Origin of the sequence: Parabacteroides vesiculifaciens (assembly GCF_049860805.1) — a bacterium.
In the GTDB taxonomy this organism is placed as follows: Bacteria; Bacteroidota; Bacteroidia; order Bacteroidales; family Tannerellaceae; genus Parabacteroides.
Genome location: NZ_CP187555.1, coordinates 4,786,735 through 5,161,977 on the forward strand (window position 1 = coordinate 4,786,735; position 375,243 = coordinate 5,161,977).

The 375,243-nt window shown below is 45.5% G+C and carries 293 protein-coding genes, 14 tRNA genes, 6 rRNA genes, 5 pseudogenes and 1 riboswitch (1 of these 319 only partly in view); of the genes and pseudogenes, 228 read left to right on the forward strand and 90 right to left on the reverse strand.

The features are described 5' to 3' along the window. Window positions 1-358 (reverse strand): annotated as a pseudogene (locus tag ACPYIV_RS19150) (KilA-N domain-containing protein); its annotated part reaches 173 nt to the left of the window's first position; the annotation flags it as partial. Window positions 359-487: 129 nt separating this feature from the next. Between ACPYIV_RS19150 and pflB the strand changes: the two are divergent. The 4 genes from pflB to ahpF all read left to right on the forward strand — a co-directional run bounded on the left by pflB (window position 488) and on the right by ahpF (window position 5,924). Beyond that, window positions 488-2,728, forward strand: a complete 2,241-nt coding sequence (gene pflB / locus ACPYIV_RS19155) for a formate C-acetyltransferase (RefSeq protein WP_293734332.1) — start codon at window positions 488-490, stop codon at window positions 2,726-2,728. Window positions 2,729-2,740: 12 nt separating this feature from the next. After that, window positions 2,741-3,463 (forward strand): pyruvate formate-lyase-activating protein, encoded by a 723-nt coding sequence (pflA, locus tag ACPYIV_RS19160; protein ID WP_293734333.1) that lies wholly within the window; start codon window positions 2,741-2,743, stop codon window positions 3,461-3,463. A gap of 316 nt (window positions 3,464-3,779) precedes the next feature. Further along, window positions 3,780-4,346 carry an alkyl hydroperoxide reductase subunit C gene (ahpC, locus tag ACPYIV_RS19165; protein ID WP_293740804.1) on the forward strand — a complete coding sequence of 189 codons (567 nt, stop codon included), beginning with the start codon at window positions 3,780-3,782 and terminating at the stop codon, window positions 4,344-4,346. Between the two features lie 12 nt (window positions 4,347-4,358). Further along, the gene (ahpF, locus tag ACPYIV_RS19170; protein WP_293740803.1) at window positions 4,359-5,924 is read left to right on the forward strand and encodes an alkyl hydroperoxide reductase subunit F; all 1,566 of its coding nucleotides are present in this window, start codon (window positions 4,359-4,361) and stop codon (window positions 5,922-5,924) included. Window positions 5,925-6,573: 649 nt separating this feature from the next. Here ahpF and ACPYIV_RS19175 read toward each other — a convergent pair. Then, window positions 6,574-7,662, reverse strand: coding sequence for a hypothetical protein (locus tag ACPYIV_RS19175; protein ID WP_425884654.1), 1,089 nt, complete (start codon window positions 7,660-7,662; stop codon window positions 6,574-6,576). A gap of 158 nt (window positions 7,663-7,820) precedes the next feature. Then, entirely contained in the window at window positions 7,821-10,289 is a 2,469-nt protein-coding gene (locus ACPYIV_RS19180; protein WP_425884656.1) for a prolyl oligopeptidase family serine peptidase, read from the reverse strand. Between the two features lie 375 nt (window positions 10,290-10,664). Here ACPYIV_RS19180 and ACPYIV_RS19185 point away from each other — a divergent pair, with 375 nt between their 5' ends. Further along, window positions 10,665-11,084, forward strand: a complete 420-nt coding sequence (locus ACPYIV_RS19185) for a DUF5053 domain-containing protein (RefSeq protein WP_293734339.1) — start codon at window positions 10,665-10,667, stop codon at window positions 11,082-11,084. 58 nt (window positions 11,085-11,142) lie between these two features. On the opposite strand, the gene ACPYIV_RS19190 is transcribed toward ACPYIV_RS19185, so the two are convergent. From ACPYIV_RS19190 to ACPYIV_RS19200, 3 genes are all read right to left on the reverse strand, one after another. Next, window positions 11,143-13,467 carry a family 20 glycosylhydrolase gene (locus tag ACPYIV_RS19190; protein WP_425884659.1) on the reverse strand — a complete coding sequence of 775 codons (2,325 nt, stop codon included), beginning with the start codon at window positions 13,465-13,467 and terminating at the stop codon, window positions 11,143-11,145. Window positions 13,468-13,504: 37 nt separating this feature from the next. Beyond that, window positions 13,505-13,891, reverse strand: coding sequence for a Dabb family protein (locus tag ACPYIV_RS19195; protein ID WP_293734341.1), 387 nt, complete (start codon window positions 13,889-13,891; stop codon window positions 13,505-13,507). Between the two features lie 178 nt (window positions 13,892-14,069). Continuing rightward, window positions 14,070-14,921, reverse strand: a complete 852-nt coding sequence (locus ACPYIV_RS19200) for an MBL fold metallo-hydrolase (protein WP_425884661.1) — start codon at window positions 14,919-14,921, stop codon at window positions 14,070-14,072. 98 nt (window positions 14,922-15,019) lie between these two features. On the opposite strand from ACPYIV_RS19200, the gene ACPYIV_RS19205 reads away from it, so the two are divergent. From ACPYIV_RS19205 to ACPYIV_RS19220, 4 genes are read left to right on the forward strand one after another with little or no spacing between them, the layout of a single operon-like run. Next, a complete protein-coding gene (locus ACPYIV_RS19205; RefSeq protein ID WP_293732831.1) occupies window positions 15,020-15,946 on the forward strand; it encodes a Mur ligase family protein in 927 nt (308 codons plus the stop codon). Next, window positions 15,943-16,491 carry a DUF4924 family protein gene (locus ACPYIV_RS19210; RefSeq protein WP_293732832.1) on the forward strand — a complete coding sequence of 183 codons (549 nt, stop codon included), beginning with the start codon at window positions 15,943-15,945 and terminating at the stop codon, window positions 16,489-16,491. The genes ACPYIV_RS19205 and ACPYIV_RS19210 overlap by 4 nt, the downstream gene beginning before the upstream one ends. Before the next feature lie 6 nt (window positions 16,492-16,497). Continuing rightward, complete coding sequence (rfbD, locus tag ACPYIV_RS19215) at window positions 16,498-17,388, forward strand: dTDP-4-dehydrorhamnose reductase (RefSeq protein WP_293732833.1); 891 nt, start codon at window positions 16,498-16,500, stop codon at window positions 17,386-17,388. A 40-nt stretch (window positions 17,389-17,428) separates the two neighbouring features. After that, on the forward strand, window positions 17,429-19,009 hold the full coding sequence (locus tag ACPYIV_RS19220; protein ID WP_293732834.1) for a peptide chain release factor 3: 1,581 nt from the start codon (window positions 17,429-17,431) through the stop codon (window positions 19,007-19,009). Window positions 19,010-19,096: 87 nt separating this feature from the next. On the opposite strand, the gene ACPYIV_RS19225 is transcribed toward ACPYIV_RS19220, so the two are convergent. The 6 genes from ACPYIV_RS19225 to ACPYIV_RS19250 form a co-directional block, all read right to left on the reverse strand. Beyond that, window positions 19,097-19,225, reverse strand: a complete 129-nt coding sequence (locus tag ACPYIV_RS19225) for a hypothetical protein (RefSeq protein WP_293732835.1) — start codon at window positions 19,223-19,225, stop codon at window positions 19,097-19,099. Window positions 19,226-19,230: 5 nt separating this feature from the next. Further along, complete coding sequence (locus tag ACPYIV_RS19230; protein ID WP_293732836.1) at window positions 19,231-19,476, reverse strand: hypothetical protein; 246 nt, start codon at window positions 19,474-19,476, stop codon at window positions 19,231-19,233. Window positions 19,477-19,558: 82 nt separating this feature from the next. After that, window positions 19,559-20,251, reverse strand: coding sequence for a YjjG family noncanonical pyrimidine nucleotidase (locus ACPYIV_RS19235; protein ID WP_299364114.1), 693 nt, complete (start codon window positions 20,249-20,251; stop codon window positions 19,559-19,561). After that, window positions 20,251-21,123: a hypothetical protein gene (locus ACPYIV_RS19240; protein WP_293732838.1), complete on the reverse strand. Its 873-nt coding sequence runs from the start codon at window positions 21,121-21,123 to the stop codon at window positions 20,251-20,253. The genes ACPYIV_RS19235 and ACPYIV_RS19240 overlap by 1 nt, the downstream gene beginning before the upstream one ends. An 18-nt stretch (window positions 21,124-21,141) precedes the next feature. Next, window positions 21,142-21,852, reverse strand: a complete 711-nt coding sequence (gene rsmI, locus ACPYIV_RS19245) for a 16S rRNA (cytidine(1402)-2'-O)-methyltransferase (protein WP_217803036.1) — start codon at window positions 21,850-21,852, stop codon at window positions 21,142-21,144. Window positions 21,853-21,940: 88 nt separating this feature from the next. Next, complete coding sequence (locus ACPYIV_RS19250; protein ID WP_301705672.1) at window positions 21,941-22,633, reverse strand: hypothetical protein; 693 nt, start codon at window positions 22,631-22,633, stop codon at window positions 21,941-21,943. A 1,302-nt stretch (window positions 22,634-23,935) separates the two neighbouring features. Here ACPYIV_RS19250 and ACPYIV_RS19255 point away from each other — a divergent pair. Both ACPYIV_RS19255 and ACPYIV_RS19260 read left to right on the forward strand, forming a co-directional pair. Then, the gene (locus tag ACPYIV_RS19255) at window positions 23,936-24,934 is read left to right on the forward strand and encodes an IS110 family transposase (protein ID WP_290092606.1); all 999 of its coding nucleotides are present in this window, start codon (window positions 23,936-23,938) and stop codon (window positions 24,932-24,934) included. Window positions 24,935-25,759: 825 nt separating this feature from the next. Beyond that, window positions 25,760-28,816 (forward strand): DUF6383 domain-containing protein, encoded by a 3,057-nt coding sequence (locus ACPYIV_RS19260; RefSeq protein ID WP_425884666.1) that lies wholly within the window; start codon window positions 25,760-25,762, stop codon window positions 28,814-28,816. Between the two features lie 202 nt (window positions 28,817-29,018). On the opposite strand, the gene ACPYIV_RS19265 is transcribed toward ACPYIV_RS19260, so the two are convergent. After that, the gene (locus ACPYIV_RS19265) at window positions 29,019-30,434 is read right to left on the reverse strand and encodes an ATP-dependent DNA helicase (protein ID WP_293733924.1); all 1,416 of its coding nucleotides are present in this window, start codon (window positions 30,432-30,434) and stop codon (window positions 29,019-29,021) included. 93 nt (window positions 30,435-30,527) lie between these two features. Between ACPYIV_RS19265 and ACPYIV_RS19270 the strand changes: the two genes are divergently transcribed. Genes ACPYIV_RS19270 through ACPYIV_RS19280 form a run of 3 tightly spaced genes read left to right on the forward strand, consistent with a single transcriptional unit; the run spans window position 30,528 to window position 32,539 of the window. Next, entirely contained in the window at window positions 30,528-31,157 is a 630-nt protein-coding gene (locus ACPYIV_RS19270) for a hypothetical protein (RefSeq protein ID WP_293733925.1), read from the forward strand. Between the two features lie 9 nt (window positions 31,158-31,166). Beyond that, window positions 31,167-31,994 (forward strand): DUF3822 family protein, encoded by an 828-nt coding sequence (locus tag ACPYIV_RS19275; protein ID WP_293733926.1) that lies wholly within the window; start codon window positions 31,167-31,169, stop codon window positions 31,992-31,994. Further along, on the forward strand, window positions 31,982-32,539 hold the full coding sequence (locus ACPYIV_RS19280; RefSeq protein WP_293733927.1) for an RsmD family RNA methyltransferase: 558 nt from the start codon (window positions 31,982-31,984) through the stop codon (window positions 32,537-32,539). The genes ACPYIV_RS19275 and ACPYIV_RS19280 overlap by 13 nt, the downstream gene beginning before the upstream one ends. On the opposite strand, the gene cls is transcribed toward ACPYIV_RS19280, so the two are convergent. Beyond that, window positions 32,511-33,956: a cardiolipin synthase gene (gene cls, locus ACPYIV_RS19285; RefSeq protein ID WP_293733928.1), complete on the reverse strand. Its 1,446-nt coding sequence runs from the start codon at window positions 33,954-33,956 to the stop codon at window positions 32,511-32,513. The genes ACPYIV_RS19280 and cls overlap by 29 nt on opposite strands. A 156-nt stretch (window positions 33,957-34,112) precedes the next feature. On the opposite strand from cls, the gene ACPYIV_RS19290 reads away from it, so the two are divergent. Next, the gene (locus ACPYIV_RS19290; RefSeq protein WP_293733929.1) at window positions 34,113-34,706 is read left to right on the forward strand and encodes a rhomboid family intramembrane serine protease; all 594 of its coding nucleotides are present in this window, start codon (window positions 34,113-34,115) and stop codon (window positions 34,704-34,706) included. Between the two features lie 90 nt (window positions 34,707-34,796). On the opposite strand, the gene ACPYIV_RS19295 is transcribed toward ACPYIV_RS19290, so the two are convergent. Continuing rightward, a complete protein-coding gene (locus ACPYIV_RS19295; protein WP_425884670.1) occupies window positions 34,797-37,613 on the reverse strand; it encodes an outer membrane beta-barrel protein in 2,817 nt (938 codons plus the stop codon). A 206-nt stretch (window positions 37,614-37,819) separates the two neighbouring features. On the opposite strand from ACPYIV_RS19295, the gene ACPYIV_RS19300 reads away from it, so the two are divergent. Next, window positions 37,820-39,109 (forward strand): IS1380-like element IS612 family transposase, encoded by a 1,290-nt coding sequence (locus ACPYIV_RS19300; RefSeq protein ID WP_005815306.1) that lies wholly within the window; start codon window positions 37,820-37,822, stop codon window positions 39,107-39,109. Window positions 39,110-39,465: 356 nt separating this feature from the next. On the opposite strand, the gene ACPYIV_RS19305 is transcribed toward ACPYIV_RS19300, so the two are convergent. Continuing rightward, complete coding sequence (locus tag ACPYIV_RS19305) at window positions 39,466-40,020, reverse strand: RNA polymerase sigma-70 factor (RefSeq protein WP_293740514.1); 555 nt, start codon at window positions 40,018-40,020, stop codon at window positions 39,466-39,468. Window positions 40,021-40,203: 183 nt separating this feature from the next. On the opposite strand from ACPYIV_RS19305, the gene ACPYIV_RS19310 reads away from it, so the two are divergent. From ACPYIV_RS19310 to ACPYIV_RS19390, 17 genes are all read left to right on the forward strand, one after another. Continuing rightward, window positions 40,204-41,262, forward strand: coding sequence for a FecR family protein (locus ACPYIV_RS19310; protein ID WP_425884672.1), 1,059 nt, complete (start codon window positions 40,204-40,206; stop codon window positions 41,260-41,262). Between the two features lie 169 nt (window positions 41,263-41,431). Beyond that, window positions 41,432-44,869 carry a TonB-dependent receptor gene (locus ACPYIV_RS19315; protein ID WP_425884674.1) on the forward strand — a complete coding sequence of 1,146 codons (3,438 nt, stop codon included), beginning with the start codon at window positions 41,432-41,434 and terminating at the stop codon, window positions 44,867-44,869. A gap of 11 nt (window positions 44,870-44,880) precedes the next feature. Further along, complete coding sequence (locus tag ACPYIV_RS19320) at window positions 44,881-46,770, forward strand: RagB/SusD family nutrient uptake outer membrane protein (protein WP_425884676.1); 1,890 nt, start codon at window positions 44,881-44,883, stop codon at window positions 46,768-46,770. A 16-nt stretch (window positions 46,771-46,786) separates the two neighbouring features. Beyond that, window positions 46,787-47,290 (forward strand): hypothetical protein, encoded by a 504-nt coding sequence (locus tag ACPYIV_RS19325; RefSeq protein ID WP_293740518.1) that lies wholly within the window; start codon window positions 46,787-46,789, stop codon window positions 47,288-47,290. 15 nt (window positions 47,291-47,305) lie between these two features. Beyond that, entirely contained in the window at window positions 47,306-48,298 is a 993-nt protein-coding gene (locus tag ACPYIV_RS19330) for a DUF4466 family protein (RefSeq protein WP_293740519.1), read from the forward strand. A gap of 114 nt (window positions 48,299-48,412) precedes the next feature. Then, window positions 48,413-50,494, forward strand: coding sequence for a right-handed parallel beta-helix repeat-containing protein (locus ACPYIV_RS19335; RefSeq protein ID WP_425884679.1), 2,082 nt, complete (start codon window positions 48,413-48,415; stop codon window positions 50,492-50,494). A gap of 7 nt (window positions 50,495-50,501) precedes the next feature. Further along, a complete protein-coding gene (locus ACPYIV_RS19340) occupies window positions 50,502-53,159 on the forward strand; it encodes a hypothetical protein (RefSeq protein ID WP_425884681.1) in 2,658 nt (885 codons plus the stop codon). Between the two features lie 154 nt (window positions 53,160-53,313). Next, on the forward strand, window positions 53,314-56,397 hold the full coding sequence (locus ACPYIV_RS19345; protein WP_425884683.1) for a polysaccharide lyase family 8 super-sandwich domain-containing protein: 3,084 nt from the start codon (window positions 53,314-53,316) through the stop codon (window positions 56,395-56,397). A gap of 16 nt (window positions 56,398-56,413) precedes the next feature. After that, window positions 56,414-58,273: a heparinase II/III domain-containing protein gene (locus ACPYIV_RS19350; protein ID WP_293740523.1), complete on the forward strand. Its 1,860-nt coding sequence runs from the start codon at window positions 56,414-56,416 to the stop codon at window positions 58,271-58,273. Continuing rightward, the gene (locus tag ACPYIV_RS19355; protein WP_425884685.1) at window positions 58,270-59,475 is read left to right on the forward strand and encodes a glycoside hydrolase family 88 protein; all 1,206 of its coding nucleotides are present in this window, start codon (window positions 58,270-58,272) and stop codon (window positions 59,473-59,475) included. The genes ACPYIV_RS19350 and ACPYIV_RS19355 overlap by 4 nt, the downstream gene beginning before the upstream one ends. Window positions 59,476-59,685: 210 nt before the next feature. Then, window positions 59,686-60,231 (forward strand): RNA polymerase sigma-70 factor, encoded by a 546-nt coding sequence (locus ACPYIV_RS19360; RefSeq protein ID WP_293740525.1) that lies wholly within the window; start codon window positions 59,686-59,688, stop codon window positions 60,229-60,231. 229 nt (window positions 60,232-60,460) lie between these two features. Further along, window positions 60,461-61,399: a FecR family protein gene (locus tag ACPYIV_RS19365; RefSeq protein ID WP_293740526.1), complete on the forward strand. Its 939-nt coding sequence runs from the start codon at window positions 60,461-60,463 to the stop codon at window positions 61,397-61,399. Window positions 61,400-61,601: 202 nt separating this feature from the next. Continuing rightward, on the forward strand, window positions 61,602-65,117 hold the full coding sequence (locus ACPYIV_RS19370; RefSeq protein ID WP_425884688.1) for a TonB-dependent receptor: 3,516 nt from the start codon (window positions 61,602-61,604) through the stop codon (window positions 65,115-65,117). Between the two features lie 25 nt (window positions 65,118-65,142). Continuing rightward, window positions 65,143-66,852: a RagB/SusD family nutrient uptake outer membrane protein gene (locus ACPYIV_RS19375; RefSeq protein WP_301704877.1), complete on the forward strand. Its 1,710-nt coding sequence runs from the start codon at window positions 65,143-65,145 to the stop codon at window positions 66,850-66,852. Window positions 66,853-66,870: 18 nt separating this feature from the next. Beyond that, a complete protein-coding gene (locus ACPYIV_RS19380; RefSeq protein WP_425884690.1) occupies window positions 66,871-68,088 on the forward strand; it encodes a glycoside hydrolase family 99-like domain-containing protein in 1,218 nt (405 codons plus the stop codon). A 377-nt stretch (window positions 68,089-68,465) separates the two neighbouring features. Beyond that, window positions 68,466-70,064 carry a beta-N-acetylhexosaminidase gene (locus tag ACPYIV_RS19385; protein WP_425884692.1) on the forward strand — a complete coding sequence of 533 codons (1,599 nt, stop codon included), beginning with the start codon at window positions 68,466-68,468 and terminating at the stop codon, window positions 70,062-70,064. A gap of 125 nt (window positions 70,065-70,189) precedes the next feature. After that, complete coding sequence (locus ACPYIV_RS19390) at window positions 70,190-70,561, forward strand: hypothetical protein (RefSeq protein ID WP_293733939.1); 372 nt, start codon at window positions 70,190-70,192, stop codon at window positions 70,559-70,561. 59 nt (window positions 70,562-70,620) lie between these two features. Here the strand turns inward: ACPYIV_RS19390 and ACPYIV_RS19395 are convergent, their stop codons facing one another. After that, entirely contained in the window at window positions 70,621-71,910 is a 1,290-nt protein-coding gene (locus ACPYIV_RS19395; RefSeq protein ID WP_293733940.1) for a 3-keto-disaccharide hydrolase, read from the reverse strand. Window positions 71,911-72,481: 571 nt separating this feature from the next. On the opposite strand from ACPYIV_RS19395, the gene ACPYIV_RS19400 reads away from it, so the two are divergent. From ACPYIV_RS19400 to der, 11 genes are all read left to right on the forward strand, one after another. Next, window positions 72,482-74,008 (forward strand): 16S ribosomal RNA (locus ACPYIV_RS19400). Between the two features lie 157 nt (window positions 74,009-74,165). Continuing rightward, window positions 74,166-74,239, forward strand: a tRNA-Ile gene (locus tag ACPYIV_RS19405). A gap of 82 nt (window positions 74,240-74,321) precedes the next feature. Further along, window positions 74,322-74,395 (forward strand) — tRNA-Ala (locus tag ACPYIV_RS19410). A 183-nt stretch (window positions 74,396-74,578) separates the two neighbouring features. Then, window positions 74,579-77,454 (forward strand): 23S ribosomal RNA (locus tag ACPYIV_RS19415). A gap of 110 nt (window positions 77,455-77,564) precedes the next feature. Continuing rightward, window positions 77,565-77,675, forward strand: a 5S ribosomal RNA gene (gene rrf / locus ACPYIV_RS19420). Together the 16S, 23S and 5S rRNA genes with 2 tRNA genes alongside form the textbook arrangement of a ribosomal RNA operon. 148 nt (window positions 77,676-77,823) lie before the next feature. Continuing rightward, window positions 77,824-78,978 (forward strand): sensor histidine kinase, encoded by a 1,155-nt coding sequence (locus ACPYIV_RS19425; RefSeq protein WP_293734667.1) that lies wholly within the window; start codon window positions 77,824-77,826, stop codon window positions 78,976-78,978. Window positions 78,979-79,066: 88 nt separating this feature from the next. Continuing rightward, window positions 79,067-79,654, forward strand: a complete 588-nt coding sequence (locus ACPYIV_RS19430; RefSeq protein ID WP_293734666.1) for a YceD family protein — start codon at window positions 79,067-79,069, stop codon at window positions 79,652-79,654. Window positions 79,655-79,666: 12 nt separating this feature from the next. Further along, window positions 79,667-79,852, forward strand: a complete 186-nt coding sequence (gene rpmF, locus ACPYIV_RS19435) for a 50S ribosomal protein L32 (RefSeq protein ID WP_005634607.1) — start codon at window positions 79,667-79,669, stop codon at window positions 79,850-79,852. 104 nt (window positions 79,853-79,956) lie between these two features. After that, window positions 79,957-80,961, forward strand: a complete 1,005-nt coding sequence (locus ACPYIV_RS19440) for a beta-ketoacyl-ACP synthase III (protein ID WP_293734665.1) — start codon at window positions 79,957-79,959, stop codon at window positions 80,959-80,961. After that, window positions 80,945-81,835: a GTPase Era gene (era, locus tag ACPYIV_RS19445; RefSeq protein ID WP_293734664.1), complete on the forward strand. Its 891-nt coding sequence runs from the start codon at window positions 80,945-80,947 to the stop codon at window positions 81,833-81,835. Before ACPYIV_RS19440 ends, era begins: the two co-directional genes overlap by 17 nt. A 28-nt stretch (window positions 81,836-81,863) precedes the next feature. Beyond that, complete coding sequence (gene der / locus ACPYIV_RS19450; protein ID WP_299364822.1) at window positions 81,864-83,177, forward strand: ribosome biogenesis GTPase Der; 1,314 nt, start codon at window positions 81,864-81,866, stop codon at window positions 83,175-83,177. A 32-nt stretch (window positions 83,178-83,209) separates the two neighbouring features. Here der and ACPYIV_RS19455 read toward each other — a convergent pair. From ACPYIV_RS19455 to ACPYIV_RS19470, 4 genes are all read right to left on the reverse strand, one after another. Next, window positions 83,210-83,284, reverse strand: a tRNA-Val gene (locus ACPYIV_RS19455). Window positions 83,285-84,026: 742 nt separating this feature from the next. After that, complete coding sequence (locus tag ACPYIV_RS19460; protein WP_425884700.1) at window positions 84,027-85,802, reverse strand: glycoside hydrolase domain-containing protein; 1,776 nt, start codon at window positions 85,800-85,802, stop codon at window positions 84,027-84,029. Window positions 85,803-85,910: 108 nt separating this feature from the next. Further along, window positions 85,911-86,984 (reverse strand): TIGR04133 family radical SAM/SPASM protein, encoded by a 1,074-nt coding sequence (locus tag ACPYIV_RS19465; protein ID WP_293740940.1) that lies wholly within the window; start codon window positions 86,982-86,984, stop codon window positions 85,911-85,913. After that, entirely contained in the window at window positions 86,977-87,438 is a 462-nt protein-coding gene (locus ACPYIV_RS19470) for a radical SAM-associated putative lipoprotein (protein WP_299364815.1), read from the reverse strand. Before ACPYIV_RS19470 ends, ACPYIV_RS19465 begins: the two co-directional genes overlap by 8 nt. Window positions 87,439-87,731: 293 nt before the next feature. Between ACPYIV_RS19470 and ACPYIV_RS19475 the strand changes: the two genes are divergently transcribed. Then, window positions 87,732-89,579 (forward strand): ABC transporter ATP-binding protein, encoded by a 1,848-nt coding sequence (locus tag ACPYIV_RS19475; RefSeq protein ID WP_425884703.1) that lies wholly within the window; start codon window positions 87,732-87,734, stop codon window positions 89,577-89,579. A 557-nt stretch (window positions 89,580-90,136) separates the two neighbouring features. Next, complete coding sequence (locus ACPYIV_RS19480) at window positions 90,137-92,566, forward strand: glycoside hydrolase family 95 protein (RefSeq protein ID WP_425884705.1); 2,430 nt, start codon at window positions 90,137-90,139, stop codon at window positions 92,564-92,566. A 560-nt stretch (window positions 92,567-93,126) separates the two neighbouring features. On the opposite strand, the gene ACPYIV_RS19485 is transcribed toward ACPYIV_RS19480, so the two are convergent. The 5 genes from ACPYIV_RS19485 to pstC all read right to left on the reverse strand — a co-directional run bounded on the left by ACPYIV_RS19485 (window position 93,127) and on the right by pstC (window position 97,952). Then, window positions 93,127-94,329, reverse strand: coding sequence for a porin (locus ACPYIV_RS19485; RefSeq protein ID WP_299361949.1), 1,203 nt, complete (start codon window positions 94,327-94,329; stop codon window positions 93,127-93,129). A gap of 39 nt (window positions 94,330-94,368) precedes the next feature. Continuing rightward, window positions 94,369-95,046 (reverse strand): phosphate signaling complex protein PhoU, encoded by a 678-nt coding sequence (gene phoU, locus ACPYIV_RS19490; RefSeq protein ID WP_293734762.1) that lies wholly within the window; start codon window positions 95,044-95,046, stop codon window positions 94,369-94,371. A gap of 88 nt (window positions 95,047-95,134) precedes the next feature. Next, window positions 95,135-95,887, reverse strand: coding sequence for a phosphate ABC transporter ATP-binding protein PstB (pstB, locus tag ACPYIV_RS19495; protein ID WP_293740937.1), 753 nt, complete (start codon window positions 95,885-95,887; stop codon window positions 95,135-95,137). A gap of 11 nt (window positions 95,888-95,898) precedes the next feature. Beyond that, window positions 95,899-96,753 (reverse strand): phosphate ABC transporter permease PstA, encoded by an 855-nt coding sequence (gene pstA, locus ACPYIV_RS19500; RefSeq protein WP_293734760.1) that lies wholly within the window; start codon window positions 96,751-96,753, stop codon window positions 95,899-95,901. Between the two features lie 8 nt (window positions 96,754-96,761). Next, window positions 96,762-97,952: a phosphate ABC transporter permease subunit PstC gene (gene pstC / locus ACPYIV_RS19505; RefSeq protein WP_299361941.1), complete on the reverse strand. Its 1,191-nt coding sequence runs from the start codon at window positions 97,950-97,952 to the stop codon at window positions 96,762-96,764. Window positions 97,953-98,091: 139 nt separating this feature from the next. On the opposite strand from pstC, the pseudogene ACPYIV_RS19510 reads away from it, so the two are divergent. Further along, window positions 98,092-98,487 (forward strand): annotated as a pseudogene (locus ACPYIV_RS19510) (AAA family ATPase); the annotation flags it as partial. Next, a complete protein-coding gene (locus tag ACPYIV_RS19515) occupies window positions 98,471-98,725 on the forward strand; it encodes a PD-(D/E)XK nuclease domain-containing protein (RefSeq protein ID WP_370648570.1) in 255 nt (84 codons plus the stop codon). The pseudogene ACPYIV_RS19510 and the gene ACPYIV_RS19515, both read left to right, overlap by 17 nt. A gap of 386 nt (window positions 98,726-99,111) precedes the next feature. Here the strand turns inward: ACPYIV_RS19515 and ACPYIV_RS19520 are convergent, their stop codons facing one another. Continuing rightward, complete coding sequence (locus ACPYIV_RS19520) at window positions 99,112-99,987, reverse strand: Rpn family recombination-promoting nuclease/putative transposase (RefSeq protein WP_425884709.1); 876 nt, start codon at window positions 99,985-99,987, stop codon at window positions 99,112-99,114. Window positions 99,988-100,706: 719 nt separating this feature from the next. Between ACPYIV_RS19520 and ACPYIV_RS19525 the strand changes: the two genes are divergently transcribed. From ACPYIV_RS19525 to ACPYIV_RS19565, 9 genes are all read left to right on the forward strand, one after another. Beyond that, window positions 100,707-104,057 (forward strand): DUF6383 domain-containing protein, encoded by a 3,351-nt coding sequence (locus ACPYIV_RS19525; RefSeq protein WP_425884711.1) that lies wholly within the window; start codon window positions 100,707-100,709, stop codon window positions 104,055-104,057. Window positions 104,058-104,459: 402 nt separating this feature from the next. Beyond that, window positions 104,460-105,476: a DNA-binding protein gene (locus ACPYIV_RS19530; protein ID WP_425884713.1), complete on the forward strand. Its 1,017-nt coding sequence runs from the start codon at window positions 104,460-104,462 to the stop codon at window positions 105,474-105,476. Continuing rightward, window positions 105,469-105,942: a Fic family protein gene (locus tag ACPYIV_RS19535; RefSeq protein WP_300762937.1), complete on the forward strand. Its 474-nt coding sequence runs from the start codon at window positions 105,469-105,471 to the stop codon at window positions 105,940-105,942. Before ACPYIV_RS19530 ends, ACPYIV_RS19535 begins: the two co-directional genes overlap by 8 nt. Before the next feature lie 178 nt (window positions 105,943-106,120). Then, complete coding sequence (locus tag ACPYIV_RS19540; RefSeq protein WP_425884716.1) at window positions 106,121-107,317, forward strand: glycoside hydrolase family 88 protein; 1,197 nt, start codon at window positions 106,121-106,123, stop codon at window positions 107,315-107,317. Between the two features lie 9 nt (window positions 107,318-107,326). Beyond that, on the forward strand, window positions 107,327-108,544 hold the full coding sequence (locus tag ACPYIV_RS19545; protein WP_425884718.1) for a DUF2264 domain-containing protein: 1,218 nt from the start codon (window positions 107,327-107,329) through the stop codon (window positions 108,542-108,544). 43 nt (window positions 108,545-108,587) lie between these two features. Continuing rightward, window positions 108,588-109,430, forward strand: coding sequence for a 5-dehydro-4-deoxy-D-glucuronate isomerase (gene kduI / locus ACPYIV_RS19550; protein WP_301705432.1), 843 nt, complete (start codon window positions 108,588-108,590; stop codon window positions 109,428-109,430). 30 nt (window positions 109,431-109,460) lie between these two features. Then, the gene (locus tag ACPYIV_RS19555) at window positions 109,461-110,252 is read left to right on the forward strand and encodes a gluconate 5-dehydrogenase (protein WP_293734842.1); all 792 of its coding nucleotides are present in this window, start codon (window positions 109,461-109,463) and stop codon (window positions 110,250-110,252) included. Window positions 110,253-110,458: 206 nt separating this feature from the next. Next, window positions 110,459-111,364, forward strand: coding sequence for a 6-bladed beta-propeller (locus tag ACPYIV_RS19560; RefSeq protein ID WP_301202356.1), 906 nt, complete (start codon window positions 110,459-110,461; stop codon window positions 111,362-111,364). Window positions 111,365-111,481: 117 nt separating this feature from the next. Continuing rightward, window positions 111,482-112,612, forward strand: coding sequence for an AAA family ATPase (locus ACPYIV_RS19565; RefSeq protein WP_293740964.1), 1,131 nt, complete (start codon window positions 111,482-111,484; stop codon window positions 112,610-112,612). A 65-nt stretch (window positions 112,613-112,677) separates the two neighbouring features. Here ACPYIV_RS19565 and ACPYIV_RS19570 read toward each other — a convergent pair whose 3' ends face one another. Continuing rightward, window positions 112,678-114,174: an acetyl-CoA hydrolase/transferase family protein gene (locus tag ACPYIV_RS19570; protein ID WP_293734925.1), complete on the reverse strand. Its 1,497-nt coding sequence runs from the start codon at window positions 114,172-114,174 to the stop codon at window positions 112,678-112,680. Between the two features lie 77 nt (window positions 114,175-114,251). Then, window positions 114,252-114,644 (reverse strand): hypothetical protein, encoded by a 393-nt coding sequence (locus tag ACPYIV_RS19575; protein WP_425884722.1) that lies wholly within the window; start codon window positions 114,642-114,644, stop codon window positions 114,252-114,254. Between the two features lie 250 nt (window positions 114,645-114,894). Here ACPYIV_RS19575 and miaB point away from each other — a divergent pair, with 250 nt between their 5' ends. Further along, on the forward strand, window positions 114,895-116,268 hold the full coding sequence (miaB, locus tag ACPYIV_RS19580) for a tRNA (N6-isopentenyl adenosine(37)-C2)-methylthiotransferase MiaB (RefSeq protein ID WP_293740965.1): 1,374 nt from the start codon (window positions 114,895-114,897) through the stop codon (window positions 116,266-116,268). Window positions 116,269-116,456: 188 nt separating this feature from the next. Here miaB and ACPYIV_RS19585 read toward each other — a convergent pair whose 3' ends face one another. Further along, a complete protein-coding gene (locus ACPYIV_RS19585) occupies window positions 116,457-116,891 on the reverse strand; it encodes a DUF6078 family protein (protein ID WP_425884725.1) in 435 nt (144 codons plus the stop codon). Window positions 116,892-117,488: 597 nt separating this feature from the next. Here ACPYIV_RS19585 and ACPYIV_RS19590 point away from each other — a divergent pair. From ACPYIV_RS19590 to ACPYIV_RS19675, 18 genes are all read left to right on the forward strand, one after another. After that, window positions 117,489-121,379, forward strand: a complete 3,891-nt coding sequence (locus tag ACPYIV_RS19590; RefSeq protein ID WP_425884727.1) for a DUF6383 domain-containing protein — start codon at window positions 117,489-117,491, stop codon at window positions 121,377-121,379. Window positions 121,380-121,773: 394 nt separating this feature from the next. After that, window positions 121,774-123,717 carry an ATP-binding protein gene (locus tag ACPYIV_RS19595; protein ID WP_293734814.1) on the forward strand — a complete coding sequence of 648 codons (1,944 nt, stop codon included), beginning with the start codon at window positions 121,774-121,776 and terminating at the stop codon, window positions 123,715-123,717. A gap of 106 nt (window positions 123,718-123,823) precedes the next feature. Next, window positions 123,824-124,702, forward strand: coding sequence for a cell division protein FtsX (locus tag ACPYIV_RS19600; RefSeq protein ID WP_293734813.1), 879 nt, complete (start codon window positions 123,824-123,826; stop codon window positions 124,700-124,702). 4 nt (window positions 124,703-124,706) lie between these two features. Then, a complete protein-coding gene (locus tag ACPYIV_RS19605) occupies window positions 124,707-124,949 on the forward strand; it encodes a DUF3098 domain-containing protein (RefSeq protein WP_293734812.1) in 243 nt (80 codons plus the stop codon). Beyond that, window positions 124,946-125,746 (forward strand): undecaprenyl-diphosphate phosphatase, encoded by an 801-nt coding sequence (locus ACPYIV_RS19610; RefSeq protein ID WP_301704179.1) that lies wholly within the window; start codon window positions 124,946-124,948, stop codon window positions 125,744-125,746. Before ACPYIV_RS19605 ends, ACPYIV_RS19610 begins: the two co-directional genes overlap by 4 nt. Window positions 125,747-125,748: 2 nt before the next feature. Further along, a complete protein-coding gene (truB, locus tag ACPYIV_RS19615; RefSeq protein WP_301704180.1) occupies window positions 125,749-126,459 on the forward strand; it encodes a tRNA pseudouridine(55) synthase TruB in 711 nt (236 codons plus the stop codon). Window positions 126,460-126,495: 36 nt separating this feature from the next. Next, on the forward strand, window positions 126,496-127,545 hold the full coding sequence (queA, locus tag ACPYIV_RS19620) for a tRNA preQ1(34) S-adenosylmethionine ribosyltransferase-isomerase QueA (protein WP_293734809.1): 1,050 nt from the start codon (window positions 126,496-126,498) through the stop codon (window positions 127,543-127,545). A gap of 12 nt (window positions 127,546-127,557) precedes the next feature. Next, window positions 127,558-128,016: a 2-amino-4-hydroxy-6-hydroxymethyldihydropteridine diphosphokinase gene (gene folK, locus ACPYIV_RS19625; RefSeq protein WP_293734808.1), complete on the forward strand. Its 459-nt coding sequence runs from the start codon at window positions 127,558-127,560 to the stop codon at window positions 128,014-128,016. Next, complete coding sequence (locus tag ACPYIV_RS19630; protein WP_293739548.1) at window positions 128,013-128,204, forward strand: hypothetical protein; 192 nt, start codon at window positions 128,013-128,015, stop codon at window positions 128,202-128,204. Before folK ends, ACPYIV_RS19630 begins: the two co-directional genes overlap by 4 nt. A 259-nt stretch (window positions 128,205-128,463) precedes the next feature. Continuing rightward, the gene (gene metK / locus ACPYIV_RS19635) at window positions 128,464-129,750 is read left to right on the forward strand and encodes a methionine adenosyltransferase (RefSeq protein WP_425884732.1); all 1,287 of its coding nucleotides are present in this window, start codon (window positions 128,464-128,466) and stop codon (window positions 129,748-129,750) included. Window positions 129,751-129,885: 135 nt separating this feature from the next. Further along, a complete protein-coding gene (locus ACPYIV_RS19640) occupies window positions 129,886-132,798 on the forward strand; it encodes a M16 family metallopeptidase (protein ID WP_425884734.1) in 2,913 nt (970 codons plus the stop codon). Between the two features lie 117 nt (window positions 132,799-132,915). After that, window positions 132,916-133,251 (forward strand): RNA polymerase sigma factor, encoded by a 336-nt coding sequence (locus tag ACPYIV_RS19645; protein WP_425884736.1) that lies wholly within the window; start codon window positions 132,916-132,918, stop codon window positions 133,249-133,251. Further along, on the forward strand, window positions 133,199-133,537 hold the full coding sequence (locus tag ACPYIV_RS19650) for a sigma-70 family RNA polymerase sigma factor (protein ID WP_425884738.1): 339 nt from the start codon (window positions 133,199-133,201) through the stop codon (window positions 133,535-133,537). Before ACPYIV_RS19645 ends, ACPYIV_RS19650 begins: the two co-directional genes overlap by 53 nt. Window positions 133,538-133,591: 54 nt before the next feature. Continuing rightward, complete coding sequence (locus tag ACPYIV_RS19655) at window positions 133,592-134,608, forward strand: FecR family protein (protein WP_299361267.1); 1,017 nt, start codon at window positions 133,592-133,594, stop codon at window positions 134,606-134,608. A 293-nt stretch (window positions 134,609-134,901) separates the two neighbouring features. Continuing rightward, window positions 134,902-138,126, forward strand: a complete 3,225-nt coding sequence (locus tag ACPYIV_RS19660) for a SusC/RagA family TonB-linked outer membrane protein (protein ID WP_425884740.1) — start codon at window positions 134,902-134,904, stop codon at window positions 138,124-138,126. Between the two features lie 19 nt (window positions 138,127-138,145). After that, window positions 138,146-139,933 carry a RagB/SusD family nutrient uptake outer membrane protein gene (locus ACPYIV_RS19665; RefSeq protein WP_293733250.1) on the forward strand — a complete coding sequence of 596 codons (1,788 nt, stop codon included), beginning with the start codon at window positions 138,146-138,148 and terminating at the stop codon, window positions 139,931-139,933. A 107-nt stretch (window positions 139,934-140,040) separates the two neighbouring features. Further along, window positions 140,041-142,998, forward strand: coding sequence for a glycosyl hydrolase (locus tag ACPYIV_RS19670; protein WP_425884742.1), 2,958 nt, complete (start codon window positions 140,041-140,043; stop codon window positions 142,996-142,998). 46 nt (window positions 142,999-143,044) lie between these two features. Next, window positions 143,045-145,153 carry a hypothetical protein gene (locus tag ACPYIV_RS19675; RefSeq protein WP_425884744.1) on the forward strand — a complete coding sequence of 703 codons (2,109 nt, stop codon included), beginning with the start codon at window positions 143,045-143,047 and terminating at the stop codon, window positions 145,151-145,153. A 98-nt stretch (window positions 145,154-145,251) separates the two neighbouring features. Here the strand turns inward: ACPYIV_RS19675 and ACPYIV_RS19680 are convergent, their stop codons facing one another. The 6 genes from ACPYIV_RS19680 to tig form a co-directional block, all read right to left on the reverse strand. Next, complete coding sequence (locus tag ACPYIV_RS19680; RefSeq protein ID WP_293733247.1) at window positions 145,252-146,040, reverse strand: ABC transporter ATP-binding protein; 789 nt, start codon at window positions 146,038-146,040, stop codon at window positions 145,252-145,254. Between the two features lie 3 nt (window positions 146,041-146,043). After that, the gene (locus ACPYIV_RS19685; RefSeq protein ID WP_293733246.1) at window positions 146,044-146,790 is read right to left on the reverse strand and encodes an MlaE family ABC transporter permease; all 747 of its coding nucleotides are present in this window, start codon (window positions 146,788-146,790) and stop codon (window positions 146,044-146,046) included. A gap of 439 nt (window positions 146,791-147,229) precedes the next feature. After that, the gene (recQ, locus tag ACPYIV_RS19690; RefSeq protein ID WP_293733245.1) at window positions 147,230-149,410 is read right to left on the reverse strand and encodes a DNA helicase RecQ; all 2,181 of its coding nucleotides are present in this window, start codon (window positions 149,408-149,410) and stop codon (window positions 147,230-147,232) included. Window positions 149,411-149,439: 29 nt separating this feature from the next. After that, the gene (gene clpX / locus ACPYIV_RS19695; RefSeq protein ID WP_293733244.1) at window positions 149,440-150,669 is read right to left on the reverse strand and encodes an ATP-dependent Clp protease ATP-binding subunit ClpX; all 1,230 of its coding nucleotides are present in this window, start codon (window positions 150,667-150,669) and stop codon (window positions 149,440-149,442) included. A gap of 49 nt (window positions 150,670-150,718) precedes the next feature. Beyond that, entirely contained in the window at window positions 150,719-151,384 is a 666-nt protein-coding gene (gene clpP / locus ACPYIV_RS19700; protein WP_005634693.1) for an ATP-dependent Clp endopeptidase proteolytic subunit ClpP, read from the reverse strand. 187 nt (window positions 151,385-151,571) lie between these two features. Next, a complete protein-coding gene (gene tig, locus ACPYIV_RS19705; protein WP_293733243.1) occupies window positions 151,572-152,927 on the reverse strand; it encodes a trigger factor in 1,356 nt (451 codons plus the stop codon). Between the two features lie 326 nt (window positions 152,928-153,253). Here tig and ACPYIV_RS19710 point away from each other — a divergent pair, with 326 nt between their 5' ends. Together ACPYIV_RS19710 and ACPYIV_RS19715 are read left to right on the forward strand one after the other, a co-directional pair. Beyond that, window positions 153,254-153,496, forward strand: a complete 243-nt coding sequence (locus tag ACPYIV_RS19710) for an RNA recognition motif domain-containing protein (protein ID WP_293733242.1) — start codon at window positions 153,254-153,256, stop codon at window positions 153,494-153,496. A 69-nt stretch (window positions 153,497-153,565) separates the two neighbouring features. Further along, complete coding sequence (locus tag ACPYIV_RS19715; RefSeq protein ID WP_293733241.1) at window positions 153,566-154,462, forward strand: CPBP family intramembrane glutamic endopeptidase; 897 nt, start codon at window positions 153,566-153,568, stop codon at window positions 154,460-154,462. Between the two features lie 3 nt (window positions 154,463-154,465). Here the strand turns inward: ACPYIV_RS19715 and lptB are convergent, their stop codons facing one another. Then, a complete protein-coding gene (gene lptB, locus ACPYIV_RS19720; protein ID WP_036658357.1) occupies window positions 154,466-155,218 on the reverse strand; it encodes an LPS export ABC transporter ATP-binding protein in 753 nt (250 codons plus the stop codon). A gap of 318 nt (window positions 155,219-155,536) precedes the next feature. Between lptB and ACPYIV_RS19725 the strand changes: the two genes are divergently transcribed. From ACPYIV_RS19725 to rplQ, 39 genes are all read left to right on the forward strand, one after another. Next, window positions 155,537-157,135, forward strand: coding sequence for a peptidylprolyl isomerase (locus ACPYIV_RS19725; RefSeq protein WP_308526328.1), 1,599 nt, complete (start codon window positions 155,537-155,539; stop codon window positions 157,133-157,135). A 15-nt stretch (window positions 157,136-157,150) separates the two neighbouring features. After that, entirely contained in the window at window positions 157,151-158,008 is an 858-nt protein-coding gene (locus tag ACPYIV_RS19730; RefSeq protein ID WP_293733239.1) for a peptidyl-prolyl cis-trans isomerase, read from the forward strand. Window positions 158,009-158,030: 22 nt separating this feature from the next. After that, a complete protein-coding gene (locus tag ACPYIV_RS19735) occupies window positions 158,031-159,395 on the forward strand; it encodes a peptidylprolyl isomerase (RefSeq protein WP_293733238.1) in 1,365 nt (454 codons plus the stop codon). After that, window positions 159,392-161,071, forward strand: coding sequence for an OstA-like protein (locus tag ACPYIV_RS19740; protein ID WP_293733237.1), 1,680 nt, complete (start codon window positions 159,392-159,394; stop codon window positions 161,069-161,071). The genes ACPYIV_RS19735 and ACPYIV_RS19740 overlap by 4 nt, the downstream gene beginning before the upstream one ends. Before the next feature lie 28 nt (window positions 161,072-161,099). Continuing rightward, complete coding sequence (locus ACPYIV_RS19745) at window positions 161,100-161,408, forward strand: hypothetical protein (protein WP_293733236.1); 309 nt, start codon at window positions 161,100-161,102, stop codon at window positions 161,406-161,408. Continuing rightward, the gene (gene mutL, locus ACPYIV_RS19750) at window positions 161,408-163,273 is read left to right on the forward strand and encodes a DNA mismatch repair endonuclease MutL (RefSeq protein ID WP_293733235.1); all 1,866 of its coding nucleotides are present in this window, start codon (window positions 161,408-161,410) and stop codon (window positions 163,271-163,273) included. The genes ACPYIV_RS19745 and mutL overlap by 1 nt, the downstream gene beginning before the upstream one ends. A 367-nt stretch (window positions 163,274-163,640) precedes the next feature. After that, complete coding sequence (rpsL, locus tag ACPYIV_RS19755) at window positions 163,641-164,051, forward strand: 30S ribosomal protein S12 (protein WP_005634721.1); 411 nt, start codon at window positions 163,641-163,643, stop codon at window positions 164,049-164,051. A 156-nt stretch (window positions 164,052-164,207) separates the two neighbouring features. Further along, complete coding sequence (rpsG, locus tag ACPYIV_RS19760) at window positions 164,208-164,684, forward strand: 30S ribosomal protein S7 (RefSeq protein WP_008149961.1); 477 nt, start codon at window positions 164,208-164,210, stop codon at window positions 164,682-164,684. A gap of 21 nt (window positions 164,685-164,705) precedes the next feature. Then, window positions 164,706-166,829: an elongation factor G gene (fusA, locus tag ACPYIV_RS19765; protein WP_301704188.1), complete on the forward strand. Its 2,124-nt coding sequence runs from the start codon at window positions 164,706-164,708 to the stop codon at window positions 166,827-166,829. A gap of 21 nt (window positions 166,830-166,850) precedes the next feature. Beyond that, a complete protein-coding gene (gene rpsJ, locus ACPYIV_RS19770) occupies window positions 166,851-167,156 on the forward strand; it encodes a 30S ribosomal protein S10 (RefSeq protein ID WP_005634728.1) in 306 nt (101 codons plus the stop codon). Window positions 167,157-167,177: 21 nt separating this feature from the next. Beyond that, window positions 167,178-167,795: a 50S ribosomal protein L3 gene (gene rplC, locus ACPYIV_RS19775; RefSeq protein WP_005634730.1), complete on the forward strand. Its 618-nt coding sequence runs from the start codon at window positions 167,178-167,180 to the stop codon at window positions 167,793-167,795. After that, window positions 167,795-168,424 carry a 50S ribosomal protein L4 gene (rplD, locus tag ACPYIV_RS19780; RefSeq protein WP_293733233.1) on the forward strand — a complete coding sequence of 210 codons (630 nt, stop codon included), beginning with the start codon at window positions 167,795-167,797 and terminating at the stop codon, window positions 168,422-168,424. The genes rplC and rplD overlap by 1 nt, the downstream gene beginning before the upstream one ends. An 11-nt stretch (window positions 168,425-168,435) precedes the next feature. Continuing rightward, window positions 168,436-168,729: a 50S ribosomal protein L23 gene (gene rplW / locus ACPYIV_RS19785; protein WP_186930212.1), complete on the forward strand. Its 294-nt coding sequence runs from the start codon at window positions 168,436-168,438 to the stop codon at window positions 168,727-168,729. An 8-nt stretch (window positions 168,730-168,737) separates the two neighbouring features. Continuing rightward, complete coding sequence (gene rplB, locus ACPYIV_RS19790) at window positions 168,738-169,562, forward strand: 50S ribosomal protein L2 (RefSeq protein WP_005634735.1); 825 nt, start codon at window positions 168,738-168,740, stop codon at window positions 169,560-169,562. Between the two features lie 20 nt (window positions 169,563-169,582). Continuing rightward, window positions 169,583-169,852 (forward strand): 30S ribosomal protein S19, encoded by a 270-nt coding sequence (gene rpsS, locus ACPYIV_RS19795; protein WP_122357134.1) that lies wholly within the window; start codon window positions 169,583-169,585, stop codon window positions 169,850-169,852. Between the two features lie 49 nt (window positions 169,853-169,901). After that, window positions 169,902-170,312 (forward strand): 50S ribosomal protein L22, encoded by a 411-nt coding sequence (gene rplV, locus ACPYIV_RS19800; RefSeq protein WP_005634739.1) that lies wholly within the window; start codon window positions 169,902-169,904, stop codon window positions 170,310-170,312. A gap of 7 nt (window positions 170,313-170,319) precedes the next feature. Beyond that, a complete protein-coding gene (gene rpsC / locus ACPYIV_RS19805; RefSeq protein WP_005634741.1) occupies window positions 170,320-171,054 on the forward strand; it encodes a 30S ribosomal protein S3 in 735 nt (244 codons plus the stop codon). A gap of 20 nt (window positions 171,055-171,074) precedes the next feature. After that, the gene (gene rplP / locus ACPYIV_RS19810) at window positions 171,075-171,509 is read left to right on the forward strand and encodes a 50S ribosomal protein L16 (protein ID WP_005634742.1); all 435 of its coding nucleotides are present in this window, start codon (window positions 171,075-171,077) and stop codon (window positions 171,507-171,509) included. Between the two features lie 6 nt (window positions 171,510-171,515). Further along, complete coding sequence (gene rpmC / locus ACPYIV_RS19815; protein WP_008149945.1) at window positions 171,516-171,713, forward strand: 50S ribosomal protein L29; 198 nt, start codon at window positions 171,516-171,518, stop codon at window positions 171,711-171,713. Between the two features lie 9 nt (window positions 171,714-171,722). Continuing rightward, a complete protein-coding gene (gene rpsQ / locus ACPYIV_RS19820; protein WP_115497989.1) occupies window positions 171,723-171,980 on the forward strand; it encodes a 30S ribosomal protein S17 in 258 nt (85 codons plus the stop codon). A gap of 1 nt (window position 171,981) precedes the next feature. Next, window positions 171,982-172,347: a 50S ribosomal protein L14 gene (rplN, locus tag ACPYIV_RS19825; protein WP_293739536.1), complete on the forward strand. Its 366-nt coding sequence runs from the start codon at window positions 171,982-171,984 to the stop codon at window positions 172,345-172,347. A 19-nt stretch (window positions 172,348-172,366) separates the two neighbouring features. Next, window positions 172,367-172,687: a 50S ribosomal protein L24 gene (rplX, locus tag ACPYIV_RS19830; protein ID WP_005634752.1), complete on the forward strand. Its 321-nt coding sequence runs from the start codon at window positions 172,367-172,369 to the stop codon at window positions 172,685-172,687. Beyond that, window positions 172,687-173,244, forward strand: a complete 558-nt coding sequence (gene rplE / locus ACPYIV_RS19835; protein WP_008149932.1) for a 50S ribosomal protein L5 — start codon at window positions 172,687-172,689, stop codon at window positions 173,242-173,244. The genes rplX and rplE overlap by 1 nt, the downstream gene beginning before the upstream one ends. Window positions 173,245-173,250: 6 nt before the next feature. Next, the gene (rpsN, locus tag ACPYIV_RS19840; RefSeq protein WP_425884759.1) at window positions 173,251-173,520 is read left to right on the forward strand and encodes a 30S ribosomal protein S14; all 270 of its coding nucleotides are present in this window, start codon (window positions 173,251-173,253) and stop codon (window positions 173,518-173,520) included. Window positions 173,521-173,577: 57 nt separating this feature from the next. Further along, window positions 173,578-173,973, forward strand: a complete 396-nt coding sequence (rpsH, locus tag ACPYIV_RS19845; protein ID WP_293739535.1) for a 30S ribosomal protein S8 — start codon at window positions 173,578-173,580, stop codon at window positions 173,971-173,973. A gap of 16 nt (window positions 173,974-173,989) precedes the next feature. Next, the gene (rplF, locus tag ACPYIV_RS19850) at window positions 173,990-174,541 is read left to right on the forward strand and encodes a 50S ribosomal protein L6 (RefSeq protein WP_008149927.1); all 552 of its coding nucleotides are present in this window, start codon (window positions 173,990-173,992) and stop codon (window positions 174,539-174,541) included. A 21-nt stretch (window positions 174,542-174,562) separates the two neighbouring features. Then, window positions 174,563-174,907: a 50S ribosomal protein L18 gene (rplR, locus tag ACPYIV_RS19855; protein ID WP_293739534.1), complete on the forward strand. Its 345-nt coding sequence runs from the start codon at window positions 174,563-174,565 to the stop codon at window positions 174,905-174,907. Between the two features lie 5 nt (window positions 174,908-174,912). Beyond that, complete coding sequence (gene rpsE, locus ACPYIV_RS19860; protein WP_293739533.1) at window positions 174,913-175,431, forward strand: 30S ribosomal protein S5; 519 nt, start codon at window positions 174,913-174,915, stop codon at window positions 175,429-175,431. A gap of 19 nt (window positions 175,432-175,450) precedes the next feature. Beyond that, window positions 175,451-175,627 (forward strand): 50S ribosomal protein L30, encoded by a 177-nt coding sequence (rpmD, locus tag ACPYIV_RS19865; protein WP_122276645.1) that lies wholly within the window; start codon window positions 175,451-175,453, stop codon window positions 175,625-175,627. Window positions 175,628-175,654: 27 nt separating this feature from the next. Continuing rightward, on the forward strand, window positions 175,655-176,101 hold the full coding sequence (rplO, locus tag ACPYIV_RS19870; RefSeq protein WP_293739532.1) for a 50S ribosomal protein L15: 447 nt from the start codon (window positions 175,655-175,657) through the stop codon (window positions 176,099-176,101). 3 nt (window positions 176,102-176,104) lie between these two features. After that, window positions 176,105-177,445 carry a preprotein translocase subunit SecY gene (secY, locus tag ACPYIV_RS19875; protein ID WP_293739531.1) on the forward strand — a complete coding sequence of 447 codons (1,341 nt, stop codon included), beginning with the start codon at window positions 176,105-176,107 and terminating at the stop codon, window positions 177,443-177,445. 5 nt (window positions 177,446-177,450) lie between these two features. After that, entirely contained in the window at window positions 177,451-178,236 is a 786-nt protein-coding gene (gene map, locus ACPYIV_RS19880) for a type I methionyl aminopeptidase (RefSeq protein ID WP_425884764.1), read from the forward strand. 16 nt (window positions 178,237-178,252) lie between these two features. Further along, window positions 178,253-178,471: a translation initiation factor IF-1 gene (gene infA / locus ACPYIV_RS19885; protein ID WP_005634776.1), complete on the forward strand. Its 219-nt coding sequence runs from the start codon at window positions 178,253-178,255 to the stop codon at window positions 178,469-178,471. A gap of 15 nt (window positions 178,472-178,486) precedes the next feature. Then, a complete protein-coding gene (gene ykgO / locus ACPYIV_RS19890; RefSeq protein WP_005645768.1) occupies window positions 178,487-178,603 on the forward strand; it encodes a type B 50S ribosomal protein L36 in 117 nt (38 codons plus the stop codon). A 35-nt stretch (window positions 178,604-178,638) separates the two neighbouring features. After that, window positions 178,639-179,019: a 30S ribosomal protein S13 gene (rpsM, locus tag ACPYIV_RS19895; protein ID WP_005634778.1), complete on the forward strand. Its 381-nt coding sequence runs from the start codon at window positions 178,639-178,641 to the stop codon at window positions 179,017-179,019. Window positions 179,020-179,030: 11 nt separating this feature from the next. After that, window positions 179,031-179,420, forward strand: a complete 390-nt coding sequence (gene rpsK / locus ACPYIV_RS19900) for a 30S ribosomal protein S11 (RefSeq protein ID WP_005634781.1) — start codon at window positions 179,031-179,033, stop codon at window positions 179,418-179,420. Window positions 179,421-179,543: 123 nt separating this feature from the next. Further along, window positions 179,544-180,149, forward strand: a complete 606-nt coding sequence (gene rpsD, locus ACPYIV_RS19905) for a 30S ribosomal protein S4 (protein WP_293732706.1) — start codon at window positions 179,544-179,546, stop codon at window positions 180,147-180,149. 12 nt (window positions 180,150-180,161) lie between these two features. Then, on the forward strand, window positions 180,162-181,154 hold the full coding sequence (locus ACPYIV_RS19910; protein WP_005634785.1) for a DNA-directed RNA polymerase subunit alpha: 993 nt from the start codon (window positions 180,162-180,164) through the stop codon (window positions 181,152-181,154). Between the two features lie 8 nt (window positions 181,155-181,162). Further along, window positions 181,163-181,651 carry a 50S ribosomal protein L17 gene (gene rplQ / locus ACPYIV_RS19915; RefSeq protein WP_293732707.1) on the forward strand — a complete coding sequence of 163 codons (489 nt, stop codon included), beginning with the start codon at window positions 181,163-181,165 and terminating at the stop codon, window positions 181,649-181,651. Window positions 181,652-181,736: 85 nt separating this feature from the next. Here the strand turns inward: rplQ and ACPYIV_RS19920 are convergent, their stop codons facing one another. The 3 genes from ACPYIV_RS19920 to ACPYIV_RS19930 are packed head-to-tail and all read right to left on the reverse strand — an operon-like array spanning window position 181,737 to window position 182,829. Further along, window positions 181,737-181,907, reverse strand: a complete 171-nt coding sequence (locus tag ACPYIV_RS19920; RefSeq protein WP_293739530.1) for a hypothetical protein — start codon at window positions 181,905-181,907, stop codon at window positions 181,737-181,739. Window positions 181,908-181,927: 20 nt separating this feature from the next. After that, window positions 181,928-182,389, reverse strand: coding sequence for a glucosaminidase domain-containing protein (locus tag ACPYIV_RS19925; RefSeq protein WP_293732708.1), 462 nt, complete (start codon window positions 182,387-182,389; stop codon window positions 181,928-181,930). After that, window positions 182,386-182,829 (reverse strand): HU family DNA-binding protein, encoded by a 444-nt coding sequence (locus ACPYIV_RS19930; RefSeq protein ID WP_293732709.1) that lies wholly within the window; start codon window positions 182,827-182,829, stop codon window positions 182,386-182,388. Before ACPYIV_RS19930 ends, ACPYIV_RS19925 begins: the two co-directional genes overlap by 4 nt. A 201-nt stretch (window positions 182,830-183,030) precedes the next feature. Here ACPYIV_RS19930 and ACPYIV_RS19935 point away from each other — a divergent pair, with 201 nt between their 5' ends. The 3 genes from ACPYIV_RS19935 to ACPYIV_RS19945 all read left to right on the forward strand — a co-directional run bounded on the left by ACPYIV_RS19935 (window position 183,031) and on the right by ACPYIV_RS19945 (window position 189,607). Next, the gene (locus tag ACPYIV_RS19935; RefSeq protein WP_293732710.1) at window positions 183,031-183,267 is read left to right on the forward strand and encodes a DUF4248 domain-containing protein; all 237 of its coding nucleotides are present in this window, start codon (window positions 183,031-183,033) and stop codon (window positions 183,265-183,267) included. Between the two features lie 75 nt (window positions 183,268-183,342). After that, window positions 183,343-185,706 carry a DUF3987 domain-containing protein gene (locus tag ACPYIV_RS19940; protein WP_425884771.1) on the forward strand — a complete coding sequence of 788 codons (2,364 nt, stop codon included), beginning with the start codon at window positions 183,343-183,345 and terminating at the stop codon, window positions 185,704-185,706. 550 nt (window positions 185,707-186,256) lie between these two features. Further along, window positions 186,257-189,607: a DUF6383 domain-containing protein gene (locus ACPYIV_RS19945; protein ID WP_425884773.1), complete on the forward strand. Its 3,351-nt coding sequence runs from the start codon at window positions 186,257-186,259 to the stop codon at window positions 189,605-189,607. A 330-nt stretch (window positions 189,608-189,937) separates the two neighbouring features. Here the strand turns inward: ACPYIV_RS19945 and ACPYIV_RS19950 are convergent, their stop codons facing one another. Beyond that, window positions 189,938-190,873 carry an Rpn family recombination-promoting nuclease/putative transposase gene (locus tag ACPYIV_RS19950; protein WP_293739527.1) on the reverse strand — a complete coding sequence of 312 codons (936 nt, stop codon included), beginning with the start codon at window positions 190,871-190,873 and terminating at the stop codon, window positions 189,938-189,940. 198 nt (window positions 190,874-191,071) lie between these two features. On the opposite strand from ACPYIV_RS19950, the gene ACPYIV_RS19955 reads away from it, so the two are divergent. Next, on the forward strand, window positions 191,072-191,419 hold the full coding sequence (locus ACPYIV_RS19955) for a type II toxin-antitoxin system RelE/ParE family toxin (protein ID WP_293739526.1): 348 nt from the start codon (window positions 191,072-191,074) through the stop codon (window positions 191,417-191,419). Then, entirely contained in the window at window positions 191,391-191,693 is a 303-nt protein-coding gene (locus ACPYIV_RS19960; RefSeq protein ID WP_425884776.1) for a helix-turn-helix domain-containing protein, read from the forward strand. The genes ACPYIV_RS19955 and ACPYIV_RS19960 overlap by 29 nt, the downstream gene beginning before the upstream one ends. Window positions 191,694-191,789: 96 nt before the next feature. Here the strand turns inward: ACPYIV_RS19960 and ACPYIV_RS19965 are convergent, their stop codons facing one another. The 7 genes from ACPYIV_RS19965 to ACPYIV_RS19995 form a co-directional block, all read right to left on the reverse strand. Beyond that, window positions 191,790-193,376, reverse strand: a complete 1,587-nt coding sequence (locus tag ACPYIV_RS19965) for a tetratricopeptide repeat protein (RefSeq protein WP_425884778.1) — start codon at window positions 193,374-193,376, stop codon at window positions 191,790-191,792. Between the two features lie 13 nt (window positions 193,377-193,389). After that, a complete protein-coding gene (locus tag ACPYIV_RS19970; RefSeq protein ID WP_425886537.1) occupies window positions 193,390-194,322 on the reverse strand; it encodes a PstS family phosphate ABC transporter substrate-binding protein in 933 nt (310 codons plus the stop codon). Window positions 194,323-194,408: 86 nt separating this feature from the next. After that, window positions 194,409-195,233 (reverse strand): energy transducer TonB, encoded by an 825-nt coding sequence (locus tag ACPYIV_RS19975; RefSeq protein WP_293739552.1) that lies wholly within the window; start codon window positions 195,231-195,233, stop codon window positions 194,409-194,411. Further along, complete coding sequence (locus ACPYIV_RS19980; RefSeq protein ID WP_293732716.1) at window positions 195,233-195,898, reverse strand: ExbD/TolR family protein; 666 nt, start codon at window positions 195,896-195,898, stop codon at window positions 195,233-195,235. Before ACPYIV_RS19980 ends, ACPYIV_RS19975 begins: the two co-directional genes overlap by 1 nt. A 14-nt stretch (window positions 195,899-195,912) precedes the next feature. Then, window positions 195,913-196,521 carry an ExbD/TolR family protein gene (locus tag ACPYIV_RS19985; protein WP_293732717.1) on the reverse strand — a complete coding sequence of 203 codons (609 nt, stop codon included), beginning with the start codon at window positions 196,519-196,521 and terminating at the stop codon, window positions 195,913-195,915. A gap of 6 nt (window positions 196,522-196,527) precedes the next feature. Continuing rightward, window positions 196,528-197,337, reverse strand: coding sequence for a MotA/TolQ/ExbB proton channel family protein (locus ACPYIV_RS19990; protein ID WP_425884781.1), 810 nt, complete (start codon window positions 197,335-197,337; stop codon window positions 196,528-196,530). Window positions 197,338-197,543: 206 nt separating this feature from the next. Next, entirely contained in the window at window positions 197,544-197,939 is a 396-nt protein-coding gene (locus tag ACPYIV_RS19995) for a hypothetical protein (protein WP_293739523.1), read from the reverse strand. A 346-nt stretch (window positions 197,940-198,285) separates the two neighbouring features. On the opposite strand from ACPYIV_RS19995, the gene eno reads away from it, so the two are divergent. Further along, entirely contained in the window at window positions 198,286-199,569 is a 1,284-nt protein-coding gene (eno, locus tag ACPYIV_RS20000) for a phosphopyruvate hydratase (protein ID WP_293739522.1), read from the forward strand. A gap of 69 nt (window positions 199,570-199,638) precedes the next feature. Here eno and ACPYIV_RS20005 read toward each other — a convergent pair whose 3' ends face one another. The 3 genes from ACPYIV_RS20005 to ACPYIV_RS20015 form a co-directional block, all read right to left on the reverse strand. Further along, window positions 199,639-200,337: a hypothetical protein gene (locus ACPYIV_RS20005; protein WP_293732721.1), complete on the reverse strand. Its 699-nt coding sequence runs from the start codon at window positions 200,335-200,337 to the stop codon at window positions 199,639-199,641. A 110-nt stretch (window positions 200,338-200,447) separates the two neighbouring features. Next, a complete protein-coding gene (locus ACPYIV_RS20010; RefSeq protein WP_425884784.1) occupies window positions 200,448-200,783 on the reverse strand; it encodes a DUF4907 domain-containing protein in 336 nt (111 codons plus the stop codon). Between the two features lie 11 nt (window positions 200,784-200,794). Then, complete coding sequence (locus tag ACPYIV_RS20015) at window positions 200,795-201,805, reverse strand: Kelch repeat-containing protein (protein WP_293732723.1); 1,011 nt, start codon at window positions 201,803-201,805, stop codon at window positions 200,795-200,797. A gap of 253 nt (window positions 201,806-202,058) precedes the next feature. Between ACPYIV_RS20015 and ACPYIV_RS20020 the strand changes: the two genes are divergently transcribed. Both ACPYIV_RS20020 and ACPYIV_RS20025 read left to right on the forward strand, forming a co-directional pair. After that, a complete protein-coding gene (locus tag ACPYIV_RS20020; RefSeq protein ID WP_301704870.1) occupies window positions 202,059-203,375 on the forward strand; it encodes a DUF4270 family protein in 1,317 nt (438 codons plus the stop codon). Next, window positions 203,362-204,570 carry a hypothetical protein gene (locus tag ACPYIV_RS20025; protein ID WP_425884786.1) on the forward strand — a complete coding sequence of 403 codons (1,209 nt, stop codon included), beginning with the start codon at window positions 203,362-203,364 and terminating at the stop codon, window positions 204,568-204,570. Before ACPYIV_RS20020 ends, ACPYIV_RS20025 begins: the two co-directional genes overlap by 14 nt. A gap of 170 nt (window positions 204,571-204,740) precedes the next feature. On the opposite strand, the gene ACPYIV_RS20030 is transcribed toward ACPYIV_RS20025, so the two are convergent. The 4 genes from ACPYIV_RS20030 to ACPYIV_RS20045 form a co-directional block, all read right to left on the reverse strand. Then, window positions 204,741-205,790, reverse strand: a complete 1,050-nt coding sequence (locus ACPYIV_RS20030) for a DUF2776 domain-containing protein (RefSeq protein ID WP_293739517.1) — start codon at window positions 205,788-205,790, stop codon at window positions 204,741-204,743. Between the two features lie 236 nt (window positions 205,791-206,026). Next, a complete protein-coding gene (gene rplS / locus ACPYIV_RS20035; RefSeq protein ID WP_293732729.1) occupies window positions 206,027-206,374 on the reverse strand; it encodes a 50S ribosomal protein L19 in 348 nt (115 codons plus the stop codon). Window positions 206,375-206,510: 136 nt separating this feature from the next. Then, the gene (locus ACPYIV_RS20040; protein ID WP_425884789.1) at window positions 206,511-207,746 is read right to left on the reverse strand and encodes an acetylxylan esterase; all 1,236 of its coding nucleotides are present in this window, start codon (window positions 207,744-207,746) and stop codon (window positions 206,511-206,513) included. Window positions 207,747-207,783: 37 nt separating this feature from the next. Then, window positions 207,784-208,557 (reverse strand): NIPSNAP family protein, encoded by a 774-nt coding sequence (locus ACPYIV_RS20045; protein ID WP_425884791.1) that lies wholly within the window; start codon window positions 208,555-208,557, stop codon window positions 207,784-207,786. A gap of 131 nt (window positions 208,558-208,688) precedes the next feature. Here ACPYIV_RS20045 and ACPYIV_RS20050 point away from each other — a divergent pair, with 131 nt between their 5' ends. The 8 genes and pseudogenes from ACPYIV_RS20050 to ACPYIV_RS20085 all read left to right on the forward strand — a co-directional run bounded on the left by ACPYIV_RS20050 (window position 208,689) and on the right by ACPYIV_RS20085 (window position 219,307). Beyond that, window positions 208,689-211,670, forward strand: coding sequence for a glycoside hydrolase family 3 N-terminal domain-containing protein (locus ACPYIV_RS20050; RefSeq protein ID WP_425884793.1), 2,982 nt, complete (start codon window positions 208,689-208,691; stop codon window positions 211,668-211,670). A 32-nt stretch (window positions 211,671-211,702) separates the two neighbouring features. Next, window positions 211,703-212,734, forward strand: a complete 1,032-nt coding sequence (locus ACPYIV_RS20055; protein WP_425884795.1) for an aminotransferase class I/II-fold pyridoxal phosphate-dependent enzyme — start codon at window positions 211,703-211,705, stop codon at window positions 212,732-212,734. A gap of 212 nt (window positions 212,735-212,946) precedes the next feature. After that, window positions 212,947-213,804 (forward strand): AraC family transcriptional regulator, encoded by an 858-nt coding sequence (locus ACPYIV_RS20060; RefSeq protein ID WP_293732734.1) that lies wholly within the window; start codon window positions 212,947-212,949, stop codon window positions 213,802-213,804. A 95-nt stretch (window positions 213,805-213,899) separates the two neighbouring features. After that, window positions 213,900-214,025, forward strand: a pseudogene (locus tag ACPYIV_RS20065) (AraC family transcriptional regulator); the annotation flags it as partial. Between the two features lie 338 nt (window positions 214,026-214,363). Then, complete coding sequence (locus tag ACPYIV_RS20070; protein WP_425884797.1) at window positions 214,364-215,707, forward strand: MATE family efflux transporter; 1,344 nt, start codon at window positions 214,364-214,366, stop codon at window positions 215,705-215,707. A 12-nt stretch (window positions 215,708-215,719) separates the two neighbouring features. After that, window positions 215,720-217,135: a class II fumarate hydratase gene (fumC, locus tag ACPYIV_RS20075; protein WP_293732736.1), complete on the forward strand. Its 1,416-nt coding sequence runs from the start codon at window positions 215,720-215,722 to the stop codon at window positions 217,133-217,135. Window positions 217,136-217,277: 142 nt separating this feature from the next. Continuing rightward, window positions 217,278-218,546, forward strand: coding sequence for a putative DNA modification/repair radical SAM protein (locus ACPYIV_RS20080; RefSeq protein WP_293732737.1), 1,269 nt, complete (start codon window positions 217,278-217,280; stop codon window positions 218,544-218,546). After that, window positions 218,543-219,307 (forward strand): TIGR03915 family putative DNA repair protein, encoded by a 765-nt coding sequence (locus tag ACPYIV_RS20085; RefSeq protein ID WP_293732738.1) that lies wholly within the window; start codon window positions 218,543-218,545, stop codon window positions 219,305-219,307. Before ACPYIV_RS20080 ends, ACPYIV_RS20085 begins: the two co-directional genes overlap by 4 nt. Window positions 219,308-219,324: 17 nt before the next feature. On the opposite strand, the gene ACPYIV_RS20090 is transcribed toward ACPYIV_RS20085, so the two are convergent. Further along, window positions 219,325-220,590, reverse strand: coding sequence for a S41 family peptidase (locus ACPYIV_RS20090; protein WP_425884800.1), 1,266 nt, complete (start codon window positions 220,588-220,590; stop codon window positions 219,325-219,327). Window positions 220,591-220,891: 301 nt separating this feature from the next. Between ACPYIV_RS20090 and ACPYIV_RS20095 the strand changes: the two genes are divergently transcribed. Further along, window positions 220,892-221,515 carry an HU family DNA-binding protein gene (locus tag ACPYIV_RS20095; RefSeq protein ID WP_293732740.1) on the forward strand — a complete coding sequence of 208 codons (624 nt, stop codon included), beginning with the start codon at window positions 220,892-220,894 and terminating at the stop codon, window positions 221,513-221,515. 107 nt (window positions 221,516-221,622) lie between these two features. Here the strand turns inward: ACPYIV_RS20095 and ACPYIV_RS20100 are convergent, their stop codons facing one another. Both ACPYIV_RS20100 and ACPYIV_RS20105 read right to left on the reverse strand, forming a co-directional pair. Next, complete coding sequence (locus tag ACPYIV_RS20100; protein ID WP_425884802.1) at window positions 221,623-222,243, reverse strand: hypothetical protein; 621 nt, start codon at window positions 222,241-222,243, stop codon at window positions 221,623-221,625. Window positions 222,244-222,254: 11 nt separating this feature from the next. Then, a complete protein-coding gene (locus ACPYIV_RS20105; protein WP_301704914.1) occupies window positions 222,255-222,719 on the reverse strand; it encodes a MaoC family dehydratase in 465 nt (154 codons plus the stop codon). A 228-nt stretch (window positions 222,720-222,947) separates the two neighbouring features. On the opposite strand from ACPYIV_RS20105, the gene ACPYIV_RS20110 reads away from it, so the two are divergent. From ACPYIV_RS20110 to ACPYIV_RS20120, 3 genes are all read left to right on the forward strand, one after another. Beyond that, window positions 222,948-223,223 carry a zinc ribbon domain-containing protein gene (locus ACPYIV_RS20110; protein WP_293739507.1) on the forward strand — a complete coding sequence of 92 codons (276 nt, stop codon included), beginning with the start codon at window positions 222,948-222,950 and terminating at the stop codon, window positions 223,221-223,223. A gap of 109 nt (window positions 223,224-223,332) precedes the next feature. After that, complete coding sequence (locus tag ACPYIV_RS20115) at window positions 223,333-226,845, forward strand: hypothetical protein (protein ID WP_425884805.1); 3,513 nt, start codon at window positions 223,333-223,335, stop codon at window positions 226,843-226,845. A gap of 4 nt (window positions 226,846-226,849) precedes the next feature. After that, window positions 226,850-227,116 carry a GNAT family N-acetyltransferase gene (locus ACPYIV_RS20120; protein WP_293732745.1) on the forward strand — a complete coding sequence of 89 codons (267 nt, stop codon included), beginning with the start codon at window positions 226,850-226,852 and terminating at the stop codon, window positions 227,114-227,116. 5 nt (window positions 227,117-227,121) lie between these two features. Here the strand turns inward: ACPYIV_RS20120 and ACPYIV_RS20125 are convergent, their stop codons facing one another. Both ACPYIV_RS20125 and ACPYIV_RS20130 read right to left on the reverse strand, forming a co-directional pair. After that, window positions 227,122-227,769, reverse strand: a complete 648-nt coding sequence (locus ACPYIV_RS20125) for a pentapeptide repeat-containing protein (RefSeq protein WP_301704916.1) — start codon at window positions 227,767-227,769, stop codon at window positions 227,122-227,124. A 100-nt stretch (window positions 227,770-227,869) separates the two neighbouring features. Further along, window positions 227,870-227,943: transfer RNA gene (locus ACPYIV_RS20130), tRNA-Pro, on the reverse strand. Window positions 227,944-228,129: 186 nt separating this feature from the next. Between ACPYIV_RS20130 and ACPYIV_RS20135 the strand changes: the two genes are divergently transcribed. Next, window positions 228,130-228,202: transfer RNA gene (locus tag ACPYIV_RS20135), tRNA-Phe, on the forward strand. A 384-nt stretch (window positions 228,203-228,586) separates the two neighbouring features. Here ACPYIV_RS20135 and tnpC (ACPYIV_RS20140) read toward each other — a convergent pair. The 3 genes from tnpC (ACPYIV_RS20140) to ACPYIV_RS20150 all read right to left on the reverse strand — a co-directional run bounded on the left by tnpC (ACPYIV_RS20140) (window position 228,587) and on the right by ACPYIV_RS20150 (window position 231,041). Then, window positions 228,587-230,167, reverse strand: a complete 1,581-nt coding sequence (gene tnpC / locus ACPYIV_RS20140; protein WP_425884139.1) for an IS66 family transposase — start codon at window positions 230,165-230,167, stop codon at window positions 228,587-228,589. 101 nt (window positions 230,168-230,268) lie between these two features. Beyond that, window positions 230,269-230,622 carry an IS66 family insertion sequence element accessory protein TnpB gene (tnpB, locus tag ACPYIV_RS20145; protein ID WP_301425755.1) on the reverse strand — a complete coding sequence of 118 codons (354 nt, stop codon included), beginning with the start codon at window positions 230,620-230,622 and terminating at the stop codon, window positions 230,269-230,271. After that, entirely contained in the window at window positions 230,610-231,041 is a 432-nt protein-coding gene (locus ACPYIV_RS20150) for a hypothetical protein (protein WP_425884137.1), read from the reverse strand. The genes tnpB (ACPYIV_RS20145) and ACPYIV_RS20150 overlap by 13 nt, the downstream gene beginning before the upstream one ends. Window positions 231,042-231,128: 87 nt before the next feature. Here ACPYIV_RS20150 and ACPYIV_RS20155 point away from each other — a divergent pair, with 87 nt between their 5' ends. From ACPYIV_RS20155 to ACPYIV_RS20185, 7 genes are all read left to right on the forward strand, one after another. Beyond that, window positions 231,129-232,046 (forward strand): phage/plasmid replication domain-containing protein, encoded by a 918-nt coding sequence (locus tag ACPYIV_RS20155; protein WP_425884807.1) that lies wholly within the window; start codon window positions 231,129-231,131, stop codon window positions 232,044-232,046. Between the two features lie 1,592 nt (window positions 232,047-233,638). Beyond that, on the forward strand, window positions 233,639-233,968 hold the full coding sequence (locus ACPYIV_RS20160; RefSeq protein WP_425884809.1) for a hypothetical protein: 330 nt from the start codon (window positions 233,639-233,641) through the stop codon (window positions 233,966-233,968). Further along, on the forward strand, window positions 233,911-234,261 hold the full coding sequence (locus ACPYIV_RS20165) for a hypothetical protein (RefSeq protein WP_425884811.1): 351 nt from the start codon (window positions 233,911-233,913) through the stop codon (window positions 234,259-234,261). The genes ACPYIV_RS20160 and ACPYIV_RS20165 overlap by 58 nt, the downstream gene beginning before the upstream one ends. A gap of 11 nt (window positions 234,262-234,272) precedes the next feature. Then, window positions 234,273-234,563: a hypothetical protein gene (locus ACPYIV_RS20170; RefSeq protein WP_425884813.1), complete on the forward strand. Its 291-nt coding sequence runs from the start codon at window positions 234,273-234,275 to the stop codon at window positions 234,561-234,563. 45 nt (window positions 234,564-234,608) lie between these two features. Next, window positions 234,609-235,700 (forward strand): hypothetical protein, encoded by a 1,092-nt coding sequence (locus tag ACPYIV_RS20175; RefSeq protein ID WP_425884815.1) that lies wholly within the window; start codon window positions 234,609-234,611, stop codon window positions 235,698-235,700. A gap of 77 nt (window positions 235,701-235,777) precedes the next feature. Next, complete coding sequence (locus ACPYIV_RS20180; RefSeq protein ID WP_425884817.1) at window positions 235,778-236,644, forward strand: hypothetical protein; 867 nt, start codon at window positions 235,778-235,780, stop codon at window positions 236,642-236,644. A 264-nt stretch (window positions 236,645-236,908) separates the two neighbouring features. Further along, entirely contained in the window at window positions 236,909-238,132 is a 1,224-nt protein-coding gene (locus ACPYIV_RS20185) for a hypothetical protein (protein ID WP_425884819.1), read from the forward strand. 57 nt (window positions 238,133-238,189) lie between these two features. Here ACPYIV_RS20185 and ACPYIV_RS20190 read toward each other — a convergent pair whose 3' ends face one another. The 5 genes from ACPYIV_RS20190 to lpxK form a co-directional block, all read right to left on the reverse strand. After that, window positions 238,190-238,642, reverse strand: a complete 453-nt coding sequence (locus ACPYIV_RS20190; RefSeq protein ID WP_302324033.1) for an A1S_2505 family phage non-structural protein — start codon at window positions 238,640-238,642, stop codon at window positions 238,190-238,192. A 23-nt stretch (window positions 238,643-238,665) separates the two neighbouring features. After that, the gene (locus ACPYIV_RS20195) at window positions 238,666-238,872 is read right to left on the reverse strand and encodes a hypothetical protein (protein WP_425884821.1); all 207 of its coding nucleotides are present in this window, start codon (window positions 238,870-238,872) and stop codon (window positions 238,666-238,668) included. A 474-nt stretch (window positions 238,873-239,346) separates the two neighbouring features. After that, window positions 239,347-239,419, reverse strand: a tRNA-Phe gene (locus tag ACPYIV_RS20200). Between the two features lie 76 nt (window positions 239,420-239,495). Beyond that, window positions 239,496-240,527, reverse strand: coding sequence for a thiamine-phosphate kinase (thiL, locus tag ACPYIV_RS20205; protein WP_425884823.1), 1,032 nt, complete (start codon window positions 240,525-240,527; stop codon window positions 239,496-239,498). Beyond that, a complete protein-coding gene (gene lpxK / locus ACPYIV_RS20210) occupies window positions 240,520-241,632 on the reverse strand; it encodes a tetraacyldisaccharide 4'-kinase (protein ID WP_425884825.1) in 1,113 nt (370 codons plus the stop codon). Before lpxK ends, thiL begins: the two co-directional genes overlap by 8 nt. Window positions 241,633-242,237: 605 nt before the next feature. Between lpxK and ACPYIV_RS20215 the strand changes: the two genes are divergently transcribed. From ACPYIV_RS20215 to ACPYIV_RS20245, 7 genes are all read left to right on the forward strand, one after another. After that, entirely contained in the window at window positions 242,238-242,654 is a 417-nt protein-coding gene (locus ACPYIV_RS20215; RefSeq protein WP_293734260.1) for an ISAs1 family transposase, read from the forward strand. A 32-nt stretch (window positions 242,655-242,686) separates the two neighbouring features. After that, a complete protein-coding gene (locus ACPYIV_RS20220) occupies window positions 242,687-242,917 on the forward strand; it encodes a hypothetical protein (RefSeq protein ID WP_425886541.1) in 231 nt (76 codons plus the stop codon). A gap of 267 nt (window positions 242,918-243,184) precedes the next feature. Further along, complete coding sequence (gene dxs / locus ACPYIV_RS20225) at window positions 243,185-245,092, forward strand: 1-deoxy-D-xylulose-5-phosphate synthase (protein ID WP_293734258.1); 1,908 nt, start codon at window positions 243,185-243,187, stop codon at window positions 245,090-245,092. A 29-nt stretch (window positions 245,093-245,121) separates the two neighbouring features. Next, window positions 245,122-246,459, forward strand: coding sequence for a Trk system potassium transporter TrkA (trkA, locus tag ACPYIV_RS20230; RefSeq protein WP_293734257.1), 1,338 nt, complete (start codon window positions 245,122-245,124; stop codon window positions 246,457-246,459). An 85-nt stretch (window positions 246,460-246,544) separates the two neighbouring features. Further along, a complete protein-coding gene (gene tnpB / locus ACPYIV_RS20235) occupies window positions 246,545-247,078 on the forward strand; it encodes an IS66 family insertion sequence element accessory protein TnpB (RefSeq protein ID WP_336527059.1) in 534 nt (177 codons plus the stop codon). 61 nt (window positions 247,079-247,139) lie between these two features. Further along, the gene (tnpC, locus tag ACPYIV_RS20240; protein ID WP_425884005.1) at window positions 247,140-248,720 is read left to right on the forward strand and encodes an IS66 family transposase; all 1,581 of its coding nucleotides are present in this window, start codon (window positions 247,140-247,142) and stop codon (window positions 248,718-248,720) included. Between the two features lie 368 nt (window positions 248,721-249,088). Further along, a complete protein-coding gene (locus ACPYIV_RS20245) occupies window positions 249,089-250,543 on the forward strand; it encodes a TrkH family potassium uptake protein (RefSeq protein ID WP_293734256.1) in 1,455 nt (484 codons plus the stop codon). Between the two features lie 371 nt (window positions 250,544-250,914). Here ACPYIV_RS20245 and ACPYIV_RS20250 read toward each other — a convergent pair whose 3' ends face one another. Both ACPYIV_RS20250 and ACPYIV_RS20255 read right to left on the reverse strand, forming a co-directional pair. Then, entirely contained in the window at window positions 250,915-253,920 is a 3,006-nt protein-coding gene (locus tag ACPYIV_RS20250; RefSeq protein ID WP_425884828.1) for a hypothetical protein, read from the reverse strand. Between the two features lie 167 nt (window positions 253,921-254,087). Beyond that, window positions 254,088-254,894 (reverse strand): DNA-binding domain-containing protein, encoded by an 807-nt coding sequence (locus ACPYIV_RS20255; RefSeq protein WP_301705052.1) that lies wholly within the window; start codon window positions 254,892-254,894, stop codon window positions 254,088-254,090. Window positions 254,895-255,360: 466 nt separating this feature from the next. Here ACPYIV_RS20255 and ruvA point away from each other — a divergent pair, with 466 nt between their 5' ends. The 11 genes and pseudogenes from ruvA to rrf (ACPYIV_RS20310) all read left to right on the forward strand — a co-directional run bounded on the left by ruvA (window position 255,361) and on the right by rrf (ACPYIV_RS20310) (window position 271,529). Continuing rightward, the gene (gene ruvA, locus ACPYIV_RS20260; protein WP_301705053.1) at window positions 255,361-255,954 is read left to right on the forward strand and encodes a Holliday junction branch migration protein RuvA; all 594 of its coding nucleotides are present in this window, start codon (window positions 255,361-255,363) and stop codon (window positions 255,952-255,954) included. 6 nt (window positions 255,955-255,960) lie between these two features. Next, window positions 255,961-263,412: a cell surface protein SprA gene (gene sprA, locus ACPYIV_RS20265; RefSeq protein WP_425884831.1), complete on the forward strand. Its 7,452-nt coding sequence runs from the start codon at window positions 255,961-255,963 to the stop codon at window positions 263,410-263,412. Between the two features lie 64 nt (window positions 263,413-263,476). Continuing rightward, on the forward strand, window positions 263,477-264,061 hold the full coding sequence (locus ACPYIV_RS20270; protein WP_293740919.1) for a phosphoglycerate mutase family protein: 585 nt from the start codon (window positions 263,477-263,479) through the stop codon (window positions 264,059-264,061). A gap of 321 nt (window positions 264,062-264,382) precedes the next feature. Then, window positions 264,383-264,592: an ATP-binding protein gene (locus ACPYIV_RS20275; protein WP_293734259.1), complete on the forward strand. Its 210-nt coding sequence runs from the start codon at window positions 264,383-264,385 to the stop codon at window positions 264,590-264,592. 83 nt (window positions 264,593-264,675) lie between these two features. Continuing rightward, window positions 264,676-264,810, forward strand: a pseudogene (locus ACPYIV_RS20280) (ATP-binding protein); the annotation flags it as partial. 59 nt (window positions 264,811-264,869) lie between these two features. Then, window positions 264,870-265,210, forward strand: a pseudogene (locus ACPYIV_RS20285) (transposase); the annotation flags it as partial. A 1,125-nt stretch (window positions 265,211-266,335) separates the two neighbouring features. Continuing rightward, window positions 266,336-267,862 (forward strand): 16S ribosomal RNA (locus ACPYIV_RS20290). A 157-nt stretch (window positions 267,863-268,019) separates the two neighbouring features. Next, window positions 268,020-268,093: transfer RNA gene (locus ACPYIV_RS20295), tRNA-Ile, on the forward strand. Window positions 268,094-268,175: 82 nt separating this feature from the next. Next, window positions 268,176-268,249, forward strand: a tRNA-Ala gene (locus ACPYIV_RS20300). A 183-nt stretch (window positions 268,250-268,432) separates the two neighbouring features. Further along, window positions 268,433-271,309 (forward strand): 23S ribosomal RNA (locus tag ACPYIV_RS20305). Between the two features lie 109 nt (window positions 271,310-271,418). Then, window positions 271,419-271,529, forward strand: a 5S ribosomal RNA gene (rrf, locus tag ACPYIV_RS20310). An 879-nt stretch (window positions 271,530-272,408) separates the two neighbouring features. Here the strand turns inward: rrf (ACPYIV_RS20310) and cobC are convergent. The 6 genes from cobC to cbiB are packed head-to-tail and all read right to left on the reverse strand — an operon-like array spanning window position 272,409 to window position 276,895. Further along, on the reverse strand, window positions 272,409-272,942 hold the full coding sequence (cobC, locus tag ACPYIV_RS20315) for an alpha-ribazole phosphatase (RefSeq protein ID WP_293732444.1): 534 nt from the start codon (window positions 272,940-272,942) through the stop codon (window positions 272,409-272,411). 11 nt (window positions 272,943-272,953) lie between these two features. After that, window positions 272,954-273,706 carry an adenosylcobinamide-GDP ribazoletransferase gene (locus ACPYIV_RS20320; RefSeq protein ID WP_293732445.1) on the reverse strand — a complete coding sequence of 251 codons (753 nt, stop codon included), beginning with the start codon at window positions 273,704-273,706 and terminating at the stop codon, window positions 272,954-272,956. A 42-nt stretch (window positions 273,707-273,748) separates the two neighbouring features. Beyond that, window positions 273,749-274,786 carry a nicotinate-nucleotide--dimethylbenzimidazole phosphoribosyltransferase gene (gene cobT / locus ACPYIV_RS20325; RefSeq protein ID WP_293740917.1) on the reverse strand — a complete coding sequence of 346 codons (1,038 nt, stop codon included), beginning with the start codon at window positions 274,784-274,786 and terminating at the stop codon, window positions 273,749-273,751. Window positions 274,787-274,800: 14 nt separating this feature from the next. Further along, a complete protein-coding gene (locus ACPYIV_RS20330; RefSeq protein WP_301703979.1) occupies window positions 274,801-275,316 on the reverse strand; it encodes a bifunctional adenosylcobinamide kinase/adenosylcobinamide-phosphate guanylyltransferase in 516 nt (171 codons plus the stop codon). Window positions 275,317-275,320: 4 nt separating this feature from the next. After that, entirely contained in the window at window positions 275,321-275,926 is a 606-nt protein-coding gene (locus ACPYIV_RS20335) for a S4 domain-containing protein (RefSeq protein ID WP_425884835.1), read from the reverse strand. Window positions 275,927-275,941: 15 nt separating this feature from the next. Continuing rightward, the gene (cbiB, locus tag ACPYIV_RS20340; RefSeq protein ID WP_425884837.1) at window positions 275,942-276,895 is read right to left on the reverse strand and encodes an adenosylcobinamide-phosphate synthase CbiB; all 954 of its coding nucleotides are present in this window, start codon (window positions 276,893-276,895) and stop codon (window positions 275,942-275,944) included. Between the two features lie 304 nt (window positions 276,896-277,199). Here cbiB and ACPYIV_RS20345 point away from each other — a divergent pair, with 304 nt between their 5' ends. Then, window positions 277,200-278,225: an SPOR domain-containing protein gene (locus ACPYIV_RS20345; protein ID WP_425884839.1), complete on the forward strand. Its 1,026-nt coding sequence runs from the start codon at window positions 277,200-277,202 to the stop codon at window positions 278,223-278,225. Between the two features lie 106 nt (window positions 278,226-278,331). On the opposite strand, the gene ACPYIV_RS20350 is transcribed toward ACPYIV_RS20345, so the two are convergent. Next, a complete protein-coding gene (locus tag ACPYIV_RS20350) occupies window positions 278,332-278,538 on the reverse strand; it encodes an Arc family DNA-binding protein (RefSeq protein ID WP_186929040.1) in 207 nt (68 codons plus the stop codon). A 232-nt stretch (window positions 278,539-278,770) separates the two neighbouring features. On the opposite strand from ACPYIV_RS20350, the gene ACPYIV_RS20355 reads away from it, so the two are divergent. The 3 genes from ACPYIV_RS20355 (at window position 278,771) to ACPYIV_RS20365 (ending at window position 285,287) form a co-directional block, all read left to right on the forward strand. Beyond that, entirely contained in the window at window positions 278,771-280,774 is a 2,004-nt protein-coding gene (locus ACPYIV_RS20355) for a tetratricopeptide repeat protein (RefSeq protein WP_425884841.1), read from the forward strand. A 112-nt stretch (window positions 280,775-280,886) separates the two neighbouring features. Continuing rightward, on the forward strand, window positions 280,887-284,069 hold the full coding sequence (locus ACPYIV_RS20360; protein ID WP_301703975.1) for a TonB-dependent receptor: 3,183 nt from the start codon (window positions 280,887-280,889) through the stop codon (window positions 284,067-284,069). A gap of 6 nt (window positions 284,070-284,075) precedes the next feature. Continuing rightward, window positions 284,076-285,287 carry an ectonucleotide pyrophosphatase/phosphodiesterase gene (locus ACPYIV_RS20365; protein ID WP_425884844.1) on the forward strand — a complete coding sequence of 404 codons (1,212 nt, stop codon included), beginning with the start codon at window positions 284,076-284,078 and terminating at the stop codon, window positions 285,285-285,287. Between the two features lie 73 nt (window positions 285,288-285,360). Here the strand turns inward: ACPYIV_RS20365 and ACPYIV_RS20370 are convergent, their stop codons facing one another. Next, window positions 285,361-285,576: a winged helix-turn-helix domain-containing protein gene (locus ACPYIV_RS20370; protein WP_186929045.1), complete on the reverse strand. Its 216-nt coding sequence runs from the start codon at window positions 285,574-285,576 to the stop codon at window positions 285,361-285,363. 154 nt (window positions 285,577-285,730) lie between these two features. Continuing rightward, window positions 285,731-285,803, reverse strand: a tRNA-Glu gene (locus ACPYIV_RS20375). A 262-nt stretch (window positions 285,804-286,065) separates the two neighbouring features. On the opposite strand from ACPYIV_RS20375, the gene mutA reads away from it, so the two are divergent. From mutA to ACPYIV_RS20390, 3 genes are all read left to right on the forward strand, one after another. Continuing rightward, window positions 286,066-287,928, forward strand: coding sequence for a methylmalonyl-CoA mutase small subunit (mutA, locus tag ACPYIV_RS20380; protein ID WP_425884846.1), 1,863 nt, complete (start codon window positions 286,066-286,068; stop codon window positions 287,926-287,928). 12 nt (window positions 287,929-287,940) lie between these two features. After that, window positions 287,941-290,088, forward strand: coding sequence for a methylmalonyl-CoA mutase (scpA, locus tag ACPYIV_RS20385; RefSeq protein WP_425884848.1), 2,148 nt, complete (start codon window positions 287,941-287,943; stop codon window positions 290,086-290,088). An 87-nt stretch (window positions 290,089-290,175) separates the two neighbouring features. Next, window positions 290,176-291,594, forward strand: coding sequence for a S41 family peptidase (locus ACPYIV_RS20390; RefSeq protein ID WP_425884850.1), 1,419 nt, complete (start codon window positions 290,176-290,178; stop codon window positions 291,592-291,594). A 16-nt stretch (window positions 291,595-291,610) separates the two neighbouring features. Here the strand turns inward: ACPYIV_RS20390 and ACPYIV_RS20395 are convergent, their stop codons facing one another. Continuing rightward, window positions 291,611-292,729: a Card1-like endonuclease domain-containing protein gene (locus ACPYIV_RS20395; protein ID WP_425884852.1), complete on the reverse strand. Its 1,119-nt coding sequence runs from the start codon at window positions 292,727-292,729 to the stop codon at window positions 291,611-291,613. Between the two features lie 123 nt (window positions 292,730-292,852). On the opposite strand from ACPYIV_RS20395, the gene ACPYIV_RS20400 reads away from it, so the two are divergent. The 12 genes from ACPYIV_RS20400 to ACPYIV_RS20455 all read left to right on the forward strand — a co-directional run bounded on the left by ACPYIV_RS20400 (window position 292,853) and on the right by ACPYIV_RS20455 (window position 307,129). Then, window positions 292,853-293,191, forward strand: coding sequence for a hypothetical protein (locus ACPYIV_RS20400; protein WP_425884854.1), 339 nt, complete (start codon window positions 292,853-292,855; stop codon window positions 293,189-293,191). Further along, window positions 293,182-294,648 carry a glycosyltransferase family 2 protein gene (locus tag ACPYIV_RS20405; RefSeq protein ID WP_293740906.1) on the forward strand — a complete coding sequence of 489 codons (1,467 nt, stop codon included), beginning with the start codon at window positions 293,182-293,184 and terminating at the stop codon, window positions 294,646-294,648. The genes ACPYIV_RS20400 and ACPYIV_RS20405 overlap by 10 nt, the downstream gene beginning before the upstream one ends. 447 nt (window positions 294,649-295,095) lie before the next feature. Then, complete coding sequence (tnpB, locus tag ACPYIV_RS20410; protein ID WP_336527059.1) at window positions 295,096-295,629, forward strand: IS66 family insertion sequence element accessory protein TnpB; 534 nt, start codon at window positions 295,096-295,098, stop codon at window positions 295,627-295,629. 61 nt (window positions 295,630-295,690) lie between these two features. Beyond that, window positions 295,691-297,271 carry an IS66 family transposase gene (gene tnpC, locus ACPYIV_RS20415; protein ID WP_425883139.1) on the forward strand — a complete coding sequence of 527 codons (1,581 nt, stop codon included), beginning with the start codon at window positions 295,691-295,693 and terminating at the stop codon, window positions 297,269-297,271. Between the two features lie 507 nt (window positions 297,272-297,778). After that, window positions 297,779-298,714, forward strand: a complete 936-nt coding sequence (locus ACPYIV_RS20420) for a DUF4922 domain-containing protein (protein ID WP_293740653.1) — start codon at window positions 297,779-297,781, stop codon at window positions 298,712-298,714. Continuing rightward, entirely contained in the window at window positions 298,711-300,021 is a 1,311-nt protein-coding gene (locus tag ACPYIV_RS20425; RefSeq protein WP_293740652.1) for an MFS transporter, read from the forward strand. The genes ACPYIV_RS20420 and ACPYIV_RS20425 overlap by 4 nt, the downstream gene beginning before the upstream one ends. Before the next feature lie 27 nt (window positions 300,022-300,048). Next, the gene (locus tag ACPYIV_RS20430) at window positions 300,049-300,891 is read left to right on the forward strand and encodes an ATPase (RefSeq protein WP_425886538.1); all 843 of its coding nucleotides are present in this window, start codon (window positions 300,049-300,051) and stop codon (window positions 300,889-300,891) included. Window positions 300,892-300,909: 18 nt separating this feature from the next. Then, on the forward strand, window positions 300,910-302,028 hold the full coding sequence (locus ACPYIV_RS20435; RefSeq protein ID WP_425884857.1) for a lactonase family protein: 1,119 nt from the start codon (window positions 300,910-300,912) through the stop codon (window positions 302,026-302,028). Window positions 302,029-302,074: 46 nt separating this feature from the next. After that, entirely contained in the window at window positions 302,075-302,890 is an 816-nt protein-coding gene (gene murQ / locus ACPYIV_RS20440; RefSeq protein ID WP_300762066.1) for an N-acetylmuramic acid 6-phosphate etherase, read from the forward strand. 70 nt (window positions 302,891-302,960) lie between these two features. After that, a riboswitch (cobalamin riboswitch) is annotated at window positions 302,961-303,159 on the forward strand. A gap of 263 nt (window positions 303,160-303,422) precedes the next feature. Beyond that, window positions 303,423-304,010, forward strand: a complete 588-nt coding sequence (locus ACPYIV_RS20445; protein ID WP_293732463.1) for a porin family protein — start codon at window positions 303,423-303,425, stop codon at window positions 304,008-304,010. A gap of 118 nt (window positions 304,011-304,128) precedes the next feature. Then, window positions 304,129-306,606 carry a replication restart helicase PriA gene (gene priA, locus ACPYIV_RS20450; protein ID WP_293732464.1) on the forward strand — a complete coding sequence of 826 codons (2,478 nt, stop codon included), beginning with the start codon at window positions 304,129-304,131 and terminating at the stop codon, window positions 306,604-306,606. Window positions 306,607-306,631: 25 nt separating this feature from the next. Beyond that, complete coding sequence (locus ACPYIV_RS20455; protein WP_425886539.1) at window positions 306,632-307,129, forward strand: low molecular weight protein-tyrosine-phosphatase; 498 nt, start codon at window positions 306,632-306,634, stop codon at window positions 307,127-307,129. 32 nt (window positions 307,130-307,161) lie between these two features. Here the strand turns inward: ACPYIV_RS20455 and ACPYIV_RS20460 are convergent, their stop codons facing one another. Continuing rightward, window positions 307,162-309,192, reverse strand: a complete 2,031-nt coding sequence (locus tag ACPYIV_RS20460) for an HD family phosphohydrolase (RefSeq protein ID WP_293740647.1) — start codon at window positions 309,190-309,192, stop codon at window positions 307,162-307,164. A gap of 341 nt (window positions 309,193-309,533) precedes the next feature. On the opposite strand from ACPYIV_RS20460, the gene gltX reads away from it, so the two are divergent. The 4 genes from gltX to ACPYIV_RS20480 all read left to right on the forward strand — a co-directional run bounded on the left by gltX (window position 309,534) and on the right by ACPYIV_RS20480 (window position 317,995). After that, window positions 309,534-311,048, forward strand: coding sequence for a glutamate--tRNA ligase (gltX, locus tag ACPYIV_RS20465; RefSeq protein ID WP_293732466.1), 1,515 nt, complete (start codon window positions 309,534-309,536; stop codon window positions 311,046-311,048). A gap of 71 nt (window positions 311,049-311,119) precedes the next feature. Continuing rightward, complete coding sequence (locus tag ACPYIV_RS20470; RefSeq protein WP_299363336.1) at window positions 311,120-312,367, forward strand: 3-deoxy-D-manno-octulosonic acid transferase; 1,248 nt, start codon at window positions 311,120-311,122, stop codon at window positions 312,365-312,367. A 111-nt stretch (window positions 312,368-312,478) separates the two neighbouring features. Next, entirely contained in the window at window positions 312,479-314,809 is a 2,331-nt protein-coding gene (locus ACPYIV_RS20475) for a GH92 family glycosyl hydrolase (protein ID WP_425884862.1), read from the forward strand. Between the two features lie 45 nt (window positions 314,810-314,854). Further along, complete coding sequence (locus ACPYIV_RS20480; protein WP_425884863.1) at window positions 314,855-317,995, forward strand: glycoside hydrolase family 2 TIM barrel-domain containing protein; 3,141 nt, start codon at window positions 314,855-314,857, stop codon at window positions 317,993-317,995. Window positions 317,996-318,190: 195 nt separating this feature from the next. Here the strand turns inward: ACPYIV_RS20480 and ACPYIV_RS20485 are convergent, their stop codons facing one another. Beyond that, window positions 318,191-318,631, reverse strand: coding sequence for an HU family DNA-binding protein (locus tag ACPYIV_RS20485; RefSeq protein WP_425884864.1), 441 nt, complete (start codon window positions 318,629-318,631; stop codon window positions 318,191-318,193). A gap of 425 nt (window positions 318,632-319,056) precedes the next feature. On the opposite strand from ACPYIV_RS20485, the gene ACPYIV_RS20490 reads away from it, so the two are divergent. Continuing rightward, complete coding sequence (locus ACPYIV_RS20490) at window positions 319,057-322,125, forward strand: SusC/RagA family TonB-linked outer membrane protein (RefSeq protein WP_425884866.1); 3,069 nt, start codon at window positions 319,057-319,059, stop codon at window positions 322,123-322,125. 30 nt (window positions 322,126-322,155) lie between these two features. Next, window positions 322,156-324,021 (forward strand): RagB/SusD family nutrient uptake outer membrane protein, encoded by a 1,866-nt coding sequence (locus ACPYIV_RS20495; RefSeq protein ID WP_293732471.1) that lies wholly within the window; start codon window positions 322,156-322,158, stop codon window positions 324,019-324,021. 85 nt (window positions 324,022-324,106) lie between these two features. On the opposite strand, the gene ACPYIV_RS20500 is transcribed toward ACPYIV_RS20495, so the two are convergent. From ACPYIV_RS20500 to ACPYIV_RS20520, 5 genes are read right to left on the reverse strand one after another with little or no spacing between them, the layout of a single operon-like run. Further along, window positions 324,107-325,504: a C1 family peptidase gene (locus ACPYIV_RS20500; RefSeq protein WP_293732474.1), complete on the reverse strand. Its 1,398-nt coding sequence runs from the start codon at window positions 325,502-325,504 to the stop codon at window positions 324,107-324,109. Between the two features lie 53 nt (window positions 325,505-325,557). Next, window positions 325,558-326,214, reverse strand: coding sequence for an HAD family hydrolase (locus tag ACPYIV_RS20505; RefSeq protein WP_293732475.1), 657 nt, complete (start codon window positions 326,212-326,214; stop codon window positions 325,558-325,560). Window positions 326,215-326,220: 6 nt separating this feature from the next. Next, entirely contained in the window at window positions 326,221-327,381 is a 1,161-nt protein-coding gene (locus tag ACPYIV_RS20510) for a serine hydrolase domain-containing protein (protein ID WP_301703963.1), read from the reverse strand. Then, complete coding sequence (locus ACPYIV_RS20515; RefSeq protein WP_425884869.1) at window positions 327,382-327,909, reverse strand: gamma carbonic anhydrase family protein; 528 nt, start codon at window positions 327,907-327,909, stop codon at window positions 327,382-327,384. A 6-nt stretch (window positions 327,910-327,915) separates the two neighbouring features. Continuing rightward, window positions 327,916-329,706 carry an aminopeptidase P family protein gene (locus tag ACPYIV_RS20520; RefSeq protein ID WP_301703962.1) on the reverse strand — a complete coding sequence of 597 codons (1,791 nt, stop codon included), beginning with the start codon at window positions 329,704-329,706 and terminating at the stop codon, window positions 327,916-327,918. Window positions 329,707-330,050: 344 nt separating this feature from the next. Here ACPYIV_RS20520 and mtnA point away from each other — a divergent pair, with 344 nt between their 5' ends. The 22 genes from mtnA (at window position 330,051) to ACPYIV_RS20630 (ending at window position 350,286) form a co-directional block, all read left to right on the forward strand. Next, the gene (gene mtnA / locus ACPYIV_RS20525) at window positions 330,051-331,100 is read left to right on the forward strand and encodes an S-methyl-5-thioribose-1-phosphate isomerase (protein WP_293732479.1); all 1,050 of its coding nucleotides are present in this window, start codon (window positions 330,051-330,053) and stop codon (window positions 331,098-331,100) included. A gap of 98 nt (window positions 331,101-331,198) precedes the next feature. Beyond that, window positions 331,199-331,390 (forward strand): 30S ribosomal protein S21, encoded by a 192-nt coding sequence (rpsU, locus tag ACPYIV_RS20530; RefSeq protein WP_293732480.1) that lies wholly within the window; start codon window positions 331,199-331,201, stop codon window positions 331,388-331,390. 82 nt (window positions 331,391-331,472) lie between these two features. Beyond that, entirely contained in the window at window positions 331,473-332,375 is a 903-nt protein-coding gene (locus ACPYIV_RS20535) for a tyrosine recombinase XerC (protein ID WP_293732484.1), read from the forward strand. After that, window positions 332,372-332,671 (forward strand): ribosome hibernation-promoting factor, HPF/YfiA family, encoded by a 300-nt coding sequence (hpf, locus tag ACPYIV_RS20540; RefSeq protein ID WP_293732481.1) that lies wholly within the window; start codon window positions 332,372-332,374, stop codon window positions 332,669-332,671. Before ACPYIV_RS20535 ends, hpf begins: the two co-directional genes overlap by 4 nt. Window positions 332,672-332,767: 96 nt before the next feature. Beyond that, window positions 332,768-332,841 (forward strand) — tRNA-Thr (locus tag ACPYIV_RS20545). Window positions 332,842-332,934: 93 nt separating this feature from the next. Further along, window positions 332,935-333,017 (forward strand) — tRNA-Tyr (locus ACPYIV_RS20550). A 79-nt stretch (window positions 333,018-333,096) separates the two neighbouring features. Then, a tRNA-Gly gene (locus ACPYIV_RS20555) sits at window positions 333,097-333,169 on the forward strand. 10 nt (window positions 333,170-333,179) lie between these two features. After that, window positions 333,180-333,251: transfer RNA gene (locus ACPYIV_RS20560), tRNA-Thr, on the forward strand. A 51-nt stretch (window positions 333,252-333,302) separates the two neighbouring features. After that, the gene (tuf, locus tag ACPYIV_RS20565) at window positions 333,303-334,490 is read left to right on the forward strand and encodes an elongation factor Tu (protein ID WP_303025298.1); all 1,188 of its coding nucleotides are present in this window, start codon (window positions 333,303-333,305) and stop codon (window positions 334,488-334,490) included. Between the two features lie 46 nt (window positions 334,491-334,536). Continuing rightward, window positions 334,537-334,609: transfer RNA gene (locus ACPYIV_RS20570), tRNA-Trp, on the forward strand. A 19-nt stretch (window positions 334,610-334,628) separates the two neighbouring features. After that, complete coding sequence (secE, locus tag ACPYIV_RS20575) at window positions 334,629-334,823, forward strand: preprotein translocase subunit SecE (protein ID WP_005637138.1); 195 nt, start codon at window positions 334,629-334,631, stop codon at window positions 334,821-334,823. 12 nt (window positions 334,824-334,835) lie between these two features. Beyond that, entirely contained in the window at window positions 334,836-335,378 is a 543-nt protein-coding gene (nusG, locus tag ACPYIV_RS20580; protein ID WP_293739701.1) for a transcription termination/antitermination protein NusG, read from the forward strand. Window positions 335,379-335,452: 74 nt separating this feature from the next. Beyond that, on the forward strand, window positions 335,453-335,896 hold the full coding sequence (gene rplK, locus ACPYIV_RS20585) for a 50S ribosomal protein L11 (protein WP_293739700.1): 444 nt from the start codon (window positions 335,453-335,455) through the stop codon (window positions 335,894-335,896). A 15-nt stretch (window positions 335,897-335,911) separates the two neighbouring features. Further along, a complete protein-coding gene (rplA, locus tag ACPYIV_RS20590; RefSeq protein WP_115497852.1) occupies window positions 335,912-336,610 on the forward strand; it encodes a 50S ribosomal protein L1 in 699 nt (232 codons plus the stop codon). A gap of 16 nt (window positions 336,611-336,626) precedes the next feature. After that, entirely contained in the window at window positions 336,627-337,157 is a 531-nt protein-coding gene (gene rplJ / locus ACPYIV_RS20595) for a 50S ribosomal protein L10 (protein ID WP_293739699.1), read from the forward strand. A gap of 45 nt (window positions 337,158-337,202) precedes the next feature. Continuing rightward, a complete protein-coding gene (rplL, locus tag ACPYIV_RS20600) occupies window positions 337,203-337,580 on the forward strand; it encodes a 50S ribosomal protein L7/L12 (protein WP_005854220.1) in 378 nt (125 codons plus the stop codon). A gap of 107 nt (window positions 337,581-337,687) precedes the next feature. Then, window positions 337,688-341,500, forward strand: a complete 3,813-nt coding sequence (gene rpoB / locus ACPYIV_RS20605; protein WP_293739698.1) for a DNA-directed RNA polymerase subunit beta — start codon at window positions 337,688-337,690, stop codon at window positions 341,498-341,500. Between the two features lie 71 nt (window positions 341,501-341,571). Continuing rightward, entirely contained in the window at window positions 341,572-345,858 is a 4,287-nt protein-coding gene (gene rpoC, locus ACPYIV_RS20610) for a DNA-directed RNA polymerase subunit beta' (RefSeq protein ID WP_300762487.1), read from the forward strand. A gap of 127 nt (window positions 345,859-345,985) precedes the next feature. Continuing rightward, complete coding sequence (locus ACPYIV_RS20615) at window positions 345,986-346,849, forward strand: endonuclease/exonuclease/phosphatase family protein (protein ID WP_293732081.1); 864 nt, start codon at window positions 345,986-345,988, stop codon at window positions 346,847-346,849. Between the two features lie 5 nt (window positions 346,850-346,854). Next, a complete protein-coding gene (locus tag ACPYIV_RS20620; RefSeq protein WP_301704792.1) occupies window positions 346,855-347,736 on the forward strand; it encodes an AraC family transcriptional regulator in 882 nt (293 codons plus the stop codon). A gap of 693 nt (window positions 347,737-348,429) precedes the next feature. Next, on the forward strand, window positions 348,430-349,818 hold the full coding sequence (gene ltrA, locus ACPYIV_RS20625) for a group II intron reverse transcriptase/maturase (protein ID WP_425884878.1): 1,389 nt from the start codon (window positions 348,430-348,432) through the stop codon (window positions 349,816-349,818). A gap of 159 nt (window positions 349,819-349,977) precedes the next feature. After that, a complete protein-coding gene (locus tag ACPYIV_RS20630) occupies window positions 349,978-350,286 on the forward strand; it encodes a DUF3467 domain-containing protein (RefSeq protein WP_293732079.1) in 309 nt (102 codons plus the stop codon). A gap of 68 nt (window positions 350,287-350,354) precedes the next feature. On the opposite strand, the gene ACPYIV_RS20635 is transcribed toward ACPYIV_RS20630, so the two are convergent. Next, on the reverse strand, window positions 350,355-350,525 hold the full coding sequence (locus ACPYIV_RS20635; RefSeq protein ID WP_293732078.1) for a hypothetical protein: 171 nt from the start codon (window positions 350,523-350,525) through the stop codon (window positions 350,355-350,357). A gap of 138 nt (window positions 350,526-350,663) precedes the next feature. Between ACPYIV_RS20635 and ACPYIV_RS20640 the strand changes: the two genes are divergently transcribed. Beyond that, the gene (locus ACPYIV_RS20640) at window positions 350,664-351,401 is read left to right on the forward strand and encodes a lysophospholipid acyltransferase family protein (RefSeq protein WP_425884880.1); all 738 of its coding nucleotides are present in this window, start codon (window positions 350,664-350,666) and stop codon (window positions 351,399-351,401) included. Window position 351,402: 1 nt separating this feature from the next. On the opposite strand, the gene ACPYIV_RS20645 is transcribed toward ACPYIV_RS20640, so the two are convergent. After that, window positions 351,403-352,884 carry a capsule assembly Wzi family protein gene (locus ACPYIV_RS20645; RefSeq protein WP_425884882.1) on the reverse strand — a complete coding sequence of 494 codons (1,482 nt, stop codon included), beginning with the start codon at window positions 352,882-352,884 and terminating at the stop codon, window positions 351,403-351,405. Window positions 352,885-352,996: 112 nt separating this feature from the next. Continuing rightward, window positions 352,997-353,998 (reverse strand): alpha/beta hydrolase, encoded by a 1,002-nt coding sequence (locus ACPYIV_RS20650; protein WP_293739695.1) that lies wholly within the window; start codon window positions 353,996-353,998, stop codon window positions 352,997-352,999. A gap of 337 nt (window positions 353,999-354,335) precedes the next feature. On the opposite strand from ACPYIV_RS20650, the gene ACPYIV_RS20655 reads away from it, so the two are divergent. The 17 genes from ACPYIV_RS20655 to ACPYIV_RS20735 all read left to right on the forward strand — a co-directional run bounded on the left by ACPYIV_RS20655 (window position 354,336) and on the right by ACPYIV_RS20735 (window position 374,863). After that, on the forward strand, window positions 354,336-356,132 hold the full coding sequence (locus tag ACPYIV_RS20655) for a sensor histidine kinase (RefSeq protein ID WP_425884885.1): 1,797 nt from the start codon (window positions 354,336-354,338) through the stop codon (window positions 356,130-356,132). A 56-nt stretch (window positions 356,133-356,188) separates the two neighbouring features. Continuing rightward, window positions 356,189-356,833 carry an HD domain-containing protein gene (locus tag ACPYIV_RS20660; protein ID WP_293739693.1) on the forward strand — a complete coding sequence of 215 codons (645 nt, stop codon included), beginning with the start codon at window positions 356,189-356,191 and terminating at the stop codon, window positions 356,831-356,833. 12 nt (window positions 356,834-356,845) lie between these two features. Further along, a complete protein-coding gene (locus ACPYIV_RS20665) occupies window positions 356,846-358,066 on the forward strand; it encodes an alkaline phosphatase family protein (RefSeq protein WP_293739692.1) in 1,221 nt (406 codons plus the stop codon). 172 nt (window positions 358,067-358,238) lie between these two features. After that, on the forward strand, window positions 358,239-358,796 hold the full coding sequence (locus ACPYIV_RS20670; protein WP_301704794.1) for an RNA polymerase sigma-70 factor: 558 nt from the start codon (window positions 358,239-358,241) through the stop codon (window positions 358,794-358,796). Between the two features lie 360 nt (window positions 358,797-359,156). After that, entirely contained in the window at window positions 359,157-360,107 is a 951-nt protein-coding gene (locus tag ACPYIV_RS20675) for a FecR family protein (protein ID WP_293732070.1), read from the forward strand. A gap of 200 nt (window positions 360,108-360,307) precedes the next feature. Continuing rightward, window positions 360,308-363,583 (forward strand): TonB-dependent receptor, encoded by a 3,276-nt coding sequence (locus ACPYIV_RS20680; RefSeq protein ID WP_425884890.1) that lies wholly within the window; start codon window positions 360,308-360,310, stop codon window positions 363,581-363,583. A gap of 11 nt (window positions 363,584-363,594) precedes the next feature. Further along, window positions 363,595-365,280 carry a RagB/SusD family nutrient uptake outer membrane protein gene (locus tag ACPYIV_RS20685; protein WP_301704747.1) on the forward strand — a complete coding sequence of 562 codons (1,686 nt, stop codon included), beginning with the start codon at window positions 363,595-363,597 and terminating at the stop codon, window positions 365,278-365,280. Window positions 365,281-365,291: 11 nt separating this feature from the next. Then, window positions 365,292-367,388 carry a hypothetical protein gene (locus ACPYIV_RS20690; RefSeq protein ID WP_425884892.1) on the forward strand — a complete coding sequence of 699 codons (2,097 nt, stop codon included), beginning with the start codon at window positions 365,292-365,294 and terminating at the stop codon, window positions 367,386-367,388. A 448-nt stretch (window positions 367,389-367,836) separates the two neighbouring features. Next, window positions 367,837-368,166 carry a DUF986 family protein gene (locus ACPYIV_RS20695; RefSeq protein WP_301704745.1) on the forward strand — a complete coding sequence of 110 codons (330 nt, stop codon included), beginning with the start codon at window positions 367,837-367,839 and terminating at the stop codon, window positions 368,164-368,166. 48 nt (window positions 368,167-368,214) lie between these two features. Beyond that, window positions 368,215-368,799 carry a gluconate 2-dehydrogenase subunit 3 family protein gene (locus ACPYIV_RS20700; protein WP_425884894.1) on the forward strand — a complete coding sequence of 195 codons (585 nt, stop codon included), beginning with the start codon at window positions 368,215-368,217 and terminating at the stop codon, window positions 368,797-368,799. Next, a complete protein-coding gene (locus ACPYIV_RS20705; RefSeq protein ID WP_301704743.1) occupies window positions 368,792-370,444 on the forward strand; it encodes a GMC family oxidoreductase in 1,653 nt (550 codons plus the stop codon). Before ACPYIV_RS20700 ends, ACPYIV_RS20705 begins: the two co-directional genes overlap by 8 nt. Continuing rightward, window positions 370,441-371,376 (forward strand): multiheme c-type cytochrome, encoded by a 936-nt coding sequence (locus tag ACPYIV_RS20710; protein WP_425884897.1) that lies wholly within the window; start codon window positions 370,441-370,443, stop codon window positions 371,374-371,376. Before ACPYIV_RS20705 ends, ACPYIV_RS20710 begins: the two co-directional genes overlap by 4 nt. 135 nt (window positions 371,377-371,511) lie before the next feature. Beyond that, complete coding sequence (rpsF, locus tag ACPYIV_RS20715; protein WP_008152411.1) at window positions 371,512-371,865, forward strand: 30S ribosomal protein S6; 354 nt, start codon at window positions 371,512-371,514, stop codon at window positions 371,863-371,865. 2 nt (window positions 371,866-371,867) lie between these two features. Beyond that, on the forward strand, window positions 371,868-372,137 hold the full coding sequence (gene rpsR / locus ACPYIV_RS20720) for a 30S ribosomal protein S18 (RefSeq protein ID WP_007654155.1): 270 nt from the start codon (window positions 371,868-371,870) through the stop codon (window positions 372,135-372,137). A 21-nt stretch (window positions 372,138-372,158) separates the two neighbouring features. Continuing rightward, window positions 372,159-372,602, forward strand: coding sequence for a 50S ribosomal protein L9 (rplI, locus tag ACPYIV_RS20725; RefSeq protein ID WP_293732063.1), 444 nt, complete (start codon window positions 372,159-372,161; stop codon window positions 372,600-372,602). Window positions 372,603-372,729: 127 nt separating this feature from the next. Beyond that, complete coding sequence (locus ACPYIV_RS20730; RefSeq protein WP_293732062.1) at window positions 372,730-373,944, forward strand: N-acetylmuramoyl-L-alanine amidase family protein; 1,215 nt, start codon at window positions 372,730-372,732, stop codon at window positions 373,942-373,944. 34 nt (window positions 373,945-373,978) lie between these two features. After that, the gene (locus ACPYIV_RS20735) at window positions 373,979-374,863 is read left to right on the forward strand and encodes an MlaD family protein (protein WP_425884901.1); all 885 of its coding nucleotides are present in this window, start codon (window positions 373,979-373,981) and stop codon (window positions 374,861-374,863) included. Window positions 374,864-375,243: the final 380 nt, after the last annotated feature.

A 375,243-nucleotide genomic window follows, 5' to 3' on the forward strand; every position in this document is an offset into this window, starting at 1 on the left:
GTATATTTCCTTTGAGGTCGGGATGTTGTTCACGTCACATCTTGGCGGTTTTCCCAAACATGGCAACATTAAGTGTATCAGCTTCATCGGCATAAATAATGCTGGCTTGTTTTGTTGTTACCTCGGTAGGGATAAGGTTTTGCTTTATGGCATCAGTATGGATGCGGTAGTTTATTTTGGATAGCTCACGTTTGGCTGTCCAACCAAGTTGGGCTTGTTCTGTATGTTCAATCCATTTTGTCGGTGAAAGAGTAAATGCATTCAACCCCGCTTCTTTTTTTAACCCCTCGAATTCGATGGGATTAAAATGAGGGTTATACAAACTTTCCCAAATACCTAAATATTCTATAGTATTTTTCCAATATTCCTTATCCCTATTTGTAGGTATTTTTCCCAGTTTAACATCCCTCGTCCCTTACAATCGTTTTCAGATAGGGGGAAAAGACGTATCTTTGCGCGCCTAAACCGAAATAGACAAGATAAGCTTATGAAGTTTGAAAACGAGAACTGGGCGCAGTTCAAAGGAGAAACCTGGAAAAAGGAGATCAACGTAAGAGACTTTATCCAGAACAATTACAAACCTTACGACGGAGATGATTCCTTCCTCGTATCCTCTTCGGAGAAAACGAAGAAAGTGTGGAACAAATTGACCGAAATGTTTAAGGTTGAAAGGGAAAAAGGAGTATACGACGCCGAAACAAAACTTCCGCAGGGGATCGACACATACGGACCCGGTTACATCGATAAGGAGAACGAGGTAATCGTCGGTTTGCAAACAGACGCCCCATTGAAACGCGGTATCTTCCCGAAAGGTGGCATCCGCATGGTCGAAAACAGCTTGGAAGCCTACGGCTATCATCTGGACCCGATGACAAAAGAAATCTTCACCAAATACAGAAAAACGCATAACGAAGGTGTTTTCTCTGCTTATACGGACGAAATGGTGGCCGCACGCCGTTCTGCCATCATCACCGGGCTGCCTGATGCCTATGGACGCGGACGTATCATCGGTGACTACCGCCGTGTGCCTCTGTACGGGACCCAGATCCTGATTGAAGAAAAGAAACGTTTCCAGAAACGTCTCGACATCCAGGAACTGACGGAAGAAATCATTCAGAGCCGGGAGGAGATAACGGAACAGATCAAGGCGCTGAAGGCATTTGAAAAGATGTGTGCCGGTTATGGTTTCGACGTGACGCGTCCGGCAAAGGATGCCCGCGAAGCCGTACAGTTCCTGTATCTGGCTTACCTGGCTGCCGTAAAGGATCAGGACGGAGCGGCTATGTCTCTCGGACGTACTTCTACTTTTCTCGATATCTATATCGAAAAAGATATCCGTGAAGGCAAGCTGACGGAAGAGGAAGCACAGGAGTTGATCGACCAGTTTATCATCAAACTGCGTATCGTCCGTTTCCTGCGTACGCCGGAATATAACGACCTCTTTTCCGGTGATCCGGTTTGGGTGACCGAATCGCTGGGCGGACAGGGTGTGGATGGTCGCTCGTTGGTGACAAAGACGTCTTACCGCTACCTGCATACCCTGTATAACCTCGGCCCGGCACCCGAACCCAACCTGACGGTGCTTTGGTTCAACAATGCACCGGACAACTGGAAAAACTTCTGCGCGAAAGTATCTATCGATACCTCTGCCATTCAGTACGAGAACGATGACCTGATGCGTCCGGATTATGGCGACGATTACGGTATCGCCTGCTGTGTGTCTCCGATGAAGATCGGTAAGCAGATGCAGTATTTCGGGGCGCGCGCGAACCTGGCCAAGTGCCTGTTGTATGCGATCAATGGCGGACGTGACGAGAAATCGGGCGTGCAGGTGGCTCCCCGTTTCGAACCGGTCACCAGCGAATACCTGGATTACGACGAAGTAATGGAGAAATACGAGCAGATGATGCGCTGGCTGGCTAAAGTCTATGTCAATGCACTGAAGATTATCCATTATATGCACGATAAATATGCGTATGAAGCATTCGAAATGGGACTCCATGACGGAGATGTGCAGCGTATCCGCGCAACCGGTATCGCCGGCCTTTCTATCGTTGCCGACTCGCTGGCTGCCATACGCGACACAAAAGTGAAAGTGATCCGCGACGAACGCGGCTTAGCTGTCGATTTCGAACGCGAAGGCGAATATGTGCCTTTCGGGAACAACGACGACCGTACGGACAGCATTGCTGTCGATATTACCGAGAAGTTCATGGAATACCTGCGCCAGCACCAGACCTATCGCAAAGCTACGCCGACACAGTCTGTCCTGACGATCACTTCAAACGTAGTTTACGGAAAGAAAACGGGAACGACTCCCGACGGCCGTCCGGGTGGTACGCCGTTCGCCCCGGGAGCCAACCCGATGAACGGACGCGATACGAAAGGGGCTGTCGCTGCTCTGGCTTCTGTGGCCAAGCTGCCTTTTCAGCATGCGCATGACGGTATTTCCTATACTTTTGCCGTTTCACCGGCTACATTGGGTAAGGAACGCGATATTCAGGTGAACAACTTAGTGAGTCTGTTGGATGGTTATTTCACTCCCGATGGCGGACAACATCTGAATGTGAATGTGTTCGACAAAGACTTGCTGTTAGATGCGATGGAGCACCCGGAAAAATATCCGCAGCTTACGATCCGTGTTTCAGGCTATGCCGTCAACTTCGTGAAACTGACACGCGAACAGCAGCTTGATGTCATCTCGCGCACTATCAACAGCCAGCTATAATTTTCAATTAAAATGCTGGGACGTATACATTCATTAGAGAGTTTCGGGACCGTTGACGGTCCCGGAATTCGTTTTGTCGTTTTTATGCAGGGTTGTCCGCTTCGTTGCCTGTATTGTCACAATCCGGATACCTGGGAGGTGAAGCGTGAGACGCCTTATCAGTTGGAGCCTGAAGCCTTGCTTGCCGAAGTGCTGCGTTATAAGAATTTTATAGCTAAAGGCGGTGTTACCGTGACCGGTGGCGAACCTTTGTTGCAACCTGATTTCCTCAAAGCGTTTTTCCGCCTTTGCCGCGGGAACGGCATTCATACGGCGTTGGACACTTCCGGTTATATCTGTTCCGGGAAAGCTTTGGAAGTCCTTGAATATGTCGATCTGGTTCTATTGGACATCAAGACGATCGATGCCGCACTGCATCCCCGCCTGACGGCTGTAAAACTCGATAACACCTTGTGTTTTCTCGATGAACTGGAGAAACGCGGCATTCCCGTTTGGATTCGCCATGTGATCGTGCCCGGTCTGACGGATAATGATGAAGCCCTGAACAAGCTGGCGGAATATATCAGTTCATATAAGGTGGTTCAGAAAGCCGAACTACTGCCTTATCATACAATGGGCGCCTATAAATATGAAGCCCAGGGCCTGGATTATAAACTGAAAGACGTGGAACCCCTTTCTGCCGAACGGTTGGCTAATGCTAAAGCAATCTTTCGGAAACACGGAATAACCGTGTAAGGGGTATTCCTGCGACACATGAAGAAAGCCATGCGCTGCAAACGAGCAAAAAGCCCGCTGAATATATATACAAACTTGCCCTTCTCATATTCAACTGTTTTTAATGGTTTTCCCAAAGATAGCGATTAAAGAATAGCAGCGTATAATTATAAGGTACTTTAACTGGTTCCTGATATGATAGGATCGTTTTTGATAAGTTCCCATCTATCGGCAGATAAAAATTATCAATTTGAAAAATTCTTTCAATCAGTATCTTACGGCTTAACTTTGCATCGTAATCAAAAAAATAGTAGTAACAAATTAAATAGTAAAAATCATGGAACCTATTATCAATTCACAAGTACCCGAGTTCAAAGTTCAAGCTTTTCAGAATGGTAATTTCAAAACAGTAAGCAACGAAGATATCAAAGGCAAATGGGCCATCTTCTTTTTCTATCCTGCCGATTTTACATTCGTATGTCCGACCGAGTTGGTTGACATGGCTGACAAGTATGCCAAATTCCAGGAAATGGGTGTCGAAATATATTCAGTAAGCACAGACTCACACTTTGTACACAAAGCATGGCATGATGCTTCCGAAACCATCCGTAAGATCAAATATCCGATGTTGGCAGACCCGACAGGCGCTTTGAGTCGTGCATTCGGTGTGATGATCGAAGAAGAGGGTATGGCTTATCGCGGCACGTTCCTGGTAAATCCGGAAGGTAAGATCAAGATTGCTGAAATCCACGATAACGGTATCGGCCGTAACGCAGACGAATTGCTTCGTAAAGTTGAAGCTGCCCAGTTCGTAGCTTCCCACCCGAACGAAGTTTGTCCTGCAAAATGGAAGAAAGGCGAAGCTACCTTGAAGCCGAGCATTGACTTGGTAGGTAAGATCTAACTTTCGATTATCATGTTAGATTCAGCAATGAAAGACCAGCTTTCGGGGATTTTCTCCGGGCTGGCATCCAAATATGTATTTGATATACAAGTCGCTTCCGGTCATGAAAGCCGCCAGGAGTTGGTCGATCTGCTCAGCGATGTGGCCTCTTGCTCGGATCATCTGTCATGCCGCATTGCCGATGGTGAAGGACTTCAATTTACAATTGTAAAAGACGGTACGCCTACCGGCATCCGGTTTCGTGCAGTACCCAACGGACATGAATTTACATCCCTGTTGTTGGCTATCCTGAATAGCGACGGAAAAGGGAAAAATATACCCGATGAAAGTATCTGTGCCCGTGTCAGAGCCTTGAATGGCCCGATTAAGTTGACGACTTATGTCTCTCTCACTTGTACCAATTGCCCGGATGTGGTGCAGGCACTCAATGTCATGGCTACTCTCAACAGCCGGATCACCCACGAAACGGTAGACGGCGCCATCAATCAGAAAGAAGTTGAGGACATGAAAGTTCAGGGAGTCCCTTCCGTATTTGCCGATGGCAAACTGATCAACGTGGGCCGCAGCGATTTCGGAGAATTGCTCTCCAAACTCGAAGCCCAGTATGGGATTAATGAACAGGCTGTTGATAACTCTGTTGAAAAACCGGTTAAGAACTATGATGTGATAGTAGTGGGAGGTGGGCCTGCCGGGGCTGCTTCTGCTATCTACTCGGCACGTAAGGGGTTGAATGTCGCAGTTATAGCCGATCGTATCGGTGGACAGGTCAAAGAGACGGTCGGAATCGAGAACCTGATCTCTGTTCCTCAAACCACCGGTCAGCAGTTGGCGAACGACCTTCTGACACATATCAACGATTATCCGGTCGATATACTGGAACATCGCCGTGTAGATAAAGTAGAACTGGACGGATCAGCGAAACTTCTGACCGTTTCTACAGGCGAACGGTTTTCCGCTCCTGCCGTTATTGTGGCGACAGGTGCGAGCTGGCGCAAGTTGAATGTACCGGGTGAAGCGGAATATATCGGAAGAGGCGTCGCTTTCTGTCCTCATTGCGACGGCCCGTTTTATAAAGATAAGCATGTTGCAGTTGTCGGTGGCGGAAATTCGGGAATCGAAGCGGCTATAGACCTGGCGGGTATCTGTTCGAAAGTGACGGTTCTTGAATTTATGGACGAACTCAAAGCCGATCAGGTGTTGCAGGAAAAAGTAAAGAGCCTGCCGAATGTGGAAGTGTTCCTTCACTCCCAGTCTCTGGAAGTAATCGGCAATGGTGATAAGGTGACAGGCCTTCGCGTAAAAGACCGCAAGACGGAAATGGAGCGGGTGATCGACCTGGATGGCATCTTTGTCCAGATTGGCCTGGCTGCCAACAGTGGTGCGTTCCGTGACGTTGTCGAAACGAATAAACCGGGTGAGATTGTAATCGATACGCATTGCCGGACAAATGTTCCCGGTATCTATGCGGCAGGCGATGTCTCGACCGTACCTTATAAACAGATAATCATAGCAATGGGAGAAGGGGCAAAAGCGGCTCTGTCTGCTTTTGAAGACCGCATGAGAGGTCTAATCGGTTAGTGTGTGTCGGAGTAGTGACTTGTATTTTCCCCGTATCGAGGTTCTACTTTTTCTGTCAAGTAGCGAAATAATAGCCAAAATCAGCCTCTACGCGAGCGTGTCGGTGACCGGAACGAACGTAAATAATATTGAAAACTGTCGGCCTGAGACGATTTTGAATACCAAATACGGAAAGAAAGGCGCCTTTTTGCCGTAGTTGAGCTAACTTTTGAACAGGTGGAGGCGTACCAGATGGGGATATCGGGGATTACACCGGCGAAGGATGTAAAACGGGGAATGATGTTTATCTGTCAGATAGACAAAGAAATATGAGTGTTGATGCCCCGGCTTGTTTCATCAGCTTTGAGGGTTGGGGTGGACGTGGTGGACGTAAAAATGCACTTTTGTAAACTTTATATAGGATGGTCATGGTCATTGCTCTTGTTTTTACCATTACCATCATGTATAAAGTCATGAAAACGCAAAATAACGTCCACCACGTCCACCCCTTTTCTGTGGCTCCTGTTCGAAAATGAACAGCTCCCGTCCGATATTTTGGGGGACGGGAGCCGTTAGGGGATCATGCCCTTAATGATTGCCAAATGATGATTTATCAGAGTCAGTTCTTTTTTGAAGGTGTGTCGAATTTATATAAATAGTAAAAAATTAATCAGTAGGTGCAGGTGGGTGCTTCTGGAATCTTAAGTCCTAACATCTTAAATTTGTCGTCCATATCTTTACACAAAGTTATCCATCCTGGTATGATCAATATTGGGTATATGTCCGGATCACTTTCTACAACTTCATTTAGGGTTTCATTAAAATAGTATATGACTTCCATCAAAAATTCCCTCCACCAAATGTAATAAAAATGTAAAGCAGGTCCTGTATGTTCGTTTAAATCATAGTAAGAGAGCTTCTCGAAGTATCTCACAAATTGAGTAAATGCGACATAGTATTGATAATTTATGTTGTCTTCCCTAAATTGTTTATATGTACTATTTGTGTAATAATCATCCCGTATTTGTCGCTCAAAAGCAAATTTCAAACCTTTTATTGTCTCTGAAGCATTAGCCTCGTCTTGCAAAATCTCTTTCAACTCCGTACATTTCTTCTTAGTCTCAGGGGATAGTTGGTCGATCAGTGTGAGTATTTGATTGTCGTAAGACTGTTGTTCTATTCGCTGGCTGTTTTTCAATTGATTTCCTTGTATAAATAATGTGATAGCTACAGCTGCACATGAACAGCCAGATACAACTAAAGCGATATATTCTATATGGATTGCAGGATTTTGTTTAAGGGTTGTGTCCTTTCGGGTGGATAAAATAGGAACTATTAAAATAATTAAAGCTAAGACGGCAAGCACTCTCCAGAGTAGTTTAAATAGTGATAGTTGAAGTTTTGATATTTGTTTTATAAGAAAATGGATTGAGGATACTATATATATAAAAGTCATAATGTATAGTTCATATAACAAGCTGGTGGAACCTTTTATATTATAAAAGATATAGAGAATTAAAAACAGAGAATAGAATAGGATGAATATAACCATTTCTTTCCCCGAAAGCTTGGTGTTTTTATTGACGCAGAGAATTCCGGAGATACCAATGAACAGAATCAGGTATATCGTAGATAAAGGCCTGTCTGAAAATAGAGGGGCAACTATCCCTATGCATATATAGAGAGCATAAAGAGTTTTTCTTACCCAAAGAAATGTGGCGTCCCTATTTTTCTCTATTTTGAAATTGTCTTTTTGCATGTATTCTAAATATTATGTGGAAGTAGAAAGAACAGAGCCCGGAGATTCAACATGCTACTGTCTTGTGCTTACTTGGAGCCCACCTATCGAGTTTAATCAGGTTATTAAAGATATAATATGGATTGTAGAGGCGCATGACCATGCGCCTCTACCTATTTTTACAGCGACTTTTCCGGATACATCGCATTCCACCATTCCGGTTGGTTTTTGAGCCATTTGGCGAACCAGGCGTAGATGGTTTTATTCCATTCGGCACGTTTTTTATAGTCCAGTATCTGGTGGTTTTGTCCTACGACCTGGACGAAAGCTGTCGGTTTGCCTAACAGTTTCAAGGCTGTAAACATCTGGATGCTTTCGCCGATCGGCACGTTCGTGTCGACCGTGCCATGCAGGAAAAGGATCGGGGTGTTGATTTTGTCGGCATTGAACAGCGGGCTTTGAAGCGTGTACATATCCCGTGCGTTCCAGGGATAACTGTTCGCACTTGCTAAGGCACTGTAGGAATATCCCCAGTAGCCTTCACCCCAATAGCTGGTGATGTCGCTGATTCCGGCATGGGAGATGGCGGCGGCAAAGATATCCGTTTTCGTTTGCAGGTATTGTGTCATGAAGCCACCGTAGGACGCTCCTATACAACCGATCTTCCGGGCGTCGACAAAGTTGTGTTCGGCACAGAACTTCTTTGTCCCTTCGATGATCTCGTCTCCCGTACGCTGTCCCCAGGCATTCACGTGGCGGGCGGAAAACTCCTGTCCGAAGCCGGTTGCCCCGCTCGGTTGGATGATATAGACGATGTAGCCCAGTGCCGCATATACGTGCGACGGATACCGGTTCTCGAGCGAACGTTCCGTCGGGCTGGTTCCTCCATAGTAGTTCACGATCATCGGATATTTCTTATTGGGATCGAAATGAGGCGGCAGGTAATAACGGCCGTAGATCGTGTCGCCGGCAGCCGCCCGGAAATTCCAGTCGTGCACTTCGCCGAGGGTGATATCTTTCAGAATGCCGGCGGAAAGGTCTTTCAGGCAAACGGAGGTGTTCTTTTTCAGGTTGACGGAGTAAAGGCGTTGCGAGTTGGAGGCGCTTTCGCCGAAGTAGACCAGTTCGGGAACTGTTTCGGCAAGTGTGAAATCCGAGAGGATGTCTTCTTTCAATGGGACAGGAGTGATCTTCCCGCTTGCCGGATTCAGGATGTACAGGCGTACACGATCCTTATCTTCCCCCTGTAGATAGATTTGCTTATCGCCTTTGTTCCAAACGAAGTTTTGAACTGATGGATCGAAGTCTTTGGTGACAGGAGTCACCTGCTTGCTTGCCGGATCGTAAAGGAAGAGTTGCCCGTCGCTCATGTTTGAAGTCTGTCCCGGCGCGATCTTTAAGCCTGTTTTGTCAAAAGCTTCGCCGGAGGCTGCAATAGCCAACATCTTGCCATCGGGCGAGAACTGGGCGTAGCTGATAAACGGATCTTTCAGCAGGAGTTCCGTTTCCAATGTTTGCAGGTCCATCCGATAGAGCAAAGTAGTCGAGAACGGACGTTTCGTCAATTCCCGTTCACTGCAAGTGAAGAGCAGATAGCGGCCGTCGGCAGAAATGTCGTTGATGGAAGTCGAAGTATGTCCGTAAGTAAGGCGCTGCAACACTCCGGTCGCCAGATCGTACTTATGGATGAACGAACGGGTACGCCATCCCGGCTGACGGTCGTCGGGCACAAGGATTTCCTGAAGGTCTTCCCCTTTCTTCGGCCCCTCTTCGGAAACATTGAACAACAGGAAATCTTCTGTCGGAGCAAAACTGAACCAGCCGTCGGGGAGGTTGCCGGCAAGGACTGTCTCCGTCCGGGTTGCCGGGTCGATCGTGACAAGTTCTTTTCCCTGTATGCCTTTGCGGGTATAGTAAAGGCGGTTGCTACGGGGCATCCAGTTGTAATGATTGCTGCTGCTTTCCATTAAAATTTGCCCTGTGGCCCGGTCGGTCACTTGCTGGAACGATTCGGTGTCGCCACCGGGATAAGTTGTCTGGTAAGCGGTCAACAGGTATTTGCCGTTGGGGGAAAGGCTGACGGAGCGGAAGCGCGTACCGTCGAATACATCACTCAGGGTGTAGCGTTTCTCCGGATCGGTTGTCGCCGTGACAACGGCTTTGCTGTCTGTCTTAAAGGTGGCTTTCGGAATATTGTTCGTTTCGCCTGAGGCAGTGAGATATTTGATTACGACTTCGTAGCGGCGGGGTTCGAGCGTGAGTTTGAGCTCGCCGTTGGCGGGTGTCTGTTTCTCGTTGTCGATATAAACCTCGTAATGTTCCGGCCCGCTGATCAGAAGGCTACCGTCCGTATAGCGGTCGCTGTTCAGATAGAAAGAGGCGAGACTGACGGAGTAGTTTTTGCTTTGTCCGTTTGGGGTGTCGGCATCAAGTGTCCGGGTACTTTCCCGAACATTATTGAAGGGAATAGCCGTTTTTAATACCCCGGCATCTGTAAATTTCTTACTGTTCACGTCAAGACTGTCGACGATGAACGGCCCCTTTATCTCGTAAGGGCCTGCATACCTGAACTGCTTAACCGGCACTTCTTCTGCAAAAAGGCTGCAACAGGTGCAGAGGGCGGAAAGGATAAGTACGTTTCTTTTCATGGGGAAATATGTTAGATATTCTGTTGTCAAAGGTACAAAATATACCGGGAAAGGTTATGTAATAAGAATAAATAAAACCTCTGATCGTTGGGTAATAATCAAATGATGATTACATTTGCAATGTCAAAGTTCAATAATGATTATTGAGGAAGAAGGTCTAAATGGCCGGGAAGCTTATCTACAAGATTTAAGGTTCCTCCTCCGACATGAAAACGAACTTCTTTCAGAGGGGTGGTTGACACAGGAGGATCTGGACGAGTTAATCAACGAAGATTGTAAGGGTATTGTTGATGCTTTGACAGATGAATGATTTGGGTAGCCTCTTCGGAGGCTACTTCAAATCTTCATCACAAGATATAATTTAGGAGAATTGTTATGGAAATGAGAGAAGAAATCAAGGCGTTGTACGAAGACTTTTTTCTATTAAGTACAGAGGAAGAACGGAAGATTCATGATGCGAAACTTGCGGCTTACATGAAGACTGTACCCGTTAGCAAACGGAGGGAGGCCGGTCTCATACTCAGGGAGATTATGGCAGAAAGGAAAAAGCTCAAGTCTCCTAAAGTGGAGATGAAAGTAAAAGAAAAGCTGAAAGATATTCAGGATGTCATATCTTTATCGTATATTGCAAAAGAATTTTTCGGAAAAGACAGAACCTGGTTGTACCATCGTATAAATGGAACATTGATAAATGGAAAACCTGCTGCTTTTACGGAAGACGAATTGAAAGTATTGTCTGTCGCTTTGAAAACAATAGGGGACAGGTTTATAGATACTTCCGCTTCAATAATATGAAGTTGAACTTTGACAAGAAGAAAAGCCTCCAACTCGTGGAGGCTTTTCTATTTTCTACTTACTGGATATTAATCTCGTCCACAAACAAGAACGCCGGATTACCCGCACCTCCGTGCCACGCCGGCAGTTTGTCGCTCTTGATGATGACTTCGACATAGCGGGCTTTTACCGGTGCGAAGGAGAGTTCCTGCGGATAAAGGCCGTCTTTGTCGTCTTTGCCTAAAGACGGGATTGTCTTGGATGCTATTTCCTTGAAGTTCTGTCCGTCGTCCGAAACCTTTACCGTAACGCCTGCCGCGCCCATGATCCAGTCTCCTTTCACTACATTCGTGTTGAAGGCTACTTTGCTGAACTCGGTCGGCTCTTTCAGGTCGATAACGGCATCCAGATCCTTGCCCTGGAATCCCAGCCAGCGTCCGGTTTTGTAGTTATCGTTGCCACTCAGGCCGTCGGTCATTTCCGGGCCGCCATTGAAGTCATAGCCTTTGCTGGGAGCCACCTTCAGCGTGACCGGCTTGGCTGTTGCCTTGTTGAAGTCGATCTTTTCGGAGAAGATACGGCTGTTTCCGGTCGGGCGGATTGCTACTGCTTTTACTTCTACGTTTTCCTTGATGCGGAGAGGGGCTTCGTATTTCGGGCTGGTTGCCGTCGGTTCGCTGCCGTCGAGCGTATAATGGATGTCTGCGTTTCCTTCTGTTTCGAGTGTCACGACGATTTCGCCTTTGTCACCATCGGTGGCGAAGGTGGCGCGGATATCAAAGATATGTTTGGCATAGTTGTAACCCAGACGATCGTAGAGTTCGGTCATGCGAACCAAACGCGGCAGGAAAGCCTTGAAATCTTTCGGGGCATTTGTCCATTGCACTTCCGCCAGCGCATCCATACGCGGCATTATCATATATTCGACCTGGCTGAATGTCGGGATATATTCTGTCCAAAGGTTCGCCTGTACACCGGTTACATACTTCTGGTATTCTTCCGGGATTCCGGCAGTCGGCTCGAACGAATAAACGCGTTCCAACGGCAGGTAACCACCGATGGCAAGCGGGTCGTGTTCCGTGTCGGTAGACTGGTAGTAGTCGAAATACAGGTAAGAATTAGGCGTCATAATCACATTATGTTTCTGTTTGGCAGCCTCGATACCGCCGTCCACACCGCGCCAGCTCATCACCGTCGCGTTCGGAGCCAGTCCGCCTTCCAAGATTTCGTCCCAACCGATGATATGGCGTCCCTTGCTTTCGACGAATTTCTCCATGCGCGAGATCACATAGCTTTGCAGATATTCTTCGGCCGAATGTTTGCTGTCCCCTTTGATTCCTTCCGCCTTGATGCGGGCCTGGCATTTCGGGCAATTCTTCCAACGTACTTTCGGGCATTCGTCACCGCCTACATGGATGTATTCGGACGGGAAGAGGTCGATCACCTCGCCGAGCACATCTTCGAGGAAGATCATTGCCTTTTCATTACCGGCACAGATCACGTCGTCGGAAACGCCCCACTGTGTCCATACTTCATACGGTCCGCCCGTACAACCCAGTTCCGGGTAGGTCGTGATGGCTGCCAATTGGTGCCCCGGCAGGTCTATTTCGGGGATGATCGTAATGAAGCGTTCTTGAGCGTAAGCGATCACGTCGCGGATTTCATCTTGCGTGTAGAACATACCTTCGCCATAAGGCTTGCCGTCATATTTGCCGGAGTTGCGTCCGATTACTGTCTCCTTGCGTTGCGAACCGATCTTGGTCAGCTCCGGATATTTCTTGATCTCGATGCGCCATCCCTGGTCGTCCGTCAGATGCCAGTGGAAAGTGTTCATGTTGTGCAAGGCAAGAATGTCGATAAACTTCTTGATCGAGTCGGTCGGGAAGAAATGGCGGGAGACGTCGAGGTGCATACCGCGGTACGGGAAACGGGGGTAGTCATTGATGCTTACGGCCGGAAGTTCGATATCCATTCCTTCGGCCACGGCGGGGATAGACTTGCGCAAGGTCTGCACGCCATAGAAAATGCCGGCGTTGGATGCCCCGGCGATCTCGATGCCGTTCTCGCTGACCAGCAGGCGGTAGCCTTCCGGGTTACGGATGTCGGAAGCGATCGACAGATGAATGCTTTTGTCTGCGTTTCCGGCGATCACTTTCGGTTCATATCCCGTAGCCTCTTTGATATAGGAGGCAAGGAAACGGGCGGTCTGTCCCATTTCCGTATCCCCTTCCTGATAGGAGATCGGGGTAGACGGCTTTAACAGGAACGGGGCGCTGCCTTGTGTCACCACCTCTTGCGGAAGCGGGATAATGGCATAGTCTCCTTGTGCTTTTTTACCATCCGAACAAGCCATGGCTCCGGCCATGGCTGTCAGAATACATGCATACTTCGTTAGTTTGTTCATGCGTTTAAAATGTTATAAGTGAGAAAAATAATGATTCTTATTTAGTCCAGTAGTCCACGACGGTGACGGCAGATGCCTTGTCGCCTAATACTTTCCCGAAAGCCTTATGCGCCGGGTGGACCAGGTAGGCGTTGCGGTCGGCGTCTGAATGGAACGTCAGGAAGAAGCAATGTGTCAATCCCTGTTGCAATCCTTCGGGACTGCAATCCGTTCCCCATTCGTACCCTTTAATCAGGTCTATCTGGGAAGGAAGCGCGCAGAAAGCGTCTTCGACTTCCTTGATCTGTTGGGCGGATACTTCGGGTTTGAAACCGAACATGACTACGTGGCGAAGCACTTTCTCCTGCTTGGGAGCATTGCTGCAACAGAACATCAGGGCCGAGAATGCCAGGATGGTCAGTGATGCGAAGATTGTCTTTTTCATGATGATTTGGATTAATTAATGATTATAGTCAGACAAAGATAAAGATAAATAGCCGACTCCTCTATAATATAACAGGCTTTTTCTTCAGTCTGATGGTAATATCGTTTTAGTTTCATGCAAGGGAAACTTTTGTTTCCTGCCGGTGAAACTTTATTTTCTCCTGCGGGAAACTTTTGTTTCATGCAGGGGAAATAAGTGAAACTTTTTGATCGGATTTGAAAAAGTCGTTTACCTTTTTCACGGTGCTGCACTGGGTATAGGCATCGTGACAGTAGATGATCGCCTGTTTTTCAATGAACGCCTCTTCCAGCATCCGCATTTTCTCGTTGTAGGAAACGACAGGATAGGTGTCGTATGCCGAGATCCATCCGGGTGAAACGCTTGCCGCCAGCGGGATGACATCGCCCGCGAAGACATAGGTGCGCTCAGGAGTCGTGATGTAAGGAGCGATTTGTCCCGGCGTATGGCCGTCGAACAGGCGCAGGTCGATGCCGGGGCAAAGGTTCGTGTCGGCTTCGATGAGGCGGAGTTTACCGTTGTCGGCTACGGCCTGCATGTTCTCGATGAAATAGGAGTCTGTTTCGAGCGCGTTCGGATGCAGGAAGTTCTCCCATTGCGCACGGCTTACCCAGTGGGTGGCGTTCGGAAAGGCCATTTTAAAGAGAGGCTTTCCATCCGGTTGCTCTTCTTTTTGTGTCGTATATCCGCAATGGTCGAAGTGGAGGTGTGTGAGAACGACATCCGTAACCTCCTCACAGGCAACGCCCCGCCTTTGAAGCTCTTCCCTCAGATCGACTAAGTCGAAGAAGTTGTAATAGCCGAGTTGCTTTAGGTGTTTGTTGCCCGCCCCGTTGTCAACGAGTACGGTTTTCCCGTTCCCGTCGCGAACCAATACACTGCGCATCGCCAGAATGCATCCGTTATGCTCATCGCTTGGATAACGGCGGCTCCAGGCGGTTTTAGGAACCGCTCCGAACATGGCGCCTCCGTCTGCATGGAAAAAGCCTGTGTCTATAAGTTGAATATCCATAAATTATACTTTTTCCAACAAAGATAGGGAAGTTTTTTCTTTCGAACCCATGCTAAGGGTGAATGAAATTGTGTACATTTGCAGGCAAAATCTGAGTGATGCGAAAAGTTCATTTAATCTCCGTAACCGAGCCTCTGTTGTTTGACTTAGCCCTGGCTATTCACCAAAAAGGATATGAAGTAAGCGTATCCGGTGTTGGACTGACTGATACGACCCTTGCCAGACTGGAAAAAGAAGGTTGTACTTGCCATGGAGACGGATGGTTTCCGGAGAGATTAACTAAAGATATACATTTTGTGGTATTAGGGGCAGCAGTCCGGCAGGACAACCCCGAATTGATACGCGCAAAGGAACTGGGATTATTAGTGCTTTCGATACCTGAATTTATATTTCAGCGGACGAAAGAGAAGACGCGGGTAGTTGTTGCCGGCAGCCGGGGAAAGAAGACGATCATCTCGATGATTGTCTGCGCCTTGAGGCGGCAGAAACTTGCGTTCGACTATGCGTTGACCAGCGAAGTGCCCTTGTTGCCCGACCGTGTGCATCTGAGCTACGAAGCCCGGATCGCGATTATCGAGGGCGACGAGCATGTCACGTCCGCTTTAGAGAAACGTTTCCAACTCGAGTTTTATCGTCCGCATATCGCTATCCTAACCAATTTGATGTGGACTTCCGCGACCGACCATGCCACACCGGAGGCCTATCATACGACTTTCCGTACGTTTGCCTCTTCCATCGAACGCGGGGGAAAGCTGATCTATTTCGACGGTGATCCTGTTGTCAAGCAGCTTGCCCAGGGGGTACGCGAGGACATAACGGCCATGCCTTATGATCAGCATGTCGTGGTCGAGAAAGAGGGGAAGACTTACTTGCAGACTCGCTACGGGGATTTCCCCGTTTATATTCCGGACCGCTTTTTCCTGATCAATCTGAATGCTGCCCGCCTGGCCTGCCGCCAGTTAGGTGTAAAAGATGCGGATTTTTATCAGGCATTATCCGAATATAGTGTATCTTTGCTCCCATGATTATAGCGAGACAAAAAAGAAAAGAAAATATTGCCGAATATCTGTTGTACATGTGGCAGGTGGAAGACCTGATACGTGCCAACAATTTCGATATGGATTCGATCCGTCGCACGGTCGTGGACCGTTACGACCAGCCGGACGATGTGAAGGAAGAGATTGCCAAATGGTATGAGGAGCTGATCGAGATGATGCGTTCCGAAGGGGTGATGGAAAAGGGACATATCCAGTTGAACAAGAATGTGATCATTGCCCTGACCGACCTGCACCTCCGCCTTCTGAAATCGCCGAAGGAAATGGTGTATGGGGCGGCTTATTATAAAACACTCCCTTTTATCGTTCAGCTCCGTGCCAAATCGGGCGGTGAAGACTTGCCTGAGTTGGAGACATGCTTCAATGCCATTTATGGTTTTTTGATGCTGAAGATGCAGGGAAAAGAAATCAGCCCCGAAACGATGGAGGGGATCAAACAGATCAGTTCGTTCCTGGCGCTTCTGGCCGAGAAGTATCGTGAAGATATGAATGGAGAGCTGAAATTAGAAGAATAAGACAAGATGAAAACGATTTTAGTAACAGGGGCTAACGGGCAATTAGGCAATTCGATCCGTCAGTTGGCTGCCGGATATCCGCAATATGCGTTTGTGTTTACGGATGTAGATACGCTCGACATCTGTGATGCTCAGGCTGTGGATGCTTTTGTCAAGGAGATGCAAGCCGGTTATATCATCAATTGTGCCGCCTATACGGCTGTGGATAAGGCGGAGGATAACGAAGCGCTTTGCCTCAGTATCAACCGGGATGCCGTACGGAACTTAGGTGAAGCGGCACGTGCGGCAGGGGCAAGGGTGATCCATGTTTCTACCGACTATGTGTTTGACGGTACGAATCATTTGCCCTATGTGGAAACGGACCGGACTTGTCCGGCTTCTGTCTACGGGCGTACGAAACTTGCCGGCGAACAGGCATTGCAGGAAGTTTGTCCGGATGCGGTAATCATTCGTACGGCATGGCTGTACTCCGAGTTCGGTAATAATTTTGTCAAGACGATGTTGCGTCTGGGATATGAACGGGAGCAATTGCCTGTCGTGTTCGACCAGGTCGGTTCGCCGACGTATGCCGGTGACTTGGCGGCCGCTATTTTGGCGGTGTTGGTGCAGGCTGAGGAAGGTGCTTTTGCTCCAGGTATCTATCATTTTTCTAATGAAGGGGTTTGCAGCTGGTATGATTTTGCCGTGAAGATTATGGAGCTGGGTAATGCGCCCTGCCACGTTCTCCCGATCGAATCCAAAGATTATCCCGCGAAGGCAGCCCGTCCGCATTTCAGCGTCCTGAACAAGGCTAAGATCAAAGCAACATACAAAATAAGCATCCCCCATTGGGAAGCGAGCCTGCGGACTTGCATGAAGGGAATCGGCGGAAATCAGAATAATTCAATAGGTAAGTAAATGAAGTAAGAATAACAAAAACGAAATAAGATACATAACAATGAGTCAGTATTCAGAAGAGATTGAGAGAAGAAGAACGTTTGCTATTATCAGCCACCCGGATGCCGGTAAGACGACCCTTACCGAAAAGCTGTTGCTCTTTGGGGGTGCCATCCATGTGGCAGGTGCCGTAAAGTCCAACAAGATCAAGAAGACAGCTACCTCCGACTGGATGGAAATTGAAAAGCAGCGTGGAATCTCCGTCGCAACCTCCGTGATGGCTTTCGACTATTCCGGTCATAAAATCAATATCCTCGATACCCCCGGCCACCAAGACTTCGCCGAAGATACGTTCCGTACGCTGACGGCTGTGGATAGTGTCATTATCGTGATCGATACCGCAAAAGGTGTGGAAGCCCAGACCCGTAAGCTGATGGAAGTCTGCCGTATGCGTAAAACCCCCGTGATCGTGTTTGTCAATAAGATGGACCGCGACGGTAAGGACCCGTTCGACCTGTTGGACGAGATCGAAGAGGAACTGCATATCAATGTGCGCCCGCTGAGCTGGCCGATCGACATGGGACAACGGTTCCGTGGCGTCTATAATATATATGAACAAAAATTGAACCTCTATACTCCGAGCAAGCAGTATGTGACGGAGAACGTGGAATTTAAGGATATCAACAGCCCGGAACTTGAAAACTATATCGATGCCGGACAGGCCGAAAAGCTGCGTTCCGATATCGAACTGATAGAAGGTGTCTATCCTGAATTTGATGTCGATACCTACCTGAAAGGAGATATCGCTCCCGTGTTCTTCGGTTCTGCCTTGAATAACTTCGGAGTGAAAGAGTTGCTGGATTGCTTTATCAATATTGCTCCTTCTCCCCGTCCCGTATCGGCAGTGGAACGTGTGGTAGATCCGGAAGAGGACGCTTTCTCCGGCTTTATCTTCAAGATCCATGCCAATATGGACCCGAACCATCGCAGTTGTATCGCTTTCGTAAAGATTTGTTCCGGACGTTTCGAACGTAATGCCAACTACAAGCATGTCCGTTTCGGAAAGATGATGCGTTTCAGCAGTCCGACGGCTTTCATGGCGCAGAAGAAGGAAGTGGTGGACGAGGCTTTCGCCGGCGATATCGTCGGTTTGCCCGATACCGGTAACTTTAAGATCGGCGATACGCTGACTTCCGGTGAAGAACTTCACTTCAAAGGATTACCGAGCTTCTCTCCTGAAATGTTCAAATATATCGAGAATGCCGATCCGATGAAGGCCAAGCAGTTGAATAAGGGTATCGAGCAGTTGATGGACGAAGGTGTCGCCCAGCTCTTCACGAACCAGTTCAACGGGCGTAAGATTATCGGTACGGTCGGGCAATTGCAGTTCGAAGTAATCCAGTACCGCCTGCTCCACGAATATGGGGCGCAGTGTAAATGGGAGCCGATCAGCCTGTACAAAGCCTGTTGGATAGAAAGCGACAATGCCGTCGCCCTCGAAAACTTCAAACGCCGCAAAGCCCAGTATATGGCACTCGACAAAGAAGGCCGCGATGTCTATCTGGCCGATTCCGGCTATGTGTTGATGATGGCACAGCAGGATTTCCCGGATATAAAGTTCCACTTTACGTCGGAGTTCTGATAATCGGGAGAAAGAACAAACAAAAAGGAGAACCGGTAAAAGATCATCTCTTCATCAGTTCTCCTTTTTTATTATATATAACATCGCTTATCTCTTATCTTCGTCATCCCCTTTCAACCATCTCCTGCCGGAACGGGTACGTGAAGTCCACCAATACAGAATCGCAACGAATATGATTCCGGTTATATTAATCATTGTCATCATGTCTAATTTCATAATATTTATTGTTTTAGAATGTAATTTGCATATAAACCTAATAAGGTTGTCAAGCAAAAACCTGAAATTACTTTTGCCCAATTTGCAACATTGCTTATATCTGAATAGAGAGGTAATACTCCTCCCAGCACAATTGCCGCGAAAATAAGTTTAGCCAGATCATAAACGAACTTACCCAAGTTTTCGATTCTTACCTTTTCTTTACTTTTCTGTTCTTCTCTGGACTTCTGCTGTTTGCTGAATGTTCCCATAGTCAGGTTGTCTTATAGTTACTACTCAAAAGTAAGTAGTAGGAGCAAATATATAGTTTATCTTTGATAAGTGACGGATAATTTACAAAATATTTTTGATTTCCATTAAAGAGCCAACCGTGTAAGTCGGTGTAAACCCTTTTGCCGGCAGTCCTTCCGGGTTCAGCCATAGCTGGTCGATTTTGGAATTGTGAGCGCCGATGATGTCGGCTTCCCAGCTGTCGCCGATCATCAGGCTTTCGCTTCGGCGGGAGTTGGTGTTTTTGAGGGCGAAGTCGAAAATACCTTTATGAGGCTTTTGTATGCAGGCGTCTTCGGAAAGAATCATCCTCTCGAAATAAGGAGCCAGCCCGGAGTTGCTGAGCTTTTTGAACTGGACTTCCCGGAAGCCGTTAGACAGGATATACATACGGTAGGAGGGACGCAGGTATTCCAAAAGCTCGATTGCGCCCGGCACCAAGCGCGTTTTGCGGGTTGTCCGTTGCAGAAAGTCATTGTTGATCGCCAATACCGCTTTCGTATCTTCTATCCCCAGCGGGCGGAGCATATAGCGGAAGCGTTCGATGATCAGAGTCTGGCGGTCTATTTCATTGTTGCGGTATTGTTTCCATAGCAGGTTATTGTGTGGCCAGTAGATGTCGAAGAAAGCCTCGAAGGAGGCATAATACCGATCAAAGTGGTGAGCGGTATATACTTCTTCGAGGCATTCCTTATTATTATTGTACGTGTCCCAAAGGGTATCGTCCAAATCAATAAAAAGACTTTTATATTTCATCATCCTACTTCAATCACCAAATACTTGCCAAGGCTCCAGAACGCTTTTTCGTCTGTGATCTTAAGCGTCATATTGCCGTCTTCGTCCTTTATAAATTCATAAGAACCTTCCGGGTGATTGGATTTCAGTTTTGCTTTGCCTGCGAACAACGGGATTTCCTTTACTTCGCGGATGTCGATGGAAATGAAATAATCTTTGTTGAAGCCGCTTTGCAATACTTTGGATTTGGCAAACAAGCCGCCGCCTGAAAGGATCTTCTGGTCTTTCAGTTCCTTCGACGTACCGAAGCAATAATAAGCGGTATGAAGTTTCTTGTCCTGCTCCTGCAACTTTTCGGACTGGGCTGCAGTCGTAGTAGACAAGTCTTCCACATCTTCGTTCAGAGAAGCGACCATTTCGTCCAATTCCTGGATGCGCACGTTTTTCTTTGCCAGATCTTCCTGTAAAGCAACGATCATATTCGCTTTCTGGTCAAGTTCGGAAGAGAGGCGGCTGATTGTTTTTCGCAAAGCGGAAGATTGGATTCCGCTCTTTTTCAGTTTTTCTTCCAACTCGCTGATCTGCTGTTTGTTCTTTTTCAACGTTTCGCTGATCAGCTGCATGTTCTCTTTGATCTGTTCGCGGTTGCTCTTGTTCAGATCCCCTTTTTGCTGTTGTATGTTGAGATAATTTTCGGCATCACGGATAGACTGGATATCTGCCTCTACGTCATTGAGCGTACCGAGGATTTCATCCATCTCGGCATTACTTTTGGTGTTTTCGATTCTCAGAGAGTCGTTTTCTGCTTTCAGCTTCTTATATTCAGCTGAATTCTGTCCGCAGGAGGCCAGCATGGCTGTGCAAATCGTTGTTGCAATTAATACTTTCTTCATGTTCTTTTTGTTGTTACGTTAAACTTCTGTTCCTGTCTCTGTCTCTTTGTCCTTTTTATCTTTTAAGCCTGCTAATACTATAACAATTTCACCTTTCGGTTCGTTCACGGTGAAGTGAGCGATCACTTCTTCCAGCGTGCCGCGTACGGTTTCTTCGTGTATCTTCGATATTTCACGTGATACGGAAACAGGGCGGTCATTCCCGAAAAACTCAGCCAACTGCGTCAGCGTTTTGACTAACCGGAAAGGTGATTCGTAGAAGATGATGGTGCGATATTCCGTCGAGAGTTCTTTCAGGCGCGTCTGCCTTCCCTTCTTCTGGGGAAGAAAGCCCTCGAAGCAGAATTTCTCGTTGGGCAGCCCCGAAGCAACTAATGCCGGGACGAAAGCCGTGGCTCCCGGCAGGCATTCCACTTCTACGCCTTGACGTACACACTCACGCACCAGCATAAAACCGGGATCGGATATCGCAGGCGTACCGGCATCCGATACCAATGCGATGTTCTCGCCTGCCTTGATGCGGGCCGCTACCTGTTCCACCGTTTTATGTTCGTTGAACTTATGGTGCGACTGCATCCTGTTCTGTATTTCGAAATGTTTGAGCAGGATGCCTGTAGTACGCGTGTCTTCCGCCAGAATGAGGTCAGCCTCTTTCAGAACGCGGATAGCCCTGAAAGTCATATCTTCCAGATTTCCTACGGGAGTGGGTACTACTGTTAATTTTGCCATAACCGATTGTTTTAATTGAAAGTTGGAAATTGAAAGCTGGAAATTCGGGAAAAGAACAATTAATTTTCAATTCTCAATTTCCCATTTTCTAAAGGAAGCGTTTTTCAAGCAGCTTGATAAAGTCTGCTACTGCTTCGTCTTCTATATTCCATTTTAATTCGTTATTCAAATAGGTGACCGAGTCTTCATACGAATGAAGATCGTTCAGGTCGTTGATTGCTTTGTTCATCCGGGCCTCGTCGCCACCGAACAGTTCGCGGCGGAAACGGAAACGGTCGTTCAGGCTGAATGCTTTGCGGAAATCCGAAAGATTTTTCTTTTCCAACAGGTCGTTGAGGAATAATCCGGGACGTTCGGGAGGCATTACGGGTTCCGGTTGAACGGCTACCGGTTCTTCCACGGGTGTTTCTTCATGGGGAACCTCTTTTATGACTTCCTCCGTTACGATCTGTTTTACTTCCGGTTCTTCAACTACGGTTTCCGCTTCGGCTTGGATTGGGGCGGAGGCTATAACCGGAGGCTCCTGTGCCGTTTGTACCGGGGTGGCAACCGATGGAGGAATAGACTGGATCAAAGCCTGATGCTCTTCCATCTGCTTGCGTAGCATTTCGATCTGGGCAGCTTCCAAAGAATGGAGGTCCTTCAGAATCTTATGGGTGAGGTCGAAAGTCTGGCCGAAAAAAGACACCGGGTACACTTCTGCATCCCGCATTCCGGCAACCAACCTTTCAAGCTCCCGGATATCCAAGAGCAGATAATCTATTTTTTCTTTATTCGCCATTCCTTTTACCATTCATGAAAACCTGCAAGCAAGTTTTCGTTTATATTGCAACAAAAATAGGTATTTCTTATATATGTAACGTATTTATTGTATGAAATATTGTTATTCCTTTCGTTGTTAAGTTAGGGCAATCGCGCCAAAATATTCCATTGTACAATGATTCACTTCCGGCAAGAACCGGAATAATTTATTGGGGGGAGCCTGGATAATCACGGATTTAACCTGCTCTGTTGTTTTTTTATATTGGGTTCACACCACTATAAATCCTATTAAATCATTGTTTTACAGTGAATACTGTGAATGCCGTTCGTTTTTCCGGGAAAAATAGGACTGAGCAGTTCTGTTTTTTTGCCTTCACTACAAACTCTTGAAATTTATCGTTTTACGGGAGGGTGAACCCCGTTTGTTTTTTTCTGATAATGGGAGGTATCCGGTAATTATTGGCTCCCGTCCTGTAAAATATGGCTTAAAGGGTAAAAATTATAGCCTATATCCTATTGGTAAAAAGGTTATAGGCTGTCTCCCAAAAGGTGCTAACCTTTTTCGGAAGAAGTGCCGACCCTTTGGGATAGGGACAGGCATTCTTTTTAAACATATAAGACTCGCATTCAAAACGAGGAAAATGTGAATCATTATTTGCCGGCATATAACATGGATGAGGAATTTGTAAATAAAGGGAAACCGTAGGGGCGGGGTTCTACTCCGCTCACTTGAAATCAACGTCATTCATTTAAATAACAATGGGCAGAGCAGAGCCCTGCCCCTACGGAACGACAATCATTTTGTATTACCATGTCATCCATGTTTCACACCGGCAAATTGTTATTATATGATTCACTTCTGCCAAGAAGTGAAGCTGTCTTTTTGAGATGTTAAATCATACAAGAACATCCCCTAAAAGGCAAATATTTATATCTGTTTGTTATTCAGTGATTTGTATTATTTCGAGTTTCTTAAAAAATATTACCCGCAGGGGTAATTTGAAATACATGGGGTAGAAAACCGAATTTTATGCGCTACTGTTTCGATTTGGCCCAACGGATATTTCGGAAAACTGTACTCTAAGTTTGCGTAAAGCAAGAAGCTGAGGTTAATTTATATCTTTGTTGTATGAAGAAACTAAATTAACCGACTAACGGAAGTACACTAATGGAAAACGATAGTCTTTAAAGACTAGTTATTGTAACAGACTTCCGTTAGTCAAGCAGGCAAAGACTAAATAGATTATTGATATATAATAGGATATCATTTAGAGTAGTAGCCCATTCCTGCTTTCGGTTAATCCAAAAACAATATAAAGGTATGAATAAATTATTTATCGGGATTGATTTCTCCAAGAAAAAAGTAGATGTAAGTGTGATAGAGAAAGAAAACATATCTTCAGGTGTCCACCGTGAGTTCAGTAATGATGTTGCCGGACATGAGAGTCTGTTGGCATGGCTTTGTGATAGCTATCCGCAGACAGGCAAAGATCAGATGCTCTTTTGCGGTGAGAACACGGGACTTTACAGCGTTTGTTTGAGTAACACTCTCGCGCACGAGGGTTATACACTGTGGCTGGAACATCCTTACAGGATCAAACACAGCAGCGGCATGCAACGCGGGAAAAACGATAAATTGGATTCATTGCTGATCGCACAATACGCTTGCCGTTTCGAGGATATGGCCAAGGTCTATACCCCCAATACGGAAACCATCCGGGCGCTGCACTCATTTTTCACATTCCGTGATTTATTGGTGAAAATGAAAAATGAAGCATTGGTACATGCCAAAGAACTCCATTCGGTCCTAAAAGGGAATCACGCAACAGATTACATATATCAACATAGCCTGACACAAGTGGATAACTTGAACCGTGAAATAAAAGATGTGGAAAAGGAAATAATGGATCTGATCAACAGTGAAGAGGAGATCAAAAACAATTATGAGCGTATTACATCCATCAAAGGCGTGGCTTTTGTCAACGCCCTTGCTTTGATCGTTTATACCGAAAACTTCACCTGTTTTGACGATCCGCGCAAGCTGGCCTGCTATGCGGGAGTGGTACCGTTCCAACGAACCTCCGGCTCCAGTGTCAAAAGCAATGCCAAGACAAGTGGATTTGCCAATAAAAAACTAAACACGCTACTCACCCAAGCGGCACGAACCGCTGCCATACATGATCCAATATTAAGAGAATATTACAGGCGCAAAAGAGAAGAGGGGAAGCATCATAATTTAGTTATAAACAATATTAGAAACAAACTGATACATCGAATCTGTGCATTGGTCAGGAACCAAACTTTCGACCAAACGGCTTAGATTTTTGCAATATTCTTAATTTGTTTTAAAATCTTTCCGTTTATTTGGTTGGGAACATAGATTACAATAAGCCAGGGATGATAATAAGGTTCGTTTTGAGGAAGATATGAACCCATTAAATGATGATTTATGGGTGTGATGGAATGACATCGTTGTCGAAATGATTGTCGTTCTGTAGGGGCAGGTTCTAAACCTGCCCGATATCGACAAATATACATGTTGCAATCGGGCGGGTTTAGAACCCGCCCCTACAGCGACACCTTAAATATACCGATAAATCATCATTTATGTTCAAAATCTGCCAAATTTTGATACGGTTTCCCTCTCCTTTATCTCCCAAACCGGGGGATATGTAGCATAAACAGTGTCGTTTTGTTTTGTAATCCATATATTTGGGAAAATTGTGGGCGTTTTTTCTTGTTGATTCGGAAAACCTATTTACCTTTGCAACGATTCCGTTGTGGGCAGCGGCTCACGGAGTGCGGGATCAATTACATATTGTAAGCATTTTACGAAGATTATTCCAATCTTAAAATCTGGTAAATTTTAAACACACCGGAATAATGGACAGTAAATGCTTGCGCTGGTTACGTATAAGTTCATCTACCATTTTTATGGGAAGATTGTTTTATATCGTATAAGGCGCGGGCTATTGTTCTATTATTGGTGTGTGGGCTTACCAGAGCCTTAAGATTGATAATAGACAACAAGCCCGCGTTTTTTTATGCCCGTTCATAATCATTCGCGGGGAGTTGTTCTCCCCTTCGTGAAATTAGTTGTTGGATTTTTAAACACTATTTTATTAACAATTAATTTTTAATGATTATGAACAAGAGATTTTCTACTCTTTTGGCTGCCGCTCTGGTGGCCGGTAGTATGTCTGTTAGCGCCGAGTTGGTGGAAATTGGAAGTGCTGCAGGAGGAAATTCCTCTGCTGGGGCTGACGATGCGACGTTTGTTCCGGGCAAGTATTATTATTTGCAAGCTACCGAAGGCGGTGTAACTGCCGGTGCTGCTGAATTTTTGGCTTACCTGAAAGGTCAAGTAACGACAGATTCTTTGGCTGTTGTAGATGACGCCACATTGACAACTGCCGAAGCAACAGACCGTGCTTTGTGGAAAGTGGTTGAAGTGAAAAATCCGGCTACCGGAGCTTTAAGCCACTGGACTTTCGAAAATAAGTACACGGGTACACTGTTGGCGGAAGGTTCTGTGAATGCGTTTAAGTGGATTGATGGAGTTCCTGCTGATGGTTCTGATGTAGCTGCTACTGAACTGACCTCTTTGCAAGGTTTGGATTTGGCAAAAGGTGAATATTATGAGTTCCGTGAAGTTGTTACTTTGTTGGAAAAGTCAGAATATAAACCGACAAACAATGCAATTTTGTATGGTTATGAAATTTTGTCGGGAAAGAAAGTTTCAAGATCATTGCAGCTGGTGAAGTTTGACAAGAATGATGAAGTTGTAGGAGCTTGGGACAATACAACTACAGTTGCCGCAGATAAAGCATTTACTGGTTATGTTGCTGCGACTGATGCTAATCAAGCGGTTGTGACAATTGTGAATGCAGGTAAAAAATTAACCTTCAATGCTGGGACAAAATTTGTGTTCGATGATGCTTATTCAACAATGGCTTCTAATGACGCTTTGAAAATCCAACCGATGGTTCCGGACTTTGAGGTTACAGTGGACGAAGATAACTTTGCCGGTCTTATCAACCCGAAGAAGTTCACCAGCTTCAAATTTACAGGTTTGGAGTCAACGGGGACAAATGTTTTGGCTACTAACGAGTTTGAGTATGTCCAGTTGACTGTTAAGGCATATGAAACAAAAACTGGTAATACAGTTGCTGGTACAGGTACACCTTCTACAACTATTGATGTCCTTCGTGCCAAAGCAAAAGATGCCCAAGGACGTGCCCTATATCTGCGTGTAGATACTGCCAAGTTTGAAGGTGGTGATTATTTCAAACTGAAATTGGATACTCTGACGAAAGACGGCAATGACATTGTTGCTGCTCCTAAAGCCGTGATGCAGTCTTATGCTTTCGGCATTGCTTATGACTATGCAGCTGACTCGGTTTCTATCTATCCGAAGTTCACATTGGCTAAGGCTGCAGATCCTGCAAGTTGGTCTGATTCTGCAACTGTAGTGATCACTACAAATACTGCTGCTGGTAAGGTTGTTGCCATCCATCAGTTCTCTACAGCCAAAGAATTGACGATTGTTGATAATAATGAAGTTTCAGCTAAAGCCAAATACACTTTCGGTGACATCACACCGGGCGGTGGCGTTGCTTCTTTCGAAGATGGCGCAAGCTATTATATCCAGCGTGCAAATAAGGCTGCCAACGTGGCAAACGGCAAGTTCTATGCTAATAGCTTCTATGGCGATGCCCAGTATATGGACTCTGCTTACTATCTGCCGGCAACACAGTGGACAGTAAAAGAAGTGGCAACCGGTACTTATACGATCAAGAACCGTGAAACAGGTAATACTTTGACAAGTGTAGCTGCTGCAGGTGCTATCCTTTATACGGCAGAAGAAGGTACTGTCGCTTTGGCTGGCGGTGACACTGTTAAGTTTATCGCAGCACCTGCTTTGGCAGACAACAAGTATCTGGGTTACCTGAATCTGAAAGAAGAAGATTACCGTAACAATGCTTACTCTATCAGCTTCACAGACTATAATGACATTACGACTTATGTAAATACGGAAGACTCTGTATTGAAAGCATCTAATGAAGGCGTATATTTCAAGCTGTCACCTGTTCCTGCAATCGAAAAAGGATTTGGTGCCGACACGTTGGTAAGAAGCGCTTACTATATCTCTGACAGAGAAGGCAAAAAATTTATTACTTACAACGATGCCAAGACTGGCTATAAGTTGTCTGAAACTGCTGAGCCGGTTAAGTTCTTGTTCAGAAACGTAGGTGCTGAAACTTATTCTTTGATTGATTCGGTTGTTACTTTGGCTGATTCCAAAGAATTGATTATTGACATCAAGTCAGGTGCCGTAAGACCTGTTAAAGTGGGTTCTGCTGTTGCTAACAACGCATTCGACATCTTGGTTGAACCGGCTCCTGAATATGTTTTGGATGCTAAGGGCCATTATAACATCGAAAACCTGCGTGGCGATATGTTGGCTGCTGATGCTAACGGATTCGGTATGTTCCGCAAAGAAGGTGAATTGAAATCTGCTTACGAGCCTACAGACTTTGCTTTGTATATCGATACAGCTAAGATCGATCCGATCGAACCGTCTTACTTTATCCTGTCGGGTGCTAAGGCTGGCGAAGGTTCTGAATTAGAAGGTAACTTCTTGCGTGTAATGTCTGACTCTGCAAAGGTTGAAGGTTATAAGGCCGCTAATGGCATGATCCGTTTGGCCTTTGTTCCGGCAAAACGTTTTGCAACAAGCGACTCTTTGTTAGTCAACTATCAGAAAGAAACATTCACGAAGGAAGATAGCGTAGGTTACAAAGGTAAACAGGCTGGTATCGAACAGTTCCAGTTCAAGTTCCAGTACACGAATGTCGAAGGTGAATATTTGGCTGAAAACGCTAATGGTTATTTGGCTTCTTACAACGATGTTCTTTGCTTGGCTACTTCAAAAGATCAGGCTCAGGCTATCCACTTGACAGCAACTGAAGCTCCTACAGCCAGCGAAAGCGTAGAAGTATCTGAAGTAACAATCATTGCAGGCGAAGGAAACGTAACGATCGCTAACGCTGCAGGCAAGAAAGTTGTCATCAGCAACATCCTCGGCCAAGTTGTAGCCAACACAATTCTGACTTCCGACAACGCTGTAATCGCTGCTCCTCAGGGTGTGGTCGTAGTAGCTGTCGAAGGTGAAGAAGCTGTTAAAGCTATCGTTAAATAAGATAGATTTATAATCAAATAATTCTAAAATGTTTGGCCGCGTGCCGTGGAAACGGCAATTACCCTGCGACAGGCGAACAGGCGGCCGGATTTAATATTAATAATACTAAAGTATATTGAATGTTGCCTTTCCCCTGCGAAGGACGAAGGCAGACACAAAACAAGCCCCGGAGGTAGAAACGCCTCCGGGGCTTCGTCGGTTACTACTCTTCGAACTCTTCCGGCAAGTTGACCAGGTAAAGCCGGTGGGTCGCACGTGTAAAGGCGGTGTAGAGCCAGCGGTAAAAATCTTCCCCCAGCATTTCTTCGGTGATATAACCGATGTCCAGAAAGACGTTCATCCATTGTCCGCCCTGTGCCTTGTGGCAAGTGACGGCATAGGCGAATTTGACTTGCAGGACGTTGTAGTGCGGATCGGCTTTCATCTTTTTCATCTTGCCGGCCTTTGTCGGGACATCGTCGTAATCTTCGAGGATGGTATAGAAGAGCTTGTCGTTAAGTTCCTTTGGCAGCGCGGGAGCGTCGGTCTGCAAAGTGTCGAGCAGGATCTTGACTTCCGTTTCGAGATCGTAATCCTGGAAGCGGACCGATACATCGGCAAAGCGAAAACCGTACAGTTCGTAAGTCCTTCGTACGCGAAGCACCTGTATGATTTCGCCGTTCGCGATAAAGTCCATCTCCTTATTACCGGCAGTCCAGAAATAGTTGTTCCTGGCAATCATCAGCCGGTCGCCGGACGAAAGTTCCTCTTCCCGGTACAGGATGCGGTTGCGGATACCATTATTATAAATAGTAGCCCGCTTGTTGGAGCGCGAAATAATCATGGTGTCTTCGATTCCGTCCCGGCTGTAGGCGGAAGAGATCTCTTCGATCAGTTCGTCGCCGTTCACTTTCCTGAAATCCTGGAATCCTTTCAACCTTAATTTGGGGAAAATCTCGACCGTTTCGTTCCGCAAAGCGTCCCTAAGGCGGGTCGCATTGAACAAAATTCCCGAATCTCCGCTTTGGCGGACAACTTGGGTAAGAGTGATATCCTTTACTTTCAAGTTATATCCCCGCAATATCTCCGGATTAAGAGCCGGGCTTTCGGTTTGCATGACGGGAGGCAGCTGCGCCACGTCGCCCATTAGGATCAGGCGGCAGTTCTCGCCGGAATAGACATACTGGATCAGGTCGTCCAACAAGCGTCCGGTACCGAAAACAAACGAGTCCAGTCCTTCATTGGCTATCATGGAGGCTTCGTCGACGATGAACAGCGTGTCCTTATGCAGGTTGTCAGCCGGGTGGAAACCAGTCGGCTCGTTGGAAAAAGCTTTCTGTCGATATATTTTCTTGTGTATCGTAAAAGCTTTCTGCTCGGCATAGCCGGAAAACACCTTTGCCGCTCGTCCGGTGGGGGCGAGCAGGATGCTTTTTTGTTTCAGCTCCGCCATCGTCTTCACCAAGGCTCCGACCAGCGAAGTTTTGCCGGTTCCGGCATATCCTTTCAGCAGTAAAAGTGAATCCGTTTCTTCCGAAAGAAGGAAATCGGATAGGACATTTAACGCTAAAACCTGGTCTTCGGTCGGATTATATGGGAAATTTTGTGTAATTTGGCGGCTTAAATAACTATTTATCATTTTGATCGCAATAATTTTCGCGATAAAGGTAGTGTATTAAATATTCTTTTTTAAATTTGCCGAACGAAATAAATTCAAAAAACAATATAAACCATGAAAGTTACATTAAAGATTTTATTGGCTGTGGCAGTAGTACTGCTTGCGTACATGTGTTACAGAAGTATTATGGGTCCGATCGAGTTCAAAGAAGAGAAGGATCGTCGTGAAAATTTGATCAAAAATCGTTTGATCGATATCCGTAAGGCGCAGATCGAGTACAAGAACCTTCACAAGGTGCATGCAGCTAATTTTGATGAACTGAGTAAGTTTTTAAAAGATGAAAAATTGCCGTTCCTTATCAAGGAAGGTGTATTGACTGACGAACAGCTCGAAAAAGGTATGACTGAGAAAGAAGCCGTAAAGAAAGGTTTGATCAGACGTGATACTGTTTGGGTAACGGCTGTGGACACATTGTTCGGTAGCAATTATAATGTAGACGATATGCGCAATGTACCGGGTGCAAGCGTTCAGTTCTCTATGGATACGGCTACTATTACTTCCGGTTCGGGTTATACTGTAAAAGTATTCCAGTGCGGCGTGTTGTATGACGATTATTTGGGTGATCTGAATAAACAGGAAGTTTACAACTTGAAGGATAAGGCTGAAAAGATGAACAAATATCCGGGTCTGCGCGTAGGTTCTGTTGAAGAAATCAATAACAACGCAGGTAACTGGGAAGATTAATGATTGCCTATGGCTATTAACCTGTCTGATAAGTTAACAGCTGATCATTCGGAAAATTACATAATGTCCATCCGGCTTCGGTCGGGTGGACTTTCTTTTTCCGCATACAGTCCTTCGGTGAACGAAAGTTTCTTTTATAGAGACCTCGAATTCGACCGGACAAAACCTTATGTGTCTTCTCTGAAAGAATGTTTCTTTGAAAACGATTTCCTGACCTGGTTTTACAAACAGGTTAACGTGGTTTGTGTCACTCCCCAATATACGCTTGTGCCGGAAGATGTTTTTCAGGAGAAACAGAAGGCCGAACTGCTCGCCTTCACGTTTTCTTCTCCCGAAGGACGTTGCCTGAATAATGAACTGAAGGATGAACAGGCTGAACTTCTATTCGGAGTGGATGAGGAAGTCTATGAATTTTGTTCACGCTCGTTAGTCAAGCCCCGTTTTATCCATCATGTCAGTCCGCTGCTCTCGTTGTGGAAGAAACAGAGCCGTGCGCGACTGCCCCGCCAGCTGTATGTTGTGCTGCATCGCCGGAGGATGGATGTGGCGTGCTATGCGCAGGGGAATCTGCTTTTCGTGAACTCGTTCGAGTATGAACATACGGACGATATTTTGTACTATATATTATATGTATGGAAACAGACCGGAATGGATCAGCAAAAAGACCAGTTGCGGCTTTTCGGTGACGTGGCCTTGCGGAGTAATATAACGAATACGTTGCGGAATTATTTACAATACATCGATCCGCTGGAGATCCCTTCCGAAGCCTATCTGATGGGGCCGGAGGTGTTGCAGGCTCCGCTGGATCTTATAGCTTTATCATTATGCGAATTATAAGTGGAATATACGGACGGCGCCGTTTCGATGTCCCGTCTACTTTCAGTGCCCGTCCGACGACGGACTTTGCCAAAGAGAACCTTTTCAATGTGATCTCCAATCATATTGACTTCGAGGGATTGGATGCGCTCGACTTGTTTGCCGGGACGGGAAGCATCTCTTTCGAACTGCTTTCACGCGAATGCCGGAGTGTGACGGCAGTAGAGAAGAACAATGCCCATGCTTCTTTTATTGCCAAAGTCGCCAAAGAACTGAAAACGGATTCGCTGACGTTGATACGCGGCGATGTTTTCCGTTATCTCCATTCGGCTCCGGCCAGGAGCTTCGACTTTATCTTTGCCGATCCTCCTTATGCCCTGAAAGAATTGCCCGAAGTGCCGGAATTGGTCTTCGGACGTGACCTGCTGCGGGACGGGGGAATCTTCGTGATGGAGCATCCGAAGACAAACGATTTCTCCGGGCTGCCTTGTTTCTTCCAGCATCGTGTCTACGGTTCGGTGAACTTTTCCATCTTTATTAAAGGAGAGGAGAAAACAGACGCATAAACGATTCGGCTATGCGCTGCTTGACCGGCCGCTTCAGCCAGCGGGACGGGACCAGCCTTTCGCAACTGTGCATGTCGTGCAGGAACACCTTCTTCATCTGCAAGGCGAACGAAGGCTGGTAGACGAATGCGTTGATCTCGAAATTATGCTCGAAGCTGCGGAAATCCATATTGGCGGAACCGATACAGGTCAGTTCGTCGTCCGCCACCATCAACTTCGAGTGCAGGAATCCCGGTTTATAGAAATAGACCTTAACGCCCGCTTTTACCATCTCATCAATGAAAGAATGGGTTGCCATGTTTGCCGTGCGCGTGTCCGAACGCTTGGGAAGCATCAGCCGTACGTCGACCCCCCCTAAAGCCGCTATCTGCAAAGCCTGGTTCAATCCTTCGGTCGGCAGGAAATAAGGAGTCTGGATAAATACATATTTCTTCGCGTTGGCCACTGTGAAGATGGCCGCCTGCAAGAGCGTACGCCATTGCCCGACAGGACCGCTGGTGCAGATCTGCATGATATTGTCGTCTGAATAGACCGGAAGCGGCGGATAGTAAATCTTATCGTTCAGCAGCTTCTTGCTGACCACATACCAGTCGATCAGGAATGCCGCCTGCAAACCGTGCACTCCCTTCCCGATGATCTTGAAATGCGTATCCCGCCATGTTCCCCAACTGGTCCCTTTCGTGTAGCGGTCTGCAATGTTCATGCCGCCCATGAAGCCGACTTTGCCGTCTATGACAACGATCTTCCGGTGGTTCCGGTAGTTAACCTTACTGGTGAAGACCGGGAAGGCTACTTTCAGGAAAGCATAGACTTCGATCCCGGCGGCTTTCATATCCTTAAAGAACTTGTCTTTTACGTTCCAGCAACCCACGTCGTCATAAAGGACGCGGACTTCGACACCTTCTTTTGCTTTTTCGATAAGCAGTTCTTTTACCTTGTTCCCAACTTCGTCGTCGCAGAAGATATAATATTGGATATGGATATGATGGGTTGCCTTGGCAATCTCTTCCTGAAGATCGTGAAACTTGTCCGCCCCGTTCGTATAGATCGTGATGTCGCTTCCGTATAGGAGGGACGACTGGTTGCTGTTTGTCAACAGCGTAACCAAAGGCTGATAGGGAGCGGGAACGGAACAGGCATCCTGCGGAAGTTTACCTTCCTGCGGTCGCTTCATGATGCGTTTGTAGGTACGCCGGGAGATAATCCGTTGCTTCCGGTTATCCTGCCCGAAGAAGAAATAGAACAGGAGTCCGATACCGGGTGCGAGCAGCAGCACGATCACCCAGGGGATCGTTTTCAATGGATTCCGGTTTTCCGTGATGATGACCAGCACCAGTCCCAGAATGGTGACGCAGTATAATATAATGAATATTATACCCACTATCCATTGTATATGTATGTGTACGAGTGCCAGCATTCCGGATGTTTTTTATATCTGTCAGTATGTTGTAATTTGTAAAGATAGGAAGCTAAAACGGAAATAGCAAATGCAAAACTTTGTTTTTGTAAACCATATAAGGGAAACATTGTTCAATCTTTATTACATTTGACGCCATTAAATATAGAATAGACAATGATTACTTATGTTATTATCGGGATCACGGTTATCGTGTCCTATATCTGTTTCGGCAACCACGAGTTGTTCCGGAAGTTGGCTTTCATACCGTATCGTACTGTTCATAATCATGAATGGTACCGGTTGATTACGCATGGTTTCGTTCATGCCGACATGACGCATTTGCTTGTGAATATGTTTACTTTCTGGTCGTTCGGGACATATATGGAAAGTGCTTTCGGCTATTTAGGGCTCGGTGCGGGTGGCTATCTGGGGTTGTACTTTGGCGGGATGGTTGCTGCCTCCCTGTATGATTTGGTCCGCCGGCGTAATGATCCTTATTATGTATCGATAGGTGCTTCGGGGGCTGTATCGGCCGTCTTGTTTACCTCTATCTTTCTGGACCCGTGGGGGAAGATCCTGTTCTTTGCCGTGTTGCCGATTCCGGGAATAATTTTTGGCGTGATCTATCTGGCATACTGCCAGTATATGGCGAAGCAGGCGGGGGATAATGTCAATCATAACGCCCACTTCTACGGGGCGCTTTACGGTTTGATCTACCCGGCTATACTCGAACCTTCGTTGATTAAGGTCTTTCTTTCGCATTTCTGATAAGGGTTTATAAAAAACGTGCCGACCTTTTTCTGAAAAGTATGTATCCTTTTTGGAAAAAGGTCGGCACGTTTATTTGAGAATCATTTATCAGAATCTTCCACCCGGAGGCGGACCCATCGGACCACCATGCCTCGGTCCTCTTCCGCCCGGTCCCTGCACGTCGTTCATGCTGGCTCCTCCTTTGAAGATGCTGAAGCGGTAGATGAAATGTACCATGAAGTAGCTCCCCAGGGTATTGTATTCGGAATCTTGCGTATAGCTGGCGGTTACGCTACGGGAGATGTTACTGCGTTGTTTCAATATGTCGTATATCTTGAAACGGAGTGTCGCCTGTTTCCCTTTCAGGAAAGATTTGGAGGCGGAGGCGTTCCATAATACTTCGTTCTGTTTGAAGCCGTCGGAATAACCTGAGTTTGTCGACCAGTTGATATCACTTTCCACCTTGAAATCGAGTGGCAGGTAGATGGTCGTCGTTCCGCCCACGCCGTAGTTGAAAGCGTTCAGGTCACTCTGTCCCTGAAGTGAGTTCTGTGTTCCGTTGTAGCGGATGTTACCGTTCAGCCCGAGGTCCAGATAGTCGGAACGAAAGTCGATACCCGCACGTTCCATCAAAACAAGATTCTTGTTTGTGTTTTTCTCGTCATTGATAAAACCGTTGTTGTTGGCATAAGAGGCCATTGTCATGGAGTTGATTGAGAACTTGCGGTTCTTGAGAGGGGTGTTGAACAGGACGCGGATATTCCCGTTGTAGTTCCCGTTTACATTATCGTAAGTCGTCATCTTTTTACCTGTGTTCCCGACATAGACAGACTTGTTGACAATAGCGTTGATTATATAGTCGAAATTCAACATCACCATCAGTGCCGTTTGCTTGTCCGGGACGAACTTCTGGAAACGCAGGAAGAAGTCGTTGGTATAGGTCGGCTTCAGATCCGGATTACCCATTGTCGTATTCAGCGGGTCGGAGATATCGGCCACTGGCTGCAATTGTGTCATGCTGGGTTGGCTGGTACGTCCGCGGTAGTTGATGCGAAGGTTTGTCCGCTTGTCGAATTTATAGTTGAAACGGATCATTGGCGAGAGATTTACCACATTGCGGGACAACTTGGACAAGATCGTGTCGCCCACGAAGTTCTCGCTCGTGCTGTGCGACGGGTCTAACGTCAGGCCGACCGTGTAATCATATTTTTCCCGGATCGCTTTGAAGGCAAGGCTTACCTGCTGGTTGATGAAGTTGTTGCGGTAGCTCTTGCTGTAAGCCGTGTCCAGCAGATTGTAATCTTCGCTTCCCTCTTCACGTGTGTAAGAGTTTTTCAAGGACTCCTGCTTGTTTTGCCGGATGCTGTAGGTTGCCTGGATGAAATTATTGTGGCCGATCGGTTCTACCCAGGATAAATAAGCCCGGTAGTTGAACCCTTTGTTGTCGTAACGGAAACGCTGGTCCACCAGTTCGTTGTCCATTCCGTTCGCCATCATCAGATACTCGGTGTTAGAATAGTTCAAACCTTTATTATAGGAATCGCTTAGCCCGCCCGATAAAGATCCGCTGAAGACGCGCCCTTCGCTGTTGAGTTTCCGGCTAAACTCCAGGCGGGCGTTGAGGTTATAACCGCTCCCGTCGGAAAGGTAATCGGATTCACCGATGTTGACCGTGTCGCGGTTTCCGTTCAGCGTGTTGAAGGTGCTCCCTTCGCGGTTGTGGCTGTTGCTATAGCTGAAACTCGGACGGAAGATGATTTGGGTAAGCGAGTCGGGTTTCCATTCCATACGGAGGTCGGCGGCCACATTGTCGCTGCGCGTGTTGCTGTTATTGTTTTCGTTGTAATACGAGGTGCTGTCGCCCGGTAAGATATTTTGCCGGTTACTTTTGCTGATCGCATCATTGTCGGAATGAGAATAACGAAGGTTACCCCCGACTGTTAGCTTCGGATTAAATTCCTTACTGAAGTTCAAGCCGATATTGCCGGATGTCGTGATACCGTTGCCGGCCCCGCCGCCCCGGCGTCCACGCGGTCCGCCCATTCCAGAAAACATGGTGGAGGCAAGGTCAGAGAATCCCATATTGTTTGTATTGTTGATGCCTCCCATCAAAGTCAACTGGTCGTTGTTGATGAAACGGTTCACCATAAAGTTTCCTTCATACCGGTCTTCGCTACCGTAACCGGCAAAAGCATTTCCGAACCAGCCTTGCTTCATACCGGGCTTGACGGTCAGGTTGATGACGGTTTCCTCTTCGCCGTCGTCGAATCCGGTCATCTTGGCCATATCGCTCAGTTTATCCAAAACCTGTACTTTGTCGATCATTTTCGAGGGCAGGTTCTTGGAGGCTACTTTCGGGTCGTCGGAGAAGAATTCCTTCCCGTCGATCAGTACCTTTTTGATTTCTTTCCCGTTGACCGTGATCTTCCCTTCACTGTCCACTTCCACACCCGGCATCTTTTTCAGCAGGTCTTCCAGCGTGGAACCTTCCGTGACTTTATAGGAATCCGCATTATACTCCATCGTATCGTTGCGTACCGTCACTTCCGGTGCTTTCCCGATCACGACAGCTTCGCCCAACTGGATCGCTCCGTCGGCAAGTGCGAGTTTGCCTAACTTGACCGGATTGGTTTTTCCCGTAATACGCAGGGGTTGATAGAGCGGATCGAATCCGACAAACGACACGTGCAGCAGATAGCTGCCGTTCTTTATATTCTTGAGAATGAAACTTCCGTTGCGTGATGTGGCGACACCTCCGATCATGGAACTGTCTTTTACGCTTAACAAACGGACTGTAGCCTGTTCGATCGGTTCATTGGTCCCCTCCTCAATCACCGTTCCGGTGATGTCTATACCGTGCTGTGCATACGTCGGCATAGTCAACAGAATTAAAAACAGAATAAAAAAATACCTTCCCGATTTCATAACTTTTGTTTTATCTTATCTGATATTAAGTACGAGAAGATAGACACGGCAGTTTCCCGTTAGTTTAACCTTAATTCCGCAAAACTTTGATTTAAATTAATTTATAAGTTCCTGAGCAACAAAAAGTTGCCCAGGATTTTGCCGTGTCAGATTTTTCACTTATCTTAGTGTTGCAATTAGAAAACAAGCGAAAATCGTAACAAGGCATGGCAAAGGTACAAATAAAATCTGAGAAACTCACACCTTTTGGAGGAATTTTTTCAATCATGGAGAAATTTGACTCCATGCTTTCACCCGTTATCGACTCAACACTGGGTCAGAGATGCCGCAGTATCATCGGATATCAGTTCAGCGAGATAGTCCGTTCGCTGATGAGCGTTTATTTCTGTGGCGGCTCATGCGTGGAAGACGTAACGTCACAACTGATGCGCCATCTCTCGTATCATCCTACCCTTCGTACATGCAGCTCTGATACCATCCTCAGAGCCATCAAGGAACTGACACAGGAAAACATCTCCTATACTTCCGACCAAGGCAAGACCTATGATTTCAATACTGCAGACAAACTCAACACATTGCTTATAAACGCTTTGGTTTCTACAGGCGAGTTGAAGGAAATTGAGGAATACGATGTTGACTTTGACCATCAGTTTCTTGAAACGGAGAAGTATGATGCAAAACCGACCTACAAAAAGTTCCTCGGCTACAGGCCTGGCGTATATGTTATCGGTGACAAGATAGTCTATATCGAGAACAGCGATGGCAACACGAATGTGCGTTTTCATCAGGCAGACACCCATAAGAGATTCTTCGCTCTTCTGGAATCCCAGAACATCCGTGTAAATCGCTTCAGGGCAGACTGCGGTTCCTGCTCGAAGGAAATCGTCAGTGAGATAGAGAAGCATTGCAAACATTTCTACATCCGTGCCAACCGATGCAGTTCGCTCTACAATGACATCTTTGCTCTGAGAGGATGGAAGACGGAGGAGATTAACGGCATCCAGTTCGAACTCAATTCCATTCTCGTTGAGAAATGGGAAGGCAAGTGCTATCGTCTTGTCATCCAGAGACAAAGACGCAACAGTGGCGACCTTGACCTATGGGAAGGCGAATACACTTACCGTTGTATTCTGACCAACGATTACAAGTCATCGACAAGGGACATTGTTGAATTCTACAATCTGCGTGGCGGCAAGGAACGTATCTTTGACGACATGAACAACGGATTCGGTTGGAGCAGGCTCCCCAAGTCATTCATGGCGGAGAATACTGTCTTTCTTCTGCTTACTGCATTGATACACAATTTCTACAAGACCATCATGAGCAGGCTTGACACCAAGGCTTTTGGGCTCAAGAAAACGAGTCGCATAAAGGCTTTTGTCTTCAGATTCATCTCCGTACCTGCCAAGTGGATCATGACTGCAAGGCAATACGTGCTGAATATCTACACAGAGAACCGCGCTTATGCAAAACCCTTCAAAACAGAATTCGGATAAGAATCCTTTCTTTCCGGTTAGAATCTGCGTATTACCTCAAGTCGCATCGTGGGGTAAGGGGATGTTGGCTACATATTGATGTTGTGCTGTTGCTTTTTACTGAAAGCTACTACTAACGACTCATAAATCTACCCTTAATCGTGTATTGGATGATAGTTGCGGATTTTAGGTTTAATAAGGTTTGGCTCGATTTTGATTTATTAACTAAAAAATAACCTTTGACAGATTGATACTGTTTCAGCTTTCTTACTATCTATATGAAGCGTTAAAAAATATTACCCGCTATAGTAATTCCATTTACTATGGCTATTAATCGTAATTAGGTGCTATAGTAGTTACATTTTGATAATACGTTTTTAGCCCAGGATGTTTATTAAGAGGGGCAAATAATCTTTTAATTTAAGGCGAAGTATCTTAAGTGCCTGCGATATTCTGTACTCGACGGTTTTTACCGATATCCCGAGTTTCTCGGCGATCTGCACATTCGTCTTTTCCCCGAAACGGCTCATGGCAAATGTCTCCCGATAGGTTTCAGGCAGGTTCTCGATCGCTTTTTGTATATTTTCCGTCAGTTCATTCACGAAATAGTAGTCCGGGTCCTCAAACTGATCTTTTATCTTCTCATAGATCTGGGTATGTATACGTTCGTGATACTGGTTTTTCCTGATCGCATTGAGGCAGCGGTGCTTGGTGGAGATAAACAGATAAGATTTCAAAGACGTCTCAATTACAAGATTCTCCCGTGTCTCCCAAAGGAAAAGCATCAACTCCTGCACAAGCTCTTCAGAATCATCATCGGAAATATACTGGGACGCATATTCGCAAAGGGGGGAGTAATACTTGACAAACAGTTGCTTGTAAGCATCCTTATCTCCTTCTTGTAATAAGGTGATTAAGTTCTTATCGTCCATGCCCTTTCCATTTAGATTTTTTATCTCTTTGCGCAAAGGTAAAAAATAATAAAACCATTTTGAATTTATAAGTAGGTTCTTTCCTGAAAACTTTAATCAAAGTCTCACTAACATTTATTTTTTTGCAAAAAACTGTATTTTCTGTTTAGGGTATGGTTCATGTGGTTTTGTCGTATATATAGAATGGAAATCGAAAAAGAACATACAAGCGGAATAATTCCTGATACTACTTTGCTCTTCAAATACTTTAGAGGTATGACGACTGAAGAGGAAAGGAATCTTGTGGAGGATTGGATGCGGATTTCAGAAGAAAACGAGAAAACCGTATTACAGACCGCCCGTATTTTTTATACATCTCAAACAAGTGAACGTATCCTTTCCCGAAATTCTATTGAGGCTTACAAAAAAGTTCAAAAGCGTATAAATAAGCGCAAGAAAAATATAAGGTTATACAGGATTTCTATTATTGCGGCGTGCTTTGTCGGACTTTTGGGTATGTCGACAGCTATTTCGTTTTTGTTGCGGAAGTCTTCCGCGTTGACTCCGCAGCAAATAACGGTTTGTGCAAATAGAGGTGTGAGGACAAGTCTTGATTTGCCGGATGGTTCGATTGCTTATTTGAATTCAGGCAGTACGCTATCTTATCCTGCATCATATGATAAAAAAGAAAGGCAGGTGACGCTTGTTGGTGAAGCTTATTTTTCAGTGAAACATGATCCGGAACATCCGTTTATTGTGAGTGTGTCTCATGATCGGTTGAAAGTGAAAGTTCTTGGAACAGAATTCAATGTTAGGGCTTATGAGAAAGAGGATGTTGTACAAACGACTTTAGTTTCCGGAGCTGTTAATATTGTAATGGAAGAGGATGAGGGAAAAACAAGTGTAAGGAATTTGTATCCGTCGGAAAAAGCAATTTATGATTTAACTGATAAGACCTTAGAGGTTATGAATGTTGATGTTGAGGGGGAGATTGCCTGGAAGGATGGACGTTTAGTCTTTAAAGAAACACCTTTACCCGAAGTCTTGGGATGTTTGGCTAATTTTTATAATGCCGATTTTAAAGTAATGGATTCGGTAATTAATTCGTATCGTTTTACCGGTACTTTTAATAATCGGCAGTTACCGCAAGTTTTAGATTATCTTCGGATTTCCTCCCGGATTGATTATTCGATAAAACGAATGGAAATAGATGATAGCCTGTCCGAGCAGCGGGAACAGGTTGTGCTTCACAAGATAAAATGAGCGTATGATGTTTAACTTAAATTTAATGCTTATGGAATAAAAGGAATAATAGAGAAAGAGAAAACGACGGATAAATACATATGGATTTTTCTCGTCAAATTAATTAATAGTCTGGATATCCAGATTTAATTTAATCTTAAATCAATAATTACAAGTATGGTTAAAAATAATGATGGTCGATTGGATCACAGTGATCCAATACCTGATTTCCGGAAATCAGGTATTGGATCACAGTGATCCAATACCTGATTTCCGGAAATCAGGTATTTATCGAGTATTTAATTTTATTTTTTTATTTCTGTTTTTCTACGCGGGAACAGTATTTGCATCAGGTTCTTATGCTTCAAATACGATACTGTCTATTAATGCAGAGAAGAAGAGTATAGCAGAAGTATTAAACGTTATAGAAAATAAATCGGAGTATCATTTTTTCTATAACAGTAAGTTGGTCAATGTCGATCGCAAAGTAACGCTTGCCGTAGATAACAAAGATATCTTTACGATATTAGACATTTTGTTTAAAAACAGTAATATAGCTTATAAAGTCGTAGATAAAGACATTATTCTGACTGAATCAGCTATTCCTTCAAAAAATGAAAAATACCAGGCAAGTAAACGAATCACCGGTATTATAAAAGATCAGACAGGTGAACCTGTCATAGGTGCGAATGTCGTGCTTAAGGGTGATAATGGGACCGGTACGATCACTGACATAAATGGGCGGTACAGCCTGGATGTTCCTGAAAATGCGATTTTGATAATTTCTTATATTGGATATACTTCCATCGAGATTCCGGTAAAAGGGCAATCGGAAATTAATGTGACATTGGAAGAAGATTCTCAAGCAATTGAAGAAGTTGTCGTTGTCGGCTATGGTACTCAAAAAAAGGTAAACTTAGTTGGAGCGGTGGCTGCTGTCAATGTTGATGAAAAAATATCGAGCCGTTCTATATCCAATGTGTCTTCCGGTCTTTCCGGTTTGGTACCTGGTTTACAGGTTTCCCAAACAACCAGTATGGCTGGTAATGATAATGCCTCATTGATGATTCGTGGTATGGGTACGGTGAACAATACCAGTCCGTTAGTAGTCGTTGACGGTATGCCGGATGTAGATATCAACCGTATCAATATGGCAGATGTTGAAAGTATTTCGGTATTGAAAGATGCAGCGTCTGCTTCTATTTATGGATCCCGTGCCGCTAATGGGGTTATTCTGATAACAACTCGTACTGGTAAAAAAGGGAAGACAAGTATTAATTTTACGGGTTCTTATGCGATAGAAAAACCTTCACGTTCTTATGACTTTATGGATGATTACCCACGTGCATTGACATTGCAACAGTTTAGGGCTGCATCAGGTACAAAACGGGAAAGTTACAACTTCAAAGATGGAACGATCGATCAATGGATGGCGTTGGGAATGATTGATCCGCTACGCTATCCGAATACTGATTGGTTTGATACTTTTATGCGTACCGGTACCCTTCAAAACTATACGCTTTCAGCAACTGGTGGAAACGATAAGTCTAATTTTTACATTTCTATCGGTATGATGGACAAAGAGGGTATTCAGATGAAAAACGATTTCAAACGTTATAATACCCGTTTCAATTATGACTATAATATGTTCAATAATGTGAAAGTGGGTGCTCGTTTTGATGGCAACTGGTCTGAATTTACTTATAGTGGTTATGCCGATGGTATTACGAATAACGATACCAGCGATTCCGGAGGTGGTGATATGCAATATGCAGTTGCAGGTGTTACTCCTTATGATCCTGTGACTGGCCGTTACGGTGGCGTTATGGCTTATGGCGAAGATATTCAGGCTTATAACCCGTATGCTTTTTTTGATAGCCGCAATCCGAAGCAGACTCGTCAACAATTGAATGGAAGTATTTATTTGGATTGGAATGTCTTTAAGGGTTTTACAGCTCATATCGATTATGCACTGAGCTTTAGTAACTATTTTCAGAAAAGGGCTGATACTCCGACCGGAGCTGCTTATGATTTTCAGACAGGAAAAGATATCGGACGTTATTATGTTGCTGATAATGTGGGGGTCAGTGATAATAATACAACCAACTACAAGACACAGTTGAATGGTCGTTTGCAATATGAAACGACTATTGCGAAAAATCATAATATCGGTGCTATGTTTGTCTATAGCGAAGAATATTGGCATACCCGTTCAACGGGGGCTTCCCGCAACGATCGTATTCATCCGTCGACCAGTGAAATTAATGCAGCTTTGACGAATGTTCAAAGTAATTCGGGAAGTTCTGCTTCTGAAGGTTTGAGATCCTATATCGGGCGTATGAATTATAGCGCATATGACAAGTATTTGTTAGAATTCAGTTTCCGCGTGGATGGATCTTCAAAGTTTATAAAAGGTCATCAGTATGGTTTCTTCCCGACTGTGGCAGCAGGTTGGCGTTTCACTGAAGAAGAGTTTCTGAAGAAATATTTTTCTTCTTGGCTTTCAAGTGGTAAACTTCGTGCTTCTTGGGGAAAGTTAGGAGACAATTCGGGAGTTGGCCGTTTTGAACAGTTGGAAACCCTAAGCGCTATGAATTATATGTCGAGCGATGTTGTTAAAGGATTTGTCAACAAGAAAATGGTTAACAAAGATCTTTCTTGGGAAGTATCTACGGATATCAACGTGGGTTTGGATTTAGGTTTCTTGAATAATCGCTTGCGTACGGAAATCGATTTCTATAACCGTTTGCGTACAGGTATGAACCGCCCGTCCCAGATGTCAATACACCTGACTGGTGCGTATAGTGCTCCCCGTGCTAATATCGGTGATTTGCTGAATAGGGGTTTGGAATTGAACTTGACCTGGAAAGATAAAATCGGTAATGTGGATTATTCTGTTAACCTGAACGGAGCTTATAACCGAACAGTATTGAAAGAGTGGAACGAATTCCTCAGTCGGGGATGGGTTTATCTGGATATGCCTTACCATTTCTTATATATTTATGAAAACAACGGTATTGCTCAAACTTGGCAGGATATTTATAACAACACGCCTCAAGGTCTATCGCCAGGTGATGTGATCCGTAAAGATTTGAACGGCGATGGTATAATAGATGGCAAAGATAAAAAAGCTTATCCGAATATTCAGCGGGATCGTCCGACAACAACTTATGGTATTACCTTGCAGGCTGCTTGGAAAGGATTCGATATCTCTATGTTGTTTAATGGAGGTTTGGGACGTAAGGATTTCTGGCTTACAGACTTTAATAATACGGCATTTGCCGACAGGCGATATGCTTCCACATGGGATCACTGGACCGAACCCTGGTCTTTAGAGAACAGAGGTGGGGAGTGGCCGAGATTAGGTACAAGTACGGATAGAAGCGATAACAGCTATTGGCTTTATAACATGAATTATCTTAGAATGAAAAATATCATGTTAGGATATAATCTGCCGAAAAAACTTTTATCAAAGATATCGATGACGAATTTGAGGATTTATGCTTCAGCCGAAAATTTGTTTACCGTGACAAAATATCCTGGGCTGGATCCTGAAAAGAAAAACAGTGCCCGTGACTTGTATCCGATCAACCGGTCTTTCTCAATCGGTCTTAATGTTAGTTTTTAAACAGGAATGGTATGAAAAAAAATGGATTTATAATATTAACGATCGCATGTGTTGTTGGAGCTAATCTGACATTATCTTCATGCGTTGATAATTTATTGAACCAGACTCCGGCAGGAGAACTGGCTTCTTCCTTATATTGGAAAACAGAAAGTGATGCAGAATATGCAATCAATGGTGTTTATAGCCAGGCGAGAGCTATGTTCAATCGTGATTATGTATTCGATGGGAACACGGAATATCTGAGATTCAGAGGAAATGTCGGCACATCTCAAGCTACCGGAGACCGGAGCATCGCTTATCGTAGCGGTTCTTATAATAATCCTTCTTCCACATACGGGAGTAGTTTCGATAATTATTATCAATATGCTTATGCAACGGTCAATCGTGCCAACTATGCTATTCAGAATATAGAAAAAATGCTCCCCGATGTCAAGACGGAAGAGTCTAAAGCAAAGTTGGAAGCCTTTATTGGTGAAGCTAAGATGTTAAGAGGAATGGCTTATTTCCGCCTGATTTCCATGTGGGGAGATGTGCCGTATTTTGATAAGATCATAGAGAGTAATGATGAGGTAGCCAACATTTCACGTACTTCTATTACTGAAATTAAGCAGCATATTTATGATGATTTTACTTATGCCTGGGAAAAACTTCCGGCAAAACCGGTGGCTTTAGGACGTTTTACTAAATGGGGCGCTTTGGCATTCCGGGGTAAATTGCAACTTTTTTGGGCTTGCTGGAACCGTACCTCTTGGCCGTGGAATACTCCAGTCTCTCCTGACGGAGGTTGGCCGGAATTAGACACGTTCACTCCTAATGCGTCTGAGTCGGCACAAGCCTATAAAGATGCAGCTGCCGATTTTAAGAAAGTAATCGAGGAATCTGGTATTAGTTTGTTCCGTAATGGTGAACCTGGCGATTGGGGAGAAATGGGGGGATGTGAAGTATTGCCTAATTATTTCTATCTCTTTTTACCAACGGCAAATGCAGATCCTGAATTAATGGTCGGTTTTACGCATGGTGGAACCGGAACCGGACAGGGGGAAGAGTTGATGAGAGATTTCGGTACACGTGCAACGGAAGGTAGCCAAGGATGGGGACAACCACGTGCAGAATTGGCTAATCGTTACCAGTCAACTGTCACTGGTGATTTTTGCGAAAATCTGATCCCGAAGAATCCGGCTGATGCAGATGCTCGTACAGCTATTAATTCTGCTTTAAATCCTGAATCTTATAAAGATCGTGATTACCGTATGAAATCGACATTATTATGGGACGGAGAAACGATGGTGACCATGTTAAGTCTTTCTTTTGATCAAATTCGTAAGTATCAGTATAAGACATTAAAAGGTACGGTAGACGGGTACGGCGCTATCAATGCCGATGGTGATCAGACCGGTTATATCATGAGAAAGTTTGTCCGCAATTATGCTGGACAAGGTCGTTCGGATGGTGATTACCATATGCCGGTAATGCGTTTGGCCGATGTCTATTTGATGTATGCGGAAGCAGCCAATGAGGCTTATGGTCCTACAGGTGATGGAGGACTGGCACTTGATGTTGTCAATCGAGTTCGGCATCGCGGTAATTTGCCGGCTTTAAAACCAGAGAAATATGCTGATAAATTGACATTCTTTTATGCGATCGAGCAGGAGAGAATAGTAGAATTGTTTGCGGAAGGACAGCGTTTCTTCGATCTTCGCCGCTGGCGGTCCATAGAACGCGTCTTTTTGCCGCCACAGACATCTCCTGGGGTTAGGATGTATGATACACACGGTGCTTTGAGGCAGACTGTGTTTAATAATACTTCCTTGTTGAACTATCAACGAAACTATATCTTCCGGATTCCACCTTCTGAAAGAAATAAGAATCCGAATTTGACACAGAATACACCATGGTTGTAATTAAAAATTGGATGATATGAAAAATATGATTAATAAAATTTGCTTGTTTCTGTTCATTGCCCTGATTGCCGCATCATGTGAAGATTTTCCGGTAGATGAAGACGGTTTGCTGATCACGACAAGAGCGGAATGTTATGTGAGTAACTTTGATTTGTATGATACGGATCATCAGACGATTAAGTTGGGTAATGCCTATATTGATACGACAGCTCAAGTCGCTGTTATGTATGTCAAATTTGGTACTCCGATTAATAATGTTTGGCCGCGTATATCTCTTTGTGAAGATGCAAAACTGGCTCCTAAAATTACGGATTGGATGGATTTCTCCGGTTCCAAAATGAACCTGGAATTCATCGAAGGTGATTGGAAGTCCGGGAATCCGTCAGATCAGTTGGGTGAACGCATAGTTAATAATCCGTCGGCATTTCCCTCGACAGCCAAACGATTTACTGTAATCGCCGGTAATCGTGAAATTAAAAAGGAATACATATTCCTTATAGTAGAAAGACCATTGCAATAATAAAAGATGAAAAGTATGAAACTGAAATATTATTATTTTATATTGTTGTCATTTGCTTTAACTTTGGTTGCATGTGATGATGATCCCGTGTTATTTAAGGATCCGGTCTCTGCATTAAGCAATGATTGTATCAAACGCAGTCTACCTGTTGCTCCGAATATCGTAGGCAATGAAATAGAATTTGTCTATGCGATGGCTATTCCTGATGAACTGGGAAAACTTTCGTCCGCTCAGGTGGTGAGCAGTATTGCCGGTGCTGCCGGTACTTACTTTGATCCTAATTCGTATTATACAAATTCTTCTGGTCAGGATATCCCCGTAAAAGTTTGTTCGGACTCACAAACAAGTGGATCGACAACTTCTATAAATTTTTCTGTTGATACTTGTGCGGCGACTCTTCGTTACTATTATATTATACCGGAGGAGGCTCGTGGTAAAGAAGTACAGTTTGCATTCTCGGTTAAAGCCAGTAACGGCCAGACTGCGGAATACAAATTAGGCCCGTATAAAATTTCAAAAATGGATATGATCAAGGATTTGTCAGTGACTGATGACAAATGTTATCTTTCATTTTCGAATGAAGGAGAAGCTGTACATATCTATTCAAAGGAAGACTTACAGGCTGATCCTTCATTGGCAGCGAAGATTGATATCATGTATGCCTATAGTGGAAAGTCTGATCTGTCACATGCTTTCTATACTCCCTCTTCTCCAAAAGAATATATGGGTGAAGCGAAACTCCCTTCTGGTTTTGTCAATAATACCAAGATGATCAAAATTTATGGTTTACAGGATCGTCAATTGTCTGATTTGCAATATAGCAAATTTGTTGATGATTTGGATTTTGAAACAATCGATATGTCTAAGGGCATGAACTATATCTTGGGATTGAAAGAAGAAGCCGGTGCATGGATTGAGACAGCAGACGCTAAATATCGGGCATATGTTTATATTAACAAGGCATCTACAGGTGAGATGACTATCAGTGCCAAAAGGTATAAAATGTAAGTTTAATTGATGAGTTGAGAGGTTGGTAAGTTGAAGAAAGATTATAAACTCTTTAACTTACCAACTGATTAACCCTTTATTTTTAATCTATTCTATTATATAAACCAATATATCATGAGACACAACATACGATTTTTATTGATAGTAACTACGCTTTTTTTGATGACCGGTGTTGGAATTGCCCAACATTTTGTCCATCCCGGCATAGATATGAATCAAGCGGATTTGGAGTATATGCGTAAGCAAGTACAGGAAGGAAAACAACCTTGGAAGGATGCTTATGATTTGTTGAAAGAAAAAACATCTTTGGATTTTCAGGTAAGGCCTTTTGCCCATGTGATCAGTGGACCCTATTCCAAGCCTGATATAGGAGGTAAGGATTTGTCTCAGTCTGCACGTATGGCGTATAGTTGTGCAGTCTTATGGTATATTTCAAGAGAAGAGCGTTATGCTGAAATAGTGGTCGATATTATTGAGAAGTGGGCCAATACTTTACGCAGTTTCGATGAGAATAACGCCAAATTGCTTGTGGCATTGACTGGTTATGAGTTTTGTAATGCTGCCGAGATTTTGCGCTATAATTATTCCGGATGGAAAAAGAAAGATACGGAAAATATGACACGATTGATGATGTCTGCTTTCTATCCGACTATTCGTTATTATTTTCCTGTTGCAAACGGTAATTGGGACGGAGCGATTATGCATACCTTGCTGGCCATTGCTGTTTTTACTGATAATAGGGAATTATTCGATAATGCAGTCTATCATTATTTGCATGCTAATGCGAATGGTAGTCTGATTAAATATATTTATCCTACCGGCCAATGCCAGGAGACTCGTCGGGATCAGGGGCATGTCCAAATGGGACTTTATGAATTTGCAGGAGCGGCACGTATTGCCTACACACAAGGTGTGGATCTGTTCAGTGCTGCGGATAACAGGTTGGCTTTAGGTTTGGAGTATTCGGCACGTTTTATATGCGGTGATTCTGTTTATGCTTATGGCGTTCCTTCGCAACGGGAACGGTTTAAATATCGGGCAGGATTCGAATACTGCATCGATCATTTTACAGCAAAGGGCGTCGACATGCCTTATCTGAGAGAATTATGTAGTCGTACTAAAATGAACAATCCGGCAAATGCTTTGTGGAAGTTGACCGCATTTCGTGAAGAGTTCCGGCAGAAACCTTCTGAACTTGTCGGTATTCGGGAAAGTAAAATTGCTTATCATGCAGGTGCGACATTGGAACAGAATCATCCGATGAAACATTCTGTAATCGAAGTTAATAACCGAGAAGACCTTCAAGCGGTATTGAATGCGAATGCCGGTTCTGGCAAAACACTTTTTTTACGTGCCGGTGAATATAAATTGAAACAATCCTTGACCATTCCTTCTGATATACATATTTGTGGAGAAGGACGGAGTACAGTTTTGATTTGTGAACCGACGGTCCGGACAGCAGCTATCTTATTGGGAGATTTGGATGCAAAAAATATTACGATAGAGAATCTCGTAGTAGATGGTTCCAAAGAACATCAGGAAGCCTATGATCCGAACTCCGGACGTTTCTACAGAACCGGACGTTATAGTAATGCATTGGCAGGGATTTCCATGAGAGGAGAAACAGGACATGCTTTCGGCAATATTAAATTGAAAAATCTGACTGTGATCAATTTTTCCAGATCTGGAGTTTATATATCGGATGCGGAAGGAATCGAGATCGAACATTGTGATTTTACGGAAAATGGTGCACATGTCGTACCCGGTCCGAGACTACAACACAACCTGATGATTCAACACTCCACAGGTGTTACGATAAAGGGTTCACGATTCGATACATCCATACGTGGTTGCGGGTTGGTTCTTGATCATTGTAAGTCATTAAAGGTCGAAAACTGTGAAATTGCCAGGAATGGTTGGCATGGTCTGTTAATGGCTGAATGTCATAACGGCGAGATCGAAAATTGTCTGATTGAAGGTAATGACGGATGCGGTTTTATGGGTGAGTATCTGCATGATGGTTCCAGCTTGATTCAAATCAGGAATAATAAGATCCAGTATAATAATGATTATGGAATTCAGATGTTTGGCATGAAAAAAACAGATATAAAAGATAATCTTTATAGATGGAACGGTAAAAAAGATGGACAGGAATGGCTTTCTTCTGAAAAAAAACTGCAATTGGAACAATTATAATGAACAAATGATGAAAACAATATATATTATATTATTAGTCTTGTTTACCAGCTTACCGGTTTGTGCTGAGAAATATCCGCATATTCTTGTCAAAGATGAGGATAAAGTGGCCGTGTTGGATAAAATAGAGAAACAGGCTTGGGCGAAACATATTTTCAATCTGACGAAGGAGAGGCTGGCTGTCTATGTGGAAAGGCATCAGGCAGAATCAGGTTGGATTTTAGATCGCTATTTGATGAATAGGATTCCAGGAAAACGTTATACTCGTTTTATATCAGATAAAGAAGGTACACAATTGATCGGTTACGAAGGTGACGCTCCGATTCCGACTGTACGGGTATCACCACATAAACGTGCTCCGATCACACCGCAAGGCCGAGCTTATGTCGTTCCTGAAATTGAGGATATAGTCCCGAATGATACGTCTATGACAATGAATTTGTTGAATCCGGACACTCAGGAATATGAACGTGTGGATCCGCAAGCATATGTGGCCGCTATTAACGGTAGAATCAATGTTCTGGCTTATGAGGCTTCTGTTATTTATTGGCTGACAGGAGAAGAAAAATATGCTAAGTTTGCTGCCGATATTTTGAACCAATGGATAAGTGGGGCTGTCTATCAGGAACCGATCGACGGCCCGGGACGTACCGGCTTTTTAGATATTCAGACGTTGGGAGATGAGAAAGAGAAGCCGTTGGTTTTGGCTTATGATTTCTTGTATCCTTATCTGGTGAAATATAAGTATCCTTTGGAAAATTATGATAAGGTTTTTGAAAAGATCGCTTGGACGTTGTCGTTTAGGGGATATACAGGGAATAACTGGTTTGCTGCTGAAAGCTCTACTTTGGTTGCAGCAGCGTTATCATTAAAAGATGCACAGAAAAGGAACTTTTATTTGGATTTTTATTTGAACCGGGATACGGTTGTCGACGGTTGCGGACAACTTAGCTTACCTTCCGCATCCAAGTTGTGGTTTACACCGGATGGGCATTGGAAAGAGCCGGGAGGTTATCATAATTATCCGGTATCGAAGTTAATAGAGGCCGCACTTATGCTTGAAAATAATGGGTATCAGATTTTTAATCAATATCCGATTTTGTTGAAAGCTTCTTATGTTATGTTGAAATATTCGTTTCCTGACTTAACCGCTTCGGCTTTTGGCGATACGGGTAGACCGCGCCAGAGCATGGAGTGCTTGGAGAGTGCTATTTTGATGGCCGACAAATATCAATTGCCGATTCTTCCGGATTTGTTGGATGCAGCCATAATTTTGGAACGGGCAGGACAATATGACCGTTCAAAATCCGGACTGACCGGATTGTTATGTTATTTGCCTGAATTACCGAAGGCAAAGAGTGGGGATGACCATCTTTGGAATAGATCGGAAAAATTGGATTTTGCTTCTTGTTACCTTCAGAGAAATGGAATGGATCCGCAGGACGGGTTGATGTGTGTAGTGCAGGGAGCTACTTATAATCATAATCATTCCAATGGCATGAGCATGGAGCTATATGGAGCTGGAACTGTTCAAGGCATTGATCCGGGTAATGGCCCTACTTATGAACATCCGATGCATGTTAATTATTATACGCAATGGGCGGCTCATAACACGGTTGTAGCAGCAGGAGCCTCTACTTCGGTAACTCCGTTTAAAGGTGGAGGTGGAACGAAAAAGATAGGGCAGGTAGAATTAATTTCGATGGAGCCATTAGCAGGTGACAAGGCTATCTCTGATGAATTTTCTTATACGTTGACGAAATATTATGATGGTTCGACTAAAACAAATCAAGATCGTCTGTTATCTATTCTTCGTATAGATGAGGAACATGGTTTTTATGTGGATTTTTATCGCTCTGACAATGCGGTCAGTAATGATTATTTGTATCATAACATAGGGGATAGCGTGATTCTTTATACACGAGACGGAAATGTATTGAGACAAGATGAGGTTCTGTCTTATCCTTGTGTCGGGGAGGATCATCCGGGGTTACGATATTTCCGTTCGGTACGGACAACCGGCCTCAATGAAAGTACGGTTGTCGCTTTATTTTCTGCAAGACTATTAAACACAGGAATAAGTTACATGAAGATGTGGATGCCGGCATCTTCAGATGTTTCTTATTTTACGGCTTTGGCACCTGGTGCGAAAACCGCTTCATCTCCTTATCAAAGCAAACCTTCTCTTGTCGTTACAATGCGGAAAGAGAAACCTGCTGTAGAAGAACCGTTTGTTGCTGTTTACGAACCTATATCAGATAAGTTATCCGCTGGTTTAATTGAGTCTGTTGACCGGATAAAATTGGATCCTCGGGGAAAAGAAGGTTGTGCTATTAAAGTAAAGACAAAAGAAGGTGATTCTTTTACATTAGTTAATATTTTGAAAGATGGGCCTGTCATATTGAACAATCAGAAATGTTGTGCTGATTTTGCTATTTTTGCAAAGCGAAAAGGAAAAAGTATTTTGTATGTGGGAAATGGATCCTTTGTTGAAAATAAAGAATTCAGGATTGAATCGGAGAATCGAGGTAGCTTTTATATAGAATATGATCAAACCTCACTTCTTGTTCGCTCTAATTGTCCAATAAAAATACGTGCGAAAAATGGAATGTTGAAAGAGGATTTCTACTTGAGTGGAGGTGAGAAGGTTTTTAAAATAGAATGAGTGATAGAAAAATAATACCATGATAATAATTAGGATTGTTATGAAAAAAATAATTATTGGATTATTGATGTCTTTTTGTTTGCTTGGTGTGTACCGGCCGTTATGGGCAAACCATAGTATGCATCCATTGAAACAAATAGCCTTTGTAAAAAAGATGATAGAAAGGCAACAGGAACCGTATCGTACGGCTTATGTACAATTGATTCGTTATGCCGATTCGATTCAGCATGCCACTCACCATGCACGAAATGACTTTGCTGTCCCCGGCTACTATGTGAAGCCCCAAGAGCATCGGGCCAATTCGTTGGCGTTGCAACAGGATGCTTTTGCCGCTTATTGTTCTGCATTAGCTTATCGGTTGTCGGGCAAGAAATGTTATGGGGAAAAGGCGTGTTATTTTATGAATGCATGGGCTACTATTAATAAGAAATATTCAGAGCCGGATGGCCCGTTGGTGATGAGTTACTCCGGGACGGCTTTTTTAATGGCGGCCGAGTTAATGGATGATACGTCGGTATGGAACTCCCATGAGAAACAGATTTTTAAGGATTGGGTAATGTCCGTTTACCGGAAAGCGACAAATGAAATTCGTGAACGAAAAAATAATTGGGCTGATTGGGGACGTTTGGGCTCTTTGTTAGCTGCTTCTTTTTTGAATGATAAGGAGGAAATTGAACGTAATACCGAGTTGATTAAAAGTGATTTGAGTGATAAGATCGCAAGTGACGGACACATGCCTGCTGAGGTGGTTCGTGAGAAAAACGGTATTTGGTATACCTATTTCTCGTTGGCTCCTATGACAGCCTCTTTTTGGGTTGTCTATAATTTGACAAATGAGAATCTGTTTTTATGGGAACAGGATGGTAAGTCAGTCAAAAAGGCGTTAGATTATTTGCTTCGTTACCAAAAAGCTCCTTCTGAATGGAAGTGGTACAAAGAACCTAATGTAGGGACTCATTCCACTTGGCCGGACAATTTATTGGAGGCTATGTCGGGTATATATGGAGAGCCCGCTTATATGGAGTATGTTGCAAATAGCCGTCCTCATATTTATCCGGTACATCATTTTGCATGGGTTTTCCCGACATTAATGCCGCTCTCTTTAAATGGATATAGCTTGGATGGGCAATCTTTTATAATGAAAAAAAACGCTGATATTGAAAAACTCAGAAAGCGTTTTTCTGAGCAATTATTAAAAGCATCAGTTACTGACAACCATATCAATACGTTGATAAAAACTCTTCAACCGGATGGGAGTTGGCCGGGTATCGATTATGTCGATACAACTCGTACGGCTTTCCAACATGCCCGGCATCTTTCCAACATGTTGACGTTAAGTATCGCTTATAAAAAGAAAGGCTCTTTTTACAAAGGGAATAAACAAGTTAGGAAAGCCATTCATCAAGCATTGTCTTTTTGGTTGGCAAATGATTTTATTTGCGAGAATTGGTGGTGGAACCAAATAGGTACGCCTAACGCTATGGTAAGCATGTTATTGATACTCGACAAGGATTTGTCTTCGGACGAATCCGAGCGGATGTTGAAAATAGCAGAACGAGGAAATCTCAATGCTTCGGGAGCGCGTCCCAGTGGAGATCGCATAAAGATCGCAGGTCTACAGGCGAAAGCGGCTCTCTTTAAAAGAGATGTGGAAGAAGTTACCATGCTGATGAAAATCATAGAAGGAGAAATCAAATTCTCAACCGAAAGAGGTATGCAACATGATTTTAGTTTCCATCACCGTACGGATTGGGTTAATAACACTCTTTCTTATGGCTCCGGTTATGCCAGTGCTTTTATAGAATGGGCTTCGAATGTGGCAGATACAAAATTCAGCTTTTCGGAGCAAGTTATCCGCTTGTTGGTTGATTATTATATAGATGGTATTTGCAAGCAAATGGTTTATGGGAAAATCTCGGATCCGGGAATCTTGAACCGTGACATCACTCGACCGGGTGAGGAAAAGGTATGGGGCTCTTCTGACCCTGAAAAATTGAGAAACCTGACGAATTATAGGCAAGCAGAATTGGATAATATCATTTGTTTGAGAAAAGGAGATTCTTTATGCCGACCGGAATCTTTCGCTAAATTCTTTTGGAGAACGGATCATTTTGTCTTCCAACGTCCTGATTTTTATACTTCTGTAAGAATGTATTCTACCCGGAATGCCAATATGGAAGAGCCATATAACGGAGAAGGATTGATGAATCATTTTAGAGGGGATGGGACAAATTACCTCTCTGTCCGGGGAGATGAATATAAAAAATTGACACCAGTCTGTGATTGGATGAAAATCCCCGGAGCAACGATTGTGCAATTGGAGAAAATGCCGGGTGAGAATGAAATCCAGAAATGGGGATTGACGGATTATGTAGGAGCGGTTACAGATGGATTGTATGGAGCAGTTGGTTTCAGTTTTAAAAGTCCGCACACAGGTTTAGATGCCAAGAAAGCATGGTTCTTCTTTGACAAAACATACTTTTGCTTGGGAACGGATATTTCCAGTAGAATGAAGAATCAGGTTTTGACCACCGTTAACCAATGTCTTTTGAAAGGAGAGGTGATCGTGGGCGATACGGATGGAGCTCATTTGCAAGAGCAGGGATCCCATATGAAGAAAGATGTCCGATGGGTGATTCATGATAAAGTCGGATATTATTTCCCGGAAAAAGAAAATGTCATATTGGCAAATCGAAGTGTGGATGGAAGTTGGAAGATTGCCAACCGGCAAACAACAACGCCTTCAGACATGATTCGGCAAGATGTATTCACTCTTTCTGTCGATCATGGCAGGCGCCCGGATAATGGAAAATATGCCTATATGGTAGTTCCTTCAGCCGATCCGTTATCTATTGAGAAACGGGTAAAAGAGGAAGGAATTGTTACTTTGGCAAATTGCTCGGCTTTGCAGGCGGTCCGGCATGATGGATTAAATATGGCTTATGCAGTATTTTATAAAGGAGGAATGCTTAGAATCAATGATAAAATCGTTGTGGAGATGGATTCACCCGGAATGTTGATGGTGAAATATAATGATGTCGGTGAAATACTTACATTGGGCGTTTCCGATCCGACTCATTTTATGAAGAAACTCCATCTATCTGTTAATCAGAAAATAGTTTGGACTACCCAAGAAAGTATACAAACCGAATGGGATGAAGAAAAAACCGTTACTCGGATAGTTGTGGATTTACCTCAAAATGAATATGCAGGAAAGAGTGTGATATATAATAAGTAACTTAAATTTGAGAAGTATGAAGACACGTATTTTGGTATGGTTAGTGGCATTATTTTGTTGTCATGGTGCATCTTTTGCACAGAAAGAATTTGTGGATGCTTCTACGCGTTTATCCGGACATCCCCGGATTCTATTGCAGAAAGGCGAAGAGAAAGCGTTGAAAAAAGTGATAATGAAAGATGCGATATGGAAAGATATCCATCGGTCATTATTGGATGAAGCTGATGAAATTGTAAAATTGCCGTTGAATGAACGGATAAAGACAGGAAGACGTTTGTTAAGTGTATCGAGAGAAAACTTACGTCGCATTTTTATCCTGAGTTATGCGTATAGGATGAGCGGGAAGAGTGAGTTTTTGAAACGGGCAGAGAGTGAAATGTTGAAAGCTGCATCTTTCTCTGATTGGAACCCTTCTCATTTCCTTGATGTGGGTGAAATGACGATGGCATTGGCTATCGGATATGATTGGCTTTATCCTCAATTATCCGTGCAGACAAAAAACGTAATAGAAAATGCTATTGTCGAAAAAGGTTTGAAACCTTCTTTTGATGAACGATATAATTGGTTCGTCAATGCCGTCCATAATTGGAATCAGGTTTGTCACGCCGGCGTCACTTATGGGGCTTTGGCTATATGGGAGAAAGATCCGGAACTGTCCCGGAAGGTAATAAATCGGGCTATAAATAAAATATCGAATCCTATGGGACATTATGCCCCTGATGGTGCTTATCCGGAAGGTGTCGGTTATTGGGACTATGGTACATCTTTTAATGCAATGTTTCTTAGTGCTATAGAAAAGGTATTTGGAACGGACTACGGCTTAAGTCGGCTACCCGGTTTCTTGAAGACTGGCGAATATATATTACATGCTGTAACTCCAAATCTGAAAAACTTTGCATATTCGGATAATGGTGCAAATGCTTTTTTAGCACCGACTATGTTTTGGTTCTATGATAAGACAAAAGATGCTTCTATCCTTTATAACCAAGTACAATTATATAAGAAAGACGGGCAAAAACGCATCAAAAAGAACAGGCTTGCTCCGGCAATGTTGATTTGGGGCGCCTCTGCTTCATTGGCTAATCCCCAGAAACCTTCGCAATTACAATGGAAGGCTCAGGGAGATAATCCTGTTTGTTTTATGCGTTCTTCTTGGGATGATGCTTCTGCCATTTATGTCGGTATGAAAATGGGATCTCCATCTGTTAATCACGGCCATATGGATGTCGGTAGTTTTTTGTTTGAGGCTAATGGTATCCTTTGGGGGATGGATATGGGAGGAGAAGAATATAACAGGTTGGAAACGAGGGGAGTTGATCTGTGGAATACGCGTCAGAATTCCCAACGTTGGGATGTCTACCGTTATAATAATTTAGCGCATAATACATTGTCATTTAACCATAAATACCAAGATGTAAAAGGAAAAGCCCAAATTGATGGATATTCGGATCAGGAAAACAACATGTATGTTATTTCTGATTTGACATCAGTCTATAAAGATCAGGTGAAAAGTGCAAAACGAGCTGTTTCTCTTGTTAATAAAGAATATGTGGTAGTAGAAGATTTGATTGAGGCAACCAAACGTTTTACAATGATGACGTGGACTATGGTAACGCCTGCTTCGGCTAAAATCATATCTGATAATGTGATGCTATTGGAAAAAGATGGTAAGAAATTGTATATAAAAGTGGAAGGGCCTAAGAAAGTCCGCTGGCATATTTCACCTGCCCAATCTGAATTCAGCTACGATTCACCTAATCCGGGTATTTCGATTATTGGATTTGATACGGATTTGGAATTATCTGCAAAGCAAAGTATTAAAGTACTCCTTTTACCTGGAGAAAATAAAAAAGTCAGCTATAAATCAGTATTATGAAGATGAAAAAAGTATTTTCTTTTATATGTGTAGGTTTAATGGCACTTTCTTGTACCGGAGAAAGAGAGAGTGATTTGATCAGTCAGGATTTTGCTTTTGCAGACAAACAACTGCGTTATGCTTTGACAGAAACGGAAAGTGTCCGGAATTCTTTGGGCAAGACGCCGGAAGAGTTGCCATCTCCACGTAATATTGAGTCTGACGGCTCCTTGCGTTTAGTTCGTGCCCGAGATTGGTGTAGTGGCTTTTTCCCTGGTGAACTTTGGTATATGTATGAATATACAAAAGATGATTTCTGGAAAAAAAAGGCGGAGTTTCAGACTGAATTGTTGGAGCCTTTAAAATCATGTAAGAGCACTCATGATTTGGGCTTTATGTTATATTGTAGTTATGGTAACGGATACCGTATGGAACAATCGGACAAATATAAACAGGTTTTACTCGAAGGAGCAAATTCTTTAGCCTCTCGTTTTAACCCGGCGGTCGGTTGTATTCGTTCCTGGGACCATAATGGGGATAAATGGGAATATCCGGTTATTATAGATAATATGATGAACCTTGAATTCCTGTTTTGGGCAGCCAAAGCTTCTGACGATTCCACATTTTATAAAATAGCGGTGACTCATGCTGATAATACAATGAAGAATCATTTTAGAAAAGATTATAGTTCTTATCATGTGATTGATTATGATACGATAACCGGTGAAGTTCGGAATAAACATACACATCAAGGTTATGCCCATGAGTCTGCTTGGGCACGTGGCCAGGCATGGGGTTTGTATGGTTATACGATGTGTTATCGGGAGACTGGTGATAGGAGATATTTGAATCAGGCGGAACAAATTGCATCTTTTATCTTTAATCACCCCAATCTTCCATCGGATCTGATCCCTTATTGGGACTATAATGATCCGAAGATTCCAACCTCTCCCCGAGATGTGTCGGCTGCTACGATAACTGCATCTGCTTTATATGAATTGTCTGCTTATTCGAATAAGGGTGGGCAATATAAAAAATGGGCTGATACTATTATGATAAATCTGACGGAATTATATAGGGTTCCCTTGAATCAGTCACATGGTTTTTTATTGCGTTCAAGTACAGGGCATAAACCGGCGGGAACAGAGATTGATGTTCCAATTGTTTATGCTGATTATTATTTTCTGGAAGCACTGGTTCGGAAAAAGAATTTGGAAGAATAGCCTCCAAATCTGGTGATCAGGTTGTTTTGTAGCTCATTGCAGCATATTGTAGCAATGAGCTATTTTTATTTGAATGCTTTGAGTATGGATTCTCACATGCTTTTAGATACAGTCCCAATGTAGTCTGATATAAAATCTTCCATTTGAATTTACTTTCTTCCTAAAAAGAGTACATTTGCAGACAGAACATTTTGGAGATCTGTCAGGAAAATGAATACCATTAGTTTTAGTGATATATATACTAGTTATTACAAACGGTCTTTTTTGTTTGTGAAATCGTATGTCAGGGACGATATGATTGCTGAAGATATTGTTTCGGAAGCTTTGATTCATTTGTGGGAGACTACCAGGAAAGAAACAGTAGAACATCCGATGTCGTTATTGCTGGCTATTTTAAAGAATGGGGCACTAAACTATTTGAAACATCAGTCTGTTAAAGAATCCGCTACAGAAACTATCTCTTCCAAGATGATCCGTGATCTGAATTACCGGATAACAACATTACAAGCCTGTGACCCGGAAGAAATTTTCTCTTCGGAAATAACTCAAATTGTAGATAAGACACTTCAATCTTTACCGGAACAAACCCGGCGTATCTTTGAGATGAGCCGCTATGAATCTTTGTCTGTGAAAGAAATAGCCAGTGAACTTTCCTTAAGCACCAAAAGCGTAGAATACCATATTACGAAATCATTAAAACTATTGCGGATTGCCTTAAAAGAATATCTGCCAATTTTTTATTTTCTATTTATATAATTAGCTTGTGCAAGTCCTGTTATGCCCATGTATTTGTATTTAGCATTTCGTGTGAGTCATATTATGGAAATATGATATAAATAATAGGAATATTGATGAAATTTGCAATGATTCTTTTTTACTTCTTCACAAATTTAAAAGCGACACAAGTATTTATCTAAAGAAAAAGCTATTTTGTTTTAGGGATTTTTCTGTATGCGTTGTCTCTTTTAATAAGAGACAATAAAAAATGGATAAGAAACTATTACAAAAATATGTGGATGGCAGTATTGCGGCTGAAGACATAGAGACCGTTATTGACTGGTTGGATGCCGATGAAAGTCATGTAAATGAATTTATGGCTTTACATAAACTATATGATATCTCTATTCTCAATCAATCAATACTGGAACGGAGAAAAGAAAAAGACCGTCATATTGTTTTTCGCCGTATCATTATAGAATTTCTAAAAGTTGCAGCCATTGCACTGATTTTACTCGGAGGAAATATCTTGCTGCAAAAAGACGATCGAAAGGAATTACCCCTTTTATACCAGACTTTATATGTTCCAGCTGGGCAGCGGGCGGAACTGATTTTGCCGGATAGTACAAAAGTATGGCTGAATGCACATTCCAAATTGATCTACCCAGTCAGTTTCAAGGAAGGGACGCGGCAAGTCGAACTAGATGGTGAAGCCTATTTTGAAGTCAGTCATAATGTGGATAAACCTTTTATCGTCAGGACTAAATCAATGAATGTGAAAGTGCTTGGAACAGAATTCAATGTGTCGGCTTATTCAGGCGTCGAAGAGTTCAATATATCATTATTGAGGGGAAGTGTCGAACTGAGTGCGCCAGACCTTTCCCGGAAGTACAGGATGACTGCAGGCGAGCAGATTCTTTACAGGGAAGGAAAATATAGTTCGGCCAGGATCGGAAGCATGGATTATTTTAAGTGGAAAGAAGGACTACTTTGTTTCAATAATCAGCCAATACACATGATAATCGATAAATTGCGCTTGTATTATGATATCAGAATAGAAGTAGCAGATCTGCCTTTCCTGAAAGAACGCTATTCAGGCAAGTTTCGTGTAAAGGACGGTGTCGAGCAAGTACTGAAAGTATTGCAATTAGAGCATAAATTCACCTATGTAAAAGATAATGAATTGAATCTGATAACTATAAAATAAATTGCCTATGGGAGATGTAAAGTAGATAAAACGTAAAACCGGATTATGGTACCAGCATAATCCGGTGAAAATGTCAGCCTGTTGACATAACCAGCAATTAAATCGAGTACTAACATTTTGATACTACAAAGTTATGAAAAAAAAGTGTACGGGGATGGACTATGCCCTGTTATTAAGTGAATTTAAACATACATGTAGAGTGATGAAGTTAATCTTAAGCTTATTATTATTATGTGTATCGACTGTATTCTCTGTAAACGTGAGTTCCCAGACAACCCGTGTCAATATTGTGGCAAACGAGTTGTCTGTCAAGGAAATTATCAGGCAGATAGAAGATCAGACCGATTATCTTTTCGTGTACAGCAATGAAAAGGTTGATTTGAGCCACCGGATTTCTCTCAATGCTTCCGAAGCCTCTGTTTTTAGCGTCTTGAATCGGATTTTTGAGAATTCGGATATTGTCTATGTTATGGAAGGGAATAATATTCTGCTGATGAAAAAAGGAACTTTCCCGCAACAAAAAGACAAGCTACTGAAAGGGACCGTAAAAGACCAGAGTGGAGAACCCGTGATCGGTGCAAATGTTGTTGTCAAAGGAACGACAAACGGTACCGTTACAGACGTAAACGGAAATTTCGTATTGGAAGTTTCCAATGCGGATATATTACAGGTGTCATTCATCGGATATATAACGCGTGAGATTCTGGTAAAGGACCGGAAAACGCTGGATATAAATCTCATCGAAGATACAAAAAGCCTGGATGAAGTGGTTGTAGTTGGTTATGGAACCCAGAAAAAGGTGAACCTGACAGGGGCCGTAAATGTGATTTCCAATAAAGATTTTGAAAATCGCCAGGCCTCGACCGTCTCACAGCTATTGCAAGGAGCCTCTCCCGGTTTTAATTTTGATATCGGCACGCAGGACGGATTTGAACCCGGAGCAACCATGAATATCTCGATTCGCGGTATGGGATCGTTAAATGGGGGATCGCCTTATGTCGTGATAGATGGTTTCCCCGGCGACCTGAACAATTTGAATCCGGAAGATATAGAATCCGTTTCCGTTTTGAAAGATGCTGCTGCGTCTGCTATCTATGGCGCAAGGGCACCATACGGTGTGATCCTGATTACGACAAAGAAAGGAAAAAAGAATGAGAAAGTCAGTGTTTCTTATACTGGCAACTTGATAGTAAAGACTGCACAGAAGTTGCCGGAAAGCTTGGACTCTTATACCTATACCCGGATCTTGAACGAGGCGGGAGATAACATGGGAGGACATCCGTTTAGCAACGAGACTATCGACCGCGTGATAGCCTATCAGAAAGGAGATTTTGAATATATTAAAAATTCAATTCCCAATTGGCCGGAAGGTGCTACGATTTTTGGTGCAATGCCGGAAGGAAATGTTTGGAATAATGCGAACCTGAATTATGCGAATACGGACTGGTGGGATATTTATTTCGGGAACAGTGTGAACCAGAAGCACGATATCTCTCTGCATGGAGGAACGGATAAAGTCTCTTATTATTTCTCAGCCGGTTATATGGATGACAGCAGCGTGCTGAATTTTGGTACGGACTACTTCAAAAGAATGAACACATTAGGCAAAATCAGCGTAGCTATTACCGATTGGTGGGATTTCGGATATGAAACACGCTTCGCAAAGAAAATCAGGGAGAAACCGAACATGACCAATGAAGGAGATTATTCTTTTTTGTATCGGCATATTTCCCGGAATTATCCCATAACACCATTATATGATGGATTCGGTAATTATATGTTTGAATCTCATATCCCTTCCATGCAGGCAGGAACAGACAAACAGGATGATATTGATTTTTGGAATAACTTCCGGATGGAACTTCGTCCATTGAAGGGTTGGAAGATAAATGCAGATTTCGCGTACAATGTTTATAATCAGGAAATTTCTGAAGTCGAAAAGTATATTTATACTTACGATATTAATAATCAACCTTATGAAAACGGTATCAGTATACCTAATAATTTAACTCGAAAAAAGTATATAAAAAAATACTGGACAACGAACATATATTCTTCCTATGATTTTAATATTGATGAAGATCATAATTTTACAGTATTGGGAGGAATGCAGTTTGAACGCGGTGATGAATCTTGGTTACAAGGTTATAAAACAGATTTGATATCGGAGGGAGTCCCTTCATTTCCAACTGCAACAGGAGATGCTCTCTTATCTGAGGCTTTGGCTCATAATGCAACACAAAGCTATTTTGCAAGGTTGAATTATAGCTATAAGGAGAAATATTTATTTGAAGCGAATGTGCGATATGATGGTTCTTATGTTTTTCGTAATGGAAAAAGATGGGGAGCTTTCCCTTCATTCTCTGCAGGCTGGAATTTATATAATGAAGCATTCTGGAAAAGCATTGAACCATATGTAAACACGATGAAAGTACGTTTGTCCTGGGGGCAATTAGGAAATCAGAATATTTCACCATATAGCGATTTGGAATTAGTCCCTATTTCAGCTAATAAGTTAAATTGGATATTTAATTATGGTTCGACAAGACCTGTCGGCTATACATCCGGACCTAATTTGGTAAATAAAAATTTGACATGGGAAACAGCTACTACTACCAATGTTGGGGTTGATTTGTCTTTTTTGAATAATCGGTTATCGGCTACTGCGGATTGGTTTGAAAGACGGACTACTGATATGGTAGGACCGTCTCAGGCAATGCCCGGAGTATTGGGCACGAGTGTCCCTAAAGAAAACAATTCGACGTTACGAACTCGTGGTTGGGAAATCAGTTTGAACTGGAAACATGTGTTGGAAAACGGTCTTTCGTATAATATCGGTATAAGTTTATATGACTATAAATCTGTTGTTACGAAGTATTTTAATCCGACGGGTACATTGTCGACATGGTATGAAGGAGCAGAAGTCGGGGACATATGGGGATATACCGTGAATGATTTATTCCGTTCACAAGCAGAGCTCGATTCATATTTATCAAAGGTCGATTTGACTCATATTGCTGCGAGCTGGAATACTGGAGACTTAAAATATGAAGATACCAATGGCGACGATAAAGTTAACAATGGAACAAATACCATCGGCGATCATGGCGATCTGTCTGTCATCGGGAATGATCAACCTCATTATCAATATACGATCAACGGAGGAGTCTCTTATAAAGGTTTTGATTTCTCAATGCTTTGGAGAGGTGTTGCTAAAAAAGACATGTATTTCTACCGTGGATCCAATATTTATTGGGGATTTATGGGAGGTTGGTGGGAATCTTGCCTGACTCCAGGACATCTGGATTACTTTAGAGATCAAGCAGGTACAAAATACAGCGGATTATATGAAGGAGATGCCAATATAAATACGGATGCTTATTGGCCCAGACCTTATCTGAATAATACGGAAGAAGCGAAAAATAAGAATCATGCGAATACGCGCTATTTGCAAAATGCAGCTTACTTACGCTTGCAGAATATCCAGTTGGGCTATAGTTTTCCACGCAGCATTACTTCAAAGATGCATTTGGAAAAACTTCGGATTTATTTCTCTGGTGAGAATTTGCTGACATTCTCGAAATTGCCGAACGGAATAGATCCGGTTGCTCCGGTAGGCTTTCCTACAGGTGGTGAATTTTTCGGCACTGCTGGTTCTGGACGCTTGACCTATGGTGCAGATAGAATTTATTCTATAGGTTTGACAGTGACATATTAAGTTTAACTTATTAAGGAAAAAGATTATGAAACGATTCATATTGACAGCAGTCTCATGTATGACATTATTATGTTCGTGTGAGAATTTTATTGATTTGCAGCCAATGGATAAAATCACGATGGATGATTATTGGAGCACATCGACGGAGTTGGAATATTATACGCGGCAATTTTACCCTTCATTTTGTCCCTGGACGCAAATGGTTGCGGAGATGGCAACGGATAATGATGATATGATAACTGGTAGTCCGAGTGTAATCATGGATGGTGTCCGCTCAAAGACAACCGGCAACTGGACCGGAGAATGGACTAGTATCCGCAATGTGAATATCTTCTTTGAACATTATACGAAATGCAAAAGCGGATATGATGCATATAAGCAATATTTGGGAGAGGCTTATTTCTTTCGTGCTTGGTTCTATTTTAATCTGTTGAAGAAATACGGGGATGTACCCTGGTATTCGCATGTGATAGAAATGGACGATACCGAAGCGTTGATGCGTCCCCGGGATTCCCGTCTGCTGATAGCCGATTCGATATTGGCAGACCTCGATAATGCCATTACACATCTTGAATTGAGAAAAGATGTTGGAAATAACCGGATTAACAAAGAGGCAGCATTGGCCTTTAAGACCCGTGTCGCTCTATTTGAAGGATCCTGGCAAAAATACCATGCAAACACGGACTTTGGAACTGTCGGGGCTGATCCGGCCAAATACTTCAAGATTTGCGTCGAGACTGCAGAAGAGCTGATGAAGGGAGATTACAAAGTTGGTATTTATAGTACGGGAAATCCGGACGAGGATTATTATAAACTGTTCGGTTTCGATAATATGTCGGACATTAATGAAGTGCTTCTTTACCGTGCTTTCAATGCTGCGGAAGGAGCCGGCAATTCGACTCAGGGATTTATCACCTATAACAGTAACTCAAAGGGAATCACCTGGGAACTTGTGTCTTCCTATTTGGATAAAAACGGTAAACCGTATGACTATTTGAATACGGCGGCATCGAATAAGGGAAATGCTTTTCTGACGAAAATAGCAGAAGATTGTGATGTCCGCCTGAAATCGACCGTTTGGATTCCCGGCGATTTGATGTCTGTAGGCGAGAATGCCTATTTTAACGGACCTACCGTCGAAGGTGGCGCCCTGCAATTGTGCCCGACAGGTTTCCAGGTAAAAAAGACCGCTAACCCGAGTTCCCCCGCTGCCGGAAAATCTTGGGAAACACAGGCGGAAACAGGACTTATCCTGCTACGCTATGGTGAAGTCCTGCTCAATTATGCCGAAGCGAAATGCGAACTGGATAATTCGGTTGCATACGAAGCCTTGAATTTGTTGCGGCAACGTGCCGGAATGCCTGATTTTACCGTGAATGCACAAAGCCTGGATAAGAATAAGATGGACTACGGGTATTCCATTACGGATGAATTGTATGAAATCCGGAGGGAAAGAAGAGTTGAAATGGCTTTGGAAGGACAACGGGATGAAGATTATATGAGATGGGCGGCAAGTGCGCTCTTTAAGAATAGACGGCCGAAAGGATATCCCGCGGATCTGGCTCAAAATCCGAATCTCAGTTCAAAGGTCGATGAAAATGGATTGATTGACTATTATAAGGGAGTAATGCCTGATGGCTATCAATTTAGAGATAAACAGGATTATTTGTATTCTATTCCGCAGGATGAATTAACTTTGAATCCTAATCTGAAACAAAATCCGGGGTGGAATTAATCATTAAATTATGATATTATGAAAAATAAATCGAGTTGGTTATTGTCTTGCACTGTGTGCATGTGTTTATTGATGTGTGGATGTCTGAATGTACAGGCGGAGAAAAACGGGGAAAAGGAGGTTCATGCTAATGTTGCTCCCGAGTATTATGTGGCTGCTTATATCTGGCCTTCCTGCCACGACGATCCGATGGGGAACGAAGTGCTATGGCCGGAAGGAACCGGAGAGTGGGAAATTATCAAAAAAGGAAATCCCCGTTTTGAAGGACATTATCAGCCGAAAGTTCCGCTGTGGGGATACGAGTTGGACAATGATCCTAAGGTAATGGAGAAATGGATCGATGCAGCGACCGACCACGGTGTGAATACGTTTATATTCGACTGGTACTGGTTCAATAACGGCCCGTTTTTGGAAGGTTGTTTGAACGATGGCTTCCTGAAAGCTAAGAATAATCGTAAAATGAATTTTTATATTATGTGGGCAGACCATGATGTGGCACGAAACTACTGGAATGTACATCGCTATAAAGAAGATAACTCCCGTTTGTGGAATGGAGCGATCGATTGGGATAATTTCCGTATTGTCGTGAAACGCGTGATTGACCAATATTTCAAACAACCGAATTATCTGAAACTGGAGGGTAAGCCCGTATTTTCCGTTTTTAGTTTGGATAATCTGATAAAGACCTTCGGCAGTTTGGAAGAAACCTGTAAAGGTCTGGAATATTTCAGAAGCGAGGTGAAAAAAGCCGGATTCCCGGATTTGCATATTCAATTGATTGCGGGCGGTGTGCCGAATGAAGAACGTGTGAAACAAATAGAAAAATTGGGCGTAAACAGCTTGACGCAATATAATTGGGGTGGCCCGATCTACGAAGATTATATCCGTTGGGGTACGGAAGCACAGGATCGTCTTCAGAAATGGGATGAAGCGGTTTCTATTCCTTATTTTCCGAATGCATCCATCGGTTGGGACGATACGCCCCGTTTCCCTCATAAAACGCAGAAAGATGTCGTTCATCTCAACCAATCCCCCCAAAGTTTTGCCGCCTTTTTGCAGAAAGCGAAAGAGTATTGTGACAAACATCCTGACCAGCCGAAGCTGATCACGCTTTATGCCTGGAATGAATGGGTGGAAGGCGCCTACTTGTTGCCGGATATGAAATATGGTTTTGACTATCTGAATGCAGTAAAAGATGTGATGGTTGATGGTAAATATGAGAAATATACCAAATAGGCGTATTTGATAAAATAAATTACTAACAACCAATACAATGAACTGCATTTTTTTGTAACTTAAAGTCGGGCGCCTTATTGGCTGATAATTATCGGTTTAATGATTGACAGTAGTGAGCCGTATGGTTGATGGTTATCGGCCATACGGCTTACAATTATCAAGATCAATTTAGTCGTCGGGAAAAATAAGAATCCCCGGCGACTAAACTAAAAATTCCCGGTAATAAAGGCCGATTTTCTCCCGTGCCGAACGACAAATATAGAGGTCACTTTCTCCGGTTTTGTGCATACTTATTTCGACTATCGGATAAATAGATTAATTTTGTAGTTCATTGTGATGCGGTTATCGCAGTGAGCTAACTTTAAATTCAGATATCTATGAAGTCAAGTTTTCTGATCTCCTTTTGTTTGGCATTTCTTTGTTCCTGCCAGGAACCTCCGGTAGAAGAATATGCTGTGATTCCCCAGCCCGCGGATATCGTCTATACTCCGGGTTTTGTCAAATTGAAAATCCAGCCGCTTGTCGCCTATCCCGTGGAATTGGCGAATGAAGCGCAACTTCTCCAATCTTATCTGTCTTCCGGTTTCTCTGCCGATGCCGTATTGAAAGAAGGTAGCGGAAATGCGGATATAACCTTGCAATTGGATCCGGCGGTTTTGCCGGATAAAAAGGAAGGCTATGTCATGGACGCAACATCCGGAAAGATCGTGATAAAAGCCAATTCCCCTGCCGGCATCTTGAATGGTGTCCAAACTCTGCGGCAGGTAATCAAAGAAAAAGACGGCAAGTTGGTGGTGCAGAAAGCGACTGTTACCGACTATCCCGCTTTTTCATGGCGTGCTTTTATGTTGGACGAAGGGCGTTATTTCAAAGGAAAAGAAGTGGTAAAACAATTGCTGGATGATATGGCAGACCTGAAAATGAATGTCTTCCATTGGCATTTGACCAACGACCAGGGATGGCGCATCGAAATAAAAAAGTATCCGAAACTGACGGAAATAGGCGCTTTCAGGGATTCTTCCGAAATCAACCATTTTGGAAGCGATGTATATGATGGTAAACGGCATGGCGGTTTTTATACGCAGGAAGATTTAAAAGAAGTTGTGGATTATGCGGCTAAACGCCACATAACAATAGTGCCGGAAGTGAGTATGCCGGGACATGCCAGCGCTGCAATTGCTTCCTATCCCTGGCTGGGTACGAGCGGAAAGCAGATCAAAGTGCCGGGTAAATTCGGTGTGCATTATGAAGTTTTCAATGTGGCCGATCCTAAAGTGATGGAATTTTTCGATGAGGTGACGGATGAGGTGATTGCGATCTTTCCCGGCGCCGTGTTCCATATCGGAGGCGATGAAGTGAAATATGATCAATGGAAGAAATCTCCGGCGATCCGTGCTTATATGGCGAAGCATAATCTCAAAACTCCGGCCGAACTTCAGGTTTATTTTACAAATGAAATTTCCAATATGTTGGCCTCCAAAGGCAAGAGGATGATGGGTTGGAATGAAATTACAGGTGATAAGTTGCATGAATACCAGTCTGATACCGATACAAAAGAGGTAAAACAAGAGTTGGCATCCGGCACGATCGTCCATTTCTGGAAAGGCGATACGGCTCTTATCCGGAAAACGATCGAGAAAGGATATGATGTCGTGAATTCTTATCATGTATATACCTATGTGGATTATTCCTATGAGTCGATTCCCCTGGAGAAAGCTTATGGCTTTAATCCTGTTCCGGCAGGTCTGACCAAAGAGCAGGAAGCGAAAGTGCTGGGATTGGGGTGCCAGATGTGGGGAGAGTTTATCCCCACGGTCGAGAGCATGAACCTGAAAGTCTATCCTCGCCTGGCTGCTTATGCCGAGACAGGATGGACGGACATTTCCCAAAAGGACTATCAACGTTTCCTGAACAACCTGAATTTCTTTTTGCTGAAGTGGAATGCGGAGGGAATTACCTGTGGACCGGTTCAATAGTAAATCATTGTTAAATAGTAAAATAACACTGATTTAGGGTTAAACCTTTCGTCCGTCTCCAAGTCTATTATCCAGAAGCGCTTCAAAAACAAATAAGTTTAATATTAATAACAGGTAATTAGTTTATGAAGAAGGTAATAGGATTGTGTTTGGTTCTCTTGGTTAGTTCGGTTTCTGTTTTTGCCCAAAGTGGCAAGCGAAGTGCAAAAAAAGGAGGTGATCCGGCACAACGTTGTGAAAAGATGATTGCAGATCTGAAATTGAATGAGAAACAGGCAGCGGATTTCCGTAAAGTGGAAGCTGAGTTCAGAGATAAGATGAAAGCGGAAAAGAAGCAGGCTGATTCGGATCGCCAGAAGATGCGCGAAAAGATGACAACCATGCGGAACGACCGGGATGCGGAGATAAAAAAGATACTGACGGAAGATCAGTATAAACAATATCTCGAGAAGCAACGCTCCCAGTCTCCTCGTAAAGGACATGGTCGTAGAGGATGAAAAAATAACTCCCGTCCCGTATTCTCGGAGGCGGGAGTTATTTTTTATAGGATAGGAACTTATAATGTTTTTACGTTCAGGTTTCTCCATAGAACCTTGATACCGCCTCCATCATGGATTTGCAGGGCAATGCGTCCCTGTCCGGCTCCGATCTTTTCGTCGTTGATGTTGACCATCTCCTGACCGTTCAACCAGGTCTGGACATTGTCTCCCTGAACTTTGATACGCATGGTGTTCCAGTCACCTTCTTTCAGGATGTTTTCTTTTTCATCCGGGATCTGGATCAGCCAGCCGCGTCCGTATGATTCGTAGATGCCGCCTGTGTCGTGGCCTTTGGGAGCCACTTCAACCTGCCAGCCGTTTACTTTAACATCTTCTTCGATGAAGGAGCGGATGAACACGCCGGAGTTTCCGTCTGCTTCCTGCTTGAATTCCACTGTCAGGTCGAAATCGTCATAGTAATCGCGCGTAGCCAGATAGCCGTATTTTTTGTCCGGACCGCTTTCGCAGATCAGTAAGCCGTCTTTTACATACCACTTTTCCGTACCGTAGGGTTCCCAACCTTTCAAATCCGTACCGTTGAATAGTGATACTTCTTTTGTCTTGCGGGGGAGTTCTTTGATCTTGATATTGCGGAAAGAAGCGGGGTAGCCGTGGTCCTGCAGACAAAGGACACCTTTCTTTGCCAAGCCGTATTCCGGGGCATTCGCCCATTTGCCGCTGTTCTTCTTTGCATACCAGTCGTCTGTCCAGGCTTCGAATTCCAGGATTTTTACTCCGTTCAGCCAATGTTCTACATGCCCGTTGTCGAATACGATCTTTGAATTGTTCCATTCTCCTTGCGGGTTTACTTTCATCTTTGCCTTGTCGGGAAGGTGCATAGCGTAGTCCACGCCTAACTTTTGCCATTCTTCCAGCGGTTCCGGAAAGTTCGGTTCGTCTATTAGCTGGTATTCCGGTCCCGTAACGTATGGAACGGCAAACTGGGGACGTTCGACTACATGGTATAACATACCGCTGTTACCTCCTTTAGATAATTTCCAATCCCAGGATAATTCGAAGTTTTCATACTGTTTGTCGGTTACGATATAGCCACTGGCGTCGCTGCCGTCTCCTTTGGCCTGGATGCATCCGTCGACCACGTGCCAGGGTTGTGTCAGGGTGGTTCCGTTGTAATCTTTCCAGCCATTCAATGTTTGACCGTCAAAGAGGAGTTGCCAACCATCGGCGACTTCTTCGGGAGTAAGCGTATTAGGTTCTACGCTGGTGCACGAAGAAAATAGGGCCAACGATACGGCGCAAGTAGCCAAAAAGCCCGTGGCCATTGTTTTTTTCATTACTGATTCCATTTCAGAATTAAGTTTTTTAGGTGAATAATTGATATGGTGACAAAGATACGTCATAGTAATGAGTTCCCCAATTCATAATTATGATTTGAAAATTTCAAATGTATGCTTGTTTCTTATCTGTGTACCATTTTTACGTACATTAAATATACGCATATAAAAGCGTTCGTAGGGTCTGAAAATAGGGGTGTAGGGAAAATGAAAAAAGTTTTGCCCGTAACAGTCAGTTATTCAGTAGCTATCGTAAAAATGTTACAAAACGATGAAAAAATAGTTGCAGAAATATTTGGTGCATATGTTGTAAAGCACTACTTTTGCATCCGCATTCGAGAGAGAACGCTGGTGTTTAAATGATGAAACAAAAAACTTTTGAAAAAAGTTCTGATAAAATTTGGAAGTTAAAATAAAAAGTTATTATCTTTGCATCCACGTTCGCAAAACGACAGCGACAAGTTCTTTGAAAGATTTACATATCAACAAGTAGTACAAGAGACGTAGTAGAAATACTAAACATACCGTCAAGGAACTACAATAAAATAACGAGATTCTGAGCGAAGATATAAAAAACAATTTAACAACGAAGAGTTTGATCCTGGCTCAGGATGAACGCTAGCGACAGGCTTAACACATGCAAGTCGAGGGGCATCGGGGTGTAGCAATACACTGCCGGCGACCGGCGCACGGGTGAGTAACGCGTATGCAACTTACCTATCAGAGGGGAATAGCCCGGCGAAAGTCGGATTAATGCCCCATAAAACAGGGGTCCCGCATGGGACTATTTGTTAAAGATTCATCGCTGATAGATAGGCATGCGTTCCATTAGGCAGTTGGCGGGGTAACGGCCCACCAAACCGACGATGGATAGGGGTTCTGAGAGGAAGGTCCCCCACATTGGAACTGAGACACGGTCCAAACTCCTACGGGAGGCAGCAGTGAGGAATATTGGTCAATGGACGTGAGTCTGAACCAGCCAAGTCGCGTGAAGGAAGAAGGTTCTATGGATTGTAAACTTCTTTTATACGGGAATAAAGTGCATCACGTGTGGTGTTTTGTATGTACCGTATGAATAAGCATCGGCTAACTCCGTGCCAGCAGCCGCGGTAATACGGAGGATGCGAGCGTTATCCGGATTTATTGGGTTTAAAGGGTGCGTAGGTTGTTTTTTAAGTCAGCGGTGAAAGTTTGTGGCTCAACCATAAAATTGCCGTTGAAACTGGAAGACTTGAGTGTGTTTGAGGTAGGCGGAATGCGTGGTGTAGCGGTGAAATGCATAGATATCACGCAGAACTCCGATTGCGAAGGCAGCTTACTAAACCATAACTGACACTGAAGCACGAAAGCGTGGGGATCAAACAGGATTAGATACCCTGGTAGTCCACGCAGTAAACGATGATTACTAGGAGTTTGCGATATACAGTAAGCTCTACAGCGAAAGCGTTAAGTAATCCACCTGGGGAGTACGCCGGCAACGGTGAAACTCAAAGGAATTGACGGGGGCCCGCACAAGCGGAGGAACATGTGGTTTAATTCGATGATACGCGAGGAACCTTACCCGGGTTTGAACGTAGTCGGACCGGCCTTGAAAGAGGCCTTCTAGCAATAGCTGATTACGAGGTGCTGCATGGTTGTCGTCAGCTCGTGCCGTGAGGTGTCGGCTTAAGTGCCATAACGAGCGCAACCCTTATCACTAGTTACTAACAGGTGAAGCTGAGGACTCTGGTGAGACTGCCAGCGTAAGCTGTGAGGAAGGTGGGGATGACGTCAAATCAGCACGGCCCTTACATCCGGGGCGACACACGTGTTACAATGGCATGGACAAAGGGCAGCTACACAGCGATGTGATGCTAATCTCCAAACCATGTCTCAGTTCGGATCGGAGTCTGCAACTCGACTCCGTGAAGCTGGATTCGCTAGTAATCGCGCATCAGCCATGGCGCGGTGAATACGTTCCCGGGCCTTGTACACACCGCCCGTCAAGCCATGGGAGCCGGGGGTACCTGAAGTCCGTAACCGCAAGGATCGGCCTAGGGTAAAACTGGTGACTGGGGCTAAGTCGTAACAAGGTAGCCGTACCGGAAGGTGCGGCTGGAACACCTCCTTTCTGGAGCTTGAATCTGGTTAAAGTAGGAGAATGACAAGTATGTAGTTCTCGTGTACTACGGTTGAATATGTATTCATATATGATCTTAAAACTGGACAACCAGTAAAGAGAAAGATGAAGCTGAGATGAGAAACTCTCAGGCAACACAACAGTTGACAGTCCTATAGCTCAGTTGGTTAGAGCGCTACACTGATAATGTAGAGGTCGGCAGTTCAACTCTGCCTGGGACTACTTATGAAGTTGAAAGTTAAGAGTTGAAAGTTGAAAGTTAAGAAACTGTCCACTTTTCCTTGTCCACTTTCACCTGTTATACGGGGGATTAGCTCAGCTGGCTAGAGCATCTGCCTTGCACGCAGAGGGTCAACGGTTCGAATCCGTTATTCTCCACATGAGATGAGTGGTTTTTAATTATTAATTATTAATTATTCATTAAACAAAAGATCTTTGACGTATTGGACAACTTCAAAAAAGTTAAGTAACGAATAAATAAGAGCAAACTGAAGATATATCAATCCGACGCGCGATGGATAAGTAATTGCAAAATTGCGAATCCGTCAAGTGTCAGTGATAAAGAAAGTAAGTAAGGGCAGACGGTGGATGCCTTGGCTCTCGGAGGCGATGAAGGACGTGATAAGCTGCGATAAGCCTGGGGTAGGTGCAAATAACCATTGATCCCGGGATTTCCGAATGGGGCAACCCGGCTGGTTGAAGGCCAGCCATTCCGTAAGGAAAGCGAACGTGGGGAACTGAAACATCTAAGTACCCATAGGAGAAGAAAACAAAAGTGATTCCGCAAGTAGTGGCGAGCGAACGCGGAATAGCCCAAACCGTCAATGTTTAGGCATTGTCGGGGTTGTAGGACCACGGCGTAGCAAGAAATTAAGGAAGTAGAATATCTTGGAAAAGATGGCCATAGACGGTGATAGCCCGGTATACGACTCCTTGACGAAGCTTAGTGGTATCCTGAGTAGCGCGGAGCACGAGAAATTCTGTGTGAATCTACGGGGCCCATCCCGTAAGGCTAAATACTCCCGAGAGACCGATAGCGAACCAGTACTGTGAAGGAAAGGTGAAAAGCACCTCGAACAGAGGAGTGAAATAGTCCCTGAAACCGTCTGCCTACAAGCGGTCGGAGCATCGTAAGATGTGACGGCGTGCCTTTTGCATAATGAACCTACGAGTTACTTTCTCCGGCAAGGTTAAGGACTTCAGGTCCGGAGCCGAAGCGAAAGCGAGTCTGAATAGGGCGCCATAGTCGGAGGGAGTAGACGCGAAACCAAGTGATCTACCCTTGGTCAGGATGAAGGTTAGGTAACACTAACTGGAGGTCCGAATGGGTATACGTTGAAAAGTGTTCCAATGAACTGAGGGTAGGGGTGAAAGGCTAATCAAACTTGGAGATAGCTCGTACTCCCCGAAATGCATTTAGGTGCAGCCTTTATTAAGTATAGTATGAGGTAGAGCGACTGATTGGATGCGAGGGCTTCACCGCCTATCAAGTCCAGATAAACTCCGAATGCGTGCTATATATTGATAAGGAGTGAGGGCGCGGGTGCTAAGGTCCGCGTCCGAGAGGAGAAGAATCCAGACCATCAGCTAAGGTCCCCAAATAACAGTTAAGTTGAACTAACGAAGTCAGACTGCAGAGACAGCTAGGATGTTGGCTTGGAAGCAGCCATTCATTTAAAGAGTGCGTAACAGCTCACTAGTCGAGGAGTCTGGCGTGGATAATACTCGGGCATAAACTGTTTACCGAAGCTATGGATGTAGTAATACATGGTAGGGGAGCATTCCATGTGCGTCGAAGGTAAGGGATAACCGTTGCTGGAGCGCATGGAAAAGCAAATGTAGGTATAAGTAACGATAAAGGGAGTGAGAAACTCCCTCGCCGAAAGACTAAGGTTTCCTGATCAACGTTAATCGGATCAGGGTAAGTCGGGACCTAAGGATAAGCCGAACGGCGATTCCGATGGAAGAATGGTTTAATATTCCCATACTACTTTATGGAGCGATGTGGAGACGGAGAAGTGACAGTCCTGCCATCTGACGGAATAGATGGTTGAAGGGTGTAGGCGTCGATCGGGGTAGGCAAATCCGCCCCGAGAGTTGAACCTGACAGTATGCCGAGTACTTGTACAAGGCAATATGGATGTAATCAGGCTCCCTAGAAAATCCGCTAAGCATATTCATAAAGTACCCGTACCGTAAACGGACACACGTAGTTGGGTTGAAAATACTGAGGCGCTCGAGTGATTCACGGTTAAGGAACTAGGCAAATTGACCCTGTAACTTCGGGATAAAGGGTCCCAGCTGTAAGGCTGGGCGCAGAGAATAGGTCCAGGCAACTGTTTAACAAAAACACATGGCTGTGCGAAATAGAAATATGAAGTATACAGCCTGACACCTGCCCGGTGCTGGAAGGTTAAGAGGAGAGCTTATCGCAAGAGAAGGTTTGAATTGAAGCCCCAGTAAACGGCGGCCGTAACTATAACGGTCCTAAGGTAGCGAAATTCCTTGTCGGGTAAGTTCCGACCTGCACGAATGGTGTAATGATCTGGACACTGTCTCAACCGTGAGCTCGGTGAAATTGTAGTATCGGTGAAGATGCCGATTACCCGCGATGGGACGAAAAGACCCCGTGAACCTTTACTATAGCTTTACATTGAATTTGGGCAATTGATGTGTAGGATAGGCCGGAGACAATGAATCAGGCACGCCAGTGTTTGTGGAGTCGCCGTTGAAATACGGCCCTTTGATTGTTTGAGTTCTAACTCTTGGAAAAGAGGACACTGTATGGTGGGTAGTTTGACTGGGGTGGTCGCCTCCAAAAGAGTAACGGAGGCTTCTAAAGGTACCCTCAGACCGATTGGTAACCGGTCGTAGAGTGTAATGGCATAAGGGTGCTTGACTGGGAGACTCACAAGTCGATCAGGTAGGAAACTAGAGCATAGTGATCCGGTGGTTCCGCATGGAAGGGCCATCGCTCAAAGGATAAAAGGTACTCCGGGGATAACAGGCTGATCGCTCCCAAGAGCTCATATCGACGGAGCGGTTTGGCACCTCGATGTCGGCTCGTCACATCCTGGGGCTGGAGAAGGTCCCAAGGGTTGGGCTGTTCGCCCATTAAAGTGGCACGCGAGCTGGGTTCAGAACGTCGTGAGACAGTTCGGTCTCTATCTATCGTGGGCGTAGGATATTTGAGGGGCTCTGACACTAGTACGAGAGGACCGTGTTGGACAGACCACTGGTTTACCGGTTGTTCCGCCAGGAGCACCGCCGGGTATCTAAGTCTGGATTGGATAAGTGCTGAAAGCATCTAAGTACGAAGCCAGCCTCAAGATGAGATATCCCTCAAGGGTCGTTGTAGACTACGACGTAGATAGGCTACAGGTGTAAGGGCAGTAATGTCGAAGCCGAGTAGTACTAATAGCCCGGGACTTTCAAATCATGTAAGGGTTGCTATATAGGCAGTATGCTTGAAAAGAACATAAGAGTTACAAGACAAATCCTTGGGGTTGTCCAGTCAAAAATCTTAATATATAAGAAAAAAAGATATTAAGGTGGTTATAGCGTTGGGGATCCACCTCTTCCCATTCCGAACAGAGAAGTTAAGCCCAACCACGTCGATGGTACTGCGTAAAAGTGGGAGAGTAGATAGCCGCCGTTTTAGAGCAAGAAAGCCGATCCAGTTTTGGGTCGGCTTTCTTCGTTTAAGAAGGTCGGTGGACTGTCGGTATTTTTATGCCTCTAATCTTTTCTTAGTATAATATTCCTCAATCTTCCTCGTTCAATATATATTGACTGAATATTTCGATATGAAAAGTATATATGATTCCCGCCAACGGCTGAAATTTGTGTTTATTTTTACGGCTATCCTGATTGCGATTGCTTCACTTGTTGTTTCTGATATGCTGATTAAAAATCTGGCCCAGGAGGAGCGTCAGAAGATGGAAGTGTGGGCTGAAGCTACCCGGTTGACGGCAAGCAAGAATACGGCTGTGGATTTGTCCCTTGTTTTGAAAATTCTCGAAGGAAATACGACTATCCCGGTTGTGCTTTGTAATGACGCGGACAGCATCATGTTCGTAAAGAATATAAACTTCCCTGAAAATGATGTGGAGGACTTTAAGAGAGCAAAGGTAAAGGAGCTGAAAAGCAAGAATACGATTGTGATCGATATGGAGGATGGAACTTTCCAATATGTTTATTATGACGACTCCATTATCCTGAAACGATTGTTGATTTATCCATATGCACAACTCACGGTTGTATTCGTCTTTATCGTGATCGCTTTTCTGGCGCTTGCAAGTACGAAAAAGGCCGAACAGAATAAAGTCTGGGTTGGGCTATCAAAAGAGACGGCTCATCAATTGGGAACGCCTATTTCGTCTCTGATAGCCTGGGTGGAGTATCTGCGGACAAAAGATATGGATCCTTCCCTCTTGAACGAGATGGAGAAAGATGTGAAGCGTCTGGAAACAATCGCGGAGCGTTTTTCCAAGATCGGTTCCAATCCGGACCCGGTTCCCGTGGATATCAATAATTCCATCCGTTCGGCTTTAAGCTATATGAGTACGCGTATTTCTTCAAAGGTCAAGATCTATACGCATCTCGTCGATACACCGGTTCCGGTGTTGATGAATGACTCCCTTTTTGCCTGGGTAATTGAGAATCTGACTAAAAATGCAGTCGATGCGATGGAAGGACAAGGCGAGATCACTTTCCAGGTGGAGGAGCGCGATAAGGTCGTCCGCATCGACGTGACCGATACGGGAAAAGGTATTGCCAAATCTAAGTTCAAAACCGTATTCAATCCCGGTTATACGACCAAGAAGCGCGGTTGGGGATTGGGATTGTCATTGGTAAAGCGTATCATCGAATCCTATCATGGCGGAAAGATATTTGTAAAGAGCTCGGAAGCAGGCAAAGGCACGACTTTCCGAATAGAGCTTCGGAAATATAAAGGCTAAAATCTTAGATAATAAAAAATAACTGCGAAGGTATTGCATTTGTGTTTAGTTTTTTCGTACCTTTGCAAGGTTTTTACACTAAAAGGCTTTGGGAAAGTTTAAATTATATAATGTAGATTTGAAAAATCTCACTCCAGGAGTACACGAATTCGAGTATTTATTGGAGAATAAGTTTTTTGTGGACATCGATGGAGACCAGGTCCAGAAGGGCAAAGTGAAGGTTCACCTCACGGTTAAACGGTCGTCCATGATGTTTGAAATGAACTTTCAGATAGATGGTGTTGTTATGGTTCCGTGCGACAGATGTTTGGACGATATGGAAATTCCAATCGACACACACAATCGTCTGGTAGTAAAGTTCGGTAAAGAATATGCCGAAGAAAGCGACGAAGTAGTGGTCATACCGGAAGATGAAGGTGCTATTAACCTCGCGTGGTTCCTGTATGAATTTATTGCATTGGCTATTCCTATGAAGCATGTGCATGCTCCTGGAAAATGCAATAAGGCTATGTCGTCCAAGCTGAAAAAGCATACTGCCAGAAGCACTGACGACGGAGATGAAGAGTACGAAGACGATAGCGTGGAAGAAGACATCACGATTGACGACGACGTACCTGTGGCAACAGATCCGAGATGGGATGGTCTGAAAGGTTTACTTGAGAATGATAACAATTAAATAAATTAAAACATGGCACATCCTAAAAGAAGACAAGGTAAGACAAGAACAGCCAAGAGAAGAACTCATGACAAGGCTGTCGCTCCCACAATGGCTATTTGCCCGAACTGCGGCGCATGGCACATTTATCACACTGTATGCGGCGAATGCGGCTATTACAGAGGTAAGTTAGCTATCGAAAAAGAAGCAGCTGTGTAAGTTTATCCTGAACTGTCAAGTTTGGATAAACAAAGAAATAGCCCTAAAAGTATTTTTAGGGCTTTTTTTTAATTGGGATATATAGTCCTTTTATTTTTAAAGATATGGATAAGATAAATGCGGTAATAACAGGTGTAGGCGGATACGTTCCCGAAGATGTATTGACAAACGAAGATATTTCGAAGTTGGTAGATACGACGGATGAATGGATCATGACGCGTGTTGGTATCAAAGAACGCCGAATTTTGAAAGGTGAGGGCATGGGTACCTCATATATGGGTACACGGGCTGTGAAGCAGTTACTCGAAAAAACGAATGTGAACCCGGAAGAGATAGAAGTGATCCTCACGGCTACAACTACGCCTGACCATCATTTCCCGACCACTTCTTCTATCATAGCCTACCATACCGGTTGCAAGAATGCAATGACTTTCGATTTGCAGGGAGCTTGTGCCGGTTTTTTGTATGCACTGGAAACAGGTGCAAGCTATATTCGTTCGGGACGATATAAGAAAGTAGTCGTAGTGGCCGGCGATAAAATGACCGCTATTACGGACTATCAGGACCGTTCCACCTGCCCCTTGTTCGGCGATGCCTGCGGGGCTGTGTTGCTCGAGCCTACGACGGAAGAAATAGGCGTAATGGATACAATCCTGCGTACCGACGGTGTAGGCTATTCGCATCTGATTATGAAATCCGGTGGTTCTGCCTATCCTCCTTCACACGAGACGGTGGATAATCGCGAACATTTCGTATTCCAGGATGGTAAATATGTCTTTAAGTATGCCGTTTCGTATATGGCCGATGTCGCTGCCGAGATCGCTGAACGGAACGGGCTGACACACGACGATATCTCATGGATCGTACCTCACCAAGCGAACTTGCGTATCATCGATGCTACGGCTAAACGTCTGGGCGTGGATATGGAAAAGGTAATGATCAATATCCAGAAATACGGAAATACCAGTGCCGGAACAATTCCTATCTGCCTCTGGGAGTGGGAAGACAAGCTGAAGAAAGGCGATAACCTGATCCTTGCCGCTTTTGGCGCCGGTTTTACCTGGGGTGCAATTTATCTTAAATGGGGATATGATGGAAAACAAGCATAAGTCCGGCTTTGTTAATATTGTCGGTAATCCGAATGTCGGAAAGTCTACGTTGATGAACCGTTTGGTGGGAGAGCGTATCTCGATCATCACTTCGAAAGCGCAGACGACACGGCACCGTATTATGGGAATCGTGAATACCGCAGATATGCAGATTGTGTATTCTGACACGCCGGGAGTCCTGCATCCGAATTATAAGCTGCAGGAGTCTATGCTTAATTTCTCGCAGTCGGCACTTGGTGATGCCGATGTGCTGCTTTATGTAACCGATGTCGTCGAAAAGATCGACAAGAATGAAGAATTTCTCCAGAAGGTCCGGAAGATGGAATGCCCGGTCCTGTTGCTGATCAACAAGATCGATACGACTACCCAGCCGGAGTTGGAAAAGCTGGTAGCGGAATGGAAGGAACTTCTTCCGAAAGCCGAGATCATCCCGATCTCCGCCCTTTCGAATTTTAATATAGATTACGTGAAACACAGGGTGGAAGATCTGATGCCTGAATCTCCTCCCTATTTCGAGAAAGATGCGCTTACCGATAAGCCGGCCCGTTTCTTTGTGACGGAGATCATTCGCGAGAAGATCCTCCTGTATTATCAGAAAGAGATCCCGTATGCGGTAGAAGTCGTTGTTGAGCTGTTTAAAGAAGAAGCCGAGCTGATTCATATCAAAGCGCTCATTATTGTTGAACGCGATTCCCAAAAAGGAATCATCATCGGGCATCGTGGCCAGGCATTGAAAAAGGTAGGTGCTATGGCCCGTAAGGATATCGAACGCTTCTTTGATAAGAAGGTTTTCCTGGAAATGTTCGTCAAAGTAGAAAAAGACTGGCGTAACCGGGACAACATGCTGAAGAACTTCGGTTATCAGCTGGATTAATTAACAGCACAGACAGAAAAAGTTGTTTATGGGAAATATTGTTGCAATAGTTGGTAGACCCAACGTAGGAAAGTCCACCCTCTTCAACCGTTTGACACAGACGCGCCAGGCGATTGTCAACGAGGAAGCAGGCACTACCCGCGACCGTCAATACGGCAAGGTAGAGTGGACAGGTAAAGAATTTTCGCTGATTGACACCGGCGGATGGGTGATTAATTCGGATGATGTTTTTGAAGAAGAGATAAACAAGCAGGTAAAAGTCGCCCTTGAAGAGGCCGACGTGATCTTGTTTGTCGTAGACGTGGTGAACGGTGTGACGGATTTGGATAACGAAGTTGCCGCCATCTTGCGTCGTGCCAAGAAGCCCGTGATTGTTGTGGCCAACAAAGCGGATAACTTCGAGCTGCATCCCTCTTCTGCCGAATTCTATTCATTGGGATTAGGCGACCCGTTCTGTGTCTCTGCCATCAACGGTTCTTGTTCCGGCGATTTGTTGGATAAGATTGTTGCTACGCTTCCGGATGACAAGCCGGAGGTGCTCGAAGAAGAGCTGCCCCGTATCGCCGTCATCGGCCGTCCGAATGCAGGCAAATCTTCTTTGATCAACGCTTTTATCGGTGAAGATCGCCATATTGTAACGGATATTGCCGGTACGACCCGCGATTCCATTTACACGAAATACAACAAGTTCGGCCTGAATTTCTATCTGGTTGATACGGCCGGTATCCGTAAAAAGGGTAAGGTGAACGAGGATCTGGAATACTATTCCGTGATCCGTTCGATTCGTGCCATCGAGAACTCGGATGTCTGCGTGTTGATGCTGGATGCCACCCGAGGCATCGAAAGCCAGGACCTTAATATCTTCTCTCTGGTCCAGAAGAATAAGAAAGGTCTGGTTGTATGTGTAAACAAATGGGATTTGGTGGAAGATAAAAGTCAGAAGGTGATCGATACCTTTACGAATGCGATCCGTGAACGTTTGGCTCCATTTACCGATTTCCCCATCTTGTTTATTTCGGCTTTGACAAAACAGCGTATCCTGAAGGTGCTGGAGACAGCCAAAGAGGTGTACGAAAACCGCCAGCGCCGTGTTCCGACAGCCAAACTGAACGAAACGATGCTGCCGATCATCGAGAACTATCCGCCCCCTGCATGGAAAGGAAAATATATTAAGATCAAATATATCACGCAGCTTCCTGCCGGTCAGGTCCCTTCGTTTGTATTCTTCTGTAACCTGCCGCAATGGATCAAAGATCCATACAAGCGCTTCCTGGAAAACAAGATCCGGGAAAACTGGAACTTCACAGGAACACCGATTAATATATTTATTCGGGAAAAGTAAAAAAAGAAAAGCGCTGATTGGCGCTTTTTTTGTGAACCGTGCCGGATTCGAACCGGCGACCTCTGCCCTGTCAAGGCAGCGCTCTAAACCAGCTGAGCTAACGGTTCCGATACTGTAAAGATAAAAGGAATCTTCGGGAGTCATGCACTTTCCGTGGTTTTTTTTATGATTTTTTAGAGGATAGATGTTTGCCGATGGTTGTAGCAGTCCGTCCGTTTGTTGTCGCGGATGTAAAGCATTGCCGTTTCGGACAGGCGCTCCGGTTGAGAGTTTTGATTAAGGTAAAAAGCCCCTTTACGGGTGTTTTTGTTTTGGAACTCACCTTCACAACGTCTGTAAATAATTTATAGACAGTGGTTTGCAGTGAACACTGTGAAGGCTGCATTTTATTCGGCAAAAGTTAGCGCCTCCGCAATCCCCTCTTAATCCACCGGCTTTCACAGGGTTCACTGCAACTTGCCTATATTCAATAAGTTGTAAGTGATGTGAACTACATAAAACTACTTATAAGTGCACCTATATATGGGACAGAAGCTATAAAAAATGGCCTTAGGGCTATATTTTATAACCTATAGGTTATCGGTCAAAAGGTGCCGACCTATCTCTGGAAAGGTGCATACCTTTTCCGGAACAAGTAGGCATCTGTTTACGGACGGATAACTACCCCTTTTCTTGCTGATAAGCATTATCAAATAGTTATGTTGAATTATAATGGAAGTAAACTGCGAACGAAGTTTTCGCTGTATATCGAGTCTGGGGATCTAAAGAAATTTTGAAATAAAAATCCCTTTGGACAGGTTTAGCCTTGTCTCCAAAGGGATTTTTTATAGTCTGGATATGCGGAGTTGTTTACAAAGAATTCAGCAATTTATTCAGATCGTTCACCATTTCAGCAACCGACTGTTGCGTTTCGGACAGACCTTCCGGGGTGAATTTGGCAACTGCTTTGTTCAGTTTCTCCAGCTTGCCTTTAGCGCCTTTGGCTTTCAGTTCTTCGCGGAGGATGCGGACTTTCTCGCAATCCTGGATGCCTTCGACAAAGCGTTCGAAGCGGATGCTGCTGCGGGGACCCGGATAGATGCTGTAGGTATCGCCGGCAGCCCAGGTACGGAAACGGGAGTCGCGGAGAGGATCGGCCGTCCAGCTGTTCACGGCCCAGCGCAGGTAACCGTCATAGCCTCCGGCGATGGCATGCAGAGCCGTCCAGGGAGCTTCGGCAGGATCGGAGAAAGTGAAGGTGTTCGGGAAGGCTTCCGCACAGCAAGTATAGACGGTGCTGATCTGTCCTTTGCGATCGCGTTCAGCTTTCACATCGGCCGGGAATTTGTGACCGTAAGGGATAGCCAGGTAATACAGGTCGGACTGGATTTCCGGGTGATAGTTGCCGGCCAGTGTGATCTTAAATTCAGGATCAGCCTCTTTGATCACCTTGATCGCTTCGCGCATAGCTTCCATAGGACGTTCGTCCATCGAGATGGCGGTCTTTTCGAACCAGCCCTTTTCACGCAGGTGGCGGGAGAAGTCTTTCAGGAAAGTGCCCCAATATTCGGCATATTCGGGATCGCCCGGTTTTGCTTCGATAAACTGCACGCGGTTGGTCGCCTGGTCGAAGTAGTCGAAACTGAGCGCCCAAGGGATCATAGTGTAGCAACTGATCAGGTCCTTGATGCCCACTTCGTTCATCATGAATTCCACCCATTTGTCGAATACGGTATAGTCGTACACCCATGTTCCATCGATCTTCTTGATGCGGGTGACCATACTGTCGTAATGGTCTTCTGTCTGTCCGGCCCAAGGTTTGTGCATGATGCTGGTCGTGATGGCCCGTTGTCCGGCATTCGCCAACATCTTCATGATCGGGAGCATAGCATCGAAATGTTCCTTGCTCCAAAGTGGAACCTGATAGTAGCGCGCTACGGAGTAGGGATTTTGCCACAAGTCCAAGTGGAAAGCCCAGTCTTGCGGAGCCGGCAGCGTACGGTTAAGCACGTCGATCTCCACCTGGAGTTTCATATCCTGGAAATTCTTTCCCGAAACGGTCAGCGTCCCTTTGTATTTTCCTGCACGTGCATCGGACGGAACCCATACGTTCAACCAGATCGGTTGCGTCGTGCAGGCTTTGATATCCTGTATCTTTACGATATCCAACACATCGGCTACGACGGATGAATCCCATTCGGCTTTGTTCTGGCGATGTCCGCAACCGCCTTTGCGGTCTTTGTTCAGTTCGTCGGTCATGACGTAGCGGACGAAGTTTGTCGTGACGGCAGAAGCCGGGATTACGGCAGAGCCGTTTTTCAGATCGCTGACGGTGACCGTCGCATCGTCCAACGCTTCTTTTGTCCACAGCACGGCCTGTGCATGGATACGTTCCCCTTTCCAGGCTTTTCCTTGCCAGCGGGTTGTCTTCTTGATGTCGGGGACATTCAGCTTTTTGTAGCGGATATCCGTTGTTCCCCAGCTGAGGCAGGTTGGCGTTGTCATTTTGTTCCAGACTTCCACTCCGTCGTGCGGCTTGGTGTCTGTCAGTTCCTCATAATTGCCCAAAGGATACTTTTCTGTCTGTTGAGCTTGGCAGACCGGCCCCAATGTCAGCAAGGCCGATAGGATAAGAGCATTTTTCATGAAATGATTGATGTTTTTAGTTTACGAGGGTAAAGATAGGAAACAATGGACAAATGACAATGAACAATTGACAATTAAGAGGAAAAAGTAATTGTCGATAGTCCGTTTTTAATTGTCGATCCTCCTGTAATGGCAGGTGATCAGGTCGCCGTTGTCATCATGTAGATGCATCCCGTTTCCTTCGCAATAGCGGAACATATCACAGTCGGCACACTGGCCTTTGCGTGCCCATTCCCGGTTGCGATATTCCTTGAAGCCATTGTTCCATACGTCTACAAAGCTGTCTTTGTAGATATTTCCCTGGTGGAAGTTGGCACGGATGCTCGGACAGCCGGATATCGATCCGTCGATCAGTACCGATGCCGTGCTGACACCCGCATCGCAGTGGAAAATCTGGTCGCGCACTTCCCCTTCATAGTTGCCGAGGAAACCTTCGCAGGCAAAGTTGACATGTATCTTTCCTTCTGCACGGCAATGTCGTATGAAACGCAGCACCCAGGTGAACTGCTGGTCATCGATCTGCAACTCCGGCGTTTCTGCAGCCCGGCCAACCGGGAAAATGGTGAAGATGCGCCAGTTCTTGACACCCATTTCGATCAGGAACTCTTTGAAGAGCATCAGATCTTTGAAGTTTTTCTGGTTGACGCAGGTCACGACATCCCAGACGATCTCCTTTTCTTCCGCCAGCATCGCAATGGCATTGACTGCACCTTCGAAACTCCGGCGGTTTCCCCTGAGCCAGTTGTGCGCTTCTTCGAAACCGTCGAGGCTGATGGTGATGGAGTGCATACCGGCTGCCAACAGAGAGTCCAGCCGTTCGCGGGTAAGCAGCAATCCGTTGGAGACGATTCCCCAGGGATATTCACGTTTGTTCAGTTCCCGTCCGCATACTTCGATATCTTTACGGACCAATGCCTCTCCGCCGGTAAAGGTGATCATCACCTTATGCGGGTCCACATGAGGCGTGATTTCGTCTATCACTTTCAGGAAATCTTCGACCGGCATATCCGGATGTGCTGACGAAACATGACAGTCGCTTCCGCAATGGAGGCAGGAGGCATTACAACGAAGCGTACACTCCCAAAAGAGCGTACGCAATTCATGTATCTTGGCCCGGTTCTTCCGGATGCTTCTGAATAACTCCAATGCAAGTCGTTTGCGTAATCCAGGGCGTTTATTCATTATCTTTCTTTTCTTTAAGTACGATGGTTATCTCCTTTGTCGCTTCTCCCAAATACCAACCGCCGTCTCCTCCTGTTATATCCGCATCTTTGAAAGATACCGATACGCTGTCCGGGGCGTAGCTGCCTCCATTCTGCTCTCCATCGATGTCTGAGAGTAGTAGCGGGACATTTTCACTTCTGTAAAAGCCGTCGAATGAGTAGCTGAACTTTCCTTTGCTATCGGTATAGAATGTGTCTACATAAGAGACACATTCTCCGTAAGGGGAACGAATCTGGATCTGAGGAATGGGGACATTGCTTTCATTTATCACTTTTCCCTTGATCGTGAACTTTGAATAAGGAGAGCCGTACATATCGGTTTCCGGGCCGCATGCCGGGAAACCCAATAGCACAAGTAGCCCAGTTAATAACCAGTTGACACTTTTCAGGATGGAGGTAGAGATCTTTTCCATATTCTTATAGCATTTGTTTATACTATATGGATGCAAAGATAACGCATATAGTTGCATATCTTATCGTTCTCTTCCTTATATTTTGTCTTTTTCTATAGGATATATTCCCTTTTCTGATGCATTCCATTGGTTGTCCGCTTGGTGGATAACTTGTGAAAAAGTATCGAACGGGCTAAAAGGATGGGACCTGCCGGCTAAAGAATGAGGATGAATGAAATAAAGTATAATGAGGATGCCCGGAATCAGCCGGATATTGAGTAACTTGCGCCCCAAATTCAATCGATCAATCAAACATGAAGGATTTTCTGCGTATACTGAGGCGCTTTGTGCCTCCCTATAAGAAATTTATGGTGTGGAATGTGATATTTAACATCCTGTCCGCTATTTTGAACTTGTTTTCTTTTGCTTTAATTATTCCGATTCTGAATATCCTGTTTAAAATCAGTGATGAAACTTATGTATATACAGACTGGACATTCGCCCCTTTCTCGTTCGAAGCCTGGAAAGCGACTCCTGAGTTGCTGAAAAACAACTTCTTTTGGTTTGTATCTGATATGATCGAGACGAAAGGCGGTTCCTTCACGCTGATCATATTGGGTGTTTTCCTAATCGTCTCCACCTTCCTGAAGGTCGGGACGATGTATATGGCTTTTTACACAATGATCCCAATCCGTACGGGTGTCGTCCGTGACATCCGTAACCAGATCAACCGCAAGATAACGGAGCTTCCTTTGGGCTTTTTCTCGGAAGAACGTAAGGGGGATATTATCGCCCGCGTATCGGGGGATGTGAACGAGATCGAGACTTCTATCATGAGTTCGCTCGATATGCTCTTTAAGAATCCGATCCTGATCCTGATCTACCTGATCGGGATGATTGCCATCAGTTGGCAGTTGACGCTTTTTGTTTTCATCCTGTTGCCCATTGCCGGTTATGCGATGGGACAGGTCGGTAAGAAGTTGAAACGGAAATCGTTCGAGGGGCAGCAACAATGGGGCTATCTGATGAGCCAGATAGAGGAGACGTTGGGCGGCCTGCGCGTTATCAAGGCTTTCAATGCGGAAGAGAAGATACAGGAGCGTTTTGAGAAGAGCAACGAAACGTTCCGCCGGCTGACGAACCGCATCTATCGCCGCCAGCAAATGGCGCATCCGATGAGCGAGTTTCTGGGGACGGCTACGATCGCGATCGTCCTTTGGTACGGGGGAACGCTGATCCTGAGCAGCAACAGTCCGATCGACGCCTCTACTTTCATCTATTATTTAGTGATTTTTTATAGTATAATCAATCCGGCGAAGGATCTGAGCAAGGCGTCTTATGCCATCCAGAAGGGGCTTGCCTCTATGGATCGTGTGGACAAGATTCTGAAGGCGGAAAGCAATATTAATGATCCTGAGAATCCGAAACAGATAGCTTTGACGGAAAGTATTTGCTACCGGGATGTCTGGTTCAAGTACCAGCATGAATGGGTGCTGAAAGGGATTGACCTGACGATCCGGAAAGGACGCACGGTCGCGCTGGTCGGACAGTCGGGTTCGGGAAAGAGCACGCTGGTGGATTTGCTGCCCCGTTTCTATGATGTGGACAAGGGGAGCATAACGATCGACGGTGCGGATGTGCGCGATGCGACGTTGTACGATCTGCGTAGCCTGATGGGGAATGTCAACCAGGAGGCGATTCTTTTTAACGATACGTTCTTTAATAATATTTCTTTTGGTGTAGATGGGGCTACGCTCGAACAGGTGCAGGAAGCGGCCCGCATTGCCAATGCGCATGAGTTCATTATGGCGAGCGAAGAAGGGTATGATACCAATATCGGTGACCGCGGCGGCAAGCTGTCGGGCGGACAGCGTCAGCGTATCAGCATCGCACGTGCTATCCTGAAGAACCCGCCGATCCTGATTCTCGACGAGGCGACTTCTGCGCTCGACACCGAATCGGAACGCTTGGTGCAGGAGGCTTTGGAAAACCTGATGCGCAACCGTACGACGATCGTCATTGCCCACCGCCTTTCGACGATCCGTAATGCGGACGAGATTTGCGTGATGCATGAAGGGGAGATTGTGGAACGGGGAAGACATGAGGAGCTGATCGGGTTGGATGGCTACTATAAGAGGCTTTGCGATATGCAAAGTTTTTGACGTTACTTTTGGCTTGATCCAAAAGTAACCAAAAGATCAAGGCTTAACCGTCTGGACTACTCCGGGCAAAGGCTCCGCTGTCGCCTGCGAAACTCGCTTCGCTCAGACAGCGCAGGCTCCGGACGCTTCGCCTTTACCCTCCGCTTTACGCCCACCCGCTTAGGCCTTTGTTAGAAAGCTGCGCTTTCTCTTGGGATGGCCAATACCGGCAGTTCTTTTACAATGTCGGAGGTTCTTTTGCAGCCCCGTGTGGGGCACGGGGCCAAGCCTGTTCCCGCACTTGAAGCTGTCAACAGAACAACAAAGTCGGCAGTAGTACCATCCTCAACAGAGCCGTCAGGCTCTATCTCCGGCCTAAGCTGGTGAGCGTTAAGCGCAGAGACCGCAGTGAGCGTCCGGAGCGTCTGCTGTTTGAGCGAAGCGAGTTTCAGACGCGACAGCGAACGAAGGGAACGGAGTAGCGAAGCAGGTTCGGCCTTGATCTTTTGGTTACTTTTGGATCAAGCCAAAAGTAACAGATAAAAAAGAAAAATTTAATAATTAAATATTTTGATACTATGAAACTGAAATGTCTATCATTCCTATTGCTATTCCTGGCTGGATGCAATATGCCCGATATGAAAACGGGTAAACCTTTATCCTATCATTTCGACGCCCCGGCGGAGATATGGGAAGAAACCTTCCCTTTGGGGAACGGACGCCTCGGGTTGATGCCCGACGGTGGTGTCGATACGGAGAAGATTGTTTTGAATGAAATCTCTATGTGGTCGGGAAGTAAGCAGGAGACGGATAACCCGCAGGCTTATTACTCGTTAGGCACGATCCGCAAACTCCTGTTTGAAGGGCGTAACGATGAGGCACAGGAGTTGATGTATAATACTTTCGTTTGCAAAGGCGAAGGTAGCGGACAGGGGCAGGGGGCGAATGTCCCTTATGGCAGCTACCAACTGCTGGGTAACCTGGTTCTGGACTACGATTATCAGGGTAACTCCGATTCGGTCTCCGGATATAGGCGTGAATTGAATCTCGATAATGCGATTGCAACAGCTTCTTTCAGAAGAGGGAAGGTGACGTATAACCGTGAAGTCTTTACCTCCTTTGAAGATGATTTGGGAGTGATCCATCTGACTGCCGATGCGGATAAAGCGCTGAACTTCTCTTTGGGTATGAACCGCCCGGAACATTATAAGGTGACGGCCGAAGGTAATGACCTTTTGATGCAGGGCCAACTGTTCGACGGTGTCGATACGCTTGAGATGAAAGGCCTCCGTTATGCATCGCGTGTCCGTGTCATCTTGCCGAAAGGCGGAACGGTTACTCCCGGCGATTCGACCGTTTCCGTCCGGAATGCTTCCGAAGCGATCCTGCTGGTGAGCATGGCTACCGATTATTTCGATAAAGACCTGGATGGGAAGATCGCTTCCCTGTTGGCGGATGCCGAAAAGAAAGATTTCGCCTCTTTGAAGAAAGGTCATATTGCAGTTTATCGTTCCCTGTTTGGCCGCGTGGAGTTGGATTTGGGACATTCTTCCCGTGAGGATTTGCCGATAGACGAGCGCCTTGCCGCTTTCAATGCTGATCCGGACGATCCTTCCTTAGGTGCGCTCTATTTCCAGTTCGGCCGCTACCTGCTGATCTCTTCCACCCGTGTAGGGTTGTTGCCTCCTAATTTGCAGGGACTTTGGTGCAATACGATCAATACGCCCTGGAATGGTGATTATCATCTGAACATCAACCTTCAGATGAATCATTGGCCGGCAGAGGTGGCGAACCTCTCCGAACTGCATCTTCCGCTCGTCGAATGGACCAAACAACAGGTTGTCAGTGGTGAACGGACTGCCAAAGCTTATTATAACGCCCGGGGTTGGGTGACGCATATCTTAGGGAATGTCTGGGAGTTTACCGCACCGGGGGAACATCCGTCATGGGGGGCGACCAATACTTCTGCCGCCTGGCTTTGCGAACATCTGTATATGCATTATCTCTATACGTTGGATAAGGAGTATCTGAAAGAAGTTTATCCCGTGTTGAAAGGGGCTTCCCTGTTCTTTGTGGATATGTTGGTCGAAGATCCCCGGAACAAATATCTGGTAACGGCTCCGACAACTTCACCTGAAAACGGTTATAAACTGCCGAACGGCAAGACGGCGCATATCTGTGCCGGTTCGACTATGGACAATCAGATCGTCCGCGAACTGTTCAGCAATACGATCGAGGCGGCCGGTATTTTAGGACTCGATTCTGCTTTTGCCGGCGAACTGGCATCGAAATGTGACCGCCTGATGCCGACGACAATCGGCAAGGACGGCCGTATCATGGAATGGCTCGAACCGTTTGAAGAGACAGAACCTCACCATCGCCACGTCTCCCATCTTTACGGCTTGTATCCGGGTAATGAAATATCGATGGAGCGTACACCCGAACTTGCCGAGGCTGCCCGCAAATCGCTTGTGGCCCGTGGCGATAAGAGCACAGGCTGGTCGATGGCCTGGAAGATTAATTTCTGGGCGCGTTTGCATGATGGCGACCATGCTTATAAATTGTTTGTCGACCTGCTTCGTCCGTGTGTGGACCGCAAAACGAATATGACGAATGGCGGTGGGACATATCCGAACCTGTTCTGTGCACATCCCCCCTTCCAGATCGACGGGAACTTCGGCGGTTGTGCCGGTATTGCCGAAATGCTGGTACAGAGCCAGACCGGACGGGTCGAATTGCTCCCCGCCCTGCCTTCTGCCTGGAAAAGCGGCAGTTTTAAAGGCCTGAAAGTTCGTGGAGGCGGAGAAGTGTCAGCAAAATGGAAGGAAGGATTGTTAACGGAAGCCGGTTTGAAAGCGTTGGTCTCCGATACGTTCCGCATCAAACTCCCGGCCAATTCCGCCAATATGAGCATTAAGATCAACCAGAAAGCCGTTTCCCTCCCGGTTGTTGACGGTATGTTGGTCGTTGAGTTACAGGCTGGGGATCAGTTGGGGTTGATGTTTTAATTGCATAAATGCTGATTTATCTGTTACTTTTGGCTTGATCCAAAAGTAACCAAAAGATCAAGGCTTAACCGTCTGGGCTACTCCGGGCAAAGGCTCCGCTGTCGCCTGCGAAACTCGCTTCGCTCAGACAGCGCAGGCTCCGGACGCTTCGCCTTTACCCTCCGCTTTACGCTCACCCGCTTAGGCCTTTCTTAGAAAACAGCGCTTTCTCTGGGGATTGCCGATACCGACAGTTCTTTTACGATATCGGCAATTCTTTTATAATACCGGAGGTCCTTTAGCGTCCCCGTGTGGGGCACGGGGCCAAGCCTGTTCCTGCACTTGAAGCTGTCGACAGAACAACAAAGCCGGCAGTAGTACCATTCTCAACAGAGCCGTCAGGCTCTATTTCCGGCCTAAGCTGGTGAGCGTTAAGCGCAGTGACCGCAGTGAGCGTCCGGAGCGTCTGCTGTTTGAGCGAAGTGAGTTTCAGACGCGACAGCGAACGAAGGGAACGGAGTAGCGAAGCAGGTTCGGCCTTGATCTTTTGGTTACTTTTGGATCAAGCCAAAAGTAACAGATTAATATAAAGGCAACTTATATACGAACCCCACCGATAAGCGCTGTGTGTTTTCAATAGTAACACCCAGCGCTTTTGCTTTTTCCGTCAGGCTGTAGGAGCGGGCTGTTCCTGTCAGAAAGATATGCAGGTTTTCGTCCGCCATCGGATAGAATTCGATACCGGCCTGATAGCCCCAAGCCGTACGGTATTTCCCATTGGGGAGCTCTCCTTCTTTATCACCTTCTTTATAGACCGAGCCTGTTTCATACATTCCTTTGGCAAAGACATTCCATTTCGGATGGAAGCGGTAATTCATCTCGGCTACGAGTGAAAAATACTGGACATTACGCAAGCAGACAGGCCCTTCTTCACTCTCTTCGGATGGAGGAACCAACTCTGTAAGGATACCTAACGGATCGAGCGAACCGCGTGTGTACATCACATCCAGATATCCGTCGAGCGGCCCGGTGCAAACGTTGTGCCCGGCCCATGCCATATACATCCATTTCCCTTTCGCCTGTTCTCCGGCCGTGGCGGAATAGCGGAGGTTTATGACTTCGTCCAGATAGCTGCTGTTCCAGTTAAGCGTGTAGAAGAGCGGAGCGCGTGGCTTTTCAATTCCGGCAGGAAGCAGGCCGTAAGCGTCCTCCATGCTGCCGATACGGTTGTCCGTTACCTGTACGCGCAGCTCCTGTGAGGATATCGGCTGGTAAGCAAGCGTGACACCAGTAAAATAACAATCCATATATTCGTTCATATCGCTATATTCGTATATGGCATACGGGTCGAGATCATACTCGAATCCACCCCAGGCGGCATCCTGTTTTCCTAAAGTGACCGTGAACTTATCGTTGAGGCGGTAGCCGATCAGCGCATATTCGATCGATTCCGGCAAGTTCTCCAGGTCCATCCCTTCGTTCCCCTGGTTGAGATTCTGGCGGTACCAGTAGAAAAGGCGGTCATTCACTTCACCGGTCGCTTCGAGCTTGATATGATTGAAACGGAAAGCGGCTTCATCCAGTTTGCTCCCGATGAAAAAAGTGTTGAAAGAAGCGTGCATTTCCAAATCCAGGTTGAATACATTATTGCGCTTGGGAATCTTTGTCGCATATTCAAACAGGGAAATACCGGATGAATCCCGTTCGGGGATGAATGATTGAGCCTGTACGGAAACAGTCCATAAAAAGAGGGCTGACAGCCAGAATGCCGTTAGTCGTTTCATTGTCGATTACGATTATGTTTGATTCTGGCTGCAAAGATATTATTTCCCTTCCGTTTTTCCGATATGTTTCATCACCTTCGCATCCAGATAGAAGATCAGTTCTTCTGCGATATTGGTGCAATGGTCGCCGAAACGCTCCATCTTGCGGATGACCCCTGCCATGTAAAGGCCGGCAAGCGCGCTGCCCGGGTGCGTTTCGATATATTGGGCGATAAGAGGAGTCGAATCGTGATTGATCTCGTCGATGATGTTGTCCTTTAGGAAAATGCGGGATGCGATCTCTGAGCTTTCCTTCTCAAAGGCTTCCTGGGCCAACGATATCATGGTAAGAAGTTCCTGTAGCATTTCTTCTACGCGCGCGATCTTTACTAATTCCGGGTCGATCGGTTCTCCTGCCGGCAGATTGACAGAGAAGCGTGCGATGCTTTCGGCGAAGTCGCCGAGGCGTTCCAGATTCGTGTTGATCTTGTACATGGCAAGAACGAAACGCAGGTCGATGGCTACCGGTGCGTACAGGGCAATGATATCTTCGCAATCGCTGTCGATCTTCAGCTCGAATGCATTTACGCGGCGTTCACGGCTGAGCACTTTATAGGCCAGTTCCTTGTCTCCGGTCAGCATGGCTTCACCGGCATTGTATATCTGCTGGTGGACAAGCGCCCACATCTCGTTTATCGTATTCTTTAACGCTGCGATCTCTTGTTCTATAACCTTCATGTTTGTGATTTATGAATTATGATTTATGAATTATGATTTGTGATTTATGATTTAGATGTCGATGATAAATCATAAATCATAAATCTTCTCATCCGAATCGCCCGGTAATATAGTTCTGAGTCGATTCTTTCTCCGGATTGGTGAAGATCTTGCGGGTTTCACCATATTCGATCAGTTCGCCTAAATAGAAATATCCCGTCTTGTCGCTCACGCGGGCAGCCTGTTGCATATTGTGTGTGACGATTACGATCGTATATTCCTTTTTCAGTTCATGGATCAGGTCCTCGATCTTGCCTGTGGAGATCGGGTCGAGGGCCGAAGTCGGTTCGTCCATCAACAGGATGGAAGGGGAGATCGCCAATGCCCGTGCGATGCAGAGGCGTTGCTGCTGGCCGCCGGAGAGGGCAAAAGCCGAATCCTTCAGCTTGTTCTTGACCTCATCCCAAAGAACGACCTGCTTCAGGCTTTTAACTACGGTCTCTTCAATGTATTCGTTATCCTTAATGCCGTTTACGCGTAGGCCGTAAGCCACATTTTCGAAGATTGTCTTCGGGAACGGGTTCGGTTTCTGGAATACCATTCCCACATTTTTACGGAGCGTATCGACTTTTTCCCCTTTGCTGTATATGTTCCGTCCGTCGATGAATATCTTCCCTTCCAGACGTGTGTCGGGGATCAGGTCGTTCATGCGGTTAAACAAGCGGAGGAAAGTTGATTTGCCACAACCCGACGGGCCGATAAAGGCTACCGAGGTATTGGCTTCTATCTGCATTGAAATGTTTTTCAACGCATGGAAGTCGCCGTAATAGAAATCTACACTTTGAGCATCAATCTTTATCATTGTATCGTTTATTAATTCATTTTTACTTTCTTAGCGAAATAATTACGCAAGAGGTTTGCCAGTAAGTTGACAACCAAGACGATTGCAATCAACACCAAGGCCGTTCCGTAGGCCATGCCCCGGGAGGCTTCGATATCCGTTCCACTTGTGGATATGACATACAGATGGTAAGGCAACGCCATACACTGGTCGAAGATGCTTCCCGGCAATTGAGGCAGGAAATAAGCTGCTACGGTGAACAGGATCGGAGCCGTTTCGCCCGATACGCGTCCGACCGACAGGATAAGGCCGGTGATGATATTCGGGAAAGCCATCGGGAGCACGACGCGGCGAATCGTCTGTAATTTCGTCGCGCCTAATGCTAAGCTTCCGTGCCGGAACGAATCGTCAATACTTTTCAATGCCTCTTCCGTCGTGCGGATAATCAGGGGTAACGACATCAATGCCAACGTAAACGAACCGGCAATGATCGAGTCGCCCCAGCCCAGCGTATTTACAAACAGCGACATACCGAACAGGCCGAATACGACCGACGGCACTCCGCTCAGGTTGTTTGTCATAACACGGATGAAACGGACTAATTTGCCGTTTGTCGCATATTCGTTCATATAGATACCGCTCATGATCCCGATCGGAAAACTGATGAGGCTGCTTCCGAGGATCAGGTAGAAAGTCCCGACTATCGCCGGAAAGATTCCCCCTTTCGTCATCCCCTCTTCCGGCGCTTTCGTCAGGAAATCCCAACTGATCACGCTGCCTCCTTTAATAAGGATGAATCCTAAGATCACGAACAGGATTGCCACGACTAAATAACTCAACAGGGTGAAGAACCCGAATGCAAACTTTTGAGATGTTACAGGTGTCATAATGCTAATCAGATTTTTCTTTTAGATGAAATATACTCGACGGAGATACTCAATATCAGTGTGATCAGGAAGAGGACGGCTCCGAGCAGGAACAACGCTTCGTAGTGTGCGCCTCCGGCGGGGGCTTCTCCCAGTTCGGCAGCGATCGTCGCGGGAATGGTTCGCACCGGTTCGAAGAAGGAGGTCGGGATGACGGCTGCATTGCCGGTCACCATCAGGACTGCCATCGTCTCGCCTATTGCACGTCCGATCCCCAGCACGATTGCGGAGGTAATGCCGGAAATGGAGTACGGGATGATTACTTTGTAGATTGTCTGCCATTGGGTGGCACCTAAGGCGAGGCTTGCCTCTTTCATGGCGCGGGGTGTCGTTCGCATAGCATCTTCCGCAACGGTGATAATCGTCGGGAGTGCCATGATCGCCAGGACTACGCTACCGGCAAAAGCCGTTTCGCCGACAGGCAGGTCGAATGTTTTCTGGATGAGTGGTACGATCACCACCAAGCCGAAGAAACCATAGACAACGGACGGGATACCTGCGAGTAACTCGATGATCGGCTTCAACAGGTCGCGTGTCCGCTTATTCGCTATTTCCGCCATATAAATGGCAACCGCAAGCCCGAAAGGGAGCGAGAGGGCGATTGCGCCGATGCTGACCAGCAAAGTGCCTAACAGCAAGGGAATCAATCCGAATATCGGGGCCGGTGTGGAGGTTGGATACCATTTCGTCCCTCCGAAAAATTCCCCTAATGTGATCTTTTCTTCAGGTAGGACTTTTCCCTGAAAACCGTTTTTCAGTAAATACTGTTTGGGGAAGAAAGCGATGATGCCGGGCTCTTTCGCCACCAGCTCGCTGATCTTTTGCGGGACATACTGGAACTCGTCGCCCAATTCTTCCTCCGGATAATAATTGGTCAGATCGGAGAACCGGAATATTAGGATCTCCTGATCCATTCCGCCGATCTCTTTCCAGTTGGTAATATTACCGTCAAAAATATCCATGACCTTCTCCGGTGATAATTTCCCGACATCGTTGCTTTTATTTACGGCAAGAACGTACCCCTCTTCTGTGGCCGGAGCATTGAAAAGGCCGCCGGCCTCTTTAAACAGAAAGAACACGATCAGCAAAATCGTAAAGCTACTGATACTTCCGCTGATGAGCAATCCTCCTTCTACAATCTTTTCGAAAAACTTTCTCACTTTGTTTACCTTTTTATTCTGCCACAAAGGAACGAAACAGATATTAAGAACAGATTAAGGCGCTTTGAAGTGGATGTTGCATTTGTGTTTCAAATATATTACAACCAATAAGAGGTTGCTGCTTTGTTGATAAAAAGGAATGTTTGAATGGATAATCCATAGGATTGACTATTTTTATATAGACAAAACAGAACTGATCTACCAATTAGTGAAGACTGGTAATTACTATTTCTTAAGCCGTCCGCGCCGATTCGGAAAAAGCCTTTTGATTTCCACCTTGGAAGCCTATTTCGAAGGCAAGAAAGAACTTCTCGAAGGTTTGGCGATGGAGCAGTTGGAAAAAGATTGGGTGGAACATCCGATTCTGCATCTTGATTTGAATATTTCCCAATACGATAGTATGGATAGTTTATATAGTATATTGAATGAATCTTTGTCGCGTTGGGAAGAACTGTATGGAACCCGTCCGTCGGAAACGACATTGCCTTTACGCTTTGCCGGTGTGATCCGTCGTGCGTATGAAAAAACAGGCCGGCTTCTATGTCAAGGCAGAGTATCATACTTCGCGGGGCCGTATCGATTTGGTTTTACAGACTGACCGCTATATTTACGTCATGGAATTTAAGCTGAATGGCACAGCCGAAGAAGCCTTGCGGCAGATAGAGGATAAAGGCTATGCCGTCCCGTTCCGAAGTGACTCGCGCGAGTTGTTCGAGATTGGCGTGAACTTCAGTGACGAGACGCGGAATATTGCGGGTTGGGTAGTGAGGTGAGTGAAAGCAGCTACGAAAATTACATGGGCTTGGCACAACAGTTTCCCTCGGCATGAAACTTCTGTTCCTCATTTTTTGGCAAAGGTAAATCTGTCTTTTTTAATATATCAAATTACAATAAGCTCTCTAAAAAGGAGTATATTTGTATTTGTCTATTATCCAGCTGTTTGTATTATTCCGAGTTTCTTAAAAAATATTACCCGCAAGTGTAATTTGAAATATATGGGGTAGAAAACCAAATTAGATGCGCTACTGTTTCGATTTGGACCAACGGGTATTTTGGCAAATCGTACAATAAGTAAAATATGCCAATAGATAAACCAAAATCAGCCGGATTGTTATATCTTTAAACAACCCGGCTGACTTTATTGATAAGCATCGAAGATTTACAAACCGCTAATTTCTTCCACCGACAAACCGGTGCATTGCGCTATCGTTTCGATATTAACTCCCTGTTTCTTGAAATTGGCTGCAATAAGGCGTTGTTCTTCTATTTTGCCTTTCTCCATCCCGTCTTCAAAACTGGTGTCGAGGGCGGCGGAGAGATCGCGTTCGACGGAAAGGCTCAATTCGTATTCTAAGCGCTGGTCGGGAGTCATGCGCTCTACCTCCACGATGCTTTTCAGCTTCCGGAATATCTGATTGTTCAGTTCTTTGGGTAATCGTTCCATGATCTCGATGTTGTTTAAGACATATAACCACTTCTTATAAAGCGTATCACACTCATGCAAAGGTAATACAAATTTCGGCATTTCAAGATAGATTTCATTAAGCGTTTCACTAAACGGGACCTTCAACTCACGATCCATGCGGACGATGTCCCAGCGGTATTTGTCTGGCAACGACGGTTCCATGATGTAATTCAGGACACAAATGACGTACACTTTATTGATCTGGTAGTTCCAGCGTTTACGAACCGCCTCGTCGGGTTCCTTCTCCAACTTTTCCTTTACGATCATCGTCTGTTGCTGGATAGCAAACGAAGCGTAGTATAACACTCTGTCTGAGAAATACTTCTGACGGCTTTTCTGCATCTCGACAATAAACACTTCGCCTTTTTCGTTCTCACAAAAGATATCGAAGACAGCCCGTCGCTGGTCTTGTTTCAGGCCGAGCATCTCGACGTTCCGAAACGTGATGTCGACTATCACTTCTTGCTGGATAACTTCATTGAGAAAACTGATGATAAGATCTTTACTTAATTCGCTCCCGAAAATCAACTTCCACCCGTAGTCCGAAAAAGGATTGACAAATTTACTCATAGCTAAAAGTTTTAGTTATGCCCAATAGCAGGCATGCGGTAAATGTAGGCATTATTATTTACATCGAATACATATTGAGGGATTTATTTCAAGATTTGCAAGATAGGTACTATAAATGAGGAGTCAAATATGCCAAGAAACGAACTGTATTTTGTTACCCTGGCTTTCCACTGTTCCATAAGTAGGGAACAACAGCTTATCGGCAAGTTTACTGTTTTTATTCTCCAAACCTGGGGGAATGTTGCATAAAAGGCCTTGTTTTGTTCTGTAATCCATCTATTTTGGAAAATTATGGGCCTTTCCCCTTGTTGATTCGGAAAACCTATTTACCTTTGCAACGATTCCGTAGTGGGCAGCGGCCCACGGAGCGCGGGATCAATTACATATTGTAAGCATTTTACGAAGATTATTCCTTACATGAAAATCTGGAAAATTTTTAAGTTTGGTGGAATAATGGACAGTAAATGCTTGCGCTGGTTACGTATAAGTTCATCTACCATTTTCATGGGAAGATTGTTTTATATCGTATAAGGCGCGGGCTTTTGTTCTATTATTACCAAGCGGGCTATTCCAGATGCCTCATGTTTGATAATAGACAACGTGCCCGCGTTTTTTTTATGCCCGTTCATAAGCATTCGCGGGGGAGTTGTTCTCTCCTTCGTGAAATTAGTTGTTGGATTTTTAAACACTATTTTATTAACAATTAATTTTTAATGATTATGAACAAGAGATTTTCTACTCTTTTGGCTGCCGCTCTGGTGGCCGGTGGACTATCCTTTAATGCGGCAGCAGCTTCTGTTGATGCTAGTACGCTAAAGGATGGCTCTTTTATCCATTTGACGATCGGTAGTGGTTCTACTGACTATTTAGCAATGGATGAAGCAGGTAATTTTAAGAAAGTTGAGGCAGCCACTTGGAGAGGAAGTATTTCCAATTTGCTGGGGACTCTTTGGCAGGTAAAGTTAAATCCTCATTCTTCTGTAGCTGGTATAACTTACACCTATTCATTTACCAACAGATTGTCTGGCCAGAAACTATCTATCAAGTTACAGTCTGATAAGGTAGACGGTGGTCGGGCTACGGCTATCAAAGCAAATGAAAAGAATGGTAATACAGACTGGGCCTGGGATGCAACCAAAGGTCTTTATGTTGTTAAAAACTATGGTGCAGGAAAGGATACTACCTTTACCATCGGTTTTAATGGAACAACTGGAGAAATCGACTTTAATGCTACTAAAGGGACAGATGTTCAAAGCGTAACATCGGCCTTGTTGAAAGGTGATGTTTCTACAAATGCTGTTAAATTGTCCGCTGGAGATTTTAATGCATTGGTTGCCAGCAATAGTGGTCGTCTGTTCTTTACGGACGAAAATGTTTCTTCTACAGAGACTAATGTTTTGACAGATAATAAATGGAAAGCAGTCAATGTCACTTTTGATGAAACAGGTAATTATAGAGCAGCAAGCTCTGGAACACGTGCTCTTTTCCTAACAAACGGAAAAGAACATAAAGACCGTATGAATGATGATATGACTGCAGCAGATGTAACACAAAAAGAATATCTGTTGGTTGACTATAAGTTCTACGACCCCAGCAAAGAGTTTAATGTATTGAATGTGGATACTATCGCAGTTGAACCAAGTTCAAATAAGGTCAGTACTTTATCTGAGCGAACAAAGATTGCTAAACATCATCCTGCAACTGCAGCGTTTATCGCAACTTATTACATCCCGAATGATTCTTTAGTAATTGCTCCGTTGTTTGCTCCGAAGTCATTACCGGTAGCCTCTACTTTGGATGCTATGCATACTGCATTGCCAACAGAAGGTGAAGTTGCTGCTGTTAAAACTGTTGTGGACAATTTGAAGGCAGGTGTTACTCTGTTCTCTACTCAGAACAAGGCAACAGATTTTCCTGAAGGTGCAAAATTTGCAGAAGTACAGAAGTTTACAGAAGCAGGAGCTGCAGGTACTGCAAAAACAGGTCAGGATTTGATTGATGCTGTGAAGACTGCAATAAAGGGCATTGTTTATTCTACGACTGCTGCTGATAAGAAAAAGCAAGAAGCTTATGTTGCAGCTGTAAATAAATATTTGACAGCTCTTAATGGTTTGGAAATAACAAAGGTATCTGAATCAGATGCAGCAGCTCTTGTTTCCACTTCCGCTATCAAAGACGGTGCAAACTATGCTGATGGCTTGAATGCCCTTGATGTTACTCTTTTAGGAACAGGTAAAGGTGCTTCTATTACTACAAATAAGCAAGTGGTAATCCGTAAACTTTCTAACACGAAAGTTCTGACGATCGGTGCAGATCCTGCTACTCCTGCCAATGGCAACTTGGTTGCAACCATCAAAACATCCGACAAAGACGCTACTATCGGTGGTGACGCAACAATCGCTGAAGGTCTGTATTATGTAATTGATGCAGAAAAAGAAGCAAGTGCCGGTGTTGCTAACAAATATTATGGCTTGTACTTTGATAAAAGCCCGGTTAATGCTGCTAAGTATGTAGCAAAAGCTCAGGCATTCAACCCGTATGCTCAATTCGTAGTTTCTAAAGCAGCCGGTGTAGACAAAGGTAATTACACGATCGAAAACCGTGCAACAGCAGATGCTGAGTGGCAGGGTGTAACTAACGTTGTCGACAAAGACAAAAACATCTTCACTATCGGTAGCGATACAATCCAGTTGGTAGCAGCCGAAGACGTAGATGCAGACAACGCTTATATCGGCTTCAAATATATCACAGCTAACGATGCCAAGAACAACAAGTTCACGATCACTTCTGCTGCTGACGTATTGGAAGGACAGAGCATTGTAATGACAAAAGACTCTACGCTGAAAGTAGCTGCTCCGGAAGACGAAGTGCTGTACACTTTAGTTCCTTCTGCTGAAGGCAAATACGGTGTAGAAGATGCTTTGAAGAAAGTGACTTACACAATCATGGATGCCGACAGCGCATTTATCATCAAAGATGCAAGTGACCGCTATGTATTCTCTAACGGTAAATATGCAACAAAGAACGGTACTCCGGTTCAGTTCTCTATGATCGCTGTAGATACGGATTCTACTTTCGTATTGTTTGATGATGTTAACGACAAAAAGTTAGTTGTCAGCACTCAATACAAGACCATCTCCGGTGAAGGTTTGGACGCTCGTAACGATATGTTTATCGTTAAACCGCAGTCAGCTCCTGCCTCTTACAAATCTCTGCCGAAGCACGTACGCATCCAGGCTATCAATGGCGACTATGCTGCTGTTAACGCTAAGAACCAGGGTATCGCAGTTCGCGAAGGTGACTTGAAAGCTGATGCTTATAGCAACTTAGACTTTATCTTCTGGTTGGATACCGCTCATTATGACAATGCTGCTCCTTACACTTACTACATCACAAAGGGTGTTAAGGCTACTGAAGAAGTTGCTGCAAGCAGACTGTATATGTGGAACTCTGTAGACTCTGCTGATGCAAAGGATGCAAACAAAGAACTTCCGTACATCTATGGTACAGGTGCAAGCCGCGTTATGTTCCGCACAGCTTCTATCATGGCTCAGGATACCTTGTTAGTTCCGGCTTTGGATGCTGCTGCCAAGATCGACACAGTTTCTGTTGCTGATGGTAAATCAGTTGATGGCTTGAAGAACGCTGTTAAAGCAGGTGTTAAGAACTTCCAGTTCAGCTTCGAATTTGCAAGCAAAGACGCTGAAGGCGAATACAACATCGTATGCCAGAACAACAATGGTAAGAACTACGTTCACAACATCAACGGTGTATTGGCAATGGGTCCGAAAGAAGATGCAGTTGTCGTAAACGTTCTTGACGTTTCAGCTGAAGACGAAACCGCTACAGATAACGAAACTATCGCAGCTAAAGGCGTGAAAGTGATCGCATCTGAAGGCCAGGTAGAAATCACCGGCGCTGCAGGCAAGAAGGTTGTTATCAGCAACATCTTAGGCCAGCCGGTTGCCAACACGGTTCTGACTTCCGACAACGCTGTAATCGCTGCTCCTCAGGGTGTGGTCGTAGTAGCTGTTGAAGGCGAAGAAGCTGTAAAGGCTATCATAAAATAAGATTGAATTTATAATCAAATAATTCTAAAATGTTTGGCCGCGTGCCGTGGAAACGGCAATTACCCTGCGACAGGCGAACAAGCGGTCAGATTTAATATTAATAATACTAAAGTATATTGAATTTAAAAGTTCAATGTAGCCGGTATCCCTGTGAAGAGAGAAAGCATACATCAAAAACAAGCCCCGGAGATGGAAGACATTTTCGGGGCTTCGTTGTATATGCAGGTCGGCCGAACAGGATATTTTGGTAATTCAGAAATAAATTTTTTATTGTTTTTTTTGCGCAAAAAACATCTAAATCGAAGGTGAAAAGTATATTTAGGCCAAAAACATTCTGAATGCCAGCCCTCTTTGTTATCTTTGCAAGGAATGTATCAAAAACAGCGATATAACGAATAAATTATGAAAGATTTGACAGTCTCCGACATCGAGCGTCAGAATGTGCTGAACAATCGTTTTGCAGTTGACGAGATACAAAAGCATCTTGATATTACAGGAATGCTATTTGATGGAGAGTATCGATTTACAAAAAAAATGGTTGCCGATTTCTATGAAGTAGATACGTCTACCATAGACCGTTACCTTTCGTTGAATAGTGACGAATTAAAACATAATGGATATGTTTTATGTAAAGGTAAGTCCTTGAAAGAATTTAAGTTGCAATTTGCTCACCTTATAAATGAGGCGAGCAAAACTACTCAACTCGGTTTATTCAATTTCCGGGCATTTTTAAACATCGGCATGTTACTGACGGAAAGCGAAAAAGCGAAGGCTGTACGTAGTATGATTTTGGATTTGGTGATAGCTACCATCAATAAAAAGACAGGTGGAGGAACAAAATTTATCAATCGTAGGGACGTTTATTATATACCTGCTGCTATTACTGAAGAAAATTATCGCAGAAATCTAACTTCTGCAATTAATCAATGTGTAAATGGGCATCAAACCTATAAGTATGCACAAGTTACGGACTTTATCTACAAAGCGGTATTCAAGGAGAACGCTAAAGAGTACCGTGAAGTACTCAATTTAAACATCAAGGATAATATGCGGCATACGCTTTATGCGGAAGTGTTACTTGTTATATCTTCTTTTGAAAATGGTGTGGGAGCTGTCATTCAAGAACGATATAAAGTAAAACATAACGTTAAGTTAACCATGAAGGAAGTCGAAGATATTGTCAATGAGCTTGCAGAGCATCCTATGCAAAAGCCTTATTTAAATGATGCCCGGACAAAGATGGCTTCAAGGGATTACAGTTTCCGTGATGCCTATCATGGAAATATTGCCGATTATCTGAAAGCAGTAACCCCAGAAGAGTTTGAACGTTTTATTGGTGAACAATCAATTGATTTTGATCGCATTTTGGAAGAAAATAAAGATGTGCTTAAACGCTTAAAGCAGGCAGAGGATGAATAATCAAATAAAATATATCGATTATGACGAAACTTTGGATATTTATCGCCGCATGATAGATGCCAGTGATGGTGGTTTTGAGGGGGTACGTGATAAAGGTGGCATTCTGGCCACCCTTGATTTTGTGCAAGATGATTTATATTATCCATCCTTTGCGGGTAAGTTGTCATACATTGTTTTCAAGTTCTGTTCCGGTCATTATTTCAATGACGGAAACAAACGCATTGCTCTTACTCTTGGGGCTTATTTCTTGCATAAGAATGCCTACTATTGGCAAGCGTGTGTTTTTATGCGTCAATTAGAGTCTATTGTTTATCATGTTGCTGCTTCCAATATAGACCAAGAACTATTGCTGCGTATCATGAATTGCTTCATGAACGGGATTGATTATGACGAAGAACTGAAGATCGATATTGCTAATGCCATGTGCAAAGGAGAACTTGGTATAAAAGGAGAGGATTATGAATAGTGAATGGAAAATAGTTATTTTTGTTACTTAATTACTCTGTATTTTTGAGGCAGTAGCAGACAATGCTCCCGATGCTAAGCATCTCTAATAACTCATTACTTACTTTATTTCTCCAAATTATGCCAAATATTTATGACTTCTCATTATATTTGTCCAAAATCTTTCTAATTATCCAATTATGAACAAACTTTTAAGTTTATCTGTGTTAGCGACCACACTGTTATTGTCGTCTTGTAGTAATGCCCCGCAGGAAGAACCTCTTGCGAAAGTGATTGACCGTGGTTTGAAAGCCTCGACCGAACAGGCGCTGCTTATGGCCAAAGACCTGGAACAGCAGGAAGGCCGGCTGCCTAAGAGCATCAAAGATGGGAAGCTGGAAACCAGCGACTGCTATTGGTGGTGCAGCGGTTTCTTTCCCGGTGAACTCTGGTATTTGTATGAAAGCAATCCTACCCCCGAGTTGAAGAAGTACGCCGAACTTTTTACCGGACGCCTGGAAGATGTGCAGCATGTGACCGATAACCACGATGTGGGCTTTATGCTCTATTGTAGTTATGGCAATGGGTATCGGCTGACCCAAAATCCCGGCTATAAGGATGTTTTGGTGACAGGCGCCGGCTCGCTCAGCACCCGTTTCAACCCGATGATCAAGGCGATCCGTTCCTGGGACTTTACCAATAACGGCAAATGGCAGTATCCGGTTATCATCGATAATATGATGAACCTCGAACTGCTGACCTGGGCAAGCAAGACTACCGGCGATAACCGTTTCCATGATATCGCGGTTACGCATGCCAATACGACGATGGAAAATCATTTCCGTGACGACTACAGTTGCTATCATGTCGTTTCGTATGACACAATCACCGGAAAATCCCATATCAAAATGACGCATCAGGGGTATGCCGACGAATCGGCCTGGGCACGTGGACAGGCGTGGGCGATCTACGGCTATACGATGATGGCCCGTGAAACCGGAAGCCCCGAATATCTGGAACAGGCCAAACATATTGCCCATTTCCTGATGAACCATCCGAATATGCCTGCCGATAAAGTCCCGTATTGGGATTTCGACGCTCCCAATATCCCGGATGCACCGCGCGATGCCTCTGCAGCCGCTATCATGGCATCCGCCCTGATCGAATTGAGCCAGTTGGATAAGTCGGACGAGGCAAAAAGCTATCTGGACTTTGCCGAACAGCAGGTACGCTCTTTATCATCCCCTGAATATTTGGCGGAGAAGGGAACAAACTGTAACTTTGTACTCAAGCATTCGACCGGCCATCTGCCTGGAAACAGCGAGGTGGACGTGCCGCTTAGCTATGCCGATTACTATTATGTAGAAGCATTGATGAGACTGAAAAAATTAATTTGAATATAAACCATGAGAAATTCATTGAAAATCGCCGTACTAATTCTATGTACGATCTGTTTGCCTTTTACAGGCAACGCCCAGCAGACAACTGGTAAAGAAGATCGTGCGTTCTGGGTGGAAAACCTGACACGCATCGCTGATCCCGTGCTGGTCAATTTGAGCAATAATACGCTGAAGAAGAATATGCCTTACGAATCGTTGGGAGACCGCCAGCGTTTCTCTCATCTGGAAGCCGTAGGCCGTCTGATTTGCGGTATTGCTCCCTGGTTGGAGCTGGGGCCGGACAATACACCTGAAGGCAAGCTCCGTGAGAAATATATTAATCTGGCTGTAAAAGGATTGAAGAATGCAGTTAATCCTGAGGCTCCCGACTATTTGGTTTTCGGTGAACCGTCGCAACCCTTAGTGGATGCTGCTTTCCTTGCACAAGGGTTATTGCGCGCTCCGAAACAGCTTTGGGGCAACCTGGACCCGCAGGCAAAAGAGTGGATGATTACGGAGTTGAAGCGTAGCCGTAACATTAAGCCTTTTGAAAGCAATTGGTTGCTTTTTGCTTCGACCGTCGAAGCTGCTTTGTTGGAGTTTACAGGAGAATGTGACATGGAGCGGATGCTGTATGGAGTGAAAAAATTCCGTGACGAATGGTATAAAGGGGATGCAATGTATGGTGATGGAGTTGATTTTCACATGGATTATTATAATAGTTTCGTGATCCATCCGATGCTGACGGACGTGCTGGTCGTGATGAAGAAGCATGGTATCGAAGGAGCTGATTTCTTGGATACACAGTTGAAACGCCATGCCCGCTATGCCGAGATACTGGAACGTTTTATCTCTCCCGAAGGTTCTTTCCCGGTTGTCGGCCGCTCTATCTGCTACCGTTTCGGTGCTTTCCATGCGTTGGGACAGGCGGCTTTGATGCATATTTTGCCCGAAAGGGTGAAGCCGGCGCAGGTGCGTTGTGCTTTGACTTCCGTGATCCGTCGGCAGTTGAAGTCTCCGGCTAATTTCGACAAAAATGGTTGGTTGCGCGTAGGCTTTACTGGTGAACAAATCGAGATATCCGAGTCTTATATCAATACGGGGAGTGTCTATCTTTGTGCTTTTGGTTTAGTACCTCTGGGATTGCCGGAAACGGATGAGTTCTGGTCTGGCCCTTACACGGAATGGACAAATGTGAAAGCCTGGAACGGAGAGAAGGTGCAGGCTGACCATGCGATTAAATAATTGAAAATGAAGAATTGAAAATTAAATAAATACAAAAAAGAAGATGAAAACAAATTATGAATTGCGTTATGCTGCGCATCCGGAAGATGCAAAGCAATATGATACGAAACGTATCCGCCGTGACTTCCTGATTGAAAAGGTGTTTACTCCGAACGAAGTGAATATGGTCTATTCCATGTACGACCGTATGATCGTTGGCGGCGCTATGCCGGTAGGCGAGATATTGGATCTGGAAGCAATCGATCCCTTGAAAGCACCTTATTTCTTGACCCGCCGTGAGATGGGCATTTTTAATGTGGGTGGTCCCGGTGCGATAATGGTCGATGGCGAGATTATCGAACTGGGTTTTAAAGAAGCTCTCTATTTAGGAGCTGGTGACCGGGAGGTTAAGTTTATCAGTCCGATCGCAGAAAATCCGGCTAAATTCTACTTCAACTCCACTACGGCACACCGTAGCTATCCGGATAAAAAAGTAACGAAGGCTGACGCCGTTGTTGCCGCTATGGGCTCTTTGGAAATGTCTAACGACCGTAACATCAATAAGATGATCGTCAACCAGGTTCTTCCTACCTGCCAGTTGCAGATGGGTATGACCGAACTGAAACCGGGTAGTGTCTGGAACACCATGCCGGCACATGTGCACAGCCGCCGTATGGAAGCCTATTTCTATTTCGATATCCCTGAAGACCAGGCTATCTGCCACTTTATGGGTGAAGTAGACGAAACACGCCATATCTGGATGAAGGGCGATCAGGCCGTTTTGTCTCCCGAATGGTCTATCCATAGCGCTGCCGCTACTCACAACTATACTTTCATCTGGGGTATGGGTGGTGAAAATCTGGATTACGGTGACCAGGATTTCTCTTTGATCACAGACTTAAAATAATATTCGCACATTAAATACATTATTATCATTATGGTAAATTTTTCATTGGAAGGTAAGGTTGCACTTGTAACAGGTGCTTCTTACGGTATTGGTTTTGCGATTGCCACTGCGTTCGCCAAAGCCGGTGCAACGATCGTTTTTAACGATATCAAACAGGAGTTGGTTGATAAAGGTCTTGCTGCCTATGAAGCAGAAGGTATCAAAGCGCATGGTTATGTTTGTGACGTGACGAATGAAGAACAGGTGAATGCTTTCATTGCACAGGTGGAAAAGGAAGTAGGCATTATCGATATCTTAGTAAACAATGCTGGTATCATCAAACGTATCCCGATGACAGAAATGACGGCTGCCGAATTCCGTCAGGTGATTGATATCGACCTGAACGGTCCGTTTATCGTATCGAAGGCTGTTATCCCTTCCATGATCAAGAAAGGACACGGAAAGATTATCAATATCTGCTCTATGATGAGCGAATTGGGCCGTGAAACCGTGTCGGCTTATGCTGCAGCCAAAGGCGGTTTAAAGATGCTGACTCGCAACATCGCATCCGAATATGGCGAATATAACATCCAGTGCAACGGTATCGGCCCGGGTTATATCGCTACTCCGCAGACGGCTCCTTTGCGTGAAAGACAGGCCGACGGTTCCCGTCATCCGTTCGATGCCTTTATCGTAGCCAAGACTCCGGCTGCCCGTTGGGGAACTCCCGAAGACTTGATGGGACCTGCTGTGTTCTTAGCATCCGACGCATCCGACTTTGTAAACGGCCACGTGCTGTATGTCGATGGCGGTATCCTGGCTTATATCGGTAAACAGCCTTGATAAATAGAAATCAGATGGATGACCGCAGATACGATCTGTGGTCATCTGCTTATTTCTGCATAATTTGTTTGTTTTATTAATCTTATTTCTTTATTCATATGAAAACCATCCCTCTCCTTCTTTTATCCTTCTTGTCTCTTTGTGCTTGTTCTTCTCAAAAAGACAAAATAGAAATTTATCAAACGAAACGAAGCAATGAAATCAATGTGCGGGATCGAATCAAAGAGATCGATATGGGAGATGTCTTGATTAGCCGTTATTCGGGACCTTATATACTTGATCAATATCTGATTATCGGTGATTACTGGTCGAAAGACACTGTTGTCTTTATCTTTGACAAAAATAACTTCCGCCACATTTGCAGTACGGCTTTGGTTGGTCCGGGGCCGGATGAAATAACGGGCTTCGGCTCTGTCGGCATTAATGAAAAAGAACGGGAATTTTACCTGAGCGATCATGGCAAGCACAAAATCTACAAGTACAGTTTGGATAGTGTCCTGGCTGATCCTCAGAACTATAAACATAAAGTGAAAGTGGACCTGAAAGAGCGAATACCGACGCGTTACGTATATGTAAACGATACGCTTTCTTATGGTATATTCATGCTGCCTTATCACGACCATTCTTTCGATGTTTCCATCGCTAAATGGGACATGACGAACAACACTGTCATACCTTTGAACTACGTGAATCCGGAGATCAAACGTGTACGCGCGAGTTTTGCCGTATCGTTGGAGCAGGAAGTTATTGTAGAGTGCTTTTCCCATAATGACCTGATGACGATTCTTGATCTTGACGGTAATTTGAAATATAATGTATACGGTCCCGATTGGAATAACGAAATGACGAACCGCCGTGATTTTTTCAAAGATGTGGTTATTGCCGGGGATAAAATCATTGCCTCGACTGCTTTCGGAGGTGCCCACACATCTAAGGAGACTCTCACGACTGCTTTCCTCGTTTTTGATCTTCAAGGAAATTATCTTCATACGCTTGAAACCGGTTCTGATATCTTGGGGTTTTGCTATGACAAAGACAATAACCGCCTGATCATTTGTTTCGATGCTGAAATTCAGTATGGATATTTGGATTTATCCCAATTGGAAATATAAAAACGCAAAAGGACAAGTTCCTCCTAGAGGAAAGCCATCGGAACGGGAATAGAAATTTGATTACGTCATGGTAATTATTGTAAGATAATAATTATCTTTGCATAAAAAGGTAATCGTATGACTCTGTTGAACAATCCATTTGTAACAAGTGGTTACATTGCTCCCGAATACTTCTGTGATCGGGAGAGGGAAACCGAAGAGTTGCTTCGTTGGCTGGTCAATGAAAACAATGTAGCTATCATTTCTACCCGCCGTATGGGAAAGACCGGGTTAATCCAACATTGTTTCCATTTGGAAGAAATAAAGGATCATTATTATACCTTTCTTATTGATATTTATGCAACGAAGACGCTCCGGGAGTTTGTCTTCCAGTTGGGAAAAACGATTTTATCTACTTTAAAACCGAAGGGACGGAAAGCGTGGGAACTTTTTGTCGATAGTTTGGTCTCTTTAAAAGCGGGCTTTTCATTCGATATATCCGGAATGCCGCAATGGAATCTTGAATTAGGGGATGTCAAGTCTCCGGAAACGACTTTAGATGAAATCTTTCATTATCTATCTATAGCCGATAAACCTTGTATGGTTGCCGTCGATGAATTCCAGCAAGTTGCCCAATATCCGGAGAAAAATACGGAGGCACTGCTACGCACTTATGTCCAGCATTGCCACAATGCCCGTTTTGTATTTGCCGGTTCGCAACGCCATTTAATGGGGGAAATGTTTATCAGTCCGGCACGCCCTTTTTATCAAAGTGTTTCAATACTTCATTTGGCAGCAATTGATAAACGGAAGTACATTGAATTTGCCCGGCATCATTTCCGAATCGCCCGAAAAAGTATCGATGTGTCGGTTATCGATTCTTTATATGATCGTTTTGAGGGCATTACCTGGTATCTTCAAAAAGTATTGAATATTCTTTTCGCAATCACTCCGCAGGGAGAGGAGTGTGATAAAGAGATAGTCGAACAATCGATCGATTTTATATTGGATTCTTATTCTTTTACTTATTCCGAATTACTTTATCAGTTGCCGGAAAAACAAAAAGAATTGATGATTGCTATTTGTAAAGAGGGAAAAGCTACCGCATTGACTTCCGGGAAATTTATCCATAAATACAGCTTGCCGTCGAGTAGTTCGGTTCAATCGGCTTTAAAAGGTCTGTTGGAAAAAGACTTCATAACAAAAGAAGGAAATTCTTACATGGTTTACGATCGCTTTTTTTCGTTGTGGCTAAAGCGAAACTTTTAAAAGCCTGTTTATATAGCACGCAGGTAGATCGTTTGTCTCTTCTGCGTGCTATTAATTTATGATGTTTACTTGTTGTACTTGCTCCAGTCAACATTGTGCATATCACCGCTGGCTGCCAGTTCTTCGTGGAAAGCGAAGCAGCATTTCAGGTTCTGGGGCGTATGTCCCTTGATACCCATTGCCAAGTATTCTTCCAGTAACGGCTTGTAATCCGGGTGGACACAGTTGTCGATGATGCAACGTGCACGTTCGATCGGAGATTTACCGCGCAGGTCGGCAACACCATATTCCGTGATGATGACTTTAACAGAGTGCTCACTGTGATCCAGGTGGGAAACCATCGGAACGAATGCGCTGATCTTACCTTCCTTAGCCGTAGACGGGGTCGTGAAGATGGACAACATGGCCGAGCGGGTGAAGTCGCCGGAACCACCGATACCGTTCATCATTCTTGTACCGGATACGTGTGTGGAGTTGATGTTACCGAAGATATCGGCTTCCAGAGCCGTATTGATAGCCACCAGGCCGAGACGGCGGGCAACTTCCGGATTGTTGGAGATTTCCTGCGGACGAAGCAGGATTTTATCTTTAAAGAAATCTAAGTTTGCATAGATATCGCGGATCACTTCGTTGCTGACAGACAGCGAGCAACCGCTGGCAAACTTGACGCGTCCCTGTTTCATCAGCGCGATAACAGCATCCTGGATAACTTCCGTATAGACATTGAATGCCGGTATTTCCTTGTTTTCGCCCATGCAACCCAAAACGGCATTGGCAACATTACCCACACCACTCTGCAACGGAACGAATTCTTTCGGCAGACGGCCTGCTTTGATCTCGCCTACCAGGAAGTTGGCAACATTCTGGCCGATAGCCATTGTTACATCGTCCAGCGGAGAGAACTTACCGCCTTCGTTCGGTTCGTCAGTTTTGACAACGCCGACGATTTTAGCCGGATCGACCTTCACACATTCGCTACCGATGCGGTCGGACGGAGTGTAAACAGGGATTTCACGGCGGTAAGGAGGATCGGCCGGTTCGTAGATATCGTGCATACCGCGGATTTCTTTCGGGTGGCGGCAGTTCAGTTCGACGATGATGCGGTCAGCCATACGGCAGATTGTCGGCAGGATGCCCACGCCGCTTGTCGGGACGATTTCACCGTCTTCCGTCACATCGGCTGCTTCGACGATAGCCACGTCTACCTTGCCTAAGAAGCCGTAACGCAGGCTCTGTGCCAGTTCTGACAAGTGCATGTCGAAATACTGTGCGCCGTGAGAGTTCAGCAGGGCACGCAGGTCTTTGTTAGACTGGTACGGGGTACGGAATTTGATCGCATTCGCACGAGCCAGTTCGCCATCCAGCTTGTCACCTGTCGAGGCGCCGGTAAACATACCGATCTGGAACGGGTTTCCTTTTTCATGTTCGGCAATTGCTTTTTTTGCAATAGCGCCCGGTACAACTTTAGGACATCCGGCAGGAGTAAATCCGCTAAAGCCCACATTGTCGTTGTGATGTACGAATGAAGCTGCTTCTTCAGCTGTAATAAATTTTAAAGCCATGATATTATTTGTTGTTATATTAGTAATTCTTTATTCAGTTAACAGTTCGGCGCAAAGGTATTAAAAAAGAATATAGATTAATACTTGCGGTTAAGTATTTCAGTGTAAATAACTGCTTTTCTCAGTTCGGCGGCATTGTCGAACTCTATATCCGTTAGCGAATTTTCTTCTTCGGCCGGGGGAACGGCAAGACGGTTTCCGTCGAATGACTGCTTTCCCGCTGTTTTTTCGGCGGTAAGGAACGGTTTGGGAGCGGCAACGGGCTGTTTGGCGGGTTTCGGATTTTGCATCTCTTCCAAAACTTCCCAGAAGCCTTTGTCGGGAACGTTTTCTTCTTCAGCTACGATTTCCCTGTCCGGCTGGCCCAATATCTGTTTCGGGCGCTTTTTCTTGTTCTTAGAACTGAATAAGCTACTGATCCCTGCAATTATCAGGAACACAATATATAGCCAATCACCTGCGTTATCCATAAACTTTGATTATTTTTGCACTCCAAATGTAGGAAATATTATTCAGAAGTGAAAGAAAGGAAACATATAATAGGTATAAAAGTAAATAAGGGTAACTTCACAGCCACCCTTATTCGATTTAACCAAAACCTTAACTATGAAAAAATTTACGTTTTTCAATTGCAAATATAAGGGCGCTGTTTGAACTGTGCAAGTATTTGAGCATTTATTTTTGGCAAAAGAATATATTTTAAATTAATTAACAAAGAAGATGACAAATCAAGAGAATGGCGCGGACTTAAAATCCGCAGCCGTAATGGAGGAAAAGAAGTTGTTCATCGAAACCTACGGGTGTCAGATGAATGTGGCAGACAGCGAAGTAGTCGCTTCCATCATGAAAATGGATGGGTATGCGGTGACCGACAAGATCGAAGATGCTGATGCTATTTTCGTCAACACGTGTTCGGTTCGCGATAATGCCGAACAGAAAATCTATGGACGGCTTCAATATTTCCAGTCATTAAAAAGAAAGAAAAAATCGTTAGTGATCGGTGTGCTGGGATGCATGGCCGAACGGGTGAAAGAGGAACTGATCGATGTACATCATGCCGATTTGGTTGTCGGTCCGGATTCCTACATGGACCTGCCGAACCTGGTGGGTGCGGTCGAGCATGGCGAGAAGGCGATCAATGTCGAACTTTCCACGCAGGAAACCTACAAGGATGTGATCCCGTTGAAATTGGGAGGCGTGCATATTTCGGGCTTCGTCTCCATCATGCGCGGGTGTAATAATTTCTGCACCTATTGTATCGTGCCGTATACACGCGGGCGGGAGCGCAGCCGGGATATCGAAAGCATCCTGAACGAGATACGCGATATGCGCGATAAAGGTTTCAAGGAAGTGACCCTGCTCGGGCAGAATGTGAACTCTTATCTTTTTGAGAAAGACGGGGAAAAAATCTCATTTCCTGTATTGCTGAAGCGTGTCGCCGAGGAAGTGCCGGATATGCGTGTACGCTTTACCACTTCACACCCGAAGGATATGAGTGACGAAACCCTGCACGTGATCGCCGGACATGATAATATATGTAAGATGATCCACCTTCCAGCACAATCGGGGAGCTCCCGCATCCTGAAAGTGATGAACCGCAAATATACGCGTGAATGGTATCTGGACCGTATCGCCGCAATCCGCCGCATTCTGCCGGATTGTGCTATCTCGACCGACCTGTTTTGCGGATTCCATTCCGAAACGGAAGAGGATTACCAGGAAACACTTTCCCTGATGCGCGAAGTGGGCTACGACAGCGCTTTCCTTTTCAAATATTCCGAACGTCCGGGTACCTATGCGGCCCAGCATCTTCCCGATACGGTAAGTGAAGAAGAGAAGATCCGCCGCCTGCAAGGTATGATCGATCTGCAGAACCAGCTTTCGGAAGAAAGCAACAAGCGTGATATCGGCAAAGTGTTCGAAGTTTTGGTCGAAGGTTTCTCCAAGCGTTCACGCGAACAGTTGTTCGGGCGTACCAGCCAGAATAAAGTCGTGATTTTTGACAAGAAGAACTATCATGTAGGACAATTTATCAAAATACGTATCAACCGGGCTTCTTCTGCTACTCTGTTCGGGGAGCCGGTGGAGGGATAACCCCTATTGACACCGATCATTTGTTTCAATATCAGAAACAAAAGTGTCTGTGGTCGAAACTTTAGTTTCAAGGCACGAAACTAAAGTTTCGACCGATGAAACAAAAGTTTCCTGCCGATGAAACAAAAGTTTCAAAGGCGGGAACTGTTTGAAACTTTTGTTTCGCAGAAAATATTCACTGAAACCTATTACCAATCGAAGCTTTCCCTGTATGAATCGAAAAACGGTTCTTCGTTGATTCCGTTTTGTTTAAAGAGTTGTTTGATGAAAATTTGATGTTCGGGCAATAACTCGTTTTCCTTGCGCAAGAAACGGTAATAAAGTGTTTTTCCGAAGTGGTCAACCATCTGTCTTCTTAGATGCAAAGCTATTTTATGCGGCACATTATCGAGCAAGTTTGTAATCCCCAAAGCAATTCGTCTCTTGATTTGTGATTTGAAGAAAGGGCAATCGTCTCCTTCCTCCGGGAAACAGGCCGGATTTACGGTCGGAAAGAATTTGCGGATGGAGGTGCTGTTGGCTGCTGCCAAGTGGCGTAAACAATTGTCCATCTGCTTGCATTGATCGTTTAAGCAATGCGCGAAGTCGTATGGGACTTCTTGATAATCAAATTCGTTTTTCATAATACGCAAATATACGGATTATATTTGGATCCGTATCTTGTTTTTGCATCTGTATTAAGTGCAAACTATTGTTATCGCCTAAAGAAAAAGTAACATTTATTTTTGTAGTCTTCTGGAATTGGCCATTTTGCCGGTCTTTTTCGGGCAAAATTGATGTAGGCGTATTTGGCGGTATCTGTTTGATTATCTACTGTTTGGCTTTTTTATAATGTACACGCGTACATATATGATAAATACTTGGATTTATGTGTTTTTTATTGCCCTAAGTGGTTGGATGATAATTGGATAGGATATAGTTTCAAAATGACTAAAGAAAACGTACGTTTATTTTCGTCACAAAAATACGCATACTTTTTAAACTTGCAATCCTTTCCATCAATAATTTTTCCTTTTCTATGTCCTTTCTTATCAATTAGATAAGCTAAACCGTACGAAAATAGGCTTTTGGCCAACAAACCCCCAAAAAATGACTAAAAAAAACGTACGTTTTTTCTCGTCAAAATACAGAAGTTTAGTTAAAAGACGAAAACAGGAGAGACGCACGTAAGATCGATCGAACTTTTAGTATATGTATTATTAATATTAATTCAAATGATTATGAACAAAAAGTTTTCTACTCTGATGGCGCTTGCGCTGGTAGCAGGGTCTGTTTCCGCTCAAAACTGGAAAGATCAAACTAATGCTACAGTGCAGGGTGCTTATCGTACGTTTGAGACAAAGTCCGCACCATCAAATCACACGGACAATGATGCAATTGCAGCTACTACTGCAGCCGGAGAATATACTCTTGCTACTGCTGGCGCTTGGACTAAAAATGTCTATTCTATTGATCGTAACCTGTATTATCAGTTGGAAGTAAAAAATGATGATACAGCTTATCCGGACGTTCTGGTTCAAGAACGTGATTATGAGACTGGCGAGATTTATCTGCGTACAGTTAAGAAGGACAAAGCTCCTTTGAATGCTTCTTTATGGAGAATCGAATACTCGAAACCCGATGGTGTGAGTGGAGGTTACTTTACTTATCTTAATAAAGAAACCGGACTTGCTCTTACGTTTGATCATTCTGTAATTAAAAATGACAGTGTTTCGGAGTTAAGAGCCGGTATTGCTGAATGGTCTTGGTACACAGTGAATGCAAGCAATAACGCTGTATTAGGATTCCAAAAGGTTTATTCTTATCTGCATAATCAAAGCGACAATCAAGTAATGTATCTATCCTATGAGGTTGCTGGTGATAAATCCAAGTATGGAACTGCAACTGCTTTAAATGATAGATTGGAATATCCGGGAAATAAAGGATATGCTTATCCTGATGGCAATAGAAGTGAATGGAAATTGGTAAAAGCAAAAGTTGCCAATACTGCAGATGCTGGACATGATTTGAACAATCTGACAGACGTATTGGAGATGAAGCCGGTTATTGCCGCTCCTTTCTTTATGACAGCTGAGCAGTTCAATACTCGTATGGATGCTGATAACAAGCTGAATGCTGACACCTTCTTATTCAAGATGAATAAAGATTTACAGGGTGCAGGTGTTTTCTTGAATCAGTATTTTACGGCTGAAGAAAACGCATTACGTTTGACAGATAATCTCTTGAACGGTAGTGAGAATGTTTATACTTTGGATGCAAATGGTATTGCATTTACTAAGTCAACTGAAGGTTCTTTGAATCCGCTTGCAAATAAATTCAACCTGAACTTCAAGACTGCTGCAGGGACTTATTTGTTGGCCGATACAGCTCGTTATCAGGATGATACTCATAAACCATCTGTTTCTCCGGCTGTTATGTTTGGACTGAAAACACCGAAGACAAACGATAACACGTTCATGAAAGCACGTTATTATTTCCGTGCTACTTATTTCCCGACAAACGATAGTATTGTTATCGAACCGTTGAATGCTGCTGTTCAGGCAGACTTTGAATATGATGCTGACATGGCTTGGAGCGAATCAGCTGCAACTACTTCATTTGCAAGAACCGCAGATTATTCGAAGGCCAATACATTGGTAAATGATTATACATCTTATACTTCCAAAACGGTTTCTTTGACAGCCGCAACGATTCCCGGAGTAGAAAAAGAAGTAATCACAGTAGCAAAAGATGGTAAGGGCGAATTTAAAGTTAAAACAACCATCGACCGTCCGTTCGAATACCTGAATCGTGCAACCAAAGAATCGGGTTTGTATTTCATCAACTTGGCTAACCACAATGACCGTCAGCGTGCCAAAGGTATGTGGATCGTTAAGAACATGGCTGGTAATATGATGTATGACACAGAGGCTATGAACCAACGTTATGACCTGATGCCGTCTGCAATGTGGACTGTAGAACAATTAGGTTGTGAAAAGATGGGTGAAGCTGACTCTGCTAAATATGTGAAGATCCAGAACCGTGAATATCCGGGCGTTGTATTTGAAGGCCAGTTGTATTCTAAAGATGGTGTAAACTATCGCTTTATCAACCGTAAAGGTGGTTATTCCGGAGATTATATCGCTTCTTCCGGTATGTTTGGAGGTTCAGACTTGCTGCGTGTTGCCGATTCTTTGACATTCACAAAAGTAACTGATCCCGTTGCTTATACACGCGAACATGGCTATAAGATGTTTACGAAAGACGAACTGAACAACGGTATCGAAAACAACTATCAGATCAAGTGGAACAACTTCATGAATGATAATCTGTATCTGCAGAGCAATAAAGACACAATGTCTTATATTGATGAGGCATCTGCTCCTACATATTATGAAATCGCTGAAGCTACTCTGCCGACAAACCAAGGTGCAATCTATAATGAATTCGGTAGCGTAATCGAATTTATAAACCAGACCGGCGACTTAGATACTTCTTTGGTACAGTTGCACAGAAAAGCATATGTGATCAAGGTTAAAGATAATAACCTGATTGATAATAACCGTCTGTATATCGCTTCTGTTAAGGCTGCCGATGGCCGTTATTACTATCGTGCCGTTAAACAGTCTGAACTGAACAACGTAGACAAGAAATTGGCTGTATTCTATCTGAAAGTGAACCAGGTCCGTCTGGACGACAACAGCGCAATTATGGATACTTGCTATGTATTGGTTGATATCAACAAGCCAACTACGACTCCGGTTGCTTATGATGGTACATTGAGCACATCTACTTATGATTTGGATGTTGAAAACGGTTGGATGCAGGCAGCTGTTGAAGCCGGTTACAAGATGGGTAATGTACGTGACAACGATTTGAATGATGAACCGAACGATGTTGCAGATGCATTCTATACAACTCACGAGGTTCGTCCTCAGTATGTAAATATCTCGGCTGATTATGACGTACAGTTGAATAGCAATATCAAGATTTACCAGCAGTTGGCCGCTAAGAACTATCTGTTCGAAGATTGCAAAGACCATAACAATGTACAGAAGATACAGGATATTAACAAAGATTTCCACTATCTGGGTCTTGAAAGCCGTACAATGGATGTAGAAAAAGATGCAGCTCTTTATGTTGACGAAGTTGTTAAGGATTACGCTTTGATGCAACGTTATCTGTTCGGTGTTCGCGTAGATTCAATTCCTGACGGTTTTGTTTGCGATGATCCTACAATGGTTCACGGTTACTGGGATAGCCAGGAAAATGCAGAAGACGATGGTGAGACTCATTACAAACCGTACAATGGTTATACTTCTGGCTGGTTCCTTGTAAACCTGGAAGATTCTATCGGTTCAAGTACTAATATGATGGATAACGCTGACTTGTATAAGTTCAACAACTATACTCGTCTGGGCTTTGTAGAAGGCATCCATCAGGTAGACGGTGATGAAGAATATCTCTACATCGTAAACCCGGGATATACGTTGAACGATTTGATGACTGTAAAAGACAACGGTAGCCATGCTAAATATACAAAGGCTGGTTTTGTTTTGGATCCGAACAAGTTGGCTGTTGATGCAACAACTAATAAAGGTGTATATGTTAAACGTCACAGTATTAAGGGTGATGTGAATACAAATCATACATTCTCTTTGCGTAAGACTAATACATACGCTGACGGTACTTACGATCAGACTGCAAGCGAACCGTTCCTGTTAGAATCCGCTTGTAAAGATGTTGCTGACTTCGAAGGCATGTGGGTTAAATCTGAAAATGGTATTCCTGTTTTGGCAAAGGTTGAAACAGCAAACGGCCAGCATGAAAACGGTACAGGTGCTGCTATTGCTGAAAAGATCGGCCAGTCCGGTGTATTCTACTTCGAAACAACAACAGACGAAGCTACTGCTAACGATGAAGTATCCGTATCTTCTGTAACAGTAATCTCCGGTAACGGTTCAGTACAGGTTGCAGGTGCTGCCGGCAAGAAAGTGGTTATCACTAACATCTTGGGCCAGACAGTCGCTAACACAGTGATCGTTTCTGACAACGCCACTATCGCTGCTCCTGCTGGTGTAGTCGTAGTAGCTGTCGAAGGCGAAGAAGCTGTAAAAGCAATTGTAAAGTAATCTCAGAATAATAACATTACAATTATAATCAAATAATTCTAAATAAGATCGTGGGCCGTAGAGATGCACGGCTGTGCATCTCTACAAACAACGGCAATTACCCTGCGACAGGTGAACAAGCGATCGTATTATTAATACTAAAGTATTGAAATAAAGTTCTTCTGCCAGTATGCCTGTGAAGGTCGAAAGCAGTTAAAAACAATCCCCGGCGGTAATATTATCGTTGGGGATTCGTTTATTTAAGATGAGTATGCTATTTTTGTGGGATAATAAAGGGTATCTTATGCTTGATAAGAAATATATTTTAATCTGGCTTCTTTTTCTAATGCTGGCTCCCCCTTTAAAAGCAACAGAAATTGATAGTTTGCGGGCTATACTTGAAAAAGAAAACAGCTTGAGTGCTAAATGTGCCGTTTTGGACGAGATCAGTTTCCTTTTTGTAGATTCGACTACGGAAATTGCGGCATTGGATAGTGCGCTTCATGAGATTCTGCATTCGCGCGATACCGCTATGATTTATGAAGCTATATCGAGCATGGGGCGTTTCTATTATAACAATAACAGGCAGGAATCCCTTTACGATCTGATGTCCCGGACTGAGGCGATTGCTTCCGATAGTAAAGAATACCGGAAGCTTTACTATGATATAAAGACCTATATTTCGCAATCGAACCTTTGGGGAGGAAAATATGGAGTTGCCATAGATATAGCACTTGAAACCTATAATAAAGCGCGGGGTGAGCAGGACAAATATGGGATTGTTTGCAGCGCCGAGAGCTTAGGAGGCATTTACAAATATTTGCGGAAAGACAGTGATGCCGTGACGATATATAAGGAAGGTTTTGAAATTTTAGACAAGGAAAACGGCAATACCGGGTATAAAATGCAATATGTCGGTGATATTCTTGAGTCTTTACTCCGGTTGAAGCGGCTGTCTGAATGTGAAACATATATAGCCCGGTATGAAGATTTGTTGGAAAAATGGAAGAAAGAAGGGGAAAAATTAAACTACTCATATCCGGTTGATGCCAATATCTGTCAGTTGCTTGTGTATAAGGCTGATCATGCGATCAGTACGGGAAATGCCGGTGAAGCGTATCGCTATTTGGAAAAGGCTGATGCGAATGGAGGGGCTGAAGAAGATCCTTATGTCGGATATCAACTTAATTTTGTCAAAGCCCGGTATTATGAATTGATCAAAGATTATAAGAAAGCCTTGCATTATGTAAATATTGTCCTTGAGACAGATGAATATGAAGAAGTTCTCTTGTTAAAGGCGGAGTTATTGGTGCATGAGGGCGATATGGAAGGTGCCTTGGCTGTTTATAAACGTCTGTTGGAGGTTGTCGGCTATAAGCACGACATGACGTTTACGAACCAGATCAACCGCTTTTACTCGCTATATGATTTGAACAGGCAGAAACTGCAGTCGAAGGAAATCGAATTGCAAAAGACGAAACTCGTCGCAAAGAATAAGCAGTTGCTTTTTCTTTCTGTGTTGCTGATCCTGTTAGTCGGAATGGCGTATGGTTTCTATCGTTTATACCGTAGGCAGTTGCGGTTGAAGAAGGTAATAGAACAGGAAAAAGAGTCGCTGCTGGATTCGGAGAAGAAATTGCGTGCCGCAAAAGAAGATGCCGAGCGTGCCAATGCTTCGAAGAGTTTGTTTATCGCGAATATAAGCCATGAAATCAGGACCCCGATGAATGCTATCGTGGGTTTCTCCCAACTGTTGGCTGCCGAAGATTATTCGAAAGAGGAGAGGATGTTGTTTATTGAAACGATCCAGAATAATTCGGATCTGCTTTTGAACCTGATAAATGACGTGTTAGATCTTTCCCGTATAGAATCAGGGAACATGAAATTTATCCTTAAAGAAGTCGATTTGAAGCAGTGCGTCCAGGAGACGGTCAAAAGTGTGGCGCATCGTGTTTCGCCGGGTGTCAGCTTGCTATTGGATTGCCCTTACGATTCTTTTAAATTGAATACAGACCCGCTTCGCTTGCAGCAGTTATTGATAAACTTGCTTTCGAATGCTGCGAAGTTTACGGAAAAGGGAAAGATCGAGTTGTCGGTGCAAGTCGAGGAGGAACAACGGCAGGTTCGCTTTGTGGTGACAGATACGGGATGCGGTATTTCACCGAATATGCGGGAGAAGATTTTCGAGCGCTTCGAGAAGTTGGACGAATATAGCCAAGGAACCGGGTTAGGATTGTCTATCTGCCGGCTCATAGCGGATCGCCTGAAAGGTGAAATCTATCTGGATGTGGCTTATACCGGGGGAGCCCGGTTTGTTTTTATCCACCCGTGCTCGGGACTTGTAGTTAAAGAATTGTAAAGCAACCGCTATTTCATAAATTATTTGTTCTTTTGCAGAAAAATTGGGAGGTGTGTTCTCTGAACACATCTCCTCACTTTATTTAATAACAATAAGGTTCTGTCTAATGGCTGAAAGTAAAAAGGTTAGTTCTGTTTCTTTCTTTAATTCTCGTCTGACTTCCATTATAAGTATCGCATTGGTACTGTTTTTGCTTGGACTTGTCTTTCTGCTAGGGTTGTTGGGAAACAAACTTTCCGTATATGTGAAGGAGAATATATCGTTCTCGATCGTGCTGAAAGATAACCAGAAAGAGGCGGATATAAAGAAAATGCAAAAAACGTTGGATGCCTTGCCTTATATCAAATCGACCGAATATATCTCGAAAGAGCAGGCTGCAAAGGAATTGGAAGAGGAACTGGGCGAAAATCCCGAAACATTCCTGGGCTTTAATCCGCTGCAGGCTTCCATAGAAGTGAAATTGCATTCGGAATATGCCAACGCGGACAGCCTGCAACTGATTGAAAAGAAAATAAAAAACTATACTTCCGTTTCCGATTTGCTTTACCGGAAAGATATGATGCAGATGGTGAATGACAATGTGAAACGTGTCAGCCTGATCCTGCTGACCCTTGCCGTGATGCTGATGGCGATCTCGTTTGTACTGATCAGTAACACGATCCGTCTGCTGATTTATTCCAAACGCTTCCTGATCCATACGATGAAGCTGGTGGGCGCTACGCCGGGCTTTATCCGAAGGCCGTTTGTCCGGTATAATGTGGTCAGCGGTATTTTTGCATCTATCCTTGCAATATTAATGCTGACGGGAGCGTTGTATTATTTACAGAACGAATTATCCGGTTTTATTCAGCTGCTGGATATTAAAGCGTTGATAATTGTGTATGCCGGCGTGTTGGTAATGGGCATTTTGCTTTCGGTTACAGCTACTGTTTTGGCGGTGAACAAGTATTTACGAATGGGTGTTGATAAATTATATTATATATAAATGTATGGCTAAGAGAGATTTCGCTTTTGGAAAAGAAAATTTCATTTTGATCGCTGTTGCTGTTGCTATTATCGCGATTGGTTTTATGTTGATGAGTGGTGGCGGTTCGCAGGACCCGGCGGGTTTTAATCCTGAGATTTTCAGCTCCCGCCGTATTGTTGTGGCTCCGGCTGTGACAGTGATCGGTTTCGTGTTGATGATTTTCGGTATTTTGAAGAACAGCAAAAATAAGGAAGTAACAGAATGAGTTGGTTTGAGGCCTTGGTGCTGGGGATTGTTCAGGGACTTACGGAATACTTGCCGGTCAGCAGTAGTGGACATCTGGCTATCGGTTCTGCCTTGTTTGGGATTCAGGGAGAAGAAAATCTGGCTTTTACGATCGTTGTCCATGTTGCGACTGTGTTTAGTACGCTGGTGATTTTATGGAAAGAGATCGAATGGATATTCCGTGGCTTGTTTAAGTTCAAGATGAACGCAGAAACTCGCTATGTAGTCAATATCCTGATTTCAATGATTCCTATCGGTATTGTAGGCGTGTTTTTCAAGGATACGGTGGAAGATATTTTCGGATCGGGACTGCTGATCGTCGGTTGTATGTTGTTGCTGACGGCTGCTTTGCTTGCATTCTCCTATTATGCCAAACCCCGCCAGAAGGAAAATATCTCGATGAAGGATGCTTTTATCATCGGTTTGGCTCAGGCTTGCGCCGTGATGCCGGGACTTTCCCGCTCCGGAACAACGATTGCGACCGGTTTGTTATTAGGTGACAATAAAGTGAAACTGGCCCAGTTTTCATTCCTGATGGTGATTCCCCCGATTTTGGGTGAGGCCTTGCTGGATGTTATGAAAGCGCTGAAAGGTGAAGTGGTGGCAGGCGATATTCCGGCTCTGTCATTGGTTGTCGGTTTTATTGCCGCATTCGTTTCGGGATGTATCGCCTGTAAATGGATGATCAATATCGTAAAGAAGGGAAAGCTGATTTATTTCGCCATCTATTGTGCAATTGCAGGTTTGGTGACAATCGCCTGTACGTTACTTAAATAAGAATGGATTTTATAGCAGGAGAAGTATTATATTTCAATAAGCCTTTAAAGTGGACCTCTTTTGACCTGGTGAACAAGTTCCGCTATAAGTTATCGCGGAAACTGAAGGTGAAAAAGATTAAAGTAGGGCACGCCGGAACATTGGATCCACTGGCGACAGGGGTGATGATTGTTTGTACAGGCAAAGCCACCAAGAGGATCGATGAATTTCAGTATCAGACAAAAGAATATGTCGCTACCTTGAAGTTGGGCGAAACGACTCCTTCTTTTGATCTGGAAAAAGAGATAGACGGAGTATATCCGACAGAGCATATTACCCGTGAGGAAGTAGAGAGGGTACTGCAGTCGTTCGTTGGGACGATCCAGCAGATACCGCCGGTTTTTTCGGCTTGTAAGGTGGATGGTAAGCGGGCGTATGAGCTGGCGCGCAAGGGTGAAGAGGTGGAATTGAAGTCTAAGACGCTTGTGATCGATGAGATGGAGTTGTTGGAGTGTGACCTGCCGGTTATCAAGATACGGGTGGTTTGCAGCAAAGGTACTTATATCCGCGCTTTGGCACGTGACATAGGTGTCGCCCTTCAGTCGGGCGCCCATCTGATTGCTCTCGAACGGACTCGTATCGGAGATATCACATTGGACAAATGTATGTCTCCGGATGATATAGATGCCTTTTTAGATGAAAATGTCACAATCGGGAAAGATTGTGAGGATTAATAATGATAAGAATAAAACAAAAATAGAATTTACATTATGAAGCTGTCGAAATTCAAATTTAACTTACCGCAGGAGCTGATCGCTCTCCATCCGGCAAAGAACAGAGACGAGTCCAGGTTGATGGTTATCAATCGTAAGACCGGAGAGATCGAACATAAAGTATTCAAAGACTTACTGGGCTATTTCGGAGAAAAGGATGTGTTTATTTTCAACAACACAAAAGTTTTTCCCGCCCGTCTGTACGGAAATAAGGAAAAGACAGGTGCTCGCATCGAAGTTTTTCTGTTGCGCGAACTGAACGAAGATCTCCGTCTTTGGGATGTATTAGTGGATCCCGCCCGTAAAATCCGTATCGGTAATAAACTGTATTTTGGTGAAGATGATTCGATGGTGGCTGAAGTGATCGACAACACGACATCACGTGGCCGTACTTTGCGTTTTCTTTATGACGGAAACCATGATGAATTTAAAAAGGCTTTATATGCATTGGGCGAAACTCCGCTGCCTAAATATATTGACCGTCCTGTGGAAGCGGACGATGAAGAACGTTACCAGAATATTTTTGCAACGGAAGAAGGGGCTGTGGTCGCTCCTGCCGCAGGTCTCCATTTCAGCCGTGAACTGATGAAACGCCTTGAGATCAAGGATTGCCAGTTCGCTTATCTGACACTGCATTCCGGTCTGGGAAATTTCCGTGAAATCGATGTGGAAGACCTGACCAAGCATAAGATGGATTCTGAGCAGATGGTCGTAAACGGGGATGTCGTGAATATCGTGAATACGGCAAAGGATAACGGACGCCAGATTTGTGCAGTCGGTACTTCCGTGATGCGTGCCATCGAGACGGCTGTCAGCACCGACGGCCACCTGAAAGAGTTTGAAGGATGGACCAATAAGTTTATCTTCCCGCCGTATGACTTCAGTGTAGCGTCGAGCATGATCACAAACTTCCACATGCCGCTGTCCACCTTGTTGATGATGACGGCCTCTTTTGGCGGATACGACCTGATCATGGATGCTTATGAGGTCGCATTGAAAGAAAAATATAGTTTCGGCGCTTATGGCGATGCCATGTTGATCCTGTAAAAACGGGTGCTTATGGCGATTGCATACCTGGGCTTGGGAACCAATATCGGGAATAAGCGACGGAACATGATAACAGCCGCAGCGTTGTTAGCTGAAAGGGTGGGAGATATTCTCGCCCTTTCCGGTTTCTATGAAACGGAGCCGTGGGGGTTCGAGTCGGAGAACTTTTTCTTGAATGCAGCTGTTAAATTAAAGACTTCTTTTTCTCCGTTGGAGTTATTGCAAATCACTCAACAGATAGAAAAAGAACTGGGCCGTACGGAAAAAAGCAACGGAGCGTACCACGACCGCATTATCGATATCGATATCTTACTATATGACGATGAAGTCTTGCGAACTCCGCAGCTAACCTTGCCGCACTCTCTTATGCACGAACGGAAATTTGTAATGGACCCTTTGTCCGAGATTGCTCCGTTTGTTGTACATCCTGTATTGAAAGAACGTATAATAGATTTAAAAGAACGATTATGAATGATAAAGAAAAGATACTGACCGGTGGTGGCATGGTCTTTAAAAAGAAAGCCAAAGATGAAAATGCCGATGAGAAAAAGCTTAAATTTTCGGACTTCCTGCGCGGAACACATAAGTCCGGTTCTGCGAAAATGAAAGCCGGGTTTAAATATAAAAAAGCACTGCGCAACACCAAGAAGAAAAAATAATTAACCATTTATACTTCATAATTCAAAATTATGGAGTATTTTTGCGTCCGAATTGATGTGGATAGATTTGTATTGCTTGCAACCACAGGAAAAAATGCTAAAAACAAGCCTTTATATTACTGCCGTCCGGCAAAGCAAATTTCCCTCGTCAATCCATTAATTTGATTTATTAACCGTCAATTGTAAATTGTCTGTTGACTTTATTGGGTTTCTCTTTTAATTTTCAATTTTCAATTTTCAATTTTCAATTAAAAAAACGATGAGTTATTTATTCACCTCCGAATCGGTGTCCGAAGGGCACCCCGATAAAGTAGCCGATCAGATATCGGATGCTTTGCTGGATGAGTTCCTGGCTTATGACAAGAACTCTAAAGTTGCTTGCGAAACCCTTGTAACAACCGGACAGGTTGTCTTGGCTGGAGAAGTAAAATCAAGTGCTTACGTGGATGTACAGGATGTAGCCCGTAACGTGATCGAAAAAATTGGTTATACGAAAAGCGAATACCAGTTTGAAGCGAAATCATGTGGCGTGTTCTCTTCTATCCATGAACAGAGTGGCGACATTAACCGTGGTGTCGAGCGCGAAGATCCCTACAACCAGGGTGCAGGCGACCAGGGTATGATGTTCGGTTATGCTACAAACGAAACTGAAAACTACATGCCTCTGGCATTGGATCTTTCACACAGCCTGTTGTGGGAGCTTGCCGGGATACGCAAGAATGAAAACGACCTGATGCCTTACCTCCGTCCGGATGCGAAGAGCCAGGTAACGATTGAATATGATGACAACGGAAAGCCGTTACGCATCGATACGATTGTTGTTTCCACGCAACATGATGAATTTATCACTGCAAAAGGCATCACACAGGAAGAAGCGGATCTGGCTATGCAGAAAAAGATCGCTGAAGATGTTAAGAACATCCTGATCCCGCGTGTAAAGGCGCAGTACCCGGCTCATGTTCAGGCTTTGTTCAATGATGATATCATCTATCATGTGAACCCGACCGGAAAGTTCGTGATCGGTGGCCCTCACGGCGATACCGGTCTGACGGGCCGTAAGATCATTGTTGATACATACGGTGGTAAAGGTGCTCACGGTGGCGGCGCATTTTCCGGAAAAGATCCTTCGAAGGTAGACCGTTCTGCTGCTTATGCCGCTCGTCATATCGCGAAGAATCTGGTTGCCGCCGGTGTGGCTGATGAAATGCTGGTACAGGTCTCTTATGCAATCGGTGTTGCTAAACCTATGAATATCTTTGTCAATACATTTGGCCGTGCCAACGTGAAAATGACAGACGGAGAGATAGCTGAAAAGATCTGGAACCTGTTCGATATGCGTCCGAAAGCAATTGAAGAACGCCTGAAACTGCGTAATCCGATCTACCTGGAAACTGCTTCTTATGGCCACATGGGACGTAAACCGCAGATTGTGACAAAAACATTTACGTCTCGTTACAATCCGAAGCCGACCATCTGCGAAGTGGAATTGTTTACCTGGGAAAAACTGGATTATGTCGATAAGGTAAAAGAGGCATTCGGCCTTTAATATAACCTTTGTACGAACATATATTAGCTCCCGTCTGAAAAAAATCGGCTCTTGTCCCGTTTTTTTTCGGACGGGAGCTATTTTTGTTTTAAATTTCATATATTTGACGCATGTAATTATCTAAATCTAAATTTTATGCGTAAAACGATTCAGTTTCTTCAGTTAGCCTTTATTCTCTTCCTGGCTACTGCATGTGCAGAGACTTCCCCGTTTAAATACGAGTCGGTCCCGAACGATCCTCTGAAAGCCCGTATCTATACTTTGGATAACGGCTTGAAGGTCTATATGACTGTGAATAAAGAGACCCCGCGTATTCAAACGTATATCGCCGTTCGCGTGGGTGGTAAAAACGATCCGGCCGAAACGACAGGTCTGGCGCACTATTTTGAACATTTGATGTTCAAAGGAACTCAGCAGTTCGGTACGCAGAACTATGAACAGGAAAAACCGTTGCTCGATCAGATCGAACAGCTTTTCGAAGTGTATCGTAAGACGACCGATGAGGCAGAACGCCAGGCTATTTATCATCAGATCGACAGTGTTTCCTATGAGGCTTCGAAATTGGCAATTCCGAATGAATACGATAAACTAATGTCCGCTATCGGGGCAACCGGAACAAATGCATATACTGGTTTCGACCAAACGGTCTATGTGGAAGACATTCCTTCCAATCAGATCGACAACTGGGCGAAGATACAGGCAGACCGTTTTGAAAACAACGTAATCCGTGGTTTCCATACGGAGCTTGAGACGGTGTATGAAGAGAAGAATATGTCTCTTACCAGTGACGGCCGTAAAGTGTATGAAGCTGTTCTGGCCTCTCTTTTCCCTGATCATCCTTATGGGACGCAGACTGTCCTCGGGACACAGGAAAACCTGAAGAACCCGTCTATCACGAATATCAAGAACTACCATAAGACCTGGTATGTCCCTAATAATATGGCCATCTGTCTGTCCGGAGACTTTGATCCGGACCAGATGATCGAGACGATCAATAAATATTTCGGCTCTTTGAAACCGAATCCCGATCTGCCTAAACTGCCGGTAACACACGAATCTCCGATTAAAACGCCGGTGGTAAAAGAAGTGTTGGGTGTCGATGCCGAAAATGTGACATTGGGTTGGCGTTTTCCGGGAGCTGCTTCTCCTGACCAGGATTTGCTGGATCTGACTGGCGAAATTATCAATAATGGTAAAGCTGGTTTGTTGGATGTCGACTTGGTCCAACAACAGAAAGTGCTAAGCTGCTATGCCGGAACATACGGAACGTCTGATTATAACGCATTTGTTATTAGTGGCCGTCCGAAGCAGGGACAGACATTGGACGAAGTAAAAGATCTTTTCCTGGCCGAAATCGATAAGCTGAAGAAAGGTGAGTTTGACGAAGGTTTGCTGGAGGCTGCTATCAATAACTATAAACTGATGCAAATGTACCGGATGGACCGTAACGACGGCCGTGCCGATATGTTTGTCTCTTCTTTCATCGACGGTGTCGATTGGAAAGACGAAGTCGCTTCACTGGACCGTATGAGCAAAGTGACGAAGCAACAGATCGTTGATTTTGCCAACAAGTACTTCGGCGACAACTATGCGCTCATCTATAAGAAACAAGGTAAAGATCCGAACGAAAAGAAGATCGAGAAACCCAAAATCACACCGATCGTGATGAACCGCGACAGTTCAAGTATGTTCCTGAAAGAAATCCAGGCTTCAAAAGTCGCTCCGATCGAACCGGTATTCTTGGATTATGATAAGGATTTGCAGAAACTGACTGCTAAATCCAATATTCCGGTACTGTATAAAGAGAATACTACCAACGATATCTTCTCTCTGATGTATGTATTCGATATGGGTACGAATAATGACAAGGCAATGGGTACTGCTTTCGAATATATGAAATATTTGGGTACATCAAAAAAGAGCCTGAAGGAAATCAATGAAGAGTTTTATAAATTGGCTTGTTACTTTAACGTATTCCCCGGTTCGGACCGTACTTATGTGATGCTGGAAGGTTTAAAAGAAAATATGCCGAAAGCAATGGCACTGTTTGAAGAAATTCTGGCGGATGCACAGGTCAATAAAGAAGCCTATGAAAACCTTGCCGGCGATATCCTGAAAAAACGGGCTGATGCTAAGTTAAATCAGGGACAGAATTTCAATAAACTGATCCAGTATGCTATCTGGGGTCCGAAATCTCCTGCCACAAATGTACTGACGACTGCCGAATTGCAGCAGATGGATCCGCAGGAATTGGTTGACCGCATTCATAAGATCAATTCATTCGATCATAAGATCTTATATTATGGTCCGGAAAAACCGCAGGCCGTTCTGGATATCATCAAACAATATCATAATGTCCCTGACCAGTTACAGCCGGTCCCGGCAGCTATCGAGTTCAGCCAGCAGGAAACTCCTGAAAATAAAGTTTTGCTTGCCCAGTACGATGCGAAACAAATTTATTTCTCCGCAGTCTCTAACCGGGGTGAAAAGTTCGATCCGGCTATCCAGCCTACATTGGATATGTATAACGAATACTTCGGTGGTGGCATGAACGCGATTGTATTCCAGGAAATGCGTGAATCGCGTGGTTTGGCCTATTCCGCAGGAGCTTACCTGATTGCTCCGTCCAAACTGAAATATCCGTATGTGTACCGAACGTTTATCGCAACTCAGAATGATAAGATGATCGATGCGATGAATGCATTCGATGAAATTATCAATAATATGCCTGAATCAGAAAAGGCATTCAACTTGGCTAAAGAAGCTCTCATCACCCGTTTGCGTACGGAGCGTATTACCAAATCCGACGTTCTCTGGTCTTATCTGAATGCTCAGGATTTAGGTCTGAATACCGACAGCCGTAAGGATCTTTTCGAAAAAGCCCAAACGATGACATTGCCTGAGATCAAGTCGTTCCAGGAAAAATGGGTAAAAGGACGTACTTATATCTATTGTGTATTAGGCGATGAAAAGGATCTCAATCTGAAAGGCTTGTCACAATACGGTCCGATCCAGAAGCTGACACAGGAAGAGTTGTTCGGATATTGATTGTCGTAATCTCTTATGGAGGATAACCTCCTCTGAATAATCTTACCCAAGTATATAGTTTATTGTATATACTTGGGTAAATTTGTCTAATGCAAATTTATAAAAAAACGACATAAAATGAGAGTTAATGAAGATTTACTGAAACGCTTGAAAGTTGGTGACGAAAAAGCTTTTGAGGATTTGTATTGGACTTACAACCCTCAGGTGTATAACTTCATCAACTCTTTATTGTTTGATAAATCTCTCGCAGAAGATTTGACACAGAATGTCTTTCTGAAAATTTGGGAAAAGCACGAGCAGATAGAACCTGAGTTAGGGATCACGGCCTACCTGTTTACGATTGCCCGGCATTTAGTTTTTAAGGAGACGGAATTCCGTCTGTCTCAACATGCAACGTTGCATGTTGAGACAGACGGAATTCCGTCTGTCTCAACATGCAACGTTGCATGTTGAGAATATTGATCTAAGTGATAATTCAAGAGAAGAAGAACAACACGACACCAATTCCCTTCTTGAGTATATAGACCATTTAATAGAAAATCTACCTCCCGCCCGAAGAGAAATATTTCGTTTAAGCCGCCTTGAACAACTTTCTAATAAAGAAATTGCCCATAAATTATCCATTTCCGAAAAAACGGTGGAGACACAGCTTTATCGTTCTTTTCAATATTTACGTTCTAAACTGCCTTCAGATAAAAGATGGCTACTCCTTTTTTGTTATTTGGTTAATCAGTGTTAAACATAAACGCCTTTGTAAGTGATTTTTCTTTATAGGGGATATACAATATAGAGGATGGAAAGAAAAGATATATACATAGAGTTGCTGGACCGCTTTATGCGTGGTGAACTTCCTGCCGAGCAGGAACATGAGTTGTGGACCTGGTTCAGGCAACCTGGAATTCGTGAACTGTTGTTCCAACATTACCGCCAATTTTGGACAGAGGCGGAGGGAAAAGAACTTCCGGTTGAAATTCAGAATCGTATGTTCCGGAATATTCAAAGTCGGATACATACGGAAACAGAGGGAAAGAAGGAACCAAGATCAGTTCGAAAGCTACAGTTCCGCCAGTGGTTGCCCTATGCGGCGGCTGTTGTGTTTCTATTAGGCTTTGCAACTTTTGTCCATCTATATATGAATTTGGTGGATCAAACGGCAAATTATTCGTTGCAGAACTATAAAGTCTTAGTTGATAAAGGACAGAGGGCAAGTGTCATATTGCCGGACGGTACAAAGGTCTGGTTGAATTCTCATACGGAATTAACCTATAATGGTGATTACGGGAAAAAGAATCGTCAGGTTGTTTTGTCGGGAGAAGGCTATTTTGAAGTGGCAAAAGATTCCACTTCCCGATTTATAGTGAAAGCAGGAGAAATGGAGGTCGAAGCGTTAGGCACTACATTCAATGTAAAAGCTTATCAGGAAGATAAAGAGTTGACAACAACTCTTTTTGAAGGAAAAGTCCGTACATCGGTAGGAAAGGATGAAGTCATTTTGAAACCTGATGAGAGTTTGAGCTTTGATAAGTCTTCACGCAGAATGATCGTCTCCGACGAGCTCGCGGCTTATGCCCGGATGTGGAAAGATAATGAGTTGGTTTTTAAGGGAGAGACGATGGAAGAGGTCGCCGTGATGTTGGATCGTTTATATAATGTCAAAGTGCGGTTTGCCTCTGAAAAGGTAAAGCGTTATCGTTTCTCAGGAGTTATAAAAAATAATAGCTTGGAGAATGTGATTGAATTAATTAGTCTTACAGCACCGATTGTATATAAAAAGGTTGGTGGAGAGATTATTATAGAGGAGAGAAAATAATAAAATAAAGTGTTAACAATAAACAGAATGCCTATGGGAAAGAGAGTATGAAAAACACAGGTGCATCTATGGTATAGACACACCTGATAATTATGCAATGTAATTTTGCAAATTTGAAATCTTCGCTTCTCACCACTTGATTTCGTATGCAAAGTTACCTTTTAATTTATTACTAATTAATGGAGAACTTTAAAAAAATGAATACCTTAAAGAATTTATTAAGGAAAGGAATCACAATTGGAAGTTTTTGTCTTGTTTCGGGTACAATACTTTCTGCGCAGATATCCTTATCCATGCAAAACAAATCCACTCGCGAGGTGATTCGCGAAATAGAAAAAGTAAGTGATTACCGATTTTTCTACAATGACAATTTATCCGGTCTGAATACAAGAATTACGATTTCTGCTCAGGGAGGAAATATCCGGGATCTGCTGGAACAGATTAAGCAACAAGCCCAAATCACTTATATTATTAAAGAAAACAACCAAATAGTACTTTCTGCACCCGGTTATGTTTCTTCGTCTACCCAACAAAGCACCCGGAAAATTACCGGTGTTATTAAGGATCAGAGCGGTGAACCGGTAATTGGTGCTAATATAGTTGAAAAAGGGACAACAAATGGAACGATTACGGATATCAATGGACAATATTCGCTTGAAGTGAGTTCGAATAGCATTCTGGTTGTCTCTTATATCGGATATATTACCCAGGAAATTCCTGTCGGAAACAGCAATACGTTGGATGTATTATTAAAGGAAGATACGGAGACGTTGGATGAAGTAATCGTTATCGGTTATGGAACGACAAAAAGAAAAGACTTTACCGGTTCTGTCAGTTCCGTTAGATTGGAAAATTCTCCGATTGCCCTGTCGCCGAATTTGAATGCATTGGAATCTCTGAAAGGGAATGTCTCAGGTTTGGATATTGGCGCGACTAATTCCGCCGGTGGAGAGCCGAGCATGCAAATGCGTGGACAAAAGTCTATTTCGGGTTCGAATGATCCGTTGATCGTTGTGGATGGAGTGATTTTTATGGGTAGTATCAATGATATAAACCCGAATGATATCGCTTCGTATGATATATTGAAAGATGCGACATCTGCTGCTGCCTATGGTTCCCGTTCCGCAAATGGTGTGATTATTATTACGACTAAAAAAGGAAAAACAGGAAAGCCTGTTATCACTTTTAATGCTTCGGGTAGTATGCAGACCTGGCAGAATAAACCGGAGTTGATGAAAGGAGAACAATGGCTCGAATCTGTTATGGCCCGGAATAATAGTTCGGATTTAAGTTGGTTAAAGCCTCAGGAATTGGCAAATATGGAAGCCGGTAGGGAAATAAATTGGTTGGATGCGTCAACCCGCACAGGTTGGGTACAGGATTACCAGGTTTCTGTTTCCGGAGCCGGAGAAAAAATGAATTATTATTTGTCTGCAGCCTACTCGGATAATCAAGGTGTGGTTATCGGTGATGATTATAATCGAATTACAGCTTTAGCAAAAATCAACACGGATATAACGAGCTGGCTGCAAATCGGAGTAGATGCAGCCTTTACAAAGTCGGACTATTCCGGAGTAGGAGCCAATGTTGGAGAGGCAACGCAAACGTCTCCTTATGGCGTGATGTATAGAAATGAATCGGAAAAATTGTTGGAAAAGTTCCCATATACACAATCAAGTGTAAATGCTTTGTGGGACACCGACAGAAGTGTTCGGGACAATAAGGACATCCGGAATAATTTCCGTGCCAATGCTTATGCTGTTGTTAAGCTTCCTTGGGTTGAAGGATTAAGTTACCGTTTTAATTATGCCGGTAACTTAAGCAAAAATCAGTCCGGAGATTTCTATTATGAGGGGTATTTTGTCAAGGAAGGCGCTTATGATGACGAAAATCGTTATTCTCCGTCCACGCTCCAAAGTTTATTGACAAGTGCGAATGGAAAAATCAATAATAATACAACCGATAGTTGGGTGATCGATAATATCCTGAATTATAAAAACTCATTTGGAAAGCATACGATTGATCTGACTGCTGTCGCAACGCGCGATAGGAAAAAATATGAGAAAATAGAAACTACCGGATCAAACTTCGCTGCAAATGGAAATACGACTTTGGGGCTTAACGGGCTGCACAAAGCGACAGTCCAGAAAGTAAATATGGATAATAATCAGCGTTCCAACATCGGATATTTGGGACGTGCCTCTTATTCATACGATGACCGTTATTTCTTTACCGGCTCTTATCGTCGTGATGGAGCTTCTGTTTTTGGAGCTAATCAGAAATGGGGAGATTTCTTCGCTTTTGGTGGCGCTTGGAGATTGAGCAGCGAAAAGTTTATGGCTCGGACTTCTTTCTTGGATGATTTGAAATTGAAGGTGTCATGGGGTAAGAACGGTAACCAGGGATTGGATCCTTACGGAACATTGTCTACTATCAATAACGGGGCTTCCGGAGGTGTCCGTTATGAATTCGGAGGGAGCGATATTATTTATGGATTGAATCAGAAAGCTCTTGGTAATGCCAATTTAGGCTGGGAAACGACAGAATCTTGGAATACTGGTTTTGAATCTGCTTGGCTGGGTAATCGTTTGTTTGTGGATCTGGACCTTTATTTTTCAAAGACAACGGATCAGATATTCACGAGAGATATCCCCGTTATGACCGGCTTTAAGAATATGAAGTCTTCTATGGGGCAGGTAAATAACAGAGGTGTGGAATTGACGATTCGTTCTGTGAATATCGATACGAAAGATTGGCATTGGATGACGAACTTAACATTCTGGTTGAACCGTAATAAGTTAACCCATTTGTATGGCGATGATCTGGATGGTGACGGTAAAGAAGATGACGATATTTCAAACTCACGTTTTATCGGTAAACCTTTAGGTGCTATCTATGGCTATCAACAAGATGGTATAGTCCAGGAAGCAGACGCCGAATATATGAAAGCGAACGGAGCAACTCCGGGTATCCCTAAATATAAAGATATGGACGGTGATGGAGTGATCACTTCATCCGACCGTGTTATTTTGGGCTATTCAACTCCAAACTTCAAGTTGAATATGAGCAACACGGTTACGTATAAGAATTGGGATTTGTATTTTATGCTGACCGGGACATTCGGTGGTGGCGGATACTATCAAAAATCAAATAAAGGAGCTTATTTGACCAATGGTTCAGGGAGATTTAATACGAATGGCATTTATATCCCTTGGTGGACTCCGGAGAATAAGAGCAACGAATATCCCGCAGCAACCTTTAATGGGGATGGCGGACGTTTCCTGGGATTGCAGAATCGGGCATTCGTACGTTTACAAGATGTGACTTTGTCATATACGTTTCGCGAACCTTGGGTGCAGAAAGTGAACATCCAAAACCTGAAAGTATTTTTTACGGCGAAGAATTTATTTACGATAACTAATTGGCAAGGTGGAGATCCGGAAGTTGGGGTTACCGTTAGTGAAAACACCTATCCGGTATTGACTTCTTTCTCTTTAGGCGCTAATATCAGTTTCTAATGGCTAAAATAATATAGAAATGAAAAACTTATTAAAATATAGTGTTTATGGTCTGCTGAGTGTCGGTTTGCTCGGTAGTTGCAATGATTCCAAGTTTTTGGAAGAAGATCCTGAAACATTTTATACGATAGATAATGTCTTCTCTACTTCCGAACAGGTAGACCAGGTTCTGGTAGGTTGCTATTCTCACATACGTGTCATGATGTGTATGGTTGAAGAGAGCAATACAGCCTTTGTCTTTCGTGGTGGAAACGGGACGGACATGTTTGACGTGGCTACTATCCGTCGCAGTAACCGTTTCAATGACTATAGTATATTGAATTCGACATCAGAGGTATTTTATACGAACTATTCACATTGGTATCAGTTGATATCAAAAGCGAACCTTGCTCTGTATGCGGCAGAACTTCCGCAGATTTCCTGGAGTTCGGATGCTGAAAAATCGTATGCAATAGCCCAGGCCCGCTTTTTCAGGGCTTTTGCCTATCGGAATTTAGGTGAATTATATGGAGGCGTGCCACTTGTAACGGAAATTACGACAACTCCGCATTATGATTTTAAGCGTAGCAGTCGTATTGAAACCTATCAGTTTGCAATCGATGAGTTGGAAGCGGCCCTGAATGATTTGCCGGAGACTACCGGAACCACGGGACGTTTGGTCAGAGGTGCTGCCCTGCATAACCTTTGCCAATTGTATCTTGATAAAGGTATCGCTTTGGAAGAGGAAGGCAAGAGCGGTGAGGCTCCTGCTGCTTACCAGCAAGCGATTGCCTATGGTAATGATGTGATTGACAGTTCGGTCTATAGTTTGATGACGGAACGTTTCGGTTCCAGAGCAAATGAAGATCCGGTTTATTATTATGCAACGGCGGAAGATATGCAGACTCCCGAACATCTATATTCAGCAGCCGGTTATCCGGTAGAAGGGAATGTTTATTGGGATTTGTTTCAAGAAGGGAATCAGAATTACCAGGAAGGTAACAAAGAGGCTATTTGGGTAGCCCAGATTGACTATGATGCTTATAAAGCGGAGGATGGACAGTCTAAATTGCAGTATTCCCGTTCTTTCGGCCCTGTTTACAGAGATCCCATGTCGGCTCATTTGAATTCGACAATGGAGGATGTCGGAGGACGTGGCATTGTACAGATAACTCCGACAGAATATACGAGAGATCTTATTTATGAAGGCAAATGGGGAAAAGATTTGCGTAATTCGGAAGCCGTTCTCAGGCGTACTTTATTGGGAAATATGCCTTCTTCTCCTTATTATGGTGTACCGGTTCCTTGGAGCGTTATTTATAAGGAAGGGGAGAGCCAGGATGCGAGAGACGGTGCATGGACACAATGTTTCCCGATCTCCTGCAAAATATCAACGGATAAGTACAGAGGCCTGAATGCAGGGGAAAACAGAAGCAACCTGTTCCGTGACGAGTACCTGATCCGTTTGCCGGAAACCATTTTGTTGCGTGCAGAAGCCAAGATGCGATCCGGAGACAATGCCGGCGCGGCGGATGATATTAATTTGCTGCGTAAACGTGCGCAGTGTGACTATCTGGTGAAAGCATCGGATGTGAATGTAGACTTGATCCTGGACGAACGTGCCCGTGAGCTGGTGTATGAAGAGTGTCGTTGGAATACCTTGTTGCGCATGGGTGGAACAGTTGCCGTAGATCGGATTAAGAAATACGCTTACTGGGATGATCCGAGAACGACATTGACCAAGCATTTCAATTTATGGCCGATTCCCCAGGTTGTGATCGATACGAATAAGGATATCGTAATGGAACAAAATCCGGGTTGGGACTAACCGGTCAGTATAGTGATTTTTACTAAGACCCGCTAAAGTTTTATGAATCAGACAATGAATAAAATTTTAGCGGGTTTGATTATTAAGATAGATAATAGATGTGAGCGATGAGTTGGAAAACAATATGTTGGGAAGCGATATTACTCGGCTTCCTCTTTAGCTGTGCGGGTTCGGATAATCAACCTGTAGATAGGAATTTACAAATTGACTATGACTATTTGAAAAGCAATTTCCAGCAACCGGATAAAACCTATGGCGTCAATTGCTGGTGGTGGTGGCTGAATGGAAATGTGACAAAAGAAGCTATTACAAAAGATTTGGAAGCAATGAGATCCCGGAATTTCCAGGGAGCGATGATCTTTGATGCCGGCGGACATAATCAGCGGGGGAACAAGGATATCCCTGCCGGGCCGCTTTTCGGTAGTAAGGAATGGACGGATCTTTTTGTTTTTGCTTTGGATGAGGCTAAGCGTTTAGGGTTGGAAATCGGTTTCAACATCCAGAGTGGCTGGAACCTGGGCGGTCCGTGTGTTACTCCGCAGTATGCGGCCAAGCAACTGACTTATTCCGAGCAAAAGGCCGCAGGAGGAAAAACGCTCCGTTTGCAGTTGGCGGAACCTGAAATCCATAAAGGATTCTATAAGGATATCGTGGTCCTTGCTTTCCCGGCGAATAAAGAAAACAAAACGGACGAACCTGTCAGTAATCTGGATCTGAAATTAGGCTTCCACGAACTGGGAGGTTCTGCTCCGGACTGCCGTTTCTTGTTGGAGAACAGTTCGCATGGCAGAGAAAAGAAACAGGATAAAACGATCTGTCTTGTCGATAAGGCCCGGATAGTCGACCTTACAGGAAAGATGGATGAAAAAGGCTTGCTTAGCTGGGACGCTCCTGCCGGCGACTGGAATATTATGCGTATCGGTTATACCTGCACCCAGTCCGAAGTTTCGACCTCCAGCAGGGATTGGCAAGGCAATGTATTAGATTATATGGATCGGAATGCATTCGATTATTATTGGAATACGGTTGTTGAACCGATCCTTCAGGCGGCGGGTGAAAAGCATGTCGGCTCGACATTGAAGTTTATGGAGACGGATAGCTGGGAGTGCGGAGGAATGAACTGGACGGATGCTTTCGCCGATGAGTTCCGTTCGTATTGCGGATACGATTTGAAACTATATTTGCCTCTTATTGCCGGGCATGTAGTGGACAATATCGATGCCTCGAATGCTTTTCTGGCTGACTTCCGCAAGACGATAGGCCATCTGGTCGCCACGAATCATTATGCCCGCTTTGCCGAACATGCCCATCAGCATAATATGGGGATTCAACCGGAGTCGGCAGGACCCCATGCCGGGCCGTTGGACGGTATTAAGGATTATGGCTTCAGTGATATTGTGATGAGCGAGTTCTGGTCGCCTTCCCCGCACCGTCCGCGGCCGCAGGACCGTTTCTTTATCAAGCAGGCCTCTTCCGCCGCTCATATTTACGGAAAGAAGATTGTAGGAGCCGAGTCTTTCACGACGATCGGTCCGCATTGGAACGATGAACTGTGGCACGATCAGAAGTCGGCATTCGACCATGAAATATGCGCCGGCCTGAACCGCGTGTATTTCCATACCTTTACTTGTTCCCCCGCGGAGCAGGGAATACCGGGACAGGAATATTTTGCCGGTACGCATGTGAACCCGCGTGTTACCTGGTGGAGCAAGTCGGCCCCTTTCATCGATTACATGCATCGTGTACAGATGTTGGCGCAGGAAGGAACGTTCGTCGCCGATGTCCTTTATTATTATGGCGATCACGTCCCGAATGTCTATCCGTTTAAGCATTCGGATATGCCCGGTGCGATGTTCGGTTTTGATTACGATGTGACGGATGAAAATATTTTGATGAAATCGGATGTCGAAAATGGAGATATCGTTGTGCCGGGCGGCAGGAAATATAAAGTGCTGGTTCTGCCGGATCACCGGATCTTGTCGTTGCCTGTGTTGGAGAAGTTGGAAACGCTGGTAAAAGAAGGAGCCTCTGTTCTCGGTCCCAAACCACAGAAAGCAGTATCATTGGCCGGAGGTGAGAAGGGAGTTGCCGAATTCAAACAATTGGCAGATCTGCTTTGGGGAGCGGCAACCGGAACAACGGGACAGAATAAATACGGAAAGGGGCTTGTCTCTTGGGGAATAAGCGCCAGGGAATATCTTCTATCCCGGAACCAACCGGTTGATTTTGCTGTCGAAGGAAACGATAGTAAGACGGATTTTGATTACATCCATTATGTAGTAGGTAATACCCATGTTTACTTTGTCAGCAATCAGACGGCAGAACGGCAAACGGTCAACGCACGTTTCCGTGTTTCAGGACTACAGCCGGAGTTATGGGATGCCCTTACCGGAGAAATACGTGATGCCGGAGCTTTCACCCAGAAAGAGGAAAAGACGGTCGTTCCCTTAGCGTTGGAACCTTACGGTTCTATATTCGTAGTGTTCCACAAGGTGATCGACCGGAATGAGCAAGGAGTGAAAGCCTGCAATGATCCTGATTATGAAGCCCTGCAAACGTTGGATGGCGCCTGGACCGTCAATTTCGATCCGAAATGGGGAGGCCCGACATCCGTCGTTTTCCCCGAACTGATAGACTGGACGACACATCCGGATAAAGGAATCAAATATTATTCGGGAACGGCAGTCTATAATAAGAAATTTACCGCTAATTTTGAAAAGAATCCGGCAAACCGGTATTTCCTGCAACTGGAAAATGTAAAGGATGTCGGGATTGCCTCTGTCCGTATCAACGGGAAAGACAAGGGAGTTGTCTGGACAAAACCCTTCCGTGTGGATATAACAGACGGCTTGAAGGAAGGAGAAAACGATTTGGTAGTGGAAGTTACCAATTCCTGGTTTAACCGGGTCGCAGGTGACGAGATATCGGTGGGGCCGGCCAAATATACACAAACGAATGTCGTTTTGGGAAATGACTTCAGAGGAAATGCCGTGTCCGAGATTACGTTGGAACCTTCCGGCCTGTTGGGACCAGTGACGGTGCGGGTTGCAGTGGAACGAAAGTAGGAGACTGAATCCCAATGATGTAATATCTTCAAAAAGGAAGTAGGATATGAATATAAAAAGATTGATTATGGTCGCTTTCTTGTTTGCCTGCTGTGGTGAGGGAGTGGCGGGAAGTAACAAGATAGACCGGAAAGCACTTGTCACGCGTCATAATGTGACGCAGACGCAGATTGACAAATATTCTCCACTTTCCGTCGGGAACGGACGCTTCTGCTATACAGCCGATATAACGGGAATGCAAACCTTTCCGGAATTGTACAGGGCTGGGATTCCCTTATCGACAATGTCGGAGTGGGGTTGGCATAGTTTTCCGAATACGGAAAACTATCAGCTGTCTGAGGTCTTCAAATATGTGGATGCTTACGACAAGAAAGTCCCATATCCGATCGGCTCTTCTCCCGGCCATGAATATCTTCGCGCCAATCCCCATCAAACGGGATTGGCTCTGATCGGTTTGCTGAAGGCGGAAGGAAAGACGCTTTCGGAGAATGAACTGAGTGAAACTTTTCAACAGTTGAATGTTTGGAAAGGAACCTTGGAAAGCCGTTTTAAGCTGTCCGGCTCTCCTGTCGAAATCACGACACTTTGTCATCCGGATAAAGATGAGTTGGCCTATCGCTTGAAATCTCCTCTCTTTTCCGAAAAGAAGTTGGGCGTGCGGATCTGCTTCCCATTTCCCAGTGTCGCATTTGGAAAGGAACCGGCTGTCTGGGACAAAGAGGACGGCCATTGGTCCGGGATCATCCGAAGCGGTGAAAACGATTGGATCATTAAACATCAGACGGATGATTTTGTCTATTATTGCCGTATACGGACATCCGTGAAGGCGGCTCTGAGAGAGACATCCCGTCATGACTATTCCCTTGAATTGCTTTCCGGTAAAGACGAATTTACGCTGTTGGTCGATTTTTCTACAGATGAAAAGATATTGAATACATCCGGTGATTATGCCTCTGCTGTCCGAGCAAACGGACAGGCATGGGAAACTTTCTGGATGAGCGGCGGCGCTGTCGATCTGTCGGGCAGCAAAGATCACCGTTGGAAAGAGCTGGAGCGCCGGATTGTTCTGTCGCAGTATCTGACCGCCATCCAGTCCCGGCAACAGTATCCGCCGCAGGAAACGGGCTTGACCTGCAATAGTTGGTACGGCAAATTCCATCTGGAGATGCATTGGTGGCATTCTGTGCATTTTGCACTATGGGGCCGGTCTGCCTGCCTGTCGAATACCTTAGACTGGTATAAAGAGATTGTTGAAGTGGCGGAATCGTATGCTGCCACGCAGGGATATAAAGGTGTACGTTGGCCGAAGATGATCGGGCCGGACGGCGTGGAGGCGCCTTCCGGTGTCGGCCCCTTATTGGTCTGGCAACAGCCGCATCCGATCTTTTATGCGGAATTGCTTTACCGGGAAAATCCGACACGGGAGACATTGGACCGGTTCGGCGACCTGATAGATGCGACAGCCGAATTCATGTACGATTACGCTCATTGGGATGCCTCCCGGAAATGCTTTGTTTTGGGACCTCCGATAATCTCCGCCCGTGAAGGAAACAGTGGAACATTCCGGGACAATATCAATCCTACTTTCGAACTGGCATATTGGAGTTGGGGCTTGAAAAAGGCGAATGACTGGAGGGAACGGATGGGGCGGAAACGGAATGCCGATTGGGACCGGATGGCAGATCAGATGGCTCCCTGGCCCATTGTCAAGGGTGTCTATGTCGAGGCTGAATCTGTGTTGGAGAAAGACGGGGGACATCCGACTCAATTGGCCGCTTACGGTTTCCTTCCTGCATCGGCTAACTTGGATAAGGAGGTTATGCGTAAAACCTTGCGTCATGTCCTGGACAATTGGGACTGGGCTGAAACCTGGGGATGGGATTTCCCTTTAATGGCCATGACTGCGATCCGTTTGAATGAACCGGAATGGGCTTTGGAAGCCTTGTTGAAGAATGTTCAGAAAAATACTTACTTGCCTAATGGACACAATTTCCAGAATGAGGGACTTCCGCTTTACTTGCCGGGAAATGGCGGACTGCTTACCGTTGTCGCAATGATGTGTGCCGGTTGGGATGGTTGTGAGGAAGAGAATCCCGGATTTCCTAAAAACGGACAATGGGATGTGAAATGGGAAAGCTTGAAACCCGTATTTTGAAGGTATAGATAAAATAGGCATCGAAAAAGAATCCGATGCCTATCCCTTTCCAATCCGATGCCCGTGAATTTTTCATCTGGTGGGCATCGGATCTTTCTTTATTTTGCTTTCATTTCTTCTTCTTTCATTTCTTCTTCCTCGACCTCTTTCACCTTACGGAACAGGTCGGAAGCGAAGATAAAGTCGTTCAACGCTTTATTCTTGGAAGTAATAACCTCCTTGCTGTTGCCCTGCCACTCTTTCACGCCTTCTTTGATGAAGATAATGTTTTCACCGATGTTCATGACGGAGTTCATATCGTGCGTGTTGATGATAGTCGTCATTTTGTATTCGGCGGTGATATCGTGGATCAGATCGTCGATGATGAGCGAAGTCTTGGGGTCGAGGCCAGAGTTCGGTTCGTCACAGAACAGGTATTTCGGGTTCAGGGCGATCGCACGGGCAATAGCAGCGCGTTTCATCATACCGCCGCTGATCTCGGACGGATAGAGATGGCCGGCTTCCGACAGGTTGACACGATCCAGACAGAACAGCGCACGTTTCAAACGGTCTTTGTACGTATCGTTTGAAAACATATCCAGCGGGAACATGACATTTTCCAACACCGTCATGCTGTCGAACAAGGCAGATCCCTGAAACAGCATACCCATTTCACGGCGCAACATGTTCAGTTCATGCTTGCCCATCGAGGTCAGATCACGTCCGTCGTACAGGATTTCTCCTGAGTCCGGGCGCATCAATCCGATAATATTTTTAATAAGGACCGTCTTACCGGAACCGCTTCGCCCGATAATCAGGTTTGTTTTTCCTGTTTCGAAGACAGCGCTGATATCATTCAGGACAACCCGTCCTTCAAAGGACTTAGTAATATGTTTTACTTCTACCATTCCTTATGTCAACATTATATTGGTTAATAGTACGTCGGCGAGCAGAATCATGATGCTGCTCATAACGACCGCGTTCGTACTGGCTTTACCTACTTCCAGCGCACCGCCTTTTACATTATAACCGAAATAAGCGGCTATGGATGAAATTATAAACGCATACACTACGGATTTAATGATGGAGTACCAGATGTAGAACTCATTGAAATAGAACTGCAAGCCATATTCGAAAGAGGCGGGTGTCATACCCGTTCCCGTGGAATGGCTGGCTGCGATACCTCCCAAAATGCCGGTGAACATACTGAAGATAACCAGTACCGGAATAAAAGTCATCATGCCGACCATCTTCGGCAGGATCAGGAAGTTGGCGGAGTTTACCCCCATAATCTCCATCGCGTCGATCTGCTCCGTCACACGCATGGTCCCGATCTCGGAGGCTATGTTACTACCGACTTTACCTGCCAGGATCAATGACATAATGGAAGAAGAAAATTCCAGCAGGATAATTTCACGCGTCGTATATCCGATCGTGAATTTAGGGATAAGCGGCGAACTGATGTTCAGTGAAATCTGGATAGCGATAACCGTACCGATAAAAATGGAAATGATAATAACAATCCAGAGCGAATCGACTCCTAATTTGTATATTTCTTTTATCAGCTGCTTGAAGAACATGCTCCACCGGTTTGGGACGGAGATGCATTTCGCCATCAACATGACATATTCACCTACTTGATGTAATGCTTTATTCATTATTTTATATTTCTATTCAATTACAGTCTGCAAATATAACGCAATTCTGGGAACAACTGTTCATTTCAGGCTTGATACTTCTGGTTTGTATTTAATCTAAACTGGGGTGTAATTCAATAGGAACGCATATAAATAGCCTGTTTTATGTTTTCAGTAACAAGCCGATTTCGGGCTTCCAACAACTGCTGTAGGTTCATTTGGGTGGTGTCGCAGTTGCCATATATGGAATAATTCTATTTTGATACAGGTTATTGGTTTACATTTTTATGGAAATGAATCATGAATGCTGATTTGCCGTTAAACCAGAATTACCTTGTTCCCACACTTGACGCTATGGTGTCAAGTATGGGGACAAGGAACTTCAGAGATACCGATCATCCTGTGGAGGATACACCTATCAGATATGATTTTGGTGCGGTTATCCCGGATCAGCACATTATTAATTTGCCATTTCCGATAGGAATTTGATTCGTACAAGACGAATCTCTTCTTCCGTATAATCGCCACCTAATTCTTCGATGGCGTCTTCCAGGTCGTCTGTTTCCGAGTCTTTAAAGTATTCGTAAATATCATCGATATGATCTTCGTCCATCACGTCGTTCAGGAAGTAGTCGATGTTGATACGGGTTCCGGAATAAACGATCGCTTCGATTTCGTCTAACAGTTCGCTAAACTCCAATCCGTTCGTCATGGCAATCTCGTCCAACGCCACCTTGCGGTCGATACGCTGGATGATCGAAACTTTCAGTTTGGATTTATTGGCAACCGTGCGCACGCGAAGATCTTCGGGACGTTCGATTTCGTTTTCCTCCACATGCTTCTTGATCAGTTCGACGAACTCTTTACCATATCTTTTTGCCTTACCGGCCCCAACACCGGGGATGTTCTGCAATTCCTCCAATGTCACCGGATAGGTGGTAGCCATCGCCTCGAGAGACGGGTCCTGGAAAATAACGAATGGAGGAACTTCCAAACGCTTGGACAACTTCTTACGCAAATCCTTCATCATCGAGAAAAGAGCCGGATCGACGGCACAGGTCGCTCCGCCACGTACCGGAACTTCGTCTTCCTCTTCGTCAAATTCGTTATCTTCGGTTATCTTGAAAGAAACAGGTTTCTTAATAAACTCTTTTCCTTTTTCTGTAATCTTCAGTAAACCGTAGTTTTCGATATCTTTAGCCAGATATCCGGCAATCAAGGCCTGACGGATAACGGCGTTCCATGTCTTTTCTTCTTCATCCGAACCGGAGCCGAAAACTTCCAGTTCATTGTGCTTGTAAGATTGGATTTCGGAGGTTTCGTTGCCGACCAACATGTTGACAATATATTCTGCCTTGAATTTTTCCTTTAACGTGCCAATTACTTCGAGTACGGCGCTTAATAATTCTTTTGCTTCCACTTTCTTTTTCGGGTTCAAACAATTATCACAATTTCCACAATTTTCTTCCAGGTATTCTTCACCGAAATAGTGCAACAAGACTTTCCGCCGGCATACGGAGGTCTCGGCATACGCGGCAGTTTCCAGAAGCAACTGCTTCCCGATCTCCTGCTCTGCAACCGGTTTCCCCTGCATGAATTTTTCCAGCTTCTGCAAGTCTTTATACGCATAAAAAGCGATGCACTGGCCCTCGCCGCCATCACGGCCGGCTCGTCCGGTTTCCTGGTAATATCCTTCGAGGCTCTTGGGAATATCATAATGAATGACATACCGTACGTCGGGCTTGTCGATCCCCATACCGAATGCAATTGTCGCAACGATCACGTCCGCCTTCTCCATCAGGAACGCATCCTGGTTATTCGAACGTAGCTGCGAATCCATACCGGCATGATAGGCTAACGCTTTAATGCCGTTTGCTTTCAGGATATCGGCAAACTCTTCCACCTTCTTACGGCTCAGACAATAGATAATACCGGATTTTCCCTCGTTGGACTTAATATATTTTATGATCTCGCGGTCGATATTCGCCGTTTTCGGACGAATCTCATAATATAAATTAGAACGGTTGAAGGAAGATTTAAAAACAGAGGCGTCGATCATTCCCAGGTTCTTCTGGATATCGTGCTGTACTTTCGGTGTGGCTGTCGCCGTCAGGGCAATCAGCGGGCGTTTGCCGATTTCGTTTATGATCGGGCGGATACGACGGTATTCCGGGCGGAAATCATGTCCCCATTCGGAAATACAGTGGGCTTCGTCTACAGCATAAAACGAAATATTGATTTGGCGTAGAAACTCCACGTTTTCATCTTTGGTCAACGACTCGGGGGCTACGTAAAGCAACTTCGTCCGGCCTTTCCGGATATCGTCTTTTACCTGGTCGATAGCCGATTTGTTCAAAGAAGAGTTTATGAAATGGGCAACCCCGTCCTCTTCGCTGAAATTACGCATGGCATCCACCTGGTTTTTCATCAGGGCTATCAAGGGAGAAATCACAATGGCCGTCCCCTGCATCATAAGAGAAGGCAGTTGATAACACAAAGATTTTCCTCCTCCGGTCGGCATCAACACAAAGGTATCATTTCCTGCCAGCACATTTTCGATGATCGCTCTTTGATTTCCTTTAAAGGTATCAAAACCAAAATGTTTTTTGAGCTCTTCTGTTAAATTATCCTTCTTTGCCATTACTATATTTATATTTTAAAAACCGCCGATCAGGCCATCTGCAGACGGTTTACGTCCGATTTTTCAAACTTTTCCTTCGCATACTCCAGCGTGACATGGAGCTTCTTTTTATTTGCGGACGGCATACTGTACATCGCATCCATCATCACAGCCTCCACAATGGAACGTAGGCCACGTGCTCCCAGCTTAAATTCAAGTGCCTTATCGACAATAAACTCGAACACGTCTTCGTCAAATGTCAGTTTAATATCATCCATCGCAAACAATTTGATGTATTGCTTGATGATCGAATTCTTCGGCTCGGTCAGGATATTACGGAGCGTGCTTCTATCCAGCGGATTCAAATAGGTCAGGATAGGCAGACGTCCGATGATTTCCGGAATCAGGCCGAATGATTTCAAATCGGTTGGCGTGATATATTTCAGCAGATTGTTGCGGTCCACCTGCGCAGTGTTTTCGTTTGCGGCGTATCCTACTACACGGGTATTCAAACGCTGGGCGATTTTCTTCTCTATTCCGTCGAAAGCGCCACCGCATACAAACAAGATATTCTTCGTGTCCACAGCAATCATTTTCTGTTCCGGATGCTTGCGCCCTCCCTGTGGGGGAACGTTCACAATGGAACCTTCCAGCAGCTTAAGCAAGCCTTGCTGCACGCCTTCACCGCTCACATCACGGGTAATGGAAGGATTGTCGCTCTTACGGGCGATCTTATCTATTTCATCGATAAAAACGATACCGCGCTGTGCCGATTCGACATCATAATCGGCAGCTTGTAGCAGGCGGGTTAAAATGCTTTCTATATCCTCCCCCACATAACCGGCTTCTGTCAGGACCGTCGCATCAACGATGGCGAACGGGACGTGAAGCAATTTGGCGATCGTACGGGCGAGCAGCGTTTTTCCTGTCCCCGTAGCACCCACCATAATAATATTCGATTTCTCGATCTCGACATCGTCAGATGTCACTTTCTGGATCAAACGTTTGTAATGGTTATACACTGCAACCGACAGGTAGCGTTTCGCATCATCCTGTCCGATTACATATTGGTCCAGAAAAGCTTTAATATCCTCAGGCTTCGGCAGGTCTTTCTGGTTTAATCCGAAAGAACTCCTCTTGCCGGGCATTTGTTCTTTTACTATTTCGTACGCTTGCTGTGCACATTCATCACAAATAGCACCTGAGATGCCGTTAATCATCAGATTAACATCCCGGCTACTGCGTCCGCAAAACGTACAGGTATCGCCTGTTTTGGCCATTCCGTATTTGTTTTTTTAGGGCAAGGCAACGCTTGCCCTTATATTAATATTATTTGTTACGAACCAGAACTTTGTCAATCATACCGTAGGCCAAAGCCTCTTCGGCTGTCATCCAGTAGTCACGGTCACTGTCGTGTTCAACCTTTTCATACGGCTGACCGGAATGAGTCGATATGATTGTGTAGAGTTCTTTCTTTACTTTCAGGATTTCACGGGCTGTGATCTCGATATCCGAAGCCTGTCCCTGTGCGCCGCCTAACGGCTGGTGGATCATCACGCGGGAATGAGGCAGCGCCATACGCTTGCCTTTTGTTCCGGCTACCAGCAATACCGCAGCAAAAGAAGCTGCCATGCCTGTACAGATAGTCGACACGTCGCTACTGATAAACTGCATTGTGTCGTAAATGCCATATCCGGCATAAACCGAACCGCCCGGCGAATTGATATAAATTGAAATATCCTTGCCCGGATCGCTCGAGTCCAGATACAACAACTGCGCCTGGATTACATTTGCCGTATAATCGTCAACCTGTGTACCTAAAAAAATGATACGGTCCATCATCAACCGTGAAAAAACGTCCATCTGAGCAACGTTCAATTGGCGCTCTTCGATAATCGTCGGAGATATGTAACTGCTGGTTATATTCATATAACTGTCCAGCGCGTTACTGTTCATCCCTAAATGCTTCGTTGCATACTTTCTGAAATCTTCCATAATCTATAGTCTTATTGTGTTACCGAAAAGTCATAAAAAAAGGGATTTCCCTCTTACTTATCGGAATAACAAAGTTATAAATAAATTTCTGAAAGAAACAACTTATTTGCTGTCCGCTAAGATATTTTTTCGAGAGAAAGCCCTTTTTTATATGAAAAAAGCAGCCGTAGCTGCTTTTTGGGTAGTATTATTCTTCAAAAAGTTTATTGAAATCGTCGGCTGTAACTTCCTTGATGTCCAACTCGACCTGTTCTTTCAACCAGCCTGCCAGTTTCTCTTCAACCGCACGGTCGATGATATTCTGCAAGGTCTGCTTGTTTTTCAGAATGTCCTTGGCATAGTTGGCCAGTACGTCTTCCGGAACGGAAAGCATTCCATACTGAGCGAACTGAGCCTTCGCTACACGTTTGGCGAAGTCTTCGATGTCAGCGTCTTCAACTTTCAAACCGTTGTCTTTTACTAAGTTTTCTTTGATTAGCTGATATTTCAGGTCTTCTATAATCTTAGGATATTCTTCGTCGATCTTTTCTTTCGTATTCTTTTCATTTGCGACCAGCAACCAACGTTTCAGCAGGTCTTCAGCGAATGCAAGATCACCGGCTTTCTGAACCAACAGGTCGCGCGCGTCAGTCAGGAACTTGAAGTCGCTCTGCGGTGTGAACTGTTCAGCCAGTGCTTCGCGGATCTTGTTCTTGAATTCTTCTTCGCTGGTGACTACACCTTCGCCGAATACTTTGTCGAACAATTCCTGATTCAGTTCTGCATTTTTATGACGAGTCACTTCTGTGATTTCAAAGCTGAAATCGCCAGTGATACCGGCTACGGCTTCTTTATCGACTTTCAGGAAAGAAGCGATTTCGGCTTCTGCACCTTCGTAAGCTTTGTTCGGGTTGAATACAATGACAGAGTTTTTCTTTGCTCCGATGAATTTGGCTTTTTCAGCTTCATCCTTAATATACATTGGCATCAGAACTGCATCTTCAACAACGATGCCGCCTTCTTTCGGAGAACCGTTCTCCAATTCGGCTACGATACCTTTTACCAAGTCTTTTTCTTCTACATCTTCAACCTGATCGTATGTTCCGAAGTTAGCCTGATAAGCCTCGACTTGTTTACCGATCATTTCGTCATCGATCTTTACCTGATAGAAAGGTACTTTATCGTTTTTGGACAGTTCGATCTTGATTTCCGGAGCTATAGCAACGTCGAAACAAAATTCGAAGTCTTCCTGAGTATCGAAGTTGATTTCTTTCTGTTCAGTTTCGTTAGGCAGCGGTTCGCCCAAAATGTTCAGTTTGTTTTCACGGATATAGTTGTACAGATTTTCTGATATCAGTTTATTGACTTCTTCTATCAATACATGCTTACCATACATTTTCTTTACCATACCCATCGGGACCATACCTTTGCGGAAGCCCGGTACATCTGCTTTCTGACGGAAGCTGCGAAGGCTTTTTTCCACCTTGTCAGCATAGTCGGTTTTCACTATTTCTAATTTCACAATGCCTTTTGTGGCATCAATGTTTTTAAGCGAAACGTTCATTCTGAATGATTTATTTAATTAATAGTCTTGTTCGAATTTTAGGGTGCAAAATTAGACTTATTCTTTTAATCTCGCAAATTGTTTGCTTAATTTGTTATAACCGAGATGAATTTAGAAGCAATGTTATTTTTTTCAGGCTAAAATGTTGTTTATCTAAAATAAATGCATTTCTTTGCGATGTGAAAGGGCATTAACCTTGAACGGACCTAACATTGTTTTTTATTTCTTCATTTACTCGTTACTTGTTGAATATCTCTCACTGTTACGAAATTCCGGTTTACTACTTTCATTAAGTAACAATTTTATTTTTTTAATTTTCTATTTTTATGAACATTTATGTTGGTAACCTGAACTATCGTGTTCGGGAAGATGATTTAAAACAAGTAATGGAAGAATACGGTATTGTTGACTCAGTAAAGATCATCAAAGACCGTGAAACAGGCAAATCAAAAGGTTTTGCTTTCGTTGAAATGCCGGACGACGCTGCTGCAAAGAAAGCGATCGTGGAACTGAACGAAGCTGAGTTCGAAGGCCGTCAGATGGTAGTAAAAGAGGCTCGTCCTAAATAATTACTTTTCCGGGAAAAAATAAAAAACTTCTGCTTATCTTTGAGCAGAAGTTTTTTTATGCTCAAAAATATGTTCTTAAAAGGTATATATGCCGGAAAACCGGCCGTTTTCCAATTGATCGTCTTGCTCCTCCTGATTCTGGCAGGAGCCGTTTTCTCATCGCTGATTGCCATGGGGATATTCTATTTTATCTATGGTTTCCATGCCGAGATAACCCAAGACCCGGACATGATGCGTTTGCTGCAGCTTTTTTCGGCCATCGGGACATTCCTGTTTCCGGCATTGGCGCTTGCGTGGCTATGCAGTAACAATCCGAAAGAATATCTGTCGATCGGAGAAATGCCCAAAGGACATATATTGCTACTTACGTTTTTCAGCGTCTTTCTGCTCTCCCCCGCTATCAGCCTCACCGGCTTGCTGAATAGGCAGATGGAGCTGCCTTCTTTTATGGAGCCTATGGAAAACTGGATGCGTGTACAGGAAGAAACTGCTGAAAAGTTGACTTTGATGTTGCTGGCCGGCGAAGGGTTTGTAACTTTGATTCTTAATCTGATCGTTATCGCTGTGGCTGCCGGGGTCACAGAAGAATTCCTTTTCAGGGGCGCTTTGCAACGGGTAATCGGGAAATGGACACACAACCATCATATTATCATCTGGAGTGCGGCGATTATTTTCAGCGCTTTCCATATGCAGTTTTTCGGCTTCCTGCCCCGTATGCTGTTAGGGGCCTATTTCGGGTATTTGCTCTATTGGAGCCGGAATATCTGGGTTCCGGTCTTTGCCCACTTTGTCAATAATGCATTTGCCGTGATAGGCATGTCAAACGCCCGATTGAAGGATAATGAATTTATTACCGGGGATATCTCCGCACAAAATTTGTTGCCTTATACAATTGTAGCAATTATCACACTTTTCCTGTTCTATGCCTGCGCTAAACGCATAAAAAAACAACTCTCGGCAAAATAGAATTCAGAAATCTTTTTTGCGTAGGACAAAATCTTTTCCCAGATATTTTTCACGTACAATCTCATTCTCGGCCAATTGTTCGGCTGTTCCCTGGAAAAGCACTTTCCCTTCAAACAGCAGGTAGGCGCGGTCGCAAATGCTCAACGTTTCGTATACGTTGTGGTCCGTGATTAAAATACCGATGTTCTTATGTTTCAGCTTTGCGACAATACTCTGGATGTCTTGCACGGCTATCGGATCTACTCCGGCAAACGGTTCGTCAAGCATAATAAATTTCGGATCGATAGCTAAGCAACGGGCGATCTCGGCACGTCGGCGTTCACCTCCGGACAACTGGTCACCTAAATTCTTCCGTACCTTATTCAAACCGAATTCGGCGATCAGGCTCTCCAATTTCTCCTTCTGGTATTCAGGTGTCGTCTCTGTCATTTCCAATACGGAGCGAATGTTGTCCTCCACTGTCATTTTGCGGAAAATAGAAGCCTCTTGTGCCAGATAACCTATGCCGTTACGTGCACGTTTATACACCGGGAACTTCGTGATCTCCATATCGTTCAAAAATATCTTTCCTTCATTGGGAGTCACCAATCCGACCGTCATATAGAAAGTTGTCGTTTTCCCGGCTCCGTTAGGGCCAAGCAGTCCCACGATCTCTCCTTGTTTCACATTGATCGAAACATGATTTACAACGGTACGTGTCTTGTATTTCTTAACGAGGTCCTCCGTTCGAAGCACCATTTGTTGTTCGTCTGCCATATCCAAAATCTTTGCCACAAAGAAACGGAATTAATTCCTTCTATACAACACCGGCCGGAACATTAATTCACCTTGCTTTTATTATAATTCAGGCTCATAATTTATGGAGTGCTACAATCGTGTCAGATGAAATCCGTGTCTGTAGGACAAGGAAACAGGGTTTGCGATTGTTATTTTGTTTGTAGACGTACCGGCTGGGGCGTGAGATGTTTTAAATGAGAATTATATTTGATAAAAAACACTAATTTAACGGGGCAATGTACTTTTTAGGCTGTATCTCCGTTAGATTAGTGTTATTTTTGTAATCGATATCTTGATATGGTAAAAGTAGGATTAATGAAGAAGTTGCTTGTATTATCTTTGGTATTCGCTTGTATGACAGGAAATGCGCAAATCCCGGCCGATTCGGTAGTGATGACGGTTGCCGGAAAGCAGATCCCGTTGGATGAGTTTGTTTTTATAGCACAAAAGAATAGCGAAGTTAATCTGTCCGACCGTAAGTCCGTGGATGCCTATGTGGAGTTGTTTAAAAACTTCAAACTGAAAGTGGCGGAAGCGGAAGATCTGGGGCTGGACAAGACGAAAGCCTTCAAAGATGAATTGGATGGTTACCGGGCACAGTTGACTTCAAGTTATCTGTCGGATAAGGATGGTGAGGAAGCGGCCGTGCGTGCCGTATATGACCGGTATGGCGAAGTGTTGGAACTGAGTCATATCCTGTTCCGTTTACCCCAGCGTACGTTGTCGAAAGATACGGTTCCCGTTTATCAGAAAGCGATCGAGGCCTATAAGCGAATTCAGGCGGGAGAGGATTTTGCTGCTGTCGGCGAAGAATTGAAAGAAGCCGATAAAGAACATACCGGCTATGAATATGTACACTGCCTGCTGCCGATGCAAACGGTCAAGGCTTTTGAAAATGTCGCTTATTCGATGCCTGTCGGCTCCGTCTCTTTGCCGGTCCGTACGACTATGGGCTTCCATATCATAAAAATACACAGCCGTAAACCCAATCCCGGCCTGGTGCGTGTGGCGCATATCCTAATCCCGTTCGAGAAAGATTCGGTCAAGCTGGGTGAGGCCGAAGCATTCGCCCTCGCGGAAGAAGTTTGTCGGAAAGCGAAAGATGGTGCGGACTTTGCCGGGCTGGCAAAAGAATATTCATCCGATACCGGTTCTGCAGGAAGAGGCGGTGAGTTGCCTGCTTTTGGTGTCGGTGAAATGGTGGAGCCGTTTGAAGTGGCTGCTTTCGCCTTGAACGTTCCGGGAGAAATATCTCAACCGGTGAAAACCCGTTTCGGCTATCATATTATTAAGTTGATCGGGAAGAAAGGGCTGCCTTCTTTTGATGATAAGAAAAAAGGCTGGTCCCGCCAGATGGCACAGGGAGAACGGAACTTTGAATATTACGGCGCGTTCGATGAACGGATGAAGAAAGAGTACGGCTATCGTTTCTATCCCGAAGCCTATGCTGAGCTGGAAGCCTTGTGTAACGATTATTTCCCGTCCGATCCTGCTTTCTATGAGAAAGCGAAAGATATGAACAAGACTTTGTTCCATCTGAATGGCACGGATTTCCCACAGAGCGAGTTCGCCTATTATATCCAGCGTTGCCCGTTCTCGACAAAGTCTTATGCGGGAGATTTCATGCAGGAGGTCTATGATCTTTTTATCCGCGATATCGTTACGACGGCCGAACGTAAGAATCTGACGGCAAAACATCCGGAGTTCGAACTTCTGATGCAGGAATATCGGGATGGCATCTTGCTGTTCGACATCAGCAACAAGGAAGTTTGGAACAAGCCGATGGATCAGCAGGCTACGGCTGAAGCCGAGTGGATCGAGCGGTTGAATCAGAAGTATCCGGTGACGATAAACAGGAAGTTGGTGAAGAAAATGGGTCGAATGACAAAGAAATAATAAAGAGAAAGTTATATGAGGTATTGCTTCATTTTTATAGCATTCGTATCTTTGCTGTGCTCTTGTAGAGGGACACAGCCCGCAGATGACGCGGATGTATTGGTAAGAGTGAAGGACCGGGCTCTCGGACGTTCGGAGATAAAGCGGCAAATCCCGCGAGGACTGTCCTCCGCCGATAGCTTGTTATTCGCCGAAGGCTTGGAAAAGAAGTGGGTGAAAGATGCATTGGTCTATGATGTGGCTTTGCGTAACCTGGAAGGAGAGGACAAGAAAGAAGTGGATAAGCTGGTGGAGGAATACCGGCATTCGCTGATCCGCTATCGGTATCAGGAGCAGCTGATAAAAGAAAGGCTTTCTTCCGAATTTCAGGAAAGCGATAAGCTGAGTTATTACGAAGAAAACCAGAAGAAGTTCGTATTGGACAAGGCTTTGGTGAAAGGCTTGTTCCTCAAGATTCCGGTGGATGCCCCCGGACTTTCTGATGTAAAGGGATGGTATAGATCGACTTCTGAGGCTTCTTTAGAAAAAATAGAGAAGTACAGTGTGCAGAATGCCAGTATTTATGACTACTTTTACGACAAATGGGTGGACTTTGACCAGGTGATGGATAATATTCCGGTGCACGTGTCGAATGCGAACGACTTCCTGAAGGCGAATAAATTTGTCGAATATACGGATAGTACATATTGCTATCTGTTGAATATTAAGGAATATCTACCCGTTGGGGGTGTGGCGCCTTATGACTATGCCAGCACTCAGATTGTAGAGATGCTGACTAATTTGCGTAAGGTGGAATTTTTGAAAAAATTTGAAGAAGAATTATATAATGATGCGGTCAGGAGCGGCGACGTGAAATTTTATACAGAACCGTAACCGGCAGCTTATAGAGAAGTACATGATGAAAAAGATTTTAACAGTATTCATTCTTGCCTGTTTATCTTGTGTGGTTTCTGCACAGGATAATGTGATTGATGAGATTGTGTGGGTGGTAGGAGATGATGCGATTTTGCGTTCGGACATCGAGAGCCAGCGTTTGTATCTGCAAAACGAAGGACAGCGTCTTGAGGGTGATCCTTATTGCGTGCTCCCGGAACAGATGGCGATACAGAAGCTATATCTGAACCAGGCGAAGATCGATAGTGTGGAAGTTAGCGAAAGCCAGGTGATCCAGGAAACGGATCGTTGGATTAACTATGTTATAAACCAGGCTGGATCGAAAGAAAAGCTGGAGGAATATTTCGGTAAAAAGATTTCCCAGATTAAAGATGAGCGTAAGGAAATGATCATGGAGCAGCAGACGGTGCAGCAAATGCAGCGGCAGCTGGTCGGTGAGATCAAGCTGACGCCTTCCGAAGTGCGTAAATATTACAGCCAGTTGTCTAAAGACAGTCTGCCTAATATCCCGACAACCGTGGAAGTGCAGATCATCACGATGGAGCCGAAGATCCCGTTTGAAGAAACGGATGCTATCAAAGCGCGCCTTCGCCAGTACACGGATGATATCAACAACGGGAAGATGGAATTTTCAACCGTTGCCCGTCTGTATTCGGAAGATCCGGAATCTGCCAAAAGAGGCGGTGAACTGGGATTCTTGGGTAAGACAAGTTTGTTGCCTGAGTTTGCCAACGTCGCTTTCAACCTGAAAGATCCGAAGAAGATTTCACAGATCGTGCAGACCGAATATGGTTATCATATCATCCAGTTGATCGAAAAGCGTGGCGACCGTATCAACTGCCGCCATATCCTGTTGAAGCCGAAAGTTTCGGACAAGGAGTTGAACGAGTGTATGACACGTATGGATTCCTTGTATAATGACTTGACGGCAAAGAAGTTTACATTTGAAGAAGCGGCGACTTTTATCTCTGCCGACAAGGATACGAGAAATAACAAAGGTTTGATGGTGAACCAGAATTTCGAGAGTGACAACCATAGCACTCCGAAATTCGGAATGTCCGAACTGCCGCAGGAAATCGGTAAGATCGTTTATACGATGCAGGTGGGCGACATCTCCAAACCTTTCACGATGATCAACGACAAGCAGAAAGAAGTGGTTGCTATTGTAAAACTGAAAGCCAGAGTGGACCAGCATAAGGCAAATATATCGGATGACTATCAGGCTTTGAAGTCGATCGTCGAATCCCGGAAGCGCGAAGAATTGCTGCATGACTGGATCATTAAGAAGCAGAAAAGCACATACGTGCGTATTAGCGACGGCTGGCGTAATTGTGACTTCCAGTATCCCGGCTGGATTAAAGAATGAGGACTGTAAGTAAGTTTGTTTTCACAGGTCTGTTTTTTCTGTTGGCGGTCTGTGCTTTTGCACAGGCCCAGGATAGCATCACCCGCATGGATACGACTGTTATTTCCGCACAGGACGTAACGATAGCCCCAGCGGATAGCTTGGTGGCGGCCGATAGTATGCTGGTCGGGACAGATACTGTCCCGGTCAAAAAGACTCAGGTCTATTTGATACATACCAATACATTGTCGTTCGATAAGGCTGTGAGGCCGGATGCGCAAATCCTGAGCGGCGATGTCTGTTTCCGGCATGACAGTTCATATATGTACTGCGACAGTGCTTATTTCTTTGAGCAGACCAATTCGCTTGAAGCATTCAGTAATGTCCGGATGGAGCAGGGAGACACCTTGTTTGTGTACGGAGATTATCTTTTTTATGACGGAAATACGCAGGTGGCTTATTTGCGTGAGAATGTCCGGATGGAAAACGGCCAGGTGACGCTCTTTACGGATAGCCTCAATTATGAGCGTATTCCGAATATTGGGTACTATTTTGAAGGGGGCCTGATCGTAGATTCGCTGAATCAACTTTCCTCTTTCTACGGGCAATATTCCCCTGGGACGAAGCTGGCTGTGTTCAATGACAGCGTCCAGCTTGAAAACCCCGACTTTACTTTATATTCCGATACCCTGCATTATGATACGGAGTCCAAGATCGCCACGATCCTGGGGCCGTCTGTGATTGTCTCGGACAGTGGTACGGTCCATACATCCAGAGGATGGTATGATACGGCGAATAATACTTCACTTTTGCTTGACAGGTCGCAGGTTGAATCGGGTGATAAAATCCTGATTGGCGACTCCATCTTCTATAACCGGGATACGGGCATGGGAGAAGTCTATGGAAATATGAGTCTGATTGACACGGCACAGCACGTGACGCTGCAAGGCGAATACGGCTATTATAACGAACAGACCGGATATGCTTTTGCAACCGATAGCGCCCGCTTCCTCGAATATTCGCAGGGAGACACGCTGTTCCTGCATGCCGATACGTTGCAGATGGTGACGGTCGATTCCACTTTCCGGGAGATCAAGGCTTATTACGGCGTACGTTTTTACCGGACCGATATGCAAGGGGTGTGCGATTCGATGCAGTTCAACACGCGTGACTCCGTATTATATATGTACACGGAGCCGGTCATCTGGAACGAGCAATATCAGTTGTACGGCGATACGATCGCCATCTATATGAACGACAGCACGATCGAATACGCCCATGTGATCCAGTTCGCTTTTGCAGCCCAGCATGTCGATTCGAGTTATTATAACCAGTTGAAGGGGAACGATCTGAAAGCCTATTTCGAAGGGCAGGCTGTTCACCAGATCGACGTGGCGGGAAATGCCGAATCCATTTTTTACCCGTTGGAAAAAGATGGGGCAAAAGTCGGGATGAATGAGACTAAGAGCGGGTTCCTGACGATCTGGGTGAAAGACAACAAACTGGATAAACTGAAAATCTGGCCCAGTCCGGTCGGCAGCATGACACCGATTCCGGACCTGAAACCCGACCAAAAGATGTTGAAAGATTTCTATTGGTTCGACTATCTGCGTCCGAAGGACAAGGATGATATCTACCAGGTGGTGAAAAGAAAAGCGGCGGAATCGCCGAAGCGAAGCAATAAATTTGTACATTAGCACAGAATTTTCTAACAATACATAGACTATGGCATTATTCTCATTTTATAATGTGCGGAAACCTCGCCAGTTCGATCACAAGCCTATTTACTGGGACCCCCATAAAGAGGCGATGGAAGACCGTATACGCAAGGTAAAGCGGGAGATGGGGATGGAAGAAGAACTGACGGTCGATGATTACAAAGCCGAGATCAAAGGCAGTTTTGTCGAAGGAACTTCCCATCTGAAAAGGAGCCGCGACAACGGACATGATTCCCGTAGTCGTACCTATAAGAATATGAAGTTGTTATTGGCTGCGGCTATTTTAGCCGGAATATTCTGGTATTTGTTCATGTAATGAGTGATATAATTCATTTACTTCCTGACAGTATCGCCAATCAGATAGCGGCAGGCGAGGTGATCCAGCGTCCTGCCTCTGTCGTTAAGGAACTGGTGGAAAATGCGGTTGATGCCGGAGCCGGACATATTCAGGTGAATATCAAGGATGCCGGTCGTACATTGGTCCAGGTGGCCGATGACGGGAAAGGTATGTCCGAAACGGATGCACGCATGGCTTTCGAGCGGCATGCGACCTCTAAGATAGCAACAGCCGATGATCTTTTCTCCCTCCATACGATGGGATTTCGCGGCGAGGCGCTTGCTTCGATAGTGGCGGTCTCGCAGGTGGAGCTTCGGACTCGCCTGAAGGGGGCCGAGTTGGGGACGCATCTTGTTTTTTCGGGTTCTGATATAGAAACCGTCGAACCGGATGCTTGCACCGAGGGTAGTATTTTTTCTGTTAAGAATCTTTTCTTTAACGTCCCGGCCCGTCGGAAGTTCCTGAAGTCGAACGAGACGGAATTCAGGAATATCATCAATGAGTTCGAACGGATTGCCCTGGTTAACCCGCAGGTCGCTTTATCACTTTATCACAATGATACGGAGATATTCAACCTGCCCGAATCCGGCCTCCGGCAACGTATTATTAATGTATATGGCAAAACGCTGAACCAGAAACTTCTTTCTGTGGATGCACAGAGTTCGCTGGTGACGATCTCCGGTTTCGTGGGCCGTCCCGATTCGGCCAAGAAGCGGGGAGCCTTGCAGTATTTCTTTGTGAACGGACGTTTCATGAAGCATCCTTATTTTCATAAAGCGGTCATGCAAGCCTACGAACAATTGATCCCGGCAGGCGAACAACCGAACTATTTTATCTATTTCACACTCGATCCGGCAACGATCGATGTCAATATTCATCCGACCAAGACGGAGATCAAGTTTGAAAACGAGCAGCCGATCTGGCAAATATTGATGGCGGCTGCCCGCGAAGCGCTTGCTAAATCCAGCGCTATCCCAACTATCGATTTCGATGTGGAGGATGCTATCGATATTCCGGTGTATAATCCGGTGAAGGAAGCGCCTTCCTATAAAGCTCCCCGGGTACAGGTGGATTCCGGATATAATCCCTTTGAGACTTCTTCTTATAAGAAACCGGAATTCGATTGGTCCAAACTTTATAACGATTTTGAGGAAGATCGTTCCGCTATACAACAGGATCAAGATCTGGCCGGAACGCCGTTCGTAACGGATGTTGCTGAGGCGGTTGCCGATGCGGATGAGATTAGCGTCCAGGATGATTCGGTCGGCTTGTTTAATGACGTGTCTAATCCGTGTTATCAATATAAAGGAAGATATATTATTACATCTTTAAAATCAGGTTTGGCCCTGATCGATCAGCATCGTGCGCACGTTCGTATCCTTTTCGACCAGTATATTACGAATATACGACAGCAGAAAGGAGCTTCTCAGCAAGTCCTTTTTCCTGAAATCGTCGAGTTTACTGCCGGTGAAGCGGCTGTGCTGCCCGCTCTGCTCGAAGATATGCGGTTTATCGGTATCGATCTGACGAACCTGGGGAATAACAGTTATGCTATTAATGGCCTTCCTGCCGGAGTGGAGAATCTCGATCCGGTGACTTTGATCCGCAATATGGTGGACCGTGCGATCGAGACCGGTTGTGAAGTGCATGAAGAAATATGTGATTCGTTGGCACTCTCCCTGGCCAAAGCGGCTGCTATCCGTCCGGGGAAAATTCTTTCCGGTGAAGAAATGGATAACTTGCTCGCTTCTCTTTTTTCCTGTCAGGAATCGAATCTGACGCCCGATGGAAAAATTATTATCTCCAAACTGACAGACGAAGAGTTGGAAAAACGTTTCAGATAACAAGACCTGTATTTAGGAATGCATAAACGGATTGTAGTTTGTCTACGATCCGACAAGCATCGAACCTTCATCCGACAAGCATCGATTTTCTATCCGATGCCTGCCGGATTTTTTGTGACCGGGAGTCCAAGTCATCTCTTCATTCGGTCTAATGGAAAAATAATTGTTAATTATGTGTAAATGGGTAAAAGATTCGTCTTGTGGAACGAGAACAAATGCGTACCTTTGCAGCGTTTTAGCGTGAAGTGTGCGAAAAAAGGAAGCGCAACTTGTTGATAGTCCGAAAATAATGTGTACCTTTGCAGCTCAAAATAAAGAAATAGATAATTATAATAATAACACATTCAAAGTTTAAAAAAGAAAAGAAATGCCTACAATTCAGCAATTAGTTAGAAAAGGAAGGGAAACTTTGGTGGAAAAGGGTAAATCACCCGCATTGGATTCATGTCCGCAGAGACGTGGCGTTTGCGTACGTGTTTACACGACAACTCCGAAGAAGCCTAACTCTGCAATGCGTAAAGTAGCGAGAGTTCGTTTGACAAATGGAAAAGAAGTAAACTCTTACATTCCGGGAGAAGGACACAACTTGCAGGAACACTCGATCGTATTGGTTCGCGGTGGTCGTGTGAAGGACCTTCCTGGTGTACGTTATCACATTGTACGTGGAACCTTGGATACAGCTGGCGTAAACGGACGTACTCAGAGACGTTCCAAATACGGCGCTAAACGCCCGAAACCGGGACAGGCAGCTGCTGCAGCTAAAGGAAAGAAGAAGTAATTAGTTACATCCCTTCAAACTGAGAATTTAAATTTAAGTATTAAAGCTGGTTTGAGTTATTTGGATAGGCTATTAGGTTGAGTAAATGGTTCAGCGGAACCGTTGAAGACGCATTAAAGGCAACCAAGAAACAAAAACGAAATTTTTGAAAACAAAATGAGAAAAGCAAAACCAAAGAAAAGACAGATCCTCCCGGATCCTGTTTTCGGTGATGTTAAGGTTACGAGATTCGTTAACCATTTGATGTATGATGGCAAGAAAAATACTGCCTTCGAAATTTTCTATTCCGCTTTGGAAACAGTTAAGGCCAAATTGCCTAACGAAGAAAAGTCCGCTCTCGAAATTTGGAAAGCTGCACTCGACAATATTACTCCTCAAGTCGAAGTGAAATCCCGCCGTGTTGGTGGTGCTACTTTCCAGGTACCTACTGAAATCCGCCCCGATCGCAAAGAATCAATTTCTATGAAGAACCTGATCATCTTCTCACGTAAGAGAGGTGGTAAGACTATGGCTGACAAGCTGTCTGCAGAGATTGTAGATGCTTTCAACAACCAGGGTGGAGCATTCAAAAGAAAAGAAGATATGCACCGTATGGCTGAAGCTAACCGTGCATTCGCTCACTTCAGATTTTAATTATAAAGGCTAAGAAAGAATATGGCAAACGATAAACAATTAATGTTTACAAGAAACATCGGTATCATGGCTCACATCGATGCTGGTAAAACAACTACTTCCGAACGTATCTTGTTTTACACAGGTCTGACCCATAAGATCGGTGAAACGCATGATGGTACTGCTACTATGGACTGGATGGCCCAGGAGCAGGAACGCGGTATTACAATCACATCTGCTGCAACGACTACTTTCTGGAACTATTTGGGTAACAAATATAAGATCAATTTGATTGACACTCCGGGACACGTTGACTTTACAGTAGAAGTAGAGCGTTCTCTTCGCGTACTGGACGGTGCCGTTGCTACTTTCTGTGCTGTAGGTGGTGTAGAACCTCAGTCTGAAACTGTATGGCGTCAGGCTGACAAATATAATGTACCTCGTATCGGTTATGTAAATAAGATGGACCGTTCGGGTGCGAACTACTACGAAGTTATCCGCCAGATGAAGGATATCCTGGGTGCTCATCCGTGTCCTATCCAGATCCCTATCGGTGCTGAAGAAACTTTCAAGGGTGTAGTAGACTTGATTAAGATGAAGGCTATTTTCTGGCACGACGAATCAATGGGTGCTGAATATAGTGTAGAAGAAATTCCGGCAGATTTGCAGGCTGAAGCTGAAGAATGGCGCGATAAGATGCTTGAAGCTTTGGCTGAATGCGATGATGCGATCATGGAGAAATACTTCGATGATCCTTCGACTATCACAGAAGAAGAAATCAACACCGCTATCCGTAAGGGTACTTTGGCTATGCAGATCAACCCGATGACTTGTGGTTCTTCTTTCAAGAACAAAGGGGTTCAGACTTTGCTGGATGCAGTTTGTGCATTCTTGCCTTCACCTGAAGATACTCCGGCTATCGAAGGTACGGATCCCAGCGATCCTGAAAAGGTTGTTATCCGTAAACCGTTGTTCGAAGAACCGTTGACAGCTTTAGCGTTTAAGATCGCAACAGACCCGTATGTAGGCCGTCTGTGTTTCTTCCGTGTATATGCTGGTTCTTTAACGGCAGGTTCTTATGTTTACAACACACGCTCTGGTAAGAAAGAACGTATCTCTCGTCTGTTCCAGATGCACTCAAACAAGCAGAATCCGATGGAAGCTATCGGTTGTGGTGATATTGGTGCTGGTGTTGGTTTCAAAGATATCCGTACTGGTGATACGTTGTGTGACGAAAATAATCCGATCACATTGGAATCGATGGACTTCCCCGATCCGGTTATCGGTATCGCAGTAGAGCCTAAGACTCAGAAAGACTTGGATAAGTTGGGTATGGGATTGGCTAAGCTGGCTGAAGAAGACCCGACGTTCCGTGTACAGACTAACGAAGAAACAGGTCAGACTGTAATTAGCGGTATGGGTGAGCTTCACTTGGATATCATCGTTGACCGTCTGCGTCGTGAATTCAAGGTTGAATGTAATCAGGGTAAACCTCAGGTTACTTACAAGGAAGCTATCACTAAATCCGTTGAACTTCGTGAAGTTTACAAGAAACAGTCTGGTGGTCGTGGTAAGTTTGCTGATATCATCGTTCGTATCGAACCGGCTGATGAAAGCTTCGAAGGTACTCTGCAGTTCATCGATGAAGTGAAGGGTGGTAACATTCCGAAGGAATTCATCCCTTCTGTTCAGAAAGGTTTCGAAAAAGCAATGAAGAACGGTATCCTTGCCGGTTATCCGTTGGATAAATTGAAAGTAACATTGATCGATGGTTCATTCCACCCGGTTGACTCTGACCAGTTGTCTTTCGAAATTTGTGCGATCCAGGCATTCAAGAGCGCTTCCGAAAAGGCAGGTCCTGCTTTGATGGAACCGATTATGCAGATGGAAGTTGTTACTCCGGAAGAAAGCATGGGTGATGTAATCGGCGACTTGAACAAACGTCGTGGACAAGTTGAAGGCATGGAAACAAGCCGTACGGGTGCTCGTATCGTAAAAGCTAAAGTTCCTCTGGCTGAAACATTCGGTTATGTAACGGCTTTGCGTACTATCACTTCAGGTCGTGCAACTTCTTCAATGCAGTTCTCACATTATGCTCAGGTATCTTCTTCTATCGCTAAGCAGGTATTGACAGAAGTACAGGGTCGTGCTGATTTGATCAAATAATTTAGAAACATATATATAGATATGAGCCAAAAGATCAGAATTAAATTAAAGTCTTACGATTATTCTCTGGTAGACAAGTCTGCAGAGAAGATCGTAAAGACGGTCAAGGCTACCGGTGCTGTTGTTAGCGGCCCGATACCTCTGCCTACGCACAAGCGTATCTTTACTGTGAACCGCTCGACTTTCGTTAACAAAAAGTCTCGTGAGCAGTTCGAACTCTCTTCTTATAAGAGATTAATCGACATCTACAGCTCGACTGCAAAAACAGTTGACGCATTGATGAAGCTGGAATTGCCCAGTGGTGTTGAAGTAGAAATTAAAGTGTAAGTTTATTAACAAATTAGTGAAATGCCAGGATTATTAGGAAAAAAAATCGGAATGACATCCGTTTTCAGTGCCGAGGGAAAAAATCTTCCATGCACTGTTATCGAAGTGGGTCCTTGTGTAGTTACACAGATTAAGACCTTGGAAAAAGATGGCTATGAAGCTGTACAGTTGGGTTTCGAAGAGAAAAAAGAGAAACACACCACACAGCCGGAAATGGGCCACTTCAAAAAGGCTGGTGTAACTCCCAAGAGATACTTGGCCGAGTTCAAGAATTTTGAAACCGAATATAAGCTCGGTGATGTAATCACTGTAGATTATTTGGAAGATGCAGGTTTCGTTGATGTAGTAGGTACATCAAAAGGTAAAGGTTTTCAGGGTGTAGTAAAGCGTCATGGTTTCGGTGGTGTAGGTCAGACTACTCACGGTCAGCATAACCGTTTGCGTGCTCCCGGTGGTATCGGTGCTTGTTCTTACCCTGCAAAGGTATTCAAAGGTATGCGTATGGCCGGCCAAATGGGTAATGAACGTGTAACTGTTCAGAACCTGCAAGTGATCAAGGTGATGCCGGAACACAATCTTTTATTGGTTAAAGGATCTGTTCCAGGAGCAAAAGGTTCAATCTTATTAATTGAAAAATAATGGAACTGAGCGTATTAAATATTAAAGGTGAAGATACCGGAAGAAAGGTAACATTGAACGATGCTATCTTTGGCATTGAACCCAATGATCATGCTATTTACTTGGATGTAAAACAGTATTTGGCTAATCAGCGTCAGGGAACTCACAAATCAAAAGAAAGAAGTGAAGTTTCTGGTAGTACTCGTAAATTGATCCGCCAGAAGGGTGGTGGTGGAGCTCGTCGTGGTGACATCAACTCTCCGGTATTGGTAGGTGGTGGCCGTGTATTCGGTCCGAAACCGAGAGATTATGAGTTCAAATTGAACAAAAAGGTAAAAGGTCTGGCTCGTAAATCAGCTTTGACTTATAAAGCAAAGAATAACGCAATCGTAGTAGTAGAAGATTTCGCTCTGGAAGCTCCTAAGACTAAAGAATTCGTAACAATTGCTAAGAATCTGAAAGTGGCTGACGGAAAGTTACTTTTGGTTTTATCAGAGAAAAATAATTTCGTATATTTGTCGGCCAGAAATTTAGAGAAGGCAAATGTTATAACAGCTTCTGAATTAAACACATATGGAGTGTTAAATGCTGCAAATGTGGTATTGACTGAAAGTTCTGTAGCTGTTATTGAAAAACTGTTTAACGCATAAGGAGTAGAAAAATGGGAATTATTATTAAACCTATAGTAACTGAGAAGCAAACGGCGATTACAGAAAAAATGGATAATCGCTATGGTTTTCGTGTTTCTCCTGATGCCAACAAGTTAGAGATTAAAAAAGCCATTGAGGATATGTATAATGTTACAGTAGTTGATGTTAACACCATCAACTACTCTGGAAAACAGAAAAGTCGTTATACTAAATCTGGTATTATCAATGGTAAACAATCAGCTTTTAAGAAGGCTATCGTAACGTTGAAAGAAGGAGAAACAATTGATTTCTTTAGTAATATCTAAAAAAAGAAATGGGAATACGTAAATTAAAGCCCACAACACCGGGGCAGAGACACAAAGTTATTGGTGCATTTGATAAAATCACTGCAAGTACACCAGAAAAGTCTCTTGTAGTAGGTAAGAAGAGTACAGGTGGTCGTAACAACACTGGTAAGATGACAATGCGTTATCTTGGTGGTGGTCACAAACAGAAGTACAGATTTATCGATTTCAAGAGAAACAAAGATGGCATTCCTGCAACAGTCAAGTCTATCGAGTATGATCCTAACCGTACATCTCGTATCGCACTGTTGTATTACGCAGACGGAGCAAAGAGCTATATCATCGCTCCGAACGGATTGGAAGTTGGCCAGACAGTGGTTTCAGGTAGCGAAGCCGCTCCTGAGGTAGGTAATACTTTGCCTATGGCAAATATTCCCGTTGGTACTATTATTCACAACATTGAGCTTCGTCCGGGACAGGGTGCTAAGTTGGTACGTTCTGCCGGTGCTTTTGCTCAGTTGACTTCGAAAGAAGGCGATTATGCAATTATTAAGATGCCTTCTGGCGAAACCAGAAAGATTCTTGCTGCTTGTAAGGCTACAGTAGGTAGTGTAGGTAATTCAGACCATGGTCTTGAAAAATCAGGTAAAGCCGGTCGCTCTAGATGGTTAGGTCGTCGTCCTCACAACCGTGGTGTTGTAATGAACCCGGTTGATCACCCGATGGGTGGTGGTGAAGGTCGTGCTTCCGGAGGTCATCCTAGATCTCGCAATGGCTTATATGCTAAGGGCTTGAAGACAAGAGCTCCGAAGAAGCATTCTTCAAAATATATTATTGAAAGAAGAAAGAAATAATCTGATTAATTAAGTAAACTATGAGTCGTTCGCTAAAAAAAGGCCCGTATATTAATGTTAAGCTTGAAAAGAAAGTCCTGACAATGAATGAGTCTGGAAAGAAGGCTGTCGTTAAGACGTGGGCAAGAGCTTCAATGATTTCGCCTGACTTTGTAGGCCATACTATTGCAGTTCATAATGGAAATAAATTTATTCCTGTTTTTGTAACCGAGAACATGGTAGGTCATAAACTGGGAGAGTTTTCTCCTACTCGTACGTTCCGTGGTCACGCCGGTAACAAGAAAAAATAATCGGTAGTAACAGGAATTCAGGAATCTGAAAATAAAAAGAATCAATAAAATGGGTGCTAGAAAAAGAATATCAGCTGAAGCAAGAAAAGAAGCTCAGAAGACCATGTATTTCGCAAAATTGCGGAACGTGCCGACTTCTCCCCGCAAGATGCGTCTCGTTGTAGACATGATCCGCGGAATGGAAGTATTCCGTGCACTTGGTGTTTTGAAGTTTTCTAACAAGGAAGCTGCAGCAAGAGTAGAAAAATTGCTTCGTTCAGCTATTGCCAATTGGGAACAGAAAAATGAACGTAAAGCAGAAGCTGGAGAGTTGTGCGTATCTTCAATCAGCGTAGATTGCGCTACTACATTGAAGAGAATGCGTCCGGCTCCTCAGGGAAGAGGATACAGAATTCGTAAACGTTCGAACCATGTAACTCTGTTTGTTGATACACTTAGTAAAAACGATAGTCAAAATTAATTTGTAGATGGGACAAAAAGTTAATCCGGTTAGTAATCGTTTGGGAATCATCCGTGGTTGGGATTCCAATTGGTATGGCGGCAAGAAATACGGAGACACTTTGCTGGAAGATAGCAAAATCCGTAAATATCTGAATGCTCGTCTTGCTAAGGCTAGTGTATCTCGCGTCGTTATTGAACGTACGCTGAAGTTGATTACAATCACAGTTTGCACATCACGTCCGGGTATCATCATCGGTAAAGGTGGTCAGGAAGTTGATAAGTTGAAAGAAGAGTTGAAGAAAATTACCGACAAAGAAGTTCAGATCAACATCTTTGAGGTAAAAAGACCCGAATTGGACGCTGTAATCGTTGCAAACAATATTGCTCGTCAGCTTGAAGGAAAAATTGCTTACCGTCGTGCTATCAAGATGGCTATCGCCTCTACCATGAGAATGGGTGCCGAAGGTATTAAAGTGCAAGTCTCTGGTCGTTTGAACGGCGCTGAAATGGCTCGTTCAGAAATGTATAAAGAAGGAAGAACTCCGTTGCACACATTCAGAGCTGATATTGATTATGCTTTGGCTGAAGCGTTGACGAAGGTTGGTTTGATCGGCGTTAAGGTTTGGATCTGCCGTGGTGAAGTGTATGGTAAGAGAGATCTTGCTCCTTCATTCGCTGCTTCAAAAGATTCAGGTCGCAGAAATGAGAATGCCGGCGGCAGCAGAGATAAGAACTTCAAGAGAAAGAAAGCTAATCGTTAAACGTTAGAATTTAAGAAGAGATGTTACAACCAAAGAAAACCAAGTTCAGAAGACAGCAGAAAGGTCGCATGAAGGGCGAAGCTCAGCGTGGCAACCAGCTGGCATTCGGTTCGTTTGGTATAAAAGCGTTAGAAAATAAATGGATTACCGGTCGTCAGATCGAAGCTGCTCGTATCGCGGTAACTCGTTATATGCAACGTCAAGGTCAGGTTTGGGTTCGTATTTTCCCGGACAAACCAATTACAAAGAAGCCTGCTGAAGTACGTATGGGTAAAGGTAAAGGTAATCCCGAAGGGTTTGTTGCGCCTGTTACTCCAGGTCGTTTGATTTTCGAAATCGAAGGGGTTCCTTTTGATATTGCTAAAGAAGCTTTGCGCTTAGCTGCACAAAAGCTTCCGGTAACAACAAAGTTTGTTGTGAGACGTGATTATGATATGGCTAATCAAAATGCGTAATTTGTTATGAAGATTGCAGAAATTAGAGAATTAAGCACGAAGGAGTTAGTAGAAAGAATTGATGCTGAAGTGGCTGCTTACGATCAGAAAGTGATCAACCACAGCATTTCTCCGAGTGAAAACCCTGCTCAGATTAAACAACAACGCAGGATGATTGCGCGCATGAAAACAGAATTGCGCCAGAGAGAACTTAACAACAAATAATTGAGCCTGATGGAAACTAGAAATTTAAGAAAAGAAAGAACGGGCGTGGTTACTAGCAACAAGATGGATAAGAGCATCACAGTTGCTATTAAATGGAAGGAAAAACACCCCATTTATGGAAAGTTCGTTAGTAAGACGAAGAAATATCATGCTCATGACGAAAAGAATGAATGCGGTATCGGTGATACTGTAAAGATTATGGAAACTCGTCCTTTGAGCAAAACAAAAAGATGGAGATTAGTTCAAATAATCGAAAGGGCTAAGTAACATGATACAACAAGAATCAAGACTAGTAGTAGCAGATAACAGTGGTGCAAAAGAAGCGTTGTGTATTCGTGTTTTGGGCGGTACAAGAAAACGTTATGCCTCTGTAGGGGATGTAATTGTAGTGGCAATTAAAAGTGTAATCCCGTCAAGTGATGTGAAGAAGGGTGCTGTTTCTAAGGCTATCATTGTTCGCACTAAAAAGGAAATCCGCCGCCCGGATGGTTCATACATCCGTTTCGATGATAACGCTTGCGTATTGTTGAATGCCGGTGGTGATATTCGTGGAAGCCGTATCTTCGGTCCGGTTGCCAGAGAACTTCGTGCAACAAACATGAAAATTGTTTCACTTGCACCTGAAGTGCTTTAATTTTGTAAAACTTAAAGTAATGAGCAAATTACATATCAAAAAAGGCGATATAGTTTTTGTTAATGCCGGCGAAGACAAAGGTAAGACAGGTCGTGTTTTAGAAGTACTTGTAAAAGACAACCGTGCCATTGTAGAAGGTATTAATATGGTATCAAAGCATACCAAGCCTAATGCAAAGAATCCTCAAGGAGGTATTGAAAAGAAGGAAGCTCCTATTCATATTTCTAACCTGAACGTTGTTGACCCGAAATCCGGTAAGCCGACACGTATCGGTCGTAAATTAGACGAAAAAGGTGCTTTAGTGCGTTATTCTAAAAAATCAGGGGAGGAAATTAAGTAATGAGCAATACTGCCAGTCTTAAGAAAGAATATCAGGACAGAATTGTTCCTGCTTTGACGAAAGAGTTCGGTTATAAAACCGTTATGCAGGTTCCCGTACTGAAGAAGATTGTTATCAATCAGGGTTTGGGTATGGCTGCTGCAGATAAGAAGATTATCGATATCGCCATCAGCGAATTGTCTACAATCACAGGCCAGAAGGCTGTTGCGACAGTTTCAAAGAAGGATATCTCAAACTTCAAGTTGCGTAAGAAGATGCCGATCGGTGTAATGGTGACATTACGTCGTGAACAGATGTACGAATTTTTGGAAAGACTCGTTCGCGTAGCTCTTCCACGTATTCGTGACTTCAAGGGAATCGAAAGCAAATTGGACGGAAGAGGCAATTATACCCTCGGAATTCAGGAACAAATCATTTTCCCTGAAATAAATATCGATAATATTACCAAAATATTGGGAATGAATATTACCTTTGTGACCTCTGCGAAAACAGACGAAGAAGGGTATGCTCTCTTGAGAGAATTTGGGTTGCCTTTTAAAAATGCAAAAAAAGACTAAGTAGTTATGGCAAAGGAATCAATGAAAGCCCGTGAGGTGAAAAGAGTAAAGCTCGTAGCTAAATATGCTGCTAAAAGAGCAGAATTGAAAGCAGCAGGTGACTATGAAGCTTTACAGGCTTTACCTAAAAATGCTTCTCCTGTACGTTTGCACAATCGTTGCAAAATTACAGGTCGTCCGAAAGGCTATGTACGCCAGTTCGGTATTTCTCGTATTCAACTGCGTGAAATGGCATCTCATGGTTTAATCCCGGGTGTAAAGAAAGCAAGTTGGTAAGAGTTTTTTTAATTTAAATATTGTCCGGGTGGCCGGATCAATTTAATTCATTTATATATGACAGATCCTATTGCAGATTATTTGACAAGATTGCGTAACGCAATCAAAGCGAAGCACAGAGTTGTTGAAGTGCCGGCGTCAAATTTAAAGAAAGAGATCACTAAGATCCTTTTCGACAAGGGCTACATTCTTAATTTTAAGTTTGTAGAAGATGGTCCTCAGGGTACAATTAAGATTGCCCTGAAGTATGACCTGGTAAACAAAGTAAATGCAATCAAGAAACTCCAGAGAGTTTCTACCCCTGGTTTGCGTAAGTACACTGGTTACAAGGAAATGCCGAGAGTATTGAATGGTTTAGGTATTGCCGTTCTTTCTACTTCTAAAGGTGTGATGACAGACAAAGAAGCCCGTGATCTCAAGATCGGTGGTGAAGTATTATGTTATGTTTATTAATTAGGAGGAAAGAAGAATGTCAAGAATAGGAAAATTACCAATTCATGTACCGGCCGGTGTTACGGTTACCATTAAGGATAATGTAGTGACTGTAAAAGGTCCCAAAGGCGAAATGACTCAGGCTGTGAATCCTGATATTAATGTGACTTTGGAAGATGGAATCATTCATCTGACACGTCCGACAGACGAAAAGAACCATCGTGCCTTGCACGGTTTGTATCGTTCGCTGATCAACAACATGGTGATCGGTTGTTCAGAAGGATACAAAAAAGAACTGGAACTTGTCGGTGTTGGTTACCGTGTGACAAATACAGGTCAGCTGTTAGATCTTTCTTTAGGTTATACTCATAATATCTATATGCAGTTGCCTAAAGAAGTAAAAGTTGAAACAAAGGCAGAGAGAAATAAAAATCCTCTTATTATCCTTGAATCGGCTGATAAACAATTACTGGGACAGATTTGTGCTAAGATTCGTTCATTCAGAATGCCGGAACCGTACAAAGGTAAAGGTATTAAGTTCGTGGGTGAAGAAATTCGCAGAAAGTCTGGTAAATCAGCAGGTAAGTAATCTACGTAAACTGAAATTATCATGACAACGAAGGAAGAAAGAAGATTAAAGATAAAAGCAGGTGTACGCGGTAAGATCTCAGGAACTCCTGAACGTCCGCGCCTGACTGTGTTTAGAAGCAACAAGCAGATCTATGCACAGGTGATAGATGATACTACAGGTAAGACTCTGGCTGCAGCATCCTCTTTGAAAATGGATGTTAAGGCTCCGAAAAAGGAGATTGCTGCCAAGGTTGGAGAACAGGTCGCTAAAGTTGCTCAGGAAGCTGGTATACAGGCTGTTGTTTTCGACCGTAACGGTTACCTGTATCACGGGAGAATTAAAGAATTAGCTGATGCTGCACGTAACGGCGGCCTTAAATTTTAATGAAGATGGCAGGAGTTAATAATAGAGTTAAGTCGACCAACGACATAGAGTTGAAGGACCGTTTGGTTGCAATCAACCGCGTAACTAAAGTAACCAAAGGTGGACGTACATTCAGTTTTGCTGCTATTGTTGTAGTAGGAAACGAAGACGGCATCGTAGGTTGGGGCTTGGGTAAAGCCGGTGAAGTAACGACAGCTATCGCTAAAGGTGTTGAAGCTGCAAAGAAAAACCTGATTAAGGTTCCTGTTCACAAAGGTACTATTCCTCACGAACAGTTGGCTAAGTTTGGTGGTGCCCAGGTGCTGATCAAACCGGCATCTCACGGTACCGGTGTTAAGGCCGGTGGTGCTATGCGTGCCGTATTGGAAAGTGTAGGTATCACAGACGTTTTGGCTAAGTCAAAAGGTTCTTCCAATCCTCATAACTTGGTAAAGGCTACTATCGCCGCACTGAGTGAGTTAAGAAGCCCGTTGATGGTTGCTCAGAACAGAAATGTTGCAGTTGAAAAAGTATTCAGAGGTTAATTAGGGAGGATAATAAGTTATGGCAACTATCAAAGTTAAGCAGACAAAAAGTAGAATTAAATGCCCGAAAGACCAAAAGAGAACTCTTGATGCGCTGGGTCTGAAGAAAATGAACCAGGTAGTAGAACACGAAGCTACTCCGTCTATTCTGGGTATGGTTGAGAAAGTGAAACATTTGGTTTCAGTAGTAAAGTAATAACGGTTGAAAAATAAATTATACGATATGAATTTATCAAATTTAAAACCTGCTGAAGGATCTACCAAGACCAGAAAAAGAATCGGCCGTGGTCCGGGTTCAGGATTAGGAGGAACTTCAACAAGAGGTCACAAAGGTGCGAAATCAAGATCCGGTTACAAGCAGAAAATCGGTTTTGAAGGTGGTCAGATGCCTATACAGAGACGCTTACCTAAATTTGGTTTCAAGAATATTAACCGCGTTGAATATAAAGCTATCAATCTTTCTACATTACAGGGCATGGCAGAAGCTCTGCAGCTCTCAAAGATTGGTATCAACGAACTGATCGAAGCAGGTTTCATTTCTGCTTCCCAGTTGGTTAAGATCCTTGGTAATGGCAACTTGACAGCTAAACTTGAAGTGGAAGCTCACGCTTTCTCCAAGAGTGCTGAAGCTGCTATCCAAGCAGTAGGTGGAACTGTTGTTAAACTCTAAGTTATGAGAGCAGTTGAAACAATAAAAAATATCTGGAAGATAGAGGATCTGAGAAATCGGATCCTCACCACTCTTTTGTTGGTGGCTATATACCGTTTCGGTACGTACGTCGTTCTTCCGGGTATTGATCCTAAAGCGTTGACCGCTTTACAGGAACAGACAAGAGGCGGATTGCTGGCGTTGTTGGACATGTTCTCTGGTGGTGCTTTCTCTAATGCTTCTATTTTTGCATTAGGGATTATGCCGTATATCTCCGCTTCCATTGTAATGCAGTTGATGGCAATTGCAGTTCCTTCTTTCCAGAAATTACAGAGAGAAGGTGAAAGTGGTCGTCGTAAGATCAACCAGTGGACTCGTTATCTGACAGTCGCTATCCTTCTGTTCCAGGGTCCTACTTATCTTGTTAACTTAAGTGTACAGCTGAAAGCTGCCGGAGCAGCCCTGCCTGCAGGTATATGGTTTACGATTTCTTCTACAGTTATTTTAGCTGCTGGAAGTATGTTTATCTTATGGCTTGGTGAAAGAATTACAGATAAAGGTGTTGGAAATGGTATTTCATTTATCATTTTAGTTGGTATTATAGCCCGTCTGCCACACTCTTTGTTCGAAGAATTTATTTCGAGAACAAGTGAGAAAACCGGTGGTCTGGTTATGTTCTTGTTTGAAATGTTGTTCCTTTTGCTGGTTATCGCAGGTGCGATTCTGCTGGTACAAGGTACTCGAAAGGTGCCCGTACAGTATGCAAAACGGATCATTGGAAATAAACAATATGGTGGCGCGCGCCAGTACATCCCTTTGAAGGTGAATGCTGCGAACGTAATGCCGATCATTTTTGCCCAGGCAATCATGTTTATTCCTATTTCAATTGTTGGTTTCTCGAGCACGGGCGAACAGTCCGGTTTCGTAGCTGCGTTTATGGATAATACCGGATTTTGGTACAACTTCGTATTTGCTGTACTGATTATCTTGTTTACATATTTTTATACAGCTATCACGATCAATCCTACTCAGATGTCGGATGATCTGAAGAGAAACAACGGGTTCATTCCGGGCGTTAAGCCGGGAAAGAGTACCAAAGATTATTTGGATACCATCATGGACCGTATTACTTTGCCGGGAGCATTCTTCCTCGCATTAGTGGCTATCATGCCTGCTTTTGCCCGGATCGCCGGTGTAAGTATGGCGTTCTCCCAGTTCTTTGGCGGAACATCTTTGTTGATCCTGGTTGGTGTGGTGTTGGATACACTGCAGCAAGTAGAAAGTCATTTGCTGATGCGTCATTATGACGGTTTGTTGAAGTCAGGAAGAATTAAAGGTCGCGCAGGCGCAGTTGGCGCTTATTAATTAGAATGATCTATTTAAAAACAGATGAAGAGATTGAGTTGATGCGTGCGGCGAATCAACTGGTAGGTAAGACGCTTGGCGAATTGGCCAAACATATTGCTCCGGGTGTCAATACGCTTCAACTCGATAAGATTGCCGAAGAATTCATTAGAGATAATGGTGCGGTTCCGGCGTTTTTAGGATACGGAGGTTTTCCTAATTCCATATGTGCTTCCGTAAATGAACAGGTTGTACATGGTATCCCCTCTTCAAAGACAGTTCTGAAAGAGGGTGATATTATATCTGTCGATTGCGGTACGGTGTTGAATGGTTTTGTCGGTGACTCGGCTTATACGTTTTGTGTAGGCGAAGTCGATCCCAAAGTGAAAGCCTTGTTGAAGACAACAAAAGAATCACTTTACGAGGGAATCCAGCATGCCTTCGAAGGTAAACGTCTCGGAGACATCAGTCATGCCGTACAGTCCTATTGTGAATCGAAAGGTTACTCTGTTGTCAGGGAGCTTGTCGGTCACGGTATCGGACGCAAGATGCACGAAGAACCGGAAGTCCCCAATTACGGGCGCCCTGGTTGTGGTCCCTTATTACGCAGCGGTATGTGTATCTGCATAGAACCGATGATCAATATGGGAAGCAAGAATGTCGCTTTTGAGAAAGACGGTTGGACAGTCCGTACGAAAGACAGAAAGTGTTCGGCTCATTTCGAGCATTGTATCGCGATCCGTCCCGAAGGACCCCGGATCTTATCTTCATTCGAGTTTTTAGAAGAAGTTTTAGGTAATAACGCAATTTAATTTGATTTAATTTTATATGGCTAAACAGTCAGCAATTGAACAAGATGGAGTTATAGTAGAAGCATTGTCAAACGCAATGTTTCGTGTAGAATTAGAGAACGGACATGAAATCACTGCTCATATCTCAGGGAAGATGCGGATGCACTACATCAAGATCCTTCCCGGTGATAAAGTAAGAGTTGAGATGTCTCCGTATGATCTATCGAAAGGTAGAATTGCTTTTAGATATAAATAAAAAAAACAACAAGATATGAAAGTAAGAGCATCTTTAAAGAAGCGTACTCCCGAATGCAAAATCGTTAGAAGAAAGGGACGCTTATACGTAATTAACAAGAAAAATCCTAAGTATAAACAACGTCAAGGATAATTTATTATTTTTGCAAAATAATTTAAGTAAGTAATATGGCTATAAGAATAGTTGGTGTAGACTTGCCACAAAATAAAAGAGGAGAAATTGCCTTGACCTATATTTACGGTATTGGTCGTAGCGCTTCAAAATCCATTTTAGATAAAGCAGGGATCGATCGTGATATCAAAGTGAAAGATTGGACAGACGATCAGGCTGCAAAAGTACGTGAAGTCATTGGCGCTGAATACAAAGTAGAAGGTGATCTTCGTTCAGAAGTTCAGCTGAACATCAAGCGTCTGATGGATATCGGATGTTACAGAGGTGTTCGTCACCGTATTGGTTTGCCTTTGAGAGGCCAGAGCACAAAGAACAACGCTCGTACTCGTAAGGGTAAGAAGAAAACTGTTGCAAATAAGAAAAAAGCTACTAAATAATAAGAATTGATATGGCAAAGAAAACAGTCGCAGCAAAGAAGAGAAACGTAAAAGTTGACGCTTACGGTCAAGCTCATATTCATTCTTCTTTTAACAACATCATTGTATCTCTTGCTAATAGCGAAGGTCAGGTAATCAGTTGGTCTTCCGCTGGTAAGATGGGATTCAGAAGTTCTAAAAAGAACACTCCGTATGCAGCTCAGATGGCAGCTCAGGATTGTGCAAAAGTAGCTTACGATCTTGGTTTGAGAAAAGTAAAAGTATTCGTAAAGGGACCGGGTAACGGACGTGAGTCTGCTATCAGAACTATCCACGGTGCAGGTATTGAAGTAACAGAGATCGTCGACGTTACTCCGCTTCCTCACAATGGTTGTCGTCCTCCGAAAAAGAGAAGAGTATAATTAACTATAGTTTCTTGAACATTGAATCCGGAATTGTGAATAGATTACACAAAGACCTTATCCTCTCTGTAGTCGCGGCTGCACGGTTCCAGATTCAGAACAGAACATTAAAACAATAAAAAAATGGCAAGATATACTGGACCTAAAACAAGAATTGCCCGTAAATTTGGTGAGGCAATATTCGGACCGGACAAAGTTCTTTCAAAGAAGAACTATCCTCCCGGACAGCACGGAAATGCCCGCAAGAGAAAGACTTCTGAGTACGGAATCCAGCTTCGTGAGAAGCAGAAAGCTAAATACACATATGGTGTATTGGAAAAACAATTTAGAAACCTGTTTGAAAAGGCATCACGTTCAAAAGGTATTACCGGTGAAGTGCTGTTGCAGTTGCTGGAAGGCCGTTTGGACAATGTAGTATTCCGTTTGGGTATTGCCCCGACGCGTGCTGCTGCCCGTCAGTTGGTTTCTCATCGTCACATTACAGTAGACGGTAAGGTTGTGAACATTCCTTCTTACTCTGTAAAAGCCGGTCAGGTTATTGGTGTTAGAGAAAGATCCAAGTCTCTGGAAGTGATTGCCGACGCACTGTCAGGATTCAATCACAGCAAGTATCCTTGGATCGAATGGGATCAGTCTTCTTTAAGCGGAAAATTACTGCATCTGCCTGAAAGAACTGACATTCCTGAAAACATTAAAGAGCAGTTGATCGTAGAATTGTATTCTAAATAATAATTGATTTCCATGGCGATATTAGCATTTCAAAAACCCGATAAAGTATTAATGTTGGAAGCGGACAATTTCTTCGGAAAGTTTGAATTTCGTCCGTTGGAACCCGGCTATGGTATTACTATAGGTAATGCTCTGCGCCGTATTCTCCTGTCGTCACTTGAAGGTTTTGCTATTACATCCATTAAGATCGAAGGGGTTGACCATGAATTTGGTACAATCCCCGGTGTTATCGAGGATGTGACAAACATTATCTTGAATCTGAAACAAGTACGGTTTAAGCATATTGTAGACGACATAGAGAATGAAAAAGTAAGTATTACTGTTTCGGGTTCGGAAGTGTTCAAAGCCGGTGATATAGGTAAACAGCTGACCGGATTCGAAGTATTGAATCCTGAGTTGGTTATTTGTCGTTTGGATCCGAACGCAGGTTTCCAGATCGAGTTGACGATTAACAAAGGTCGCGGATATGTACCCGCTGATGAAAACAGAGACCCGAATGCAGACATGCACGTGATTGCAATCGACTCTATTTACACACCTATTCGCAACGTCAAGTATTCGATCGAGAACTTCCGTGTTGAGCAAAAGACGGACTACGAAAAGTTGGTTCTTGAAATAGCCACTGATGGTTCTATTCATCCGAAGGAAGCGTTAAAAGAAGCAGCTAAGATTCTGATTCACCATTTCATGTTGTTCTCAGATGAAAAGATTGCTATCGAGACAGTAGATACTGACGGTAATGAGGAATTCGATGAAGAAGTACTCCACATGCGCCAGCTGCTGAAGAGCAAGCTCTCGGATATGGATCTTTCCGTTCGCGCATTGAATTGCTTGAAGGCCGCAGATGTTGAAACGTTAGGTGAGTTGGTTAAATTCAACAAGAATGATCTGTTGAAATTCCGGAACTTCGGTAAGAAGTCACTTACCGAACTTGATGAACTGCTTGAGAGTCTGAACCTTTCATTCGGTATGGATATCACTAAATATAAATTAGATAAAGAGTAAGTATAGCGATGAGACACAATAAGAAAATAAATCATTTAGGTCGTACGAACACTCACCGTGACGCAATGCTTTCAAACATGGCATGTTCTCTTATCAAGCATAAGAGAATCTTCACTACTGTTGCTAAAGCTAAAGCGCTCCGCAAGTTTGTAGAACCGCTTATCACTAAGTCTAAAGAGGATACAACTCACTCAAGACGTGTGGTATTCAGCAATTTGCAAGACAAATATGCTGTAACTGAATTGTTCAAGGAAGTATCTCAGAAGATCGGTGACCGTCCGGGTGGTTACACTCGTATCCTGAAGACTGGTAACCGTCTGGGTGACAACGCAGCAATGTGCTTCATTGAACTGGTTGATTACAACGAAAACATGTTGAAAACAGCTACAGCTGCTAAAACGACTAAGACAAGACGTTCTCGCAAGAAAGCTACAGCTGCTGCTACCGAAGCTCCTGTTGCAGAAGCGCCGGTTGCTGAAGAAAAAGCTGCTGAATAATATCCGGCTTTATTTCGACAAACAAATAAAAAAAGCCTGTCTGCTTTTGCAGACGGGCTTTTTTGCGTTTTACCAGAGCCTGATCCTAACGGACAGTCTCAAATAGAGGTTCATCCCTTTCCTCAGAATCCTGAGGAGCAGGGCGAGGAAAAGTTTCAGAGCTGATGGGAGGTGTTTCATCCGGTGTTGGTTTAAAGTGGAACAAAAAGTTTAACAAAGCCAGGATAAATCCGAGAATCTTTCTGATTTTCTTCATGATTGATAGTTGTTTAGAGTTTATAACGCCATAATCGCCTGTATCGTCTGTGCGATTTGGATGATGCTGTGCCGGTATGTTTCCCGGTTATCACCGTTCAGTTCGCTGATGTAGGGACTGTAGGCGATTTCTTTGGCATAGGCCTGCAGGTCGTTGCTCACCTGCCAGGCGGAACGGTAGTTGTTTCGTATCAGGCGTGCAAAATCCAGGAACGAATTCTCCCTCGTGTCATAACGACGGAAATCGAGCGAATAGGAGGACGCTTTTACGGTTGTCTTCCCGCCATGCCAATAGGCGTTGCTGCACCCATAGGCAGTCAGTCCGAAATAGTTCCGGCATTCCTTTGCCAGGTTGCTTGTGCCCCAACCGCTTTCGAACGCCGCCTGTGCCAGAATGGCCAGCGGATTCAGGTTGAAAGCAGCTCCTGCCGACAAAGCTGCCGGCAGACACTCTTTTACGAAGCTGATTTGTGCTGGTTTCATAATTCTCCCGGTCTTTCTTCTTCACCACCAGAATTGGACTTATCTGTCTCTTGTCCAATGCGTTCAATGTTGACTTTAGCTATCATTTCGCGCAGTTTAACTCCCGGAGAATAGATTATTCGCGGCTTCCTGATCAATGATGCGTGAAAATCGGCTGCATTTACCACTCCAGAGCTTCCGAGCGAGATCCGGAAGTTGCCTAATGCGCCCAACTGGACCACTTCGCCACGCAACAACGCTTCCTGCATGCAACGGATCAGTCCCAACAAGACGAGAGCCACATCGCCGTCGCTGGCCGTCGAACGATCTGCCACCACATCGCAGATTGTGTTAAAATCCATCATACCGGTGACATTGGCCGAGGCATAATACCGTTTGGCATCGGCTGCCGCATCTTTGGTCAAGTCTTTTTTCAAAACAAGTTTGTACTTTACTGACATACGATTTATAGATTAAGGGTTAGTGAATTATTACATTACAAAGATACGACTCCCGGCAGCCTGGCGGGAAAGGTATATACGGTTAGCCGAGGTTTTGGCAGTATTTCTTGTTTTTTTTGAAAATAATTGTCGGATTCCTTGTTCAGTACCAAAAAATGTCGTACATTTATAATGTATTAGAACGGTTAAATCAAAATTATTATGGAAGATAAAAAAATAGAGCTTGTATCGGCAAAAGGAGCTATGGGGGTTACCGAATTCGCGCTTCTTTATTTCCCGGATTGTACCCCGGAGATTGCCTATAAAAGGATGTGGGTATGGATACGGACTTCACGCGGTTTGAAAGAGAAACTCTTGGCTGCGGGGTGGGTGAAATTCCAGAAACTCTATACGCCGAAGCAGGTAGCCTGCTTAGTCGAGCACTTGGGGGAACCTTAGAAATAACAAATAACCGAAAGAGCCGCACGAAACGTTCCGGCGGGAACTGTAGCCTTTCATTTAATACATAGTAGTATGGTAATACAAAAAGAAGTCGAAGGAACTTGTTTTGACTCTGCGTTCCAGACAGGGAGCGCCAGTTTGATGACCTTGGATCAGTACATCAGTAATGTGAAAAGTGGCGAATATGCAAGCCGGATCGCCTATCTGCGCGGGCTTATCAAAGCCGGAAAGAAGGAGGAAGCGGATGCTTACAAGAAGAAACTGCCCCTCTATGTCGCCGGCGGTGTGATGGAGGGTGGCCGCAAACTTGAACACATGGTGCGCTATAGCGCGTGCACAGTGGTCGATATAGACGATTCGCCTATACCCGTCCCCGAATTGCTCCTTCGGGCAGCCGCACTCCCGTATGTGAAAGCCGGCCACGTCAGCCCTTCCGGGACCGGCGTCAAGCTTTTCGTATTGGTCGACAGTGGGTTGAAGGACCATTATCCGGCCTTTGAAGTCGTCCGCCGCCGTGTCGAGACGGATCTTCCGGGTGTGAAGGTGGACATCAGCGGGAAAGACCCGAACCGTGGGTGTTTCGCCGGCCATGACCCGAACGCTTTTTATAAAGAAGAATCCGAAGTGATCGAAATCCCCGTTGCCGGCCCGGAGTTTCAGGCTGGTTCCGGGCATTCCTCCGCAGGCGTATACCCCGGTATGCGGCTTTCGAACTACATCGACAAGTACGAACAAAGTAATACTTTTGTTCCCGGCAACCGCCATTCTTATCTTGTGAAGCTGTCTTCGGCCTTGAACAATGCCGGTTTTTCTCCTTACGAAGCCACCCGGGAGTGTGTCCGCCGCTACGGCTCGGTCGACTTCCCGGCTGCCGAGGTCGAGACGACGGTAAACGACATTTACCGGCGCTACAGTGCTTCGCACGGAAGCTGTGTGTTCCATCCGGATGCGGTCGGTCCACACCGGAAAACTGTCAAAACTGTCAAAACTTCGCCCCCCGTATTTCAAAATGCACCATTAGCGGATGAAGCGGATGAAACGACTGATATTGAGCTTGATAATACTCTTTTGCCCCACTTTGACGAGGCTGTCTACGACCATTTGCCACCCCTTCTCACGGACATTCTCAAACGGGCAAACAGCCGTACGGAGCGGGACGTCATGCTGATCTCTTCGTTGACGTTGTTGAGCAGCGTGATGCCCGGTGTCAAGGGGTCGTTGGACGGACACGACTATTCGTCCGCTTTCTATACGATCGTCACCGGTAATTCGGGTAGCGGAAAAGGGTGTATGGCCGGACTCCAGAAGCTGCTGGACCCCTGGCAACAGTATGTCTACGATAATTCGCGGCATTATGTCGAAGAATATGAAGCGGCTAACGAGGAGTATGAGAACTACAAGATCCGAAAGCGTCAGAACCGTTCCGGAAAAGAACCGCTTGGCCCGGCTCCGGAAAAACCGAAGGTCGTGAAGCAGAAGAACCTCCTTCTGCCCGGCTATATCACGCAGGCGCGGTTGGTGGAGCTGCTCGATGTCAACTCGCCCTACACCTCCTGCATGATGGATACGGAGATGGAAACCATCCTCTCCCTGTTGTCGCAAGATTATGGCAAAATCAGCGACATTTTGAACAAGGCGGCCCACCACGAAACGGTCGGCAGCTCGTCGAAAAACAACGGAACCTACCTGGCTCGTCGGCCGAGCCTGGCATTGCTTTGGAGCGGGACGCCGGCCATCTTGCCCCGCCTTATCCCCTCGACCGAAAACGGACTTTTCAGCCGTATGCTGATGTACAAGATAGCAACGGGCGGGGAGTATCGTCCGCTGACCTCTGCCGATGACACGCCGGCGGCTTCCCAGTATATGGACGCTTTCGGGCAACGGGTGTTGGATATCGGTGTTTTTCTTGACGGGTCGCCGACTTGGGTACGCTTCAGCGACGCCCAGCGAAAACGCCTGGACCGATTCTTCAGAGGTGAGTATTATAATGTCCGCTTTTTCGGCAATGAAGACCTGGAGTCGACCGTCTTGCGCTACCGCCTGGCGATCTTCCGCATAGCCATGACCTTGACCGGGCTTCGTAAAGGAGAGAGTGGTTCGACGGAACGTACATGGACGATCAGCGATGAAGATTTCAACACGGCTTTCCATCTCGGGAAAATTTGTTTGCAGCACGCTTATGTCGTGGCGACATCGTTGAAGCGTGCTTCTTCCGAAGTCCATTTCAAGTTCCCGCACCATATGCGAAACCTGTTCGTATCGTTGCCCGACACATTCAAACGTGCGGATGTCTTGGAGGGGGCAAATGTCCGTGGAGTGTCGGTCTCTTCGGTCGACCGTTTCCTCCGAAAAGCTGAAAAATATGATATAATCGCCTCAAAAGGAGCAGGTTACTATGAGAAGACGGATGTCGGGAAGAAAATTGCCGCTGTGTAAAATGGGGGGCGAAGTTTTGATAGTTTTGACAGTTTTTCGGGGCAAAATCCGGAAAACGTCAAAAAACAGACCGGTAAGCATCGGACCAATGACGGACAGGCACCCCTTCAAAACGCAGTAGGCATCAGGGTTTTCCCTAAAAGGCACCGATTTTTGAACGAAAACGGCGTTAATGAATTTTTAGAATGCTGTTTTTTAGCGTAAATTGTTGTGGATGAGCTGTTTGGGGGAAGTAAAAATGACGAAAAAAAACGATCGTTTTTTTTCGTCATTTTTACAGCACAAAAATACATATACTTTTTAAAACCACAACTCTTTTCACAAAAAAAAATCCTACATCTATATCCTTTCTTATCAATCAGATAGCAATTCGAGGACAAAAAACCACTTTTTCAACACGAACTTCAAAGACAGCCAAAAAAATGACGAAAAAAAACGATCGTTTTTGCTATCAAAATACAAAAGTTAACACGTGTACATTATAAACGCGTGTACGTATATATAGAACGAACATTTCAATTATAGTATTATTAATATTAAAGTTTAGATTATGAACAAAAAGTTTTCTACTCTTTTGGTCGGCGCAATGCTGGCCACAGTGGGAGTCGGTTCTGTATCTGCTGCAGGCGTGAAGCTGGACAAGGCGGATGGTACGTACAACACGAAGTTGTACCAGATTGCCATTGGTCAAAACCGGGATTCAGTTGTCGTCATGACAAGCCGTGCCGATGGATCTGACTCTTTGTATGTAAAGGCTCGTACAACCTTGGGAGCCGATTCTTTGGCCAATTCTTTGTGGTGCGTGGCTGTAACAAAACCTGCACAGGCTGGACAGTCTTACATCTATGATTTCCGCAACAAGGCAACGGGCAAGAAGTTGGCAATCGACATCAATCCAAACTGGAAACACAACCAGTTGATGGGAGATACGCTGGCAGTAGGCGTAGATCTGGACGGATGGGCTTTCTCTGAAACAGCTCCTCAATTATCTGAAAAGCGCCCGATGTATGTTTACATCCCGGGAAAAGACTCTGTGGCTGCCTTGGGTTGGGATCAGACTGGCGCAAGAGGCGGTTTAGAAGCGATGAAAGTGTATGCACATGCCGACACGATCGCTAAGCAGGTGACTTCCGCCGGTTATGTGTTCACATTGATGGAACCGGATCACCTGACCTTGAACGCTACCGCCCTTCACACACTGCTCGGACGCAACAGCGACGGTACAAGCGTACAGTTCCATTTCTGGAAAGGCGACACGGAGTTGAAGAACACTTCGGCCAAGGAAATGGTGAAAGGCTTTGTCCTGGGTGAAGAGTTGATCGCAAAAGATACGACTACCGCACGCGGAACAGCAGGTATCATCTTCAGAAACAAAAAGACAGGCAACTACCTGCGTGTTGACTCGGGTTGGCACAACAAGGACGGTGTCCGATTCAACGTGTTGACCGATACGACGACTAAGGTTACATTCGACTTGGACAACGCCGCTAAACACATCGGCCAGTACATCTTCCAGGTGAATTATGCTCCGGCAGGCGACAGCCTCTATATGCGCGTCGATACAGCCATCTACAACAATACGTTTGTAGAAAAAGACAACTTCCATCGTTGGACGGGTGAAGCTGACTCTACTTATATTGTCTTGCAGAACCTGACAGCCAACCAGCAGTGGGCGTTGACAGTAGGCAAGGACTCTGTCGCTACCCGCATCGGTTTGGGCATCGGCACTTGCGGTGACGAAGTAGGCTTGGGACGCACTTCCGTAAAAGACGGTCTGTACACGATCAAGGACAAGGCTACCGGAAAGTATTACGCTTATCCGTTATATGGAAACGGTTCTGTGAAGGATTGGGTCGAATTTGACGAAGAATCCCAGTTGGCAGCCCATATGCCTGCTTACCAGTGGATCATCGATCGTACATACGATACGGGCGACTTGGCTGAAACTTCACCGATTACAGTTGAAAACCGTGAATATAAAGGAAAGTTCACCGTACAGCTTTATAAGGATGCCGAAGGCAAGATCTTCGCACGCAACGGCGAGTTGGTTGATGCTGAGCTGGTGATCGAAGAAATCAGCAAGGACGCTCATCCGGAAGCTTATGATAACAAGTATCTGGGATACTTCCACCGTCCGGAAGCTGACATCACCTATAACGTGAAGAACTATGTCTTCAAATATTTCCATCCGTATGCTTTGGACGAAGACGCACGTTATCTGACCATCAACAACGACAGCTTGCTCTATGCAAAACAGACAAGAAATGGCGTGAACTTCGAATTGCAGTCTTATGAAAGCAAGGAATATAACTATGGTGTTGGCCATGATGTTGCAGGTGGTGATATTACAAAGGATGCATACAAGAAAAGTATCTATGGTAAGATTGGTATTGTTCCGTTGAAGAGAACTGCTTATATCATCGCTCGTGAAGGTGCTGTAATGGATTCCATCGCAGACAAGAAGTATGCAATGGCACAGCGTAAGTACTTGACAGAAGTGGACAGCTTCTATATGAAGGCTAACAACTACTACGGAGAAGACGACTTCTTTACGATCATCAAGTCTTATAATACTGGTTCTGATCTGGTTCCTGCATTCTCTAAGGCAGGTGTATCTGACAACAATCTGAACTCTCCGATGGGTGTACAGGAATTGGTTACCGAACGTTCTTCTGCATTCAGCATCAAGATCGACGACACGCCTCTCTACCGTCGTTTCAACAACGAAAACATTGGTGAAGAAGAAATCGGTCGCGATAGCTTGCTGTTCCGTGAGTTCTACCGTGGTGAATATCTGATGGACGAAACAAACACGAACTTCTTGAGTAAGAGCGTTGACTACTTGGGTATCTGGACTGCCGACAAGGCTAAGGGCAAATTGGCGTTCCGTGTTGATACAGCTTGGGTTGTACGTGGCTTGGGTTATATCAAACCGCAGTATTTGATCTCCGTATCCAACAGCTTCTATGAAGGTAAGGTGGCAGAAGATTGCAAGGAAGATGGCGTACACATTGACCGCGAAACACTCGAAGTGACAGATGATGCTTCTAAGTGTATCCACGCTCATATGGCAGTTCCGTCATTCTGGAGAGGCAAATATCTCGTTAGCTTCGCTGACTCTGTTGCCAAATACAATGGTAAGGATGAAGCTCTTCCGTATCTGGACAAGATCGGCGCTTACACTCGCGTAGGTTTTGTTGACGCTATCCAGAAAGGTGACAGCTTGTATGTATTGCCGGCTGCTTACAGAAACGTGAAGAACGAAGACATCAAGTTTGCTGAACTGGACAAACTGAATGCCGAACTGAAAGACGAATTCGACAGAGGCAATTCCGACGAACGTCCGTTCATCGTCAACCTGAAATATGATGCTCACAAGAATGTGACTTGGTCATTCCGTTATGTATATCCTGACAAAGCACTTTCTGTAGAGAAAGAAGGCGAAGAAAATTCATTCTTGATCGAATCAATGGCTTATCCTGAAAAAGACGGCAAGTACGATAAAACCAACGGCACGAAACAGGCTATCGCTCCTAATTGCGCAGCATGGTTGAAGAACCAGAACGGTTGCTTGGTATTGACTAACGAAAGATCTTCTTTCGTGGATGCCATCACAGGTGGTGACCCTGCATTGATCTTCAATGTAGACCGCAAGTCTGCCGATGACGATTACGCTACCGACAACGAAGAGATCGCAACATCTGAAGTAACTGTAATCGCTCAGGAAGGTGCTGTAAGAGTGGCTAACGCCGAAGGTAAGAAAGTCGTTATCACTAACGTACTGGGTCAGGTAGTAGCTAACACAGTTATCACTTCAAGCGACGTAGTTATCGCTGCTCCTGCCGGTGTAGTCGTAGTGGCTATCGAAGGCGAGGAAGCTGTAAAAGCTGTCGTTAAGTAATTGATCATTTGGAAATAAAATTCATCAACCTTCCGGTTTATGCCGGAAGGTTGAGTAACATTATAATTAAATAAATCTAATAATTGCTGCGCGGTTTTTCCCGGGCATAGGCTTTTGCAGCCTTGTCCTCCGGAATCTCTAACTACCCCGCGAGGGCGAATAAGCAGCAGATATTAATACTAAAGTTAATGAAATTATAAAAAGTTCTTCTGACCTTCCTTCTGCGAAGACCGGAGGCAGACAAAAAACAAGCCCCTGCAATCAAATGGTTACAGGGGCTTCGTTGGTTATTGTTACTTCTCGATTTTCTTACTCCTTTAAGGCGGTTGTTTATTTCAATAGCGCCTCCACCTCTTTCTCCGGTAGCCCCGCAGTCTTGGCGATGGTCGCAAGATCCATGCCTGCTTGCTTCATGTTCCGGATGATTTTGCGCATGCCTTCGGCGATGCCTTGGGTAATTCCTTGGGTGATTCCTTGGGTAATTCCTTCTGCTCTCCCTTTTTCCTCCCCTTCCTCAAAACTTGTAGCCATGCAAGCCGCCAGGTCGCGTTCGGCAGCAATGCTGAGTTCGTAAGCCAGACGTTCTTTTGCGCTCATGCGTTGAAGTTCGATAGCGCTTTTGAGTTTTCGCAGAAGTTTGTCGTTCTGTATTGTTTCTTTAGATAACTGTCCCATAATGTCTATGTTGTTCATCGTGTATAAAAACTTTTTGTAAAACGTATCGCATTCCTCAAAGTCCAACTTGAACTTTGGAAGCTCCAAGTAGATCTCATTCAGTGTTTCGCTGAACGGAATTTTCAGTTCACGATCCATGCGCACGACATCCCAACGATATTTGTCAGTGTAAAACGCATCAAGGATAAAGTCCAGAAAACAAACCACGTAAACTTGGTTGACGTGGTAGTTCCACCGTCTCTTTTCTTCATCCGTTGCCAACCGGAACTTTTCACATTCTATATCCGCCTGCATTTGTATAACAAACGAAGCGTAATAAAGTACACGGTCGGAGAAGTACTTTTGTCTTTTTTTCTGGATTTCCACAATGAAAAGCTCTCCATCCGATCCTTCACAAAACAAGTCGAAAACAGCTTTCCTGCTATCTGCATTGTTGCCTTGCATTTCCACGTTGTGGAATATGATATCTTTGATATCCTTATTAAGCAAGCTGTTCAGGAAGCCGATCGTAAGTTCCTTGTTCGACACAGTGCCGAAAATCCTTTTAAACGCATAATCCGATTTCGGATCAATAAACTTGTCTGATTTCATAGTTTGACAGGCTTTAGGTTGCTATCCAATGCCGGATAGTGTAACAAAGATAATCGTTTTTCTGAAAGCCGGAAAGTTTTGTACGGAAAAAGTCTGGGAGGTGGCATTCCCTTCGGAATTCGTTATGTATAATGTGTGATAGGTAAAAAGAAAGAACAATTTGTTGTATAGTTGAACAACGTTTTGTATATTTGCAATATGGAAAGAGAACGCAGGATACGGACCTATGGGGGCTACTTCGAAGCCTTTATGAATACTCTGGAAGAGGGAGTTCAAGAGAAAATTCAGTATGGATTGCTGTTGTTGAAAACGCAGGATAGGCTTTCCGGAAAGTTTGTGAGACTAGTACGGAACGGAGTGTTTGAACTTCGGACCGAATATAATGGAAATATCTATCGTGTTTTTTTTATTTTTGATGGCAGTAACATTGTGATCCTGTTCAATGGTTTCCAGAAAAAGACACAAAAAACTCCCACTAATGAAATAGAGAAAGCTTTAAAAATAAAGGAGGCATATTATGCAGACAAACAATCATCAGGTATTTGATTATGACGCTGTACTGGACGCCCGTTTCGGAGCACCCGGAACCCCCAGTCGTATCGAAGCTGAAGAAAAAGCCTATGCTTTTTATACCGGGCAAATTATAGAAGATGCGCGGAAAAAAGCAAAGATCAGCCAGGCGGAATTGGCTCGCCGTATAGGCTCGGACCGTTCTTATATATCGAGAGTGGAAAGCGGGCAGACTGAACCGAAAGTTTCAACATTCTATCGCATTATGAACGCTTTAGGATATCGGATCGAATTGTCGATGTCTTTGTAATCGTATAAGGCATTATGAATAACAAACCCCGGCATACCTGAAAGGTCGATTAATTGATATGCCAGGGTGAAAAATATGAAGATAGAGAAAAAAGGTTTATTTGATGTTTTTCAGTGCTTCTAAAGCCGTCTTGTCGGCGGGGGCGATGTCGAGGATTTTGTTCCAGTACAGTTTTGAACTGTCCATGTCCTGCTTGAGGTAATAATAGTAGCCCAGGTAGCGGTAACATTCGGCCAGTTCCTTCCGGTATTTATCCTGATTCTTTTCAAGCATCGGGATACATGCCTTGTAGTACGGTTTAGCCAGCCCTTTCTCCGTTTCCGGGTCCAATAGCGAATGGGTACGAGCCTGCCACAGGACGCCTAAGTGACTTGACGGCACGCGCTCCTTCACAATGGCGAAGATGCTGTCGGCTTTTGCCAGGTAGCCGGCTGCAAGCGTACTATCCTTGACGGCAGCCTCGTAGTAATACTTTCCTAACTGGTAGAAATCCGAAGCCTCTGCCGCTTCGCCCGCCTGTTCGATATACTTTGTATAAGCCTCTATCGCCGCATTGTCGTCTCCGTTATTCAGACTGGCATTGGCGATATCCTTGTATATTTCGGGATGTGCATTGTTGCCGCTAAGCGCTTGCGCCTGTTGCAAGGCGGCTAAAGATTGGTCATACCGCTTGGCTTCGTTCAGCAAACGGCCGTAATACAGATAATCCTGCCAGATAAATTTGCCGTCCGGGACTAAGAAGAATGTGGTCGCCTCGTCCAATCCTTCCTGGTACTTGCCGGTTTCGCAGGCGTTGTAGAAACTGAGACGTTTCAACAGGAAATTGTCCGGGTCTATAGCCTTGCCTTTAGCAAGCACTTCGGCCGCTTTGTCGTACTGTTTGTCGAAGAACAGGGCGGAGGCATAATGAACCAGGTTGTCGGCAGAGTACAATCCACCTGCCATATACTTGTCGTAGGCGTCGATCGCTTTGGCATAGGCGCCCTGCAAGGAATAGACATTTCCCAACGTGCGCTGGGCGAGCAGGAACTCTGGGTGGTTCGCTAAAACCTTTTGCAACATCTCGACGGAGAGGGAAGGAGTTACTGCCTGATAGACCTCGGCATATCGGATGTACGCGATCCGGCAGTCCGGATCGAAATAGATAGCCTGTTCGTATTTGCCGGCGGCCTCGCCCGGCTTGTTTTGTGCTAACAGGCGGTCGCCTTCGTAGAGGAAGATGGCTGGAGCGTTCGGGCTCAGTTTACGGGCGTTTTCAAGAGCGGCTGCGGCCTCTGGTTCCATACCGTTAGCTGAGTAGGCGGAGGCGATGGCAACATAGATATCTGCATTTTTCTTGTTGACTTTGATAGCTGTGTTGAATGCTTTTCCGGCGGCCGGTCGGTCTGTTTTCAACAGGATTTTCCCTTCGCCAACTTTATTGAAGGCGTATTCGGGATTGGTCTCCCACCCCTGTTTATAATAATTGAGGGCCTCTGCCGGTTGTCCGGCATCGAAAGCGATCTCGCCTAAATAGTAGAGAGCTACCGCTTTTTCGGCAGGGGAACTGTTCAGCTGTTCGAGGAATAGCTTTTTGGCGATGTCAGGTTCACCGGCCTTGTAAAAATCAATGCCGGGATTATTGCCCGCATAAGCGATGGTTGCCAGCAGGCTGATGATGAGGATATAGATATTGCGTGTCATACGATTATAATGTTTATTTGATGTTTACGATACGTAGCGGCTGTGTAGCCGGAAGCAACCCCGATTTGAGGATGATCCGTTGTCCGCGGTCACTTGCCACAAAAGAGGTGAAACCGGAAGCCAGTCCCATCCGGGGTTCGGAAAGGAGCAGGTAGACAGGCCGTGCCATCGGATAATCGCCTAAAGCGATATAAGCCTGGTAGGGCTTGAAGCTGTTTGCGGAAGTCGCCTCCCGGTAACGGCTGACAGCCATCACGCGGATATTATCGATAAAGCCCATGCTTGTAGAATCGACCGGGTTGCTAACCCAGTTGACTCCGATGATGCCGAGTGCACCCGGTGTTTTCGAGACATAATCGAGTACGGACCGGTTGCTCTGTTCCGATTGCAGATGTCCGCTTAGCTTCTCACCGCCGCAGATCGTGTCGATCGCATAGCGTACCGTGCTCGAGTTGGGATTGTCGAACACTACTTCGATGGGCATAGCCGGGTTACGGGGCGACAGTTCGTTCCAGTTGCGTATCTTGCCGGTCAGGATGTCCTTCAATACGGGCATTCCGATCAACGAGTCTTCGTTCTGCCGGTTGATGATCAATGCGATCGCATCGGTCGCGACCTTGACAGCTTGTGGAAACAGCTTTTTCCGGTTCATGTAAGCTGTTTCCTCTTCCGTCAGTGGGCGGGTGGTTACGGCCAGCCAAGTGCTGTCGTGCAACAGCCGGTTGATCGTTTCCGTCTCGCCGGAAAACCTGGGAACGATGCCTGTCTCTTTGTAGATGCTTTCGAATACGGTGATCTCCTCCTGTATGATCGGGGCAAGCGATTCATCTACCGCAATCGCTATCACGCCGCTTGTGGGAGTATCGTCGGGTTCCGTACGTTTATTAGAGTTGCAGGCTACTAAAAACGCGGCTGCCAAGAGAGATATGATAATGTTCCGTTTCATTTTCAACAGAAAGGACATGCCGAGGGATATCGCTATCATGAATATACCCCGGACAATCCTCATATTTATATACTTTACCATCATGATCATTGTAGTTTAAACCGTACCGGAACCGTGAAGTAGACAGGGACGGCTCTGCCGTTCTGCTTGCCCGGCATCCATTTGGGAAGTGATTTGATTACCCGCACAGCCTCCTTGTCGCACGTCGGGTCCAGCTTGCGGAGGATTTGTATATCCGTCACTTCGCCGCTGGGACTGACCACGAAGCGGATCGTGACAATTCCCTGTATGCCTTGTTCGGCTGCAATGACCGGATATTTCAGGTGTCCGGCGATGTACTTCAGCAGTTCTGTCGTGCCACCGGGGTATTCCGGCATCTGCTCGACGGCTGTGTATGGTTTCGTCTCTTCCTGGATAACCTCCTTGTTGTCCTTCAGATCGGCGATGTCGATCGCGTCTTCACTGTCCGTACCTTGTACGTCGGCAACCGAGATTGCCATCTTCGAAGTCGTCAGTTCTTCCTGTGTCTTGATCTCTTCATTATCGTTCACCTCTTTGTCGGCTTTGATGACGGGAGGGGTAAACTTGATGGTGCTCTTCAGTTTGGGAGGGGGAGGGGCTTCGATGTTGCGCACGACGTTTTCCTCCGGCACTTTCGTTTCCATCTTCAGGTCGGAGAGGGCGGTTACTTCCAACACCTGCTCCTTTGCGTGTTGCGGTACGACCGACTTGATGATGGCCGGCAATACCATGACCAGGATCGCTCCGGCCACTACGATCAGCAGGGCGCGGATATGGCGGGAGGAAGAGGTCTTGCGCAGTTCGTAGGCACCGTACTCCTTATTCTTCCCGGTGAAGACCAACTCGCACCATTCCGGTGAATTCAGGTTTATATTCTTTAGCATAACCATCATTTTTTAGGGTTGGAGCGGGCAATCTGCTTGGTCAGCTCGCCGCCGCTCTTCAGGTTGTCGATCAAAAATTTATCTCCATCCGTGATATCCACGATTGCGTATTTGCCGATATTGCATATTTGCATTTCGTCCAGAGCGTCTACCAGGTTCCGGTACGAAGCGTCGTCGGTAGCCTTTATCAGGACGACAGGGGCCTCTTTGGAACCTTTTATCTCGGTGGCCTGCTTCTTGAAGTCGTCTTCGGAAATCTCTTTGTTGAGTTTCTTCAGCTTGAGTTCCTTCATCCGGCGGACGACGTCGAAATTGCGTTCCAGCAAGATGTCGCGCAGACCGGCGGGTGAGTAGTCGGTTTGTTGCAGCGACTCGACGTGCTCGTAGTCCGGTTCACCGAAATAGTAGTATATCTTATCGTCTTCGCCAAGTAGCAGGGTGATGGCTTTGGAGGCTTTGACCTTTGTCTGCTCCGCTTCTGTTACCTGGTCTTTCGACGGCATACTGATCTCCATTGTCTGCGGCTTGCTGAGCGAGGTACAGAGCATGAAAAAGGTGATCAGCAACATATTCATGTCCACCATAGGCGTAAAGTCCACGCGGACGGTCATCTTTTTCTGTTTGCCTTTCTTGCCGTCGTCTTTGCTTTTGTCTGTATTTACTTCTGCCATGACTTTAGTCGTTGTTAGACATTGTCAGGCATCTTTTTGAGCGAGGTAATCAAATTATACCGGTTCTCTCGAAGGTCCTGCAATGTGTTCATGATGTTTTTAATCTTCGGATAAGGAGTGTCCTGATCCGCCTTGATGGCGATGACGAGGTCACGGTTCACTTCCCGCGCATGCTGCACCCAACGTTTGAACTGGTTGTCGGTACTGTCGGCGGGAATGCCGTAGTCCTTCATCAGCCGGTCCTGTTCGCCGGACGGCATGCTGAGGAACTCCTGCATATTCTGGATGGGGACACCGAAGGAAGGTTGCAGGCTGAAGTCGTACACTTCTTTGTCAGTGAAATTGATGCCGAAATCTTTTCCCAGCAATTTCAGGACGTTCGCCTTGTCTTCCTGCTTGTCCAGGCTCATGAATACTTTCCCGTCGGGGTCCACCAGGATGGAAAGAATGTTCGTTTCCGGTATCTTGATCTCGGAGACGGACGAAGGGGTGGCAACCACCACCGGTTCTTTCTGGATAAAGGTGGACGTCAGCATGAAGAAAGTAAGCAGCAACACGGTGACATCACTCATCGCCGTCATGTCGATGAATGTACTTTTGCGTTTTACTATCAGCTTAGGCATAGGACTTTAATGTTTAGCGGCAAACGTCTGTACGATGGAGAAACCGATTTCATCAATAGCGTAGGTGATATTATCTATTTTACTGGTGAAGTAGTTGTATGAGATGATGGCCAGCGCACCGGTAGCGATACCTAATGCGGTATTGACCAAGGCTTCGGAAATACCGGTGGACAGGGCTACGGAGTCAGGTGCTCCGGCATTGGCTAAGGCGGCGAACGAGCGGATCATGCCTAATACCGTCCCCAACAGCCCGAACAGGGTTCCCAGCGTGGAGATCGTGGCGATAACCGGAAGGTTCTGCTCCATCGAAGGAAGTTCGAGGGCGGTGCTCTCTTCGATCTCTTTCTGGATGATCAATATCTTTTGTTCTTTGGTCTGTCCGGACGAACTCTCCACGTCGCTGTAGCGTGACAGGGCCGCGTTGACGACATTCGCGACGGAACCTTTTTGCTCGCTGCACAGTTTATGGGCGGCATCGAGGTTGCCTTCTTCCAGATCTTTCTTGATCGTCTGCACGAACTTGACTAAATTTTTTCTCCCTTTGGAGCGGCCTATCGCGATCATGCGTTCGATACTCAGGGTGACGACGGTGAGGAACAAGGTGATTACCACCGGGACGATGTAACCGCCTTTATAGACCGTACCGAAGTAATTGCCTGGCAGCGGATGGTTGGCGGGATTGTTATCCATGAAGTTTGCCGGATTGCCCAGAACGAATTGATAAAAACAAACGGCGATGATGAAGCAAGCCAGGATCACGATGGCTGCGGAAATACCGTTGTATGTTTTTTTATTATTTGCCTTTTTAGTTTCCATATTCTTGAATTATTTGATAGTAAATGAGACTGTTGTGATAAAGCGGATATGCAAGTGGCTGTTTAGCGGCTGTTTCCAACCATTCCCCTCTTGGATGAGGCGGAGGATGCGATATTGTCTGCGCATTCGAAAATACGCACCCTTTAGTCCCCTCCTCAAGAGGGGAGACGATTACTCTCAGCTACTAAAACCGACAGTCTGGACTATCAAATAATTATTTTCCGTAAAACGTAGACCCAATGGCCTGCCCGTATACGAAGGGAAGAGCATTTTAAAGAGTGAGTGACTAATACTATTTCTGATATCTTGTTGAGGGCGTCTTGTTCCTTTTGCAAGGACAGTTCGAACTGGCGGGAAGCCGTTTTCAGGAATCGTTCGCCTATCTCCGTGGATAGTTGTACACGGTTGCTCAGACAGGGAGCTGCATTGGGGCTTTGGCTTAGTTCGAAGTCTTTTATCTTATGTTGCAGGGAGAGGGCTTTTTCGTTTGACGTAACGACTGTTTGTCTTTTGTCCGTAACGGATTTGTCTGTCGCAGCCATGATTTCCTGTCCTATGATAAACAGTAGAAGAAGCGATAATATGGATAATACCTTTTTCATCATGGCTTATTTGGAAGTTCTATCGTATAAAAGTAACAATGTGGTCGGGAAAAAGTTGAGGAATTTTAAGAAAAAAAACGGATAAAAATGTTTTGGGCTTTCTAAAACCCTATTATCAAAATGTAACCGGGATAGCATGTAATCGGGATTAGTAGGGCGTGTAAAAGAAATTACACTAGCGGGTAATATTTTTTAACGTATTATTCTGAATGCAAATGGCGGGAATAGCTATCCAATTGTCAATTGTGTAAATGGCGTGATAGACAAATTCGATCTTCTTTACCCAACAAAGCGCCGTCCTCTTTTGTTATATTTGTACGAAAGATAAAACTCAAATATTAGAAGTATGGAAATTGTAAAAGTAGTAGGACGAGAAATCCTCGATTCACGTGGTAACCCGACTGTTGAAGTAGATGTACATTTGGCTTCCGGCGCTTTTGGCCGTGCAGCTGTCCCTTCCGGCGCTTCTACCGGTGAAAACGAAGCAATCGAACTTCGTGATGGCGACAAAAAACGCTATGGTGGCAAAGGCGTTTTGAAAGCTGTCGAAAATGTAAATAAGGTAATTGCTCCCGCTATCCTGGGTATGAGTGCCCTGAACCAGCGTGAGATCGACCATAAACTGATTGAACTCGACGGAACGAAGACAAAGTCCAATTTAGGCGCTAACGCCATGTTGGGTGTTTCCCTGGCAGTTGCCAAAGCGGCCGCGAACTATCTGGACCAGCCCCTTTACCGTTATATCGGCGGAACGAATGCGTATGTGTTACCTGTCCCGATGATGAATATTATCAATGGCGGTTCGCATTCCGATGCCCCGATCGCTTTCCAGGAATTTATGATCCGTCCGGTTGGCGCTTGCTGCTTCCGCGAAGGTCTGCGTATGGGCGCCGAGGTGTTCCATGCCTTGAAGAAGGTGTTGCACGATCGCGGCCTGAGCACGGCTGTCGGTGACGAAGGCGGTTTCGCCCCTGCATTGGACGGGACGGAAGACGCCCTGAACTCCATCATGGCTGCCATCAAAGCTGCCGGATACGAGCCGGGCAAGGACGTGACGATCGCTATGGACTGCGCTTCTTCCGAATTCTATCACGATGGCGTATACGATTATACGAAGTTTGAAGGCGACAAGGGCGCCAAGCGTACCGCCGAACAACAGGTGGCTTACCTGTCCGAGCTGGTTGCCAAATACCCGATCGACTCGATTGAGGACGGTATGGACGAAAACGACTGGGCCGGCTGGAAACTGCTGACCGATGCGTTGGGAAGCAAATGCCAGTTGGTAGGTGACGACCTGTTCGTGACGAACGTTGAATTCCTCAAGAAAGGTATCGAGGAAGGTTGTGCCAACTCTATCCTGATCAAGGTGAACCAGATCGGTACGTTGTCTGAAACACTGGATGCTATTGAAATGGCACACCGTAACGGCTATACCTCCGTTACTTCGCACCGCTCCGGTGAGACCGAAGACGCTACGATCGCCGACATCGCCGTTGCTACCAACAGCGGACAGATCAAGACCGGTTCACTCAGCCGTTCGGACCGTATGGCAAAATACAACCAGTTGCTCCGCATCGAAGAAGAGTTGGGCGATCTGGCTGTTTATGGATATAAGACTTACAAGAAGTAAAAATCCCGTTAATGATTTAGATGTAAGTGAAAGGAGGCTGTCCGTCGGGCAGTCTCCTTTTTTTGTGATTCAGATTCCTTTCCTGAAGATCACCTCTTTTTCGTTGTCGTTCTGCAGGATGAGGTTCATATTGCTGTAATCGATTGTCCCTTCATACAGAACCTCGCCGTTAACTAAGAGCACGATGTTGTCTTCAGCCGTACGATACCAATGTCCCTTGTAGTCACTGACGAATTTGGAAGGCGACAATTGATAGGTTATGCACTGGAATGTGTAATCGTTATCGAAGGTGAGGGAGGTCTTTGTCTGGGCCTCTTTTTCGTCCGGATGGAAAGTGGCGTAGACCGCATCCGTTATAACGTTCTTCGGATTGCAGGAGACAGTCCGGTCGAATCCCACCAGCCCCGTGATCAGGAGCTGCATATCCGGACCTTCTTCGTCCGCCTCTTTCGGCACGAGGTAACCCATGACACCGCAGTTGATGGCCTCCATCTCTTTCGGCTTCATCTCCTGGTACTTCTTTTCCACTTTGAGGTATTCTCCCTTCATGGCAACGGGGAGGACGGCGCCGGTGATGCAGTCTTTCAGTGTGGCGGCGTCGGCATAATAGGTGAAGTCGCCGTTGAAGTAAAAGATATTCGGGCCGGTCGGGATCGTATCTTTGGTGAAAGTTTCCGTATCTGCCGTTGCACCGGACTGTTTGTTACCCGTACAGGCTGCCAGTAGCGGGAGGAGTAAAAATAATCCTACTAATTTCCTTGTGTTCATTTGCTCGGTTGTTTAAATATAGAGAATAACAAGGATGCTGTGGAGTAAGTTTAAAAAAGGCCGACCATCACTGGCCAACCTTTCCTTTCATGTGTCAAAAAAATCTTTACTTAATCAGAGAGTGAATGTATAATATCATCTGTGGTTATCGTGAAGCTTTGGTTTCTCTTAATTCTTTCCACAACCAGGGTGCCGATACGGCGTGCACTGGCTTCGGTGGGGAAGGAACGGACCGAATCAATTGCGGGAATGGTGGACTGGTAAATCAACACTTTCCGGTTCATCAGCACTTTGTATCCCCAGCCATCCCCCAATTGAAACGTTTGCAACTCCGGTTGCACCTCGTCCCGGGACCCCATTTCCCAGGTACGGAAACAAAAAAGAATCAGTAACAACGGCAGCGATATAATCAGGTTGCCGAGGGCCATCCTACCTTTTCTCATCATCACGTTCATCATCAATCGTCATCAGGATCATAATCGTAAGGATGCAGTTCCCAGATGTCGTCGAACCGGTAGGTACCGCTTTTGCCCGTTGCTATATAGCCCCTTGTCCCGTTGGAGAAAGAGACTGCCAGTGTACGTGACGACCCTTTGAAGTCGTGCACCTGCTCCCAGAGGTCGGTGGAAGGATAGTATTTCCAGGTGTCGCTGCGGACACTCCCGCTTTCCCCGCAGGTCAGGTAGGCCGAGCCGTCGATAACGAAGGCATTGGCGTACTTGCGTACAATACTGTAATCATCGTCATAATCGTCGTCCGAAGTGTTGGCAATGTCACGCAATTGTGTCCATTGGCCTGTCGACGGATCGTATTTCCAGAAATCATCGATATAATCCCCATTGTTTACTCCGCAGCAAACATACGCGATGTTGTCTATCACGAAACTGGTAGCTCCCTGGCGTTTGCTTCCACCGATGCTGACGATCTGTGTCCAGGTGTTGCTTGCCGGATTGTAGGAGTAGAAATCTTTCAGGAAATTACCGTTATATCCGGCACCGATATAACCTTTCCCGGAAACTCCGAACGCGACTGCATCGTAACGCGCCGAACCCGGGAAGTCGGCTTTCTGGCTCCAAGTGTTCGAGGTCGGATCGTATTCCCAAAAATCGCTTAAATAGTTTAGCCCGTCGTAGCCGGTTCCCATATACCCTTTTCCGTCGATAGCAAAAGCGGTTGCGCTGTTGCGTGCCGTACCGGGGAAACTGGCTTTCTGCGTCCATGCGTCTGTGGTCATATCGTATTCCCATAAATCGCTCAAACGTGCATCGCTCTTACTTCCGTCATATCCGCAGACCAGATATCCTTTATTACCGATCGAGAAGCAGGAGGCTTCGCTGCGGGCAAGTCCGTCGAAATCGGATACGCGTACCCAGTTGCCGATCAGGTCTTCGTCGTCATCGTCGCTACAGGAAGTGGCAAGGATGGGAAATAGTGCTATTAAGAGCGTAAATAATCTTTTGTGTGTCATTCTTAAACGTGTTCTTTTATTGTTTTCTGGTGCAAAAGAACGGGGCTTTCCTTTTTTCCGCAAATTAAATCGGTGAACAGGCTGCTTTGTCCTGTGAACGGGCGTAAGGAAGAGGTGAATGCTGTTTTCGCCTTCCGGAAGACGTTGGCAGGGCTGCAAGGGCCATTGATAGAGAGAAAAGGGGCGTTGACAGGTTATTCTTGCAGGACAAGACGGGATTGAAGTTCTTTGCAAGCCGAAATATATAATATGTATGAACAAGATTCTGATTCCTTTTTGGCTGTTCCTGCTGTGTGGTTCTCTCTTTTCCTGTTATGATGAGAGCAATAGTTACGGGAATACATTGGTCGACAGTGCTTTTCGTAATATAACGGTCGACAGTTGCACGGTGACGGTGGCTTCGACCGTTATCGATTCGTTGGAAACAACCGGGCAGGGGCTCGCCTTAGTCGGCAAATACACCCATCCGGTATGGGGAACTGTTTCCGCCAGTGCTTATATCCCTTATTCGGTCCCTTCCTACACGACGGATGCGGACGAGGTGGTGAAGCTGGACTCCCTGGTCCTTGCCCTGTCCTATGGCGGCTACTCGCTCGGCGACACCCTGCAGGAGATGCGCCTTTCCATCCATCGCCTGCAGGAAAAGATATTCCTGAACGACAACGGCTACCTGTACAACAACTCTTCCTTTGGCTATGACCCGGAGCCGGTCGCCACCTGTACGTTCCGCCCTAAACCGGGCAACACGGAACGGCTGGAGATCCGCTTGCCGGACGAACTGGGCGAGGATATGCTCACACGCCTGCACAGCCGGAACGACCAGGTGTCGAGCGAACGGTTCGAGGACTATTTTAAAGGCCTTGTCGTGGTTCCCGACCCCGACGTTTGCCGGAACGTCGTGTCGTTCAGTGTTGGCGATACGGCTTCCGCCATGATCCTCTACTATCGTATAGAAGACGCGATAGCCGAAGAGGCGGAGTGTGTGATCAGCCCCAATACGGAAAAGCAGTTCTATCATGTCGACCATGACCGGGCGGGGACCGATATGGAGGGGCTTCCGTCGAAAAAGATCGAGGTGTCTTCCGGCGAATTGAACAACCGGGGCGTACTGTTCGGCGGGATCGGCTGGTACAGCCTTCTTGGTTTCCCGCATCTGAACGAGATCTTGCAACAGGGCGAACGAGTTTCCATCGAGTCGGGCTATCTGAAGATCTACCCGGAGGTCGGCTCCTGGTCGGAGTTTAATGCGTTGCCGGACAGTATCTACCTTTATATTATCGACGAGAACAATGTGGTGACGGATGCCGTTACCGATTATCTGGGCTCCGAGGTGCAGAGCGGGACGCTGGTCAAGGATGAGAGTTTCCGAGAGAACACCTATTACTATTTCGACATCAGCACCTTCCTGCAAGAAGAGTTGGGCGCTTTCGGGATGTATAAGCACAGCCTGAGGCTTGTTTTCAACGAAGACGATTATACACAGACGTTCCGCAACCTTACTTTCAGCGATCAGCAGGGGAAGTCACCCATTGTCTTACAACTAACTTATAAAATATATGAAAGCTACTAAATACGGATGGTTGCTTTGCCTGTTGTTTTCCCTGCCTGTGACGGGCCAGAATGTGATGACCTCCTCGCCCTATTCCATGTTCGGGGTGGGAGAGATTATGACCGGCCTGTCCGGTTCCAATACGGCTATGGGAGGCGTATCGATCGGTATGCGCGGGAAGATGTTTGTCAATACGGATAATCCGGCCGGGTTGGCTGGCCTCGATAGTTGCCGTCTGTTTGCCGAAGCTTCGGCCTTTGCCAAATGGGAGTCTTACCAGTCGAAGGGGGACAATAACCAAGCCTTTACGGGCAACTTCTCACGTTTTGCGCTGGCAGGCCGCATCATGCCTCGCTGGTATATGGCGGCGGGGTTGACGCCCTATAGTTCGGTCGGTTATTATTTCCAGAGCACACAGGAGCTGGAAGGTTCTCCCGGCTCTTATTATACGAGCACCTTTTCCGGCGACGGGGGATTGTCGAAAGTCTATCTCTCGAATGCTTTCCGGATATCACCCTCCTTGTCGGTCGGCGTTAACCTGAACTACCTCTTCGGCAATATGACGCAGTCGGAGACGCAGAGCACGATGTCTGTTTCGCAGAAGCTGTTCGGGCAGGCTTTCCTGGTTGACTTCGGTGCGCAGTATTCCCGCCGCCTGGGGCGTGAACTGAACCTGACGCTGGGTGCGGTCTACGGCCTTCCGCAGACGATACGGATGGAGAAGACAAAGACGCTGGTAGAAAACTCGAGCAGCAATTCCACCAATATGAAGCGTGTCAGCCAGACCTTGCCGCAATACGTCGGAGGCGGTGTTTCGGTGGAATATAAACGGATGACGTATGCGCTCGACTATATGTTTCGCCAGTATAGTTCGCTCACCTCGTCGGACAGCCGCGTCACGTTTCACGATTCGCACGTGCTGCGTGCCGGGCTTTGTTATTTTCCGGATGGTTACGGCTCTTCGAGCATTTGGAAACGGATGGATTATAAGATGGGTTTGGGCCTGTCTTCACCCTACTATATGCAGGTGAGAGGGCAATCCGGCTTATCATGGCGTGTCAGTGCCGGCTTGGGCTTCCCGTTGATGAACGGGCGGCTCCATACGGCTTTCTACTACGACCGTGTCAACCTGGACGGCAAAATGCTGAAACGGGGGATAACAGGTTTCACTGTCACCTACACATTGAGCGAACTCTTCTATAAGGTCAAATTATAAGATTTGCTTGGATCCGTTAGCTCTTTCTTCTTATCGCATTAGTACTTTCTTTACAATCCATTCGTTGTTCGCTTGGCGGCGGACGGTTTTTCTCTTGGTGGCGGACAACTGTTCGCCACCAAGAGAAAAAGATAAAAAATAAAGGCCTTTCTGCTAAACTCCGGCCTGTTTTAATGCGAAGAAGTACCGCTCTCCAGAATGCTGACAATGGAGAAGAGTGTGAAACAAATACCTCCCAGTCCCGCCAGTACACGCGCCGGGACGAAATAGTACCCGTGGACGGAACCCATCTCGAACAGGAACGCCGACAGGAATAAGCAAGTCAACGCGGTGAAGATCGGAATCAGCGGAATGCGGTTGGAGAGTTTGAACTCATGCCGCCAGATCTTCGAGAGCAGGATCACCTTGCTTGAGATACTGTAGCAGACCAATCCCAAGCCGATCATGATATAGCCTGTCGATCCGAGCGACATATTGGCTGTGCCCAATATCAGGATCAATCCCCAGATAATACATAGGCTGCCCATGATCAGAACCAGCACCGGCCATATCTTGCGTTCGGTGGGCGAGAAGATGTTCCGTATCTGGCGGGCAATGGTTGCAACCAGCGTGATCAGGCTGGTACAGATGCAGGCAAGCCCGATCATCACATGTCCGGCGACGAAATATTTCGGATGTAAGCCGCTTTTAGCTAATAGGACGAACGCCCATACCCAGGTTGTCAGCGAAAGGATAACGGCAATGGCGATCAGCATCAGCCCTTGTGTGCGGGTGAAAGCCTTAGGCGGCACATCGTGGTCGTTTTTCCTGGCGTTCACTGTGATCATGGTGAAACGGGTGGAAGAAGTGGCAGTCGTCGCTACGCAGGCGGTGATAAACCCGACGCCGCATACTACGTGTCCGGCGACGAACGAAGCCGCGTCTGTCGAAGCATGCAGGATATGTACCCCGCCGATGACGGCCAATGCAGCCGAGAGATAGCCGATTCCCGGCAGCACGTATTTGCTGACTTGCCCGAACGTCCCGATGATCTGCCGGATGATGGTGGCGGCCGTCGAGAAGAGAGCGATACATATCATACCCAGCGAGAAGACCACCGGTCCCGCCACATACCGGTTCGGATCTGTCCCATAAGAGGTGACAAACCAGCCGTAACCGAAGCAAAACAGGGCCATGAGTAAAGGAATTGCCCTGAACAGAACGCTAATGCCGTAATTCATAGGATCATTATTTTTGAGTTTTCAGACAAACAACGCCTGCCGGAGGTTTGTTCCTGTTCTTTACATTTTATAAATACTTTTAGGTGTAGCCGGTTGAGCTGCCTATGAACTTGGGATTTCGTCTGCATTGGATTAGGAACCGATGCAGACGAAATCATAAACCGATGCGCATCAAACAAAAAAGCCGTCCGAAATAAATCGGACGGCTTTTTTGTATGGCAATAGAACCACAGAGATTACACTCTTCTTTCTTTGATTCTTGCTTTCTTACCGGTAAGAGCGCGCAGGTAATACAATTTAGCACGACGTACTTTACCGAATTTGTTTACAGTGATGCTTTCGATGAACGGAGATTCGATCGGGAAAATACGTTCTACACCTACGTTCTCAGACATCTTACGCACTGTGAAGCGTTTTTTGTCGCCATGACCGGAGATGCGGATTACGACACCTCTGTACTGCTGGATACGTTCTTTGTTACCTTCTTTGATACGGTAAGCTACTGTAATAGTGTCACCACTCTTGAATGCAGGAAATTCCTTCTTCGTAGCAAACGCTTCTTCTACAACTTTAATTAAATCCATTGTTTTATAGCTTTTTAGTTATAATTTTTAATGAAACGCAATGTAACGGGCTACTTGTCCCGACAGAGATTACGCAAAGCGGATGCAAAGTAACGAAATAATTATTTGATACGCAAGCGGGAACTTGAATTAAATTTTACTTCAGCCACTTATCGGCAAAGCGGATGTAGTTCTCCCAGTCGAAATCCGTCACATCGTGCACCCCTGTACGGTTGTGGTAGGCGATGCGGTTGACGACCGGCGTATTGACCGTCGGCATCGTGGTCGTTTCCAATCCCTTCATTCCGTAGAGCTTATAAACTTCACCAGCATAGGCCGCCGAAAGGAACTCCCCTTTCGGGTCGGACCAACGGTCTTCTTCGGCGCTTGCCACATAAAGGGGACGGGGAGCGATGAGGGCCAGCAGTTCATGCTGGTCGACCGGCAATTCGTTTTCCTTCTTGTTGTACCGGCGGAAGTTCTTGCAGAACCAGTGGGGGAAAACGTTGTTGATCCGGTTGACCGTTTCGCCTACCTGCCGCTGGGACAAGGCTGCACCGCCGCAACCGGATTCGTTGGAGATGACGATGGCGAAACGCGGATCTGTCGCTCCTGCCCAGAGGGAGGTTTTGCCCAGGCGGGAGTGCCCCATCAGGATGATCTTGGAGGCATCCACCTGCCGGTCTGTTTCGAGGTAATCCAGGACACGGCTGTAGCCCCAGGCCCAGGCGGCGATCGCTTGTCCGCCATCTGCCGGAATATCGCCTTCCGATGGATAACCGAAGAGGGCGAGGATGCTTTCGGCATATCTGTCTTTGCTGTCGGGGAAGAAGTCGAAGTAGTGGACGGTGGCAAGACCGTAACCGGCATCGATGATCTTTTCTAACGGCCAGCGGGATGCCTGGTTGCCGCGCGGCAGATCGGAATATTGTGACGGGATGATGTCCGGATCAGCCGAAACAGTCTGGTTCCCCTGGAAGTTGAAGTGCAGGAATACCGGCACTTTGGTTTTGATATGGTTCGGGAGATACATCAGCAGCAAGGCTTTCCGTTCGACGCCGTTGCGGGTGAACGTGATCTCGATCTGCTTGCGGGTGGCACTGCCGTCGAGGGCGCTGTGGTTGTCGTCCAGCTTCTTGTAGGACACGTCCACTTTGTCCGCCGGGAGCTTCCCATATACCTGTCCGGCAAAGATGGACAACAGTTCCGGGCGTCTGGTTTGTTCCCATTGCTGCACGGTTGTGACCTTCTGCCCGTTTGCCGTTTCCAACAGGGCAGGCAAGGTGTAAGGCGGTATTTTGCTTTCGTCGTAGTTCGCTTCGCCGGCTTCCTGGGCGTGCAGACCCAGCAGGCTACAGGCGAAAAGGAATAAGATGGGTACTATTTGTTTCATGGTGGTATGACTGTATTATGGAGAATGATAAAGCGTGTTATATCTGCGAATAGGGCAGAGGCGAGAGGAACAAGCTGGTGTTACGGGTGGCCGTATTGGCATATTCGGGAAGGTTCTTGATCCGTTGCCAGTCGGGATGCGTGCGGAATTTATCCCAGGCGGCATTGCGTGTCGGCTCGTCCTTGTACCATGTGAGGTACATCACCGCCGGCATAATCGGGCCTGCCAGCACTTCCCCGTAGCAGACGGAGTTGATACCGACTTTGTCGAACACATCGATCTCGTCTTTATTGAACATCGCCACCTTCCGTTGGTTCGCCTCTTCGTTGGGGCTGTGGTACGTGCGCAGTTCGAACAGCGTCCGGTTCTTATCCGGCGTCAACAGGGAAGGGACCTTGTCGAACGCTTCACAAAGGAAACTCTCGAAGTTGAAATAAGCAGGGGCGGAGGCCGTCTTGTCGAAGTAAGGCTGTGCCGCTTTCCGGAATGCGGTGTCTTCCCATATCTCACGTTTTACCTTATAATAAGAGGTGATGTCTGGGTAGACGAACAACAGCAGGCGCCGTTCTTTTTCTTCTTTTTTGTAGGGGACGAAAGCGCCGGCCTTGATGCCTTTTCGGTTATAAGCCGGGATCAGTGTGTCGCTGAAGAATGTGTCCAATCCGTCGCCTCCGCTTTCCAGCGTGTAAATGCGCCATTCGTATATTTGCTTCTTGGGTGAAGCAGTCTTTTCTGAGGTAGCAGCTATTCCGCTGATTGCCGGGAGTGTAGCCAACATACCTGTCAGCTTCATAAAGTGTCTTCTTTGCATGGTTCCTTAGGATTTAAATAAAAAATTAGTTAGTAAACACCTCAAAGGTAGGTAATATCAGGGTAATTTTCTTACATTTGAACGGCAATATTGTTAGGATTCATTCAATTTTGACGAAGAAAGAAGTTCAGATGAAGAAAATATATATCTTTTTATTTAGTTGTGTTACCGTTCTTTCCGCTGTTGCACAGACGACGCCTAATCTTTACAGGGCAGCGGACAAAGCAAAGATGAACCATTGGGTAGACTCCGTTTTTGATTCGATGAGCTACGACGAACGTATCGGGCAACTCTTTATGGTGATCGCCAACCCGAAGTCCGATACGCGCAATATGCAACGCCTGATGCGCTATGTCAATGAGATAAAGATCGGCGGCATCCTTTTCCATAAAGGCGATCCGGTGACACAGGCCGAAGTGACGAACCGCCTGCAAAAGGCTTCCCGCATCCCGATGCTCGTCTCGCTGGATGGCGAATGGGGACTTTCGATGCGTCTCTCCGGTACAACCCGTTTTCCGAAGAACATGATGTTGGGAGCCATCGAAAACGACAAGCTGATAACCGAATACGGCAAGGAGGTCGCCCGCCAGTGCAAGGAGATGGGCATCCACATCAATTTCGCCCCGGATATGGATGTGAACAGCAACACCGATAACCCCGTGATCGGACTCCGCTCTTTCGGCGAGAACCCGCAGGCAGTAGCCGACAAGGGCCTGGCCTATGCCCGCGGGCTGGAAGGGCAAGGCATCCTGTCCGTCGCCAAGCATTTTCCCGGACATGGCGATACCGACGAAGACTCTCACTACACGTTGCCCGCCGTCCATCACGACCGGGCGCGTTTAGACAGTGTGGAGCTATTGCCTTTCAGACGCTACATCTATGATGGCTATGCCGGCATGATGACCGGGCATCTCTATGTACCGACCTTGGACAAGGCACGTAATAAGCCTGTATCCATGTCTCATGCCGTTGTCACTGGTCTGTTGCAAAAGGAGCTGGGCTTCGAGGGCTTATGCTTCACCGATGCCCTGGCTATGAAAGGCGCTACTACCCGTAAGTCCGACAATCCTTCTGTCAAGGCGTTGTTGGCCGGTAACGATATCCTGCTGGCGCCGGTAGCCCCGATCAATGACTTCGCCGCTGTGAAGGAAGCGCTTGAAGAAGGTATTTTGGATACGGAAGAGATAGAAGCAAAGGTCATCAAGATCCTGCAATATAAATACATCGCCGGACTGAACGACTACCGCCCGGTCGATACGAAAGGCTTGTCCGGACGGCTCAACTCTCCTCATGCAGCATGGTTGGCTGCCAAGTTGAACGCCGAAGCCATCACCCTTTTGAAGAATGAGGGCGATATCATCCCCCTGAAACAACTGGATAAGAAAAAGATTGCCGCCCTGTCTATCGGCGACGGAGTCGGGAACGCGTTTCAGGAGATGCTGGGCCGCTATGACTCAGTCTCCTGTTTCAGCATCAGCCGCAACGCGACGGCCGCACAGGTGCAGAGTGTATATAAGAAACTGGAGAAATACGATGTGATCATTTGCGGCGTGCATACCGTCCGCATCCCGGAGAGCCTGGCCCTGCGCCAGTTGGCAGACCGGAAAGAAGTGATCTATGCTTTTTTCACCTTGCCCTATTTCTGTAAGGAATATAAACCTTCCATTTTGAAAGCAAAGGCGGTAGTGATGGCTTACGAAGGGACGCCGCTTGCCCAGGAATATGCCGCCCAAGCCATCTTCGGTGGGATTGCCGCCAAAGGGAAGCTCCCAGTCTCCATCCCCGGCCTTTATACCGCCGGGACGGGGGTGTTTACCGAAAAGACACGCCTCGGTTATCACGAGCCGGAGGAGGTCGGCGCGAATCCAGAACGCTTAGACGTGATCGCTTCGATTGTTGAAGAGGGGTTGGAGCAAAAGGCTTTCCCCGGTTGCCAGGTGTTGGTTGCCAAAGACGGGATGATTATCTACGACAAATCGTTCGGCTATTTCGGTTACGACCGGAAACAGGCGGTTGACGGGAACTCCGTCTACGATCTGGCTTCCGCCTCCAAAGCGGCAGGTACGTTGCTCGCCGTGATGAAAGCCTATGACGACAAGAAGTTCATGCTGAACAGCAAGATTTCCGATTTTGTCCCCGAACTGAAGGATTCGGACAAGAAGAACCTGATCGTCAAAGACCTGCTCTATCATCAGTCCGGTCTGACGCCGACCATTAACTTCTACCTGAACGCGATCGACAAGGACAGCTACAAAGGCAGCCTCTACAGCAGCGCGAAGAACCAGGCGCATCCGATCCGTTTCGATGCCCGGACTTACGTGCGCAACGACTTCTCTTTCCTGCCCGGCTTAGTTTCCTTTAACAGGAAACCGGGCTTTACCACGGAAGTGGCCCGCAATATGTATCTGCACGATTCTTTCAAAGACACCATTATCCGGGAAATCAAAGATTCACGCCTCGGCGTACGGGGCAAATACAAATACAGTTGCATCAATTTCATCCTGTTGAAGATGATGGTCGAGAAGCAGATGCATCAACCGATGGACCGCCTCCTGCGCGACACATTCTTCCGTAAACTCGGCGCTTGGCATACGACCTACAACCCGTTGCATATCCTCGACACGATGCAGATTGTCCCGACCGAGGACGACCAATTTGTCCGCCGCCAGCTGCTTCGCGGCTATGTGCACGACGAGGCGGCTGCCTTCCAGGGGGGCGTTTCGGGCAATGCCGGGCTTTTCTCCAATGCGGGCGACCTGGCGAAAGTATTGCAACTCTACCTGAACCTGGGAAGTTATGGGGGCGAAGAATACCTCTCCAAAGAAACCGGCCGTCTCTTCACCCAAAGTAAAAGCCCGACCTGCCGCCGCGGCCTGGGGTTCGACAAGCCGGTAGTCGGCGGGGGCAAAAGTTCTCCCTGCGGCACGTTGGCTCCTGCCTCCGTCTATGGGCATACCGGTTTTACAGGCACTTGCTTCTGGGTGGATCCGGATAACAACCTGCTCTATATCTTCCTGTCCAACCGTGTGAACCCGACGCGGGCTAACAACAAACTCGGTTCGCTGGATATCCGCACACGTATCCAAGACGCCATCTATAAAGCAATTAAATAAATCATAATTCATAAATCATAATTCTCAAAAAGATGTTATTCGGACACGGTGACGATCACTATAATTCGCAGAAAGAAGTAAAGATCAATTTCAGTTCGAATGTATGGCATGGGGCCGACCTTCGCACACTCAGGGAACACCTGTACGGGCAGTTTTATGAACTCACGCGTTATCCGGAACCGGATGCTTCTTCTCTGAAAAGATTACTTGCCCGCTGCTATGAGGTGGAAGAGGAAAATATAGTGGTTACGAACGGCTCCATCACGGCTTTCTATCTGCTGGCGCAAACCTGGAAAGGAGCGAAATCCGCTATCGCCGTCCCTTCTTTTGCCGAGTATGAAGATGCGTGCCGCCTGCACGGGCACGAGGTCAGTTTCTTTCCCACTTCGTGCGACCTGTCCGGCCTTTCGCTCGAAGGACAGGACTTCTGCTGGATCTGCAATCCGAACAACCCGGACGGCAAGCTGATCCGCCGGGCGGAACTATTGGCATTGATCGAAGCAAATCCGCAAACAGTCTTTATCATCGACCAGGCATACGTCGCCTTCACGACGGAAGAGTTGCTGAGGCCTTCGGACGTCCACGACCATCCGAACCTGATCCTGATACAATCGATCTCGAAAGCGCATAATATCCCCGGACTCCGCATCGGTTACCTGATCGCCTCTCCGGAGAAGGTGGAAGAAATAAACCGGTATATCATCCCCTGGTCTGTCAATGCAATCGCTGTGGAGGCCGGCAAATACATTCTGACGCATCCGGAGCAATATATCCTGCCCATCCGCGAGTGGCAGCGCGAGACGGCCGAACTGATCGACCGGCTGAACGAATTGGGCGGCCTGGAAGCCTTGCCGACATCCGTGACCTTCTTCCTGGTCCGCCTGAAAAAGGGAACGGCCGCGGCGTTGAAGCAGTATTTGTGGAACAATCACGGCCTCCTGATCCGCGATGCCTCCAACTTCCGCAGTTTAGACGATACCTATATCCGTATATCGGCACAGACAGCAGCCGAGAACGAGGTGCTTGTCGGTGCGGTACGGGAGTGGCTCTTTTTTATACTCTGACTTGTCTTAGCTCTTACCCGAGCCTCGTCTTAGGGAACAGTTGTTTAGTTGTGCGTAAATCATAAAGATATGGATCGATTCCGGTTGCAAAGCTATTATTCTTGGCCGGAAAGGGTGGTTATCTTTTCGTAATTATTGATAAGTTAGCAAGATTGGAAAAGTGGACGGCCGGGAAGGTCGTTACCTTTGCGAAGTAAAAACAGAAAAAGAATATGCAACAACGAACAACGACAAGAGAGGAGTATCTGAAACGGGTTAACCTGGTGATCGAGTATATTAATAACCATCTGGGAGATGATATCGACCTGAACCTGCTGGCTGAAATGTCGCATTTGTCCACCTGTCATTTTCACCGGGTGATGAGTGCGTTCTTAGGGGAGCCGCTGGGGGCGTTCATTGTGCGGAAACGGATCGAGACTGCAGCTCACCTGCTCCGCTACACGGATATGTCCGTCGGGGATATCGCCTACCGCATCGGGTATGGTGCACCCTCTTCGCTGTCGAAGGCGTTCAGGCAATTCTATTCTATTTCACCAAACGAATACAGAAACAATAAAGAGTACACGATTATGAGACCAGAAAAGATATGGCCCGACTTGCAGTTGGAGTCCGAGATTAAAGAAATCCCCGTCCGCAATGTGATCTACATCCGCCTGATGGGAAACTACCAGTTGAACGATTATGGCGGAACCTGGGTGCGGCTGCTTACGTTTGCCCGCGAACAGAACCTGCCGGTGACGGATCCCTGTCCGCTTTGTATCTACCACGACGATCCGAAGGTGACCTCCGAAGATAAACTCCGTACGGATGTCTGCATGATAATGCCCGAGCCGGTCCAGCCGAAAGGAGAGATCGGAGCGAAGCAGATCCCTGCCGGACGCTATGCTTCCTTTATTTATGAAGGATCGTACGAATATTTGCAGGCTGTTTACGATACGATCTATGCAAAGAAACTGCCGGAGATGGGCTGTACGCTCCGCGACGAGCCGAGCTACGAACGCTATCTGAACGATCCCTGCGTTACGAAGCCGGAAGAACTGTTGACGGAAATTTGTATTCCGGTCCAGTAGTCCTTTCTTCTTCGGGAGAGTCGGAGCGGGTGCAGGATTGCGCTTTGCTTTGCGGGCAGTCGGTCGGTTATTCCGATATCCGGCTGATGGGGAGGCTCAGGATTATCCGTTTCCAGCATGTCCTTTCCGTCCTGCAGGCGTCACCGGGCATCTTATTCTCGCGCTTGGCTTACGAATGCGGGTATTCCGATCAGTCCCACCTGATCAATGAATTTAAAATGAAAGCACAGGAGTTCGGGGTGGATGTGAAAAGTCCGACCGTACTGGAATGGGCGGAAAAGTATCGACCGGAATAATTATGTCCCCGGAAGTGCATCTTCCGGGGAAAAGTTATACATTTGCCCCGTGATCCATTCAAACAAGATGTTCAACTTATGAAACACCAACTCTGTATATAGCGTCTCTACACTGACATGGCAGGCTGAAATACTTCCGGCCTGCTCTACGCTATCCTATACATATCAATACAGGGTACGATTTACTATACATTTATTTTATTCATCAGCCGGGATGCCTTCCTCGGAGGAGGTGTGTCTTGGCGTATACTTTAAGTTGGACTATGAACTTTACTTATAAACAAATCTGGCTTATCAACTATCCGGTGATGATGAGCCTTCTGATGGAACAATTGATCAATATGACGGATGCCGTGTTTCTGGGACGTGTCGGCGAAGTGGAGCTGGGCGCTTCGGCACTGGCGTGTATGTATTATCTGGCAATCTATATGCTGGGTTTTGGATTCGGGTTGGGAATACAGGTCTTGGTGGCCCGGAAGAACGGGGAAGGGCGGTTGGCCGAAACGGGCGAGGTGTTCTGGCAGGGACAGTATTTCCTGTTGGTTCTGGCTTTGGCATTGTGCCTGCTGTCCGGGCTGTTATCCCCGTTTCTCCTTCGGCGGATGATTGCTTCCGATGCGGTCTGGCAGGCGGTGGCCGACTATGTGAGTTGGCGCAACTTCGGGTTGTTCTTTGCCTTTCCTGTATTGGCATTCCGCTCTTTCTTTGTCGGGATAACGAAGACAAAGATTCTGATTGTAAACTCGGTACTGATGGCACTGGTGAATGTCGTGCTGAATTACGCCCTGATATTCGGACGCTTTGGATTCCCCGTACTGGGGATTTCGGGGGCGGCGATCGCCTCTTCGCTGGCGGAAGGCTTCTCGCTGCTGTTCTTTATCTTTTACGTATGGAAGAAGGTGGACTGGGAGCGGTTCGGGTTGAGGCCGTCATTCAACTGGGGGGTGTTGGGGCAGCTATGCCGTCTGTCGGTATGGACGATGATACGCTCGTTTGTTTGTGTGATTCCCTGGTTTTATTTCTTTGTGGTGATCGAGCATTTAGGGGAAAGCCGGCTGGCGATTGCCAATATCATACGGAATGTCTTTACACTATTCTTTGTCATCATGAATTCGTTTGCGACGACAACGAGTGCGCTGGTCAGCAACCTGATCGGCAGTGGAAAGCCGGGGCAGGTAATGCCGCTTTGCCGGAAAGTGATGGGGTTGAGCTACGGGATCGGGGCGCCGCTTGTGTTGCTGGCGCTGCTTTTCCCGGCAGCCGTGTTGCGGGTTTATACGAATGAAGCGTCGCTTATTGCCGGTGCATTCTGGCCTTATTTGGTGATGCTGACAAACTATTTCGTGGCGATTCCCGGCTATGTCTATTGCAACGCGGTGATCGGGACCGGGCATACACGGACGGCTTTTGCTTTCCAACTGGTGACGATTGCAGGATATGTCGTGTATCTCCTTCTGCTGTCTTCTTTCCCGGAGGTACCGTTAGCTGTTTTCTGGACGGCGGACCATGTATATGTGCTGCTGCTCTTCCTCCTTTCTTATTTGTATATGAGGAAACGGTATAAACAATTCAATCTTAGCCCGGTTTTATATAAAGAAGACATTTAAAATTTGCTTTTTATGGAATATCGGATAGAAAAAGACACGATGGGGGAGGTAAAAGTCCCCATCGATGCCTATTATGGTGCACAGACACAACGCAGCGTGGACAATTTCAAGATTGCCCGGGATATTAACCGTATGCCGAAAGAGGTGATACGCGGGTTTGCCTATCTGAAAAAGGCGGCAGCGGTGGCAAATAAGGAGGCGGGTGTCTTATCGGCAGAGAAATGCGACCTGATCGGGCGCGTCTGTGACGAGATACTGGCGGGCAAGCTCGACGACCAGTTTCCGTTGGTGGTCTGGCAGACCGGAAGCGGCACGCAGACCAATATGAATGTGAATGAAGTCATCGCCAACCGGGCCCAAGTCCTGAACGGCGGTAAGCTGACGGATAAAGAGAAGGTGTTGTCGCCGAACGACGATGTGAACAAGTCACAATCCTCCAACGATACCTTCCCGACAGCTATGCATATCGCAGCCTATATCATGGTGAAGGAGGTTACCCTTCCCGGTCTCGAGAAGCTGCTTAAGACGCTTCAGAAGAAAAGTCGCGACTTCATGCCGATCGTCAAGATCGGGCGTACGCACTTTATGGATGCCACCCCGCTGACGTTGGGGCAGGAGTTCAGTGGCTATGCCTCCCAGTTGGAGCATGGAATCCGGGCGATAAAGAACGCCTTGCCGCATCTTGCCGAACTGGCGATCGGTGGAACGGCAGTCGGAACGGGTATCAACACGCCGCCCAACTTTGACGAATGTGTGTCGAAACGTGTTTCGGAGATGACGGATCAGCCTTTCGTCCAGGCTCCGAATAAGTTCGAAGCGCTTGCCACGCACGATGCTATTGTAGAAGCGCATGGCGCTTTGAAGTTGGTCGCCGTCAGCCTGATGAAGATCGCAAATGATATCCGTATGTTGAGCTCCGGCCCGCGTGCAGGCATCGGTGAGATCCATCTGCCGGAGAACGAGCCGGGGTCTTCCATTATGCCGGGGAAGGTTAACCCGACGCAGTGCGAAGCCTTGACGATGATTGCCGCCCAGGTGATGGGAAATGACGTGGCGATCTCGGTCGGGGGTGCAAACGGGCAGTTCGAGCTGAATGTGTTCAAGCCGATGATTATCTATAACTTCCTGCATAGTGCCCGTCTGATCGGCGAAGGTTGTTTGAACTTCAACGACCGTTGCGCCGTCGGTATCGAACCGGTAAAGGAGAATATCAAGAAACATCTGGATGATTCGCTGATGCTTGTCACGGCTCTGAATCCGAAGATCGGTTATTATAAGGCGGCTTCTATTGCACAGAAAGCCTTTAAGGAAAACAAAACGCTGAAAGAGGCGGCTGTCGAATTAGGGTTGCTGACTGCGGAGGAGTTCGACGAGTGGGTTGATCCTGCTAAAATGGTAGGAGACGTATCTGCGCTTTACGCTCACTAACTGAGGCCGGAGGTAGAGCCTGGCGGCTTTGTTGGGGATTGTAGAAAGCCGGTTTTGGTTGATAACAGTTGGTATCATTCAAATATTTCTTCTTGACTTAAAAGATTATTCTTATTTTTGTCAGGTAATCCCGGTAACAATTATGGACGAAAAAGTGCTCGATAAACTGAAGGTGCTGGCTGAATCGGCCAAGTACGATGTCTCCTGTGCTTCCAGCGGAACGTCGCGAAAGAATCAGAGCGGCGGGATCGGAAGTGCGGCAGGGTGGGGCATTTGCCATAGCTTTGCCGAGGACGGCCGTTGCATCTCTTTGCTGAAGATCATGCTGACAAATTACTGCATGTTCGATTGCGCCTACTGCATCAATCGCCGCAGCAACGATATCCCCCGTGCCACTTTGACGGTGACGGAGCTGGTGAACCTCACGATCGAGTTTTACCGCCGGAACTATATCGAAGGGCTTTTCCTGAGCTCCGGTGTCGTGCGCAATGCCGATTACACGATGGAGCGCCTCGTCAGGGTGGTAAAAGACCTCCGGACCGTCTACCGGTTTAACGGCTATATCCACCTGAAAAGTATTCCCGGCGCCAGCCAGGAACTGGTGAACGAAGCCGGGCTGTATGCCGACCGTATGAGTGTGAACATCGAGATCCCGAACGAGAAGAGCCTCCAGCTGTTGGCTCCCGAAAAGGATTTCCAGAGTGTCTTTCAGCCGATGCGCTACATCCAGCAAGGTGTTTTGCAGAGTGCCGAAGAGCGGAAACGTTTCCGCCATGCCCCGCGTTTTGTCCCTGCCGGACAGAGCACGCAGATGATTGTCGGGGCGACGCCCGATTCGGACAAAGATATCCTTTACCTCTCGTCCGCCCTCTACCGGCGTCCGACGATGAAACGTGTCTACTATTCCGGTTTCATCCCTGTCAATGAATACGATAACCGGCTGCCGGCATTGAAGCAACCGCCGTTGGTACGGGAGAACCGCCTGTATCAGGCGGACTGGCTCCTGCGTTTCTACCAGTTCAAAGTGGACGAGATCGTGAACGATGCCTATCCCGACCTGGACCTTGATGTCGACCCGAAGCTCGGTTGGGCGTTGCGCCATCCGGAGCAGTTCCCCGTCGACATCAATAAGGCGGATTACGAGATGCTCCTTCGCGTGCCCGGCATCGGTGTGAAGTCGGCGAAGCTGATCGTCGTCTCCCGCCGTTACTCCCGTCTGGGGACGGAGCAGTTGAAGAAGATCGGTGTCGTGATGAAGAAAGCCCAGTATTTTATTACCTGCCATGAGCTGCCTGTCCGCACGATCAACGAAGTCTCGCCTGAGGCTGTCCGTCAGATCCTCACGCGGAAAGCGGGGCGGAAGAAGACGGACGATCGCCAGCTTATCCTTCAATTCCGGGAAGAATCATGACTGTTTTCGTGTACGATAAGACCTTTGAAGGTCTGCTGACTGCCGTCTTTGACGCCTATTCCCGTCGCAGTTTCCCGGATTTGCTGTTGGCGGAGGGAGAACCTTTTCCCTTGTTTTACGATGAGGCGGTAACGATTTGTACGGACGATGCCAAGGCGGACCGTGTCTGGAAAGGATTGCAGAAGAAACTTTCCGCTACGGCTTTGTCTGTGATTACCGTTACCTGGCTGTCTGAATTGCCGGAAGTGGACGTGCTGCTTTTCCGGTATATCCGCAAGGCGATCGATGCCCCGCGTACGATCGAGCTGAACTTCGGCGATCCCGATGTCCTCGAAGTCTCCAAAATATGGAAGAAGGTGACGAACGAGCGCCTGCGTGTCATCCAGTTCCTCCGTTTCCAGAAAGCGGCGGACGGTACTTTCTTTGCCGCCGTCAAACCGATATATAACGTGCTTCCTCTCACATTGCCGCACTTGAAAGACCGCTTTGCCGACCAGTGCTGGTTGCTCTATGACCTGAAACGCGAGTACGGTTACTATTATGACCTGAAAGAAACCACCGAAGTCCGTTTCGAAGAGAAGGAAGCCCACCTGCTTTCCGGCCTTCTCAGCGAGGAACTGATGGATGCCGACGAGAAACTTTTCCAGCAGATGTGGAAAACCTACTTCAAATCCATCGCCATCAAGGAACGCCTCAACCCCAAACTGCACCGCCAGCACCTGCCTGTCCGGTTCTGGAAGTATATGCCGGAGAAGCTGTAAGCCTGGAGGCGTTACTCCTATTTATCGGCGTAATCTTGTATATATCGCAACGCAAACTCCAACTGCGTGTCCCTTCCCTCCATAAAGTCCGAAACTGTCTGTCTGACGAGGTAGTCGGGAGCGATCCCTATTCCTTCGAGCGGGAAGCCTTTCGGGGAGAGGGCGGGAGGATTGGTCGGGATGCGGAAGCTGGTTCCGTGCGAAGTTTTGAATGTCCGGGGGTGATTGCCCGTGTCGCCGCCTGTCGGTTCGCCGATCAGGACCGCATTCCCGCTCTCCTTCATGTCGATGACGAAACTTTCGGCAGCGGAAAGTGTAAGGGTGCTTGCCAGCAGGATAATCTTTCCCTGGTAAGCCTCTTCCATCGGGACCATCGAAATGAAGTCGAGGCAATGGGGCTGCTCCTTGCGTATCAGGTAGCGGCAAAGATCCCGTCCGTTGTTGCTGTTGCCCCCTCCGTTCCGGCGGACATCGACAATCAGGTAAGGCAAATGTTTCACCCGCGGATAATCCTTGTCGAAGCTCTCCGTCACTCCGTTCATCATGGTGTTTATGGCCAGATATCCGATGCTGTCGTTCAGGATTCTCCAGGATGTTTCCGGCTGGCCGGCAACCGGCATGTTTTCTTCCGGCAGCAAGATGAGTTGCAGGTCGAGCGTATCGGCTTCCCGGCAGACGGTATAGGTCTTTTCCGTGTCCGTATGGCTTTTGAAAAGGCAACGAGCTGTTTTGAGCCGTCTGTATTCGGGTGTCGAAGCCGGTATGTACTTTTCGTTCCGGTCCATCCAGATCTTGGCTGGCACTCCGTCGACCGCGATGATCCGGTCTTTGTCGTTGAAGCCTGACTGTTGCAAATAGGTGTCCGGCTTGTCTACGAAAAGCGAGTCGCCGATATAGACGGGGAAGGCTCCGATCCGGTATTCCTTGAGGCAGACAAAGGCGTGTCCGGACTGTAAAGACGCGAAATATTCCAACAGGGCTTTCCCGTATTCTTCCGCAGTGGATAGTTTCCCGATCCGTTCGGCATAGGAGGCGGAAAGGGCATCTATGTCGATATGCTTGGACTCGTAGAGGGAATAGTTCTCTTTGACAATCCCGCTGATCTCCGCAAAATCTTCCGTGAACTGGTCGGGGGAAAGCGGCAGTTCGGACATATAGCGGCTTTCTATTTCCTCCTCGGATGAATAGAAGTACTTGACGTAAATAACCAGCCCGACGAATGCCAGGCCAACGAGTAGAACGATTGCTGCCAGTATCCGGCCGATGAGTTTGAATAGTTTCATGGAGTCTGCTTTTATATAATCTGGCGCAAATATAGGGATTCGGATGAATAAGTTCCCATCTGATTTTAAATATATTGGCTGAAAATTTTTGAAATACAGTTATATAAGTTAACTTTACCCTCGATCTAATCTTTAGCCGACAGTTGTCGGCCGGCTGTTCGATAGTTGTCGGTCGGCTGGCTGACAGTTGTCGGATAGCTGTTTGATAACTGTCGGCCGAAGATTAGATACAGGGCTTTTTGAAAACAGATGCTCTCTTTTTGAAATTCGGATCTGTATCTTATTTAAAATACATAACTATATGTCAGCAAATTACAGCCTGTTTAGGAACCCGAAGCCCGGGAAGAAGGGGGAAGCCGATGAAACACTTCATGCGCGCTTGGTTAATCAACGTATCATCCGAACGGCGGAGCTTGCCGCAGACATCTCGGATGCCTGCTCGTTCACGACCGCCGATGTGAAAGGGATGCTGGAGGCCTTGAAGAAACGTCTGGCCTTCCATCTTCAGTATGGTGCGATCATCGAATTGGAGGGGCTCGGTACTTTTTCCGTTTCGCTGAAATGCCCGGCGCTGACGGACGAGAAGGATATAAAACCTAAGCAAGTGCAGTTTAACAAGGTGGTGTTCCGCTGCTCCAAAGAACTGCGTTCGGGTTTGAAATTTATGGAAGTGGAGCGTGCCAACGAAGGAAGCCGGCTTAAGGTTATACCTCTTGATAAGCGGAAAACGAATATTTTGGAATATATCGCCCGGCACGGTTCTATCTCTACTGCCCTTTGCCGGGGAATAAACGGCTGCTCCAAATATTTAGCCCAGAAAGATCTGAAGGCTCTGATGGACGAGGGGCGGGTGGTGCGCCTGGGATATCGCTCGAATGCTCAGTATGGACTGGCAAAAAAGGAAGAGCGGGAAGATGAGGGATGAGGATTCAGTTAGGCGGAATATAGCACACCGATGGCGCAGGTTGGACAAATGGTCTGTAGCTATCTGTCCAACCTGCGCCATCGGTGTGTCATGTTTATGTTTCCGGTTTATTTTTCCTGGAGGAAGATTGTCTTTCCGCGCTGGCTGATCGTCCACTTGCCATCGACTAAGCGTACGTTCTTCGTGTCGTCGTCCTCCACGTTCCAGGCATATCCGCCGGCAGGAAGTGTGCGGCGGTCCAGGATTTCGTTTTTATCTCCGGAGGAGAAGAACAGTTCCACTTTGGAAGAGTCCGGGCTGAAAACGATAAAGGCGGACTGGTCGCCGTCAATGGCTTTTAACCGGATGCCCTTTTCAAATATGCGGATGCAATCCTGCTGCACTTCGCTCCACTGGTAACCGGCTGAAGCCATGCAACCGTGTTCGTCGCGGTCGCCGCCTACCATCTCTCTTTTACCTGGGACGACCACGATCTTTTGTGCACTCATTCCTGTATTGTATTTTCCTTCGTAATAGACAGTGGCCGTATCATCGAGCAAGATGCCGTCGGCCACAACCCTTTTTGCATCCAATGTGCTGAAAGAAAGCGTGTCGCCTTCTTCGGATACGATTGTCAGCGTGTTCATCGTTGCATCGCAGATGATTCCTTTCGCCGTTGAAACTTTAGGAGAGCAGCCAAATGCGAAGCCGGCACATAAGGAAACTGCAAACAGATTCAATTTATTCATATATGTATGTCTTAGTTGAAATAATAGAGGAAGATCGCCACGCCTTCCAAAGCTTTCTTCGGTTGGTCCTTGATTTCGATGGCGAACTTGATTTCTGCTTTCGCAACGCCGCGCAGGTTGGTCAGAGATTGGAGCTTGGCAACTAAGCGGATGCTTTGTCCGGTCAATACCGGTTGCCCGAACTTCATCTTATCCATGCCGTAATTGATCATCATCTTCAGGTTGTTCACCTCGATGATCTGGCCCCACAGGTGCGGAAGGAGCGACAGTGTCAGGTAACCGTGTGCAATCGTGCTGTGGAACGGGCTTTCCACTTTGGCGCGCTCCGGGTCCACGTGAATCCATTGGTGGTCCAATGTCGCATCGGCAAAAAGGTCGATGCGCTCCTGCGTAAGTTCTACATAATCAGAAATACCGATTTGCTGGCCTACCAGCTTCTCAAAGTCTTCGTACGAGTTGATAACTACTTTTCCCATTATTCTTTTGTTTAGAGATTTATGATCTTATTACGTCCGCCGTCAGATAACCGCGATCTGTTTTTATCGCCGGTAACAGGGTGTTTCTGCAATTTTCGTAATAATTCCTGGAATAAACAAATATTTTGGCAAGATTGGACAATGTCCGGTCGGTGCAGATTTCCTATCTTTGTCTCCGACAGGATAATCAGGTAGCAAAGATTAATATACCGATAAAATAAGATGAGTATGGAAGAAAAGTATTGTCAGAGTTGCGGCATGCCGCTACAAAACCCGGAAGAGATGGGTACGAACGGGGACGGGAGCAAGAACGATGAGTATTGCTGTTATTGCTATAAAGACGGCGCCTTCACGATGGATTGTACGATGGATGAGATGATCATGCATTGCGCGCAGTTCGTAGACGAGTTCAATAAAGATGCAGGCATTTCGTATACGAAAGAGGAAGCGATTGCCGGTATGCGAGAGTTCTTCCCGACATTGAAGCGATGGGCAGCCCGGTAAATCCTGCTCCGTCGGCAGGAACGGGATAATTGCCGCCTCTGCAACTTAACTCTGTTTATTTTGTTGATTTTATATGGATAGAGTTAAGTTGTAATCTTATTTAAGTCTTATGGGGAAGACAAAGAAAGTCATAGGATATACGTTGGGGATCGCAGTCGTGCTGACCGCCGCTATATTCCTGCTCAATCTTCACCTGACCAAACGCCTCGAACGATATCTACGGAAGGAACTGATTCACCGGACGGCCGAGGCTACGGATGGTTTTTACACGCTTTCTTTCGATAACCTTTCCATCAGCTTCTTCAAAGGCGAACTGAAACTGGAAGGAATAAAACTATATCCCGATCCGGCGGTTTTCCGGGATTGGGAAAGAAAGGACAGCCTGCCGTCCACCTATGTGACGGCGGAAGTCGGCATGATCGACTTTAAAGGGTTGAACCTCACCTGGCGATGGAGTTACAAGCAGTTGCATTTCGATTCGTTTGAAATCAGGAAACCGGATATACAGGTGTTTAGCCCTTACTATTCGACGCGGGCGGAAGTGAAAGTGAGAAAAGAGGCGGAGACCAAGACTTTGTACGAGGTGATCTCTCCTTATATTAATGTGCTGACCGTCCGGGTGCTGAACCTGGAGAACGCCAGTGTTTCCTATTCCGTGGAGAATCCCGTTTCCCCGATTGTCTATGCCTTGAACGATGTCAGTTTCCATGCGTATGGCTTCCGTTTGGATGAGGATTCGTCCGAAAGCGGGAAGTTGCTCTATTGCGATAATTTCGATTTCATTACCAACCGGCCGCAAACGCTATTGACTAATAACGATTTTCATTTGCAAACGGATCGGATCTTGCTGAGTACGGAAGATTCTATTATCTCTATCTCCAATATTGCGCTTACACCTCAGGGAAAATTGTGGAAGGAACGGAAACAGCGGCCGGACAGCTACCTGAATGCGTTGATCAGGGCCATTGAAGTGAAAGGAATCGAGTTTCGTCGTGAAAAGGCGCTGAATTACCTGACGGCGCGTTCGTTCGATATTATATCTTCGGATATACAAGCCTTTAATCTGGCGGGAGAAAGTCAGTCGCCCGCTTCTTCTCCCATTCGTCCCTTGTCTCTTTATGAATTGATTTCGCCGGTCTTGCATGCGGTTTCTATTGGAACGATCGGGATCGGGCAGGCAAAGTTGCAATATTCTTTTGCGGTTAAGGATACGGTCGAGGTGTATAAGCTGGCGAACTTTGATTTCCGGGCGAACGGTTTCCGGGTGGATTCTGTTTCGGAAGCGCAGCATGGTTTCTGGTATTCGCGTAACTTTTCGTTCGAAGCAACAGATATTGAAGGTTTGATGACGGCCCGTAACCACCGGTTTACGGTGAAGCGCATGGCTCTGGACACGGAAAGCGGGGATTTCAATCTGGAGCAGATCCGGTTATGCCCCTTATCGGTTCGCGGGCGGAACGATTATATGGCGGGAAGCATTGATACGGTCGGAATCCGCGGTTTGTCGTACGACAAGGGGATCAGTGCCCGGTTGCTGAAAATCGACCGTCCGAATCTGCGTTATGTGGTGGCTCCTTCCTTTAAAAAGAAAGAGGCGAAATCGGTAATGCCGGCGAATAGCCGCGTCGATGTGGAAGCGATTCTGAATCCTTTCCTTCGTTATCTCTCTGTTAAACGGGTGAGCCTTAACCATGCGTATGTGACGGTCGATGATAAAAGCGCGTCCGATCCGGTTACTTATAAACTGAACGACTTTAATTTTTTTGCAACCGGTATTTTGGTGAACCGGCAAACGGGGAAGGGGAACGGGCTGTTCTTTGATTACGGAAATATGGGGTTTAGCTTTAGCAAGTTTGATAACTACTTGCCGGGGAAGGAATATCGCCTGTCCGTACGGAAAGGGCAGTTCTCGACTGTGAAAGGAGTCCTGCAATTGCAGGATATCGAACTGCTTCCGCAAGATACGGCTAAAAAGGGGGCAAAGACATATATCCGGTTTTCCTCACCTGAACTTCGGATAAGCGGGCTGAAGCGGATACCGGAAAGGCCGGACCGGAATATCCGGTTGACTTCGTTCGGGGTAGATTCGCCGGATATCCGGATGTCCAAGCCGGATGGCGGCGGGGTGTCCGTATCGCTTAAATGCTTGGCATTGGACGGGATTTCCTGGGATAGCACTTTGTTGAAGTTGGGCGAGATTCGCCTGGAAAGTCCGGTGGCGGATATTTATCCCGGTCATTATCCCGATACATTACCACATCAAACGAAGGTCGATCCGGCTGATTGGTATACGGCTTTGGGTAAAGTTGCCGGACAAATCTCTTTAGGCCGCTTCAGTCTGACGGATGCAAACATCCGTTATGCCTATTATGGAAAAAGCGATTCTTTGCAACATCAGGAATTAGATACGACAAACCTGTTTGTAGAAGGGCTGGTTGTCGATACCCGCTTTCGTACATATAAATTGGATGATATCCGTTTTTCCACCCGTAACCTGGTATTCCCTCTGGATAACGGTTTCTATATGCTAAAGGCGGGTAGTGTGGATTTGACCCGGTCGAGTGCGGTTATCGATCGCATCCGTCTTGTGTCTCCTTATCCTAAAATGCAGTTTGCTTATTTGCAGCCGCATCATAAAGATTGGTTTGATGTGAGTGTCGGGCAGGTTTCGTTGACAGGCATCGATCTGCCGTCTTATTTCTCAGAGAAGGTGCTTCGGATAGCCGATGTGCAGATATCGGATGCTGTCTTGCAGAATTTAAAGAATAAGAAAATACCGGTGCCTCCGCATATCGTCCCGATGATCTACACCGGACTTCAGAAAGCTCCGGTTAAGCTGGATTTCAAAAGAGTGGGCGTGAAGAACTTTTCAGTCGTTTACGAAGAACTGGCGAAGAAGGGGAAGGCGCCCGGGAAACTGTATTTTACGGATCTGAACGGTACGTTTACCGGCTTTACAAATATTGTTTCCCGTCCTGATCAATACATCGTGTTGGATGCCGATGGCAAATTGATGGGGAAAGGGGCTTTTACTGCTACCTGGAAGTTGCCGGTCGATTCGCTGAACGACCGTTTTCTGTTGAATGCCCGTCTGGACAGTTTCGACCTGACGGCCTTGAACGAATTGCTGATTCCTTTGTCTTCGGCGGAAGTCCAGAGCGGACGGGTCCGGGGAATGACTTTCAGTACGGAGGCCTCCAGCAAAGGGGCTACCGTGGAGATGCTTTTTCTGTATAATGATTTGAGAGCCGCTTTGTTGAAGGAGAAAGATGGGGAACTGGCGGATAAGAAGTTCCTGACAAGTCTGGTCAACCGTATATTAAAACATGATAATCCGGATAAAACAAGGAAAGGTTTTAACAAACCGCGTCACTCGAGTGTTTCAATAATAAGGGATCCTTATCATTCGACTTTCAATTATTTGTGGCAGATATTGCGACCGCCGTTGATTGAGTCGGTCGGCGTTTCCAAAAAGAAACAGGATGCTGCCAAAGGCGTTATGACTTTCTTTACGAAAGTGAAGGACTTCTTCCGTGGCAAAAAGGCTGCTTCAGAGAAACCCGTTCCGGAAGAGGAAAAAAAGGATGCTTTGTTATTAGAATTTGAACCTGTAAATAATTAAGAATATGGATTACATTATTACTCATTATCCGGATAAGATGCGTTTTGAAACGCAGGTGGACGGCGTAACGGCTTTTGTTCAGTATCGTTTGTCGGGGGATAAACTGGATATTATCCACACGATTGTTCCCCCTGCTATCGAAGGGCGGGGAATTGCTGCCGCTTTAGTAAAGTACGCTTATGATTATGCGATCGAGAACGGCATGAAACCGTTGGCGACCTGCAGTTATGCGGTCACTTGGTTGCATCGCCATCCTGACTATGCCGGATAAGATGCTCAGCCTTTAATCTCTACTCCCAGCATCCGTACCAGTTCCAGCGCCTGTAAGGAGGAAACGGAAGATCCCCGCAATTCGTTATTGGTAAGGTTCGTAATGCGGATGCCGGATATTTCGGAGTTAGACAGGTCGATGCCTTTCAGGGGAGTGCGGTAAAACTCCGCTTCCATCAGGTTACAGGCGTCGAATGACACGTTCATCAGCTGGCAACCTTCTATCCCGGCTCCCTGCAGGTTGGACCGGGTAAATTGTATATATCGCATTTTACTCATCGAAAGATTCATATATTCTCCCCGGCATTCTTCAAATGTAATATGGTTGAATATCCCGTCTGCCATATTAGCCCCCATCAATTTGCAGCCGGTAAACTCAACCCGGTGAAAGCCGCAGCCTGTAAGGTCTACATTCGAGAGGTCGCAGTTTTTGAAAACTACATCGCTGAATTGGGATTTCCGTATGCTGCACGTTCCAAAGCTGCAGTTGGTAAAAACACAGGATTGTACAGAAAGATTATTCTTCCTCAGCCCTTCTATCCGCAGGCTTTTGAATGAGTACTCGGTTAGATCTTCATCGTTTTTTTCTAACGCAGTTTGTATGTCCGTGTTCTCATGAAGAGTGTTGGCCAAACGGGGTTGTGTAATTTTCATATGCTGTCTGTTTTATAAATGGGAGAGTAAATATACAAATTCTGTCTGTATGTATAAAAAAGGAAAGAGGACATATCTTTCGATATATCCTCTTTTGTAGTCGGGATGAGAAGACTCGAACTTCCGACCTCCACGTCCCGAACGTGGCGCGCTAGCCAACTGTGCTACATCCCGTTTTTGATTACGGCTGCAAAGGTACAACTAAATTTTAAACTGCAAATAGTTTTGCTGTTTTTTTTCATGTGTAACGTGATTTTTTTCTGTCCTTTCCTTAAAATACATTTTCTTTGAATATTTCCCATTGAAACATTTGGAGTGTAATAAATAATGTTTACCTTTGCACCCGTTAAACAAAACAATGGTGCCATAGCTCAGTTGGTAGAGCAAAGGACTGAAAATCCTTGTGTCCCCGGTTCGATTCCTGGTGGCACCACTTTTAAAAGACTTCAAATTTGGTAAATCCCTGAAAATAAAACATTTTAGGGATTTTCTTTTTCCCCTAATCCGCATATTTTGAGCAGAATTACGCACTTCCGTAGTGCTAAATCGTGGACAATTTTAGTCTCGAAAAAAGTGTCCACGAATTGTACCGTAAGTCGCTGATTGTTTTATTGTTTAATTCTTGCTATTCTGCACGATTCAGTAACTTTAAACATTAATTTTTAGAGTATGAAACGACAGACTTTCAACGTGCTGTTCTTCATCCGCAAAACAAGAACAGTAAAATCAGGTGAAACAGCTATATTACTCAATATCTGATATTCAGAATGTACTGGAAAGTAAGCGTCTCCGCGATCCCCTCCTGTATATTAGTTATTCAATGACAAGGGATCCATTTATCCGGTAGTAAATTTCTAAAGACCGAATCCTGTGCTGTTGGCTGTATATCGGCCAACCTGTTGAACAAGTCCGTGAAATAATCAAAAGTATTAAGATTGTGAAGTCTGGCCGAACAAGCCAGAGAATAAAAAAGAGCCATTCTCTGTGCCCCGGCATGGCTACCGGCGAAAAGTGAGTTGCGGCGGCTCAGGCTGATGTAACGGTTTATCCGTTCAATGCGGTTGTTGTCTAATTGGTAGTCCGCTGATTTTATATAATTGCATAAAACATCATACAGGTTGAGGGTATAGCGAACCGCTTCCCCCATAAGCGACTTGGGCAAAGTTTGCGGATCGGATTGTATACTTTCCAATTTGGCCTTTAAGCGTCCGAGGATAGGAGGTGCGTATTTTTTGCGCCAGGCCAGTATCTGTTTTGGTTCCCAATCGGGCGGGATAAGATGTTCATTCTGATATAATTCATTGACAATATCGACTACTTCCTGCGCTTGCCTATCCTCCTTCATATCCAGGAACTTCCTTTTACAATGCTGGAAACATGCCAGGGGGATGATGTCAGGATATTCTTCTTTCCTAAAGTCGGCGTAAGCGGCATATCCGTCTGTCTGTAAAGCCCCTTTATAATCAGTAAGCAGCTTTTCGGCTATGCTTTTAGAGCGGGAGCCGTTTTCATAAATAAAAGCGATTAATTCCGTATGGTTGGCATACATGCCCCAGAGATATCCTTTACGGACTTTCTTGCCCGATTCATTCTTTTCATTGACAAGCACTTTGTAATAAGTCTCATCCATTGACAGATAGGAATCTTCCAGTATGGACTTTTTCAGCACTTCGTACATACGCTCCAACAAACCGGCTGATTTCGCAATCAACCCATGGGCCGTTTGTTTGCAAAGGGCTATGCCCTGCTCGTTGAACAACTTGACGATCCTTTCCACCGGCAGGGAATAGATATAGCGCAATTGCAATATGCCGCTAAGGAAACTGCCATCATAGGAAGAGTTTTGCAGGGGAGCTTTGGGGGATTTGCCGTTGTATATGTTATCGCCTTGCACACAGTTGTACTGCCGATAGATATGTTTCTCAAACCAACCCGGGTGGTAAGAGTAACGGATGGAATCAGTGTGACTGATTATTCTGGCTTTAAGAGGGTCGAAGTCCGGATCGCAAGGATAGATCTCGTGCAAACGGGTTTCCACATTGAAATACTCTTTACGTTTCACCCCATTATTGCCGCGGCTTTTGGGATCGAACTTCGGTTCCTCCGGGATATTCTTTGCCTCCTCTTTTTCCTCTTGCTTGCGGTTTATCTTTTCGGACTTGTTTTCCAGCAGTTTGCCTAATGCGCGTTTCTGGTTTTTCAGCCTGTTGGCGTCTGCTTTGCTTTCCTGAAAAGAGGAGGTTAAGGACTGGAGGGTTGCCTGAAGTTCGCTCACACGGGATGTCAGGGACTCCACTTGCCGAAGTAACTCTTCTTCCCGCCTGCCGGCAGCCAAAAGTTGATCCCTGAGGAAAGTAATGGTATCCTGCAGTATGTTTGTCCTCTGTTTCCCTGTCATGCCGCAAAGATATGAAAAGGGAATGGAATTAAATAATTATGCCACAATTATTTTACTTGTAAATAACTGTGGCATAGATATATGTGATATAAAGGACGCCATTAGACAGGTCCCTTGAAGCGTTTGCGGAACCGTGCGCTTTTCAGGCTCACCCCCTCCATCATCAAAAAGAAACTTTCCCACCTCATCTGATAACGGCCACTGCCGGGGTCAAAACAAGGTATTTCAAACGTCCCCTCTTCCAGACGTTTCTGATAAAGGACAAAACCGCCTTTTTCCCAGTGCAGGAGCTTGATTATTGTACGGGATTTGTTAACGAACAAGAATACTTCACCCGATACGGGGTTACGCTTGAGATCGTTCCGGACAATCACGGACAAGGCATTGATCCCTGAACACATGTTTACATAGCGGGGACATAAATAGTAATTTAACGACTCGGTCAGCGCGAACATGTGTCCTCCTTTCTTCCGTAATAGAGGTGGATAAAATGGCACAATGTTTCGGCAACGCATTCTTTTATCTGGATGATTCCCCCGTCGGGGAATGTGATATGAATCCCTTTAAGCAGTTTCTCTGCATCCACTAAGCGGGTCTCTTTTACTTTTTCACGCCCTGTGAATTGAAGCGGGATCATTTCTCCTGCTACACTCTGGCAGACGGCCTGATCTTCCAACTGCTTACAATGGTAGCGTTCCAATACTATTCCCAGTTGAATGGCCTTGGGATCCATGCCATGGCGGCGCATCCATTGACGAACGCTATCCACACGCAAGCCATAGCTACGACAATAAGCTACAAAGTCTAAATCTTCGCCTGCTTTTAGACGATTTTTATACTCTTCTGCATACTCTTGAATACTTCTTCTTTCCATTTTTTTAAGACAAAGGTAGAGACTCTTTTATAAGGGGAAAAGAGGGGATCGCGGAGACGCTTACACTGGAAAAGAAAGGAGGCAAGCATGTATGATACCGTAAAGTTCTGCTTAAGATGTTGGGAGAGTGAGAAGAAATCTCTCCTCTCCCAATTTGATTTCCAAAAAGATACAAAGGTTCGCTATGAATGCTGGTCATATCAATTAGATAACTTGATAATTAAGGTTTATGATTCATCCATTACCATAGAAGGAAGCCTTGCGAAATTTTATTATAAGAATAACTTCTATTTATTGGGAAGGGAAGATATTAAACAAGCTATAGACTTACTTAGTGGTATTTTACGGTTGGATATAAACTCAGCCCATGTTACACGTATAGATACAGCAGCGGATTTTGAGATGTATCATAATACCAAAAAGTATTTGCCATTCTTAGGTAACTATTCACGGCATAAGAGAGAATTATATAAGGGAACTACACTTTATTATATATCAAAAAGTCATACTTGTGCCTTTTACGACAAAGGGAAGGAGCTACAAGGTAAAGAAGGCGCAGAAAGTTGTTTGTTAAGGTTCGAGAGCAGATGGCTTAATTCCTTATCTACACAGTTGAACTGGAAAGACATAACAGGTGAGACTTTATCGGTCCCCCATTTTTACCGGTATATTATTCAGTTATGGGGAAAGAAATATTTTGATATCAAAAAAAGGAATGTCCTGATCATTGATCCTACCATCTCTATAAATACAGCAAAGAAGGCAATGGAGTATCTACTCAATGCCTTCTTATACTCGTCTTCACTCTCGTCTTCGTCTGAAAAGTTTATAAAAGAAACAAAGATGTTTTTAATAGAGCAGTTAGACACCCAGAACAGGAGCCGATTTAACAGAATGCTAAATAAGCTCAATGAGGATTTTTCTATAAACAAAAGATCTCCACTGATGGAAGAACTTGATTGCAAGATCAGAGATCGTATCACATTGGAATGTGGCATTCTTTAATAATAAGGTAAACTTATAATCAAATTTTGATATATGAGAGTATGTAAACAATGTTATTTTCTATCCCTCATATAAGGCATTTTTAAGCCATATCAAAGCTGTAGGATTTATCTGAAATTGAAAGAAGATTCGATATATGCGCTTAAAATCATCCAAAGCAAAGGGAAAACACCTAAGACTGGAGATGGAGATCGGTTCTGATACTGAAGGTTGGTAATCGCGAAAAAGGAAGCAGAAACATTCGGCCACAGAGGGAACAGGCGGGCGATCGAGCCCGCACCTCTCTGGGTACCGAAACTGCCAGTATCTTTATCTTTTTGAACCGTCAGTTACTTCCAACGCTACCAAATCTTATCGCCTTTTTACTGCACGATCTTTTTCGTATAACTAAGATTCCATTTAATAGAACTACATCTATAGAAACAACTTTAACCTGTATTTGCTTGAAATCCATTCATATAAAGTTTTAGGAATACGATCAAGGAAAATTCGTTGTTATGAGCACCCCTTTCGACCGTTTTGGACATAAAAAATCAGTCGACAGGCTATGATAGTAACTTATAGAAGTGATAGAAATGGTATTTTTTCAAGTTCTTTTCAGATGGTCGAAATGTATTTATTTTTCATTATTTTTACGTTCACATATAGAGAAAACAACTTAAAAAGGAGGTAATCCCCCCAAAAACGGGTAAAGAACGGGGGAGGCTCATGGAAGGTGGGTATATACGAGTCTTACATGAAACTTATCTAAAGTTGGCTATTACATTTTAGGATATGTCGAGTATGTCATTGTTTTTTATTTTACACAGACTAATACCTATAAACTGGCTCCATGATCAATATAAATGTAGTTTTAGCCACATCAAAAATAGGCGGACAACTAAAATATACAAGTGCCTAAAATACCTTTTCTATAACTCGAAATCATGTAGAAGAAAGAGGGCATTAGACAAAATCGGGATTCATGTGGAGATGTAGACTTGGGCAAATGACGGAAAGACGACAAACATAATTAAAAAACAACAGGGCAGTTATTTGCAAGCGGACGGCGACAGATGGCAGGAACCGTACCCTTTGGGGCTGAGACTACCTGTTTCTACTGGAATCCCTACTGCTTATCGTTACACCGAAAATTTTTCATGTATGCAAATACGATCTTCTTTACAAAAGCCACCACAAGCAATTAAAACAATAAAATATAAGATCTTGCATTGCAAAGATAATATTAATGCTTTACCTTTGCAGCGTATTGGAAATAACGTAGAAGCGTTTCGATATTATCTTGCATTTGAAATCTGGACAATTTCAACCCAACAAGATAATGGATAAATGACTCCTGCGCTTATGTTTTGTTATATATCTACTTTTATATACAGACATAAAGCGTGGGACCATTTTCTATTATTGTTGGGTGGGCAGTCCAGAGCCTCAAATGCAGTAATAGAGATGGTTCCCACGCTTTTTTATAAATAGCCGAACGAAAGGGAACGCGGGAGGATATGATTATTTTTATGATTCAAAACGTCTGGGAGCGAATTGCCGATTGGTTCTCTAACACAAGGGAAAGACGAATATTACTATCGACTTTTAATATGGCTGCAAAAAAAGCCTATGTATCAGGTATAACCTCTACTCTAATAGAAGCAAGAACATCTGTGGGTGAAATAAACTATAGGCATCAATTTTCGAAATTTCTTTCTGGAGGATTTAGAATAAAGGCTCTTTCCGGAGTGGAACTTACTCGGGAAGAACAAATGCAGATAGGGTTAGCTATATTATATAATGAAAAATTAGTAAGACATCTAATCGCTTTAGGATGGGATACATTAGAAGTTCATGATTCAATGGGGAAAAAGGGCTTAAAATGGGAATTAAAAAAATTTTCAAACATTGGAGGAGCTTTATCATGTGGAAGATATTAAATTATTTTAAGAGAAAAAAACACAAGAATTATGAGGATATCTCTTTTCATAAAAATATAGTTTTATCTAAAAATCAAGAAATCGATATGAATGAGATTATGAACAACTTATTTCTATCAAAAAAATTATATAATTCTTTAAAGGTAAAATGCCATCCAGATCGATTCACAGAGATTAATCAAAAGAGAATTGCAACAGAAATATATCAAAATATCACAAAAAATAAGACAAATTATCAACAGCTATTAAATATCAAAGAACAAGCGAAGTTAAAACTTGGAATAATTTTTTAAATATCAAAAATATGAAATGTAGAAAACAAATATCATATCCTCAAGCAGAAGATTGTCAACAATGTAATTTTCAGGATATTTGTAAAATAGAATCTATCATTTGTTCTGCTGATGAAATTTCAAACATTCATACAGAAAATACAAAAAGTGTTTTAAATGGAGTTGAGAGTTTTAACAGAAAGGCTGAACGGAAAATGGGTGGATTATGGCATATTATATCTACATGTGCTTATGCAATTATCACCTGTTTAATCTTGCATATTGTAATTACGTTAATATCTTACATTTTTAACTTTGCTTAACAGACACGAATAAAATATAGCTTTAACAACATAGATAAGACATTTATGAATATTAAAAAGAATATAATAGCAGTCTTTATATTAATAGGAGCGTTGTTTCCTGTATGCATTTATATAAAGAGAGAAATGCAAATTATCCAATCATTCAATCATGTAAAGTCGACAAACACGCTTGAAGAGTATCAACGTTTTCTTGACAAATACAATGATTTAGAGACAAAGTATAAGGATTCTTGTCGTATAAATATGTCTACATTGTATGAACACGAGTTATATCAATGCAGTACTATTAAAGACTATCAAATGTTTGTTAAGCGATATGCAAGTAACTTACGCTACTCTGGCAGTCATGATTTTGTAGAATCAGCAAAGAGTCGGATAATAGAGATGAAAGATAGTATTCTGTACGTTGACCTGCAAAAGCAATTAAGAAAAGAACAGCAAGAGCCGATCTTATTGTTACAAGACTTTATTACTCAAAATCCAAAATCGAACTACTTGGATAGTTGTGAAACTCTTATTAAAGACATATATCAAGATGGGCTAAATAAATCATCAGGTGATATCGATTCATTAAGTCTTTATATTGAAAAATATGAAAGTCCCATATTTTACGGGAAATACAAAGAAAAATATATTGGTATTGCCCAAGTCAAAATGAAATCATTTGAATGGATCACAGATGAGAATGCTTGGAGAACAGTTAAAAAGGCAGGAGATATTTTTTCTTTTAGAAGATATCTATTTTTATACCCTGATGGTAAACATAGTAATGAAGCTAATAAGATTATAATAGATTTAGAAGTTGATAACATATTTAGTGGAAGTTATGGAGAATTACCAAAGATGAATAGAGAGTTCAACGATCAAGAAAGTTCTCGAACTACTATTACAGCGGAAAACAGAACATCCTATGTACTAACTCTTTTATATAGTGGACCAGAAAGTAAAAGGCTAACTATAAATCCATTTAGGACACAGTCGATAACATTGGTCAATGGGCATTATAGAATAGCAGCATCTGTGAATGCCACAAATGTCAGCCCTTTTGCTGGAAGCGAAAATTTATCAGGAGGAAATTACAGCGCCAGCTATTATATTGAGACTTCTTATCGGAACAATAAGACCTATTGGTAAAGAGCATAAGAAGAATAAAAATGAAGTAGGTTTAAGGTTATATTAGAAGATATACAAGCTCTTAATTACAAGTTAGCATGGGATTGATAAAATTTTATTATCAACACAAGAAAACAACAGCCTATATATTGGGTCTGTTACTATTAGCCAGTTTTTACCATTTAACAAAAGGCTATAGTGGAAACAAGGAAGACGTTTCAAACGAGTCATCATTTTCAGGGAAGAAGGATACAGCAACCATTCTCACTTTTATTGAAGAAGGTAAAAAGGGAAATTTGCCGGTTATCGCCAATCTATTTGAATATCCGATTGAACGTCCATACCCTCTACCACCCATCAAAGACTCGGCTGAATTTGTCCGATATGGAAAAATCATATTCGATGATTCTATCCGCAAAGTATTATCTGAAACAACCATTGAAGATTGGGACGAGCGGGGTTGGAGAGGTTTTTTTTTGCATAATTACTTTGTTGAAAGCAGTTTTGATGATGGCAAAATGATTTATATTATGTATAAATCCGAAGAAGAAAAAAAACTAAGAGAACAATATATCAAAGAAGAGATAAAAAGCCTGCACCCTTCGTTACAGGAAGATATCGATATCCCGATAGGAACTTATCTATCGGCTGATTCGCAATGGATCGGACGACTTGATTTATTAAAATCAGGCATCCATCGTTTTTCGATGTATAAGCAAGGGAGTGATTTATCCGCCTTACCCTATTTTACAGAGACAGAAAGTATCTATCAAATTGAAGGTTCGCAAGCAAACAAGTATTTTGAATTTGAGAATGACTCGCTAAGAGTAGTACTTTTACTCACTTCTTACGATTCTTCTTTTTGGGAATTTTGGGAAATCAGGAAAGAGAGTGACATATGTCCAGCCACTTGGAGAAGTCTTATAAAAGACAGTATTCCAAAGGATCAACAATTGTCGGAGTGATGAGAACTAAGTTCAATTTATTTAGAGATAGAAGCATACGGAGAATAAAGATAACCTGTTGGCTGATATGTATATTTTGCTTGGTTGTGATTATAGCAGCAATAATAGAGGAGCCTTGTCCCTATTTGCACTACTTCTATGCCTCTTAATAGTGAAACTATACGGTCTCATATCGCCACAAAACAAGGATTTGGAAAGAGAAATCAGGTTTTGAGTATTAATAAATAGACGAGGCTAACTGTTTATAAATTATAAATTCATAATATGCGGGTGAAAAATTTTTATTACAGACATAAAAATACAATAGGATATGTGTTAGACCTATTACAAGACAATATCGATTTGGTATACAAATCAATTAAAATTATTGCGATAATAGCTGTATTTATATTAGTCAAAATAATATGGGTGCATTGGTCGTGTACGGATCATGGTACTTGGAAAGAAGAAAAAACGGAACTCATTCGACGTCGGAATTTTCTGGTCGGTCGTGTCGTGACCTCACCCCATGCACTATTGAATGAAATGCCAGAAGCTATCGGGACACAATTTCAAGGCGAGTGGGCATTATATTCCTGTTCGATGCTAACGGCAGCATTATCCAATTTGGCAAGGCTTTATCCCGAAACAAAAATGGAGAATATAGCAAACATGGACAGCCTTATCAACATAGTGCTTTCCCCTGAATTGAGAAAATACGATACTGAACGTTGGGGAGAAGATCCTTTGGAAACATTGGATGGCAATAGAAGTCATATTTCATACATCAGTCATCTTGCATGGATGATAAGCGAGTATAAGATGACCGGAGGAAATAATAAATACGATCACTTACTTAACGATCTTTGCAAAACTATGAATCGTCGGCTTCTTCGAAGCAAAAGCCTAAATTTACCAACCTATCCAAGCGAATGTATATATGTGCCTGATATGCTTGTCGCAATTGTGGCACTGAATAACTACTCGGCATTAAACAAGGGCAAGTATGCTTCAACTGTACAGCGATGGATAAAAAAAGCCAAATCAAAATGGCTCGACAAAGAAACAGGCTTGCTTGTCTCATTCTTGAAAGAGGATGGTACACAATTTAAGGCGGCACCCGTGAAAGGGTCATATTCTGCACTGAACTGTCACTATCTCACACAGATAGATTCAGTATTCGCAAGAGAACAGTATGATAAGTTTAAATCTCATTTCTTGCAATCCGGTTTGTTTTCCGGTATACAAGAATACCACGATCATTCATGCTGGTGGGGCTTTGATATTGATGCCGGTCCTATATTATTCAACCTCAGCCCATCCGGAACAGCATTCGCTGTAGGTCCTGCAACATACTTTAACGACACACATGTTCGCAGTAATTTTTTACGCACTGCAGAGATTGCAGGGCACAGTATAAGATGGAACAATACTCAACATTATTTGTTAGCAGAAATAGCCCTTGTTGGAGAATGTATCATGTTGGCAATGCGAACAACAACACCATAGAAGATAAAAAAGTTATAACGAGCGAGGACTTTATGAGAACTTTAATCATAAGAATAGCTATTGTTCTGTTAGAATTTCAATAAACTCTTTTGGCAAACTCACGTTAGCCAAACCAATAGCTTCCTGAAACAGAGGTGCAACCTCTTCATCACAAAAACCTGCAATGCCGCAACCTATTCTTGTAACCAAGAAATGTAGGTCGGTGTGAGCCTTAGTAAATTCTATAAATTCATCTGTATATGGCATTATCGTTTTCACTCCACCTTGCATGGTCGGTATAGCATAAGATTGTCCTTGCAACCCTACTCCTTGCCCCACGATTGCACCAAAACATTCTCTTGCTATTCGTGCAGCACCGCCACCGTGTATACCTTGTAAGTTACTGCCAAACACAAAGACTTCGTTTGCGTTCAGTTTTTCTATATATGTTGGAGTTATGCCACATCTAACAATAATACGCTGCTTTTCTCTTTTAAACTCTGTTTCTTTCTTCTTAAACCATTTGAACATAATCTAAAAATGTTAATTGGCACCTATAAAGATAGATAATTTTTTTGTTTTCCCATATCGCTATAGTGATTTAATATCGTTTCTACTTGATATTTTTTAAGAATTTCTATTTCAGCAATTTTGCTTTCATTTTCTAACTCATTGTATAATAATACTAAAAGTTCTTCTAGCACCTCTTTATATAAAGAATATAGCCCTTCCCTATTTGCATATACGGCTTCTATTTGCACACGTGAAAATACTACTAATTCTATAACCTTAGCACTCCATTCCTTGTTTATTTTCGATGTACTTACCTCTACTAAGTTTTGAGATAATAGTAACGAATGAGGACTTTATAAGAACTTTAGTCATAAAACTAATAGCTTGGGGATGGACATTGTTAGATTGGCTTTGGATTTTATTAAAAGCGATTATGGTTCCAGGGTATTGTTGGCTATAACGTTCTTATGCCATGTGCATATATCATTGTTTATGGTTAGAATTTGGCTGGTATAAACTATTTGCTTTATAACGGAAAAATACCTATATTTGTATATCCACATTGCTTGTGGGGTTTATCAATTACAAGTAAAGCCTTATTCCTGGAATCGGGTAATAAGACTTTTATTTTGTGTAGTATCAAAGTAGCATCAATTTTCGAGAATCGAGATAAAACAAAAATGCTAATTGCTTAATTATTAGCAATTAGCATTTTTTAAAAGTGGTGCCACCAGGAATCGAACCGGGGACACAAGGATTTTCAGTCCTTTGCTCTACCAACTGAGCTATGGCACCGTTGTTTTGTTTAACGGGTGCAAAGATACGGACTTTTTTGAATCTTGCAATAGGTAGAGTGATTTTTATTGAAATTTTATTCGTCCAGAGAATTCCAACCCTGTGCTTTTAGTTCGACTTCGCCGCCATCGCGACCTACCAGATAGTTACCGAGATCGGGTTTTGTGATATGACCGATTATTTTAATTCCCTTTATTTCAGATACTTTCTCATGATTGGTAAGAGGAACGGTGAAAAGTAATTCATAATCTTCACCGCCATTTAAAGCAGCCGTTACCAGGTTCATATTAAATTGCTCAGCCATTGCGGCTGTTTGATAATCAATAGGAATTCGATCTTCATATACGCGACATCCAACATTACTCTCTTTCGAAATATGTAAAAGTTCGGAAGAAAGGCCGTCTGATATGTCCATCATAGCCGTAGGGACAACTTCTGCATTGCGAAGCATTTCGACAATATCTTTACGAGCTTCCGGCTTCAACTGGCGTTCCAACAGATATTCTTTACCTGTAAAATCCGGGGTGAAATCTTTTTCACCTTTAAATATCCGCTTTTCGCGTTCTAATAATTGTAGCCCCATATAAGCGGCCCCTAAATCGCCGGAAACACATATCAAATCCGTTTCTTTGGCTCCGCTACGGAGAACGACCTTATCTTTTTCTCCTTCTCCAATACAAGTGATGCTGATACAAAGCCCTGTGAGCGAGGCTGAAGTATCTCCTCCGACAATGTCGACTCCATACACATCACATGCCAGCTTTAACCCGGCATAGAAATCTTCTACATCTTCAACAGAAAAACGTTTCGAGATGCCGAGCGATACGGTGATCTGCTTAGGCTGACCGTTCATTGCGTAAATATCGGAGAAATTTACAACAGCCGATTTATATCCGAGATGTTTCAGCGGTACATAAGTCAGATCGAAATGAATGCCTTCCAATAATAGGTCGGTAGTGACAAGCACTTGCTTGTCACCATAAGAGAGAATGGCTGCATCGTCGCCTACACCCTTTATTGTACTATTGTTCTTTATTTCGATTCTGTCTGTTAGGTGGCGGATCAGACCGAATTCGCCTAATGTTGATATTTCTGTTCTGTTACTCATATTTGTTTCGTAAAATACTATTCTTTTGGAATGTGATAATATGTTTTTTTATTGTTTCATCAAAACTTTGATCATTGCAAAATTGAATTACAATTGGCAGATAATATAAAGATATCTTCCAGCTTTCCGGAACAAGCGGATTGTTTTTCAGACGTGCTGCATCTTTTTCCGTTACCAAAATCAGTTTTCCCGGTGAACGCATCTTTTCGAATGTTGTATCTAATTTCTTGAAATCCGATTTACTAAACGTATGATGATCGGGAAAAATTGCCGGCAACACTTTGTTTGAATATTTTTCAGCCTCACGAATGAATGGATCGGGAACCGCAATTCCCGATATCAATAATATATCATCTTCTTTTCCAATGTCTTTATGGTTTAAGGAACGGGCTTCCGATGGAAATACGGGTTCGACTTCTCCATAAGCGATGCTGGTAAAAAAAAGTAGCTGATGAGCCCGCAACTTCATGTTTTCTTCAATAATACGAAAGTCGATCGGCTTCATGTCTTCGTCACATTTAGTAACAACCACGATATCCGTTCGGTTTACATTGTTTATCGGTTCTCGCAAGCGTCCCGTAGGTATTAGTTTGTCATAATAAAACAAACGATGGTAGTCACTCAAAACGATCGAAAGTGAAGGGCGCACATATCGATGTTGATATGCATCATCTAACAATATTATTTCAGGTTTATCTTTTTCTGGTAAGGACAAGAGATTTTGAATCCCCCTGCGGCGATTAACATCGACAGCTACAAGTATATCCGGGAATTTGTTTTTCATTTGAAAAGGTTCATCCCCGATCTCCAAACTGGAACTTTCCGAGCCGGCAAGAATAAAACCTGATGTTTTTCTTTTATACCCCCGGCTTAATACAGCAATACGGTATTTATCTTTCAGTAAACGAATGATATATTCTGTATGGGGAGTTTTACCTGTTCCTCCTACTGATAAGTTGCCAATGCAAATCACAGGAACTGGATATTGTTCGGAATGTAATACACCCCAATCAAAAAGTCGATTTCGTAACCATACCCCAATTCCATATAAAAAGGAAATGGGAATCAGATAGGAATTGAGTTTTATTTTGTTGTTTTTTTGCATGTGACTTCTTATCTGCTGACAAATATAGTCAACTTATCGGTGGCTATCAGCTTTTTATTTGTTTATTTCAAGGAGAGGATGCAATTTGAGTTTCTTTGGAGGAAAAATTAGTATTTATTCTGAAACGTTATCGAAAGATTAAGTGCATATATATATCCTTATTGTAAATAAAATGTTTTTTGAGGCGGAAAGCTAAATTCAATCAGGGCGACCGTACCAAATTCATTTTTAAGCAATACGATCTTATGGACTACATAATATAAGGAATAATCTATCCCCGCTACAAGAAAACTTATCTACATAGGCATAAAAAAACATCGGAATGCCTATCAATTCTATAATCAGTGCCAGTGATTATAAAATCAGTGCCAGCAATTATATAATCACAACCACTGATTATAAAGTCACTGACACCGATTACAGAATTAGCAGGCACTTAAGAAAGAATTATTCGGGACAAAAACGGGTTTTTCTCTCCATAGAAATAAAAAATTGTAACTGCTGGATTTATAATCTCGTGAAATTCCGTTCAATGGGGTTGCTTCGGCGTACCCTCTGAGCCTACCCTCTGCCGCATCGGGCAGAGTATTGACGAAAATGGGCTTATTTCCAGGATGACAGCGTTCTCGGAAGCCTTTGTCAGGGAATTGCCAAAGAAAAAGGGCGATGCTCCCGACATCATCTGTGTCGACGGGAAAGTTATGAGAGGCACGCTCCAGAGCAACGGCCGCAATCCGGACATAGTGTCGGCGTATTCCCCACGGGCTGGAATAACGCTGGCCACAGAGGCCTGTGACGAGAAGAGCAACGAGATTAAGGAAGTCCCACGGCTGATAGAACGCCTTGACCTTATTGGCAAAGTGGTGACAGCTGACGCCATGGCGATGCAGAAGGGGATAATCGACGCCATCAGGCGCAGAGGAGGCGACTTCATCATTGAACTCAAGGGCAATCAAAGTACTTTGCGATACGGTATCGAGGACAAAATCAAATCAGCATTTCTATCCAGACGTTTACCGTAGGCCCCGTACTCGAGTACAGCAGAGTCGAGACAATGACGTACCGCATCTATAATGGACTGGAACTCATCGCGGACAAGGAGAAATGGAGAGGAGACCTCACTGTCTTACCATTTGTTGCAATACAACATCTTTTCCATGAACTGATCATGGCAATGGCTGATTTCTTCGGATTGGCAAATGAGGATATCTATGATGCGATGATTAACAGATCGGATGAGATGAGCCATATTTGTGATATTTACAAATGGAAACTGGCAAGTTGAATTTGCGAAACTTGAATAATGTAATAAGCAAATTTTAAATCGTCATTTTTCGGTAAAGTTAAATCACCATCTAACAATAGAGACTATCGGTTTATACTATTGATTACATTTTAATGTTGGTCATGAGGGTGTGTCAAAACAGATGCATCCTCCGGTCCGCTGACCCGGAAGATGCGTTTTAATTGTGTCATAGTGCTAAAGAATGACATACTAAAACTATATTATCTCCCGTTAATTCTTTACATTTGCCACAAAATTATAGCGGTTATGACAGAATGCAAGGATGAACACATATTAAGTTCCATTGATAACCCGGAGGATCTGCGCAAGTTGTCCCCCGATAAATTAGGAGAGGTATGTGCAGAGTTGCGTCAATATATAATAGATGTACTATCGGAAAACCCCGGGCATCTCGGGGCAAGTCTCGGTACGGTAGAGCTGACGGTTGCACTACACTATGTTTTTAATACTCCCTACGACCGGATTGTCTGGGATGTGGGGCATCAGGCGTATGGGCATAAAATACTGACAGGACGCCGGGAAGCGTTTCATACGTTGCGGAAGTTTAAAGGGATCAGTGGTTTCCCTAATCCTCAGGAAAGTCCTTATGATGCGTTTGTCGCAGGACATGCTTCAAATTCCATTTCGGCGGCGATGGGGATGTCGGTCGCTTCTGCCTTGAAGGGAGAGAAGGACAGGCACGTGATAGCTGTGATCGGCGATGGGGCCATGACGGGTGGTCTGGCGTTCGAGGGGCTGAATAATGCGTCGGCCAATCCGAACAATCTGCTTATCATTCTCAATGATAATGATATGGCCATAGATAATGCGGTCGGTGGGTTGAGCCAGTACCTGGTGGATATCACAACCAGCCAGACGTATAACAAAATGCGTTATGATGTATATCGCGGGTTGCGTAAGATGAAGCTGATCAATAATGATCGCCGGGGGAATATCCTTCGTTTCAACAATAGCCTGAAAGCATTACTCACGCAGCAACACAACTTGTTCGAGGGATTCAGCATCCGTTACTTCGGCCCGATCGACGGGCATGATGTCGATTATATGATCAAGGTGCTGAACGATATAAAAGATATGGAAGGGCCGAAGTTGTTGCATATCAAGACAAAGAAAGGCAAAGGATTCAAGCCCGCCGAAAAGTCGGCGACGGAATGGCATGCTCCGGGCCTGTTCAACAAGGAAACTGGAGAACGGATTATTGTCCACAAGCTGAACGAACCTCAGCTTTACCAGGATGTTTTCGGGCATACCCTTGTCGAATTGGCCGAACAGGACGAACGGATCGTGGGAATTACCCCTGCCATGCCGACTGGTTGTTCCATGACCTATATGATGAAAGCGTTCCCGAAGCGGGCGTTCGATGTCGGGATTGCCGAAGGGCATTCGGTAACTTTTTCCGCCGGGCTTGCCAAAGAGGGGATGATCCCTTTTTGTAATGTCTACTCTTCTTTCATGCAGCGGGCATATGATATGGTCATACATGATGTCGCCCTGCAAAACCTCCACATGATAATCTGCTTAGACCGTGCCGGCTTAGTGGGCGAAGACGGGGCGACGCACCACGGTGTATTCGATCTCGCTTACCTGCGTCCGGTTCCGAACCTGGTTATCTCGTCCCCTTTGAACGAACTGGATTTACGCAACCTGATGTACACCGGGTACAAGGAAAGTAACGGCCCGTTCGTGATACGTTATCCGCGCGGTAAGGGAGAGATGGCGGATTGGAGGAACGAGATGCATGCCTTGCCGATCGGAAAAGGCAAGAAGCTCCGTGAGGGGGATGATATCGCGATCCTGTCGCTCGGTCCTATCGGTAACGAAGTGATAAAGGCAATAAAGGAGGTAGAGGGCGACGGCATATCGATCGCCCATTACGATATGATTTATTTAAAACCCTTGGATGAAGAACTGCTGCACGAAGTCGGTAAGAAGTTCAACCGTGTCATCACTGTTGAAAACGGCGTGATCAGAGGCGGATTCGGCAGCGCCGTATTGGAATTTATGGCAGATAACGGTTATACCCCGCAGGTAAAGCGGATTGGTGTGCCGGACGAGTTTGTCGAACATGGCCCGATCCCGGAGCTGTATAAACTCTGTGGCATGGATGCCGGAAGTATTGCAGGAGAAATAAAAAAGATGGTTATCGGAGGATAATATATCCTCATCATTAATCTCTATATAAAATGAAAATTATCATAGCCGGAGCCGGTGAAGTAGGAACCCACCTGGCAAAAATGTTATCACAGGAGAAGCAGGACATTATCCTGATGGATCCGAATGAGGAACGTTTGAATTTTAATAATTCAAGCATGGAGATCCTGCCGATGGTAGGTAATCCGACCTCCATCCGGGACCTGGAAGAAGCCGGTATCAGGAAGGCCGACCTGTTTATCAGTGTCACGCCGGAGGAAACGACCAATGTAGCAGCCAGTATTCTGGCTTCCAAATTAGGAGCCCGTAAGACGTTGACACGTATCAACAATTACGAATATCTGCTCCCCAAAAACAAGGAACTGTTCGAGAAGATGGGTATCAATTCCATGATCTACCCCGAAATGCTGGCCGCCAAAGAAATCGTGACGGCAGTCAAACGTCCGTGGACACGCCAGTATTGGGAATTATTCGGAGGCGCCCTGATCCTGCTCGGCGTGAAGGTGCGGGATAACTCCCGGCTTGTGAACAAACACCTGTCCGAACTACTGAACGAACAGAAGCTCTACCACATCGTTGCCATCAAACGGCAGAACGAGACCATCATTCCCCGTGGTACGGATCGTATCGAATCGGGAGATATCGTTTTCTTTACGACGACCAAGGGCCATATCGAGGATGTCCGGTTGCACGCCGGCAAGCGCGACCCCGAAGTAAAGAAAGTCATCATCATGGGCGGGAGCCGTATCGCGATCCGCACTTGCCAGTATCTCCCGAACAATATCCGTGTAAAGGTAATCGAGACGAATAAGGATAAGAGCCATCGCATTGCCGAGGTCGTCCCCGGAAATGTGCTGATCATCAACGGGGACGGGCGCGACACCGACCTGCTGATGCAGGAAGGGATCAAGGACGCCCAGGCTTTCATTGCGTTGACGGACAATTCGAGCACGAACATCCTCGCCTGCTTAGCCGCCAAGCGCGCCGGTGTGTTCAAGACCATCGCCAAGATCGAGAACATCGACTACATACCATTGGCAGAAAGCATGGATATCGGTTCGGTGATCAATAAGAAACTGATTGCCGCCAGCCATATCTACCAGTTCCTGTTGGATGCGGACGTGTCGAACGTGAAATGCCTTACTTTTGCCAATGCGGACGTGGCGGAACTCGTTGCCCGCCCCGACTCAAAGATTACCCGCAAGCAGGTAAAAGACCTGAACCTCCCGAAAGACCTGACGCTGGGCGGATTGATCCGTGACGGCGAACCGATGATGATTAAGGGGGATACACATATCCAAGCCTACGACCACGTTGTCGTGTTCTGTTTAGATACAGCCATGCGTAAATTGGAGGACTACTTTAATTAATATGTAAGCATCCGCCCCAGTACATCCTCCTCTAATTATATGTGCTCTTTATCTTTGTTCCGAAAAAACAAAAAAAAGGACTCAGATGAAAAATCGTGAAAAAGAAATCTTTGAAAACGCCCAATTGTTATCAATGTTGTCAGAACCGGGTGAACTGAATGAAATAACCTTCGAGTACCTGCGTTACCAATCGGGCGGTGCGGTCCGCTTCAGGATTCACCATTACCGCTTTTCTCCGGAGAGCTTGGGCATTTATAACGTATCCGATCTTGTCAAAAGTAAAGAAGACCGGCATTATGGCCTTCCCTCAACGGACCGTGTCTATTTGTTTCCCCTGAAGAATTTCCATGCCGGCATCCCGTGCCTTAGCGGCATCGTGAACAGCCGTTTGGGACATTATCCGAAAGAGGGGGAAATCTATGTCTTCATCAACGGCGGACACAAGCAGCTTAAAGTATATTACCTGTCCCCTAACCAGGAACGGGTTTACCTTTACCATCTTTCGGAAGGGACTTATGACCTTCCCCGGCAATTTGAAAAACAATCTTACGAACAGGTAAACCGTACCTCTCTCGTCCGGTTGCTCGATTGTCCGAAAAAAAGGCGTAAAAGCAAGTAATATATTTATAAATCAGTGCCATAATATCAAATATTATTCGTATCTTTATTACGTGAAAGAGATGAAAACAAAGACGGCAAATAAAGTCCCCGAAGTCAAGGTCCCGCTGGCCGATTACCAAGCGCTGCTTGCCCGACGCAAGGCGTTAGAGGAGGAGCGGATGCAATGGCTACTCGAACGTCAGCGCTTATTGGACCTGAACCAACAGTATGTGTGGGAGATTTACGACCTCAAACGCCGCCTTTGGAGTCCCAAAAGCGAAAAAAGACTTCCCCGGGATCCCTCCCAGTTGAATATCTGCTGGGAAACGCCGGTAGACTCGGCTCCGGTGGAAACCGTGCGTGAAAAAGCACGTGGGGAAGTAGAAAAGGAAGAGAAAAACTACTTGCATGATCGCGACGGGTTCAAAAAGAAGAAACATAAAGGAAATATCCGTAAGCCTTTCCCCCTGGATATTCCTCGGCGGCAGGAGATTCTGGACCCGGCAGGGGACTTGTCGTCTTGTCGCCATATAGGACAGGAAATCACGGAAAAACTGGAGATAGAAAAGAATGTGTATGTCCGTCAAATCATCCGCAACAAATACAAAACCCCGGATGGACGTATCCTGATAGCGCCCCTGCCGGTCCAAGCCATAGCCCACGCCAAGGCAGGCGCCAGCGTGTTATCCCATATCGCAGTGGGCAAATATGGCGACCACCTGCCTCTGTACCGTCAAATAGATATCTTCTCGCGCATCGGCCTTCACCTGCCGGCCTCGACGGTAAGCGACTGGTGCCTGTCCACAGCCCAGGAACTGGAACCAATCTACAACGAATTACGTGAAAAAGTCCGTTCCTCACGCTATGTCATAGCCGACGAAACTCCTTACAAAGTCCAGGGAAGTGACCGTAAGGGGAGCTTACACCAGGGCTACATGTGGAATTTCTACTGCCCGGAGGTGAAGAGCCCTTTTTTCGAGTATCATAAGGGAAGGGGGGCAAGTTGCATCGGGCTGTTGCTGGAGGGTGGGAAAGCAGTCCAAAGCGACGGTTATCAGGTATACGACATCTTTGACGACCTGCCCGGTTACCTGCATCTGTGCTGCTGGGCACATGCCCGCCGGAAGTTCAAAGAAGCCGAGAACAGCGATCCTCCCCGGGCGGGGGAAATACTTTCCCTGATCGGAAAACTTTACAAAACCGAATCCGAAATCAGGGAAAAAGAGCTTGAAGGAAATGCGAAAACGGCTTACCGCCAGGCGGAGGCTTATCCGGTATTGCAGGAAATAGAGGCATGGATCAAGAGTAACATAGGGCAGGTGAAAAGTGGCAGTCCGATGGACAAAGCCATGCAATACACTTATGCCCGTATGGAGCAATTATCGCTATACGTGACTAATGCCGACTTCCATATCGACTCCAACGCAGTGGAAAGAAGCATCCGTCCCCTAACCCTGAACCGTAAGAATACCCTTTTTTCAGGTTCCCACGAAGCCGCCCATGCCGCCGCCATTTTTTTCACACTGATCGGTTGCTGCAAAGAGAACAATGTCAATCCCGAAAAATGGATGCAGGACGCGCTCATCAGGGTGAAAGACGAACGCCTGGCAGTGGCTAACGACTACTCGAGCCTGCTGCCTTTCAACTGGAAAGATGCGTAATCCCTCCCATGACCAGGCCAAGGCACTGCTTCTTATGCTCTCAAACATGTAAAACGGCAAGTAATAATCGTCTAAAATATAGGATGGCTGGTTATAAATGCGTTCCTTTGCAACGTTGTCCGATGGGAACATCAAGGGGTGACTGGTGGCGGTTTATATGTAAAGACGAATTCTTTCACGTTTTGGGCACAAATAAACACGTACACGTTTGAAACTTTAATTATGAAAATTGGTAGGATGGGTTGTCGCTTGGTTCAGGCGGCAACCCTTGCTGCTTTTATACATATAGTCTTTACAAGCGAAGTTATAGCCCAGGATCCTACTGATTTGAATAAGGATGATGTACCGGGGCGGATGCTTACATTAATATGCTGAACATTCGCTTTATAATCAAGATGCTGGGGATGATGTTCATCCTCGAAACGCTGTTTATGCTGGCAGCAACGGCAGTCGCTTTTCTGTATAAAGGGAACGACTTCTATCCGCTCCTCCAATCGAGCGGTATCATGTTCGGAACGGGGCTTCTCTTTACGCTGATCGGGCTACGGGCTAACGAACATACGGCCGGGCGTCGCGAAGGGATGCTGACCGTCACGCTGACCTGGGCCCTTTTCTCCCTCTTGGGAATGCTGCCTTTCTATTTAGGCGGATATATAGATAACATTACGGATGCCTATTTTGAAACGATGTCCGGTTTCACGACGACAGGTTCCACCATCCTGACCGATATCGAAGCGCTTCCGCACGGGATCTTGTTCTGGCGGAGTCTCACGCAATGGCAGGGCGGCATCGGGATGATCGTCTTCACCGTCGCCCTGATGCCTATCATCGGCGGCGGAGCCACCCAGATGTTCAATGCCGAGACTCCGGGAATCACTCACGAACGTTTCCGTCCGCGCGTCACGCAGGTCGCCAAACGCCTTTGGGGCGTTTACCTGTTCCTGACCATCGTCCTCGTCGGCCTTCTGTGGGCAGGACCGATGGACTTGTACGACGCGGTCAACCACTCGCTCACCTGCATCTCCACCGGCGGCTATTCTACGAAGAATGCCAGCATCGCTTATTGGAACTCCGCCTATATCGAATATGTAATCACGATCTTCATGTTTATCGGGGCGACCAATATCACCTTGATCTACTTCTTCTTTAACGGAAAGCCCAAGAAGTTGTTTACCGACGAAGAGATGCGTTGGTTCTTCTGGTTCGTGGCGATCATTACGGCGATGTCGACTGCCTGGATCCTGTATAAAGGCATAGTGGGCGATTTTGCTACGGCTTTCCGGCAGGCGGTATTCCAGGTCGTGACATTGGTGTCGACCTGCGGTTTCGCGACGACCGACTATATCCCGTGGGGGCCGTTCTTCTGGCTTCTGGCACTTGTCTTGATGGTGGTCTGCGGTTGTGCGGGGTCTACTTGCGGAGGGTTGAAGATGGGGCGCTTTGTGATCCTGGCCAAGAACCTCTTCAATGAGTTTAAGAAGCAGACGCATCCGCATGCCATCATCCCGGTGCGCATGAACGGGCACGCCATTTCGGGGGATATCGTCCACCGGGTACTGGCGTTTGCTTTCGCCTATATCGCCCTGATCTTTGTCAGCTGCTTAGTGCTGATGATCGACGGGGTAGGGTTCGAGGAGACGATCGGCGCCACGATCTCGTCGATCAGCAATGTCGGGCCGGGACTTGGCAGCTTAGGGCCGGTCGGTAACTATGCCGATGTGCCGACGGTGTCGAAATGGTTCCTGTCTTTCCTGATGATGGTGGGACGATTGGAGATCTTTACGGTGCTGACGATCTTGTTGCCGGGGTTCTGGAAACAGTAATCGGTATGTTACTTTTGGCTTGATCCAAAAGTAACCAAAAGATCAAGGCTTAAGCTGGCGAGCTAATCCGTTCCCTTCGTTCGCTGTCGCATCTGAAACTCGCTGCGCTCAAACAGCAGATGCTCCGGGCGCTCACTACGGTCTCTGCGCTTAACGCTCACCAGCTTAGGCCGGAAATAGAGCCTGACGGCTCTGTTGAGGATTGTATGCCGGGAGACTTCCCCATAAGCTATGGTGTATTAAAAGCCCTGTAAGGGCGACATCTGTAATATCTTGTTATATAGAGGTGTCGCGCTTACAGGGCTTTTTGATGCTACTTTGTGTTCACCCTTTCAGAGTTCTGTCCTCACGTCAAGCGTGGGGACAGGGTCTTACCGTATCACTACTTTGTAGGTCTTACCGTCTATGCGGACGAAATAGACTCCTGCCTGTAGGTCGATCCTTGTGCTGCCGGTTATCCGTTGCAGCTTCTCCAGGTGGCCGGAGGGGGTGTAGATGGAGACGGGGGTTTCTTGCGGGGTGTATATATATAATGTATGGTCGAGGGCCTTCACCTTCACTTCGTCTTCGATCTCGGCGTTGGCGGTCGGGTCTTCGTTGGGGAAGATGCCGGTGATGCTGACGGCGATGTCTTCATAGACGTTCTTGATCCGGTAGCGGCCGGAGGCATCGGCTGTGAGCGTCTCGCCGCGGTCGGTGGTGACGATGGGGGCGGACTGGTCGTAGCCGGCATCGAGCGCCAGTTTGAACCGGAAGCTGTAGCCTTCCTCTACCGTATGATCGCCTGCCTTCGGGGTCAGGATCGCCCCTTCGACTGATGGGAGGGTGACGGTGTAGTAGGTTACGACTACGACGGGCGGGACGTAGGCATCTTTCAGTTCAAAGGGAATGTCGGTAAAGGTGGCCTCGTTTCCGGCAACGTCTGTGGCTTTGAGTGTCAGGGTGTGCTGCCCGGCCTTGTCAGTCACCGTGAAGCTGTGTTCGGCGGGTGCACCTGCTACGTTCTCCGTTACTTCTGCCGCCCCGTCTAAGCTGTAGCTGTAGGAGGCGATGCCGCTGCCTGCATCCGTCAGGGTGAAAGTGGCTTGGAGGTTGGAGACGACCGGGCTTCCGGGTTTCAGTGCAGGGGCGGAGACGTCCAGTTTCACGGTTTTTGAATGGGGGTATATATATCCGGTAGTTGTCCGGCGGAGGTTGTACGAGACCTCCTTTATCCCTTCGGTGGCCCAAGTGAAACTTGACGCATAGTCCTCGCTGCCAGCCTGTGCGATCTCGAATCCGGTAGGAGCGGTGAAAGTGATGCCGCTTGCATCTCCGTACCAATCGTTTGCACCGGGTTGTGCGAGCGTCAGGTCGATCTCTCCGGGATCTGTATCGACATAAGTAGCCCTTGTACCCTCCGTGAAGGAAAGTTTATATTTTTCTTTGGCCTCATCTTTCAGGGTCAACGTGTTCTGAACGATTATATGGCTGCCACTGGCTTCCTCCAAACCGAGTGCGCCGGTCAAAGGCTGATCTCCTTCGACTACTCCTCTCGAACTATAGAGGATGGGTTCGCCCCGGTAGAGGTATTGGTCCATTTTCGGGAAGATGGTCAAGATTATTTTTATTTTGCCATCTCCGCTGATATTTTCTTCATTTGTGATTTGACCGAATTTGATGATCGTGCCGTTATTGACGAGCTGCCCATCTTCCTCGATATTGATAGGCCCATAGTTTGTAAGCGTGACATCTGGATTGACGGTTAATGTCTGGTTGGCCGGAATCGTCAGGGTCTTGCCTGTTGGAACATCTGCATCGCAGGATAGGGTCGGATTGCCATAGACCGTCCCGTCCTTCCCTTCGAAGATGACACCTTGCCAAGATTTTTTCTTGTCGTCAGCGTTATCATCGATGCTGGTGGCGACGATAAAGGCATTGCCGCCGGTGCCGGTGGAGAAGGAGAAGGCATTTGCCTTTCTGTTGTTGCCGATACCCGCTCCTCGCGCCGTTTTGCCGGAACCGCCTATCGCAGTCACTGTCCCGCCGGAGATTGTAACTGCACATTTGCCATCATCGCCACTATTCTGTCCGGCATCGATCCCCGGAATGCCGGGAATAGGATCAGTGTAGTTATCATATCCCCGCCAGTTATTGTCGCCCCCGATGGCTATGACCGTTCCGCCTGTAATCGTGATTGTGCTTGCGCTCTTGACAAAGGAAGTACCGATGCCATTACCTCCATACAGGCAGGTGTATTGGTTCAGATACTTTTGAACTGTTCCAGTTCCACCTTTCGCCTCTACATTTCCGCCGGAGATCAAGATGTCGAACGATTTCCCGCCGCCTATGCCCGCTCCACCATATTCGTTTCCGTCGCCTCCTATTGCCGTTACGTCTCCCCCGGAAATCGTGATTTTTATCTTGTCCTGATTGTTGTCTTCCCATCCGATACCGGCACCAGCCCCAATGGGACATTTAGCCAAAACCTTTCCACCGCTGATTTCCACCTCTACCCCTTGGATACCGGGGCTTCCGCTTCCTTGTCTCTTGTCCATATCGCCATGCCCCCCAATAGCTTCTACATCTCCGCCACTGATCACTATCTTTTTGGCATAGATGCCGGGGCCTTGTTTATGATCCTTGTGTTGCCCTCCATTTGCTACCACGGTCCCGCCCGAAATCTGGATTAGTTCACACGTGTTACTTCCAAGGCCGACAGATCCTGTCGCTTTCACTGTACCTCCTTGGATGGTTAAATGGCGAGTATTGATAGCGGACATATTATCTCGATTTGCTGATGTTGATGGGCATACCGCCTCTATGGTTCCACTTTTGATCGTCAGGCTCCCCTCTCCGGATATGCAATTCCCCATTTTTTGCGCCCCACCGGACACATTTAATGATCCAGTTCCCCGGATGGTAAGCGAACCATTTTCTTGTATGAGTATGCCGGAATTGCCGGATATGTTTTCACTTATGCTACTATATCTGTATTTCCCCGCTTTTAACGTAGTGGTGTTTTTTAAAGTCAGTACTACGTTTCCATTCTTTTCTACCGAGAAAGGGCAATTCATTTGGACGGTACTACTACAAAAATAACTGCTAAGGTCGATAAATACTCCATCCAACGTGATATCATGTGTCCCGCTTGTGACGGAGATGCGATGCCCTTCTTCTGAAGTTCTCCCTGTAATGATATATGCCCCTTTATGGCTCGTTTCGTCTTGTGCGTCACCTTGTTTATATCCGTCAGCTGATATCGTGATACCACCATCGGCTATGTCGAGTGTCACCGGATCCGGGCCTTGCCCCCAGGCTGTCCCTACATAAAAAAGGGTAATGGTGAGCCATAGCCCCATTACCCTGTACATTGTTTTAAAAGCTGCTGTTTTCATTGCTTAATTGATTTTTATATGCTGTTTGTTCTGTTTCCATTGGTCGGATAGCCTTTTAGATGGTATGCCATCCCTTACCGTAGATAGGGGGCTATCCCTTCTAATAGATGGTACCCTATCTATGGTAAGGGATAGGGTATCATCTACGGTAAGGAATAGGGTGCCATCTATAGTTCGCCCGGCCGTTCTTCTTCACCGCCACTCGATATAGGCGTCCCGTCCGTGCACTTCAACTGTGTGTTACTGAAGGCGATGCGGGGCATTTTCAAGAATTGTCCTGCGCTTGTGCTTGCCCCTGCCTGCGTGATATGTACCAATTGGTACATCTTGTCCTTCACCAATCCGGCGGGAACCATGAACATAAGGCGTTTCGGCTCGTTGTTCAGGAGGGTGGCTACCTTGATGCGGGTGCTGTCGGCTGCGCCTACTTCCTGGAGGTAGATGCCGACCGTCGCGTCGTCGCCTTTGAGGGAGAGGTTCACGCCTTTGACTTCGAGTACTTGGCCGGAGGTGACGCTGAGGTTCACTTCGCCGTTGACGGTGTTGATGATGGTGTCCATCTGGGCGTAATGCTGGGCGGGGCCCATGTTTTCAACGATTGTTTCTTCCATCGCCTTGCGTACGTCCGGGCCGACGGCCATTGCCATCGTGACCTCGTGTTTGGGGCGTGTGAAGGGTTCGTTGGCCGAGTTGAAGACGCCTTTTGCTCCGGGGCGGAGGGTGAAGTAGTCGTAGTTCACGTTGTTGCCCTGCAAGGCCATGTCGATGCCTTTTTCGGCAACTAATCTGAAGTTGCGCATCAGTTCTTCGACGCTCTGGGTGGTGACGCCGTCCTTTACGACCAATTGACAGAGGTCGTTCAGGCCGTAGCTCATGCCACCGATGATGGTGAGCGTGTAGTCGTTCTTGTCGGCTGTCAGGCTGTTGGGGACTGTGTTCCCGCGCAGTTTGCCGGGTTTGACTGTTTTTGCCATGATGATTAAACTTAAAAGTTTGTACTAATGATTCTTTCCGTTTCAAAATGACTAATGAAAACGTACGTTTTTTTTAGTCATTTTTTTAGGGGTAAATCAAGGGTGTCACAGTCCGGGCAAAAATCTCCGATAAATGATGTAAAATAATGGTTAATAGCAATTTTCACCCTGTCTGTTTCTTTGATTTATGATTAATAATCTTACCTTTGCAAATGACTAAAAAAAACGTACGTTTTCATTAGTCATTTTGAAACAGCTCTCAAACCCTTATGAATACAGGGTTTTACTGTCTTTCTACCCTCTGTTTTTACCTATTTTTCCTGTTTTATAACTTGCTAATAATCAGCATCACGTTTTGCGATATTTTGGACTTTTTACGGAATTGTGCCAAAAAAGGGGGGCCGGATATACGCTTTTGTCTAATTTTGCGTTATAATAGGTACGAATCATAAAGACGTAAGACAGGATGATAGAATATATCAAGGGAGAGATAGTCGAGTTGACACCCGCCAGAATGGTTTTGGAATGTGCCGGAATTGGCTATGAGCTCAATATATCCCTGAATACATATACATTTTATAACGGAAAACCGAACGGGAAGATATACGTGTACGAAGTCATACGTGAAGATGCCCATCTGCTTTTCGGCTTTGCCAACCCGGAGGAGCGCGAACTGTTTCTGATGTTGACATCCGTCTCCGGCGTAGGCCCCAATACGGCGCGCATGATCCTCTCGTCCCTCTCGCCGGCCGAATTGGTGCGGGTGATCGACGATAAGGACGAAACAGCCCTGACATCTGTCAAGGGAATCGGGTTGAAGACCGCCCAACGCATCTTGGTAGACCTCAAAAACAAAGTGAAGCCGATCGAGGGAATGGCTGCTGCCGGTGCTATCAGATCATCTGCTACCGACACTGCCGTGGCGGAAGAGGCCGTATCGGCGTTAGTCATGCTGGGATTCCAGAAAACAGCTTCGCAAAAGGCTGTCAGGACAATCCTCAAAGGTTCGCCTGCTCTGGCTGTGGAGCAAGTCATTAAAACAGCCTTGAGAATGCTTTAATTTAACATGAGAAGGACACTAAAATTTATACTCTGGATAACGATTCTACTGTGTGGCGCAGGCTTGTATTCGATGAATGCGGATTTGCTGGCCTACGCGATGCCGATGCCGGATGCTGGACGACCGGTCGTGCCGGATGATACGGTGCCGAAGGTGCGCACCCGCTTCCCGGTAGCAAAGACCGTCCCCGAAGAATATCAGGACCTTACCAAGCAGTCGCCTGCCGACTTGAAGACACCGGACAATGTGAAGTCGGTGGTCGAGTACGACATCAGGACCGGGACCTACGTGGTCCGCACCCGGTTGGGCGATGCCGACCTGACTACCCCTATCTCGTTGACTCCCGAAGAATACCAGGACTACAGTTTCCGGAAATCCGTCCAATCCTACTACCGCCAGAAGAACGAGGAAGAATTCCAGAAGGCGGCCAATAAGCAGTTCAACCTGGCCGATATGCAGTTCAATATCGGTGCGGCTGAACGTATCTTCGGGCCGGGCGGTGTCAGGGTGAAGACGCAAGGGTCGGCCGAAGTGGAGCTGGGCTTGAAGCAGAACAAGACCAAGAACCCGTCACTGCCGGAGCGGGCGCGTAACCGTACGTTCTTCAATTTCGACGAGAGCGTGCAGCTCAACGTGCAGGCGTCGGTCGGCAGCAAGGTGAATTTCGATATGAACTATAATACCGAAACCTCTTTCGACTTCGACTCCAAGAAGCTGAAATTAGCCTATACGGGTGAGGAAGACGAGATCATCAAGTCGCTCGAAGCCGGTAACGTCAGCATGACGACCAGCAACTCGCTGATCAACGGTGGGGCCGCCCTGTTCGGAATGAAGGCGGACCTCCAGTTCGGGAAGTTGCGGGTGAATGCGTTGTTTGCACAGCAGGAATCGGAATCGAAAACGGTCAGCTCGAAAGGGGGCGTGCAGACGAAGCCGTTCGAGCTGACGATCGACCAGTATGACGAGAACCGCCACTTCTTCCTGTCGCACTATTTCCGCGACCGTTACGACGAGGCGGTGAAGAACCTGAACACGATCTCGTCGCCGGTCACGATCAGCAAGGTGGAAGTTTGGGTGACGAACAAGCGGGCGAACTATGACCAGGCGCGCAACGTGGTCGCTTTTGCCGACCTGGCCGAGCATAACAAGATTCTGAATACGGCGGTCGTATCTCCTTCGGGGGCACAGGCTATTCCTTATAATAATACGAATACATTATATAATACGCTTAACCAGCAATTCACCGGCGCACGTGATATCAGCACGGTGAACCAGGCGTTGGGGGGAACTTTCGTCAACGGTACGGAGTACGAGGAGGTCGAAAGCGCCCGTCTGCTGGATGAATCCGAATATACGGTTAACACGAAGCTGGGATATATCTCGCTGAAGACACAGTTGCAGGCGGACGAAGTGCTGGGTGTCGCTTACAACTATACCTATTCGAACGGGCAGACGTTCCAGGTGGGTGAGTTCTCGACCGACAATCCTTCTTCGGCAGCATCCTGCCTTTATGTGAAGTTGCTGAAAGGTATTACCATGTCGCCCGATATGCCTTTCTGGGACCTGATGATGAAAAACATCTATTCGCTGGGGGCCTATTCCGTCCAGAAGGAGAAGTTCAAGCTGAATATCATGTACCAGAGCGATACGACCGGCACATACGTCAACTATTTGCCGGAAGGGGCGATTGCCAACCAGATCCTGCTCAGGGTGCTGAACTTGGATAGCTACGACTCCAACAACCAGCCGCATCCGGATGGCATATACGACTTCATCGAGGGGGTGACTGTCCTGGCGGATAACGGGAAGATCATCTTTCCGAGTGTCGAACCGTTCGGCTCTTACCTGCGCCGGAAGATTAACAATGATGCGATTGCCGACAAATATGTGTTCCAGGAACTCTACGACTCGACGTTGACTGTCGCCCGCCAGATTGCCGAAAAGAATAAGTTCAAGCTGGAAGGGGAATATAAAGCCTCTTCGGGGGCCGAGATACAGCTCGGCGCCTCCAACGTGGCGAGGGGTTCCGTCAAGGTGACGGCCGGTGGTGCGATATTGACCGAAAATGTGGATTATACCGTCGATTATACTTCCGGTGTGGTGACCATCCTGAACGAAAGCATTATCTCGGCCGGTACGCCGGTCAGCGTCTCGCTGGAAAACCAGACGGCCATGAATATGCAGCGCAAGACGATGATGGGGCTTGACCTGAACTATCAGTTCAATCCGAACCTGATGGTAGGCGCCACCATCATGCACATGTCCGAAATGCCGCTGACAACCAAGACGACGATGGGTGATGAGGCCATCAAGAATACGCTTTGGGGGGTGAACATGGCCTACAAAGGCGAAAGCCAGTGGCTTACCAATATGTTTGACAAACTGCCGCTGCTGAACTTGAGCAAACCGAGCCAGATCTCCTTCAATGCGGAGTTTGCACACCTGATTGCCGGGCATTACGAGAACAAGAACACGGGTGGATATTCCTACTTGGACGACTTCGAGTCGACACAGAGTAATTTCGACCTCTCGGACCCTTATCCTTGGCAGTTGTCGAGTGTGCCTTATGACGACGGTACGCCCCAGTTATTCCCGGAGGCCGGGTTGACCAATCATATCGATTACGGGAAGAGCCGCGCTTTGCTTGCCTGGTACACGATCGACGGGTTGTTCACGCGGAAGAACTCCTCTTTGCGTCCGAACTATATCACGGTAGAGGATTTGTCGAACCATTATGTCCGCGCCATCGACTCGAAGGAATTGTTTCCGGAACGGCAGCAGAGCATGAGTGAAAGCAATACGCTGACGGTCCTGAACATGGCTTACTATCCTCAGGAACGCGGCCCGTATAACCTGGATGCCGACAATATCAATCCGGACGGGACGTTGCAGAATCCGGAAAAGCGTTTCGGGGGTATGATGCGTAAGATAGACCAAAGTGACTTCGAGACGGCGAATGTCGAATATATCGAGTTCTGGATGCTCGACCCGTTTATCTACAATCGCCAGACGTCGGGGGGCGAGCTGTATTTCAACTTAGGCGAGATATCGGAAGATATCCTGAAGGATGAAAAGAAGTTCTTCGAGAATGGGTTGCCGATCGATGGCGATACATCGAAGGTCGATTATACGGTTTGGGGTAAAGTACCCAAGCAACAGAGTACGGTTTATGCGTTCGACAATACGGCGGGTGCGCGTTTATTGCAGGATGTCGGCCTGAACGGCCTGTCCTCGGACGAAGAAAAGGAGTATCCGGCCTATCAGGATTATTTGAACAAGTTACGCCAGAAATTGAATGCGGCAACCCTTTCCGAGATGGAAGCAGATCCGTTGCAGCTCTCTCCGTTCTTTGATCCGGCGGGCGATAAGTTCCACTATTTCCGTGGCTCTGACTACGACAGGAACAAAGTGGATATCCTAACCCGTTACAAACGTTACAACGGGACGGAAGGAAACTCGAAAGATATCAACGATTCGGGCGAACGCTACAGCACCTCTTCCAAGACTGTGCCCGATGTGGAGGATATCAACCAGGATAATACGCTGAATAAGAATGAAAAGTACTTTGAATATAAGGTGAAGATCACTCCGCAGGATACGGTTGTCGGCGAAAATTATATTGCTGATAAGCGCACGTCGTTGGTAAGGCTGGCGGATGGGACGCAGGAATCCGTTACCTGGTATCAGTTTAAGATTCCGGTGAAACAGTACCAGCGTCGTGTGGGAGCGATCAATGACTTCAAGACGATCCGTTTCATGCGTATGTTTATGACGGGGTTCAAGGAATCGGTCGTACTGCGTTTCGGTACTTTGCAGTTGGTGCGCGGCGAATGGCGGTCCTATGAACAGGATTTGTCCGATCCGAAGATGCCGCCGGCCGTAAAGGGCAAGCTGGAAGTATCGACCGTCAATATCGAGGAAAACAGCGACAGGGACCCGGTCAGCTATACGTTGCCTCCGGGCGTCAGCCGCGTACTGGACCCGAGCCAGCCCCAGATTCGCCAGGAGAACGAACAAGCGCTTTCTTTAAAGGTGACGGATCTTGCCGCTCAGGATGCACGGGCTGTATATAAGAATACGAACTACGATTTGCGCCAGTATAAGCGCTTGCAGTTGTTTACGCATGCCGAGGCGCCGAAATTGGATGTAAACGATCTGGCGGATGGGGACCTTGCTGTCTTTATCCGTTTGGGATCAGACTATAAGAATAACTATTACGAATATGAAGTCCCGTTGAAGTTGACTCCGCATGGAGAGTATAACTATAATAATACGGAACATCAGCAGATCGTCTGGCCGGCAGAGAATATGTTGAACTTCCGCTTAAAGGTCCTGACAGACCTGAAACTGGAGCGTAACCGGGCGAAGCGTTCCGGCGAGAACGGGGTGTCTTTCCAGACAGTCTATTCGGGTAGGGACCCGGATAATACGGGTAACGCAATCCGTGTCAAAGGTAATCCGAGCCTCTCCGAAGTGAAGACGATCATGATCGGTGTGCGCAATACCCGGAGCAAGCTGAAGAGCGGGGAAGTATGGGTGAACGAATTGCGCCTGACCGATTTCAACGAAGAGGGTGGATGGGCTGCCAATGCGAATCTGAACGTCGCACTGTCCGACTTGGGTACGGTCAATGTGGGCGGACGTATCGAAACGGCCGGTTTCGGCGCTCTCGACCAGTCTCTGAACGAACGGCGGATGGAGGACTTCAAACAGTATAACGTGGCAACCTCCATCGAGCTGGGTAAGTTGTTCCCTGAAAAGACGCAGGTCAGCATCCCGTTCTATTATGCTTATTCCAAGGAAACATACGATCCGAAGTACAACCCGTTGGACCAGGATGTCAAACTGAAGGACGCTATGGACAACGCGGAGACGAAAACCGAGAAGGATTCGATCCGCAGTTATTCGCAGGACAGGACGGTTATCAAGAGCGTATCGTTTAATAATGTGCGTGTGAATATCAAGAGCAAGAACCCGATGCCTTACGATCCGGCAAACTTCACGCTCGGGTATTCGTACAGTGTTAATGATAAGAAGAATCCGGAGACGGAATATGAGACGACTAAGGACTACCGGGCTAATTTCGCCTATAGTTATGTCCCGTACGTCAAACCGATCAGGCCGTTCGATAAGTTGCTGAAGAAAAACAACGGCTATACGCGCTATGCCAAGCAGTTGGCGTTCAACGTAGCTCCGTCTATCAACTTCCAGACAGCCATGATGCGTAATTATTATGAAATAAAACTGCGTGACCTGACAGGGGCGGCGACCGGCGTCTCCAATGACATTCCGGTGACATTCAGCCAGAACTTCTATTGGGACCGTGCTTTCAGCCTGAACTGGGCCTTTACGAATAACCTTAACATTACATTCAGCTCCGGTACGAATGCCCGTATCGAAGAACCGTATGTGCAGGTAAATAAGGAACTCAACCCGGACGGTTACCAGTTGTGGAAAGACTCTGTGAAGAAGAGCATCGCCGACCTGGGTACCCCGATGAAATACGACCAGCAGTTTATGATGACCTGGCAGTTACCGTTGCAGCTTATCCCGGTGCTGGACTGGACAAATGCCTCATTGAGCTATAATGCCACTTATAACTGGGATCGCGGGGCAACAGTGAGCGAAGACATCGAGCTGGGCAATACGATCAAGAACCAGCGTCAGTTCGACTTGCAGGCGAACCTGAACCTCTTATCTCTCTACAACAAAAACAAGTATCTGAAAAAGATCAACCAGAAGTTCAATAACACCCGGGCTACGGCTAAAAAGCCGGAGAAGAAGAAAAAGCCGAAGCTGGAGAAGGAGATTGTCCTGAACCCGGACAGCGGTACGGTTGTCGAACATGGTATGTTCACGAAGAAGGTGCAGATCACGGCCCGGGGTGCGGACGGCCGCGTTTACAAGGTCAAGTTCAAACCGATCAACTTTGCGCAGGTAATGATCCTGAACCGCGATACGGCACATCTTAAACTGACGATCATACCGGGGCCGGCTCCTACGGAAGATTTCCTTTACAAAGCTGTCGAGCATAGCGCCCGTTTCCTGATGATGGTGCGCCGTTTCAATATCCAGTTTACGAACTCTGCCGGTATGATGTTGCCCGGTTTCCGTCCGGAGATCGGCGATATCTTTGGGCAGGGACGTTCTTCATTCGGCCTTTCTCCGGGTATTGGCTTTGCGTTCGGTGACGTGCGCCGCAGCTATATAGATGAGGCGTATGAAAAAGGTTGGCTGATCACCGATACGGAAAGAGATGTGAATGCTGTCGTCATGACCAGCACGAAGAATCTGAATATACGGGCAAGTCTCGAACCGATCACGGGGTTGAAGATCGACCTGACCGCACTTCGCAACGATACGCGCAATACGGAAATACAATTTATGTATGAAGGTATGCCGGAGATAATGGGGGGTAACTTCACCATGACGACAATCGCATTGGGAAGCGCTTTCGGTGGCACTGGCAATGCCTTGAACAACTATTCTTCGAAAGCCTTTGACAAGTTGTTGGCCAACCGTGAGATCATTGCCCAGCGTCTCGAAGGCAAGTATGCCGGCTTGAAATATCCGGATGTGGGCTTTATCCATGAGAAGGGGCTGGGAGGAATGCCCTATAATCCGGGAACCGATAACGTGAACGGTGTCAACCGGAACTCGGCGGATGTGCTGATTCCTGCATTCTTAGCAGCCTATACCGGGAAAGACCCGAATAAGGTGGGCTTGACGGCCTTCCCTTCGCTGAAGAGCTTGTTGCCGAACTGGCGTGTCACTTACGACGGTTTGGTCAAGATTCCGGCTGTCAAGAAATATTTCAAGAGCGTGACGTTGAGCCATCAGTATCGTTGTTCCTATTCGGTAGGTGCTTTCACTTCCTTCCTGAACTGGGTGGATGCCGGGCAGGACGGATTGGGATATATCCAGTCGATCCTGAACGACAACCCGACGCCTTCGTCTCCTTATTCGATTTCGTCTGTCAGCCTGACCGAAGCGTTCAGCCCTTTGCTTGGAGCGGATGCGACGTTGTTGAACAATGTGACAGTCCGGGCGGACTATTCGACTACGCGTAATTTGAGCCTGAATACGACATCCTACCAGTTGGTCGAAGCGCTTTCCAAGAAAGTGACCATCGGCCTGGGTTACAAACTTGCCGAGTTCAACAAAGTATTGAAGATGAAGAAGACGCGCGATTTCAGCAATGACCTGACCGTCCGTCTGGATTTCTCGTACAATAAGATGCAGTCGTTGATCCGCAAGATAGATACACAGTTGACGCAGGCTACCAGCGGTAATATTGCAAAGACAGTCTCGTTCTCGGCTGATTACGGTTTGAGCCGGGCTTTGACGATCCGTGCATTCTATGATATCCAGATTAACGAACCGCTGATATCGAGTGCTTCTTATCCGACTTCAAACTCAAACTACGGTATCAGCCTGCGGTTCTCTCTTGCACAATAGTTCAAGCAGGGTGACGTATCCGGTTTTTTTCATACTTTTGCGGCGTTATTTAAAAGGATAGAAAATGGACATTCTCGGTATTGCACATCGAAATCAACAAAAAGCCTGGAAGGTGGTGGAGGAAACCCGTATCATTCAGATATGGGAAAGCATAGGGGCAAAAGTGAATCTGGTCGGCTCTTTGCGTACCGGACTGCTGATGACGCACCGGGACATTGATTTTCATATTTATACCTCTGATATCAGCTTATCCGGCAGTTTCCGGGCAATGGCGGAGCTTGCTGCTAATACATCAGTCAAAAAGATAGAATGTGTCAACCTGTTGCATACGGTCGAGGCTTGTATCGAATGGCATGCCTGGTGTCAAGACGAGGAAGGTGAACTTTGGCAGATCGATATGATCCATATTCAGGAAGGTTCCCGCTATGACGGTTATTTCGAAAAAGTAGCCGACCGTATTTCAGCCGTGCTGACCGACGAGACGCGATGTGCTATTTTGAAATTAAAATACGAAACGCCGGAAACGGAAAAGATAATGGGGATAGAATATTACCAGGCCGTTATCCAGGGTGGAGTACGGACGTATGCCGAATTTGAAGAATGGCGGCGGTTACATCCGGCTACCGGCGTTGTCGAATGGTTACCTTGACAACCTTGATTCACGTTCGGCATTCCTGAATGAGAATTTTGCAGCCTTTGCCGAACACTACGGCTGCACCGTAATCCCTGCCAGAGCTTACAAGCTACGGGACAAGGCACTGGTCGAAGGCGCAGTTAAACTGATTTATCACAGTATCTATCTCAAGATACAGGACGCGAGTTTTATGATCTGGATTCACTGAACGCGGCTATCCATCCGGATGGGGCAGGTGATGGAAGAGAAAAAGTATCCGGAATAAGCTTATACGCCTTTAAAACAAGCCTGGAAACACACCGGACAGAGAGGCATTACCACCGGTTCGTATCGTGGTTGGTCTCAAGTGAATGGGACAACCGCATAAACTGTGCGGTAGAGAGAGCTATCCGGCAGGCTCCCTTCAGATATAAGGCCGCCATTGAGGAAATAGACTATTCGGTGGAAAGAGGACTGGACAAGAATCTTACCGGGCGTTTGGCTGACCTGACTTTTGTCAGGGAACGCAAAGACCTGTTTATTATCGGGAGCGCCGGAATCGGGTAAAGTTATCTGGCAACAGCTTTTGGCTTTCAGGCTTGCCAGAAAGGATATAAGGTGCTATATGCCAATACTCCTGCATTATGGAAATGCTCAAGGTTGCCAAAGCGAAAGGAACAATCCTGAAAAAACTTAAGAAAATCGAGAGGCTGGATATGCTCATATTGGATGATTTTGGTATACAGCCCTTCGATTCCCAAGGATGGATGAACCTGATGGATATCATAGAGGACAGGCATGGTAAAAAATCTACCGTCATAACATCACAGGTCCCGATAAGAGAAGAAAATCCGCCACGAGTGTGGCAGACTCCGGTTACGGTTCGGAAGAAAACTACCGTTTCAGGCGGAGAGTCTTTATTATAACGCCGATGAGGACTATTATGTTTGTCCCATGGGGCAGCACATGAACCGCATAGGAACCAAACAGGGAAGAACGGCGAGCGGATATATTACTCAAAGTGCCCGCTATAAGGCCTGGAACTGCCAGGAATGTCCGCTGCGATGCAGGTGCTTCAAAGCCCGTGAAAGACTTACTTCACGGAAGGGGATTAAACGTAGGAGCAGACGTTGCATAGAACCGGAAGCTGTTTTCGGTCAAATGAAGTACAACATAGCATATCGGTATCGTTCTCTGAATTTATAAGACTTATTGTCCAAAACGTGCTGAAAACAACCTTGTAAGCTCCTTATAAAGTTTCTTCCGAGCGATTGTACCCGGATCAAAAAAATGGTAATTTTAAGTTTTAGCCGTGAGTTGCGCAGTTTTTTCCCGTGACGACCGTCTTCATCGCCATGAAGTCCGTTCTCATGTATAGTGAACTCGGCAACTCGGGGCAATGAAGACGGTCGTCATGGTGATGAAGACGGTCGTCGTGGAAACGAGGTGCCGGACATCCCCAAAATATCCCCCGAATCCCTCTTTTATTCCTGTATGTTCCCTGGTAGCTTTTCAAATATTCGATTCTCCGGGAGTTAAGGTTTTCCAGAATGTCCTGTATTTAAAAAAAACGATTGACGAATGTAGTCCGAATTTAGACGAGATAGGCAGACGGTTATCCTATGTGTAAGATAAAACGCTTTATCGGTGTGAAAAAGACAGAACAAAATGAATCGTTTTTTCTCATTAAATAGAAAAATAGGGGGTTATTGTGAAAAATGAATAAGAATGCCCGTTTATCGAGATGAAATATTGTAGTCTGTTGGCAAAGTTGAATGTGCATTAATTTAATTCCATCAACAGGTATTTTCCATACATTATAAAACGCGTATAAAAAGGAGCAGTTTACTATGAAAATGGGTGTTTTGGATGATAAAAAAAGTTTTACTTGTAACAGGCAGAAGTTCAGAGGTTAGCAGAAAAACGCTACAAATTCGTAAAAAAAACACTCCGAATAATTTGGATAGTAGAATCAGAAGTTCTACTTTTGCACCCGCATTCGAGAGAGAACGGCAGCAGTCAACATGATGATAGAAGGTAGCCCGGATAGGGGGATGAGGTTAGCAAAGCTAAGCGAGATGTCCGGCCTCCCGGTGGCTTGAAAAACTTTCCGAAATTTTTCTTCGAAAAAATTTGGCAGTTAAGAAAAAGTCCTTACCTTTGCAGCCGCAATCGAAAGATAGCATAAGTTCTTTGAAAGATTTACATATCAACAAGTAGTACAAGAGACGTAGTAGAAATACTAAACATACCGTCAAGGAACTACAATAAAATAACGAGATTCTGAGCGAAGATATAAAAAACAATTTAACAACGAAGAGTTTGATCCTGGCTCAGGATGAACGCTAGCGACAGGCTTAACACATGCAAGTCGAGGGGCATCGGGGTGTAGCAATACACTGCCGGCGACCGGCGCACGGGTGAGTAACGCGTATGCAACTTACCTATCAGAGGGGAATAGCCCGGCGAAAGTCGGATTAATGCCCCATAAAACAGGGGTCCCGCATGGGACTATTTGTTAAAGATTCATCGCTGATAGATAGGCATGCGTTCCATTAGGCAGTTGGCGGGGTAACGGCCCACCAAACCGACGATGGATAGGGGTTCTGAGAGGAAGGTCCCCCACATTGGAACTGAGACACGGTCCAAACTCCTACGGGAGGCAGCAGTGAGGAATATTGGTCAATGGACGTGAGTCTGAACCAGCCAAGTCGCGTGAAGGAAGAAGGTTCTATGGATTGTAAACTTCTTTTATACGGGAATAAAGTGCATCACGTGTGGTGTTTTGTATGTACCGTATGAATAAGCATCGGCTAACTCCGTGCCAGCAGCCGCGGTAATACGGAGGATGCGAGCGTTATCCGGATTTATTGGGTTTAAAGGGTGCGTAGGTTGTTTTTTAAGTCAGCGGTGAAAGTTTGTGGCTCAACCATAAAATTGCCGTTGAAACTGGAAGACTTGAGTGTGTTTGAGGTAGGCGGAATGCGTGGTGTAGCGGTGAAATGCATAGATATCACGCAGAACTCCGATTGCGAAGGCAGCTTACTAAACCATAACTGACACTGAAGCACGAAAGCGTGGGGATCAAACAGGATTAGATACCCTGGTAGTCCACGCAGTAAACGATGATTACTAGGAGTTTGCGATATACAGTAAGCTCTACAGCGAAAGCGTTAAGTAATCCACCTGGGGAGTACGCCGGCAACGGTGAAACTCAAAGGAATTGACGGGGGCCCGCACAAGCGGAGGAACATGTGGTTTAATTCGATGATACGCGAGGAACCTTACCCGGGTTTGAACGTAGTCGGACCGGCCTTGAAAGAGGCCTTCTAGCAATAGCTGATTACGAGGTGCTGCATGGTTGTCGTCAGCTCGTGCCGTGAGGTGTCGGCTTAAGTGCCATAACGAGCGCAACCCTTATCACTAGTTACTAACAGGTGAAGCTGAGGACTCTGGTGAGACTGCCAGCGTAAGCTGTGAGGAAGGTGGGGATGACGTCAAATCAGCACGGCCCTTACATCCGGGGCGACACACGTGTTACAATGGCATGGACAAAGGGCAGCTACACAGCGATGTGATGCTAATCTCCAAACCATGTCTCAGTTCGGATCGGAGTCTGCAACTCGACTCCGTGAAGCTGGATTCGCTAGTAATCGCGCATCAGCCATGGCGCGGTGAATACGTTCCCGGGCCTTGTACACACCGCCCGTCAAGCCATGGGAGCCGGGGGTACCTGAAGTCCGTAACCGTGAGGATCGGCCTAGGGTAAAACTGGTGACTGGGGCTAAGTCGTAACAAGGTAGCCGTACCGGAAGGTGCGGCTGGAACACCTCCTTTCTGGAGCCTGAATCTGGTTAAAGTAGGAGAACGACAGGTATGTAGTTCTCGTGTACTACGGTTGAATATGTATTCATATATGATCTTAAAACTGGACAACCAGTAAAGAGAAAGATGAAGCTGAGATGAGAAACTCTCAGGCAACACAACAGTTGACAGTCCTATAGCTCAGTTGGTTAGAGCGCTACACTGATAATGTAGAGGTCGGCAGTTCAACTCTGCCTGGGACTACTTATGAAGTTGAAAGTTAAGAGTTGAAAGTTGAAAGTTAAGAAACTGTCCACTTTTCCTTGTCCACTTTCACCTGTTATACGGGGGATTAGCTCAGCTGGCTAGAGCATCTGCCTTGCACGCAGAGGGTCAACGGTTCGAATCCGTTATTCTCCACATAAGATGAGTGGTTTTTAATTGTTAATTATTAATTATTCATTAAACAAAAGATCTTTGACGTATTGGACAACTTCAAAAAAGTTAAGTAACGAATAAATAAGAGCAAACTGAAGATATATCAATCCGACGCGCGATGGATAAGCAATTGCAAAATTGCGAAGCCGTCAAGTGTCAGTGATAAAGAAAGTAAGTAAGGGCAGACGGTGGATGCCTTGGCTCTCGGAGGCGATGAAGGACGTGATAAGCTGCGATAAGCCTGGGGTAGGTGCAAATAACCATTGATCCCGGGATTTCCGAATGGGGCAACCCGGCTGGTTGAAGGCCAGCCATTCCGTAAGGAAAGCGAACGTGGGGAACTGAAACATCTAAGTACCCATAGGAGAAGAAAACAAAAGTGATTCCGCAAGTAGTGGCGAGCGAACGCGGAATAGCCCAAACCGTCAATGTTTAGGCATTGTCGGGGTTGTAGGACCACGGCGTGGCAAGAAATTAAGGAAGTAGAACATCTTGGAAAAGATGGCCATAGACGGTGATAGCCCGGTATACGACTCCTTGACGAAGCTTAGTGGTATCCTGAGTAGCGCGGAGCACGAGAAATTCTGTGTGAATCTACGGGGCCCATCCCGTAAGGCTAAATACTCCCGAGAGACCGATAGCGAACCAGTACTGTGAAGGAAAGGTGAAAAGCACCTCGAACAGAGGAGTGAAATAGTCCCTGAAACCGTCTGCCTACAAGCGGTCGGAGCATCATAAGATGTGACGGCGTGCCTTTTGCATAATGAACCTACGAGTTACTTTCTCCGGCAAGGTTAAGGACTTCAGGTCCGGAGCCGAAGCGAAAGCGAGTCTGAATAGGGCGCCATAGTCGGAGGGAGTAGACGCGAAACCAAGTGATCTACCCTTGGTCAGGATGAAGGTTAGGTAACACTAACTGGAGGTCCGAATGGGTATACGTTGAAAAGTGTTCCAATGAACTGAGGGTAGGGGTGAAAGGCTAATCAAACTTGGAGATAGCTCGTACTCCCCGAAATGCATTTAGGTGCAGCCTTTATTAAGTATAGTATGAGGTAGAGCGACTGATTGGATGCGAGGGCTTCACCGCCTATCAAGTCCAGATAAACTCCGAATGCGTGCTATATATTGATAAGGAGTGAGGGCGCGGGTGCTAAGGTCCGCGTCCGAGAGGAGAAGAATCCAGACCATCAGCTAAGGTCCCCAAATAACAGTTAAGTTGAACTAACGAAGTCAGACTGCAGAGACAGCTAGGATGTTGGCTTGGAAGCAGCCATTCATTTAAAGAGTGCGTAACAGCTCACTAGTCGAGGAGTCTGGCGTGGATAATACTCGGGCATAAACTGTTTACCGAAGCTATGGATGTAGTAAATACATGGTAGGGGAGCATTCCATGTGCGTCGAAGGTAAGGGATAACCCTTGCTGGAGCGCATGGAAAAGCAAATGTAGGTATAAGTAACGATAAAGGGAGTGAGAAACTCCCTCGCCGAAAGACTAAGGTTTCCTGATCAACGTTAATCGGATCAGGGTAAGTCGGGACCTAAGGATAAGCCGAACGGCGATTCCGATGGAAGAATGGTTTAATATTCCCATACTACTTTATGGAGCGATGTGGAGACGGAGAAGTGACAGTCCTGCCATCTGACGGAATAGATGGTTGAAGGGTGTAGGCGTCGATTGGGGTAGGCAAATCCGCCCTGAGAGCTGAACCTGACAGTATGCCGAGTACTTGTACAAGGCAATATGGATGTAATCAGGCTCCCTAGAAAATCCGCTAAGCATATTCATAAAGTACCCGTACCGTAAACGGACACACGTAGTTGGGTTGAAAATACTGAGGCGCTCGAGTGATTCACGGTTAAGGAACTAGGCAAATTGACCCTGTAACTTCGGGATAAAGGGTCCCAGCTGTAAGGCTGGGCGCAGAGAATAGGTCCAGGCAACTGTTTAACAAAAACACATGGCTGTGCGAAATAGAAATATGAAGTATACAGCCTGACACCTGCCCGGTGCTGGAAGGTTAAGAGGAGAGCTTATCGCAAGAGAAGGTTTGAATTGAAGCCCCAGTAAACGGCGGCCGTAACTATAACGGTCCTAAGGTAGCGAAATTCCTTGTCGGGTAAGTTCCGACCTGCACGAATGGTGTAATGATCTGGACACTGTCTCAACCGTGAGCTCGGTGAAATTGTAGTATCGGTGAAGATGCCGATTACCCGCGATGGGACGAAAAGACCCCGTGAACCTTTACTATAGCTTTACATTGAATTTGGGCAATTGATGTGTAGGATAGGCCGGAGACAATGAATCAGGCACGCCAGTGTTTGTGGAGTCGACGTTGAAATACGGCCCTTTGATTGTTTGAGTTCTAACTCTTGGAAAAGAGGACACTGTATGGTGGGTAGTTTGACTGGGGTGGTCGCCTCCAAAAGAGTAACGGAGGCTTCTAAAGGTACCCTCAGACCGATTGGTAACCGGTCGTAGAGTGTAATGGCATAAGGGTGCTTGACTGGGAGACTTACAAGTCGATCAGGTAGGAAACTAGAGCATAGTGATCCGGTGGTTCCGCATGGAAGGGCCATCGCTCAAAGGATAAAAGGTACTCCGGGGATAACAGGCTGATCGCTCCCAAGAGCTCATATCGACGGAGCGGTTTGGCACCTCGATGTCGGCTCGTCACATCCTGGGGCTGGAGAAGGTCCCAAGGGTTGGGCTGTTCGCCCATTAAAGTGGCACGCGAGCTGGGTTCAGAACGTCGTGAGACAGTTCGGTCTCTATCTATCGTGGGCGTAGGATATTTGAGGGGCTCTGACACTAGTACGAGAGGACCGTGTTGGACAGACCACTGGTTTACCGGTTGTTCCGCCAGGAGCACCGCCGGGTATCTAAGTCTGGATTGGATAAGTGCTGAAAGCATCTAAGTACGAAGCCAGCCTCAAGATGAGATATCCCTTAAGGGTCGTTGTAGACTACGACGTAGATAGGCTACAGGTGTAAGGGCAGTAATGTCGAAGCCGAGTAGTACTAATAGCCCGGGACTTTCAAATCATGTAAGGGTTGCTATATAGGCAGTATGCTTGAAAAGAACATAAGAGTTACAAGACAAATCCTTGGGGTTGTCCAGTCAAAAATCTTAATATATAAGAAAAAAGATATTAAGGTGGTTATAGCGTTGGGGATCCACCTCTTCCCATTCCGAACAGAGAAGTTAAGCCCAACCACGTCGATGGTACTGCGTAAAAGTGGGAGAGTAGATAGCCGCCGTTTTAGAGCAAGAAAGCCGATCCAGTTTTGGGTCGGCTTTCTTCGTTTAAGAAGATCGGTAGAACAGAAGAACCACCGATCAATATATTTCAGGAGTTAACAATCTTAATTTCGAATATTGAAAAATAAATTGATTTTAATTTGTTTATCCCAATTAAATAGTCGTCCTTTGTAACATCATAGAGGGAAGAGAATAAAATTAAAGATCTTCTCCACATTTGACCAAAGTCAGACTATGATTTGTAATGATTAAGAGGTGGGTAAGAGCGGGCGTTCAGATTTAGGTGAAGAAAACTTCATTTTAAGTCTGTTAATTTAGTCAAAACGATAACTATGAAGTTGGCGGGAGTATAGAAATTTTCTATCTCCCGCTTTTATTATATTAATCCATTTTATCACACCTATAGTATTGTACTTGTTAAGTAAAGGTATATTAATGTGTTATGTTCTACATACCCCTTTTGAAAGGTATATAGTGCGGAACATGCGGAAACTATAAGGGGCACGCATAAAAAACGCCGATAGTTTCTGGAAAACATGGGCGGTTTTATTCAGAAAGATGTAAGTCTTTTGGGAAAGATTTTTTTTAGGAATTACTTTGACATAGGGTTATACTAAGGCTTCATTTAAAATAAAGAGAAGAACGTTTCTTGAATCATCACTATTAATGACTTCCGGGTTAGGTTTAGATGCTTACGCAAAAGGAGAAGCCAGAGAGGAAAGCGCGCAAGTCAAAAAGCCGCATGTTATTCTGATTATGACTGACTAGCATCGCGGAAAATGAAATACGACATGACATATCGCCGTTTCCGACAAATGACGATTTAAAATCAGCTTATTGCGGATGTGGTAAAGATGAGATATTTGGCTGGCTACAGTTTCTTAATCCAGCTCTAATTTGATTACGGTCCCGTATGAAGGGACGTTTTTGAATGCTTCTTTCAGGTCATATTCTCCAGCATAGACACGGGCGCAAGTTAAAACGCCGCCATGAGCGAAGAGGCATACTTTCTGTAAGCCGCTTTTCCTTATTTCGTCCAGGAAATGACTGACACGGTTATATTGATCTTGCAGGGATTCGCCCGAAGGAGTCGGAACATTGATCCAGTCGTTGAACCAGGCTTCCGAGCGGGGATCGGAAGAGAGTTCGTCCCATGATTTCATCTCCCATTCTCCGAAGCTGATTTCTTTGATGCGATCTTCCTTTTCTGCATCCGGATAACCGCAATAGTTTGCGAGACGGACGCAGCGTGTAAGCGGGCTGCTCCACACCTTGTCGAATGTATGGCAGGATAGGGTTTCTTTTACAACCTCGGCTTCTTCCTCGAATGAAGGGCGGAGCGGAACGTCGGTTTGTCCGTATGCATAGCCGGCGGGGACGTCGACGGAAGTATGTCTGACCAGATAGATTTCCATATTATTTCGCTTTATATGATTGTTGTATAGATAACAGCTATTCCCAGGTAAAAGCTCAGTTCGCAAAGCAGAAATGTCGCTCCGCAGCAGTCGCCTGTATACCCTTGTATTTTCTTTTTCATCAGAGAAGTGAGAAGATAGAAGACGAGAACAGGCAGCAGGCCTGCCAGGAAATAAATGGGTTCCGGCAGCCAGAATATAGGAATGAGGGCGGAGAAAAGGCAAAAGGTATATTCACCTGTTGTCATCCGGCTATAAACCGTTTTGCTTTTGGCCTCTTCTTCCTTGCGGGCATAGGGAAGGCGGTTGATGATCATACCGGCAACTCCTTTGGAAAAAGGATCGCCTGCCAGTATCGCACTTCCGGCAAGAGCGAGCGGCAGGCTGCTCAACAGCGTATATAGAAGCCCGAAGTAAAGAATCAACCCGATCACGCCGTAGCTACCGATATGTGAATCCTTCATGATGGAAAGGATACGTTCGCGCGAGGTCCCTCCCCCGAAACCGTCGAAGAAATCGGCAAGCCCGTCTTCATGCAGGCAACCGGTTATCAACAGGCGGGTGACGATCGCCAATAATACGGCAACACTTGCCGGAAGAATCAGTGAAGCGGCATAAAGCACGATCACGGAAAGTCCGGCAGTCAGCCAACCGACTAACGCCCAGCGGCTGACAACGTTCTTGAAATATTCCGAAGGAACTTCTGCCAGCCGCCAGAATGGCAACCGTGTGAAGAATATGAAGGCGGCGAGGATACGGAGCATGGTATTAATTGAAGATTTAAAATTAAAAAATGAATGCTTTTGTCAGAAGTATTTGGTGACGGAAGCCTGTTGGAAGCTGTGCATCTCGTTGATCATGCGGACTGCCGAGTCTACGATAGGATAGGCGCATACGGAGCCGGAACCTTCACCCAGGCGCAAGCCGAGGTTTAAGAGCGGCTTGGCTTGTAAGACATCCAATACCCGCTTGTGCCCGGCCTCGTCGCCGCAATGTCCGAATATACAGTAAGGGATCATTTCCGGATACAGGCGTGAAGCAGCCAGTACGCAATTTGTCATGATAAAGCCATCCACCAGAATAACCATCTTCAGTTCGGCCGCACGGAGCATGCCTCCCACAGCCATCACCATCTCGTAGCCTCCGAAATAGCGGATTACATCCTGCGGGCTGTTATCTCCTTTGTAATTCTCGAGCGCCCTCTTCAATACATTATATTTATGCTTGACCCCTTCGTTGTCCAAGCCGCTCCCGGCACCTACGCAATCGATCAAAGGTATTCCCGTCAGGCAAGTCATCCACATGCTCGACGCAGCGGTATTCCCAATCCCCATTTCTCCGAAACTGATCACGTTGCAACCCTCGTTGTGGCAATCCGTGACAATATCGGCTCCATATCGGATGGCCAGTTCCATCTCTTCCCAAGTCATCGCCGCCTCATGCAGGAAGTTGCGGGTTCCTTTCCGGATCTTGCGGTCGATCAGTTGCGGAATGGCAGGGAAGTCGAAATCCACGCCACCGTCCACAATCTTGATTTCGAAACCGTGCTGGCGGGAAAGGAAGCAGACGCCCGCCCCTCCGTTCAGGAAGTTGTGAATCACCTGGCGCGTTACCTCTTTGGGAGATTTACTGACACCTTCGTCGGCGATCCCGTGGTCGGACGCGTAAATGACGTTGACCGGATGATGAAGCGCCGGTGATACAGTTTGCTGGATCAGACCGATCTGAAGTGCAATTTCTTCAAGCGTACCCAGTGATCCTTTGGGTTTCGTCAGATTATCGATTTTGTCCTGCAGGGCCTTGGTAATAGCGATGTCAGGTTCTTGAATGTTGAATGAGATCATTGTATAGTGTTTTATTATTTTATTTTCATGGGAATACCGCTCACCATGAGGACAACTTCGTCGGCACGGGATGCGATATATTGGTTAAGCCAACCTTGCAGGTCCGTGAACCGGCGTTGCACCGCGTCGGGAGAAACGCCGCCCAACCCGATTTCGTTCGTGACGAAAATCAGATAGGCATCCTGCTCTGTAAATTTATTAAATTCTTCTTTTAACTCGGCCAAAGAGCGATTCGTATCGCCTTCATTGTCGAAGAAGAAGTTCGTGCCCCAGAGTGTGACACAATCGATAACGACGACACGGCCATTCAGATCGTGACGGCTCAGGTATTTTTCTTCCTCGATATTCGTCCATTCCGGTCCCCGGTCGGCCTGGTGGCGGAGCACACGTTCGCGGAACTCGTCGTCCCAGACGCGGGATGTCGCCAGATAGACCGGATCAGCCGCCAGCGACAGGGCGAGTTTTTGCGCATATCCGCTTTTCCCGGAACGCTGGCCGCCTGTCACCAAAACGATATGCTTTCCTGCCATTGCCTTATTCTCCTTTCGGTTTATTGCGGGCGGCAGCGTGTTTTGCCTTGTTGAGCGGGTTGTTCTTGCTCGTCTTGCGCAAAGCAGCCGATTTGGGAGATGAAGCCAGGCGTTGTGCAACGGCCGACCGCCCTAACGATTTACCGAATTTGGGTCGTAGCGCTTCTTTCAGCAAATCTTTGTCGCCGGTTGACTTTTCCCCTTCCTTCCTGCTCTTTTCCCCATCGCGTGCGGCGTGGCGTGCGGCGGCATATTTATTGTATTTTGCATATTTGCCGGGACGTAAACCTTTTGAACCGGCGGATGGAGAGGCCGTTTTCTTTTCGGAAGCCGTCGCAGCCGGAGACTTTTCTTTCTTCGCTTTTTTCTCCTGTTCACTGAATACCAGTTCCTGTGCTTTGCCTCGTGCGACAGGAGCATGTTCGGACGTATGTTTTCCTACTTTGATCCGGATGTCGTCCAACATGACGATATCGGCTTCGGTCACTTTCTGTCCGACATGAGGCAGGCTGCCGTTTACGGTGACGCGTCCTTCCTCGATGAATTTGTCCGCTTCCCTGCGGGAACAAAGGCCGGAATCACTGATGAGTTTATTTAATCTTACTTCCATTCTGTACGTATTTATTTAGTGGATAATCATTGATGCTAAACAAACAATAAGCCCCATGGCAAGTTCGGCGTTACCGTTTGTTTTGATAGCAATTAACATGTCTTCAGTGGTAAAGGTCCGTTCGTTAGTCCCGATATAGGGTTTTTCCACCGGCTTCCCGAAATAGTCGTGGGTTCCCCCGAAACGGCAGTTCAGTATCGCGGCAAGGGCGGCTTCCGGATAGCCGGAGTTCGGGCTGGCATGAGCCGGTCCGAAACGTTTTACAAAATCCATTTTATTCAGGTTGCCTGAGACAGCCAGCATCAGCCAGGCGGTCAACCGGGCGGGAATATAATTGGCCAGGTCGTCGAGCCGTGCTGCAATCTGCCCGAACTCGAAATAACGTTCGTTCTTATAGCCGATCATCGAGTCGAGCGTGTTCACCATTTTATAAGCCATCATGCCGGGAAGACCGAGCAAGGCGAACCAAAACATGGGAGCAATCACCCCGTCGCTCAGGTTCTCCGCAAGCGTTTCCAGCGCGGCAGCCCGTATCTCTTGCGGGGAAAGGCGGGAGGTGTCGCGACCTACGATCCGTCCGACCTGCCGGCGTCCCTCTTCCGTGCTGCGGTCGACTGCCTCGAAAACCGCTTTCACTTCTTTGATCAGCGTTTTCCCCGCCAGGCAATAAAAGACCCCTATCCCGACCAGGACTGAAGCGAGGGACGGATAGAGGTTTCCGGCAAGCGCCAGTATCCGCTCGCAGAGCAAATAGGTTCCGGCCACCAGCACGAGCGCCATGACGCCGCCTTTGACAGCCCGGTCATTCCCTTTGTTGAGCGTCTTTTCGCCCAACGAAATCACTTTGCCGAAGGCCACAACCGGATGCGGCCACCCTTCGGGATCGCCCAACAGACGGTCTGCCAACCATCCGCCTAAGAACGGGATGGCCTTTGCCATATAAAATGATTGATGAAGCCAGTAATACATAATAGCTACAAAGGTAAAAATATAATTCCATAACTGGAATCCATTGCTTATATTCCTGATGATTTATCGGGGTGAAATCGTAATCGGAACTGCATGTAGCGGTAATTTTGCCTGCATGTAAATTGTTCTTGTCGTTGTCGTGTATATTTTCGGCGACGTCGAATATATCTTTGACGACGACGAATATATTTTTGACGTCGTCGAAAACAGATTTTGTCGTGAACAAATTAGAATTTGATGCAGTTCGCGTTGGAAAGATAATGATTTTTTTTGGTAATCCGGACAAAAGATTTATCTTTGTTGTATGCTTAGAATCGTAACACATATTGAACGTTTGCTTCTGGTGCATGACTGTGTCATCGTACCGAAGTTCGGAGGTTTTGTCCTGCAGGCGGTTCCGGCCGTGCAGCATGTGGAAGAACATACGTTTCGCCCTTTGCGGAAAGAGATCAGCTTCAATATGACACTGCAGCATAACGACGGGCTTTTGCCTGAATCGTATATGCAGATGCACGCGGTGGGCTATCGCCAGGCACAGTTGATGCTGGAAGAAGATGTGGAGGATATGAAGAATACCCTGCAACAGTACGGAAAGCTGTCGCTCGGAATGTTAGGTTCGTTCAGCATAGGAGAAGAGGGGCAGATGATTTTCCATCCGGGCGAAACCGACCTGTTCAGCGTCGGTTCGTATGGCTTACCCGTTTTCCATTTTCCGGCTCTTGCGCCGTTGCAGGTGCAACGGGAAGAAGTGGCTCTTCTCACATCCAAAAAAGAAAAGAAAGATACGTTTTATATTCCGGTCAGCCGCAGGCTGGTCCGTACGGCTATGGCTTCGGCCGCCGCAATAGCGTTGTTCCTGCTGGTTTCCACTCCGGTGAAAGATGTCAATCAGGATGCCTATACGGCAAGCTTTGTCCCGGCCGGGATGGTTGTCCAAAAGCCGGTTCTCTCCGAAACGGTTTCGCCAGACAGCATTGTGGCGGAGGCGGATACGAAGCAGGAGGCATCGGAAGAGGTGATCGCGCGTGAAGTGAAGAAAGTCGCGCCCGCCCCGGTGCCGGAAAAGAAAGCGGTTGCGCCTAAACCCGCAGCAGTCCAGCCTAAAATGTATCATATCGTAATTGCCAGTTTCCCTTCCGAATCGCAGGCGGACGAATTTATTGCCGGTGTGGACCGTAACGAGTGCAAGCATGTCAGCAAGGTGGTCCGTGACGGGAAGTACCGTATCTACGCGGATAAATTCAATAATCGCGAGGCTGCGGAATCTTATATGGCGACTCTCCGTTCCAATCCGAAATATAAGGACGCGTGGTTGTTTATCAGCCGCTGATTCTATCCTGCTTATATAAAAAAGAAATATCCTTCGGATGAAAAAGTTCTTTTCTACCGAAGGATATTTAAAAAACGTCCGGACAGGTTTTCGTTATTATTGTTTTCTACTCTTTATTTTCTTCTTCAGATTTTGGTTTCCGTTTCTTTTTGAGCCGGCCCGCCTTGCGTAAGGCTTGATCCAAGATGTATTGTATCTGGCCGTTTGTGCTCCGGAACTCGTCAGCAGCCCAGGCTTCGATCGCTTCCATCATTTCAGCGTCTACACGCAATATGAAACTCTTGGTTGCATTTCCATTTTCCTTTTTGGCCATATTTAGTATTACTATATTAAATTACTGATATAAAGCACCTGTATTGACTACAGATTGCGCGGATATCCAAGTTCAGGATACGCAGTGTAAGCTTTCATAATGATTTTTATTTGATATTATTTTGATATCACAAAGTAAAGCAAAGTTCCGGACTTCAGCAAATAAATTATGAACTTTTTATGAGCAGATATATAAAATATTCTATAGCTTTGTCTACTCAAAAATAACACGATTGGAATTTCAGTTAGATACAGATAATAAGGAGTTTCAGGATGCCCTGCAACTGATCACTCATACGCGCCAGTCCGTCTTCCTGACCGGGAAGGCCGGAACGGGTAAATCCACGTTCCTGAAATACATCTGCGCCCATACGAAAAAGAAATATGTCGTATTGGCACCGACAGGGATCGCGGCGATTAATGCGGAAGGGGTGACGCTTCATTCTTTTTTCAAGTTGCCCTTTCGCCCGATGTTGCCCGATGACCCGGATCTGAGCCTGAAGAACGGCCGGATCTTCGAGTTCTTCAAATACAGGAAAGAGCACCGGAAGTTGATCTCGAAAGTGGAACTGATTATTATCGATGAGATTTCGATGGTGCGGGCGGATATCATAGATTGTGTCGACCGCATCTTGCGTGTTTTTTCGGGTAATATGCGTTTGCCGTTCGGAGGAAAGCAGTTGTTGTTTGTCGGCGACGTTTTCCAGTTGGAGCCGGTTGTCCCTTCCGACCAGAAAGAAATATTAAGGCTTTTCTATGCCAGTCCGTTTTTCTTTTCGGCCCGTGTCTTCAAGGATATAAACCTGGTCCCGATCGAATTGCAGAAAGTGTACCGGCAGACAGATCCGGTGTTTATCAATATCCTGGACCGCATCCGTAACAATGCTGCCCGTAAACAGGAGTTGGACACTCTGAATGCCCGCTATTTTCCGGATTTTACCCCTCGCAACGAGGATATGTACATTACGCTCGCCACCCGGCGCGACCAGGTGGATTTTATCAACGAGCGGAAACTGGCGGAATTGCCCGGCGATGAGTTTGTTTCCCGCGGCAAGATCGAAGGCGATTTTCCCGAATCGTCATTGCCTACGCAACTGAACCTGTCTATCAAGGAACAGGCCCAGGTTATCTTTATTGATAACGACCGCGATCGCCGTTGGGTAAACGGTACGATCGGCATGGTTTCGGGGATCGACGAAAGCGGGAATATTTATGTCTTGCTCGAAGATGGGCGCGAATATCTGGTCGAACCGACTTCCTGGCGTAACTATAAATATAAGTATAACGAAAAGGAGAAAAAGGTGGAAGAGGAGATTGTCGGTACTTTCGAACAATTGCCGATCCGCCTTGCCTGGGCGATCACTGTGCATAAGAGCCAAGGGTTGACCTTTAGCCGTGTCGTTGTGGACCTGACGGGTGGTGTTTTTGCCGGTGGACAGACATATGTCGCTTTAAGCCGCTGCACATCTCTGGAGGGTTTGGTCTTGAAAAGCCGGATTTCTCCGCACGACATCTTTGTGCGGAAAGAAATTGTCCAGTTCAGCCAAATCTTTAATGACCAGCAACTGATCGAAAAGAGTTTGCGCGAAAGTGAAGCGGAATTGTTGTATGCACGCGCTACGTACAGTTTTAAAGCCGGGAATGTGAAAGATACGGTCGAGGCCTTTGCCGCCGCCGTCAGCAAGCGCAACGAACTGGAAAAACCGGAGGTGCAACGGTTGCTCCGTATGAAATTGCAAACGATGAATAGCCAACGGGCACAAATCAAGAAACTCCGGGAGGAGATACATGCCCAGCGGGAGATTCAGAAAGAATATGCCCACGAATATTATTTGATGGGAAACGAGTGTATAACGAAAGCCCATGATCCGAATGCGGCTATCCGTTCTTTCGATAAGGCGCTCAGGCTTTATCCCGAATTTGTGGATGCCTGGGTGCGTAAAGGGGTGACTCTTCTCGATCTGGGTGACGGTTTCCAGGCGGTTACTTGCCTGAACGAGGCCGTGCGCCTGAACCCGAAATCGTTTAAAGCGCGTTATAATCGTGGTAAATCTTATCTTCAACTGAAATATTATGACGAGGCTGTTTCTGACTTTATGAAAGCTGTCGACCTGAAACCCAAGCATGCCGCAGCCCATGAATATCTTGCTGAAGCATTCCTGCATACAGGGGAGGAGGAACTGGCACGCCAGCATCAGGATATTGCCGACGAGCTCCGCAATGGGAACGGTAGTTGATGTAATGTCGTTAATTTTATACAGAAATATAATAAAAACCTGATTATAAGGTTGTATATTTGCAGTGTAATGTTAAATATTGTAGAGGGTATTCATTTAAACAAATTTCTGTATGAAAAAAGTTATTTGCTTTTTTGTATTTATTTTGATGTGCATAGGTTTCTCTGTGCAGGCTCAGGTGACAACTTCTGTACTGAGTGGAAAGGTTATCGATGATCTGAATGAAAATGTGATAGGGGCTACGGTGGTTGCGGTACACGAACCGTCCGGAACTATGTATGGCGCGGTTACGAATACGGATGGCCGTTACACGATCCAGGGAATGCGTACCGGTGGACCTTATAAAGTCGAAATTTCTTATGTCGGTTATAAAAAAGCTGTTTTTACGGATATCAGGTTGGAACTGGGTAATACGTACACCCTGAATGCTACCTTATATCCCAGCTCCGAACAATTGGGTGAAGTCGTTGTGACAGCAGATGCAAAAGCGAATATCGGTGCGTCCGAAAACTTTTCCACAGGAAAGATACAGGGGACTCCGACTGTCGACCGTAATATATATGATATAGTAAAGAACATGCCGATGGCCATGACCTCCAAGAATGGGGGAATCTCGTTTGCCGGCTCGAATAACCGTTATAACAGTTTCCAGATCGACGGTACGGTGAGCAATGACGTGTTCGGGTTGGCTGCATCGGGTACGAACGGCGGTCAGACGAATGCCAATCCTATTTCGATGGATGCTATCCAGGAAATCCAGGTGGTTGTCGCTCCTTTCGATGTCCGCCAGAGCGGCTTTACCGGAGGTGGCATCAATGCCATTACCAAACAGGGTAACAATGCATATCATGCATCGGTCTATTCCTATTTTACAAATGAAAGCCTCTACGGAAAATACAATGCTTATAAAGATAACATAAAGGATAAATTGACGGAGCAGTCTACAAAAACTTTTGGCGGGACGTTGAGCGGTCCGATCATCAAAGACAAACTGTTTTTCTTTGCCAATGCTGAAAATCGTAAGGAGTCTTACCCGTCCCGTTTTTATGCCGGGTATGACGAGAAAGGCTTCTCTGCCGATATGGCGCAGAAAATAGCCGATAAGTATGAAGAATATACCGGAATCCGGGAAAGTTTCGGGTCACGCGATGTTGATCAGAGAGCCTTTAATTTCTTAGGACGTATCGACTGGAATATCAACCGGAACAACAAATTAGCTTTCCGCTATCAGTTTAATAATTCATATGATGATATCTACAGCCCGTCGAGTACGACTTATTTCTTTAATAACAGTGGCTACCGGATGAAGAACAAAACGAATTCGTTTGTGGCGGAATGGAACTCCCATCTGACCAATTCCCTGTATAATGAGTTTCGGGCAAGTGTAACTACTGTACGTGACGAGCGCCAAGTGGCTTATCAGGGACCGAACGTAAAGATTAACGGGAGCGATAACAGTGGAACGAATAATACGACGATCAATATCGGTACGGAGTATTCTTCCGGAGCAAACGCCCTGGATCAGGATATTTACACCTTTGAAGACAACCTCTCCTGGTATAAAGGAAATCATACGATCACTTTTGGTACGCACAATGAAATATTCCGGATGAAGAACTTGTTCATCCAGGCGGTTACCGGTTCCTGGGAGTTCGGTTCGATGGATGCATTCCTGAATGACAGCCCTTCGAAATATGTATTCAAATATACGGACCCCGATGTGACAGGCGGTAACTATCGTTATACGCCCATCATCAAAGCCGGTCAGTTCGGGTTCTATGCTCAGGATAAATGGGATATTGCCAATAACTTCTCGCTGACTTACGGTTTGCGTTTCGATATTCCATTATTGTTTAATGATCCGACTGTCAATAACGAGTTCAATGAATATGCGGCAAGTAAAAATATTAAGGAAAGAGTCGGTGAAATGCCTGGTGCCAAAGTGATGGTTTCTCCTCGTGTAGGTTTCCGTTGGTATACGGATGACAGCCGGACAACCTTGATCCGTGGCGGGCTTGGATTATTTACGGGACGTGTTCCTTTTGTATGGCTTTCCAATGCTTACAATAATACGGGGGTTGAACAGAAAGGTACGACTATATTTGCATCCGGCGCAACTTCTGCTCCTTCTTTGGGACAATATGCGAACGATCCTATCGGCGCAATGAATTCTCAGAAGGGAAATCCGGCAACTCCTGATGTTGTAACGGTGTCGAAAGGTTTTAAATATCCGCAGGTATTCCGTGTGAACCTGGCTGTGGAACGTGTGTTGCCCGGTGACGTGAGAATGACGTTGGAAGGACTCTATTCCAAGACATTCAATAATGTATATTTTGAAAACCTGGCACTGTCGGACAATGGCAAAGTATATGCTGTTCCGGGCGTGGAGGCTTCGGCTGCGCCATATTATGCCGTTGATAAGAAATATTTCAGTATCACTAATCTGAAAAATACGAATGATGGTTATACCTATTCCTTATCCGCTTTATTAGAAAAAAGTTTTAACTTCGGTTTGGATCTGGCTGCATCTTATACGTTCGGACATTCCAAATCGGTGTATGACGGAACGTCTTCTGTTGCTTATTCTAACTGGAAATATAATTATACCGTTGATTCGAATAATCCGGGTTTGGCTTATTCTATGTTTGACATTCCTCACCGCGTAATGGTCTCTGTCGGTTATAGAACTCCCCATTATGCCAATGGGCTTATGGCAACGACTGTTTCTCTTGTTTACAACGGATATGTTGGACAGCGTTACAGCCTGACGATGAACGAATCTTATTATGACGCAGAGAAAAAGAAAACGGTTTATATCGACTATAATGGTGACGGTTTTGGTGGAAACTCTTTGCTGTATATCCCGACTGAAGACGAACTGCAGAAGATGGACTTCAAGACAGAAGAAGACCGCCAAATGTTTAACGAGTGGATCGAGGGCGATAGCTATGCAAAGAAACATCGTGGGCAGTATGCTATGCGTAACTCCAATTCCGCTCCGTGGGAAAACCGGGTCGATCTGCATATAGCGCAAGATATTTACGTATTGAAAGCACGTGATAGCAAATTCCAGGTGACATTCGACGTGACTAACTTCGCCAACATGTTGAACAAAAAGTGGGGCGCTTCCTATTCTGCTGTTTACAATGTTATGCCTTTGCAGGTGATCGGCAATAAGAAAGGAGAAGATGGAAACTATGTGAACACGTATGCTTATAATTCGAGAAATACAATCGTGAAGAACGATATCTTATCTCGCTGGCATGCTCAAATCGGTGTCAAATATATTTTCTAATATTAAATGTACAGATTTCTGACTGTAATATTGGTGGGCCTCATTTCGATAATCTATTTGTCGATATCGGGATGTACGGCCCATTCGGGGAAAGAACATTATGTTGTTGTCCTTTCTATGGACGGTTTCCGTTCCGATTATCCGTTACATGCACATACGCCGACACTGGATTCTTTAGCGCGGGTAGGGGTGAAAGCTGCTTTTCGCCCCAGTTTTCCGAGTGTCACTTTCCCAAACCATTACAGTATGGCGACAGGCTTGCATCCGGATCATCACGGATTGGTGAATAATTTCTTTTATGCTCCCGATCTGGATAGCGTTTATATAATGGGGAATCCGAATCCGGCCTTCTTCGGTGGTGAACCGATCTGGAACACGGCGGAAAAACAGGGTGTCCGGACCGCATCATTCTATTGGGTCGGTAGCGAATATCCGATACAGGGACGCCAGCCTTCCATCTGGAAACCATTCGATAAGAATGTCCTCTTTTCAGACCGGGCGGATTCGGTGATTGCCTGGTTGCAACTGCCCGAGAAAGTACGTCCGCATCTGGTCATGTGGTATATGGAAGAACCGGACGGAATCGGGCATAAGGCAACTCCCGATTCATCGGCAACCCTTTCAATGGTTGAACATTTGGACCGGATATTAGGAGACTTCTTCGCTAAAGCCCGTAGGTTGGATATCTTCAATCAGATTGATTTTATCATCCTGTCCGATCATGGCATGGCGACTTATTATCCGGAGAATTATGTGAATCTGAATGACTATCTGCCTCGTGACAGTTTTGATTATGTATTCGACGGAGTACCGACTTTGCTTTATCCGAAACCGACTTATACGGATAGCGCTTATGCAATCCTGAAGCGGGTACCTCATGTAACGGTTTGGAAAAAGAACGAGATTCCGGAAAAGTTCGTATATGGGAAGAATCCGCGTATAGGCGATTTGTTTGTATTGCCGGATATCGGGACGTATCTGCAATTCCGTTCCGAATCGCTTCCTGTATTTGCAGCTACACATGGATATGATAATTTTGCTCCGGAGATGGAAGCCATCTTTTATGCGGCAGGACCTTCCTTCAAGCAAAATGCGGAACTGCCGGTTATGGCGAATGTCAACTTATATCTGATAATTGCCCGTTTGCTGAATTTGCAGCCGGCTCCAAATGACGGGGATAGCGTGGTTGTTTCGACATTGTTCAGAAAATCAGAATAAAGGGATTCAAACCAGATGTTGCAGTACCTGCCGCCTGGAAGATGGCGGCAGGTACTGCAAACATCCCAATCGTTTAGAAATAACAATTCATTCCCGGAGAGAAAGCCAATTGGCTACTGGCGCTTTTTATTTCGATTTTGTTTTCCCTTGCCAGCCACCCGATAGCCGACCACAAATCAGCTTCCGTTAAAGCCGTTGCCTTTTTCAACTCCTCAAAACTCCAACACCCACCATCTAACAATAAATTGCAGATTGCTCCGGCATTTAATCCGATAGTCCCTTTATTCATGATAAACTTCATTTTATGTTATATGCTATGTAAAATATAAACAAAGCGCGAGGGATAAAAGATTTGTATGAAGTATGATTTTTATAGAGTTTTAAAGTCTTGTAAGAGATTTTCTAAAGAAGAAAAAGCCCGCAGGTAAACTGCGGGCTTTCTGTAGTGCGTCCGGGGATCGAACCCGAGTTTCCGCCGTGAGAGGGCGGCGTCCTAGGCCACTAGACGAATGCACCGATTGGGTCTTGTTAGACGATGCAAAATTAGTAAATATTTTATTCCGGTGTATCATTTGGGAATATTTTTTTGAAGAAAATGTTTATCTGCTGTCATTTGGGTATCAATTTCTTCCTATCTCCACTAAAAGGCGTTAAAAGAGGTATCAAATTCGTTTGTATTTCATTTGCGTTCAAGTTTATTTATTCTACCTTTGCCTTCTGTTATTGAACAATATACTATTGAACAATTACTAATACCAGTATTAAAATAACTAATATTATGGCAGAATTAAAAGAAAAACTTTTCTCAGAATTCGCACCTGTGTCTACTGAAGAGTGGATGGCGAAGATTACGGCCGACCTGAAAGGGGTTCCGTTTGAGAAAAAGCTTGTTTGGAAGACAGGCGAAGGATTTAATGTGAATCCTTTCTATCGTGCAGAAGACATCGAAGGTTTGAAGACGACCGAGTCTCTTCCCGGTGAATTCCCTTACGTTCGCGGAACAAAGAAGGACAACGATTGGAAGGTGCGCCAGAACATCGAAGTCACCTGTTTTAAAGGTGCTAATGAAAAAGCCCTTGACATCCTGAATAAGGGTGTAACATCTCTAGGCTTCATCATTAAAGGAAGCGACGTAAACGCTGAAAACATTGCTACCTTACTTGAAGGAATCTGTCCTGAATGTGTAGAACTGAATTTCAACACTTGTAACTGCAAGGCTGAAATGCTGATCGGTATTCTTGCCGACTACTTCAAAGGCAAAGGCGCAGACCTGGAGAAATGCAAAGGTTCTGTAAATTACGATCCGTTCAAGAAACCTCTGGTAAAAGGTAAGGGAAATGAAAACTGGGTGGAAGCTGCTATCGCTGTGCTCAAAGCGGGTGTTGCTCTTCCTGGTTACAAAGTGTTGGCAGTAAATGCCTTCTACTTCAACAATGCAGGTGCTTATATCTCTCAGGAGTTGGGCTATGCATTGGCATGGGGTAACGAACTGTTGGCTAAACTGACCGAAGCCGGCCAGGATGCTACGGAAGTTGCCAAGAAGATCAAATTCAATTTCGGTATCAGTTCCAACTACTTCATGGAGATCGCCAAGTTCCGTGCTGCCCGTTGGTTGTGGGCCGAAATCGTTGCTGCCTACAAACCTGCTTGCGATTGCGCTTGCAAGATGCATGTTCATGCACAGACTTCGGAATGGAACATGACTGTTTATGATGCTCACGTAAACTTGTTGCGTTCACAGACAGAAGCGATGTCTGCCGCTCTTGCCGGTGTCGATTCGATCACGGTTCGTCCGTTCGATAAGACATACCAGACTCCGGATGACTTCTCCGAACGTATTGCCCGCAACCAGCAGTTGCTGTTGAAAGAAGAATGTCACTTAGATAAGGTTGTCGATCCTTCTGCAGGTTCTTATTATGTAGAGGTCTTGACGAACTCTCTGGCTGATGTAGCCTGGAAGTTGTTCTTAGAAGTGGAAGATAAAGGCGGTTTTGGTGCAGAAGTCGCTTCCGGCGAAATCCAGAAAGCTGTTAACGCATCCAACGAAGCCCGTAAGAAAGCAGTTGCTACCCGTCGTGAAATCCTGTTAGGAACCAATCAGTTCCCGAACTTCAACGAAGTGGCTGCCGAAAAGATCAAAGAAGCTCCTTCCTGCTGTTGTGGTGGCGGTCACGATTGTGGCGAAGCTACTGTTACGGCTCTTGACTTCTCTCGCGGCGCTTCAGAATTTGAAGCTCTGCGTTTGGCAACAGAAAAGAGCGGCAAGACTCCGAAAGTCTTCATGTTGACGATCGGTAACCTGGCTATGCGTCTGGCTCGTTCTCAGTTCTCAAGCAACTTCTTTGCTTGTGCAGGATATAAGGTAATTGATAACTTAGGTTTCGATACGGTTGAAGCCGGTGTGGAAGCTGCTGTTGAGGCTGGTGCTGAAATCGTGGTTCTTTGCTCAAGCGATGATGAATATGCAGAATTGGCTCCTGCTGCTTACAAGGCTTTGGCCGGAAGAGCTGAATTTGTTGTAGCCGGTATGCCTGCTTGCATGGAAGACCTGAAAGCAGTGGGTATCGATCAATATGTAAATGTAAAGAGCAACGTGCTTGAAACATTGAAAGCTTTCAACGCAAAATTAGGAATCGCTTAAGTAGAAACAATTATGAGACCAAATTTTAAAAACATAGACATAAAGAATGCCGGTTTTGCAGCTACTAATGCTGCCGAATGGGCAAAGGCCAATGGCATCGAAGCCAATTGGAAAACACCCGAGCATATCGAGGTGAAACCCGTATATACTAAAGAAGACCTGGAAGGGATGGAACACCTGAACTATGCTTCCGGTCTGCCTCCTTATCTGCGTGGCCCGTATAGCGGTATGTACGCTATGCGTCCCTGGACGATCCGCCAGTATGCAGGTTTCTCTACTGCTGAAGAGTCCAACGCATTCTATCGTCGTAACCTGGCTTCCGGTCAGAAAGGTTTGTCTGTTGCATTCGACCTTCCGACACACCGTGGTTATGATGCCGACAACGAACGTGTGGTAGGTGACGTCGGTAAAGCCGGTGTTTCTATCTGTTCGCTGGAAAACATGAAGGTTTTGTTCGCTGGTATTCCTTTGAACAAGATGTCTGTTTCCATGACCATGAACGGTGGCGTTCTTCCTGTATTGGCATTCTATATCAATGCAGGTTTGGAACAAGGCGCTAAGTTGGAAGAAATGGCCGGTACGATCCAGAACGATATCTTGAAAGAGTTCATGGTGCGTAACACTTATATCTACCCGCCTGAATTCTCAATGAAGATTATCGCTGATATCTTTGAATATACTTCACAGAAGATGCCGAAGTTCAACTCTATTTCCATCTCCGGTTATCACATGCAGGAAGCAGGTGCAACGGCTGATATCGAAATGGCTTATACATTGTGCGACGGTCTTGAATATCTTCGCGCCGGTGTTAATGCCGGTATCGATGTCGATGCTTTTGCTCCGCGTCTGTCTTTCTTCTGGGCTATCGGTGTGAACCACTTCATGGAAATTGCCAAGATGCGTGCTGCACGTATGTTGTGGGCGAAGATCGTGAAGAGTTTCGGTGCCAAGAACCCGAAATCTTTAGCTCTGCGTACTCACTGCCAGACTTCAGGTTGGTCACTGACCGAGCAGGATCCGTTCAACAACGTAGGCCGTACTTGTATCGAAGCTATGGCTGCCGCTCTGGGTCACACTCAGTCTTTGCATACGAACGCATTGGACGAAGCTATCGCTTTGCCGACAGACTTCTCTGCACGTATCGCTCGTAACACTCAGATTTATATCCAGGAAGAAACAAAGATCTGTAAGGAAATCGACCCGTGGGCAGGTTCTTACTATGTGGAAACTTTGACAAACGAACTGGTACACAAAGGTTGGGATTTGATTCAGGAAATCGAAAGCATGGGCGGTATGGCGAAAGCTATCGAAACCGGTCTGCCTAAGATGCGTATCGAAGAAGCTGCAGCCCGTACCCAGGCTCGTATCGACTCCGGTATCCAGACAATCGTAGGTGTTAACAAATATCGCCTGCCGAAAGAAGATCCGATCGATATCCTCGAAATCGATAATACAGCTGTACGTAACGAGCAGATCGAAATGTTGAAAGATTTGCGCGCTAACCGTGATGAAGAAGCTGTTCAGAAAGCGTTGGCCGATATCACCGAATGTGTGAAGACTAAGAAAGGCAACTTGCTGGAATTGGCTGTTAAGGCTGCCGGCTTGCGTGCATCACTGGGAGAAATCTCAGATGCTTGCGAAGTTGTAGTAGGTCGTTATAAAGCAATCATCAGAACTATATCAGGCGTGTATTCATCAGAAACAAAGAAAGATGCAGACTTCCAGAAGGCTTGTGAGCTGACTGCCGAGTTTGCTAAGAAAGAAGGTCGCCAGCCGCGTATCATGATCGCTAAGATGGGTCAGGACGGACACGACCGTGGTGCTAAAGTTGTGGCTACAGGTTATGCCGATTGTGGTTTCGACGTGGATATGGGACCGTTGTTCCAGACTCCGGCCGAAGCTGCCCGCCAAGCCGTAGAAAACGACGTTCACGTGATGGGTGTTTCTTCTTTGGCTGCCGGACACAAGACTTTGGTTCCGCAGGTTATCGAAGAACTGAAGAAGCTGGGTCGCGAAGATATCATCGTGATCGCCGGTGGTGTTATCCCTGCACAGGATTATGACTTCCTGTACAAAGCAGGTGTTGCTGCCATCTTCGGTCCGGGTACTTCTGTAGCGAAAGCCGCTGTCCAGATCCTGGAAATACTGTTAGGTGAATAATAAAAAACGTAAGTTTTTCCAATAAAAACCGCGCAGTTTCCGTTAGGGAATTGCGCGGTTATTTTTTCAATTAATACAGATATGACAATGAAACAGAAGTTTGTTTTAGAGAAAACGACATTTGCCGTCCTCTTGGGATTGTTGGCAGTCCTTTTGCTGGTTCCGTCTTGTAAGACGGATGATAAAGTTCCGGATCTCTCCGATGAAGGAACAAATGACTGGATCTATAAGGTCATGACGGATTACTATCTGTGGAATACAGATATACCGGATAAGGGAAGCTTGAACTTTTCCCAATCTCCCGATAACTTCTTCAAATCATTGTTGTCTGACCAGGATGGTGTAAAGTACGGAGACGGATGGCTCACTTTTTCCCGGATAGAGAAAAAGAAAGAAGAAACGAAGTCCGTTACGGCATCCGATTCGTATGGGTTTGAGTTTGCATCCTATAAAGATAGTAAGACTGGATTTTATTATGCCTGGGTTATATATGTATTACCCGGTTCTCCTGCTGCCGAGGCCGGCCTGGAGCGTGGTGATTGGATTATTGCCGTAGGAAGCGATTCTCCGAACGTCACCAATACATCTGCATTCTATAGTGGTGGAGCCACAACGTTGTTGGTGGCCGATGCCGTTAGGGAAAATAATGTGATTACATTTCAGAAAAAGAAAGAATTGTCGATTGCCGCTTCCCGAGTTGTAGAAGATACACCTTTCCTGAAAGATTCCGTTTATACCATTAATGGCAAGAATATCGGCTATCTGGTGTATAACAGCTTTACTTCCGGCCCGGATGATGAGGGTGATGAGTATGACAACCGGATGAAACAGATTTTTGCGCAGTTCAAAGCGAAGAACGTAAACGAATTTGTGTTAGACCTGCGTTATAACCAGGGAGGTTTGGTAACCTGTGCCCAGCTTATGACTTCTCTTTTGGCTCCGGCCGATGCTTTGGGTAAAACATTTTGCATCATGGAGCATAACGAAAAGCAATCTAAAAGCAATGAAACATTGCTATTGAAAAAGAATGCCGAACTGGGAAATGCCAATCTGGACCTGAAACGCATTTATGTGCTGACCGGAAGTGTGACCGCATCTGCTTCGGAAGCCGTGATCAATTGCCTGATCCCTTACCTCACCCGTAGTAATATCACGATTATAGGGGGGAAAACGATTGGCAAACGGGTAGGCGGTAATACCTTTGGAACGAAGGAAGAATATGACTGGTTGTTGCATCCGATTACATTGCGCATTTATAATGCCGATCACAATGCCGACTATGCAAACGGCTTTGAACCGGACGTAAAGATAGAAGAGCTGGTTGTAGGAAATGAAATATTGCCCTTCGGAGATACGAACGAGATGCTTTTGAGCGAGGCTCTCTCCCGGATAACAGGGCTAAAGAGCCAGCCGGCGCGTGGAGAAAGCGAAGGCCGTATTTTGCTCGCCCCGTCGTCACTCGAAAGAAAGAAAACACAAGGCCTTATCTTCGAATCCGGAAAATAAGACCTCTTACATAAGTTTATAACTGAAGATCATCTGCCAGCTTGTCCAACCAGGCTGGCATTTTGTTTAAATAAGTACTTCGTTCAGTCAGGAAGTTCGGGGCGAAGAGATATATTTGAAGGTCTTTACATTTATCCCGCAAGCTCTCTTCCACCGGATAATAGCTGGCGAGTACGGCTTGCGAAATATCGCCTCCGTATGTTTCCCGTACCGCATCTATCTTGTAAATATCGTTTTGCGTGACATTGCCGGATTTACATTCTATGAAGATTAGTTTCTGTTGGTTGTTCAACAATACGTCTACCTCGTTCTTCGGATGCGTGTCTTTCTCGTTTGTCTGGAAAATAACGCTACGCCATACTTCAGGCGAGTTTTCCCGTTGCATGCTCCAGTTACGGACCTGGTTGGCAACCAGCGTTTCCCACCAACGCCCTTCAAAATAGAGCTGAGTCGCGTTGTTTTGATTGAGGCGAAGTAAAACATACTCTCTTAAAGTAATTAAGATAGAACCGTTTCTTTGTTTGAACCGTAAGTTGTTGGCAAAGATTTTGGAGGTCGGCAAACGGTTGAGTTGACGTTTACAAAAAATGCTGAAGAACTTTTGGATGCGGGCATGTTCCTGTGGATATTGTTCGATAAATTGCTTGATGCGCATGGAGGCTTTGACATCTTCATTGCTCAGTTTCTTTGCATCGTGATAGGCCGTGAGGGTATTTCCGCTCAGGCTGAGAATCTCGTCATTATTAAGTGTTGTTTGCAACGGATGGTTTTCGAACCGGCTGAGATGGACAATTTCGCCGTGTTGTGTCAGATAGAAAGCATCGGCTCCCGATTCTTTGGCAACGGTGAAAGCGGCAAATGCCATGACCTTCGTCCCTTCGGAAAGGTTGTATCTGAATTCGCCCTGATACTTCTGGTGGATCTGGCGACACACTTCAATTACGTTATTCCCGTTGTAAGGTTCTGTTTTGTAACGACTGCACCGGATGGAATCGGGTAGCAGGGAATACATGGGTGTTTCAATATGATTGGTGGCATCTGTGTAGAGCAGGTGAATATGGTCTGCTCCGAACTCTTTTATGCCATGATAGACCGAAGTTATGTCTTTTCCAAGTAGTATTATCTGGTGTTTCATTTGTTTTTATTTTTGATATACTTACAAAGATACTTTTCTCTTCCGGCAAAAGCTCATATTTTATCCTTATTTTTGCTATCGGTATAATGAAAAGGCCGTAAGAGTCTAAATAATAAAGAACAAATGACAGAAAAAAGAAAAACAAAGAATGCCGATTTGAATTTATCTCCGAAGGAAAAATCAATCTGTCCGGTTATTGCGAAAGGGAAAACCAAGTTGTCCAGGGCGCAATCTGAATATAATCGCTTGACCAAGAAGATTACAGCCTTGAAGGAGGATATCAAAGAATTGCCAATGCGTGAGAAAGTGATCATCGCTTTTTATGAAGAGAAAGCACGCAGCCTTTTTGAGAAGGAAAGCCAGTTGAAGTCTAAAAAACTGAAAATAGAAGAAGAAATGGAAGAATCGCTTATGGATTATTTCTTTGGTGACATGGATGATTTTGAAAAGATATGGAAATGATCGATTGCTTCATACCGTTCCTTTCGCCTGTCCGTGCCGGACAAACCGTGAAAGAATTGAGAGCCTGTAAAAAGGTGAAAAACATATACCTTTTATCTACCGTGCCGGATTGCGGCAAAGTGGAAGGGGGTGAGATCTTATATGTGGATTCGTTGAAGAGTACAGCCACTTGCCGGACAATCGCTTTACATGCAGATACGGATTATATCTTGGTATATACGGCCGGTACGGCATTCGAACTGGGGCTGTTTGCCTTGGAACGGATGTCGGCTATTGCCGGCGATACGGATGCCGGAATGCTCTATGCGGATCGTTACCAGGTAAAAGATGGGAACTATAAACCGGCTCCTGTCATAGACTACCAAAAGGGAAGCCTGCGCGATGATTTTGATTTCGGCTCCCTCCTGTTCTTTCGTTCATCTGTTTTGAGGCAGGCGGTTGAAGCGATGGATGCCGATTACCGTTTCGCCGGATTGTATGACCTCCGCCTTCGTGTGTCGGAGTTGTCCGAACTGGTCCATGTCAACGAATATTTATATTCGGAAGTGGAGTCTGATACCCGCAGGAGTGGAGAGAAGTTGTTCGATTATGTCGATCCGAAGAACCGGGCGGTACAGATCGAGATGGAGTCAGCCTGTACCGCCTACTTGAAACGGGTTGGCGGTTATCTCGCTCCGGACTTTGAACCGATAGCTTTCGATGCCGGTAGCTTCGAGCAGGAAGCCTCCGTCATCATCCCCGTCCGTAACCGCATCCGTACGATCGAAGATGCCATCCGCTCCGTGCTGGCACAGAAAACGACCTTCCGTTTTAACCTGATCATTGTGGATAACCATTCGACAGACGGGACTTCCGAGGCGATCGGAAAATATGCGTCTGACGAACGTGTGATCCATTTGATCCCGGAACGTTTCGACCTGGGGATCGGAGGTTGTTGGAACGTAGGGGTGCATCATCCGGCTTGCGGCAAGTTTGCCGTCCAGCTCGATAGCGACGATGTGTATAGCGGTCCGGATACGTTGCAGAAGATCGTAAATGCTTTTTACGAACAAAATTGTGCGATGGTGGTCGGAACCTACCGGATGACCGATTTCAAGATGGATGAAATACCGCCCGGAATAATCGACCATCGGGAGTGGACGCCTGAAAACGGACGGAACAATGCACTTCGTATTAACGGCCTGGGCGCTCCCCGTGCGTTTTATACGCCTGTACTTCGGCAGATCAATCTTCCGAATACCAGCTATGGGGAAGACTATGCCCTGGGTTTGCGTATCTCCCGCACCTGGCAGATCGGGCGCATCTACGACGTCCTGTACCTCTGCCGCCGTTGGGAAGATAATTCGGATGCGGCGCTCGATGTCGTGAAGATGAACGGACATAATACTTACAAAGACCGTATCCGTACTTGGGAGTTGCAGGCACGGATCGCTTTAAACGCTCATTCGTCCAATTGATAAACAACGAACGGGTCATCGTGCTAATAGGCCGTCATGACCGGTGTATTGGTCTTTGGGTCGATGGCGCAAAAAGCTGAAAAGTCCGGCAACTTGTATCGTTTGACCGGATTGCTCGAAGTTGAGCGTCCGGATGGTCCTTGCTTCCATATCCATAAACTTGACGATCTTCGTATTATTTGTAGGCATAGACTATCCGGTCGCGTTGCGGAGAGATGCAAAGAGCATCCCACTCATTTTCTGTTTAGTGCCTACTAATTTTGTAATCGGTGCCAGTGATTACAAAATCAGTGTCAGTGATTATATAATCAGTGCCGGCGATTTTATAATCAGTGCCAGCGATTACAAAATTGGTAGGCGCTCAGGTAAGCATCCGCCCCAGTACATCCTCCTCTAATTATATGTGCTCTTTATCTTTGTTCCGAAAAAACAAAAAAAAGGACTCAGATGAAAAATCGTGAAAAAGAAATCTTTGAAAACGCCCAATTGTTATCAATGTTGTCAGAACCGGGTGAACTGAATGAAATAACCTTCGAGTACCTGCGTTACCAATCGGGCGGTGCGGTCCGCTTCAGGATTCACCATTACCGCTTTTCTCCGGAGAGCTTGGGCATTTATAACGTATCCGATCTTGTCAAAAGTAAAGAAGACCGGCATTATGGCCTTCCCTCAACGGACCGTGTCTATTTGTTTCCCCTGAAGAATTTCCATGCCGGCATCCCGTGCCTTAGCGGCATCGTGAACAGCCGTTTGGGACATTATCCGAAAGAGGGGGAAATCTATGTCTTCATCAACGGCGGACACAAGCAGCTTAAAGTATATTACCTGTCCCCTAACCAGGAACGGGTTTACCTTTACCATCTTTCGGAAGGGACTTATGACCTTCCCCGGCAATTTGAAAAACAATCTTACGAACAGGTAAACCGTACCTCTCTCGTCCGGTTGCTCGATTGTCCGAAAAAAAGGCGTAAAAGCAAGTAATATATTTATAAATCAGTGCCATAATATCAAATATTATTCGTATCTTTATTACGTGAAAGAGATGAAAACAAAGACGGCAAATAAAGTCCCCGAAGTCAAGGTCCCGCTGGCCGATTACCAGGCGCTGCTTGCCCGACGCAAGGCGTTAGAGGAGGAGCGGATGCAATGGCTACTCGAACGTCAGCGCTTATTGGACCTGAACCAACAGTATGTGTGGGAGATTTACGACCTCAAACGCCGCCTTTGGAGTCCCAAAAGCGAAAAAAGACTTCCCCGGGATCCCTCCCAGTTGAATATCTGCTGGGAAACGCCGGTAGACTCGGCTCCGGTGGAAACCGTGCGTGAAGAAGCACGTGGGGAAGTAGAAAAGGAAGAGAAAAACTACTTGCATGATCGCGACGGGTTCAAAAAGAAGAAACATAAAGGAAATATCCGTAAGCCTTTCCCCCTGGATATTCCTCGGCGGCAGGAGATTCTGGACCCGGCAGGGGACTTGTCGTCTTGTCGCCATATAGGACAGGAAATCACGGAAAAACTGGAGATAGAAAAGAATGTGTATGTCCGTCAAATCATCCGCAACAAATACAAAACCCCGGATGGACGTATCCTGATAGCGCCCCTGCCGGTCCAAGCCATAGCCCACGCCAAGGCAGGCGCCAGCGTGTTATCCCATATCGCAGTGGGCAAATATGGCGACCACCTGCCTCTGTACCGTCAAATAGATATCTTCTCGCGTATCGGCCTTCACCTGCCGGCCTCGACGGTAAGCGACTGGTGCCTGTCCACAGCCCAGGAACTGGAACCAATCTACAACGAATTACGTGAAAAAGTCCGTTCCTCACGCTATGTCATAGCCGACGAAACTCCTTACAAAGTCCAGGGAAGTGACCGTAAGGGGAGCTTACACCAGGGCTACATGTGGAATTTCTACTGCCCGGAGGTGAAGAGCCCTTTTTTCGAGTATCATAAGGGAAGGGGGGCAAGTTGCATCGGGCTGTTGCTGGAGGGTGGGAAAGCAGTCCAAAGCGACGGTTATCAGGTATACGACATCTTTGACGACCTGCCCGGTTACCTGCATCTGTGCTGCTGGGCACATGCCCGCCGGAAGTTCAAAGAAGCCGAGAACAGCGATCCTCCCCGGGCGGGGGAAATACTTTCCCTGATCGGAAAACTTTACAAAACCGAATCCGAAATCAGGGAAAAAGAGCTTGAAGGAAATGCGAAAACGGCTTACCGCCAGGCGGAGGCTTATCCGGTATTGCAGGAAATAGAGGCATGGATCAAGAGTAACATAGGGCAGGTGAAAAGTGGCAGTCCGATGGACAAAGCCATGCAATACACTTATGCCCGTATGGAGCAATTATCGCTATACGTGACTAATGCCGACTTCCATATCGACTCCAACGCAGTGGAAAGAAGCATCCGTCCCCTAACCCTGAACCGTAAGAATACCCTTTTTTCAGGTTCCCACGAAGCCGCCCATGCCGCCGCCATTTTTTTCACACTGATCGGTTGCTGCAAAGAGAACAATGTCAATCCCGAAAAATGGATGCAGGACGCGCTCATCAGGGTGAAAGACGAACGCCTGGCAGTGGCTAACGACTACTCGAGCCTGCTGCCTTTCAACTGGAAAGAAGCGTAATCCCTCCCATGACCAGGCCAAGGCACTGCTTCTTATGCTCTCAAACATGTAAAACGGCAAGTAATAATCGTCTAAAATATAGGATGGCTGGTTATAAATGCGTTCCTTTGCAACGTTGTCCGATGGGAACATCAAGGGGTGACTGGTGGCGGTTTATATGTAAAGACGAATTCTTTCACGTTTTGGGCACAAATAAACACGTACACGTTTGAAACTTTAATTATGAAAATTGGTAGGATGGGTTGTCGCTTGGTTCAGGCGGCAACCCTTGCTGCTTTTATACATATAGTCTTTACAAGCGAAGTTATAGCCCAGGATCCTACTGATTTGGATAAGGATGATGTACCGGGGCGGATGCTTACGCGCTCAGCTATTTTTTTATGCCTATGCAGATACGTTTTCCTAAGAATAAATTGGGTTGTCCAATGATAAAGGTGTGTGGTCGGCTTTTTTTCACTACATTTGTGATGCGGGAAAGCCGCGGACAACCGTGAAAACACGAAGTTTATGAATGATTTGGTACAACAGATAGACTTGCTTCTTCTCTATCAAAAGCAGGATTGGAAACTGGCAAGGGAGAATTATGCTTCTTTGGCAAATGTACAGACGCGCTATTTCCAGGATGATTACAGGACAACGGTTCTTCAGTTCAACCCTGAACGGATTCGTTCTTCGGCCGCAAAGATCGACAAGGAATCTTTGCAGGCGCGTCCTTGTTTCTTCTGCCACCGGCCGGAAGAACAAAAGGGAGTGACATATAATGATGCCTTTGAGATATTGGTAAACCCTTATCCGATTTTCGAAGATCATCTGACCGTCCCTTTGCGGTGGCATGAAAAACAGCAGATAAGGCCTTATTTCGGGGATATGCTGGACCTGACTTCAGATTTGCCCGGATATGCCCTGTTTTATAATGGCCCGAAATGTGGTGCTTCAGCCCCGGACCATTTGCATTTTCAGGCAGGAAGGAAAGAAGAATTTCCGGTTGTGAGAAATTGGCAGAACATCCCGAAACAGGTGGTCTGGGAAAGTGAACGGACCGGTTTCTATGCTTCTTCCGGTCATCTTCCGGTCAGTTTCTTCTTAGTGTCGGAAAATAAAGGTGAGGCGGTTGCCGTCTTCGAACTGTTTTACGATCTGATGCCGGTCAAACCGGATGATTACGAACCGATGATGAACCTGTTGGTATGGCAGGAGGAAGACGCTTGGATTACTTGTATCTTCCCCCGGAGAGAATTGCGTCCTTCCTGCTATTATGCCGAAGGAGATGCCAATATCCTGATCAGTCCGGCAACGGTCGAGATGGCCGGTTTGTTTGTAGTCCCTTTGGAAAAGGACTTCAAGAAAGTGACCTTTGCCGATTTGGAAAAGGTCTGGAAGGAGGTGAGTATAACCGAGGAAGAGAAGAATGAACTCATCCGGAAAATAAGAGAAGAAGCATGACACCATTTAAACCTTTGTCTGATAAACCATCCGTACGGTCCCCCTGGTTCTGGGTTCCTTCCCTGTATTTTGCGCAGGGAATACCTTATGTTGCGGTGATGATCGTATCTGTCCTGATGTATAAGCGCCTGGGAGTATCGAATACCGATATCGCCCTTTACACGAGCTGGCTGAATCTGCCCTGGGTGATCAAACCTTTTTGGAGTCCTTTTGTGGACTTGTTGAAGACCAAGCGCTGGTGGGTGGTCACTATGCAATTGTTGATCGGGGGCGGGCTTGCCGGAGTTGCGTTTACGATCCCGACGGCGTTTTTTTTCCAGGCTTCATTGGCCGTCTTCTGGTTGCTGGCTTTCAGTTCCGCCACGCATGATATTGCGGCGGATGGGTTTTATATGCTGGCCCTCGATTCGCATGAACAGGCATTCTTTGTCGGCATCCGTAGCACGTTTTACCGGATTGCGATTATAGCCGGGCAGGGTGTGTTGGTCATGTTTGCCGGATTCCTGGAAAACAGTACGGGGAAAATTCCGCTTGCCTGGTCTATTACGTTCTTTATTTTAGGAGGGCTGTTTTTAGCTCTGTTCCTGTATCACCGGTATATACTCCCATGTCCGAAAGGAGATAAACCTTCTGCAACGGTGACTCCTTCCACTATTTTTAAAGAGTTTTTCGCAACTTTCGCCTCCTTCTTCAAAAAGAAACAAGCCTTTGTCGCGATCCTGTTCATGTTGTTATACCGTTTCCCGGAAGCCCAGTTGGCCAAATTGGTGACGCCTTTCCTGGTCGATCCACGCGAAGTGGGAGGTTTGGGGCTTTCGACGACCGAAATCGGGTGGGTCTACGGGACGATCGGGACGATCGGCTTGACCTTGGGCGGAATATTGGGAGGTATCGCTGCTTCGGCCGGAGGATTGAAGAAATGGATCTGGCCCATGGCGTTGGCAATTTCCCTGCCCGACGCGGTCTTTATCTATTTGAGCAGTGCCTTGCCCGAAAGTTTGTGGATCGTCAACATTTGCGTTTTTATCGAACAGTTCGGCTATGGTTTTGGTTTTACGGCCTATATGTTATATCTGATTTATTACTCTGATGGAGAGCATAGAACGGCCCATTATGCCATTTGTACGGCGTTCATGGCCTTAGGCCTGATGCTTCCCGGAATGGCGGCCGGCTGGTTGCAGGAACAGATCGGATACGAAAACTTCTTCTGGTGGGTGATGGGATGTTGCTTAGTCACATTGCTTGTCACGGCCTGCCTGAAGATCGATCCTGAATTTGGGAAAAAGAAGAAACAAGGAGGAAACTAAAAATATTAGTTTTGTATGGGAACGAAAATGATATTGATTGCGGATGGAGGTTCTACGAAAACCGACTGGAGCGTTGTGTCCGGCAATCAGGAAATAGACCGGATCAAAACACGGGGGATAAATCCTTTTTTTCAGACGGAAGAAGAGATTTCGGCTGAAATAAGGGACAATTTGATCCCCCAAATCAAGAAATATGACTCTATCGAAGCCGTTTACTTTTATGGCGCCGGTTGTGCATTTCCCGAAAAAAATGAGGTTTTACGCAGGGCTATCACCTGTTATCTGCCCGTTCGGGTAGAAGTAGGCAGCGACTTGCTGGCAGCCGCCCGCGCCCTTTGTGGCCATAGCCCCGGCATTGCCTGCATCTTGGGGACCGGCTCCAATTCCTGCCTGTATGACGGGAAGGAGATCGTCCGGAATATATCTCCCTTAGGTTTTATCCTCGGAGATGAGGGAAGCGGCGCCGTGCTTGGTAAATTGCTGGTAGGGGATGTGTTGAAGAACCAGTTGCCGGTAGCCTTGCAAGAGGCTTTCTTTGCGGAGTTCGGCCTGACACCGGCTATGATTATGGAAAAGGTCTATAAACAACCTTTTCCGAATCGTTTCCTGGCAAGTTTATCTCCTTTTTTAATCCGGCATATAGAAAATCCGGCGATCTATAACCTGGTGAGCAATAGTTTTCGAGGTTTTTTTGCCCGCAATGTCATGCAATATGATTGCCGTCAGGATCATCCAGTCCATCTAATAGGCTCCATTGCCTGGTATTACCAGGATATATTGAGAGATATAGTCCGTGAGTTCGGGCTTCGTTTAGGTACGGTCGTTCAAAGTCCGGTTCATGGTTTGATCAGATATCACAGTATTTTATAAATAATAAATTTTTGATGTATGTCGATATTAAAGTATTTTTTAGCTGGGTTGTTAATTATGGCAATAACATCGTGTATGCAAAAGGAGAGTGAATTGTTTTTGTTTGTCGGATCGTATGCCGATGCGTCGGAGCCGGGTATCAATCTGTATCGGTTCGATGTGGAGAAAGGGACGGCTGTGCCGGTGAAGAGCCTGTCGGGTATTCAGGACCCCTCTTATTTAGCCGTGAGCCAGGATGGCAAGTTTGTTTATTCGGTAAGTGAAACGGCCGTGCCGGATGCAAAGGTATGCGCCTATTCGTTTGACAAAAGCACCGGAACGCTTTCTCTGATGAACGAGCAGAAGACGGACGGGAGCGCTCCCTGCTATATCTGGGTGGACAGTAAATGCCGGATGGCTGCCACGGCCAATTATAACGGCGGGAGCATCAGTGTTTTCCCGATCTCGGCCGATGGCACTCTGCAACCGGCAAAAGTATATGCGTATGAAGGAGGCACGCCGGGGTCCGAACGCCAGGCAGTCCCGCACCTGCATTGCGTCTACACCTCGCCGGATGGGAACTATTTGTATGCCAATGACCTGGGAACAGACCGAATCTATAAATACGAAATCATCGCTTCCGGTGAGGGCTTGAGCCTCCGGGAAGGCACGCCGGCATCCTTTGGCCTGCCGGCAGGAGAAGGACCCCGCCATACGGTTTTCCACCCGAACGGGAAATGGGCTTACCTGATCAGCGAGCTTTCGGGACGCGTCGCTGTTATGAATTACGACAAGGGCAACCTGACCCCGGTCCAGTTTATCGAAGCCGACACCTTGCACGTCTCCGGTAGCGGCGATATACACATCACGCCGGACGGCCGTTTCCTGTATGCCTCCAACCGTCTGAAAGGCGACGGCATCGCGATTTTCTCTATCGATCAGGCAGACGGGCAACTGACGAAAGCCGGCTATCAGCTAACCGGCATCCATCCGCGTAATTTCATTATCACTCCCAACGGCAAGTTCCTGCTTTGCGCCTGCCGGGACAGCAATGTCGTGCAAGTGTATGAAATAGACAAGCAAAGCGGCTTATTGAAAGATACGGGAAAAAACATCCGGGTAAGCAAGCCGGTCTGCCTGAAGTTTACGAATATATGAATGTGATATTTTTTAGTAGCTTTGCACCTGCAAATCGTAATAAGCTATGTCATTCATCAAGATAACAGAACAGGATTCCCGCTATAACGACCTGGAACGGAAATCCGTCCGGGAGCTGCTCGAAGATATCAATACGGAAGATCAGAAGGTGGCGTTGGCCGTCCGGAAGACGATCCCCAAAATAGAAGAATTGGTTCTGCAGATCGTACCCCGGATGAAGCAGGGCGGACGTATCTTTTATCTGGGAGCCGGAACCAGCGGACGCTTGGGGGTTTTGGACGCTTCTGAAATCCCCCCGACGTTCGGGATGCCTTCCTCTCTGATTATCGGCTTGATAGCCGGTGGCGATACCGCCCTACGCAATCCGGTGGAGAATGCCGAAGACGATGAGGAACGCGGCTGGCAAGAATTGTTGGAGCACCAGATCAATACGAAAGATACCGTGATCGGCATTGCAGCTTCCGGGACGACTCCCTATGTGACCGGCGCCCTCCGCAAAGCACGCGAACAGGGCATCCTGACCGCCTCGATCACCAGCAATCCCGACTCGCCGATGGCGGCGGAGGCCGATGTGGCAATCGAAATGATTGTCGGCCCGGAGTTCGTCACCGGCAGTTCCCGTATGAAATCCGGTACGGGACAGAAAATGATCCTGAACATGATCTCCACTTCCGTCATGATCCGGCTTGGACGGGTAAAAGGAAACCGGATGGTCAATATGCAACTCACCAATCAGAAACTTATAGACCGTGGAACCCGTATGGTCGCCGAAGAATTGGGCCTTCCCTATGACCAGTCCCGCCATTTGCTGCTGATGTACGGCTCCGTTCAGGAGGCCGTCGAGGCTTACCGCAAGGCTTAGCGGAAAAAACGAAAGTCGGTAATAGCTTTATTTTTCTATAAGAAGATGGGAAATATATGGAAAATATCTTTATATTTGTCCCATGCATTGTTCCTGCTTCGCAATCTGCGGAAAAGGATTAAAAGGGAATCGGGTGTAAATCCCGGACAGTCCCGCTGCTGTAAGCTTCATAGACGGATTGGGCAATTCTTTTATGCCACTGACGAAAAGTTGGGAAGGCGCTCATACCGGAAGTAAGTCAGAAGACCTGCAACGCATATATTTTCGACGGCTTCGAGGAAAGGCCGGAAGAGAACAGTGAAGCCGCAGGCTTTTGCCTTTCTTAATCTCCGTTTCCCGTAGCCTATTGTTCTTGTTTTTAATTATTTTGCCATAATAATTAGGAAAAGAGGCATGAACCTGTGTGCGGGATGAGCTCCGCCCCCGGTTCATGCTTTCCTTTTACGGGCGGCAACACTTAGGCGGTGATATTTGTTTATTATTGGAAAAGTGCGTTTATTTGTAATTCGTATTAACTAATTAAAGAAAAAGTATGAAGAAGATTGTAGGGCTTATATTGTTGGCAGTAATGGCGTTGATTGCCGTGCCTGCGAAATCCCAGATTAAGTTCGGTATAAAAGGCGGTTTGAATATTTCGTCTGTCCATTTCAACAAGGACATTGTCGGAAAGGATAATGTGACTGGATTTAATATCGGTCCGATGGTGGAGGTGATGGCTCCGGTGATGGGAGTGGGCTTTGATGCGGCTATCCTGTACTCGCAAAAAGGGATAGGCGTGAAGAGCGAGAAAGACATTAAGAATGACTATATAGATGTGCCGGTCAACCTAAAATGGAAATTCGGCTTGCCGATTGTCAAAGGCTATCTGGCTGCCGGTCCGTATGTCGGTTTCCGTGTGGGAGGCGATAAGTTCTGGGATATTCCGGGATCGGTCGGAGACCAGTTGAAGGCAAAGAGTTTCAATGCCGGTTTGAACTTGGGTGCCGGTGTGGAACTGATCAAACATTTGCAGGTCGGTTTTAACTATGCTCTCGGTTTGACGGATGATTATAGCGCATCCAAGTTCGAATTAAACGGTAAGAATCGCGGTTGGTCTGTTACGGCCGCCATCCTGTTCTAAAAAGGAATAAAGAAGATTCGTGATCAGATAAACGGAGGCCGGGCTTTAAGAGTCCGGCCTTTTTTGTTACTTTTGGCATCGCGAAGAACAATAGGTTTATTATATAAACAGAATAAGAATGAAGTACGCAGACGTCATACTCCCGCTTCCGTTGGAGAACAGCTATACCTATAGCATACCGCCCGATCTGGAACAGACGGTGACACCCGGTTGCCGGGTGATCGTCCACTTCGGAAAGAAGCGTTACTATACCGCTATCGTCATGGATGTGCACGAGCGTGGGGGCGATAGCCAGTATGAGACGAAGGAGATTTACGCCTTACTGGATGCCACGCCTGTGCTCCGTCGTCCGCAACTTCGTTTTTGGAAGTGGATTGCATCCTATTACCTGTGTAAACTGGGAGATGTTTATAAGGCGGCTTTGCCTTCCGGTCTGAAGCTGGAGAGCGAAACGGCCGTTACCTATAATGAAGAGTTCGAAGCCGACGGTCCTTTGAGGCCGAATGAACAGGCCGTGCTGGATGCCTTTACCGGTGTCCTGAAACTGACGGTCTCCGAACTGGAAAAGAAAACCGGATTGCGGAATGTCGTGCCCGTTGTCGCCTCCCTGATGGCAAAAGGTGCGGTCGAGGTGAGCGAGGAGATGAAACGGGGTTTTGTGCCGAAGATGCAGACCTTTATCCGTCTTGCCGAAACATATAAGGATGCAGAGACGCACGGCCGTGCGTCTCTGCAATCCGTATTTGACGACCTCAAGCGGGCTAAGAAGCAGGAACACCTGCTGATCTGCTTCCTGGAACTCAGTCATGCGCTTAATCCGGCACTGGCACGCGAATTGTCGAAGAAGGAATTGCTGGAGAGCAGCGGTTGTTCTCCTGCCATATTGGACGGTTTGCTGAAACGGGGTGTGCTCGAAAGTTATGAGAAAGAGGTGGGACGATTGCAGGTCCAGGTATGCCGCCTGCAACCTCTTAACCCTTTAAGTCCGGCACAGGAGAAGGCCTATGGGGAGATACATGAGGTGTTCCGGGAGAAAGAAGTCTGCTTGTTACATGGCGTTACTTCGAGCGGGAAGACGGAAGTCTACATGCGCCTGATCGACGAGGTGCTGAAGATGGGCCGCCAGGTTTTGTACTTGTTGCCCGAGATCGCCATTACCACCCAAATCACGGAACGGCTTGCCAAGTTGTTCGGCGATAAGCTGCTGGTCTATCATTCCAAATTTTCAGATAACGAGCGGGTGGAAGTCTGGAACCGCTTGTTGCATACGGGCGAACCGATGCTGGTATTAGGTGTCCGCTCTTCCCTGTTTTTGCCGTTCAAAGATTTAGGCTTGATTATTATAGACGAGGAGCATGAGAATACCTATAAGCAGCAGGACCCGGCTCCGCGCTATCATGCCCGGAATGCGGCGTTGGTGCTGGCAAGCATGCATGGGGCTAAAACGTTGTTGGGCTCTGCCACTCCCTCTATCGATTCTTATTTTAATGCCACTACCGGCAAATACGGCCTGGTGGAACTGGCCACCCGTTATGGCGACCAGCTGATGCCGGAAATGCTGACGGTCGATATCAAGGAGTTGAGGCGTAAGAAGATCATGAAAGATACGCTCTTTTCGCCGGTCTTGGTCGAAAAGATCAACGAAGCGTTGGGAAAGGGAGAGCAGGCGATCCTGTTCCAGAACCGACGGGGATTCGCTCCGGTGATCGAGTGCAAGAGCTGCGGTTGGGTTCCCCATTGCGTCAATTGCGATGTCAGCCTGACGTATCATAAGTTCCGTAACGAACTGGTATGCCACTATTGCGGCTATAAAATCCAGTTGCCTCACCAATGCCCGGAATGTCAGAGTCCTGAACTTCGTACGATGGGGTTCGGAACCGAGATGGTGGAGGAGGAGATTGCAACTCTTTTCCCCTCAGCCAAGGTCGAACGTTTGGATTTCGATACCGCCCGTACCCGTACGGCATACGAGCGTATTATAGCCGACTTCGAGAAAGGCAAAACGCAGATATTGATCGGAACCCAGATGTTATCGAAAGGTTTGGATTTCGGGAACGTCAGTGTGGTCGGTATCCTGAATGCGGACAGCCTGATGAACTTCCCGGATTTCCGTGCCCATGAACGGGCCTTTCAGCTTATGGTGCAGGTCGGCGGACGTGCAGGAAGACGGGATAAGCGGGGAACGGTTGTTTTGCAGACATCGGGGCCCGATCATCCTCTGATCCGGATGGTGGAGCGTTTCGCTTATAAGGATATGGTGCGTCTTCAATTGGGTGAGCGGAGCATGTTCCGTTATCCGCCTTACTATCGCCTGATCGTGATTGTCTTGCGTAGCCGGAATGATTCTGTTTTGCAGGAGTTATCGGCTTTATATGCCGAAAACCTCCGCCGTCGTCTGGGTGAACGTGTGTTGGGGCCGGTCACTCCGCCGATAACGCGTGTGCAAACCCTTCATATCCGGAAAATAGTTTTAAAGATAGAGATTGCCGCCGCGATCGCTCCGGTGCGCGAGATATTGGAGTCCGTGCATGCCGAGATGCAACGTTATCTGCCGTTTAAGCAGTTGATTGTGCATTACGATGTGGATCCGGCTTAGGAATTGAAAATTGAAAATAGAAATGATGGAAAAGAAGAAAGAATATAAAGTGTTGTTTGTGTGTCTGGGGAATATTTGCCGGTCGCCGTCGGCCGAGGCCGTGATGAAGAAGTTGGTTCATGATGCGGGATTAGACGGACGGATCAAGGTCGATTCTGCCGGGATAATAGGCTATCATGAAGGGGAAAAGGCCGATCCGCGTATGCGCTCGCATGCTGCCCGCAGGGGATATAAGTTGGATTCGATTTCCCGCCCGGTATGTACGGAAGACTTTTTCGATTTCGACCTGATCATCGGCATGGACAACCGCAACATAGACGACCTCAAACGGAAAGCTCCGGATTTGGAATCCGTGGAAAAGATACATCAAATGACGGAGTATTCCCGGAGCAAACTATATGACTATGTCCCCGACCCCTACTATAGCGGGGCAGAAGGTTTCGAACTGGTCCTCGACCTCTTGGAGGATGCTTGTGCGGGGCTGTTGGCAAGCATTACCTCTTCTCCTGATTTTGTAAGATAAGAGATCACTCTGATGTCAGGGTAAAGGATTGTTTATTTCTTCAAATCCGGATAGCTGATCCGCGTATGATACATGATCTTTAGTTTCTCCACAAACACATTCTTGATCGTTTCCACATCCTTGAACGTCAGCGGGGCGTTTCGCATCAACCCGTCGGCGATCTGCCCGTCGATGATCTTGTCGACCAATGCGCGTATGTTTTCTTCCGTATGTTCTTTCAGGCTACGGGAGGCCGCTTCGACCGAGTCGGCCATCATCAGGACGGCTGTCTCTTTCGAGAACGGGTTCGGGCCGGGATACGTGAAGATCTCTTCGTCTATCTCCCGGTCGGGATATTGGTTCTTGAAGGAGTTGTAGAAATATTTGGCTTTCCCGCGTCCGTGATGGGTGCGGATAAAGTCGGTAATCGCTTTGGGCAACATCGCCTTTTCTGCAATCTTTATGCCGTCGTTCACGTGGTTGATGATGATCTTGGCACTTTGGTCGTATGTGAGCTGGCTATGCGGGTTGATGCTGCTCTGGTTTTCGGTGAAGAATGCCGGGTTCGCCATCTTCCCGATATCGTGGTACATGGCGCCTGTACGCACCAGTTGCGCGTTTGCTCCGATGGCCGCGGCCGCTTCAGACGCTAAGATCGACATTTGAAGGGAGTGCTGGAAGGTGCCCGGAGATGTTTCGGACAGCCTTTTCAGGATCGGAGTGTTGATATTGGAGAGTTCGACCAATGTGATACTGGACACATAGCCGAACGTCTTCTCCAGCATATATACTAATATGTATGTAAACATCAGCAGGATAAAGTTGATGCCGAAATAGAGCATCATCATCCAGTTGATCTTCTTGAAGTCCGCTTCCTGGTAAATGGACAGGCTGATGTAGCAGAGCGCGTACGACATGAAGATGAAGAAGGCGCAACGGATCAGTTGCGAGCGTTCATATAGATCCCTCAGGCTGAATGTCACGACCATGCCGGCAATCACCTGGAGCAACAGGAACTCGTGCGGGAAAGGAACCATCAGCGAGCAGATCAGCACGATGACCAGGTGTGTGAACAAAGCCGTGCGCGAGTCGAAGAACGTGCGCACCACGATCGGCACAATGGCGAACGGAAGGATATAGACATTGAACAACCCGTATGTCACGCAAAGCTCCGTCAGAATACAACTTACGAATACGCATAAGACGAGGAAGAGCGCATTTTTCCTGTTATGCAGGATCTTTAACCGGAAAGACCACAGGTACAACCAGAAGCAGAAAAGAATCCCGAATACCAGCACGAACTGGCCTCCTAAGATGATGCTTTGCCGCTGGGCGCCGCCGGACTTGGTTTCATGTACGATCTTAAGAGAGCGGAGCACGTTATAAGTGTGGTTGTCGATGATCTCGCCCCGGTCGACGATGCGTTCACCTGCCTGTATCATGCCGTTAGCCAACGGGACGCTGTTCAAGATATCTTCCCTGACTTTGTCCGACATCGCTTTGTCGTATGTGACATTCTCTACCAAATAGTTATTGATATCGCAGGATTGCAGTATCGACTTATCCAGATAGGAGGGGCAATTGTTGATGATAAACTCGTATGCCGTCTTGACCGTAAAGAACTCGCTACTATAGTGATGTTGCGCGACGTTACCCGCAAGCAGGTTGATACGGGGATATTCTTCTTTTTTGAGTTCGTCCATATCCTGGGTGGAAATGATACCGTCGCGGTATAGCTTTTGCAAGCTGTTTTCGATATATTGCATATAGGCCGGGGTTGCCCGGTCTTTCAGCGTGTTGCGATAGCCGGCGCGGAGCTTGTCTATCTCTTTGGATTCGATTGAGGCATCCAGCCGGTAATAAGGCTCGAACTTCTTGAGGGCGCTATCGCGTTCGGCCTGTACTTCCGCATCTGTCTTGTAGATCGGGAAGTCGCTCGGGGCGGTGAGCAGGCCGTATCGCCAGGGCTTACCTTCGTAGAACTGGTAACGGAACTTCCCTTCCCGCGGGAAGAAGTAAGCGATCAGCAAAGCCGCCACAATGAAATAGACGCTCGGATGTATACTATAGTTCTTTACCTTCATAAGTAATATGTTTTTTATCAGCACCTGATTGCCTGCCGACAATTGTCGACAAGCCTGCTGACGATTGTCGACAAACCTGCTGACGATTGTCGACAGGCCTGCCGACATATGTCGGCAGGCAAATGCGTGCAGACAGGACGGGCGCTATATTAATGTAAAAATCTCTCATTCCTTGATTGAAAGGCGAAATGTACATAAAAAAGTTTACTAAGAGAAAAAAAAGGGCTACTTTTGCCGCATCGTCGGGGGATTAATTCCCCGGTAATAGATAATTCAAACATAATAAAGATTTTTTCGCCGAGGGATTAATCCCCCGGCGAAAAGTTATAAAATAGAAAATTATGACTCAAAGGAAAGTTAGAGTCCGGTTTGCACCGAGTCCTACAGGAGCCTTGCATATCGGAGGTGTTCGTACAGCTTTATACAATTATTTGTTTGCCAAACAGAATGGTGGAGATCTGATTCTCCGTATTGAAGATACCGACTCGCAACGTTTCGTTCCCGGAGCGGAAGCCTATATTATAGAAGCGCTTACCTGGTTGGGAATCAAGTTCGACGAAGGTGTCGGCTTCGGAGGTGAGTACGGTCCTTACCGTCAGAGTGAACGCAGGGAGATTTACAAGAAGTATGTCGATCAGTTGTTAGATGCCGGCCACGCTTATATCGCATTCGACACACCCGAAGAGCTGGAAGCCAAACGAAAGGAAATCCCCAATTTCCAGTATGACGCCTCCACCCGTATGCAGATGCGCAATTCGCTGACTCTTTCCGAAGAAGAGGTGAAATCCCTGATCGATGCCGGTAAGCAGTATGTGGTCCGTGTTAAGATCGAACCGGATGAAAATATCCATGTGAACGATCTGATCCGTGGCGAAGTGATTATCAACTCTTCTATCCTGGATGATAAAGTCTTATATAAATCGGCCGACCAGCTGCCCACTTACCACTTAGCCAATATCGTGGACGACCATTTGATGGAAGTGACGCATGTGATCCGTGGTGAAGAATGGTTGCCGAGCGCCCCGCTTCACGTATTGCTGTATCGTTATTTCGGTTGGGCGGATACGATGCCTCAATTCGCACATTTGGCACTGCTCTTGAAGCCGGAAGGAAACGGCAAGCTGAGCAAGCGCGACGGCGACCGCCTGGGCTTCCCCGTGTTCCCGCTGGAATGGCATGACCCGAAGAGCGGCGAGGTGTCTTCAGGCTATCGCGAGAGCGGTTATCTGCCCGAAGCGGTTGTTAACTTCCTGGCTCTGTTAGGATGGAATCCGGGCAATGACCAGGAGGTGATGAGCATGGACGAACTGATCAGATATTTCGATCTGAGCCGTTGTAGCAAGAGCGGTGCCAAGTTCGATTATGAAAAGGGAAAATGGTTCAACCATCATTATATCCAGGCTATGGACAATAAGGAAGCAGCCGCCCTCTTTATGCCGATCCTCGAAAGCCACGGTGTGAAAGCCGATCCGGCATACGTGGAGAAGGTCGTAGCTATGATGAAAGACCGTGCCACCTTTATCAAGGACTTGTGGGATCTCTGCTCGTTCTTCTTCATCGCTCCGACTGAATATGACGAAAAGACGCGTAAAAAACGTTGGAAAGAAGACAGTGCCGCCCAGCTTGCCGAACTGATCGAAGTGCTTCGTGCGCGTGAGCCGTTCGATATCGAGGGTACGGAAGAAGAGGTAAAAGCCTGGATCGAAAGCAAAGGCTACCATTTGGGAAATATAATGAATGCAACCCGCCTGGCCCTTGTCGGCGAAGGCAAAGGTCCGCATATCTTCGACATAACGGAAGCCCTGGGTAAGGAAGAATCTATCCGCCGCATCCAGAGAGCGATAGAGAAATTATGATTTCAGATTTATGATTTATGATTTATGTATCGATGATAAATCATAAATCATAAATCATAAATTGTTTTACCATGTACAGCTTACTCATACATTTTTATGCCTTTATTGTCGCCCTGATTTCTCCTTTCCACCGGAAGGCGCGTCTGATGCGTTTCGGCCAGTGGAAGACGAATAGCATATTGCGTGAGAAGATAGACCGGAATGCGAAGTACATCTGGTTTCATGCTTCTTCGTTGGGAGAGTTTGAGCAGGGACGTCCCATGATCGAAAAGATCAAGGCACAATATCCGGGATATAAGATATTGCTTACTTTCTTTTCTCCCTCAGGCTATGAAGTGCGGAAAAACTATAACGGGGCGGATGTTATCTGCTATCTGCCTTTCGATACGCCTTACCGGGTAAAGAAGTTCCTGAATCTGGCGAATCCGGCGGTGGTGGTTTTCATCAAGTATGAGTTCTGGGGAAACTATTTGCATGAGTTGAAGAAACGGGGAATCCCGGTCTATATCATTTCGGCGATTTTCCGTCCTGACCAGTTGTTTTTCCAATGGTTCGGAGCTCCTTACCGGAAGATGCTGCACTGCTTTACGCATCTGTTCGTGCAGGACGACCGCTCGAAGGAGTTGCTTGGAAAATACGGAATCCATAATGTGACGGTCTTCGGCGATACCCGTTTCGACCGGGTGTTGGACGTCCGCAATCAAGCGCGTGATATACCGGAAGTCGAACGATTTGCCGTCGGTTTAAACCGGCGGGCAGAAGAAAGAGGGGTGACCTTGATCGCCGGGAGTTCCTGGCCGCAGGACGAAGAAATCCTGATCCCTTATTTCAATGAACATCCGGAGATGAAGCTGATCATCGCCCCGCACGAGATTCACCGGGAGCATCTGATGTATATCGAGTCGTTGCTGAAACGCCCGTTTGTCCGCCTGTCCGAAGTGATGCAGGATAATAGTCTGCTTGAAGGGAAAGACTGCCTGATCGTGGATAGCTTCGGCTTGTTGTCTTCCATCTACCGGTATGGGACGATTGCCTATATCGGAGGTGGTTTCGGAGCCGGCATCCATAATACGCTGGAGGCGGCGGTTTATGGTATTCCGGTGTTGTTCGGCCCCCGGTTCCAGAAGTTCAAGGAGGCCCGTGACTTGATCAAGGTGGGCGGAGGATTCTCGGTCGCATCGAAAGATGAGTTCGTGGGCAAGATGGACGAGTTGTTGACCTACGCCGAGGTCTTGAAGGCTTCCGGCGAGAGTGCCGGCCAGTTTGTGAAAGGCAATGCCGGAGCGACGGATGGCATATTGAAGGAATTGGCTTTGTGAACTTTGTAAGCTTTGTAAAACGAGGCTGCCTCAAAAGTTTCTTGTCGTGGCGGATTTGATCCGGAATGACAGATAACGACTTTTGATGTAGCCTTTTTTAATCTGATAATGATGAATAGTAGACTATCTTTGTTGGGACTATCCTTGTCCCTTTCTTTGTTTTCCTGCCATACGGTGGAGAAGGAAGCAGAAGCAGACGAGCGCCTTCTGTCCTCTTATGTAAACCCGTTTGTGGGAGCTTCAACGAATACAGAGTTGGCGGGTGCCAGTCATGGGCTTGGAAAGACGTTCCCCGGAGCGACCGCCCCTTTCGGCATGGTGCAGGTCAGCCCCAACACGATTACCGGAGGCGATAACGGTCCCGGCTATAGTTATGAACATACGACGATCGAAGGATTCGCGTTTACACAAATGTCCGGTATCGGCTGGTACGGCGATTTGGGTAATTTCCTGGTGATGCCGACGATCGGGAATTTGCATACATTCGCCGGAACGGAAGACAAGCCGGAAGAAGGATATCGTTCCCGATACGACAAATCGACCGAAAAGGCTTCGGCCGGCTATTATTCTGTTTTTCTTTCCGATTATAAGATTCAGGCGGAAGCGACCGCTTTGCCCCATAGCGGGATGCTTCGTTTCACCTTCCCGGAGAGCAAGGAGGCTCGTATACAGGTCGATCTGGCACGCCGGGTAGGTGGGACATCGACACTTCAAAGCATAGAAGTTGTGAACGACCATACCATCAAAGGTTGGATGCAATGCACACCTGATGGAGGCGGTTGGGGAAACGGAGACGGCAAGGCCGACTATACGGTCTATTTCTATGCCCAATTTTCCAAACCTTTTTCCAGTCATGGCGTTTGGTCTGCCGATATTCCGGACGATTGGAAACGTAAGCGTGAAGATGTTTGTAGCGAGCGGTACCGCGAGGCGATCCGTGAAGCCGCCATCCACCCTTCTGTTTCGGCATTTGAAGGCAAGCATTTGGGTTTTTACGCCAACTTTGAAACCCAACCCGATGAGGAGATCTTGTTAAAGAGCGGCATCTCCTATACCAGTTTGAAGAACGCGGAGGAGAATTTGGCGGCGGAGATGAAAGGCTTCGATTTTGACCGGACATACGCCGAGTGTGCCCGTCTTTGGAATGACGAGTTGGCGAAAGTCTCTATCGAGGGAGGAACCGACGAGGAGAAGAGAATTTTCTATACGGCTCTTTATCATACGTTGATTGATCCGCGCCTTTGTAGCGACATCAACGGCGAGTACACCGGAGCGGATAAAAAGATCCATCAGACCGGCAAGTTCCGTAAGCGGACGATCTTTAGCGGCTGGGATGTCTTTCGTAGCCAGATGCCTCTTCAAACCATCATCAACCCGGAGATGGTGAACGATCTTGTCAACTCGCTTGTGGAGATAGCCGACCAGAGTGGCAATGAATATCTCGAACGGTGGGAGCTCTTGAATGCTTACTCCGGTTGCATGGTAGGCAATCCCGCCATTTCGGTTTTGTGCGATGCTTTCCAGAAAGGCATTCGGGGTTATGACGTGGAGAAAGCGTACCGCTATGCCTTGAACACTTCCCGGCGCTTTGGCAATAATGCAGACGGTTATACGCCCGGCAATATTTCCTGCACGTTGGAATATGACTATACGGATTGGTGCATGGCCCGTTTGGCCGGGTGGTTGGGGAAAGAGAGCGACCGGGCGTATTTTGACAAGCGTGCCCTGTCGTATGCGACCATCTTCGACTCTGAATCGGGGTGGTTCCGTCCGCGTGATGAGAAAGGTGTTTTTTCTTCTTTGCCCGAAAAGGGGCGTTTGCAAGAGGGCTTTGGTTGCGTGGAATCCAATCCTTACCAACAAGGGTGGTTCGTACCGCACGATATCGAGGGGATGGTCCGCCTGATGGGTGGCCGTGAAAAGGTGTTGGCCGACCTGACGGACATGTTTGAGAAAACACCGGGCGACTATCTCTGGAATGACTATTATAACCATGCCAACGAGCCGGTCCATCATGTGCCTTTCCTGTTTAACCGGTTGGGAGTGCCTTCGCTTACCCAGAAATGGACACGCGACATTTGCCGGAACGCTTATCACAACAAAGTGACCGGCTTAGTGGGAAACGAAGATGTCGGGCAGATGTCCGCCTGGTATGTGCTGGCTGCTGCCGGCATACATCCGGTATGCCCGGGCGATGGCCGCTATGAGATCACCAGTCCGGTATTCGACCGGGTGGAGTTCCGCTTGGATCCTGCCTATGCGACGGGCGGCTCTTTTGTGATCGAAGCACGTGATAACAGTCCGGAGAATATCTATATCCAGAGTGCGACCTTGAACGGGAAGAAGTACGATAAATGCTACCTGATGCACGCCGATCTGGCGGCCGGCGGAAATCTTATCCTCCAAATGGGCGCAAAACCTTCGGATTGGGGGAAAGATTGAATATTATTCCGTATCTTCGTCGCAAACACTTAGATTTCTATTATCATGAAACACAAACTATTCGCCATCGGTGCGCTGCTTTCATTGGCTCTGGCCGGCCATGCCCGGCATAAAGAGTGGGAGAACCAGCGCATAAACCAGATCAACCGGGAGCCGATCCATGCCCATTTCGTGCCTTATGCCTCGGAAAGAGCCGCTTTGCAGAAAGACGCGACGCTGGAACGCCGCGAGTCGCTGAACGGAACGTGGAAGTTCCATTTTGCCAAGAACCCGGCTTCCCGTCCCGCCACGTTCTACGAAGAAGGCTTCGATGTCTCCGGCTGGAAAGATATCGAAGTGCCGGGCAGTTGGGAACTCCAGGGCTTCGACGCCCCGATCTATACGGACACCCGCTATCCTTTCCCCGCCAATCCTCCATATGTGCCGCAAGATTATAATCCGGTAGGCTCGTACGTGACGACCTTTACCGTCCCGGAGCATTTCAAGGGGAAGGACGTGCTGCTCCATTTCGGAGGAGTCGAATCCGCTTATTATTGCTGGGTGAACGGCCGGTTCGTGGGCTATAGCGAGGACAGCCGCCTGCCGTCCGAATTTCTGATCAATCAATATCTGAAAGCTGGAGAAAACAAGTTGGCGGTCGAAGTCTACCGCTATAGCGACGGTTCTTACTTGGAAGGACAGGACTACTGGAAATATAGCGGGATCGAGCGGAACGTGATGCTGATAGCCCGTCCGAAATCCCGTATCAAAGACTTCGAGATCAAGGCGGACCTCGATGACCGATACCGGGACGGTCTGCTCGATATCCGTTTTACGATGGATAGCCGCTCCTTAGCAAAAGGAACATCGGTCCGGTTGAAAGTCCTCGACGGACAGAAAGAACTGGCATCCGGCTGCCTGACGGTCAGGAATGCGACGGACACGGTGCTCTCTTTCTCTGAAAAATTCCCGGAGGTGAAACGCTGGACGGCAGAGACTCCCGACCTCTACACCCTTGTCGTGAACACGGTGGACCGGAGCGGCAAGGTGACGGAATCGTTCACGCAACGTTTCGGCTTCCGGAAGGTGGAGATGAAGAACGGAATGCTCTTAGTCAACGGTACGCCTGTCCTGATCAAGGGGGTGAACCGGCATGAACACGATATGCACCGCGGACGTTCGATCTCGGTGGAGAGCATGGTCGAAGATATCCGCCTGATGAAACAATTCAACATCAACGCCGTCCGTTGCTGCCACTATCCGAACTACGAAGAGTGGTACGAGCTTTGCAACGAATACGGTATCTATTTAGTCGACGAGGCGAACATCGAATCGCACGGCATGGAAGCCCATCCGGACGGTACGCTTGCCAATATGGATGGCTGGGAAATCCCTTTCATAGAACGGATGGAACGAATGGTGGAGCGGGATAAGAACGTGACCGCCATTATCACCTGGAGCTTGGGGAACGAGTCCGGCTACGGGAAACATTTCGAGACGATCTACCACTGGGCGAAACAACGCGACGCGAGCCGCCCCGTCCAATACGAAGGGGGAGGCGTGAAGGGCCTGTCCGATATCTATTGTCCGATGTACGGACGTATCTGGCTGCTCCGCCAATGGGCGAACCAGCGTCAGGAGCGTCCTCTGATCCTCTGCGAATATGCGCATGCGATGGGGAACAGCGTCGGCAACCTCGGCGACTACTGGGAGCTGATCTATAAATATGACAACCTGCAAGGCGGCTTTATCTGGGACTGGGTGGACCAGACGTTTGCCATCAAGGACCGGAAAGGCAAGGATGTCTGGGCATACGGCGGCGATATGGGCTTCGTCGGCATTGTCAACGATTCCAACTTCTGCGCCAATGGCTTGGTGGCTGCCGACCGCACCCTGCATCCGCATATCTATGAAGTGAAAAAGGTCTATCAGTATATGCATTTCGAAGGCGTCCCCTTCTCGCCGAATCAGGTGAAGGTCACGAACCGCCACGATTTCCTGTCTTCCGATGTCTATGATTATACATGGAAGATCAAGGCCGACGGACGAATCTTGTACGAAGGCCAGCTCGATGTCCCGGTGATCGCCCCTCATGCCTCGGCTGTCGTCACGCTGCCCCTCCCGGCTATCGAAGCTAAACCCGGAACGGAGTATTTCCTGCATCTTTCCGCTTGTACGAAGGAGGCTTCTCCATTGGTTCCCAAAGGGCATTTGGCAGCATCCGAGCAATGGCAACTTCCTTGCCATCCTGTTAAGGAACCGGTAAAAGAGATTCCAAACCGCCCCTTTAAGGGATCGGCGAAAGTGGATGAGACATCGGACGGTTATACGGTGACCGCCTCTTCTTCCGTTCTTGTTTTCTCCCGGAAGACGGGAGAGATCACCAGCCTGAAGGTGAAAGGAAAAGAATATCTGCAAGCCGGCCTTCGCCCGAATTTCTGGCGTCCGCTGACCGATAACGATGTGGCGAACGGTATGTTGGAGCGTTGCGGAACCTGGAAGCAGGCCGGAAACGAGTTGCAACTCGTCGGTATGTCTGCCGACCGTGCCGGAGACGGGGGAGCGGTGACGATCCGTGCCTCCTATACGATGCCGGAACAGGAATCGGCTTGCTCCGTGACCTACGTCGTCTATCCCGACGGTATTGTCCGAACGACTTTGAACTTCACACCGGGCGGGAAAGCCTTGCCCGAAATGCCCCGTTTCGGTATGCGGATGGTGCTTGCCGGCGAATACGACCGGATGACCTGGTTCGGCCGTGGCCCGCACGAAAACTATTGGGACCGCAAATCGTCCGCCGATATCGATCTCTATAAGGCGACCGTCTGGGAACAATACCATCCGTATGTCCGTGCCCAGGAAACGGCCAATAAGACGGATGTCCGCTGGGTCGCCCTGCAAAATGCTTCGGGCGAGGGCCTGTTGATCCGGTCAGCCCGGGAACCTTTGGAGGTCAGCGCCTGGAATTTCCCGATCGAGGACCTCTACTATATCCCTTCCATGACGAAACACGTGCATGGCGGCAGCATCGAAAAGAAAGACATGGTCTGGCTGAACATCGCGGGCTGCCAGATGGGTGTCGGCGGCGATAACACCTGGGGCGCCCAAACCCATCCCGAATATACGATCACCCCGACCGCCCGTGAATATTCGTTTTTGATGATTCCGGTCGACGGGGGGACGGACTTGCCGGAAGCGGGAAAGTGATTTCATCCGTAATTTCTTTGATATTCAAAGCATATATATAAGTCGGGCAACTCGCATCCGTGAGTTGCCCGACTTGCTGTTCCGAGTTGCCCAACTCGCGTCCCTGAGTTGCCCAACTCGGAATCGTGAGTTGCCCAACTCAGAGTTGTGAGTTGGGCAACTGGGGAAAGTGGGTTGGTGAAGGGGGAAATGGGGCTACAATTCGCCCGGTCTTTCTTCTTCCCCTCCCGATTCTTTCGTCTTGCCTCCCAGGTTTTCTATCCAGATGAAATCGGCTTTTTGAATAGCTGTTTTCAGGTCTTCCCCCGGTTGGAAGGCGATGTTTACTTTCAAGATGTTATGGACCGTCAGAGATGCTTTCTCGGCTTCGCCTTTCGTGTTCAGAGTAATGGAGAATGTACCCCAGTTTCCCAATTTCACGCTATGTCCGTCTAGCAAAAGCCGCAACAATACTTTTTGGAACTGCCGGATGGCCATCAAGGCTTCGGCAGGGTTAAGAGTGGTTTCGTCGGCGATAAGGTCGGCTACTTTGGTTTCATCTACTAATCCCGTCGAGTTCTGGACAGGATACCATTTCTTTGCGGCGTTCTTGTCGGAAGGGTTTCCGCGCTGCACTTTGTTCAATAAGATGCTCATGGTAACGATTTTTAATTGTTTATAAAACGAACCGCCGGCCCGGAAAGCCTCCGGACCGGCGGTTTTGTAACAAAGATAGGCATTTGATTGATATTTGAAAGCCTTTGAATGATAATTTAAAGCCTCGAAATCAATAATTTATTTGTTTTGCAGCCGGAATCGGAGGAAAACTCTTCTATGTTTATGTGTGTACGGAAACATAGAATAAAGACCTTGAAAATATATTATTATGAACGATACGAGCTAATTAAAAAACAATCGACAAATAATATACATTGAGCGCCTGTCGCTTTATTGTACAATAAAGGCATCATGCAGCTTCTGCATGATGCCTTTATTGTACAATAAAGGCATCATGCAGCTTCTGCATGATGCCAGATGAGTGAATATATTAATCTAATTTATTAATTGCTGATTTTATTATTATGAACAAAACAAAAGCTACAATCAAACGGCTGCATACGATCATGCTGGTCTGTTTATTTAGTGTGTTTGTCGCCGCGGCCGCCTATGCCCAGCATACGGTTTCCGGCGTTGTCAAGGATGTGACCGGTGAACCTATCATCGGGGCGAACGTAGTCGAGAAGGGGACTACGAATGGTTCCATTACCGATATCGACGGTAAATTTTCTTTTACTATCTCTAAACCGGCTGTGACGCTGGCTGTTTCCTACATCGGTTATCAGCCGCAGGACTATGCTTACAAAGGACAGGGAAATGTGATTATCACTTTGAAAGAGGACTTGCAAAACCTCGACGAAGTCGTGGTGGTCGGCTACGGTGTGGCCAAGAAGCGGGACCTGACCGGTTCGGTAGCCTCGGTAAAAGGAGAGAAATTGCAGGAGACCGCTTCTTTCAGTGCGGCACAGGCTTTACAGGGACGTGCTGCCGGTGTAACGATTTTGTCGACGAGTGCCAAACCGGGTGAGGACGTACAGGTCCGTGTGCGTGGTAACAGGTCTTTGAAGGCGACAAACGATCCGTTGTATGTCGTGGACGGTATTCCTATCGTTGTGGCATTGAGTGAATTGAGCCCTTCCGATATCGAGTCGGTCGAAGTGTTGAAAGATGCTTCCGCCACAGCTATCTACGGGTCGCGTGGTGCAAATGGCGTTATTTTGGTGACAACAAAGAAGGGAAAAGAAGGTAAGGTGCAGGTCGATTATAATGGCTATGTCGGTGTACAGCAGGCTGCCCGTAAGATCGAAATGTTCGATGGCGGCGAGTGGGTCGAAATGGTGCGCGAGGCGAATCGTGCTACCAACAAGACAACCCCGTATCCGCTTGTCCCGACATTGGATTGGGACCGTAAGATCGGTTATTTCAATGCCGATCCGAGTATCATGAGCAAGATCGAACAGGGATATGACGAGAACGGTGTCTGGCATTCCGACCGTGTCCCTTACAACGACTGGACGGAGGAGGCCTTGCGCATTGCTCCGATCCACAACCATGAAGTCAGTGTTCGGGGAGGCACGGAGAAACTGAAGATGCTTGCTTCCGCTACCTATTTCGGACAAGAAGGCGTGGTGAAGGGACAAGATTATCAGCGTTATTCGGTTCGCGTCAATTTTGACTGGACTTTAAACAAATATGTGAAGGTCGGCGGTTCAACCTCTTTTTCTCATCTTGATCGTAATAACGGAGGTAACCTTTATGATGGTGTGAAGTTGACATATCCATTGGCTGATATTTATGATGCAAATGGTAACATCATTGAAGCCCGTCCCGGTAACGATCCGCAGTTATGGAATAAATTCCTGAACCTTGAACATGAAAAGAAGGAGATAAAGAAAGACCGTTTCCTGGGAAGTTATTATTTAGACGTCACGCTTCCGTTCGATATTAAATATCGTTCGAATGTCGGTATCGACATAGGTCCCTGGTACGGCAACGAGTTCTACGGGGCGTTGAGTTCGGACCGTTCCGGCAGTCCGGCGCGTGCTGTCAATGCTCGTGACAACCGCCGTATGTACACGTGGGAAAACCTGTTGTTCTATAACAAGACTTTTAAAAAAGATCATACTCTGGGTTTGACTTTCTTGCAGTCTATCCAGCAGGAAACATACGAGAAGTCGGAAATCAAGGTGAAAGACCTGCCTTATGAGAACCAGACTTGGAACAATGTCGGTTCAGCTCAGACGATCGAGTCCGTATCGAGCGATTACCAGCGTTGGAATCTGGCTTCTTTCATGGGACGTGTGAACTATAACTACAAAGACCGCTATCTGCTGACGGTGTCTGCCCGCTACGACGGTTCTTCCCGTTTGGCGCCGGGGCATAAATGGGTGCTGTTCCCCTCTGCTGCCCTTGCATGGCGTGTCAAGGAGGAATCGTTCCTCAAAGATGTCGACTGCCTGAGTAATTTGAAGCTCCGCTTAGGTTGGGGTATCACCGGCAACACGGCCATCGATCCTTACAAGACGCAGGGCAGCCTCGAATACGGGCGTTACAGCTATGGTTCGAACGGCGTGCTGGCCTTCTATCAGAAAGAGATGCCGAACCCGAACTTGTCATGGGAAAAGACTGAGCAATGGAATGCCGGTATCGATTTCGGTTTCTTGAACGGCCGGATAGGGGGTAGCGTGGATTTGTATCTTCAGAACACGAACGACCTCTTGATGGACCGCCAGTTGCCGATTGTTTCCGGTTTCGGCAATGTGACGACCAATATCGGACACATCCGTAACAAAGGTCTGGAAGTAACCTTGAATACGGTCAATATCGATGCGAAGAACTTCAAATGGACGACTGATTTTATGTTCTCCGTCAACAAGGAGGAGATCGTGGAACTCTATAACGGGAAAGTCGACGACGAAGGGAATAAATGGTTTATCGGCCAGCCCGTGAAAGTGTTCTATGATTATAAGGCCGACGGTATTTGGCAACTGGAAGATGCTGCCGAACTCGAAAAGTGGGGAGGCATCTTTAAACCAGGCGATATCAAGATTGTCGACCGCAATGGCGACTATAAGATCACTTCCGAAGACCGCTTTATCCTCGGTCATGAGAATCCGACCGTGACGTTGAGCATGAGTAATTATTTAGATTATAAGGATTTTGATTTTAGTTTCTTTCTGAATGGAGCTTTCGGGCAGACAAAATCTTTTGATAGGGGATGGAGTTTGAACGGGCGTTATAACGGTGCGAAAGTGAACTACTGGCGTATTATCGGCGAGGATGAAAACGGCAATCCGATCAGTAACCACAGTAACGAGGCTCCGCGTCCGAATATCGACTTCGAGAACCCGAACTACATTTCTTCTCTTTATAAGGAAGACGCTTCGTTCCTGAGAATCGGGCAGGTGACGTTGGGCTATACCTTGCCGAAGACGTTGTTGCAGAATGTCGGCATTCAGAAGTTGCGCGTGTATGCAACCGTACAGAATGCGTATGTCTTTACAGGCTATTCAGGTACGGACCCTGAAAGTGGGGGCGACTTCAATGAACCGATGCCGAGGACGTATCTGTTTGGTGTGAACCTGAGCTTTTGATAATAACTAACATGATAAATAGACGATAGTATGAAAAATATAATAAAATATGGTTTGCTGTCTTTAGTGGCAGCAGCCGGCGTGTCGTGCGAATCATTCCTGAATGAAAAGGTGGTCAGCGGGGTGTCGTATGATTATCTGGAAACAAAGACCGGTATAGAGACTGCCGTGAACGGTGTCTATTCGACCATGCGCTGGTATGTCGGTGGCGAGCGTTATTATTGCCTGACCGAGTATGGCGTGGATTATGTCTGGGAAGGGGCCGATGGCGGTAATAAGGATGCTTTCAATAAATACAGCAATCAGCTGAACTCTTCTTTCGGTATGTTGTATGAATTTTGGGAAAATGCCTATAAAGGTATTACACGTGCCAATACGGCATTGATGTTCTTGCCGAAAGTGGGAGATATGACCGAAGCCGAGAAAGTGGCGCGGGAAGGTGAACTTCGTTTCATGCGTGCTTATTTCTATTTTGATCTGGTTCAGCATTTCGGACGTATCCCGTTGTTGAGTGAAGGGAATGTTTCGCAGATCATAACCGATTTCCCGCGTGCGTCGGTTGCGGACTTGTATGCCTTTATCATTAGCGACCTGCGTTACTCGTTTGATGCTCTGCCCGATGTCGCCATGCAGGCGGATCGTGGCCGTGCAACCAAATGGGCGGCTGCTAACTTGCTTTCGAAAGTCTACCTGACAAGGGGCAGCGCCGTGAAAGACCAGCGTGGACAGAAACCGACCGACATGGACAGTACTGCCTATTTTGCCGAGGCTGTCATCAACTCTGGCAAATTTGCCCTGGAACCGGACTATTCGTTGACGATCGACCAGGACAGGCAAAAGGTTTCGTCCGAGACGATCTGGGGTGTCGAGTTTACAAACGACGTCTTGTTTAACGGCTCGGATGGGAATAAGATGCACTTGTATTGGGTTCCGACTTACGAGAAGTTGCCGGGAATGCAGCGTGACCTCCAGCAGGGACGTGCCTGGAAGCGTGTGAAGCCGACTCCTTATTTACAAACTGAGTTGTTCGACCATCTGAATGATTCCCGTATGTATAAGATGTTCAGCTGGGTGTTCTATGCCAATAAGGAATCGTCTATTCCCGTATGGCAGGATAAATATTACTATGTGGATGAGAACGGTAAGACAACGGATGATTTGTTGTATGAAACTCCGGCGGAACTGGTAGGTAAGCCTAAATTCGCTTTGGGAGATACGGCTGTCTATTTTATCCCGAAATACTATGGGGCAAAAGACTATAAAGGAACCGTGATCGACAAAGCGAAAAACCGCCAGATGCAGTTGGACATAGCGAAGGCCCGTTATACTTTAATTCCTGTGGATGAAAACACGAACCACTTTTTCCCTTGCCTGAAGAAATGGCTCGATACGCAACGTCCGGATATGAACTATGAGCAGGGAGGACGTAACTTTGTCCGGATGCGCCTGGGTGAGACTTATCTGATAGCTGCCGAAGCTTATGGCAGAAAGGGTGATTTCGAGAAGGCTGCCTCGCTGATCAACATCGTCCGTAAACGTGCCGCCTATAAGGAAGGAGAAGCCAAACCGCAGGAGTGGTGGCAGATAGATGGTGGCAATATAGCTAACCTGACCGGTTCGACCGAAAAGTCGATATTAGTGACGCCAGCAGAGATCAGTGACGATTTTATCGGCTTTATGCTGGATGAACGTGCCCGTGAAACATACGGCGAGATGAACCGTTGGGAAGACTTGGTGCGTACGGAAACTTTGTACGAGCGTGTGAAGAAGTTTAATCCGGATGCCGCTCCGAATATACGGGAATATCACAAGCTCCGTCCGATCCCGCAGAACCATATCGACCGCCTGTCTCCGAAGCCGTCTGCCGAAGAGGCGCAGAATGAAGGATACTATTAATAGGTGAAAGTTGAGAGTTGAAAGTGAAAAGTTGAAATAGCAACAAAAAACTTTCAACTTTCAACTTTTCACTTTTAACACGTTTTTACTCTTCTTCCGCAAACATCGGGTCCCAAGCCGGTAACCTTGTCGGTGTTTGTTTCAATACTTCCTTGACTTTGTCGGTGATGAATTTCTTGTTGACAACTAAGCGGAACATATATTCGTTGAACCATTCGTCCGTCATGATCAGATGGCCGTTGTTAGCGCCCGGACCCCAACTGTTTTCCACCATCCATTTTTTAGGTTGGCCGTTGGCATCCAAGTCTACTGCCATCAATGTCATGGCGTGGGAAGAGCCGCTGGCGAATGTCTGGATGCGCTGTTTCTTGTCCATACCGAAAGTCGTGCCCATCAGCGAACCGTAGTCATAATAGTCGACATCGAGCACTCCGCGGTTACGGTCGAAGAATTTACCCACGTCACAGGAGAAATACATCATGGTACTGTCCTTGATGGAGGCGATCGCCATTTCTTTGATATCTTCTATCGGAAGGTTGACGTATGTCCAGTTCTTGCCGTCATAGGCATGGCGGTCAAAATCGATCTCATATAATTTGTAGTAGTCGCGGCTCGGATCGTTCATCAGCATGACGTAGTTGTTCTTCAAATCTTCGCCCACGAATTCCTGATAGAACGATTGCGGGGTATATTCTTTTGTTTCGACCGGTTTGCCGCTTGCGTCTTTGCGGGTCCAGGTGAATTTCGTAGGAGGTTCTCCGAGGTTGAGGACCAGCATGCGGTAGATTTCGCCTAACATCTCTGTCTTGCGTTTTGCCAGCGTTTCCGGTTTCGAGCCTTTTGCGTCACGCAATACCAATCCGTATTCTTTCAGTTTCAGGCCGATCAGGTTGGACATACGGCTGGTGTTGTCGCTGCTATACGTTTCGACCATGACACCGGAAGGAACGATGCCGTATTTCATCAGGTTGTCGGATATGCCGGTGAACTGTCCACCGTCTCCGATCGGATTCTTGAACAGCCACTCCACCATCTTGTCGTCGATCGGCTTTTCCCGTGTGTCGATGATTCCTTGGAGGAAAAGGTTGGCCTTCTCGAGCTGGTCCCAGAAGAAGTTATAGTTCTGCGAGAGTTCGAATTCCGGCAAGTTATACTTGGCGATGACCTGTGCACGTATTACGTTCAGCCCCGTAAACAACCAGCAGCGGCCGGATGATTTTTGGTTCGTGATCCCTTTGCTGTTCACTTTGTTGGAAAAGTAGGTGTCGAAATTGTTTTTACTGTCGTTGTTGATTGCCAGTTTGTTGATGTCGTTACCCGCGATCGCGTTGTGAATGGCTTTGTCGGCCGGCGTTCCTTTGTAGGCTTGCTTGATTTCCTGCAACATCCCGGAAGAGATACCACCTTCCTGCCTGCCCTGTCCATAAGCCGATAACGATAGCCCGAATGCAAGGGCTGTTATCCACAGATTGTTTCTTCTCATGATATAATTTGTTTAGTTTTTAAGTGTTCTGTCACAAAAGTAGTTTAATTTCTTTATATATGGAACAGCAGGTTGCGCAGTCCGGCAATATCCTCTACGATATAGTCCGCACCGGCTTGCGACAACTCTTCCCGGTTACCGTAGCCGTAAAGCACGCCGATCGAATCGAGTCTGTTCTCTTTGGCTCCGATGATATCATGTTTGCGGTCGCCGATCATGACGACTGAGGGATGGTTCGTCAGGTTATTGCTTTCCAATACATGGCGGATCACATCTCCTTTTGTATAAAAGGAACCGTCCAAGCCGCTACCGGCGACGAAGGTGAAATAACGGGCGATATCGAAATAGTCCAGGATGCGTTTGGCGAAGACTGTCGGTTTGGATGTCGCCAGCATCAGGATGCGTCCTTGCCGGGTTGCCTCTTCTAAAAAGTCTTTCATGCCGTCATACAGTTTGTTCTCATAAATACCGGTATCGGCAAAACGTTCCCGGTACTTTTCTGTAGCCTCTTTGGCTTGTTCGTCCGTGAAATGATAGAAATCCCGGAACGAGTCCAGAAGGGGAGGACCGATAAAAGGACATAACTCGCGGAGGTCGTTTACCTGTATGCCGAAATGGTTCAATGCATATTCGACGCATCGGGTGATGCCGATCATCGGATCGGTAATCGTACCGTCCAGATCCAGCAGGATGTATTTGTATTCTTTCATTTGCAATTAATTGTGTTGTTTACCTTGTTCCATGATATCCAGTGCTGCGGCCAGCCAGGTATCGATATCGTCCGGATAATGTTGTGACGTCCTTGTCTCGCTACGTTTGTGGCCGAGGCGGACGACAACGGCGTTTTTGTCAGGGATGATAAAGACGTATTGTCCGAGTATTCCCCGCATGTACGGGATATCCATACCTTTGTAGTTCAGATGCCAGAACTGGAATCCGTAACAGTGGTTCGTTTCATTATATTCCGGGAAGAGGAGAGTCGTGTCGGGCGTAGTCGCTTCCTTCAGATAACTTTCGGAGATCAGTCGCTTGCCGTTCCAGTACCCGTTATTCAGAACGAGTTGTCCGAAACGGGCGAAATCGCGTGCGTTGCTGTTGAAACAGCAATATCCTTTTTCCATGCCCTCCTTTTTGTCTAAGCTCCATAAGGCGTTTTCTTCGGCCTGCAAGGGTGTCCAGAGCTTGCGGGAGACATAGGAACTGATGTTTTCTCCCGTCGCTTTTTCAACCAGGAACGCGAGAAGTTGTGTCACTCCGCTTTGATAGATGAAGTTTATGCCCGGCTCGGCAATCTCTTTCATGCCGAAAGCGATCTTGTGAAGGTCGTCTCCGTAGTAGAGTTGTGTTGTGGGAGAGAAGGGAGAGGAATAAGCCTCCTGGAAATCGACTCCCGCACTCATCGTCAGCAGGTGGCGGATGGTGAGTGGCTTTCCGTTATATCCGCCGAATTCGGGGAAAAAGTCGCAGACCGGCTGGTCGACGTCCCGGATCACCCCGTCGTCTATGGCGCATCCGATAGCCAGCGAAACAATACTTTTTGCCATCGAAAACGAGTTGCTGTGCGATTTCGGCGAATAATCTTCCCAGTACTGTTCGAAAAGCAGCGTGCTGTCTTGTATGACAACATAGGCGACTGTCCCCAAGTTGTTGAATACCGGAAGATATTTATCCGGTATCGAGCAAGTGTTATAGGCTTTCGCCTGTTGCCACGGAGCTGGATCGCCCGCTTTGACGATCCGGTTCTCGAAGATCGGGTACTGGTCGATCTTGGGCAGGAAATGGGTGAGTGCCCTACGCAGGTAATAGTTGGAGGGCAATGCCAGAAAACCTCCTATGCAGCAGGCAACCAATAGCATTGCCCATCCAATCCTTTTCATCTATTCTTCTTCTTCTTCTTTATACCAGGATGAATACATGTGATAGTTCTTGGCGATCTTTTGGTTGATCTCCTTCGCCTGCTCCGGGTCTACCTTCTTCACGAACTTGGCCGGTACGCCGGCGTAGATGCTTCCCGGTTCGACGATGGTCTTGCTCAACACGACCGATCCGGCAGCGACTATGGCACCTTCGCCGATCACGGCATGGTCCAGTACGACCGAACCCATCCCGATCAGGGCGCCGTTGCATATCTTTGCCCCGTGGATCGTGACATTGTGGCCGACCGACACATCGTCGCCGATCTCAATCGTCGATTTCTCGTATAAGGTGTGCAGGACGGAACCGTCCTGTATATTCACCCCGTTGCCGATACGGATGGAGTTTACATCGCCTCGCAGCACGGTTCCGAACCAGATGCTGCAACCTTCGCCTATCTCTACATCGCCGATAATGGTAGCGTTGTCTGCTAAAAACGTGTCTTTACCTATTTTGGGAGTAAAGCCTCTTACTGATTTTATTAAAGCCATAATTAATTAGATTTCTGCTGTTTTCTCTTTTAGCCAAGCCTTCTCTTCTTCGTTCAGATGCGGGCTTACCAAGTCGTATACCATCTGGTGGTATTTGTTCAGCCAGGCATGTTCGCGTACGGAGAGCATGGACGGGATAATCAGTTTCGTATCGATGTAACATAATGTCAATGTCTCGAAACCGAGGAACTTTCCGAATTCCGTTTCACTGTCTTCACGGATCAGGATCATATTTTCGGTACGGATACCATATTCGCCGGGGCGGTACATGGCTGGTTCGTCACTCATCACCATGCCCGGTTCCAGGATCACCGGATTTTCTTCCATGCGGATGCTTTGCGGTCCTTCATGCACGTTCAGGCAATGGCCGATGCCGTGGCAGGTTCCGTGCAGATAGTTGATGCCGGCATCCCACAAGGCTTTGCGGGCGAACGCATCGATCAGGCAACCCCGTATGCCTGCGGGGAATTTGCATTTGGCAATTCCGATCGTACCTTTCAGGGCGCGGGTAAAGTCTTTCTTCATCTGCTCGCTCGGCTCGTCGCAAAGGGCGATCGTACGGGTGATGTCGGTTGTCCCGTCCAAGTATTGAGCTCCGGAGTCGAGCAGGTACAAACTGTCCGTTTTCAGTTCCGTATCTGTTTCGGGAGTTGGAGAATAGTGTACGACTGCCCCGTGCGGGCCGTAGCTGGATATGCTGGCAAAGCTATCCATGACATATTGGGGCTGTTCGGCACGCAAAGCCGTCAACTTGGCGGCGGCACTCAGCTCTGTTACTTTTTCTCCGGCCTTAAGCATCTTTTCCAGCCAGAAATAGAATTTGGTCATGGCGATACCGTCTTTCAGGACAGCGTTGCGGAACCCTTTTATCTCGGTTTCGTTTTTGATACTTTTCAGATGGTTGGCGGGCGAGATACCTTCTATCAGGATGCTGCTTTCAGGCAGAGCATTGTAGATGGCCACATTTGTCCGTTTGCTGTCGATAAACACCCGGGTCCGTTCAGGCAGTCGTGACAGGAATGTCGCCAACATGCCGTAATCGGCCAGCGTTACCCCTTCTTTCTTCAGATGCCCGGCTATTTCGGCAGGCAGTTTCTTCGGATTAACGAACAGTACGCTTTCCTTCTCGGAAACGAATGCGTAGCTGATGACGACCGGATTATATGCAACGTCCGTTCCCCGGATATTGAAAGTCCAGGCCACTTCGTCCAAAGCGGAGAGAATGGTGCAGTCGGCTCCTGCTTTATGCAACATTTTATTGATTTCGAGTAGTTTGTCCTCGACTGATTTTCCACTTAATTCGACCGGCATTTCAAACATCGGAGCTTCCGGAATGGCCGGACGTTCTTTCCAGATCGGATCGATCAGCGAAACGTTAGTGTTCAGTTTGATCTCTTTTTCCGCCAGCGATTTTTCCAGTGTGCGGGCATCTGCCAGGCTGTATGTTTCGCCGTTAAGTCCGACGGTCTGTCCCTCTTCAAGTTCGTGTGCCAGAAATTCCGGGATTGTCGGGGTTTCGGGCAACATCATTTTGAAAAGCTCGATGCCTGTCCCTTCCAATTGGGTGGAGGCTTGCAAGAAATAGCGGGAGTCGGTCCAAAGCCCGGCTTTGTCGGCTGTGATTACAACTGTTCCGGCCGAACCTGTAAATCCGGAAATCCATTCGCGGTATTTCCAGCAGTCAGCGGGATATTCACTCATGTGAGGGTCGGAAGTCGGAATGATATAAGCATCGATTTTATGCTGCTTCATTGCTTCCCTTAAGGCGGCAATGCGTTCAGGAATGTTTGTTTTCATCGCATTTTGTTTTTTGTCAACATTACTAATATGGCAAAGTTATTAAATTTCCTGTGATAGACCTCAACCTCCGGTAAAAGATTTTGTAAAATAGATTGCTAATAACCAATCGTATGAACGGCATTATTTTGTATCTTCGCACGGAAAGATTTGCCTGCCGACAATTGTCGACAGGTCTGCTGACGATTGTCGACAAGTCTGCTGACAGATGTCGACAGGCCTGCCGACAATTGTCGGCAAACGATTAACCGCTCGCGAAAATCCAGATTGGCCGAAGATTGTGTGCGGTTTTCCCGGCAAATATCTTTTTTTATGTGCCTGATTATGCTTATACATTATAAAAGATGAATACCAATATAACCGATTTGAAGACAGTCCGTCTGAGCCAAGATGGTAGTTCCGTGATTATTCTGGATCAGACCCGCTTGCCGGGATGTGAAGTGTATGTTTCTCTTTCTTCGCCGGAAGAGGTTTGGGATGCTATATATAAATTAAAGGTACGCGGGGCGCCGGCTATCGGGATAGCTGCGGCTTATGGCATTTATATTTGCTGCCGGCAGATTGCGGCAAACGCTTACGATGGCTTCTACAGTGAGTTCCTCCGGATTAAAAATTACCTGGCCTCTTCCCGTCCGACTGCGGTCAATTTGGTTGCTGCTTTGAACCGGATGGAAAAAGTCGTGGCCGCCCATCCGATGGCGTCTGTTCCGGAAATCCTGCAACTGCTGCGTGACGAGTCGGAAGCGATCCGGGCGGAAGATGCGGCTGCCTGTCGCAGGATAGGGGAGAACTGCCTGTCCTTGCTGCGTCCGGGAATGGGCATCCTGACACACTGCAATGCCGGTCATCTGGCGGTGTCGGAATATGGGACGGCTTTGGCTCCGGTTTATCTGGGCCAGGAACGCGGATATGGCTTTAAGGTGTTTGCCGATGAAACGCGCCCGCTGTTGCAGGGTGCGCGCCTGACGGCTTACGAATTGCATAAGGCCGGTGTGGATGTTACCCTGATCTGCGATAATATGGCCTCGATCGTCATGCAAAAAGGTTGGGTGCAGGCTGTCGTAGTCGGTTGCGACCGGGTGGCGGCAAATGGCGATACGGCTAATAAGATCGGGACTTCGGGGGTGGCGATCCTGGCCCGTCATTACGGTATTCCTTTTTATGTATTGGGCCCGGCATCTACCATCGATTTGAATTGCCCCGATGGGGGTTCGATCGTGATCGAGGAACGGCATCCCGAAGAAATCACGGATATGTGGTATGCTTCGCGGATGGCTCCCGAAGGAGTGAAAGCCTATAACCCGGCTTTTGATGTAACCCCTCACGACTTGATAACTGCGATTATAACCGAAAAAGGGATTGCTTATCCACCTTTTCGTATGGAGGATTTCTGAAAAATATTTACGGAAAGTTTTGCTAATCCCGAAACAATCAGTAATTTTGCTGCCCAATTTGTGGATATAGTAATTAAACAATATAATAAAATTAAATTATGATCGTAGTTCCATTGAAAGAAGGCGAAAACATTGAAAAGGCGCTGAAGAAATTCAAAAGAAAGTTTGAAAAAACAGGTGTGGTAAAAGAATTGAGAGGCCGTCAGGCTTTCGAAAAACCCTCTGTAACAAAGAGAAAACAAACGATGCGTGCTGTTTACGTTCAGCAATTACAGCAGGTAGAAGAATAAAAATACAAAATCTATCTGCCAGGCTTGTTTTATTGGATTCTTATTCCTATTTTCGTTGCATAAAAGTTGATGCAACGTGAATGTGCAGATTGATTCATTTTTAGATTATCTTCGGTATGAGCGGAATTATTCCGAATATACGATTGATGCTTATTCCAAAGATTTGCAGCAATTCGAAGATTTTGTAAAAGAGAAGAAAGAAGGCGCATTTGTGCCGGAGGAAGTTGATACGGATATTGTACGGAATTGGATTATCTCTCTTTTGGATAACAAGATTTCGCCCGTGTCTGTCAACCGGAAATTGAGTTCTTTGAAATCTTTTTTTAAATTCCTTATGAAACAGGGATTTGTTTCTGTAAACCCGTTACGGTTTGTAACCGGTCCGAAGACAAAGAAGCCGTTACCCACTTTTGTAAAAGAGAAGGATATGGAAGAATTGCTGGATGGAGATGGGTTTGATGAGGATTTTGAAGGTGTGAGGGATCGTCTGATTCTTGAAATGCTTTATGACACCGGGGTGAGGCGCTCGGAGTTAGTCGGATTGAAAGATACCGATATCGATTTTGACGCCATGCAGGTCAAGGTGACAGGTAAGCGTAACAAGCAGCGGTTGATTCCTTTTGCAGAAAGATTAAAAAACTTGATGCTTGCATACACTGAAGTCCGAAATCGTGAAGTTGGCGCAGGAAGCGGATGGTTCTTTGTCCGGAAAAACGGAGAACAATTGTCCACAGGTATTCTTTATACGGTAGTAAAAAAGAAACTCTCGGACATTCCGACATTGGCAAAATGCAGTCCCCACGTATTAAGACATTCGTTTGCAACAAGTATGTTGAATAATGGAGCGGAGTTGAATGCCGTGAAAGAGTTACTCGGACACAGCAGTCTGGCTTCCACCAGTATTTACACACATACAACCTTTGAGGAATTAAAAAAAGTGTATCATGCTCATCCAAGAGCACAAAAAGAAGGAGGTTTATTATGAACATTAGAATTCAAGCAATCCATTTTGACGCAACTGATCAGTTAGAAGCGTTTATTCAGAAGAAAGTGTCTAAGTTGGAACAATATTTCGACGGCATTATATCGGCAGAAGTCAGTTTAAAGGTTGTAAAACCTGAATCTGCAAAGAATAAAGAAGCAGCTATCCGGTTGATTATTAAAAATGGAGATTGTTTTGCCGAAAAGGTGAATGACACTTTTGAAGAATCGGTGGACGAATGCGTAGAAGCATTGGAGAAACAGTTGGTTAAATTCAAGGAAAAAATCAGAGCCAAATAAAAAAAACGGTAGATAAATTTGGTATATAAGAAATAATGCCTAAATTTGCAGCCGTTTCGCCTTGGTGACGAAACGGCTGCTTTTTGAAGCAGGCTCGCCTCTTTAGCTCAGTTGGCCAGAGCACGTGATTTGTAATCTCGGGGTCGTTGGTTCGAATCCGACAAGAGGCTCGAAATAGTTGATAGTGGAAAGTTGACAGTTGACAGTTTATGTCGCTTTCCTGTTTTATCTGTCAACTGTCAATTCTCAACTGTCGACTTATTGGGCAGTTACCAGAGTGGCCAAATGGGGCTGACTGTAACTCAGCTGTCTTTCGACTTCGGTGGTTCGAATCCATCACTGCCCACTTACAATTGAAAATGGAAAATTGAAAATTAAGGTTACAAGTAGTTTTCAATTCTCAACTTTCAATTTTTAATTAACAAGCGGAAGTAGCTCAGTTGATAGAGCATTAGCCTTCCAAGCTGAGGGTCGCGGGTTTGAGCCCCGTCTTCCGCTCTTATTTATTGCCTGTGTAGCTCAGCGGTAGAGCACTTCCTTGGTAAGGAAGAGGTCCCGAGTTCAAGTCTCGGCACCGGCTCAAATGATATTTTAGAACATGATCATTAATCAAATAAAGAACAATTAAGTTATGGCAAAAGAGAAATTTGACAGATCGAAACCACATGTTAACATTGGTACGATTGGTCACGTTGACCACGGTAAAACAACTTTGACAGCTGCTATCACAACAGTATTGGCAAAGAAAGGTCTTTCAGAACTGCGTTCATTCGACTCAATCGACAACGCTCCTGAAGAAAAAGAAAGAGGTATCACTATCAACACTTCTCACGTAGAGTATTCGACTGCAAACCGTCACTATGCTCACGTAGACTGTCCGGGTCACGCCGACTACGTAAAGAACATGGTAACTGGTGCTGCTCAGATGGACGGTGCTATCATCGTAGTTGCTGCTACTGATGGTCCTATGCCTCAGACTCGCGAGCACATCTTGTTGGCTCGTCAGGTAAACGTTCCGAGATTGGTTGTTTTCATGAACAAATGTGACATGGTAGACGACGAAGAAATGTTGGAACTGGTTGAAATGGAAATGAGAGAACTCCTTTCATTCTACGATTTCGACGGCGATAACACTCCTATCATCCGTGGTTCTGCTCTGGGTGCTTTGAACGGTGATGCAAAATGGGAAGATAAGGTGATGGAACTGATGGAAGCTTGCGATACTTGGATTCCGCTGCCTCCGCGTGAAGTTGACAAGCCTTTCTTGATGCCTATTGAAGACGTATTCTCTATCACTGGTCGTGGTACAGTTGCTACAGGTCGTATCGAAACTGGTATCGTGAAAGTTGGTGATGAAGTTCAGATCATCGGTCTGGGTGCTGACGGAAAGAAATCTGTTGTTACAGGTGTTGAAATGTTCCGTAAATTGCTGGATCAGGGTGAAGCTGGTGACAACGTAGGTCTGTTGCTTCGTGGTATCGACAAGAACGAAATCAAACGTGGTATGGTAATCTGCCATCCGGGTCAGGTTAAAGAACACTCTCGCTTCAAAGCTGAGGTTTATATCCTGAAGAAAGAAGAAGGTGGCCGTCACACTCCGTTCCACAACAAATACCGTCCTCAGTTCTATATCCGTACATTGGACGTAACAGGTGAAATCACACTTCCGGAAGGAACTGAAATGGTAATGCCTGGTGATAACGTTACAATCGAAGTTGAACTGATCTACCCGGTAGCTTGCAACGTAGGTCTTCGTTTCGCTATCCGCGAAGGTGGACGTACAGTTGGTGCTGGTCAGATCACAGAATTAGAAAACTAATTCAATAAATAAAACATAGCCAGTCTTTTTAAGGACTGGCTATTTTACGGAAGTAGCTCAGTCGGTAGAGCACTGGTCTCCAAAACCAGGTGTCGGGAGTTCGAGCCTCTCCTTCCGTGCTAAAAATCTATAGATTCGATGAAAAAGATAATTAATTATATTAAGGAATCTTATAACGAACTTGTTTATAAAGTTTCTTGGCCTACGAGAACAGAGCTTTCCAATAGTGCTGTGGTTGTTATGTTTGCTTCCCTTATAATCGCGGCATTAATCTTTGTTATTGATTTAGGCTTTGAAGGCGTGATGCGTTTCTTCTACGAGAAAATCTTTTAATCAGTTTAAAGTATGTCTGATATTCAAAAGAAATTTTACGTTCTGCGCGCCATTAGTGGCAAGGAGAATAAAGTCAGAGAGTACCTTGAGGCTGAGCTGAAGAATACGGATCTGGGTGAATATGTCAACCAGGTGCTGATTCCTACAGAGAAGACTTTCACGGTGCGTAATGGTAAGAAAGTAATGAAAGAAAGAGCTTACTTGCCGGGTTACGTGTTGGTTGAAGCTGCGTTGGTCGGAGAAGTTGCTCATCGATTGAGAAACATTCCTAACGTAATCGGATTTTTGGGCGGATCGGATAACCCCGTTCCCTTGCGTCCGGCAGAAGTGAGCCGTATTTTAGGTACGGTTGATGAATTGCAGGAACAGCAGGATGACCTGGATGTCCAGTTCTATGTTGGCGAGAATGTGAAAATCACTTTTGGACCGTTTAACGGTTTCACAGGTGTAATCGAAGAGGTCAATGCCGAGAAAAAGAAGCTTAAAGTGATGGTAAAAGTCTTCGGACGTAAAACACCGCTTGAGTTGGGTTATATGCAAGTGGAGAAAGAATAAGTACTCTTGTTACGAAAAGTACGGTCTTTCTTTGAAAGTTATCGATGTTATATATCTAAAAAATTTTAGAAACAATGGCTAAAGAAGTTGCTGGACAAATCAAATTGCAGATTAAAGGAGGAGCAGCAAACCCTTCTCCCCCAGTAGGACCCGCTTTAGGTTCTAAGGGTATTAATATTATGGAGTTTTGCAAGCAATTTAATGCCAGAACCCAAGACAAGGCTGGTAAGATTTTACCTGTGGTAATTACTTACTATGTCGATAAGTCTTTCGACTTTGTTGTAAAAACTCCTCCTGTTGCTATCCAGTTATTGGAAGCTTCCAAACAGAAGAGTGGTTCTGCTGAGCCGAATCGTAAGAAGATTGCAGAAATCTCTTGGGATCAGGTAAAAACTATTGCAGAGGACAAGTTGGTCGATCTGAACTGCTTCACTGTCGAGTCAGCTATGAGAATGGTTGCCGGAACAGCAAGAAGTATGGGTATCACTGTTAAAGGGACATTCCCGGGTAATAATTAATAAACTTCAATTGAGATGAGTAAACTTACAAAAAATCAAAAGTTGGCTTTGGGCAAGATTGAAGCTGGGAAAGCATATACATTGAAAGAAGCTTCAGCTTTGGTAAAAGAAATTACTACTACTAAGTTTGATGCATCTGTAGATGTTGATGTTCGTTTAGGTGTTGACCCTCGTAAAGCTAACCAAATGGTGAGAGGTGTGGTTTCACTGCCTCACGGAACAGGTAAGCAAGTTCGGGTTCTCGCATTATGTACACCAGACAAGGAAGCTGAAGCTACTGCTGCAGGTGCTGACTATGTTGGATTAGATGAGTATATTGAAAAGATTAAAGGCGGTTGGACTGATATTGACGTTATTATCACTATGCCTTCTATCATGGGTAAGATCGGTGCTCTGGGTAGAGTATTAGGCCCGCGTGGTTTGATGCCTAACCCTAAGAGTGGTACGGTTACCAATGAAATTGGAAACGCAGTGAAAGAAGTTAAGCAAGGTAAGATCGACTTTAAGGTAGACAAATCCGGTATTGTTCACACTTCAATCGGTAAGGTTTCTTTTAACCCCGATCAGATCCGTGACAATGCTAAGGAATTTATTTCAACTCTTTTGAAGTTGAAACCGTCTGCAGCTAAAGGTACATATATAAAGAGCATTTATCTTTCAAGTACAATGAGTGCGGGTATTAAAATTGACCCCAAATCAGTTGAAGAAAACTAATTAAAATTATTGGACAATGAAAAAGGAAGATAAAGGCTTAATTATAGGTCAACTGACTGAGATCGTTAAAGAATATCCTAACTTTTATTTGACTGATATCGAAGCATTGAATGCTGAGAAAACCAGCAAATTGAGACGGGAATGTTTCAAGAATGATATCAAGTTGGTTGTTGTAAAGAATAACTTGCTTAAAAAGGCATTGGAAAATGTAGAGGGCGATTTCTCTCCTCTGCAGATTGCAATGAAAGGCAATACGGCTGTGATGTTCTCACAGACTGCTAATGCTCCCGCTCGTCTGATTAAGGAATTTACTAAGGATGCTAAGAAAGATGCTCCTGCTAAACCGGCATTGAAAGCTGCCTATGTACAGGAAAGTTTCTATGTAGGTGCAGAAAATCTTGAAGCCTTAGTAAATATCAAGAGCAAAAACGAACTTATCGGAGATGTTATCATGTTGTTGCAATCTCCGGCGAAGAACGTTATCTCGGCTCTTCAGTCATCAGGACAAACTATCCATGGTCTGTTGAAGACTCTGGAAGAAAGATAATTTTTTTAATTTACACAGATAAACAAACATTTAAATCATACAAAAATGGCAGATTTGAAAGCTTTTGCAGAACAATTAGTAAACCTGACCGTAAAAGAAGTTAGCGAACTGGCTACAATCCTGAAAGAAGAATATGGTATCGAACCTGCAGCTGCAGCTGTTGCTGTTGCTGGTCCTGCTGCTGGTGGCGCTGCTGCTGCTGCAGAAGAAAAAACTTCTTTTGACGTAGTATTGAAAGCAGCTGGTGCAAACAAGCTGGCTATCGTTAAGTTAGTAAAAGAATTAACAGGTCTTGGTTTGAAAGAAGCTAAAGATATGGTTGATAGCGCTCCGAGTGCAATCAAAGAAGGAATCGCTAAAGCTGATGCTGAAGCATTAAAGAAACAGTTGGAAGAAGCTGGAGCTGAAGTTGAGCTTAAATAGTATTTATAACCTGGTAATCAGGTGATTTGGTTAAGAGTCTCCCTTAAAGGAGATTCTTAACCTTTTTGTGTCTATAATTTCAATAAGTTCAATAAATTCCTTACTAGATGTCTTCAACAGCTGAAAACCAAAGAGTTAATTTTGCTTCGATCAAAAATCAGTTCCCATATCCGGACTTTCTCGAAGTACAATTGAAGTCATTCCAAGACTTTCTTCAACTTGACACACCTCCTGAAAAGAGAAAAAAGGAGGGATTGTATAAGGTATTTGCTGAGAATTTCCCGATAGCAGATACACGTAACAATTTTGTGTTGGAGTTCTTAGATTACTATATAGATCCGCCTCGCTATACGATTGACGAATGTATCGCTCGCGGGTTAACCTATAGTGTGCCTTTAAAAGCGAAGTTAAAACTGTATTGTACAGACCCTGATCACGAAGATTTCGATACGGTGATCCAGGATGTATATCTGGGCCCCATTCCGTACATGACGGAAAGAGGTACTTTCGTGATAAATGGTGCAGAGCGTGTTGTGGTTTCACAATTGCACCGTTCACCGGGTGTGTTCTTCGGACAGAGTACACACGCAAATGGTACGAAGTTGTATTCTGCACGTATCATTCCTTTTAAAGGTTCCTGGATCGAGTTTGCAACTGACATCAATAATGTGATGTATGCTTACATCGACCGTAAAAAGAAATTACCTGTAACAACCCTTTTAAGAGCTATTGGTTTTGAAAGCGATAAAGACATTCTCGAAATCTTTAATCTGGCTGAAGAAGTAAAAGTTTCAAAGACAAACCTGAAGAAACTGATCGGACGTAAGCTGGCTGCCCGTGTTTTGAAAACTTGGGTGGAAGATTTCGTAGATGAAGATACCGGTGAGGTTGTTTCTATTGAACGTAACGACGTTATCATCGACCGTGAGTCGGTTCTTGATAGCGACAATATAGAGGCTATTCTGGAGTCTGGCACGCAGAACATTCTGTTACACCGCGAGGACCAGAATCTTTCAGATTATGCTATCATCTATAATACGCTCCAGAAAGACCCCAGTAACTCTGAAAAGGAAGCTGTCCTGTATATTTACCGTCAGTTGCGAAATGCAGAACCTGCAGATGAAGCAAGTGCCCGTGAAGTTATTCAGAACCTGTTCTTCTCTGAAAAGCGTTATGATTTAGGTGAAGTTGGCCGTTACAGAATCAATAAGAAGTTGAACCTTACTACCAGCAATGATGTTAAGGTTCTGACAAAAGAAGATATAATCGAGATCATCAAATATCTGATCGAGTTGATTAACTCGAAGGCGATTGTAGATGATATCGACCACTTGAGTAACCGTCGTGTACGTACAGTTGGCGAACAACTGTATAACCAGTTCGGTATTGGTTTGGCTCGTATGTCACGTACTGTCCGTGAACGTATGAATGTGCGCGATAATGAAGTGTTTACCCCGATCGATTTGATTAATGCGAAGACTATTTCTTCTGTCGTTAACTCATTCTTCGGAACGAATGCTTTGTCTCAGTTTATGGACCAGACTAACCCGCTGGCCGAAATCACGCATAAACGTCGTTTGTCTGCTTTGGGACCGGGCGGTTTGTCACGTGAACGTGCCGGATTCGAGGTCCGTGACGTACACTATACGCATTATGGACGTCTTTGTCCTATCGAGACTCCTGAAGGACCGAATATCGGTTTGATCTCTTCTTTATGTGTATATGCGAAGATTAATGAACTTGGTTTTATCTCTACCCCTTATCGTAAGGTAGTGGATGGTAAGGTCGACTTTTCAGAGGAAGGTCTGCAATATTATACAGCAGAGGAAGAAGAGGAATTGACGATTGCCCAAGGAAATGCTCCGTTGGACGATAACGGTAAGTTCATTCGCGATAGAGTTAAAGCTCGTTTTGAGGCTGACTTCCCTGTCGTTCCTCCTGCTGAGCTTGACTTGATGGACGTTGCTCCGCAGCAGATCGCTTCTATTGCGGCATCTTTGATTCCGTTCCTGGAACATGACGATGCTAACCGTGCATTGATGGGATCTAACATGATGCGCCAGGCAGTTCCTCTTTTGCGTACGGATGCTCCGATCGTCGGTACAGGTATCGAGGCCCAGGTTGCCCGCGATTCACGTACTCAGATCATGGCCGAACGTGAAGGTGAAGTTGTATTTGTGGATGCGACTTGTATCAAGATCAAATATGACCGTTCGGAAGATGAAGAATTCGTAAGCTTCGAAGATGCGGTTAAGACATACAATATTCCGAAGTGGCGCAAGACTAACCAGAGTACGACTGTCGATTTGCGTCCGATCTGCCACCGCGGTCAGCGTGTGAAAGCCGGTGATATCCTGACGGAAGGTTATTCTACCCAAAATGGTGAGTTGGCATTGGGACGTAACGTCAAAGTGGCATATATGCCTTGGAAAGGTTACAACTATGAGGATGCTATCGTTCTGAACGAACGTATGGTTCGTGAAGACTTCTTTACTTCAGTTCACGTTGACGAATATATTTTGGAAGTTCGTGAAACGAAACGGGGTATGGAAGAATTGACATCCGATATCCCGAATGTCAGTGAAGAGGCTACTAAGGACTTGGACGAAAGAGGTATCGTGCGTGTAGGTGCTCGCATCGAACCGGGTGATATCTTGATCGGAAAGATTACTCCGAAGGGCGAATCCGATCCTTCTCCTGAAGAAAAGTTGCTTCGTGCAATCTTTGGCGATAAGGCTGGTGACGTGAAAGACGCTTCTTTGAAAGCAACTCCGTCCCTTCGTGGTGTAGTTATTGAAACTGCTTTATTCTCGAAAGCTATCAAGAAGCGTAAATCCAGACTGACTGACAAGGCTATTTTGCCTAAGTTGGATGAGGAATACGAAATGAAGATGGCTGACCTGAAGAATTTGCTGGTCGACAAACTGTTGGCATTGACAAACGGCAAGATTTCTCAGGGTGTTAAAGACTATATGAATACGGAGATTATTGCGAAAGGCGCCAAGTTCTCTCGCAAGGCTCTGGAAGAATTGGATTATAATGCTATTCAGGTAAGCAAATGGACCGCTGATGCCGATAAGAACGAACTTATCAAGCAGGTGATCCTGAACTATCTGAAGAAATATAAGGAGCTGGATGCCGAACTGAGACGTAAGAAATTCGACCTTACAATCGGTGATGAACTGCCTACGGGTATTGTTCAGATGGCGAAAGTTTACATTGCTAAGAAACGTAAGATCCAGGTAGGGGATAAGATGGCCGGTCGTCACGGTAACAAGGGTATTGTTTCCAAGATCGTTCGTCAGGAAGATATGCCGTTCCTGGAAGACGGAACTCCGGTCGATATCTGTTTGAATCCGCTGGGTGTGCCTTCCCGTATGAACCTGGGACAGATTTTTGAAGCTGTGTTAGGTTGGGCGGGCCGCACGATGGGAGTTAAATTCGCTACTCCTATTTTCGACGGTGCGAGTTTGGATGATATGAACGAATGGACGGACAAAGCCGGATTACCCCGCTATGGTAAGAGTTACTTGTATGACGGTGGAACCGGTGAACGTTTTGACCAGCCGGCTACAGTGGGTGTTACTTACTTCCTGAAGTTGGGTCACATGGTTGATGATAAGATGCACGCTCGTTCAATCGGTCCGTACTCTCTTATTACTCAGCAGCCTCTGGGTGGTAAGGCGCAGTTTGGTGGTCAGCGTTTCGGAGAGATGGAAGTTTGGGCACTGGAAGCTTTCGGTGCTGCACATGTTCTTCAGGAAATTCTTACGATCAAATCTGACGACGTTGTCGGACGTTCTAAGGCTTACGAAGCAATCGTGAAAGGTGATCCGATGCCACAACCGGGTATCCCCGAATCTCTGAACGTATTGCTGCATGAGCTGAGAGGTCTTGGTTTAAGCTTTACTCTGGATTAATTCAAAAACAATAAGTAGATGGGCTCCGGCTCATCTGCTTACTCATTGATAACTCTTTATAAATAAAAAATATGGCCTTTAGAAAAGAAAACAAGATAAAGAGTAACTTTTCAAAAATAACCATCGGTCTGGCTTCCCCTGAAGAGATTCTTGAAAACTCCAGTGGCGAAGTTCTGAAACCGGAAACGATTAACTATCGTACGTACAAACCTGAACGTGACGGTCTTTTCTGCGAGCGTATTTTCGGTCCGATCAAGGACTACGAATGCCATTGCGGTAAATACAAGCGTATTCGTTATAAAGGTATTGTCTGCGATCGTTGCGGGGTAGAAGTTACAGAGAAAAAAGTGCGTCGCGAACGTATGGGACACATCCACTTGGTTGTTCCTGTCGCTCATATCTGGTATTTCCGTTCCCTGCCCAATAAAATCGGTTACTTGTTAGGTTTGCCGACCAAGAAACTGGATTCTATTATCTATTACGAACGGTATGTCGTGATTCAGCCGGGTTGTGTAGACACAGTTGCTGAATTGGACCTGCTTTCGGAAGAAGAATATTTGCAGATACTGGATAACCTGCCAAAGGAAAACCAGATGCTGGAAGATACGGATCCGAATAAGTTTATCGCAAAGATTGGAGCTGAAGCTATTTATGATTTGCTGGCTCGTCTGGATCTGGACTCTTTGTCTTACGAATTGCGTCACCGCGCAAGCACAGACGGTTCGCAACAGCGTAAGAACGAAGCTTTGAAACGTTTGCAGGTTGTTGAATCTTTCCGTGCATCCAGAGGTCGTAACAAACCGGAATGGATGATCGTAAAGGTGGTACCGGTTATCCCGCCTGAACTGCGTCCGTTGGTTCCGCTGGATGGTGGACGTTTCGCGACTTCCGATTTGAATGATTTGTATCGCCGTGTTATTATCCGTAATAACCGTCTGAAACGATTAATCGATATTAAGGCTCCCGAAGTTATTTTGCGTAATGAAAAACGTATGCTTCAGGAAGCGGTGGACTCTCTGTTCGACAACTCTCGTAAGTCGAGTGCTGTTAAGACTGATGCTAACCGTCCGTTGAAATCTCTCTCCGACAGTTTGAAAGGTAAACAAGGTCGTTTCCGTCAGAATCTGTTGGGTAAACGTGTCGACTATTCGGCCCGTTCGGTTATCGTCGTAGGTCCTGAATTGAAAATGCATGAATGCGGTCTGCCGAAGAATATGGCAGCCGAACTTTATAAACCTTTCGTGATCCGTAAATTGATCGAACGCGGTATCGTAAAAACGGTTAAGTCTGCAAAGAAGATCGTTGACCGTAAGGAACCCGTGGTTTGGGATATTTTGGAATATGTAATGAAAGGCCATCCGGTGTTGCTGAACCGTGCACCGACACTGCATCGTCTGGGTATCCAGGCATTCCAGCCGAAATTGATCGAAGGTAAAGCTATCCAGTTGCACCCGTTGGCTTGTACGGCATTCAACGCCGACTTCGACGGTGACCAGATGGCTGTTCACTTGCCTTTGGGTAATGAGGCTGTATTGGAAGCACAGATGTTGATGCTTGCTTCTCATAACATTCTGAATCCGGCTAACGGTGCACCGATTACCGTTCCTTCCCAGGATATGGTGTTAGGCTTGTATTACATCACAAAGATGCGTAAGGGGACACAGGGTGAAGGTCTTGTATTCTACGGACCGGAAGAAGCAACGATTGCATATAATGAAAAGAAAGTGGATATCCACGCTCCGATCAAAGTATATGTGAACGATATCGACAAGGAAGGCAATCCGGTTAGAAAAATGGTCGAAACTTCTGTCGGACGTCTGATGGTCAATGAATTTGTTCCGGAAGAAGTCGGTTATATTAATGAAGTATTGGGTAAAAAAGCTCTCCGTGATATCATCGGTAAGGTGATTAAGGCTTGCGGTGTTGCCCGTACGGCTCAGTTCTTGGATGATATTAAGAATCTGGGTTATTATATGGCCTTTAAGGGTGGTTTGTCCTTCAACCTGGCTGACGTTCTGATCCCGCCTGAAAAGGATGTTTTGGTAAAAGAGGGCTATGATGAAGTTGAGCAGATCATGAACAACTATAACATGGGTTTCATTACCAACAACGAACGTTATAATCAGATTATCGATACTTGGACACATGTCAACAGCAAGTTGTCCGACACTTTGATGAAGCAGTTGACTGCTGATAACGACGGCTTCAACTCTATCTATATGATGATGGATTCCGGAGCCCGTGGTTCTAAAGAACAGATTCGCCAGTTGTCCGGTATGCGTGGTTTGATGGCAAAACCGCAGAAAAGTGGTGCAGAAGGTGGTCAGATCATTGAAAACCCGATCCTTTCTAACTTTAAGGAAGGTTTGTCAGTGTTGGAGTACTTTATCTCTACTCACGGTGCTCGTAAAGGTTTGGCCGATACCGCTTTGAAGACTGCCGATGCCGGTTATCTGACTCGTCGTCTGGTTGACGTGTCGCACGATGTGATCATCAATGAAGAAGACTGTGGAACATTGCGTGGTCTGGTTTGTACGGAATTGAAAAACAACGATGAAGTGATCGCCAGCTTGGGTGAACGTATCCTGGGACGTGTTTCTGTTCATGATGTCATTCATCCGTTGACAGGTGAAGTTATCGTTCGTGCCGGTGAAGAAATTCGTGAAGATGCTGCTAAGATGATCGAAGATTCTCCGATCGAAAGCGTTGAAATCCGTTCTGTATTGACCTGTGAATCCAAGAAGGGGGTTTGTGCGAAATGTTATGGCCGTAACCTGGCTACGAACCGGATGGTTCAGAAAGGTGAGGTTGTGGGTGTTATCGCAGCACAGTCAATCGGTGAACCGGGTACTCAGTTGACACTGCGTACATTCCACGTCGGTGGTATCGCTTCTAACGTGGCAACGGAAAACAGTATCACCTCTAAATATGACGGTGTTCTGGAAATCGAAGAACTTCGCTCTGTAGATAGTGAAGAAAACGGTAAGAAATTCCAGGTTGTTGTCAGCCGTTTGGCTGAACTTCGTATTGTCGATCCGACAACGAAGATCGTATTGTTGGCTCACAATATTCCTTATGGTTCCAAATTGTTCTTCAAGAATGGAGATACAATCAAGAAGGGGGATGTTATCATCGAATGGGACCCGTTCAACGCCGTTATCGTCTCGGAAGTTTCCGGTAAGATCGAATTCGAAAGTTTGGTTGAAAATGTTACTTACAATGTCGAAAGTGACGAAACGACCGGTTTGAAGGAAAAGATCATTATCGAATCTAAGGATAAGACAAAAGCTCCGGCTGCCCACATTGTGGATGAAAACGGAAATTATCTGAAGAATTATTCATTGCCGTTGGGCGCTCATGTCGTAAAAGACGAGGGCGATATGGTTAAGGCCGGTGAGGTTTTGGTCAAAATTCCGCGTGCAGTAAGTAAAGCAGGTGATATCACCGGTGGTTTGCCTCGTGTAACTGAATTGTTCGAGGCTCGTAACCCGTCTAATCCGGCTGTCGTTTCTGAAATTGATGGTGAAGTTGGCTTCGGTAAGATCAAACGTGGTAACCGTGAAATTACTGTTACTTCCAAATTGGGTGAAGTCAAGAAATATATGGTGCCTCTGTCCAAGCAGTTGCTTGTTCAGGAAAACGACTATATCCGTGCCGGTATGCCGCTGTCCGATGGTGCGACTACTCCGTCTGACATCCTGGCTATCATGGGACCGACGGCTGTTCAGGAATATATCGTTAATGAAATCCAGGACGTGTATCGTCTGCAGGGTGTGAAAATTAACGATAAGCATTTCGAGGTAATCGTTCGTCAGATGATGCGTAAGGTTGAAATCATCGATCCGGGAGACACTCGCTTCCTGGAACAGCAGGTGGTTGATAAACTGGAAGTAATGGATGAAAACGACCGTATCTGGGGCAAGAAAGTTGTGACGGATCCGGGAGATTCTCAGACATTGCAGGCCGGCCAGATCGTGACTGTTCGTAAATTGAGAGACGAGAACAGTATGCTGAAACGTCGTGACTTGAAACTGGTAGAAGTCCGTGATGCGGTTCCTGCTACGGCTAACCAGATTCTTCAGGGTATCACGCGTGCTGCTTTGCAGACAAACAGCTTTATGTCTGCTGCATCTTTCCAGGAAACGACGAAAGTGCTGAACGAGGCTGCTATCAATGGCAAAGTGGATCGCCTGGAAGGTTTGAAAGAAAACGTTATCTGCGGCCACTTGATTCCTGCCGGTACAGGCCAGCGTGATTTCGACAAATTGGTTGTCGGTGCTAAAGATGAGTTCGAACGTATCTTTGCGAATCGTAAGAATGTCGTAGACTTCAATACTATGGACAGGGACGACGAGTAAAATGCGGAATAAATAATGAGAAGGGTTACCGATAATTCGGTAGCCCTTTTTTATTTTCCGTAATTTGTTTAATAAAATCAGAGTCCTTATATTTGTGTATTATCTTGATAATTAAAATAAATCATATATGAAAAAAGTTCTACTCTATTTATTCGCCCTTTTGATCTCTACGAATGTGGCTTTAGCAAAACATCCTGATAATGAAATGAATGTGATGTCCTTTAATATCCGGATGAGTACAAAATCCGACGGGGCTAACTGGTGGGAATACAGGAAAGACCTGGCAGCCAATGTGATTAAGTTCTATGATGTCGATATGTTTGGTGCACAGGAAGTTTTGAATAACCAGCTGACAGACTTGTTGGACCGCTTGCCTGACTATGCTTATGTCGGGGTGGGGCGTGAAGACGGTAAGACGAAAGGTGAATATTCTCCTATCCTTTATAGAAAGGATCGTTTCTCTGTTGTCAAAAGCGGTAATTTCTGGCTGGCAGAGGATATGAATGCCGTAGGCAAGAAGGGCTGGGATGCCGCTTGTGAGCGTGTTGCCACCTGGGCGATATTCAAAGATAAGGAATCAGGAAAAGAGTTTTTCTTTCTGAACACCCATTTGGATCATGTGGGACAGGTCGCCCGCCATGAAGGAGCTTCCCTGGTTTTAGAGCAGGTAAAGCAATTATCCGGGAATTTGCCGGTGATTGTAACAGGCGACTTTAATGCCGTCCCAACCGATGATCCCATAAAAGTCCTGACTGATGAAAAAGATCCGCGCCATTTGACACATACCCGTACATTGGCACCCTTGCGTTATGGCCCTGAATGGACCTTTCACGATTACGGACGCATTCCTTTGGATGAACGTGCATGGATCGATTATATCTTTATAAAAGGTAATATCAAAGTCCTTCGTCATGGCGTTTTGACCGAGAGCCTGGGCGATCTGTATCCTTCGGACCACTGTCCTGTTATATCAAGAATACTTATTCAGTAAACGTTATGAGTTCCGTAGATGTATTAAGAGAAATTACGCCGCTTTCACCAGAAGATTGTTTTCTGGTGATGCAACGGCCTAAGCGTAGTTTTTCCTATCCGCTTCATGTGCATCCGGAATTTGAATTGAACTATCTGGAGAATGCCGGTGGGGCGATCCGTATTGTTGGTGATTCGGTGGAGGAGATGGAGGACCTTGACCTGTTATTGGTAGCAGGTGGAGCTAAGCATGCCTATTCCAACCACAAATGCCAGAGTACGGATATTCTCGAAATTACGATCCAATTCCACATCTCTCTGTTTGACAGCTTTATCAACAAACGGCATTTCAAGACTATAAAAGATATGTTTGAGAAAGCCTCATGCGGTCTTGTTTTTAGCCGTGAAATGATTTTGCGTATTCAGCCCGAATTGAAAAAGCTATCGAGTGATAAGCCGGATTCTTTTCACAATTTATTACGCTTGATAGAAATACTCAAGATCTTGTCGTTAGATGAAGAGGCGCGCAAGTTAAATGCCGTCAATACCGTAGAAAACTTCAGTAATATCGATAATGACCGTCTGGATACGATCATGTTGTTTTTGCATGAAAATTATCAGCGTCCGGTCTTATTGTCCGAACTTGCTTCGTTAATAAATATGAGCGAAGCGTCACTTACCCGGTTTTTGAAAAAGTGGACTGGAAAAACTTTTATAGACAATTTGAATGACATTCGTATAGCAGAAGCGGTTTGCCGGCTGATCGACACAAGTGATACAATAGCAGAAATATGCTATAAATCCGGTTTTAATAACTTATCGAATTTCAATCGGGCTTTTAAGCGACGAAAAGGTAATACTCCTACCGAATATCGTGAAAAATATGCACGTACTCGTTTTAGGGTTTGAAACATGATTTTAAACTAATTTACAGAATGGGCAAATAACCTATGATGAAATAGTATCATATAATGATAAAATAGTATTTGGTGGTTAATTGTGTGGACCATATCTTTGTAATGTTGAATAAACAATGAAATTACTAAGACGAATAGCCTTAGTTTAAGCGTCGAGATTTTAAAATATTAAACACAATAAGGTATTTTTTTTACATTGGTCTAAAGAATTGAGAATTAAAAACACAACTGAAAAAGGGCTGCCTGTGAAGGTAGCCCTTTTTATTGTACGCCCAGCATGGGCGTACGCTCTAGGGTGTAAGTCCCGAATGAACCCTGATAGTGGGAATCATTAGCCAATAGCAAGGGTGTCCATAGCGATGTGGAATCTGAAGGAAGCTGGCGGCAAATTCTCGGTCTTACGAACAGGAACTGATTATAAGGCTTGATATACTGGACGAGCTTGCAATACAAAGCAAAGTCCCATAGCTATCCGAATGTATATCATGTAAAATCGGAAGATATATGAGATGAAAGCGTACGTTCTTATCTGGGGAGGTCTCACGGACATTATGAACAAGTGTCTTTATAATGGTTGAAACAAGATTTATCGTGAGAAGTCAGCCGAGGTCATAGTACCGGAAACAAAAAAAAAAAAACCGGGAAGGACTGAACCTTAATAAAGTAAGTAAATGAAAGTTACCTAATGCAAGAAGAAATGCAGAACATATCCATAGGAGACGCGCAGTTGGAGTCGGGGGTGGAACCCACGTCGAAGATTGGCATGCAGACTTACATGGGGATAACTGAAAACACCCTTACAACTTTCACTTGTAGAAAAGACGGATTATTGGAATTTATTCTATCGCCCTCGAATCTGAACACCGCCTATAAACGTGTGAAGAGTAATAAAGGCAGTGGTGGTATAGACCGAATGAGTGTCGACATGCTCCTTGCCTATCTTAAGGAACACGGGCATTCCATAGTTCGTTCCATCTATGATGGCACATACAAACCGAATCCTGTACGACGGGTTGCAATTCCTAAATCAAACGGAAAGAAACGTGAATTGGGTATTCCAACGGTAGTCGACCGTGTCATTCAACAGGCTATTACTCAGGTTTTAGTCCCTCTCTATGAACCCCAATTTTCCCCTTGCAGCTATGGTTTCCGTCCTCATCGCAGCGCACACGATGCCTTACGAAAGTGTGGTGAATACATTAGCGGCGGCTACATCTTTACGGTAGATATGGACTTGGAGAAGTTCTTCGACACAGTCAGTCACTCCAAGCTGATAGAGGTCTTGTCCCGCACTGTCAAAGACGGTCGTGTCATATCTCTTATCCATAAATATCTGAACTCAGGTGTGATGTCAGGTGGCAAGATTGAGTACACTCAGTTGGGAGTTCCTCAGGGCGGTCCGTTGAGCCCGTTGTTAAGCAATGTCATGCTCAATGAGCTGGATATGGAATTAGAACGTCGAGGACATCTTTTCGTCAGATATGCCGATGACCTTGTAATTTTTTGCAAAAGTCGCAAGTCAGCGAAAAGAACCTACGAGCATATCCTCCCTTTCATAGAAAAGAAATTGTTCTTGAGAATAAACAAGGATAAAACGCAAGTAGCCCACATGCGTGATATTAAATTTCTTGGATTTTCATTTGGTCGTAGTAATGGTAAATGCCAATTCTACCTTCATAAAGATACCTTCAGGAAGTTAAAGACGAAGATACGAGAACTGACTAGCCGCAGTAATGGCTGGGGATATGACTATCGGAAACAACGTCTTCATTGGTACATTCGTGGTTGGTCAAATTATTTTAAACTTGCTTGTTACAAGAATAAATTGAGTGAATTGGATGGATGGGTCAGACGACGTATCCGAATGTGTATATGGAAAAGTTGGAAGCGAGTAAGAACACGATATGGTAATCTGAAGAAACTTATCCCTGATGTCAATCGTGTACGAATAGCCGCTTTTAGTCGAAAAGGCTATTGGCGTATGTCCGCAAGTCCCTGTATACATGAAGCTATGTCTGATGAAAGGCTCTTAAAAGCCGGTTATCCTACTTTCGCGATGTATTACCATCATTAGACAGTAAAGTTTATTAAGGAACCGCCGTATGCCGAACGGCACGTACGGTGGTGTGAGAGGACAGCATGGGAAATAATCCCATGCTTCCTACTCGATTGGTGTCATTCCGATTTTAATACGTATATTTGTGTTAGAATATTTATAATCAAATATAGAAATATGGAAAACAACAAACCGACAAATGAGATTCAGGTAGAGCTGTCAGAAGAGATGGCTCAGGGAACGTATGCAAATCTGGCAATTATATCACATTCTTCATCCGAGTTTATTTTGGATTTTATCCGTGTTGTGCCGGGGGCACCGAAAGCACAGGTGAAAAGCCGTGTTATTTTGACTCCGGACAATGCCAAACGTCTTTTGTTTGCTTTGCAGGATAATCTCGCGAAGTTTGAAGAACAGGTCAATGGTAAGACGGCTAAGTTCGAAGATTTTGTTCCTCCCATCGGAGGTGTAAAAGGGGAAGCCTGATTCCCGGATAGAAAATAAAAAAGGCCGCTCTGAATGGAGGGGCCTTTTTTATTTGTAAGTGTGTGTGATTATTCGAGTCTCTTGTTTATAACGATATGACCGATATAACCCAGGATAATGAATCCTAAACCGGCAAGCAGGATTGTATTGTTCATTCCCCCGCTAATTGCTGGTACAGCTAAAATGATAACACCGATAAGGAGTACGATTACCCCCAGATTCTTCAATAATTCGTTCATGGTGATAGATATGTTTATATATTATTATTTTTCTACCGCAAATAAAGCAATAATAACCCGATTGCAAAAATATTTTGGGACAAAAATGATGAAACCATTGAATTTAGCTTTTATATTTGTGAAATAATACAGTTATATATGCTACGAATACTTTATATATTTTATTTATGGCTGTTTGTGGTTCCTGTTTTTGTGCTATTGACCATTCTTACAGCTCTTACGGTTATTGTTGGTTGCCTATTAGGCGGGGAAAGAATATTTGCTTATTATCCGGGAATGATCTGGTCGTGGCTGACCTGCCATTTGGCCCTTTGCCCGGTGAAAGTGAAAGGCCGGGAGAATATAGACCGGAAGAAATCGTATGTCTTTGTCGCCAATCACCAGGGAGCTTTTGATATATTTCTTATATATGGTTTTTTAGGAGTTCCGATCAAATGGGTAATGAAAGCCGGTATTGCCAAGATTCCTTTTGTGGGAGCGGCTTGCCGGGCAGCCGGTTTTATATTTGTCGATAATTCGACACCGAAAGCAGCGGCCCGTAGCGTGCAGGATGCTGAACGCAGCTTGAAGAACGGTGCGTCGGTGGTGGTATTCCCTGAAGGCTCACGCACATATGACGGAAAGATGATCCGCTTCAAGAAGGGCGCATACCAGATGGCTGCCGACCAACATTTGCCGATTGTGCCGATCACATTGAACGGACCTTTTGATGTATTGCCGATCGGTTCGTTGAATATACACCGTCATAAGATGGAAATGGTTATTCATCCGCCTATTCCGACGAATGGAATAGATGCTTCACATAAAGGATTGCAACAGATGGCCGACAGAACACAGGGCATCATCGCATCCGCTTTATGGGACCAGTATAAATAATCTATTTCCAGGATTTTAAGATGCCGCGTTTGCAGACACTCAAACTGAAACCGACGTTATCGCCATAGAGCGAACCGGCATCTGCCGCTACCGCCCCTGTAAATTCCCAACCTTGCAGGCTGGGGTGGCGATATTTGACTTCTACCTGTCCGGAGTTGCTCCTTTTGTTATTCCTGAACGGAGCGTAGGGTGTCCCCCAACTATTCATGAGCGTGTATTTTAGACGATAAGAAACCATTGGCGACAGATCTCCTTCAAATGCCAGATGCCAGGCACGGACACGCGTATTCTTGAAATCCACATCCCCGTTCGTATTATATTGGGGAGAGGTCAGAAGAGGCGAACCGATTCCATGTCCGAAATAAGAAGCCCCGGTTTTATACTCCCCATTATTATAATAATCATCTCCGCCACCACCCGGACCTTGATATTTATCATGATCGAAGATAATAAAATGGAACGGCCCACTCTGATTGCGGGTAACCAGATATTCCGTTACAACCTTCCGCAGCCAGGGAAAACGCGGGAGGTCCAATTGTACCCCCCAAAGCCCATCCGTCCCGTTCCCGAATATCATTCCCGATTTATCTTCGAAATAATGCTGAAGATAAGCCGCCAGTTTCCAGTTAGGCATCGTGTATTCGAGTTTGAAGTCATACGAACCGAAATGATTGCCCAACACATTGATCTGGTCCGACAATGTCGCATTGTCTCCGCCTTCGCTACCACAAACCACGCGGATAAAATCTTTCAGCGAATGAGGTTGTACGCCGATTTTCGGATTGCTGGATGTACCGCCCCACTGCGCCCAATGCTGTACACCGATAATACCGGAAAGCGGAAAATCCTTTTGTGTATCCTTGATGCGGACATAAAAAGATTTATGATGCCAGAGGGCATCTTTCACATACGTCTGTTTACCATTGGAGAAATCTTCCAGATATCCGCTGTCGAAAGACTTGCCTACCGCAAAATCTCCCTTCACCTGCATCCAACCCTTTGTGAGCGGGACGACGGTAAACTCCGGCATACTCAGGTTAATTTCCGGAATCGGGCGTGCATTGGGAGAGAGAGCCATGTCGCCGGAACTAAGGGAATGGTCCCAAAGCGAATGCCGGTTTTCTTTGCTACCCACACTCAGAAGAAGGCTTTTATATCCTAACTCGGCATATACCTGCTGAATAAACACATTATGATAACGAGGTACGGCAGCAACAAGGTCCAACCCTGCGCTCCATCGGAATCCTTTTCCCAAATGTTGTTGATGAAAAACTCCTGCGTTGAGATAACCATTATTGGCATCCAGAGGAACTATCCCGTACCGGTTACTCACCATCCAGAATGGTGTTGTCGATCCGCTGCTAACCGATCCGAAAGCTTCGGCTTTATATGAGGTTGCATCTTCCACCTCCTCCGTCTGTGCAAAAGTATCTGCAGCATAGAAAAGAGTAGCAACTGCAATGATTGTCTGTAAGGCTTTCATTCCATATTTATTTTAACCGGACAAAGGTAAGGATTAAAATTTACCGCCCGATATCTCATTTCAAAAAGAAGTATAAGCATTCTGAAAATACAAATATCAGAATAATCGATTCTTATTTCCCCGGTAACCAGTCGAATACTGTGCGATATACATGGTCGCGCGAGTCTTTTTCAGAAAGTATCAGGTCATGAATCCCGTTCTGTATCGTATCGCGCGTGACATAATTACCTAATTTCTGTCCGTATTTTTGAATATCGTGTACGTCCAGCACAATGTCGGAAGACAGATATTCGTTGTTCCATTCCTTTGTTTCAGGAAACGACTTGTTAGACGACATCACCAATACCGGGCAGTCCAGGCTGATCCCTTTCTGCACAGTTTTCTGCGCCTCCTGTATGGCGTTTATCCATCCGGCTTTTTTCGGATGGCCGTTAATCATCTTCCAATCCGTATTATATTCCCATTCTCCTTTGAACTGTTTGAGCAGGCTGTGGGCGTACGAAGCATCCCCGTATCCCTGTACGGTCAGGTTCGGGAATAGTTTCCCTATGCATGAAACTACCGGGATTACGATCTTTTCCATCATCCATCCGAAATTCCAGTCTAAGAAAGGACTATTCAACATCAATCCGTCGACGGGAAGTTTGCCTTTTTTGCTGTTCAGATAGTAAGGCGTGATCAGCCCTCCTGTCGAATGCGCCATCAGCAGTATTTTGTCGTTTCCTTCTTCTCTGATGATAGCCAAGGCCGTATCGAGATCCGCGAAATATTCCTTCAGGCTTTTGCAAAAGAAAGGATTCTGGTTCGGAAGGATCGAACGCCCGTACTTGCGGAGGTCCATCGCATAAAAGTTATAACCGTGAGCATTCACACTATCTCCCAGTTGCTTCTGAAAAAAATAGTCGTTGTAGCCATGTATATACAGGATTGCCTGTTTGGTGTCAGGCAATTGCGGTTTCTTGACAAGTGTGCAGACAACTTTCCCCTCGTAATCGTCCGGCATCTGAATCGTCCGGCGCAGATAATTATCGCCCAGCACGTCCGGAACGTATTGGGCATAAATTACAGAGACGAAAAGCAGTGACAAGATTGTAAAATATAGTTTCCGTGCCATATCCGTTTTTATTTCTTTACTATAACGTGTTCATCCTGGTGTTTGTTGCAGGTAATAAGCACAAAAATACAATCTTCTTTTATATATCTTGGGTTATTTGTTGTAACATTTGTTTCTTATTCCTAACTTGCAAAGCAAAACACAGAGAGTTTGATACTCGGAGTTTAGAATGAAAAATACATTACTTATTATATGTTTTCTCCTTACACAGGTATCCGTTGTAAGCGAGGCAGTTGCAAATAACCTTGATAGTTTGCGGCAAGAACTGAAAAACTTGCCGGATAGTAGTAAATTGATAAGGCTAAATGAATTACTTTATCAGAATAATCGAAATTTTGTGTTTAAAACCTATGCGGATATGCTATTGGAAGAGGCGCAGAGGCAAAAGAATGATTTATACAAAGGGAATGCCTTATTATCGATCATGCGTTATTACTATTCCAAAAACCCGGACAGCCTGCGTTTTTACTTGAAACAAGCTGAACCTATTTATCTTGCCACTAATCGGATAGAAGATTTATGCCGTGTGAAAGGTTGGAACATCTATACCTTGGTCTTGGGAGGCACCCATGACCAGGTACTCGGGGAAGTAGAAAGTTTAAAGGAACTGGCTGTCCGCTATAACTACCCGGAAGGAGTCGATATGGCCAACCAGGCTTTAGCAAACTTCTATTTCAATATCGGTTTAAAAGACGAAGGTGCCGACTTGTGCGATGAAATCCTACAAGGAATGGAAAAACGGGGAGTCTCCCGCATTCGCCGGTTCTATCTGTTACGTCTGTTGTTAAATGAAAAACCGAAACAGGAATACCTTTTCAAGCTCGATACTTGCATCCGGAATTGTGAAAAAGAAGGAATCACACAGTTGGATGAAGAACATTCGTTGCCTTTTCTAAAACATGCTTTTTACCTCTACTCCGCACAGTATTATGTTGAACAGAAAGAGTCCTCGCAAGTCCATTTTTATTTGAAGAAGTTGGGCGAATTGGAGAAACAATATAATATGAATACGGAAAGGATCATGACTCAATTCCTTTGGATGAGTTATTATAACCTGATCAGGGATTATGATAAAGCCTTAGCGATTGTGGAACAGCTGGAGCATATCCTTTTAAACAATAAGCGTTTTAATGATTGGACTACTGTGGAAGATATCAAAGCCGATATCTACTACAAAATGGGGAGAGGGATGGAGTCGGCCAAAGCTTACAGAGATTCGAAAGCCGTACATGATTCGATTATCCAAGCACAATATTATGAAGACCTTGCCAAATTAAGAACGCAGCGTGAAGTCGATAAATTGAAATTGCAAAGTAAGGAACTGGAGTTGGATGCCGAAAAATCCCGCGCACGGTCCTGGGTGTTCGGTGGAGGAGCTATTGTCTTGCTTCTGCTCTGTGGGGCATTGGGTTTCCTGGCATATTCCCGTCATCGCTACAGTGCCCGTTTGAAAATAGCAAAAGAAAAAGCTGAAGAGGCAGACCATTTGAAATCGGCTTTTCTTGCCAATATGAACCATGAGATACGTACGCCCTTAAATGCGATAGTCGGTTTTTCGCAGGTAATAGCCGAGGAAGGTGACATAGAAACACGCCGGGTATTTGCCAAGATCATCCAAAACAATAACGAATTGTTGCAGCGTTTGATAGAGGACGTTCTGGATATTTCGAAAATAGAATCGAACACGCTTACGTTCGTATTGACGGATCAGGATTTACAGGCATTGATGAAAGACCTTTATAGCATTATGTCATTACGGATACCTGAAAACGTAGAACTGCAGTTGGACGATTGCCCTCGTTTTACACTTCGCACGGACCGAAACAGGCTGACACAAGTATTGGCGAATTTATTGAACAACGCCATCAAGCATACTCACGAAGGTTATATCCGTTTCGGTTATAAGGTGGCGGCTGGCGAGATCTGTTTTTATGTAGCAGATACGGGCGAAGGAATACCGGAAGATCAGCTGGAGCATGTGTTCGACCGTTTTGTCAAGCTGACGGAATGGACAACCGGTGTCGGTTTGGGATTGGCCATTTCCAAAGCCTTGGTAACGAAGCTCGGCGGTCGTATGGAAGTTTGTTCCAAACAGGGAGAAGGTTCTACTTTTAGTGTTATTTTTCCTGTGTGATTCATTCCCTATCCTTATCTTTGCGAACGGCCTTGTCGGAACTAAACAGATAAACAATGGAACAAAAGGATTTTGTAAGTATCGTACAAACCTATCGCCAATGGATCCATGCGATGGAAAAGGCGGCTTTTGCTATTCACGACCAGGTGAATCAACGTTATGGAGAGTTTCTACCCTATGGTTTTCATCTGAAAATGACAGCATCGTATGTCTCCCGTTACGGTCATCTGGTGGCGCAGACGGAAGCGGATGTACTCGTCTTGTACGCGTCCGCTTATCTGCACGATACGATAGAAGATGCCCGTATGACCTATAACGACGTTGTGAAGTTTATCCGCAATTTCAGGCCGGAAGGGATTACCTTGCCGGACGTATGCGTGAAAGAGCTCGAAAGCCAGGTCCCGGAAATCGTCTATGCCCTTACGAACGAAAAAGGCCGTAACCGCGACGAGCGTGCGGATGCCATTTATTATAAAGGTATACGCGAAACGAGGTTTGCCTCCTTCGTCAAGATGTGCGACCGGTTGGCAAACCTCCGCTTTACCGTGATGTTCGTGTTTGCAAACTATATGTTTGATGTCTATAAAAGAGAATATCCCGCTTTTATCCGTGAAATCAGCGAAGGTGCTGTCACTCCCGTCCCGGAAGAGATGAAGCGGGAGGCGGAAAAGATGCTGGAAGAAGAAGTCTATATCTTATAATATATAATCATCATGAAAACATTGTGTTACTTTTTTTTATTTTGTTTTTGCTGCATCCATTTGGCAGCAAAGAACCGCAAAGCGGTATTTGTCATAGTGGATGGAGTACCTGCGGATCAGATCGAGCGTTTGCATACTCCGGCTATCTTTGATATCGCTTCGAAAGGAGCTTATGGCCGGGCCTATACGGGAGGTGAGATAGGCGGATATTCCCAAACCCCGACCATTTCCGCTATCGGATATACCAACCTGCTGACTTCGACTTGGTTTAACAAACATAACGTGGGAGGCAATTCGAACCTGAAGCCGAACTACAATTACTGGACTGTGTTCCGCATAGCCAAAGAACAGCCGCAACCTTGCAAAACAGCTATCTATTCAAGCTGGACGGACAACCGTACGGTATTGCTGGGAGAAGGAAAAGAAGAAACGAACCACCTGAAGATAGATATCGTAAAGGACGGCTATGATCTGGACACCATCCGTTTCCCGCATAAGGAGAAGGACTTGCATGTTTTTGATTATGACGAGAAAGTATCGCTCGAAGCATCCAAAAGCATCCGGGAAGATGCACCGGATTTGAGTTGGGTGTATCTGTGGTACACCGACGACGCCGGGCATCTGGCAGGAAATGGCGCTTACTTCGACGAATATGTAAGAAAGGCGGATGCACAGGTCGCCCGTATATGGGAAGCCGTGAAATACAGGGAAGCCAATTTCGACGAAGAATGGATGGTCGTGATAACCACTGACCACGGCCGTACGGAAAGCGGATACGGACATGGCGGCCAATCTTTGCGCGAACGGACCACCTGGATTTCTACGAATCTCCCCGTGAACGACTATTTTAATAGCGGGCGGCTCGCCATTACGGATATCACTCCTTCTATTTGTCGCTTTATGGGATTCCAGGTCCCGCAAGATGTTTTATGGGAACAGGATGGCATGCCTTTTATCGGGGATGTCGATATTTGCGGATTACAAACTTCCCCGTACGATCAATCGGTCGAACTGTCCTGGGATTGCCTTTCTGAAAAGGCCGGGGTGACGATTTATGCCGCGTGCGGCAACACCTTCAAAACCGGTCAGCCGGACGAATGGATAAAGGTGGCTGCCGTACCTGCCTCTACCCGGAAATATCGGGTCGATTTGACGGCTCTTCCTGAATCGGATTTTTATAAATTCGTATTGGTCACTCCCCGTAACCATTTAAACCGCTGGTTGAAACGGTAGTCGTAAAAAGGGAGTACCCGGTTTCCGGCCTATACCGGAATCGGTGCATTTGTTGTTAACAGGCGAAATTAGTCCGGCGGAATTTGGGTAATGTCGTTTGTAGAAGTTATTTTTGCAATGTTAACAACACATGCACTTGCACTTGGAGAATCGGAGAGACATAATAAACCCTTTGGAGATTAATTCGGAAATGAATTTTGGCGTCTTTTACAATGCGTACTACCAGCGTTTTGTAAGATATGCCTTTTATTATGTCAATGATTTGCCGACCGCCGAAGATATGACGCACGATGCCTTGCTGTACTATTGGGAAAATAAACAAAAGCTGCCAGCCGATACGGACGTCTTAGGCTATATATTACAATCCGTCAAGAACAAATGCCTGAACTACCTGAAGCATATCCAGGTGGAAATCGAATACAGCAAGAACCGCACGGAGTTGCGTGACTGGGAAATCGTGACGCGCATCCAGACGTTAGAAGACGAAAGCTACAGCACGATCTTTTCCAAAGACATAATGAAAATCGTCATGGAGTCTTTATCCGAGCTGCCGGAACAGACCCGTAATATATTTGTGTTGAACCGTCTGGATTATAAATCAAGGAAAGAAATAGCACAAGCCTTAGGTGTTTCCCAACAAAAAGTAGATTATCATATCAATAAGGCCAATGATCATCTCCGCTTGAAACTGAAAGACTATATTCCCCTGATACTGTTATTCTTGAATTAGGCATATCCGGACTTTCCTCATGTGGCCGTAGTGCCGGTCGTCATTCCTTGTGCCGTTTCCCGTGAACAAAGAAGCCTTTTGCCATTGTGTTTCGTCTGTTTAATGCAAGTGTAATCTGTTTTCGACGTTGTCGAGAATATATACGGCGTTGTCGTGCATATTCTCGGCATTGTCGTATATATACACGACAACGTCGAAAACAAATTACACTTGCATCGGCTTTGAAATACAACGTGTTGTCTTGTGGAACTTGCGTCATTGTTTTGAAAAATAGTTGCCAGTAAGCAAAAAAGTTCTATTACGGTTGGGATTTTTCTTTGATGAGTTGCTCTACTTATAGAAACAGGAAAAAGAGAAACGATGCAAATAGATCAACATATACTTATTCGTTACTTTCTGAAGCAGGCTTCGGAAGAAGAAAAGGAGGCAATACGGCAGTGGATTGAAAGCAACGAAGACAACCGCCGGCGTTTTATCCGGGAGCGGATTCGTTTTGATGCTTCCATTTTGGTAGACGAAGCTGCGGTTGAGCCTTCCACTAAAATTGCTTCCGGTAAGCGTTACCGGCTACATCCTGCATTGAATTGGTCTTTAAAGGTCGCAGCTTCGGTTTTGCTTTTGCTGGGAAGTTTTTATTGGTACGATAATTACCGGACGGCTCAATTGGCGCAGACCTTCCAGTGTGTATATGTCCCGGCGGGCAACCGTACCAATATCCAACTACCGGACGGCACGAATGTCTGGCTGAATGCTAACACATCTCTCCGTTACCCGATGGTGTTTTCCAAAACGCGCCGTGAAATACAATTGGATGGCGAAGGTTATTTCGAAGTGGCGAAAGATAAAAAGCCTTTTATCGTCCAAACGAATAAATATGATGTGGAGGTATTGGGAACTACTTTTAACGTAGAGGCCTATAAGGATAAATCTGATTTTCGGACAATGCTCTATGAAGGTAAAGTCAAGCTATATAATACGAAGAATCCGAAAGCCGTTTATCTCTCTCCGGGACAAACGGCGGAGTTAATAGGGGGAACATTACAGGTCGTACGGACAACGGATTTGAACAGCTACCGCTGGAAAGACGGTCTGATCTATATCGAAGACAAGTCTTTTAATGCGATTATGGCACTGTTCGAAAAGTTCTATGATGTGCGGATCATAGTCAACAACAAAGCTGTAAAAGATTTGGGCTATCGCGGAAAGCTGCGGATATCCGATGGTGTGGATCATGCTTTGCGCGTTCTGCAAAATGACTTCCCTTTCAAATATAAGCGGGATGAAGAGAAAAACATCATATATATTAACTGATAAAATCAATTTGCCTATGAGGAAGGACACATGAGAAACACGTAAAAAAAGAACCGGCAGTTGCTCCAACAACCACCGGCTCTGCAGTACATTTTTAATATACTTATTAATTTAAAATCACAAACAAAGATATGAAAAATTATTTTTTACCTGAGTCTTTTATAAAAAAAAATTCGGGAAGGAATCAAATATGTAGAGTTATGAAATTGATTACCTGTTCTTTACTATTATGTTCATGTTTCGCTTTGGCCGGTCAGGCAAATTCTCAAAATGCGAAGGTTAGTTTGAATAAAAATCAAGTACAATTGGAGGATATACTAAATGAAATTGAAAATCAGACAGATTATTTGTTTATTTCAAACCGGGATGTTAATTTGAAACAAAAAGTATCAATATCTGCATCAGATAAGTTAGTTCAGGATGTTCTAAATGAAATATTAAAAAATACAGAGCTAACTTTCACTATAGAGGGAGTGAATATTATTCTTACTCGAAAGGATGAGAATATGTTGCTAGTCCAACAACAAGATAAGAATATATCGGGAAAAATCGTAGATCAAAATGGTGAACCTATTATAGGAGTAAACGTTGTAGAGAAGGGAACGACTAATGGGGTTATATCTGATTTAGAAGGGAGTTTCTCCCTCAATGTTGCGTCTAACGCAACATTAGTCTTTTCTTACATAGGTTATAAATCACAAGAAATTAAAATTGATAATCGTCTTTTATATAATGTTGTACTTAAAGAAGATGCCGAGACTTTGGATGAAGTTGTTGTTGTCGGATATGGTACAGCGTTAAAAAAAGATATTTCAGGCTCAGTTGTTCGTGCAGATTTGGATGTATTGAAAGAATCTCCGAACGTAAGTTTTGCATCAGCTTTGCAAGGGACAGTTCCTGGGATGAATGTAGGAACAGTGACACAAGCTGGTACAGATCCTGAAATGACAATTCGTGGTCGTACATCTATTTCTGGTGCAAACTCTCCTTTGATTGTCTTAGATGGAATTATTTATAGAGGAAATTTGGTAGATTTGAATATGAATGATATTGAGTCTATAGATATTTTGAAAGATGCAAGCTCTGCTGCTATTTATGGTTCTCAAGCCAGTAATGGCGTGTTGCTTATTACATCAAAAAACGTAAAAGCAATGAGTAAACCTATCATTGAATATAACGGTTCTTTTTCTATTCAACAATCTGCAAATAAAATAAATTTAAATGATCGTGAAGGTTATTTGCAACAAATTGCAGATGTTAAAATTTCAGAGAGTAGAATGGGAAAAGATTTACTTACTCCAAATCCGGATTGGGATGTGACTAAATATTTTCAAGATAATCTGGAAACCGAGGGTTTTTTGAATGGAAGAAATACAGATTGGTGGGATTTGGGTACAAATAATCTCCCGTATATTAATACTCAGAACTTGAGTATAAGAGGGAAGAACGAATTGAGTAGTTATTTCTTCTCAATCGGATATACGGATCAGGAAAATTTGATGAAAGGAGATGAGTACCAGCGATATAATATTCGTATGAATTTAGATACAAAAGTAACAGATTGGTTGAAGATCGGGGCTCAAACATTTTTTACGTTTAGTGATTACTCAGGAACGAATTTATCTTACGACAAAATAAGACAGTTGCCTCCTTTGAGTCCGGTTACGGATGAAAATGGGGAAAACATAGTTTATGTATACAAGACATCACTGAATCCTTTATTGGATCTTCAGCAAGATAACGTTGATAAGAGATATAATTTATGGGGAAACTTTTATGCAGATGTTGATATTCCGTTTGTAAAAGGACTGAATTATCGATTGAACTTTTCGCAAAATCTGATAAACAATAAGGATTTTCAATTTAATCCTTGGGGAAGTGATCTGACAGGAAGCGGATCGAAAGCAAATGATAGTCAATATAGTTGGACAATCGATAATATTGTTACGTATAAGCATAGTTTTGATGAACATGATGTAAATGCGACATTTGTATATGGTGCTGAAAAACGTGTGTATGAATCAACATCAGCTTCTGGAAGTAATTTCAGTAATGATGTCTTAGGTTTCAATAATTTGGGTGCGGCAGATGCAGCATTGCAAAAAATAGCATCTTCAGCATGGCAAGAAACTAGTTTATATACAATGTTTCGTTTGGGGTATACGTATAAGGATCGTTATACTTTTACAGGGACAATCAGAAGGGATGGTTTTTCTGGATTTAGTCCATCAAATAAATTTGCCGTTTTTCCATCTGCAGCAGTAGCTTGGCGTCTTAGTGAGGAAGAGTTTATCAAAGACAAAAAGGATTGGATCGATGATCTGAAATTGAGATTTTCTTATGGTGTGAATGGGAACCGGACACTATCCCGTTACCAAACAATGGCAACAATGAAATTTGTTGACTCTTATTTGTATGGAGATGGTGCTCCTGCGGAAAAAGGCTCTTTTATAAATACAATGGCAAATGATGATTTAAAATGGGAAACAACAAAAACGTTTAATATAGGAAGTGATTTCTCATTTTTGGGTAATAGAATATTTGGATTTTTAGAATTCTATAAGTCTAAGACGGAAGATTTGCTATACAATGTAAATATTCCCTATATGAATAATAATATCAATTCGATAGCAACTAATATTGGAGAATTATCCAATTGGGGTACTGAACTGAAAGTAACAGGGGTTCCGATTAGTAATGAAGATTTTAGTTGGGATGTTACGTTTAATTTTTCATTAAATAGAAATAAAGTAAAAAGTATTCTAGGAATCGATACGGATGGGAATGGAAAAGAAGATGATCTGATCTCAAGCAAAATTTTTATAGATAAGCCTTATGGAGTATGTTATGACTTCAATGCTATTGGAATGTGGCAAATTGAAGATTATAATGCTGGTATTATACCCAATGGGTTTACGTATGGAACATATAAAATAGAGGATATAGATAAAGATGGTAGTATTACCGCCGCTAATGATCGTAAAATATTAGGTTATTCGGATCCTTCTTATCGTTTTAGTATTCAGAATACATTTAGATATAAAGATTTTGAACTAAAATTTTTACTTAATTCTATTCAGGGAGGTAAAAACTATTATTGGGCAAATTCAGGATCTGCTATTCCTGAACCAGATGCTGCATATCAAAATAATATTTTTAAATTTGATTATTGGACTCCTGAAAATCCAAATGCAAAATATAGGCAATTAGGATATTTTTCACCTTCGGTAGGTTATTCTTTTCATCCTTATACGCAAAGAAGTTTTGTCCGATTACAGGATTTGACTTTCTCTTATAGAATACCAAAGAAAGTCCTGAATAAGGTAGGTATAAATAACTTTAAAATTTATCTTAGTGGAAAGAATCTGTTTACTATTACTAAATGGGATGGAATGGATCCTGAGACTGGTGTGGGAATCCAAGGTGGATATCCTCTGTTAAGAACTTACTCAATTGGTGTTAATTTTGATTTTTAAATGATTTTGATATGAAATATTTATTTAGTTTTATACTGTTTATTGTGATTGCTTCATCATGTGATGAAAGTCATTTTCTTAAAGAGAAACCTCTTTCTATTTATACACCTGAAAATTCATTGGTGACATTGCAAGATTTTCAGGGTGCAGTTAATACCCTATATAATAAAACCCGTTTTTTATTTCATGAACAAACAGCTCATGAAAGATATATGTTTTGGTATGGAACAGATTTGTGTTTTGGTGCTGCTGATTATTATGCAAACTCCAGATTAAATAATTATGAAGCAACGATGATTCCAACAGAACCTGGAGTTTTAAACTTTTGGAGGTATACTTATGCAATCGTCAATCAATCAAATTTGATTTTGTCTCGTTTAGAAAGCTCTGGATTGTCGGATAGTGAAACAACGGCAATAAGAGGAGAAGCTCTATTTTTTAGAGCTTTTGGATATCGAATTTTGGCAAATTTATTTGGAGGAGTTCCTCTTATCTTGGAAGAGATTACGAGTCCTCGAAGAGATTTTGTCAGAGCTACACGAACTGAAATATATGAACAAGCAAAAACAGATTTAATAGAATCTATTTCTTTATTAGCGGATATTGACAATGTGAAGGATGGTAAAGTTTCAAAGCAAGTAGCTCAACATTTATTGGGCGAAATTCTTATTTCTTTGGAAGAATATGATGATGCTGTATCTGTTCTTTCTTTAGTAATTAATCATCCGGCTATGGCATTGATGACGGAACGTTTTGGAACTAAAATAGATGAACCCGGAGATGTTTGCTCTGATTTACATAAGACCGGTAATCAAAATAGAAGTACTTCCGATAATAAAGAAACTTTATGGGCTCTTCAATGGGATTATTTAAATTTTGCATCTACTGCTGGTGACGAAAGACCTCGAATGATTTTACCTTATTATAATGCCATAAATATCACAGTGGAGGATGAAACAGGCAAGAAGGTGACAACATCAGCTTTTCACTTAACAGCAGAAAAGGGAGGACGAGGAATTGGTTGGGCTCAGCCGACTTATCATATGACCCATGGAGTGTGGACGGATGATACAGATTTGAGAAATTCTTCGTATAATATCGTTCGCGACATGAGGATTGATAATGAAAATTCACCAGCATTTGGAAAGTGGTTTGTTGCGGATGGCTTTGTCTCTCAAACAGATACGATTCGAATGTGGTATCCTTTCTTCATGAAAGTGACAGGAGATGTGCCGGAAGAACTGTGGGAAAAGGATAGTAATGGGAATCCTAAACTCACCAAATTTGGTGAGCATATTGTTATAAATAATACAACTTCTTCTTATAGAGAAACCTATGTGTTCCGTTTGGCTGAAACTTATTTGTTGAGAGCTGAAGCTTATTTTGCAAAGTCTGATATAGAGAATGCTACCTCAGATATAAATGTAGTACGTGCTCGAGCGCATGCAGAGTTAGCAAAATCTTCTGAAATTGATATTGACTATTTGTTGGATGAGCGATTGAGAGAATTGTCATTTGAGGAATTGCGTATGTGCACATTATGTAGGATGGGGAAATTAGCAGACCGTAATAGAAAATATAATCCATTGTCTGGTAAATCAATAAAGGATTATCATAATTTGTGGCCGATTCCATTTTCTGAAATAGAGTCGAACGTTTATGCGGTATTAGAACAAAATCCAGGTTATACTAATTAAAAAGATTGATAATGAAAAAAACAACAGTGATCTTTATTTTTATTATTTCTTGTATTTTTAATCTATTTGGGAATAATAAAATAGATAGAAAGGCTCTTGTTTTACGACATAATATAGTATTGACAAAGGCTGAGGCTTTATCTCCGTTGTCTGTGGGAAATGGCCATTTTTGTAGTACTGTCGATGTTACAGGAATGCAGACTTTTCCGGAGTTTTATCAACAAGGTATTCCTCTGTCGATTATGTCTGAATGGGGATGGCATAGTTTCCCTAATGTAAATAATTATAAGTTATTTGATACATTTGACTTTTTACAAGCATCGGATAAGCGTGTTCCTTATCCGATGAAAAGTTCTTCTGGGTATGAATTCCTTCGTGCTAACCCTCATCAAACGGGGTTAGCTTTGGTTGGGCTGGAAAAAATTGGAGGAAAATTGTCTCTTGATGACTTAGAGGAAACTGTTCAAACATTAAATTTGTGGGAAGGTTTACTGGATAGCCGATTCAAAATGTCTGGCGAAATGGTTAAGGTGACGACGCTTTGTCATCCTTATATGGATCGATTGGCTTATAAGTTGAAGTCCAATTTATTTTCTTCAAATGAATTGGGAGTTCGGATTCGATTCCCTTTCCCGAGTGCGACATTTAGTAAAGATCCAGCTTCTTTAGAAAATGATGAACTTCATTTATCAGAGATTGTAAGAAGCAGTGAGCAATCTTGGGTAATTAAGCATCAGGTGAATGATTTTGTGTATTATTGCCGTATACAGACATCAGCGAAGGTTACATTGCAAGAAGTAGATAGTCATGATTTTTTGTTGAAAAATTCGAATGAAGATGAATTTACCTTATTGATAGATTTCTTGCAAGAAGATCCGGGGTCCGATTTTCTGGATGATTTTTATGCCACATTGAATGTGAATAGAATTGCTTGGTCTAATTTTTGGATGAGTGGTGGAGCTGTTGATTTGTCTGAGAGTAAAGATCTACGGTGGAAAGAATTGGAACGGAGAATTGTCTTATCTCAATATTTGACAGCCATTCAATCTCGTCAAAAATATCCACCTCAGGAGACAGGATTGACATGCAATAGTTGGTATGGAAAGTTCCATTTGGAAATGCATTGGTGGCATTCTGTCCATTTTGCATTATGGAATAGATCAGTTTATTTGGAAAAAACGTTGGACTGGTATGAGAATATATATAATGTTGCAAAGTCATACACGGTTCAGCAAGGTTATAAAGGAGTCCGTTGGCCTAAAATGATAGGACCGGATGGTATAGAGTCTCCATCAAAAGTTGGTCCTTTGTTGGTTTGGCAACAGCCTCATTTGATTTTTTATTGCGAATTGCTTTATCGGGAGAATCAGAGTTTGGAATTTATGAATAAGTATAATAAATTGATTGAAGCAACTGCTGATTTCATGTTTGATTATGCCAATTGGGATAGTGTGAAGAAATGTTATGTATTAGGCCCTCCTATTATTTCAGCTCGTGAAGGAAACAGTGGAACGTTTCGAAAAAATATTAATCCAACTTTTGAGTTGGCATATTGGAGTTGGGGATTGAGGAAAGCGAATGATTGGAGAGAGAGGATGGGACGGAAACGGAACTCTGATTGGGATAGAATGGCTGAACAAATGGCTCCTTGGCCTATTGTAGATAATGTATATGTAGAAGCAGAATCTGTATTAGAGAAAGATGGGGGACATCCAACACAATTGGCAGCTTATGGCTTTTTACCTGAAAACTCGTTCTTGAATAAAGAGGTAATGCGTAATACATTGATTCATGTAATGGAGCATTGGGACTGGAAAGACACATGGGGATGGGATTATCCTTTGATAGCGATGACAGCTGTGCGCTTGAATGAACCTGAACTGGCCATGGATGCATTATTAATGGATGTATCCAAAAATACATATTTGCCTAATGGACATAATTATCAGACACAAGAGCTTCCTTTGTATTTACCAGGTAATGGCGGGTTATTATCTGTTGTTGCTATGATGTGTGCAGGATGGGATGGGTGTAATATTATTAATCCTGGATTTCCCAAAAATGGAAAGTGGAATGTTAAATGGGAAGGATTAAGACCTATATTTTGAATTTGTATTTTGTACGGATTAGAATTTAAAGGTAGGATTACTTAGTATTTGTTTTTTATTTTGTATTTTTGTCGTTGGGAAAGGTTATGTTATAGTGATAACAACCTGTGATTGTAGAAATTATTTATATTTATCCTGCTGGTAAATTGCAACACCACCACAAACTGGATAATATAAAGAAGGTTCTACAAACCCTTTACATGTAATATGGTTATATTCTTATGTCTTTTATGATATAAGATATATTTTGCATATATAGTAAAGGGGGCGTAGGGCTGACTTTGTCAGTTTGGGGCCGTTGCAAGCCTACCAGTAGCAAAGTTCAGTTCCTGCGCCTTTTTGTTTCTATCCATGAAGGGTGTAATCTGATTTTCTCTTATTTATATAAGTACCACCTCAATCAGTTCCTGTAGGTATTCTCTATTTAATAACCTTTTTATTGTTTATCATGGAAGATCACCAATCTGTAGACGATTTTATCGTCAATATGGAACTTTACGAAGCTCATTTCCTTCCCGAATTTCCCCGTTTGAAACTGGTATTCAGGGAAAAGGGTTTTACTGTCCACGGAACCAAAATTCGTTATACGGATATCAGAAGAATGAAAGTGGATATGCCTAACTATTTGGTTGTTGAAATGAAAAAAGGCAAACAACTGTTTTTGCCCCTGCAAAAGAGAGTTTCTTATAAAGAAATTGCACCTGGAGAGAAGCCATTTTGGGGCATATCTTCCCTTCGTAACCGGATACAAAGATTTCTCTGCTTTTTATCGGATTGATTTAAAAATAGTTAGGAATGCTATATCCGGTTGAAATAATTTATATATTTGACAGGACGAATCTTATATGTAAACAATAAATTTAATACTATGGTAGACCGACGGGCTTTTATAAAAAGGTGTTTTGCTTTGTATGGCAGTTTGCTGTTGATGCCGGCTTGTAAAAATGAAATAGGCAGGCAGCAGTATCGTTGTTTCTCAATTGATGAAAGCGAATGTTTAGGGGCTATTTGCGAGCAGTTTATTCCAACAGATGACTATTGGGGAGCGAAAGAAGCAGGAGTGGTTAATTTTATAGACAAATTACTCTATCAACGTTTTCCTGAGTTGAAACCTGATTATAAGAATGGTATTTCGGCTTTGGAAAAATATAGTATGGAGACACATCGTAAAACTTTTGCGAATCTGTCTTGGGAACAGCAGTATGTTGTGTTACAGCAAATGGAACGTAGTGAACTACCTGAAATATATTGGAAAGATATTCCACAGAGGAAATTTTTTGATATGGTTTTGCGCAATACGATGCAAGGGTATTACGGTTCTCCCCGGCATGGTGGTAATAAAGACTATGTGAGTTATCATATGATGAGGTTGGATTATCCATTATTAATAGGGCAGAATAGATATGAGTAAAAAACAGAAGAGCGCTATCGTAATCGGAGCCGGAGCCGGTGGAGGTGTAGTCGCAAAGGAATTGGCTGTAAACGGCATACATGTAACTGTTTTTGAACGGGGAGATTGGCCTGTTTATGATGAACATATTAATGATGAATTGATTTCTCAGCGCGTGCAGGACTTAGGTTCAGCTTTTGGGCCGGATTGGAAGAAAAATCCTCGTGTAGTGATAGGTCGTGACGGAAGTAAGAAAATTGTAACGCCCCAGACTGGAGGTTATAATCATGTTGCCGCTTGTGTCGGCTCGGGTACGGTTTCTTATGGTGCGATGGCTTGGCGTTTTATGCCTGAAGATTTTCGTATGAAGTCCGAGTATGGAGGAGTGGAAGGTTCGACTTTGACCGATTGGCCGATTACTTATGAGGAGTTGGCTCCTTATTATAGTAAGGCGGAGCGTGAAGTCGGGGTATCGGGGGATATGTCGGAAAATCCGTTTGCGCCGAATCGCTATGAACCCTATCCGATGCCTGCTTTCGAATATAATAAAGATGGGCGGATAATTGCAGAAACTTGTAAAAGGATGGGGCTTCATCCATTTCCTATTCCTATGCTCCGTAACTCGGTTGCGTATAATGGACGGGCTGCCTGTATTCGAAATAGGACCTGTTGCGGATATGCTTGTCCTGTGAATGCAAAGAATGGAACTCATAACACTGTTATTCCGGTCGCAATGCAAACAGGAAACTGCGAGGTGAAGACAAACTGTTTTGTTTTTAAAATCCATACGGATGATAAACATCGTGCTGTTGCTGTTTCCTATTTTGATGGGAACAACAAGGAGTGTATGATGGAGGCGGATATAATTATTGTTGCCGCTTCTGCTACTGAAACAGCTCGGCTTTTGCTTAATTCAAAGTCTGCAAAGTTTCCGAATGGTATTGGTAACAATAATGATTGGGTTGGACGTAATTTGCAGGGACATGCTTATTGTGGTGCCAAAGGTTTATTTGATTTTGATATAATGGATTTACAAGGACCAGGGGCTACTGTTGCAATAATGGATTATAGCCATCATAATGAAGGTATTGTTGGAGGGGGGATTTTAGCAAATGAATTTTATCAGATGCCGTATGCTTTTTCAAGTAACAGACCCCCTAAATATCCTCGTTGGGGATTGGAACATAAAAAATATCAACGAGAAAATTATTACCGTGTTGAATGTTTTCAGGGACCTATTCAGGAAATCCCGAACTTCGATATGCGTGTAACGGTCGATGATGCGGTGAAAGACTTTTGGGGGATTCCTGTGGTTGCCATATCCGGGGCGCGTCATCCGATCGATCAGAAGCATGTGGAGTTTCTTTCTGCCAGGGCGGAAGAGATATTGAAGGAAGCCGGCGCGAAGTTGGTGTGGAAACAGGGAAGTGGGCATGGACAAACCGGTGGACAGCATCAGGCCGGTACTTGCCGTATGGGGAATGATCCGGCGACTTCTGTCGTGGATAAGTATTGCCGGGTGCACGATCTGGATAATCTGTATATAGCGGATGGTAGCGTGTTGGTGAATAACGGAGGCTTCAATCCGGTGCTGACCATTATGGCGTTAGCGTTTCGGACAGGTGAACATATTGTTAAACAATGGACGGAAGGAGGTAAAGCATGAAAACACGTTATTGGATAGGTCTTGTTGTGGCAGGAGGAATAATCGTGAGTCTTGCAGGTTATAAGGTGTATGCTTCTTTGGACCCGGATCTGACTTGTGCCCAGTGCCATGAAGTGACGTCCGCTTGCCGGTTATGGAAAAGTTCAGCTCATTCGGATGTACGTTGTGTGGATTGTCATGGAACTGCTTTGAGCGGTGGCGTAAAAGGGCTTGCTGAAAAGACGGGCATGATATATAGCCATTTTACCAGAAAACAGACGAATGAAGATGTCAGCCTGAATGAAGAGCAGGTGTTGGCTGTTGCTGCCCGTTGTGCCGTATGTCATCAGGCGGAGCAAGCGGCCTGGGAATCCGGGGCGCATTCGACTACCTATAAGGACATTTTTATGGATGTCAAGCATAACCGGATGGAGAAGCCTTACTGGGATTGTTTCCGTTGTCATGGTATGCATTATGACGGGACGATTCATGATCTCATGTCCTTGGAAGGTAAGGCTGAAGACTGGCATATGAAAGATGTTTCGCAGGCGGATCGTCCGGTTATGACTTGTCTGGCGTGCCATCAGGTACATGCCGGACAACCGCAGAATAAATCGTATGTCGTAAAGAATGAGGAAGAGCGTGCTGCTTTTATGACAAATACGAGACGTCCTGCCACTGCTCTGTATATGCGTTCGGAGAAACGGCATTTGCCTTCTGATAAATTATACCAGACAACGATGTTTGATAAAGATTCTGTCGTGAAAGTTTCGGATGACCCGAATGCATGGCTCTGTATGCAATGTCATGCTCCCAATAACCGCCGTGAAGTCGGAACCGAAGATGATAAAACACCGACTGGGGCGTATGAGGGGATGAGTTGTCTGGATTGCCATAATCCCCATTCGAACCAGTTGAAGAACAATTATCGCAATGTGCATGTGAAAAAATAAGGTCCGGATATGCTCTAAATGCTTGTTACAAGCAGAAGTCGATTAAAAAGATAGGGATTTGTTTGGAGAATAAAAAAAAGTCCCTACCTTTGCACCGCAAAAAATATTAGTAATAACAATACAAAACAGTGTTTTATGAACAATTACGAAACCGTTTTCATTTTGACTCCCGTTTTGTCTGACGCTCAGATGAAGGAAGCGGTAGAAAAATTCACGAACATCCTGAAAGAGCAGGGTGCTGAAATCGTGAACGAAGAAAATTGGGGTTTGCGCAAATTAGCTTATCCTATCGACAAGAAAACAACAGGCTTCTACCAGTTGGTTGAATTCAAAGCAAATCCGGAAACAATCGCTACACTGGAAGTTAACTTCCGTCGTGACGAACGTGTGATTCGCTTCCTGACTTTCCGCCAGGACAAATATGCAGCAGAATATGCAGCAAAGAGAAGAAGTTTGAAATCATCTAAAGAAACAGTAAAGGAGAATTAATCATGGCAGCAACTCAATCAGAAATCAGATATTTGACTCCGCCTTCAGTAGACGTTAAAAAGAAAAAATATTGCCGTTTCAAAAAGAACGGTATCAAGTATATCGATTACAAAGATCCTGAATTCCTGAAGAAATTCCTGAACGAGCAGGGTAAGATCCTTCCGCGTCGCATCACAGGTACTTCTTTGAAGTTTCAGCGTCGTATAGCTCAGGCTGTTAAAAGAGCTCGCCACTTGGCGTTGCTTCCTTACGTAACCGATTTAATGAAATAATAAAAAGAGAGGAGACAGAATATGCAAGTTATTTTGAAAGAAGACGTAATCAATTTAGGTTACAAGGACGATATCGTAACGGTTAAAGACGGTTACGGACGTAACTTTCTAATCCCCACGGGTAAGGCAGTTATCGCATCTGAATCTGCAAAGAAAGTATTGGCTGAAAACTTGAGACAGCGTGCTCACAAGTTGGCTAAGATCAAGGAAGATGCTCAGGCTTTGGCTGCTAAGTTGGAAGGCGTTGCCCTGACAATCGGTGCTAAGACAAGCTCTACAGGTACAATCTTCGGTTCCGTAACGAACATTCAGGTAGCTGATGCATTGGCAAAAGCTGGTTTCGATGTAGACCGTAAGATTATCTATATCAAAGAATCTGTTAAGGAAGTCGGTAGCTACAAAGCTATCTTGAAACTTCACAAAGAAGTATCGGTAGAAATTCCTTTTGAAGTAGTTTCTGAGTAATCCCATACCGGATATATAAACAAAAAGGGCGATTCCTTGCGAATTGCCCTTTTTTTATTTCAGAACAGCCCAGTTTAACTCATCAAAAAGCATTACATTTGTCCCGAATTTGCAAGAAATTTTTAAAGTGGCAAAAAGTACTTTTCTATATATCAATTTGGTAATAGCTCTGTTTTTTGTTTTACCTGTGTTGCAGGCAAAGGAAAAGACGTTTACGGTGGTGATCGACGCCGGGCATGGGGGAAAGGACCCCGGTGCGCGTGGTTCGTCTATCAATGAAAAGGCTATTAACCTGGCCGTAGCTCTCAGGCTCGGTAACTTGATATCGGAAAAGCACAATGATGTGAAGGTTATTTATACGCGCAAAACGGATGTCTTTATCGAATTGGACGAGCGGGCGAATATCGCCAACCGGAATAAGGCTGACCTGTTTATCTCCATTCATACGAATGCGGTGAAGCGGGGAAGTTCGGTATCGGGGACGGAGACTTATACGTTAGGTCTGGCCCGTACGGATGAAAATCTGGAAGTGGCCATGCGTGAGAACTCGGCGATCCTTTTGGAAGATAATTATCTGCAAAAGTACGAAGGCTTCGATCCGACCTCTTCCGAATCGTATATTATTTTCGAATTTATGCAGAATAAGCACATGGAGCAGAGTATCAGTCTCGCTTCGGAGGTGCAGAAATGTTTTACTTCCGCCAAGCGTAATAACAGGGGAGTGCGGCAGGCGGGTTTTCTTGTGTTGCGTAAAACGAGTATGCCGAGCATTCTTGTGGAATTGGGATATATCTCGAATCCCGTGGAAGAACGTTTTATGAAAACGAAGGAAGGGCAAAATAAATTGGCAACCGCTATTTATAATGCTTTTACAAAATATAAGTGGGAATATGACCGTAAGCGCGGTGCGTTGGCAGGAAACGCAAGTGTCGCTCCCATTTTGGAAGTGGCCGATGAGGCGGATGAGGCCGATGATAACCAGGTTATTTCGGCACCTCCGGGAAGTGAAGAGTATATTCGTCAAAAGAACAAAGCCAGGGACGTCAATCAGGCCCGTTCATCAAAGCCGGTAACCTCCGTGAAGCAGGCAAACCCGGTTAAAAAGGGACAAACGGTTTATAAAATACAAATACTTACCTCGGATAAAAAACTTTCTCCCGGTTCTAAATTGTTTAAAGGATATAAGAACGTCGATTGCTTTATCGAGAAAGGCATTTATAAGTATACGTATGGCGAAACAACAAGTTTCGATTCGATCCGTAAGTTGCGCCGGCAGGTAGCGAAAGATTTTAAAGACGCTTTTATTGTCGCCTTTAAAGATGGAAAGAAAGTGAAATATTAATAGTAACAGAATTTATATTATATACAGAGAAGAAATGAAAAAGGTATTCACCAAAGAGGCAAAGATCGGACTTGTGTCTATAGTCAGTCTGGCATTGCTATATTTAGGAATTAATTACTTGAAAGGGATCAATCTGTTTAAACCGACAAACCATTACGTGGTGGCTTGTACGAATGTAAAGGGAGTGACGGTTTCGAGTCCTGTATTTGTAGAAGGTTTTAAGGTCGGATTGGTGCGTGAGATTATTTATGACTATGATGCCGTAGATAAGATTTCGATTGATATCAGCTTAGAAGATCACATGAAGATTAATAAGGGTAGCTATATTACGATCGTGAACAGCTTCCTCGGTGGTGGTGAATTGCATATCCATCTGAACAAGTATGTAGACGATTATCTGAAGCCCGGTGCGGTGATCGAGGGACGGATGGAATCGGACATGATGCAATCCGTACAGGAGAATATCCTCCCGCAGGTAGAGTTACTCTTGCCGAAGATCGATTCGATTCTGGGGGGCTTGCAAACGCTGGTTAACCATCCTGCATTGGCCCAGTCCTTGAACAATATAGAAAAAACGACCAATAGCCTGGCTGTTTCTTCCCGCCAGCTCAACCAGATGTTGAGCAAGGATGTGCCGGGCATTATGAGCGATCTGAAGGTCATCACCGGAAACTTTGCCGATGTCAGCACCGATTTGAAGAAGCTGGATCTGGCAACGACCGTGAGTGCGGTGAATGCAACGTTGGATAATGTGGAGCAAATGACGCGTAAGCTGAACTCTAAGGATAATAGTATGGGGCTTCTGTTGAACGACCGCGCCCTCTATGATAATCTGAACTGTACGGCGGACAATGCTTCCAAGCTTTTGCTCGATTTGAGGCAGAACCCCAAAAGATATGTGCATTTTTCTGTATTTTAAGATAGCATAAGAATTCTTGTACAAACCGTTTATTTAGAATTATTCCAATTAAACGAAAAAATATAAAATGCAGAAGGTTGGCTTCTCTAAGACCTTTAGATAGAGAAATATAACAAGGTCGAAAGGTCTTTTTTGAAGTCCGTCCCCCCGAAAAGCGGGGGGGTAAAGAATGCTCTTAAATAAAGGCTTTTTGAGATTCTGAAGTTTTAAAACGAAGATATTCAGATTGTTGGAATTAACTGCCTGACAATAAACAGGATATTGAACAATCAAAAGTTCCAAACAAAATGATACTTTTTTTTTCGGAATTAATTTCTAAACTTTGTAGTCGTAAAGAATAAAAATTGAAGTTGTAAGTATAGTTGGGAGAGTAAAAAATC

What these genes read in the sequence shown, in the direction of transcription:
- pflB (WP_293734332.1), top strand. Translation starts at nt 488, where the DNA reads ATGAAGTTTGAAAACGAGAACTGGGCGCAGTTCAAAGGAGAAACCTGG.
- pflA (WP_293734333.1), top strand. Translation starts at nt 2,741, where the DNA reads ATGCTGGGACGTATACATTCATTAGAGAGTTTCGGGACCGTTGACGGT.
- ahpC (WP_293740804.1), top strand. Translation starts at nt 3,780, where the DNA reads ATGGAACCTATTATCAATTCACAAGTACCCGAGTTCAAAGTTCAAGCT.
- ahpF (WP_293740803.1), top strand. Translation starts at nt 4,359, where the DNA reads ATGTTAGATTCAGCAATGAAAGACCAGCTTTCGGGGATTTTCTCCGGG.
- ACPYIV_RS19175 (WP_425884654.1), bottom strand. Translation starts at nt 7,662, where the DNA reads ATGCAAAAAGACAATTTCAAAATAGAGAAAAATAGGGACGCCACATTT.
- ACPYIV_RS19180 (WP_425884656.1), bottom strand. Translation starts at nt 10,289, where the DNA reads ATGAAAAGAAACGTACTTATCCTTTCCGCCCTCTGCACCTGTTGCAGC.
- ACPYIV_RS19185 (WP_293734339.1), top strand. Translation starts at nt 10,665, where the DNA reads ATGGAAATGAGAGAAGAAATCAAGGCGTTGTACGAAGACTTTTTTCTA.
- ACPYIV_RS19190 (WP_425884659.1), bottom strand. Translation starts at nt 13,467, where the DNA reads ATGAACAAACTAACGAAGTATGCATGTATTCTGACAGCCATGGCCGGA.
- ACPYIV_RS19195 (WP_293734341.1), bottom strand. Translation starts at nt 13,891, where the DNA reads ATGAAAAAGACAATCTTCGCATCACTGACCATCCTGGCATTCTCGGCC.
- ACPYIV_RS19200 (WP_425884661.1), bottom strand. Translation starts at nt 14,921, where the DNA reads ATGGATATTCAACTTATAGACACAGGCTTTTTCCATGCAGACGGAGGC.
- ACPYIV_RS19205 (WP_293732831.1), top strand. Translation starts at nt 15,020, where the DNA reads ATGCGAAAAGTTCATTTAATCTCCGTAACCGAGCCTCTGTTGTTTGAC.
- ACPYIV_RS19210 (WP_293732832.1), top strand. Translation starts at nt 15,943, where the DNA reads ATGATTATAGCGAGACAAAAAAGAAAAGAAAATATTGCCGAATATCTG.
- rfbD (WP_293732833.1), top strand. Translation starts at nt 16,498, where the DNA reads ATGAAAACGATTTTAGTAACAGGGGCTAACGGGCAATTAGGCAATTCG.
- ACPYIV_RS19220 (WP_293732834.1), top strand. Translation starts at nt 17,429, where the DNA reads ATGAGTCAGTATTCAGAAGAGATTGAGAGAAGAAGAACGTTTGCTATT.
- ACPYIV_RS19225 (WP_293732835.1), bottom strand. Translation starts at nt 19,225, where the DNA reads ATGAAATTAGACATGATGACAATGATTAATATAACCGGAATCATATTC.
- ACPYIV_RS19230 (WP_293732836.1), bottom strand. Translation starts at nt 19,476, where the DNA reads ATGGGAACATTCAGCAAACAGCAGAAGTCCAGAGAAGAACAGAAAAGT.
- ACPYIV_RS19235 (WP_299364114.1), bottom strand. Translation starts at nt 20,251, where the DNA reads ATGAAATATAAAAGTCTTTTTATTGATTTGGACGATACCCTTTGGGAC.
- ACPYIV_RS19240 (WP_293732838.1), bottom strand. Translation starts at nt 21,123, where the DNA reads ATGAAGAAAGTATTAATTGCAACAACGATTTGCACAGCCATGCTGGCC.
- rsmI (WP_217803036.1), bottom strand. Translation starts at nt 21,852, where the DNA reads ATGGCAAAATTAACAGTAGTACCCACTCCCGTAGGAAATCTGGAAGAT.
- ACPYIV_RS19250 (WP_301705672.1), bottom strand. Translation starts at nt 22,633, where the DNA reads ATGGCGAATAAAGAAAAAATAGATTATCTGCTCTTGGATATCCGGGAG.
- ACPYIV_RS19255 (WP_290092606.1), top strand. Translation starts at nt 23,936, where the DNA reads ATGAATAAATTATTTATCGGGATTGATTTCTCCAAGAAAAAAGTAGAT.
- ACPYIV_RS19260 (WP_425884666.1), top strand. Translation starts at nt 25,760, where the DNA reads ATGAACAAGAGATTTTCTACTCTTTTGGCTGCCGCTCTGGTGGCCGGT.
- ACPYIV_RS19265 (WP_293733924.1), bottom strand. Translation starts at nt 30,434, where the DNA reads ATGATAAATAGTTATTTAAGCCGCCAAATTACACAAAATTTCCCATAT.
- ACPYIV_RS19270 (WP_293733925.1), top strand. Translation starts at nt 30,528, where the DNA reads ATGAAAGTTACATTAAAGATTTTATTGGCTGTGGCAGTAGTACTGCTT.
- ACPYIV_RS19275 (WP_293733926.1), top strand. Translation starts at nt 31,167, where the DNA reads ATGGCTATTAACCTGTCTGATAAGTTAACAGCTGATCATTCGGAAAAT.
- ACPYIV_RS19280 (WP_293733927.1), top strand. Translation starts at nt 31,982, where the DNA reads ATGCGAATTATAAGTGGAATATACGGACGGCGCCGTTTCGATGTCCCG.
- cls (WP_293733928.1), bottom strand. Translation starts at nt 33,956, where the DNA reads ATGCTGGCACTCGTACACATACATATACAATGGATAGTGGGTATAATA.
- ACPYIV_RS19290 (WP_293733929.1), top strand. Translation starts at nt 34,113, where the DNA reads ATGATTACTTATGTTATTATCGGGATCACGGTTATCGTGTCCTATATC.
- ACPYIV_RS19295 (WP_425884670.1), bottom strand. Translation starts at nt 37,613, where the DNA reads ATGAAATCGGGAAGGTATTTTTTTATTCTGTTTTTAATTCTGTTGACT.
- ACPYIV_RS19300 (WP_005815306.1), top strand. Translation starts at nt 37,820, where the DNA reads ATGGCAAAGGTACAAATAAAATCTGAGAAACTCACACCTTTTGGAGGA.
- ACPYIV_RS19305 (WP_293740514.1), bottom strand. Translation starts at nt 40,020, where the DNA reads ATGGACGATAAGAACTTAATCACCTTATTACAAGAAGGAGATAAGGAT.
- ACPYIV_RS19310 (WP_425884672.1), top strand. Translation starts at nt 40,204, where the DNA reads ATGGAAATCGAAAAAGAACATACAAGCGGAATAATTCCTGATACTACT.
- ACPYIV_RS19315 (WP_425884674.1), top strand. Translation starts at nt 41,432, where the DNA reads ATGATGGTCGATTGGATCACAGTGATCCAATACCTGATTTCCGGAAAT.
- ACPYIV_RS19320 (WP_425884676.1), top strand. Translation starts at nt 44,881, where the DNA reads ATGAAAAAAAATGGATTTATAATATTAACGATCGCATGTGTTGTTGGA.
- ACPYIV_RS19325 (WP_293740518.1), top strand. Translation starts at nt 46,787, where the DNA reads ATGAAAAATATGATTAATAAAATTTGCTTGTTTCTGTTCATTGCCCTG.
- ACPYIV_RS19330 (WP_293740519.1), top strand. Translation starts at nt 47,306, where the DNA reads ATGAAACTGAAATATTATTATTTTATATTGTTGTCATTTGCTTTAACT.
- ACPYIV_RS19335 (WP_425884679.1), top strand. Translation starts at nt 48,413, where the DNA reads ATGAGACACAACATACGATTTTTATTGATAGTAACTACGCTTTTTTTG.
- ACPYIV_RS19340 (WP_425884681.1), top strand. Translation starts at nt 50,502, where the DNA reads ATGATGAAAACAATATATATTATATTATTAGTCTTGTTTACCAGCTTA.
- ACPYIV_RS19345 (WP_425884683.1), top strand. Translation starts at nt 53,314, where the DNA reads ATGATAGAAAGGCAACAGGAACCGTATCGTACGGCTTATGTACAATTG.
- ACPYIV_RS19350 (WP_293740523.1), top strand. Translation starts at nt 56,414, where the DNA reads ATGAAGACACGTATTTTGGTATGGTTAGTGGCATTATTTTGTTGTCAT.
- ACPYIV_RS19355 (WP_425884685.1), top strand. Translation starts at nt 58,270, where the DNA reads ATGAAGATGAAAAAAGTATTTTCTTTTATATGTGTAGGTTTAATGGCA.
- ACPYIV_RS19360 (WP_293740525.1), top strand. Translation starts at nt 59,686, where the DNA reads ATGAATACCATTAGTTTTAGTGATATATATACTAGTTATTACAAACGG.
- ACPYIV_RS19365 (WP_293740526.1), top strand. Translation starts at nt 60,461, where the DNA reads ATGGATAAGAAACTATTACAAAAATATGTGGATGGCAGTATTGCGGCT.
- ACPYIV_RS19370 (WP_425884688.1), top strand. Translation starts at nt 61,602, where the DNA reads ATGAAGTTAATCTTAAGCTTATTATTATTATGTGTATCGACTGTATTC.
- ACPYIV_RS19375 (WP_301704877.1), top strand. Translation starts at nt 65,143, where the DNA reads ATGAAACGATTCATATTGACAGCAGTCTCATGTATGACATTATTATGT.
- ACPYIV_RS19380 (WP_425884690.1), top strand. Translation starts at nt 66,871, where the DNA reads ATGAAAAATAAATCGAGTTGGTTATTGTCTTGCACTGTGTGCATGTGT.
- ACPYIV_RS19385 (WP_425884692.1), top strand. Translation starts at nt 68,466, where the DNA reads ATGAAGTCAAGTTTTCTGATCTCCTTTTGTTTGGCATTTCTTTGTTCC.
- ACPYIV_RS19390 (WP_293733939.1), top strand. Translation starts at nt 70,190, where the DNA reads ATGAAGAAGGTAATAGGATTGTGTTTGGTTCTCTTGGTTAGTTCGGTT.
- ACPYIV_RS19395 (WP_293733940.1), bottom strand. Translation starts at nt 71,910, where the DNA reads ATGGAATCAGTAATGAAAAAAACAATGGCCACGGGCTTTTTGGCTACT.
- ACPYIV_RS19425 (WP_293734667.1), top strand. Translation starts at nt 77,824, where the DNA reads ATGAAAAGTATATATGATTCCCGCCAACGGCTGAAATTTGTGTTTATT.
- rpmF (WP_005634607.1), top strand. Translation starts at nt 79,667, where the DNA reads ATGGCACATCCTAAAAGAAGACAAGGTAAGACAAGAACAGCCAAGAGA.
- ACPYIV_RS19440 (WP_293734665.1), top strand. Translation starts at nt 79,957, where the DNA reads ATGGATAAGATAAATGCGGTAATAACAGGTGTAGGCGGATACGTTCCC.
- era (WP_293734664.1), top strand. Translation starts at nt 80,945, where the DNA reads ATGGAAAACAAGCATAAGTCCGGCTTTGTTAATATTGTCGGTAATCCG.
- der (WP_299364822.1), top strand. Translation starts at nt 81,864, where the DNA reads ATGGGAAATATTGTTGCAATAGTTGGTAGACCCAACGTAGGAAAGTCC.
- ACPYIV_RS19460 (WP_425884700.1), bottom strand. Translation starts at nt 85,802, where the DNA reads ATGAAAAATGCTCTTATCCTATCGGCCTTGCTGACATTGGGGCCGGTC.
- ACPYIV_RS19465 (WP_293740940.1), bottom strand. Translation starts at nt 86,984, where the DNA reads ATGAATAAACGCCCTGGATTACGCAAACGACTTGCATTGGAGTTATTC.
- ACPYIV_RS19470 (WP_299364815.1), bottom strand. Translation starts at nt 87,438, where the DNA reads ATGGAAAAGATCTCTACCTCCATCCTGAAAAGTGTCAACTGGTTATTA.
- ACPYIV_RS19475 (WP_425884703.1), top strand. Translation starts at nt 87,732, where the DNA reads ATGAAGGATTTTCTGCGTATACTGAGGCGCTTTGTGCCTCCCTATAAG.
- ACPYIV_RS19480 (WP_425884705.1), top strand. Translation starts at nt 90,137, where the DNA reads ATGAAACTGAAATGTCTATCATTCCTATTGCTATTCCTGGCTGGATGC.
- ACPYIV_RS19485 (WP_299361949.1), bottom strand. Translation starts at nt 94,329, where the DNA reads ATGAAACGACTAACGGCATTCTGGCTGTCAGCCCTCTTTTTATGGACT.
- phoU (WP_293734762.1), bottom strand. Translation starts at nt 95,046, where the DNA reads ATGAAGGTTATAGAACAAGAGATCGCAGCGTTAAAGAATACGATAAAC.
- pstB (WP_293740937.1), bottom strand. Translation starts at nt 95,887, where the DNA reads ATGATAAAGATTGATGCTCAAAGTGTAGATTTCTATTACGGCGACTTC.
- pstA (WP_293734760.1), bottom strand. Translation starts at nt 96,753, where the DNA reads ATGACACCTGTAACATCTCAAAAGTTTGCATTCGGGTTCTTCACCCTG.
- ACPYIV_RS19515 (WP_370648570.1), top strand. Translation starts at nt 98,471, where the DNA reads ATGAAAAAACAGGCCGGCTTCTATGTCAAGGCAGAGTATCATACTTCG.
- ACPYIV_RS19520 (WP_425884709.1), bottom strand. Translation starts at nt 99,987, where the DNA reads ATGAGTAAATTTGTCAATCCTTTTTCGGACTACGGGTGGAAGTTGATT.
- ACPYIV_RS19525 (WP_425884711.1), top strand. Translation starts at nt 100,707, where the DNA reads ATGAACAAGAGATTTTCTACTCTTTTGGCTGCCGCTCTGGTGGCCGGT.
- ACPYIV_RS19530 (WP_425884713.1), top strand. Translation starts at nt 104,460, where the DNA reads ATGAAAGATTTGACAGTCTCCGACATCGAGCGTCAGAATGTGCTGAAC.
- ACPYIV_RS19535 (WP_300762937.1), top strand. Translation starts at nt 105,469, where the DNA reads ATGAATAATCAAATAAAATATATCGATTATGACGAAACTTTGGATATT.
- ACPYIV_RS19540 (WP_425884716.1), top strand. Translation starts at nt 106,121, where the DNA reads ATGAACAAACTTTTAAGTTTATCTGTGTTAGCGACCACACTGTTATTG.
- ACPYIV_RS19545 (WP_425884718.1), top strand. Translation starts at nt 107,327, where the DNA reads ATGAGAAATTCATTGAAAATCGCCGTACTAATTCTATGTACGATCTGT.
- kduI (WP_301705432.1), top strand. Translation starts at nt 108,588, where the DNA reads ATGAAAACAAATTATGAATTGCGTTATGCTGCGCATCCGGAAGATGCA.
- ACPYIV_RS19555 (WP_293734842.1), top strand. Translation starts at nt 109,461, where the DNA reads ATGGTAAATTTTTCATTGGAAGGTAAGGTTGCACTTGTAACAGGTGCT.
- ACPYIV_RS19565 (WP_293740964.1), top strand. Translation starts at nt 111,482, where the DNA reads ATGACTCTGTTGAACAATCCATTTGTAACAAGTGGTTACATTGCTCCC.
- ACPYIV_RS19570 (WP_293734925.1), bottom strand. Translation starts at nt 114,174, where the DNA reads ATGGCTTTAAAATTTATTACAGCTGAAGAAGCAGCTTCATTCGTACAT.
- ACPYIV_RS19575 (WP_425884722.1), bottom strand. Translation starts at nt 114,644, where the DNA reads ATGGATAACGCAGGTGATTGGCTATATATTGTGTTCCTGATAATTGCA.
- miaB (WP_293740965.1), top strand. Translation starts at nt 114,895, where the DNA reads ATGACAAATCAAGAGAATGGCGCGGACTTAAAATCCGCAGCCGTAATG.
- ACPYIV_RS19585 (WP_425884725.1), bottom strand. Translation starts at nt 116,891, where the DNA reads ATGAAAAACGAATTTGATTATCAAGAAGTCCCATACGACTTCGCGCAT.
- ACPYIV_RS19590 (WP_425884727.1), top strand. Translation starts at nt 117,489, where the DNA reads ATGAACAAAAAGTTTTCTACTCTGATGGCGCTTGCGCTGGTAGCAGGG.
- ACPYIV_RS19600 (WP_293734813.1), top strand. Translation starts at nt 123,824, where the DNA reads ATGGCTGAAAGTAAAAAGGTTAGTTCTGTTTCTTTCTTTAATTCTCGT.
- ACPYIV_RS19605 (WP_293734812.1), top strand. Translation starts at nt 124,707, where the DNA reads ATGGCTAAGAGAGATTTCGCTTTTGGAAAAGAAAATTTCATTTTGATC.
- ACPYIV_RS19610 (WP_301704179.1), top strand. Translation starts at nt 124,946, where the DNA reads ATGAGTTGGTTTGAGGCCTTGGTGCTGGGGATTGTTCAGGGACTTACG.
- truB (WP_301704180.1), top strand. Translation starts at nt 125,749, where the DNA reads ATGGATTTTATAGCAGGAGAAGTATTATATTTCAATAAGCCTTTAAAG.
- queA (WP_293734809.1), top strand. Translation starts at nt 126,496, where the DNA reads ATGAAGCTGTCGAAATTCAAATTTAACTTACCGCAGGAGCTGATCGCT.
- folK (WP_293734808.1), top strand. Translation starts at nt 127,558, where the DNA reads ATGGCGATTGCATACCTGGGCTTGGGAACCAATATCGGGAATAAGCGA.
- ACPYIV_RS19630 (WP_293739548.1), top strand. Translation starts at nt 128,013, where the DNA reads ATGAATGATAAAGAAAAGATACTGACCGGTGGTGGCATGGTCTTTAAA.
- metK (WP_425884732.1), top strand. Translation starts at nt 128,464, where the DNA reads ATGAGTTATTTATTCACCTCCGAATCGGTGTCCGAAGGGCACCCCGAT.
- ACPYIV_RS19640 (WP_425884734.1), top strand. Translation starts at nt 129,886, where the DNA reads ATGCGTAAAACGATTCAGTTTCTTCAGTTAGCCTTTATTCTCTTCCTG.
- ACPYIV_RS19645 (WP_425884736.1), top strand. Translation starts at nt 132,916, where the DNA reads ATGAGAGTTAATGAAGATTTACTGAAACGCTTGAAAGTTGGTGACGAA.
- ACPYIV_RS19650 (WP_425884738.1), top strand. Translation starts at nt 133,199, where the DNA reads ATGTTGAGACAGACGGAATTCCGTCTGTCTCAACATGCAACGTTGCAT.
- ACPYIV_RS19655 (WP_299361267.1), top strand. Translation starts at nt 133,592, where the DNA reads ATGGAAAGAAAAGATATATACATAGAGTTGCTGGACCGCTTTATGCGT.
- ACPYIV_RS19660 (WP_425884740.1), top strand. Translation starts at nt 134,902, where the DNA reads ATGCAAAACAAATCCACTCGCGAGGTGATTCGCGAAATAGAAAAAGTA.
- ACPYIV_RS19665 (WP_293733250.1), top strand. Translation starts at nt 138,146, where the DNA reads ATGAAAAACTTATTAAAATATAGTGTTTATGGTCTGCTGAGTGTCGGT.
- ACPYIV_RS19670 (WP_425884742.1), top strand. Translation starts at nt 140,041, where the DNA reads ATGAGTTGGAAAACAATATGTTGGGAAGCGATATTACTCGGCTTCCTC.
- ACPYIV_RS19675 (WP_425884744.1), top strand. Translation starts at nt 143,045, where the DNA reads ATGAATATAAAAAGATTGATTATGGTCGCTTTCTTGTTTGCCTGCTGT.
- ACPYIV_RS19680 (WP_293733247.1), bottom strand. Translation starts at nt 146,040, where the DNA reads ATGGTAGAAGTAAAACATATTACTAAGTCCTTTGAAGGACGGGTTGTC.
- ACPYIV_RS19685 (WP_293733246.1), bottom strand. Translation starts at nt 146,790, where the DNA reads ATGAATAAAGCATTACATCAAGTAGGTGAATATGTCATGTTGATGGCG.
- recQ (WP_293733245.1), bottom strand. Translation starts at nt 149,410, where the DNA reads ATGGCAAAGAAGGATAATTTAACAGAAGAGCTCAAAAAACATTTTGGT.
- clpX (WP_293733244.1), bottom strand. Translation starts at nt 150,669, where the DNA reads ATGGCCAAAACAGGCGATACCTGTACGTTTTGCGGACGCAGTAGCCGG.
- clpP (WP_005634693.1), bottom strand. Translation starts at nt 151,384, where the DNA reads ATGGAAGATTTCAGAAAGTATGCAACGAAGCATTTAGGGATGAACAGT.
- tig (WP_293733243.1), bottom strand. Translation starts at nt 152,927, where the DNA reads ATGAACGTTTCGCTTAAAAACATTGATGCCACAAAAGGCATTGTGAAA.
- ACPYIV_RS19710 (WP_293733242.1), top strand. Translation starts at nt 153,254, where the DNA reads ATGAACATTTATGTTGGTAACCTGAACTATCGTGTTCGGGAAGATGAT.
- ACPYIV_RS19715 (WP_293733241.1), top strand. Translation starts at nt 153,566, where the DNA reads ATGTTCTTAAAAGGTATATATGCCGGAAAACCGGCCGTTTTCCAATTG.
- lptB (WP_036658357.1), bottom strand. Translation starts at nt 155,218, where the DNA reads ATGGCAGACGAACAACAAATGGTGCTTCGAACGGAGGACCTCGTTAAG.
- ACPYIV_RS19725 (WP_308526328.1), top strand. Translation starts at nt 155,537, where the DNA reads ATGGTAAAAGTAGGATTAATGAAGAAGTTGCTTGTATTATCTTTGGTA.
- ACPYIV_RS19730 (WP_293733239.1), top strand. Translation starts at nt 157,151, where the DNA reads ATGAGGTATTGCTTCATTTTTATAGCATTCGTATCTTTGCTGTGCTCT.
- ACPYIV_RS19735 (WP_293733238.1), top strand. Translation starts at nt 158,031, where the DNA reads ATGATGAAAAAGATTTTAACAGTATTCATTCTTGCCTGTTTATCTTGT.
- ACPYIV_RS19740 (WP_293733237.1), top strand. Translation starts at nt 159,392, where the DNA reads ATGAGGACTGTAAGTAAGTTTGTTTTCACAGGTCTGTTTTTTCTGTTG.
- ACPYIV_RS19745 (WP_293733236.1), top strand. Translation starts at nt 161,100, where the DNA reads ATGGCATTATTCTCATTTTATAATGTGCGGAAACCTCGCCAGTTCGAT.
- mutL (WP_293733235.1), top strand. Translation starts at nt 161,408, where the DNA reads ATGAGTGATATAATTCATTTACTTCCTGACAGTATCGCCAATCAGATA.
- rpsL (WP_005634721.1), top strand. Translation starts at nt 163,641, where the DNA reads ATGCCTACAATTCAGCAATTAGTTAGAAAAGGAAGGGAAACTTTGGTG.
- rpsG (WP_008149961.1), top strand. Translation starts at nt 164,208, where the DNA reads ATGAGAAAAGCAAAACCAAAGAAAAGACAGATCCTCCCGGATCCTGTT.
- fusA (WP_301704188.1), top strand. Translation starts at nt 164,706, where the DNA reads ATGGCAAACGATAAACAATTAATGTTTACAAGAAACATCGGTATCATG.
- rpsJ (WP_005634728.1), top strand. Translation starts at nt 166,851, where the DNA reads ATGAGCCAAAAGATCAGAATTAAATTAAAGTCTTACGATTATTCTCTG.
- rplC (WP_005634730.1), top strand. Translation starts at nt 167,178, where the DNA reads ATGCCAGGATTATTAGGAAAAAAAATCGGAATGACATCCGTTTTCAGT.
- rplD (WP_293733233.1), top strand. Translation starts at nt 167,795, where the DNA reads ATGGAACTGAGCGTATTAAATATTAAAGGTGAAGATACCGGAAGAAAG.
- rplW (WP_186930212.1), top strand. Translation starts at nt 168,436, where the DNA reads ATGGGAATTATTATTAAACCTATAGTAACTGAGAAGCAAACGGCGATT.
- rplB (WP_005634735.1), top strand. Translation starts at nt 168,738, where the DNA reads ATGGGAATACGTAAATTAAAGCCCACAACACCGGGGCAGAGACACAAA.
- rpsS (WP_122357134.1), top strand. Translation starts at nt 169,583, where the DNA reads ATGAGTCGTTCGCTAAAAAAAGGCCCGTATATTAATGTTAAGCTTGAA.
- rplV (WP_005634739.1), top strand. Translation starts at nt 169,902, where the DNA reads ATGGGTGCTAGAAAAAGAATATCAGCTGAAGCAAGAAAAGAAGCTCAG.
- rpsC (WP_005634741.1), top strand. Translation starts at nt 170,320, where the DNA reads ATGGGACAAAAAGTTAATCCGGTTAGTAATCGTTTGGGAATCATCCGT.
- rplP (WP_005634742.1), top strand. Translation starts at nt 171,075, where the DNA reads ATGTTACAACCAAAGAAAACCAAGTTCAGAAGACAGCAGAAAGGTCGC.
- rpmC (WP_008149945.1), top strand. Translation starts at nt 171,516, where the DNA reads ATGAAGATTGCAGAAATTAGAGAATTAAGCACGAAGGAGTTAGTAGAA.
- rpsQ (WP_115497989.1), top strand. Translation starts at nt 171,723, where the DNA reads ATGGAAACTAGAAATTTAAGAAAAGAAAGAACGGGCGTGGTTACTAGC.
- rplN (WP_293739536.1), top strand. Translation starts at nt 171,982, where the DNA reads ATGATACAACAAGAATCAAGACTAGTAGTAGCAGATAACAGTGGTGCA.
- rplX (WP_005634752.1), top strand. Translation starts at nt 172,367, where the DNA reads ATGAGCAAATTACATATCAAAAAAGGCGATATAGTTTTTGTTAATGCC.
- rplE (WP_008149932.1), top strand. Translation starts at nt 172,687, where the DNA reads ATGAGCAATACTGCCAGTCTTAAGAAAGAATATCAGGACAGAATTGTT.
- rpsN (WP_425884759.1), top strand. Translation starts at nt 173,251, where the DNA reads ATGGCAAAGGAATCAATGAAAGCCCGTGAGGTGAAAAGAGTAAAGCTC.
- rpsH (WP_293739535.1), top strand. Translation starts at nt 173,578, where the DNA reads ATGACAGATCCTATTGCAGATTATTTGACAAGATTGCGTAACGCAATC.
- rplF (WP_008149927.1), top strand. Translation starts at nt 173,990, where the DNA reads ATGTCAAGAATAGGAAAATTACCAATTCATGTACCGGCCGGTGTTACG.
- rplR (WP_293739534.1), top strand. Translation starts at nt 174,563, where the DNA reads ATGACAACGAAGGAAGAAAGAAGATTAAAGATAAAAGCAGGTGTACGC.
- rpsE (WP_293739533.1), top strand. Translation starts at nt 174,913, where the DNA reads ATGGCAGGAGTTAATAATAGAGTTAAGTCGACCAACGACATAGAGTTG.
- rpmD (WP_122276645.1), top strand. Translation starts at nt 175,451, where the DNA reads ATGGCAACTATCAAAGTTAAGCAGACAAAAAGTAGAATTAAATGCCCG.
- rplO (WP_293739532.1), top strand. Translation starts at nt 175,655, where the DNA reads ATGAATTTATCAAATTTAAAACCTGCTGAAGGATCTACCAAGACCAGA.
- secY (WP_293739531.1), top strand. Translation starts at nt 176,105, where the DNA reads ATGAGAGCAGTTGAAACAATAAAAAATATCTGGAAGATAGAGGATCTG.
- map (WP_425884764.1), top strand. Translation starts at nt 177,451, where the DNA reads ATGATCTATTTAAAAACAGATGAAGAGATTGAGTTGATGCGTGCGGCG.
- infA (WP_005634776.1), top strand. Translation starts at nt 178,253, where the DNA reads ATGGCTAAACAGTCAGCAATTGAACAAGATGGAGTTATAGTAGAAGCA.
- ykgO (WP_005645768.1), top strand. Translation starts at nt 178,487, where the DNA reads ATGAAAGTAAGAGCATCTTTAAAGAAGCGTACTCCCGAATGCAAAATC.
- rpsM (WP_005634778.1), top strand. Translation starts at nt 178,639, where the DNA reads ATGGCTATAAGAATAGTTGGTGTAGACTTGCCACAAAATAAAAGAGGA.
- rpsK (WP_005634781.1), top strand. Translation starts at nt 179,031, where the DNA reads ATGGCAAAGAAAACAGTCGCAGCAAAGAAGAGAAACGTAAAAGTTGAC.
- rpsD (WP_293732706.1), top strand. Translation starts at nt 179,544, where the DNA reads ATGGCAAGATATACTGGACCTAAAACAAGAATTGCCCGTAAATTTGGT.
- ACPYIV_RS19910 (WP_005634785.1), top strand. Translation starts at nt 180,162, where the DNA reads ATGGCGATATTAGCATTTCAAAAACCCGATAAAGTATTAATGTTGGAA.
- rplQ (WP_293732707.1), top strand. Translation starts at nt 181,163, where the DNA reads ATGAGACACAATAAGAAAATAAATCATTTAGGTCGTACGAACACTCAC.
- ACPYIV_RS19920 (WP_293739530.1), bottom strand. Translation starts at nt 181,907, where the DNA reads ATGAAGAAAATCAGAAAGATTCTCGGATTTATCCTGGCTTTGTTAAAC.
- ACPYIV_RS19925 (WP_293732708.1), bottom strand. Translation starts at nt 182,389, where the DNA reads ATGAAACCAGCACAAATCAGCTTCGTAAAAGAGTGTCTGCCGGCAGCT.
- ACPYIV_RS19930 (WP_293732709.1), bottom strand. Translation starts at nt 182,829, where the DNA reads ATGTCAGTAAAGTACAAACTTGTTTTGAAAAAAGACTTGACCAAAGAT.
- ACPYIV_RS19935 (WP_293732710.1), top strand. Translation starts at nt 183,031, where the DNA reads ATGGAAGATAAAAAAATAGAGCTTGTATCGGCAAAAGGAGCTATGGGG.
- ACPYIV_RS19940 (WP_425884771.1), top strand. Translation starts at nt 183,343, where the DNA reads ATGGTAATACAAAAAGAAGTCGAAGGAACTTGTTTTGACTCTGCGTTC.
- ACPYIV_RS19945 (WP_425884773.1), top strand. Translation starts at nt 186,257, where the DNA reads ATGAACAAAAAGTTTTCTACTCTTTTGGTCGGCGCAATGCTGGCCACA.
- ACPYIV_RS19950 (WP_293739527.1), bottom strand. Translation starts at nt 190,873, where the DNA reads ATGAAATCAGACAAGTTTATTGATCCGAAATCGGATTATGCGTTTAAA.
- ACPYIV_RS19955 (WP_293739526.1), top strand. Translation starts at nt 191,072, where the DNA reads ATGGAAAGAGAACGCAGGATACGGACCTATGGGGGCTACTTCGAAGCC.
- ACPYIV_RS19960 (WP_425884776.1), top strand. Translation starts at nt 191,391, where the DNA reads ATGCAGACAAACAATCATCAGGTATTTGATTATGACGCTGTACTGGAC.
- ACPYIV_RS19965 (WP_425884778.1), bottom strand. Translation starts at nt 193,376, where the DNA reads ATGACACGCAATATCTATATCCTCATCATCAGCCTGCTGGCAACCATC.
- ACPYIV_RS19970 (WP_425886537.1), bottom strand. Translation starts at nt 194,322, where the DNA reads ATGAAACGGAACATTATCATATCTCTCTTGGCAGCCGCGTTTTTAGTA.
- ACPYIV_RS19975 (WP_293739552.1), bottom strand. Translation starts at nt 195,233, where the DNA reads ATGGTTATGCTAAAGAATATAAACCTGAATTCACCGGAATGGTGCGAG.
- ACPYIV_RS19980 (WP_293732716.1), bottom strand. Translation starts at nt 195,898, where the DNA reads ATGGCAGAAGTAAATACAGACAAAAGCAAAGACGACGGCAAGAAAGGC.
- ACPYIV_RS19985 (WP_293732717.1), bottom strand. Translation starts at nt 196,521, where the DNA reads ATGCCTAAGCTGATAGTAAAACGCAAAAGTACATTCATCGACATGACG.
- ACPYIV_RS19990 (WP_425884781.1), bottom strand. Translation starts at nt 197,337, where the DNA reads ATGGAAACTAAAAAGGCAAATAATAAAAAAACATACAACGGTATTTCC.
- ACPYIV_RS19995 (WP_293739523.1), bottom strand. Translation starts at nt 197,939, where the DNA reads ATGAAAAAGGTATTATCCATATTATCGCTTCTTCTACTGTTTATCATA.
- eno (WP_293739522.1), top strand. Translation starts at nt 198,286, where the DNA reads ATGGAAATTGTAAAAGTAGTAGGACGAGAAATCCTCGATTCACGTGGT.
- ACPYIV_RS20005 (WP_293732721.1), bottom strand. Translation starts at nt 200,337, where the DNA reads ATGAACACAAGGAAATTAGTAGGATTATTTTTACTCCTCCCGCTACTG.
- ACPYIV_RS20010 (WP_425884784.1), bottom strand. Translation starts at nt 200,783, where the DNA reads ATGATGAGAAAAGGTAGGATGGCCCTCGGCAACCTGATTATATCGCTG.
- ACPYIV_RS20015 (WP_293732723.1), bottom strand. Translation starts at nt 201,805, where the DNA reads ATGACACACAAAAGATTATTTACGCTCTTAATAGCACTATTTCCCATC.
- ACPYIV_RS20020 (WP_301704870.1), top strand. Translation starts at nt 202,059, where the DNA reads ATGAACAAGATTCTGATTCCTTTTTGGCTGTTCCTGCTGTGTGGTTCT.
- ACPYIV_RS20025 (WP_425884786.1), top strand. Translation starts at nt 203,362, where the DNA reads ATGAAAGCTACTAAATACGGATGGTTGCTTTGCCTGTTGTTTTCCCTG.
- ACPYIV_RS20030 (WP_293739517.1), bottom strand. Translation starts at nt 205,790, where the DNA reads ATGAATTACGGCATTAGCGTTCTGTTCAGGGCAATTCCTTTACTCATG.
- rplS (WP_293732729.1), bottom strand. Translation starts at nt 206,374, where the DNA reads ATGGATTTAATTAAAGTTGTAGAAGAAGCGTTTGCTACGAAGAAGGAA.
- ACPYIV_RS20040 (WP_425884789.1), bottom strand. Translation starts at nt 207,746, where the DNA reads ATGAAACAAATAGTACCCATCTTATTCCTTTTCGCCTGTAGCCTGCTG.
- ACPYIV_RS20045 (WP_425884791.1), bottom strand. Translation starts at nt 208,557, where the DNA reads ATGCAAAGAAGACACTTTATGAAGCTGACAGGTATGTTGGCTACACTC.
- ACPYIV_RS20050 (WP_425884793.1), top strand. Translation starts at nt 208,689, where the DNA reads ATGAAGAAAATATATATCTTTTTATTTAGTTGTGTTACCGTTCTTTCC.
- ACPYIV_RS20055 (WP_425884795.1), top strand. Translation starts at nt 211,703, where the DNA reads ATGTTATTCGGACACGGTGACGATCACTATAATTCGCAGAAAGAAGTA.
- ACPYIV_RS20060 (WP_293732734.1), top strand. Translation starts at nt 212,947, where the DNA reads ATGCAACAACGAACAACGACAAGAGAGGAGTATCTGAAACGGGTTAAC.
- ACPYIV_RS20070 (WP_425884797.1), top strand. Translation starts at nt 214,364, where the DNA reads ATGAACTTTACTTATAAACAAATCTGGCTTATCAACTATCCGGTGATG.
- fumC (WP_293732736.1), top strand. Translation starts at nt 215,720, where the DNA reads ATGGAATATCGGATAGAAAAAGACACGATGGGGGAGGTAAAAGTCCCC.
- ACPYIV_RS20080 (WP_293732737.1), top strand. Translation starts at nt 217,278, where the DNA reads ATGGACGAAAAAGTGCTCGATAAACTGAAGGTGCTGGCTGAATCGGCC.
- ACPYIV_RS20085 (WP_293732738.1), top strand. Translation starts at nt 218,543, where the DNA reads ATGACTGTTTTCGTGTACGATAAGACCTTTGAAGGTCTGCTGACTGCC.
- ACPYIV_RS20090 (WP_425884800.1), bottom strand. Translation starts at nt 220,590, where the DNA reads ATGAAACTATTCAAACTCATCGGCCGGATACTGGCAGCAATCGTTCTA.
- ACPYIV_RS20095 (WP_293732740.1), top strand. Translation starts at nt 220,892, where the DNA reads ATGTCAGCAAATTACAGCCTGTTTAGGAACCCGAAGCCCGGGAAGAAG.
- ACPYIV_RS20100 (WP_425884802.1), bottom strand. Translation starts at nt 222,243, where the DNA reads ATGAATAAATTGAATCTGTTTGCAGTTTCCTTATGTGCCGGCTTCGCA.
- ACPYIV_RS20105 (WP_301704914.1), bottom strand. Translation starts at nt 222,719, where the DNA reads ATGGGAAAAGTAGTTATCAACTCGTACGAAGACTTTGAGAAGCTGGTA.
- ACPYIV_RS20110 (WP_293739507.1), top strand. Translation starts at nt 222,948, where the DNA reads ATGGAAGAAAAGTATTGTCAGAGTTGCGGCATGCCGCTACAAAACCCG.
- ACPYIV_RS20115 (WP_425884805.1), top strand. Translation starts at nt 223,333, where the DNA reads ATGGGGAAGACAAAGAAAGTCATAGGATATACGTTGGGGATCGCAGTC.
- ACPYIV_RS20120 (WP_293732745.1), top strand. Translation starts at nt 226,850, where the DNA reads ATGGATTACATTATTACTCATTATCCGGATAAGATGCGTTTTGAAACG.
- ACPYIV_RS20125 (WP_301704916.1), bottom strand. Translation starts at nt 227,769, where the DNA reads ATGAAAATTACACAACCCCGTTTGGCCAACACTCTTCATGAGAACACG.
- tnpC (WP_425884139.1), bottom strand. Translation starts at nt 230,167, where the DNA reads ATGACAGGGAAACAGAGGACAAACATACTGCAGGATACCATTACTTTC.
- tnpB (WP_301425755.1), bottom strand. Translation starts at nt 230,622, where the DNA reads ATGTTCGCGCTGACCGAGTCGTTAAATTACTATTTATGTCCCCGCTAT.
- ACPYIV_RS20150 (WP_425884137.1), bottom strand. Translation starts at nt 231,041, where the DNA reads ATGGAAAGAAGAAGTATTCAAGAGTATGCAGAAGAGTATAAAAATCGT.
- ACPYIV_RS20155 (WP_425884807.1), top strand. Translation starts at nt 231,129, where the DNA reads ATGTATGATACCGTAAAGTTCTGCTTAAGATGTTGGGAGAGTGAGAAG.
- ACPYIV_RS20160 (WP_425884809.1), top strand. Translation starts at nt 233,639, where the DNA reads ATGGCTGCAAAAAAAGCCTATGTATCAGGTATAACCTCTACTCTAATA.
- ACPYIV_RS20165 (WP_425884811.1), top strand. Translation starts at nt 233,911, where the DNA reads ATGGGAATTAAAAAAATTTTCAAACATTGGAGGAGCTTTATCATGTGG.
- ACPYIV_RS20170 (WP_425884813.1), top strand. Translation starts at nt 234,273, where the DNA reads ATGAAATGTAGAAAACAAATATCATATCCTCAAGCAGAAGATTGTCAA.
- ACPYIV_RS20175 (WP_425884815.1), top strand. Translation starts at nt 234,609, where the DNA reads ATGAATATTAAAAAGAATATAATAGCAGTCTTTATATTAATAGGAGCG.
- ACPYIV_RS20180 (WP_425884817.1), top strand. Translation starts at nt 235,778, where the DNA reads ATGGGATTGATAAAATTTTATTATCAACACAAGAAAACAACAGCCTAT.
- ACPYIV_RS20185 (WP_425884819.1), top strand. Translation starts at nt 236,909, where the DNA reads ATGCGGGTGAAAAATTTTTATTACAGACATAAAAATACAATAGGATAT.
- ACPYIV_RS20190 (WP_302324033.1), bottom strand. Translation starts at nt 238,642, where the DNA reads ATGTTCAAATGGTTTAAGAAGAAAGAAACAGAGTTTAAAAGAGAAAAG.
- thiL (WP_425884823.1), bottom strand. Translation starts at nt 240,527, where the DNA reads ATGAGTAACAGAACAGAAATATCAACATTAGGCGAATTCGGTCTGATC.
- lpxK (WP_425884825.1), bottom strand. Translation starts at nt 241,632, where the DNA reads ATGCAAAAAAACAACAAAATAAAACTCAATTCCTATCTGATTCCCATT.
- ACPYIV_RS20220 (WP_425886541.1), top strand. Translation starts at nt 242,687, where the DNA reads ATGACGTACCGCATCTATAATGGACTGGAACTCATCGCGGACAAGGAG.
- dxs (WP_293734258.1), top strand. Translation starts at nt 243,185, where the DNA reads ATGACAGAATGCAAGGATGAACACATATTAAGTTCCATTGATAACCCG.
- trkA (WP_293734257.1), top strand. Translation starts at nt 245,122, where the DNA reads ATGAAAATTATCATAGCCGGAGCCGGTGAAGTAGGAACCCACCTGGCA.
- tnpB (WP_336527059.1), top strand. Translation starts at nt 246,545, where the DNA reads ATGAAAAATCGTGAAAAAGAAATCTTTGAAAACGCCCAATTGTTATCA.
- tnpC (WP_425884005.1), top strand. Translation starts at nt 247,140, where the DNA reads ATGAAAACAAAGACGGCAAATAAAGTCCCCGAAGTCAAGGTCCCGCTG.
- ACPYIV_RS20245 (WP_293734256.1), top strand. Translation starts at nt 249,089, where the DNA reads ATGCTGAACATTCGCTTTATAATCAAGATGCTGGGGATGATGTTCATC.
- ACPYIV_RS20250 (WP_425884828.1), bottom strand. Translation starts at nt 253,920, where the DNA reads ATGAAAACAGCAGCTTTTAAAACAATGTACAGGGTAATGGGGCTATGG.
- ACPYIV_RS20255 (WP_301705052.1), bottom strand. Translation starts at nt 254,894, where the DNA reads ATGGCAAAAACAGTCAAACCCGGCAAACTGCGCGGGAACACAGTCCCC.
- ruvA (WP_301705053.1), top strand. Translation starts at nt 255,361, where the DNA reads ATGATAGAATATATCAAGGGAGAGATAGTCGAGTTGACACCCGCCAGA.
- sprA (WP_425884831.1), top strand. Translation starts at nt 255,961, where the DNA reads ATGAGAAGGACACTAAAATTTATACTCTGGATAACGATTCTACTGTGT.
- ACPYIV_RS20270 (WP_293740919.1), top strand. Translation starts at nt 263,477, where the DNA reads ATGGACATTCTCGGTATTGCACATCGAAATCAACAAAAAGCCTGGAAG.
- cobC (WP_293732444.1), bottom strand. Translation starts at nt 272,942, where the DNA reads ATGGAAATCTATCTGGTCAGACATACTTCCGTCGACGTCCCCGCCGGC.
- ACPYIV_RS20320 (WP_293732445.1), bottom strand. Translation starts at nt 273,706, where the DNA reads ATGCTCCGTATCCTCGCCGCCTTCATATTCTTCACACGGTTGCCATTC.
- cobT (WP_293740917.1), bottom strand. Translation starts at nt 274,786, where the DNA reads ATGATCTCATTCAACATTCAAGAACCTGACATCGCTATTACCAAGGCC.
- ACPYIV_RS20330 (WP_301703979.1), bottom strand. Translation starts at nt 275,316, where the DNA reads ATGGCAGGAAAGCATATCGTTTTGGTGACAGGCGGCCAGCGTTCCGGG.
- ACPYIV_RS20335 (WP_425884835.1), bottom strand. Translation starts at nt 275,926, where the DNA reads ATGGAAGTAAGATTAAATAAACTCATCAGTGATTCCGGCCTTTGTTCC.
- cbiB (WP_425884837.1), bottom strand. Translation starts at nt 276,895, where the DNA reads ATGTATTACTGGCTTCATCAATCATTTTATATGGCAAAGGCCATCCCG.
- ACPYIV_RS20345 (WP_425884839.1), top strand. Translation starts at nt 277,200, where the DNA reads ATGCTTAGAATCGTAACACATATTGAACGTTTGCTTCTGGTGCATGAC.
- ACPYIV_RS20350 (WP_186929040.1), bottom strand. Translation starts at nt 278,538, where the DNA reads ATGGCCAAAAAGGAAAATGGAAATGCAACCAAGAGTTTCATATTGCGT.
- ACPYIV_RS20360 (WP_301703975.1), top strand. Translation starts at nt 280,887, where the DNA reads ATGAAAAAAGTTATTTGCTTTTTTGTATTTATTTTGATGTGCATAGGT.
- ACPYIV_RS20365 (WP_425884844.1), top strand. Translation starts at nt 284,076, where the DNA reads ATGTACAGATTTCTGACTGTAATATTGGTGGGCCTCATTTCGATAATC.
- ACPYIV_RS20370 (WP_186929045.1), bottom strand. Translation starts at nt 285,576, where the DNA reads ATGAATAAAGGGACTATCGGATTAAATGCCGGAGCAATCTGCAATTTA.
- mutA (WP_425884846.1), top strand. Translation starts at nt 286,066, where the DNA reads ATGGCAGAATTAAAAGAAAAACTTTTCTCAGAATTCGCACCTGTGTCT.
- scpA (WP_425884848.1), top strand. Translation starts at nt 287,941, where the DNA reads ATGAGACCAAATTTTAAAAACATAGACATAAAGAATGCCGGTTTTGCA.
- ACPYIV_RS20390 (WP_425884850.1), top strand. Translation starts at nt 290,176, where the DNA reads ATGAAACAGAAGTTTGTTTTAGAGAAAACGACATTTGCCGTCCTCTTG.
- ACPYIV_RS20395 (WP_425884852.1), bottom strand. Translation starts at nt 292,729, where the DNA reads ATGAAACACCAGATAATACTACTTGGAAAAGACATAACTTCGGTCTAT.
- ACPYIV_RS20400 (WP_425884854.1), top strand. Translation starts at nt 292,853, where the DNA reads ATGACAGAAAAAAGAAAAACAAAGAATGCCGATTTGAATTTATCTCCG.
- ACPYIV_RS20405 (WP_293740906.1), top strand. Translation starts at nt 293,182, where the DNA reads ATGGAAATGATCGATTGCTTCATACCGTTCCTTTCGCCTGTCCGTGCC.
- tnpB (WP_336527059.1), top strand. Translation starts at nt 295,096, where the DNA reads ATGAAAAATCGTGAAAAAGAAATCTTTGAAAACGCCCAATTGTTATCA.
- tnpC (WP_425883139.1), top strand. Translation starts at nt 295,691, where the DNA reads ATGAAAACAAAGACGGCAAATAAAGTCCCCGAAGTCAAGGTCCCGCTG.
- ACPYIV_RS20420 (WP_293740653.1), top strand. Translation starts at nt 297,779, where the DNA reads ATGAATGATTTGGTACAACAGATAGACTTGCTTCTTCTCTATCAAAAG.
- ACPYIV_RS20425 (WP_293740652.1), top strand. Translation starts at nt 298,711, where the DNA reads ATGACACCATTTAAACCTTTGTCTGATAAACCATCCGTACGGTCCCCC.
- ACPYIV_RS20430 (WP_425886538.1), top strand. Translation starts at nt 300,049, where the DNA reads ATGATATTGATTGCGGATGGAGGTTCTACGAAAACCGACTGGAGCGTT.
- ACPYIV_RS20435 (WP_425884857.1), top strand. Translation starts at nt 300,910, where the DNA reads ATGTCGATATTAAAGTATTTTTTAGCTGGGTTGTTAATTATGGCAATA.
- murQ (WP_300762066.1), top strand. Translation starts at nt 302,075, where the DNA reads ATGTCATTCATCAAGATAACAGAACAGGATTCCCGCTATAACGACCTG.
- ACPYIV_RS20445 (WP_293732463.1), top strand. Translation starts at nt 303,423, where the DNA reads ATGAAGAAGATTGTAGGGCTTATATTGTTGGCAGTAATGGCGTTGATT.
- priA (WP_293732464.1), top strand. Translation starts at nt 304,129, where the DNA reads ATGAAGTACGCAGACGTCATACTCCCGCTTCCGTTGGAGAACAGCTAT.
- ACPYIV_RS20455 (WP_425886539.1), top strand. Translation starts at nt 306,632, where the DNA reads ATGGAAAAGAAGAAAGAATATAAAGTGTTGTTTGTGTGTCTGGGGAAT.
- ACPYIV_RS20460 (WP_293740647.1), bottom strand. Translation starts at nt 309,192, where the DNA reads ATGAAGGTAAAGAACTATAGTATACATCCGAGCGTCTATTTCATTGTG.
- gltX (WP_293732466.1), top strand. Translation starts at nt 309,534, where the DNA reads ATGACTCAAAGGAAAGTTAGAGTCCGGTTTGCACCGAGTCCTACAGGA.
- ACPYIV_RS20470 (WP_299363336.1), top strand. Translation starts at nt 311,120, where the DNA reads ATGTACAGCTTACTCATACATTTTTATGCCTTTATTGTCGCCCTGATT.
- ACPYIV_RS20475 (WP_425884862.1), top strand. Translation starts at nt 312,479, where the DNA reads ATGAATAGTAGACTATCTTTGTTGGGACTATCCTTGTCCCTTTCTTTG.
- ACPYIV_RS20480 (WP_425884863.1), top strand. Translation starts at nt 314,855, where the DNA reads ATGAAACACAAACTATTCGCCATCGGTGCGCTGCTTTCATTGGCTCTG.
- ACPYIV_RS20485 (WP_425884864.1), bottom strand. Translation starts at nt 318,631, where the DNA reads ATGAGCATCTTATTGAACAAAGTGCAGCGCGGAAACCCTTCCGACAAG.
- ACPYIV_RS20490 (WP_425884866.1), top strand. Translation starts at nt 319,057, where the DNA reads ATGAACAAAACAAAAGCTACAATCAAACGGCTGCATACGATCATGCTG.
- ACPYIV_RS20495 (WP_293732471.1), top strand. Translation starts at nt 322,156, where the DNA reads ATGAAAAATATAATAAAATATGGTTTGCTGTCTTTAGTGGCAGCAGCC.
- ACPYIV_RS20500 (WP_293732474.1), bottom strand. Translation starts at nt 325,504, where the DNA reads ATGAGAAGAAACAATCTGTGGATAACAGCCCTTGCATTCGGGCTATCG.
- ACPYIV_RS20505 (WP_293732475.1), bottom strand. Translation starts at nt 326,214, where the DNA reads ATGAAAGAATACAAATACATCCTGCTGGATCTGGACGGTACGATTACC.
- ACPYIV_RS20510 (WP_301703963.1), bottom strand. Translation starts at nt 327,381, where the DNA reads ATGAAAAGGATTGGATGGGCAATGCTATTGGTTGCCTGCTGCATAGGA.
- ACPYIV_RS20515 (WP_425884869.1), bottom strand. Translation starts at nt 327,909, where the DNA reads ATGGCTTTAATAAAATCAGTAAGAGGCTTTACTCCCAAAATAGGTAAA.
- ACPYIV_RS20520 (WP_301703962.1), bottom strand. Translation starts at nt 329,706, where the DNA reads ATGAAAACAAACATTCCTGAACGCATTGCCGCCTTAAGGGAAGCAATG.
- mtnA (WP_293732479.1), top strand. Translation starts at nt 330,051, where the DNA reads ATGAATACCAATATAACCGATTTGAAGACAGTCCGTCTGAGCCAAGAT.
- rpsU (WP_293732480.1), top strand. Translation starts at nt 331,199, where the DNA reads ATGATCGTAGTTCCATTGAAAGAAGGCGAAAACATTGAAAAGGCGCTG.
- hpf (WP_293732481.1), top strand. Translation starts at nt 332,372, where the DNA reads ATGAACATTAGAATTCAAGCAATCCATTTTGACGCAACTGATCAGTTA.
- tuf (WP_303025298.1), top strand. Translation starts at nt 333,303, where the DNA reads ATGGCAAAAGAGAAATTTGACAGATCGAAACCACATGTTAACATTGGT.
- secE (WP_005637138.1), top strand. Translation starts at nt 334,629, where the DNA reads ATGAAAAAGATAATTAATTATATTAAGGAATCTTATAACGAACTTGTT.
- nusG (WP_293739701.1), top strand. Translation starts at nt 334,836, where the DNA reads ATGTCTGATATTCAAAAGAAATTTTACGTTCTGCGCGCCATTAGTGGC.
- rplK (WP_293739700.1), top strand. Translation starts at nt 335,453, where the DNA reads ATGGCTAAAGAAGTTGCTGGACAAATCAAATTGCAGATTAAAGGAGGA.
- rplA (WP_115497852.1), top strand. Translation starts at nt 335,912, where the DNA reads ATGAGTAAACTTACAAAAAATCAAAAGTTGGCTTTGGGCAAGATTGAA.
- rplJ (WP_293739699.1), top strand. Translation starts at nt 336,627, where the DNA reads ATGAAAAAGGAAGATAAAGGCTTAATTATAGGTCAACTGACTGAGATC.
- rplL (WP_005854220.1), top strand. Translation starts at nt 337,203, where the DNA reads ATGGCAGATTTGAAAGCTTTTGCAGAACAATTAGTAAACCTGACCGTA.
- rpoB (WP_293739698.1), top strand. Translation starts at nt 337,688, where the DNA reads ATGTCTTCAACAGCTGAAAACCAAAGAGTTAATTTTGCTTCGATCAAA.
- rpoC (WP_300762487.1), top strand. Translation starts at nt 341,572, where the DNA reads ATGGCCTTTAGAAAAGAAAACAAGATAAAGAGTAACTTTTCAAAAATA.
- ACPYIV_RS20615 (WP_293732081.1), top strand. Translation starts at nt 345,986, where the DNA reads ATGAAAAAAGTTCTACTCTATTTATTCGCCCTTTTGATCTCTACGAAT.
- ACPYIV_RS20620 (WP_301704792.1), top strand. Translation starts at nt 346,855, where the DNA reads ATGAGTTCCGTAGATGTATTAAGAGAAATTACGCCGCTTTCACCAGAA.
- ltrA (WP_425884878.1), top strand. Translation starts at nt 348,430, where the DNA reads ATGCAAGAAGAAATGCAGAACATATCCATAGGAGACGCGCAGTTGGAG.
- ACPYIV_RS20630 (WP_293732079.1), top strand. Translation starts at nt 349,978, where the DNA reads ATGGAAAACAACAAACCGACAAATGAGATTCAGGTAGAGCTGTCAGAA.
- ACPYIV_RS20635 (WP_293732078.1), bottom strand. Translation starts at nt 350,525, where the DNA reads ATGAACGAATTATTGAAGAATCTGGGGGTAATCGTACTCCTTATCGGT.
- ACPYIV_RS20640 (WP_425884880.1), top strand. Translation starts at nt 350,664, where the DNA reads ATGCTACGAATACTTTATATATTTTATTTATGGCTGTTTGTGGTTCCT.
- ACPYIV_RS20645 (WP_425884882.1), bottom strand. Translation starts at nt 352,884, where the DNA reads ATGAAAGCCTTACAGACAATCATTGCAGTTGCTACTCTTTTCTATGCT.
- ACPYIV_RS20650 (WP_293739695.1), bottom strand. Translation starts at nt 353,998, where the DNA reads ATGGCACGGAAACTATATTTTACAATCTTGTCACTGCTTTTCGTCTCT.
- ACPYIV_RS20660 (WP_293739693.1), top strand. Translation starts at nt 356,189, where the DNA reads ATGGAACAAAAGGATTTTGTAAGTATCGTACAAACCTATCGCCAATGG.
- ACPYIV_RS20665 (WP_293739692.1), top strand. Translation starts at nt 356,846, where the DNA reads ATGAAAACATTGTGTTACTTTTTTTTATTTTGTTTTTGCTGCATCCAT.
- ACPYIV_RS20675 (WP_293732070.1), top strand. Translation starts at nt 359,157, where the DNA reads ATGCAAATAGATCAACATATACTTATTCGTTACTTTCTGAAGCAGGCT.
- ACPYIV_RS20680 (WP_425884890.1), top strand. Translation starts at nt 360,308, where the DNA reads ATGAAATTGATTACCTGTTCTTTACTATTATGTTCATGTTTCGCTTTG.
- ACPYIV_RS20685 (WP_301704747.1), top strand. Translation starts at nt 363,595, where the DNA reads ATGAAATATTTATTTAGTTTTATACTGTTTATTGTGATTGCTTCATCA.
- ACPYIV_RS20690 (WP_425884892.1), top strand. Translation starts at nt 365,292, where the DNA reads ATGAAAAAAACAACAGTGATCTTTATTTTTATTATTTCTTGTATTTTT.
- ACPYIV_RS20695 (WP_301704745.1), top strand. Translation starts at nt 367,837, where the DNA reads ATGGAAGATCACCAATCTGTAGACGATTTTATCGTCAATATGGAACTT.
- ACPYIV_RS20705 (WP_301704743.1), top strand. Translation starts at nt 368,792, where the DNA reads ATGAGTAAAAAACAGAAGAGCGCTATCGTAATCGGAGCCGGAGCCGGT.
- ACPYIV_RS20710 (WP_425884897.1), top strand. Translation starts at nt 370,441, where the DNA reads ATGAAAACACGTTATTGGATAGGTCTTGTTGTGGCAGGAGGAATAATC.
- rpsF (WP_008152411.1), top strand. Translation starts at nt 371,512, where the DNA reads ATGAACAATTACGAAACCGTTTTCATTTTGACTCCCGTTTTGTCTGAC.
- rpsR (WP_007654155.1), top strand. Translation starts at nt 371,868, where the DNA reads ATGGCAGCAACTCAATCAGAAATCAGATATTTGACTCCGCCTTCAGTA.
- rplI (WP_293732063.1), top strand. Translation starts at nt 372,159, where the DNA reads ATGCAAGTTATTTTGAAAGAAGACGTAATCAATTTAGGTTACAAGGAC.
- ACPYIV_RS20735 (WP_425884901.1), top strand. Translation starts at nt 373,979, where the DNA reads ATGAAAAAGGTATTCACCAAAGAGGCAAAGATCGGACTTGTGTCTATA.